Annotated in this window: 372 protein-coding genes, 1 tRNA gene, 1 pseudogene and 3 riboswitches (1 of these 377 cut by a window edge); of the genes and pseudogenes, 167 read left to right on the forward strand and 207 right to left on the reverse strand. The window is 69.2% G+C overall.

Going from position 1 to position 368,449, the window contains the following annotated elements; genetic code table 11:
• From MWM45_RS15765 to MWM45_RS15790, 6 genes are all read right to left on the reverse strand, one after another.
• On the reverse strand, positions 1–1,238 hold the 5' portion of the coding sequence (locus tag MWM45_RS15765) for an AbgT family transporter (protein ID WP_247827250.1). The gene continues 331 nt to the left of window position 1, outside the view; 1,238 of the gene's 1,569 nt are visible here — the first part of the coding sequence; it begins with the start codon at positions 1,236–1,238; its stop codon lies beyond the left edge, outside the window.
• A gap of 61 nt (positions 1,239–1,299) precedes the next feature.
• The gene (locus MWM45_RS15770) at positions 1,300–2,619 is read right to left on the reverse strand and encodes a M20 family metallopeptidase (protein WP_247827251.1); all 1,320 of its coding nucleotides are present in this window, start codon (positions 2,617–2,619) and stop codon (positions 1,300–1,302) included.
• A 198-nt stretch (positions 2,620–2,817) separates the two neighbouring features.
• Complete coding sequence (locus MWM45_RS15775; protein WP_247827252.1) at positions 2,818–4,227, reverse strand: MBL fold metallo-hydrolase; 1,410 nt, start codon at positions 4,225–4,227, stop codon at positions 2,818–2,820.
• A gap of 204 nt (positions 4,228–4,431) precedes the next feature.
• The gene (locus tag MWM45_RS15780; protein ID WP_247827253.1) at positions 4,432–4,743 is read right to left on the reverse strand and encodes a rhodanese-like domain-containing protein; all 312 of its coding nucleotides are present in this window, start codon (positions 4,741–4,743) and stop codon (positions 4,432–4,434) included.
• A gap of 50 nt (positions 4,744–4,793) precedes the next feature.
• Complete coding sequence (locus tag MWM45_RS15785; protein WP_247827254.1) at positions 4,794–5,702, reverse strand: sulfite exporter TauE/SafE family protein; 909 nt, start codon at positions 5,700–5,702, stop codon at positions 4,794–4,796.
• The gene (locus MWM45_RS15790; protein WP_247827255.1) at positions 5,699–6,379 is read right to left on the reverse strand and encodes a rhodanese-like domain-containing protein; all 681 of its coding nucleotides are present in this window, start codon (positions 6,377–6,379) and stop codon (positions 5,699–5,701) included. Before MWM45_RS15790 ends, MWM45_RS15785 begins: the two co-directional genes overlap by 4 nt.
• 123 nt (positions 6,380–6,502) lie before the next feature.
• Between MWM45_RS15790 and MWM45_RS15795 the strand changes: the two genes are divergently transcribed.
• From MWM45_RS15795 to MWM45_RS15820, 6 genes are all read left to right on the forward strand, one after another.
• A complete protein-coding gene (locus MWM45_RS15795; RefSeq protein WP_104121696.1) occupies positions 6,503–6,760 on the forward strand; it encodes a metal-sensitive transcriptional regulator in 258 nt (85 codons plus the stop codon).
• Between the two features lie 49 nt (positions 6,761–6,809).
• Positions 6,810–7,217: a DUF302 domain-containing protein gene (locus MWM45_RS15800; protein ID WP_247827256.1), complete on the forward strand. Its 408-nt coding sequence runs from the start codon at positions 6,810–6,812 to the stop codon at positions 7,215–7,217.
• A gap of 130 nt (positions 7,218–7,347) precedes the next feature.
• Positions 7,348–7,569, forward strand: a complete 222-nt coding sequence (locus MWM45_RS15805) for a hypothetical protein (RefSeq protein WP_247827257.1) — start codon at positions 7,348–7,350, stop codon at positions 7,567–7,569.
• Positions 7,570–7,621: 52 nt separating this feature from the next.
• Entirely contained in the window at positions 7,622–9,259 is a 1,638-nt protein-coding gene (locus tag MWM45_RS15810) for an ABC-F family ATP-binding cassette domain-containing protein (protein WP_247827258.1), read from the forward strand.
• An 85-nt stretch (positions 9,260–9,344) separates the two neighbouring features.
• A riboswitch (guanidine-III (ykkC-III) riboswitch) is annotated at positions 9,345–9,410 on the forward strand.
• 7 nt (positions 9,411–9,417) lie between these two features.
• Entirely contained in the window at positions 9,418–9,732 is a 315-nt protein-coding gene (locus MWM45_RS15815; RefSeq protein WP_247827259.1) for a DMT family transporter, read from the forward strand.
• Between the two features lie 107 nt (positions 9,733–9,839).
• The gene (locus MWM45_RS15820) at positions 9,840–10,247 is read left to right on the forward strand and encodes a hypothetical protein (protein WP_247827260.1); all 408 of its coding nucleotides are present in this window, start codon (positions 9,840–9,842) and stop codon (positions 10,245–10,247) included.
• 3 nt (positions 10,248–10,250) lie between these two features.
• On the opposite strand, the gene MWM45_RS15825 is transcribed toward MWM45_RS15820, so the two are convergent.
• Positions 10,251–11,447 (reverse strand): TerC family protein, encoded by a 1,197-nt coding sequence (locus MWM45_RS15825; protein WP_247827261.1) that lies wholly within the window; start codon positions 11,445–11,447, stop codon positions 10,251–10,253.
• A 116-nt stretch (positions 11,448–11,563) separates the two neighbouring features.
• Here MWM45_RS15825 and MWM45_RS15830 point away from each other — a divergent pair, with 116 nt between their 5' ends.
• On the forward strand, positions 11,564–12,682 hold the full coding sequence (locus MWM45_RS15830; RefSeq protein WP_418909776.1) for an alcohol dehydrogenase catalytic domain-containing protein: 1,119 nt from the start codon (positions 11,564–11,566) through the stop codon (positions 12,680–12,682).
• Positions 12,683–12,759: 77 nt separating this feature from the next.
• Positions 12,760–13,623, forward strand: a complete 864-nt coding sequence (locus MWM45_RS15835) for an aldo/keto reductase (protein ID WP_247827262.1) — start codon at positions 12,760–12,762, stop codon at positions 13,621–13,623.
• Positions 13,624–13,710: 87 nt separating this feature from the next.
• On the opposite strand, the gene MWM45_RS15840 is transcribed toward MWM45_RS15835, so the two are convergent.
• The 3 genes from MWM45_RS15840 to MWM45_RS15850 are packed head-to-tail and all read right to left on the reverse strand — an operon-like array spanning position 13,711 to position 16,197.
• Entirely contained in the window at positions 13,711–14,361 is a 651-nt protein-coding gene (locus tag MWM45_RS15840; RefSeq protein WP_247827263.1) for a cyclase family protein, read from the reverse strand.
• Positions 14,348–15,763 (reverse strand): purine-cytosine permease family protein, encoded by a 1,416-nt coding sequence (locus MWM45_RS15845; protein WP_247827264.1) that lies wholly within the window; start codon positions 15,761–15,763, stop codon positions 14,348–14,350. The genes MWM45_RS15840 and MWM45_RS15845 overlap by 14 nt, the downstream gene beginning before the upstream one ends.
• Positions 15,760–16,197 carry a nuclear transport factor 2 family protein gene (locus tag MWM45_RS15850; protein ID WP_247827265.1) on the reverse strand — a complete coding sequence of 146 codons (438 nt, stop codon included), beginning with the start codon at positions 16,195–16,197 and terminating at the stop codon, positions 15,760–15,762. Before MWM45_RS15850 ends, MWM45_RS15845 begins: the two co-directional genes overlap by 4 nt.
• Before the next feature lie 123 nt (positions 16,198–16,320).
• Here MWM45_RS15850 and MWM45_RS15855 point away from each other — a divergent pair, with 123 nt between their 5' ends.
• Positions 16,321–17,019 (forward strand): SDR family oxidoreductase, encoded by a 699-nt coding sequence (locus tag MWM45_RS15855; RefSeq protein ID WP_247827266.1) that lies wholly within the window; start codon positions 16,321–16,323, stop codon positions 17,017–17,019.
• A gap of 10 nt (positions 17,020–17,029) precedes the next feature.
• Here the strand turns inward: MWM45_RS15855 and MWM45_RS15860 are convergent, their stop codons facing one another.
• The 3 genes from MWM45_RS15860 to MWM45_RS15870 form a co-directional block, all read right to left on the reverse strand.
• Entirely contained in the window at positions 17,030–17,767 is a 738-nt protein-coding gene (locus MWM45_RS15860; RefSeq protein WP_247827267.1) for a YqjF family protein, read from the reverse strand.
• Positions 17,764–18,927, reverse strand: coding sequence for a glycoside hydrolase family 26 protein (locus MWM45_RS15865; RefSeq protein WP_247827268.1), 1,164 nt, complete (start codon positions 18,925–18,927; stop codon positions 17,764–17,766). Before MWM45_RS15865 ends, MWM45_RS15860 begins: the two co-directional genes overlap by 4 nt.
• Positions 18,928–19,008: 81 nt before the next feature.
• Entirely contained in the window at positions 19,009–20,076 is a 1,068-nt protein-coding gene (locus tag MWM45_RS15870; protein WP_247827269.1) for a spore photoproduct lyase family protein, read from the reverse strand.
• 132 nt (positions 20,077–20,208) lie between these two features.
• Between MWM45_RS15870 and MWM45_RS15875 the strand changes: the two genes are divergently transcribed.
• The 4 genes from MWM45_RS15875 to MWM45_RS15890 all read left to right on the forward strand — a co-directional run bounded on the left by MWM45_RS15875 (position 20,209) and on the right by MWM45_RS15890 (position 21,975).
• Entirely contained in the window at positions 20,209–20,628 is a 420-nt protein-coding gene (locus MWM45_RS15875) for a DUF1801 domain-containing protein (RefSeq protein WP_247827270.1), read from the forward strand.
• A 126-nt stretch (positions 20,629–20,754) separates the two neighbouring features.
• Positions 20,755–21,240: a MarR family winged helix-turn-helix transcriptional regulator gene (locus MWM45_RS15880; RefSeq protein ID WP_247827271.1), complete on the forward strand. Its 486-nt coding sequence runs from the start codon at positions 20,755–20,757 to the stop codon at positions 21,238–21,240.
• A complete protein-coding gene (locus tag MWM45_RS15885; protein ID WP_247827272.1) occupies positions 21,237–21,449 on the forward strand; it encodes a hypothetical protein in 213 nt (70 codons plus the stop codon). Before MWM45_RS15880 ends, MWM45_RS15885 begins: the two co-directional genes overlap by 4 nt.
• A gap of 169 nt (positions 21,450–21,618) precedes the next feature.
• The gene (locus tag MWM45_RS15890) at positions 21,619–21,975 is read left to right on the forward strand and encodes a hypothetical protein (protein ID WP_247827273.1); all 357 of its coding nucleotides are present in this window, start codon (positions 21,619–21,621) and stop codon (positions 21,973–21,975) included.
• Between the two features lie 61 nt (positions 21,976–22,036).
• On the opposite strand, the gene MWM45_RS15895 is transcribed toward MWM45_RS15890, so the two are convergent.
• From MWM45_RS15895 to MWM45_RS15905, 3 genes are all read right to left on the reverse strand, one after another.
• Positions 22,037–22,669, reverse strand: coding sequence for a uracil-DNA glycosylase family protein (locus MWM45_RS15895; RefSeq protein WP_247827274.1), 633 nt, complete (start codon positions 22,667–22,669; stop codon positions 22,037–22,039).
• 217 nt (positions 22,670–22,886) lie between these two features.
• On the reverse strand, positions 22,887–24,008 hold the full coding sequence (locus MWM45_RS15900) for a Gfo/Idh/MocA family protein (protein WP_247827275.1): 1,122 nt from the start codon (positions 24,006–24,008) through the stop codon (positions 22,887–22,889).
• The gene (locus MWM45_RS15905) at positions 24,005–24,739 is read right to left on the reverse strand and encodes a sugar phosphate isomerase/epimerase family protein (protein ID WP_247827276.1); all 735 of its coding nucleotides are present in this window, start codon (positions 24,737–24,739) and stop codon (positions 24,005–24,007) included. Before MWM45_RS15905 ends, MWM45_RS15900 begins: the two co-directional genes overlap by 4 nt.
• Before the next feature lie 113 nt (positions 24,740–24,852).
• On the opposite strand from MWM45_RS15905, the gene MWM45_RS15910 reads away from it, so the two are divergent.
• The 3 genes from MWM45_RS15910 to MWM45_RS15920 all read left to right on the forward strand — a co-directional run bounded on the left by MWM45_RS15910 (position 24,853) and on the right by MWM45_RS15920 (position 27,640).
• On the forward strand, positions 24,853–25,872 hold the full coding sequence (locus tag MWM45_RS15910; protein WP_247827277.1) for a LacI family DNA-binding transcriptional regulator: 1,020 nt from the start codon (positions 24,853–24,855) through the stop codon (positions 25,870–25,872).
• 223 nt (positions 25,873–26,095) lie between these two features.
• Complete coding sequence (gene sigK / locus MWM45_RS15915) at positions 26,096–26,728, forward strand: ECF RNA polymerase sigma factor SigK (protein WP_247827278.1); 633 nt, start codon at positions 26,096–26,098, stop codon at positions 26,726–26,728.
• 156 nt (positions 26,729–26,884) lie between these two features.
• Positions 26,885–27,640 (forward strand): ANTAR domain-containing protein, encoded by a 756-nt coding sequence (locus MWM45_RS15920; protein ID WP_247827279.1) that lies wholly within the window; start codon positions 26,885–26,887, stop codon positions 27,638–27,640.
• A 64-nt stretch (positions 27,641–27,704) separates the two neighbouring features.
• Here MWM45_RS15920 and MWM45_RS15925 read toward each other — a convergent pair whose 3' ends face one another.
• Positions 27,705–27,842, reverse strand: a complete 138-nt coding sequence (locus tag MWM45_RS15925; protein WP_247827280.1) for an ANTAR domain-containing protein — start codon at positions 27,840–27,842, stop codon at positions 27,705–27,707.
• Positions 27,843–28,447: 605 nt separating this feature from the next.
• Between MWM45_RS15925 and MWM45_RS15930 the strand changes: the two genes are divergently transcribed.
• Together MWM45_RS15930 and MWM45_RS15935 are read left to right on the forward strand one after the other, a co-directional pair.
• Entirely contained in the window at positions 28,448–30,118 is a 1,671-nt protein-coding gene (locus MWM45_RS15930; RefSeq protein WP_247827281.1) for a GAF domain-containing sensor histidine kinase, read from the forward strand.
• Positions 30,119–30,194: 76 nt separating this feature from the next.
• Positions 30,195–30,452 (forward strand): hypothetical protein, encoded by a 258-nt coding sequence (locus tag MWM45_RS15935; RefSeq protein WP_247827282.1) that lies wholly within the window; start codon positions 30,195–30,197, stop codon positions 30,450–30,452.
• 31 nt (positions 30,453–30,483) lie between these two features.
• On the opposite strand, the gene MWM45_RS15940 is transcribed toward MWM45_RS15935, so the two are convergent.
• The gene (locus MWM45_RS15940) at positions 30,484–31,155 is read right to left on the reverse strand and encodes a peroxiredoxin-like family protein (protein WP_247827283.1); all 672 of its coding nucleotides are present in this window, start codon (positions 31,153–31,155) and stop codon (positions 30,484–30,486) included.
• 368 nt (positions 31,156–31,523) lie between these two features.
• On the opposite strand from MWM45_RS15940, the gene MWM45_RS15945 reads away from it, so the two are divergent.
• Entirely contained in the window at positions 31,524–32,759 is a 1,236-nt protein-coding gene (locus tag MWM45_RS15945) for a glycoside hydrolase family 26 protein (RefSeq protein WP_247827284.1), read from the forward strand.
• Positions 32,760–32,790: 31 nt separating this feature from the next.
• On the opposite strand, the gene MWM45_RS15950 is transcribed toward MWM45_RS15945, so the two are convergent.
• Positions 32,791–33,597 (reverse strand): DNA-formamidopyrimidine glycosylase family protein, encoded by an 807-nt coding sequence (locus MWM45_RS15950; RefSeq protein WP_247827285.1) that lies wholly within the window; start codon positions 33,595–33,597, stop codon positions 32,791–32,793.
• Positions 33,598–33,779: 182 nt separating this feature from the next.
• Here MWM45_RS15950 and MWM45_RS15955 point away from each other — a divergent pair, with 182 nt between their 5' ends.
• Complete coding sequence (locus MWM45_RS15955; protein ID WP_247827286.1) at positions 33,780–34,145, forward strand: YtxH domain-containing protein; 366 nt, start codon at positions 33,780–33,782, stop codon at positions 34,143–34,145.
• 67 nt (positions 34,146–34,212) lie between these two features.
• On the opposite strand, the gene MWM45_RS15960 is transcribed toward MWM45_RS15955, so the two are convergent.
• From MWM45_RS15960 to MWM45_RS15980, 6 genes are all read right to left on the reverse strand, one after another.
• Complete coding sequence (locus tag MWM45_RS15960; protein WP_247827287.1) at positions 34,213–35,208, reverse strand: NAD(P)/FAD-dependent oxidoreductase; 996 nt, start codon at positions 35,206–35,208, stop codon at positions 34,213–34,215.
• 55 nt (positions 35,209–35,263) lie between these two features.
• Positions 35,264–37,444: a 4-alpha-glucanotransferase gene (gene malQ, locus MWM45_RS15965; protein WP_247827288.1), complete on the reverse strand. Its 2,181-nt coding sequence runs from the start codon at positions 37,442–37,444 to the stop codon at positions 35,264–35,266.
• A gap of 131 nt (positions 37,445–37,575) precedes the next feature.
• Positions 37,576–38,049: a MarR family winged helix-turn-helix transcriptional regulator gene (locus MWM45_RS15970; RefSeq protein ID WP_043442092.1), complete on the reverse strand. Its 474-nt coding sequence runs from the start codon at positions 38,047–38,049 to the stop codon at positions 37,576–37,578.
• 63 nt (positions 38,050–38,112) lie between these two features.
• Positions 38,113–39,111 (reverse strand): MBL fold metallo-hydrolase, encoded by a 999-nt coding sequence (locus tag MWM45_RS15975; RefSeq protein ID WP_247827289.1) that lies wholly within the window; start codon positions 39,109–39,111, stop codon positions 38,113–38,115.
• Between the two features lie 324 nt (positions 39,112–39,435).
• Positions 39,436–39,540 (reverse strand): MFS transporter small subunit, encoded by a 105-nt coding sequence (locus MWM45_RS17795; RefSeq protein WP_418909704.1) that lies wholly within the window; start codon positions 39,538–39,540, stop codon positions 39,436–39,438.
• A 1-nt stretch (position 39,541) separates the two neighbouring features.
• The gene (locus MWM45_RS15980) at positions 39,542–40,930 is read right to left on the reverse strand and encodes an OFA family MFS transporter (RefSeq protein ID WP_247827290.1); all 1,389 of its coding nucleotides are present in this window, start codon (positions 40,928–40,930) and stop codon (positions 39,542–39,544) included.
• 179 nt (positions 40,931–41,109) lie between these two features.
• Here MWM45_RS15980 and MWM45_RS15985 point away from each other — a divergent pair, with 179 nt between their 5' ends.
• Positions 41,110–42,438 carry an APC family permease gene (locus tag MWM45_RS15985; protein WP_247827291.1) on the forward strand — a complete coding sequence of 443 codons (1,329 nt, stop codon included), beginning with the start codon at positions 41,110–41,112 and terminating at the stop codon, positions 42,436–42,438.
• A gap of 38 nt (positions 42,439–42,476) precedes the next feature.
• On the opposite strand, the gene MWM45_RS15990 is transcribed toward MWM45_RS15985, so the two are convergent.
• Entirely contained in the window at positions 42,477–43,019 is a 543-nt protein-coding gene (locus MWM45_RS15990) for an acyl-CoA thioesterase (protein ID WP_247827292.1), read from the reverse strand.
• Between the two features lie 62 nt (positions 43,020–43,081).
• Between MWM45_RS15990 and MWM45_RS15995 the strand changes: the two genes are divergently transcribed.
• Positions 43,082–43,819, forward strand: coding sequence for a maleylpyruvate isomerase family mycothiol-dependent enzyme (locus MWM45_RS15995; RefSeq protein ID WP_247827293.1), 738 nt, complete (start codon positions 43,082–43,084; stop codon positions 43,817–43,819).
• A gap of 65 nt (positions 43,820–43,884) precedes the next feature.
• A complete protein-coding gene (locus MWM45_RS16000) occupies positions 43,885–44,886 on the forward strand; it encodes an NADP-dependent oxidoreductase (RefSeq protein WP_247827294.1) in 1,002 nt (333 codons plus the stop codon).
• Positions 44,887–45,405: 519 nt separating this feature from the next.
• Here MWM45_RS16000 and MWM45_RS16005 read toward each other — a convergent pair.
• Positions 45,406–46,038 (reverse strand): GNAT family N-acetyltransferase, encoded by a 633-nt coding sequence (locus tag MWM45_RS16005; protein WP_247827295.1) that lies wholly within the window; start codon positions 46,036–46,038, stop codon positions 45,406–45,408.
• 240 nt (positions 46,039–46,278) lie between these two features.
• Between MWM45_RS16005 and MWM45_RS16010 the strand changes: the two genes are divergently transcribed.
• The gene (locus MWM45_RS16010; protein ID WP_247827296.1) at positions 46,279–46,581 is read left to right on the forward strand and encodes a hypothetical protein; all 303 of its coding nucleotides are present in this window, start codon (positions 46,279–46,281) and stop codon (positions 46,579–46,581) included.
• Positions 46,582–46,772: 191 nt separating this feature from the next.
• Positions 46,773–47,600 (forward strand): aldo/keto reductase, encoded by an 828-nt coding sequence (locus tag MWM45_RS16015; RefSeq protein WP_247827297.1) that lies wholly within the window; start codon positions 46,773–46,775, stop codon positions 47,598–47,600.
• Positions 47,601–47,640: 40 nt separating this feature from the next.
• Here MWM45_RS16015 and MWM45_RS16020 read toward each other — a convergent pair whose 3' ends face one another.
• Complete coding sequence (locus MWM45_RS16020) at positions 47,641–48,303, reverse strand: pyridoxine/pyridoxamine 5'-phosphate oxidase (RefSeq protein WP_247827298.1); 663 nt, start codon at positions 48,301–48,303, stop codon at positions 47,641–47,643.
• A gap of 112 nt (positions 48,304–48,415) precedes the next feature.
• Here MWM45_RS16020 and MWM45_RS16025 point away from each other — a divergent pair, with 112 nt between their 5' ends.
• From MWM45_RS16025 to MWM45_RS16045, 5 genes are all read left to right on the forward strand, one after another.
• Entirely contained in the window at positions 48,416–49,210 is a 795-nt protein-coding gene (locus MWM45_RS16025; protein WP_247827299.1) for a phosphatase PAP2 family protein, read from the forward strand.
• A complete protein-coding gene (locus MWM45_RS16030; RefSeq protein ID WP_247827300.1) occupies positions 49,194–49,820 on the forward strand; it encodes a TetR/AcrR family transcriptional regulator in 627 nt (208 codons plus the stop codon). The genes MWM45_RS16025 and MWM45_RS16030 overlap by 17 nt, the downstream gene beginning before the upstream one ends.
• 106 nt (positions 49,821–49,926) lie before the next feature.
• Positions 49,927–51,387: an amino acid permease gene (locus tag MWM45_RS16035; RefSeq protein WP_247829266.1), complete on the forward strand. Its 1,461-nt coding sequence runs from the start codon at positions 49,927–49,929 to the stop codon at positions 51,385–51,387.
• A 130-nt stretch (positions 51,388–51,517) separates the two neighbouring features.
• Complete coding sequence (locus MWM45_RS16040) at positions 51,518–53,017, forward strand: APC family permease (protein ID WP_247827301.1); 1,500 nt, start codon at positions 51,518–51,520, stop codon at positions 53,015–53,017.
• A gap of 83 nt (positions 53,018–53,100) precedes the next feature.
• Positions 53,101–53,511, forward strand: a complete 411-nt coding sequence (locus tag MWM45_RS16045; protein ID WP_052273921.1) for a DUF4190 domain-containing protein — start codon at positions 53,101–53,103, stop codon at positions 53,509–53,511.
• A 64-nt stretch (positions 53,512–53,575) separates the two neighbouring features.
• On the opposite strand, the gene ppk2 is transcribed toward MWM45_RS16045, so the two are convergent.
• Entirely contained in the window at positions 53,576–54,526 is a 951-nt protein-coding gene (gene ppk2, locus MWM45_RS16050; protein WP_418909705.1) for a polyphosphate kinase 2, read from the reverse strand.
• Positions 54,527–54,681: 155 nt separating this feature from the next.
• Here ppk2 and MWM45_RS16055 point away from each other — a divergent pair, with 155 nt between their 5' ends.
• Together MWM45_RS16055 and MWM45_RS16060 are read left to right on the forward strand one after the other, a co-directional pair.
• Complete coding sequence (locus MWM45_RS16055) at positions 54,682–55,539, forward strand: DUF1684 domain-containing protein (protein ID WP_247827302.1); 858 nt, start codon at positions 54,682–54,684, stop codon at positions 55,537–55,539.
• Positions 55,540–55,595: 56 nt separating this feature from the next.
• Positions 55,596–56,258, forward strand: a complete 663-nt coding sequence (locus MWM45_RS16060) for an alpha-ketoglutarate-dependent dioxygenase AlkB family protein (RefSeq protein WP_247827303.1) — start codon at positions 55,596–55,598, stop codon at positions 56,256–56,258.
• On the opposite strand, the gene MWM45_RS16065 is transcribed toward MWM45_RS16060, so the two are convergent.
• The 3 genes from MWM45_RS16065 to MWM45_RS16075 are packed head-to-tail and all read right to left on the reverse strand — an operon-like array spanning position 56,255 to position 57,966.
• Positions 56,255–56,773 carry a mycothiol transferase gene (locus MWM45_RS16065; protein ID WP_247827304.1) on the reverse strand — a complete coding sequence of 173 codons (519 nt, stop codon included), beginning with the start codon at positions 56,771–56,773 and terminating at the stop codon, positions 56,255–56,257. The two genes, MWM45_RS16060 and MWM45_RS16065, sit on opposite strands and share 4 nt — an antisense overlap.
• Complete coding sequence (locus MWM45_RS16070; protein ID WP_247827305.1) at positions 56,770–57,171, reverse strand: hypothetical protein; 402 nt, start codon at positions 57,169–57,171, stop codon at positions 56,770–56,772. Before MWM45_RS16070 ends, MWM45_RS16065 begins: the two co-directional genes overlap by 4 nt.
• A 54-nt stretch (positions 57,172–57,225) precedes the next feature.
• Positions 57,226–57,966 (reverse strand): FadR/GntR family transcriptional regulator, encoded by a 741-nt coding sequence (locus tag MWM45_RS16075; RefSeq protein WP_247827306.1) that lies wholly within the window; start codon positions 57,964–57,966, stop codon positions 57,226–57,228.
• A 115-nt stretch (positions 57,967–58,081) separates the two neighbouring features.
• Here MWM45_RS16075 and MWM45_RS16080 point away from each other — a divergent pair, with 115 nt between their 5' ends.
• On the forward strand, positions 58,082–59,371 hold the full coding sequence (locus tag MWM45_RS16080; protein WP_247827307.1) for an alpha-hydroxy acid oxidase: 1,290 nt from the start codon (positions 58,082–58,084) through the stop codon (positions 59,369–59,371).
• Positions 59,372–59,520: 149 nt separating this feature from the next.
• Positions 59,521–59,841 (forward strand): hypothetical protein, encoded by a 321-nt coding sequence (locus tag MWM45_RS16085; protein ID WP_247827308.1) that lies wholly within the window; start codon positions 59,521–59,523, stop codon positions 59,839–59,841.
• Between the two features lie 68 nt (positions 59,842–59,909).
• Here the strand turns inward: MWM45_RS16085 and MWM45_RS16090 are convergent, their stop codons facing one another.
• Positions 59,910–60,212, reverse strand: a complete 303-nt coding sequence (locus MWM45_RS16090) for a DUF4193 domain-containing protein (protein WP_247827309.1) — start codon at positions 60,210–60,212, stop codon at positions 59,910–59,912.
• Positions 60,213–60,503: 291 nt separating this feature from the next.
• Between MWM45_RS16090 and MWM45_RS16095 the strand changes: the two genes are divergently transcribed.
• The 6 genes from MWM45_RS16095 (at position 60,504) to MWM45_RS16120 (ending at position 64,198) form a co-directional block, all read left to right on the forward strand.
• Positions 60,504–60,938: a DUF2243 domain-containing protein gene (locus MWM45_RS16095; RefSeq protein WP_336296674.1), complete on the forward strand. Its 435-nt coding sequence runs from the start codon at positions 60,504–60,506 to the stop codon at positions 60,936–60,938.
• Positions 60,931–61,776 carry a cytochrome c oxidase assembly protein gene (locus MWM45_RS16100; RefSeq protein WP_247827310.1) on the forward strand — a complete coding sequence of 282 codons (846 nt, stop codon included), beginning with the start codon at positions 60,931–60,933 and terminating at the stop codon, positions 61,774–61,776. The genes MWM45_RS16095 and MWM45_RS16100 overlap by 8 nt, the downstream gene beginning before the upstream one ends.
• Complete coding sequence (locus MWM45_RS16105; RefSeq protein ID WP_247827311.1) at positions 61,773–62,201, forward strand: hypothetical protein; 429 nt, start codon at positions 61,773–61,775, stop codon at positions 62,199–62,201. Before MWM45_RS16100 ends, MWM45_RS16105 begins: the two co-directional genes overlap by 4 nt.
• Positions 62,202–62,248: 47 nt before the next feature.
• The gene (locus MWM45_RS16110; protein WP_247827312.1) at positions 62,249–62,482 is read left to right on the forward strand and encodes a hypothetical protein; all 234 of its coding nucleotides are present in this window, start codon (positions 62,249–62,251) and stop codon (positions 62,480–62,482) included.
• Positions 62,483–62,552: 70 nt separating this feature from the next.
• Positions 62,553–63,875, forward strand: a complete 1,323-nt coding sequence (locus MWM45_RS16115) for an alpha-amylase family glycosyl hydrolase (RefSeq protein ID WP_247827313.1) — start codon at positions 62,553–62,555, stop codon at positions 63,873–63,875.
• A gap of 53 nt (positions 63,876–63,928) precedes the next feature.
• The gene (locus tag MWM45_RS16120; RefSeq protein WP_247827314.1) at positions 63,929–64,198 is read left to right on the forward strand and encodes a hypothetical protein; all 270 of its coding nucleotides are present in this window, start codon (positions 63,929–63,931) and stop codon (positions 64,196–64,198) included.
• Positions 64,199–64,305: 107 nt separating this feature from the next.
• Here MWM45_RS16120 and MWM45_RS16125 read toward each other — a convergent pair whose 3' ends face one another.
• A complete protein-coding gene (locus tag MWM45_RS16125) occupies positions 64,306–64,944 on the reverse strand; it encodes a hypothetical protein (RefSeq protein WP_247827315.1) in 639 nt (212 codons plus the stop codon).
• A 356-nt stretch (positions 64,945–65,300) separates the two neighbouring features.
• Positions 65,301–65,373, reverse strand: a tRNA-Ala gene (locus MWM45_RS16130).
• A gap of 112 nt (positions 65,374–65,485) precedes the next feature.
• Here MWM45_RS16130 and MWM45_RS16135 point away from each other — a divergent pair.
• The 3 genes from MWM45_RS16135 (at position 65,486) to MWM45_RS16145 (ending at position 70,567) form a co-directional block, all read left to right on the forward strand.
• Entirely contained in the window at positions 65,486–67,063 is a 1,578-nt protein-coding gene (locus MWM45_RS16135; protein ID WP_247827316.1) for a DHA2 family efflux MFS transporter permease subunit, read from the forward strand.
• A 36-nt stretch (positions 67,064–67,099) separates the two neighbouring features.
• Positions 67,100–68,578 (forward strand): S10 family peptidase, encoded by a 1,479-nt coding sequence (locus tag MWM45_RS16140; RefSeq protein WP_247827317.1) that lies wholly within the window; start codon positions 67,100–67,102, stop codon positions 68,576–68,578.
• A gap of 219 nt (positions 68,579–68,797) precedes the next feature.
• The gene (locus MWM45_RS16145; protein WP_269076594.1) at positions 68,798–70,567 is read left to right on the forward strand and encodes a glycoside hydrolase family 15 protein; all 1,770 of its coding nucleotides are present in this window, start codon (positions 68,798–68,800) and stop codon (positions 70,565–70,567) included.
• 3 nt (positions 70,568–70,570) lie between these two features.
• Here MWM45_RS16145 and MWM45_RS16150 read toward each other — a convergent pair whose 3' ends face one another.
• Positions 70,571–71,071: a DUF456 domain-containing protein gene (locus MWM45_RS16150; RefSeq protein ID WP_247827319.1), complete on the reverse strand. Its 501-nt coding sequence runs from the start codon at positions 71,069–71,071 to the stop codon at positions 70,571–70,573.
• Between the two features lie 126 nt (positions 71,072–71,197).
• Between MWM45_RS16150 and MWM45_RS16155 the strand changes: the two genes are divergently transcribed.
• Positions 71,198–72,250, forward strand: coding sequence for a hypothetical protein (locus MWM45_RS16155; RefSeq protein ID WP_247827320.1), 1,053 nt, complete (start codon positions 71,198–71,200; stop codon positions 72,248–72,250).
• A gap of 85 nt (positions 72,251–72,335) precedes the next feature.
• Here MWM45_RS16155 and MWM45_RS16160 read toward each other — a convergent pair whose 3' ends face one another.
• Positions 72,336–73,253 carry an SDR family oxidoreductase gene (locus MWM45_RS16160; RefSeq protein ID WP_247827321.1) on the reverse strand — a complete coding sequence of 306 codons (918 nt, stop codon included), beginning with the start codon at positions 73,251–73,253 and terminating at the stop codon, positions 72,336–72,338.
• Positions 73,254–73,628: 375 nt separating this feature from the next.
• A complete protein-coding gene (locus MWM45_RS16165) occupies positions 73,629–74,432 on the reverse strand; it encodes an SGNH/GDSL hydrolase family protein (RefSeq protein ID WP_247827322.1) in 804 nt (267 codons plus the stop codon).
• 104 nt (positions 74,433–74,536) lie between these two features.
• Between MWM45_RS16165 and MWM45_RS16170 the strand changes: the two genes are divergently transcribed.
• The 3 genes from MWM45_RS16170 (at position 74,537) to MWM45_RS16180 (ending at position 76,352) form a co-directional block, all read left to right on the forward strand.
• A complete protein-coding gene (locus tag MWM45_RS16170; RefSeq protein WP_247827323.1) occupies positions 74,537–75,376 on the forward strand; it encodes an SDR family oxidoreductase in 840 nt (279 codons plus the stop codon).
• Positions 75,377–75,382: 6 nt separating this feature from the next.
• Complete coding sequence (locus MWM45_RS16175) at positions 75,383–76,012, forward strand: flavin reductase family protein (RefSeq protein ID WP_247827324.1); 630 nt, start codon at positions 75,383–75,385, stop codon at positions 76,010–76,012.
• Positions 76,013–76,121: 109 nt separating this feature from the next.
• The gene (locus MWM45_RS16180) at positions 76,122–76,352 is read left to right on the forward strand and encodes a zinc-ribbon domain-containing protein (protein ID WP_043442158.1); all 231 of its coding nucleotides are present in this window, start codon (positions 76,122–76,124) and stop codon (positions 76,350–76,352) included.
• A gap of 44 nt (positions 76,353–76,396) precedes the next feature.
• Here MWM45_RS16180 and MWM45_RS16185 read toward each other — a convergent pair whose 3' ends face one another.
• The 5 genes from MWM45_RS16185 to MWM45_RS16205 all read right to left on the reverse strand — a co-directional run bounded on the left by MWM45_RS16185 (position 76,397) and on the right by MWM45_RS16205 (position 83,868).
• The gene (locus MWM45_RS16185; RefSeq protein ID WP_247827325.1) at positions 76,397–77,155 is read right to left on the reverse strand and encodes an anti-sigma factor domain-containing protein; all 759 of its coding nucleotides are present in this window, start codon (positions 77,153–77,155) and stop codon (positions 76,397–76,399) included.
• Positions 77,142–77,705, reverse strand: coding sequence for an RNA polymerase sigma factor (locus tag MWM45_RS16190; protein ID WP_247827326.1), 564 nt, complete (start codon positions 77,703–77,705; stop codon positions 77,142–77,144). Before MWM45_RS16190 ends, MWM45_RS16185 begins: the two co-directional genes overlap by 14 nt.
• Before the next feature lie 74 nt (positions 77,706–77,779).
• Positions 77,780–78,472, reverse strand: a complete 693-nt coding sequence (locus tag MWM45_RS16195; RefSeq protein ID WP_247827327.1) for a class F sortase — start codon at positions 78,470–78,472, stop codon at positions 77,780–77,782.
• A 77-nt stretch (positions 78,473–78,549) separates the two neighbouring features.
• Positions 78,550–79,368, reverse strand: coding sequence for a DUF4397 domain-containing protein (locus MWM45_RS16200; RefSeq protein ID WP_043442168.1), 819 nt, complete (start codon positions 79,366–79,368; stop codon positions 78,550–78,552).
• Between the two features lie 153 nt (positions 79,369–79,521).
• Positions 79,522–83,868, reverse strand: a complete 4,347-nt coding sequence (locus MWM45_RS16205) for an FtsK/SpoIIIE domain-containing protein (RefSeq protein ID WP_247827328.1) — start codon at positions 83,866–83,868, stop codon at positions 79,522–79,524.
• 115 nt (positions 83,869–83,983) lie between these two features.
• Here MWM45_RS16205 and MWM45_RS16210 point away from each other — a divergent pair, with 115 nt between their 5' ends.
• From MWM45_RS16210 to MWM45_RS16245, 8 genes are all read left to right on the forward strand, one after another.
• Positions 83,984–84,265, forward strand: coding sequence for a WXG100 family type VII secretion target (locus MWM45_RS16210; protein WP_247827329.1), 282 nt, complete (start codon positions 83,984–83,986; stop codon positions 84,263–84,265).
• A 52-nt stretch (positions 84,266–84,317) separates the two neighbouring features.
• Entirely contained in the window at positions 84,318–86,213 is a 1,896-nt protein-coding gene (locus MWM45_RS16215) for an RDD family protein (protein WP_247827330.1), read from the forward strand.
• A gap of 22 nt (positions 86,214–86,235) precedes the next feature.
• Entirely contained in the window at positions 86,236–88,140 is a 1,905-nt protein-coding gene (locus tag MWM45_RS16220; protein ID WP_247827331.1) for a hypothetical protein, read from the forward strand.
• Positions 88,141–88,167: 27 nt separating this feature from the next.
• Positions 88,168–88,428 (forward strand): hypothetical protein, encoded by a 261-nt coding sequence (locus tag MWM45_RS16225; RefSeq protein ID WP_247827332.1) that lies wholly within the window; start codon positions 88,168–88,170, stop codon positions 88,426–88,428.
• The gene (locus MWM45_RS16230) at positions 88,428–90,482 is read left to right on the forward strand and encodes an alpha/beta hydrolase (protein ID WP_247827333.1); all 2,055 of its coding nucleotides are present in this window, start codon (positions 88,428–88,430) and stop codon (positions 90,480–90,482) included. Before MWM45_RS16225 ends, MWM45_RS16230 begins: the two co-directional genes overlap by 1 nt.
• A gap of 89 nt (positions 90,483–90,571) precedes the next feature.
• The gene (locus MWM45_RS16235) at positions 90,572–91,093 is read left to right on the forward strand and encodes a hypothetical protein (RefSeq protein ID WP_247827334.1); all 522 of its coding nucleotides are present in this window, start codon (positions 90,572–90,574) and stop codon (positions 91,091–91,093) included.
• Between the two features lie 170 nt (positions 91,094–91,263).
• Positions 91,264–91,572: a hypothetical protein gene (locus MWM45_RS16240; RefSeq protein ID WP_247827335.1), complete on the forward strand. Its 309-nt coding sequence runs from the start codon at positions 91,264–91,266 to the stop codon at positions 91,570–91,572.
• 157 nt (positions 91,573–91,729) lie between these two features.
• On the forward strand, positions 91,730–92,125 hold the full coding sequence (locus tag MWM45_RS16245) for a hypothetical protein (protein ID WP_247827336.1): 396 nt from the start codon (positions 91,730–91,732) through the stop codon (positions 92,123–92,125).
• A 111-nt stretch (positions 92,126–92,236) separates the two neighbouring features.
• Here the strand turns inward: MWM45_RS16245 and MWM45_RS16250 are convergent, their stop codons facing one another.
• Together MWM45_RS16250 and MWM45_RS16255 are read right to left on the reverse strand one after the other, a co-directional pair.
• Complete coding sequence (locus MWM45_RS16250; protein WP_043442188.1) at positions 92,237–93,085, reverse strand: HpcH/HpaI aldolase/citrate lyase family protein; 849 nt, start codon at positions 93,083–93,085, stop codon at positions 92,237–92,239.
• Between the two features lie 126 nt (positions 93,086–93,211).
• Positions 93,212–94,507 (reverse strand): DUF2254 domain-containing protein, encoded by a 1,296-nt coding sequence (locus MWM45_RS16255; protein ID WP_247827337.1) that lies wholly within the window; start codon positions 94,505–94,507, stop codon positions 93,212–93,214.
• 244 nt (positions 94,508–94,751) lie between these two features.
• Between MWM45_RS16255 and MWM45_RS16260 the strand changes: the two genes are divergently transcribed.
• Both MWM45_RS16260 and MWM45_RS16265 read left to right on the forward strand, forming a co-directional pair.
• Positions 94,752–96,116, forward strand: coding sequence for an MFS transporter (locus tag MWM45_RS16260; protein ID WP_247827338.1), 1,365 nt, complete (start codon positions 94,752–94,754; stop codon positions 96,114–96,116).
• A gap of 308 nt (positions 96,117–96,424) precedes the next feature.
• Entirely contained in the window at positions 96,425–98,077 is a 1,653-nt protein-coding gene (locus MWM45_RS16265; protein ID WP_247827339.1) for a thiamine pyrophosphate-binding protein, read from the forward strand.
• Between the two features lie 2 nt (positions 98,078–98,079).
• Here MWM45_RS16265 and MWM45_RS16270 read toward each other — a convergent pair whose 3' ends face one another.
• Both MWM45_RS16270 and MWM45_RS16275 read right to left on the reverse strand, forming a co-directional pair.
• Complete coding sequence (locus MWM45_RS16270; protein WP_247827340.1) at positions 98,080–98,646, reverse strand: dihydrofolate reductase family protein; 567 nt, start codon at positions 98,644–98,646, stop codon at positions 98,080–98,082.
• Positions 98,647–98,668: 22 nt separating this feature from the next.
• Positions 98,669–99,403 (reverse strand): MOSC domain-containing protein, encoded by a 735-nt coding sequence (locus tag MWM45_RS16275; protein ID WP_247827341.1) that lies wholly within the window; start codon positions 99,401–99,403, stop codon positions 98,669–98,671.
• Positions 99,404–99,772: 369 nt separating this feature from the next.
• On the opposite strand from MWM45_RS16275, the gene MWM45_RS16280 reads away from it, so the two are divergent.
• Entirely contained in the window at positions 99,773–100,717 is a 945-nt protein-coding gene (locus MWM45_RS16280; protein WP_418909706.1) for a zinc-binding alcohol dehydrogenase family protein, read from the forward strand.
• A gap of 93 nt (positions 100,718–100,810) precedes the next feature.
• Here the strand turns inward: MWM45_RS16280 and MWM45_RS16285 are convergent, their stop codons facing one another.
• The 4 genes from MWM45_RS16285 to MWM45_RS16300 form a co-directional block, all read right to left on the reverse strand.
• On the reverse strand, positions 100,811–101,494 hold the full coding sequence (locus MWM45_RS16285) for an LmeA family phospholipid-binding protein (RefSeq protein ID WP_247827342.1): 684 nt from the start codon (positions 101,492–101,494) through the stop codon (positions 100,811–100,813).
• A 77-nt stretch (positions 101,495–101,571) separates the two neighbouring features.
• Positions 101,572–102,903 (reverse strand): AMP-binding protein, encoded by a 1,332-nt coding sequence (locus MWM45_RS16290; RefSeq protein WP_247827343.1) that lies wholly within the window; start codon positions 102,901–102,903, stop codon positions 101,572–101,574.
• Between the two features lie 43 nt (positions 102,904–102,946).
• Positions 102,947–103,690 carry an IclR family transcriptional regulator gene (locus MWM45_RS16295; protein ID WP_247827344.1) on the reverse strand — a complete coding sequence of 248 codons (744 nt, stop codon included), beginning with the start codon at positions 103,688–103,690 and terminating at the stop codon, positions 102,947–102,949.
• Position 103,691: 1 nt separating this feature from the next.
• Complete coding sequence (locus MWM45_RS16300; RefSeq protein ID WP_247827345.1) at positions 103,692–105,620, reverse strand: FAD-binding monooxygenase; 1,929 nt, start codon at positions 105,618–105,620, stop codon at positions 103,692–103,694.
• 230 nt (positions 105,621–105,850) lie between these two features.
• On the opposite strand from MWM45_RS16300, the gene MWM45_RS16305 reads away from it, so the two are divergent.
• The 5 genes from MWM45_RS16305 (at position 105,851) to MWM45_RS16325 (ending at position 110,000) form a co-directional block, all read left to right on the forward strand.
• Complete coding sequence (locus MWM45_RS16305) at positions 105,851–106,576, forward strand: GAF and ANTAR domain-containing protein (protein WP_247827346.1); 726 nt, start codon at positions 105,851–105,853, stop codon at positions 106,574–106,576.
• Between the two features lie 312 nt (positions 106,577–106,888).
• Positions 106,889–107,539, forward strand: a complete 651-nt coding sequence (locus MWM45_RS16310; protein ID WP_247827347.1) for a GAF and ANTAR domain-containing protein — start codon at positions 106,889–106,891, stop codon at positions 107,537–107,539.
• 64 nt (positions 107,540–107,603) lie between these two features.
• Entirely contained in the window at positions 107,604–108,314 is a 711-nt protein-coding gene (locus tag MWM45_RS16315) for a GAF domain-containing protein (RefSeq protein ID WP_247827348.1), read from the forward strand.
• 171 nt (positions 108,315–108,485) lie between these two features.
• Entirely contained in the window at positions 108,486–109,247 is a 762-nt protein-coding gene (locus MWM45_RS16320) for a GAF and ANTAR domain-containing protein (protein WP_247827349.1), read from the forward strand.
• A 39-nt stretch (positions 109,248–109,286) separates the two neighbouring features.
• Complete coding sequence (locus tag MWM45_RS16325) at positions 109,287–110,000, forward strand: GAF and ANTAR domain-containing protein (protein ID WP_247827350.1); 714 nt, start codon at positions 109,287–109,289, stop codon at positions 109,998–110,000.
• Here MWM45_RS16325 and MWM45_RS16330 read toward each other — a convergent pair.
• The 4 genes from MWM45_RS16330 to MWM45_RS16345 all read right to left on the reverse strand — a co-directional run bounded on the left by MWM45_RS16330 (position 109,990) and on the right by MWM45_RS16345 (position 112,991).
• Positions 109,990–110,718, reverse strand: a complete 729-nt coding sequence (locus MWM45_RS16330; RefSeq protein ID WP_247827351.1) for a sensor histidine kinase — start codon at positions 110,716–110,718, stop codon at positions 109,990–109,992. The two genes, MWM45_RS16325 and MWM45_RS16330, sit on opposite strands and share 11 nt — an antisense overlap.
• Before the next feature lie 86 nt (positions 110,719–110,804).
• Positions 110,805–111,377, reverse strand: coding sequence for a TetR/AcrR family transcriptional regulator (locus MWM45_RS16335; RefSeq protein ID WP_247827352.1), 573 nt, complete (start codon positions 111,375–111,377; stop codon positions 110,805–110,807).
• A complete protein-coding gene (locus MWM45_RS16340; RefSeq protein ID WP_247827353.1) occupies positions 111,370–112,194 on the reverse strand; it encodes an alpha/beta fold hydrolase in 825 nt (274 codons plus the stop codon). Before MWM45_RS16340 ends, MWM45_RS16335 begins: the two co-directional genes overlap by 8 nt.
• Before the next feature lie 110 nt (positions 112,195–112,304).
• Positions 112,305–112,991 carry a TetR/AcrR family transcriptional regulator gene (locus tag MWM45_RS16345; RefSeq protein ID WP_247827354.1) on the reverse strand — a complete coding sequence of 229 codons (687 nt, stop codon included), beginning with the start codon at positions 112,989–112,991 and terminating at the stop codon, positions 112,305–112,307.
• 89 nt (positions 112,992–113,080) lie between these two features.
• On the opposite strand from MWM45_RS16345, the gene MWM45_RS16350 reads away from it, so the two are divergent.
• From MWM45_RS16350 to MWM45_RS16365, 4 genes are all read left to right on the forward strand, one after another.
• The gene (locus tag MWM45_RS16350; protein ID WP_247827355.1) at positions 113,081–113,887 is read left to right on the forward strand and encodes a DUF4386 domain-containing protein; all 807 of its coding nucleotides are present in this window, start codon (positions 113,081–113,083) and stop codon (positions 113,885–113,887) included.
• Between the two features lie 5 nt (positions 113,888–113,892).
• On the forward strand, positions 113,893–114,489 hold the full coding sequence (locus MWM45_RS16355) for a hypothetical protein (protein WP_247827356.1): 597 nt from the start codon (positions 113,893–113,895) through the stop codon (positions 114,487–114,489).
• A complete protein-coding gene (locus tag MWM45_RS16360) occupies positions 114,486–115,445 on the forward strand; it encodes an NAD-dependent epimerase/dehydratase family protein (protein WP_247827357.1) in 960 nt (319 codons plus the stop codon). Before MWM45_RS16355 ends, MWM45_RS16360 begins: the two co-directional genes overlap by 4 nt.
• A gap of 89 nt (positions 115,446–115,534) precedes the next feature.
• Positions 115,535–116,323: an SDR family NAD(P)-dependent oxidoreductase gene (locus MWM45_RS16365; protein WP_247827358.1), complete on the forward strand. Its 789-nt coding sequence runs from the start codon at positions 115,535–115,537 to the stop codon at positions 116,321–116,323.
• Between the two features lie 37 nt (positions 116,324–116,360).
• Here the strand turns inward: MWM45_RS16365 and MWM45_RS16370 are convergent, their stop codons facing one another.
• The 4 genes from MWM45_RS16370 to MWM45_RS16385 all read right to left on the reverse strand — a co-directional run bounded on the left by MWM45_RS16370 (position 116,361) and on the right by MWM45_RS16385 (position 118,530).
• Positions 116,361–117,146, reverse strand: coding sequence for a hypothetical protein (locus MWM45_RS16370; RefSeq protein ID WP_247827359.1), 786 nt, complete (start codon positions 117,144–117,146; stop codon positions 116,361–116,363).
• Positions 117,147–117,241: 95 nt separating this feature from the next.
• The gene (locus MWM45_RS16375; RefSeq protein WP_247827360.1) at positions 117,242–117,685 is read right to left on the reverse strand and encodes a GNAT family N-acetyltransferase; all 444 of its coding nucleotides are present in this window, start codon (positions 117,683–117,685) and stop codon (positions 117,242–117,244) included.
• Positions 117,686–117,766: 81 nt separating this feature from the next.
• Complete coding sequence (locus tag MWM45_RS16380) at positions 117,767–118,033, reverse strand: helix-turn-helix domain-containing protein (protein ID WP_247827361.1); 267 nt, start codon at positions 118,031–118,033, stop codon at positions 117,767–117,769.
• Positions 118,033–118,530: a DUF2975 domain-containing protein gene (locus MWM45_RS16385; protein ID WP_043442233.1), complete on the reverse strand. Its 498-nt coding sequence runs from the start codon at positions 118,528–118,530 to the stop codon at positions 118,033–118,035. Before MWM45_RS16385 ends, MWM45_RS16380 begins: the two co-directional genes overlap by 1 nt.
• A 367-nt stretch (positions 118,531–118,897) precedes the next feature.
• Between MWM45_RS16385 and MWM45_RS16390 the strand changes: the two genes are divergently transcribed.
• The 7 genes from MWM45_RS16390 (at position 118,898) to MWM45_RS16420 (ending at position 128,032) form a co-directional block, all read left to right on the forward strand.
• Complete coding sequence (locus tag MWM45_RS16390) at positions 118,898–120,211, forward strand: UDP-glucose dehydrogenase family protein (RefSeq protein ID WP_247827362.1); 1,314 nt, start codon at positions 118,898–118,900, stop codon at positions 120,209–120,211.
• A gap of 138 nt (positions 120,212–120,349) precedes the next feature.
• Complete coding sequence (locus MWM45_RS16395) at positions 120,350–121,558, forward strand: glycosyltransferase family protein (RefSeq protein ID WP_247827363.1); 1,209 nt, start codon at positions 120,350–120,352, stop codon at positions 121,556–121,558.
• 37 nt (positions 121,559–121,595) lie between these two features.
• Complete coding sequence (locus MWM45_RS16400; RefSeq protein WP_418909777.1) at positions 121,596–122,801, forward strand: glycosyltransferase; 1,206 nt, start codon at positions 121,596–121,598, stop codon at positions 122,799–122,801.
• Positions 122,798–123,928, forward strand: a complete 1,131-nt coding sequence (locus tag MWM45_RS16405; protein WP_247827365.1) for a glycosyltransferase family 4 protein — start codon at positions 122,798–122,800, stop codon at positions 123,926–123,928. The genes MWM45_RS16400 and MWM45_RS16405 overlap by 4 nt, the downstream gene beginning before the upstream one ends.
• Before the next feature lie 68 nt (positions 123,929–123,996).
• Positions 123,997–125,769, forward strand: coding sequence for an ABC transporter ATP-binding protein (locus MWM45_RS16410; protein ID WP_247827366.1), 1,773 nt, complete (start codon positions 123,997–123,999; stop codon positions 125,767–125,769).
• The gene (locus MWM45_RS16415; protein WP_247827367.1) at positions 125,766–126,977 is read left to right on the forward strand and encodes a phosphotransferase family protein; all 1,212 of its coding nucleotides are present in this window, start codon (positions 125,766–125,768) and stop codon (positions 126,975–126,977) included. The genes MWM45_RS16410 and MWM45_RS16415 overlap by 4 nt, the downstream gene beginning before the upstream one ends.
• Positions 126,977–128,032 carry a phosphotransferase gene (locus MWM45_RS16420; RefSeq protein WP_247829269.1) on the forward strand — a complete coding sequence of 352 codons (1,056 nt, stop codon included), beginning with the start codon at positions 126,977–126,979 and terminating at the stop codon, positions 128,030–128,032. Before MWM45_RS16415 ends, MWM45_RS16420 begins: the two co-directional genes overlap by 1 nt.
• Before the next feature lie 40 nt (positions 128,033–128,072).
• On the opposite strand, the gene MWM45_RS16425 is transcribed toward MWM45_RS16420, so the two are convergent.
• The 7 genes from MWM45_RS16425 to MWM45_RS16455 form a co-directional block, all read right to left on the reverse strand.
• On the reverse strand, positions 128,073–128,750 hold the full coding sequence (locus MWM45_RS16425) for a response regulator transcription factor (RefSeq protein ID WP_247827368.1): 678 nt from the start codon (positions 128,748–128,750) through the stop codon (positions 128,073–128,075).
• Entirely contained in the window at positions 128,747–130,186 is a 1,440-nt protein-coding gene (locus MWM45_RS16430) for a sensor histidine kinase (protein WP_247827369.1), read from the reverse strand. Before MWM45_RS16430 ends, MWM45_RS16425 begins: the two co-directional genes overlap by 4 nt.
• Before the next feature lie 157 nt (positions 130,187–130,343).
• Entirely contained in the window at positions 130,344–130,790 is a 447-nt protein-coding gene (locus tag MWM45_RS16435; protein ID WP_247827370.1) for a hypothetical protein, read from the reverse strand.
• A 150-nt stretch (positions 130,791–130,940) separates the two neighbouring features.
• Complete coding sequence (locus MWM45_RS16440) at positions 130,941–131,630, reverse strand: GAP family protein (protein ID WP_247827371.1); 690 nt, start codon at positions 131,628–131,630, stop codon at positions 130,941–130,943.
• A complete protein-coding gene (locus tag MWM45_RS16445; RefSeq protein WP_247827372.1) occupies positions 131,603–132,112 on the reverse strand; it encodes a TetR/AcrR family transcriptional regulator in 510 nt (169 codons plus the stop codon). The genes MWM45_RS16440 and MWM45_RS16445 overlap by 28 nt, the downstream gene beginning before the upstream one ends.
• Positions 132,113–132,196: 84 nt before the next feature.
• The gene (locus MWM45_RS16450; protein WP_247827373.1) at positions 132,197–133,000 is read right to left on the reverse strand and encodes an alpha/beta fold hydrolase; all 804 of its coding nucleotides are present in this window, start codon (positions 132,998–133,000) and stop codon (positions 132,197–132,199) included.
• Between the two features lie 50 nt (positions 133,001–133,050).
• Positions 133,051–134,706 (reverse strand): MFS transporter, encoded by a 1,656-nt coding sequence (locus tag MWM45_RS16455; RefSeq protein WP_247827374.1) that lies wholly within the window; start codon positions 134,704–134,706, stop codon positions 133,051–133,053.
• Between the two features lie 71 nt (positions 134,707–134,777).
• Between MWM45_RS16455 and MWM45_RS16460 the strand changes: the two genes are divergently transcribed.
• Complete coding sequence (locus MWM45_RS16460) at positions 134,778–135,317, forward strand: MarR family winged helix-turn-helix transcriptional regulator (protein WP_247827375.1); 540 nt, start codon at positions 134,778–134,780, stop codon at positions 135,315–135,317.
• 149 nt (positions 135,318–135,466) lie between these two features.
• Entirely contained in the window at positions 135,467–135,577 is a 111-nt protein-coding gene (locus tag MWM45_RS16465) for a helix-turn-helix domain-containing protein (protein WP_418909778.1), read from the forward strand.
• Here MWM45_RS16465 and MWM45_RS16470 read toward each other — a convergent pair.
• On the reverse strand, positions 135,531–136,178 hold the full coding sequence (locus MWM45_RS16470) for a hypothetical protein (RefSeq protein ID WP_247827376.1): 648 nt from the start codon (positions 136,176–136,178) through the stop codon (positions 135,531–135,533). The genes MWM45_RS16465 and MWM45_RS16470 overlap by 47 nt on opposite strands.
• A 91-nt stretch (positions 136,179–136,269) precedes the next feature.
• Here MWM45_RS16470 and MWM45_RS16475 point away from each other — a divergent pair, with 91 nt between their 5' ends.
• Positions 136,270–136,713 (forward strand): winged helix-turn-helix transcriptional regulator, encoded by a 444-nt coding sequence (locus MWM45_RS16475; RefSeq protein ID WP_247827377.1) that lies wholly within the window; start codon positions 136,270–136,272, stop codon positions 136,711–136,713.
• Positions 136,714–136,810: 97 nt separating this feature from the next.
• Here MWM45_RS16475 and MWM45_RS16480 read toward each other — a convergent pair whose 3' ends face one another.
• The gene (locus MWM45_RS16480; RefSeq protein WP_247827378.1) at positions 136,811–137,389 is read right to left on the reverse strand and encodes a TetR/AcrR family transcriptional regulator; all 579 of its coding nucleotides are present in this window, start codon (positions 137,387–137,389) and stop codon (positions 136,811–136,813) included.
• Positions 137,390–137,494: 105 nt separating this feature from the next.
• Between MWM45_RS16480 and MWM45_RS16485 the strand changes: the two genes are divergently transcribed.
• On the forward strand, positions 137,495–138,250 hold the full coding sequence (locus tag MWM45_RS16485) for an SDR family oxidoreductase (RefSeq protein ID WP_247827379.1): 756 nt from the start codon (positions 137,495–137,497) through the stop codon (positions 138,248–138,250).
• Between the two features lie 344 nt (positions 138,251–138,594).
• The gene (locus MWM45_RS16490; protein ID WP_247827380.1) at positions 138,595–139,785 is read left to right on the forward strand and encodes a glycosyltransferase; all 1,191 of its coding nucleotides are present in this window, start codon (positions 138,595–138,597) and stop codon (positions 139,783–139,785) included.
• A 28-nt stretch (positions 139,786–139,813) separates the two neighbouring features.
• On the opposite strand, the gene MWM45_RS16495 is transcribed toward MWM45_RS16490, so the two are convergent.
• Genes MWM45_RS16495 through MWM45_RS16510 form a run of 4 tightly spaced genes read right to left on the reverse strand, consistent with a single transcriptional unit; the run spans position 139,814 to position 142,617 of the window.
• On the reverse strand, positions 139,814–140,941 hold the full coding sequence (locus MWM45_RS16495; protein WP_247827381.1) for a hypothetical protein: 1,128 nt from the start codon (positions 140,939–140,941) through the stop codon (positions 139,814–139,816).
• Between the two features lie 50 nt (positions 140,942–140,991).
• Positions 140,992–141,393, reverse strand: a complete 402-nt coding sequence (locus MWM45_RS16500; RefSeq protein ID WP_247827382.1) for a hypothetical protein — start codon at positions 141,391–141,393, stop codon at positions 140,992–140,994.
• Positions 141,383–142,003 (reverse strand): Asp23/Gls24 family envelope stress response protein, encoded by a 621-nt coding sequence (locus tag MWM45_RS16505; RefSeq protein ID WP_247827383.1) that lies wholly within the window; start codon positions 142,001–142,003, stop codon positions 141,383–141,385. Before MWM45_RS16505 ends, MWM45_RS16500 begins: the two co-directional genes overlap by 11 nt.
• Positions 141,994–142,617: an RNA polymerase sigma factor gene (locus MWM45_RS16510; protein ID WP_247827384.1), complete on the reverse strand. Its 624-nt coding sequence runs from the start codon at positions 142,615–142,617 to the stop codon at positions 141,994–141,996. The genes MWM45_RS16505 and MWM45_RS16510 overlap by 10 nt, the downstream gene beginning before the upstream one ends.
• 457 nt (positions 142,618–143,074) lie before the next feature.
• Between MWM45_RS16510 and MWM45_RS16515 the strand changes: the two genes are divergently transcribed.
• From MWM45_RS16515 to MWM45_RS16535, 5 genes are all read left to right on the forward strand, one after another.
• Entirely contained in the window at positions 143,075–143,599 is a 525-nt protein-coding gene (locus MWM45_RS16515; protein WP_052273948.1) for an Asp23/Gls24 family envelope stress response protein, read from the forward strand.
• A 150-nt stretch (positions 143,600–143,749) separates the two neighbouring features.
• Positions 143,750–143,932 (forward strand): hypothetical protein, encoded by a 183-nt coding sequence (locus MWM45_RS16520; RefSeq protein WP_247827385.1) that lies wholly within the window; start codon positions 143,750–143,752, stop codon positions 143,930–143,932.
• The gene (locus MWM45_RS16525) at positions 143,929–144,408 is read left to right on the forward strand and encodes an Asp23/Gls24 family envelope stress response protein (protein WP_247827386.1); all 480 of its coding nucleotides are present in this window, start codon (positions 143,929–143,931) and stop codon (positions 144,406–144,408) included. The genes MWM45_RS16520 and MWM45_RS16525 overlap by 4 nt, the downstream gene beginning before the upstream one ends.
• On the forward strand, positions 144,405–144,974 hold the full coding sequence (locus MWM45_RS16530; protein ID WP_247827387.1) for a DUF6286 domain-containing protein: 570 nt from the start codon (positions 144,405–144,407) through the stop codon (positions 144,972–144,974). The genes MWM45_RS16525 and MWM45_RS16530 overlap by 4 nt, the downstream gene beginning before the upstream one ends.
• A 59-nt stretch (positions 144,975–145,033) precedes the next feature.
• Positions 145,034–145,654, forward strand: a complete 621-nt coding sequence (locus MWM45_RS16535; RefSeq protein ID WP_247827388.1) for an alkaline shock response membrane anchor protein AmaP — start codon at positions 145,034–145,036, stop codon at positions 145,652–145,654.
• Positions 145,655–145,708: 54 nt separating this feature from the next.
• Here MWM45_RS16535 and MWM45_RS16540 read toward each other — a convergent pair whose 3' ends face one another.
• A complete protein-coding gene (locus MWM45_RS16540; protein ID WP_247827389.1) occupies positions 145,709–145,963 on the reverse strand; it encodes a PLD nuclease N-terminal domain-containing protein in 255 nt (84 codons plus the stop codon).
• A gap of 224 nt (positions 145,964–146,187) precedes the next feature.
• Here MWM45_RS16540 and MWM45_RS16545 point away from each other — a divergent pair, with 224 nt between their 5' ends.
• The 6 genes from MWM45_RS16545 to MWM45_RS16570 are packed head-to-tail and all read left to right on the forward strand — an operon-like array spanning position 146,188 to position 152,677.
• Positions 146,188–147,654, forward strand: coding sequence for a fumarylacetoacetate hydrolase family protein (locus MWM45_RS16545; RefSeq protein ID WP_247827390.1), 1,467 nt, complete (start codon positions 146,188–146,190; stop codon positions 147,652–147,654).
• Complete coding sequence (locus MWM45_RS16550) at positions 147,647–148,399, forward strand: GntR family transcriptional regulator (protein ID WP_247827391.1); 753 nt, start codon at positions 147,647–147,649, stop codon at positions 148,397–148,399. The genes MWM45_RS16545 and MWM45_RS16550 overlap by 8 nt, the downstream gene beginning before the upstream one ends.
• Before the next feature lie 9 nt (positions 148,400–148,408).
• On the forward strand, positions 148,409–149,959 hold the full coding sequence (gene hpaE / locus MWM45_RS16555) for a 5-carboxymethyl-2-hydroxymuconate semialdehyde dehydrogenase (RefSeq protein ID WP_247827392.1): 1,551 nt from the start codon (positions 148,409–148,411) through the stop codon (positions 149,957–149,959).
• A gap of 35 nt (positions 149,960–149,994) precedes the next feature.
• A complete protein-coding gene (gene hpaD / locus MWM45_RS16560; RefSeq protein WP_247827393.1) occupies positions 149,995–151,071 on the forward strand; it encodes a 3,4-dihydroxyphenylacetate 2,3-dioxygenase in 1,077 nt (358 codons plus the stop codon).
• Positions 151,072–151,103: 32 nt separating this feature from the next.
• Positions 151,104–151,889 (forward strand): 2-oxo-hept-4-ene-1,7-dioate hydratase, encoded by a 786-nt coding sequence (gene hpaH, locus MWM45_RS16565; protein ID WP_247827394.1) that lies wholly within the window; start codon positions 151,104–151,106, stop codon positions 151,887–151,889.
• Positions 151,874–152,677: an HpcH/HpaI aldolase family protein gene (locus MWM45_RS16570; protein ID WP_247827395.1), complete on the forward strand. Its 804-nt coding sequence runs from the start codon at positions 151,874–151,876 to the stop codon at positions 152,675–152,677. Before hpaH ends, MWM45_RS16570 begins: the two co-directional genes overlap by 16 nt.
• A 43-nt stretch (positions 152,678–152,720) precedes the next feature.
• Here MWM45_RS16570 and MWM45_RS16575 read toward each other — a convergent pair whose 3' ends face one another.
• The gene (locus MWM45_RS16575; RefSeq protein ID WP_247829270.1) at positions 152,721–153,080 is read right to left on the reverse strand and encodes a DUF1048 domain-containing protein; all 360 of its coding nucleotides are present in this window, start codon (positions 153,078–153,080) and stop codon (positions 152,721–152,723) included.
• 2 nt (positions 153,081–153,082) lie between these two features.
• Positions 153,083–153,412, reverse strand: a complete 330-nt coding sequence (locus MWM45_RS16580) for a PadR family transcriptional regulator (protein ID WP_043442286.1) — start codon at positions 153,410–153,412, stop codon at positions 153,083–153,085.
• A gap of 132 nt (positions 153,413–153,544) precedes the next feature.
• Here MWM45_RS16580 and MWM45_RS16585 point away from each other — a divergent pair, with 132 nt between their 5' ends.
• Entirely contained in the window at positions 153,545–153,982 is a 438-nt protein-coding gene (locus tag MWM45_RS16585; RefSeq protein WP_247827396.1) for a hypothetical protein, read from the forward strand.
• A 63-nt stretch (positions 153,983–154,045) separates the two neighbouring features.
• On the opposite strand, the gene MWM45_RS16590 is transcribed toward MWM45_RS16585, so the two are convergent.
• Entirely contained in the window at positions 154,046–155,398 is a 1,353-nt protein-coding gene (locus tag MWM45_RS16590) for a DUF2254 domain-containing protein (RefSeq protein ID WP_247827397.1), read from the reverse strand.
• A 53-nt stretch (positions 155,399–155,451) separates the two neighbouring features.
• On the opposite strand from MWM45_RS16590, the gene MWM45_RS16595 reads away from it, so the two are divergent.
• The 10 genes from MWM45_RS16595 to MWM45_RS16640 all read left to right on the forward strand — a co-directional run bounded on the left by MWM45_RS16595 (position 155,452) and on the right by MWM45_RS16640 (position 167,091).
• Positions 155,452–156,468, forward strand: a complete 1,017-nt coding sequence (locus MWM45_RS16595; protein WP_247827398.1) for a nitronate monooxygenase — start codon at positions 155,452–155,454, stop codon at positions 156,466–156,468.
• 92 nt (positions 156,469–156,560) lie between these two features.
• The gene (locus MWM45_RS16600) at positions 156,561–157,040 is read left to right on the forward strand and encodes a MarR family winged helix-turn-helix transcriptional regulator (protein ID WP_247827399.1); all 480 of its coding nucleotides are present in this window, start codon (positions 156,561–156,563) and stop codon (positions 157,038–157,040) included.
• 295 nt (positions 157,041–157,335) lie between these two features.
• On the forward strand, positions 157,336–157,797 hold the full coding sequence (locus MWM45_RS16605; RefSeq protein ID WP_247827400.1) for a hypothetical protein: 462 nt from the start codon (positions 157,336–157,338) through the stop codon (positions 157,795–157,797).
• A 166-nt stretch (positions 157,798–157,963) separates the two neighbouring features.
• On the forward strand, positions 157,964–158,707 hold the full coding sequence (locus MWM45_RS16610; RefSeq protein WP_247827401.1) for a CPBP family intramembrane glutamic endopeptidase: 744 nt from the start codon (positions 157,964–157,966) through the stop codon (positions 158,705–158,707).
• 176 nt (positions 158,708–158,883) lie between these two features.
• A riboswitch (SAM riboswitch) is annotated at positions 158,884–158,973 on the forward strand.
• Positions 158,974–159,067: 94 nt separating this feature from the next.
• A complete protein-coding gene (locus tag MWM45_RS16615; RefSeq protein ID WP_247827402.1) occupies positions 159,068–160,717 on the forward strand; it encodes an ABC transporter substrate-binding protein in 1,650 nt (549 codons plus the stop codon).
• 5 nt (positions 160,718–160,722) lie between these two features.
• On the forward strand, positions 160,723–161,682 hold the full coding sequence (locus tag MWM45_RS16620; protein ID WP_247827403.1) for an ABC transporter permease: 960 nt from the start codon (positions 160,723–160,725) through the stop codon (positions 161,680–161,682).
• A gap of 27 nt (positions 161,683–161,709) precedes the next feature.
• Entirely contained in the window at positions 161,710–162,630 is a 921-nt protein-coding gene (locus MWM45_RS16625; RefSeq protein WP_247827404.1) for an ABC transporter permease, read from the forward strand.
• A gap of 59 nt (positions 162,631–162,689) precedes the next feature.
• Positions 162,690–164,393, forward strand: coding sequence for a dipeptide ABC transporter ATP-binding protein (locus tag MWM45_RS16630; RefSeq protein WP_247829271.1), 1,704 nt, complete (start codon positions 162,690–162,692; stop codon positions 164,391–164,393).
• Positions 164,394–164,404: 11 nt separating this feature from the next.
• Positions 164,405–165,703: an acyl-CoA dehydrogenase family protein gene (locus MWM45_RS16635; RefSeq protein ID WP_336296676.1), complete on the forward strand. Its 1,299-nt coding sequence runs from the start codon at positions 164,405–164,407 to the stop codon at positions 165,701–165,703.
• Positions 165,703–167,091 (forward strand): NtaA/DmoA family FMN-dependent monooxygenase, encoded by a 1,389-nt coding sequence (locus tag MWM45_RS16640; protein WP_247827405.1) that lies wholly within the window; start codon positions 165,703–165,705, stop codon positions 167,089–167,091. Before MWM45_RS16635 ends, MWM45_RS16640 begins: the two co-directional genes overlap by 1 nt.
• Before the next feature lie 85 nt (positions 167,092–167,176).
• On the opposite strand, the gene MWM45_RS16645 is transcribed toward MWM45_RS16640, so the two are convergent.
• The 7 genes from MWM45_RS16645 to MWM45_RS16675 all read right to left on the reverse strand — a co-directional run bounded on the left by MWM45_RS16645 (position 167,177) and on the right by MWM45_RS16675 (position 175,172).
• Positions 167,177–167,503, reverse strand: coding sequence for an L-rhamnose mutarotase (locus MWM45_RS16645; protein ID WP_247827406.1), 327 nt, complete (start codon positions 167,501–167,503; stop codon positions 167,177–167,179).
• 58 nt (positions 167,504–167,561) lie between these two features.
• Positions 167,562–169,031 (reverse strand): L-fucose/L-arabinose isomerase family protein, encoded by a 1,470-nt coding sequence (locus tag MWM45_RS16650; RefSeq protein ID WP_247827407.1) that lies wholly within the window; start codon positions 169,029–169,031, stop codon positions 167,562–167,564.
• 78 nt (positions 169,032–169,109) lie between these two features.
• Positions 169,110–170,174: a rhamnose ABC transporter substrate-binding protein gene (gene rhaS, locus MWM45_RS16655; RefSeq protein WP_247827408.1), complete on the reverse strand. Its 1,065-nt coding sequence runs from the start codon at positions 170,172–170,174 to the stop codon at positions 169,110–169,112.
• Between the two features lie 61 nt (positions 170,175–170,235).
• Entirely contained in the window at positions 170,236–171,330 is a 1,095-nt protein-coding gene (locus tag MWM45_RS16660) for an ABC transporter permease (RefSeq protein WP_247827409.1), read from the reverse strand.
• A gap of 88 nt (positions 171,331–171,418) precedes the next feature.
• Positions 171,419–172,465 (reverse strand): ABC transporter permease, encoded by a 1,047-nt coding sequence (locus MWM45_RS16665; protein WP_247827410.1) that lies wholly within the window; start codon positions 172,463–172,465, stop codon positions 171,419–171,421.
• Positions 172,462–174,015 carry a sugar ABC transporter ATP-binding protein gene (locus MWM45_RS16670; protein ID WP_247827411.1) on the reverse strand — a complete coding sequence of 518 codons (1,554 nt, stop codon included), beginning with the start codon at positions 174,013–174,015 and terminating at the stop codon, positions 172,462–172,464. The genes MWM45_RS16665 and MWM45_RS16670 overlap by 4 nt, the downstream gene beginning before the upstream one ends.
• A gap of 125 nt (positions 174,016–174,140) precedes the next feature.
• A complete protein-coding gene (locus MWM45_RS16675) occupies positions 174,141–175,172 on the reverse strand; it encodes a LacI family DNA-binding transcriptional regulator (protein ID WP_247827412.1) in 1,032 nt (343 codons plus the stop codon).
• A 223-nt stretch (positions 175,173–175,395) separates the two neighbouring features.
• Here MWM45_RS16675 and rhaI point away from each other — a divergent pair, with 223 nt between their 5' ends.
• Genes rhaI through MWM45_RS16690 form a run of 3 tightly spaced genes read left to right on the forward strand, consistent with a single transcriptional unit; the run spans position 175,396 to position 180,120 of the window.
• Positions 175,396–176,562 (forward strand): L-rhamnose isomerase, encoded by a 1,167-nt coding sequence (rhaI, locus tag MWM45_RS16680; protein ID WP_247827413.1) that lies wholly within the window; start codon positions 175,396–175,398, stop codon positions 176,560–176,562.
• On the forward strand, positions 176,559–178,631 hold the full coding sequence (locus MWM45_RS16685) for a bifunctional aldolase/short-chain dehydrogenase (RefSeq protein WP_247827414.1): 2,073 nt from the start codon (positions 176,559–176,561) through the stop codon (positions 178,629–178,631). The genes rhaI and MWM45_RS16685 overlap by 4 nt, the downstream gene beginning before the upstream one ends.
• 1 nt (position 178,632) lies before the next feature.
• On the forward strand, positions 178,633–180,120 hold the full coding sequence (locus MWM45_RS16690; protein ID WP_247827415.1) for a rhamnulokinase: 1,488 nt from the start codon (positions 178,633–178,635) through the stop codon (positions 180,118–180,120).
• Here MWM45_RS16690 and MWM45_RS16695 read toward each other — a convergent pair.
• Entirely contained in the window at positions 180,109–180,516 is a 408-nt protein-coding gene (locus MWM45_RS16695) for a DUF2256 and DUF3253 domain-containing protein (protein WP_269076562.1), read from the reverse strand. The genes MWM45_RS16690 and MWM45_RS16695 overlap by 12 nt on opposite strands.
• Complete coding sequence (locus MWM45_RS16700) at positions 180,513–180,656, reverse strand: hypothetical protein (RefSeq protein ID WP_247827417.1); 144 nt, start codon at positions 180,654–180,656, stop codon at positions 180,513–180,515. The genes MWM45_RS16695 and MWM45_RS16700 overlap by 4 nt, the downstream gene beginning before the upstream one ends.
• A 1,613-nt stretch (positions 180,657–182,269) precedes the next feature.
• On the opposite strand from MWM45_RS16700, the gene MWM45_RS16705 reads away from it, so the two are divergent.
• The 8 genes and pseudogenes from MWM45_RS16705 to MWM45_RS16740 all read left to right on the forward strand — a co-directional run bounded on the left by MWM45_RS16705 (position 182,270) and on the right by MWM45_RS16740 (position 191,752).
• The gene (locus MWM45_RS16705; RefSeq protein WP_247827418.1) at positions 182,270–183,352 is read left to right on the forward strand and encodes an alpha/beta fold hydrolase; all 1,083 of its coding nucleotides are present in this window, start codon (positions 182,270–182,272) and stop codon (positions 183,350–183,352) included.
• 574 nt (positions 183,353–183,926) lie between these two features.
• Positions 183,927–185,270 (forward strand): ABC transporter substrate-binding protein, encoded by a 1,344-nt coding sequence (locus MWM45_RS16710; RefSeq protein ID WP_247827419.1) that lies wholly within the window; start codon positions 183,927–183,929, stop codon positions 185,268–185,270.
• Positions 185,271–185,486: 216 nt separating this feature from the next.
• Positions 185,487–186,341 carry a carbohydrate ABC transporter permease gene (locus MWM45_RS16715; RefSeq protein ID WP_247829273.1) on the forward strand — a complete coding sequence of 285 codons (855 nt, stop codon included), beginning with the start codon at positions 185,487–185,489 and terminating at the stop codon, positions 186,339–186,341.
• The gene (locus MWM45_RS16720; protein WP_247827420.1) at positions 186,338–187,177 is read left to right on the forward strand and encodes a carbohydrate ABC transporter permease; all 840 of its coding nucleotides are present in this window, start codon (positions 186,338–186,340) and stop codon (positions 187,175–187,177) included. Before MWM45_RS16715 ends, MWM45_RS16720 begins: the two co-directional genes overlap by 4 nt.
• 90 nt (positions 187,178–187,267) lie before the next feature.
• Positions 187,268–188,347, forward strand: coding sequence for a LacI family DNA-binding transcriptional regulator (locus MWM45_RS16725; protein ID WP_247827421.1), 1,080 nt, complete (start codon positions 187,268–187,270; stop codon positions 188,345–188,347).
• A 13-nt stretch (positions 188,348–188,360) separates the two neighbouring features.
• Complete coding sequence (locus tag MWM45_RS16730) at positions 188,361–189,347, forward strand: glycoside hydrolase family protein (protein ID WP_247827422.1); 987 nt, start codon at positions 188,361–188,363, stop codon at positions 189,345–189,347.
• Between the two features lie 178 nt (positions 189,348–189,525).
• Positions 189,526–190,387: pseudogene (locus MWM45_RS16735) on the forward strand (PfkB family carbohydrate kinase).
• Between the two features lie 24 nt (positions 190,388–190,411).
• Complete coding sequence (locus MWM45_RS16740; protein ID WP_247827423.1) at positions 190,412–191,752, forward strand: NosD domain-containing protein; 1,341 nt, start codon at positions 190,412–190,414, stop codon at positions 191,750–191,752.
• Between the two features lie 278 nt (positions 191,753–192,030).
• On the opposite strand, the gene MWM45_RS17800 is transcribed toward MWM45_RS16740, so the two are convergent.
• A complete protein-coding gene (locus tag MWM45_RS17800; RefSeq protein WP_418909707.1) occupies positions 192,031–192,252 on the reverse strand; it encodes a PDDEXK nuclease domain-containing protein in 222 nt (73 codons plus the stop codon).
• 437 nt (positions 192,253–192,689) lie between these two features.
• On the opposite strand from MWM45_RS17800, the gene MWM45_RS16750 reads away from it, so the two are divergent.
• On the forward strand, positions 192,690–192,992 hold the full coding sequence (locus MWM45_RS16750; protein ID WP_247827425.1) for a DUF4193 domain-containing protein: 303 nt from the start codon (positions 192,690–192,692) through the stop codon (positions 192,990–192,992).
• A 271-nt stretch (positions 192,993–193,263) separates the two neighbouring features.
• Here MWM45_RS16750 and MWM45_RS16755 read toward each other — a convergent pair whose 3' ends face one another.
• Genes MWM45_RS16755 through MWM45_RS16780 form a run of 6 tightly spaced genes read right to left on the reverse strand, consistent with a single transcriptional unit; the run spans position 193,264 to position 201,124 of the window.
• On the reverse strand, positions 193,264–193,953 hold the full coding sequence (locus MWM45_RS16755) for a 4'-phosphopantetheinyl transferase family protein (protein ID WP_247827426.1): 690 nt from the start codon (positions 193,951–193,953) through the stop codon (positions 193,264–193,266).
• A gap of 38 nt (positions 193,954–193,991) precedes the next feature.
• Entirely contained in the window at positions 193,992–197,786 is a 3,795-nt protein-coding gene (locus MWM45_RS16760; protein WP_247827427.1) for an amino acid adenylation domain-containing protein, read from the reverse strand.
• Positions 197,787–197,845: 59 nt separating this feature from the next.
• Positions 197,846–198,763 carry an EamA family transporter gene (locus MWM45_RS16765; RefSeq protein WP_336296677.1) on the reverse strand — a complete coding sequence of 306 codons (918 nt, stop codon included), beginning with the start codon at positions 198,761–198,763 and terminating at the stop codon, positions 197,846–197,848.
• The gene (gene upp / locus MWM45_RS16770) at positions 198,760–199,446 is read right to left on the reverse strand and encodes a uracil phosphoribosyltransferase (protein WP_247827429.1); all 687 of its coding nucleotides are present in this window, start codon (positions 199,444–199,446) and stop codon (positions 198,760–198,762) included. Before upp ends, MWM45_RS16765 begins: the two co-directional genes overlap by 4 nt.
• Positions 199,443–200,150 carry an HAD family hydrolase gene (locus MWM45_RS16775; protein WP_247827430.1) on the reverse strand — a complete coding sequence of 236 codons (708 nt, stop codon included), beginning with the start codon at positions 200,148–200,150 and terminating at the stop codon, positions 199,443–199,445. Before MWM45_RS16775 ends, upp begins: the two co-directional genes overlap by 4 nt.
• 11 nt (positions 200,151–200,161) lie before the next feature.
• On the reverse strand, positions 200,162–201,124 hold the full coding sequence (locus tag MWM45_RS16780; RefSeq protein WP_247827431.1) for a pseudouridine-5'-phosphate glycosidase: 963 nt from the start codon (positions 201,122–201,124) through the stop codon (positions 200,162–200,164).
• A 125-nt stretch (positions 201,125–201,249) separates the two neighbouring features.
• Between MWM45_RS16780 and MWM45_RS16785 the strand changes: the two genes are divergently transcribed.
• Entirely contained in the window at positions 201,250–201,801 is a 552-nt protein-coding gene (locus MWM45_RS16785; RefSeq protein ID WP_247827432.1) for a MarR family winged helix-turn-helix transcriptional regulator, read from the forward strand.
• A gap of 214 nt (positions 201,802–202,015) precedes the next feature.
• Here the strand turns inward: MWM45_RS16785 and MWM45_RS16790 are convergent, their stop codons facing one another.
• A complete protein-coding gene (locus MWM45_RS16790) occupies positions 202,016–202,420 on the reverse strand; it encodes a DUF4913 domain-containing protein (protein WP_247827433.1) in 405 nt (134 codons plus the stop codon).
• Between the two features lie 485 nt (positions 202,421–202,905).
• Here MWM45_RS16790 and MWM45_RS16795 point away from each other — a divergent pair, with 485 nt between their 5' ends.
• On the forward strand, positions 202,906–204,462 hold the full coding sequence (locus MWM45_RS16795; protein WP_247827434.1) for a GGDEF domain-containing protein: 1,557 nt from the start codon (positions 202,906–202,908) through the stop codon (positions 204,460–204,462).
• Positions 204,463–204,515: 53 nt separating this feature from the next.
• On the opposite strand, the gene MWM45_RS16800 is transcribed toward MWM45_RS16795, so the two are convergent.
• The 3 genes from MWM45_RS16800 to MWM45_RS16810 form a co-directional block, all read right to left on the reverse strand.
• Entirely contained in the window at positions 204,516–205,409 is an 894-nt protein-coding gene (locus tag MWM45_RS16800) for a PQQ-dependent sugar dehydrogenase (protein WP_336296678.1), read from the reverse strand.
• On the reverse strand, positions 205,393–206,472 hold the full coding sequence (locus MWM45_RS16805; protein ID WP_336296679.1) for a MerR family transcriptional regulator: 1,080 nt from the start codon (positions 206,470–206,472) through the stop codon (positions 205,393–205,395). The genes MWM45_RS16800 and MWM45_RS16805 overlap by 17 nt, the downstream gene beginning before the upstream one ends.
• A gap of 111 nt (positions 206,473–206,583) precedes the next feature.
• Positions 206,584–206,847 (reverse strand): hypothetical protein, encoded by a 264-nt coding sequence (locus MWM45_RS16810; RefSeq protein WP_247827436.1) that lies wholly within the window; start codon positions 206,845–206,847, stop codon positions 206,584–206,586.
• A gap of 149 nt (positions 206,848–206,996) precedes the next feature.
• On the opposite strand from MWM45_RS16810, the gene MWM45_RS16815 reads away from it, so the two are divergent.
• Positions 206,997–207,398: a helix-turn-helix domain-containing protein gene (locus MWM45_RS16815; RefSeq protein ID WP_247827437.1), complete on the forward strand. Its 402-nt coding sequence runs from the start codon at positions 206,997–206,999 to the stop codon at positions 207,396–207,398.
• A gap of 21 nt (positions 207,399–207,419) precedes the next feature.
• Here MWM45_RS16815 and MWM45_RS16820 read toward each other — a convergent pair whose 3' ends face one another.
• Positions 207,420–208,649 (reverse strand): PucR family transcriptional regulator, encoded by a 1,230-nt coding sequence (locus MWM45_RS16820; protein ID WP_247827438.1) that lies wholly within the window; start codon positions 208,647–208,649, stop codon positions 207,420–207,422.
• Between the two features lie 267 nt (positions 208,650–208,916).
• Here MWM45_RS16820 and ald point away from each other — a divergent pair, with 267 nt between their 5' ends.
• On the forward strand, positions 208,917–210,029 hold the full coding sequence (ald, locus tag MWM45_RS16825) for an alanine dehydrogenase (RefSeq protein ID WP_247827439.1): 1,113 nt from the start codon (positions 208,917–208,919) through the stop codon (positions 210,027–210,029).
• Between the two features lie 35 nt (positions 210,030–210,064).
• Here the strand turns inward: ald and MWM45_RS16830 are convergent, their stop codons facing one another.
• The 3 genes from MWM45_RS16830 to MWM45_RS16840 are packed head-to-tail and all read right to left on the reverse strand — an operon-like array spanning position 210,065 to position 212,640.
• On the reverse strand, positions 210,065–211,090 hold the full coding sequence (locus MWM45_RS16830; protein ID WP_247827440.1) for a Gfo/Idh/MocA family protein: 1,026 nt from the start codon (positions 211,088–211,090) through the stop codon (positions 210,065–210,067).
• Positions 211,091–211,134: 44 nt separating this feature from the next.
• On the reverse strand, positions 211,135–211,962 hold the full coding sequence (locus tag MWM45_RS16835) for a GAF and ANTAR domain-containing protein (RefSeq protein WP_247829274.1): 828 nt from the start codon (positions 211,960–211,962) through the stop codon (positions 211,135–211,137).
• A 48-nt stretch (positions 211,963–212,010) separates the two neighbouring features.
• On the reverse strand, positions 212,011–212,640 hold the full coding sequence (locus tag MWM45_RS16840; RefSeq protein ID WP_247827441.1) for a TetR/AcrR family transcriptional regulator: 630 nt from the start codon (positions 212,638–212,640) through the stop codon (positions 212,011–212,013).
• Positions 212,641–212,752: 112 nt separating this feature from the next.
• Here MWM45_RS16840 and MWM45_RS16845 point away from each other — a divergent pair, with 112 nt between their 5' ends.
• The gene (locus MWM45_RS16845; RefSeq protein WP_247827442.1) at positions 212,753–213,313 is read left to right on the forward strand and encodes an NADPH-dependent FMN reductase; all 561 of its coding nucleotides are present in this window, start codon (positions 212,753–212,755) and stop codon (positions 213,311–213,313) included.
• Positions 213,314–213,419: 106 nt separating this feature from the next.
• Here MWM45_RS16845 and MWM45_RS16850 read toward each other — a convergent pair whose 3' ends face one another.
• From MWM45_RS16850 to MWM45_RS16860, 3 genes are all read right to left on the reverse strand, one after another.
• The gene (locus tag MWM45_RS16850; RefSeq protein ID WP_247827443.1) at positions 213,420–213,611 is read right to left on the reverse strand and encodes a hypothetical protein; all 192 of its coding nucleotides are present in this window, start codon (positions 213,609–213,611) and stop codon (positions 213,420–213,422) included.
• Positions 213,612–213,643: 32 nt separating this feature from the next.
• Entirely contained in the window at positions 213,644–214,618 is a 975-nt protein-coding gene (locus tag MWM45_RS16855; RefSeq protein ID WP_247827444.1) for a lantibiotic dehydratase C-terminal domain-containing protein, read from the reverse strand.
• Between the two features lie 84 nt (positions 214,619–214,702).
• Positions 214,703–214,843: a hypothetical protein gene (locus tag MWM45_RS16860; protein ID WP_247827445.1), complete on the reverse strand. Its 141-nt coding sequence runs from the start codon at positions 214,841–214,843 to the stop codon at positions 214,703–214,705.
• A gap of 370 nt (positions 214,844–215,213) precedes the next feature.
• Between MWM45_RS16860 and MWM45_RS16865 the strand changes: the two genes are divergently transcribed.
• Together MWM45_RS16865 and MWM45_RS16870 are read left to right on the forward strand one after the other, a co-directional pair.
• A complete protein-coding gene (locus tag MWM45_RS16865; RefSeq protein WP_247827446.1) occupies positions 215,214–216,182 on the forward strand; it encodes a helix-turn-helix transcriptional regulator in 969 nt (322 codons plus the stop codon).
• A gap of 85 nt (positions 216,183–216,267) precedes the next feature.
• Complete coding sequence (locus tag MWM45_RS16870; RefSeq protein ID WP_247827447.1) at positions 216,268–217,560, forward strand: aminotransferase-like domain-containing protein; 1,293 nt, start codon at positions 216,268–216,270, stop codon at positions 217,558–217,560.
• Between the two features lie 20 nt (positions 217,561–217,580).
• Here MWM45_RS16870 and MWM45_RS16875 read toward each other — a convergent pair whose 3' ends face one another.
• The 7 genes from MWM45_RS16875 to MWM45_RS16905 all read right to left on the reverse strand — a co-directional run bounded on the left by MWM45_RS16875 (position 217,581) and on the right by MWM45_RS16905 (position 224,533).
• On the reverse strand, positions 217,581–217,805 hold the full coding sequence (locus MWM45_RS16875; protein ID WP_043442380.1) for a hypothetical protein: 225 nt from the start codon (positions 217,803–217,805) through the stop codon (positions 217,581–217,583).
• A gap of 9 nt (positions 217,806–217,814) precedes the next feature.
• Complete coding sequence (locus tag MWM45_RS16880; RefSeq protein WP_247827448.1) at positions 217,815–219,437, reverse strand: dihydrolipoamide acetyltransferase family protein; 1,623 nt, start codon at positions 219,435–219,437, stop codon at positions 217,815–217,817.
• Positions 219,438–219,446: 9 nt separating this feature from the next.
• Positions 219,447–220,421 carry an alpha-ketoacid dehydrogenase subunit beta gene (locus tag MWM45_RS16885; protein ID WP_247827449.1) on the reverse strand — a complete coding sequence of 325 codons (975 nt, stop codon included), beginning with the start codon at positions 220,419–220,421 and terminating at the stop codon, positions 219,447–219,449.
• Positions 220,421–221,638 (reverse strand): pyruvate dehydrogenase (acetyl-transferring) E1 component subunit alpha, encoded by a 1,218-nt coding sequence (gene pdhA / locus MWM45_RS16890; RefSeq protein WP_247827450.1) that lies wholly within the window; start codon positions 221,636–221,638, stop codon positions 220,421–220,423. The genes MWM45_RS16885 and pdhA overlap by 1 nt, the downstream gene beginning before the upstream one ends.
• A 143-nt stretch (positions 221,639–221,781) precedes the next feature.
• Positions 221,782–222,930 carry a histidinol-phosphate transaminase gene (locus tag MWM45_RS16895; protein ID WP_247827451.1) on the reverse strand — a complete coding sequence of 383 codons (1,149 nt, stop codon included), beginning with the start codon at positions 222,928–222,930 and terminating at the stop codon, positions 221,782–221,784.
• A complete protein-coding gene (locus MWM45_RS16900) occupies positions 222,927–224,228 on the reverse strand; it encodes a hypothetical protein (protein ID WP_247827452.1) in 1,302 nt (433 codons plus the stop codon). The genes MWM45_RS16895 and MWM45_RS16900 overlap by 4 nt, the downstream gene beginning before the upstream one ends.
• Positions 224,225–224,533 (reverse strand): hypothetical protein, encoded by a 309-nt coding sequence (locus MWM45_RS16905; protein WP_247827453.1) that lies wholly within the window; start codon positions 224,531–224,533, stop codon positions 224,225–224,227. The genes MWM45_RS16900 and MWM45_RS16905 overlap by 4 nt, the downstream gene beginning before the upstream one ends.
• Before the next feature lie 159 nt (positions 224,534–224,692).
• Between MWM45_RS16905 and purB the strand changes: the two genes are divergently transcribed.
• The 3 genes from purB (at position 224,693) to MWM45_RS16920 (ending at position 228,627) form a co-directional block, all read left to right on the forward strand.
• Positions 224,693–226,123 carry an adenylosuccinate lyase gene (gene purB / locus MWM45_RS16910; RefSeq protein WP_247827454.1) on the forward strand — a complete coding sequence of 477 codons (1,431 nt, stop codon included), beginning with the start codon at positions 224,693–224,695 and terminating at the stop codon, positions 226,121–226,123.
• 61 nt (positions 226,124–226,184) lie between these two features.
• A complete protein-coding gene (locus tag MWM45_RS16915; RefSeq protein ID WP_247827455.1) occupies positions 226,185–227,111 on the forward strand; it encodes an endonuclease/exonuclease/phosphatase family protein in 927 nt (308 codons plus the stop codon).
• Between the two features lie 73 nt (positions 227,112–227,184).
• Positions 227,185–228,627, forward strand: coding sequence for a lipase maturation factor family protein (locus MWM45_RS16920; RefSeq protein WP_247827456.1), 1,443 nt, complete (start codon positions 227,185–227,187; stop codon positions 228,625–228,627).
• Here the strand turns inward: MWM45_RS16920 and MWM45_RS16925 are convergent.
• The 5 genes from MWM45_RS16925 to MWM45_RS16945 form a co-directional block, all read right to left on the reverse strand.
• Positions 228,604–229,167, reverse strand: coding sequence for a 2'-5' RNA ligase family protein (locus MWM45_RS16925; RefSeq protein WP_247827457.1), 564 nt, complete (start codon positions 229,165–229,167; stop codon positions 228,604–228,606). The two genes, MWM45_RS16920 and MWM45_RS16925, sit on opposite strands and share 24 nt — an antisense overlap.
• A 54-nt stretch (positions 229,168–229,221) precedes the next feature.
• Positions 229,222–230,139 (reverse strand): FHA domain-containing protein, encoded by a 918-nt coding sequence (locus tag MWM45_RS16930; RefSeq protein ID WP_247827458.1) that lies wholly within the window; start codon positions 230,137–230,139, stop codon positions 229,222–229,224.
• A 15-nt stretch (positions 230,140–230,154) separates the two neighbouring features.
• Positions 230,155–230,409 (reverse strand): hypothetical protein, encoded by a 255-nt coding sequence (locus tag MWM45_RS16935; protein ID WP_043442428.1) that lies wholly within the window; start codon positions 230,407–230,409, stop codon positions 230,155–230,157.
• Between the two features lie 133 nt (positions 230,410–230,542).
• Positions 230,543–231,526: an aldo/keto reductase gene (locus tag MWM45_RS16940; RefSeq protein ID WP_247827459.1), complete on the reverse strand. Its 984-nt coding sequence runs from the start codon at positions 231,524–231,526 to the stop codon at positions 230,543–230,545.
• Between the two features lie 8 nt (positions 231,527–231,534).
• Positions 231,535–233,076: a cryptochrome/photolyase family protein gene (locus tag MWM45_RS16945; protein ID WP_247827460.1), complete on the reverse strand. Its 1,542-nt coding sequence runs from the start codon at positions 233,074–233,076 to the stop codon at positions 231,535–231,537.
• A gap of 129 nt (positions 233,077–233,205) precedes the next feature.
• Between MWM45_RS16945 and MWM45_RS16950 the strand changes: the two genes are divergently transcribed.
• Positions 233,206–234,693 carry an FAD-dependent oxidoreductase gene (locus MWM45_RS16950; RefSeq protein ID WP_247827461.1) on the forward strand — a complete coding sequence of 496 codons (1,488 nt, stop codon included), beginning with the start codon at positions 233,206–233,208 and terminating at the stop codon, positions 234,691–234,693.
• A 62-nt stretch (positions 234,694–234,755) separates the two neighbouring features.
• Here the strand turns inward: MWM45_RS16950 and MWM45_RS16955 are convergent, their stop codons facing one another.
• From MWM45_RS16955 to MWM45_RS16965, 3 genes are all read right to left on the reverse strand, one after another.
• Complete coding sequence (locus MWM45_RS16955) at positions 234,756–235,439, reverse strand: Pr6Pr family membrane protein (RefSeq protein ID WP_247827462.1); 684 nt, start codon at positions 235,437–235,439, stop codon at positions 234,756–234,758.
• Positions 235,436–235,855: a large conductance mechanosensitive channel protein MscL gene (mscL, locus tag MWM45_RS16960; protein WP_247827463.1), complete on the reverse strand. Its 420-nt coding sequence runs from the start codon at positions 235,853–235,855 to the stop codon at positions 235,436–235,438. The genes MWM45_RS16955 and mscL overlap by 4 nt, the downstream gene beginning before the upstream one ends.
• A gap of 119 nt (positions 235,856–235,974) precedes the next feature.
• Entirely contained in the window at positions 235,975–236,532 is a 558-nt protein-coding gene (locus MWM45_RS16965; protein WP_247827464.1) for a TetR/AcrR family transcriptional regulator, read from the reverse strand.
• A gap of 61 nt (positions 236,533–236,593) precedes the next feature.
• Between MWM45_RS16965 and MWM45_RS16970 the strand changes: the two genes are divergently transcribed.
• Positions 236,594–238,168 (forward strand): MFS transporter, encoded by a 1,575-nt coding sequence (locus tag MWM45_RS16970; protein WP_247827465.1) that lies wholly within the window; start codon positions 236,594–236,596, stop codon positions 238,166–238,168.
• A 93-nt stretch (positions 238,169–238,261) separates the two neighbouring features.
• Here the strand turns inward: MWM45_RS16970 and MWM45_RS16975 are convergent, their stop codons facing one another.
• The gene (locus MWM45_RS16975; RefSeq protein ID WP_247827466.1) at positions 238,262–238,522 is read right to left on the reverse strand and encodes a WGxxGxxG family protein; all 261 of its coding nucleotides are present in this window, start codon (positions 238,520–238,522) and stop codon (positions 238,262–238,264) included.
• A gap of 204 nt (positions 238,523–238,726) precedes the next feature.
• On the opposite strand from MWM45_RS16975, the gene MWM45_RS16980 reads away from it, so the two are divergent.
• Together MWM45_RS16980 and MWM45_RS16985 are read left to right on the forward strand one after the other, a co-directional pair.
• Positions 238,727–239,299 (forward strand): GNAT family N-acetyltransferase, encoded by a 573-nt coding sequence (locus MWM45_RS16980; protein ID WP_247827467.1) that lies wholly within the window; start codon positions 238,727–238,729, stop codon positions 239,297–239,299.
• A 121-nt stretch (positions 239,300–239,420) separates the two neighbouring features.
• Positions 239,421–241,034, forward strand: a complete 1,614-nt coding sequence (locus MWM45_RS16985) for a peptide chain release factor 3 (RefSeq protein WP_247827468.1) — start codon at positions 239,421–239,423, stop codon at positions 241,032–241,034.
• Between the two features lie 21 nt (positions 241,035–241,055).
• On the opposite strand, the gene MWM45_RS16990 is transcribed toward MWM45_RS16985, so the two are convergent.
• From MWM45_RS16990 to MWM45_RS17025, 8 genes are all read right to left on the reverse strand, one after another.
• The gene (locus MWM45_RS16990; RefSeq protein ID WP_247827469.1) at positions 241,056–241,931 is read right to left on the reverse strand and encodes a TPM domain-containing protein; all 876 of its coding nucleotides are present in this window, start codon (positions 241,929–241,931) and stop codon (positions 241,056–241,058) included.
• A 261-nt stretch (positions 241,932–242,192) separates the two neighbouring features.
• Entirely contained in the window at positions 242,193–242,348 is a 156-nt protein-coding gene (locus tag MWM45_RS16995; protein ID WP_156135027.1) for a hypothetical protein, read from the reverse strand.
• Position 242,349: 1 nt separating this feature from the next.
• Positions 242,350–242,826: a DUF6325 family protein gene (locus MWM45_RS17000; protein WP_247827470.1), complete on the reverse strand. Its 477-nt coding sequence runs from the start codon at positions 242,824–242,826 to the stop codon at positions 242,350–242,352.
• Between the two features lie 148 nt (positions 242,827–242,974).
• Positions 242,975–243,820: a class II glutamine amidotransferase gene (locus MWM45_RS17005; protein WP_247827471.1), complete on the reverse strand. Its 846-nt coding sequence runs from the start codon at positions 243,818–243,820 to the stop codon at positions 242,975–242,977.
• A 165-nt stretch (positions 243,821–243,985) separates the two neighbouring features.
• Entirely contained in the window at positions 243,986–244,324 is a 339-nt protein-coding gene (locus MWM45_RS17010; RefSeq protein WP_247827472.1) for a hypothetical protein, read from the reverse strand.
• Positions 244,325–244,524: 200 nt separating this feature from the next.
• A complete protein-coding gene (locus tag MWM45_RS17015; RefSeq protein WP_247827473.1) occupies positions 244,525–245,265 on the reverse strand; it encodes an ANTAR domain-containing protein in 741 nt (246 codons plus the stop codon).
• Between the two features lie 177 nt (positions 245,266–245,442).
• On the reverse strand, positions 245,443–246,096 hold the full coding sequence (locus MWM45_RS17020; protein WP_247827474.1) for a DUF3105 domain-containing protein: 654 nt from the start codon (positions 246,094–246,096) through the stop codon (positions 245,443–245,445).
• 129 nt (positions 246,097–246,225) lie between these two features.
• Complete coding sequence (locus tag MWM45_RS17025) at positions 246,226–246,885, reverse strand: DUF305 domain-containing protein (protein WP_247827475.1); 660 nt, start codon at positions 246,883–246,885, stop codon at positions 246,226–246,228.
• Positions 246,886–247,026: 141 nt separating this feature from the next.
• Here MWM45_RS17025 and MWM45_RS17030 point away from each other — a divergent pair, with 141 nt between their 5' ends.
• From MWM45_RS17030 to MWM45_RS17040, 3 genes are all read left to right on the forward strand, one after another.
• The gene (locus MWM45_RS17030; protein ID WP_247827476.1) at positions 247,027–247,353 is read left to right on the forward strand and encodes a metal-sensitive transcriptional regulator; all 327 of its coding nucleotides are present in this window, start codon (positions 247,027–247,029) and stop codon (positions 247,351–247,353) included.
• Positions 247,354–247,414: 61 nt separating this feature from the next.
• The gene (locus tag MWM45_RS17035; RefSeq protein ID WP_247827477.1) at positions 247,415–247,639 is read left to right on the forward strand and encodes a heavy-metal-associated domain-containing protein; all 225 of its coding nucleotides are present in this window, start codon (positions 247,415–247,417) and stop codon (positions 247,637–247,639) included.
• A 1-nt stretch (position 247,640) separates the two neighbouring features.
• A complete protein-coding gene (locus tag MWM45_RS17040; protein ID WP_247827478.1) occupies positions 247,641–249,890 on the forward strand; it encodes a heavy metal translocating P-type ATPase in 2,250 nt (749 codons plus the stop codon).
• 36 nt (positions 249,891–249,926) lie between these two features.
• On the opposite strand, the gene MWM45_RS17045 is transcribed toward MWM45_RS17040, so the two are convergent.
• The 3 genes from MWM45_RS17045 to MWM45_RS17055 all read right to left on the reverse strand — a co-directional run bounded on the left by MWM45_RS17045 (position 249,927) and on the right by MWM45_RS17055 (position 253,284).
• Positions 249,927–251,375: an MFS transporter gene (locus MWM45_RS17045; RefSeq protein ID WP_247827479.1), complete on the reverse strand. Its 1,449-nt coding sequence runs from the start codon at positions 251,373–251,375 to the stop codon at positions 249,927–249,929.
• Positions 251,376–251,441: 66 nt separating this feature from the next.
• Entirely contained in the window at positions 251,442–252,212 is a 771-nt protein-coding gene (locus MWM45_RS17050) for a VldE C-terminal domain-containing protein (protein ID WP_247827480.1), read from the reverse strand.
• Positions 252,213–252,309: 97 nt separating this feature from the next.
• Positions 252,310–253,284: an EamA family transporter gene (locus tag MWM45_RS17055; protein ID WP_247827481.1), complete on the reverse strand. Its 975-nt coding sequence runs from the start codon at positions 253,282–253,284 to the stop codon at positions 252,310–252,312.
• A gap of 88 nt (positions 253,285–253,372) precedes the next feature.
• On the opposite strand from MWM45_RS17055, the gene MWM45_RS17060 reads away from it, so the two are divergent.
• Complete coding sequence (locus MWM45_RS17060) at positions 253,373–253,918, forward strand: CGNR zinc finger domain-containing protein (RefSeq protein WP_247827482.1); 546 nt, start codon at positions 253,373–253,375, stop codon at positions 253,916–253,918.
• A 30-nt stretch (positions 253,919–253,948) separates the two neighbouring features.
• Here MWM45_RS17060 and MWM45_RS17065 read toward each other — a convergent pair whose 3' ends face one another.
• The 3 genes from MWM45_RS17065 to MWM45_RS17075 are packed head-to-tail and all read right to left on the reverse strand — an operon-like array spanning position 253,949 to position 256,633.
• Complete coding sequence (locus tag MWM45_RS17065; RefSeq protein ID WP_247827483.1) at positions 253,949–255,505, reverse strand: AAA family ATPase; 1,557 nt, start codon at positions 255,503–255,505, stop codon at positions 253,949–253,951.
• A gap of 47 nt (positions 255,506–255,552) precedes the next feature.
• Positions 255,553–255,975: a hypothetical protein gene (locus tag MWM45_RS17070; protein ID WP_336296680.1), complete on the reverse strand. Its 423-nt coding sequence runs from the start codon at positions 255,973–255,975 to the stop codon at positions 255,553–255,555.
• A 46-nt stretch (positions 255,976–256,021) separates the two neighbouring features.
• Complete coding sequence (locus tag MWM45_RS17075) at positions 256,022–256,633, reverse strand: hypothetical protein (protein ID WP_247827485.1); 612 nt, start codon at positions 256,631–256,633, stop codon at positions 256,022–256,024.
• A gap of 718 nt (positions 256,634–257,351) precedes the next feature.
• On the opposite strand from MWM45_RS17075, the gene MWM45_RS17080 reads away from it, so the two are divergent.
• Entirely contained in the window at positions 257,352–257,636 is a 285-nt protein-coding gene (locus MWM45_RS17080) for an ANTAR domain-containing protein (protein WP_247827486.1), read from the forward strand.
• Here the strand turns inward: MWM45_RS17080 and MWM45_RS17085 are convergent.
• The 8 genes from MWM45_RS17085 to MWM45_RS17120 all read right to left on the reverse strand — a co-directional run bounded on the left by MWM45_RS17085 (position 257,599) and on the right by MWM45_RS17120 (position 265,522).
• On the reverse strand, positions 257,599–258,897 hold the full coding sequence (locus MWM45_RS17085; RefSeq protein WP_247827487.1) for a hemolysin family protein: 1,299 nt from the start codon (positions 258,895–258,897) through the stop codon (positions 257,599–257,601). The two genes, MWM45_RS17080 and MWM45_RS17085, sit on opposite strands and share 38 nt — an antisense overlap.
• A gap of 240 nt (positions 258,898–259,137) precedes the next feature.
• Positions 259,138–259,638 (reverse strand): hypothetical protein, encoded by a 501-nt coding sequence (locus MWM45_RS17090; RefSeq protein ID WP_247827488.1) that lies wholly within the window; start codon positions 259,636–259,638, stop codon positions 259,138–259,140.
• A gap of 41 nt (positions 259,639–259,679) precedes the next feature.
• On the reverse strand, positions 259,680–259,907 hold the full coding sequence (locus tag MWM45_RS17095; protein WP_043442478.1) for a helix-turn-helix transcriptional regulator: 228 nt from the start codon (positions 259,905–259,907) through the stop codon (positions 259,680–259,682).
• Between the two features lie 79 nt (positions 259,908–259,986).
• Positions 259,987–260,661, reverse strand: a complete 675-nt coding sequence (locus tag MWM45_RS17100; protein ID WP_247827489.1) for a signal peptidase I — start codon at positions 260,659–260,661, stop codon at positions 259,987–259,989.
• Positions 260,662–260,791: 130 nt separating this feature from the next.
• Positions 260,792–261,424, reverse strand: a complete 633-nt coding sequence (locus tag MWM45_RS17105; protein WP_247827490.1) for a TasA family protein — start codon at positions 261,422–261,424, stop codon at positions 260,792–260,794.
• Positions 261,425–261,598: 174 nt separating this feature from the next.
• A complete protein-coding gene (locus tag MWM45_RS17110; protein WP_247827491.1) occupies positions 261,599–261,817 on the reverse strand; it encodes a helix-hairpin-helix domain-containing protein in 219 nt (72 codons plus the stop codon).
• A gap of 19 nt (positions 261,818–261,836) precedes the next feature.
• The gene (locus MWM45_RS17115) at positions 261,837–263,078 is read right to left on the reverse strand and encodes an MFS transporter (protein WP_247827492.1); all 1,242 of its coding nucleotides are present in this window, start codon (positions 263,076–263,078) and stop codon (positions 261,837–261,839) included.
• Between the two features lie 59 nt (positions 263,079–263,137).
• The gene (locus MWM45_RS17120; protein WP_336296681.1) at positions 263,138–265,522 is read right to left on the reverse strand and encodes a beta-galactosidase; all 2,385 of its coding nucleotides are present in this window, start codon (positions 265,520–265,522) and stop codon (positions 263,138–263,140) included.
• Between the two features lie 225 nt (positions 265,523–265,747).
• Between MWM45_RS17120 and MWM45_RS17125 the strand changes: the two genes are divergently transcribed.
• Entirely contained in the window at positions 265,748–266,701 is a 954-nt protein-coding gene (locus MWM45_RS17125; protein WP_043442481.1) for a manganese catalase family protein, read from the forward strand.
• Positions 266,702–266,858: 157 nt separating this feature from the next.
• Here MWM45_RS17125 and MWM45_RS17130 read toward each other — a convergent pair whose 3' ends face one another.
• Positions 266,859–267,728, reverse strand: coding sequence for a GAF domain-containing protein (locus MWM45_RS17130; RefSeq protein WP_247827494.1), 870 nt, complete (start codon positions 267,726–267,728; stop codon positions 266,859–266,861).
• Between the two features lie 554 nt (positions 267,729–268,282).
• Here MWM45_RS17130 and MWM45_RS17135 point away from each other — a divergent pair.
• Together MWM45_RS17135 and MWM45_RS17140 are read left to right on the forward strand one after the other, a co-directional pair.
• Positions 268,283–268,888: a hypothetical protein gene (locus MWM45_RS17135; protein ID WP_247827495.1), complete on the forward strand. Its 606-nt coding sequence runs from the start codon at positions 268,283–268,285 to the stop codon at positions 268,886–268,888.
• A 143-nt stretch (positions 268,889–269,031) separates the two neighbouring features.
• Positions 269,032–269,214 (forward strand): DivIVA domain-containing protein, encoded by a 183-nt coding sequence (locus tag MWM45_RS17140; RefSeq protein WP_269076563.1) that lies wholly within the window; start codon positions 269,032–269,034, stop codon positions 269,212–269,214.
• 41 nt (positions 269,215–269,255) lie between these two features.
• Here the strand turns inward: MWM45_RS17140 and MWM45_RS17145 are convergent, their stop codons facing one another.
• Positions 269,256–270,617 carry an MATE family efflux transporter gene (locus tag MWM45_RS17145; RefSeq protein WP_247827496.1) on the reverse strand — a complete coding sequence of 454 codons (1,362 nt, stop codon included), beginning with the start codon at positions 270,615–270,617 and terminating at the stop codon, positions 269,256–269,258.
• 80 nt (positions 270,618–270,697) lie between these two features.
• Here MWM45_RS17145 and MWM45_RS17150 point away from each other — a divergent pair, with 80 nt between their 5' ends.
• Both MWM45_RS17150 and MWM45_RS17155 read left to right on the forward strand, forming a co-directional pair.
• On the forward strand, positions 270,698–271,054 hold the full coding sequence (locus tag MWM45_RS17150; RefSeq protein ID WP_247827497.1) for a hypothetical protein: 357 nt from the start codon (positions 270,698–270,700) through the stop codon (positions 271,052–271,054).
• 133 nt (positions 271,055–271,187) lie between these two features.
• Positions 271,188–272,276, forward strand: coding sequence for a S1C family serine protease (locus MWM45_RS17155; protein WP_247827498.1), 1,089 nt, complete (start codon positions 271,188–271,190; stop codon positions 272,274–272,276).
• A gap of 23 nt (positions 272,277–272,299) precedes the next feature.
• Here MWM45_RS17155 and MWM45_RS17160 read toward each other — a convergent pair whose 3' ends face one another.
• On the reverse strand, positions 272,300–273,073 hold the full coding sequence (locus tag MWM45_RS17160; protein WP_247827499.1) for a GAF domain-containing protein: 774 nt from the start codon (positions 273,071–273,073) through the stop codon (positions 272,300–272,302).
• A 32-nt stretch (positions 273,074–273,105) separates the two neighbouring features.
• Positions 273,106–273,840: an ANTAR domain-containing protein gene (locus MWM45_RS17165; RefSeq protein WP_247827500.1), complete on the reverse strand. Its 735-nt coding sequence runs from the start codon at positions 273,838–273,840 to the stop codon at positions 273,106–273,108.
• Between the two features lie 194 nt (positions 273,841–274,034).
• Here MWM45_RS17165 and MWM45_RS17170 point away from each other — a divergent pair, with 194 nt between their 5' ends.
• On the forward strand, positions 274,035–274,961 hold the full coding sequence (locus MWM45_RS17170; RefSeq protein WP_247827501.1) for a putative protein N(5)-glutamine methyltransferase: 927 nt from the start codon (positions 274,035–274,037) through the stop codon (positions 274,959–274,961).
• Between the two features lie 429 nt (positions 274,962–275,390).
• Here MWM45_RS17170 and MWM45_RS17175 read toward each other — a convergent pair whose 3' ends face one another.
• Genes MWM45_RS17175 through MWM45_RS17190 form a run of 4 tightly spaced genes read right to left on the reverse strand, consistent with a single transcriptional unit; the run spans position 275,391 to position 277,562 of the window.
• The gene (locus MWM45_RS17175) at positions 275,391–275,735 is read right to left on the reverse strand and encodes an iron chaperone (RefSeq protein ID WP_247827502.1); all 345 of its coding nucleotides are present in this window, start codon (positions 275,733–275,735) and stop codon (positions 275,391–275,393) included.
• A 51-nt stretch (positions 275,736–275,786) separates the two neighbouring features.
• Entirely contained in the window at positions 275,787–276,665 is an 879-nt protein-coding gene (locus MWM45_RS17180; RefSeq protein WP_247827503.1) for a DUF4031 domain-containing protein, read from the reverse strand.
• A 30-nt stretch (positions 276,666–276,695) separates the two neighbouring features.
• Positions 276,696–276,998, reverse strand: a complete 303-nt coding sequence (locus MWM45_RS17185) for a DUF4287 domain-containing protein (RefSeq protein WP_247827504.1) — start codon at positions 276,996–276,998, stop codon at positions 276,696–276,698.
• A gap of 12 nt (positions 276,999–277,010) precedes the next feature.
• Positions 277,011–277,562, reverse strand: a complete 552-nt coding sequence (locus MWM45_RS17190; RefSeq protein ID WP_247827505.1) for a dihydrofolate reductase family protein — start codon at positions 277,560–277,562, stop codon at positions 277,011–277,013.
• Between the two features lie 125 nt (positions 277,563–277,687).
• On the opposite strand from MWM45_RS17190, the gene MWM45_RS17195 reads away from it, so the two are divergent.
• Positions 277,688–278,719 (forward strand): sigma-70 family RNA polymerase sigma factor, encoded by a 1,032-nt coding sequence (locus MWM45_RS17195; RefSeq protein WP_247827506.1) that lies wholly within the window; start codon positions 277,688–277,690, stop codon positions 278,717–278,719.
• Between the two features lie 17 nt (positions 278,720–278,736).
• On the opposite strand, the gene MWM45_RS17200 is transcribed toward MWM45_RS17195, so the two are convergent.
• From MWM45_RS17200 to MWM45_RS17210, 3 genes are all read right to left on the reverse strand, one after another.
• On the reverse strand, positions 278,737–279,864 hold the full coding sequence (locus MWM45_RS17200; protein ID WP_247827507.1) for an AI-2E family transporter: 1,128 nt from the start codon (positions 279,862–279,864) through the stop codon (positions 278,737–278,739).
• 25 nt (positions 279,865–279,889) lie between these two features.
• Positions 279,890–280,306, reverse strand: a complete 417-nt coding sequence (locus tag MWM45_RS17205; protein ID WP_247827508.1) for an SHOCT domain-containing protein — start codon at positions 280,304–280,306, stop codon at positions 279,890–279,892.
• Positions 280,307–280,411: 105 nt separating this feature from the next.
• On the reverse strand, positions 280,412–283,036 hold the full coding sequence (locus MWM45_RS17210) for a LuxR C-terminal-related transcriptional regulator (RefSeq protein ID WP_247827509.1): 2,625 nt from the start codon (positions 283,034–283,036) through the stop codon (positions 280,412–280,414).
• A gap of 270 nt (positions 283,037–283,306) precedes the next feature.
• Here MWM45_RS17210 and MWM45_RS17215 point away from each other — a divergent pair, with 270 nt between their 5' ends.
• Entirely contained in the window at positions 283,307–283,735 is a 429-nt protein-coding gene (locus tag MWM45_RS17215) for a DUF6325 family protein (protein WP_247827510.1), read from the forward strand.
• Positions 283,736–283,896: 161 nt separating this feature from the next.
• On the forward strand, positions 283,897–284,235 hold the full coding sequence (locus tag MWM45_RS17220; RefSeq protein ID WP_336296682.1) for a histone-like nucleoid-structuring protein Lsr2: 339 nt from the start codon (positions 283,897–283,899) through the stop codon (positions 284,233–284,235).
• Between the two features lie 26 nt (positions 284,236–284,261).
• Here MWM45_RS17220 and MWM45_RS17225 read toward each other — a convergent pair whose 3' ends face one another.
• Positions 284,262–284,597 (reverse strand): hypothetical protein, encoded by a 336-nt coding sequence (locus MWM45_RS17225; RefSeq protein ID WP_247827511.1) that lies wholly within the window; start codon positions 284,595–284,597, stop codon positions 284,262–284,264.
• A gap of 302 nt (positions 284,598–284,899) precedes the next feature.
• Here MWM45_RS17225 and MWM45_RS17230 point away from each other — a divergent pair, with 302 nt between their 5' ends.
• The 3 genes from MWM45_RS17230 to MWM45_RS17240 all read left to right on the forward strand — a co-directional run bounded on the left by MWM45_RS17230 (position 284,900) and on the right by MWM45_RS17240 (position 287,771).
• Positions 284,900–285,994, forward strand: a complete 1,095-nt coding sequence (locus tag MWM45_RS17230) for a WD40/YVTN/BNR-like repeat-containing protein (RefSeq protein WP_247827512.1) — start codon at positions 284,900–284,902, stop codon at positions 285,992–285,994.
• A gap of 13 nt (positions 285,995–286,007) precedes the next feature.
• Positions 286,008–286,313 carry a MoaD/ThiS family protein gene (locus MWM45_RS17235; protein ID WP_247827513.1) on the forward strand — a complete coding sequence of 102 codons (306 nt, stop codon included), beginning with the start codon at positions 286,008–286,010 and terminating at the stop codon, positions 286,311–286,313.
• Positions 286,314–286,484: 171 nt separating this feature from the next.
• Positions 286,485–287,771 carry an ammonium transporter gene (locus MWM45_RS17240; RefSeq protein ID WP_247827514.1) on the forward strand — a complete coding sequence of 429 codons (1,287 nt, stop codon included), beginning with the start codon at positions 286,485–286,487 and terminating at the stop codon, positions 287,769–287,771.
• 65 nt (positions 287,772–287,836) lie between these two features.
• On the opposite strand, the gene MWM45_RS17245 is transcribed toward MWM45_RS17240, so the two are convergent.
• The 5 genes from MWM45_RS17245 to MWM45_RS17265 form a co-directional block, all read right to left on the reverse strand.
• Complete coding sequence (locus MWM45_RS17245; RefSeq protein WP_247827515.1) at positions 287,837–288,211, reverse strand: N-acetyltransferase; 375 nt, start codon at positions 288,209–288,211, stop codon at positions 287,837–287,839.
• 142 nt (positions 288,212–288,353) lie between these two features.
• On the reverse strand, positions 288,354–288,623 hold the full coding sequence (locus MWM45_RS17250) for a CDGSH iron-sulfur domain-containing protein (protein WP_336296683.1): 270 nt from the start codon (positions 288,621–288,623) through the stop codon (positions 288,354–288,356).
• A complete protein-coding gene (locus tag MWM45_RS17255; RefSeq protein ID WP_247827516.1) occupies positions 288,623–289,654 on the reverse strand; it encodes an iron-containing redox enzyme family protein in 1,032 nt (343 codons plus the stop codon). Before MWM45_RS17255 ends, MWM45_RS17250 begins: the two co-directional genes overlap by 1 nt.
• A gap of 204 nt (positions 289,655–289,858) precedes the next feature.
• Positions 289,859–290,320, reverse strand: a complete 462-nt coding sequence (locus MWM45_RS17260; protein ID WP_247827517.1) for a DUF4383 domain-containing protein — start codon at positions 290,318–290,320, stop codon at positions 289,859–289,861.
• A gap of 33 nt (positions 290,321–290,353) precedes the next feature.
• Positions 290,354–291,235, reverse strand: coding sequence for a manganese catalase (locus MWM45_RS17265; RefSeq protein ID WP_247827518.1), 882 nt, complete (start codon positions 291,233–291,235; stop codon positions 290,354–290,356).
• Between the two features lie 280 nt (positions 291,236–291,515).
• Between MWM45_RS17265 and MWM45_RS17270 the strand changes: the two genes are divergently transcribed.
• From MWM45_RS17270 to MWM45_RS17280, 3 genes are read left to right on the forward strand one after another with little or no spacing between them, the layout of a single operon-like run.
• Positions 291,516–292,394 carry a hypothetical protein gene (locus MWM45_RS17270; protein ID WP_247827519.1) on the forward strand — a complete coding sequence of 293 codons (879 nt, stop codon included), beginning with the start codon at positions 291,516–291,518 and terminating at the stop codon, positions 292,392–292,394.
• Entirely contained in the window at positions 292,394–292,846 is a 453-nt protein-coding gene (locus tag MWM45_RS17275; RefSeq protein WP_247827520.1) for a phage holin family protein, read from the forward strand. Before MWM45_RS17270 ends, MWM45_RS17275 begins: the two co-directional genes overlap by 1 nt.
• Entirely contained in the window at positions 292,843–293,571 is a 729-nt protein-coding gene (locus MWM45_RS17280) for a DUF3618 domain-containing protein (RefSeq protein WP_247827521.1), read from the forward strand. The genes MWM45_RS17275 and MWM45_RS17280 overlap by 4 nt, the downstream gene beginning before the upstream one ends.
• Before the next feature lie 81 nt (positions 293,572–293,652).
• Here MWM45_RS17280 and MWM45_RS17285 read toward each other — a convergent pair whose 3' ends face one another.
• Both MWM45_RS17285 and MWM45_RS17290 read right to left on the reverse strand, forming a co-directional pair.
• Positions 293,653–294,246 carry a cysteine hydrolase family protein gene (locus MWM45_RS17285; protein ID WP_247827522.1) on the reverse strand — a complete coding sequence of 198 codons (594 nt, stop codon included), beginning with the start codon at positions 294,244–294,246 and terminating at the stop codon, positions 293,653–293,655.
• Positions 294,233–294,616, reverse strand: a complete 384-nt coding sequence (locus MWM45_RS17290; protein WP_247827523.1) for a hypothetical protein — start codon at positions 294,614–294,616, stop codon at positions 294,233–294,235. The genes MWM45_RS17285 and MWM45_RS17290 overlap by 14 nt, the downstream gene beginning before the upstream one ends.
• Positions 294,617–295,046: 430 nt before the next feature.
• Between MWM45_RS17290 and MWM45_RS17295 the strand changes: the two genes are divergently transcribed.
• Positions 295,047–295,925: a DUF2382 domain-containing protein gene (locus tag MWM45_RS17295; protein ID WP_247827524.1), complete on the forward strand. Its 879-nt coding sequence runs from the start codon at positions 295,047–295,049 to the stop codon at positions 295,923–295,925.
• 204 nt (positions 295,926–296,129) lie between these two features.
• Positions 296,130–296,552, forward strand: a complete 423-nt coding sequence (locus MWM45_RS17300) for a MarR family winged helix-turn-helix transcriptional regulator (RefSeq protein WP_247827525.1) — start codon at positions 296,130–296,132, stop codon at positions 296,550–296,552.
• Here MWM45_RS17300 and dnaB read toward each other — a convergent pair.
• The 6 genes from dnaB to MWM45_RS17330 form a co-directional block, all read right to left on the reverse strand.
• Positions 296,549–297,925, reverse strand: coding sequence for a replicative DNA helicase (gene dnaB / locus MWM45_RS17305; protein WP_043442540.1), 1,377 nt, complete (start codon positions 297,923–297,925; stop codon positions 296,549–296,551). The genes MWM45_RS17300 and dnaB overlap by 4 nt on opposite strands.
• 661 nt (positions 297,926–298,586) lie before the next feature.
• A complete protein-coding gene (gene rplI, locus MWM45_RS17310) occupies positions 298,587–299,036 on the reverse strand; it encodes a 50S ribosomal protein L9 (protein WP_043442543.1) in 450 nt (149 codons plus the stop codon).
• A 15-nt stretch (positions 299,037–299,051) separates the two neighbouring features.
• Positions 299,052–299,291: a 30S ribosomal protein S18 gene (rpsR, locus tag MWM45_RS17315; protein WP_005273147.1), complete on the reverse strand. Its 240-nt coding sequence runs from the start codon at positions 299,289–299,291 to the stop codon at positions 299,052–299,054.
• A 118-nt stretch (positions 299,292–299,409) separates the two neighbouring features.
• Positions 299,410–299,985, reverse strand: a complete 576-nt coding sequence (locus MWM45_RS17320) for a single-stranded DNA-binding protein (RefSeq protein WP_247827526.1) — start codon at positions 299,983–299,985, stop codon at positions 299,410–299,412.
• A 60-nt stretch (positions 299,986–300,045) separates the two neighbouring features.
• Complete coding sequence (gene rpsF, locus MWM45_RS17325; RefSeq protein WP_043442549.1) at positions 300,046–300,351, reverse strand: 30S ribosomal protein S6; 306 nt, start codon at positions 300,349–300,351, stop codon at positions 300,046–300,048.
• A 167-nt stretch (positions 300,352–300,518) separates the two neighbouring features.
• Positions 300,519–301,799, reverse strand: coding sequence for a M18 family aminopeptidase (locus MWM45_RS17330; protein ID WP_247827527.1), 1,281 nt, complete (start codon positions 301,797–301,799; stop codon positions 300,519–300,521).
• A 235-nt stretch (positions 301,800–302,034) separates the two neighbouring features.
• On the opposite strand from MWM45_RS17330, the gene MWM45_RS17335 reads away from it, so the two are divergent.
• Positions 302,035–302,694: a CalY family protein gene (locus MWM45_RS17335; RefSeq protein ID WP_247827528.1), complete on the forward strand. Its 660-nt coding sequence runs from the start codon at positions 302,035–302,037 to the stop codon at positions 302,692–302,694.
• An 83-nt stretch (positions 302,695–302,777) separates the two neighbouring features.
• The gene (locus MWM45_RS17340; RefSeq protein ID WP_247827529.1) at positions 302,778–303,224 is read left to right on the forward strand and encodes a hypothetical protein; all 447 of its coding nucleotides are present in this window, start codon (positions 302,778–302,780) and stop codon (positions 303,222–303,224) included.
• A gap of 18 nt (positions 303,225–303,242) precedes the next feature.
• On the opposite strand, the gene MWM45_RS17345 is transcribed toward MWM45_RS17340, so the two are convergent.
• The 10 genes from MWM45_RS17345 to MWM45_RS17390 form a co-directional block, all read right to left on the reverse strand.
• A complete protein-coding gene (locus tag MWM45_RS17345) occupies positions 303,243–303,947 on the reverse strand; it encodes a response regulator (RefSeq protein ID WP_247827530.1) in 705 nt (234 codons plus the stop codon).
• Complete coding sequence (locus tag MWM45_RS17350) at positions 303,895–305,217, reverse strand: sensor histidine kinase (RefSeq protein ID WP_247827531.1); 1,323 nt, start codon at positions 305,215–305,217, stop codon at positions 303,895–303,897. Before MWM45_RS17350 ends, MWM45_RS17345 begins: the two co-directional genes overlap by 53 nt.
• Positions 305,218–305,251: 34 nt before the next feature.
• Entirely contained in the window at positions 305,252–306,127 is an 876-nt protein-coding gene (locus tag MWM45_RS17355) for an ABC transporter permease (protein ID WP_247827532.1), read from the reverse strand.
• Between the two features lie 2 nt (positions 306,128–306,129).
• The gene (locus MWM45_RS17360; protein WP_043442561.1) at positions 306,130–307,077 is read right to left on the reverse strand and encodes an ABC transporter ATP-binding protein; all 948 of its coding nucleotides are present in this window, start codon (positions 307,075–307,077) and stop codon (positions 306,130–306,132) included.
• 145 nt (positions 307,078–307,222) lie between these two features.
• The gene (locus tag MWM45_RS17365; protein ID WP_418909708.1) at positions 307,223–308,083 is read right to left on the reverse strand and encodes an ABC transporter permease; all 861 of its coding nucleotides are present in this window, start codon (positions 308,081–308,083) and stop codon (positions 307,223–307,225) included.
• Complete coding sequence (locus MWM45_RS17370) at positions 308,080–309,069, reverse strand: ATP-binding cassette domain-containing protein (protein WP_247827533.1); 990 nt, start codon at positions 309,067–309,069, stop codon at positions 308,080–308,082. Before MWM45_RS17370 ends, MWM45_RS17365 begins: the two co-directional genes overlap by 4 nt.
• Positions 309,070–309,103: 34 nt before the next feature.
• On the reverse strand, positions 309,104–310,324 hold the full coding sequence (locus MWM45_RS17375; RefSeq protein WP_247827534.1) for an MFS transporter: 1,221 nt from the start codon (positions 310,322–310,324) through the stop codon (positions 309,104–309,106).
• Positions 310,325–310,384: 60 nt separating this feature from the next.
• On the reverse strand, positions 310,385–311,539 hold the full coding sequence (locus MWM45_RS17380) for a hypothetical protein (protein ID WP_247827535.1): 1,155 nt from the start codon (positions 311,537–311,539) through the stop codon (positions 310,385–310,387).
• Between the two features lie 188 nt (positions 311,540–311,727).
• A complete protein-coding gene (locus MWM45_RS17385; protein ID WP_247827536.1) occupies positions 311,728–313,410 on the reverse strand; it encodes an ABC-F family ATP-binding cassette domain-containing protein in 1,683 nt (560 codons plus the stop codon).
• 512 nt (positions 313,411–313,922) lie between these two features.
• Positions 313,923–314,384, reverse strand: a complete 462-nt coding sequence (locus MWM45_RS17390; RefSeq protein ID WP_247827537.1) for a MarR family winged helix-turn-helix transcriptional regulator — start codon at positions 314,382–314,384, stop codon at positions 313,923–313,925.
• Positions 314,385–314,598: 214 nt separating this feature from the next.
• Here MWM45_RS17390 and MWM45_RS17395 point away from each other — a divergent pair, with 214 nt between their 5' ends.
• Complete coding sequence (locus MWM45_RS17395) at positions 314,599–315,789, forward strand: MFS transporter (RefSeq protein WP_247827538.1); 1,191 nt, start codon at positions 314,599–314,601, stop codon at positions 315,787–315,789.
• 63 nt (positions 315,790–315,852) lie between these two features.
• Here MWM45_RS17395 and MWM45_RS17400 read toward each other — a convergent pair whose 3' ends face one another.
• The gene (locus MWM45_RS17400) at positions 315,853–316,581 is read right to left on the reverse strand and encodes a response regulator transcription factor (RefSeq protein ID WP_247827539.1); all 729 of its coding nucleotides are present in this window, start codon (positions 316,579–316,581) and stop codon (positions 315,853–315,855) included.
• A 102-nt stretch (positions 316,582–316,683) separates the two neighbouring features.
• Here MWM45_RS17400 and MWM45_RS17405 point away from each other — a divergent pair, with 102 nt between their 5' ends.
• Together MWM45_RS17405 and MWM45_RS17410 are read left to right on the forward strand one after the other, a co-directional pair.
• Positions 316,684–317,454: an alpha/beta fold hydrolase gene (locus MWM45_RS17405; protein ID WP_247827540.1), complete on the forward strand. Its 771-nt coding sequence runs from the start codon at positions 316,684–316,686 to the stop codon at positions 317,452–317,454.
• 176 nt (positions 317,455–317,630) lie between these two features.
• On the forward strand, positions 317,631–318,074 hold the full coding sequence (locus MWM45_RS17410; protein ID WP_052273999.1) for a MarR family winged helix-turn-helix transcriptional regulator: 444 nt from the start codon (positions 317,631–317,633) through the stop codon (positions 318,072–318,074).
• 119 nt (positions 318,075–318,193) lie between these two features.
• Here the strand turns inward: MWM45_RS17410 and MWM45_RS17415 are convergent, their stop codons facing one another.
• From MWM45_RS17415 to gcvP, 4 genes are read right to left on the reverse strand one after another with little or no spacing between them, the layout of a single operon-like run.
• Complete coding sequence (locus MWM45_RS17415; RefSeq protein WP_247827541.1) at positions 318,194–319,003, reverse strand: methylenetetrahydrofolate reductase; 810 nt, start codon at positions 319,001–319,003, stop codon at positions 318,194–318,196.
• A 6-nt stretch (positions 319,004–319,009) separates the two neighbouring features.
• Entirely contained in the window at positions 319,010–320,383 is a 1,374-nt protein-coding gene (locus MWM45_RS17420) for an L-serine ammonia-lyase (RefSeq protein ID WP_247827542.1), read from the reverse strand.
• Positions 320,380–321,513: a glycine cleavage system aminomethyltransferase GcvT gene (gcvT, locus tag MWM45_RS17425; RefSeq protein ID WP_247827543.1), complete on the reverse strand. Its 1,134-nt coding sequence runs from the start codon at positions 321,511–321,513 to the stop codon at positions 320,380–320,382. Before gcvT ends, MWM45_RS17420 begins: the two co-directional genes overlap by 4 nt.
• A gap of 14 nt (positions 321,514–321,527) precedes the next feature.
• Positions 321,528–324,383 carry an aminomethyl-transferring glycine dehydrogenase gene (gene gcvP / locus MWM45_RS17430; protein WP_247827544.1) on the reverse strand — a complete coding sequence of 952 codons (2,856 nt, stop codon included), beginning with the start codon at positions 324,381–324,383 and terminating at the stop codon, positions 321,528–321,530.
• Positions 324,384–324,537: 154 nt separating this feature from the next.
• Positions 324,538–324,641, reverse strand: a riboswitch (glycine riboswitch).
• Between the two features lie 217 nt (positions 324,642–324,858).
• Between gcvP and MWM45_RS17435 the strand changes: the two genes are divergently transcribed.
• The 3 genes from MWM45_RS17435 to MWM45_RS17445 all read left to right on the forward strand — a co-directional run bounded on the left by MWM45_RS17435 (position 324,859) and on the right by MWM45_RS17445 (position 327,583).
• Positions 324,859–325,911 carry an SGNH/GDSL hydrolase family protein gene (locus MWM45_RS17435; protein ID WP_247827545.1) on the forward strand — a complete coding sequence of 351 codons (1,053 nt, stop codon included), beginning with the start codon at positions 324,859–324,861 and terminating at the stop codon, positions 325,909–325,911.
• Positions 325,912–325,999: 88 nt separating this feature from the next.
• Positions 326,000–327,031 carry an LLM class flavin-dependent oxidoreductase gene (locus MWM45_RS17440; RefSeq protein WP_247827546.1) on the forward strand — a complete coding sequence of 344 codons (1,032 nt, stop codon included), beginning with the start codon at positions 326,000–326,002 and terminating at the stop codon, positions 327,029–327,031.
• A 207-nt stretch (positions 327,032–327,238) separates the two neighbouring features.
• Positions 327,239–327,583, forward strand: a complete 345-nt coding sequence (locus MWM45_RS17445) for a hypothetical protein (RefSeq protein ID WP_247827547.1) — start codon at positions 327,239–327,241, stop codon at positions 327,581–327,583.
• Here MWM45_RS17445 and MWM45_RS17450 read toward each other — a convergent pair.
• Positions 327,553–328,341, reverse strand: coding sequence for a response regulator transcription factor (locus MWM45_RS17450; protein WP_247827548.1), 789 nt, complete (start codon positions 328,339–328,341; stop codon positions 327,553–327,555). The genes MWM45_RS17445 and MWM45_RS17450 overlap by 31 nt on opposite strands.
• A gap of 102 nt (positions 328,342–328,443) precedes the next feature.
• Complete coding sequence (locus MWM45_RS17455) at positions 328,444–330,690, reverse strand: putative bifunctional diguanylate cyclase/phosphodiesterase (protein WP_247827549.1); 2,247 nt, start codon at positions 330,688–330,690, stop codon at positions 328,444–328,446.
• A 156-nt stretch (positions 330,691–330,846) separates the two neighbouring features.
• Between MWM45_RS17455 and MWM45_RS17460 the strand changes: the two genes are divergently transcribed.
• Positions 330,847–331,632, forward strand: a complete 786-nt coding sequence (locus MWM45_RS17460; protein ID WP_247827550.1) for a class I SAM-dependent methyltransferase — start codon at positions 330,847–330,849, stop codon at positions 331,630–331,632.
• 72 nt (positions 331,633–331,704) lie between these two features.
• A complete protein-coding gene (locus MWM45_RS17465) occupies positions 331,705–332,106 on the forward strand; it encodes a DUF7793 family protein (protein WP_247827551.1) in 402 nt (133 codons plus the stop codon).
• A gap of 66 nt (positions 332,107–332,172) precedes the next feature.
• Here MWM45_RS17465 and MWM45_RS17470 read toward each other — a convergent pair whose 3' ends face one another.
• Together MWM45_RS17470 and MWM45_RS17475 are read right to left on the reverse strand one after the other, a co-directional pair.
• Positions 332,173–333,243 (reverse strand): ATP-binding protein, encoded by a 1,071-nt coding sequence (locus MWM45_RS17470; RefSeq protein WP_247827552.1) that lies wholly within the window; start codon positions 333,241–333,243, stop codon positions 332,173–332,175.
• A 199-nt stretch (positions 333,244–333,442) separates the two neighbouring features.
• Positions 333,443–334,729 carry a hypothetical protein gene (locus tag MWM45_RS17475; protein ID WP_247827553.1) on the reverse strand — a complete coding sequence of 429 codons (1,287 nt, stop codon included), beginning with the start codon at positions 334,727–334,729 and terminating at the stop codon, positions 333,443–333,445.
• A 366-nt stretch (positions 334,730–335,095) separates the two neighbouring features.
• Between MWM45_RS17475 and MWM45_RS17480 the strand changes: the two genes are divergently transcribed.
• Entirely contained in the window at positions 335,096–335,353 is a 258-nt protein-coding gene (locus MWM45_RS17480; protein WP_247827554.1) for a hypothetical protein, read from the forward strand.
• A gap of 83 nt (positions 335,354–335,436) precedes the next feature.
• On the opposite strand, the gene MWM45_RS17485 is transcribed toward MWM45_RS17480, so the two are convergent.
• The 8 genes from MWM45_RS17485 to MWM45_RS17520 form a co-directional block, all read right to left on the reverse strand.
• The gene (locus MWM45_RS17485) at positions 335,437–335,955 is read right to left on the reverse strand and encodes a hypothetical protein (protein ID WP_247827555.1); all 519 of its coding nucleotides are present in this window, start codon (positions 335,953–335,955) and stop codon (positions 335,437–335,439) included.
• Between the two features lie 222 nt (positions 335,956–336,177).
• Positions 336,178–336,606, reverse strand: a complete 429-nt coding sequence (locus tag MWM45_RS17490; protein ID WP_247827556.1) for a hypothetical protein — start codon at positions 336,604–336,606, stop codon at positions 336,178–336,180.
• A gap of 310 nt (positions 336,607–336,916) precedes the next feature.
• Positions 336,917–337,219: a DUF1003 domain-containing protein gene (locus MWM45_RS17495; RefSeq protein WP_247827557.1), complete on the reverse strand. Its 303-nt coding sequence runs from the start codon at positions 337,217–337,219 to the stop codon at positions 336,917–336,919.
• Between the two features lie 137 nt (positions 337,220–337,356).
• Positions 337,357–338,409: a DUF8173 domain-containing protein gene (locus MWM45_RS17500; protein WP_247827558.1), complete on the reverse strand. Its 1,053-nt coding sequence runs from the start codon at positions 338,407–338,409 to the stop codon at positions 337,357–337,359.
• Positions 338,410–338,820: 411 nt separating this feature from the next.
• Complete coding sequence (locus tag MWM45_RS17505; RefSeq protein ID WP_247827559.1) at positions 338,821–340,065, reverse strand: glycerophosphodiester phosphodiesterase family protein; 1,245 nt, start codon at positions 340,063–340,065, stop codon at positions 338,821–338,823.
• Between the two features lie 168 nt (positions 340,066–340,233).
• Positions 340,234–341,673, reverse strand: coding sequence for a phytoene desaturase family protein (locus MWM45_RS17510; RefSeq protein WP_247827560.1), 1,440 nt, complete (start codon positions 341,671–341,673; stop codon positions 340,234–340,236).
• 36 nt (positions 341,674–341,709) lie between these two features.
• Positions 341,710–342,807, reverse strand: coding sequence for a lipid II:glycine glycyltransferase FemX (locus MWM45_RS17515; RefSeq protein ID WP_247827561.1), 1,098 nt, complete (start codon positions 342,805–342,807; stop codon positions 341,710–341,712).
• Between the two features lie 10 nt (positions 342,808–342,817).
• Positions 342,818–344,431 carry a glycosyltransferase family 87 protein gene (locus tag MWM45_RS17520; protein ID WP_247827562.1) on the reverse strand — a complete coding sequence of 538 codons (1,614 nt, stop codon included), beginning with the start codon at positions 344,429–344,431 and terminating at the stop codon, positions 342,818–342,820.
• Positions 344,432–344,622: 191 nt separating this feature from the next.
• On the opposite strand from MWM45_RS17520, the gene MWM45_RS17525 reads away from it, so the two are divergent.
• Positions 344,623–345,708 carry an inositol-3-phosphate synthase gene (locus MWM45_RS17525; protein WP_043442636.1) on the forward strand — a complete coding sequence of 362 codons (1,086 nt, stop codon included), beginning with the start codon at positions 344,623–344,625 and terminating at the stop codon, positions 345,706–345,708.
• A gap of 80 nt (positions 345,709–345,788) precedes the next feature.
• Here MWM45_RS17525 and MWM45_RS17530 read toward each other — a convergent pair whose 3' ends face one another.
• From MWM45_RS17530 to MWM45_RS17675, 4 genes are all read right to left on the reverse strand, one after another.
• Complete coding sequence (locus MWM45_RS17530) at positions 345,789–347,456, reverse strand: formate--tetrahydrofolate ligase (RefSeq protein WP_247827563.1); 1,668 nt, start codon at positions 347,454–347,456, stop codon at positions 345,789–345,791.
• 26 nt (positions 347,457–347,482) lie between these two features.
• Positions 347,483–348,253 carry a phosphatase gene (locus tag MWM45_RS17535; RefSeq protein WP_247827564.1) on the reverse strand — a complete coding sequence of 257 codons (771 nt, stop codon included), beginning with the start codon at positions 348,251–348,253 and terminating at the stop codon, positions 347,483–347,485.
• 29 nt (positions 348,254–348,282) lie between these two features.
• Entirely contained in the window at positions 348,283–349,530 is a 1,248-nt protein-coding gene (gene mshA / locus MWM45_RS17540) for a D-inositol-3-phosphate glycosyltransferase (RefSeq protein ID WP_247827565.1), read from the reverse strand.
• Positions 349,531–349,701: 171 nt separating this feature from the next.
• Entirely contained in the window at positions 349,702–349,824 is a 123-nt protein-coding gene (locus MWM45_RS17675; RefSeq protein ID WP_269076564.1) for a hypothetical protein, read from the reverse strand.
• A 622-nt stretch (positions 349,825–350,446) separates the two neighbouring features.
• Here MWM45_RS17675 and MWM45_RS17545 point away from each other — a divergent pair.
• Positions 350,447–351,610, forward strand: coding sequence for a DUF418 domain-containing protein (locus MWM45_RS17545; protein ID WP_247827566.1), 1,164 nt, complete (start codon positions 350,447–350,449; stop codon positions 351,608–351,610).
• Between the two features lie 10 nt (positions 351,611–351,620).
• Here the strand turns inward: MWM45_RS17545 and MWM45_RS17550 are convergent, their stop codons facing one another.
• Both MWM45_RS17550 and MWM45_RS17555 read right to left on the reverse strand, forming a co-directional pair.
• Positions 351,621–352,271, reverse strand: a complete 651-nt coding sequence (locus MWM45_RS17550; RefSeq protein WP_247827567.1) for a histidine phosphatase family protein — start codon at positions 352,269–352,271, stop codon at positions 351,621–351,623.
• The gene (locus MWM45_RS17555; protein ID WP_247827568.1) at positions 352,268–353,713 is read right to left on the reverse strand and encodes a CCA tRNA nucleotidyltransferase; all 1,446 of its coding nucleotides are present in this window, start codon (positions 353,711–353,713) and stop codon (positions 352,268–352,270) included. Before MWM45_RS17555 ends, MWM45_RS17550 begins: the two co-directional genes overlap by 4 nt.
• Before the next feature lie 192 nt (positions 353,714–353,905).
• Between MWM45_RS17555 and MWM45_RS17560 the strand changes: the two genes are divergently transcribed.
• The 5 genes from MWM45_RS17560 to trxA all read left to right on the forward strand — a co-directional run bounded on the left by MWM45_RS17560 (position 353,906) and on the right by trxA (position 359,453).
• The gene (locus MWM45_RS17560) at positions 353,906–354,385 is read left to right on the forward strand and encodes an NUDIX hydrolase (RefSeq protein WP_247827569.1); all 480 of its coding nucleotides are present in this window, start codon (positions 353,906–353,908) and stop codon (positions 354,383–354,385) included.
• A gap of 72 nt (positions 354,386–354,457) precedes the next feature.
• Positions 354,458–356,185: a murein biosynthesis integral membrane protein MurJ gene (gene murJ / locus MWM45_RS17565; protein ID WP_247827570.1), complete on the forward strand. Its 1,728-nt coding sequence runs from the start codon at positions 354,458–354,460 to the stop codon at positions 356,183–356,185.
• Positions 356,186–356,259: 74 nt separating this feature from the next.
• Positions 356,260–357,870, forward strand: coding sequence for a discoidin domain-containing protein (locus MWM45_RS17570; RefSeq protein WP_247827571.1), 1,611 nt, complete (start codon positions 356,260–356,262; stop codon positions 357,868–357,870).
• Between the two features lie 194 nt (positions 357,871–358,064).
• A complete protein-coding gene (gene trxB, locus MWM45_RS17575) occupies positions 358,065–359,099 on the forward strand; it encodes a thioredoxin-disulfide reductase (protein ID WP_418909779.1) in 1,035 nt (344 codons plus the stop codon).
• A 27-nt stretch (positions 359,100–359,126) separates the two neighbouring features.
• A complete protein-coding gene (gene trxA / locus MWM45_RS17580) occupies positions 359,127–359,453 on the forward strand; it encodes a thioredoxin (protein WP_247827572.1) in 327 nt (108 codons plus the stop codon).
• Positions 359,454–362,023: 2,570 nt separating this feature from the next.
• Here trxA and MWM45_RS17585 read toward each other — a convergent pair.
• From MWM45_RS17585 to rpmH, 8 genes are all read right to left on the reverse strand, one after another.
• A complete protein-coding gene (locus MWM45_RS17585) occupies positions 362,024–363,121 on the reverse strand; it encodes a ParB/RepB/Spo0J family partition protein (RefSeq protein ID WP_336296704.1) in 1,098 nt (365 codons plus the stop codon).
• A 514-nt stretch (positions 363,122–363,635) separates the two neighbouring features.
• Entirely contained in the window at positions 363,636–364,523 is an 888-nt protein-coding gene (locus MWM45_RS17590; RefSeq protein WP_082046160.1) for a ParA family protein, read from the reverse strand.
• 306 nt (positions 364,524–364,829) lie between these two features.
• The gene (rsmG, locus tag MWM45_RS17595; RefSeq protein ID WP_247827574.1) at positions 364,830–365,498 is read right to left on the reverse strand and encodes a 16S rRNA (guanine(527)-N(7))-methyltransferase RsmG; all 669 of its coding nucleotides are present in this window, start codon (positions 365,496–365,498) and stop codon (positions 364,830–364,832) included.
• Positions 365,491–366,048, reverse strand: a complete 558-nt coding sequence (locus MWM45_RS17600) for a Jag family protein (protein WP_247827575.1) — start codon at positions 366,046–366,048, stop codon at positions 365,491–365,493. Before MWM45_RS17600 ends, rsmG begins: the two co-directional genes overlap by 8 nt.
• The gene (yidC, locus tag MWM45_RS17605; protein WP_247827576.1) at positions 366,045–367,007 is read right to left on the reverse strand and encodes a membrane protein insertase YidC; all 963 of its coding nucleotides are present in this window, start codon (positions 367,005–367,007) and stop codon (positions 366,045–366,047) included. Before yidC ends, MWM45_RS17600 begins: the two co-directional genes overlap by 4 nt.
• Before the next feature lie 2 nt (positions 367,008–367,009).
• Complete coding sequence (yidD, locus tag MWM45_RS17610; RefSeq protein WP_418909709.1) at positions 367,010–367,435, reverse strand: membrane protein insertion efficiency factor YidD; 426 nt, start codon at positions 367,433–367,435, stop codon at positions 367,010–367,012.
• Positions 367,365–367,748 (reverse strand): ribonuclease P protein component, encoded by a 384-nt coding sequence (gene rnpA, locus MWM45_RS17615; RefSeq protein WP_247827578.1) that lies wholly within the window; start codon positions 367,746–367,748, stop codon positions 367,365–367,367. Before rnpA ends, yidD begins: the two co-directional genes overlap by 71 nt.
• 82 nt (positions 367,749–367,830) lie before the next feature.
• Positions 367,831–367,968, reverse strand: a complete 138-nt coding sequence (gene rpmH / locus MWM45_RS17620) for a 50S ribosomal protein L34 (RefSeq protein WP_022892375.1) — start codon at positions 367,966–367,968, stop codon at positions 367,831–367,833.
• Positions 367,969–368,449 lie beyond the last annotated feature (481 nt).

A 368,449-nucleotide genomic window follows, 5' to 3' on the forward strand; every position in this document is an offset into this window, starting at 1 on the left:
AGGTTCAGGACGGACGCCAGCAGGATGAACGCGAGGACCGCGGGGTAGCCGGTGAGGCCGATCGCCTCCAGGCCCGATGCGCCGGCGACGGCGATCCAGGAGCCGATGCCGGACCAGTTGAACAGGGCGATGAACTGACCGAGGATGAACGCGAGCACCAGGAAGCCCGCCATGTCCTTGATGGCCTCGCCCATGACCCGGGGGACGTCGCGTCCGGTGGTGATCGTGCCGACCACCCGCCCGTAGACGAGCCCCGGGATCGTGAAGAGCAGGAACACGATGAAGACGATCGAGCTCAGCAGGGGCGAGCGCGGCAGGAAGCCACCGGCCTCGTTGCGCCAGGGCGAATCCGGGACGACCACCGCGGCGAGGATCACCAGGGCGACGACGCCGCCTGCGATCAGCGCCCAGCGCAGGCCGCGGGCCTCCCGCGGCTCCAGCTCGGTCTTCAGGCTCACGGGTGCGGCGTGCCCGCCGTCCTCGACGAGCTCGTCGACGGGAACGTTCTGGCGGGCGAGCCGTGGCTCCAGCACCTTGTCGATGATGAACCCGGCGAGCAGGATCAGGACCACCGAGGACACGATGTTGAAGTAGTAGTTGGACAGCGGCGTGACGGGCGAGCCGGGGTCGGGCAGGTTCTCGGTGACCGCCGTCGTGATGCCGGCGAACAGGGCGTCGAGGCTCGTGACGAGCAGGTTGGTGGAGTAGCCGGCTCCTGCGGCCGCGAAGCCGCCGAGCAGTCCGGCCACGGGGTGGCGTCCGGCGGCCTTGAAGACGAGGGCCGCGAGCGGCGGGATGATGACGAACGCGGAATCCGACATGACCGACCCGACGACGCCCACGAGGCCCACCGCGTAGGGCAGGGCCCAGCGCGGGGCGGAGCCGAAGACACGGCGGATGAGCGCGCCGAGCAGACCGGACTTCTCCGCCACACCGACCGCCAGGAGGATGGGCAGCACCGTGGCCAGCGGCGGGAAGCCGAGGTAGTTCGCGCCGATGTTCTCGGTCAGCCAGGTGAGGCCCTCCGCCGTGAAGAGGCCCTTGATGACCGTCACCTCCGCGGCGCCGGGCACCTGCACGGTCACGTTGCCGAGCGCCATGCCCGTGGTGACCACGGCCGTGATCCCGAAGAGGATCAGGAAGAGCATGAACGGATCGGGCAACCTGTTGCCGACCCTCTCCACGCCCGTGAGGAACCGGTCCGTCAGACCGGGGCGGGTCGCGACACTCGATGACATGCGTTCTCCTTGGCGGTTCGTGCGTCGGGTGGTGCGTGGGGCCGGACCCGGTGGTGCCGGGTCAGGCGAAGTAGCCGGGCACGTCGATCGCGCCGCCCTGGGCTTCGAACTCCTCGTGCACGGCCGCCTGCAGGGACGCGTCGGTGAGGTAGTCCAGCGCCGTGAGCGCCAGGCCGACGGCGCCGTCGAGCGCCCCCTGCTCCGCGGCCCCGCTCGCGGCGGCGGCGGCGAAGCCCCGCGTGTGCAGGGCGGTGGAGGGCTCCGCGATGCGGATCAGCGGGTGGATCCCGGGCACGCGGAAGCTCACGTTCCCGAAGTCGGTCGATGCCGCGAGGGTCTCCGAGACCACGCCGAGCGGTAACGGGGAGCGTCCGCGCCGCTGCTGCGCCGCCACCCACCGGCCGGTGAGCGCACTGTTGGTGCGGATCGGGAGCGACGGCGGGTGCTCGTCCCACTGCAGTTCCACGGCCGTGCCCGTCATCAGGGCGGCGCCGCGGGCCACGTCCTCGAGCCGGGCGCTGAGGTCCCGCAGGGTCGCGGGCTGCTGCGAGCGCGCGTAGAGCTTCATCACGGCACGGCCGGGGATGATGTTCGGGCTCTCGCCGCCGGCCGTGATGTTCGCGTGCACGCGGTCCGACGGCGGCAGCTGCTGCCGCAGCAGCCCGATGCCCTGGTAGGCGAGGCTCGCGGCGTCGAGCGCGTTCCGGCCCATGAAGGGCTGCGCGGATGCGTGCGCCTCGATGCCGGTGAACGTGAGGGTCAGCAGGCGGCGTCCGAGCCAGACCTGGTCGGCGAGGTCGTAGCCGTACGGGTGCACCATGATGGCGGCGTCGACGTCGTCGAACGCCCCGTGGCGCGCCATGACCTCCTTGCCGGAGTGTCCTTCCTCGGCGGGTGTACCGAGGAACACGACGCGGCCCGGCAGCCGGTCCGCGTGCGCGGCCAGGGCCAGGAAGGCGCCGAGGCCCGCCGCGGCGATCACGTTGTGGCCGCAGGCGTGGCCGATCTCGGGGAGGGCGTCGTACTCGGCGAGGATCGCGATCGTGGGTCCCCGGTCGGCACCGCCCGCCTCCGCACGCACCGACGTCTCGACGCCGTACTCCCCCAGTCGCGCCTCGACACCGTGGCGGGTGATCTCCTGATGCAGGAGCATCGCGCTGCGGTGCTCCTTGAACGCGGTCTCCGGATGCTTGTGCAGGTGCTGGACGACGTGCCGCAGGCGCTCGCCGACGGCGTCCACGCCCTGCTCGACCGCGTCGGCGAGGTCGGCGGGCGCGCCCTCGAAGGGGGACACATCCGGGACCGCGTCGGCGAGGAGCCGTCGCGTCCGCTCGTCGATCGACGCCAGGTAGGCAGGGTCCGGTCGGGTGGGTTCGTCCATTCGAGTAGCTTAGGCAACTATTCGTAGCCTGCGCAGTTCTCCGCGGACATGCCGGGTAACACTCACGGGGTGGACCACCGGGAGGAAACGATGGAGCTGTCCGGATGACCGGTGGCCAGGGGCGCCCTTCCTGCCTCCACGCGACGCCGGGTACCAGGACGGGCCCGTCAGGAACTGACGGGCCCGTCCTGGCAGGGATCAGCGGGCGGCCGTAATCTCCCGTGCCTGCTGGGATGCGGTCCAGGCGTTGTAGCTGCCGTCGAGTTCGGCGATGTCGTAGCCGGCGCGGCGGAGGGCGCTGGCGGCGACGGAGTTCCTGAGTCCGCTCTGGCAGTAGGTGACGATGGTGCCGGTGGTGGGGAGTTCGTCGAGGTGCCACATGACGCGTCCGCCGTTGAGCTGGTGGGCTCCGGGGATGTGCCCGGTGGTGTGTTCGGTGCGGTTCCGGACGTCGAGGATCATCGCCGGATCGGCGTCGGCGAGGTCCGCCGGGCGGATCAGCGTCGGCGTGGTGAGGGGCAGCCCGTGGAGGCTGGTGACGTATCCGGCGATGTCGTCGATGCCGACGCGGACCAGGTGGTCGCGGATCTGCTGGGCCTGGTCCTGGCCGGAGGCGAGCAGGACCAGCGGGTTCGTGTCGGTTTCGGGGTTCACGACCCACGCCCCGTAGGTGGCGATCGCGGCGTTCGCGGGGATGTTCAGGGACCTCTGGACGGTCCCGGTGTGCACCTGGTCGGCGGTGCGGGCGTCGATGAACGTCAGGGTGTCGGCGGCGAGGCCGGCGGCGACCCGGTCGGTGTCGAGTTCGGTCAGCGGTGCGCGCTCTCCCATGATCGCGGGGCCGTCCCGGTTCTCGCGCTTCATCCGCCCGAAGTAGGCGTGGGCGTCGGGCTGGCCGTCGAGGAGTTCGTCGATGAAGCCCTGCTCGTCGTTCGCGGCGAGGTAGGGGCCCCACCAGGAGTAGAGCCGCTCGTAGCCGACGGTGGAGGACGGGATCGCGCCCAGGGCCTTGCCGCAGGCGCTGCCGGCGCCGTGGGCGGGGTGGACCTGCACGTAGTCGGGCAGGGTCAGGAACTTCTCCTGCAGGCTCCGGAACAGCTGCTTCGCTCCCTCGAAGCGGGTGTCGACGCCCCCGGCGGCCTCGTCCAGCAGGTCCGGGCGGCCGAGGTCCCCGGAGAACACGAAGTCGCCCGAGAGCAGGTAGCCGGGCTGGTCGCTGAACGCGCCGTCGATGACGAGGAAGGACAGGTGCTCGGGGGTGTGCCCGGGAGTGTGGAGGGCCCGGATGCTGATGTTGCCGACGGTGATCGTGTCGCCGTCGACCAGGCGCGTGCCCTCGAAGGCGTACTGCCAGTCCGGTCCGCCCTCGCCGGAGACGTAGATCGCCGCTCCGGTCGCCGCGGCCAGTTCGCGGGTGCCCGAGAGGTAGTCCGCGTGGATGTGGGTCTCGGTGACGGCCACGATCCTCATGTTGTTCTTCGCGGCGAGGTCCTGGTAGACGGCGATGTCGCGCCGGCCGTCGACCACGACCGCTGTCCCGTTGGCCTGGCAGCCGATCAGGTAGCTGGCCTGGGCGAGGTCCTCGTCGTAGATGCGTTCGATCAGCATCGGGTACTCCTTCGGTTCGAATGGCTATAGATACCCCCTGGGGTATCCGGCTCTCCTCCAGCGTAATACCCCCAGGGGTATACCGCAAGGGGTATACCGCAAGGGCGGCGGTGCGGCTGGTCGGAGTGCCGGGAGGGGGTGCGTGACCGGGCCCGGGACGGGACGGGTCCGAGCACGCACCCGGTTCATGGGGAGGCCGACGCCTCAGGCGCGGCGGGCCTGATCGATCGACAGGCCCGCAGCGGTCCAGGCGGCCATGCCGCCGGCCATGGTGTCGGCGGTGAATCCCGCGGCATTCAGGATCTCCGCGACGCGGGCGGAACGGTTGCCGCTGCGGCAGACGACGATCACCGGCGTGTCCCGGTCGAGTTCCGGCAGACGGCCCTGGAGCCGGCCCATGGGGATGTGCAGGGCGCCGGGAATCATGCCGGACGCCACCTCGGAGTCCTCGCGGACGTCGAGGACCTGCTCGTGGTGCCGGCGATCGTTGGTCGCGGCGATGGTGGTCTCGGCCATGGTGGCATCCTTCCTGGAGCCGGCGGGGGCGGCGGGCCGGGGCGGGCGTGTCACGGCGCCGACGCCGTCATCCGGGGCCGGCGCCGGGCGTTGAGGGGACAGGCCGGGACGATGAACCGGCAGGCGGCGAGTGCCGCGAGGGCGATCCCGGCGACGACCGCGGCGACGGCGAGGCGCGAGTCCGCGGGGAGCTGCTGGATGAGGACGACGGTACCCATGGCCAGCACGAACCAGCCGAAGGCCTTGCGGAGGGCCGTCTCGGGGATGCGACCGGCGAGTTGTGCACCGATCAGGGATCCGACGATCGCGGCGGCGGTGACCGCCACCGTGAGCGGCCAGTCGATCTGCACCGTCGTGAGGTACCCGGCGAGGCCGGCGAAGGACTTCATGGAGATCACGACCAGTGACGTGCCGACGGCAACGGACATCGGCAGTCCACCGAGCAGCGCCAGGGCAGGGACGACGAGGAACCCGCCACCCGCCCCGACGAGCCCTGTGACCAGCCCGACGACCACGCCGTCGAGGAGGACCCGGCCGAGGGGCAGTTCGCGCCTGACGCCGTCGGTGACCGCACCGTGGGCCGCCGCGCCGGCCTTCCTGCGACCGCGGATCATGGCGATCGAGGTTGCGACCATCATCAGGGCGAAGGCGATGAGCAGGATCTGCCCGGGGATGAACCCGCCGAGGAGCCCACCGATGAACGCGCCGACCATGCCGGCCGCACCGAAGATCAGCCCCGTCCGCCACATCACCCGCCCGCTCCGGGCGTGGCTGATGACGCTGACCGCGGAGGTGACGCCGACGACGAAGAGGGACGCGGCGATGGCCTCCTTCGCCTCGAAGCCCGCCACGTAGACGAGGATCGGGACGGTCAGGATGGACCCGCCGCCGCCGAGGACGCCCAGGGACAGGCCGATGAGGATCGACAGGGCCAGGACGAGGATCAGGACCGCGCTCATGCCACGTCGGCCTGCCGGCGGGCCTCGGCATCCCCGACGCCGGCGTAGGCGGTGGGCAGGGTCAGGATCGCGGATTCGCGGGTGGGTTCCTGGGCCGCCCTGTTCCAGGGCATCGCGGACAGCGCGCGGCCCATCGCACAGGTGTTCGTCGCGGCCGAGAAGGTCAGGCCGGTACCGATGACCCCGGCCAGGGTCCGGATCCTCGGGGAGACGAAGCGTCCGCCAGCCAGGCCGACGAGGACGAGCGAGCCGGCGGCCATGCGGACCTGACGCTCGAGGTCCCAGCGGCCGCCACCCCGCACCACATCACCACCGACGGCGGCGTACCCGGGCACCCCTCCCGTCAGGACGTGGGCTGCGCCGATGCCCGAAGCGGCCAGCTTCTGGCGTGCCTGCTCGGCACGGACACCGGACTGGCAGGCCAGCACCACCCGGCTGCCCAGGCGGGCGGCGAGCTCGTCGGTGTGCTCCGAGAGGAGCGGCAACGGCACGTTGTAGGAGCCGTGGATGTGCAGGGACTCGAACTCCGCTGCGGACCGCACGTCGATCACCACGAGATCCTCGTGCTCGGCCACCCACTCACGCAGTGTCCCGGGGGACAACTCCCTCAGGGCCGACGGGGACGTCGCCTCCGACGCGGCGGGGACGGCGGGGTTCACGGGGGAAGGGGTGCTCATGGGAGCCTCTCGGTCGAATCGGAAAGGTATACCCCCCGGAGTATTCCCTATACCCCCCGGGGTAGTCAAAATACCCTTGGGGGTATAGGCTGATCAGGTAACCCCCGACTTCTGGAGAAGACCATGCAACTCGACCCGACCGAAATGACTCCCGTCATCAACCGCCTCAAGCGTGCCCAGGGGCAGCTCGCCGCGGTCACCCGCATGCTCGAGGAAGGCAAGGACTGCAAGGACGTCGTCACCCAGCTCGCAGCCGTCTCGAAGGCCCTGGACCGCGCGGGGTTCGCCGTGATCGCCAGCGGCCTCGAGCAGTGCATCGTCCGCGAGGACACCAGCCTCGACAAGAAGGAGCTCGAGAAGCTCTTCCTCACCCTTGCCTGATCCGAATTCCCGCCCGATCCGAACTCCCGCCGATCCGAAGGAGCCTCCCATGACGTACACCCACTCCATCGCCGTCCCCCTGCCCTGGGACGAGGCAGTACGCCGCACCAGGGAAGCGCTGAAGGAGCAGGGGTTCGGGATCCTCACCGAGATCGACGTGCGGGCCACCTTCGAGGCGAAGCTCGGGGTGGAAGCCGCCGACGCCGTCGGTGACTACCTCATCCTCGGCGCCTGCAACCCCGCCCTGGCGAGCCGGGCACTCGCAGCGGAACCCTCCATGGGCGCACTCCTGCCCTGCAACGTCGTCGTCCGGCGCCGCCGGGACGAACAGCAGACCACGATCGAGGCCATCGACCCGCAGACCATGGTCCGGCTCAGCGCGAGCCCGGCGATCGAAGCGGTGGCCTACGACGCCGGAGCCCGCCTCGGCAGGGCCCTGGCGGATCTCGCTTCCTGACCGCAAGCCGGGCCGGCCCGCCGACGTCGGGAACTAAACGTCCCGGAAACACGCCCGCAATACCGCTCCCGAATCATGGAGGTAGTCCGCCGTCCCAGCGGGCCGACCCCTGGATCACCAAGGAGCACCGATGACCGCCATCGCCACCCGCACCACCGCCCGCGTCCTCGACCTCTGCGCGCTGACCCCGGGGACGATCGTCGAGGCACGCCGCAGGAACGAAGTGCACTACCGCGGGTGCGTGGAGGACACCGCGCCCGGTCCCGGCGTCGTCTGGATCCGCGACGACCTGGCCGGACACCGCGCCATGCTCCACCTCGACGAGTACAGCATCTGGCGCGTCCCTGCCTGAGCCGCTCCCCCGCAGTACGGGCAGGCACCGCCGGCCCTCCTAGACTGGAGGGATGACTGCAACCCTCGTGGCGAAGGACCTGTCCGGGGGCCACGCCCACCGCACCCTCTTCTCGAAACTCGACCTCACCGTCTCGCCCGGGGACGTCGTCGGCGTCGTGGGAGCCAACGGTGCCGGCAAGACCACCCTCCTGCGCCTCCTCGCGGGAGCGGACACCCCTCTCGCCGGCACCGTCAGGACCACCCCGACCGACGCCTTCGTGGGCTGGCTCCCGCAGGAGCACGAGCGCGTCGCAGGTGAGACGGTGGCTGCCTACATCGGCCGGAGGACCGGCACGACGGCGGCGACCCTCGCCATGGAGGACGCCGCCGCGGCGCTCGGGAGTGGGGCCAAGGGCGCCGACGACACCTATGCCCTGGCGCTCGACCACTGGATGTCCTCCGGGGCCGTGGACCTCGAGGACCGCATGCCGGCCGTCCTCGCCGACGTGGCGGGAGGCCTCGACCCGGCCACCCCCACCACAGCGCTGTCCGGCGGGCAGCTCGCGCGGGTCGCGCTGGCCGCCCTGCTGCTGAGCCGCTTCGACATCGTGCTCCTCGACGAACCCACCAACGACCTGGACCTCGCCGGGCTGGACCGCCTGGAGTCCTTCATCCAGAACCTGCGCGGCGGCGCGGTCCTCGTCTCGCACGACCGCGAGTTCCTGGCGCGCTGCGTCACCACCGTCGTCGAACTGGACCTCGCACAGAACAGGGTGGCGGTGTACGACGGCGGGTACGACGCCTTCCTGGACGAGCGCGCCGTGGCCCGCCGGCACGCCCGTGAGGCCTACGAGGAGTACGCGGACAAGAAGCAGGACCTCGTGGGCCGTGCCCGCACGCAGCGCGAGTGGAGTTCGCAGGGCGTGCGCAACGCCATGAAGAAGAATCCCGACAACGACAAGATCCGCCGGAAGGCGAGCGCCGAGTCCTCGGAGAAGCAGGCGCAGAAGGTCCGCCAGATGGAATCGCGCATCGCCCGGCTGGACGAGGTCGAGGAACCCCGCAAGGAGTGGCAGCTGCAGTTCACCATCGGTGCCGCGCCGCGCTCGAGCTCCGTCGTCGCCACCCTGAACAGCGCCTCCGTCACGCAGGGCGCCTTCAGCCTCGGGCCCGTCTCGGTGCAGGTGAACGCGGGTGAGCGCATCGGGATCACCGGCCCCAACGGCGCGGGGAAGTCCACGCTGCTGCGCCTCCTGCTCGGTCATCAGCAGCCCGATGACGGCGCCGGAACGCTCGGCTCCAGCGTCGCCGTCGGCGAGATCGACCAGGCCCGCGGGCAGCTCGACGACGCCCTCCCCCTGGGCGCGGCCTTCGAATCCCTGGTGCCGGAGATGTCGCAGGGCGAGGTCCGCACCCTCCTCGCGAAGTTCGGGCTGAAGGCCGACCAGGTGCGCGCCGCCGTCGGCTCCCTCTCCCCCGGCGAACGGACCCGTGCCGGGCTCGCCCTGCTGCAGGCCCGCGGCGTGAACCTCCTGGTCCTGGACGAACCGACCAACCACCTCGACCTGCCGGCCATCGAGCAGCTGGAGGACGCCCTCGAGTCCTACACGGGCGCGCTCCTGCTGGTCACGCACGACCGCCGGCTGCTGGAGAACGTGCGCCTCGACGAGCGCTGGCACGTGGAGGGCGGCAGGGTCACCGTCGGCTGACGCGGCATCATACCTCCGCCGGAAGCCCCTCACCCGAAGCGAACGGACCCTCCTCCTGCTGCGCATCCGTGACAGCATGGACTTCGGAGCGCGCACCTGCCGCTTCCCGGACGAGGGGTGCCGTACCCGGTGTGCGACAAGACGGCCCAGAGAGAGTCATGGCCTGGATCGTCCTCGTAATCTCCGGAGTCCTCGAAGCCGTCTGGGCGACAGCCCTCGGCCGATCGGAGGGCTTCACCCGGCTCGCGCCGACCGTGGTGTTCGGCGTCGCCATCGTCGCGAGCATGGCCGGCCTGGCCTATGCGATGCGGACCCTGCCCATCGGCACGGCGTATGCGGTCTGGGTGGGCATCGGCGCGTCCCTGACCGTCGTCTACGCGATGGCGACCGGCTCGGAGCCCGCGTCGCTCCTGAAGATCGTGTTCCTGATGATGATCGTCGGCGGCGTCATCGGTCTGAAACTCGCGCACTAAGCCATCCCTTGCGCCAAAACTGAGTGTGACCACCCGTTTCAGTTGACGTTCGTCCGACAGGATCGGTGAAGGCTCACAGGGGGGCCACCGACCGGGGGTTGAGCAGAATGCAGCACGACGACACGCTGATGGCCATGGAGTTCGCCGGACTCTCCGTCTACGAGACGTGGATGCACTACTGCAACGTGGGGGGCGGGATCGACTACTTCGAGTTCGACGCCTACCTCCACGGCGTCCTCGGCCTCGACGCCGAGGACGCCGACGTCGTCTCCCAGGCCGTCAACGAACTGATCGACGACGTCCTGCCGGCCGAGGAGTCCCGCGGCAAGCGTGCCCCCTACTCGTGGACCGGGTGCCCGGTCCCCGCCCCGGCAGATCGGGGCGACGACGGCCCGGTGCACGCACCATCCATGAGCCCAGGCATCCCGCTGCCGCCCGGAGCCCCGCTGGAACTGCTCGACGAGATCCTGGGCAGCAGCGTCCTGAACCCCTCCGTCGCGGGTGGGTGGGCGTAGGGCCTACCCGCGCGGTTCCCTTTCCAGTGCGGCGTCGTGCTCGATGTGCGCCCGGCGAATCAGCTCCATGAACTCGGTCTCGTTCCGGATGAGGCGCTTGAACTTCTCGGGCAGCTTCCTCAGGCCCTCCTCCTCGGCGCACAGCCTGGCGAAGATCTTCTCGCGCTCGGCCATGTCGGTCTCGTAGTTGAGGTCCAGGTACTCGGAGGCGTGCCGCTTCGCGCCGGAGATGGCGTTCTTCGCCCGCCCCTTGGGGCTCAGGACCGAGGCCAGGACGGTCACGATGAGGACCCCGAGGATCACGCTCAGCGACACCCCGGTACTGATCTCGACCACCGGGACGTGCTCGCCGCCGTTGATGAACGGCAGGGTGTTCTCGTGCAGGGCGTGGAGGATGAGCTTCACGCCGATGAACCCGAGGATCACGGCGAGGCCGTAGGAGAGGTAGATCAGGCGGTCGAGCAGCTCGTCGATCAGGAAGTACAGCTGCCGCAGGCCCATGAGCGAGAAGGCCGTGGCCGTGAACACGATGAAGGTGTTCTGGGTCAGCCCGAAGATCGCGGGGATGGAGTCGAGGGCGAAGAGGATGTCGGTGCCGCCGATCGCGACCATGACCAGCAGCATGGGCGTGAGGACGCGCTTGCCGTCCACCATCGTGAACAGCTTGTCGCCGTCGTAGTGCTCGGAGGCGGGGAGGAAGCGCTTCGCGAGCCGGATGATGAGGCTGTCGCCGGCGTCGTCGTGCCCGTCCGGCTTCAGCAGGTTGCCCGCGGTCAGCAGGAGGATCAGGCCGAAGATGTAGAACACCCAGGCGAAGGTGTTGATCAGCGCGGCGCCCAGGAAGATGAATCCGGTGCGGGCGATCAGCGCGAAGACGATGCCGAAGAGCAGTACCTTCTGCTGATCCGCGCGGGGGACCTTGAAGCTCGCCATGATGATGAGGAAGACGAACAGGTTGTCCACGGAGAGCGCCTTCTCCGTGACGTACCCGGCGAAGTACTCGGTGCCCATGGTCGGTCCGCCGAACACCAGCACGCCGACGCCGAACAGCAGCGCGAGGCCCACGTAGATCGAGGACCAGATCGCCGACTCGCGCAGCGTGGGGGTGTGCGCCTTGCGCACGTGGAAGAAGAAGTCGAACAGCAGCAGCCCGACGATGCCGATGATGGTGCCGACCCAGACGTAGAACGGTGTTTCCATGCTGCGCATCTCCCGCCGTCGTTGGTGATGGTCTTCGATTGTCCCGCTAACGGTACGGGCACACCTAGACTGGCGCAGTCCCTATCTTTTTGACGAGGAATGCCATGAGCCCGATGATGCGCACTGCGGTGCTCCGCGCCGCCGACCTGCCCGTTCCCTACGCGACGAGCACCCCGTTGTCCGTGGAATCGGTCCCGATCCCTGCACCGCGCCAAGGCGAGGTGCTCGTGCGCATCGCCCGGGCGAGCCTGTGCCACTCGGACCTGTCCGTCGTCAACGGGTCCCGCCTCCGCCCCCTGCCGATGGCTCTCGGGCACGAGGCGACCGGCGTCGTGGAGGGCGTCGGTGAGGGCGTCGTCGACGTGCGGGACGGCGACCACGTGGTGCTCGTCTTCGTGCCCGCCTGCGGGGAATGCCGTGCCTGCTCGGCCGGCCGGCCGGCCCTCTGCTACCGGGGCGCGGAGTCCAACGCCGGCGGCGACCTGCTGCACGGGCCCGCCCTGCTGCGCGACGCCGACGGCGAGCGCATCAACCACCACCTCGGCGTCTCGGCGTTCTCGCAGTACGCGGTCGTGGCCCGCGAGTCGGTGGTCGTGATCGACGACGACGTCCCCTTCGACGTCGCCGCGATGTTCGGCTGCGCGGCCCTGACCGGGATCGGCGCCGTCCTGAACACCGCCGCCGTCCGGGAGGGGCAGTCGGTGGTCGTCTTCGGCCTCGGCGCGGTGGGCCTCATGGCCGTGATGGCCGCCGCCCAGATCCCCGGTACCACCGTCATCGCGATCGACCCGCTCGCCTCCAAGCAGGAGCTGGGCCTGCGCTGCGGAGCACAGCACGCAGACGCCCCCGAGGAGGCCGCCGACCTCGTGCGGGGCGCCACGGACGGCGGGGCCGACGTCGTGATCGAGGCGGTGGGCAGCGCCCGCGTCATGGAGGCGGGCCTGCAGCTGCTCGCCCGGGGCGGCGCCCTCGTGTCCGTGGGCCTGCCCCACCCCGACCAGGAGATCTCCACGCAGGCCCTGCAGTTCGCCGGGCTGGGGCGCCGCCTGCTCGGCTCCTACATGGGGGACGCCGTCCCGGAGCGGGACATCCCCGCCTACCTGCGGCTGTGGCGGGAGGGGCGCCTGCCGGTCGAGCTCCTCCACACGGACACCCGGCCGCTGGAGGACCTCAACGAGAGCCTCGACGCGCTCGCCGAGGGACGGGTGGTACGGCGGATCTTCACGCTCGGCTAGGGCCTGGGCCTGGGTCGCCGCGCACTCCGAAGCGTGCTTACCATGTGGTCGGCACGTCTATCCAAAGGAGAACGACAATGCAGCAACGCTCGCTCGGCGGTACCCCGGTCAGCGCCCTCGGCCTGGGCGGCATGCCCATGTCCATCGAGGGACGTCCCGACGAGGACCGTTCCATCCGCACCATCCATGCGGCGCTCGACGCCGGCGTCACCCTGATCGACACCGCGGACGCCTACCATCGCGACGCGGACGAGGTGGGGCACAACGAGCTGCTGATCGCGAAGGCCCTGGCGCATTACGGCGCGGACAGCTCCGGCGTCCTCGTCGCGACCAAGGGCGGGCACCTCCGGCCGGGGGACGGCTCGTGGACGCTGAACGGCCGCCCGGAGTACCTGAAGGAGGCCGCGAAGGCCTCGCTCAAGCGGCTCGGCGGGGACGCCATCGGCCTCTACCAGTTCCACCGGCCGGACCCCGAGGTCCCCTACGAGGACTCGGTCGGTGCCCTCAAGGACCTGCTGGACGAGGGTGTCATCCGCCTGGCGGGCATCTCGAACGCCACCGTGCACCAGATCCGGAAGGCGAACGAGATCCTCGGCGGCGCCCTGGCCTCGGTGCAGAACCAGTTCTCCCCGGCGTTCCGTTCCAGCGAGGACGAGCTCGTGTACTGCGGCGAGAACGGCATCGCCTTCCTGCCGTGGAGCCCGCTCGGCGGCATCAAGAAGGCCGGCGGACTCGGTGAGCAGTTCACGCCCTTCCAGGAGATCGCCGACGCGCACGGCGTCAGCCCCCAGCAGGTGTGCCTGGCCTGGGAGCTCGCCCTCGCACCGACGGTCGTTCCCATCCCGGGCGCGTCCCGCCCCGAGAGCATCCAGGATTCGGCCCGTGCCGCGGAGCTCGAGCTGTCCTCCGACGAGATCGCGATGCTCTCCCGGACCGACTAGCTGCACTGCCCAGGGGCCTCCGGTCGGCCGTCCCTGTCGGTGACGTACGAACGCCCGCGCCCCTCCCGGGGCGCGGGCCTTCGCGCGTCAGGCGTCCGGCTGCATCGCGACGGCGCGGATGGGCGCGCCGTCCGTCCCGGCCAGGGCCAGCGGGAGCACCGATACCAGCGGGCGGTCCCACGTGACCTGCGCCAGGTTCGCCAGATTCTCGACGATCACCCCGTCCGCCCCGAGGAAGACGGTGTGGAACGGCAGGCCCTCCCCGTTGTCGAGGGTGGCGTCCGGGTTGAGGGTGTCGACGCCGACCACCGTGATCCCGGCGGCGAGCAGCCGCCGGGCCACCTCGGCCGCGAGCACAGGATGCTCGAGGTAACGCTCCGAGCCGAAGTGCTCGGACCAGTCGGTCCGGAACAGCACCATGGCGACGCCGTCGAGGTCCTCGAGCTGCTCCGCCACGGAGGACCACTCGATGGTCTCCCGGGGCGCGCGGCCCGTGCACCGCACGATCCTCGCGGGTCCCACGAGCCGGGACAGGTCGATGGCGTCCACCGCCCGCCCCCCGGGGATGGAGTGGAGGGGCGCGTCGAGGTGGGTCCCGGTGTGGGAGCCGGCGTGCAGGGACGCCACCTGGTAGCCGTCCTCGACGACGGTGGCCACCGTGGTCAGCGTGACCTCCGGGTCGCCGGGATAGACCTGCATCCCGGTGTGGACCGGCTGCGACAGGTCAACGATCAGCACGCGCGGGGCCTTCGTCCGGCAGGTCGAGGAGATGGACGTGGGGGCGCCGTGTGCGGTCGATCCGCCCGGTGGCCACGGCCCAGGCCAGGTACAGCACGGCCGAGAGGACGAACGTGGGGATCGTGGCACCGATCGGGCTCGGGACACGGTAGGTCAGCACCAGGGAGGCGCCCGCCCCGACCAGCCACACCAGCACGGCGGCGATGTTCACTCCCCCGTGGTACCAGTACTCCCCGCCGCGGGCGCGCAGGATGTCGCGTCCGTAGTGCCGGGACTTCACCACGTAGTAGTCGACGAGCATGACGGCGAAGACCGGGATGAACAGTGCGCCGATCACCGTCAGGAAGGCGGTGAACTGGTCGAGGAGCGCCAGCCAGGTGGAGCCGAGGATCGAGATCACGCCGAGGACGATCGCCGTCGGCAGGAAGGTGACGCGGCGCGACGGCGCCATGTTCACCACGGAGGCGACCATCCCGTAGACCACCATGGTGTTCGTGGCCATGACGGACAGGAAGATCACGACGGCCAGCGGTGCGCCGAACGCCGCGACGATCACGGTGGGGTCGAAGGGAACGGCCTCGCCGCCGTCGAGGACCACGTAGCCGATGGCCGTGGCCCCGAGGGTCATGGCGAGGACCGTGGACAGGACGTAGCCCATGCCGGAACCGATCATGCCGGCCGACTGCGTCCGGGCGAGGCGGTTGAACTCGGCGGAGAGCACCGTCCAGGAGATGGCGGTCGCGATGACGACGTCGAGGGTCGCTATGGGCGTCCACCCGGCGGCGGCGTCCTGCGGGATCGCCGCGAAGTCCGCGGGACCGTAGGCGAGGAATGCCGTGGTGAAGATGTAGGCCATGAAGGCGAGGATCACGAGGGCGAGCCACGGCTCCACGCGGGCGATGCCCGTGTGCCCGAAGATCGCGAGGCAGACCACGAGCAGCTGGCAGAGGACGGAGAACAGGACCGGGCTGGAGAACCCGGTGGCCTGCTCGACGAGGAAGTTGACCGTGACCCCCGCGAGCATCGCCTGGACCCAGCTCCAGCCCATCAGGATGATCACGTTCGCGGCGACCGGGAGGAAGGATCCGCGGAGCCCGAAGGAGCCCTTGGTGAGCGACATCGTGGCCAGGCCGGTCCGTGTGCCCATGTTCCCGACCAGCACCAGCACCGAGCCGCCGATCAGGGTCCCGAGGACGATCATGCCGACCGCGAGCCCCCAGCTGATGCCCGGGACGAAGAGCGTCCCGGTGAGCAGGGTGGTGACGACCAGGTTGGCGGCGAGCCAGATCATGCCCATGCGCGCGGTCCCGAGCGTGCCGCGGAGGGGACCGTAGCCGTCGGAGTTCTTGTCGAGGTGGTCGGACAGGCGCCGATACGCCGAGGTCCGGGTGGCCTGCGTCATGCGGCGCTCTCTTCCGTGGTGTCTTCGGGGGCGGGGCCCAGGTGTTCGTGGACGGCCTCGATCGAGGACCCGGCACGGCGGAACACGATCGTCTCCCGCTCGCTGGTGGTCTCGCTCGCGCCTCCGACCGAGGTGGTGGTGCGGACGTGGTGGGTGAAGACGGCCGTCGTCCCGAACACCTGCACGCGCGGGGCGCTGCTGATGCAGTCCGTCACGCGCCAGCCGTCGGCGATCCATCCCGCCCACAGTTCCTCGTAGGCGGCCCTGTCCTCGAGCCGGCGGGGCTCCGTGTGGAACACGAAGGTGGCGTCCGGGGCGAAGCACCGGAAATAGGCCTCGGTGTCGGTCGCGCGGAAGGCGGCCACGAGCACGTCGGCCGCCGCGAGGACCTCGACCTCCGTGAGGACCTCATGGGGTGGGTTCAGGTCAGGCATGTGCCCTCTCATCTCTCGAAGTTGTCCCCCAGTGAACTTTTGTTGTCAGGTGATCTTGTGTGACGTGGACTTCATTGTCAAAGCACGCCCAGGGGCCGAACAGCGCGTTGCTAGGGTGAAGGCATGTCCTCCTCCCCCGTCGCCCTCATCACGGGCGCCTCCCGCGGCATCGGCCGTGCCATCGCCGACGAGCTCGGCACCACGCACCACCTGCTGCTCGGCGGGCGCGACCTCGCCGCCCTCGCGGAGCTGTCGTCGTCGTTCCCCTCGGCGGAACCGTTCTCCGCCGAACTGCGTGATTCCGGCCAGGTGGCTGCGGCGGTCGCCGGCATCCCGCGACTCGATGTCCTCGTCCACTCCGCGGGCGTCCTGCGGATGGGCTCGGTGGCGGACCTGTCCGACGACGCCTGGCGTGAGAGCTTCGAGGTCAACGTGTTCGCGGTAGCCTCCCTCACGAGGGCGCTGCTGCCGGCCCTGCGCGCCGCCGGCGGCCAGGTGATCGCCATCAACAGCGGCTCCGGCTACAGCTCCGGGGCGGGCTCCGCCGCCTACAGCGGCACCAAGTTCGCGCTGCGCGCCCTCACGGATGCCCTGCGCGAGGAGGAGCGCCGGCACGGCGTCCGCGTCAGCTCCATCCACCCCGGCCGGGTGGCCACGGACATGCAGGAGGAACTGCATGCCTGGGAGGGCAAGGACTACCGGCCCGAGGCGTGGATCCAGCCGGACCAGGTGGCCCGGGCCGTGCGCCTCGCTGTGGACGCCACCCGCGAGTCGACGATCGAGACGCTGAGCATCCGGCCCTCCGGCATCGCGCTCGCGTAAGGCCGGTCGCTCAGCCCGCGTGGACCACGCGGGGCTTCCCGAACTGCGTCTGCACGCCCGGCGAGAACAGCACGGACTCCGGCGGACCGTCCACCTGCAGCCCCGCCGCGGCGAGCAGCCCGTCGTCGGACTCCGTCAGGACGGCCGGGTGGAGCGGCCACGGCGTGTGGGTGTTGGGGATGTAGAGGGTGCGTCCGGCGAGGACGCTGTGCAGCCCGAAGCGCGCGGTGAGCTCCAGGGACAGTGCGTCCTCCGCCGTCGCCCCCTGGTCCGGCCGCACGGCGAAGCGGGAGCAGGCCTGCCGCCGGTACCGGACGACGTCGTACCCGTACTCCCGGTCTGCATCCTCCCCGCGCGTGACCGGCGCGCACTTCGACCACACGTACGGGATGCCGCCGGCGCGGGCGGCGAGGACGACGGCCAGGCGGGAGGCGTCCAGCGTCACGAACACGACGCCGCGGGTGCCGTCGGGGCCTCGCGAATAGAGCCGGACGTTGATCTCGGTGAAGGACCCGAAGTACGGGACGGGCAGGCCGCGGCCCAGCCCGGCGCCGACCATCCGGAAGCCGATCAGGCCCACCCAGGACGAGCCGTCCACCACGTCCGGCACGACGCCCGGCGGCATGAAGCCGGCCACGGCCGCGGCGTCGATCCGCCAGTGCAGGAAGACGGCGTCCGCCCAGTACTGGTCCATGATCACCGGGCGTGGCAGCTCCGGGGCGAGGTACCGGTGATGGTCGGTGGTCATGACAGCGGCTCCCCACAGTCCCCGGGTTTCCCGGCGAACCGGTACCAGTCGGGCAGTGCGGCCGTGAACTCGGCGCGGACCGCCGGATCCTCGACGACGGTCCAGTCCACGGCCGAGCCCACCTCGGGTTCCACCTTGTTCCACTCGAACCAGTTGACCATCGCGAGCTGCGGGAAGCGCTCCCGGATGCTCGGGTCGAACACCTGCTGCCACCAGGCACGCTTGATGTTCAGGGTCCGCAGGCTGCCGATGTCATCATCGACGAGCGCCGCGGTCTCCGGGATGGCGACGGGCTTGCCGTGGCCCACGCCGTAGTCGGCGTAGAAGTCCGGGAGCATCGATTCGTCACCGTTGTCGCCGTCGTAGGTGCCGGTGAGCTGGGCGGCGAACTTGCCCTCCTCCGGCATCTCACTCTCGCCCCAGGGGTAGGCGCTCCCCCAGTGGTAGAGGGACATGCCCACCCAGTCGACGGCGTCGTCGCCGGGGTAGTAGGGCGCGTAGGGGTCGTCGAGCGCGGTCAGCGCGCCGTCCCCGGTGGTGTCGAGCGCCGCGAAGCCGGCGGCTCCGGGCCGGGACTCCTGGGCGCCCCCGGCGAAGGGGTAGCCGCCGCCGTAGTTCGGTGCCCACATCATCGCGGACCCCGGGGCGTCCCGGTGGACGGCGTCGGCCACGCGGCGGAAGGCCGCGATGTACTCATCGGGCTGCTGCCCCCAGGCATACCAGGAACCGTTCATCTCATGGGCGAACCTCACCACGACCGGAACCCCGTTGGTGTTGAAGCCCGCGAGCAGGGCCGCGAGTTCCTCCGCGCGTTCGTCGGTGACCGCCGCCAGCCCGTGCACCGGCTCCAGCGTCAGCAGGAGGGTGGCTCCCGTCTGTCGCACCTGCTCGGCGGCCGCGCTGATGAGGTCCGGATCCTCGGGAGCGAAGGGGAAGTCGGCAAAGGTCACGGCGACGGCCGGGCGGTCGCCGAGCTTGTCCGAGTACTCGGCGAGGGTCTCCCTCCCCCACTCCAGGTTCACGCCCATGAGCGTGCCGTCGGCCGGTGCAAGGTTCCGGCCGTCGATGGGATCGCACGGGACGGCGGCGGGGTTGATGTTGCAGGCGCACAGGCACAGGAGCACCAGCACCATGACGAGGCGCGCAAGGTTTGAGACCACGGGGACAATCTACCGTCGGAGGGGCCGTGCCCGGCGCGGAGGCCCGCCTCGGTGCGGCGGACGGCCCCGGTGCGGCGAGCGCTAGAAGGCATAGCGGATCCGGCAGTAGGGCAGCTGCGCGGCGGCGAGGCGGAGGAACTCGTCGAGGTAGCCCCGCTTGTCGTAGGCGACGTAGCGCACGTTCGTGAACCCGTTCTGGGACTGCTTGGTCTCCTGGAGGTCCGGCCGCCACAGGATCTCCTCGGCCTGCGGATGCCACCCGAGGTTGACCTCGTGCAGCTGCTGGTTGTGCGTGAGGAAGATGACCTCCGCCGCGAGCTGCCTCCTGGCCGCAGGCGACAGGGCGGCATCGAGCTGGCCGAAGAGTTCGCGCCAGTCGTCCTGCCATCCGGGAGTGATGATCACCGGGGAGAAATTGACATGGACCTCGTAGCCCGCCTCCACGAAGTCGTTGATCGCGGCGATCCGCTCCGCGACCGGCGTGGTGCGCACGTCCACGGTGCGCGCGAGCCTCTCGGGCATCAGGGAGAAGCGGATCCGGGTGCGTTCCTGGGGGTCCCACGCGAGCAGGTCCCGGTTCACGTACTTGGTGGCGAAGGAGAGTTTGGCGGTCGGCAGGTCCCGGTACAGGTCCACGAGGTCCCGCACGTTGTCGCTGACGAGCGCGTCCACCGAGCAGTCGCTGTTCTCCCCGATGTCGTACACCCAGGCGTGCTCGTCGCACTGGTTGGGTTCCAGCTTCATGCCCTGCCGCGTCACGTGCCGTTCGAGGTAGCCGCTGATCTGATCGATGTTGGCGAACACGGTGATCGGGTTGCTGTAGCCCTTGTGGCGCGGGACGTAGCAATAGGCGCAGGCCATGGCGCAGCCGTTCGCCGTCGAGGGCGCGATGAAATCCGCCGACCTCCCGTTGGGTTTCGCCGTGAGCGACTTCTTGACGCCGATGATCAGCGCCTCGGTCTTGATGCGGACCCATCGGCGGACGTTGGCCTCGTCCCCGCTCAGTTCCGGGATGCGCCAATGGCTCGCCACCTCGACGACGTCGGCATCCGGCCACCGTGCGAGGATCTCCCGGCCGCGGGGCAGGACAGCCGCGGCCGGCTCGACATAGATGCGGCTGATCTGGAGCAGCCTGTTGGCCTGGAGCATGCAACCCCTCGCGGTGTCCGGTGGTGCACCGACGGTACCCGCCGCCACCGACACTTCCGGCGCGCCGGCACCCGGTCTACTGTGGCTGCACGGGTGCCGACGGCGCACCCCCGGGGAAAGGGTGGCCGGATCGTGGCCGAATTGCTGACACAGCCCACGGATCAGGACCCGCGCTCCTTCATCGAAGCGATCGCGCATCCGACACGGCGCGCCGATGCGCTGGTCCTGCTCGACCTCATGGGGCGGGTCACGGGCGAGCGCGCCGTCATGTGGGGTCCCTCGATGATCGGTTTCGGCCGGTACCACTACCGGTATGCGTCGGGGCATGAGGGCGATGCCCTGTCCGTCGGGTTCTCGCCGCGGACGACGGCGCAGGCACTCTACGGTCTGCTCGCGGCACCCGGGGTGGAGGATCTGCTGCCACGCCTCGGCAAGCACCGGCGGGGCGCCGGGTGCCTGTACATCACCTCACTCGCGGCCGTCGACCTCGCCGTCCTCGAGGACCTGGTCCGGCGCGGACACGACTTCATGGCGACGGAGGACGTCACCTAGCCGGGCACGGCCCGCCAGCACCCCGGGCACCGGGCTGCAGGACCACCCCGGGTCGAGCACGTGCCGGATCAGTAGTACACTAACCATTCGTGCACGCTTCATCTCTGCAGGGAAGTCGGAGGACCGATGGCAACGACCCTCGACGAGGATCTCCTGCTCGAGCGGCAACTGTGTTTCGCCCTGTCGGTGGCTTCGAGGAGCGTGGTCGGCGCCTACCGGCCCGTGCTCGAGCAGCTCGACCTCACCCACCCGCAGTATCTCGTGATGCTCGCTCTGTGGGAGGAGAGTCCCCGCACGGTCCGGAACGTCGGTCGGGCCCTGGCGATGGAATCCGCGACCCTCTCGCCCATGCTCAAGCGGCTCGAGGCGCAGGGACTGCTCTCCCGCACGCGCGTCCCCGGCAACGAGCGGGCCCTCGCCGTCGACCTCACGCCGGCGGGCCGCGATCTCCGCTCGGCGGCGCGTCAGGTACCCGCCACCATGATGGAACGGCTCGGGTTGACGCGTGAGCAGGTGGAGACCCTGAACGACGCCATGCACGCCATCATCCGGGCCACGGGGACGGAACTCCCGGGCTCCGCCCGCACCGCACCAGGAGAGAACCCGCGATGAGCAAGAAGGAACCGCTGTCGACCCGCTTCATGCAGGCCACCGGGAAACTCCGGATGTTCTTCGGACCTGCCCAGCGCGGCAGCACCGCAGGCCCGATCGTCTATCTCGACGACGATGCGCAGAAGGCGCGGCAGGAGGAGTTGCAGCAGTGGACGGTGGTGCGCAACCCGGACGGGTCGACCTACCTCACCTCGAGGCGGGAGCCATGACGGACAGCGACGGACGCACGTTTCGTACTCATCGGTAACATGCGGGACTCGTACGGCATGGGGTCCTGAGGAATACGGTCGGGCAATGTCAGACTGTCCCTATCAATGCCTATCTCGCCCCTGAGCGATATCAGGGTGCCGTCATCACACAGACCGAGGCCTCGAACGTATGAGCACACAGTGCCCTCCTGCCAGCACGCCCACGGATGAAGCCACACCATACCGGAGCGCGCTCCTCGTGGCGTCCGGTGCCCGGGACGTCCGGGGCGGGGACACCCTCTTCCATCGGCTCACGGCCGAGACGGACGCGCTGCTGGAACATCTCGAGGGGACCGTCGCGCGCCTCGCCCTCGCGCACCGCGCGAGTGCCCCGGACACCGAGACGCGACTGACGGACGACGACGCCTTCGTGTGGGTCCAGCAGTCCATCGAGGACATCGCGGCGACACTGCGCGGGCTGGTCCTGGAGCGTTCGACGGAGCACCCGGCCGAGACTCCGCTCCACGCATGCACGGACCGCGCCTGAGGGGGACCCGGGCAACGCAGGCCTCCCCGTCCCTGCCATGGAACGGGGAGTCGGAAGAACCCTAGATGGACTGGCGGGCGCGGATGCCGGCGCGGCCCATCGCATCGGTGTAGGCCGCCTGGATCTCCTTCAGCCAGAGCTCCTGGTTGACGGGCGTGCCCTTGAACGCCCGCTCCCCGGGGGACCGGACCTCGTAGATCTTGAAGCCGCGCTTGGCGATGGCCCGGTTCTCGAGCTTCATGAGCCGGCGCGCTGCCTTGTGCGCGTCGGCGCCGTGCGCCACGAGCGCCGACGCCCGCGGCACCTGCTGCAGGAAGGTGAGCAGGGGCTTCACCCCGTCGGCGATCTGGTCCATGGTCAGCGCCCGCTCCTTGCCCTCGGGCAGGTACCACGGGTGGGCGTTCCACGGCATGAAGGCGTCGGGCCGCAGGCCGACGGCCTCGTAGATTCCCGCCATCCGGATGGAACTCGCGTCATCGTTCTCGAACGAGACGAACCCGGAGGGCAGGGACGCTCCGGGGTTGGAGAAGAGGCTGACGATCTTGCAGCCATCGACGTCGTGGATGGGGTCGATGTAGGGCACCGCCGAACCCGGCTTCGACTCGGCCAGGGTGTCACACAGCCGGTTCACGTCCTCGATCTGCGGATCGTATCGCTGTTCCCACTGCTGTGCCCTGTACGTGGGGTCTGACATACGCTGTACCAATTCCGCCTCCTCGCGGACGGCGCCAGAGGTGGCGCGAACGTGTCCGCACCTCCCAGCCTACGCCAGTACCCGACCGGCGTCGCGGCCACCGGCCCCCACCGGGTACCCGACGCCGGTGAAGTACCCGCCGTCGGGCCCCCTGCAGCGGACCTCCGGCACGCCCTGTCCGTTCGCAGGACGTGCAGGCCAGGGGCCGCGGGAGGGTTCAGGACAGGGTCGTGGCGTACGGGTCCCAGTCCTCGGGCAGCGGCTCGGCAGCGGTCGCGGAGCTCGACAGCGAGACGAACTCACCCGTGGCGATGCTCTCCGAGATCGAGACCATCGCGTCGAGGACGTGGTAGGCCATCTGGCCCTGTGCCCGGTGAGGACGCTCCTCCCGCAGGGCCCGGGCCATCTCGAGCACGCCGCTGCCGCGGGTGGACGTCGCACCGACGGCCGGGATCACCTCCGGTTCGTCGGCCCCGCGGCGCGTGAGCAGGAGGTCGCCGGTGAAGTTGTTCGGATCGGGGAACGCGAGGGTCGCCTCCGTGCCCGTGACCTCGATGAACCCCGCGCGCTGGAGCGGCGAGTCGAAGCTGAAGATGCTCTGCGAGGACCCGCCGCTCGCGAACTGGGCTATCGCGCTGACATGGGAGGGGACGGTGACGTCGAAGACCTCGCCGGCCTTCGGCCCGGATCCGATGGTCCGGGTCGCACGGGAGGTGGACCCGAAGCTTCCTACCTTCGTGATGGCCCCGAAGGTCTGGACGAGGGCGGTCAGGTAGTAGGGACCCATGTCGAACAGTGGCCCGGCTCCCGCCTGGAAGAGGAAGGCGGGGTTCGGGTGCCAGGACTCGGGGCCCGGGGACTGCATCAGGGTCAGCGCGGTCTGGGGGACGCCGATGTCGCCGCGCGCCACGAGGCGCAGCGCCGTCTGCAGGCCGGCGCCGAGGAAGGTGTCGGGAGCGCAGCCAAGGCGGAGCCCGGCTGCATCCGCGGCCTTGAGCAGGCCGATCCCGCTCTCACGGTCCAGCGAGAAGGGCTTCTCGCTCCACACGTGCTTGCCCGCGTTCACCGCGGCGGTCGCCACCTCGACATGAGCGGCGGGGATGGTCAGATTCACGACGATCTCGACGTCGGGGTGGTCCAGCGCGTCCTGGACACCGCCCGAGGACGGCACCCCGAACTCCGCGGCCCGGGCGGCGGCGACCTCCTCGAACATGTCGGCGACGATGTGCACCGTCACGTCCGGGAAGCCCGTCAGGTTCGTCAGGTACTCCTTGCTGATGACCCCCGCGCCGATGACGGCGACGCCGACGGGCCCGGTGCGCTTCCCTGCCGCACTCACTTCTTCCCCCCCGTCAGGTAGGCCAGGCTGTCGGCGACGGCGGCGAAGATGTCGCCGTCGAAGTCATCGAGTTCGACGACGACGGCCTCGAGCCCGGGGGCGGCGTCGAGCACGTCCCAGACGCGCATGCTGCCGGAGCCGACGGCGACCTGCTCCCTGTTGTGCTTGGTGAGCGGGCCGTCCTTGATGTGGACGAAGCGCACGCGATCGCCGAGGCGGCGGAGCAGTTCGGCGGGGTCCTCGCCGCCGACGGCCGCCCAGTAGGTGTCCACCTCGAGGACGACCTCGGGGTCGAGGTAGCCGGCGAGGACCTCGAGGGCCGAGGTGCCGTCGACGCGCTCCTCGAGCTCGAACTCGTGGTTGTGGTAGCCGACGGTGATGCCGTATCCGGCACCCTTCTTCGCTGCCGCGTTGAGTGCTTCCGCGGTGGCCCTGATGTCCTCGTCCGAGGTCCAGTGCGAGCGCTCGACGTGGGGATCGATCACGGTGCCGATGCCGAGCTTCCGTGCAGCCTCGAAGATCTCGTCCTGGTCCGCGCTGAGGAGGGGCGCGTGGCCGGACGGGGCCGTGAGGCCGCTCTCCGCGAGGGCGGCCGCGAGTTCGTCCGCCGTGGCGACGAAGTTGTAGGGCTCGACGGCGGTGTAGCCGAGGTGGGCGACACGCTTGATGGTGCCCGGCAGATCCTCCCCCAGGGCCGTCCGCAGGGTGTAGAGCTGGAGCGAATACGTCACGGGGGTTCTCCTCGCTGAGAAAGTCGGGACTACTGAACCGGTTCAGCAGTCAGACCGAACCTAGGTGATATCCCAGGGTCGGTCAAGCAATACATGGGGTTAGTGTGTAGGCCATGGCCAAGGAAACCATCGCCGGGCTGGCGAAGAGGCTGGGCATCTCGAAGGCGTCCGTCTCCTACGCGCTCAACGGCCTGCCGGGGGTCAGCGAACTGACCCGACGTCGTGTCCTGGACCTCGCCGAGGAACTCGACTGGTACCCCAGCTCCTCGGCCCGCGCGCTGTCCCGGTCGCGTGCGGGAGCCGTGGGCATGGTGCTGTCCGCCGATCCCCTGCTCATCGGCACGGAGCCCTACCACATGGGGTTGCTCACCGGCATCGAGACGGCCCTCGCCGAGGGCGACCTGGCCCTGATGCTGCGCATGGTCGGCAACGACCCCGCCCAGGAGCGTGCCGCCTACGAGCGCTGGGCCGGGGAGCGGAAGGTCGACGGCGTCCTCGTGTTCGACCTCCTGCTCGAGGACCCGCGACCCGCCCTGCTGGACCGCCTGGGGCTGCCGTTCGTGCTGCACGGGGGGCCCGAGACCGGGACGTCCCCCACCTTCTCCGGGACCACGACGGACCACGCCGTCGACGCCGCGACCGTCGTCGACCACCTCCACGACGCCGGGCACCGCCGGATTGCGCACGTGTCCGGTCCGCACCGCTTCCTCCACGAGGAGGAGCGCATCCGCGGGGTGCGGGAGCGCGCGGCCGGCCACGACATGGAGGTCGTCCAGCACGAGGCGGACTACGCGCTCCGCGCCGGTCACGACGCCATGGTGACCCTGCTCCGCGCACCGCGGACACCGGTGACGGCTGTGGTGTTCGGCAACGACCTCATGGCGATGGGCGGGCTGCTCGCCCTGCGCGAACTCGGCCTGCGCTGCCCCGACGACGTCGCGATCATCAGCTGGGACGACTCCCTGCACTGCCGGCTCGCGTCCCCCGGGGTCACGGCCCTGTCCCGGAATCCGGGCCTGCAGGGCCGCGTGGCCGCCGAGCTCCTGCTCGCCCTGCTCGACACCGGCACCATCCAGACGAGGTCCATGCCGCACGGCGAACTCGTGGTCAGGCCGAGCACCGCCACGGGCTGAGCGACCGGCCCTGCACGGCACACCGCCCGGGCACGACGGACCACAGCAACCGCAGGACTTCGGCTACACGCAAGATCTCCGCACCACCACCACTCGTGCCGGACGACGCGGATGCACCTGTGGTTTGCTGTTCCTAGGTTCTTTAGCAATCAGGCGACTTGGTGCACTCCGTGCCACAACGCCGCCTGGATCACGCCGACGGTCATCAGAAGGTCTCACGCACATGCAGAACGCCCAGATCCCGGCCCGCGGCCGCCTCGCCCCCCGGCCTCCCTCCGGTCCTGCCGTCGATGCTCCGGGCCGACCGGGCAGCGAGGTGGATGCGCTGCTCCGCCGGGTCGGGCAGGGCGACGCGCAGGCATTCGAGGACCTGTACCGGCAGACCTCCGCCCGCGTGTACGGGCTCGCCCGGAAAGTGCTCGTCGACGCCGAGATGAGTGCCGAGGCGACGCAGGACGTCTTCCTCGCCCTCTGGCAGGGCGGCGCGGCGCGGTTCGATCCCGGTCTCGGCACCGGGATGTCCTGGATCATGACCGTCACGCACCGCCGCGCGGTCGACAAGGTCCGGTCCGAGGAATCCCACCGGACCAGAGACCTGAAGTGGGGGATCAGGAACCAGGACGTCGACTACGACCAGGTCGCGGACGCGGTGATCCAGCAGTCCGAGACCGCCGCGGTCCGGGCCTGCCTGAACACCCTGTCCGCCGCGCAGCGTGAGGCGATCCATCTCGCCTACTACGCCGGCCTGACCTATGTCGAGGTCGCCGAACACCTGGGCATCCCCATACCGACCGCCAAGACCCGGATCCGGGACGGCATCAAACGCCTCAGGACCTCCCTCCAGGAGGCGCACTGAATGAACAACCCCCGGGTCCACGTCCTATAGTTCTTCGGAGGAAAGCGTTCGACGTCTTCGCCCGCCAGATCCGAAGTGATCGACGACCCGGCACGGTCCAGATCGCTGCGGCCCGGATCGCCGACCTGAGACCCCCTCGTTCAAGGAGCCAGCCGCATGCCCGACGAAAAGGAACTTGCCCGCGAGACGGATCGCGATCCGGTCACCGCACTCCTGCAGGACATGGTCCTCGAAAGCGATGACGTCCAGGATTTCCTCACGGGACTGGCGACCATAGCCTCCGAAGCGTTCAGCAGTGCGTACGGTGGGGTGTTCTGCGGGGTCACGCTCCTGCGCCCGCGATCGATGATCACGGTCGCCAGCAGCAGCGACAAGGCTCGCGAGCTCGACGAAGTGCAGTACGGGTTCGACGACGGCCCCTGCCTCCGCGCCGCCCGCACCGGTGAGACCGTGCATGTCCGGGACTTCCTCACCGAGGAACGCTTCCCTGAATACCGTCAGGCCATCGCCTCCCATGGCCTGCGCTCCGCCCTCGGCATCCCCATCCGGCTCGACGACGGCGCCAGCGCCGGCCTGGATTTCTACTCCACCACCCCGGACGCCTTCGACGCCAGGGGCATCGCGGTGGCCGAGGGCTTCGCACGCGACGCCTCACGATCCCTCCGACTCGCCGTGCGGATCGCCAGGCTCAGCGAGGACACGCAACACCTCAAGGCCGCCATGACGACCCGCACCACGATCGACACCGCCGTCGGGGCCATCATGGCCCAGAACAGGTGCAGCCAGAAGGAGGCTTTCGCGATCCTCCGCCAGGCATCCTCCACGCGCAACGTGAAGGTATCGGACCTCGCGGCCGGCATCCTCACCTCAGTGGGACAGGCAGAACCGCTGACAACCCACTTCGACCACTGACGGCGACCACGCCTGGCGTGCGCCGGTGGTTCGATCTCTGCGGGGCGGAGCGAACCCGGCTCCGCTACCGCGCCTTCCTGCCGGGGAGGTCGCCGCTGCTGATGAGGTGATCGGCGACGCTCCAGAGCTTCAGGTGCGTGCGCTGGCTGGCCATGGACAGCACGATGAACGCCTGCTCACCGGTGATCCTGTGGCGTTCCATCAGGATGCCTTGGCCTGCCCGATCACGTCCCGGGAGTCCACGGCCTCATGGAGCTGCCGGGTCTTCTCGGCCTCGGCGAACGCCACCGCCGCATGGGAGGCGACCAGCAGGCCCACGTTCCCAGGACGACACTGACGGAACCCTCGTCGACCCCCGGGATCAGGTCGATGGCCGCGTGCACGAACCCGCTCAGGATCGCGTCCGAGTCCGGTTCCTGCTGCAGCACCCTGGCCAGCTCCGCCGCTCACAGTAGTGCTCGTCGTCCTGGGATGCCCGTCGGGAGGCGCTACCCCCGCTGGACGATCATCGACCGGTCGCCGCCGCTGTACCACCCGCGCGGCCGTTGCCTCCGTGTCCGCTGCCGGCAGGGAGCGGCCCGACCCACAGTTTCCTGAGGACCACGCCGTGCGAGCGGTGGTTGCTTCCATCCGGGATTGGCTCTTGACTGGGAGGAGTCCTCGGGTCGAGCAAACGGCACCGGGGACTGCAGGAGTGCAGGGCCTGGCGCCCTGCACTCCTGTTCATGCCCGGCTCGCGGCCCACCTCATCGACCGTCGGCAGGAAACATGGCGCGGCAGACCCACTCAGTCGTGCATCCTGAGACGATGAAGGACACGCCAGGCCATGAGGCGGCCACGAGCTCCGGAGCATCAGCCGGGATCAGCGCCCTCGTCGGAGCCTTCGGTGCGATGGCCGAGGACATCGACCTGAACACCGTCCTGGAGAGGGTCGTGTCCTCGGCCTGCAGACTCGTCGACGCACGGTACGGGGCACTGGGAGTGATCGGGCCGGATCGGCTGCTCAGCGCTTTCATCACCGTCAAACTCGGGAGCGACGAGGCCGGGAAAGCCGCGTCGAGGCCTCGGGGCGGCGGTGTCCCGGACCCGTCGGGCGCCGGCCCCCTTCCCTTGCCCCTGCCGGATCTGCCTCCGCGCCGGCACGAGGCCGGCTTTCCTCCCCGCCACCCTGAGATGAGCTCGTTCCTCGGAGTTCCCATCCGGATCCGGGACCGGGTCTTCGGGAACCTGTACCTCACCGAGAAGAGCGGGGGAGGAGGATTCACCAGCACCGATGAGGAACTCCTCGTCGCCCTCGCCGCCGCGGCCGCCATCGCGATCGCGAACTCCCGCCTGTTCGACGACTCGGTCCGCCGGACCCGGTGGCTCGAGGGCGGCCTCGACGCCGTCCGCGAGATCCTCGACCAGACCGATCCCGTGCGGAGCCATCACGCATCGGTCGCGCACTACGCCCTGCGGGCATCGCACAGCGACGTCGCGCTCGTTCTCCGCGAGATCGGCGATCAGCGAGGGCTCCTCTGTGCGGCGGCGGACGGCCAGGACGCCGCCTCCTTCGCCGGAGCATCCTGGAACTATCCGGCGCTGCTGGAGGATCTGACAGCGGTGTCGCCTCCGCTGGTGCTGACACCGGTGGAGATCGCCCGCCTGATGCCGGGATCCTCGCTTCCTGCTCCGACGACGGCCCTGTGTGTGCGGCTCGCGGGGTCCGGGGAGCGGCAGTACCTCCTCTTCGGGCGCCGCGCAGAGTCCTCGTTCACCGACGTCGACCGGGAGATGGTGCGGACGTTCACGTCCCACGTCTCGTTGGCCCTGGAACTGCTGCGGGCCCAGCGGCAACGGGAACAGGAAGCGGTGTTCGGCGACCGGGACCGGATCGCCCGCGATCTCCACGACCTGGTCATCCAGCGACTGTTCGCGACGGGCCTGAGCATCCAGGTCCTCCGCAAACACCTCTCCGACCGCAGGGCGCTCGACCGCATCAGCGTGGTGACCGCCGAACTGGACGCCACGATCAGGGAGCTGCGCGACACCATCTACTCCCTGCGCTCGGTCCCGCGGATCGCCTCGACCTTCAGCTCCGGCGTCTTCGCCCTCGTAGCGGCAGGGGCCGAGAACTTCTCCCTCCAGCCCGTGCTGCGCCTCTCGGGCCCCCTCGACGCCGCTGTCGGCCCCGGGGTGGCCGAACACGTCAACGGGGTCCTCCGGGAGGGGCTGTCCAACGCGCTCCGACACGCTGCAGCGCACTCCATCACGATCACCCTGCAGGCCCTTCCGGATCGCCTCGAGATGGGAATCATCGACGACGGCTCCGGGTTCGTCGAACCGTCCGCGGGCCCCGGCCTGACGGAGATGCGTCGCCAGGCCGACCTCTGCGACGGCACCCTGTCGATCTCGAGCACCCCCGGCCACGGAACGCGCATCCTGCTCATCGTGCCCCTGAGCGCCCAGGAGGACGGACCACCGGAAGCCCGGAAGTAGGAGACGATTGCGGTAGTGTCGGTCTCGCCTCTAGAAGCGGGGCTCTTGGGTTTGTGGCATGTGAATGAGGCACTTCGTGAGTGATAACAGCAGGTTGGACCCGAACAGGCTCTTCCCGGAGGATCTGACATCGATCGATCGGGATGACCTTGACATCCTGAACAGCAGGAACCACCGCTCGAGGGATGTGCAGTACATCCGTGACGGTGGGGTGGATGCCGAGACCGAAGGGCAGCACCACGAGCTCCGGGAGGAGCTCGATCGCCGCCAGCTGGTCCGCGACACCCCGGTATCCGTCGAGGACGACGCCGACAGCGAGGCGAAGGAAGCCTGAGCCTGCCGGCGGCGGGCGCTCCGCTATCCGCTCAGAGCGCTACGAGGGCGTCGATGATGTCACCGGTCTCCGTGCGGTCCGTGTAGTCCGCGTGCACGTCGATGAAGCGGATGGTGCCCGTCGCATCAGCCACGATCACCGTGGGGAACGGGATCATCAGGGTCCGGTCCGCGTTGGACCCGGCGACGTCGATGCCGAGGGCGATGCGCGCGAGCGTGGACTCGGGGCTGGGCACTGTGACGATCCCGAGCCGCGAGGCGAGTGCGTTCCCTGCGTCCGAGTAGAGCGGCAGATACAGTCCCGACTCGTGCGCCATCTTCTGCGCGATCTCCGGGTCCTGCGGACTGATGGCGATGAGTCGCGTCCCGAAGCTCTCCGCGAGGGGGCTCAGCTCCCGCTGATAGGTCTGCAGGGCGATGTTGCAGTAGGGGCACCATGCGCCACGGTAGAAGACGATGATCGCGGCTGCCGACCCGAGAACCTCCCGCAGGGTCGCCGGTCGCCGTTGGTCGTCGTACAGGAGAACATCCGGAAGCTTGTCCCCCACGCGGGCGATCCCGTCCGGGAGCCCAGCACGGCGGAGCTCCTCCTGCTCCATCTCGAAGACCTCCGCGAGCGCCGGACCGACCTGCGCCTCGAACGTCGGCGTGAACTCGTCCACCTGCGCCGCGATGGTGTCCGTGAACTTCTGCTTCTGCTTCATTTTCCCCCTCCGCCCATCCACGACGGGAGCCTCGAGCCTGTCGCTATTCCAATTGTGGTGCAGAGCACACGATTTCCCAAGGCCACGGGCGCGTCCCCTCGGCGTCGGGAGGTCGATTCCGCTGCGGCCGGGGGCTGCCGGGGAAGCGCCCTGCGGAAGATCTGCCGGAATCCTTCGCCCCCGCCCGGCGGATTTCGGCCCCGGCGCTGCAGGTACACGAGGACGATGGACTGGGCCCCGCCGCATCGCAAGGGGCCACCACGTCCGGGCGACCGCCCGGCGACGAAGGCGAACCCGACGCGAGCCGGGACGCACAGCCAAGGGACCCTCGCGGTCAGCCGGGCCACCGAACCAGCGAGGTGCCGATCATGTCTGCCGTTCCCCGTGTCGCAGTCTCCGCCCTCCGGACCGCCGCCGCGCGCCTCGTCGTGGTCGTCGCGGCGCTGGCCGTCCTGATGGTCGGGGTGGCGCCGGTATCCGCCCAGGCCGCAGCCACGATCACGGTCGGTGCCGTCTCCGGAACACCCGGCACCGCCGTCACCGTGACGGGTGCCGGCTTCCCCAGGAAGACGAGGGGGATCGTCGTGGCAGGGACCGTGAGCGTGCCCCTGACCACGACACCGAAGGGCTCCTTCGCGGTGTCGATCGTGCCGGCGGGGGCCGGCCCGGTGGAGATCACGGCGACGGCCGGTACCGCCACCGCGAGCGCCGGTTACACCGTCCTGGACCCGGCACCTGCATCGGGCGCCCCGAAGGGCCTCCGGTTCGGTGTCGGCACCGACGGCGGGCCCGCGGCCGGCGGAGAGCTCGACGACGTCGCCGCCCTTGCGGGAGAGGCGCCGTCCCTGGTGCTGTCCTACAAGGACTTCAACCAGCCCGCCCCTATCGCGGAGCTGGATGCCGTGCGCGCCCGCGGCGCCGAGACGCTGCTGACGTGGGAGCCGTGGACCTGGGGCGGCGGCACCGGGCAGCCTGCCTACTCCCTCGACCGCATCGCGGCCGGTGAGTTCGACGCCTATCTCCGCGAGTGGGGCACCGCCCTGGGGCGCTGGGGGCACCCGGTGTACCTGCGGTTCGCGCACGAGATGAACGGGGACTGGTACCCGTGGGCGGCCGGCGTCAACAGCAACACCGCGGGCGACTACATCGCGGCCTACCGGCACGTGCACGACGTCGTTACGTCCACCGGCGCGACCAACATCAGCTGGGTCTGGAACCCCAACGTCCCCTACTGGGGATCCACGCCCCTGGACCAGCTGTACCCGGGCGGAGAGTACGTCGACGTCGTCGCACTCGACGGCTACAACTGGGGTGGGTCGCAGGCGTGGACCTCCTGGCAAGGACCCGAGGCACTGTTCGGCGACGGGATCGCGCAGCTCCGGCGCCTCGCACCGGGCACGCCGATCATGATCGCCGAGACGGCGTCGTCCGAGATCGGCGGGTCCAAGTCCCAGTGGATCTCCGACCTGTTCAGGTATGTCTCAGCGCAGGAGGACGTCGTCGCGCTCGTCTGGTTCCACATCGCCAAGGAGACCGACTGGCGCATCGACAGCAGCGCCGCCTCCGCCGGCGCCTTCGCGACCGCCCTCACCACGCGACGCTGACAGCCGCTCCGCACGGGATGAGGCGTCTTCGTCAGCCCGGCGACGGTAACGACTGGCAGCGCGGACACCACCAGCTGCGACGGCGGCCCGGATCGTTCGGCACCTCCGCCCTGACGCGCACGGTGGTGCCGCATCGGAGGCACGGCCTGCCCGCCCGGCCGGCCACCCAGTGCTTCTCCCCCCGGCGGGTGTTCCCCGTGGTGACCTGGTGCGCGCCGGGCTGGGTGGCCGAGAACCGCAGGCACCGGGCGCCGAGGGCCACCAGCGCCGGGAGGTCGACGTCGGCGACCGCCGTGTCGGGGTGGACGCCCCGCAGGAAGCAGAGCTCGTTGGCCCACAGGTTCCCGAACCCGGCGACGTTCCGCTGATCGAGCAGGGCGGCCGCCACGCGCTCCCCCGGGTCGCGGCGCAGCCTGCGCACCGCCTCGTCCATCGACCAGTCGTCCCGCAGCGGATCGGGACCGAGGTGACCCACGGCGTCGCCCTCCGCCCGGGTGGGCAGCAGGTCGACGACGGGCAGGTCCAGGCCGTACGCCGTGGGGCCGTCCTGCACCGCGAGGATCACCCGGACGTCCGGCAGGAGTTTCCGCGGCAGTGCCCTGCCGGGGGCCGTGACCGTCCACGACCCCTGCATCAGCAGGTGCGTATGCAGGGTCAGCCCGCCGTCGAACCGCGTCAGCAGGTGCTTGCCGTGGGTCACATGCTCGGTGATGCGCATGCCGTCCAGCGGCGTGGTGGCGTGCGCGGGGACCCGCAGGTCGCCGCGGTTGAGCGTGCGCCCGTCGAGGGATCTCCGCAGACGGGCGGCGAGCCGGAACACGCTGTCACCCTCGGGCATGGGCCCTCCCTGTCCTGTTGCTGCCGCGGCCAACCTAGCGCCCGGCACCGACGCTTCGTCCCCGGCACGACCCGCCGCGCGGCGCCCCCATACAGCATGTCGCCCATGGCGAACTTCTCTCGCCGCAGCCGACCGCGTGGTCTAGATTCGGAAGGAACGCAGTCCATCGAAGGGAGAACACCATGAAGAACAAGCTTGTTTTCGCAGCAGGCATGGCGGTCGGCTACGTCCTCGGGACGCGGGCCGGCCGGGAGAGCTACGAGCAGCTCAAGACCAAGGCGCAGGAGCTGTGGGAGAACCCGAAGGTGCAGGACACGGTCGCCTCGACCACCGACACCATCAAGAGCAAGGCTCCCGAGGTGCAGGACTCCCTGAAGGGCGCACTGAAGAAGGGCGAGACCGGTAAGGGCGGCAAGGCGAAGGGTGGCGCCGGGACCACGGGGACCACGGGACCGAGCGGCGGGAATCCCCGCGACGTCGAGGACACCCCGTTCCAGGCACAGGACAGCGAGACCCGTCCTGAGCTCGGGAAGGATCTCGGGAAGTAGCGGCTCTCCACGAGGCGGCCCCGGCATGACGCCGGGGCCGCCTCTTCCGTGTCCCCTCCGGGAACGGTCAGACGCTCTCGCCGACCACTCCCCCGGTGTCCGGCACTGTCGCGCAGTCCTCCCTGACGAGGACGGCGTTGACGGCGACTGCCGTCCGGTAGGCGTCTCCGGCGGCGGTGACGAGGTGGGCGGCGGGGTCCGCGGCATTGCCGACCGCCCAGACCCGCTCCCGTGACGCCCGGCCGAGACGATCGGTGACGATGCAGCCGTCGTCGCGCAGCTCGCAGCCCAACGAGGAGACCAGCGGGGAACCCGCGTCCGCCCCCGGTTCGCAGAACACCGCGATGCACGGCACCCGTTCCCCGTCGGCGGACCCGTCGTCCACGCGGACGGCGACGAGCGCCCGCGGACTGCCGCCGTCCGGCGCTTCGTCCGGAACGAATTCCCGGACCGTCCCGTCCACCACCCGGACGCCCCTGACTCGGAGGCGGCGTGCGTCCTCCTCCGGCACGGGGCCGAGGAGGTGCGGGAAGTAGGTCACGTCCGCCGACCACTGCCGCAGCAGGAGAGCCTGCGCGGGCGATGCGTCGGTGCAGCCGATCACGCCGAGCGCCTGGTCCCTCACCTCCCAGCCGTGGCAGTACGGACACTGCAGCAGCCCCCTGCCCCACGTCTCCCGGGCGCCCGGGACCTCCGGGAGGACGTCCCGGAGGCCCGAGGCGAGGATCAGGTGCCGCCCCTGCGCCGTCGCGCCGTCCGTGGTCGCCACGGTCCAGACGCCCGTCCGATCATCCGAGCCGTCGACGAGGACGCCGTCCACGACGCCGTCCAGGAAGCGCACCCCGTAGGGTTCCAGTTCCGCCCGGCCCAGGGCCACGAGGTGCTCCGGGGTGGTGCCGTCGCGGGTCGTGAAGCCGAAGGCTGCGTCCGCCGGTGCGTTGCGGGGCGTTCCGCCGTCGATCACGAGGACGCGCCGCCGCGCCCGCCCGAGCACGAGGGCTGCGCTCAGCCCCGCGATCCCGCCGCCGACGACGACGGCGTCATACACTCCGGGTCTGTCCATCCCACCATCCGACCACGCCGCGGGGCCGCACCGCGGCCGCACTTTTCCCTTGCGCTCAGCCGGCGGGTCGCGCGGCGGGGCCGGTCGGCCCGGGATCGGAGGTCAGGCCCAGCGACGCCACGAGGGACGAGAAACGCCCGTTCGCAGCAAGGTCCTCGACGAGGACGGCCCTGCCGTCGGCGTCGGCGAGAGGTATCCGCCAGTTGGGGTACTCGTCGCTGGTGCCCGGCTGGTTCTGCGTGCGGCGCTCCCCGACGGCGTCGGCGAGCGCCACGCCCAGCAGGATGGACGGTGTCTGCCCGATGAACGCGTGCAGGGCCTCGACGGTCTCCGGGACGCCGGCAGGGCCGTCGGCGAGGAGATGGCGCTCCCGGAGGAGGTCGAGGAACTTCTCCTGCACGGCGCGGTCCTCGGCCTGCTCCTCCTCGACGGGCCGGCTGAGGAGGCCGAGCCTCTCGCGCAGCGCCACGTGCTCGCCCGCCAGATACCCTGCGCTGGGCGGGAGGTCGTGCACGGTCACCGTTGTCAGGCAGCCCTTGCGGTAGGCCTCGGGGGGAAGGGGTCCGTCCTCGTCCTGTTCGAACCACAGGATCGAGGTGCCGAGGATGCCGCGTTCGGCCAGGTACTCCTGCACTCCGGGTTCGAAGACCCCGAGGTCCTCCCCGACCACGATCGCGCCGGCCCGTTCCGCCTCGAGGGCGAGGATGCCGATCAGCGCCCGGTGGTCGTAGTACACGTAGGCTCCCGCGCCGGGCGCCTCGCCCTGTGGGATCCACCACAGCCGGAACAGGCCGAGGATGTGGTCCACCCTGATGCCACCGGCATGCCGCAGGATGTTGCGGAGCATGTCGCGGAACGCCACATAGCCGGAAGCCGCCAGGCGGTCCGGGTGCCACGGCGGCTGGCTCCAGTCCTGGCCGAGCTGGTTGAACATGTCGGGTGGCGCGCCGACGCTGATGCCCGCGGCGAGGACGTCCTGGAGCGCCCATGCATCCGCCCCGCTGGGGTGGACGCCCACGGCGAGGTCATGCACCACACCGATGGACATCCCTGCATCGGTCGCCGCTCGCTGGGCGTCCCGCAACTGCTCGTCGAGCAGCCACTGCAGCCACGCGTGGAACTCGATCCGTGGCGCATGGCGCTCGGTGAACTGCCGGGCTCCGGGCGAGCCGGGGCGTCCGACGTCGTGCCATTCCGGGGCGTCCGGCGGATACGCCTCGGCGAGCGCCGACCACAGCGCGAAGTCGGCCAGCCCCCGGCCCTGGTGGGCACGGTAGGCGTCGAAGTCCTGCTGGCGCCCCGCGGGGCGTTCGACGGCGAAGACCAGCTCGAGGGCCTCCAGCTTCGCGGCGTACGAGGAGTCCCGGTCGAGCAGGTCGGTGGCCGTGTTCACGGCGGAGAAACCCGCGGCCAGGGCATCGATGCGCGTCCGCGCCGCGGTGTCGAGGCTCGCGTACTCGGGGATGTCCTCGACGCGCAGGTACAGGGGGTGGAAGTACCGGCGGGTGGTCGGCAGGTAGGGCGAGGGTTCCACCGGCGGTACGGGCTCGGCGGCGTGCAGGGGGTTCACCAGCACGAAGTCACCCCGGTGCTGCGCGGCCGCCTGCGCGATCCGGCCGAGGTCCGCGAGGTCGCCGATACCCCAGGAGTCCGCGGAGCGGACCGAGTACAGCTGGGCCATCAGGCCCCAGCCACGGTGGTCGGCCAACGCGGCCGTGGTGCTCAGCCGGTCGGGCGTGACGACGAAGGCGCAGGTGCTCTCCTGCCCGTCCACGCGGGCGTGAAGCGTGTGCCAGCCCAGCGGGACGGCGTGCGGCAGCGTGCCCTCCCTCCGCTCGAGGTCCCGGCCGTCGACCGTGCGGGCCTCCCCCGGCTCGCCCACGGTCCCCGGGTGGCGGACCCCGTTCTCGTCCACGGCCCAGAAGTCCACCTCCGCACCGGCCGGCACGTGGAGAGGCACGGGGTCGGCGTCACGCCGGCGCACGACGACGACGTGGGGCAGGACCGAGCGCCATGCGGCGGTCGCGGAGTCCGCGAGGGCCTGCGCGATGGCGGTATCGGACGAGGCATCGACCCCGAGCGCCGTGAGGACCGCCACGAGCGTCTCCGGGGCCACCTCGGCCGGTTCACCGTCCCACCCCTTGAAGGTGGTCCCCACCCGGTGGGCCTCGGCGAGCTGCGCGAGGGGAGAAGGGGTCCGTGGGCGTGGGTCGTCGTGCTGCGTGGTGTCGGCCATGGCTCCAATCTAGGCGGCCATCAGCAGGCTGTGCATCCGCACCCGCCACCCGCCCGGAGTTGACGGGGTCGGGGACTCCGGGCCCCACCCCGCCACGGGTGACGGATTCGGGGCGGAGGACGGGTGCAGGGTTACCAGGTGTCCTTCGTGTAGGTGCGGTTGAGGCGGGCGATCAGCGTGCCGAGCACCTCCACGTCCTCCGGCCTCCAGCTGCGCATGAGGGCCGTGAAAGCCGTGCGTCGGCCGCTCTGCGCGGCCGCGAGCTGCTGCTGCCCGAGCGGGGTGAGGACCACGCGCTGGGAACGGGCGTCGTGCGGGTCGAGCTCGCGGTTGACGAGCCCCAGCCGCTCGAGCCCGGCGAGTTGCCGGCTCACGGACGGCTTGCCCACCCCGATGCTGAGGGCGATGTCCGTCGCCCGGAGGGACCCCTCCCGCTGCAGGAGCGTCAGGATGCCGTAGGCGGCCGGCTCCATGTCGGGGTGCACGTGCTTCGCGAGCGCATGGGACGTGGTCCGTTCCCGGCGCCACAGCACGCTCGTCTGCTCCTCGAGCACCTCGATGGCGCGGTCGAATTCGACGTCACCGGCCCCCGCTGCTGTCTCCATTCCCGAAGCGTATAGACGAGCGGCCCGGGCGGGGAGGGTTTCCGGTGAACATTCCTGAAGATTTCAGCGCGCGGGCCACGTCTGCGTCCTGACGAAGTCCCGGTGGATCTCCGTCTGGGAAAGCGCGGACAGCAACTGGAAACCCTGCAGCCCCTCCCAGCCCGCGGTCCAGGTCAGGCGCGACGCGAGATCCCAGACGGTGGGCTCCTCCACGTCCGCGAGGACCGCCGCCACCTCCCGCGCACGCTTCAGCTGATGCTCGGCGCTCTCGTCCGCCCGCCCGCCCAGCCCGGAGAACCGGTGGCCGTGCCCCGGAAGGGCCTCGTAGTGTCCGTAGCGGCGCACCCGGTCGATGGACGCCACGTAGTCGGCCAACGGGTTCGACGGCGTCGTGCCCCCGAGTCCCAGCCCCGCGAACACGGTGGGCAGCACGTGGTCGCCCGTGAAGAGGAGCCCGCGGTCGTCGTCGCGCAGGCAGATGTGGCCGGCCGTGTGGCCCGGCGTACCCATCACGACCGTCCGGAAGCCGGGGACGGGCAGGACGTCGCCGTCGGACAGGGTGCGGTCCACGGCCAGCACGAGCCCGTCGGGCGAGCGGTCCACGAAGCGGGAGAGCTCGTCCCGGCGCTCCTGCGGGACGTCCCACCCGTCGAGGCGCGCGGTCACCTCGTCGGGGTCGAGCAGGCGGGTGTCGTGGCGCTCGAGGGCGGCACGCTCCGCACCGTGCATCGCCAGGGGTGCACCCGAGGCCCGCCGGAGGCGGGCGGCCATGCCCACGTGGTCGGGGTGCAGGTGCGTCCCGGTGATCCCGGTGACGGCCCCGTCCGGCGCGACCGCCACCAGCGCCGATGCCAGCCGGTCCCAGTTCGCGTCGGAGTCCCAGCCGGGGTCGATGACGTGGACGCCGCCGTCCGCACCGCGCAGCAGGTACGTCAAGGAGTAGGCGAGGTGCCCGCCCGGCATGGGCTGCGCGAGGGACCAGACGTCGTCGCGCACCTGCTCCAGCGGCGGGAGCTCCCCGCGATCGGAGGCCGCGAGGTGCTGCGTGCTGGTGTTGTGCATGTGCCCTCCCGATGGTCTCCTCCCACCGTAGACCCGGAACAGGATCGTCGACGCCCCGTTCGGTATTGGTGGTCCCACCCCTGGTGGGACCACCTCTGGTCCGATGGTGCGGCGCCGGAGGGGCACCATCGCAACGGAAGGGGACCACTACGCAGCGGTGGTCAGCAGGCTCCTCAGCCGCGGGGACGGGCTACTGCCACCCCGTTCACCAAGGCCGTGGGGCTGGTCGATGGGTCAACCAGGACGAGGCCCGAGCCGGCTGATGGATCATCAGCCGGCTCGGGCCTCGTCGATCGACGACTCGCCCCGCGCGGGGCTTCCTGCTCAGCCCCCGAAGAGGGCTGCGGCGCGGGTGAGGGTCTGGACGACACCGTAGGCGAGGGGCACTCCGACGAGTGCCCAGACGGCGGTGATTCGTGCTCCGGCCATGTCAGGCCTCCTTCGCAAATTCTCTCGGCGCGTTCCGGACGGGTTCGTGGAAGCGGGCGTTCACGGGCTTGACGAGCAGGTTGGCGATGAAGCCGATGATCAGCAGTGCCACCATGGTGAGCAGGGCAGGCTGGTAGGCGCCCGCGGTGAGCTCGCCCGGGGTGCCCTGCGCGTCGAGGAAGGCGTTCACGATCAGCGGTCCGGCGATCCCGGCGGCGGACCATGCGGTGAGCAGTCGGCCGTGGATGGCGCCGACCTGGTAGGTGCCGAACAGGTCGCGCAGGTAGGCCGGTGCAGTGGCGAAGCCGCCGCCGTAGAAGGAGATGATCACGAAGGCGAGCGCCACGAACAGCAGGGTCGTGGAGGAGCCGGCCAGGGCGAGGATCAGGTACAGGACCGCGCCCACGCCGAGGTAGATCATGTAGATGCGCTTGCGGCCGATGAGGTCCGACATGGTCGACCAGCCGAACCGACCGCCCATGTTGCCGATGGACAGCAGGCCCACGAACCCACCGGCGACGGCGACGGTGACCGCCGTCGTACCGTCCGCGCCGCGGAAGAAGTCCTGGATCATCGGGGAGGCCTGCTCCAGGATGCCGATGCCCGCCGTGACGTTGCAGAACAGGACCACCCACACGAGCCAGAACTGGGGCGTCTTGATCGCGTTCGCGGCGGAGACGTTGTCGGTGGTGATGAGGGGCTTGGACTTCAGCTGGGAGGGATCGAAGCCGTCCGGCTTCCAGCCCTCGGCCGGCACCTTGATGGTGAAGGCGCCGAACATCATGTAGACGAAGTAGATGACCGCAAGGGTTAGGAACAGCTTCCCGACGGCGTCGCCGCTGGCCACCCAGCCCTCGGCGCCCGAATTCGGGTCGTACATGCGGAGCAGCTGCGTGGACAGGGGGCTCGCGATGAGCGCGCCGCCGCCGAAGCCCATGATGGCCATGCCCGTGGCAAGGCCCGGGCGGTCGGGGAACCACTTGATCAGCGTGGACACGGGAGAGATGTAGCCGATCCCCAGCCCGATACCGCCGATGAAGCCGTACCCGAGGTAGACGAGCCACAACTGGTTCGTGAAGATGCCGAGCGCTCCCACCAGGAAGCCGGAGGTCCAGAGCACGGCAGAGGTGAACATGGCCTTGCGCGGACCGTTGCGGTCCACCCAGGTGCCGAGGAGAGCGGCGGACAGGCCGAGCATCACGATCGCGATCGAGAAGATGATGCCGATCTGCGTCAGCGTGGCGTCGAAGTGCGCCGTCAATGCGGTCTTGTAGACACTGGTCGCGTACGCCTGGCCGATGCACAGGTGAACGGCCAGCGCGGCGGGCGGGATCAACCAGCGGTTGAATCCCGGTTTGGCGATGGTGTGGTCGCGGTCGAGCCAACTCATCGATGGCCTCTCTGTCAGCTTGAGTGGCCTCCCCCGGCCATTGTTGTCGAAAGCAATTATGGGGTGCATCACAGCAAGCCGGGGCACAACCCGCGATCGGCGGTAGTTGTGGCGCGTCGAGCGGTTCTGTGATTCGGAAAATACCCAGCCGGCTTAGTAGTTTCGTTACACTGGCGCTCATGACCATCACCGAGCAGAGCGCCGACACCAGACTGAAGCGCGGGATCACCGGCCCGCTCCTGTACCTCTTCATCCTCGGTGACGTCCTCGGGGCCGGCGTCTACGCCCTGGTCGGCGTCATCTCGGGGGAGGTGGGCGGCGCCATCTGGATGCCGCTCATGGTCGCACTGGCGCTGGCCCTCCTGACGGCCGGATCCTACGCCGAGCTGGTCACCAAGTACCCGAAGGCCGGTGGGGCCGCCGTGTTCGCCGAACGAGCCTTCAGGAAGCCGTTCATCTCGTTCCTCGTCGGCTTCTGCATGCTCGCCGCCGGGGTGACCAGCGCCGCCGGACTCGCACAGGCCTTCGCCGGCGGCTACCTCACCACCTTCATCGACGTGCCGGCGACGCCCGCCGCGCTCGTCTTCCTCGTGCTCCTGGGCCTGCTGAACATGCGCGGCATCAAGGAGTCGGTGCGCAGCAACGTGGTCATGACCGTCATCGAGGTCTCGGGCCTCGTCCTCGTGATCGTCGTCGTCGGGATCTTCGTGGCCGCCGGCAACGGTGACCTCTCGCGTGTCAACGAGTTCCCTCCCGGCGTGGGCCCGGCGTCGGCCGTCCTGGCGGCGTCGCTCATCGCCTACTACTCCTTCGTGGGCTTCGAGGTCTCCGCGAACGTCGCCGAGGAGGTCCGCGACGTGAGCCGCGTCTACCCGCGGGCCCTCTTCGGCGCGCTCCTGACGGCCGGCGTCGTCTACCTCCTGATCGGGCTGGCGTCCTCCGCCACCCTCGCCCCCGACCAGCTCGCGGGCTCGAGCTCGCCGCTGCTCGACGTCGTGGCGGCCACCGGCGCGGGCATCCCCGGCTGGCTCTTCAGCCTCGTGGCCCTCATCGCCGTTGCCAACGGCGCCCTCCTCACCATGATCATGTCGAGCAGGATCACCTTCGGGATGGCCGAGCAGGGCCTCTTCCCGTCGGTCTTCGACCGCCTGCTGCCCCGCCGCCGCACCCCCTGGGTGGCCATCGTCGCGACGACGCTGGTCGCCATGGCACTGACGCTGACCGGCGGGCTAGAGTCCCTCTCCCAGACCGTCGTCCTGCTGCTGCTCTTCGTCTTCCTCAGCACCAACATCGCCGTGCTCGTCCTGCGCAAGGACACGGTGGAGCACAAGCACTTCCGCATCCCGGCGGTCTTCCCCTACCTCGCCATCGCGTCCTGCATCCTGCTGCTCACCCAGCAGACGGCCGAGATCTGGGTCCGCACCGGCATCCTGCTCGCCCTCGGCCTCGTCCTGTACGGCGTGCAGCGACTGGTCCGCGGACAGGCACGAGACGCTACCGACCGGTAGGATCTTCCGCCCAACCCATCGCCGGGCCACCCGCCTGCCTACCAGGAGTGGGGCGCGGGCTTCCGGGTGCTGGGCAGTGCGTTGTTGAGGCGCCACTCGTGGATCCACTCGGGCAGCACCAGGTCCGCCGGCGGCGCCCCGAACGCCGCGATGATGTCCTCGTTGCTCACGGGGCCCGACGACGAGACGAGCCTCGTCGCGATGAAGGCCCGCGCGTAGATCTCCCCGGCGGCCACGGCGCGCTGCTCGAAGTAGATGGCGCGCTCGTCCAGGCCGATGATGCGCGTCTCCACGGTGTAGCGCTGGCCGAGCTGGAGCGATTTGCGGAAGCTGATGGTCTCCCCGGCGGCCACCGGGCTCCACCCGCGGCGGCGCATCAGCCGCCACACCCCGCTGCGCACCATCAGGTCGAAGCGGCCGAGGTCGAAGACGGAGAAGTACATCCCGTTGTTCATGTGCATCGCGATGTCGATGTCCGTAAGGAGGACCCGGAGGGTGACACTGCTGGATCCCCAGATAGCGAGGCGCGATCGCCTGCCGGACCGGAAGAGCTGCAGCATCGTGCGGAGGATCAGGTGCATGGACAAGATATTACTCGTCGGTAACATAAGCGCGGTCTGATGCACCCGCCTACACTCGGTGGATGGACCAGGCCTCCCCGCACGCCCTTCCGTTCAGCCGGTACCGGGAGTTGCTGGACCGGGAGTACCGGACCCTCGCCGACCTCATCCCCGCCACCCTCGGCCTGCCCGTGCCCGCGTGCCCGGGCTGGACGGGCGAGGACCTCGCCCGCCACACCGCGATCGTGTTCCTCCACAAGGCGGAGACCATCCGGACGGGCGAGCGTCCGAGCCACGGGTGGCCTCCCGTGAGCATCGGCAGCTTCCCGCCGCAGGCACTGCTCGCCCATTCCTTCACAGCCCTCACCGACCAGTTCGACCGGCACCGCCCGGAGGATCCGGCGGAGACGTTCGTCCCGTGGGACCAGACCGTCGGATTCTGGATCCGGAGGCTCACACACGAGACCGCGATCCACCGGGTGGACCTCGAGGACACGGCGGGAGGCGACCCCACCCCGATGGACCCGGATCTCACCGTGGACGGCATCGACGAGGTGCTGACCGTGATGCTCGTCCGCGGCCAGCCGGACCACGCGGCATCCGGAACGGTGGTCCGCCTCGAGGCGGGCGGGCACTCCTGGGACGTCCGCCTGGCCCCGGGACAGGTCGAGGTCACGCGCGACGCGACGGCGAACGGGCAGCCGACCGTGCGGACGGACCCCGAGGCGCTGCTCCTGTGGCTGTGGGGCCGCGCACCGCAGCCCTTCCCGCCGTCGGATGCCGTTCAGGAGCTCCGCGCACGCCTGGCCCGGGCCCTCTAAACGGAATAGATCCTCCGGATCGCGGGTTGGCACCTGCAGGAAGCAACCGACCATGAGGAGCAGCAATGACCGCCAGTACCCAGATCCAGCTCGTCCGCCGTCCGGTCGGCGCGCCGACCCAGGAGGACTTCGCCACCGTGGCAGTGGAACTGCCCGGACTCGGCGAGGACGAAGTGCGGGTCCGTAACGAGTACGTGTCCGTGGACCCCTACATGCGCGGCCGGATGAACGACTCCAGGTCGTACGTCGCCCCCTTCGGACTCGACGAGACCATGACCGGCGGAGCGGTGGGCCGGGTGGTCGAATCCACGTCCGAGACGATGCCCGTCGGCTCGGCCGTCCTCCACGGCTACGGATGGCGCGACGTCGCGCAGGGTCCGGCCGCCCACTTCTCGCCCCTGCCGGAGACGGAACTGCCGCTGTCCGTCTTCCTCGGTGCCGCGGGCATGACCGGCCTCACCGCCTACGCGGGACTCAAGCGGGTGGCCGGGCTGAAGGAGGGCGACGTCGTCTTCATCTCCGGCGCGGCCGGCGCCGTCGGCTCCATCGCCGGCCAGATCGCCCGCAAGCTGGGCGCCTCGCGCGTGATCGGCTCGGCCGGCTCGGCGGAGAAGGTGGCCCTCCTCAAGGAGAAGTACGGCTACGACGAGGCGTTCAACTACAAGGACGCCCCCGTGCGCCGGCAGCTCCGCGACCTCACGCCGGACGGGATCGACGTCTACTTCGACAACGTGGGCGGGGACCACCTCGAGGCCGCCATCGACCGCCTCAACCGGGGGGGACGTGCGGCGCTGTGCGGCGCGATCTCGCAGTACAACAACACCGAGCGCACCCCCGGACCCGACAACATGGCGAACCTGGTCATGCGGTCCCTCACGCTGGAGGGCTTCATCGTGGGCCAGCACCAGGACCTGCAGGCCGAATTCGCGGAGCGCATGACCGGCTGGCTCGCCGACGGCAGCATCGTGTTCGACGAGACCGTGGTGGACGGCATCCAGAACGCCGTCGAAGCCTTCCTGGACATGATGAACGGCGCCAACACCGGCAAGATGCTCGTCCGCGCCTGAGCACCCGTGTCGCCGTCCGCCGCCCGGCGGGCTGCGATACCGGCGCCACGACGGTAGCGTTCCCGTGCACGACGACCACCACCGTGGGGAGGGCCGACCCGTTCGGCCGCTCGCCCAGCATCGATGCCCATGCAGGTCGATGTGCTTCTCACGGGAACGGGCGGTCGCCGGGGTGACGAGCGGGCCCATCGGCCTCGGCGAGCACGTGTGACCTGGCGCGCCGACACTCCGGTGTCCTCATCCGGACGACGAGCGTCATCACGGAGTTCGACGCACCGCACAGGCTCGTGGACGAACAGCGCACCGGCCCGTCCCGCGACTTCCGTCCCGTCCACGAGTTCTCGGAAGCCGACGGCATCACGACCAGGGTGGACCACCGGATACGCTTCACCGCACCGCGCGGGATTGCAGGAGCCGTCGCGGAACGCATCCTCCTCCTGCCGTACCTGCGCTGCCTCATCGGGGTGCGCAACCGCTTCCTGACCCGGCAGCGAACCGGAGATCACCCCGAGCGTGGACTCAGGCGTCCGCGGAGACGAGCAGGGCCGCTTCGAGCCGCTTGCGCTGGTCCACGGGCAGGAGCGCGCGGTACTGGGGGAACTCCCGGAGGAACTCCCGGACCCGCGGGCAGTAGGGCACGACGGCGATGCGCCGCTGGTGGGCGTTGAGGAGTACCCGACGGATCAGCGCGGGTTCGACGTCGACGGGGTCGAACTGCGGATCGACGACGGCCTGGATCAGCACGGCGTACGGACCCTTCATCTCGTACTTGACGTGGCCCACCATGGTGCCGTCGCTGAAGAGCTCGAAGCGCGAGAACAGGGAATTGTCACGGAAGCCACCGCGGGCCTTGGTGGGTTCGCTGCGTGTCTCGGCCTGCACCTCGCGGCGCTCGATCTCCTCGACCAGCAGCTCGTAGTGGTGAACGGCTTCCATCGCGGGGAAGTCGCGGTCGAGCATCCGGTACGTCTGGTTGCAGAGGACCCTCAGCTGCCGGTTCGACACGGTGGAGAGGTCGGCGGGAAAGCCCGCGTCATCCGGACGGGCTGCCGCATTCCGGGTGATTTCAGGGACGGCGGCCATTCCGAACTGCTGGGGGTCGACGGCCTGCGCTGTCTGGGTACGGTAATCGGCGAACGAAGAAGATCGCATGGTCAGCTCCACGATGGTGGTTCAAAGGCCCGCTGCTAGGCTCTATCGCAACTATACCGTGTCTCGGACCGATACGAAATCGGACATTCTTCACATACCGTTCCCGGCCGCTGCGCGGGCCGATGCGGGCTTGAGTGAAACTTGAGGAGCCAGACGTGCCCACCCGGATGCCGAGCGGACTATCGTGACAGGAGGACCGGCAGTCCGCGTCCGGATGATCCTGGACCCGAGGAGCCCGCGTTGCAGCCCCAGACAGCCTGTGCGGCCATGACGGAATCCTCCCTGACCCTCCACGAGGTGTACCTCCACTACCTCAACTCGGGTGGCTTCTTCGACGAGTTCGAGATGGACGCCTATCTCCACGGCCTCGCCCCGCTGCCGCGCGAGGAACGCGACTGCATCGCCCAGGCCGTGAACGAACTCATCGACGACCTGCTCGCGAGCGGCGTCCGGGGCCGCCCGTCCCGCGCGTCGTACAGCCGCGCCCCTGAGCCGCTGCGATTCCCGCAGCGCGCGCGCGGGGTGCGGGAAGAGCGCCCGTAACCTCTCGATGTCGGTGCGCGTGGTCGGGCCGTCCTCCGACCCGCCGACCGCGAGGACGCTCGAGCCGCTGCCGGACAGGTCTTCCAGCGGGTAGGACGCCCACAGCACGAACCCGCCGGGCTTGTTTGACGGGAGGATCGCCGCGGGACAGGCTGGTGCTGACCCCTCGCCTCCCGACCAGGAGTACCACCATGGCACCCGCCCCCACCGTCCTGCTCCGCAGCGGCGCCCACCTCCCCCTCCTCGGCCTCGGCACGTGGCCGCTGAACGACGCCGAGGCCGCGGACACCGTGGATCTCGCCCTCAGGACCGGCTACCGGCTGATCGATACGGCGGAGAACTACCGGAACGAGCGGGGCGTCGGGGAGGGCATCCGCCGCTCCGGGGTCCCGCGGGAGGAGCTGTTCGTCACGACGAAGTTCAACCGCGAACACCACAGCCGGGAGGGCGTTCGGCGCGCCTTCGAGACCAGCGCCGGACTGCTGGGCCTCGACTACGTCGACCTGCTGCTGGTCCACTGGCCCAATCCCGGCCAGGGGCGCCACGTCGAAGCGGTCGAGGGCATCGTCGCGCTGATGGAGGAGGGCCTCGTCCGCGCCGTGGGCACGTCGAACTACAAGCCGGCGCATCTGCAGCAGGTCATCGACGCCGGGATGATCCCTGACGTGAACCAGATCCAGCTCGACCCGCAGCGGCCGCGCATCGTGGACCGCGCGTTCCACAACGAATACGGCATCGTGACCCAGGCCTGGAGCCCGCTGGGCCAGGGCAGCGGGCTGCTCGACGAGCCCGCCGTCGTCGCGATCGCCGAGGCCCACGGCCGGACGCCCGCGCAGGTGGTGCTGCGCTGGCACGTCCAGCAGGGCGTGGTCGCCATCCCGAAGTCCTCGAACCCCGAGCGGCTGGCCCGGAACCTGGACATCTTCGACTTCGAGCTCTCCGGGGCGGAGCTGGCCGCCCTCTACGTTCTCGACGCCGGCCGGGCCGACGTCGTCGATTCGGACGAGTTCGGGCACTGAGCCGACGCGCCGCCCCGGTGATGCAGCGGTCCGGGCCGCCCTAGGGCCAGAGCATCTCCCGGCGCCAGCCCTCACCGAAGCGGCTGTACAGCAGGCGGGTGTGGCGCCGCTCCTGGTCGGCCTGCCAGAACTCGACGGCGTCGGGCGCCACGGTGAAGACCGTCCAGGTGGTCGAGGCGAGGCGGTCCGCCGCCTCGAGGCGGCGCACCTGCTCCGCCACCGCGGTGTCGACGTCGTCCCTACTGCGTACCACCGTGCTCTGGCCGCCGGCCAGCACCAGGGCACGGGCCACCGGGTGGCGGCGCTGGAAATCGGCGTCGTTCTCCTCCGTGGTGCCGGTGGAGACCGCTCCCCGGATCCTGACCTGGCGGCCGACCTCCGGCCAGAAGAAGGTCAGCGCGGCGGAGGGGGTCCCCGCCAGCTGGCGGCCCTTCGGACTGTCGCTGCTGGAGGCCACCTGCCATCCCTCGGGCGTCAGGTCCTTCAGGATCACGATGCGCGCATCCGGCAGGCCGTCGTCCCCCACCGTCGCGAGGTTGAGCGCGTGGGGAGCGGCGACGCCGTCCTCCACCGCCCGCTCCAGCCACTCGACGAACAGCGGGATCGGGGAATCGGGGGCTGCCGCAGGGTCGAAGGGCGGCATCTCGTCGGGGAACACCGGAACGCCGCGGACGATGTCGCGGATCATGCCTGGATCGCTCATGCGGCCAGCCTAGCCCTCGTGCCCGGCGACATCCGACGGGCTGCTGCGCAACCCGTCGCCCCGGGTCTCCCCCCGGGATGCCGTTCCCCGGGCCGGGGCATAGAGTCGGTGGATGCCAGCGCACCAGGACCACTACGTCGGACCACGAGACCTCACCCGGTGGACGTCGCCGGTGGGCCGGTTCCTCGTCCGGTGCGTCCGCCCGCTCGCCCGCTGGGCCGGTCCGCACGCGGCCCTGCTGCTCCTCATCGCGGTCGGCGGCGGGGTCGCCGCTGCCCTCACCGCGGCGTCGGCCGAAGTGTACGAGTCGGTGGTGGAGGCCGACGGCGTCGCGGCCCTGGACCAGCCGGCCCTGGACCTCGCCGTGTCGATGCGCGAGGGCTGGTTCGATGCCTTCATCACCGGCTACACGAACATCGGCGGACCGATCGGCATGCCCATCCTCGCCGTGTCGGTCATGGTGCTGCTTGCCGTCCACCGCCGCTCCTGGACCCCCGTGATCCTGCTGCCGGCCGCGGCGTTCGGCTCCCTCCTCATGACGGTCGCCGGCAAGGATGCGATCGGCCGCCTGCGTCCGCCCATCGACCTCGCCGTCCCGCCCTACGAGTCCTCGCCGTCGTTCCCCAGCGGGCATTCCCTCAACGCCGTCGTCATCGCCGGCATCGTGGCGTACCTCCTCGTCCTGCGGCAGGAGCGCAGGCGCACCCGCGCGCTGACCGTCGCCCTGGCCGTCGTCTTCGCCGTGACCATGGGCCTCAGCCGGGTCTACCTCGGCCACCACTGGTTCACGGACGTGCTGGTCGCCTGGACGCTCGGGGTCGCCTGGCTCGCCGTCGTCATCACCGCGCACCGGCTCTACCTGACGTTCCGCCTGCACCGGACAGCCACCCGTGGCGTCCCCGCCTGAGCAGCCCGACGCCGGTCCGACGCCCGCCCTGCGGCCGCTCCGGCGGGACGCCCGGCACAACCGCGAGGTGGTCCTCGCCGCCGCCCGGCGCATGTTCGCCGTCCACGGCGCGGAGTGCAGCTTCGAGGACATCGCCCGCGAGGCCGGCGTGGGCGTGGGGACCGTGTACCGACGGTTCCCCGATCGCCGCACCCTCATCGAGGCCATCCTCGAACAGCGCGTGACGGACGTCGACGCGGCGGTGTCCGAGGCCCTCGCGCTCGAGGACACCTGGGCGGCAGCGCGCCTGTTCATCGGCTCCGCGGCCCGCATGCAGCTCGAGGACCGCGGACTGCGGGAGCTCCTGCACGACCACGGCTTCGTGTCCGCGGGGCTCGCGATGCTGCGGCATCGGATCGCTCCGGCCGCCGAGGAGTTCGCCGCACGGCTGAGGCACGACGGCGCGCGGGAGGACCTCACCGGCGACGACGTGCTGGTGCTCATCCGCATGCTGGGCTCACTGCCTCCGGAGGCAGGCACAGCCAGCCCGACCGGCCGGGATGCGGGGTTCGAGCGATACCTCGGCCTCGTCCTGGACGGCGTCCGCCGGCGGCCGGCCACCGAAGGATAAGCAGAACCGACGGATTCCCGTCAAGAATAATGATTACCCCTTACCGACGGCCCGCTTCATACTGGGGGGTGCCATACAGGCACCCCCCACCCAGGAACGGACGATGATGTCGGACAAATCAGCCCTGCAAGGCTCACGATCGGTGTTGCGGCGCAAACCGATCGACAACGTCGAGGACGAGACGGGCCGCTCGACCCTGTTCAAGAGCCTCGGCCTCTGGCAGCTGACCGCCATCGGCGTCGGCGGCATCATCGGCGTCGGGATCTTCACGCTCGCGGGGCTCGTCGCGAACGGCGGCCCGGACGGCGAGCCGGTGGGCCCGGCCGTCCTCATCTCGTTCCTCATCGCGGGCCTGGCCAGTGCGGCCGCCGCGCTGTCCTACGCCGAGTTCGCCGGGATGATCCCCCGCGCCGGCTCCGCCTATACCTACGGCTACGTGGCCCTCGGTGAGATCGTCGGCTGGTTCATCGGCTGGGACCTGCTCCTCGAGTACATCGCGATCGTGGCCGTCGTGGCCATCGGTATCTCGGGGTACTTCACCGAGTTCATGTCCGGCATCGGCATCACCGTGCCCACGTGGATGCAGGGCACGCCGGACACGATCGAGGGCGGCGTGATCAACGTGCCGGCCATCGTGGTCTGCCTGCTCGTGACCTTCATCCTCAGCCGCGGCACCAAGACCTTCGGCCGGTTCGAGCTCGTGGCGGTCGGCCTGAAGATCCTGCTGATCCTCGGCATCGTGGGCCTCGGCTTCTTCTACGTGAACGCCGAGAACTACTCGCCGTTCGTCCCGTCCGGTTTCGGCGCCGTCTTCGCCGGTGCCGCCACCGTGTTCTTCGCCGTGTTCGGGTACGACGCCATGAGCACCGCCGCCGAGGAGGCCAAGGACGGCAAGAAGCACATGCCGAAGGCCATCCTCCTGTCCCTCCTCATCGCGATGATCCTGTACGTCCTGGCGACCCTCGTGCTCACCGGGATGCAGAACTACAAGGACATCAGCCCCACCGCAGGCTTCGCCTCGGCCTTCCAGTCCGTGGGGCTCCCCGTCGTCGCGACGGTCATCTCGGCCTTCGCCGTCATCTCCATCCTCACCGTCATGCTGACCTTCCTCCTCGGCGTCACCCGCGTCTGGTTCTCGATGAGCCGCGACGGGCTCCTGCCGGCCTGGTTCTCGACGACGGACCGCAACGGCACGCCGCAGCGCGTCACCTGGATCGCCGGGATCGCCTCGGCGTTCCTCGCCGGGGTGTTCCCCATCCGCGCGGTCGCCGACCTCACCAACATCGGCATCCTCGCGGCGTTCGTCGTCGTCTGCATCGCGGTGATCGTGCTGCGGCGCACGCGTCCCGAGGTGCCCCGGACGTTCAAGCTGCCGCTGATGCCGATCGTCCCCGCGTTCGGCGTCCTCGCATCGCTGTTCCTGATGCTGCAGCTGCACTGGGAGACGTGGCTGCGCTTCGGCGTGTGGCTCCTGATCGGCCTCGCCATCTACTTCTTCTACGGCCGGAAGCACTCGCTCATGAACCCGGACAGCCCGCGCCACGCGCTCATGAAGCAGCAGGCCTAGCCCCAACCGGGTGGGACGGGGCCTGCGTCACGAACGTGCGGCGGGCCCCGTCAGCTCCTATCCTCGACAGGTGCACGGCCTCCCCGCGGCCGTAGACCCACCTCCCCCACCACCGAAGGACCAGCCCCCCATGGACCTCTTCCGGACCAAGTCCATCGAGCAGTCGATCAAGGACTCCGATGAAAAGGGGCACGGCCTCAAACGGTCCCTCACCACGTGGGACCTCATGGTCATGGGCGTCGCCGTCGCCGTGGGCGCCGGCATCTTCTCGGTGGGCGCGCAGGCCGCCGCCTTCAACGCGGGCCCCGCGGTGACCATCTCCTTCGTCCTCGCCGCGATCACGTGCGCCCTCGCGATCATGTGTTATGCCGAGTTCGCGACAGCACTGCCCGTCGCGGGAAGCGCCTACGTCTTCACCTACGCCACGATGGGTGAGCTGATCGCCTGGATCATCGGCTGGAACCTGATCCTCGAGCTGCTCATGGCCGCCGCGGTCATCGCGAAGTTCTGGGGTGTCTACCTCTCCGATCTGTTCAGCGCGCTCGACCTCGACGTCCCTGCGGAGGTCAGCCTGCTGGGCCTCGACCTCGCCTGGGGGCCGCTGCTGATCGTCGCGGTCTTCACCGCCGTCCTGATCTGGGGTACCAAGCTGTCCGCGCGGGTCAACAGCGTCTTCACGATCATCAAGATCGGCATCGTGCTGTTCGTGATCGTCGTGGGCTTCTTCTACGTGAACCCCGAGAACTACACGCCGTTCATCCCTGCCTCCGAGCCGGCGACGGACGGCGGCACCGGCTGGGCCGACCAGCCCTTCCTCTCCTTCCTCAGCGGGGCCACACCGGCCGCCTTCGGTTTCACCGGCATCATCTCGGGCGCGGCGCTGGTGTTCTTCGCGTTCATCGGGTTCGATGTCGTCGCCACCTCGGCCGAGGAGGTGAAGAACCCGAGCCGCACCCTCCCCCGCGGCATCTTCGCGGGCCTCGCCGTCGTCAGCGTGCTCTACATCCTGGTGACCCTGGTCGTGACCGGCATGGTCCCCTACACCGAGCTCGGGGCCTCCGGCGCCCCCTCGCTGGCCACCGCCTTCCAGCTGGTCGGCGCGGACTGGGCCGCGGGCGTCATCTCGGTGGGCAGCCTGATCGGACTGACCACCGTGATCATGGTGCTGCTGATGGGCCTGGCGCGGGTGATCTTCGCGCTCAGCCGTGACGGGCTGATGCCGCGCGCGCTCAGCCGCACCTCGGACAAGCATGGGACGCCGGCGCGGACGCAGGTGCTCTGCGGTGTCGTCGTCGCCCTGCTCGCCGGGTTCACGCAGGTGGAGGTCCTCGCCGAGATGATCAACATCGGCACGCTGTCCGCCTTCATCACGGTGAGCCTCGGGATCATCGTCCTGCGCCACAAGCGTCCGGACCTCACTCCGGCCTTCCGCGTCCCGTTCGGCAAGGTCATCCCGATCGCCTCCGCCCTGCTCTGCCTCTACCTGATGTTCAACCTCGCCACCATCACGTGGCTGTTCTTCGCAGGGTGGCTGGTACTCGGCTTCGCCCTCTACTTCGCGTACGGCAACCGGCATTCCCGCCTCGGGGCGCAGCAGCGCAAGGACGCGGAGGATTCCGCGTCCGTGTGAGGTGCGCGGGCGCCCCGGACACGGGATGATGGACTCCCCGGGTAGCGTCGCCGGGGACCGCCGAGCCGATCAGGAGAACCACGATGTCCCAGGATCCCTATCCCAGCGAACTCCCCTCCCCCGGCCACAGGAACCCGTACGACGGCGGTGCCTACGGGAATCCCGGCGGCTACCCGCCGGGCAGCCCCTACCAGCCGACCGGCAGCTATCCGTCGGGCCTCTACCAGTCCTCGTACCAGACGATGGAGGGCGAGAAGGCGGCCCAGCTCTCCCTGATCCTCGGCCTCGTGGGGTTCTTCGTGGCGGGCATCATCCTCGGGCCGCTCGCCATCTGGCAGGCCCGGAAGGCCGAGCGCCTCGGCGTGCCCGCCACCGCGGGGAAGGTCCTCGGCTGGATCGTCACGGCCCTCTACGCGCTCGCGATCCTGGCCGGCATCCTGTTCGTCGTCCTCATCATCGTGGGATTCGGCGCCACGGCCAGTTTCGGCGGCTGACCGGCGGTTTCAGGGGCTGACCGGCAGATTCAGCGGCTGACCGGCCACCTGGGTCGTCGGTCCCTCAGAGCGTGGGGAACAGGTGGGTGGCCTGCTCGCCCGCCTCGAACACGCGCGAGTGCGGCCCCGTCCCGACGATCAGCGGATCGGGCGTCCCGACGACGTCGTGGTCCTTCTCGTCGTAGTCGAGGACGGACAGGATGTAGCGCATCGCCTCGATCCGGGCCCGCTTCTTGTCGTTGCTCTTGATGACCGTCCACGGGGCGTCGGCCGTGTTCGTGTAGAAGAACATCGCCTCCTTGGCCGCCGTGTACTCGTCCCACTTGTCGAGGGACTGCAGGTCCATGGGGCTGAGCTTCCAGCGACGCACCGGATCCGTGTGGCGCTTGGCGAAGCGCCGGCGCTGTTCGGCCTGCGACACGGAGAACCAGAACTTGGTGAGGTGCGTGTCGCTGCGGACGAGCATGCGTTCGAATTCGGGGGCCTGCCGCATGAACTCGAGGTACTCCGTGGGCGAGCAGAACCCCATGACGCGCTCCACTCCGGCCCGGTTGTACCAGGACCGGTCGAACAGCACGATCTCGCCGCCCGAGGGGAGCGTGGAGACGTAGCGCTGGAAGTACCACTGCGTCTTCTCCTTGTCGCTCGGCTTGTCCAGGGCCACGATCCGCGCGCCGCGCGGGTTCAGGTTCTCCATGAAACGCTTGATGGTCCCGCCCTTGCCGGCGGCGTCACGTCCCTCGAACACCAGCGCGACCTTGGCCTCGTTCGCCCGGACCCACCCCTGCATCTTGAGCAGTTCGATCTGAAGGGCCCTCTTGGCCGTCTGGTACTCCCGCTCCGTCATCTTCTTCGCGTACGGGTAGTCCTCGCGCCACGTCGGCTGGTCCGGGTGCGGCAGGAGCATGGGGGCGTCGCCTGCCGTGTGGGGGTTGGGGACCGGGATGGCCGTCGCTTCGAGGGCGGGGGCGCCGTCGATCACAGCGCCGTCGCGGACTGCTTTTCCTGAACTCATCCCTGGTCCTCCGGATTCGACCGTGCCGCGCGGATGCCCCATCCTCTCAGAGAAAGCGCCACGGAGATACGGTGTCGGGAGATACGGTGCCGGGGAATCCCCTGCGCCCGCCACGGGTTACAGCCCACGACCGACCCGCCGAGCAAGGAGCATCCGTGACCCATGTCCCGACCCCTGAGGAACGCTGGCTGCGCTTCCGGGCCTCCCGTGATGCGGCACTGGCCGAGGAGCACGGCTGGCTGACCCTGACGTCCTTCCAGTGGCTCGGCAGGGAGCCGGCGCGGGTCGACGTCGTGCCCGGGCTCTGGTCCTCCACGGACGACGCCGCGCAGCTGACCGCAGGGGCGTCGGACGGCCTGACCGATCTGACCGATCCGACGGGCGGCAGGATCGTGGAGGGGACCGTGGAGGCGACCCTCGAGGACGAGGAATCGCTGATGTGGGTGGCCCACGGCGGGGAGGACGGACGCCGCGTCGTCGTCGAACTGGCGCGGCGCGCCGGCCGCTACGCCCTCCGGACCAGGGATGCCTCCTCGCCCACGCGGGCCCGCTTCACCGGCGTGCCCACCTTCGACTACCGGCCCGATCTCGTGGTGGAGGGACGGTTCGAACCGTACGGGGAGCCCCTGCACGAACCGATCCCCACCGCCCACCCGGAGGTGCCCGGAATGCACGAGACGGCCGGCGACGTGGTCTTCTCCCTTCCCGGCGACAGCCACCCGTTCCGGCTCCACGCCGCCCAGGACGCGTCGGGGGCGCTCTCGATCACCTTCCACGACACGACGAACGGCATCACCACCGCGGCATGGCGCAAGGTGACCACGCGCCGGCCCCGCCCGGACGGCGGAGTGGTCCTCGACTTCAACCGGGCGATCAACTACCCGAGCGCCTTCACGCTCTACGGGACCTGCCCCGCACCGGTCGGCGCGAACACCGTCGACGCCCCCATCGAGGCGGGGGAGAGAAGCCCGGCGGGCGTTCCGGCGGCGTCTCACGCCTCCGTGTCGGGGTAGATGCTCGGGAGGAACACCGCGCGGCGGCGGGGACGACGCCGGAGCACAATGGTGGGGTGACCGATCCGTTCGACGCCCTGATTCCCCGCCCGCGACGGGAGCTCGCGCCCGGCGCCGTGCACATCCCCGACTGGCTGGACCCCGACCGGCAGCGCCGCCTGGTGGACCTCTGCCGCACCTGGGCGAGCGGTCCCGTCCCGATGCGCGCGGTGACCATGCCGACCGGCGGCGTGATGTCCGTGAAGAGCGTGAGCCTCGGCTGGCACTGGCTGCCGTACCGGTACAGCCGCACGGCCGACGACGTCGGAGGCGCCGCCGTCGCGCCCTTCCCGGACGTGCTGCGCTCGCTGGGGCGTGACGCCGTGACGGCCGCCTACGGGGAGCACGCGGGCTCCTCCTACGAGCCCGACGCCGCCCTCGTGAACTACTACGACGACGCGGCCCGGATGGGCATGCACCAGGACCGCGAGGAGCGGGTGAGCGCTCCGGTCGTCTCACTGAGTCTCGGTGCGGCGTGCGTGTTCCGCTTCGGCACCACGGAAAGCCGGAACCGCCCCTGGCAGGACGTGCAGCTCGCCTCCGGCGATCTGTTCGTCTTCGGCGGACCCTCGCGCTTCGCCTACCACGGTGTCCTGCGGACCCTTCCCGGGACCGCGCCGCCCGGCATCGGCTTCGAAGGGCGGCTCAACATCACGCTGCGGCAGACGGGCCTCGGTTAGTGCCGCCGGTCGGCGAGGATGATCCCCCGGGCGTAGGCGGCCTGGCCGGCGTGTTGCACGGCGTCGTCGAGCACGCTCACGAGCCGGACGAGCAGGGTGACCGGCGGATCCCACCGCTCATCGACCACCCGGTGCAGCTCCTGTTCCTCGAGGTCCGCCACGAGGCTCCGGGAGAGCCCGTGGACCGCGTCGAAATAGTCCAGCAGCTGCTGGGCGGACGCCACGCGCACGGCGTCGACCTGCTCCTCCGAGTGCCGGTAGCCGGTGTCCTCGCGGTCCAGTGGGAGGTCCCAGAGGTCCGCGAAACCGCCGGCCCGCCACACCTGGTCGTGGCCGAACGCCTCTGCGAGGTGGCTGTCCTCCACACGGGTGAGGTGCCAGACCAGCCAGGCGATCGAGTTCGCGGATCCACCCGGGCGGACGGACAGCTGGTGGGCATCGAGGCCGCGCACGGCGCCGCGGACGAGGTCCGGCAGCCGGCCGAAGGCTTCGGAGAGGACCTCGACGGACGTCATCGGCCGTCCCGTCCTGCGGCGCGGGCCGTCCCGGGCCGGCGGAGCCGACGGCGCAGGGAGCCCGGCACGAGCGGGAGGATCACGGCGGTGTCGCGAAGCCCCGCAGGCGTGTCCTCCGCATCCGGCTGCTCCGCGCGGGTTTCCCGCCGCTCGAGCTCCTCGACGACGGCGTAGTAGCGCTCCCGGCTCTCGAGGGAGGGACGGTCCAGGTCGAGGACCTGGTAGGTGCGGTTGCAGAGGATCCGGAGGTGGCGGGTCGACACGCCCCGGAGATCGTCAGGGACGTCGGCGGCCGCACCGAGGAGGCCGGGGAGGAGTGTGCGTCGGCTTTCCCGGACGGGTGGCACCCCGTGCAACCACGCGGTGGGATGTTCGAGGTTGTGAGGAAGATGTTCCATGGCCTGCTCCACTGTGGGGGTCCATGGCCCGCTGCTCGACCAGTTCCCTGCAGTCTAGGTGTCCGGCATCCTGAGGGAAAGCGTCTCGCACTGGAAGGAATCGCTTGCACCGCGGGGGACGCCGGCCTCCCGGTAGAAGCCTTCGATATGGTCGCGGATCAGGTCCGCCGCCGTCACTCCCCGGCCGGCCAGCACCGCCTCCAGGATGGCGCGGTGCTCCCTCCGGAGGCGGTCGGAGGTGGTGGTCCAGTCCGGGAGCCCGGCCGTGAGCCGCTGAGTGTACGCGGCGATCGATCCGCGGAGCGATCCCATCATGGCGCCGATCAGCACATTGCCGGCAGCCTCCGCGAGCGCCACGTGGAAGAGGGCATCGCGCTCCAGGAAACCGTCCGGGCCGTCGTCGTGCTGGTCCATCTCGTCGAGGAGCAGGGCTGCGCGCGCCAGGGCGGGCGAGTCCGCGGAGGCATGGGCCGCCGCCCACGTCTCGAGCAGCAGTCGTGTCTCGACGACATCCGTGACGGGCAGGTGCGTGCTCGCGACGTGGAGCCGCAGTGCGGAGTCCAGGGCCAGCGCCGGGTTGCCGGTGATGACCGTCCCCGCCTGCGGGCCGGAGCCCACACCGGCGCGGACGACGCCGAGCGCCTCGAGCACGCGGGTCCCCTCGCGCACGGAGGCGCGGGAGATGCCGAGCCGCTCCGCCATCGCGCGCTCCCCCGGCAGGCGTGACCCGATGGCCAGCCGACCCGCCGCGAGTTCCTGCTCGAGCCATGCAGAGACCGCCTGGTGATTGCGCATGCGGCCAGCATAGCTTGTGTGGTCGGACCACAGCCCGTAGGATCTGTGGCCTGACCTCACCCGGCGCTCGACGACCGCCGGTGGGCGTCGGCCCGACGACGAGCAAAGGCAGACCATGCAGACACCCTCGAAGGCATCCGTCCCCCCCGCCCTGAGGCGCCGCATCCCCAGGGTCGCGGACCTCGCACCCCTCATGCAGTTCAAGAAGCCGGAGTTCGGTGGCACCGCACGCCTGCAGCGGGCCAACACCATCTGGGATCTCCGGGACCTCGCCAAGCGGCGCACACCCACCGCGCCCTTCGACTACACGGACGGTGCGGCGGAGGCCGAGATCTCCCTGGGGCGTGCACGGCAGGCGTTCCTCGACGTCGAGTTCCGGCCGGGCATCCTGCGGGACGTGGAGACGGTCAGTACGGTCACCCCGATCCTCGGGCGGGACGCCGCGCTGCCGTTCGGCATCGCCCCGACAGGCTTCACCCGCATGATGCAGTCCGAGGGCGAGTACGCCGGCTCCCAGGCCGCCGCGGCAGCGGGCATCCCGTACACGCTCTCGACCATGGGCACGGCGTCCATCGAGGACGTGGCGCAGGCGGCGCCGGACGGGCGCAACTGGTTCCAGCTGTATCTGTGGACGGACCGCGACCGTTCCATGGAGCTCATCGCCCGCGCCGCCGCCGCGGGCAACGACACCCTCATGGTCACGGTGGACACCGCCGTCGCCGGAGCCCGGCTCCGGGACGTCCGGAACGGGATGACCATCCCTCCCGCACTGACCCTGAAGACCGTCGTGGACGCTTCGTACCGGCCGGCGTGGTGGTTCAACTTCCTCACCCATGAGCCGCTGTCCTTCGCCTCCCTTTCCCGCTACTCCGGCACGGTGGCGGACCTCATCAACTCGATGTTCGACCCCACCCTCACGTTCGAGGACCTCGACTGGCTGCGCAGCGTGTGGAAGGGCAACCTCGTGGTGAAGGGCATCCAGACGCTCGACGACGCCAAGAAGGCGGTGGACCATGGCGCCGACGGCATCATCCTGTCCAACCACGGCGGGCGCCAGCTGGACCGCGCTCCCGTCCCGCTGCACCTGCTGCCGCGCGTCGCCGCCGAACTGAAGGGCAAGACGGCGATCATCCTCGACACGGGCATCATGAGCGGCGGGGACGTCGTCGCCGCCGTGGCACTCGGCGCCGACTTCACCCTGATCGGCCGGGCCTACCTGTACGGGCTCATGGCCGGAGGGCGGAAGGGCGTGGACCGCACGATCGAGATCCTCGGCACGCAGACCGCCCGCACCATGCAACTGCTGGGCGTGGACCGGATCGGGGACCTCAACCCCGACCACGTCCGGCTGCTCGGTGAGGCCCCTGCCGACGCGGATCTGCCGAACGCCGCGATGACCCTGTAGGCACCGTCGCCGAGGACCATCCCGGGCCTCCGGATCCCGTCACATATCGATCCGATAACGATTCCCTGAAGAGCCCGGATGCCGGTCTAGTCTTTTCTGCAGTGGACCTGCCCCGGGCGGAGCCCAAGGATCAGTCGTGGGAGATCAATATGGCGCGTAGTCGGGTGCATCATCCGCTGCACTACCGGCGCGCCCGCTCCCTGCTGTTCGTGATCGGCCTCTTCTGGCTGTGGCTGTGGCTCGGCAGTGGGGCACTCCTGGACGGGCTCCACCACTCCCCGGTCCACGCGGCACTGGCGGTGTACGCCCTCGCCATCGTCATCCTCGTGTCCATCCCCGCCGCGCTGCTCGCGGTGATCCGGATGATCCTCACACACCCCCGCCGGACCGCCGTCGTCGTGCCACTGCCCGCCGCCCGCCAGGCACCGCACGAGGACGCGCACTGGTGGTACGGCGAGAAGGCCTCCTGAGGACGGCCGACCGGAGGCTGGAACGGCGCCCCGGTGCGGGAGCGCCACCGGTCCGCTCCGGCGGGTGACTAGCCCGCGCAGTCGGTGCAGTACTGACGGCCGTTCTTCTCGAGGGCGACCTGGCTGCGGTGCCGGACCAGGAAACAGGACGCACACGTGAACTCGTCCTCCTGCGGCGGGATCACCTGGATGAGGAGTTCCTCGCCGGAGAGATCGGCGCCCGGCAGGTCGATGCCCTCCGCGGTGTCCCCGTCCTCGACGTCGACCGACGACGACTGGGCCGTGCTGCCGCGGTTCGCCTGCAGCGCCTCCAGGGATTCCGCTTCCTTGTCCTCGTCGTTGTTGCGCGGTGCGTCGTAGTCCGTTGCCATGCCGATACCGTTCTTTGTGGGGGGCTGGTGCCCGGTGGGCTCGTGCAGCAATCGATTGTAATAGCAGGAACCGACGCCGGCCCGGGTTCCAGCGCTCGGCGTGGCGCTTGTCATACCACTCGGCGCCCGCGGCCGCCCGTCCGGGAAGCGGTGGATTCTTCCCGGGTCCACTGGCACGCTGGAGATCGGCCCGACCCATCGACGACGGGGAACATCATCGCCTCCTCCACGCGACCGCCCACACCCGCTCCACGGACGGGCCCGCATCAGTTCGGGCGCCGGAACGTGCTGGTGGGGGTCCTGTTCGGCTGCGGGATCATCGCGTTCATCGACGAAGCCGTGTTCCACCAGTTGCTCCACTGGCACCACTTCTACGACCGGTCGACGCCCGCCGCCGGCCTCGTGTCGGACGGCCTCTTCCACGCCTTCAGCTGGTTCGCGACCGTGGCCTCGCTCTTCCTGTTCGCCGACCTCCGACGCCGCGACGCGCTCGACACCCGCCGATGGGCGGGCGGAATCCTCGTGGGAATCGGCGCCTTCCAGCTGTACGACGGCCTGGTGCACCACAAGGTCCTGGATCTGCACCAGATCCGCTACGGCGTGGACCTCCTTCCGTACGACCTGCTGTGGAACGGCGCCGCCGTGGTATTCGTGGTCGCGGGCCTCGTGGTGCTCCGGACGGCCGGGCGTGCCGGGCGCAGGGCCGGCGCCGCGGATCGTGCCTGACTCTCCGCACCACACCGGCTCGCCGACGACCGGCGTCACCGACCCGGCCGTCTTCGCGCTCGATGCCGCCGCCGGCGCCGTCTGGCTCGGCCTCGCCCTGCTGTACCTGGCCGCCGGGCGTGCCGCCGCGCTGCGCGGACGCGACGCCCGTCCGCTCCGGCACTCGATCGCCTGGCTGTCCGGGACGGCGCTCGGACTCGCAGTGACCGCCGGCCCCCTCGCACGCGCAGCCGCCACGAGCTTCACCGGGCACATGGCCGTCCATCTGGTCCTCGGCATGGTCGTCCCGCTGCTGCTCGTCCTCGGCGCTCCCGCCACCGCCTTCCTGCGTGCAGTGCCGGCTAGGCTGGGGCGCGGGTACAGCAGGATGGCCCGCACCGCGGCGCTCCGACTGCTCGTCCATCCCGTCACCGCGATGCTCCTCGCCACGGTGCCCATGGCCCTCCTGTACTGGGACGGCACTGTGCTCGCGGTGCAGCACCACGCCGTCCTCGGACCGCTCCTCCACGTCCACTTCGTGGTGTCCGGCGCCCTCTTCGCCTATGCCGTCATCGGAATAGATCCTCATCCGCAGCGCGCTCCCGCCTGGATCCGGGCAGGAGTGATCGTCGTGTCGATCGCCGTGCACGGGATGGTCGCCAAGCACCTGTACGCCGTGGCCGGCCGGAATGGGCTGCCGGCCGACACCGAGCAGGCGGCGCAGCTGATGTACTACGGCGGCGACGTGGCGCACGCCCTCCTGCTCGTCCTCTTCTGCGCGCAGGTCTATCGCGAAACCGGGCGACGCCTGTCCCCGGGCAGGGCGAAGCGAAGGGCCACGACGAGCGGCGGCGCATGACAGGGGCCGACGGCCTGTCCGCCGTGTCGGCGAGTATCGCGGTCGCGGACGGAGTCGAGGACCGGCTCGCGGCGAACGCCGAGAAGGAGCTCGCCCTGGTCCCGACCTGCTCGACGTACCAGATCGAGATGCAGGGAGTCATCGTGCGGGGCACCATGCAATCCGCGGGGACCGGCATGGAGGGTTCCACGTCCTTCGGGATCAGGAACTCTATCGTGCTGCCCGACGGCCGGCAGCAGAACGACACCACCGTGACGGCTGCTCGAGGCGATCTGCCGGTGACCGACACGAGCCAGGTGATGGGTTCACCCAGCGGGTCCTCGGCAGCGCTGGAACAGCTGGCGGGACGCGTCCCCGCAGCGGCCGGGAGGGGTAGACCGCGACATGGACACCGGCAGGTCGGTCCGCATATAACCAGTCAGTAGAACTAGTTGACAGTATGGTTCGTTTTTCTGACTCGAGAGGGCGGGCGATGATGCAGACCACCGGCGATGCATCCGGCGGGGAAGAGACGGCAGCCGCCGCCGCCGACCTCGAGTCCCAGGAATGGCACCTCGACCAGCTCGCCGGCGACCTCGAAACCGCCGTCGTCCGCGCCGCGGACGCGGGTGGGTCCGTCGCGGCCATCGCCGAAGCCGCGCACCTGGAGCCGCGCGACGTCCAGGACCTTGCCGCGGGCGGCCGGCAGTTCGTCGACGTAGGCTAGTCAGCGCCCCGGCTGCAGCTGGGGCACTGCCCGACCAGGGCGGGCGCGAGCAGACGGAAGGGCCTGTGCCATGAACGAACCCGAGTGGGTCCAGCACGCGATCTGGTGGCAGGTCTATCCTCTCGGCTTCACGGGCGCGGAGAAATCCGCCACCCGGGAGCCGGCCGCGGCGCATCGCCTGCTCGATCTGATCCCCTGGCTCGACTACGCCGTGGAGCTGGGCGCATCAGGGCTGGCACTCGGTCCCGTCTTCGCCTCCGAGACGCACGGCTACGACACCACCGACTACTTCGCGATCGATCCGCGGCTGGGCACGCTCGAGGACTTCGACACCCTCGTCGCGGAAGCAGCCGGGCGCGGACTGCGCATCATCCTCGACGGCGTCTTCAACCACACGGGCCGCTCCTTCACGCCGTTCCAGCAGGTCCTCGCACAGGGGCCGGATGCTCCGACCGCTGCCTGGTTCTCCCTCGACTGGCCCGACGGCGCCGGTCCCGGCGTCGAGCCCGGGTACCGCGACTTCGAGGGCCACCACCACCTGGTGGCCCTGAACCACGAGGAGCCCGCCGTCGCGGACTTCGTCGTCGGGGTCATGGAGTACTGGCTGGGGCGGGGGGCGGACGGCTGGCGCCTCGACGCCGCCTACGCCGCGCCGTCGCAGTTCTGGGCCGGGGTCACGCGGCGCGTCCGGGCGGCGTACCCCGATGCGTACTTCGTGGGTGAATACATCCACGGGGACTACGCGGCGGCGGTCCGGACCGGCGGCATCGATTCCACCACGCAGTACGAGCTGTGGAAGGCCATCTGGAGCTCGCTCAACGATGCGAACTTCTACGAACTCGCCGCCGCCCTCGAGCGGCACGACGCACTCCTCGACGCCTTCGCTCCGCTGACCTTCATCGGGAACCACGACGTCACGCGCATCGCGAGCAAGCTGGAGGACCCCGCCCTCGTGGAGCACGCCGCCGTCGTCCTCTTCACGGTCGGCGGCACGCCGTCCGTGTACTACGGGGACGAGCAGGGCTACCGCGGCATCAAGGCGGACCGCGCCGGGGGCGACGACGACGTCCGCCCGCTCTTCCCGCCCTCACCGGACGACCTCTCCCCGATCGGCCATCCCGTCTTCGCCCTGCACAAGGAACTCATCGGACTGCGCCGTCGGCACGCATGGCTGCACCGGGCGACGACCACAATGCTCCACCTGTCCAACGAGGTGCTCGCCTACCGCACCGCACGGGGCCCCGACGCGCTCGTGGTGCTGCTGAACCTCTCGCACGAGGGCAGGCGGGTGGGGATCGCGGGAGCCTCGTCCGTCCTCGCCGGGGAGGCGGCGGTCGACGACGGCACGGACTCGGCGCTCGTGCCGGCACGCGGCTGGGCGGTCCTCGGCTGAGGCACCTCCCGCGTGGATAATGGAGTTCCACACCATGTTGCAGGGAGGGTCTGATGAGTTGGGACGCGCAGTCCGGGACCACGGACACGGCCGATTTCACCCCCTGGCCACGGCCCGTCCCGTGGCACGTGCTCAGTGCGATCAAGAAGGTGCTCCTCGTGGCCGCGGTCCTGGTGGGAGTCCACCAGCTCTTCCCCGCCACGAGCATCGGCTCCTCCTTGAGCAGTACCTTCACGCTGCTGGTGGTGATGTCCTGGCTCGGACCGCTGGCCCGGATCCTCGCGGCGAAGCCCTGGACACGCAAGGCGCCCGACACCGAGTAGCCGACGCGGCGCGACGGTGACCCTGGCCTCGTCTGCGGGACCGTGGAGCGATCATCGTCCTCCACCCCGGAGTGGACGTGGCCGGACGGACGTTCCTCGTCGGGGGGCTAGGAATGGTCCGTCGAATCCTCGAGCACCCGGCACAGATCGACCACACCACGGGTGGTGTCCCTCACGATCTCCACGGAATCGGGTTCCACGGCGTCTTCGTCCTCGGAGAGGCTGATCTTGATCTTCAGCTTTCCGTAGTCGAAGTAGAACAGTTCCGGGAACCCTCCTCTGTCCAGCGCCGCCGAGTCGGTCGCACTCACCGGGTAGACGATCGAGGGTCCTACCAACGCTTCCACGACGACCGACTTGTCCGCCGAGATTCGCTGGCTGCCCGGTCCGGAGACGTCCAGCTCGTCGATGAAGCCCCCGTCCGGGAGGTCCCCGCCAGGGTCCGCCGTCAGATCCACGGTGCCGCTGCCCCGGAATTTGACCACCGTGGACCCGTCACGCTTGACCCTGGACTTGTAGTGGACGTCCTGGACGTCTCCGGAAGTCATGGTGACATTGGTACCGCACGCCGGGAACGCGATGGGGTCGTAGTACTCGTCGGGGACGGGAAGGTACTCACCATCGGTGTCCGCCGGGGGCCAGGGAGCGGCGGGCTCCTCCTCGGCGGCCGTAGCGGAAGCGACCGTTCCAGCGACCAGCGACAGCGTGGCGAGAAGGGAAAAGCACAGCGTGTTCTGGATTCTCATCTCAGACTCCTCGATGCGGCAGGAGTGCAGCCGTGGTGCGTCCTGCCCGGATAAGGGTTGGATGCCGTGAAGGCGACGGGTCCACCGACAGAACGGTCATCTCCGTGTCCGCCGGTCCGGCCGTGCACCGCTACAAGGTACGCCCGGATTTTTCGGGCTGTCAATGGCAGCCGACCACCTACCGCTACCTCAATACAAGGGGGACCTACCCGCCGGAGCGCTGCCTCGTCGTAGGTCAGGCCACTCCTCCGACGGAGGACGTGCCAGGGCGGATTGCGAGGAGGTCGCTGCTTCGCCCCGCGGCGACGACGGAGACACATCATGATGCGAGACCGTACACATCCGACGATCTCGAGTGGAGCTTAGGGGAATCGAACCCCTGACCTTTTCATTGCGAACGAAACGCTCTACCAACTGAGCTAAAGCCCCGGATACTACTTCCGGACACCAACACTGTACCCAGAAGTTCCCGCTACGCCCAAAGCGTGGGTGCATCCCGGCCACGGCACGGATGTCAGCGGGCGGGCGTAGTCTTCTCCCCATGTCCAGCACCCCCACACCGGCCACCGCCGACACCCTGCAGCACGACGGCGTCAGGGCGTGGCCGGCCCTCTGGTCGCTCGTCATCGGCTTCTTCATGATCCTCGTGGATTCGACGATCGTCTCGGTGGCAACCCCGGCCATCATGGACGGGCTGAACGCCGGGATCGACAGCGTCATCTGGGTGACCAGTGCCTATCTGCTGGCCTATGCCGTCCCGCTGCTCGTGACGGGCCGGCTGGGCGACCGTTTCGGACCGAAGCGCATCTATCTGGTGGGCCTGGTGGTCTTCACGCTTTCGAGCGCCTGGTGCGGGCTCTCCGGCACGGTGGAGGCGCTCATCCTCGCCCGCGTGCTGCAGGGACTGGGCGCGGCGCTCATGACGCCGCAGACCATGTCCGTCATCACCCGGATCTTCCCGCCCGAGCGGCGCGGTGCCGCCATGGGCCTGTGGGGTTCGGTCGCCGGGATCGCGACCCTCGTGGGTCCCGTGCTCGGCGGCATCATCGTGGACTCCGCCGGGTGGGAATGGATCTTCTTCATCAACGTCCCGATCGGCGTGATCGGCTTCATCCTCGCCTCCCGCCTCGTCCCGACCCTGCCCACCACCTCCCACCGCTTCGACATGCTCGGTGTGTTCCTCAGCGCCGCCGGCCTGTTCTGCCTCGTCTTCGGCATCCAGGAGGGCGAGACCTACGACTGGGGCACCATCGCCGGCCCCCTCTCCGTCTGGTCGCTGATCATCACGGGCATCGTGCTGCTCGTCGCCTTCGTGGTCTGGCAGAAGATCAACCGTGGCGAGCCCCTCGTGCCGCTGCGGTTGTTCCGGGACCGCAATTTCTCCCTTGCCAACACCTCCATCAGCGCCATGGGCTTCGCCATCACCACCATGACCCTTCCCCTCATGCTGTACGCACAGACGGTCCGCGGTCTCTCGCCCACACAGGCGGCGCTGCTCCTGACCCCCATGGCCATCATCTCCGGCGCCCTCGCCCCCTTCGTCGGCAAGTTCGTCCAGCGGGGCAACCCCAAGTACATGGCGATCGCGGGTTTTGCCGGCATGTCGGCGTCCCTCTTCTGGATGGGGTCCATCCTCACGCCGGACGTCCCGATCTGGCAGCTCCTGCTGCCGATCTCCCTGCTCGGCCTCTCCAGCGCGGGGATCTGGGCGCCGGTGTCCCTCACCGCCACCAGGAACCTCGCCCCATCGCTGGCGGGAGCTGGGTCCGGCGTCTACAACACCACCCGCCAGATGGGCGCCGTGCTCGGCAGTGCCGCGATCGCGGCGATGATGCAGTCACGCCTCATGGCGAACCTCGACGGCGGCGGCATGAGCGCCACGCCCGGGGGGTCGCTGCCCGACGAGGCGAAGGCGGGCTACGCCCTCTCGATGGGCCAGTCCCTCTACCTCCCGGCCGCCGTCGTCATCATCGGCTTCCTCGCCGCGCTGTTCTTCGCCAGGCCGCAGCCGAACAACCAGTGGTCCCGCGACGCCGGGGCCGCGGGTGCGACGCCGGCACCCCCGGCCGACTCACGGCCGGGGGCGAACTCCCGGGAGACGACACCCGCCGAATCCTGAGCTGTTGCCTCAGGGAACTACCGGTAGTCTTCTGGCATGACCGATGAGACGAAGGACACCCCCGGTACCCCCGCGCAGGAACCGGACACCCGGGCCAGGGAGGTGTCGGACGATTTCGCCGTCCGGGAGCACACCTCCGCCTCGGGGCTGAAGTACACGACGACGACCGGGCGCCTCGTCCTGCGGCGCGAGGAGACGAAGGACGGCAAGGCGGACGGCTTCAAGCCGAAGGCCGAGATCTTCATCGTCGCGTACACCAAGCAGGACGCGGAGCCGGACCGGCCCGTCACCTTCGCCTTCAACGGCGGCCCCGGGTCCGCCTCCGTGTGGCTCCACCTGGGACTGCTGGGTCCGCGCCTGGTGGACTCGGGAGACGTCGGCGCCATGACGCCCGCCCCCTTCGGGCTCGTCGACAACCCGGGCAGCCTGCTCGAGTCGAGCGACCTCGTCATGATCGACCCCGTGAACACCGGCTACTCCCGCGTCGTCGACGGCGAGGCGGCCGACGAGTTCCACGCCTTCGTGCAGGACCGCGACCTCGTGGCCGAGGTCATCCGTCTCTGGACCACGCGGAACAACCGCTGGCTCTCCCCCAAGTACCTGGTGGGCGAGTCGTACGGCACGCTGCGCGCCGTCGCGGTGGCCGGGCGCCTGTTCGACGCCTACGGCATGGCGGTCAACGGACTCGGCCTGATCTCGACCGTGCTCAACATGTCCACCCTGCGCTTCTTCCCGGGCAGCGACCTGCCCTACGCGCTCCACCTGCCCACCTACGCAGCCATCGCGCACTACCACGGGCGGCACGGCGACCGGGAGCTCTCCGACGTGCTCCGCGAGGCCGAGGAGTTCGCGGCCCGCGACTTCGGCTACGCGCTGACGCAGGGCCACCGCTTGAGCCCGGCGGAGTACGACGACGTCGTCACGCGACTGCACGCCATCACGACGCTCGACGAGGGCTTCATCCGCCGCACGAACCTCCGCTGGGCGTACCACGAGTTCGCCGCCGAGCTCCTGCGCGGGCAGGGCCTCGCGGTCGGTCGCATCGACGGACGGTTCGCGGCCCGCCCCGAGAACCGGCAGGCCTCGGACTCCTCCGACGACCCGAGCATGCGGGCGATCACCGGGCCGTACTCGGCAGCCATGAACCACTACGTCCGGGCGGAACTCGGCTACGAGAACGACCTCCCCTACGAGATCCTCACCGCCCGCGTCCAGCCCTGGAGCTACCGGACGTTCGAGGGCGCCCCCGTCGACGTCTCCGGCGTCCTCGAGCGGCTCCTCGTGCACAATCCGGCGCTGCGCGTACACGTGGACTACGGCTATCACGACGGCGCCACGCCCCACTTCGCGGCCGAGTACGTCTGGGCGCACATGGACCTCGACGACGCCGCCCGGGCCCGCTTCACGCACCACTATCACGAGGCCGGCCACATGATGTACCTCAACCCGGTAGCACGAGACGCCCAGCTGCGCGCGCTGGCGGCATTCGTCACGGACAACCGGACCGCGCAGTAGATCATCAGTAGGATGATGAAATCGACCGGACGTGACCCTCACGGCCGGCCCTGATCATAAGGACACACCATGCTGCTGAAGAAAATCCTCTGGGCCCTCGTACCCGTCATCGCATCGCGCCTGATGAACCGGCGTGGGGGCCAGCCGTCACGCGCCAGCAAGACGCGCTACGACGGCAGGTAGCAGCGGCCGGACACCACGGAACAGGAAGGCACCGGTATCGCACTCCGGGATGAGGCAGGCTTCGTAGATCTCCGCTCCTATGCAGCAATCGGCGACGGTAGGACCGTCGCACTGGTGGCGCTCGACGGTTCCATCGACTGGTACCCCACCCCGGACCTCGATTCGGCCCCGGCCTTCGCCCGGATGCTGGATGCCGAGGAGGGCTTCCTCGCCCTCGCCCCCGCGGAGGACTTCTCGGTGGAGCGCCGCTACGCGGACGGCTCCAACGTCCTGGAGACCACCTACACCACGGCCGCCGGCACGGTGCGGGTCACCGATTCACTCAACACGGGGGTGGCCGGCCGGCTTCCGTGGGGCGAGCTCGCCCGGCGCGTGGACGGCCTGACGGGCTCCGTGGAGATGGCATGGTCCGTCGCACCCGGCACCTGCTTCGGCGCCGCGTCGCCGTGGGTGGACACCGGCGCCGGGCACCCGATTCTGCGCATCGACGGCGTCGCGCTCGGCATCCTCGGCATCGACCACGGCCTCCGGCATTCCGAAGGGCGATCCGTCGCCGGCGCCTTCACCACCTCGTCGGGCTCGAGGCACCTGGTCGCCGTCGTCTCCACGCACGGCGAGCCGCTCCCGCTCCCGGAGCCGCAGACCGTCGACGACGGCGTGGACCGCACCATCGCGAACTGGCAGTCGTGGTCGGATGACTTCGCCTACGACGGCGAGTACCGGCACGCGGTGCTGCGCAGCGCCCTCACCCTGAAGCTGCTGCTCCACAGTCCGTCCGGATCGATCGCCGCCGCGGCGACGACCTCCCTTCCCGAGAGCGCGGGGGGCGGCAAGAACTGGGACTACCGCTATGCGTGGGTGCGGGACACCGCCTACACGCTGCACGCCCTCACGCGGGCGGGGGTCCGTGAGGAGGTCCACGCCGCCGTGTCGTGGATGCTGAAGAACCTGCGGGCCCAGGGCACCGAGCTGGAGGTCTTCACCCGGCTCAACGGTGACATCCCCGAGGGCACCGATCGCCCGGACCTGACCGGCTGGCGCCATGTCGGCCCCGTCGTGGACGGCAACCCTGCCGCGGGCCAGCTGCAACTCGGTGTGTTCGGGGACATCTTCGACATCGTGTGGCAGTACGTCCAGGCCGGCCATGCCCTCGATCCGGCGACGATGCGCCAGCTCGCGGACCTCGCGGACCTCACCTGCGACATCTGGCAGCGCCGCGACGCCGGCATGTGGGAGTTGCCGGAGGAACGGCATTACGTGACCTCCAAGCTCGGGTGCTGGAACGCGCTGCGGTGCGCCGTCCTGCTCGCCGAGCGCGGCCAGCTCCAGGGGCCGGTGGGGCGGTGGGCCGCGGAGCGTGACCGCATCCGCGACTGGGTGCATGAGCACGGCTGGTCCGAGGAGCGCCAGAGCTACATCTGGTACCAGGGGTCCACCGAACTCGACGCCTCGATCCTCCTGCATGCGATGAGCGGCTTCGACACGGGACCGCGCATGTCCTCCACCGTCGACGCCCTCCGCGCGGAGCTCGGCGCCGGGCCCCTGCTCTACCGGTACAGCGGGATGCAGGAGGAAGAGGCGACGTTCGTGGCGTGCGCCTACTGGATGGTGTCGGCGCTCGTCGCCGTCGGCCGCCGTGACGAGGCCGTGGACCTGATGGAGGAGCTCGTGCCCCTGGCCAACGACGTCGGCATCATGGCCGAGATGATCGAACCGTCCGACGGCGCGTTCATGGGCAACCTGCCGCAGGGGCTGAGCCACCTCGCGCTGATCGTCGCGGCGCTGACCCTCTCGGGAGACTCCTGACGCCTACTGGCCGGCGAAGTGGATCCAGACCCCGACGACCCAGGTGGCCCCGGCCAGGCAGGCGAGTGCCAGCTCGGCGAGGATCCCGAAGCCCGTCGCCTTCAGGGCGTGGAGGCTGGAGGTCACCGCCTCCCGCGCGTTCCGCTGCCGGGCGAACTCGCTCAGGAACAGTCCGAGGGCGAACCCGACGAACAGGCCGACGACGGGGATGACGAACATGCCGGCGATCCCCGTGAGCACGCCGATGGTGACGGACCGGCCCGGGATCCGGCGCTGCCGGAGCGTCCTGCCGGTGAGGACGAGTCCGGCGGCGAGGCCGGCACCCGCGAGGACGGTCCCGATCGTGAAGACCGTCCAGCCCGTGGCGCTCCCCACCGTGAGCGCCCAGACGAGCATCGACACGATGATCAGGATGCTGCCCGGCAGCACCGGCACCACGACACCCGCGATACCGACGGCGATCAGGGCCCCGCACACCACGGTCATGAGCAGCTGAAGATCCATGGACCCAGTCTTGCATCCCGCCGTGCGGCGCGGCGTCCGCGGTCTTTCCACCCGCCGTCATGGGATACTTCTAGGGAATACTAAGCCACCTTAGCGAGCCTGCGGGCCCTGAGATCAGGAGGACCGATGAGCACACCGGCAACAGGGAACACGGACGGCGAGCGGCGCGGCGCCGACGCGCCCGAGCACGCCCAGGCCCAGGCCCAGGACAACCCCACCGAGCTGATGGACACCCACCGCACGGGAGCCGGGGAGAACGCCTCCGGCGCGTCGGCCGTGGGGCCGTCGGCCACACGGAGCGGGGGCAACGACGCCGGGAGCGGTTACGACTCCGACGACGAGGACTCGGGCGGCGACTACGTCCCGGGCATGTATTCCGGCAGCTCGGCCGACACCGAGGACAGCACGCCCACCCGCCGGCAGGCCGCGCCGATCTCCGCCTCGCGGGACGAGCCGCGGCCCGCGGAGCACACGAGGACGCAGCCCCACACGCAGGTGGTCCCCGTGACGTCCACCGGCAAGCGCGACGAGCGCGGCACCACCGATTCCGGCAGCGACCGTCCGCTCCCGCGCGGCGCCGTGGTCGCATCGGGGGTCCCCAGCCCGTCCGACCGCAAGCTGCTGCACCAGCGCGAGAAGGAACACTTCGGGGGCATGAAATTCGGCTCCGCGTTCTTCGGCTGGCTCACCGCCACGGGCATGTTCGTGCTGCTCTCCGCCCTCGTGGCCGGTCTGGCCGCGCTGTTCGGCGTCGGCGGCAACCTCTCCACGGAGGACCTCACGGGCGGCCCGGGCGAGGCTCAGACCGCGGCCATCACGACCGCCGTCGTCCTCGGCATCATGCTGCTCATCGCCTACTACACCGGCGGCTACGTCGCGGGACGCATGGCACGCTTCAGCGGCGCCAAGCAGGGTGTCGCCGTCTGGCTCTGGGCGGTGGTCGTCACCCTCGTACTGGCCATCATCGGGCTCATCGTCGGCAACCAGCCGAGCGTCACCGAGCGGATCCAGAGCCTCGGACTCCCCGCCCTGCAGGACTTCTCCGGGCCCGAGCTCCTCGCCCTGCTCGTGGTGGCCGCCATCGCACTCGCCGGAGCCATCCTCGGCGGGCTCGCCGGCATGCGGTACCACCGCCGGATCGACCGCGCGGACTTCGACGCCCTGGACGAGGCCCACTAGCCGCCTGGCACGACGCACCACATGGCAGATGACAGCAGCCCCGGACTCGCAGGAGTCCGGGGCTGCTGTCATCTGCCGTCAGGGGCTACGGCGAAGGCATGCCGCCGTTCACGTTCAAGGTCTCGCCGAGCACGTAGCTCGACTCGGAGGACGCCAGGAAGACGTAGGCCGGCGCGAGTTCGACCGGCTGTCCCGCGCGGCCCAGCGGGGTGTCCTTGCCGAACTCGGGCAGCGCCTCCTTCGGCTGTCCGCCCGAGGGCTGCAGCGGCGTCCAGATGGGTCCGGGAGCCACGGCGTTGACCCGGATGCCCTTGGGCGCGAGCTGCTGCGCGAGCCCCTTGGTGAAGTTGTTGATCGCGGCCTTGGTGCTCGCGTAGTCCACGAGGGTGGGCGAGGGCTCGTAGGCCTGGATCGAGGTGGAGTTGATGATCGCCGAGCCGGGCTTGAGGTGCTTGAGCGCCTCCTTGGTCACGCGGAAGAACGAGTAGATGTTCGTCTTGTACGTGTGGTCCAGCTGCTCGTCGCTCAGGTCCTCGAGCGACTCGACGGCCACCTGCTTGCCGGCGTTGTTGACGAGCGTGTCCAGGCCGCCGAGGCCGTCCGCGGCCTGCTGCACGAGGGAGATGCAGTACGCGGGGTCCTTCAGGTCACCGGGGATACAGACGGCCGTACGGCCCTCCGCCTCGATGAGGGCCTTGACGACCTGCGCGTCGCCCTCCTCCTCGGGAAGGTAGGACAGGGCGACGTCGGCTCCTTCGCGGGCGAACGCGATGGCCACGGCGGCGCCGATCCCGGAGTCCGCCCCGGTGATGAGGGCCTTGCGGCCCGCGAGGCGGCCCGTCCCGCGGTAGGAGGTCTCACCGCGGTCGGCCTTGATGTCCATGCTGGACTCGAGCCCCGGCTCCGCCGTGTGCTCGGCGGGAGGGGTGATGCTCTCGAACCGCGTGACGGGGTTCTGGAAGGTGTACTGGTCGGTCGATCCTGCGGTGTTCTCGGAGGTCATGTGTTCTCCCTGGGTTGGTGCGTGTCCTGCGCCGCGACGGACACAGGAACGAAGGTCGGCCAGCCGGTGAAGCTAAGCCTGCTTACGACCCTAGGGGCGCGGGGACGCCTCCGACAAGTCGGGCACCAGGGCCGGTCCGCGCTGGCGGAAAGCGGCTTCGAGGGCTACAGGGGATGACGGCCGGGAACAGCTCCCGGCCGAGGATCGATTGCTAGAAGATGACGGAGAAGAAACCCGCACCGATGCTGAGGACCAGGGCGGCGACGAGCAGCCAGACGATCGGGGTGCGGAGCCTGCGCATGTGATCCATAGGCGCCGAGTCTAGTCGCCATCGGTCGGCCACCCTGCATCGCCCCGGGACGGCGGGCACCCTCCCTAGCCCACGGCCGTCCGCCGGGCGCGCGCCAGGCGCTTCAGGCCCTCGGCCGGGCGGACGGGCTCCGGCCACCGCGGCTGCAGGTCGTCGCCGAGCGTGACCTTCCGCAGGCGCCGGCCGAACATGGGCACCACCCACTCCCCGAGCCAGGCCGACTCGCGGCGCAGTCCCGCCACCAGCCCTGCATACCCCTCCCGCTCGGGCAGGCGCGGCGTAAGGGAGTGGTCCACGCCGAGGACCCGCAGCACGTGCGCCGCCAGGTTCCGGTGCCCGGCGGGCGACATGTGCAGGCGGTCGGCGTCCCACAGTCCCGGATCCGAGTACTCGTCGAAGCACCAGTAGTCCACCAGGACGGCGTCGTACGTGCGCGCGATCCGCCGCACGTGCTCGTTGTAGAGCCAGTTGCGGCGCTTCATCGGCTCGAAGACGGGGCTCAGGGGGATGTCGAACCCGGTGAACAGGAGCGGGCGGGCGCCCGACGCGGCGATGCGCGCCACCACGGACTCGTACTCCCGCATGAGGGCCGGCATGTCGGTGCGCACTTCGAGGATGTCGTTGCCGCCGGCGTAGAGGCTCACGAGGGTCGGCTGGAGTGCCAGCGCACGATCCACCTGTTCGTCCCGCACGTGATGCAGCCGCTTGCTGCGGATCGCCAGGTTCGCGTACTCCCAGGCGGGATCCTGGCGCCCCAGCTGCTTGGCCACGCGGTCCGCCCAGCCCCGCACCCCGTTGGGGAAGGAGGTGTTCCAGTCACCGACCCCCTCGGTGAAGGAATCGCCGATCGCCACGAACCGTCCAGCCATTCGAAGGAGCCTAGCCACGCCCGGCGACCGGCGGACCATCGGGCGGCGAACGGACGGTGAAGCGGGGAGGAAATATTTCCGGCCCCGCGGCGGCTGTTCCGGGCATGGACCAGCGCATCGCAGTCACAGGCTCGACCGGCACCGTGGGCGGACGTGTCGCCCGGGACCTCGCCGCCGAGGGGGTGCCGCTCATCCTCCCGGTCAGATCACCGGACCGGGCGGACCGTCTCCCCGACGCCGTCATCCGGCAGTGCACCTACGACGACGCCGACGCGTCCGTCGCGGCGCTCGCCGGCGCCGAGGTCCTGTTCATGGTCTCCGCCGCGGAGGAGGCCGACCGCGTGGCGACCCACCGCACCTTCATCGACGCGGCGAAGGCGGCAGGCGTGCGGCACGTCGTCTACACCTCGTTCCTCGGCGCCGCCCCCGATGCCACATTCCTGCTCGGCCGCGACCACTGGGCCACGGAGGAGTACCTGCGACGCTCGGGCATGGCCTGGACGTTCCTGCGCGACAACCTCTACCTCGACGTCGTGCCCGCCCTCGCGGAGGACGGCGTCATCCGCGGTCCGGCCGGGGACGGCCGGCTCTCCGCCGTCGCGCAGTCCGACGTCGCACGGTCCGCCGCCGCAGTGCTGCGGGCGCCCGCGGACCATGAGGGGAAGGCGTACCGGCTGACCGGCCCGGAGGCCTTCACCCTGGCCGGCGCCGCCGCCCTCCTGACGGAGCTCACCCCCGCGACCGTGCGGTTCGAGGACCAGACGTACGACGACGCGATGGCCTCCCGCGCCCACCACGGTGCCCCCCGCTGGCAGGTCGAGGCCTGGGTGAGCACGTACACGGCCATCGCCCGCGGCGAGATGGCCGAGGTGTCCCCCGACGTCGAACACCTCACCGGACAGAGACCGCTCGGCCTCCGCGACCTCCTCTCGGCGCAGGGCTAGGCCCGGATGCGCAAGGACGTCGTCCCGGACCCCGCGAACAGCCGCGCGTTCTACAAGTTCCTGACCTCCGTCGTCGTGCCGCGCCCCATCGCCTGGGTCTCGTCCACGTCGGTGGACGGGGTGGACAACCTCGCGCCGCACTCCTTCTTCACGATCGCCTCGGTCAACCCGCCGATCGTCCAGTTCACGTCCGTGGGACGCAAGGACTCCGTGCGCAACATCGAGGCCACGGGCGAATTCGTGGTGAGCTTCACCCCGGAGGACCTCTTCGAGGCCGTCAACGCCACCGGCACTGCCTTCCCGCCGGAGGTCAGCGAGTTCGACGCCGCCGGCCTCACCCGGGAGCCGAGCACCACGGTGCGGCCACCGCGCGTCCTGGAGTCACCCGTGGCCCTCGAGTGCCGGCTCCACCTGATCCAGGACATGGGCGACTGCACCCTCGTCTTCGGCGAGGTGCTGCACGCGGTGGTCTCCGAGGACGTGCTCGACGGCGAGCTCCCGTCCATCGCCGCGCTCAGGCCGCTCTCGAGGCTGGGGAGGAACGAGTGGGGGACGGCGGGGACCATCCGGACGATCCCGCGCATTCCCGTCGGGGACTGGCCCGGGCACTACCGTGGGGCGCACACCGCCCCCTGATACGGGCATCTCCGTCACCGGCCGCCGCCCCTGAGTACCACGCGGGGCACCGGACGAGGGGATACTAAGGGGGCTTTCTTCTTTCTCCGCACGCCCTTACCGTGAAGGGATGTTCTTCCTCTTCGGCCTCACCACACGTGAGCACCTCCAGTCCACCCATTCCGCTTCCTGCCGCTACTGCGGGAGGTTCGCACCGCAGCAGGTGATCCAGCGCAGGACGAAGATCTCCGTGTTCTTCATCCCGCTCCTCACCGTGAAGAAGACGCGCCTGCAGGCCTGCACGAACTGCGGCGGCACCTCGCGCATCGACGGTGCCGGCCAGCGCACCATGGCGCACTGACCGGGGCGCACTGACCGAGGCGCACTGACCGAGGCGCACTGACCTCAGCCGCCGACGGCCCCGATGGTGCCCCGGACCATGCTGACGCTGGAATGGGTGGGATCCCCGTCGAAGGGCTCGTCGGAGACGTCCACGATGGGGTACCGCGCCAGATCGATATCGGCCGGGACAGCGAAACTGCCGTGGTCCGCCTCCATCAGGCCGACGCTGTACATCTCCTGCAGGTCGGGGGCGATCAGCCACACCTGCCGGAACCCCTCCGGCGTCGCCCCCGTGAGGTCGACCTCGAGGCTCCGGGTTCCGTTGTCGGCGCGTGAGATCGTGGCCTCTCCCGAGCCCGAGAAGCCGGGCAGGGGGTCCAACTCGGCCTGGGCCAGCACCACACTGCTGCCACCCGAGCGCAGGGTCTCCCACCCCCAGAGCGCTCCTCCACCCACGAGGATGCCGACGCCGGCGGCGACCGCCAGCCATCGGGTGGAGACCTGGCGCCGCCTGCGTGCCGGCCGGTCCCTGACCGCGGACAGGCCCCGCACGGTCGCCGACGGCTCGGCGCCCGCTTCCGCGCCGTCCGCCTGCAGGTCCGCGGGCAGGCCGAGCTCGGCCTTGATCGCATCCCAGACCGCCGGGTCCGGCCGCTCCAGGACCACTACCGACCCGTCGGCCTTCGCGGTGGCGACGACGCTCCGCAGCCCGTCCACCTCCGCGGAACAGGTACCGCACTGTCCCAGGTGCTCCTGCGACCAGGAGTCGAGTGGTTCACCCAGCGCGGCGAGACCGGCCGCGTCGGGGTCAAGATGCTGCATTCCACTCCCCCAATCGATTGCGTAGGTGCACGAGACTCCTTCGGATATGGCTCTTGACGGTTCCCAGGGGAAGATTCATCCGCGCCGAGATCTGTTGATGTGTGAGGTCTTCGTAGAAGGCCAGCCTGAGGATGGAACCCTGGGGCTCCCCGAGCCGTGCGAGCTCCGATCCCAGGACCACGCGATCGGTGATGGTGTCCACACCGTGATCGAGGGTGGCACCGTATTCCGGGGCGACGCCGGCCCGGGCCACCAGGTGTTCCTGCCTGCTCCTGGCCGACAGCGAGTCGAGGATGACGTTCCGGCAGATTCCCATGATCCAGGCCGGCACCACACCCGACTCGGGGTCGAAGCGGTCCCGGGAACGCCACGCCCTGACGAAGACGTCCTGGGTGATGTCGGCGGCGGCCGCGCGGTCCCTCATCGACCGCAGGGCGATCGTGTAGACCAGGGGTGAGAACGTCTCGTACGCAGCAGTCATCGCGCGCTCGTCCCCTGCAGAGAAATCCAGGTCGAGCTGCTTCGTCCAGTCAGGGCCCGGAGATGCCACGTGTCACTCCTCAAGCCGGGGCCGTTGCCGCACCGGTGCGGCGTCCTGCGATCCTTGGCTCTTACCCGTCGGACTCAGAGCGGTAAGGCTGTGAGCACTACATTATCCTCATAGTCTCCTTCCTCGGCCAGCCATTCACCCCCGCAGGTGATGATCTTGAGCTCGTGGTCGCCGTCGCGCTTGAAGATCTCCGACCCGTTCAGCGTGGCCTTCGGGACATTCCGCACGTCCGAGACCGCGTAGGTCAGGGACCGGCCGTCCTCCAGACCCACCGTGACGGTGGTCCCGATCGCCACGTCCTTCAGCTGGGCGAAGGGCATCACCTCCGTGAGGCTGTCCACGTGGGCGGCAATCACCGCATTGCCCGCTTCCGCGCCGGGCGCGGGGCCGTACCGGTACCACCCCGCTTCGTAGAAGCTGTCGGGGATCTCCATGGCGTCGTTCTCCTCGATACCGACGTCCACGACCTCCACGGAGATGTCGGTACCGGCGACGACGAGCGAGACCGGGGCCGGGTCTCCTGGCTGGAGAGCCCCGTCCGCCTTCTGGAGGGGCACCTCTGCCATCACCGACGGGGGTGCGGCGGCGTCCGTCGCCGGCGCGGCATCGGCCGCGTCCCCGCCGTCCGTCGGTGCCGGCAGGGTGGGGACGGGCGCCGTGATGGCCGGCGCCGGGTCCGCCGTCGGCGGATCGTCGGCCTGCGCACATCCCACGAGGAGGATGGAGGCGAAGGCCGCCGCGGCCAGGGCAGTTCGTCTGGAATGCACTGTCTGGGACTCTCCTGCGAAGGGTGACGTGCCGGGCGGGGAGGGGTGGAGCACCTCCCCGCCCGGCACTGCTGGCATCAGACCCGCGCGGTCCGACGGCGGGCGACGGCTGCCGCTCCGCCCAACAGGACCAGGAGGAACGCGCCGATCCCGACGGCCGCTCCGTTGTCGTCCTGCGCGGCGAGGCCGGACTGGCCTCCGGGGACGGCGCCGGGCGAGGAGTGGAGCCCCTCGATCGACTGCGTGGCGAGTGCGAGGTTCCCGGCCTCGAGGCTGCCCCAGGCGTAGACGATCGTCGAGGTGCCCTCGGGGAGGTTCAGGTCGGCGGGGCCGATCACCGGGTCGGTGGTACCCGTGGCCGCGACGGTCGCCGACACCGTGCCGGGATCCGTGGTCAGCGAGGCCTCGGCCGGATTGCTCAGGTTCTGGACGATCGGCGCACCTCCGGCCAGGACGTCGACGGCAGGTGCGGCCGCGACGTGGCGGACCGTCAGCCGTGTCTTGCCGGCCTCGATGGTCGAGACGTCATTGGTGTAGAAGTTCGCCGTCGGCTGCCCCGCGGCGTCGAGATTCGCCGTCGCGGTGTAGTTCCCGCCGGCCTCGAGCGTCACGTCGACGGGGCCGATCACCGGCGCGCTGGCGTCGGCGGCGTCGGACGCCGTGATCGCCAGCTGGTAGTTCCCCGCCGGCAGGGCGAGCGGACCGGCCAGCGTGCCCGGCGTGAAGTCGTCCAGCGTGAGGGCGCCGTTGACATAGACGTCCACGGTGAGGTCCGGGACGCCGTGGAGGACGGACAGGGACGCATCGGCCGGAGCCTCGGCGGCGGTTGCCGGGGCGGCGATGGACGCCGCTCCCAGGGCTGCTACGGCTCCAATGGCGTACAGGCTTCGTTGCATGGCTACTCCTTGGTGTGGCCCCGATGACGGGGGCTTTTTCGCTGACATCCGGTACTACCCGCGTGCGGGGCGATTCGGATGCACGGAGCACGAAAAACTTTTCCCGGACGTCGTCTGCCGCCGATCGGGAGCGCCCCCGACGTCGGGGAGGCGTCACACCAGCGGCACCTGCACTGCGACGATCCGCCCGTCGCCGTGATTGACCAGGGCACGGCCCACCGGCCGGGGCTGGGCGAGGATCTGCTGCGTCAGGGGGAGCCCGATGCAGCGACCGTCGTAGATGCCGGCAGGTTGGAGGACCGCCCCGTGACGCCGCTTGACCAGTTCGTGCATCCAGCTGAGGGCACCTACGCGGTCCAGCTCGTCGGTGCCGTCCGCCGCGATGATGCGGAGCCTGCCCGTGTTCAGCGCGGCACCCGCGCCCTTGAGCGCGTCCGTGACCTTGAAATCCACGATGGCGGAGGCGTCGTCGACGATCAGCACCAGGTCCTCGTGCCGCAGCAGCGCCGTCACGGCATCCGCGGTGATCTCTTCCGCGGCCAGCGACTGCACCAGATGGGGGTGACCCGCCAGCGCACGGAGCGGTGACCGCAGCGGCGTCATCACCGCCACGGCGGCCCCCGCCTCGAGGAGCCCTGCCGCGAGGGCCGCGAGCGCCGTCGACTTCCCCGAGCGCGGAGGGCCGCCGACGACGAACGTGGGGATGGCCTCGAGGTCCAGCTGGACGGGGCGCACGTCCTCGCCTCCGATGCCGAGGATCGGCGTGCGGGGGCCCGAGCTCACGCCGTACTGCACCAGTTCGGGGAGGGTGAGCCGTCCGGGTAGGTCCTGGAACCGGATCGGCGCATGCCACTGCGGTTCGGCGTCGTGGCGTTGCCGTGCACGTCCGGCGATGCCTGCGAGGGCTGTCGCCTGAGCCTGGCTCCCGGGATCCGGGGCCAGGAGCGCTACCTGCACCTCCCTGCCGCTCCCGGTGGCGAAGGCCCGGCCGTCCGGGATGCGCTCGGGCATCTCGCGCGGGTTCAGCCCGGCGATCGCGTAGTCGGAGCGGTCGGCGAGGCGGAGCATGAGCTTGTTGTCCACCAGCGAACCGGTCCGCGGGGACAGGAGCGTGCGGTCGCCCGTGATGACGAGGTGGACGCCGGCCGAGGCGCCCTCACGGAGGAGCTCGAGCACGGCCTGCCCCGCCGTGCTCTGGCCCGCGTCCCCGATGCCGTGCGCGAAACCTTCCCACTGGTCGAAGAGGATCACGATGTGGGGGATGCGCTCGGCCGCCGGTGCATGCTTGCGCTGCTCGGCGACGGAGGCGAAGCCCGACGCCGCCAGGGCCGACCGCCGCTCGGTGACCTCCCGCCCCATCCTGCTGATGAAGCGCTCGAGCAGGCCGGTCTGCGTCCGCGTGACCACGGCGCCGGTGTGCGGCAGCTCGGTGAGCACGCCGAGGCCACCGTTGCCGAAATCCACCCCGTAGAGATGGACGTCATTGGGTGAGGTCCGCTGGGCGATCGACCCGGCGAGTGTCCGCAGGGTCTGGGTGCGGCCGCTGCGGGGTGAGCCCACGATGAACAGGTGCGAGAAGTCCTCGAAGTCGATGGTGAAGGCCTGCTGGTCCTGGAGGGACGGGAGGTCCTGCAGTCCGAAGGGCACCTCGGACGGGTGCCCGCTGGGGTCGGGGAGGTCCGGCAGGACGACGGTACCGGGCAGCGCCGGCAGCCAGGGGCTGGGCTGCCGCTCGATCCGGCCGAGCCCGGTCGCCTCCCGCATCGCCGCGACCAGGACGCGCAGGTCGGTGACCGGCGAGCCGGCGTCGTCGCCCGCCTTCTTCCGGACGCTCACCGGGCGGCCGATTCCCTCCCATTGCACCGTCGTCACCAGGGGCGGCTCGAGGTGGCTGGCGGCGGCGGACGGCCGGGGTCCGCCGATCCTCGCGGACTGGAAGGGCAGCAGCGGGCTCGCACCGGACCGGACGAAGGCGCGTCCCGGCGTGGAGGTGGCGATGTCCGCCGCATCGGAGGTGCCGATGACGTCGCGGCTCTCCGTGTCATCCGCCATGCGCAGGGCGATGCGCAGGTTGGTGTTGGCCAGGATGTCGGCGGTGATGGCGCCGGCCGGGCGCTGCGTGGCCATGACGAGGTGGATGCCGAGGGAGCGTCCCCGCTGGGCGATGCCGACGATCCCGGAGACGAAGTCCGGCAGTTCGGCCTTCAACGCGGCGAATTCGTCGATCACGAGGACCAGGCGCGGCATCAGGGCGTCCGTCTCACCGCGCTCGCGTGCGGCGGTGAAGTCCTCGATGTCCTTCGCGCCGACCGTGCCGAGCAACCGTTCACGGCGACGCAGCTCGGCCGCCAGCGATTCCATGGCCCGCTCCACCAGGTGCCCGTCGAGATCGGTCACGATCCCGGCCGTGTGCGGCAGGTCGGCGAAATCCCTGAACGCCGCGTTGCCCTTGTAGTCGATCAGGACGAAGGACATCTCGTCCGGGCGGTTCACCAGCGCGAGGGAGGCGATGAAGGTCTGGAGCAGTTCCGACTTGCCCGCGCCGGTGGTGCCGGCGATGAGCGCGTGCGGTCCGTCCCGGCGGAGGTCGATGGTCAGGGGGCCGTCGAAGGACTCCCCGAGCACCACGGAGGTGGACCGTCGGGAGCTGTTCCAGCCGAGCAGTACGCCCTGGGGGTCCGGGTCCTGCATCCCCACCACGTCCAGGAACCTGGAGACCGCGGGGAGGGAGGAGTCCCCTTCGTCGCTGGCGTCACGGATGGGCGTCAGCGCGCGGGCCACCCACTCGAACCAGTTCCACCCGGGCAGGTCGGGGATCATGTCCGTGGTGCTCGCCTCGCGGTCGCGGCCCAGCACCCACGAGTCGGTGCCGGCCACCACGATGGCGCGTGACTCCTCGGGCAGCAGCCGCTCCTCGGAGTCGATGCACAACGAGTAGACGCCCACACCGGGACCGTCCGCGAGCACGCGGGAGGCCCCGGGCCACTGCCGGAGACGGCGGACGCCGTCGAGGACGACCACGACGGCGGGGAACGATGCAGGGTCCCTCTTCTTGTCCCGGTTCTCCTCCAGCCGCTGCTCGATCAGCCGGGTGAGCTCATTGAGCCGCTGTCCGATGCTCCGGGTGTCATTGCCGATCATGGCGACGGCGTCGGTGCCCGCGACGTGGGGCAGCCATCGGGTCCAGGCCCACTCCTTCTCCCGGGCGGCGTCGGTGAGCACCACGATCGACACGTCGCGGGGGCTCTGCGTCACTGCCAGCTGAGCCACCATCCACGCACTGCTTCGGTGCACCGCGTCGTCGGGGCCGCAGATGCCCACCACGCCGTACTGCGCGAGGGAGACCGTCACGGGGACGTCGGATGCCGTGACGTTCTGCCGGCGCCGGTGATCCACCTCCTCCGGGTTGTCGATCGTGACGTCCGAGGGGACCTCGGCGACTCCCACCCGGACGGACAGGTGCATGGGATCGGACCGGCGCCGTTCCCAGAGCCGCGGCGACGGAAGCGTCGCCATCAGGCCTGCCGTCGCGGGGTCGGGGCTGAGGAGGCGCCGCTCCCGGGCGAAGGCGATGACGGCGTCCTGTGCGTCCCTCTCGATGGTCGCCTTCGTGGCCCGGTACTTCGCCTTGCGCTCCCGATATGTCACTTTGCCGTTGCGGCGCGAATTGAAGTAATTACCCAGCATCATCACGGGCGACATCAGACCGAAGATGAGGAAATACGGCCGCTGGAACACCACCGCCAGTGCGACCGCCAGAATCAAGGGCGCCACCATGGCCAGCATCGGCAAGGAATTCTTGCTTCCCGCCTCCGGCGGGGTGGGCAGGCGGAATTCCCTGGGGCGGTCCGGTGGAAAGAGGCGGGGAGGCCGGTTGAAATCGATGGCGCCGGGAATGTCCGAGGGTTTCAACGACGCGCGCGTCTGTTCCGAGGATTCCACTTCGAAGGCGCGGTCCTTGACGCGCAGCGTGCTTCCCGCAGTCCAGGCAGTGCGCGCCGCCAGCTGCCGTCCGTCGAGGGTCACCAGGGCGGAGGCGCTCGTGTGCTGCACGACGACGGAACCCCCCGCACCCACTTCGATCAGCGCGGCGATCAGGGGGACCGACGGATCATCGACGTGCAGGGCGTTGCGCGGGTCGGAGCCGACGGCGGCCTTGCCGTCCGTCAGCCGGTAGATGGTGCCGGCGCCCGGTCCGGACACCTGCTTGACCAGCACGGCATTGCCTGAGCCGGGAGGACTTCCCTCCGGAGACCGCGTTGCGGAGGTGTCGGACGGCAGGGCCGCGACCCGGAGGACGGTGCCGTCGCCCACGCCGGTCGCACCCCAGGGAACATCGCTCGAATCCAGGGGCGTCAGGGGGGCATCCGTAATCGAGGAATCGGAGAGCGAGGCCCTGATCGCCGCGAGGACGTCGCGGGCGGGAAGAGCCGGGTCCGCGTCCACGAGGACGTCCGTGGCGTCCGTGGCACTGGAGACCACCGTGATGAATTGCCGCATAACCTCGCGTATCCCCCGTTTTAATGAAAATGTATGCTCATCGTATAGTCTCGACCGCGGGTCTCAATTCCAGAACGGGGCCTCGATCAATCCAACACCATAGGAGCATGGATTCATGGCCATTCAGATCGATTACGCCGCTATGGAAAACGAGGCGGCTGCCCTCCAGACCGCCGCCAGTGACTTCGAATCATCATTGGCAACACTTCTGAGCCGGATCACCAATCTCACCTCGCCCTCGGGCGGCTTCTCGACCGAAGTGGCGAGTGGCAAGTTCGGGACGAGTTACCAGGACTTCGATCACCAGGCCCGCAACCTCATTCCTGCTCTCCACGCCTTCCAGTCGGATCTGAGAAACTCCATTGACCGCTTCAAGACTGCTGACGGCGCCGTCTGACGCTTCCCGCACACTCGAGGCTGGTGCGGCACCAATGCCGCACCAGCTTTCTGTGTCAGCGCAGACGGAGCAGCCTGCTCCCCTGACCGACCGCCCGGCCGAGGCGGCCTCCACCGCACGCAGGTCCCTGGCCTACGGGATCGACGCGGCGCTCGTCGTCGTGCCCGCGGCCGCCGCGGTCTGGTGGACGGCAGCGCACTCCTTCTCCCCGCGTCCCCTGTTCGGCTGGATGACGCTGGGGGCGATCCTGCTCGTGGCGGTGCTGGTGCTGTTCGTCTACGCCGCGCAGAACGCGGGCACCGGCCAGACCCTCGGCAAGCGCCTGGCCGGCATCCGGGTGCTGCGGGCGGAGGACCTCACCACCACGGACTACTCCGATGCCCTGTCCCGAGGGTTCTCCTACCTGCTGGGCGTCCTGGGGCTGGGCATCGCCCCCATCGTCGCGGCCGTCCGCCGCACTGCCCGCCGCGGCGCCGGGGTCGAGGACTGGACGGTCTGGCCGCACCGGCTGGACGGCTCCCGCGTCATCGATGTCCGGCACGGCCCGGACCCCCTGAAGCCTGCCGAAGAGACGTTCGCGCTGTACCCCGAGGAGTGGATCGCCGACGACGAGGCCGCCACGGTGTCCGTCTCCCCCCTGCCCGCACCGGCCTGGTCCCCCGCCCATCGGGACACCGCGGAGCCCGACGCCGTGACACACCCCGCGGCAGACGCCACACCGAGGACCACTCCCGACTCGTCCGCCGAGCGCCGCAGGTCGGAGACCACAAGGCTGCGCTGGGCGCTCGCAGCACGGGCGCTCATCACCACGACCTCCATCGTGGGCCTGCTCGGTGCGCTCGTCGCCACCGGCCACCTGCTGCAGCCGGCTCCGCCCAGGCCCGCCGACGAGCGGGAGGTCCTGGCGGGAACCATCGGGAACGCGCTCCCGGTGACCGGCTACTCGGGTACCGGCTTCCCGGACTACGCCACGACGGCGGACTGGAGCATCCCGGTCCCGGCGTCGGCCACCACCGTGGCCACCCGGGCACACATCTACACCCTGGACGACCGCACCCTGACGGCGTTCGACGCCCTCACCGGCACCGTGGCGGCCACGCTGCCGCTGACCTCCAGCGTGGACGTCGCGGCCGAAACCCAGTACGACGGCGCCCCGGGCCTCTTCTGGTCCGTGGGCGACACGGCCTACGGCTGGTCCCCCGAGCGCGGCAGCGAGGCGTTCTCCGCGGAGATCCCGGCGGGGGCCACGCCCTATGCCGCCGGCGCCGAGCTGCTGTTCGTCTCGGCACCCGACGACGACGGCAACTACGCCGCCTGGCGATTCGGGCCGTCGGGCTTCGCCGCCATGACCGTGCCGCAGGGATTCGTGCCCGGCGCACTGACCGGGGAGACGCTGGTGAGCACGAACGCCGGCGGGGAGGTCACGGTCACCGGAGCGGACGGCAGCGAGGTGACCTCCTATCCCCTGCAGGCGCCGACGGGCAATGTCTCCTTCGGACGCACCGTCGCGGTGGGTCACAACACCATCGCCGCGGTGTGGTCGCCGTTCCCCGACAGCTCCAGCCCCTCCACCCCGGTGACGGTCGCCACGTACGCGGCGGACACGGGGACGCTCAAGTCCTTCATCACCACGACGTTCGAGCGCACCGACAGCGCGCCATCGTGGTTGTGGGGAGGGGATGGCACCTGGGCCTCGTACGCGGGCTTCGCCTTCGAGGTGGGCTCGGGCCGCGCCGTCGTCGATCTTGCGGCGCAGGGCGTCGAAGCCACCACGGTGGTGGGCGCCGGCGTCCTCGGGCAGGGCCCGCAGGGCAACACGTACGCGACGGGCTCGGACGCGTGGGCCATTTCCGGGGTGGTGCCGCTGATCGTGGACGAATCCGGCGCAGTAGTGAAGACCAGCAGGGCGACGGTCGAGAAGTACTCGGCACGTCAGGACGATCGCTAGAGATCGAAGGAGATTACACCCGGTGAGCAACTCCCCCTACCGCCGCACGGCCCTCATGGCCGGCACCCTGGTCCTCGCGGCTGCGCTCGGCGCCGTGGGACCGGCCGCGTGGGCGACCACCGCTCCCGGTCCGGTCCCCGACCCGACGGCGACGGCCCCGGCTACGGCTACGGCTACGGCTACGACAGAACGCGCGACCGGCTCGGTGACCGATCGGGACGCGGATGGGGACCTGCCACTACTTGGCGGTATCCCCGACCTGCTTCCGAGTCCCGAGGCCTCGCCGAGCGCTTCGCCGTCGCCTGGCTCAACGACGGACCCACGACCGACGTCGTCGCCCTCGGCCACCCCGACTGTCACCCCTTCGCAGCCCTCCGCCGAGCCGACGGAGACCGCAGATCCCGTCGAGCTGCCGCCGCTGGACGTCGAGACCCGCGAGCGGTCCGTCCGCCCTGGGCGAGCAGTCCATGCCACGGCGAAGACAGTCCCTGAGGGCTTCTCCATCGCTGCGGAGGTCGTGCGGACGGCACCGGCCGACGGCGGTCCGGATCCCTTGCCGTGCGATGCTGTCGCGGCGAAGACCGAAGGGCACGTCGCGGTGACGTGCGATATCCCTGCCGACTGGGACTGGGGAACGTACGTGGTCCGCGTGCGCCTCCTCGACCAGGACGGCGAGCCTGCGCTCGACAAGGACGGCAACGCCGTCGAGGCGGATTCGGACCTGGTCTTCGTCATCGGCTCGGAGACCTACTCGCCCGGCATCGAGCTCGCGTCTCCGGCGGTGGAGGCCGGCAAGATGGTGCAGCTGACCGGATCGGGTTTCGCACCCAAGACGCAGGTCCTGGTGTACGGGCCCACCGCGGAGGGGACGGCGGAACAGCGCGAGGACGTGTTCTTCTCGAGCTCGACCGACGAACAAGCCATCGACGACACCGCGCGTTCACTGACCGTGGAAACGGATAAGAAGGGCGGGTTCACCGCCTTCGTCGGCACGAGCCCCTACGCGGCCCCCGAGAGCCTGCTGGTCGCCGCGCAGGACACGACGACGGACGTCGTCGTCACCGATCGCCTCACCCTCCTCGGTGCGGAGCGGGCCTCCCTCCGCCCGGAGACGCTGACGTCCACGGCGGGCGCCGAAGCAACCGTCGAGGTCTCCGGCGCTGCCTTCGCGCCCCACTTCAAGAGATATCCGCTCGAGGTGCGCCTGGTGGGCTATGGCAGTGCATCGGGGGCCGTTGCCACCGGGACAGCGGAGGTGAAGGACGGCGTGTTCTCGGCCGCGTCTCTGACCCTGCAGCCCGACACGCCCGTCGGCGTCTACTACATCGAGGCCCTCGCCCCCACCGGTGACGATCTGCCGGAGTCCGTCCGCGGTCGGGTCCTGGCCCGCGCGCCGTTCGCCGTCCTGCCCGCGGTGGGTGCCGGCAGCCCCACGGATCCGCCTGGAGACCCGGATGCGACACCCGACGGGACCGAGCCGGCCACACCTGCTGCGCCGGTCGCCCCACCGGTGTCGCTCGAGCGGATTCCTGCGGAACGGGCGCCTGAGCGCGCGGTCCCGACGGAGCGACCGAGCGCGCCGGCTGCACGGCAGCTGCCACTGCAGCAGAACCCCGCGTGGCTGCAGACAACGGCGGTCCGGGCCGACGATCCACTGCTGGAGTCGGGGAAGAACGAGGAGCTGAAATCGTCAGTCCTCCGGGAGCTGGGCGGCAAGGCGCTCAAGAGCGGCGTGGAGGCGGAGAGCGGGGAGACGTCCGCGAGTGGCGAGGCGTCCGAGGATACGGCCCTGGCCGGCGAGGACGGTCCGTCGGCGGTGCCGGCGAGTGAGGATCGGCCTGTGTGGCCCTTCGTCCTGTTCGGGGCCGTCGTCCTGATCGGGCTCTGCGTCGGCCTCGTCGTGGTGCAGTCGGTTCGGAAAAGGTAGCGGTCAGGAAGATGATGGGGGATTCGCGTGGCTGATGTCGAGATCGATTACACAGTACTGCAGACGGTGATCGACGCGTTCACGGAGGTGGAGAGGGTGCTCTCGGACGCCGCGGGGCAGGCTGTACCCAGTGTGGACAGTGAGGATCCGGTGGCGGCGGACGCCGCGCCTGCGGCAGCAGCAGCGGCGACAGCACTGCTGCGGGCAGGGGCCCATTCGTGCGGTCACGGTCGGGCCGGGGCGCAGGCCGCCTATGACGGCTTCAAACACGCGGACGGGGCGAACTGATGCGGCCCACCGACTGGTTCCCGCTGACCGGGGGCGACCCTGCGCCGGGCAACCCTGCGGCATGGCAACAGTTGGTGCGCTTCCTGCTCTCGCGGCGCGACGAGCTGAACGACCAGGCGCACAAGTTGGGCAGCCATCTGCCGGTCGAAGGATCCGGGAACCGTATCGAGAATCTGCGGGCGATGCTCGCCGGCACCCAGATCTTCGCCTCCCGGCTCGCGGAGCAGTTCGATACTGCCGCTGAGACCTTCCACTCGTGGCGCAACACCCTGGACGGACTCCAGGTGCAGTCCGCAGCAGCGCTGAGTCGCGCGCAGGCCGCGCAGGAGGACCTCGAATCCGCTCGGGCGAGCATCACCGCACTGGAGGAGGAGGCTGCCCGCGATTCCTCCTGGGACCCGCTGATCGGGCTGGAGCTCGACGGGATGCTGTGGATCGACGGCCACAGGGACGCCGCCGTCGCCGCCGAAAAAGTCATCGCTGAGCAGCAACAATTCGTCGACCAACTCCGGGTGGAGTACAGGGACAAGGCGGCAGCGATGAATACCACTGCCATCTTCAGGGATCTCGATGCACTCGATGTCACGATGTATTCTTCGGCCTCGGCTGCGGCGCAGGCCATCACCAATTCCGACGTGGACCTCAGCGTCCTCGAAGCGTCGTTCCGCAGCGCCCAGTACGGCACCGCGGAGTACAAGGAGCTTCTCGACAATCTGTCCCTGATGACTCCAGCCCAGCTATCGACCTTCTTCCTGATGCACCCCGCCCTCGTCAGCTACCCCGTCCCGGTCTCCGCTGACACGATCGCCAACACGGCGGCGGCGAAGAACTGGTGGGCAGCTCTCAGCCTGGATCAGCAGGCAGCGCTGATCCAGTTCGCGCCCGGCATGATCGGCAACACGGAGGGCGTCACGTACGGCGCACGCGACGAAGCAAACCGCATCCTCCTTGCCAACGCCCTGGTGGCTCCGACCACACCGGAGCACGTCAGGACTGCGCTGAGAAGCCTGGATGACGCGGCACACGCTACGAACAACAAATCAGCGGAACGTTACATCATGAGCCTTGACCTTTCCGGCTACCGCAAGCGGGACAAGTACGACACCGACACGAACCCACGTGACGACGTCCTCGCAGCCGTCGCAATCGGGAACGTCGACACAGCCACCGCCGTATCGATCCTCACGCCCGGCATGAACAACGACGTCGCTGGCAGCATGAGCGATCTGACCACTGCAGCGCAGAAGCTTCACGATCAACAAGGCGCCATGTACCTGAACGCCGGAGAGCAAGCCGATCAGCATGCGATGGTCGCGTGGATGGGGTACGAAACCCCGCCGCCGAGCCTTACCGCTGGTGAATCGGTACTGGGGGATCACCTTGCACGGCAGGGCGGCGACCGACTGGCGAGGACCGCCGACGGCCTGAACATCACCCGAAACTATCGCTCGACATTGAACCTTGTTGGTCATTCCTATGGCACCACCACTACCGGCGAGGCACTGCGGATCATGGAGACCAAGGCCGACACAGTGACCCTGCTGGCGTCTGCGGGAGTTACGGAGGGGACCGTCGACCAGGCGAATGACGGTTCTGGCCTCGCTGTCGAATCCGATTCCGCCGGTAATCCGAACATTTTCTATACCCAGGCCAGCAGCGACAACGTCGCAGGACTGGGCGTTTTCGGCAGCGGGCGAGATATTCCTGATGACATCGATGGTTCCACCGAGTTCTCCGCCGGCGGAGGTTACGACACGTTCGGCAATTACTACGGGGATACCGATGCGCACGACCTGTACGGGGATGACGAATCTCCTGTCCAGGGATACCTGTCCAGCGGCACATCAAGCCTGTACTACGCTGCCCTGACGAGCACCGGCCACGGCGAGTCGATGGGACAACTGGTGCCGACCATGGTCGAGTGGAAGACGACTTACAGAGGTGACGTGTACTCGGTTCCGCGCGAGCACCCTGTTACCCCAGCACAAATGAGAGAAGCGTACGACTACACCGATGAAGAGTGGAAGCAATTGAGCAACGGCGAAACCCGATGACCCGAGCACTACCCACATGGCCGCGCAGTCGGTCGTTCACACCATTAGCAGCGCTGCTTGCGTGCTGCCTGAGCCTCACAGGATGCGCCATGACTGACGCAAGTAACGGGACCGACACGAACAACTCCCAGCGTCCTACGGGCGAGGAGGACGCGACAGTGGTCTTCGATGACTTCTACGGGGCGATCAATGGCACCATGGACGCCACCGGCAAGACCGGGTACACAACGCAGGCCGGCGGACCGTTCCCCGACGGCGGCGACACCCTGCAGGACTTCATGCCTGGATCTCGATGCTCCGACTCCATCTATCGGGAACTGGACACCAGATACATCGGCTTGGTTGTGTCGACGCACGGTCCGGGACAGGGCTACACCGACTATGACGAACCGCTGGCCAAGGTCGCCGCGTACTGGGAGTCCCAGGGCTGGGAGCCGAGAAACTCCGGCGGTACCGGTGGGAACATGAAGGCCATCCAGACAACCACCTCCCACGGCACCCTTCTGGTCTATACGGCGGGCGCCGGAGGCGATTTCATCACGGCCGAATCTCCGTGCCTGCATGGCTTCAATCAGGACTACGACCCCGACTACTCGCCGCCCCCGCAGTAAGCGTGGGCCCAGCAGTGGTGTCCGACGTCCCATAAGGGTTGACGATCGGCACCGAACTCTCCTTCATCAGGAAGCAGCATATGAACAATCCGACCCCGCCAGTACAACCCGCGGACCACGAGGGTGGGCGGCTTGTGACCGCCACGAGGAAATCACCATCAGGACCTGTCATGGCGCTCAAGTGGGTGTTGTTCCTGGCGATCCTGGCCTCGCTCGCACTGGTCGGTCTGGGCTGGTTGCAGGATTCGGGCAGGGTGCATGTCCTATCCGGGACAGCGGATGGGATGGCGTATGTGGCCGTCCTCGTCGTGTTGCTCCTCGGGACGACCGTCTTCACGCTCGCGTACCTCCTGACCGTCATTTTCACGCGGCGCCGGTATGTTCACCGTGGCATCGTGCACTACACGGCACTGGTGCTCGGCCTCCTCCTCTCCGTCTATGTGGTGGCGGGGTGGGCATTCCTCTGGTTCGTGGAGTGATGAGGAATCCGGCGCGTTCCGAGTTCGAGGATCAAAGACGAGCGGCGATGCGCGACCTACGAGGGATCCGCTGATCACGAGGGGTATTGCTCAGGTCCGGCACCTCCTGCGACGACGCCCTCACCGAGAACGAACCCTCCCTGACAGGAAGCAGTGCATGAACGATCCCACCCCGCCAGTTCAGCCCGCCGACCACGAGGTGGGCCAGCCCGTGACCCCTACCAGGACGTCACCGCCACCACCCATCACGGCACTCAAGTGGGTGTCCTTCCTGGCGGTACTCGCCCCGCTCGCGCTGTACGGCCTGTTCACGATCGAGGACCTGGGGTGGGTGAACGTCCTGTCAGCGGAAGGGGAGGGGATGACAGGCTTCATCATTTTCGCCTTGCTGCTCCTCGGTACGGTGATCTTCACGCTCGCCTACCTCCTGACCGTCATCCTCACGCGTCGCCGGTACGCTCACCGGGGCTTCGTGCACTACACGACGCTGGGGCTTGGTCTCCTCATCCTGACCTATCAGGTGGTGGGCATGACAGGCCTCATTCCTTCGTGAGGCGGCTGACCGGGTAGGGCAAGGGAGACGAAGTCGCGCCCGAGGTGCCGCGCGGCAGCGGACACGCGAGGACGCACGGCGTCGTCGCTCACGGACCGGCGTGACCTTGAGCTAGGCGTTCCAGAGGCCGTAGGAGTCCGCGAGGGAGGAGATCTTCTGCGCTCGCGCCAGGCGCGGCAGGTAGGAGCCGTCGCCCACCACGGCTCCGGCGGCGTGCTCGCGGAGGAGCTCGGCAGCCCAGCTGATCTCGGACTCGCTGGGCGACAGCCCGCGGTTGATGGTGTCGGTCGCATCGGTCAGCAGGCACAGCTTGCCCGTCATCCCCATGGAGGCCGTGACCTTGCAGGCTTCGAGCAGCTCGTCCCCGAGGGCGCCGACGGTGGGGCCGTCGATCGGCCCGGGCAGTTGCCCCACGCGGGAGGCGACCACGAGCTTCGACCGCGCATAGGCGAGCGCCATCGGGTCATCGGAGGCTCCTGTGTCGCGCCGGAAATCGCCGACGCCGAACGCCAGCCGGAACGTGCCCGGAGCGCTGGCGATCGCCGTCGCGTTCTCGATGCCGAGCGCCGATTCGATGAGCGCAAGAACGGGCGTGCCCGCCTGCAGGCGCATGGCCGTGTGGGTGACCTGTTCGGGCTTCTCCGTCATCGCCAGCATGACGCCCCGCAGACCGGGCGCCTTGGACAGGGCGGCCAGGTCGTCGGCCCAGTACTCCGTCTCGATGCCGTTGACCCGCACCCACGCCGTCATGCCGGTGGACAGGGCCTCGACCACGCGCTCACGGGCTTCGGCCTTGCCTGGTGCGGGGACGGCGTCCTCCATGTCGAACACCACGGAATCGGCCTCGGAGGTGAGGGCGGGGATGAAGGTGTCCTCGGACGCCGCGGAGGCCAGCAGCCAGGATCGTGAGAGCTTGGCGGGAAGCGCGGCGGCGCGGCTGTTTCTGAGGAAGGTGGCCATGCTCAAACACTACTGAGGATCACTCCGTGTTATCCAACGAACATCACGGCATGGCGTGAACACTACGACCAAAACCGTGCGGACGGGCCGGCGCTGGGCACGGGAACCTCCCGCGGAGGCTCTCGCTCACCGCGCAGCGGACCCCTGCGCGTCACGTGTGGGGTGCGACATGGTGAGTTCGTCCGCCGATCCGATTCCGGACGGGTCCGCTACCAGCATCGCTCTGCGGTCCGCGTCGAGGACCGTCGCAGCGGCGGCGGCCTGGGTCAGCAGGGTCAGCTGCCGCTCGAGCGCCGCCCGCCGCTCGGGCAGGGCGACGGTCAGCAGGTCCTCCAGTGCCGCCCGCAGGCGCCTGATGACCTGGGGTGAGCCCGCCCCGGCCTGCCGGATCTCGTCGAACGCGATACGCACGTAACCGTCCCAGTGCATCGTCGGCACGGTGAGCCGCAGCGTCCCGCCCCTGTCCTCGTACCGGCCGTCGTGCAGCGGTCGCTGGGCGATCTGGCGCAGGATGTCATGAATGCGGTCGATGGACTGCACGGCAGTGGTGGGATCATCGAGGGGTCCCGCCGACAGCGAGTGCTCGGCGATGTCCACCAGCATCCTCATGCCGTAGGCCACGTCCTGGTTCATGGTCCGTTCGGGGCCGGTGACGATGGCCCTGCTCACGGCGCGGTGGGACACACCGGACGGATCCCCGATGACGCGCACGAGCGAGGCGCCCGTCGGCACGAAATCCCCCACCGCCCACAGCAGTTCGAATTGACAATCCGCTTTGGTGGCCAGGAGGGTCAGGCGGTCATGGTCGATGGTGAAGATGACCCCGCCGTTCGGCGACGAGACGAACCCGGGATCAGGGTCCGCCGTCGTCCCCGCTCCCGGGTAGACGCGGTCGAGGGTCCTCATCGTGTCGCGGGCCACCCAGCCGACCAGCGCGGCGGCGCGCAGGGACTGACCGATGTGGTTCAGGTACCAGACGAGTGTTGCGATGCACGTGAGGACCAGCACGATGGCGGTGAGGACGGCAAGGCCGGGGACGGTCCCGCCGTCGGGAGTCGTCTTGATCGCCCGCATCGACAGCAGGGCGTGGCTGAACGTACCGGCGAACAGGCCGAGCGCCACCTGGCTGGGGCGGTCCTGCAGGATCTGCCGGACGATGCGCGGCGAGAAGCTGCCCATCGCGAGCTGGACGACCAGCACCAGCAGCGAGAGCACCAGCCCGGTCAGGGTCAGCATCGCGAAAGCGATGAGATAGAGGATCTGCATCGCTGCCGTGGTGTCACCGGTGACACTCTCGGGGATCATGCCTCCGTCATCGATCGACGTGGTGATCAGTGAAAGCGCGATGCCCCCGAGGATGAACAGCACCGGCACAACCCACAGGCTCGTCTTGAGCCAGTGTTCGAGGCGGAATCGTCCCATGACCAACTACTTCTGAACCATCGAGTGCATCCCGCCAACCCTGCTCGCTCCGCGGTCCTGGTGCAAGGACTCTTCCTCTTCGGTCCGTGGTCGCCACCGCCACGGTTTCCTGCATAGGGACAGACCCTTGACCCCTACCGATGCGCGGCCTAGCATTCGTATACGATTTTGTGCCCGGCGGTGGCGACGACGGCGTCCTCACCTGACACACGGCACACGCACTGCGAAAACAAGGGAGTTTTTCATGGCACTAGCTTCAGAGCGTCCGGACGCCCGGTCCGGGGGCGGCATGAGTGCGGCCGACCGCAAGGTCCTCGCGGGGACCATGGTCGGCACCACGATCGAGTGGTACGACTTCTTCATCTTCGCCCAGGCCGCGGGGCTCGTGTTCGCGTCCCTCTACTTCGGCCCCCTCGAGGGCGAGAGCCCCGGCCTCGCACAGCTCGTCGCCTGGGCCACGATCGGCATCAGCTTCTTCTTCCGCCCGCTCGGCGCCGTCATCGCCGGACGCCTCGGCGACCGCATCGGCCGGAAGGCGATGCTCGTCTTCACACTCGTCATGATGGGCTCCGCCACCGCACTGATCGGCCTGCTGCCCACCTACGCGCAGATCGGCGTCTGGGCTCCCATCCTCCTCATGCTCCTGCGCATCCTCCAGGGCTTCTCGGCCGGCGGGGAGTGGGGCGGCGCCGCGCTCATGGCCGTGGAGCACGCACCGGTGACCAAGCGCGGTTTCTGGGGCGCCTACCCCCAGATCGGCGTACCCGTCGGGATGATCCTCGCCACCCTGGTGCTGTTCCTGCTCCGCAGTTCCCTGTCCCCCGAGGACTTCCTCGCCTGGGGCTGGCGTATCCCGTTCCTGCTCTCCGTCGTCCTGATCGTCGTCGGCTACTTCATCCGTGCCGCCGTCGCCGAGAGCCCCGTGTTCAAGCGCATGATCGAGCGCAAGAGGGACACCGCGACCCCGCTGCGGGACCTGATGCGCACGCACAAACGGCCCGTGATCCTCGCCGCCGTCATCTTCATCGGCAACAACGCGGCCGGCTACCTCGTGATCGCGTTCCTCTCCTCCTACGCCCAGCGCGCTCTCGGCATGCCTGCGGCGCCCGTACTCCTCGCGACGCTCCTGGCATCCTTCGGCTGGCTCATCTTCACCCTCTACGGCGGCATCCTCTCGGACCGCATCGGACGCGTGCGGACCTTCCAGATCGGGTACGGACTGATCTTCGTCTGGATGATCCCGATGTTCATGATGATCGACACCCGCAACATCTGGGCGTACGGCATCGCGATCTTCGTGCTGACCATCGGACTCGGGCTCTCCTACGGGCCCATGTCCGCGATGTACGCCGAGATGTTCCCGGCGAACGTCCGCTACTCCGGCATCGGCATCGGCTACGCCCTCGGTGCCATCCTCGGTGGCGCGTTCGCACCCCTCATCGCGCAGGCGCTGCTGGACAGCACGGGATGGTCGGGCTCCATCGGCCTCTACATCATGGGCCTCTGCGTCATCTCCTTCATCGGCGTCACCCTGGCCAAGGAGACCAAGGGGGCGCCCCTGGAAGCGGAGAAGGACGACGCCGGCGCGGGGGTCGGCCGCCGCGCCTGACCGGCCGACGTCGTCGGGCCCGGCCCGCCGCACCCGTGGACATGCCCATCGACCGCACCGGGTCGGTGGGCATCGTCACGGATGCCCACCGATGAGGCGGGGCCGGCGGGCAGAATGGGCCGGGACGACACCGGGAATGCCGCGCCGTGCCCGCTATAGTGGCAAGCGTCGGGCGCCATGGGCGCCGTGCCTGAAAAAGAGGCAATAAGGGCATCGCCCGAGGCACATACGGAATTCGCCCACCAGATCCCCGGGTGACCGTGTGCCTGCACCAGCGCGCCGGGGACTTCGCCTGCAAGGATCCGAGAATGGCCACCGTCTCCGCCCGCATCGTCTCAGCCCTCCTGCCCGCCACCACCGAGGTGTTCGGCGTCATGGGCAACGGGAACGCACACTTCCTCGACGCCGTCATGGCCGCACCCTCCCTGCACTTCACCGCGGTGCGGCACGAGGCCGGGGCCGTCGCCGCCGCCGACGCCTACCACCGGGCCGGTGGCCGCCTCGCCGTCGCTACCACCACGTACGGCGCCGGGTTCACGAACGCCCTGACCCCGCTGGCCGAGGCCGTGCAGGCGGGCATCCCCCTGCTGCTCGTGGTGGGCGATGCGCCCACCTCCGGGCTGCGCGCGTGGGACATCGACCAGTCCCTCGTGGCCAAGGGCCTCGGCGCCACGACGTTCACGGTCTCCGCCGCACGTCCGCTGGCGGTGACGAGGGCGGCGGTCGAGCACGCGCTCCGTCACCGCGAGGCCGTGGTGCTGGCCATCCCGTACGACCTCGCGGCCGCCGAGGCCGCCGAGGAGGAAGCCCCGACCGCACCGTCCCCCCTGCCCCGTCCGGCACCGGCAGCGGCCGACGTCGACAGCGTCGCGGCGCTGCTCTCGTCCGCCGAACGGCCCCTGGTCCTGGCCGGCCGCGGCGCGTGGGTGAGCGGGGCCGGCGACGCCGCGGCACGCCTCGCCGACCGTCTCGGCGCCCTCACCGCCACCTCGGGCCTCGGCGCAGGGCTCTTCGGGGACGACGCCGCCGCCCTCGGCATCGCGGGTGGATGGGCCTCCGAACGCACGGCCGATCTGATCGAGCAGGCCGACGTCGTCCTCGTCCTCGGCGCGCGGCTCAACCAGTTCACGCTGCGCTTCGGCCACTCCTTCGCCCCGGACGCCCGGGTCGTCCAGGTGGATCTCGCCGCCGGCCCCACCTCGGCCGTGGTCACCGACTTCGTGCACGCCGACGCGCGCGTCGCGGCGGAGGCGCTGCTCGCCGTCGTCGACCGCCGCGAGGGCGAGCAGCGGTGGAGCACGCGTGCAGCCGGGGTCGCCCTGCGCGCCCATGACGCCCGGGACGACGGCGAGCCGACCGCACCCGACGGCCGCCTGGACCCGCGGAGCCTGTGCCGCACACTGGACCGGATGCTGCCCGCTGACCGGACGATCGTGCAGGACGGCGGCCACTTCATCGGCTGGGCGCCCGGCTACCTCCACGTGCCTGCGCCGAACCGCCTGATCATGGTGGGCACCGCGTACCAGACCATCGGCCTTGGCTTCCCCAGCGCCGTCGGTGCAGCCCGCGCACTGCCGGACTCCACCGTGGTCCTGTGCACGGGTGACGGCGGCGCACTCATGGCCCTCGCCGATCTCGACACGGTCATCCGGACCGCACGCCGCGCCGTCATCGTGGTCTTCAACGACGCCGCCTACGGGGCCGAGATCCACCAGTATGCCGTTCGCGGCATAGACCCGGGGCCCATGCTGATCGACGAGGTGGACTTCGCCGCCGTCGCCGCGGCCCTCGGGGCGCGGTCCGCGACCATCACCGCACTGGACGACCTCACCGCGGTAGAGGGCTGGCTCGTCTCCGACGACGACGGCGTCCTCCTGCTGGACTGCAGGATCTCCCGGCAGGTCGTGGCTCCCTATATGCAGGAGATCGTCGCCGTCGCCGCCCGGGTGGGCGCCCGCTGAGGTCAGCGCTTCACGCGGTAGCGGGAGATCACCACGCCCGAGCCGAAGACACGGCTGCCGACGAGCTCGAGGTTCGCGCGGCGGTGGTGGGGCGGGAAGAACGGGCGCCCGCCGCCCACCAGCACCGGGTGGACCCGCACCTGGTACTCGTCGATGAGATCCAGCGCCGCCGCCTCCTCGGCGAGGGTGGCCCCTCCGATCGCGATGTCCCCCTCTGCGGGGTCGGCCCGCAGCCGCTCGATCTCGTCCGCCAGGCTGCCGGAGGCCAGCCGGGTGTTGCTCCCCTGGACCGCGGACAGCGAGTGGGAGAAGACCACCTTCGGCAGCCGCTTCCACAGCGCTGTCCACTCACGGTCCGGCTCGTCGGCGGAGGCGTCCTGGTCGGCGGTCTCCCAGTACAGCATCGTCTCGTAGAGCCGACGCCCCAGCAGGTGGACGCCGACCGCACGGACCTCGTCGATGGCGGACCGGAAAACCTCCTCGTCCGGCGTCGTGAAGTCGAAACCACCATCCGGACCGACGATGTAGCCGTCCAGGGAGACTCCCATCGAGTAGGTCACGTTGCGCATCAGCTCTCTCCTCCGTGATGTATCAGGACGCGGTATCTCGCAGGGTCACCAGGTCTCCCACGCTGATCGCTCCGATGCGGTCGACGCGTGCCTGCACCCCGAACTCCAACCCATTGTGAAGGGCAAGTGCCTTCAGCGCCTTGGGACCGGCGCCCACCCCGGCCTGGGGCTGGTCGATCATCGTGCAGCGGGGCATGCCGGCGTCGACGGTGATGATCACGTCATCCCCGATCGCCAGCTCCCCTCCCGCCCAGTCGCGTTCGAGGAACAGCGGAGCGGACCCCGTGTCCAGGACGAGGTTCGGACGGAAGCGGCGTTCCTCGACAGCCCCGCCCAGCAGTTCCGCGAGCGCGGCGAGGGACGACGTCGTCAGCAGGTGGAGCGGCGACTCGTCGTGGTGCTGGAGCGTGGTTCCCTGCTTCAGCACCAGGGCCTGGCCGAACCCCGCGGTCAGCGCCTCGGAGGCCGCGGGGTCGTCCACCCGATACGGGACACCTGCGGGGCTGCGGAGGAGAGGGACGCCGTCGTGCCCGTCCAGCTCCGACGTCCAGTCCAGCAGACCGGGGACGGGCCGGAAGCGGCGCGTGCGCTTGCCGCTGGCGATCCCGCCGTCGTGCGTGTAGACCGCCCAGCGGCGGTCGTGGTCCAGCCCTGACGGGGTGGCGGCGGCGGTTCCCAGCGCCTGGCCCGACGTCGACTTCACCGGATAGCGGTACAGCGCGTGGACCCGCCCGACGGGTGTTCCCTGGTGCGGCATGCGGTCATTCTCGCACCACGGTCGGCGGGCGTCACGGACGGCCTGCCGCCGGGCACCACCCGGCCCGGGCGAGGCGCCGTCCGGAGAGCGGGATCGGGGTGTACCGAAGCGTACGATGAGGCCTCTACGAGGGGGTCCCATGGCGCTCGAGGACGATGCACCGACCCGCAATGCGGCGGGGCATCGGACGGGCTGCGCCTGGCCCGCCCCGGATCGAGGGTGAGCCGTGCACGCCTGGTGGATCGACGACGACGCCCGCGACGCCCCGTCCGGTGCCGGCGCGAGGACGACGTCGGCCCTGGTGTTCGGCACCCGGCCGGACCCGGTGACCGGCCCCGGCGAGCTGCTGGTGGGGTCCGGGCGTGCGGGGTGTGCCGGACGGACCTGCACCTGGTCGAGGGCGATCTGCCGGCGAAGCATCCGCGCACCGTGCCGGGGCACGAGATCGTCGGCGAGGTGGTGGGGACCGGGCCCGGGTGCCGGCTGTTCCGCGTGGGCGACAGGGTGGGCATCGCGTGGCTCCGTGCCACGTGCGGAGCCTGCCGTTTCTGCCTCCGCGGCGACGAGAACCTGTGCCTGTCACCGCGGTTCACCGGCTGGGACGACGACGGCGGCTACGCCGAGCTCGTCACCGTGCCCGAGGCCTTCGCGTACGCCGTGCCGCCGGGGTTCGCCGACGAGGAGGCGGCGCCGCTGCTCTGCGCCGGGATCATCGGGTACCGGGCGCTGCGCCGGTCCGGGGTGCGGCCCGGCGGCCGGCTCGGCATCTATGGCTTCGGGGCGTCCGCGCACCTCGCCGCGCAGGTGGCGATGTTCGAGGGCGTCGAGGTGTCCGTCATGACGCGCTCGGCGAGCGCGCGGCGCCTGGCCTCGGAACTGGGCGCCGCCTTCGTGGGGGACGCCGCCGCGGAACCGCCGCAGCCGCTGGACGCCGCCATCCTCTTCGCGCCCGCCGGCGGCCTGGTGCCCGCCGCCCTGCGGGCCCTGGACCGCGGCGGCACCCTGGCCATCGCGGGCATCTACCTCAGCGACATCCCGGTGCTCCACTATGCGGACGAGCTCTTCCAGGAACGCCGGCTCTGCAGTGTCACCGCGAACACCCGCGCCGACGGCCGTGAACTCCTGGCGCTGGCCGCCCGCATCCCGCTGCGCCCCACCATCCAGCGGTATCCGTTCACCGCCGCGGACCGCGCCCTGGCGGACCTGGCAGCGGATCGCGTCGACGGCGCCGCGGTCCTGCACCTGACCGGCGGTTCCGGTGGGGGCCTGAGCGCGGCGCGGGCGTCGGTCCGGTTGGACGAGCAGGGACCATGAGGTGCCATCGGGGCACGGGCTCCGGTATCGGCCTTCGGCCCACCGCTGGGGGTCCTCGGCCCCTGCCTCGGTCAGTCGCCGGTCAGCGCGGGGTCAGGGTGCGAGCGCGACGTCCTCGCCGGTGAGGGAGGCGCGGAATCCGTCGCCCTGGACGGCGACGTCCCGGAGCACGAGCCCCTCGGGCAGGCCCTCGATCCGGTGCTCGATCGTGACGAAGCGGCGGACCACGGCGGCGATCCCGTCGGAGAGGAAGCCCGGGCCGCCGACGTCGATCGAGCGCGGTTCCATGACGAGCCTGCCGTCCTCGACGTCGACGGTGCCGGTGGCCGTGACGGGCAGGTCACGGCCCAGGGCCTCGACGGTGCGCACCACGGTCACCTGTCCGTCGCCGGCCGGGCGGACCACGGTGCCCCCGCCGAGCTCGGCGGCGACGGCGTCGAACGGCACCGTCGCGCCGACGGTGAGCCGGTCGGCCACCAGCCCGCCCGGCCCGGTGACCACGCCCTGCCCCAGCGCCCGGACGTCCCGCAGGGTCGAATCCGCCGCCACCACGGTCCCGGCGTCCAGCTCGACGTCGGCGATCCACACCTCGTCCTCGCCCAGTCCGGCCGGCGGTCCCGCCGGGGGCTCCGCCTGGGACGGGGGTCCGGAACCCGCGCCCCCGTCCGCGCCGGCCGGACCGCTCGCCACCCACCAGAGGACCGCGACGGCGACCACGAGGACCACGAGCATCCCGAGAGCACCGATCAGCCAGTCCCTGACACGCGTCCACTCCATCAGCACAGTCCGTCCATCAGCACAGTCTGGTGGAGTGGACGCCCGGACGCGACCCTCCGCGACGGGACGGCCCGCCGTCAGCCGCGGGGCCGGAAGTCGTAGATCCGCCGGAGCTTCCCGCTGGAGCGCACGAGGGATCCCTGCTCCACGACGGTGACGGCGCACGTGGAGCCGATGTGCGTCTTGACCTGGTGCCGGAGTTCGACGGCGGCCGCGGCGGCATCGGCGGCCGTGACCCCCTCGCGCGGTTCCACCTTGATGGTCAGCTGGTCCATCCGCTGGCCCTCGGGGCGTGTCAGCTCGAGCTGGAAGTGCGGACTGAGGGCGGGGATGCGCAGCGTGAGCTCCTCGACCTGCGTGGGGAACAGGTTCACGCCGCGCACGATCACCATGTCATCGCTGCGCCCGGTGATGCGCTCCATGCGGCGCATGCCGGGCCGCGCGGTGCCGGGCTGCAGGCGCGTGAGATCGTGGGTGCGGTAGCGGATGATCGGCAGCGCCTCCTTGGTGAGGGACGTGAAGACGAGTTCGCCCGCCTGGCCGTCGCCGAGCACCCGCTCCGTGAACGGGTCGATGATCTCCGGCCGGAAGTGGTCCTCCCAGATATGGGAGCCGTCCTTGGACTCCACGCATTCGCCCGCGACGCCGGGGCCCATGACCTCGGACAGGCCGTAGATGTCGCACGCGTCGAAGCCCGCGCGCCCCTCGAGCTCCTGGCGCATGCCCTCCGTCCACGGCTCGGCCCCGAGCACGCCGGTCTTCAGGGACGTCGAGGCCGGGTCGATCCCGGCGGCGGCCATGGCGTCGAGGATGGTCAGCAGGTAGGTGGGCGTGGCGAGGATGGCGTCGGGTTCGAAGTCCCGGATGAGCTGCACCTGCCGTTCGGTCTGTCCTCCCGAGACGGGGATGACGGTGCAGCCCAGCCGCTCCGCGCCCGCGTGCGCACCGAGGCCGCCGGTGAACAGCCCGTACCCGTAGGCGTTGTGGACCTTCCAGCCGGCCTTCACACCGGAGGCGCGCAATGAGCGCGCCACGAGGGACGCCCACCGGTCGAGGTCCCCGGCCGTGTAGCCGACGACGGTGGGCTGGCCGGTGGTGCCGGAGGACGCGTGGATACGCGCCACCTGCGACTGCGGGACGGCGAACATGCCGAACGGATAGGTGCTGCGGAGGTCCTCCTTGGTGGTGAAGGGGAACTTCGCGAGGTCCGCGAGCTCGCGCAGGTCCCCGGGATGCACGCCGGCGTCGTCGAACTTCCGCCGGTACAGGGGCACCTGCGCATAGGCGCGGGCGAGCGTGGCCTGCAGGCGCTCCAGCTGGACGGACTCCAGGTGGTCGCGGGACCACGTCTCCTCGACGTCGAGGGTGGCGGGATCCGCGGCGGACGCGCGGAGGGGGAGGGTGGTCATGGCTGGTCCTTCGCACGGAGGGGTGTGGGGTGGTGGGGCCGTCTCACAGGACGGATCCGACGGCGCGGGCCGCGGCGGCGACGCGGGCACCGATGGCCTCGACCGGCTGCTCGCTGCGGAGGTAGACGACGGCGAGCGCGGCCGGGAGGCGGCCCCGGACCTGGACGGGGGCGGCGACGGAACTGACGCCGGGGATCACCTCGTCCTGGCTCGTGGCATACCCGGTGGCCGCAGCGATCCTGGATGCCTCCCGGTAGGGCGAGCCCGGTGCCAGGCGCTGCCAGTGGGCCTCGGTGAGGGCGGACTGGATGGCGATGCCGGGCGCCCCGGCGTCGAACGGGTGGCGCGAGCCCGGCCGCTGGACGAGGGTGCCCTCGCCGTGCGGCGGTTCGACGGCCACGAGGGTGACGCAGTGGTGCCGGTCCCAGACGGCGATGAACGCGGTCATCTGCAGTTCGGACGCCACCGCGGTGAGCTCGGGCAGCGCGGCCGTCTGCAGTCGCGGTGCCACGCCCCGGGCGAGGTTGGCGAGTCCCGGGCCGGCCTGGAACCGGCCGCCGGCGTCCCGGACCACGAGCGAGTGCTCCTCGAGGGTCCGCAGGATCCGGTAGGCGATGGATCGGTGCACGTCCAGCGCGCCCGCGACCTCGGCCGTCGTCAGCCCGTCCGGGGTCTCCGCGAGGATCTCCAGGGCGCGGATGCCCCGGGACAGGGTCTGGGAGGCGGGGGCCGACGGCGCAGCTCCCGTGGCGGCGGTCAAGGCCGGGCCCGCGTGTGCCGTCCGCATGTCAGGCGACGGCCCGTCCGGCTCCGGGCCTGTCGGCGCGGTCCGTCCGGGACGCCAGGAGTGGGGCGAAGAACGCGGCGAGGCCCGCGGTGTCGGCGAGCGGGAGCACGTGCGCCACGTACTGGTCGGGCCGGACGACGACGACGACGCCCGCGCGGTCCACTCCGCGCAGGTCGAAGATGTCCGCGGTCGGATCGGCGGCGTACACCTTCTCGTAGTCCGTGAGCCCGAACGGCCCCACCGACGGTGTGAACTCCGCCGGGACCCGCCCGATGTCCACCTGCCTGTGGTCCTGCTGGTAGATCACCTTCACGTCGAACCAGGCGTCCCGGTCGGCGTCCGGGGGCGTGGCGGCGAGCGGCGAGTCGGGGTGCGCGCCGATCCAGTCGGCGAACCCCGCCACACCGGAGGACGCGCCGGGCTCCGCGGCATCGGCGAACACGTAGATGCGCCACCGGCCGTCCGCCGTCGCGTGGTGGCCGAGGTGCATCGGGACGCCGTCGCACACGCGGACCACGGGCGCGGACTTGAAGCGCTTGCCGACGGGGAACCCGGCGCCGAGATCCTGGTGCACACCGTCGGCGATGAGCATCGACGGCGCGTACTGCGTCATGAAGCCCGCCGGGAACTCCATCGTCCGCACGTAGAAGTCCTCGAGCTCGGACGGGTCGGCGAACTCCTCCGGCTTCCGCGCCATGAGGGTCGACCATTCCTTGTCGAACGCGATGAGGTCCTTCGCGACGACCTGCCGTTCGGCCGAGTACGTGGCCAGCAGGGCCTCCGGGCTGCGCCCCTCGAGGACGTGGCCGAGTTTCCAGCCGAGGTTGAAGCCGTCCTGCATGGACACGTTCATGCCCTGGCCGGCCTTGGCGCTGTGCGTGTGGCAGGCATCGCCGGTGATGAAGACGCGCGGGGTCCGGGTGCCGACGTCCTCGGGCAGGACGTCGTCGAACCTGTCGGTGAGCCGGTGTCCCACCTCGTAGACGCTGTGCCAGGCGACGTTCCGCACGTCGAGGGTGTAGGGGCTGAGGATCGTGTTGGCCTTGGCGATGATCTGCTCGAGCGTCGTGGACCTGACCGCGCCCTTGTCCGCCGGGTCCACCTCTCCGAGGTCCACGTACATGCGGAAGAGGTGCCCGCCCTCGCGCGGGATCAGCAGGATGCTGCCGCCGGCCCCGGACTGGATGGCGCACTTGCGGCGGATGTCGGGGAAGTCGGTGACCGCGAGGGCGTCCATCACGCCCCACGCGTGGTTGGCCTGGTCCCCGGCCAGGGTGCAGCCGATCGCCTGGCGTACGGGACTGCGCGCGCCGTCGGCCCCCACCACGTATCGGGCCCGCACCGTGCGTTCGGCGCCCTCGTGCTCCCCGGAGGTGTGCGCGAGGGTGACCCGCACCGGGTACTCCTGCTCGTCGTCGACCTCCAGTCCTGCGAAGGCGTAGCCGTAGTCGGGTTCCATGCGGGTGGGCGCGTTCTTCATGAACTCGGCGAAGTAGTCGAGGACGCGGGCCTGGTTGACGATCAGGTGCGGGAACTCGCTGATGCCGGTCGGGTCGTCCTCGGGGCGGGCCGTGCGGATGATGCGCGAGGAGTCCGCAGGATCGGGCTTCCAGAAGGCCATCTCGACGATCCGGTACGCCTCGTCGATGATCCGGTGGGCGAACCCGAAGGCCTGGAACGTCTCGACGCTGCGGGCCTGGATGCCGTCGGCCTGCCCGATCACCAGCCTCCCCGGTCGGCGCTCGACGATCCGCGTGGTGATGCCCGGGAACTGGGAGAGCTGCGCGGCGGCGATCATGCCGGCAGGTCCGGTGCCGACGATGAGGACGTCGACCTCGTCGGGGAGCTCCTGCGGACGGTCGACCCCGACGCCGGCGGCCGGCTGGACGCGGGGGTCACCGGACACGTAGCCGTGGTGGTGGAATTGCACGGGCTGGCCTCACTTCATTGTGGATGTGCCGTTGCTCGCGTTCGATAATCGAACACGCCGTTCTTCTTTCGTAGGGCGATGGTAACCCGGGTGGTTACGGGACTCAATGGCGGTGGGGAGCGGTCCGGTTGCGCGGGACCAGGCTGCTGCGACGGCCGAGATCACCGCTTCAGGACGAAATCCTCGCCGTGGTCGAAATACTTCACACATTGTGGCGTAGGTTACCTATCATGCAGAACGGCGAGCGTTCGGACGCGGCAGATCCGCACTCCCTGCTGCTCGAGGACCGGAGCATCACGGACTTCCTCGACCAGCTGTCGGTGCTGGGTGAGCAGCTCTTCGCCGGCGATGCGTCGGTGCTGTGTGGGCTGATGTCCCGGCGGGGGAACCGGCACGTGAATGTCAGGAGCAGTTCGGTGAGGGCGGCGGCCCTCACCGAACTCCAGCACGATGTCGGAGAGGGACCATCACTGGCCGCGATGACCACGCAGGAGACGGTGGTCGTCGACGACGGACGGCGTGACCGGCGGTGGCCACGCTATTTCGCCTCCTCCACCGTGTCCGGATTCGCATCGATGCTCAGCGTTCCACTGCAACTCGGACCCGAGGGAACCGCGACGCTGAACTTCTACGCCCGCCCCACCGGATACTTCACCTCCGAGAGGCGGAGGGTTGCCGCCGTGTTCGCCGCCCAGGCCGGCACGGCCCTCGAGATGGCGATGCGTGTGGCCCGCTACCAGGACGCCGCTGCCGACATGTATGCGGCGATGGAGTCACGGACCAGTATCGACATCGCCGTCGGGATCATCCTCGCCCAGAGCCGGTGCACCCAGGACGAAGCCTTCGAGATGCTCCAGCGGGCCTCCAACACCCGGCACCAGAAGCTCAGCGAAGTCGCCCGCGACCTGATCGTCCAGGCCACCGGCACCACACCCCGCACCCATTTCACGAACTGACGAGCACCTCCGGCGACAATGCTCAACCACGTGGTCCTCCCACGTCGCTTGTCGTGACTGCGAGCCCTGCACTGGGATACTGGGCAGGCAAGTCCCTTGAACGGGAAGGTCGGGCTATGGTGGGATCAGTTCTTCGTGAAATTCAGTGATCGTCGGCGGATTGTTGAGGGGCTTTCAGAACGATGAGTGTGCCTGCGGCCGTCGGGCCCAAGCCGACGATCCGAGACCTGCCATGACGACCGCACCTTCCGTCCCGACCCCCCCGGTCGGGTTCGCGTGTTGAATCTCCACAGCGACGACGATCTGTGTTCGGTGTTCCTGACGGACCTACCGGTGACCGGTGCTGCCATCTCCATTTTCGTCGGGACCGCGAACGAGACCCGCATGGGTGCGACCGATGACTGCGCGATCGCGCTGGATGAGGCGCAGTTCTCGGTGGGAGAGGGGCCGCGGTGGGATGCCATGCGGACCCGGGCGCCCGTGATGGTTCCGGACACCCACGCGGCTCACCTGACCTGGCCGGGTCTGGGTACCGCCCTTGCCGATGCGGGGGCGGCCGCGGTCTTCGCTCTGCCCTTGATCGTCGGTGCCGTCAACATCGGTGTCGTCGAGCTGTATCACACCCATCCCGGGCCGCTCAGTCGATCGAAACTCCTGCACGCGCTGTCCCTGACCGGTAAGACGTCCTGGGCCCTGATGCACTCCATCCTGGACGACAGTCGCCGAAGCACAGGGGCGACGGAGTCCGAACCGCTCGCGCGGCGGGAGATCCACCAGGCCACGGGGATGATCCTCGTGCAGGCAGGTGTGTCGGCTGCTGAAGCTCTCATGCTGCTGCGGGCACATGCCTTCGCCCACGAGCAGACCCTCGAAGAGGCGGCACAGGCGGTCATCAGCCGACGTCTCACCTTCACAACGAAGCCGGATGCCGTGAAGGACAATGCAAGCGGTGAGGAACACTAATGGAAGTACTTCTACATCCCCGCCACCAGGGCGACGATACGACGCAGTGCCGGAGGACAGGACAATGGTGACCCGATCACGACCCGAAAAGGTGAGTACCGCGTTCGTCAGGCTCGCCGACACCCTGGTCGCCGACTACGACGTTCTCGACCTGCTCCACACCCTCGCGGAGGAATGCGTCGATCTCCTGCAGGTCGATCAGGTAGGCATCCTGCTTGCCAGCCCCCACGGGGACCTGCAGGTCGTGGCGTCGACCAGCGAGGAGTCGGAGCTCGTCGAGATCCTCCAGCTGCAGGCCGGAGAAGGCCCCTGCATCGAGTGCTACCACTCCGGGTCCGTCGTCACGATCGCCGATATCGCCGCTCTCGACAAGTGGCCGGCCTTCCGACGCGCTGCCCTCCGGCAGGGTTTCGCCTCCGTCCATGTGGTTCCCCTGCGCATCCACGAACGGGTCATCGGCGCCATGGGCCTCTTCGGCTCGGCAGTCGGGGAGCTGGAGCAGGAGGATGCGGTGATCGCCCAGGCGCTGGCGTCGGTGGCCACCATCAGCCTCCTGCAGGAGCGCACGATCCGGGAAAGCCAGATCGTGAACGATCAGCTGCAGAGGGCCCTCAACAGCAGGATCATGATCGAGCAGGCCAAGGGCGTCATCGCCCAGATCTCCACCGTGACCATGGACGAGGCGTTCAATCGCCTGCGCAGCCACGCCCGCTCCACACACCAGACCCTCAACGACACCAGCCAGCAGGTCATCGACCGCACGCTGGTCCTCTGAAGCACGCACCGGGCCCACCTGGGCCCGGTTCTGCCTGGCGTGCACGTCCCGGCGCCACGCTCCTACCGAGGCCAGCGTGAGTGCAAATCGAGTGCTGCCAGACCTGATCCTGGCGGCCATGGACGGCTAGAGTTACACCACAAGATTCACCGGGGCCGCTGACGGACCCGCATGATCTTCCCGTCGACTGTTCGCACCGTCTGCGGAAAGGGTGAGGAAGATGCTGGGCTCGCGTTACCTTCCACCACCCCCGGTCGGGTGATGCACATGACCGTGGATAAATCGTCAGGGCTGGATCGGTGGTGTTCGACTCTGTGCACGTCGTTCATCGAGGCGATACCGGTATCGGGTGCTGCGCTATCGGCATTCAGCGGGTCCGCTCAGGAGACCATGCTGGGAGCCAGCGACGAGCTCGCCGCCACACTCGACGAACTCCAGTTCGACCTCGGTGAAGGCCCTCGATGGGAAGCCGCCCGCTCCCGGATGCCTGTCCTCCTCCCCTATGTACGCTCGATGGCCCACGAGAAATGGCCGGTCTTCGGAAAAGCGCTGACCGGCACCGACGTGCAAGCCCTGTTCGTCTTACCCCTGATCATCGGGGCCCTGGATGTGGGGGTCGTGGAGCTCTACCGGACCACCCCGGGGGAATTGAACCACTCCGAGATGACCACAGCGCGAGCTCTGGCCGACGCGGCCGCCTGGAGTCTACTGCGCCACATCCTTGTTCCTGATGATGAGGACAATCCCGAGGCAGGGCTGACACCCTCACGCCGCGAGATACACCAGGCAACGGGTATGGTGCTCGCCCAGACCGGCGGAACAGCGGCTGACGCCTTGCTGCTCCTGCGAGGGCATGCTTTCGCGAACGGACAGACGGTACGGGAGACATCCAGCGACGTCCTCGACAGACGGCTGGACTTCTCACCCCTTTGAATCTATGAAAAGAACCTAAGGAGGCCTACCGTGGGCTTCATGGAATCCACCACCCGGGCAAGCCGGGTCAGTGCCGCCTTCGTCAGGATCGCGGACACCCTGGTCGATGAATACGATGTGCTGGACCTCCTGCACACGCTCGTCGACGAGTGCGTGGGACTGCTCGACGCGACCGCTGCCGGGCTGATGCTCGCCGGCCCGGACGGCGTCCTGCAGGTGCTGGCGTCGACCAGCGAGGAAAGCCGCCTCATCGAAGTCCTGCAGCAGGAGACGGGGGCCGGCCCGTGCGTGGAATGCTTCGTCACGGGTGTTCCCGTCACCATCCGGGACATCGCCGGGACCGGGGACCGGTGGCCGAAGTTCAAACATGCCGCCGCGGCCCAGGGCTTCCAGTCCGTGCACGCCTTTCCACTCCGCGTACGCGGGAAGACCATCGGAGCGATGAACCTGTTCCGTACCGACACCGGCGAACTGAGCGAGGAGGATGTCGCCATCGGGCAGGCGCTCGCCGACGTGTCGACGATCAGCATCCTGCAGGAACGCTCCATCCGGGAATCGGCGATCGTCAATGATCAGTTGCAACGGGCACTGAACAGCCGGATCCTCGTCGAGCAGGCCAAGGGCGTGATCTCCCAGATCTCGAACGTCACCACCAACGAGGCCTTCGAACGCCTGCGTGCCTATGCCCGATCCCACAGGACCAGCCTGACCGACACAGCAGAAGCAGTGCTGGGGCGCACGCTTACCCTCTGACCACCGACAGACCTGTCCGCACGCCGACCGTGCGGACGCTCGTCGTCGCGGTTCCCTCCCGCTCAGCGTCCGCGCCGGGCACGATGAGCAGGACGCGCGTTCCCTCGCCGAGGGAGCTCGAGACGGAAAGAGTGCCCGCACAGAGTTCGGCGTGGCGCCGCATCGCCGTCAGGCCCCTGCAGGACGGTGGTGCGGCAAACCCGGAGCCGTCGTCGCTGATTCCCATCTCGAGGCGACCCCGAAGGACGCGCAGCGTGACGGTGATGGAGGCCGTGGTGGCGTCCCGGAGTGCACGGCACAGGCCTTCCTCGAGGAGTGCACGCACATGGTCGGCCACCACGGGATCGACACCGGAGTCGAGGGGCCCGGTGAGGTGCAGCTCGGGCTGAAGGGCATGATCCCGGGCCGTGGCCGCTACGACGGCCAGCACACTGGCGCTGAAGGTCGGTGGGGTCGGCGGGCCGGATTGCAGGGAGTGGATGGTGCGGCGCAGATCCCTGATCGCGGCGTCGAGTTCAGCGCTCACGAGGCTGATGCGTTCGAGTGCTTCACGATCCGCGAGGTGCTTGCGGAGGCCCTGGATGCGCAGGCCCGCCGCGAACAGGCGTTGGATGACCTGATCGTGCTGCTGAACGGCCTGGCCGTACCCGGCACCACTCCCGGACCACGGCGCGTCGAGAGGGGAGGTAGGGGGTCGTGAATCGACGATGGACGACATGATGCGGATCCTTGGAGGCAGGGAAGCGATGGTGCCACCGGGGTCCGGGGTGTCTTATACAAGCGTCCGCCAGACCAGCTCCGAGGTCAAGAAGTATCGGTCCACTGTGTGAGGGCGACGGTGAAGCCGTGGACGAGGCGCTCGAAGCTGCGGTCGACGTTCGCGCTCATGGCAAAGGATCCCGTGGTCTCGAACGAGACGAAACCGTGCAGGGCGGAGCGGAGGGCGCGGATCGCGTCGATGGCGTCGTCGCCGGCCAGGTCGTAGGCGACGAGCACGTCGGCGATGACCTGGATGCCCTCGAGTGAGACGGCCTCGTCCTCGAGGTCGCCGGGCGAGGGCATGCGCTGGGAGGATTCGTAGCGGGCGGGGTGCTCGCGCGCCCAGTCGCGGTAGGCGTGGGACATGGAGTGGATGGCGGCGGCGCCGGACCGGCCGACGGCGGCGCGGGCGAGCACCCCGCCGAATTCGCGTTTCGCGCGGACCGAGATGTCGCGATGCAGTCCCGCCATCGAGTCGATGTGCTTGTAGAGGGAGGGCTGGCGGATACCGAGCCGTTCCGCCAGGGCGGCGAGGGTCAGCCGGTGCAGACCGACTTCGTCGACCATCAGCGCGGCCTCCTCCACCACCCGGTCGCGGGAAAGGCCTGCCCTAGGCATGCTGCACCGTCCTGAGGAACCGCAGGACGGCGTCGGAGGTCACTGCGGGCTGCTGGGACTGGGGGTAGTGGCCGGCGTCGGCGATCATGACGACCTCCCCCCGAAGGGCATCACCGACGAAGCGGGCCTCCGCGGCGGGATCCTTGAAGTCGGGGTCTTCCTCCCCCATGATCACCATCGTCGGCGCGGTCACCGAGCCGAGCTTCGCCTCGGCGGGGTCATGGTCGGTCTGCCGGGTGGTCAGCGAGAAGGCCTTGCCGTAGGGCCTGCGCTTGAGGCTTGCCACGACCGCCGTGCGGTACTCCTGGAAATCGTCCGGCTTGCGGCCGGCATAGAGGGTGGGCATGTAGCCCTTCCAGACGGCGGCGACCCAGGGCGCGGCCATCATGGTGCGGAACATGGCCCGGGTGAAGGCATTGGACGGCGGGTTGCGCACGAACGGCCCGACCAGCACCAGGCCGTCCACCTGATCGGGGTGCTCGGCCGCGACGATGACAGCGGAACCGGCAGCCAGAGAGTTGCCGACGATGACCGCCCTCCCCCCGAGCTGCGCGATCAGGGCCTGGATATCGCCGGCCGTCTCGACATCGCCGTAGGAGGAGAAGGTGGTGTCACTGTCACCGTGACCCCGGAGGTCGGTGCTTGCGACCGCGTAGCCGGCCGCGACGAGCGTCGGCGTCAGGAAGCGGTAGGACGAGCGCAGCTCGCCCATACCGGGCACAAGGACGACGAGCGGGCCGGAGCCCTGAAGGTCGTAGGCGATGCGCCCCTCGGGGCGGGCGATGTACCGGGTGGAAGCTGGAGTGGAAAAGGTCATGCGGCTAGTGTGTATCCCTATTTAGCTATAGTCAATAGCTTCATGGCACGGAGTGTGCATCTGCTCGTCGCTCGTCGTGCACCGACTCGGCCAGGACCACGCGGCCGGATTCACGTCGGTGGGTGGCTGATGCCGTCGAGTATCCGGTGCAATCCCCAGAGATACTGCTCGGTCGACACGTAGCGGGCCATGACGTGCACGGCGGCGGCGGACAGCGGGTAGGTCTCGGCTGGTATCGAGGAGAACCCTGCGAACCGTGCCGCGATGCGCTCGGCTTCCGACGGCGCCGGACGGGCATCGCCGAGTTCCGCCACTTCCAGGGCGATCGAACCGAAGACAAAGACGATCAACAGGTAGGAGGTTCTTGCCGCATCCGTGGGGCGGAACCCTGCACTGGAAAGGACCTCCATCAGTCGTTCGTTCAGGGCGAGGGCCCGGGGACCGTCCATGGGGCCGCCGATCATCAACCCCACCGCGCCCGGATGAGCCGTGAGGCGCTCCCGCAGTTCGACGGCGAGGAGTTCGATGCGCCGGCGCCAGGGGACATCGGGGTCGGCGAACACCGCATGATCGACCTGCCCGAGCAGATGCTCGACGATCGCCTTGACGACGGCCGCCTTGTCGGGGAAGTACGTGTAGACCGCATTCGGAGCTACGCCCACCCGGGCGGCGATCCCTCGGATGGAGGCGGCATTCGCACCACCCTCGTCCAGCAGGCCGAGCGCGGCCTCCACGATCTCCTCCTCGGTCGAGGCCCTCCGTGGGCCGCGACGGAAGCCTTTGAGCTGCTCTGCCACGTACAGGATTCCTCACCCTTGACACTTTTCTGTACAGGGTACACCATTTGTACACTGTACAGATCAGGTCTCGGGAAGCAGACCCACTCATGACAACCACACACAGCAGTAGCAGCCTCCGGCATCTCACCGGCGCCCTCTTCGTGGTCAGCGCGATCGCTTTCGCTGCTGCGGCGACAGCCCTGTCCGTCACCTTCGATTGGCCGGACATCCTGCGGGAGCCGCCCGGCATCGTCCTGCCGGCCTTCGACGCCGGCGGGCCCGGTCTGGTCTGGCTCTGGCTCACGACGGCCTGGACCTACGGCCTCCTCGCCCTGCCCGTCCTCCTCCTACCCGCAGCCCTCGGGCTACGGTCGAACCCCGCGCTGCAGGTGGCTACCTCGGTAGGAGCGGTCTCGGTGCTGGTCTCCCTCATCGGGTTCCTTCGCTGGGTGTTCGTGGTCCCACCACTCGCCGACTCCTATGTCACCGGCGATGCCCGGACCCGGGCGGCGGTGGAGGCGGCCTGGACCGCGCAGCACCAGTTCGGGGGCGCGCTGCTGGGAGAACATCTGGGTCAGCTGCTCGTCATCGGCTGGTCGGTCACGCTCAGCGTGATCATCCTGCGCAGCGGGATCCTCCCACGCTGGCTCGGTGCCGTGGGCATCGCTGCGAGCGCGACCTACCTGCTCAACCAGGGGGACATCCTCTCGACCGCCGTGCCCGGCTTCCCTGTCTGGGACCTGGCCGGGCTCCTCGGCAGCACCGCCTGGGGCCTTTGGGTGGCCGCCCTCGGCGTCGTCCTGCTGACCCGCCCTGCTCCTGGGCACGCGAGCTCCACCGGCCGGCCGGACTCCGCGTCATCCCTCCACTCACCACCGAACAGCCGATCTGCCCAGGCCGGACCAAGGAACTGATCCTCATGGCACACTCCCCCTCATCCCGCCCGCCGTTCCTGCGCAACTGGCTCGTGTGGGTCGCCGGATTCCTCGCCTTCCCCGTCGCCGGCCTCATCGGCGGTGTCGTCGTCGGCCGCGTCGACGACACGGCCTCGGCGCTCATCGGTGGCGCTGTCGCCGGGCTCGTCATCGGCGTCGGCCAGACGCTGGCCAGCAGCCACCGCCTGCAGGCCGGCAGGTGGATACCCGCGACCATCGTGGGCATGGGTGCAGGACTGTTCCTCGGCGCCACCGCGGTGGACTACCGCACCTCCCTCGCCGATCTCGCGCTGATGGGAGCCCTCAACGGCCTCATCGTGGGTGCCTGCCAGGCTGCAGCATTGCCGCGCGGCGTCCCCCGACGCTGGATCTGGGGCGCCGTCGTGCCTCTCCTGTGGGCACTGGGCTGGACCGTCACGACCCTCCTGCTGATCAGGGTGGACGAACAGTTCATCGTCTTCGGTGCCAGCGGAGCTCTCGTCTTCGCCGCACTGTCGGGACTCGCCCTCTACTGGCTCGTCCCCTCCCGGCCGAACGCTCACACACCTGCATCACTCCCGACGACGACGGCGACGACATGAGCGCCGGGCTGCACGTCATCTTCGGCACCGGAGCGATCGGCCTCGCCACCTTCGACGCGCTCCGTCGCCGCGGCCGCACCGTGCGACTCGTCAACCGCTCAGGCCACGCCCCCGTCGGTGCCGGCGTCGAGCTCCTCGCCGGGGATGCCAGGGACACCTCCTTCGCCGTCGACGCGGCCCGTGGCGCCGCCGTCGTCTACCAGGCACTCAATCCGCCGTACTCCCAGTGGAGTCAGCAGTTCCCGGCGCTGCAGGCCGGCGTACTGACTGCTGCCGAAAGGGCCGGAGCACGCCTGGTGAGCCTGGAGAACGTCTACATGTACGGGCGTCCCGCAGGACGCCCGCTCACCGAGGACCGCGAGAACAATGCCCACACCAGGAAAGGGCGACTCCGCGCCGGCATGGCCGACGAACTACTCGCAGCGCACAGGGCCGGCCGCGTCGAGATCACCATCGGCCGGGCGTCGGACTACTTCGGCCCCCGCGGCGGGGCCCAGTCGAATCTCGGCGACCGCGTCTTCCCCGCCGCGCTGAAGGGCAGAACCGCGACGGTCCTCGGTGACCCCGATCAACCGCACACCTACACGTACCTCCCTGACATCGGCGAGGGTCTTGCCGTGCTCGGGGAACACCCCGACGCCCCGGGGAGGATCTGGCATCTGCCCAACGACCCCGACACCCGCACCACACGTCAACTCGTCCGGATCATCTACCGGCAGGCCGGCCAGGACCGGTCCGGGCTCCGTGCCGTCCCGCCGTTGCTGCTTCGCGCCCTCGGGCTGGTCAACCCCACCGTGCGCGAACTCCTCGAGATGCAGTACCAGTTCGAGGAACCCTTCGTCGTCGACAGCAGCACGATCACCAGCGCCCTCGGCGTCGCTGCCACACCGATCGAACAAGCCCTCGCCGAGACGCTCGGGAGCTACCGCCCGGAGCAGGACCGATCAGCAGGATAGCGACCACAACCGGAGACCCCCGGAATAGCTCCCTCACTGCCCGCTGTTGGCAGTGACAACGTTCCTCCCCCTGATCCAGGAGTCAGCTCATGGCCCTTCAGTTCGCAGCCACCACTGCCCTGGTCACGGGCGCCAGTTCCGGTCTGGGCGCCGAGTTCGCCCGCGCCCTTGCCGCACGCGGCGCCGATCTGGTGCTGGTCGCTCGACGCGTCGACCGGCTCGAGGCGCTGGCGCGGGATCTGGAGGCCCGACACGGCATCACGGCGCGGATCGTCGGCGCGGACCTGGCTGACCCCGCATCGTGGGCTCGCGTGAGGGCCTTCACCGAGGCGGAAGGGGTTCGGGTGTCCACGCTCGTGAACAATGCCGGGTTCGCGACGCACGGCGTCCTCGCCGAGGCCGACCCCGACCGTACCGACGAGGAGGTTCGACTGAACGTGGGCGCGCTGACCGCCCTGACCCGGTTGTACCTGCCGGATCTCGTGAGCGAGGGCTCGGGCGCCCTGGTCAACGTTGCCAGTACCGCAGGTTTCCAGCCCGTCCCGTTGATGGCGGTGTACGGGGCGACGAAGGCCTATGTGCGCAGCTTCACCGCCGCGGTGGCGTGGGAGACCCGCGACACCGGGCTGCGGGTCACCGCCCTGTGTCCTGGCGCCACGAGGACGGAGTTCTTCGACGTGGTCGGGTCGGACGATGCGAAGGTGGGTCGCTACCAGAGCCCCGAACAGGTTGTCCGGACAGCCCTGCGCGCCCTCGATGGCAGGCGCACCCCTCCCGTCGTCGTGTCGGGTGCGGCCAATCGGGTCGGAGCAGCCCTCGGTCGACTCGCGCCGACCCGCCTGGGATTGCCGCTGACCGCAGCACTGATGAGGCGCTAGTCCGCATCGCTCGACGTTGTAGCCGGCGGGCACGCCGTCAGCGTTCACGGATCCCGGCGACCAGCATGGTGACCGCAGCGCAGGCCGCTGCAGCAGCGGCGGACGGGGACCGTCGGCGCTGCCCGACCATGACGCCGGCGAACGCCCAGAGGAGAGTGCCGGCGTAGAACCGGGACGAGGCGGTTGCCCGGTCCGGCCCCGCGACCGCCCTGGCACCGAGCGTGCCGAGCCCCGCGAGGAGTGCCACGCCGATCGTGGCGGCTCGTGGCCCGGCGGGAACGATGCCCTTGGCGACGAGCATGGACGCCAGGTTCACGCCGCAGGCCGCCTGCCCCCAGGCGGCGAGCATGCCTGCTGCGGGAGCGGCCGCAGCCACCTCGGCGGCGCTCAGCTCGCCCCCCGTCTCCGCTCGAGCAGTTCGACGTCGTCCCGTCTCTGCGAGCACGGCAATCGCGGCCAGCGCCCCCTGCGCGCCCCAGAACCGCCCCGACCGCACCAGCGGCGCCCAGAGACCGGTTGCGGCGAACGCCCCGGCCAGGGGCCAGCCCGCCCTGCGCCAGACATCCCGGGTGCGGGCGGGACCGCGGGCCTGGTGAACCGCGTAGGCGATGGATGAAGCGAAGATGGGAAACCAGACGGTGAAGGCGTAGGGGGCCGGCTGGATCACGTTGGGCGGTGCATCCTCCCGGCGGAACCGCGGACCGTAGAACGTGGGGAGCAGCACCTGGGCGGCAGCCGCCCCGCAGGTGAGCGCCTGACGGGAGCGATCTCCCGAGACCACGGCCCACACCCGGTTCGCACTGCTGGGCGGGAGGACGGACATGGAAGCTCCTGATGGTCGAACAGCGGCCCGGCCCTGGCACCGAGGCAACGGTGCGGCGCCTGCAGGAATCTTCCTCACCGTGCGCCTCCAGCGCCTCAGCCTTTGAAGGTGAACATCGTGACCGGGGAGGCGGCGGCTCCCAGCGCTCGGTAGAACTCCAGGGCGTGCGCATCCTCGTCGTCGGCCGGAACAAAGACCTCGTGGATGCCTTCCGCCGCGGCGGCGGCCCGCAGTTCGACGACGAGTCGGCTCCCAATGCCCTGCCGCTGATGGTCCGGTCGCACGGCGAGATCGTAGATGAACAGCTCCGACGACCGTGAGCGCGTCATCGGCAGGGTGTGAGCAGTGAGGCCGGCGACGATCTCCGGGCCGACGGATGCCGCGAGAGCCCAGAAGCCCGGTCGGCCGAGAAGATCGCGCAGGTAGTCCGCGCCGAGGGGCTCACGCTCCTCCCCGAAGACCTGCGCCATCATCTCGAACATGACCTGTGCCGCAGCCGTGTCCCCGGAAACCAAGCGCCTGACGTCGAGCCCGCTCATCGCAGCATCATCCCACGCCACGGCTTCCCGGTGCAGGCCGGAGGCGCGGTTCCTCGGGAAACTCCGAGTAGGAGGACGCGATCATGAGCGCTCGTCCGTGCCGATGATCGGACGTGAGGACTGCGGGAGGCCCTGCTCGCTCACGTCATCGACCCATTCCAGGAGGTCTCCCGGTTGGCAGTCGAGGACCTTGCACATTGCTTCCAGTGTGCTGAAGCGGACTGCCTTGGCGCGCCCGTTCTTCAGGACGGCGACGTTCGCCGGCGTCAAACCGATCCGATCGGCGAACTCTCCGACGCTCATCTTCCGGCGGGCGAGCTCCAGGTCGATGCGGACGACGATCGGCATCAGATCACCTCGTCGAGCTCGGTGCGCAGGGTACGCGCTTCGACATCGCGTGCCACCGCCTGCTCCAGCAGGGCCTTCAGCACCAGGACGATCAGGGCGACGGCTGCCAGCATGACCGCGACCCCGCCGATCAGCAGAACGACGCCGGGCGGCACCGCCTCCCCGGGGGCGAGGGCGACGCCGAGCCCGAAGGTCAACAGTGAAGCGGCCGCGAAAGCACCGATCACGAGATGCACCAGACGGAAAGCACCGGTCGAGAACACGGTTCCCCGCCGCACCATCGTCAGCAGTCCCCATACGCAGACCACCGCGACCTGGCCTGCCAGGATCGCGGTGACGGTCAGGATCACCATCGGGGTGCGGATCATCGCGACATCGGGATCCGCCGTCGTGACGTCTCGGGTCAGCAGGAACAGCACCACCGTCTGGATGAAGATCGACCCTGCGAACATCATCGCCAGGACAACGCGCAACGCGGCCACCGTCAGTTTTCCCATGCCATCCCCTCCACCTGAATGTTGGTAACAAATTATCGTTAATCGATAGAAAGTACAAGCATGGCGATGGATCAAGCATTGATGCCCGTGCTTCGCCGTCGCCCCCCACGCTGTCGCCGTGGAGCGGGCAGGGGCCCGACCGGCAGTGTGCGACGAGAACCTCGGGGCCTGCACCGGCCGACGAGAGTCGGCTGCCCGTCCCCGGGCCTCCGGCCCGTGACGGATGAGAGCCTTCTCATCGCCGGCTCATGAGGAATCAACGTCCGGGTGACTGAATGAGGACTTCCAGAGGATCAGCACTCGATCAGGACCCGGGTGCCGCCCTTTCACCACCCGCAGATCTCTGCGCGCACACCAAAGGACAAGCATGCGCATCTCCGTCATCGGTTGCGGATACCTGGGCGCCGTCCATGCGGCGTGCATGGCCAAGCTCGGCCATGACGTCATGGGCATCGACGTGGACCCCCGCAGAATCAACGACCTGCAGGCAGGCCGTGCCCCGTTCTTCGAGCCGGGCCTGCCCGAACTGCTCGACGAGACCCTGACGACCGGCCGGCTGAAATTCAGCTCCAGCATGGCCGATGCCTCGGGCGCGGACGTGCATTTCCTGTGCGTCGGCACGCCGCAGCGCAAGGGCGAATACGGGGCGGACCTGCGCCACGTCGACAGCGCCGTCGCGTCGCTGCTCGATGCCCTCGAGCCGGGCAATCTCATCGTCGGCAAGTCCACGGTCCCCGTGGGTACCGCGGCCCGCCTGGCGGATGACCTCTCGCGGCAGTACCCGGACGCCGTCCTCGCATGGAATCCCGAGTTCCTCCGTGAAGGATTCGCCATCGACGACACGCTCTCGCCCGATCGTCTCGTGTACGGCCTCCCGGCCGGCGAGGCCGGCCTCCGCGCCACCCGCATGCTCGACGCCGTGTACGCGACGCCCCTGTCGACGGGAACCCCTCGTCTGTGCTCCGATTACGCCACCGCCGAGCTGGTCAAAGCCGCGGCGAACTCGTTCCTCGCCACCAAGATCTCGTTCATCAACGCCATGGCCGAGGTATGCGAGGTCACCGGCGCGGACATCACGCTCCTTGCCGACGCGATCGGTCTCGACGAGCGGATCGGCCGGAAGTTCCTCAATGCGGGTGTGGGCTTCGGCGGTGGCTGCCTCCCGAAGGACATCAGGGCCTTCATGGCACGTGCCGGAGAGCTGGGTGCCGACCAGGCGCTCACCTTCCTGCGCGAGGTGGACGACATCAATGTCCGGCGTCGCATCCGCACCGTCGAGCTCACCCGCACCCTGGTGGGAGGCTCGCTCCTCGGCAAGCGCATCACCGTGCTGGGGGCGGCGTTCAAACCCGACAGCGACGACGTCCGCGACTCCCCTGCCCTGAGCATTGCCGCGCAGCTGCAGTTGCAGGGGGCGGAGGTCACCGTCACCGACCCCGAGGCGATCGACGGTGCACGGCGCCGCTTCCCGGAGCTCATGTACGAGGACGACCTGACGCAGGCCATGGATGGCGCCGACGCCCTGCTGCTGCTCACCGAATGGGAGGAGTACCGCGACCTCACCCCGGACGTGGCCGCGGCATCGGTGGGCACGAAGAACATCCTGGACGGTCGCAACGTGCTGGAGCCCGCCAGCTGGCGGCGCGCTGGCTGGAACTACAAGGGAATCGGCAGGCCCTAGGCCCTTGCCGGGACGACGGCGCGAGCCGTGCGAAGTATGAGAAGTCCCTCATGCCCCCATCATGCGCGGCTCATGCGCAGCTGACGTACTGATACCTCCACCACGCCACCACCAGGTCAAGAAAGTCGGCAATCCACGATGGCAGATTTGCAGCCCGAGGAGCTCAGGGTCGTCCTCTACTCCCACGACTCCCAGGGGCTCGGGCACACGCGCCGTAACCTCGCCATCGCCCACGCGCTCTCGTCCGGCCTGCCCGGCCATGCACACCGGAAGGTGACCGGCCTCCTCGTCACGGGGGAATCCTCCGCGACACGCTTCGATGTCCCTGCGGGATGGGACTGGGTGGTCCTGCCGGGGATCCGCAAAGGTACCGATGGCTACCGTCCTCGTCACCTGTCCATCGGACAGGATGCCCTCGTCCAGCTGCGCACGCACATGGTCGACGCCGTGCTCGGCCGATTCCGACCGGACCTGGTCGTCGTCGACCGCCATGCGTTCGGAGTGGACGGGGAACTGCGGCAGGCCCTGACCAACCTCCGGCGCGAACGTCCGTCCTGCAAGGTGGTCCTCGGGCTGCGGGAGGTGCTCGACAGCCCCCACGCCATGAAGCGGGAGTGGGACAGGATGGGTGGAACCGACCCCCTCCGGTCGGTCTTCGACCAGATCTGGGTGTACGGAGATCCCGCGATCCACGACCCCCTGAGGACAGGGGAGATCCCGGGGAGTCTCGCCCCCCTCGTCCGCTATACGGGCTATCTCGCCACGGGCAGGGTGTCCCGCGGCCGGTCCACCCCCGTGAATCGGCCGTACGTGCTGACCATGGCCGGCGGCGGATCGGACGGCCTCGCGCTGGTGCTCGCAGCGGCCGGCGCCGAGGTCCCCGCGGGCTACGGGCATCTCGTCATCACCGGGCCCCAGATGCCGAAGGAGCACCGCCGCCTGGTCGAGCGGGCCGCGAGAGCCGGCACATCGGTGGTCGCGAAAGTGCGCGACGCACTGTCCGAGATCGAGGGAGCCTCGGCGATCGTGTCGATGGGCGGGTACAACTCCGTCAGCGAGGTCATGAGCACGTCCACTCCCGCGCTCATCGTCCCGCGGACCGAGCCCCGGATGGAGCAACTCATCCGGGCCTCGGCACTGGCCCGGCATGGCGTCGTCGAGATGTGCCACCCCGATGACCTCTCCCCGGAACTCATCGCCGCCTGGTTCGCGCGCGCCGCAGGCACCCGCGTGGACCGCGCCGCGGTCGACCTGAGCGGCGTCACCGCACTCGCACCCCTGGCTGCCGGGCTCCTCGCCGCCGGGGCGGACACCCAGGAGCGGAGGTGGGAACGTGCTGCTGTCTGAGCGATCCGCCCCCTCGCGCACCGCCTATGTCCTGAAGATGTATCCGCGGTTCTCGGAGACCTTCATCGTGACCGAGATCCTTGCCCGGGAAGCACAGGGCGAGGACCTCCGCCTCTTCTCGTTGCGTCCGCCGATCGACCCCCGGTTCCATCCGGAGCTCGCGCGCGTCCAGGCCGGCGTGACGTACATACCGAAGCCCTCGAAGATCCTCGAAGCATGGAGCCTGCTCGGGGAGGGCCTGGCGACCGTCCCGGGGTTCGTGGAACGCTTCGCCCGCATGCTGCCCCGACTACTGGCCATGGACCCGATCGAAGCCCACCAGGGTGTCGGGCTGGCGTCGGAGTTCGTCCGCCAGGGCATCACCCACGCGCACGCGCACTTCGGGTCGATGGCCGCCCGTGTCACGGCGATCGCCGCGGAACTCGTCGACATCCCCTTCTCCTTCACGGCCCACGCGAAGGACATCTTCCATGAGGAGGTGGACGCGGCGGTCCTGGTGGATCTCATGCGCCGGGCTCATCACGTGGTGACGGTCAGCGACTTCAACCACCGTTTCCTCGACCGGATCGCGGCCGGCGCAGACACCTCCGTGCACCGCGTCTACAACGGTCTGGAACTCAGCCGATTCCCCTACGAGGACCCGGCCCCACACGGGCCGGTACTGCGTGTCTGCGCCGTGGGACGACTGGTCGAGAAGAAGGGTTTCCCCCACCTGCTCGACGCCGTCGCCCGACTGAAAGCCGACGGCCTCGCCCTGGACGTCCGCATCGCGGGAGGCGGACCGCAGCACGAGGACCTCCTCGCGCACGTGCGAGCGCTCGATCTCGCAGAGGACGTCACGCTGCTCGGCCCACGGACGCAGGACGAAGTCCTCGCCCTGCTGCGGTGGGCCGACGTCTTCGTGGCCCCGTGCGTCGTGGCCCCCGACGGCAACATGGACGGCCTGCCGACCGTGCTCCTCGAGGCCATGGCGACCGGCGTCCCGTGCATCGCGAGCGACGTCACCGGGATTCCGGAGGTCTTCGCCTCCGGCGACGGCGTCGCCACGGGCCTTCTGACCCGGGCCGGATCCACCACCGACCTCGTCGAAGCCCTCGCCCACTGTGCATCCGCCGACCTGACCGGGATGACACGCGCGGCGCGCCATCTGATCGAGTCCGCCTTCGACTCGCGGCACCAGGCACGTCGCCTGCGCGAGCTGCAGGACGGACAGGGCGCCCTGAGCTGCTCGAGGGCATCATGAGGCATGTCGGCTATGTGTGCGTGGACCCCGGCATCCCGGTGTTCGGCTCGAAGGGGGCCTCCGTCCATGTGCAGGAGATCATCCGGAGTTGGCGTGCCCGCGGCGCCGACGTCACCGTCTACTGCACCAGGATCGGCGACTCCGTCCCCGGTGATCTTGCCGGCGTCCGGGTGGTCACCCATCCCATTCCCCGCGGCACCGGCCCGGAGCGTGAACGGTCGCAGCAGGACGCCGCCGCCGCCCTGGCTGCGCAGGCCGTGGAGGACGGCGTCACGGCGGTCTACGAACGGTACTCCCTGTTCAGCGACGCGCTCGCCCGGATCACGGGCGCTCTGTCCGTTCCCGGCATCCTCGAGGTGAACGCACCACTCATCGATGAGCAGCGGACCCACCGCGCACTGCACGACGAGGGGTCGGCACTGCGTGCTCTCGGCATCCAGCTCTCAGCGGCGACCGTCATCGCGTGCGTGTCCGATCCCGTCGCGGCCTGGGTCGCCGGACACGCATCCTCCGGTGCCCTGTCCAGGATCGTCACCGCACCGAACGGGGTGAACGTGCAGCGCATCGCGCCCACCCCGGAATCCGACGGCACCCCGATCGTCGTCTTCGTCGGCACCCTCAAGCCGTGGCACGGGGTCAGCGACCTCATCGAGGCGATGGCGCTGTCCGACGGTTCCTGGAAGCTGCGGATCATCGGGGACGGCCCCGAAGCAGCGAACCTGCGCACACTGGCCGGCGCGAGAGGTGTGGACGCCGATTTCACCGGGGCCCTGACCCCCGCGGAGGTGCCCCGGGCCCTTGCCGGTTGCGCGATCGCGGTGGCCCCCTACCCCCGGACCGAGCGGGAGGAGGAACAGTACTTCTCCCCGCTGAAGATCTACGAGTACTGCGCCGCCGGGTTACCGGTCGTGGCATCGGCGGTCGGGCAGGTTCCGGACATCATCGACCACGGAGTGACAGGCCTCCTCGTCGACCCCTCACACCCCGCGGCGCTGGCAACCGCCCTGGACGAACTGGCAGGGGCCCCCCTCGCACGCCGCGCCATGTCACGGGCCGCCCGCCGTTTCGCGGAGGACCACAGCTGGGACGCCGTCCTCGATGCCATCCTGGAAGGGGCCACGCTGTGAGCAGGCCGACCATCCCCGGTCCTCCACCGTCCACGCCACCGGCGAATCCGCTGCGGAGGACCCTGCGCATGGTGCGGCCGCACCTCGGCCGGCACAGGAAGCTCATGGCCGGTGGCGTCACGGCGCTCCTGCTGGAGGTCGCGTTCCGCGTCCTGGAACCCTGGCCCGTGAAATTCGTGATCGACGCCGTGACGAGGAGCCTCGGTGCCGACTTCTCCGGTGGCGGGCCCACGGCATCCCCCGGCCTGCTGATGCTGTGCGGAGCCGCGCTGGTGGCGATCATCGGGTTCCGCGCCCTGTTCAACTTCCTCGCGACCATCGCCTTCGCCCTCGCCGGTTCCCGCGTGGCCACCGACCTGCGATCCCGTGTCTTCGCGCACGTCCAGTCGCTGTCGCTCTCCTACCACGCCTCGTCCCGCACGGGCGACATGGTCCAGCGCCTCATCGGTGATGTGGGGAAGCTCCAGGAGGTCGCGGTCAGTGCCGGCCTGCCCCTGATCGCGAACTGCATCACCCTCGTGGCCATGGCCGGCGTGATGTTCTGGCTGGATCCCCTCCTCGCCCTCGTCGTCGTCGTCGCGTCGGCGGCGTTCCTCGTGCTGTCGAGGCTGAGCACAGGGAAGATCACCGTCGCAGCGCGCCGCACCCGGAAGGGCGAGGGCGCCCTGGCGAACACCGCGCAGGAGAGCCTGGGCGCCATCCGCGTGGTCCAGACGTATGGTCTCGAGCAGACGCTGGCACGCCAGTTCGGGACCAACAACGAGAAGACGCTGCGCGAAGGCGTGCTGGCCCGGCGTCTGGCCGCGGCCCTCGAGCGTCGCACCGATGTCATCGTCGGCATCGCGACCGCCCTCGTCCTCACGGGAGGCGGCTGGCGTGTGGTGCAGGGCGCCATGACACCGGGCGACCTCGTGCTGTTCCTCATGTACCTGAAGACGGCGATGAAGCCCCTGCGGGACCTCGCGAAGTACACCGGCCGCATTGCCCGCGCGACCGCTTCGGGCGAGCGGGTCGCAGATCTGCTCGACGAGCCGGTCGACATCGAGGACACCCCTCACGCGATGCCCCTGTCCCAGGTGTGGGGTGACCTCGAGCTGCGGGGCGTGACGGCAGGGTACACGCCCGGCAAGCCCGTGCTGAAGGATGTGGACCTGACGTTCATGGGTCACCGCCGCACGGCCGTGGTCGGCCCGTCGGGCTCGGGGAAGTCGACACTCGCCTCCCTCGCGGTACGGATGATGGACCCGCTGGCCGGCAGCGTCCACCTGGATGGGAAGGACCTCCGGCACGTGACCCTCGAATCACTCCGCTCCCGGGTCAGCCTGGTGCTGCAGGACGCCGTCCTCTTCACGGGCACCATCCGGGAGAACATCCGCTACGGCCGCATCGACGCTTCGGACGAGGAAGTGGAGTACGCGGCGAAGCTCGCCAACGTGCACGGTTTCGTCGCGCACTTCCCCGACGGGTATGACACGACGGTGGGTGAGCGGGGCGGGACGCTCTCCGGCGGCCAGCGCCAGCGGATAGCGATCGCGCGGGCGCTGCTGCGCGATGCACCGCTCGTGATTCTCGACGAGGTCACCACCGGCCTCGACAAGGACTCGCGCATGGAGGTCCTGAAAGGGCTGGACCTGCTCTCGCGGCATCGCACCACGATCACCATCACCCACGAACCCGCCGTCGCGCTGACGCACGATTGGATCATCTGGCTCGAGGACGGGACCGTCCGCTTCGAAGGATCCCCTGCGGACATCAGGGAGCACCCCGTCTACGGCGCGTGGGCCACGGAAGCGGACGACGATGCCAGGGACCTGTCGGCCAACGGCAGGCGGCAGCCATGAACGCCGCCTGCATCGACCCGGCGCTGCCGGTGCTGCCGACGCTCTTCGACCCGGCCGAGCTGTCCACCCTGTTCTCACGACCGGTGCGCGCCGACCGGCTACGTCACAAGCGGGGCGTCTCCGCCGTCGCACGCCTTCGGACCCTCCCCCCACGCCAGGACCCGACGTCCGGCGCCACGCCGGCACGCGCCGCGGATACGGCCCCACGATGGCTGGCCACCTACGCCCCGCACCACGCGCCCAAGTTGGGCAGGACGCTCGCGCGGGCGGCACGACACGGATACGACCTCGACGTGATCGACCTGCCCGGACGGCAGACGCTCGTCGCCGGCCCCATCGGCCTGGACATGAAGCTGTACGACACCCTCCGGGCCTTCGACGGGCACCACGGCCCCACCCTCGAGCCGGACGCGGTGCTCAACTACAACCCGCACCGCCGCGTGGTCTTCCGGATCGGGACAGCCGGCGGCGCCGTCGTCTGCAAGGCGGGGCGCACCGATCCCTCGGAGACAGCGTTCCTCGCCGATCTCGCGGCCCGCGGCGTCCCGGTCCTGCAGCGGATCCTCCCCCCTGACGTGCCAGAGGCCGGCACGCTGCGCTACTACCCGTGGTTCGGGCAGGGGGATCTCCAACAGGCGGCCGGGAGGGATGACCACGACGCCGCCCGCTCCGCGCACTCCGCCGGCGCCGCCCTCGCACTCCTGCATGCACAGCCCACCCACCTCGCCCCAGGGCCGGGAAAGGATCCGCTCCACACACTGGGCACCCTGAGCGAACGGAACCTGCACCTGGCGCCGGGAAGCCAGGCGCGGCTGGAGAGGATCCACGCCGCACTCGTGCGACGCCTGAGCGACGACGACCGCACCGTCCTCGTCCATGGCGACTTCTCCGCTGATCAGGTGCTCGTGGACGCCTCGCACGTGCTGCTCGCCGATTTCGACCGGGTGACCACGGCGCCGCCCGGCATGGATCTGGGCTCGTTCCTGGCCGTCGACCTGCTGCAGGAACGCGCGTCGGGCCGCAGTCTTCGCGGGCACCTCCTCGAGGGCTACGAGGACGCCGGTGGGCGGATCGACGACGGGACCGTGCTCGCCTGGACCGCCGTGCATCTCCTGGATCGCCTCAATGAGCCCTTCAGGTCCTGTTCGCCCTCCTGGCGTGACGACACCGAGGAGCGGCTCGAGATGCTCGCCGCCCTGGTCGCGTGATGCTCGTCCCCGACAGCGTCCTGGACAACGAGGGCACCCGGCTCACCATCCGTCGGGCCTGGCCGCACGACGACGGTCGGCTCACCATCGAAGCCGTCGACGAGGCCACGGGGCGGCTCCGGGCAGGACACCTCGATGCGGATGGCACGGTGACGGTGACGGCCTTCGGGAAGGACCCCGCCCTGGCAGGCCTCCCGGCAGCTGCCGATACCGGCGAGCTCCTGGTGCACCGCTTCGCCAGGAGGGCCGTCGTGAGGACGGACAGCGGGTACCTCAAGGTGCTGCCGACCCGGAAGGCCGCCCGGGTGGTCGCGGCTCACGCCACGGCCGCCGAGCTCGTCGCAGGCGCAGGCATCGCCACGCCCCACGTCACCTCCGTCGACGGCGGGACGCTCACCCTGTCCACGGTGCCGGGGACCAGCCTCTACGACCTCGGCCTCCCACGGGCGGGTGCCGGTGGCGAGGACACGGCGACGATCGACCACGCCTGGTCCGTCTGGGCCGACCGCTGGCCGGTCTTCGCCGCAGCCCCGGGTGGTGACACCGCTCGTCTGCCCTCCTACATGCCGGAGGACGAAGCCCGGACCCTCACCGCCTGGATGGACCGCTGCCTCGATTTCGGGGCTTCACCGGTCCCGGACACGGCCCTGCGTTCAGCAGTTCACACTGCGGCCGGCCATCTTCTGCACGGCACGATGCAGACACCCGTCCTGTCCCACCGCGACCTCCATGACAAGCAGGTGCTCATCTCCGGCGGAGACACCGGCCACGGGGCTTTCGGGCTGATCGACTGTGACACGCTCGCCCTTGCCGAGCCCGCGCTCGATCTGGCGAATCTCCTGGTGCATCTGTCCTTCCGTGAGGCGCAGGGCCTCCTCAGCGCCTCACGGCGGGCCGCCGGGGAACGGGCGATTCTCACGGTGGCGGAGGAACTCCTGGTACCCGACGAGCGACTGCACGCCTACGCGCTGTCCACGAAACTGCGACTCGCCTGCATCTACGCCTTCCGCCCGCGCTGGCGGCAGCTGACGAAGGACTGGTTCCACGACGCCTGATGCCGGCCGGGCGAGGTCGGTGCGCGGCAGAAGCGTCCCGCTAGGGCTGGGAACGATCGGCGACCAGCCGGTACCCCATGCCGCGGACTGTCGCGAACCGCTCCGCTCCGAGCTTGTTGCGCAGGTACCTCACATATACGTCGACCACGTTGGAGCCGGGGTCGAAGTCGTACCCCCAGACCCGGGACAGCAGCTGCTCACGGCTGAGCACCTGGCCGGGATTGCGCAGGAACGCCTCGGTCAGGGCGAATTCCCGGGCGGACAGATCCACCTCCCGGCCATCGATCAGGGCACGGCGGGTGCGGAGGTCCAACTGGAGGCCGTCCTGCGAGAGGACGGAACTCTCCGTCCGGGACGGATCCGGGCGCAGGCGCAGCCGGACGCGCGCCAGCAGCTCTTCGAAGCGGAAAGGCTTGGTCATGTAGTCGTCGGCGCCACCCTCGAGCCCGGCCACGGTGGCGTCGGTGGTGTTGCGCGCGGAGAGGATGATGACGGGGGTGTCGTTGCGGGCCTCCCGGAGTCTCCGGAGCACCGTGAAACCGTCCTGGTCCGGCAGGCCGAGGTCGAGGATGACGAGCTCGAAGTCCCCGCTCTGCGCCAGGTGATAGCCGTCCCGTCCGTTGACCGCGCTGGTCGGCACGTAGCCCGCCGCCCGGAGCCCCTTCGCGATGAAGGCGCTGATGCGCTCCTCGTCCTCAACGATCAAGATCTGGGTCACGGTTCCTCTTTCGTGGCGGGGGAAGAATGCTCGCGGGCTACTGCAGCGGACGGGTTCCGGCGGGTCGCAGCCGGAACGTCGAGGGTGAAGGTGGATCCTCTGCCCGGCGCGGACAGGACACTGACGCGGCCTCCGTGGGCCTGGGCGATCGCCTCGACGATGGACAACCCGAGTCCCGCACCCTCTGCCCGCCTGCCTTCGGAGCCGCGTTCGAAGCGGCCGAAGATACGCTGCTGGTCGGCGGCACTGATGCCGACGCCCTCATCACGGACCCACATGCTGAGACGGTCACCGTCCAGCCTGGAGCCGACGGCGATGGTCGAACCGTCCGCGGAGAACTTCACGGCGTTCGCGGCGAGTTGAAGCAACGCCTGCGTGACCCGCCGGGCATCGAGCGGAACCTCCCCCTCGGCCCGTGAGTCGACGATCCATCGTCGGTGACCCAGTCCGCGCGCCTTGTCGAGGATGTCGTCCGTCAGGCGATCGACGGCGGTCGGTTTCGGGCGCACGAAATCGGGGCGGGCACTCCCGGCCAGGGTGACCAGGTCGTCGACGAGCAGACGCATGCGTTCCAGCTCGTCGAGGGCCACGGCCCGCACGGCGTCGACATCCTGCCGATCGGTGGGATCCTGCAGCTCGAGGTGCCCCTGGATGATGGTGATCGGGGTGCGCAGCTCATGACCGACGTCGTCGAGCAGTTGTCGCTGCGACGTGAAGGACTTCTCGAGGCGGTCGAGCATCGCGTTGAAGGTCCGCGTCAGATCGGACAGGTCGTCATTCCCGGTGACGAGGATCCGTTGGGAGAGGTCACTGTCATTGATGGTCCGGGCGGTGTCCCGGAGGCGCCGCACCGGGTGCAACAGGTTGCCGATGAGCAGCCAGCCGACCGCGCCGATGAGCAGCAGCGCACCGAGGCTGATCAGGGCGAAAGTGGTGAACGTCCGGTTCAGTTCCGCTCGTTCCGCATCGATGTCGTAGGCGAGGACGAAGGCGGTGGGCTCCGTGTCCTCGCTCAGCATGACCGGCACGACGATGGTGCGATAGGTGGCTCTGGTGGTTTCGATCGTCGTGATCGCGACGTCGTCCGCCGGCGAGCGTTCCGCAGCGGCGGCCACCAGCTCGGGGTCGTCCTCGAGGCGCAGGGACACGGCATCGTTGGCGAGGAGAACCGCACTGCTGTCGCGGACGCCCATCATGCCTTCGTTCGGGGAAGGAAGTGTGCGCTGCATGACGAGGTAGACGAGGGTCTCGGCCGTGACGAACGGCGACCGGGTGGCGGGATCGATGCCTGTCGCCAGGAGGGTCTCGAACTCCCCGAAACTGCGTTCCAGTGAATCGTCGATGTCGGCGTTGAGCGTTGCCCGTTGCAGTCCGTACGCCGTGGTCCCTGCGAACAGGAGACCCAGGGCGGACAGGGCGAGAAGTGCACTCAGCACGCGCGAACGGACCGACCAGCGACGCGTCGCACTGCTGAAGTCGCGGCTGATCCGACCCAGCCTGCCCCTGGCCTGCGCCGTCGGGGTGGACCGGGGTGGAGGTGGGCGGCGCACCCTGTGCCCGAGGGCAGGCACTGCGGGCAGAGGCCGCGTCTTCTCAGTCGTCATCGTCGTCCCCATCGTCCACGTCATCGTCGTCGTCGTCGTCGTCGTCGTCGATGATCGGCGGCGGCGCCGGCACGACTTCCGGTTGAGGAGCAGGGGCCGGGGCGGGCGCGGGAGCCGGCGCGGGTGCAGGAGCCGGTGCGGGTGCAGGGGCAGGGGCGGGGGCAGGGGCAGGGGCGGGGGCTGGCGTGGAGGCAGGGGCGGACGGCGTCGGGGAGTCAGTTGTGGGAGGCTCCGGGGGCGAGGACTCCGGGGTGGGATCTGCCGGCGGGAGCGACGGCGGGTCCGGAACGGACGCCGGGTCGGTGAAGACGACCGCCGGTCCGAGCTGCTGATCGGGAGGATCACGGACGATATTGATGAGTGTGAGTACGCCGGTCACCATGAGGGCGGCAAGTACCGCACCCAGGAGCCACATCTGGAGCGCCGCGGATCGCATGGGTCAAGTATCACGCCGCTTCGTGAGACCAAGATGAGAAGGAGCCCTCGAGCAGGACCGTCCCGACCCACGACCGCTTCTGCGGTGAGTGGGGATGCGTGGTCACAGCGCGTGCTCGCTCTCGTTGTCCGGGTCCTGGGCGCCGCGTCCTCAGGGCCAGAGAGCGAGGGTGAGAACCGCGGCGGCGAGGGCGAACAAGGTGAGCGCTGCCGGGACGGAGCGTTTGATGATGCCCGTCGAGAACCGGTCCAGGACGCTCCGTAGGCGTGTCCTGACCTTGTCGCCGTGGGCCAGGCCGAGGGCGAGCAGGACCAGGCACGGGATGCAGTAGACGAGTGCGTAGCCGGCGAGGACGAACAGGCCGACAGGGACGTCGACGTCCGCGGCGACCATGCGTTCGATGGCGATGAAGTAGGGGAATGCGTTGGGCAGGTCGGCTCCGGTGACGAAGATGCCGAGAGGGAAAGCCGTCCACACCCCGAACCAGCGAGGCAGGTCGATTCCTTTCCTTTCCCGGTCCTTGAAGCGGCGGAAGCCGGCGACGGCGAGAGTGATGGCTGCGATGAGGAACACCGTGCGGCGGAGCCAGATGAGTCCTTCACCTACGGCGTCGGCGGCTGCGCTGGCACCGAGGAAGATCGCCGTACCGAGCACGAACACGGTGCTCATCGCTCCCAGAACGAAGGTCACGGCCGATCCGACCGGCCGATGCCTGACGGTGAGCAGGATCAGGGTGATGACGACGATGGTCGCCGGATTCAGCGAATCGGCCAGGGCGAGGCCGACGATACCGGCGAGCAGGCCACCACCGATCATCTGGTGGACCTGCGATTCAGCCATTGCAGGATGGAGTCGACGCCGGGTCCGTGGTCGTTGTCGGTGAGGCTGTTCAGCAGCATCCCGTCACCCAGGAGGCGGATGATCGAGGCTGCCACCGGATCCCCTGTTTCGACGGCGAAGAGGCGTTCCCACCGCTGGGCGGCCTCGGCCGCCAACTGCAGAAGCGTGGCGGTTGACGAGGTCTGATCGGTGAGAAGGATCGATATCGCCCTGTAGAGAGCAGCCTCTTCACGGGAGGATGACAGGCGCAGCCAGGTTTCGACCACCATGCCGCGCGCAGCGGCTGCGGCCAGCGCGTGGTCCAGATCCTGTATCGCCTGCGCCGCGATGCCCTCCACCAGGGCAGTACGTGAGGTGAAGTGATGCATCAGCCCGCCCTTGGACACCCCCGCCTCCTGAGCGATCACACCCATTGACGGCACCGACCCGGTCTCGATCGCCAGTCGTCGAACGGTCTGCAGGATGTGTTCCCTGTTGCTCATGCATCTACGGTACCACGCAACCCGACCGACCGGTCGGGTTGCTTTGGAGGAGTGCTGGGTCTGCGCCTCCCGGATCGCCCCCGATCAATACGTCGCAAGCCAGTCACGTACCGCGGCGGCGGTCCGGCCGGGTTGTTCCAGGTGCGGGAAGTGGCCGGCGCCCTCCCACCGTTCGCGCCGGTAGCTGGTCGAGAACAGGGATTCCTGCCCGTCGGACATCTCCGGCAGGATGCAGCCGTCGTCGTTTCCCGCGATGAAGAGGGTGGGCACAGGGATCGGACGCTGTCCGATCTCGAATCCTCCGCCCCGATACATGGCGACCGGGGCCGGCATGCTCCTGGCGAGTGTTGCCTTGACCCGTGTGCGGTGATCGTGGTCGAGTACGGACGTCGGGGACCAGCGGCGCCAGAGGCGATCGATGTACGCGAAGGAGCGCGCTGCCACCATGCGGTCCGCGAACCGGCCGAGCTGGAAGAAGATGATGTACCGGCTGAGCCATAGCTGCTTCGGGTGGCGCCGGGCGTTCTTCGCGATCGATGCCGGGTGCGCTCCTGAGAGTGTGACCGCCGCGCGGAAGCGGTGCGGATGGCGCGCCATCGCCGCGAAACCTATTTGAGCGCCGTAGTCGTGCCCGACCAGGTACACCGGATCCGTCCAGCCGAGGGCATCGAGGACTGCGATGAGGTCCTCGGTGAGCAGAGGCAGGTCATAGGGGCCTTCGAGAACAGAGGGGTGGTATCCGCGGAGAAACATGGACGCGACGTCATGCCCGTTGTCGCCCAGCGCAATGGAGAGCGCGTCGAAGCTCGATGCGTCATCGGGGAATCCATGAACACAGATCACGTTCTTGCCCGTGGAACGTGTCGAGCCTCTCGGGGTGGGGCTCATCCGCACACCGAACCGCCCTCGCGGTGTGCCCAGGATCCTCGTGCCGATGGTCATGGCGCCGGCCGCTCATGCGTCGGGGTTCGCTCGGGGCAGTCTGCGACGAGGACGGGGCGGACCTCCTGGTCGTGCGGACCGGCACCGCCGGTGCTGCCCGCAACGCTCGTGGTGTCGACCGTCTTCCGGGGGGCGATGATTGCCGTGATGATCGCTGCAACGACCAGGACGACGGCGCCGACGCACATGGATGCGCTGAGCCCTCGGGCGAACGCTTCCCGGGCGGCCGTGGCGAGATTCTCGCCGTCGGGCCCGAGGGAGCCGGCGATGCCGATCGCGGCCCCGGCTCCGGAATCGGCAATGCCCCGCACCTGGTCAGGGAGTCCGGAAAGGGCCGGGGTGATGTCGGAGCGGTAGTAGCTGACGAGGATGCTGGATAGGACGGCGATCCCGAGGACACCGCCCACTTCGCGGGTGATGTCGTTGACGGCGCTGGCGACGGACCGGCGTTCAGCGGGCAGTCCCTCGATGATGAGCTCGGTACCGGGCGTGATGCCCATCCCGAAGCCGACGCCGAACACGGTGACCCCTGCTCCCATGACCCAGAGGGAGGCATCCAGCCCCCCGGCGAGGCCTGTTGCGAAGACGGCGAAACCCACCCCCATCAGGAGGAGCCCGAGCGCTCCGGGAATGCGCGGGCCATACCGGCCGGCGAGCGCACTGGCGAGACCGATACCCGTGCCGACTCCCACCGGGATGATCAGCAGGGCCAAAGCCGAAGCGAGTGGGGTGTACTCGAGCACGATCTGCAGATATTGGGGCGTCAGGACGAAGAATCCGAGGGATGCGAAGAACTGGACGGTGACGATGAGGGATCCGGCCGCGAGACCTCGGTTCCTGAACAACCGCACATCAAGGGAGGGCGCTGTCGAACGCAGTTGATGCATGATGAAGGCTGCGAGACCGACGACGCCCACGGCAAGCGAGATCACGGTGATCGCATCGAACCAGCCGCGCTGCGGGCCCTCGATCACCCCGAAGACAAGGCCGGCCAGCGCGACGACCGACCACACGGCTCCGAAAGGGTCCAGGGAGAGCGAACGATTCCGGGACTGGGCGACGAGGACCATCACGGGAACGATGATCACAAGGGCGACGAATCCGAACAGGAGTTGCACGCTCCCCCACCAGAAGGCCTCGAGGAGCGCTCCGGCGACAATAGTGCCCGCGACCGCCCCGGCAGAGCTGACCCCGGACCACACCCCGATCGCAAAGGTCCTTCGCTCCTCCGGGTAGGCGTCCACCAGCGCGGAGAGGGTGACCGGGAAGACGGCCGCCGCGCCGACTCCGGACAGCGCGCGAAGAGCGATGAACCAGGTCGGGTCCGGGGAAAAGGCCGACGCGACGCAGGCGAGGCCGAAGATCAGAAGCCCGGTCACCAGGATGGTGCGGCGGCCGACGCGGTCCGCCGCGATCCCCGCGGTCAGCAGAAGCGCGGCGAACGTCAGCGCATACGCGTCGATGATCCATGTCAGTTCGGACTGATCGGCCCCCAGGTCCAGCGCGATGGCCGGAAGCGCGATCGCCAGAGCCGAGTTCCCGGCCACGACCAGGGCGAGTCCGGCACAGAGAACGATGAGCAGCGCACGGAGACGTGACGGAGCCAGAACGGGGCGGTGCTCCGATGCGGCGTCCGATGAATTCTGGTCCACAGCCCCTCCTCCAGGTAGCTCCTTTACCGAGTGTCTCCGTATCCGAGGTAGTTGTCAACTAGTATTGGCGTATGAGCGACAAGGAACGGGCGAGGCGGGTCGAGGAGATCGAGCGGGGGAGGATGTCGGCGGAGGAGCTCTCCTGGGCGTTGCGCGGGGTCAATCGAGCGGCCGCCGAGGTGGACCAGGCCCTGGCGAACAGGATCGGCCTGCGCCTCGGCGATTACTCCGCGATGGGTCACGTGATGAGCCAGGAGGGAGCCCCCCTCGGACCGGTCGAGCTGGGGAACAGACTAGGAATCAGTACCGGCTCTGCGACCGAACTCGTCGACCGGCTCGAGCGGGCGGGGCATCTGGTGCGCCTGCGGGAGGGCAAGGACCGACGACGAGTATCCCTCCGCCCCAGCGAGGAAGCAGTCGAACGGATCCTCACGGAGTTGAGACCGCTCTTCGACTCCCTCGACGCTCTCACGGACGACTTCACTCCCGCCGAGCAGTCGGCGATCCACCGATACCTTCGCCTCGCCGCTCAGCAACTGACCGACTTCGCCGATGAACTCGGCCAGGCAGTCAGAACGGAGCGACCACAGTCGCCACAGCGGGACCTGTAACCGCAGGGTGACATGTCCTGCGCGCCCCGGGAGGACCCTCTGGGGCTCCGCCGATCCGGCGACGCCGGAACGCCGCAGGTACTCGCGCTTCTGGCGGAGGGCGCAGCAACGCCGAGATCGCCGGTGACTTCTTCGTGAGCATTCAGACCGTGAAGACACATGTCGGCTCCATCCTCGCCACACTCGATGCCCGCGACAGGACACAGGCTGCCGTCATCGCCCACGAAACCCGGTCGGGGCCAGTCTCCAGAGGGCGATGAGGCTGAGGACCCCCGTCACGGGAACCCCGAACAGCGGGATGAGGGCGAGCGGGAAATCGGCCAGGGACGCCATGAGGGGATCTCCCAGCAGAGTGAGTGTGATGCCCGTGCCGACCGCTGTCACGAAGTCGCTGAAGCTGAAGACATGGAACGCCAGATACGCACGGCGTCCGGCACGTGCGCTCAACCGAGGAGCGAGGAGGACCACACCGACCGCGAGGACACCGGCGATCAGGTCACCGATTCCCGCAATCATGGCGAACGACGCCGGCAGCAGCCCCGCAGCGCCGTAGGCGAAGAAGACCAGTGCCGCCGGAACTCGCCAGACATTGAAGACCGTCAGATACGGCAGCGGCGCACTCAGGAAGAGAGCCTGCAGCTGCGTACTGCGCGCGACCGCCAGCAAGGGGGCCAGCATCCCCACTGTGACGAACGCCGGAATCACCATCGTCGGAGCCACCTCGACCATGGCGGCGAGGACCCCACTGGCGGACAGAACCGTCGCCGCGACGAGCCAGAGCCCCAGCGCCGACCCCCAGCGCCGCAGCAGGCGCCGCCGCTCCCGACCGCCCACCGGATCAACCACTACCTCGGACTGCATGTCACACCTCCGCACAGAGTTTGAATTACCTACTCACTCAGGATCACCCACTGGGTTGGAAAACACAACTGTCTGTCGCTAGAATTTCTCCATGGCGATCTCCCGTGTCCGTGACTGCTCGATAGCCGAGGCGCTCAGCATCGTGGGCGACCGGTGGACCCTGCTCGCGGTGCGGGAGCTGATGTTCGGTGTGACCCGGTTCAACGACATCGCCGAGCACACGGGCGCGTCCCGCGACATCCTGACGTCGAGGCTGCGCCGGCTGGAATCCGAGGGCTACATCTGGCGGGAGAAATACAGCGACCGACCTCCTCGGTTCGATTACCGACTGACAGGAAGCGGCGAGCAGCTCCTCCCTCTGCTGCTGGCCTTGATGCGGTTGGGCGACGATCGTCGCGCCGACAATCCTCCCGTGACGTGGCGCCACGGGAGGGACGACGGGGAGCACGATCTCGTCGTCGAGGTCACATGCAACGTCTGCGGCGAACCGGCGACCCACGGAATCCATTCCCCCCATGGCATCGGCGTGCAATAAGGCAGTCCCCGGGACGCACGCTCGAGCTCGGCGGGGCACCCGGATGTATGTCAGGGCCCGGCGACCCCTGATCGGCGGGTGCAGGCTAAACCGGCGTTCAGTCCGGCCGATCGGCCAGGGCCCCGTGGAGCAGAAGGCTCAGCAGTCGGCTGCGCGCTTCGACTGCGGTCAGGCGACCGCTTACCACATGAGGCGCCACGGAGGTGATGCCGGCGATGACCAGCCCTGCCAGCAGATCGACGTCCGCTCCCGCCCGGAGACGCCCGTGCCGGTGGAGGTTCAGCAGCAATTCTCTGACATCGGCCTGGAATCCCTCGATGTGGCGCGTGACGGACCGGGGTGGTGATCCCAGGGCAGCCGCCGTGATCAGGGCCCGCGTGGGCGAATCGGCGAAGTAGGTCAACTGCAGGTCGACATAGGCCGACAGCACCTCGATCGGGTCGGCGTCGGCGGCCAGCACGTCTCGCAACCGAGCCTGTACCTGCGCCACCTCCCGCTCCACCCACGCCTCCAGCACATGGGCCACATCCGGGAAGTAGCTGTACAACGTAGGGCGCGACACCTCGGCCCGAGCGGCGAGTGCCGACATCGTGACCTGGCGGACGCCGTCCAGCCCCGCCAGTTCGACGGCAGCGAGCATGATGCGGTCGCGAGGACTTCGCCGCACGGTGTTCACAGCGACCTCCTCGGGTGCACAGACGCTTGAGAATTACTTTACAATCTGTAAAGTCGCTCGTCGGACCATCAGGCGTCCGACTACACCGAGGAAGAACGCTGCAGCATGTCGAAGCGCGTCGTGGATGGAGCCGTCCTCATCACGGGAGCCAGTTCCGGGATAGGCGCGGGTCTGGCAGCGCGTTTTCATGCGCGAGGTGCCCGGGTCATCATCTCGGGCCGGGACCGGACCCGGCTGGAGGCGGTGGCGGCCCGCCATCCCGGGATGTCGGTGATCATCATGGATGTCGCCGATCCGGAGTCTGTCTCACGCGGCCTTGCCGCAGTGGCCAGGGAAACGCCCTACCTGACCACCCTTGTCAACAACGCGGGAATCCAGCGGTTGCTCGACTTCTCGGTCGCCGAACCACCCGGGCCTGCCGACCTCACCGCCGAGATCGACACCAATTTCGCGGGGCTCGTCACCGTCACCGCGGCAGCCCTCCCGCTGCTTCGTCGAGCACCGAAGGCGCGCGTGGTCCACATCGGTTCGGGTCTCGGTTTCGTCCCGTACGCAAGGACTCCCGTCTACTCCGCGACGAAGGCCGCCGTCCACTCCTTCACCGTCAGCCTGCGACATCAGCTGGCGGGGTCCACCGTTCAGGTCGTCGAGATCATTCCTCCGGTCGTCGACACACCGTTGCATCGAAGCCTGCCATCGACACCTCCCATGGCCATGCCGCTGGATCGTTTCCTCGACCGGGCGATCCACGGTCTTGACGCCGGGAAGGACGAGATCCCCGTCGGACTCGGACGCGTCTCGCAGATAGGGGCGCGGGTGTTCCCCAAGCGACTGTTCTCACTCATCAACAGGGGCGATTGAGACTGTGCCGCGACGACAGTCGTCGGGGACAGGGGCCCGCATGGTCGGTCTGCTGCTCACGGGGCCCCGGGGACGATCCGCCTGCTGCACCCGGGGGTGGTGACCGGCTCTTGACGCGACGCCGACCGAGCGCGCAGACTACCGAACGATTGCTCAGCGCCCGCCTCGCCTCCGAGTGACGTGGGGACGAGTGCCCGAAGAGGAGCCGCAGCACTGAGAGAGCTCGCCGATAACGGATGTGCCGCCGTGACGCACCGCGAGAACGCTGCGGATGCCGGCGTGAGAGCCGCTGCCACGGGCAGCGGGGTGCTCGATGCTGCAATGGACGCCCGCGGAGGACGGCGATGAGGCTTCTGTTGGCGACGGCGGGCTCCCGCGGCGATGTCGAGCCGTTCGCCGCCCTGGCAGACCGGGCGCTTGCAGCGGGGCACGAGGTGCGACTGGTTGCCCCGGAGAACTCCGGCGTCGAGCTGGGCGACCTGGACACGGTGGGCATGGGGGTCGACTACACGCGGATGATCGAGGAACAGGGCGTCTCCGTCATGGCGGCGCTCCGCAACTACCGCTCCGTGGTGCGTCCGGTGATGCGAGGCGTCATTGTCGGCAGCGCGCGAGCGGCGCTCGAGTACGAACCCGATCTGATCGTGTATCACCCGAAGGTCCTCTCGGCTCCGTTGGTGGCGGACGCCCTGGGGGTGCCACACGTCATGGTCGAGATCGTGCCGGCCCTCACCCCGACGAGGGTCTTCCCTGCCGCAGGCACGGTCACTCGGGGAATCGGCCCGCTGAATCGATCGACGTACCGGGCGGCGGGCACCGCATCGGTCATGTTCCGCTCTGAACTCGACGAGGTACGCAGGATCGTCGGTGGACGAACGCGCAGGTCCTCCGCCCCCGCGGCCACTCTCATGCCCATCAGCCCCGCAATACTTCGGCGCCCCCATGACTGGCCGGCATCGGTGCATCTCACCGGGCCCTGGACCCGCGCACATCGATCGGCGACCCTCGCACCCGAGGTCGCCCGATTCATGGCCGACGGTTCATTCATCTACGCAGGTTTCGGTTCGATGGCGGCGGGAGACGCCGCAGCGCGCGGGCGCACGATCGTCGATGTGGCACGGGCTCGCGGTAGCCGCTGCCTCGTCACTACCGGTCTCGGCGGCATCGACGTACCTCCGAACCGCCTCGGCGACGACGTCCTCGTCGCCCGGACCGTGTCGCATGCGGCGGTGCTTCCACACGCGACTGCGGCGGTGCATCACGGCGGTATCGGCACCGTACACGCCGCGATGATTGCCGCGACGCCGTCGGTGATCGTTCCATTCATCGCGGATCAACCGTTCTGGGGAGCCCGCCTGAGTGAAGCGGGCCTGGCGCCGGCACCGATCCCGCAACGCGCACTGACCGTCCCCGCCCTCCACACCGCGCTCGACGAGGCGGAGCGGTGCCGTCCCCGCGTCATCGAGGTCGCCCAGGTCATGTCCACCGAGAACGGGACACTGACGGCATTGACCGTCCTCGCATCAATCCGCTGATGAGCCTTCGGCTCCGTCGGCACGAGGCCTACGCCTCGTCGATGACCTCGCCGAGGTACTGGATGGTGAGGACCGGCGAGTCCATCTCGTCGGTGCCGGCGACCAGCGCGACGTACAACTGCTGGCCCTCGAAGCCGACGGCGATGTAGTCGAAGCTCGTCCAGGTGGGGTGCTCCGCGGCGCCGTGCCAGGCCGGGTGCAGCAGCAGGTCCTCCCATTCGGACTCCGGCGGCAGGCCGTCCAGACCGAGGGCTGCGACAACCGAGTGTTCGACGGCGACCGGACACAGGAAGTACTCGCGGGACGCGTACGGGCTGATGTCGACCAGGACACCCTCGGCGAGCGCCTTCTGGCGGGCCGGGCCCGGGTGCTTCTCGGGGACCTCGCGGCCGAGCTGGTGTTCGAGCAGATCGACCTGCTCCGTGCTGGGCATCCCCTCCGGGTGGAGATAGGGGTTGACCCGGCATGCCGGGTCGTAGGGCACGAACCAGGAAGGTTCATCCGGCTCCTTGTTGTCCGGCGCCGGCCGGTAGGCCTCTTCGAGCACGGCGGTCTCCCCGAGCAGCCCGATCATCAGGCGATCCAGGTCCACGGCTCCCAGGCCGGCACCGTACTCCGCGTCGGCGTGCCGGACCCCCTTCTTCGCGAAGCAGTAGGCCGCAAGCCCGTGCGCGAACGTGCGAGGCCCCTCCCAGCCGAGCTCGAAGTCCGAGGCCACCTCGGCCGCGACGACCGCGAGACGCTGCAGGAGAGCGGAGGTGTAGTGACGCCGGTACGACGGCGGCAACATGTCCACGACGCGCGCCCCGGCGGAGGCGATGTACTCCTGCAGGTCGCCATCGGCGGCCTCCAGGGTGCGCAGTGCGAAGATGTCCTCGAAGATCCCGCCCAGGACGATCGGGATGGATTGCCGCAGGGCGCCTCGGAGCAGCTGCGCGAGGACCAGTTCCTTCAGCCGGTCCTCGGGAGACTCGTAGTCGGACGCAGGGAGCCGGCCGTCCTCGTCGAGCTGCATGCGCCCGATGCAGGCACCCTGCAGCTCCGGACCACCGAAGTAACCGAAGATCGACAGGTGGACGCCCTCGAGCTTGCGGCCCTCGTTGATCAGTTCGATCTGCCTGGGGGCCAGGTTGTGCGGGTCGATCTCCGGTGCCACGGCTCTCCTCGGTCGATGGTGGCGCCGGACCAGCCTGGCGCCGCGGACCGTCAGGTCTCGGGTGTTCCTTCGATGGCCAGGATCGTGACGTCGATACGTCCCACGGTCAGGCCGCTGGACTGGATCAGGTGTGCGGCGATGTCCTGCGCCTCGCGCGCCAGCCCGAGGGCAGGTCTGGCGATGTTGGTCGCGACGTCGATGTGGATGTCGAGGACGCCGTCGGTGAGGGAGAGGACCAGGCCGTCACGGGTGGCGACGGTCGGGGACGCGGTGTCGGTCCGCAGGGTCCTGTGCAGTTGATTGACGGAAGCGACCTTCCAACGGGTCATGACGCTGCGCACGGTCGGTTCCAGGCGCACCACCCCGGGGAGCGCGCCGAGGGTGCTGCTGAGCGTGTCGGCGATGCTGTCCAGGTCCACGACCCGCGCCTGGGAGGGGTGTTCAGAGGTCATAGAGGTCCTCCACGAGGATGTCGATCTGCTGCATGGTGATGGAGGTCTGGGCCTGCACGATGGTCCCGACCCGTTCGCGGAGCAGTTCCATGGTGGCAGGTATCCTCACCTGCGACGAAAGAGCCACGGTGAGGGTGATCCGCACGTCCTCGACGTCGACCACCGTTGTCGCGGATGCCCCTCCCTGTGTGGCCTGGCTTGCCTGAGGTGCGTGAATGGTCCGGGGGGCGGTGACGGTGCAGCGTCGCGCGCGGACGCCGGGCAGGGTGGAGGCGGCGAAGCGGATGAGTGCGCTCAGGGCCTGTTCGCTGATATCGATGGTGCCCAGGGGCGTGGTGGCCAGCGGGGTGCGCCGGCTCCGGCGGACCTCGGCCCGGGCGACCATCATGATCGCTTCCTTCACGCGGTGACCGGGCTGCAGGGCGGGGTTGTCGCGATCACGGTCGCGCATCGACTCGGTGACCGCGACGAGGTGGTGCAGTGCTGCGCGCGCGCTCTGGCAGTCGGCGCAGGTCTGTTCATGAGTGCTCGGCGGCTGGTCGATGGACGCCCACACCTCGTCGATGAGCCGTCCGCACCCCAGCCGCGGTTGGTCCTCATTCAACGCCATGGTTGCATCCCTTCTGCGAGGAGTCGTCGGGCCCGTGCAATACGTCCACGAACGGTGCTCTCGGGTTGTTGCACGATCGCGGCGATCTCAGCGTAGGAGAAGTTATGGACTCCCCGCAGCAACCAGCACACCCGGAGGCCGGCCGGGACGGTCTGCAGGACGTCGGCTAGGGCCTGCATCTGCGCTTCGGTCTCGTGGTACACCGCCGGATCCTGGGCAGGGCCGCCGGCCGGCATGGGCAATTGGTTCCACAGCTCACCCTCTCCTGCAGCGCCCGGCGTCCCGGCGGCGCCGTCGTCGAAGGAGACCGGGTCGGTGGGCCGTCGAAGGCTCCGGCGGAGCTGGTCGAAGCACTTGTTGGTCGCCGTCCGGTACAGCCACGGGATGAAGGCCTGCGGGGCCGAGAGGTTCGGCAGGTTGCGCCACGCGGCGATGAAGGTCTCCTGCACGATGTCTTCGGCTTCCGCGTGATCGCCCAGCATCCTGAATGCCAGCCGGAAGACTCCGCCCTGGTAGGCGGAGATCAGCCATTCGAATGCGTGAAGATCGCCGTCCTGCGCCCGGGCGACCACGGTCAGCTCATCGAGGTCGTCCAGCGACACGGCGGAAGCCACACCGTCAGGGACGGGTTCCGGCCGATGCCCGGGCCGAGGCTCGGGCCGGGATGACGGCGGGGGTGCATGACCCCGCAGCAGTTCTTCCCGGGTACCGGGGCCCCGCCCGATCAGCTGGCCTGTCGGGGCTGTCTCGACCAGGGAGACGAGGTCAGCATCCGGGCGTGCCTCGATGTCCGGCAGGGAAGGGTGTCGGGGCGGTTGCTGATCATCGTCGTGTCGGGATTCCACGGGATCTGCTTCCTCTCCGACTCGACGCGGCCGGCGTCGACGGAACCGGCCCATTTCGTTCAGCATAGGCGAGCATTCCGCGGCCGGCGGGCCCTGCCCTTCGCCGGCGCCTGTCGAGGCGAGGAGAAGTCACGCGAGAAAGGTGCACCGTCGGCGTGACGTTCCGGGATCGACGGCGTCTTTAAGTGTGTACGGCAGGAACCCCTCACACAGGAGATCGATTCAGATGACAGAGGATCAGAGCACCGCAGCACGCCGGGCAGCAGTCATCCCCGCCACGGGCGAGGAGCAGAAGCGCCAGGCGGAGCAGTCCCAGGAGGTCGAGAAGACCCAGCCGGTAGGACCGCTGCAGACCCGCCTGGGCCACACCACCATCGCGGAGACCGTCGTGCAGAAGATCGCCGGCATCGCCACCCGCGAAGTGCCCGGCGTCTACGCGATGGGCAGTGCAGGGCGGAGGGCTTTCAGCAGCCTCTCCGAGCGCATCCCCGGATCCCAGACCAACGTCAGCGGCGGGGTCAGCGTCGAGAAGGGAGAACGCCAGACGGCGATCGACCTGTCGATCGTCGTGGAGCACGGTGCGTCGATCGTCGAGGTCAGCCAGATGATCCGCCGCAACGTGATCTCCTCCGTCGAGGAGGCAACCGGGCTGGAAGTGATCGAAGTCAACATCAACGTCACCGATGTACACCTGCCCGAGGACGAGGACACCGACACCCACGACGCCACCGCCCGGGCGGAACTGCAGTAGTACCCACCGGGCCATCGGGGCCATCACCGCGCCATGCTTCAGGTGATGGCCCCGGACGCGGGGCGATGAGGCCTCACCCGAGCGCCTCGACAGTCATACCCCACATGTAATCGCGCCCCGAGAAGGCGCTCAATGGAAAGGCACCCGATTATGAGCACCACAGCTATGGGCCTGCTGACCGGCCTCGTCCTGGGATGGGCGGCAGCGTTCGGCGGATTCTACGAATTCGTCCTCGTCGCGTTCTTCGGCGCCGTCGGCCTGATCGTCGCCCGCATCATCGACGGCAAGCTCGATCTCGGGGCACTGACCGGGCGATCCACCACCCGCCGGTGAACGACGTGGACCCCACCGCCTCCCCGGCCACGGCCCGGCACACGGGAACCGAACTGCGCCCGGGGCGCTCCCGGGCAGACTCGCCCACCCCTTCCACCCGGTCCGCGACCTCTGATCCTTCGACGAGGGGAACGCTGGTCATCGCGGAACGAGCCATCGAGAAGGTGGCGAGCAATGCCGCATCGACCGTCCCCGGCGTGAGCGGACCCACGGGGGGCTTCCTCGGACTCGGTGCCCGCCACAAGGAGACGGCCCGGCCCAAGGCCGACGTCCAACTCAACGGGCTCATCGCGTCCGTCCGCCTCGAGGTCGGCATCACCTACCCGGCACCGCTGAAGCGGACCACGGAGCTTCTGCGGACAACGGTCCGCGACGACGTCTCCAGGATCTGCGGGCTCGACGTCCGGCAGGTCGACATCGACATCAACACCCTCCTCGACCCCACCCGGGGCCAGGGCCGAAGGGAGCTCGCATGAGCCACCCAAGCACCTCCCAATCCCTGCATCGCCGCTCGAGCCGGTCCCTCCCGGCAACCCTGACGGCGCTGGTCCTGCTCGCCGCCTCGGTGGCCGGAGCATGGAGCGGCATCACCCGCATCACCACCGGCTCATGGCCCGGCTTCCTGGGATCGGTGCGGGAAGGTCTCGCACCGCTGGCGTGGAACTCGCCACAGGTCGTGGCGGCCGCGATCATCCTGTCCGCCCTCGGACTGATCCTGCTGCTGGCAGGCATCCTCCCCGGCCAACGGGGAACCATCCGGCTCGTCGAACCGGAGAGCCGCCGGGCAGGAACATCCGAAGCCGTGGTCACCCTCCGCGGACTGAGCCGGATCGCGGCAGCACACATCGATCGCACCGACGGCGTCGATCGAAGCTCCGTATCCACCACCGCCACCCGGATGGACGTCGAGGTCCGGACGCCCCTGCACGATGCGGGTGACCTGACCGACCGCCTGAAGGCGTCCCTCGGAACCAAGTTGCAGGAGCTCGGGGTCACGCCGCAACCGGTCATCACGGTCCGGGTCCGCACCACCAACGACTAAGCCCTGTCAGCCAACGGCCGCTCGATGGCCGGTCGCAGTAGAAACGGAAGTAGGAACTCATGAGGGACACCGCCGAACGGCTCAATCGCACATGGCTGGCCATCATCGGGTTGCTGGCCCTGCTCCTCGGAGCGGCCGGGATACTGCTCGCCACCGGGGCCGCCGCCACCATCACCGACTCGCTGGATCCAGGTTTCAGCGCCGCGCGGCCGGCCGACCCCGCGCTTCCGGAGTCCTTCGGGGACGCGGCCGCGGCCGATATCGCGCCGATCATCCTGACGATCGTCGCCGTGCTCACGGGGATCCTGGCCCTGCTGTGGCTGCTGGCACAGATACCCCGCCGCCATCAGGCCCGCACCTTCCGCCTTCATGCCGAGGACGGGGCCGCCGGGTACACCCTGTGCGAGCCCAGGGTGTTCTCCGAGGCAGTCGAGAGCCACGTGCAGCGCCTTCCCGGAGTGACCGGAGCCGACGCGCTCCTGCGCGGCAGTGCCGGCGCCTGCGATCTCGCGCTCAACGTGAGGGTCGACGATCGCGCGGATGTCCAGGACCTGCTGCACCGCATCCATTCCGACGTTGCAGGGGACCTCGAAACAGCACTGGAATCACCCCTGCGGAAACTCGCCGTCCTGGTCACCGTCGGGAATCGGCAGCGCAAGGACACCACGGCCGTCCTCTGACCGCCACTGCCTCCCGACCACAGTCACCGGGCAGGACGGCTCCCGCCGGTGGCGTCAGCGCCTGATCCCCTTCCAGAAGTACGCCACGGGGCCCACGAAGTTGATCGCGATGATGAGTGCCCACATGCCCTTGCTGCCGTTCACGGTGTCCCTGGGCCGTGTGGCGAGGTCCATCCAGGCGAACGCTGCGAGGGACAGCTGGATGGACCCGAGGACCAGCACCCTCGCCTTCTGCCCGTCCGTCAGGTCGCTCCAGCGCTTCCTGGCGGCCTTCTTCGAGTGATGGGTCGATGCTTTACGGTCAGCCATGGGTGTCTCCCGGGTCGGAGCCGGTGCCGGAAGCGGAGCTGATGCCTCGTTCCCTGTGCACGGGCCGGGCGGAACATTCGGATGCAAGATTCCACCACGGACCGCGTCCCACCACCATGGCCGAGGCGAAATTTCCGGGACGGCGGAGAAGGACCAGCCTTGACGCACCGGGAAAGCCCCGCCTACTCTTCGTATACGATTTCGTACTCGATGAGGAGCAACGGGTGGAACTGCTCGACGACGGCGTCCTGGCCGCAGCCCGCAAGGTCATCGCGGTACATATCAACTACCCCAGCCGTGCCGCACAGCGGGGCCGCACGCCCGAGCAGCCGTCCTACTTCCTCAAGCCGTCCTCCTCCCTCGCCCTGTCCGGGTCCGGCGTCGAACGCCCCTCGGGCTGCGAACTGCTCGGCTTCGAGGGCGAGATCGCGCTCATCATCGGCACCCCCGCCCGCCGGGTCTCCCCCGAGACCGCGTGGAGCCATGTCCGGTGGATCACGGCCGCGAACGACCTCGGCGTCTACGACCTGCGCTACGCGGACAAGGGCTCGAACCTCCGGTCCAAAGGCGCGGACGGCTTCACCCCGGTGGGCCCGGGACTCCTGCCGGCCGACGCCGTCGACCCCGCCGCCCTCCGGCTCCGCACCTGGCACAACGGCGCGCTCGTCCAGGACGACACCACCGCCGACCTCCTCTTCCCGTTCGCGCGGCTCATCGCGGACCTGTCCCAGCTCCTCACGCTCGAACCCGGCGACATCATCCTCACCGGCACGCCGGCCGGAGCGTCGGTCGCCGGGCCGGGCGACCTGCTGGAGGTCGAAGTGACCGCGGGCGGCCTGGCCACGGGGCGGCTGGCCACGACGGTCAGCGAGGGCACGACGCCGCTGGCCGCGTTCGGTGCCCGTCCGAAGGTCGACGACGTCCAGCGCGAGGAGGCCTACGGCTCCCGCGAGGCGGCCGGGCTGCCCGCGCCGGCGTCGAGAAGCGTCCTGACACCCGCACTGAAGGCGACGCTCGAGAGCGTCTCCACCGCGACCCTCTCCTCCCAGCTGCGCAAGCGCGGGCTGAACAACGTCAGCATCGACGGCCTGACCTCCACCCAGCCGGGCCGGCGCGTCGTCGGGCTCGCCCGCACCCTCCGCTACGTGCCGAACCGCGAGGATCTCTTCCGCGCCCACGGCGCCGGCTACAACGCCCAGAAGCGCGCCGTCGACACCGTCGACGACGGCGAGATCCTCGTGATGGAGGCCCGCGGCGAGAAGGGCACCGGCACGGTCGGGGACATCCTGGCCCTCCGCGCCCAGGTCCGCGGGGCTGCGGCGATCATCACCGACGGCGGCGTCCGCGACTTCGCTGCGGTGGCCGCCATGGACATGCCCACCTTCTACGCCAACCCGCACCCCGCCGTGCTGGGCCGGCGCCACATCCCGTGGGACACCGACGTCACGATCGCCTGCGGCGGCACCACCGTCCAGCCCGGCGACATCATCGTGGCGGACGCGGACGGAATCCTCGTGATCCCTCCCGCCCTCGCGGCGGACCTGGCCGAGGATGCCGTGGCGCAGGAACGGGAGGAGGTATTCATCGCGGAGATGGTGGCCGACGGGCACGGCGTGGACGGCCTGTACCCGATGGACGCCGCCTGGCGGGAGCGCTACGCCCGATGGCAGGAGCGGCGCGCCGATGGCTGAGCCGGCCGCGACCACCGACGACGCCCCCGCCGCGGGCAGCAAGTCGCAGCAAGCCTACGGTGCCGTGAAGCAGCGGATCGTGGACGGAGCCTATCCGCCCGGCCACCGACTGGTCCTGGCCGCGATCGCCCAGGATCTGGGGGTCAGCGTGGTGCCCGTGCGGGAGGCCATCCGCCGGCTCGAGGCCGAGGGACTGGTGACCTTCGAGCGGAACGTCGGAGCCACGGTCGCGGGGATCGACCCCACCGAATACCTCTACACCATGCAGACCCTGAGCCTCGTCGAGGGAGCAGCGACGGCGCTGTCCGCGCCGCTGATCAGTGCCGCGGACCTCGAACGGGCCCGGGCGGTCAACGAGGAGATGCGCGCGAGCCTGCAGGACTTCGACCCCCTCCGCTTCACCCGGCTCAACCAGGACTTCCACGCCATCCTCTTCGAGCGCTGTCCCAATCCGCACATCCTGGACCTGGTCCATCGCGGCTGGAACCGGCTCGCCTCGCTGCGCTCCTCGACCTTCCGCTTCGTGCCCGAGCGCGCCCGTGAATCCGTCGAGGAGCACGCGCACCTGCTCGCCCTCCTCGCGGACGGGGCCGACGCCGACACCGTGGAGCGGGCCGCCCGCCTCCACCGCAGCGCCACCCTCGACGCCTACCTGACGCACTTCAGCGCCACCGAAGCAGCCGCCCAAGCAGCAACCGAAGCAGCCACCGAAGCAGCCTCCGCAGCAGCACACGACCACGGTTAGGACCCACCCATGACGACCTCCGGTGCACAGCCGACCACAGCACCCGCGCAATACATCCCGGAGGGACTGCCGTCCTCCCTCCAGCACTACATCGACGGCCGGTTCGTCGACTCCGTGGGCGGCGCGACATTCGATGTCCTCGACCCGGTGTCCAACACCACCTACGCCACCGCGGCGGCGGGCCGGCAGGAGGACATCGACCTCGCCGTCGCCGCCGCGCGGAAGGCCTTCACCACCGGACCGTGGCCACGCATGAAGCCCCGGGAGCGCGCCCGCGTGCTGAACCGGATCGCCGACGCCGTCGAGGCGCAGGAGGCCCGGCTCGCCGAGCTCGAGACCTTCGACACGGGTCTGCCCATCACCCAGGCGAAGGGCCAGGCCCTCCGCGCGGCCGAGAACTTCCGCTTCTTCGCGGACCTGATCGTCGCCCAGTTCGACGACGCCATGAAGGTGCCCGGCTCCCAGATCAACTACGTGAACCGGAAGCCGATCGGCGTCGCCGGGCTGATCACGCCCTGGAACACGCCGTTCATGCTGGAGTCCTGGAAGCTCGCGCCGGCGCTGGCCACGGGCAACACGGTGGTGCTGAAGCCGGCCGAGTTCACGCCCCTGTCCGCGTCCCTGTGGGCGCAGATCTTCAAGGACGCCGGGGTGCCCGACGGTGTCTTCAACCTCGTCAACGGTCTCGGTGAGGAGGCCGGTGACGCCCTCGTCAAGCACCCCGACGTGCCGCTGATCTCCTTCACCGGGGAGACCACCACGGGCCAGACGATCTTCCGGAACGCGGCGGCGCACCTCAAGGGGCTCTCGATGGAGCTCGGCGGGAAGTCCCCGTGCATCGTCTTCGCGGATGCGGACCTCGACGCCGCCATCGATTCGGCCCTGTTCGGCGTGTTCTCCCTCAACGGGGAGCGCTGCACCGCCGGCTCCCGCATCCTGGTGGAGCGGCCCGTGTACGAGGAGTTCTGCGAGAAGTACGCGGCCCGCGCGAAGACCATCGTCGTCGGCGATCCGCACGATCCGCGGACGGAGGTCGGGGCGCTCGTGCACCCGGAGCACTACGCCAAGGTGGCCTCCTACGTGGAGATCGGCAAGACGGAGGGCCGCCTCCTCGCCGGCGGCGGACGCCCCGAGCACCTGCCGGAGGGCAACTACATCGCGCCCACGGTCTTCGCCGACGTCTCCCCCGACGCGCGGATCTTCCAGGAGGAGATCTTCGGGCCCGTCGTGGCCATCACCCCGTTCGAGGACGACGCCGAGGCCCTGGCGCTCGCCAACAACACGCGCTACGGGCTCGCGGCCTACGTGTGGACGAAGGACCTCACGCGCGCCCACACGTTCGCGCAGGACGTGGAGGCCGGGATGGTGTGGCTCAACAGCCACAACGTCCGCGACCTGCGCACCCCGTTCGGCGGCGTGAAATCCTCCGGGCTCGGCCACGAGGGCGGCTACCGTTCCATCGACTTCTACACCGACCAGCAGGCCGTGCACATCACGCTCGGCGCCGTCCACACCCCGAAGTTCGGCAGTGTCACGGACGCCGCCGCCACCGAAGGCTGAGCCTTCCTACGTTCGCTCGACGAAGAGAGAATCCCATGACCACCCCCGTTCCCACCCCCTCGGTCCCCGCCCCGGACATCGTCCGCTGCGCCTACATGGAGATCGTGGTCACCGACCTCGCCCGCTCGCGCGAGTTCTACGTCGACGTCCTCGGCCTGCACGTCACGGAGGAGGACGACGACGCGATCTACCTCCGCTCGCTCGAGGAGTTCATCCACCACAACCTGGTGCTGCGGCGGGGCCCGGTCGCCGCCGTCGCCGCCTTCGCCTACCGGGTGAAGTCACCCGCGGAGGTGGACGCCGCCGAGGCGTACTACCGCGAACTGGGCTGCCGGACCGAACGCCGCCGGGACGGGTTCACGAAGGGCGTCGGTGACTCGGTGCGCGTCGAGGACCCGCTGGGCTTCCCGTACGAGTTCTTCTACGACGTCCAGCACGTGGAACGCCTCACCCAGCGCTACGACTTGTATTCGGCCGGCGAGCTGGTGCGCCTGGACCACTTCAACCAGGTCACCCCCGACGTGCCGCGCGGCCGCGCCTACCTGGAGGACCTCGGCTTCCGCGTCTCCGAGGACATCCAGGACTCCGACGGCGTCACCTACGCCGTCTGGATGCACCGCAAGCAGACCGTGCACGACACCGCGCTGACCGGAGGGAACGGCCCGCGCATGCACCACGTGGCGTTCGCGACCCACGAGAAGCACAACATCATCCAGATCTGCGACAAGATGGGCGCCCTGCGCATCAGCGACCGCATCGAGCGCGGACCCGGGCGGCACGGCGTCTCCAACGCCTTCTACCTCTACATCCTCGACCCGGACGGCCACCGCGTCGAGATCTACTGCCAGGACTACTACACGGGCGATCCCGACAACCCCACCATCACCTGGGACGTCCACGACAACCAGCGCCGCGACTGGTGGGGCAACCCCGTGGTGCCGTCCTGGTACTCGGAGGCGTCCCTCGTGCTGGACCTCGACGGCAACCCCCAGCCCGTCGTCGAGCGGGACGAGCGCAGCGAGATGGCCGTCACCGTCGGTGCGGACGGCTTCTCCTACACGCGCAGGGACGACGACGGCGTCCAGGGCTTCAAGCTCGGCACCCAGCTCTGACGTCCGCGCCCACGAGCCACCGAAGGAACCCGATGCTTGATCCGCAGACCATCAGCCAGATCGCCGACGAGCTCCTCGACGCCGCCCGGACGCGGACACCGGTCCCGCTGCTGACCGCCCGCTACCCGGGGATGACCGTCGAGGACTCCTACGCGGTCCAGCGGCTGTGGCGGCGGCGGAACGAGGACGCCGGCCGCACGCTCGTGGGGCGGAAGATCGGGCTCACGTCGCGGGCCATGCAGGCCGCCACGGGCATCACGGAACCGGATTACGGTGCCATCTTCGACGACATGGTGTTCGAGACCGGCTGCTCGGTGTCGTGGGACGCCTACACGCGTCCGCGGGTCGAGGTGGAACTCGCGTTCGTGCTGAAACACGATCTCACCGGGCCGGGCTGCACCATCTTCGACGTCCTGAACGCCACCGACTATGTGGTGCCCGCCCTCGAGATCCTCGACTCGCGGATCGAGATGGAGGGGCGCACCATCGTCGACACCATCTCGGACAACGCGGCGATGGGCGCCATGGTGGTGGGCGGCAGGCCGGTGAGGCCCGACGCCGTCGACCTCCGCTGGGTGTCCGCCATCCTCTACAAGAACCAGGTGGTCGAGGAGACCGGCGTGGCCGCGGGGGTCCTCGACCACCCGGCCGCGGGCGTGCACTGGCTCGCCAACAAGATCGCCGCCCACGGGGACGGGCTGCATGCCGGGGACATCATCCTCGCCGGGTCCTTCACCCGCCCGCTCTGGGTGGACAGGGGCGATACGGTCCACGCCGACTACGGACCGCTGGGAGCCGTCACATGCCGCTTCCACTAGGGGATTCCTTCCGCGAGGCGCTGGCCGCCGCCGACCGCCCGCTCGTGGGCATGTGGGTGTGCTCGGGCAGCCCGCTCGTCGCGGAGATCTGCGCTGACTCCGGCCTGGACTGGCTGCTCGTGGACGCCGAGCACAGCCCGAACGGGCTCGAGTCGATCCTCGCCCAGCTGCAGGCCGTCCACGGGTACCCGGTGCAGACGCTCGTCCGGCCGCCCGTCAACGACGCCGTGCTCATCAAGCAGTACCTGGACCTGGGCGTGCAGAACCTGCTGGTCCCCATGGTGCATTCCGTCGCGGACGCCGAGGCCGCCGTCGCCGCGACCCGCTACCCGCCCGAGGGCGTACGCGGCGTCGGGTCGGCGCTCGCGCGGGCAGCCCGCTGGAATCGGGTGCCCGACTACCTGGCACACGCGTCCTCGACGATCAGCGTCACCGTGCAGATCGAATCGCAGTCCGCCGTCGACGCGGTGGAGGACATCCTCGCGGTCGACGGGGTGGATGCGATCTTCGTCGGCCCGTCCGATCTCGCGGCGTCCATGGGCCTCCTCGGCCGGCAGGAACATCCCGAGGTGACGGCGGCCGTCGAGCACTGCCTCACGGCCTCGGCGCGGGCCGGGAAGCCGGCCGGCGTCAACGCCTTCACACCGTCCGTGGCCCGGCGGTACCTGGACGGCGGAGCCGGGTTCGTGCTGGTCGGCGCCGACGTCTCCCTGCTCGCCCGCGGCTCCGAGGCCCTGGCCGCCGGGTTCATCCCAACCTCCGACGGCGGTCCGGGCACCAGCTACTGACGGCTCCGGGCGCGACAGCTGATTCCCGCGAGGGGCGGGGTGGTCACCGGTGCTCCTTGGTCTCGGCGCGGTCGATGGCCCTGGCGAGCCGGTCCCGTTCCTTCCGGATCCAGCTTCCCCCGCCGTAGTTCTGCATGAACTCCTCGACGAATGCGACGGGGTCCGTGCCGACGACGTCGCGGAGGGGCGTGCCCGCGGCGACGCCCTGCTCGAGCAGGTCGGCGAGGTCGTCCAGCATCGCCATGAGGCTCGTGCTGTCTCCGCTGGGTCCGAGGTTCAGGAGGTAGTGTTCCAGCGCGAGGGCCGCCTCACGGTAGCCCTCGGGCAGCCGGCGGACACGCTCCCTGTACGCCCTGTACCGCTTCTTGCCGCCGAGATCCCCGACGATCTTCTCGATCCACATGGTCACCGTCCTCCTTCGCGGAGCTGTTCGAGCCGTTCCGAGAGGAAGCTCCACGTCCTCCAGAACTCGTTGAGGTAGTCCTGTCCCTGCGCGTTGAGTGAATAGACCTTGCGCGGTGGCCCTTTCTCGGAGGGCACCTTCTCGACGTCGACGAGGCCGCGCTGCTCGGCGCGGATCAGGAGTGCGTAGATGGTGCCCTCCGCGATGTCCGTGAAGCCCTGCTCCCTCAGCCACGCCGTGATCTCGTAGCCGTACGCCGCCCTGCCGGCCAGGAGGGCGAGGACGATTCCCTCGAGGGTGCCCTTCAGCATCTCCGTCGCCTGCTTGCCCATCGGCCCCCTCCTTCTACTCAGCGCTGCTATCTACCGGTATAAAGTAACACTGGGTACCGGTAGATAGCAAGAGGGAGTAGCGGTATCCTCTCGGCGGTTCTCAGGCGCGGAGGAATTCGTTACGCTCCGAGCATGACCCCTCGCCTCCGCCCCGTCGCCCCGCGGGGACCGGCGTCCCTCGCCGCCCTCCTCCTCGCCGTCGTCGGTGCCTTCCAGGCAGCACTGGCCGCCGGCGCTCCCTGGGGAGAAGCCGCCTACGGGGGCGCGCACCGGGGCGTGCTGCCGGCGAGGTACCGGGCGTCGAGCGCCGCATCAACGGTGGTCTACGCCGCGCTGGTGGCAGTCACCCTCGGCCGGGGTCCGGACCCGACGGCGCGGCGCCGGATCCTCAGGGTGGCGTCCAGGCTGATGATGCTCGGGACGGTGATGAACCTCGCCTCCCGGTCCCGGGTCGAGCGGCTGGTGTGGACCCCGGTGGCGGGGACGCTCGCCGTCACCCTGCTGCGTGTGGCCCGCGCCTCCCGCACGGCTCCTTCCGGTCCCCGGGTCATCGTCCGCCCTGTCCCCTGATTTCGGACGGGAGCATGCCGCCCGCACGGGACCCACCGTCGACGTCGATCGCAGCGCATCCCTTCAGGCGCGTGACTGCTGAGGCTGCTGGTCGATGTCGTTCAGCTGGGAGAGGAGATCGGCACGGATCACCGGATCGAGCGTCGATGTCTCGACCGCCGTCCGTGCTCGTGCCCGGTGGCCGTGAAGGGCCGGCGCATGGGTCGCCAGAGTGCCGGCCCTGGACGCACTGATCGTGATCTCGGAGAGCATGGCGATGCTCCGACTCGCTGTCCGAGGGCCCGTGAAGGCATAGGTGACGAGTTGGTCCATGACGAGATCGAGAAGCTCCGCGAAGGAGGGAAGGGTCAGGTTCAGCCTGGCTCGATCGTCGGTGTCGTACAGCGTCACGGGTCCGGTTGTCCTGGCGGTGAGGGAGCAGAGGATCGCGGAGATATGGCTGAGTGCGTGGACCGCGGTCGTAGGGTCGTTGACGCCGGGCGAAAGAGCCTTGTCGGTGACATCGAGGAGTTGTTGCAGCCCGAACGACGGGTCCTGTGTGGACGTGCGCTCGAAGCCGGTTCTCAAGGACCGCGACACCGCGTCCGCCAGCCCAGCCAGCCGGTCACCGTCGAGCGGAACCGCCTGCGCACTCCACACGCGCGCGACCGGCACCCCGGCGACGAGCGACGCCCCGGGCGCCACATCGAGGGTCACGAAGGCTTCGAGCCGCGCTGCAGCCGACAGGAGGGCCTTGGTGTCGACGCGGGTGAGGAAGCCCGAGGACGATGCGTGGACGATGTCGGGCCGGCCGTCCGGGGACGGAACGCTCGGCCTTCGTGAATGGTGCTCGGGGAAGACACGCTCCAGGGTCTCGTCGGTCTCGCGATGTACATCGCGCAACATGGTCTCGACGCGGATCTGCCGTGCCAGGTAGGCCAGGAACAGGACGAGGCCGATGACGGTGATGATCGTCAGCACGAAAGCGGTGGTCACGGCGATCTCGGGGACGAACGCAGGCCCGGCACTGGTTTCCACCCGGATGCTCCGCAGCACCGTGAGAGCGAAGACGAAGGTCGCAAGGAACAGGGCGAGTGTGTTGTGGACGAAGCGGTCCCGTGTGAAGGTACGGAGGAGCCGCGGGGAGAACTGGCTGCTCGCGAGCTGCAGGGTGACGACCGTCAGTGAGAAGGTCAGCGAGGTGACGGTGATGGTCGAACCGGCGATCGTCTCCAGTAGTGACCGCGCCGCTTCAGGCCCCCCGCCGAACAGGATCCCGGAAACCACCGGCGGCATGCTGTCGTCGAGGTGCCGATCAAGAGAGGGAAGAGTCTGCCCCAGAATCAGGGCGAGGATGACTGCGACCAGTGGAACGGGCCACAACTGGACACGCAGGGACTCACGCACGGACTCTTTACTCATATCCATGCTGCTCATTCTGGACCACTCGCACAGCGAGCCGACTGCTTGTCGGCTACACAGGAGGCCTCGTGCTTGCTTCTGACCTTTCGTCGCTGCGCCGTCCGATCATCGGAGCGCCCATGGCCGGAGGACCCTCGACACCTGAGCTGGCAGCGGCGGTCACCAACGCCGGTGGCCTGGGGTTCCTCGCCGGTGGGTACAAGTCGCCGGATCAGATCGCTCGGCAGATCCGTGCCACCCGGGCGCTCACCGACGGCCCGGTAGGGGTCAACCTCTTCGTCGTATCCGCCAACGACCCCGACGAGGAGGAGCTCGAGGCCTACCGCCAGGAGCTCCAGGTGGAGGCGGACCGGCACGGGGTCGAGCTCGGGAGGCCCCGCTGGGACGACGATGCGTGGGAGGCCAAGCTCGACGTCGTGCGCGCGGAGAGACCGGAGATGGTGTCCTTCACCTTCGGCTGCCCGGCCGCCACCGTTCTGCACGAACTCGACGAGCTGGGGATCCTCACCGCGGTGACCGTCACGGATGCTGCTGAAGCACGCACCGCTGCAGGCCACGGCGCCCGGGTCCTCGTGGTGCAGGGACCCGGGGCCGGTGGCCACCGCGCAACCTTCGACCCCGCCGTCGAACCCGGTACACACCCGCTTCCTGCACTTCTCGCCACCATCAGGACCAGGACCGACCTGCCTCTGATAGCAGGTGGAGGGATCGGTACGCGCAACCTCGCGGGCGAGATACTCGGCGCCGGGGCGGTCGCCGTCCACGTAGGAACGGCGCTGCTGCTGGCCGACGAGGCGGGAACATCCCCTGCGCACCGCTCGGCGCTCACGGATCCACGCTTCACGGAAACGGCAGTCACGCGCGCATTCACCGGACGACCGGCACGGAGCCTGCGCAACCGCTTCATGGACGACCACCCGATCACGAGCCATGCCTACCCCCACGTCCACCACATGACCGCCCCCCTGCGCGCAGCCGCAGCAGCGCGCAACGACGTGCAGGCACTCCACCTCTGGGCCGGGACCGGGTACCGCCGCACGCAGCAAGGCTCCGCGGCCGACATCGTCGCCGCACTGACCCCCTGATCCTGCCGCAGGATCGAATGCCGGCGTCGTCGACGGCCGGAGGAAGCGGTGTTCTTTGCGGTGACGCAAAAGCGCGGCGGATACTGGTCGTCATGACTGGACACAGGGTGCCCGACGGTGAGATCGACGCAATGATGCGTGCATCCCGGGTCCTGATCGCCGTGGTGGCGAAATCCCTGGCGGAGATCGAGGACGTGGTCTCGCCGGCCCAACTGCGGGTGTTGGCGCTCATCGCCAGCCGCGGAGCACAGACCCTCGGGGCAGTGGCCGACGATCTCGGAGTGCATGCATCGAATGCGACCCGGACCTGTGATCGTCTTGTCGCCTCGGGCCTGATCGAACGCAGCGAGAACCCTTCGGACCGGCGTTTCCTGCAGCTGCGCCTGACCGATGCAGGCACGCGGTTCGTGGCGGATCTCATGGCGTATCGCAGGACCGCGCTGGCGGAGATCATCGGCCGGATGCCGGCCCAGGACCGCCAGGGACTGCAGACCGTGATGGGTTCGTTCGCCGAAGCGGCCGGGGAGGGCTCACAGGAAGCGCTGCCGGCAGTCCTCGGGCTCGGCTTCTGACCCGCGACGGTCCGGGCGGCCGGGCCGCAGGAGCGGAGGTGCCGGACCGTCGACCCTCATAACGAACTAGTTGCGATTCCGCAACGGTTTTCCGAACGACAGCCCCAGTGCTTGATCAGGCAAAGACAGCCTGCTTACGATTGCTCGAAGCGCAGCGCGCCCCCCCGCGATTCCCGAGACCGAGCAAGAGACGCCGATCCCCGTCCACGACGGATCCGCGCATCCTTCTTCGACAGTCTCCAGCGGGTCGTCCACTGCAGGCCGGGAACGCCCGGATACCTACGAAGGAGCTCTCATGCAACGCACCACGTACGGTCGTCGTCAGTCCCTGGCCCGACGGTCAGCCGCCCTGACAGTGATGGCCGCAGTGGCGATGACCGGCTGCAGCGCTCCCGAGGAAAGCATGGACGCCATTGCCACCGGCGAGGACGGGCAGGTCGGTGGCGTGGAACTGCGCAGCATGCTCATCGTCTCTGCCGAGGAAGGCGGGCCGGGCCGCCTCCTGGGGACGCTCGACAACGGGTCCTCCGCCGCCGTGGAGGTCATGATCAGCGACTCGGACGATCAGGTGGCGGTGACGGTGCCGGCCAACGGCCAATACCCGCTGGACACCAACGAAGAGATCCTCAGCACCGTCGAAGCGCCCCCCGGTGCGCTCACGGAGATCACCCTGGCGACGCCCTCGGAAACCGCCACACTCGATGTACCCGTGCTCGATGGCACGCTCGACCAGTACGAACCGTATCTCCCCGACTGAGCCCCGGACCTGCGGTCCAGTCCCCTGCAGTGCCGACCAGGTCTCGAGTTTCCGCCCGGGTGTCCCGTGGCCGTCCCCACCCCACGAGAGGTGCCGGGGTGTTCGGGCGATTCGGGATAGCGTGAAGGACCACCGCCCAGACACATCGTTACCGGGGGATCCTCCTATGGCAGCCAGTCCGAGCATCGACCGAGACCCCGCGGGACGGCAGGTGACGCCCACGACTCTCGGCCAGGCGGCCTGGGCCTTGATGTTCGTGGTCGTCTACATCGCCGTCGCCGCCGGTGCGATCGTCGCCGTCGGGCTCTCGGGCATCGTCGACTTCACGCTCGCATCCCTTCTGCCGGTCTTCCTCGTCACGGTCACGGTGGCCGCGATCCTCGCCCTCTACCTCCACCTCGTCCGCAGGAACCGCTTCACCCCGGCGGATCTCGGCTTCCGACGCCCCACCGCCCGGCTGTTCCACCTGCTCTGGCAGATACCGGTCATCATCATCGTCTGCGGCAGCCTGCAGGGCCTCGTCCTCGTCGCGCTGACCTCCATCGGGGTGGACACGGCCTCGGCCGGCACGGCCGACGACCCCCTCGCGGAGATCACCGCCCTGCCCGGGCCGTGGATCGTCGTCTGCTTCCTGATCATCGCCGTCCTCACACCGCTCTGGGAGGAAGTCCTGTTCAGGGGTGCCTTCCTGGACGGCTTCACCCGGCACTTCCGGCCCGGAGTCGCGATCACCCTGTCCGCCGCGCTCTTCGCGGCCGTCCACCTCGTCCCTCTCACGTTCGTCTACCTCTTCACCCTCGGCATCGCGCTGGCCCTCCTTCGACGGTTCCACCAGAACCTCTGGGCGCCGATACTCCTCCACGCCGCCAACAACGCCCTCGTCACCCTCGCCGTCCTCGCCGCCGTCTAGTCCAGCAGGACCCACGTCACGGCCCGGGCTCACCGAGCGCGCGTTCCACGGCCCGATCCCTTCCGGCCGCCGGGTTCCCGCCCCGAATGTGTCGTCCTGAGACTCGCCCGTCTTGATCGGTCGGCCGTTCTGGGGTTCTATTCGATAGTCCGCCGGGTTCGCTCCCCAGGACAGAACCACCATCCAGAGCGGTTGAGAGACCTGGCTCGTTGAAGCCGCAGCAACCACCCCGTCGGGGCCGGTGCTACTGCCAGGACCGATGGAGATAGCCTTGTCCCCCGTTGGTGCCACCCTCGCTGAGGGGGTGTGCCTGCAGCGTGCGCGGATGGGGAAGCCTCGATCACGACTGAGAGGACCGGCATGACTTCCCGCCCCGCTTCCAGCCCCGCTCCAGCCCGCAGATCCCTGCGTGTCGTCGCGATGATGGGCCTCACCGCACTGGCGCTCACTGCGTGCAGTTCCACATCGACCCCTCAGGCAGCGCAGGATACCGGCGCCGGTGGACCGGTGGAGGGAGGGACCCTGGTCTATGCCGAGGTCACGCCCATCAACAACTGGCAGACCCAGGCGGCACGCTTCTACGAGAAGTCCAACGTCCTCAACAGCGTCCTGGACCGTCTCACCTACTTCGACGCCGAGCAGGGCGAGCTCGTTCCCTGGATCGCGTCCGAGTTCTCCGCCAACGCCGCTGCAACGGAGTTCACCTTCACGATCCGGCCGGGCGTCACCTTCAGCGACGGTTCTCCCCTGGACGCCGAGGCGGTGAAGCTGAACCTCGACGCCCTGGGGCTCGGGATCGAGTCCGCGCAGATCCAGCCGAATGTCGATTTTGCCGGCTACAGCTCGGCCGAGGTCGTCGGCGAGAACCAGGTGAAGGTCACGCTGCCCTCCCCAAATGCGAATTTCCTGCGGGCGACGTCGTCGGTCACCGCGGGGCTCGTCTCGCCGGCGACCCTGAAACTGGATGCGGCCGGACAATCGGCCATCTCCCAGATTTCCGGCTCCGGTCCGTTCACCTTCGAGTCCGAGAAGCCCGACGAGGAGGTGGTGCTCGCTAAACGAGCCGACTACGCGTGGGCCCCGGAGACCGCGGAGAACCAGGGGGACGCCTACCTCGACAGGGTGGTCATCAAGTACCTGCCGGAGGTCGCCCACCGCGCCGGCGCCGTGCAGTCGGGGCAGGTCGACCTGGTACGAGGCCTGCAGCCCCTCGACGAGGAGGCCCTCACGGCCAGTGGGAACCAGGTCCTCCCCGCCGAGGGCATCGACCTCACCGTGAACATGGCCGCAGTACGGATCGGCAGTGGCAAGCTCGCCGACGAGAACGTCCGTCGGGCACTGCAGATCGGTATCGACCGGCAGAGCATCAAGGACACCGTCCTGTCCGACAGCTATGAGCTCGCCGGGTCAGTGCTGAATCATCAGGCACCGGGCTTCGTCGACCTGTCCGACGAGCTCGAGTACCAGCCCGACGAAGCCAGGGCGCTCCTCGACGAAGCCGGGTGGGACGTCGGCGCGGACGGCATCCGGGAGAAGGACGGGGTGAAGCTCGAGGTCACCGTCACGAGTTCGAACAACTCCGTGGTCATCAAGCCCGCCTTCGAACTCATCGAACAGCAGTGGCGGGAGATCGGCGTCAAACTCGACAACCGGGCCGGTGACAACACGTTCCTGGCCACGGCCATGCCCGATCCCGACGTCGAGTTCTTCGGTACCCGCCAGTTCATCTACGGCGGCCTCGGCCCGATCTTCGAGCCGGCCGACAACACCATGACGCACACCAGCGACGAGGACCTCAACGTCATCTTCGCGGCGGAACGCGCGGCGGCCCCGGGCCCGGAGCGGAATGAACTGCTCGCCCAGGAACAGCGGGCCTTGGTCGTCGACAAGGCCTACTCGCTGGTGCTGTGGGACGAGGTCCAGGTGTACGGCGCCCACAGCGACACGCACGTGGAGTTCACCTCCGGCACGGCGCCCGTCTTCCAGGGCGCGTGGAAGACGGGCGGATAGGAGCCGTGGCACGCTACCTCGCCCAGCGGGTCGGCCAGGCCCTCCTCGTGGTGTGGCTCGCCTACACCCTCGTCTTCCTGGCGGTGCAGCTCCTGCCCAGCGACCCCGTGACGATCTTCCTGACCGTCGATTCAGCGGTGGACCAGGCGGCGATCGACACCATGAAGAGTCAGTACGGCTACGACCAGCCGCTGGCGGTGCAGTACCTGCACCAGCTGGCAGGGCTGTTCTCCGGAGACTTCGGCTACTCGCTGGCGTCCGGCCAGTCGGTCCGTGACCGGATCAGCGGTGTCGCCGGGTCGACCGTCGCCCTGGCGGGCTCGGCGTTCATCATCGCCGTGGTGATCGCGGTCCTCCTCGTCGCCGCCGCGACCCTCACCCGTCGGAACGCCGTCCGTCGGGTGCTGGTGAACCTGCCTCCCTTGTTCTCGGCGATCCCCGTGTTCTGGCTCGGGCTGGTGCTGCTGGAACTGCTCTCGATCCGCTGGGGCGTCATGTCGCTGTTTCCTGATGGCTCGTTCCTGTCCCTCGCAGTGCCCGTGCTGGTCCTGGCGATCATCGTCTCGGCTCCCGTCGCGCAGGTGTTGCTCAAGGGCATGAACCACGTCTACGAGCAGCCCTTCATCGACGTCCTCCGCGCGAAGGGGGCCTCACGGTCCTGGATCTTCTTCCGCCATGCGCTCAAGAACGCGGCAGGACCGGCCCTGACGATCACCGGGATCACGGTGGGAACACTGTTCGCAGGGTCCGTCATCACCGAGACCGTGTTCGCACGCTCAGGGCTGGGCTCGGTGGTCCTCCAGGCCGTCACGACCCAGGACGTGCCACTGGTGCAGGGACTGGTGCTCCTGACGGCGACGGTCTTCGTCGTCGTCAACCTGATCGTCGACCTGCTGTATCCCCTGCTGGACCCGCGCATCCTCAAGAGCAACGGGCAAGGGGCCCCGCGGGCCCTGGCCGCCTGATGCCCACCATCCGATCGAGGTATCTCCTTGGCACGCAATGATCCGCCCCTGTCCCTGAGCGCTGTCGATGCGGGGCCGGCAGCCGTCGCCGGTCCTGACGCAGCGGTGCAGCCGGCGCCCGCACGTGGCCCGTCGAAGCGCCCCCGGGGTCCCGCCCGCAACCCGGCCCTGTGGGTGACGGCGCTCCCGCTGACCGTGATCCTGGCCTGGGCCCTGGTGCCGGACTGGTTCACCGCGTACTCGCCCCTCGACGGTGTGCCCAGCGACAACTTCCAGGCACCGAACGCCGCCCACCTCTTCGGGACGGACCACCTGGGCCGGGACGTCTTCTCCAGGGTGGTGTTCGGGACACGGCAGACCCTCCTCACCGCGGGCCTCGCCGTCCTCATCGGCCTGGTCGTGGGGACGATCATCGGGCTGGTCGCCGCCACAGCGGGACGGGCGGCGGACGCCACGGCCATGCGCCTCGTCGATGTGCTGCTCGCCGTTCCCGGGTTCCTGATCTCCCTGGTCATCGTCACCGCGTTCGCACCCGGACCCGTATCGCTCGGGATAGGCGTCGGTATCGCGTCCATCGCGTCCTTCGCCCGCGTCGTGCGGTCCGAGGTGCTGCGCGTCCGGAACCTCGACTTCGTGGAAGCCTCCTTCCTCAACGGCGGGACCTACCGGTCCGTCGTCGTGCGCCACATCCTGCCCAACGCCGCCGGCCCCGTCCTCGCGCTGCTCGCCGTGGACCTCGGGGCCGCCATCCTCGCCATCTCCGGTCTGGGATTCCTCGGCTTCGGCGCCCCACCACCCACGCCGGAGTGGGGACTGCTGATCGCCGAAGGACGGCAGTACCTGGGCAGTGCCTGGTGGCTGACCTCCTTGCCGGGCGTCGTCATCGTGGTCACCGTCATCCTGCTGGCCGCCCTGGGCCGCCAGCTGCTCAAGACCTTCCGAATCTAGCCAGGAGAACCGTGAACACCACAGAACCAGGCGCCCACCCCGACTCCCCCCCAACCCGGATGTCCCACAGCCCTGCCGAACCGCTGCTCCACGTCCGGGGACTGCGGGTCGAGTACCGCCACCACGGCACTGCCACCCCTGCCGTCGACGCCGTCGACCTGACCGTCGGTCGGGGTGAGATCGTCGCCCTGGTCGGCGAATCAGGATCGGGCAAGTCCACGCTCGCGAAGTCGATCATCGGGCTGCTCCCGGCGGCGGCGCACCGGACGGCCGGCACCATCGTCCTCGGAGACACCGAGCTGACCAGCGCGAGGGAAAAGGACCTCGAGAGGATCCGCGGCCGACGGATCGGGCTGGTCCCCCAGGATCCTGGAGCGTCCCTCGACCCGGTCAGGACCATCGGTTCGCAGCTGGCCGAGGTCTTCCGCCTGCACCCGACCGGCCCGCGGCGCTCACGCGGATCGGTGCGGGACGACGTTCTCCGGCTGCTCGACCTCGTGGGCATCGACCGCGCCGAGGAACGGCTCGGGCAGTACCCGCATGAACTCTCCGGCGGCCTCAAGCAGCGCGTGCTCATCGCCATCGCGTTCAGTCTCCGGCCCGAACTGCTCATCGCGGACGAGCCGACGTCAGCGCTGGACGTCACCGTGCAGGCGAGGATCCTCGAGGTCTTCGAACGCCTGGCCCGGGAGTTCGGCACCGCCGTGCTCTTCGTGACCCACGACCTCGCGGTGGCGACGGACCATGCCGCGCGCATCGTCGTCATGCAGAGGGGCCGCATCATCGAGGACCGCCCCGTGGCGGACATCCTCGCCGCCCCCGAGGAGGAGTACACGGCACGCCTGCTCGAGGAGGCGTCCCCCCATCGCCGCCCGGCCGAAGCCGGCACGCATCCGAGGCCGGAGGCCCGGAACGCTCCGGCCATCGAGGTCCGGGGTCTGACGAAGGACTTCCGGGGAAAGCGCGAGCAGCACCGGGCCGTCGACGGCGTGTCCTTCAGCATCGAGCAGGGCACCACCTTCTCCCTCGTCGGCGAATCGGGGTCGGGCAAATCGACGACCGCCCGCATGATCCTGCGCCTGCTCGATCCCACGTCCGGGCAGATCCTCATCCACGGCGACGACGTCACCGCCGCCTCCCGCCACGAGAAGCGGGAGCTGTGGCGGAGCCTTCAACTCGTCTACCAGAACCCCGACTCGGCCCTCGATCCCCGCCTGCCGGTCAGGGACATCGTGGGCGAGCCACTGCTCAACTATCGCCTCGGCACCCGCACCGAGCGCTCCACACGCGTCGCCGAGCTCCTCGAGCAGGTCGATCTCCCGCCCGGACTCGCGGGCAAACGTCCGCTCGAGCTCTCGGGCGGCCAGCGCCAACGGGTGGCGATCGCCCGTGCCCTGGCTCTGGGTGCCCGGACCCTGGTGCTCGACGAGGCGCTGTCCGCACTCGACGTGCTGACCCAGGCGCAGATCCTCACGCTCCTGGCGGACCTGCAACAAGACCTCGGGCTGACCTACCTCTTCATCTCGCACGACCTCCACGTCGTCGAACAGATCTCGACCACGGTCGGTGTCATGCGACGGGGACACCTCGTGGAGACCGGCCCCACGGCAGAGGTCTTCGGCAACCCCGCCTCGGAGTACACCAGGGCACTGCTCGCCTCCAATCCCGGGCATCGCCTGCGCGCGCTCTCCGACTCCCGCAGCGAGGCCCTGCGCGCCGCGCGGACGCCCCGCTCCGATCTCTCCGCCCTGTCGACCCAGTAAGGACCAATGCCTTGACCGCTCCCGCCAGCACGTCGTCCCGGACCACGACCGACACCCCGACCCTTCCCGGGCATGGAACGCCCCGGGTGTCCGGGGAAGCACGGTACGCGGAGCTCGCTGCGCGTTTCAGACCGGTCTTCCAGCGCATCGCCGAGGGGTCCCTCGACCGGGAAGCGCACCGGATCCTGCCCTTCGAACAGGTGGGGTGGCTCAAGGACGCCGGCTTCACGACGCTTCGCGTGCCCACCCGTCACGGTGGAGACCCCGTGAACCATGAGCACCTGTTCCGGTTGCTGATCGAACTGGCCGAGGCCGACTCCAATGTCGCCCACCTGCTCCGATCCCACTTCTCCTTCGTCGAGACCGCCGCCCTGCAGCCCTCCGCATTCCAGGACCGCTGGTTCCCGCGGATCGCGGACGGGCAGATCTTCGGCAACGCGGCCACGGAGCGGGGAGGGAACGCGCTCGGGACCACGCAGACCACGCTGCAGCACGAGGACGGCCAGTGGTTCCTCACCGGCGAGAAGTACTACACCACCGGCAGCATCTTCGCCGACTGGGTCGTGGTCATGGCAAGCACGCAGGGCGTCGAGGGACGCCAGTATGCACTCGTGAAGGCCGACGACGCGCGCGTCACCATCGTGGACGACTGGGACGGCTTCGGGCAGCCCCTCACCGGCACCGGGACGGCGCGCTTCGCCGGGGTCCCGGTGGACGCCGGGGACATCCTGCAGAGGACGGTGACGAGCACGCTCGAGCCGGCGTTCTTCCAGCTCTTCCTCCTGGCTGTCCTGGCCGGCATCGGACGCGCAGCCCTCCGCGACGTGAGGGACCTCGTCCGCACCCGCACCCGCACCTTCAACACCGGATCCGGCGGTCTCTTCCGGGACGACCCGCAGATCCAGGAACACGTAGGACACCTGGCCTCGAAGTCCTTCGCCGCCGAGGCGATCGTGGCTGCGGCGGCCCGCGACCTCGACGCCGCCGTCGATCCCGATCTGGCACTCTCACCCGAGGCGGCGTTCCTCCGCGCCGAACTCGCCGTCCAGCAGGCCCACGTCACGGTCCCGCCGCTCGTGCTCGCGGCGACCAGTGAACTGTTCGACGTCACCGGCGCATCATCGGTCAGCACCGGCAAGGCGCTCGACCGCCACTGGCGCAACGCACGGACCGTCGCCACCCACAACCCCGCACTCTTCAAGGCACGCTCCGTCGGGGACCACTACCTCAACGGAACCATCCCCACCGGCCTGAACAGCATCGGCGAAGCCACGATCCCGCACCCACCCACCACCGGAGGTACCCCCTGATGTCCGTCTTCACCCAGCGCCCTCGGCTGCTCCTGAGCGCCTTCGCCATGAACACCACCAGCCACATCCTCGGCGGTCAATGGCGTCACCCCGACGCCCGGCAGCACCGCTTCAACGACCTGAAACTCTGGACCGATCTCGCCCGCACCCTCGAGGACGCCAAGTTCGACGCACTCTTCCTCGCCGACGTCGTCGGGCTGTACGGCAACCACGGCGGAGGATGGTCATCCCACGTCGACCGCGGACTCCAGGTCCCCTCCAACGACCCCCTGGTCCTGCAATCAGCGCTCGCAGCGACCACCGAGCACCTCGGCCTCGCCCTGACCAGTTCCGTCGTCCAGGCCCACCCGTTCCAGTTCGCCCGCCAGCTCTCCACCCTCGACCACCTCAGCAACGGCCGTGTCGCCTGGAACATCGTCACCAGCGTGCTCGAGAACTCCTTCCGGAACTTCGGCAACGACGGTCTCGTCGAACACGACAGCCGCTACGACTGGGCCGACGAGTACCTCGAGGTCTGCTACAAGCTCTGGGAAGGATCCTGGGACGACGGCGCCCTGCTGCAGGACAAGACCACAGGACGCCATGCCGACGCCTCGAAGGTGCACAAGATCAACCACGAGGGGGCCCGTTACTCCGTCGAAGGACCCCACCTCGTCGCGCCGTCGCCCCAGCGCACGCCGCTGCTCTTCCAGGCCGGCTCATCCGGCCGCGGGCAGCACTTCGCCGCCGCGAACGCAGAAGCCGCCTTCCTCTTCGCGCCCAACGTCGGATACGCGCGGAAGACGACGACGTCCGTCCGGGCCCTCGCCCGTCAACTGGGGAGGAAGGACGAGGACATCAAGTTCTTCGCGGGCCTGTCCTTCGTCGTCGGCTCCACCGACGCCGAAGTGAAAGCCAAGCAGGCCGACTACGACGAATACCTGGACCTCGACATGATCGTCGCGCACATCGGTGGGGGCATCGGCGTGGACCTCGGCGGACTCCCCCTCGACACCACGCTCGGCGACGTCCGCACGGACGGCGCCCGCGGGGTCCTCGAAGCGCTGTTCGCCTCGGTACCGGGAGGCAACCCGACCATCGCCGATGTGGCCCGGTACCGCGCCTACAACCAGCAGATCGCAGGCACACCCGAGCAGATCGTCGATCAGCTCGAGTCCTGGCAGGACGCCGGAATCGACGGGATCAACATCATCAACCAGATCATTCCCGGCTCGTACCAGGACTTCATCGACGGCGTCCTGCCCGAACTGCGGCGCCGCGGACTCGCCCAGGGTGACTACCGGCCCGGCACGCTGCGGGAGAAACTCTTCGGCGAAGGACCGCAGCTGCCCGCACGCCACCCCGCCACCGCACACCGCGGATCCTTCGACCACGTCCCTGTTCCCTGACCCGGGACCAGGCCGACGGCGAGCGCCACGGACGCCGGCCGGGCCAGGAGCGTCAGTCGTCCAGCGGCGGGCGCCGCCCGTGGGCCTACAGCTGGTCCTCCAGATGGAAGACCTCCTCGAGCCGGAGGAAGCCCTCATCCGGGCGGCCCTCGAGCGCCACGAAGAACGGGCCCATCTCCGCCTGCCACCGGGCGTTCACCTCCGTCGCCGCCATGGCGGCCTGCGACGCGGCGAAGTCCTCGCACTCCACGTACCCGACCAGCAGGCCGTCCGGGCGCAGGAACAGGGAGTAGTTGTCCCACCCGGTGTCCTTCAGCGCCCGGGCCATGTCCGGCCAGATCGCCGCGTGGCGCTGCCGGTACTCGGGGATGCGCTCGGGCCGGACCTGCAGCTGGAAGCAGACGCGTTCCATGGGTCTCCGTTCGTCGTCGTGTAGGTCGTCGTCGTGTAGGTCGTCGTGCGGACAGGGGTCAGAACGCGACGTGGCGGTGCTCGACGCCGAGCAGTGACGCCGCGGCCTGCACGTCGGCGGCGCGGTGCCCCACGCACAGCGCCCAGTGGTGGCCGACCCCGGTCCGGCTCCACTCGTCCACCCAGAGCCCGGGGTCGGCCCCGAAGTCCACGCGCGACGTCGTGTTCCCGATCGCGAGCAGGGGGCCGGGGACCACGGTGCCCTCGGAGGTGACGAAGACGTAGGAGCCGTCCGGATCCTGCCCGATGCCGAAGGTCGTCACCGGGCCCTGGCGGACGTCGAACTCCACCGAGACGCCCCACCCCCGCTTGCCGTGATAGACGCCGAGCCCGCGCAGCAGCGGCTGGGCGGCGCTGACCGCGAGGTGCGCCGGGCCGTCGTGCCCCATCTCCACCACGTCGTCGAAGAAGTTCAGCGCCTGGATCTCCGTGAAGGATCCGCCGGCGCCCATGGCCTGCGCCGCGAGCATCGCGATCGAGGTCCGCAGCTCGTACTCCCCCGCCATGGGCACGCCGCGGGCCGTGAGGAGGGAGGCGCCGAGGATCATGCCCGCCCCCAGGCGTTCGTGCTGCTCCCCCGCGAGACCCCGGTGGTAGTAGGCGAGCGAGTCGAGGTCGAACTCGGTGACGAGGCGGTCGAGGCCCACCGAGACCTTCGCGCCCCACGCGAAGTCGTCCTCGTCCACGGATCCGTCCACGGTGAACAGGCTGCGCGCGAGGTCCACGCGCTCCCGGACCTGGGCATCCGTCACCTCGCCCACGAACTCGCGGAGGTCGTCGAACTCGACCACCTCCACATGGGAGCCGAACGTCGTCGAGACCGTGGTGAGATCCGTGGAGACGTCCAGCATGCCCGGATACACGTGGCCCATCAGGCCGTGGCGCGCGTGCCGGAGCCGTCCGCGCACGCCCGCCGCGTGGACCCACCGGTCGATCCGCTCCCACGCGGACTCCTGCTTCAGGTGCCCGGACACCGAGCGGAAGGGGATGCCGGCACGCCGGAAGACGTTCGCGACCTCGGGGACGGGGCACTGCCCGCAGTAGGCGAGCCACTTCCCGGTGTCGAAGTTCGCGTGGTCCATGGCCTCCGTGGGCTGCAGGTCGATCACGAGGACCGGGGTCTGCGAGCGCTGCGCGATCGGCAGCACCATGGAGGACGTCAGGTACGTGGTGAGGAAGATGACGATCAGGTCGCAGTCGGCGCGCCGGAGCTCCTCGGCGGCGACCGCGGCCTCCCGCGCGTCGGACACGAAGCCGACGTCGGTCACGTCGGCGTCGAGCGCCTCGAAGCGGGAGGTGACGTACCGCACCGATTCCCGGAGCTGCGGCAGGAGGTCGGGGAACTGCGGCCAGTACGCCCCGAGGCCGCCGGAGACGAGCCCGAGGCGCGTGGGACGGCGACGGATCGGCTCGAGCCGGGCCGGGAGGGCCAGGGGCGTGCCGGGTGCGGCCGCGGAATCGGTGGTCATGGGGTGCTCCTCGGTGGGGGTAGGAATCCCGTGGGAGGGGCGGGGCATCCGAGGAGGACGCCCCGCCCTGCGCGGCGGCTAGAAGTCGTAGTCGTCGATGTTGTCCGCGTTGAACTGCGTGGGCGGGCCGACGAGCACGATCCCGCCGTCGGCCACCTCGCGCTCGCCGAGTTCGCCGGCCTCGAAGGTGTCGCCGACCTCCCCGGTGATGTCGCCGTCGGCGAGTGCCTTGCCCGCGAAGGCCGCCACGTAGCCGAGCTGTGCCGGATCCCAGAGCGCGAACTCGGTGACGGTGCCGTCCTTCACGAACGGCCGCATCTCGTTCGGCAGGCCGAGCCCGGTCAGCGCGACCTCGCCCTTGTACTCGGAGGTGGAGAGGTACCGGGCGGTCGCGGCGATGCCCACCGTGGTGGGCGAGATGATGCCCTTCAGGTCCGGGTAGGCCTGCAGGAGTCCCTGCGCCTCCTGGAAGGACTTCGTGTCGTCGTCGTCGCCGTAGACCTTGGCCACGAGCTCGATCTCCGCGTAGTCGGGGTTGGACGCCAGCTCCTCCTCCATGAACTTGATCCACTCGTTCTGGTTCGTGGCGTTCGCGGTGGCGGAGAGGATGGCGATCTCGCCCGCGCCGCCGATCTGCTCGGAGATGAGCTCGAGCTGGATCAGCGCCACCTCCTTGGCGTCCACCTGGCTGACGAAGAGGTCGCGGTAGTCGGGGTTGGTGTCGGAGTCGAACGCCACGATCTTCGCGCCGGCCGTGCGGGCCTCCTCGAGGGCGGGGCCGACGGCGTCGGGATCATTGGCGGCGATCACGATCACGTTGGTACCGCGCTGCGTCTCGGCGTTGATGAAGGACACCTGGCTCGACGCACTGGCGTCCAGCGGCCCGACCACCTCGGAGGACGCGAAGCCCGACTCCGAGGCGCCGTCCTCACCGCCGCCCAGCACCACGTCGGTGTAGGGGTTGTTGAGCTGCTTGGGGATGAAGGTGATGGTCTGCTCGCCGTCCGACCCGCTGCCGCCCTCCCCGCCGCCGTCGGAGCCGGTGTCGCCGCCGCCGCAGGCACTGAGGACGAGCGCGGCGCTCGTTGCGAGGGCCGCGACGGCCATCCGCCGTCGGGTGGATCCGGAATGGATGAACCTCATTGTTTCTTCCTTTCGATGTGCGCTGGGAACCAGTCGCCGGGTGCAACCCCAGGGGGACGGCCTAGGGAAGTGGTGCGGTGCGGACACGCCTGGCGTGGCGGGCCTCACGGATGGCGGACGCGATGTTCGGCGCCACCACCGAGATGATGAGCAGGGAGCCCGTGACGATGATGAGGACCACCTCCGAGACGCGGTCCAGCTTGAGCGCGTAGTTGATGGTGCCGATCAGCAGCACCCCGGCCAGGACCCCGGGGATGGAGCCCTTGCCGCCGAAGATCGAGACCCCGCCGAGCAGCACCGCCGCGATCACCGCGAGTTCCAGGCCGCTCGCGTTGTCGCTCCGGGCGCTGGAGTACCGGAGCGTCCAGTAGATGCCGGCGAGCGCGGACACCGTGCCGGTGGCCAGGTACAGCAGGAACTTGGACCGGGCGACGTCGATACCCACGAACGTCGCGGCCTCCCTGCTGTACCCGAGGGCGAAGAGCCCCCGGCCGAAGGGCGTGAAGTGCAGGACGACGGCGAACGCGATGACGAGGACCACCACGCCGATCATGACCGTGGGGATGCCGGTGCCGCCGATCTTCGAGGTGAAGAAGGAGGTGAGCCCGGGCGGGAAGTTCGCCACCGCATTGTCGCCGATCACCACGAGCGCGAGGCCGCGGAAGAGCGCCAGTGTGCCGATGGTGACCGCCAGGGACGGCAGCCCGAGATAGGCGATGAGCACGCCGTTGAACGCGCCGGCGACGAGTCCCGCCAGCAGGCACAGCACGAGGACGAGCGCGATCGGCATGCCGCCCTGCCAGAGGACCCCCATGAGGGCGCTGGTCAGTCCGGCGATGCTCGCGACCGAGAGGTCGATCTCCCCCGAGATGATCACCAGCGTCATCGGCAGCGCGATGAGCAGGGTCGGGATGACGTCGAGGAGCAGGAACCCCACGGTGACGGGCGACGCGAACCGCGGGATGGTGAGGCTCGCGTAGAGCACGACGACGATGAGCACGTAGATCATGACGGCGTCGCGCCCGAGGAGGATCCTCGCGGCGCCCGTGCGCCCCTTCGGGATGGCGAGCACCTTCGTGGTGTCCGCCTTCCGCCCCGCCGGGCGGGCCGGCCTGGGGCGCTTCTCCTCGGGGGTCCTGGTGCCTGGGGCGGACATGCGCCTGCCTTTCGCTGGGGTGCCGTTCTCCGGCTGGTGCCCTTCGGGCGGGGTGGCGTTCTGCGGACCGGGCTGGGCGTCGAGGCGGTCAGACATTGCGGGCCTCCGCGATCCTGAGCTTGCGGGCGGACCGGACACTGGCGATGCGGTCGATGACGACGGCGGCGAGGATCAGGACGCCGACGATGGCCTGCTGCCAGAACTTGTCCACGCGCAGTGCCGTCAGGGCGCTGGTGATGGTGGTCAGCAGGAGCGCACCGATCGCGGCGCCGAGCACGGTGCCGCTGCCACCGAAGATCGCGACGCCGCCCACCACGGCGGCGGCCACGACGTCGAGTTCGAGGCCCGCTCCCGTCGTCGCGCCCACCGAGTTGAAGCGGCTCGCGTACAGGACGCCGGCCAGTCCGGCCAGCAGCCCGTTGACCACGAAGGCGAGCAGGACGCGCCGCGTCACCGGGATGCCGAACAGCCGGGCGGCGTCGGGGTCGGATCCGATGGCGTACAGATCGCGCCCCTGCCGGGTGCCGAACATGTAGACCGCGACGACCGCGACGACGCCCACCGCGATGAGCGTGATCAGGGGGAACCCGAGGAAGGTGTCCACGGACAGGTCCCCGAACGCCTGGGGCCGGTCGCCGGCGAAATACTGGGTGCCGCCGGCCCAGGCGTTGTTGATGCCCCGGAAGATGTAGAGCGTGCCGAGGGTGATGACGAGGGCCGGGACCTTCGCGATGGTGATGAGGAGACCGTTGAATGCCCCGAGTGCGGCGCCGAGGAGCATCCCGAGGACAAAGACCACGACGATCGGCAGGTCGGGCGCGGCGGCGAACATGCTGCCGGTCCCGAAGGCGACGAGCCCGAGGATGGATCCGACGGACAGGTCGATGTTCCGCGTGATGATCACGAGGGTCTGACCGACGGCCAGGATCATCAGGATGGTCGCGTTCAGCAGCAGGTCCTTGATGCCCTGCTCGCTGAGGAACAGCGGGTTCAGGGCCGCGGTCACGGCGACGAGCAGCACGAGGGCGAGGATCACCGGGAGTTCGCGGAGCTTCAGGAGCGAGGCGAGGACCGAGGACCTCTCGTGGCCGGGGGCCGGGTGGGCGGGCGCACCTACCGTGCCGTCGAGGCTCATCGCGTGGACTCCAGGGATGCTGTGGCGGCGTGCATGACGGTCTCGGCGGTGGCCTCCGCGCGGTCGAGGCGGCCGGTGATCCGGCCCTCCCGCATGACCAGCACGCGGTCGGCCATGCCCAGCACCTCGGGCAGTTCGGAGGAGATCATGAGGATCGCGATGCCCCGCCCCGCCAGTTCCGAGATCAGGCGGTGCACCTCGGCCTTCGTGCCGACGTCGATGCCGCGCGTCGGCTCGTCGATGATCAGGAGCTTCGGGTCCGTGGCGAGCCACTTCGCGAGGACGACCTTCTGCTGGTTGCCGCCGGACAGGGTGGAGACGGCGTGCTCGGGAGAGCCCGCCTTCACCTGCAGCCGCTTGCCCCAGGTCTCGGCGGCCTCCCGCTCCGCGCGTGCCCTGATGATGCCGAACCGCGCGAGGGAGTGACGGAGTGTCAGTGCCGTGTTGCGCTCGACCGACAGGTCCATGACGAGCCCCTGTTTCCGGCGGTCCTCCGGGACGAAGCCGATCCCGGCGTCGATCGCGGCACGCGGATCCTTGCGGCGCAGCGGCGTGCCGGACATCCGGACGGTGCCCGACTCGTAGCGGTCGATCCCGAACACGGCACGGGCCACCTCGGTGCGCCCGGCCCCCACCAGCCCGGACAGTGCGACGATCTCGCCCGCCCGCACCTCGAAGTCGATGTCGTGGAAGACGCCCGGCCGGGTCAGCCCCTCGACGGTCAGAACGACGTCGCCCGCCTCCGTCTCGGTCTTCGGGAACAGTGCCTCGATGTCGCGTCCCACCATCTCCCGGACGATCGCCTCGACCGACGTCGCACGCGTCTCGTGGGTCGCGATGTAGGCGCCGTCCCGCATGACCGTGATGCGGTCGCACAGGCCGAAGACCTCGTCGAAACGGTGGGAGATGAACAGGATGCCGCTGCCGGCGTCGCGCAGGCGGCGGGCGACGGCGAACAGGCGGTCCACCTCGACGCCGCTGAGCGCCGCCGTGGGCTCGTCCATGACGAGGATACGGGCGTCGAGGGAGATGGCCTTGGCGATCTCGATGATCTGCTGGTCGGCGATGGACAGTCCCTCGGCCACGCGGTCGGGGTCGATCGGGACGCCGAGCTGGTCGAAGAGCTCACGGGCGCGGCGCCGCATCTCGACGCGGCTGATGAGGCCGAGGCGGCCCCTGGGCTGGCGCCCGATGAAGATGTTCTCCGCGACCGTGAGATCGGGGAAGAGCGTGGGCTCCTGGTAGATGACGGAGATCCCCGCGGCCTTGCTGTCGGCGACGTTGCGGAAGCTGACGCTCTGCCCGCCGACGAGGAACTCCCCGGCATCCGGGTGGTGCACCCCCGCGAGGATCTTCACGAGCGTCGACTTCCCCGCGCCGTTCTCGCCGACCAGCGCGTGGATCTCGCCCGCCGCCAGGTCGATGGTGCCGTCGGCGAGCGCGACGACCGGGCCGAAGGTCTTCAGCGCGCCGCGGAGCGCCAGCACGGGAGCCCGCCCCGGTGCGGACGGGTCCGTGGCCTCACTGCCACGGCCATCAGGGTGCGCCACTGCAACTCCTCGGGAAGAAATGAATCGTTTCAGATTCGATGTCCTCGAATAGTAGGCGCGACCTCCGGGACCGTCAACAGGCCGAGATCGGACTGTGACCCCGGCGCGACGGCGGGGCCGGCCCGTCAGCCGGCGGCGGTCACCCGCGCCCGCGTGCTGCGGCGCTCCACGAGTTCGGGGTCGAAGATCACCTGGCGACGGCGGGCCGTAGGCCCCTCAATCTCCTCGAGGAGCAGTTCGACGGCGGTGCGCCCCATGAGTTCGGTCGGCTTGCGGACGCTCGTCAGCGGGACGACGGTGGAGGCGGAGAAGTCGATGTCGTCGTACCCGATCAGGGCGAGGTCCTCGGGGATCCTGAGGCCTCGGATCAGCAGGACCGCCTGCATGACGCCGATCGCGAGGAGGTCGTTGGCGCAGAAGATGCCGTCCGGCAGCTCCCCGTGCCGGCGCTGTGCGATCGCCTCCCCGACGTCCCGGCCGGCCAGCACCGTCATGGCCTCCGCTGCGAGGACCTCGAGCACGGCGCCGTCGTGCTCCGCGATCGCCTGGCGGGCGCCGGCCAGGCGATCCGCGACCTGGCGGTAGTCGGCCCTGGTCCCCACGAACGCGATCCGCCGCCGGCCCGCCTCGAGCAGGTGCCGCACGGCGATGTAGCCACCGGCGACGTCGTCCACGGACACCGAGCTGCAGCGCCGCTGCGGATCCACGCGGTCCACCAGCACCACGGGCATGCCGCGCTGCCGCAGCGCCTCGACGCGCGGCCCCACGTCCCCGACGGGCGAGATGAGCATGCCCTGCACCCGCTGCTGCTCGAAGACGTCGATGTACCGGGCTTCGCGCTCGGCGTCCTGCCCGCTGTCGCCGAGCACCACGGTGCTCCCGTTCTCGGCGGCGCAGTCCTCGGCCGCGCGGGCGAGGGAGGAGAAGAAGGGGTTGGCGACGTCGAGCACGACCAGGCCGATGGTGCGGCTCTGGCCCGCCCTCAACTGCCGGGCGGCGTCGTTCCGCACGAAGCCGAGCCCGTCGATCGCGGCCTGCACGCGCTCGCGGGTGGCCGTCGAGACGCGCGCGGGATGGTTCAGCACGTTCGAGACCGTCCCGACCGCCACCCCGGCCCTGTCCGCGACGTCCTTGATGCTGACTGGTCGGCTGCTCATGGGGACTCCGGCTGTCTCGGAGGTCGCGTCGCGCGTCGGCGGGACGCCGACGGGACGGTTGACACTCGGTCTCCAGCAAGGATAGCTTTGAAACGTGCTAATGAAACGATTCAAAAGCACGGCGCATCCATGTCCCCGTTCGGGCTCCGTCCGGACGGGCGAAAGACCCCGAGAATCATCGCCGGTGGAATGAAGCACCCGGCCCGCACGCTGGAGAGAGTACATGACTGTCATCGACGACATCACGGCAGAGCTGGACCAGCTCGCCATCGAGGTGCCCTCCTGGGCCTACGGCAATTCCGGGACCCGGTTCAAGGTCTTCGCGACGCCCGGCACGCCCCGCACCGTCCACGAGAAGATCGCCGACGCGGGCATGGTCCACCGGCTGACCGGCCTCGCCCCGAGCGTGGCCCTCCACATCCCCTGGGACACGGTGGACGACTACGGGAGCCTCGCCGCCCATGCCGGAGAGCACGGCGTGCGGCTCGGCACCATCAACAGCAACACGTTCCAGGACGACGACTACAAGTTCGGCAGCCTGACGCACAGCGACGCCGCCGTGCGGAACAAGGCGATCGACCACATGTACGAGTGCATCGAGGTCATGAACGTCACCGGCTCCCGGGACCTGAAGATCTGGCTGGCGGACGGCTCCAACTACCCGGGGCAGGCCGACATGCGGTCCCGGCAGGACTGGCTGCAGGACTCCCTCCGGAAGGTGTACGACCGCCTCGGCGAGGGCCAGCGGCTGGTGCTCGAGTACAAGTTCTTCGAGCCGGCGTTCTATCACACGGACGTCCCCGACTGGGGTACCTCCTACGCCCACTGCCAGCAGCTCGGCGACAAGGCCCTCGTCTGCCTCGACACGGGCCACCACGCGCCCGGGACCAACATCGAGTTCATCGTGGCGCAGCTGATCCGCCTCGGGAAGCTCGGCTCCTTCGACTTCAACTCGCGTTTCTACGCCGACGACGACCTGATCGTCGGGGCGGCGGACCCGTTCCAGCTGTTCCGCATCATGGCGGAGGTGATCCGCGGCGGCGGTCTGGACCCGTCCGGCGGGATCGCGCTCATGCTCGACCAGTGCCACAACCTCGAGGAGAAGATCCCGGGTCAGATCCGCTCGGTGCTGAACGTGCAGGAGATGTCGGCGCGCGCCCTGCTCATCGACCGCCCCGCCCTCACCGCGGCGCAGGAGGCCGGTGACGTCCTCGGCGCGAACGCCCTCATGATGGACGCCTTCTACACCGACGTCCGCCCTGCCCTTGCACAGTGGCGGGAGTCGAAGGGGCTCCCCGCGGACCCCATGAACGCATACCGCGGGAGCGGCTACCAGGACCGGATCAACACCGAGCGGCAGGGCGGCCGGCAGGCCGGATGGGGAGCATGACAGTGACGACGACGCAGCCGACGACGGCCACCTCGACCAACCGGACCGTGAGCGAGCTCATCGCACGCTCCAACCGGCTCGGCGCCGACAAGCGCACCACGAACTACGCCGGCGGCAACACGTCCGCCAAGGGCACGGGCGTCGATCCGGTCACGGGCGAGGACGTCGAGCTGCTCTGGGTGAAGGGGTCCGGCGGGGACCTCGGGACGCTCACGGAGTCCGGGCTCGCCGTCCTGCGCCTGGACCGCCTTCAGGCGCTGCGCTCGGTGTACCCGGGCGTGGAGCGCGAGGACGAGATGGTCGCCGCCTTCGACTACACCCTGCACGGCAAGGGCGGGGCGGCGCCATCCATCGACACGGCGATGCACGGCCTCGTCGACGCGGCCCACGTGGACCACCTGCACCCCGACTCCGGGATCGCCGTCGCGACCGCGGCGGACGGCGAGGCCCTGACCCGTACGATCTTCGGACCGAAGGTGGTCTGGGTGCCCTGGCGGCGGCCCGGTTTCCAGCTCGGCCTCGACATCGCCGCCCTCAAGGAGGCGAACCCCGAAGCCATCGGCACCATCCTCGGCGGCCACGGCATCACCGCCTGGGGCGAGAGGTCCGCGGAGGCCGAGGCGAACTCCCTGTGGATCATCGAGGCGGCGGAGCGGTACATCGCAGAGCACGGCCGGACCGAGCCCTTCGGCCCCTCGCTCGAAGGGTATGCCGCGCTGCCCGAGGAGGAGCGCCGGGCGAAGGCCGCGGCCCTCGCCCCGACCATCCGCGGGCTCGCCTCCACCGACAGGGCGCAGGTGGGCCACTTCACCGACGACCCCCGCGTCCTCGACTTCCTCGCCTCCACCGAGCACCCGCGCCTCGGGGCGCTCGGGACCAGCTGCCCCGACCACTTCCTCCGCACCAAGGTCAAGCCGCTGATCCTCGACCTCCCCGCGGACGCCGACGTCGAGAGCTGCCTGCTGCGCCTGCGTGAACTGCACGCCGCGTACCGGGCGGACTACGCCGCCTACTACGACCGCCACGCGACGCCGGACTCCCCCGCGATGCGCGGCGCGGACCCGGCGATCGTGCTGGTGCCCGGCGTCGGCATGTTCTCCTACGGCGCCACCAAGCAGACCGCCCGCGTCGCCGGGGAGTTCTACCTCAACGCCATCAATGTCATGCGGGGCGCCGAGGCCATCTCGACCTACGCGCCGATCGAGGAGGGGGAGAAGTTCCGCATCGAGTACTGGGCCCTGGAGGAGGCCAAGCTCGCGCGGATGCCGAAACCGAAATCCCATGCGGGACGCATCGCCCTGGTGACGGGGGCGGCGTCGGGCATCGGCAAGGCCATCGCGACGCGCCTCGCAGCGGAGGGAGCGTGCGTGGTCATCGCGGACCTGGACATCGCCAGCGCGAACGGCGTCGCCGACGCACTCGGCGGGCCCGACGTCGCCATCGGCGTGCAGGCCGACGTCACCGATCCGGCCCAGGTGCTCCACGCCGTGAACGCCGCCGTACTGGCGTTCGGCGGGCTGGACCTCGTGGTCAACAACGCCGGCCTGTCCATCTCCAAACCCCTGCTCGAGACCACGGAGAAGGACTGGGACCTGCAGCACAACGTCATGGCGAAGGGGTCCTTCCTCATGTCGCAGGCCGCCGCGAAGGTGCTCATCGAGCAGGACATGGGCGGGGACATCATCTACATCTCCTCCAAGAACTCCGTGTTCGCCGGGCCCAACAACATCGCCTACAGCGCCACGAAGGCGGACCAGGCGCACCAGGTGCGGCTCCTCGCCGCCGAGCTCGGGGGGTACGGGGTGCGCGTCAACGGCATCAATCCCGACGGCGTGGTCCGCGGCTCCGGCATCTTCGCCGGCGGCTGGGGCGCCAAGCGGGCCGCCGTGTACGGCGTGGAGGAGGAGAAGCTGGGCGAGTACTACGCCCAGCGCACCCTGCTCAAGCGCGAGGTGCTCCCGGAGAACGTCGCCAACGCCGTCGCGGTCCTGACCTCCGCCGAGCTCTCACACACGACGGGCCTGCACATCCCCGTGGACGCGGGCGTGGCCGCCGCGTTCCTGCGCTGACATGGCTGCCGGCACCACACCGGTGTTCGTGGCCGTCGACATCGGGGCGTCCTCCGGTCGGGTGATCCTCGGGAGGCTCACGGACGCCGGTCCGGAGCTCGACACCGTGCACCGCTTCCCCAACGGTGCGCAGTTCCTCGGCGGCGCCCTGCGGTGGGACGTCGACGCCCTGGTTGCGGAGGTGCTGGTGGGACTGCGCCGGGCAGGCGAGGCCGCGGCCCGGACGGGTGACACCGTCATGAGCATCGGCATCGACACCTGGGCCGTGGACTACGGGCTCGTCGACGACGCCGGGACGCTCCGGCACCTGCCCTTCAGCTACCGTGACGAACGCACCGCGGCGAGCATCGACGTCGTGCACCACGCCGTGCCACCCGGGCAGCTGTACGCGCGCACCGGGCTGCAGTTCCTGCCGTTCAACACGGTGTACCAGCTCGCCGCCGAGCGGTCGCTCCAGGGCGTCCAGGCGCTGCTCATCCCCGACCTGCTCGCGTACCGGCTGACCGGCGAGCGCCGCACCGAGGCGACGAACGCCTCCACCACGGGACTGCTCGACGCCGCCACCGGCACCTGGGCGGAGGACCTCTTCGCCCCGCTCGGCCTGTCACCGGAACTCTTCCCGCCGCTCGTCGAACCGGGCACGCTGATCGGCCGCCTGCTGCCGGCCGTCGCCTCGGCGACGGGCCTCCCGGCCGACACCGCCGTCGTCGCCGTCGGATCGCACGACACGGCCTCCGCCGTCGCCGCAGTTCCCGCGGACACCCCGCACTTCGCCTACATCTCCTCGGGCACGTGGTCGCTCGTCGGCGTCGAGCTCGACGCCCCCATCCTGACCGCGGAGAGCCGCACCGCGAACTTCACCAACGAACGCGGCGTGGACGGGACCATCCGCTACCTGCGCAACACCGGCGGCCTCTGGCTGCTGCAGGAGTGCCTGCGGGAATGGAGCGTCGAAGGGCCTGAACCCGATCTCGCGGGGCTGCTGGCTGCGGCCGCGGACCTGCCGCCCAACGGGCCGATCATCGATGCCGACAGCACCGACTTCCTGGCGCCGGGCTCCATGCCCGCGCGCATCCGCCGGGCCGCCGGGGCGCCGCCGGGTGGCCTGCCGACCCGGGAGGCCGTGGTCCGCTGCATCCTGGACAGCCTCGCCGCGGCCTACGCCCGCACACTGCAGGACGCCGTCCGGCTGTCAGGACACCGCATCGACGTCATCCACGTGGTGGGCGGAGGATCGCAGAACGCGCTGCTCTGCCAGTTGACCGCCGACCGCACGGGCCTGCCGGTGCTCGCGGGTCCGGTCGAGGCGACGGCGCTCGGCAACGTCCTCGTCCAGGCGCGGGCCGTCGGCCTGCTGGACGGCGGACCCGGATCGTCCGGCCCTCCCCTGGCCGGTATCCGCGCGGCCGCCCGCCGATCGGCCCGGACCGTCCGCTACGAGCCGGCGGAGCGCCCGGCCGCGACCGCGCGGGTTCCGTCAGCGACGTGAGCGAAGGGTTACGGGCCCTTTAGCCGTCGACGGGTCGACGACGGCGCCGCGCTGCACCATCTCCGCGAGGCCACGGTTCACGAGGCGGCGCGCAGCGTTCCGGGCGGGCTCGTGCAGAAGACTCCCGCCCTCCCCGTCGAGAGCCCGTGCGGCGTCCGCCGGATCGATGCCCTGTCCGCGCGGCACGCTCCGCAGGCGCGTCAGGAGCCAGTCCTCGAGGGCTGCGTCGATCGGCCTCACCTTGCGGGCCCGGCAGGCGTCGCTGCAGTAGAGCACCGAGTCCCAGGTCCGCTCCCACTTCTTCCGCCACTCCATGCGGCGGCCGCACGACCTGCAGTACTTCGGGTCGTGCGGAACACCGGGACCCTGCGCAGGCGCCCTCCCCCGCGGCGTCACAAGCGCCTGGATACGGCGCGGAGGGTGGCGAAGCCGAGCCGCACCCGGAGGTCCAGAGAGCGTGCGTCGGAGGCCTGCTCGACGGCGTCGGCCGCCCGGTTCGCCGGGCCCTGCTCGTCTGCGCTGCTGTCCGTGGCCACGGCGGTCCTTCCTGCCACCCCTGCCGGTCCTGCGGCGGGCCGACGCGGGGAAGGACTGCGGTTCGGTGATTGCATCAAGCATAGGAGACGCCGCTACGCCCTGTTCAGCCCGAGTCAGCAGGAGCAGCAACGGCGCGACCGTGCACCGCGCCCCGGGCGTCACCGTCGATACCGCGCACGCCATCCTCGACGAACGACCCGACCGGGCCGGCGCCTACGTCGCCGCCACCCGCGGCCGACACGAACCGCCCCCGGTTCACCTCACACGGAGCACAGGGAGCGGTGGCCACCCACCAAAAGGCCCGGCTCAAGCAGGCACTCAAGCCACTGATCAGCAGGTCAGATGAGTAGCGAGCATCAAGCTGGGAACCATGGCGAACAGGGACCCGACGTCACCGCCTCCTGATACAACCCATTGTCCCGCGGACGTCGCCGGGCTGGTCCTGGTCGACTCGACCGCACCGGTATCTGCCGTGGCAACGAGTTCAACAGATCCCGCAGGTTCCGACTCCGATTCAGGGTCCCGGGACACGCTGAAGCGTTTCTCTGCACAGGGTTCAGTCGCAGCGCGGCTCAGTATCGGCGCGCTGGTCGGCGTGACGTCCAACCACTTCCAAAGCACGGTCGATGAGTACATTCACGCCGGATCATCGGCGCAGCAGGCGGCAGCCTGACGGAGCCTCACCGACAAGCCGCTGATCGTTCTGACTGCGAGCAGTGGTAAGGGGCTGGGCCGGACCGCTTCGCAGGATGCTCTTGCCTCACTCTCGACCAACAACCTGCACCGCGTCATCGACGGAGCCACCCACCAATTGTTCGTCACCGATCAGGAGGACGCAGCCGCAACCGCAGGAGGAATTTTCGACGTCGTCTCTGCCGTGCAGACCGCAAGCCCGCTCATCCGATAGAACGGGGGAAACCCCTGAATTTCTTGCCGTGGGAAAGCGAAGGTGTCAGCCTCCTGCGGGCCCGCAAAGAATCATCTCTACGAGCTCCCCCGTTCTGCACCAGCGTCTCGCGGTCGTGTGCCAGTGGGTAGCCAGGGTGCAAACGGGTTGAAGGTCGCTCCGTGGTCGCTGGAAACTTCGATCCGCTCGTCGCCGTCATTCTTCGAGGGTCCGTGGGCCGCATAATTGGTCGGCCTCGATGGGCCGGCGGGAAGTGCAAACAACCCTGGCTTTGCCGCCCCAGCCATGCCTTCGCCCTACGTGCGAGGTGTACCAGGTGCAGATCCGCATCTGTATCTGGATTTGCTGATCAAACACCGGAACAGTGCGGCATCTGCACCCCGACCCGATGATGCTTTTGCTTTAGACGGCCAATAGCTGCGGCGGCAGCCACGAGGGTCAAATCACTGATCCCGCCAACCCGCCAACACCCTTGACACATACCCCCCGGGGGTATATTTTGAGGGTGTTGGCAGCCCCGCTCACTCTCGGTTCCCACCAGCGCTACAGGTCCTCTACGCGAACCTGAAAGCGCAACTCAGCGACAACACAACACGTCTGTAGGACTTCCCTTCACTCGTCGGGGCGATGTCATTCGGACGAACAGCCCGCCTTCGACCGGGCTCTCACTTCATTCGAACACCCCCAAGTCTGGAAACGTCCCCCATGTCACAGGCCAGTCGTCAGCTCCCGAACACCACGAGCCACGCAACCCAAGGAGCACCCGAAAAACGCCGCCGGCCATTCCGGCGCACACTCAAGACCACCGGCATCATCGCTCTCACCGCACTGGGACTGACACTTGCGTCCACAGCGGCCAACGCGCTTCTGGAACAGCAGGAGAAGTCGAGTACTGCCCCATACGGTGACCTCGTGGAAGTCGCCGGCGGCGAGGTCAACGTCGTTCGGGCTGGCACCAAAGGTGCACAGCCCCTGGTCCTGCTCAGCGGCCTGGGCACGATCGCTCCGGCGCTGGACTTCGCCCCTTTAACCAGGGAACTCGATGCCTACGACGTCATCGTCGTCGAGGGCTTCGGATACGGCTACAGCGACATGAGCGCACCCGAACGGACCGTGAAGAACATCAGCACCGAGATCCATGAGGCCCTGTCCTCACTCGACCTCGAGAAGCCATACGTTTTGGCCGGACACTCGATCTCCGGCTTCTACACACTCGACTACGCCAACCGGTACCCGAGCGAAGTATCCGCGGTAGTGGGCATCGACCCCAGCGTGCCCACGACCCAGCTAGAGGAGCACCCCGCGGCTAGCGGCGGCATCAATTTCATCGGGGTACTGTCCACGATCGGCGTGGTCCGAACAGCGGTCTCGCTCGCTCCGGGGGCGGTGGACCCGACAGGCGACGACTTCACCACAGATGAATTGGAACGCATGCGCCAAATGACAATCTGGAACTTCGGCAACGCGGCAGTCGCCGACGAAAGCGCCCGAGTCGCCAGCAACGCCGCAGCACTCCAGGGAGTGACCTACCCGGAAAACCTGCCCGTTCTTCACTTCCTCGCCAGTGACAACGTGGCTACCAATCCCAACTGGCTCGAGTCGCACAAGAACCAGCTCAAGAACGTCAACCACCACGAAATCGTCGAGCTCAACGGCCCGCACAACCTGCAATGGACCCAATCGAAGGCCATGGCCAAGAAAATCACAGAATTCCTCCAGGACAGTGCCACATCTCAAGCGTCGCCCACACCCCCTGCTGCGTCGACCGAAGTAACCCAAGGGAACTAGAAAATACCCCCTCCAGGGAGCCGAGTAACGCCACATAGTGGCGTTACTCGGCTCCTGGGACTGTCCGGTCAACGGTGTGTAGGGTCCGGCGGTTTTCATCAGCGAGTGGTTCTTTCGAACCGGCCTGCGAAGGTGAGCACGAACGCGTTGAGGGCGGGCTTCCACCGGATCACCCAGCGTGCCCTGCCACCGCCGGTCGGATCAAGAGACCGGGTGACGTGCAGACCGCAAGCCCTCTCATCCCGTAGGGCTGAGGAAACCTCTGACGCCCTCGTCGAGTGCGGTTCAGATCGCTATTGGGCCCGCCGACGCTGACGGGCCAGTGTCATCGCTCTGTGTTCTTGTTTCTCAGTGTCGGTCTCTTCGGCGACGAAGGTGCCGCTCGACTGGAGGCCCAGGGGCTGCGTGAAAGCAGTCTCAAGGCCCTTCGTCATCGCGGATCAGCGGATGACCATCGTCCAGGCGCATTGGTCTTGACGGCATCGGGAAAGCTGTTTACTCCTACCGCCAAGACGTTTTGGCAAAACGTTTTGTCACACCCCACAGCAATGACGCTCAGAATGGAGTCCCTGTCATGCAGCACCTCGCCAGCCGGCGCCCGTCCGGCGCAGCAGCACGCAACACCACGAAGACTTTCCTGTCCGCAACAGCCGTCCTCACCGCCCTCACCCTCGCCGGGTGCGGGGCCGGCGGAGGCGGCGAACAGTCGGCGGACGACTCCGAAGCGCTGACGGTCCTGGTCGAAGCAGGTGGCAAGGCCGAACTCACCGGCATCGCCGAGAAGTTCACCGAGGAGACCGGGACCCAGGTCACCTTCGTGGAACTCCCGTACGAAGGTCTCTACAACCGTCTGAACACGGAATTCTCCTCCGGCAGCACCTCGTTCGACGTCGCAGCCCTGGACGCGATCTGGCTGCCGACGTTTGCCGATGCTGTGACACCGCTGAATGACATGTTCACGGACGAGGTGAAGGCAGACCTCTTCCCGGCGCTGGTCGAGGAGGCGCAGGTCGAGGAGAACTTCGTCGGCTTGCCGGTCTGGACGAACTCCGAAATCCTGTTCTACCGCACGGATCTGTTCGAGGACCCCGCCGAGCAGTCCGCGTTCAAGGACGAGTACGGCTACGACCTCGCGCCGCCCACCACCTGGGAGCAATATGAGGACGTCGCCCAGTTCTTCACCCGGGACACCGACGGTGACGGGCAGACCGACCTCTACGGCACGGATGTGAAGGGCGCCGTCGAGACCGAATGGCTGGCCACCGTGTCCCAGTCCGGCGCGGAGAACATGGTCCTCAGCCCGGAGGGTGACGTCACCGTCAACGACGCGGAGCACCTCGCGGCCCTCGACTTCTACGTGGGCCTCAACAACGACCTGAAGGTCTCCCCTCCCGGTGCCGCGCAGATCGACTGGGTCGGTGCGCAGAACCTCTTCTACCAGGGCGAGACCGCCATGATGCGCTTCTGGGCGCACGCCTACCCGCAGACCCCCGAGGACTCGCCGGTCGCAGGGAAGATCGGCGCGGCCCCGATGATCGGCGGACCGGGCGGGGTCGCCGGCGTCCCCGGCCCCTGGTACCTCTCCATCCCCAAGACGACGGAGAAGCAGGAGACCGCGAACGAGTTCCTGCAGTTCGCCTACGACAACAACGCCATGGGCATCGACTCGTCGCTGGGTCTGGCCGCCCGGGTCTCGGCGTTCGAGGAGTACGAGGGCAAGCCGGGCTACGAGCACTTCGACGCCCTGGTGGAGACTCTTTCGGCAGAGGGTACGAAGCCCCGTCCCGCCACCGAGAACTGGCAGGAGATCGTCGATTCGGCGCTCATCCCCATGCTGCAGAAGGCACTGGAGCCAGGCGCCGACAATCAGCAGCTGCTCGATGACGCCAAAGAGCAGATCGAAGCCATCACCCAGTAGCTGACCTGTGGTGGGGGGCCGGCGGCCCCCACCACTCCTTCGTCCTTCCGTCTTCCTCCAGCAAAGGCCCACCACGTGCACGCAACCGACCAGCGGGCTCCACTCCCGTCTCGACGGGCGTCCCAGGACTCCGACAGCAGAACACCGCCCTCGACGGCTGCTCAGCAGCCGCACCGCCGGAAGAGGGGCTTCACCGATCAGCGGTTCGCCGCCCTGATGATGCTGCCGGCCGTCGCGTTCCTGGCCGTGTTCGTCGGCTGGCCGCTAGTGCAGTTCGTCCGTGACAGCTTCTACGCCATCGAGCCCTTCGGGGGCGGGCGTGAGTTCATCGGCTTCGCGAACTACTCGGCGGCCCTGGCATCGGACGCGTTCACCGGGGCAGCCTGGCGGACACTCGTCTACACGGTCATCGTCGTATCCCTGGAATTCACGCTCGGCCTGGCGGTGGCGCTGCTGTTCTCCGCCCTGGGAGACAAGTCCCGGATCTTCAGGACCATCTTCATGTATCCGCTCATGATCGCGCCCGTGGTGGCCGGCCTGCTCTGGCGCTTCCTGCTCATCGACAACTTCGGCATCCTCAACGAGCTGCTGCGCCGCGTCGGGATCCTGCAGACCACCGATCAGATCCAGTGGCTCAGCAACCCCGATATCGCCCTGTTCTCCGTGGCGCTGCCGGACATCTGGTTGACCACCTCGTTCATCACCCTGATCCTCTTCGCGGGCCTGCAGAACGTCCCGGGCGAGTTGCTCGAGGCGGCCAGGATCGACGGCGCCCGCTACACCACCATCCTCTCCAGGATCATCCTGCCGCTGCTCCGCCCCGTGATCGCCGTCGCCCTGATCATCAGGGGGATCGACGCCGCACGGGCGTTCGACATCATCCTCATCCAGACCAACGGCGGACCGCAGGGCAGCACCGAGACCCTGTCCCTGCTCGTCTACCGGACCCTCGTACGCTTCGGCGATCCTGGCCTGGCCAGCGCGATGGGCACCATGTACCTGCTGGGCATGCTGCTGGTCGCCGTCGTCGCCGTCTATGCCATCTGGCGCCCAGGAAGTGATCGCTCATGAACGGCCTCGTCGTCCGGGGGAAGACCGCCCGCACCATCCTGTGGGTGTTGCTCGCAGCCGTCACCGTGCTCTACGGCTTCCCCTTCGTCTACCTGCTCCTCACCTCCTTCAAGACCCCGCTGGAGACCATCGCCGTGCCCGCGACCGTCTTCGGCTCGGAGTTCACGCTGGAGAACTACGTCTCGGCCCTCGGCCGGGAAGGCGTGGTCGCCTCCTTCATCAACAGCACGGTCACCGCCGTCCTCAGCACGGTCATCTCCCTCGTCCTCGCGGTCCCGGCCGCGTATGCCATCACCCGGTACCGGACCCCGGGCGGGCAGGTCTTCATCCTGGTCGCCCTGGTCTGCCGGATGGTGCCCGCGATCGTCGTCGGCGTCCCCCTGGTCTCGCTGTTCCGCGACCTCGGGATCGCCGACACGTCGTTCGCCCTCGCCATCGCGCACACCACGCTGTCCCTGCCGCTGTCGATCTGGCTCATGACGAGCTTCTTCGACGCGGTACCGGACGAGCTGGACGAAGCCGCGAAGATCGACGGCTGCAGCCGACTCGGGGCGCTCCGTCGGGTGGTCCTGCCGGTCGTCTCCGGTGGCGTCGCGGTGACGGCGATCTTCGCCTTCCTCGCCTCCTGGAACGAGTTCCTCTTCTCCCTGCTCCTCACCGCCGTCAGGGCCCAGACCACACCGATCGTCATCGCGAACTTCCAGACCCAATTCGGCCTGGACTGGGGGTCCATGACCGCGCTGGCCGCCCTGTACTCGATCCCGGTCGTCCTGCTCACCCTCGTCCTCCAGCGGCACATCGTCGCCGGCCTCACGCTCGGTGCGGTCAAAGGCTGACCCGGTGGACCGGCCCCGCCGAGGAAGTGGTGCCGGGCTCAGGAACCCAGTAACGGCATACCATCAGCTCCAACACGACAGGGGACTCACATGGCACGGAAATCGGTCGGCATTAGGGACGTTGCAGCCGCGGCGGGAGTCTCGGTGACCACGGTGTCCCACATCCTGAACGACACACCCCATGCACGAGCCAGCGACGAAACACGCAGGAAAGTCAGGGACGCAGCGGCTGCCCTCGGGTACGGGCCGAACCGGATGGCCCAGGGCCTGCGAACCCAGCGCTCCGCGATGATCGGCCTGCTGAGCGAAGACATCGCCACCACCCCGCACGCCGGCATGATCATCAAGGGCGCCGAGGAGACGGCACGACAGCACGACTACACCCTGGTCATCATCAACACCGACAAGGACGCCGACACGCAGTCGAAGCGGCGCGACGTCGATGCGCTGCTCGAACGGCAGGTGGACGGCATCCTCTACGCGACCATGTACCACCGGACGGTGTCCCTGCCTCCACGGCTCTTCGAGATCCCGGCCGTCCTCATCGACTCCACGGACAAGACCGGACTGGTCCCCTGCACCATCCCCGACGAGCAGGGCGGCGCACAGACAGCTGTGACAGCGCTCCTGGACGCCGGCCACCGATCCATCGGATTCGTGAACAACACCGACGACGTCCCCGCCACCCATGGGCGCCTGCAGGGGTACCGGGAGGCACTGCAGGGAGCAGGCATCGCCTATGATCCGGGCCTCGTCGCGGCGCGGGAGTCCGAGGCAGCAGGCGGGTATGCGGCGGCGATGGAACTGCTGTCCCGGAATGGCCGTCCGACAGCCCTGTTCTGCTACAACGACCGAATGGCAATGGGCGCCTACCGGGCCGCCAGCGAGCTCGGGCTCAGCATTCCCGGCCAGCTGTCTGTCATCGGGTTCGACAATCAGAAGCTGATCGCCGAAGGGCTGTTCCCCGGCCTCACCACCGTGGCACTGCCCCACTACGAGATGGGCGCCTGGGCAGTCCAGACACTCATCAGACTCATTGAAGGCCACGACGAGGAAAAACTCCTCGCCGACAAACCCACCATCCTTTCCTGCCCGCTCGTCCGGCGCGACTCCGTCGCACCGCCCTATGGCTCAACTCCGGCCGGCGCCGACGCCGCGCCGACCGACTAGACAAGGACACTCGATGTTTGAACTGCGATCCTCCTGGGTGTGGGATTTCTGGTTCGCCGACGACGGCGACCGGTACCACCTCTTCTTCCTCAAAGCATCGCGCGCCCTGCACGATCCCGACCGCCGCCACTGGCGCGCAACAGTCGGTCACGCCACGTCCACGGACCTGCGCACCTGGGAGGAACACGCGGACGCTCTCGTGCCCGCTGACGGGCCGGCTTTCGACGACCTCGCCACCTGGACCGGCTCGATCGTCCGCGACGACGCCGGACTGTGGCACATGTTCTACACAGGAGTAGATCGGGAGGGCAAAGGGCTCATCCAGCGCATCGGCAGCGCCACCTCCCACGACCTCTTCACCTGGACCCGCACGGACCTGGTCCTCGAAGCCGACAGTGCTCACTACGAAAAGCTGGCCCAGGGCGCATGGCCCGATGAGGCGTGGCGTGACCCATGGGTAAGCCGCAGCACGGACGGCACCGGGTGGAACATGCTGATCACCGCCCGGTCCACGGCGGGCGAACCGGACCAGCGAGGCGTCGTCGGCAGCGCGTTCTCCCCCGATCTCGCGCACTGGGAGGTCCGGCCGCCCCTGAGCCGACCCGGTAACGGGTTCGGGCAACTCGAGGTCCTGCAAACCGAGACAGTCGACGGCCAGACAGTGCTCCTGTTTTCCTGCCTGAACTCCGAACTCTCCACAGGACGTCAGGCGGCCCAGGAGCATGGAGGGATCTGGGCCGTGAACGCGCCGAGCGCCCTCGGCCCCTTCGACATCTCGGAGGCCTACCTCGTGGCCGACCAGTCTCTCTATGTGGGACGACTCATCCAGGACCGTGCAGGCCAGTGGCAGATGCTCGCCTTCGAGAACGCAGACGACACCGGGGCCTTCGTCGGCAGGATCACCGACCCCCAGCCCGTGGCCTGGGTCGACGGCAAGCTCACCATGATGGGTGCCCACCACCCGCCTGTAGGGGATCGACGCTACGTCGACGTTTCCTGACGAGAAGATGCTGGTGTCATAGGTCCAGCTGACCGCGCATCAACGACATCCGGGGTGAGCCATCGTGTGAGGCCCACGTTCGGCGAGCCCACCGTGCACCCCGTATCCCATGCCACGAGCACGTGCATCGTTCACCCTTCTTTCCTCGGTACCGGGATAGACCCAAGAAAGGCCCGTAATGCCAACAGGCCGGCGAACAGACGACCGCTGCTTGACGAACGCTGATGTCGTCGTCGTCGGTGAAGCTCTCGTGGACATCGTCGTTTCTTCCCGAGGCACTGTGGAACACCCCGGAGGGTCACCTGCAAACGTCGCCTATGGGCTCGGCCGGTTGGGCGTCGACACCGCGCTGCTGACCTCGATCGGCGATGACCACCATGCGGCCGCCATCGAGACACACCTTCGCAGCGCCGGTGTCCGCCTTGTGCCCGGTTCCAAGGGCAGCGGTAGCACCGCAACCGCGACAGCGGTGTCAGCGCGCGACGGATCGGCACAGTACAACTTCAATATCCGGTGGGACCTCCCACAGGTCGCTCCGGCATTCCTTCACCAAGTGCTGCATACCGGCTCGATAGCTACCTTCCTGGCACCAGGAGCGGCCAGTGTTCGAGAGCTGATCAAGCAGGCATACCAGGACTGTGTCGTCACCTACGACCCCAACATCCGCCCGGCTCTGCTGGGCAGTCATGCCGAAGCGAGAACCATCTTCGAGGAACTCGTCCCCTTCACCGAAGTGGTCAAACTCAGCGACGAGGATGCACGGTGGCTCTATCCGCGGCTGGCTCTGGATCGGGGCCGGCGAAGCCTACATGACTGCCGTGATGTACGGACTTCCCACGCGCAGCGCGCACGGACTGGGGCCTTCGGCCTTGGAATCGCTGGGTCGCCTGGCGTCGATTGCGGCAACCCTTACCGTCCGCTGCGCGGGAGCGCACCCGCCAACATCAGAGGAACTGGCAAAGGAAATCCGAGAAGAACCCCCGAATCGTCCACACCACTATGTGGCGCCCGGTCTGAGCTCCCGCACCTTGAACACCTGAGAAAACATCACAAGGAAAGAACCAATGTCGAGCAACAACTACTATGACGTGACCGCGTGGGCCGTGGGCAGTCCATCCGAGGACATCGGCGCGGTGATCAACAGCATCATCGCTGACATCAAGGCCAGGCAGACCGACACCGATGCGAACGATGGCGGAAAGCCGGGAGCGGTGATCTACCTTCCACCCGGGGACTACCACCTCCGTACGCAGGTGGTCATCGATATCAGCTTCCTCAGGATCGAAGGCTCCGGACACGGCTTCACGTCCTCGAGCATCCGGTTCAACGTTCCCGAAGCCGAATGGCCCCACCTGCATGAGCTGTGGCCGGGCGGAAGCCGCATCATCGTCGACCTCCCCCTCGACGGAGACCGGGAGAGATTCCAGGGCGCCGCTTTCCACGTCGAGCGAACCGGGAGCCCCCGGATCAGCTCCGTCGAATTCGCCAACTTCTGCATCGACGGGCTGCACTTCACCCCCGACGACTCAGGGATGCCGGCGGAGAACACCTACGTCAACGGCAAGACCGGCATCCATGTCGCCAGCGCCAATGACTCGTTCCGCGTCACCGGCATGGGATTCGTCTACCTCGAGAACGCGCTTACCATCCACAACGCGGATGCGCTGTCCGTGCATGACAACTTCATCGCCGAATGCGGAAGCTGCATCGAGCTGCGCGGCTGGGGACAGGCGTCGAAGATCACCGACAACCTCATCGGGGCGGGGCCCAAGGGTCACTCGATCTACGCGGAGAACCATGGCGGGCTCCTGATCACCGCGAACAACGTCTTCCCCCGCGGCGCGAGCAGCGTTCACCTCGAGGGCGTCACGCGGTCGAGCGTCACCAACAACCGTCTGCATTCGTTCTACCCCGGGATGCTGATCCTCGCGGCGAACAGTTCGGAGAACCTCGTGGCCACGAATCACTTCCTGCGTGACCAGGAGCCGTGGATACCCTTCCAGGGCGTCGACAACGGGCTGGATGACCGCGACGGGCTTCTCCGTATCAGCGGCAACAACAATTCCGTCATCGGCAACCACTTCTCCCACATCATCGACGCACAGGACATCCGGCCGACAGGTGCGGCGCCGGTGATCGTCCGGCTGGTCGCGGGGGCAGGCAATTTCGTCTCCAACAATCACGCGGTGGCGCTGGACGTCCGTTCCACGTCGAGCGACTCCTGCTTCGAGGCGCAGGTGGACGCCCTGCTGACGACCGAGGCTGCGGACGATCGGGCCGTCACGACCGTTATGGTCGACGCCGGGTCAGCCCGGAACACGATCCTCGATTCGGGAAGCGACGCCCAGGTCGTGGCCGACAGGACTATCAACGCCGTCAGGGCCACACCCACGATCGGTTCCTGAGGCAGCACGACTAGTTGGGGGCAATAGCCGACGTCGAATCAACCGATGTTGACAATGCCTCTACTCGTCGCTAATCGAGCCGATCTGGTCGAAGGCTGCGGTGAGGTCATTAGCTACCGGCAGCGCGCTGTTCTGCCGCCGGCAGGTTCTCGTAGGTGTAGGTCGATGCCGCTATCGGTGATTCGTATCGACCGAGCGCTTGACGGACGATGTGGTCGTTCATGCTGCCGCAGATCAGGATCCCGACGGTGTCGTTGTGTGCCTCGCGGCTGAGCTTGTCATCGACCGGGGCGACACAGCTTCCCACAGTATTGGGGTTGGAATGTGCCGGTCTTGAGTTCGATGACGAAGTAGCGCACCTGCTCGACGTCGAAGAACAGCAGGTCGATGTAGAAGTCATCGCCGCCGACTTCGAAGTGCTCACCAGGGGATTCCTGGACCCCCGTACTCCACGGCCGCCGCGGGATACCGGTCACGAGCCTCGGCGCTGAGATTCTCATCGAGGACGGTGGTGAACCTGTAGCGCAATTGACTCTCCCGGCCCATGTCTGGCGAATGCTGTCATGTACTGCAAACCAGCTCAGTGTTGACTGCCCGCCGGGTGCTCTGACGAGCGCGCTGCACGCTATCCTTCAGCGCCTGCAGCGTCGAGCCGCACTCATCGGGCAGGGCAACATCAGAGGTTGTCGTAGACCCTATTCTTCAGGCCCACCACCGCTGACATGCCGCAGCAAAGGCCTGGGGCGGGGACACGTGAGAACATCACGGCGCCGGCATGCACAATATCGCTGGGCTGGGCCGGGCCGCGGTGTAGAGGTGAACTAGGCGTCCTGCGTCGGAGGCTGGATATTGGCTGTCAGCGCAACCGGACCAGCCAGTCCGGTGGGCGCATGTACCCTATTGCGACGCCCCCACGACGATAGGACTCAGAGACACCATGGCCACCGACTACGACGAGCCTCGCGTTCGCCCGGAAGACCAGCCAGCCAACGAATCGCTCGAGGCCATCCAGGCCCAGCGCAGCACCACCACGCAGACGGCCGTCATCGACGTCGAGGATGGTGATACTGCCGAAGGTTTCGACCTGCCAGGAGCCATTCTGGAGGAAGAACTGATGGTGCAGGTCGTACCCGTGCAGGAGGACGAATTCACCTGCATGTCCTGCTTCCTCGTCCACCACCGCACCCAACTCGCACGGGAGAAGAACGGCGACAAGTACTGCGCTGAATGCGAAGGGTGACCACTGACCGGCCGGTACGCCGCTGATGAACGCGCGGTATCACCCGACTGTTCGTCGCGGCACGCGGTTCTTCCTCGGCAAGCAGGCTTAGGGTTGACAAGCGCGCTGCCGGGCGGTTGGCAAGCTCGAACTTGGCTGAACTGATTCTGAAAGCGGCGGGGTCTCGGCTATTGGTCAGGTGCCAACTTCAGCCGGGGCACCTCGTCGGGTAGATCCCTCCATCTATCCCCTCTTCTCGCAGCGGAGGCTGGCCCTTGCCCTACCCTGCCAGTCAATTGATGCGGACCAGTGCGGAACCGTCGTGCTCGGTCACCTTCACTGCTCCGGCGGTAAGTGCTGCAAGGCTGGCGAGAGCCTCAGGCCGGTCCTGCAGGTCAACTAGGCGCACTATTGGGTGGCTACGGTCATCAGGAGTCCATGTGGCATCGACCGGGGTTCTGCAGGAAGGACCGACTTGCAGCTGATTGAGGTCATGACGGATGCCTTGCCCTGTTGCCTTCAATACCGCTTCCTTCCTGGTCCAGAGGCGGGTGAACATTCTTGCCCGTGAACCCGCAGCGACGCCCCAGAGTTCCTGGCGTTCATGGGGCGTGCATACCAGCGGTGCGATCGGCAGGGGATCCCACCCTTCGTCGACGCCCTCGATGTCCATTCCGATAGCAGCTCCCTTTGTGATCGCTAGACCAACCCAGTGGCCTGAATGCGACAGGGAGATTTCCCAACCAGTTCCGGGAAGTGTTGGCTTGCCCCGCGCTCCTCCTGAGAGCTGTACAGGGACGTTCTCGGGATGACATCCCTGACGCTGTGCCACCGTGCGGCGCAGCATGGAACGTCCCATTTGGAAGCTAAGGGCAGTGTCCAAGCATTTGATTGAGTTCAGTCGTACCCGCTCCTGATCGCTGAGGATCCGATCGATTCCTGCCTCAGCATCTTTCCGCTGTGCCCAGTAGACGTCGACCACCGCGTCCCTCTGGTCACCGGAGTAGGGTAGCTGCCGAATCATGCGGGCTGCTCCTGCAGCGCCATAATGAAGTTGGCTGTGAGGTCAACAGTGGGCTCGTGCAGGACTTGGTAATGATTGGCTTCAAGCTCCACTACTGCGCCTCGAGCTTCCATGCGATCCCGGTAAGGGGAGGCGAACGACGGCCCGTCGCCGGCTGCAATCAGGACCTGTGTCTGCGACAAAACCTGCTGGATGTCGCTGGCGGGTTGGGAGCGGAAGCTGTAAGTAGCGGCAACTACCTCAATGATTCGGGAGGCCAACGCCATGTCAAGGGCGGGGACCCGTCCTGCCAGGAGCTCCATGAATTCGTTTCGAGTGCGCACCTTCGCCAGAAGCGCGTCCCTGTGCAAACCATCGAGGCTCCCGGTGAATACAGACATGAGGATCATCCGGAAGTACGGGTCCAAGAATGCGTTCGGTCCGTTCCAAGGCCTGTCTGGGACCCCGTCGATTTCGGGGGATCCGGGGGCGATGAGGGTTAGTCGGTCGACCGTGACACCGCGCGCTTCTAGCCAAAGCGCTACTTCTGCGGCCACTCTGGCCCCGAAGGAGTACCCCATCAAGGTCACACTATTGCCCTCTGCAGCTTCCAGAACCGGTTCTACGTCTGCCGCAACCATCTCCTCCATGGTTGTACAGGGACTCTCCCCCGGGTTGAGTCCGTATGCCTGAATACCGTATACAGGGCGTCCATGGGATATGCGGGCGGCAAGCCCACGCAGGCTCATGGGGTATCCTCCGAGGCCCGGCCAGACAAATACTGGCTCTCCGGTACCGGGTGCTAGAAGCACAAGGCGCGAGGCATTTGCAGGGGCGACCTGGCGGATCCGCTCGGCGAGCTCCCGTGCGGTGGGCGCCTCGAAGATCGATTGAATTGGCAGGCTGGATCCAAAATGCTCGTTGAGTGCATTGATGAGTTTCACTGCGGTAAGCGAGTTGCCCCCGATGTCGAAAAAGTCATCGGATACCGAAAGCACTTCCCGGTCGAGCATTCGCGACCACACATTCAGGCAGTCTGTCTCCAGCTTGGAACTTGGAAGAATGACCGCCCGTTGGGGTCGCTGATCGCTCTCCAGCTGCTGGATCAGCGCCGCTCGGTCGACCTTGCCGCTGCTGGACATGGGCAGCTTGTCGAGCACTTCCACGCGCGAGGGAACCATATAGTGGGGCAAGATCCGGCGCAGGTCATCCTTGACGATCTCCTCGGGCCCGCGCAGATGCACCGCGTCCTCCTTCATGCCAGTCGATGCGACCTGCTCTGCTGACACGGAGCCGCCGACTGCAAAGTACGAGAGTCGGCTTTCGTCCTGTCCCCAAGCGCGGGCAATCTGGTCATACCGCCTGGCGGAAGGCAGTTCACGTCCGGACAGTGAAGCGTAGCCGGAGGACATCAGTCCGATGCCCTGCTCGTTCATCTCCAGCTTCTGCAGGGCTCGGGCGAGCTCGAAGAATCCGGACCAGCCCTGTTCCCGTCGGCAAGAGAGGGTCACACCGAAGGATGACCGATCGTAGGTGCCCTGATTGATGGCGATTACCTGGCGACGCTCGATGACGTGATTGCTGAGCCGGTGCAGCGTCCCGTCCTTCAGGCAGTAGGTGCCGTGGCGGGCTCCTGCGACCTTGCCGTGGATTTGGAATGTGAGGTCGACCAAGGGCGCAGAAGGGACTGCGTCGACACATTCGATCAGATCGAATACCCCGGTGCTCTCCCACTTCTCGGTGAGACCCAGCTCTGGCAAGTCGACGCTTGGAACGGGCTGGAGGCGCAGACCTCGTGCAGCCGCCGCCCGGTCCAAAACTCCGACCATGTGTCCCGCCTCCATATGAAGCACTTCGACGACATTGGTCGAGTACACGGACTCGATCACCCTCGGCAGGCCCGCGAGATGAAGGCGAAGGCTTGGAGCGCTTAGTCGGGCAGCCTGATGGCCTACGTGAATCAGCTCGTGCTTGGTCGGATGGTAGTAGTACATGCCGGCGTCCAGGCCGGGCATTCCTGACGTCTCGAGGTAGATCTGGGTGGCGTTGAGCGCGCCAGGAGAGGCGTAGGCGTACTTGGGCAGAAGTCTTTGGCTGCTTGGGAACGGGCCCATCCATCGCAACACATCAGCAACGTCAGAGATGGTGACGAGACCGCTACGGGGTCCAATCGCCCACGGCTGATCGAGTGACTCTCCCAGCGCGACCAGGTCAGCAGCACTGATCGGGAGGCCTTCGAAGAATCTGTAGGTCTTCCGTGCGAAGGCTGCTTGGAATTGCTCCGGCGTGCCCTCACGCCCAGGCAGGACGACGCTGCGTTGGGGATGGGTGAAGTTCCGCACTCCGAGACCAGCCAGCTGCGCCCGTACTTGAACGTGACTGGCCTTCGAGCGGTGATGCTCTCCTGCCGCATCCTGGTCCATGAGCGTCGCTTCTGCAGGATCCAGTTCGAGGAACGCACCCAGCCGTATCGTTGCATCTTCCGGACTGCGCCACGGCACCACGGCTGCTTGGCGTACCCAGTGGTGCTCCTCAATGGCCAGACGCACCTCGTCGGTCTCGACGCGGTGGCCGTTGACCTTTACCTGGTCATCGATTCGACCGCAGAACTCTACCTGGCCCGATGCGTCAATCCGCGCCACGTCACCGCTGCGGTAGAGGCGCACTGGCCGGCCGTCGACGTCTGCCTCGACAAATCGTTCTGCCGTGAGTCGGGGCCGGTGCAGGTACCCATAGGCGAGCTGCGATCCGCTGATGCACAACTCGCCGGTCTGCCCATCGAGCACCGGTCGAAGCTCGGCGTCGAGAATGTGAACTTGGCACCCGGGCACCGCAGAACCGATGCTCACAGCCGGGGTGTCTGGAATGTCCCCGATCGAGAGGCGAAGCCACGTGGCGTTGATCGTTGTTTCGGTGGGGCCATAGAGGTTGACGAGTTGGGCCTGCGGAAGGGTGGCGAGCAGCTCGCGGGCTAAACGGCTGGGCAGGACCTCACCACCGCTGAACAGGCCCCTCAATGAGCGGCATCGCGTCAACTTCCCCGTCTCGAGCAGTGCTGTCCAGAGTGTGGGCACTGCCTGGAGCAGACTCACTTCGTACTCGAGCACCAGATTGCTGATCAGCTCAGCATCGCGGTGAACGCCGTGAGGCCCAACGACGATGGTGGCGCCTACCGCATTTGCTAGCAACTCCCACTGTGCGGCATCGAAGCTGATCGGCGTCTTCAAAAGAATGCGCTCGCCGGGGTTCAGGCCCGCCGACTCGGCCAAGAACTGCATCTGGTTCACGATTGCGGGATGCCCGATTACCACCCCTTTCGGGCGGCCCGTGCTGCCGGATGTGTAGATGACATAAGCGGGCAGGTCCTCCGTGTACGCAGAATAATCTCGCTTCGGTCCAGCCTGGAAAAGCTGTTCGATCCGTAGCACCTGAACGTGCTCGGGAACTAGATGCTCTATCAGTTCGTAGCTCCCACCGTCGACCACTACATGGCGAATCTTGGAATCCGAGATCATGTAGGAAATGCGCTCTGCCGGGTAGTCGACGGCTAGTGGAAGATATGACGCGTCGGCGCTGAGGATCGCCCACGTGGCGATCAGCAGATGGTTCGAGGGAGCCATGAACAGTCCGATGGTGTCTCGTGGGCCGACACCAGCCGCGGTCAAGGCGGCAGCGGCGAAATCTGCGCGGCTCAACAGCTCTTCGAAGGTGAGCTTTCCGTCCGCGTCGATCGATGCGACGGCCTGCGGATGGGCGGCTACCTGATAGCGAAGCATCTCGGTGAGGGTCTTCGGGGCAGGGACAGAGGTCATCAAATCTCCAGAGGTAATTGGGCACGCAGACGTTAATGGGTGAGCTAGGGATGGAGGGGTCAGACGTGGTTCGGGTGCACCGGCGTCCGCTTGATCTGGCCGAGCATGGATCCGAGGAGGGCAAGAGCGAAGCCCAAGCACTGGAGGGGTGAGAGCGACTGGTCGAGTGCGAGCAAGCCGAGCACCGCGGCCGTCAGCGGGCTGAGCACACCCAGCAACGCCATATTGGCGGAGGGAAGGGCGCGGGCTCCACGGAACCATAATGCGTAGGCAAGGGCTCCGCCGATTACAGACAGCCAGGCGTAGCCGAGCACGGCTGGCGCGTCGAGTTGCCAGGCGCCATGGTCCACTAAGGGAATCAGGGGAACGATCAGCGTTCCTCCCACGATCAGCTGCCAGGCAGTGGACGTCAGCGGATGCATCCCAGGCGCCACTCCCCAGCGTCTGGTCAGGAGCAAACCTATGGCCATGCTGAATGCCCCGGCGGCCGCTGCAGCCAGCCCGATGGCATCCACCGTGCTTTGACCGGTGAGGGCGACTAACGAGACCCCTGCCAATGCCACAAACGACCACAACACTTGAGCCGTCCGCGGGCGGCCCCAACCCAGCACGAGGCACAGTCCGAGGATCACCAGCGGCTGAATCGACCCGACGACAGCTGCCAGTCCCCCCGGGAGACGGTAGGCCGCGAGGAACAGGAGCGGGAAGAATGCACCAATGTTCAACGCGCCCAGCACAGCAGTTTTCAACCTCCAGCCAGCAGGTGGAAGCCCCGGCGCCAGAAGCAGCAATAGCAGCCCGGCGGGTAGCGCGCGCAGGACACTGGCGGTCATGGGACGATCGGCCGGCAGGAATTCGGTGGTCACTAGGTATGTGGAGCCCCAGACAACTGGCGCGAAGGCAGCGGCCATTGTCAGCGAAAGCGTCTGGAACCTCAGCGCACCGACAGCAGGATCAGAGACCACGGCACTTCTCATTGCGTCGTTCCGTAGAACCGATCACCGAAGTCGCCTATGCCGGGACGCATGAAGGCCTCGTCGGTCAAGGTGTCGTCAACGTAGCTCGTCACGACCTGCACCCTCGGGTGGCGCTCATACAGCTTTTCAAGGGCAGACGGGCACGTCAGTACATTGACCAGTACGACGTCTTCCTCGGCCACGCCCGCGTCCTGCAAAACCTGGATAGCCAGGCCCGCGGTTCCAGCGGTCGCCATCATGGGGTCAAGGAGCAGGACCTGATGCCCAGCGATCTGTTCGGGGAGCTTCTGGTAGAACATTCGAGGCAGTTTTGTAACCGTGTCTCGCTGAATGAGTATCTTTCCGAATCGTGTGCCGGGGCAGATGTCGCGAAGCTCGGCCTCGAGGGCATCCCCTGCGCGGGGAACTGAGACAGCAAACAGTTCGGGCTGAACCAAAGTTGTGCCAGGGAAAGGGAAGCCAGTAGGAGTGGTCACGAGCCGGTCCTCGTAACGCAAGTAGGCAAGCGATTCCTCCAGCAAGAGCCGCATGATGCGCCGGGCTGCGGTCACGAATTCGGCATGGGAGGCTTCGCGGTTGCGGGCCGCCGCATGCAGCGCAAGCAACCCGGGGGTGCGGCGCAGGGGGTGAGCATTGGGCGGCAGCGTCTGGACTGCAGACGTGAGCGGCTGAAGAATTGTCATCGGTTCTGCCCATTTCCGTAGGGAGCAAGTGGAAGTAACAGGTTGACCACGGAGCTGAAGTCTGAGGCAATCCCTTGGGGGTACAGCGCCTGCAGTCCTGTTGCGGTCCCCACGCCATACGTGACGGCGATCGCGCGCATAGGAACGGCTTGTGCAGTGCGGATGTCATGGGCGGTATCCCCGACGAAAACGGCTTCCCGGGAGTCGACTCCGAGGCGTTGCAGCGCCAGCAGCGCCGGGTCGGGATTCGGTTTCGGCAGCACAGTGTCATCGACGCCGACCACTGTGGTGAAGAACTTGCGCATTCCTGATGCTTCGAGGATGAGCCGGGCACTGTCACCCTGCTTGCTGGTGACCACAGCCAGTTTCATCCCGTGCTCGCATAGCAAGGCCAAGCCCTCCATGACGCCTGGAAACACCAGCGATGCCGCCATCGGAACCACTTCAGTGCGGTAGAGGTGGCGGTACGCTTCGACGACCTCGCCGACCCGACTGGAACCCGGCTCCAGTTCGGCGAGCATTGCACACAGCTCGGGCAGGGGCCGGCCAATCAGCCCCTTGGCCTCGGAGAGAGACGGCGCGCGCCCGGTAGTCTGCTGAACGGCCACGACAAGCTGAGCCGCGATCGCCCGGGGGGTGTCCATCAGGGTTCCGTCGAGGTCGAAGAGGACGGACTGAACGGTCGCCTCGACCGCTGTTTCCACGGCACGGACCATCACAGCGAAACCTCAGCAGATACCTGTGACCAGGCGCGTGCGATGTCCGCTGCGACGCCAGCAGTGCTGGCCAAGACCGCCGCGTTGGCTACCGAAGATGCTCCATTCGTTGCCCGGTCTACGGCGCGCATAAGGAACTTTGTCACCGCAGCTCCCTTGATGTTGCTGGCTTCAGCCTCGGCCAGTCCCTGCTGGATGGCGTTCTCGATTGTCTCTCTGTCCAGCGCTTGGCTGGCTCCGAGCGGATGGGTGACCACCAAGGAACCTGCGCCGGGGACTGACCAGTGGAATCGGGCCGCGTTCGCGAGCTCCCTGGCGTCATCGATCCGGGCAGGACTCTTGAGTCCGCTGGAGGCGACATAGAAGGCCGGGAAGTCATCGCTGCGATAGGCGATAACCGGGACACACTGGGTCTCCAAGTACTCCAGTGTTTTTGGCAGGTCCAGGATGGTCTTGGCTCCAGCGCACACGAGCATTACCTGGGAGCGGGTGAGTTGAACCAAGTCTGCTGAAATATCGAAGGTCTTCTCGGCATCCCGGTGCACGCCGCCCAAGCCAGCCGAGGCCACTGTTCGAATGCCGGCTACATGGGCAATCACCATGGTTGCCGCGATGGTCGTTGCGCCGACTTCTCCAGAAGCCAGACACGCCGCCAATCCTCGGCTACTGGCCTTCCTCACTCCGTCGGTCGTCGCGAGTTGCTCGAGCTCGTCTGCGCTCAAACCAACAACGCACTGCCCGGCGATGATTGCCGTGGTTGCAGGCACGGCTCCGCCATGACGGACGGCCTCTTCGACAATGCGGGCCGACTCCAGATTCAGCGGCCGTGGGAGCCCATGCGAGACCACATTGGACTCCAAAGCGACAACCGGTTGGCCGTTGTGAAGTGCTTCTTCGACTTCGGGGGACCTCCGCACCGGCAGTCCTACGAAGGTAGAGGGGTTGATTTCAATAGTCGACATAGCGAGGGTTCCTGTCAGAGGGGACAGTCCAGGGCAGACTGCAATTCTCTTAACATTGAACTACTTAATGTTAAATTATCAAGCATGGGGGTCCGGCAGATACGGTTCAGATGACAGGAGATTTCATGAAGGACGCAGTCGACCGGCTGTTGACCCAGTGGGGACAACAGCGCCCAGATGTAGATGTCTCTCCCATGGGCGTCGTGGGGCGCATCAGCCGCACCTCCTCGCTGTTGGACAAAAGCATCGCTCGAGCCCTCGCCTCGCATGGCCTGCAACCTGGAGAGTTCGATGTTTTGGCCACTTTGAGACGCTCCGGCGAACCCTTCCGGATGACTGTCGCAGAGCTGTTGGGCGGAGCCATGGTCACCTCCGGAGCAGTGACGAACCGCTTGAACCGCTTGACTACCAAGGGCTTCATAGAGCGTGAGCCTGACCCATCGGACCGACGAAGTGTGATTGTTGAGCTGACGGCGAAGGGGAGAGCTGTGCTCGACGGCGCGCTGGTTGACCATGTCGAAAACGAACGCGTCCTCCTGGCCACCCTCAACCCGTCCGAGCAGGACCAACTCGCCCGTTTGCTCCGGCAATTGCTCATTGGGCTGGGGGATGCGTGGGAGGACACGCCCGCCGAGGTCCTGCCCAATGTCCACGACACCAGCGCGCCCTTTGCCTGAGCGGTTCGCGATGGCCCTGGGGAGTCTTGAGGTGAGCAACCGTTCATGCAGCACCCCCGCTGCTCAGCCGCCGCGGCTAGTGGCAGCAGGATGTCGGCACGGCCACTGCTCAAGCCATCGTCAACCTGCTCAGCGGGCTGACCACCTAGATGAGTTGCCGCTTGGATCTCTTATGAAGCCGGCCCCCGCCCTGTCCCAAAGCGTCACTTCGTCCCTACCAAGACCAGCCGACGGGAGGTTGTTCCGTGGCGAGGATCCGGCGGGCGGTCTTCTTCATGTGTGTGGTGCCGCATTCTCCGAAGCGGCCACGTTGGGCGACGAGGACGGTGGCGTGGCGGTCGTGGTGGTCGATCCACCAGGACGACATCCCACCGTCAGCCTGTGCCTCCAGCCACTGCTCATGCAGGGCCCGGAACCTGTCCACGGCTTCGGCATGCTTCCACCACCGGGAGAACCAGTACCGGTTCTGGGACCGGTCCACCGACTCGAGCATCGCGACCAGGGACTCCACCCAGTCGACCAACTCCTCCGGGGTGAACGCGAAACCCTCCTTCTCTTCATAACCGTTAGGTGAAGTGGCGGCTGCACCATCCGCTGCGCCGTCGAAGGGGTTGGTCATGGGTGGTGTCCTGCCTGGATGTGGTCGACGGTAGCTCCGACGCGGGCGGTAAGGATCTTGTCCCGGGACCAGGGGATGGTGCGGACGATGGCCCCGCCGCCGTGGGAGGTCTTCACAGGTCAGCCACGAGCGGCACCTGCAGCGTCCGCCGGCCCGTCGTGCGGCGTGCTGGGCGGCGGTGAACACCGCATAGACGAGGTCCGACACGAACGCGGCTCCCGACCCGCGGCTGTGGATCTCGGCGCAGCTGCCGCTGCAAAGGGGCCGGAAGCCGTTTCGGCTGCAGCCAGCTACGCCCCAGACCGGCGGCGCCGGAGTGCTGCGCGGCGCGACGAAATCCGTGAGCCGGGGCCCTTGAGGTGGCGCCCCCGGCACGGCAGACTGAGCACACCAGTCTCATCCGGCACATCAGCGCCACACCATGGTCTCGTTCACGCTCCACGGTCAGCAGGACAGCGCTGCCTCGACCACCCTGGAGCCACACCATGAACGACACCGTGATCAAGAGCGGTTCCCTGCGCCTCGCGCAGGAGAGCGACCTCATCGCGACCCTCGAAGCCGTCGAGACCAGCGCCGATCTTCCCCGTGCCGTGGCGGACGCCGCCGAGATCAGGGCGTTCGCGGAGACGCTCGGGCGGCTCGACGTCGCGTTCTGGGCCGAGGTCATCGGGCTCGACGCGCTGGCCCGCACGGATGGCGCGCCCGGCGCGCGGACACGGGGCCAGGAGATCCTCGAATGGGCCACCGAGCAGGGCGACGCGCGGCTCGCGAGCCGCTGCCACGCCCTGATCGCGATGATGGATCTCATCGCGGGCCACTCCGGCTCCGGCGCGGAGCAGGCGACGATCGCCGTCACACTGCTGGACGGCACCGAGCTGCCCCGGCTCCGGGCGAATTTCCTGACGCGTCAGGCGCTCGGCCTCCTGGTCGCGGGGCTCCTGCAGCACGGCTTCGACGTGTCCCGCCGGGCGCTCGCCCTCGCGGACCAGCTGGCCGACCCCGAGCTCCTGGCCCGGATCGCGTCGAACGCGTTCCACTCCGCGCTCGACGAGTCGATGCCGGACGAGGCCCGCTTCTGGATGCGGCGGCTGGAAGCCGTGATCGCCACGTCCCCGGAGCTCGAAGCCGAACTCTCGGATGTCCTTGCCCGCGGTCACCTGGCGGACAATCGTCCCTGGGATGCGCTCGACGTACTGGAGCGGGCCGGGGACGACGACGCCGCGACGTCGCAGCCCGAGACACGGGCCACCCGGATGCTCCTGCTCGCGCAGGCCCACCATGGGGTCGGCAACCTCCCCGCGGCGCGGCTCGCCCTCGACCGGGCGGAACAGATCACCGTGCGGCACGCGCTCGAGGAGGTCGCCTCCACCGTCCTGGAGGAGCGCGCCGCCATCGCCGCGTCCGCGGCCGACTTCCGGCTCGCCTACGAACTCCACCGGCAGTTCCACCAGGCGGCGCGGAGCCGGTGGATCGAGGCCCGCCGCTCCCGGGTGGACCACCTGTTCGCCGAGCAGAATGTCACCGAGGCGCTCGAACGCGCCGAACAGGCGGAGGCGGCCGTCGCCGTCGACCCGCTGACGAAGGTCCGCAACCGGCGGTGGGTCGAGGACACGCTGCCCGACGTCGTCCGGACCTGGCAGGCCGGCGGACCGTGGACGGCGTCCCTGGCCATCCTCGACCTCGACCACTTCAAGCTGGTCAACGACCGCTACGGGCACGCCGCGGGCGATGACGTGCTGGTGTCCGTCGCCGCGGCCCTCCAGGCGTGCGGCGGGGTCCAGCACGTCGCCCGGATCGGAGGAGAGGAATTCCTGCTGGTCCTGCAGCAGGACGCCGACCAGCAGCAGGTGGCGGAGCGGGTGCTGTCCGCCATGCGGGAGCTCCGGTGGCCCGAGATCGACGCCGGCCTCCGCCTCACCGTGAGCATCGGCTTCGCCGGTTGCGAACCGGGGGCGACGACGTCCGACCTGCTGCAGGAGGCCGACCTCCGCCTGTACAGCGCCAAACGCGCCGGCCGGGACAGGTCGGTGGGCCCCTGGTAGGACCGGCCTCCTGTCAGGCACGATGCGGTGTCATGGGACAGGATGAGAGGCCGTCAGGGGGCCTGGACGGGCAGGCGCAGGAGCCGATCATCCTTGTCGGAGGGATTCCCTCGTCCGTCGGTGTTGCTGGTGAGGATCCAGAGGTCGCCGTCGGGTCCGGTGGTGACGTCTCGAAGCCTGCCGTAATCGCGGGTGAAGTAGTCCACGGACCGGCCGGGGTCGGCCGTCGGCACGGTCCGCAGCACCTGGCCGCGGAGGTTGGCGATGTAGAGGGTGCCCTCCAGGTACGTCATGCCGCTGGGGCTCGCCGCACCGGGGTCCCATTGCTGGACGGGATCGGTGAAGCCGTCCTCGCCGGCCACGCCTTCGACGGCGGGCCAGCCGTAGTTGGCCCCGGGGGTGATGATATTGAGTTCGTCCCAGGTGTTCTGCCCGAACTCGGTGGCGAACAGCGTGCCGTCGTCGGACCAGGTCAGGCCCTGGGGGTTGCGGTGCCCGTAGCTGTAGGTGAGGGAACCGGGGAACGGATTGTCGTCAGGGACCTCCCCGTCGGGAGTCATGCGAAGGATCTTCCCTGCAAGCGAGCCACGATCCTGGGCGGCGTCGCGGCGGCCCGCGTCCCCGGTCGTCGCGTACAACATCCCGTCGGGGCCGAAGGCGAGGCGGCCACCGTCGTGGACGTTCGCCGACGGGATGCCGTCGAGCAGCGTCTCCGCCTCCCCCAGCGCACGTCCGCCGGCAGTCCCGGTGAGGATGAAGCGCTGGATGCGGTTGCCGTCCGCGGCCGTGGAATAGACGTAGAGCCGCTGCTCGTCGTCGACCGCCAACCCGAGCAGGCCCCCCTCCCCTGCCCCGGCGACGCCCTCGACGGTTCCGACCACACGGGTGGAACCGTCATCGAGGACTTCGAGGATCCTGGCGCTGTCCCGCTCACTGATGAGTGTCACCCCATCGACGAACACGACCGACCACGGCGCCTGAAGACCCGAGACGACGGTGACGGGCTCGGCAAGAGCGGTCGCCCGGCCCTGCGACGGCGTCGCGTCCTCCGGGGACGGCGGGTTCCCGTCGCCTGATCCCGGGCTGCAGGAGGTGATGAACGCCGCCGCGCCGAGACCGATCACGGCAAGGGCCACACCGCGGGGGATACAGATACTCATGGTGGTCCTCATGGTACGGCGATCGGTGCGCAGTCGACCGCCGCCATCGAGCCGTCTTCGAAGGTCCACCGCCGACGGTCAGGAGGAGCGAGCGAGCCAGGCCTCGAGCGCCGCCCGCACCGCCCGGTCCACCGTAGTTCACCGCGAACCGCGGGTCCTGGACGTACATCGCCCCGAGTCCCCGAACGTACTCGGGCAGGAGGGCCCCCTCGTCGTCGCGCGGCACGCCCGGGACGGAGGAGAGCCAGGCGATGTGGCGCCCGGCCAGCTCCTGGGCTTCGCCACCGGTCGGTGCCACACCCCGGGTCGCGGCGTCGGCCCAGCCCGCATTGAGCTCCGCGACCTCCCGGCCGAACGCCTCCCTCTCCTCGTCCGTCCGCCCGCGCCACCAGGCATCGCCCTGGGCATAGGCATCGCTGCCCCACCGCTCCTCGACCTCCTCCCGATAGCGCGTGTGGTCGAATCCGTCGAACATCTTCTCAGGCATGGGTTCCTCTCCTCGTTCCAGGGCCTCGACCGTCATGAGGACCGCACTGATCTGGCGGTCTAGGCGTTGCTGCTCACCGCGGAGGTGGTCGAGGTGGGACCGCAGGGCGGATACCGGGGCAACCGCACCGCCGTCGTCGAGCACCGCACGGATGGCCGGTAGCGGCAGTCCGAGGGATCGCAGCAGCAGGATGCGCTGGAGCCTCACGAGTGCCGGGCCGTCGTAGAACCGATATCCGTTGGCGCCCACGCGGGACGGTACCAGCAGGCCGACGTCACCATAGTGGCGCAGGGTCCGGCTCGTGGTGCCGGCGAGCCGAGCCACGGCGGTGATCGGGTATTCCACGTCGTCCTCCTCGTCCACCTCCTTCCGCCGCACGGTGCAGCGGAAGGATTCAACAGTAGGAATTGACGCTGCGTAAAGGTCAAGCGGGCCCTGTCGATGCGGGCACGTGACGGGGCGCGGGAGAACCGGTCAGTTGTACCAGAACCATTGCGGCGGACGCCACGATTCCGGGACGGCATGTGCATTGAAGGTGCCGCACTCGGAGCAGGTGTAGCTCGTGCTCGCAGGGAGGAGATCGGTGGAATGGTCGGCCTGGCGTGCGGGCACGAACTCCTCGAAGATCAGGTAGTCGTCCGTGCGGCACAGGGGGCAGGCGGGGGCTTCTTCGGTGGGCGGGATTGAGACGGCGGAGCTACTGGTACGCAGGCTCCGCCCGTGATCGATTGTTGTCATGAGGTTCACCGTTTCCGTACCTGCAACCGACGCTGGGTGCAGGTACTTGGGGTACGTATACGGCGACCATAGACCTTTACTACTCGATGCGGAACCCCAAGAACCCACGTAATCACGCAGGCTACGGGCCCGACTGGCACAATGGCCCCATGACCATCAGGGCCCCCAGATCCACGGCGGCACTTCCGCCGGAACAGGCCGCACCCCTGCGCCGCGCACTCGGCAGCAGCGCCGACGTCACCGTGTTCGTCGACGGCACCGCACACCGGCTTCCCGGGGAGGCCCAGGCCGCCGTCGTCGACCTCCTCGCCCGCCTGTCCGACGGCGACGCCGTCCAGGTGACCACGGTCGCCGAGCTGCTCACCACCTCGCAGGCGGCCGAGCTCGCCGGGATCTCGCACAGCTACCTGCGCAAGCTCACCGACGCCGGCACCCTGCCGGTGGAATACCGCGGATCGCACCGGCGCCTGCGCCGGGCCGACGTCGAGGACTGGCTGCGCAGCCAGCTTCGCCGCTCGGACCCCTCCGGCAAGGAGCCCGGCGAGGCGTAGCATCGTCGTGCTCCGGCGGCCCTAGGACTGCTCGAAGCGGGGCCGGGAGCGCCACCGCCGTGCCTTGAGCGCGAGGTGCAGTTCCAGGCGCACCGTCCCGGCGAGCGGGTCCGCGCCGATGATCGACCGGATCCTCGTCAGCCGGTTGTAGACGCTGCTGCGGTGGAGGTGGAGTTGCGCGGCCACATCCTGCACCGAACCGTTCTTGTCGTACAGCAGTTCCAGGACCGGTAGGAGCTCCTCGAGGCGGTCCGCCTCGCACAGCTCGTCGAACCGCACGCTGCCGTGCGCCGGGACCTGCCACCCCATCGCGCCGAGGAACTGGTAGACGCCGATCTCGGCGAACGCCGACACCCCGCCGAGCTGGGGATCCACGGCGTCGGCCTGGGCCGCGTGCTGGGCCTGCCGGAACGCGTCCGCGAAGTCCCGTGGATCGGCGGCGGGCTCGCTGAGGCCCAGGACGAACCGACCTGCAGGACGTCCTGTCCGCTTGACCACCTCGACCCGGCACCGGTCCACCACATGCTGGAGGGCGCTGCGGCCCACCCTGGCCTCGCACAGGAGGACCGAGTGCGTGGACGCCCCTGCGCTGAAGCGGACGGGCTCGACCCCGACCGTCGCCTGCAGGGCGATGGTGCGCTGGAGCAGGGCGGCCTCGAGCGGGTCCTCCCTCCCGGCGCGGGCCGATGACTCGGACAGCTCGTGGACGAGGGCCACACGCCACGGTCCGTGCCCGCCGAGCTCACGCCAGCCGCGCAGGTCCTCCACCGCTGCGGCGACGCCGTGGCAGGCGGCGAGGAACGTGGCCTCCCGCTGCGTGCGCCGCTCCGAGGACGCCGTGTCCGTCTCGAGCAGCAGTTCGGCGAGGCGGTCGACCGTCGGCCGGACCGCCGGCAGGGCGGCGAGGATGCCCGGGGCGGGATCCTCGCTCGAATGCTGCTGCACCCAGAGGTAGCCCACGCGGAACCCCCGGACCAGGAGCGGCACGCACACCCGTCCCAGCATCCCGAGGTCCTCGTTCGCGGGGACGGCGACCGGACGGACGGCCTGCGCGATCCCGTGGCGGAGCTGCCACTCGCTCACATCCGCAGGGACCTTCTTGCTCAGCAGGAAGTTCACCCGTACGCGGTCGGCGGAGGTCTGGTGACTGCTGTACGCAAGGAGGACGCCGTCGGGATCCTCGAGGGACAGGCCGCGCCCGAGCGTCTGCGCGAGCGACTCGACGAGGTCCTCGATCTGCTGGTTCTGCACAGCCCCACAGTAGGCGGGCAGGCCGTCAGGGGCGACACTTGCCGCTCCCGGACTCGACATCTGTCGATAGCCCCTCCAGCATCGATCTGCTAGTGGCCCAGCTCACATCCGCCCGGGAACCGCGGCGCGGCGGGCATTGGAGGCCACGCGGCACGGCCTTCCGCACGAGGGGCCACGCGGCGACCGGAGGAGCCCCGGCGGAGCGCTCCTCGCCGCTCCCTATTCTGGAGCTACCCCGTCCGCCCGATCGAACCCGTGGAGAACCCAATGATCATCGGCGTCCCCCGAGAAGTGAAGAACAACGAGTTCCGCGTCGCCATCACGGCGTCCGGCGTGCACGAGTTCCGGGCCCACGGGCACACCGTGCTCGTGGAACGCGGAGCGGGCGTCGGCTCGAACATCACGGACGCGGCCTACGAGGCCGCCGGCGCCGAGCTCGTCGATGCCGCCGACGACGTCTGGGCGCGCGCGGACATGGTCCTGAAGGTCAAGGAGCCGGTCGCCGCCGAGTACCACCGGTTCCGGAAGGGCCTCATCCTCTTCACCTACCTCCACCTCGCGGCGGAACCCGAACTGACTCGCGCGCTGGTGGACGCCGGCGTCACCGCGATCGCCTACGAGACCGTCCAGGACGGCCGCGCCCTGCCCCTGCTCGCCCCGATGTCCGAGGTGGCCGGCCGCCTGTCCGTCCAGGTCGGCGCGCAGGTCATGACCGCGCCGGCCGGCGGCCCCGGCCTGCTGCTCGGCGGCGTCGCAGGGGTCCGCCCCGCCAAGGTCGTGGTCCTCGGGGCAGGCGTCGCGGGCACCAACGCGACGGCGATGGCGGTCGGCACGGGCGCGGAGGTCACCATCCTCGACATCAACATCGCCCGGCTGCGGGAGATCGATGCCCTGTACGCCGGACGCGTCAAGACGATCGCCTCGAACTCCCTGGAGATCGAGACCTCCGTCCTCGATGCGGACCTGGTGATCGGATCCGTCCTGATCCCCGGCGCCCGGGCCCCGAAGCTCGTCACGAACGAGCTCGTCTCCCGGATGAAGCCGGGCAGCGTCCTGGTGGACATCGCCGTGGACCAGGGCGGGTGCTTCGAGGACTCCCGCGTCACCACGCACGAGGACCCCACCTTCACGGTGCACGGATCACTCTTCTACTGCGTGGGCAACATGCCCGGCGCCGTCCCGAACACGTCGACCTACGCGCTGACCAACGTGACGCTGCGGTACGCCGTGGCGCTGGCCGACCGGGGCGTCCGCGCCGCGTTCGACGCGGACCCCTCGCTGGCGCGCGGGCTGAACGTCGCGTCGGGGCGGGTGGCACACCACTCGGTGTCCGAGGCGCACGGCCTGGAGCTGGCGAAGGACTGGTCGGCACTGGTCTAGTACTGCCGGGCGCCTGACCGGGCGACTCCGCCCGGTCAGGGGCCCCGCAGCCTGAGCGGGTACGCGGCGTGGACCTCTTCGATCAGCCGCACGACGTCGAGGGCCTCGACCGCCTGCACGGGCGGCGGCCCGTCCCCGTGGAGGGCCGTGACGAGTCCGGCGTAGAAGTCCGGGTACCGGCCGGGGCCGACGACGAGCGCCTCGGCGTCCGTGTCGCGCCCCATCATGCCCCGGGGCGGCACCATCAGGGCATCGGCCGCGTCCACGAGGCCGTCCGGCGGCACGCCCGCCGCGAGCAGTGCCTCCTGCGGGTCCGTGCCCGTGATCGTCAGTCCGCCCTGCGCCCCGGTCACACGGAAGCGGGGCCGGGCGAGCGGCGCGAGGGTCCCCGCGTGCAGATGGCTGGTGACCCCGCCGTCATGCCGCAGGACGAGGAACGCCGAGTCCTCGGCCGCTCCACCGCGGTCGCTGCGCAGTTCGGCGTACACGGGGACCGCCGGCCCGAAGAGGGCGAGCGCCTGGTCGATCAGGTGCGAGCCGAGGTCGTAGAGCACGCCACCTCCGTCCGCCGGCCCGGCGGCGCGCTTCCACGGCTTGCTGATGGACGGCTTCCACGACTCCATCGCCGATTCGAAGAAGCGCACCTCGCCCAGGCCCCCCGCCGCGACCACTGCCCGCACCGTCAGGAAGTCCCCGTCCCACCGTCGGTTGTGGAACGGCACGAGGAGCGTGCCGGCTGCGCGTGCTGCGTCGATGAGCCGCCCGCCGTCGTCGGCGTGCACCACGAGGGGCTTGTCGACCACCACGTGCAGGCCCCGCGCGAGCGCCGCGGCGGCCAGCGGCGCGTGCGTGGCGTGCGGGGTGGCGATGACGGCCAGGCCGAGGTCCGGCACGGCCTGGAGCGCGTCGTCGAGCGTGGCGGCCACCAGGACGGTCGGATATGCGGCCCGCGCGGCCTCCCGGCGCTCCGGGCTCGGCGTGACGACGACGGCGAGATCCAGTCCGGGCTCGTGCCGGATCAGCGGTGCGTGGAAGACGCTGCCGCCATGGCCGAAACCCACCAGCACCGTCCGGACGGGCCGGTGCGGGATCGGGCCCACGAGCGTCAGGAAGGGTCGAAGTGGGCGCGGGGGACGGTGCCGTTCAGCCCGGCGACCATGCCAGCGGCGAGCACCCGGAGCTTCACGTTGCGGGAGTTCGAGGCCCTCCGCATCTTGTCGAACGCGTCCTTCTGCGAGCAGTTGTCCTGGCCCATGATGATCCCGACGGCGAGATCGATCTCGGTGCGGGTCTGCAGCACGGCGTGGAGGTCCTCCGCCGTCGCGGCGTGCTGCGCCACGCGCACAGCGAGCTTCAGGGCCTGCGACGCCTGCACCGTGAAGGCGCGGGCGACCCTCCGGTACTCCTCGCTGAACACGGAGGCGTCCTCGGCGTACAGGTTGAGGGCCGCACGCGCCGACCCCTCGAGATCCAGCGGCAGGCAGAACATGGCACCTACCCCGTTCCGCGTGATGTGGCGCATGAACTCGGGCCAGCGCGCGTCGGTGCGGGCATCGGCGATGAACACCTCGTCGTGCACGCGCAGGGCGTGCAGGCACGGGCCGTCGTCGTGCTCGTACTGCACCTCGTCCATGGCCTTGGCCTTCTCCCCGCTGCTGCCGACGGTGAGCTGCTCGTGGACGGAACGCTGCAGGGTGATGCCGCAGTAGGTGTCGCCCTGGGTGCCGAGGGTCTCGGCGGTGAACTCGGCCAGCTCCTGCAGGAACGCGTGCACGTCCGGATGATCGACCAGCAGATCCTGGAGGCGCGCGGCGGCCGCTTCAGGGGGGAGGAGGTCGACGTCGTCGGCCACGATGTGGAGGCGCGGGCCGGCCATGGCCTCGTCCTCGACTGCCTCAGGGGAGTCGGACATCTGCTCGGGCACCTCCTCCACGCTCAACCACCTCACTCGACGGCCGGCAGGGCGCCGGCGCTTGCCAGTCTACAAGGGCCCGCCCCCAGCGCGGGGGCGAGCTGCGTCCGCCGCGAGGGCGGAGACGAGGGCACGCCATGACGCGGCCAGACGGGCGTTCGACATGCCCCGGTGCTCCTGCAGGTGCAGCAGCAGGCCCGCGTTCAGGAAGGCCGACAGCTGGTAGGCGCCCAGTTCCGGATCCTGCACGTGCAGGCCGCGCAGCAGCACGGACAGGTGCAGCCGCGTGAGTTGCTGCGTCGGATGTTCGAGGTCCGGTCCGCCCTGCTGCTCGGCCGCCCGGAGGATCTGCCCGTCGAACCGCATGCGTTCGATACTCGCCTCGCCGAAGGCGATCAGCCGCTCGAGGGGTGGCGCGCCCGGCCCCAGGGGAGGAGGGCCGGCCATGAAGGCGTGCTGGAAGGAACGCCCTGCCTCGTCGGCGAGCGCGTGCATGAGGCCGGCCCTGTTGCCGAACCTCCGGAAGACGGTGCCCTTGCCCACTCCTGCCCGCCGCGCCACGGCATCCGTCGTCAGCCGCTCGGGACCACAGGTCGCGACGATCTCGGCCGCGGCATCGAGGATGAGACGGCGGTTGCGTGCCGCATCGGTCCGCTCTCCGTCGTCGCCCGTGACCCGGAGCAATTCCTCGCCCTGCATGCCGCCACTATAGCGGCGGAATAAAACGGACCGCAGTCCGCTTGCAGGAGGGGACGCACGTGTCGCAGTACCGAACGCCCGGCCGAACGGCCCCACAGCATTGGGAGAAACCATGACCACCACGATCCTGACCCTCGTCGGAAGCCTGCGCGAGGGTTCCATCAACCGCCAGCTCGCGGAGGCGGCCACCGCACATGCCCCCGAAGCCGTCGACGTCGTCACGTTCGATGCGCTGAACGACGTCCCGTTCTACAACGAGGACATCGACAACGACGCCGACCGCCCCCAGGCCGCCGACGCCCTCCGCGCCGCGGCAGCCGACGCGGACGCCGTCCTGCTCGTCTCCCCCGAATACAACGGCAGCATGCCGGCGGTGCTGAAGAACGCCATCGACTGGCTCTCCCGCCCCTACGGCGCCGGTGCGCTCTCGAGCAAGCCCGCCGCCGTCATCGGCTCCGCCTTCGGCCAGTACGGCGGGGTGTGGGCCCACGACGAGGCCCGCCGCTCCCTCGGCGTCGCAGGTGCCACGGTGCTCGACGAAGCCCGGCTCTCCATCGGCAGCTCGATCACGCGCTTCGCCGAGGTGCACCCGAAGGACGACGCCGAGGTCTCCGGTCTGGTCACCGGGGTCCTGATGGCCCTCGCTGGCGCGGCCGCGCCCGTCGCGGCCTGATCGGCAGCCACCGCGCACGGCGCAGCACAGGTAGCAGCACAGAGACAGCAGGACACCGGCGCAACCCGCGCCGGTGTCCTGCTGTCCGTCTGCCGCGGGGTGCGGCTCAGTGCCAGAGGCTGTCCGCCCAGGCGGCATCCCTCAGGTAGTCCCTGGCGGGCCCGATCTCCCAGAGCTGGCCCTGCGGGGCGAGGACGCCGTCGTTCTGCATCGACTCGACCTCCTCCGACGAACAGCCGAGAGCCTCGGAGAGGTCGGCGTCGTCCATGGCCAGCACAACGGTGTTCCTTGGGTTCATGGTGCAGTCCTTCGGTCGGTGGATGGGCCGGGCTACAGGGTGGTGCGCGCCGCGCGGACCGGGCCGGCCACCGGCTTCCAGCTCCGCGCATACAAACCCAGTGCCGCCTCCTCGCGGGCAGCGAAGCCCAGGCGGTTCAGCGCCATGTGCGCCTGGTACACGGTCAGATGCTGGGCGCTGCGGCTGACGCGGACCTTGTCGGCCCGGTACAGATAGGTGTCGAGGGCGCGGAACCAGCGCCGCCGCCAGTTCTGCACGGCGGATTCGGACGCCGTGGCCGCCATGAGCGCGTGGAAGCCGGGGGCCTTCGCGGCGACCTGCGCGGCCATCGCCTCCCGGACCCCCGACGCGCGTGGGCCGACGTCGGCCGTGCACGCGCGCAGGTGGCTGTCCCAGTAGAAGTCCCAGGAGAGTCGCCGGCGGTCCGGCCATCCCGCGGAACGCGGGCCGCGCATCATGCTCTGCGCGGAGTCGAAGAGGAGCAGCGCCGCGAGCGCGGAGCGGTTCTGCAGGCGGGGGAAGCGCTGGGTCCCCCAGAGGGCGAGTTCGGAACCGAGTTCGAAGACCTCCTCGGCGAGGTGCAGACCCTCCACCCCGCCGTACTTGACGAGGTTGGCCTCGAGCTGCGGATCGGCCATCTCCCGACCGCCGGAATAGTAGGTGTTGCTGGCGGGAGCGGTGAAATGCTGGCGGACCGTCAGCCGGGGTACGCTCCTGGCGCTACGGTCCTGGAGTGCCCGCTGAAAGCTGCGCAGGGGTTCGAGGACGCGGGGGTGGGCATGGATGCTGAGTCTGACCTGTCCCATGACGCCCGTCGACGGGTCCTCGCCCCGCGTGAAGTACCAGCGCTTGGCGCCGAGCGCCTGGGCCTGCGCCACCAGCGGGGTGACCAGTTCTTCGATGATGCCGTCCGCTACATCGAAGCCACCCGTCGAGAGGGAGAGATGCCACCACTGAGTGCTGACGACCGTCCGTGAGGCGGTACGAACGGCGGTCAGCTGGCTCATGGCTCTCTCCTTCAGGGTCTGTGATCACCCCCGCTGGGGCGGGCTCTGGGGGCGCCCTCCGGATTCTGCTCCCGGGGGCACCTGTTACTTGGGCCAGTCCCAGCTGGCCGCCGTGGGCTGGCCCTTGGGCCAGTCCCAGCTGGCCGCGCTGACGGACTGGCCTGCCGGCAGAACAGCTCCCACCAGGATCAACAGGCCTGCAGTTGCGCCGAATACCTTCTTCATGGCGATCCTTCCTTGCCCGTGTCCCGGGTGGTCGAGCTGTCCCCGCACGTGCCGATCGGAACGTGCCCGGTCCCTGCGTGAGGGCCCCCCTCGGGACTTCCGCTGAACCGGCTTCATCAGAATGTCCGGCGCCGACAGGTAGTGTCCAGCAGTAGAGGTGGCCGTTTACGGACATGGCGCGATCAGGACGCGGGAGTGCGCCGTGACGATCCGGGACAGCGGCGTCCCGGGCTCACTTCCGCGGAACGGCGGGGATCCCGGCGCTCCCGGGAGGAGCGGATTGCCCCTGTCCCAGCCGTGTCATTAACTGGACATGTCATCTTTTCCGCACGCGATTCGCCGCTGGTGCCAGCGGCGACAAGGAGGTCTCATGCTGGGTGCGACGTCACTCGAGGTGTACCGGTACGCCGTGGGACACCCCGGCTGGACGCGCGCCGAGGCCTCCGAGGCCCTCGGGCTGACACTGCGCCGCATCGACGAGGCCGTCGGCGAGCTGTCCGACCGTCGACTGCTCAGCCCGCAGGCCGGAAGCCCGGACGGACTCGTCGCGGTCTCACCCGACGTCGCCCTCGCCGACCTCGTCGACGCGGACGAGCGCGAGTTGCAGGAGCTCAAGGCGCGCATCAGCGCCCAGCGGCGTGAACTGTCCAGCCTCCTGCCCACTTTCCTCGACGCCCGCAAGCACATCCTCGCCAGCACGTCGGTGGAGACCCTGGAGGACCCGCATCTCATCCACCGGGTCCTCATCGACTACGGGCGCGACGTCACCGAGAAGGTGTACATCGCGCAGCCCGGCCAGGGATCGACGGCGGACGTCCACGAGGAGAGCGTCCGGAAGGATCTCGAACTCCTCGAACACGGGGTGCGACGGCGGACCCTGTACGACACGAGTACGCGCGACCATGTGCCGACCCGCAAGGCTGTCGAGGCGATCGCCGCGGGCGGCGGCGAGTTCGGCGTCCTCCCGTTCATCCCCCTGCGCATGCTCATCTTCGATGAGAAGCTGGCCCTGGTGGGCCGCCAGCTCACGCGCGACGACAAGGCCGCCCTGGTCATCCGGGACCACAGCCTGATCAACATCTTCACGCGCCTGTTCGACATCGCGTGGGAGCTCAGCGAGGCCTTCCTCTGCCCGCAGCAGGTCGGATCGCCCTTGAGCGCGATGCAGCGCTCCATCATCCAGGGCCTCGCGAACGGCCTGTCCGACGAGTCGATCGCGCGGCGCCTGGATATCAATGTGAGGACCTGCCGTCGGCACATCGCCTGGATGCTGGAGACGCTGCGGGCGGACAGCCGCTTCCAGGCAGCCCTGAAGGCGCGCGACGCGGGATGGGTCTGAGCGGCCTGCGTCGCCGCATTCGCATGCGTTGCACTGATGGGCAACACCTGTTGCCTGATGGTGAACCCGGGCCTAGACTCTGGGCGTGACGTCCTCCAGCGAGACCCCGACCGACTTCCTGCCCGCCGAGACCGAAGCAGCCCTCGAACGCGCCGTCGATTCCGCCGCGCGCCACGACGAGCTCTTCTCGCTGCGCGCAGCCAACATCAAGCAGTCGGCGGTACGTGACGTCTTCGACATCTCCATCCGCCCGGGCCTCGTCTCCCTCGCGGGCGGGAGCCCGTACCTGAAGTCCCTGCCGCTCGAGGACCTCGGCCGGACCGCCCAGAAGATCATCGCCGAGCACGGGCTCGAGGCCCTGCAGTACGGCGGCGGCCAGGGCATGGACGAGCTCCGGCGGCTCGTCTGCGACGTCATGGCGGCCGAGGGTATCGAGGGCGCGAGCCCCGAGGACATCGTGATCACCACGGGCTCCCAGTCGGCGCAGGACGTCGCGGCGAAGGTCTTCTGCGACCCCGGGGACGTGATCCTCTGCGAGGACCCGACCTACGTGGGCGCCCTCAACACGTTCGAGGCCTACGAGGTCGACGTCGTCACCGTCCCCATGGACGACGCCGGGCTCATCCCCGACGAGCTCGACCGGGTCATCGGGGAGCTCCAGGCGCAGGGCCGCTCGATCAAGCTGCTGTACACGATCCCCAGCTTCAACAACCCGAGCGGCATCACGATGGCCGCGGATCGTCGCCAGCGGGTCGTCGACATCTGCCGCGACCACAACATCCTCGTCCTCGAGGACAACCCCTACGGCATGCTGCGCTTCGACGGCGAGCCGCTGAAGCCCATGCGCGCGGACAACCCCGACGACGTCATCTACCTGGGCTCCTTCTCGAAGATCTTCGCGCCCGGCGTGCGGCTCGGCTGGGCCCTGGTACCCAGGCACCTCTACCGCCGGTTCTACCTCGCCTGCGAGGCCGTGGTGCTGTGCCCGTCCCCGCTCACGCAGATGCTCGTGAGCGCCTACCTCACCGAGTACGACTGGCGCGGGCACCTGACCTCGATGCGCAGCCTCTACCGCGAGCGGTGCGAGGCCATGCTCGGCGCCCTCGCCGAGGCGTTCCCGGAGGGCGTCCACTGGACCACACCGGACGGCGGGTTCTTCGTCTGGGTCACCCTGCCGGAGGGCATCGACACCTACCCGCTGCTCTACACGGCGATCGACGCCGGCGTCGTGTTCATCCCGGGCGCCGCCTTCACGCCGTCGGACGAGCCCTCCAACAAGCTCCGGCTGGCCTTCAGCGCCGTCTCACCGGAGGACATCGTCGAGGGCGTCCGCCGCCTGGCGCCGATCCTGCGCGGAGCGATCGAGCAGAACAGGTAATCCGCCGGTTCGCACCGCGGCTACCGCGGCGGCCGGTTCTGCTGGCGCAGCGTCACCGCGATCGAGATGAGTGCCGCGATGATCACGAGGATCGACAGCCGCGCCACCGCGCCGAGGTCGGGGAAGACCAGCTGCAGGACGCTCGACGCGAGGAAGCCGATCACCACCACGAGCAGGAGCCTGCTCAGGGGATAGCGTGGTCGCGGGCTCCTGCCCCGTTCCCCGCCGGGTAGCTGCTGGTTCATGGCCCCACCCTAGTCGAGCAGGAGGGCGGGCTCCTCGAGGATCGACGCGACGTCGGCCATGAAGCGTGCGCTCAGGTCGCCGTCCACCACGCGGTGGTCGAACGATCCACCGAGCGTGGTGATCCAGCGGGGGATGACCTCCCCGTCGAGCACCCAGGGCTTCTGCTTGATCGTGCCGAAGGCCACGATCGCCACCTCGCCCGGGTTGATGATGGGCGTCCCGGTATCGATGCCCAGCGCCCCGATGTTGGTGATCGTCAGCGTGCCGCCCTGCATCTGGGCCGGTTGCGTCCTGCCGGCCCGGGCCGTGGTCGCAAGGTCGTTGAGGGCGAGGGCCAGCTCCTTCAGCGAGAGGTCCTGCGCGTCCTTGATGTTCGGGACCATCAGCCCCCGGGGTGTCGCGGCGGCGATGCCGAGGTTCATGAAGTGCTTGACGAGGATCTCGTCCTCGGCCCAGGTGGCGTTGACGGAGGGGTTCCGCGCCGCCGCCCAGATGACGGCCTTCGCCAGGATCAGCAGCGGCGAGACGCGGATGCCCTCGAAGTCCCGGGACGCCTTGAGCCGCTTCACGAACTCCATGGTCCGGGAGGCGTCGACGTCGACGAAGATGCTCACGTGCGGTGCCGTGAACGCGCTCTGCACCATGGCCTTCGCCGTCGCCCGGCGGACGCCCTTGACCGGGATCCGTTCGATGCGGCCGCCCCCGAGGAGTTTGCGGTCCGACCAGAAGGAGTCCGCGCCGTCCTGCTCGGCGTCGCGCTGGGACTGGTAGCTCATGAGGTCCTGCTTGGTGACCTCGCCCGCGGACCCGGTGGCCGGGACGTCCGCGAGATTGATGCCGAGGTCCCGTGCGGCCTTGCGGACGGGCGGCTTCGCGAGCACGCGGCTGATGAGCTGGTTCAGCGGATTGGTCCGCCCGGGTGCCCCGGGGGACCGGTCGGGGTGCGGCTCCGTCGGCGCGCCGGCACCAGCCGCCGCGCCGGACGGCGGAGCGCTGGGCGCCGCCGGCGTGTGCGGTTCGGGCTGCGCTGGCGCTGGCGGTGCGGGGGCGGACTGGGTGGCCGAGGTGGTGACGGGCGACGAGGGCGACGCGGACGGTGCGGCGGATGGCGTCCTGCGCGGACGGCGCTTCACGGCGTCGGCTTTCGGCCCGGTGCCCACCAGTGGACCGGGCGAGGGTTCGGGGTCCGCCGCCCCGGGACCGGTGGCATCGACTCCGTCCTGCTGGACGCCGGCGAGCTCCCCGGGCATCTCGGGCGCGGGGACCGGGGCGTCGCCGGTCGGGGCGACGGAACGAGCACCGGCAGCCGCGGGAGCGGCGGCATGGTCTGCACGATCGGATGCGCCGTCGGTCGCTGCGGACGGGCCGGGCGCGCTGCCGTCCCGGGTGGCGGCGTCGTCGACGGCGAAGATCGGCGTGCCGACCTCGATGGTCTCGCCCTCCGCGACGAGCAGCTCGGACACGGTGCCTGCGTAGGGCGAGGAGAGTTCCACGAGCGACTTGGCGGTCTCGATCTCGCAGATGATGTCGTTGACCGCCACCGTCGCTCCCGGAGCCACCTTCCACTGCACGATCTCTGCCTCGGTGAGGCCTTCACCGACGTCGGGCAGGTTGAACGTCTTGAGCGTCATGATGGTCCTTCAGTACGCGAAGGCACGGTCGAGTGCCTCGAGGATGCGGTCGATGTCCGGCAGGTAGTGCTCTTCGACGCGGGCCACGGGGTAGGGCATGTGGAACCCGCCGACACGGATGACGGGGGCCTCGAGCGACAGGAACGCGCGCTCGGAGATCCGTGCGGCGATCTCCCCGCCGATCCCGCCGAACGTCGGCGCCTCGTGGGCGACGATCAGGCGGCCGGTGCGGGTCACCGATTCGGTGACCGTGTCGAAGTCGATCGGCGAGATGGAGCGCAGGTCGATCACCTCGACGCTGCGTCCGTCCTCCTCCGCCGCCGCGGCCGCGGCGAGGGCCACGGGGACGAGCGGGCCGTAGGCCACGATGGTCGCGTCCGTGCCGGCGCGCAGGACGTGCGCGGAGAACGGGTCCCCGGCGGGCGCCGAGGTGTCCACCTCGCCCTTGAGCCAGTAGCGGCGCTTCGGCTCGAACACGATGACCGGGTCCTCGCAGCTGACCGCCTGCTGGATCATCCAGTAGGCGTCCTGCGGGTTGGACGGTGTGATGATCCGGAGCCCTGCGGTGTGCGCGAAGAGCGCCTCGGGGGACTCCGAATGGTGCTCGACGCTGCCGATGCCGCCGCCGTAGGGGATGCGGATCACCACGGGTGCGCTCAGCATGCCGTCGCTGCGGGTGCGTAGCTTGGCGAGCTGGGTGGTGATCTGGTTGAACCCGGGGAACACGAAGCCGTCGAACTGGATCTCGCAGACGGGCCGGTAGCCGCGCAGGGCGAGGCCGATCGCCGTGCCGATGATGCCGGATTCTGCGAGCGGGGAGTCGACGACGCGCATCGCCCCGAAATCCCTCTTCAGCCCGTCGGTCACGCGGTAGACACCGCCGAGCTCACCGATGTCCTCCCCCATCAGCAGCGTCCTGGGATCCTGCGTGAGGGAGGCGCGGAGCCCCTCGTTGATGGCCTTCGCGATGGTCATCGTCGCCATCAGTCGTGCTTCCCTTCATCGACGAACCCGGCCTCGTACTGCTGGAAGAAGCGGAGTTCCTCCTGCACGAGGGGGTGCGGCTCGGCGTACACGCTGGCGAAGCGGCTCTCCATGTCCGGCACCGTCATGGACAGCACGGCGTCGCGGAGGGCGGTGGCCATGGAGCGGGCCTCGGCGGTCAGCTCGTCGAAGAACGCGTCGTCGGCCAGGCCCTGCGTGCGCAGGTGGGCCTCCAGGCGGACCAGCGGGTCCCGCGGCTGCCACTCCTGCTCGTCTCCGGACAGCCGGTACTTCGTGGGGTCGTCGGCCGTGGTGTGCGCGCTCATCCGGTAGGTGTATGCCTCGATCAGGACGGGACCCTTCCCGGACCGGGCGTGGTCGAGGGCCCAGCGCGTCACGGCTTCCACGGCGACGACGTCGTTGCCGTCCACGCGGACGCCGGGGAACCCGTATCCCTCGGCCCGCCGCGCGAGGGGCACCCTGGTCTGGACGGCCGCGGGGACGGAGATGGCCCACTGGTTGTTCTGGCAGAAGAACACCACGGGGGCGTTGAAGGACGCCGCGAACACCATGGACTCATGGATGTCCCCCTCGGAGCTCGCGCCGTCACCGAAGTAGGCGACGGAGGCCGCCTCCGGCAGCGAGGGGTCGGCGAGCTGGTCCCGCTGGATGCCCATCGCGTAGCCGACGGCGTGCAGGGACTGCGCGGCGAGGACGAGCGTGTAGAGGTGGAAGTTCCGCTCGCGGGGGTCCCACCCGCCGTTCGTCACTCCCCTGAACAGGCGGAGGATCTCCGCCGGCTCGACGCCGCGGGTCAGGGCGACGCCGTGCTCCCGGTAGGTCGGGAAGGCGTAGTCCTGGGGCTGCAGCGCGCGGCCGGACCCGATCTGCGCGGCTTCCTGGCCCGTCAGCGGCACCCAGAGCGCCAGCTGCCCCTGGCGCTGGAGGGCCGTGGACTCCTGGTCGAAGCGCCGGATCAGGAACATGTCCCGGTAGAGCGAGCATAGGTGGGCTGCGTCCGTCGCGGCGAGATAGGGCGAGAAATCGATCATCTCGCCGTCGATCTCCGCGGTCAGGCCGCCGGCCATCGTTCCGTCGGGGGCGAGGACCTGGAGCATGTCCACCGACGCCTCCCGCTGCTCGCCGATCGCGGAGTGGGCTGCGCGCAGGACCTCCTCGACCTCGAACTCCGCTGCAGGCACACGACTGCCGCTCATAATCACTCCTCACATGACGCACCACATTCCGTTCGGGGAATGTATGTCGTAAGTCATACACGCGAAAACATATGTTCCCGGGACGTACTGATCAAGACTAGTCAGGGCGGACCCGAGGGCCTATTTAAGTCCGGCCGTCCCTGTCATGGGCGGTGCGTGTACTCTCCGCACAACTCGAGGAAACGGGTGTTGGCGGCCTCTTCGCCGATGGAGACGCGGACGCCCTCCGATCCGAAGGCCCGCACGGACAGGGCCCGCTCCCCTGCCTTCGCCGCGAAGTCCTGGGTGCGTTCGCCGAGCGGGAGCCAGACGAAGTTCCCCTCGGCCTCCGGGATGCGCCAGCCCAGCTCGCGCAGCCCGGCGACGACGCGGATCCGCTCGTCGACGATCGATTGGACGCGGGCTTCGACCTCCCCGATGTGCCGGAGCGACGTCACGGCGGCGTGCTCGGCGATCTGCGATACGGCGAACGGGACGGCGCTGACGCGCAGGTGCTCGGTGAGGGCCTGCTGGGACACCGAGTAGCCCACACGGAGCCCGGCGAGTCCGTGCGCCTTGGAGAAGGTCCGCAGCACGATCACGTTCGCATGCTCCCGGTACAGCTCGATGCCGTCGACGGCGTCCGGGCGCCGCACGAATTCCTGGTACGCCTCGTCGATGACGACCACCACGTGCGGCGGCACCTCCGCGAGGAAGCCGACCACCTCGTCCCGCGTGAGGATGGGCCCGGTGGGGTTGTTGGGGGTGCAGAGCAGGATGACGCGCGTGCGGTCGGTGATGGCCGCCGCCATCGCCTGCAGGTCATGTGTGCCGTCCTCCCGGACCGGGACCTGGACGCCTGCGGCCCCCGCGAGGCCCACGCTGATCGGGTAGGCCTCGAACGAACGCCACGCGTAGATCACCTCGTCGGGTGCGTCGAAGTCGTTCTGTCCCGCGAAGGTGGCGAGGATCTGGTTCAGGGCACCGAGGCTGCCTGCACCCGTGACGATGTCCGTCGCGGGAACGCCGAGATAGCCCGCGAGTTCGGTCCGCAGCGCCGTCGTCATCGGGTCCGGGTAGCGGTTGATCGAGGTCTCGGCGGCGATCGCGGCGAGGACCGCGGGCAGCGGTGGCAGCGGGTTCTCGTTCGAGGACAGCTTGAAACTCTCGAGCCCCTCGACCACCACGGGTGGTTTCCCCGCCGCGTAGCGGGGAAGCTTCCCGAGGACGCCGCGCGGTCGGATACCGGCTGCGCCGGAAGCCGGGGCCGCAGGGCCTGGGGATGGTGCCGGACGGTCCTCGATCGATGTCATGGCCATAGCCTAGACCGGCCATCCGCCTCGCGGCGCCTGCTCCCGGAGGGCGGGGTGCCGCCGGCCGGCGGAGTGTCGGTGCCCGGCGGTCGACGCGTGGCCGTGAAGGAGTAGCGCCGCGCAACGCCGCCGGCGGTGGCCAGCACCGCAGTGGCGGGGGCGAGCGACGGTGCGTCCCCGGCATCGACGAGACGCGCGCCCAGGGCATAGTTCTCGAGTTTGTGGGCCGGTCCGAGACCCCGCGGTTCCGTCGAGCCGTCGGTGCGTTCACCCAGCTCCGGCACCGGGGTGGCGAGGGTGACGGTGGTCCGGTGGCGGTCGTCACCGTTGGACGCCGAGTCGAGGGCGGGCACGGAGTCCGCCTGGTGTTCCAGGTGCAGGTACTCCGTGCCGCCGCTCGTGGACCAGCCCGTGGGCGACCCCACGGTCACGACCAGCCGGACGTCGTAGCGGCCGCCCACGCCCTCCGACTCCGCCAGGTTGACGGCATGCAGTCCGCCCTGGCTGTACCCCGCGACCAGGAGGGCGTCCCCCTCCCTTGCGCCGGCCTGCCCGAGGGCCTGCAGGACGGCCTCCTCCGTGAAGCGGCTGTCCTCCGCGAGGGCTTCGGCGATCCCCGCCGCGTCGAAGGGATTGCTTCGCGCGGGCCCCCCGGGCCGCGGCGCCTGGGTGCCCGGCAGGACGACGACGTAGACGGGCTCGTCGTCGGACCCCGCCCGGAGCACCTCGAAGGTCCCCGGGTCATCTCCCTCGACCGCGGCCAGACGCTCCAGCACGCCACCGACCGTCCCGTCGAGCCGTACGGCTGCCCCCGTGTCGGCAGCCTCCAGCTCGATCGGACCGACGGTCAGGGCGCCGCTGGCGATCGCCGCACGCGCGAGGTTCCGCGCCGTACCCTCGGACGCCCGGCGCGCGGCCTCGGTCACGGCGAGCGCGGCGTCGTCGGCCAGGCGGTAGGCGCGCAGGCCGGCACGGAGCCGCTCCTCCGCGGAAGCGAGTGCGCGGGCGTTCTCGAGGGAGGCGGTCCACGCCCCGTCCAGCTGCGCCAGGGCCACCTGGTACTGCGGTCCGGCCACGCCGCCGGGAAGGTGGAGATGCATGATCCGCCACGGGAGCTCACTGACATCGCGGTCCAGGAACCCGAGGCCCACGGCAACCTCCCCCGCATCCGCGGCGAGGAGCGCCAGCACCCGGGCGGCCTCCTCCAGCTCCTCCCACTGGAACCGGATCCCGCCGACACCCCCGCGGACGACCATCGCACCGTCGTCGCCCACGACGGGGCGCAGCCCGTCCGTCACAGCCCCGCACCGCGCTGCTGGTCCTCGGCGTCCCGTACCAGACGGGCGAAGACCCCCAGTTCGTGCGCGGCGGACTCGAGCAGCTCCGCGGTGCTGCCCAGTTCCTTGCCTCGCTCCGCCAGATAGTCACGGAAATTGCCGCCTGCGGGAGATTCCCAGGAGAGCAGGCCGACCGACAGGGCATGCCTGCGGATGTCCGCCATCTGCCCTGCGTGCCACCGGAGACGCGAGGCCATCGCGGCCACCTCGGTGCTCACCACGGCCCACGCCTCACCTGACGCCCCGCCGTGCATCCCGCCAGCCATGACCAGTCCTCTCGTCCGCTCGTGCTTCAACGCTAGGAGCGGCGCGGGCGGTGGCCGGACGGCGGGGCCGGTATGTGGACACCGACGACGACGGGTCGAGGACGCGGGCGTGCCACGCCAGGGTGACACCCCCCATCGGCGCCGTGAAAGGATGGGGGAATGGCTGACTCCGTGCTCTCCCGGGTTGAATTCGCTGCTCTGTCCAGAGGGGAGGGGACGTCCCTGACGCTCGGTCCGCTCGACGGCCGGTATCGCGGGGCCGTCGCCCCGCTCGTCGACTTCCTTTCGGAGGCGGCGCTCAACCGGGACCGCCTGCACGTGGAGGTCGAATGGCTGATCCACCTGACGCGCCACTCCGTGCTGCCCGGGACCCGCCCCCTGGACGCCGACCAGGAGGCGCGACTGCGCGCGATCGTCACCTCCTTCGACGCGGAGTCCGTGGCGGAGCTCGGCGAGATCGAGGCCGTCACGGTGCACGACGTCAAGGCCGTGGAGTACTTCATCGGGCGGAGGCTGGACGGGATCGGGATCGGCCACCTGAAGCCGCTGGTCCACTTCGGCTGCACGTCGGAGGACATCAACAATCTCTCCTACGCCCTCGGCGTGAAGGGCGCGGTCCTGGACGTCTGGCTGCCCGCTGCCCGGACGCTCGTCGCGTCGATCGCGGACCTGGCGCGCGCGTCGCGGGACACCCCGATGCTCTCGCGCACGCACGGCCAGCCCGCCACCCCCACCACGCTCGGCAAGGAGATGGCCGTCGTCGCGCACCGCCTCACGCGGCAGCTCGACCGCATCGCGGCCACGGAGTTCCTCGGGAAGATCAACGGGGCCACCGGCACCTACGCCGCCCACTACGCGTCCGTCCCGCAGGCGGACTGGCAGGACGTCGCGCGGTCCTTCGTGGAGGGCCTCGGCCTGACCTGGAACCCGCTCACCACGCAGATCGAATCGCACGACTGGCAGGCGGAGCTGTACTCCGACGTCGCCCGCTTCAACCGGATCCTCCACAACTTCTGCACGGACGTGTGGAGCTACATCTCGATCGGGTACTTCGCCCAGATCCCGGTGGCAGGCGCCACGGGATCCTCGACCATGCCGCACAAGGTCAACCCGATCCGCTTCGAGAACGCCGAAGCCAATCTGGAGATCTCCTCGGGCCTGCTCGACGTCCTGGCGTCGACGCTCGTGACCTCCCGCTGGCAGCGCGACCTGACCGACTCGTCCAGCCAGCGCAACATCGGGGTGGCCCTCGGGCACTCGCTGCTGGCCGTGTCGAACGTCGCGAAGGGCCTCGCCCGGCTCGACGTCGCCGAGGACGTCCTCGCGGCGGACCTCGACGGCAACTGGGAGGTCCTCGGGGAAGCGGTGCAGATGGTCATGCGTGCCGAGGCGATCGCCGGCGTGCCGGGCCTCGACGACCCCTACGAGCGCCTCAAGGACCTGACCCGAGGACACCGCGTGGACGCCGGACGCATGCGCGAGTTCGTGAGCGGCCTCGGGCTGAGCCCGGAGGCCGAACAGCGGCTCCTCGCGCTGACGCCCGGCGGCTACACGGGGATCGCGGCGGGCCTCGTGGACCACCTGCGCTGACCGGGCGCCGGCGGAGCGCCGGGCCCCAGCCGCAACGCACGTGCCGCACCGGAAGGTCTCCATGCCCCGAACATCCGCATCATCCCCGTCACCCGCCCTGATCAGGGCCAGCCGTCGCTCCCTCCACGTCATGAGCTTCAACATCCGGTACGACCGCCCCGCGGCGCAGCCCGACGACGTGGACTACTGGCCGGACAGGATCGCACCCCTGCAGGACCTGCTGCGCCGGGAGGTCCCGGCCGTCCTCGGGGTGCAGGAGGCGCTGCACCACCAGCTGACGGCGATCGAGGCGGCCCTGCCGCCGAGGTACCGCCGGATCGGCGCCGGCAGGGACGGGGGCAGCCGCGGGGAGTACTCGGCCATCTTCTACGACGCCGGGCGCCTGCGGCTCATCGAATGGGACCAGTTCTGGCTGTCGGACAGCCCGAAACTCATCGGCTCGTCCACCTGGGGCAACGGCGTGACGCGCATCGTGACGTGGGGCCGGTTCCACGACAGCGGGACGGATCGTGAGATCCTGCTCGTGAACACCCACTTCGACCACGAATCCGAGAATGCGCGGGTCCGCAGCGCCGCCGCGGTGCTCGACCTCGTGCGCTTCTTCCGCCCCGCCCTGCCCGCCATCGTGATGGGCGACTTCAACTCCGACGCCGGATCCTCCTCCGCGTACCGGCGGTTCCTCGACTCGGAGGTCCTCGTCGATGCCTGGGCCCGGGCGGACGAGCACCTCACGCCCGCCTACGGCACCTATCCCCGCTACGACCGTCCCGTGGACGGGGGTGCGCGCATCGACTGGATCCTCACCACCCCCGACGTGCGGGTCCGGCAGGCGGCGGTGAACACCTCCACCCTGGACGGCAGGTACGCGAGCGACCACGCCGCCGTGCAGGCGCTCGTCGACATCCCGCCCCGACGCGAGGAGCCGGGCGCTCCGCAGCCGGTCCGCCGGCACCGGGACGCGCGGGGCCGAGGGCCGAAAAGCCCCTGACCCCCGCCGGGAACCGGACCCCGGGGGTCGAAACGCCCTTGACGCCCCCTCCCGGGGACCGGACGCTGAGGGGATGGAGTGGATCGCCGGGATCCTCACGGCCGAGGACTACGAAGTGGGGCGGCAGATCGCGCAGCGCGGGGTCGCCGCCGTGTACCTCATCGCGTTCCTGTCCGCCGTCGCCCAGTTCCCGGCCCTCCTCGGCGAGAAGGGCCTCATGCCCGTCCCCGTCTTCCTCGAGCGGGCCGGCAGGCGGGCCGGACCGTCGCTCTTCCATCGCGGTTACACGGACCGCCGCCTGCGCGCCGTGGCCTGGACCGGCACGGCGGTCGCCGCACTGCTCGTCCTCGGCGTCCCGCAGGCCGGACCGCCGTGGGTCCCCCTGATCGCGTTCCTCCTGATCTGGTGGCTGTACACGTCGATCGTGAACGTGGGCCAGGCGTTCTACGGGTTCGGGTGGGAGAGCCTCCTGCTGGAGGCGGGGTTCATCGTCGCCTTCCTCGGGTCCGCGGAGATCGCGCCGCCGTTCCTGGTGCTGCTGATGATCCGCTGGCTCGTCTTCCGGCTCGAATTCGGGGCCGGGATGATCAAGATGCGCGGCGACCGCTCCTGGCGTGACCTGACAGCCCTGTACTACCACCACGAGACCCAGCCCATGCCGAATCCGGCCAGCCGGTTCTTCCACCTGCTGCCGAAACCGCTGCACCGTCTCGAGGTGGCGGGGAACCACGTCACGCAGCTGATCGTCCCGTTTCTCCTCTTCACGCCGCAGCCGGTGGCGGGCGTCGCCGCGCTGGTCATCATCGCCACGCAGGGCTGGCTCGTGCTCTCCGGCAACTTCGCCTGGCTCAACACCCTGACGATCATCCTGGCCTTCGCCGCGGTGCCCGATTCCTTCTACGAGGCGGTGGTCCCGGCCCTCGACGTATCCGGCGCCTACCAGCCCACGCCGCTGTACGTGACCGTCGTCGTCGTCCTCGCGATGCTGTTCCTCGCCTACCTGGGCCGGCCGGCGCTGCTGAACCTGTTCGCCCGTCGGCAACTCATGAACGCGAGCTTCAACCGGTGGCATCTCGGCAACGCCTACGGGGCGTTCGGGAGCGTGACGAAGGTGCGGTACGAGGTGATCGTGGAGGGAACGCTCGACCGCGTGGGTCCCGGCGCACAGTGGCGCGAGTACGAGTTCAAGGGCAAGCCCGGTGACCCGTCGCGGATGCCGCGCCAGTTCGCGCCGTACCACCTGCGGCTGGACTGGATGATGTGGTTCCTCGCCCTGGGGTCGGAGCGGGGCTGGTTCAGCCCGTTCCTGGTGAAGCTCCTCCAGGCGGACCCGCTGGTCCTGAAGCTGCTCCGCACGGACCCCTTCGACGGCGCACGGCCCCGCTACGTCCGGGCGCGCATCTTCATCTACCGCTTCTCCACCCGGGAGGAGAAACGGGCCACCGGGTTGTGGTGGATCCGCGAGCCGCAGGGCGTCCTGGTGCATCCGGCCTCACTGCGGGCCGACGTCCCCTGAGCCGGCGGTCCACGCGTCCCCGCCGCCGAGCAGGACCAGCCGTTTCTCCTGCGCGTCCCAGCGGCGGACGGCCCCGGCGCGGAGCCGGTCCGGCGCCCGGTCCCGCAGGATCCCGAGTGCGGCGGCCAGCTGGTCGGCCGTCAGCCCGTGGCCCAGTGTGATGTGCGGGGTCCAGGCCCCCGGGACCGTCGTGGGCACGGGATCCTCGACGCCGTCCAGGGCAGCCCAGATCCGGTGGTGCAGTCCGGTCAGGGCGTCGCCCGCGACGACCTGCCGGGCGAGCACGTATTTCCGCCGGGTCGGGAAGACGAGGAACCCCGCGGTGGCCAGTTCCATCGGGCCGTCCTGCGCCGCGGTGGCGAGGCGGGCGTCGTAGGGGTCGTCGATGCGCCCCGCGGCCGCGAGGGTGACGTGCGGGCTGTTGCTGAAGGACTGGTGGCGTGACTGGTTCGGCAGGCCCGCGGCCTCGAGCGCCGCCCAGTCCTCGAGCAGGACGAGCTCCGACGGCGGGTCCAGCAGGAGTTCGACGCTATCGGCCATCCCGCGCCCGCCCTCCTGCCGGTCCCGTCCCTCGGTCTCCCCGCTGCACCGGGGTCAGGGCCGCCGCCGTCGGAAGTCCCCGACGCCGGCGGAGCCGTCCACCTCGGTGGCGCCGGTCCGCGGATTGCGCTGCGGGCGCTGGTAGGCGAGCTCGCCACCGCTGCGGCCGCCGAACGGCCGTCCGTGGTCCGCGTACTCCTCGCGGAAGAACGCGAGCGCCCACTCCCCGAACTGGATGCGCGCACCGGTGCGGAGGACGGACGGTTCCCTGCCGTTGACGCTGCCCGTGATGACGCCGTGCGGCACCAGCACGTACTCGTCGTCCTCCGTGTGGAGCACCTCGGCATGCAGCTCGTCGAGGCCGGTGAGCCGAAGCATCGCGTCCTCGCCGCTGCCGACCGTGGTGCGCTCGGCGACCAGTTCGAACTCCCGCGGCACCTGGCCGGTCCACGTCGCGGCGTTCTGCACGAAGATGAGGCGGGGGCGCCCCGACCCCCGCAGGTAATGCGTGGTGGTGATGGTCCGCCGGATCCTGCGGTTGACCGTCGGGACGAGCGGGAACGGCGTGGAGGGCGGGATGAGCGATGGCGCATCGCCCTTTTCGAGTGCGCGCCGGCCGATGCCGAGCAGGGGCGCGAGCGTGCCCGGCGAGCCGAGGCGGATGTGGGGTGAACGCGTGATGAGCCGCTGCGCCAGGGAGGACTCCACGGCACCGATGCTCACCAGCAGGCCCTTGGGCCCGGAGACCGACACCGCGAGTCCGCGCTCCGCCAGCTGCCGGGCGATACTCCGCACCTGCCCGAGGCCGGGGAGGTTGTTCCCACGGAAGGAGCCGGGGTCGTCGACGAAGATCTCGATGGTGGCGCCGGCCGCCCTCACGGTGCCGGACAGCCCTGCTTCCGGCTTGCCGTCGATGGCCGGCTCCCCCAGCGAGAAATCGATGTCAATGTCGAACCTGAGTGATGAGGCCATGACGCGTGCGGCGGATCAGGTGGCGTGCGGGTCGGAGCCGCCGGCGACGTTGTCGCTGGTGGTGATCCGCAGGGTGCCGTTGAACTTCCAGGTGGCGCGCGGGGCATCGGGACCGATGTCGCGCGGGACCTCGACGGTCATGTCATCCAGCGTGTAGTTGATCGCGGCGCCGCGCCCGGTCAAATAGGACCACATCTCTTCCGCGAGGTCCGTCCAGTCGCGGATGGTGTGCGACTCGCCCGTGCTGACGCCTGAGGTGTTTTCAGTCATGTCGATTCCTTCGTCGGTGGTTCAACAATGACAGACGTCCTCTAACTCCGTCTGACGTGATAGTGCTCACCCTAGCCGAGCGTCCGGCCGTGCGGAACCCGTCCGCGGTGCGGACGGGTCCCGGGTCGGAGGATCACCATCGGGGGTGCACGGTGGCCCTGAAATGGCGGTCGTAGATATCGGCGACGGCGGCGTTCAGCTGCGCGCCGAGGTCCGTGTGGTTGGCCGCTGCCGCGTTGGATCGGGCCTGCTCCGGGTTGCGGGCGCCGGGGATGACGGTGCTCACACCCTCCTGGGCGATGATCCAGGCGAGGGCCGCCTGGGCGGTCGTGACGCCGTCGGGTACGAGCTCCGCGAACTCGCGGGCGGCCTCGATGCCGGTCGCGTAGTCGACGCCCGAGAAGGTCTCCCCGACATCGAACGCGGCGCCGTTCCGGTTGTAGTTGCGGTGGTCGTCGTCGGCGAACGCGGTGTCCTTGGTGTACTTGCCGGACAGGAGTCCCGACGCCAGGGGGACGCGCGCGATGATCCCGACGCCGCCGGCCTGTGCCGCGGGCAGGACGTCGTCGAGCGGCTTGAGGCGGAACGCGTTCAGGATGATCTGCACGCTGGCGGTGTTGCCGCGGGCGATGGCCTCGAGCGCCTCGTCGGTGCGCTCCACGCTGACGCCGTAGTTCCTGATGACGCCGTCACCGACGAGGGTGTCGAGCGCGTCGTAGACCTCGTCGGAGCTGTAGACGGCGGTCGGCGGGCAGTGGAGCTGGACGAGGTCCAGGGTGTCCACGCCGAGATTCGTCCGCGACCGGTCGACCCACTGGCGGAAGTTGGCCAGCGTGTAGTTCTCGGGGGCCTGATCGACGCGGCGGCCCATCTTCGTGCCGACGAGCATGTCGAGGCCGGGGTTGTCCTTGAGGAACGCCCCGATGGTCGATTCGCTGCGTCCGTCGCCGTAGACGTCCGCGGTGTCGAAGAAGGTCACGCCGGCGTCGACGGCCCCCTCGAGGACGGCGACGGCGTCCTTGTCCTCCACCTCGCCCCAGTCCGCGCCGAGCTGCCAGGTGCCGAGGCCGACGACGGAGACGGGACGACCGGTTCTTCCAAGGGTTCTCTGTTCCATGATCCCGACTATAGGCCGGGGAGCGTGCCCTCCGTCGCGTCGGTGTCCGGCGACGCGTCCGCGGGCGGGACGGCCGTCGTCGACCCCTCGCCCGGGAGCCACCGCGCCGCCTCGTGCCGCAGTGCCGTCCGCCGCTCGGCGTCCATGCGGTCGAGGAGCACCACGCTCATGGTGGAGCGGGGGTTGCGGGCGAACAGCTCGCGGTGGTCGTCCACGAACTCCCAGTAGAGCGCGTCCCAGCTGAACCGCCACGGACCGTCCTTGAAGTCGCTCATCTTCTTGATGTAGTTGCTGCCGCTGACGTACGGCTTAGTGGTGATCATGGTTCCGGCCGCGAACTGGCTCATCGCGTACACATTGGGCACCATCACCCAGTCGTAGGCGTCGATGAACATCTCCATGAACCACGCATGGACGGCGTCCGGCTTTGCCCGCATGAGCAGGGTCGCGTTGCCCAGCACCATGAGCCGCTCGATGTGGTGGGCGTAGGCGGTGTCGAGGACGCGGGTGATGACGGAGTCCACGGGTGCCAGACCCGTTTCGCCGGTCCACCAGCCCGCGTGGAGGTCCGCCGTGAACCCGAGGGTGTTGCCGGTCCGCATCTCCCGCCCGCGGAGCACGTAGGACGCCCGGATGTACTCCCGCCATCCGATGACCTGCCGGATGAAGCCCTCCACGCTGGCGATCGGTGTGTCGTGGCGGTCGGCGAAGTCCAGCGCGAGGTCCACCACCTCGGCGGGGCTGAGCAGACCGGTGTTCATGCTGGAGCTCAGGGCCGAGTGGAAGAGGTAGGTCTGACCCTCCGCGATCGCGTCCTCGTACGGGCCGAACAGCTCGAAGCGCTCGGTGAGGAATGCCTCGAGGGCATCGGAGGCCTGGCGGTGCGTGACAGGCCAGTTGAAGGACTCCGCGGTGCCGGGGTTGTCCGGGAACGCGCCCTGCACCCAGCTGATCGCGTCCTCGACCTCCGGCGGACGCTCGAAACGCGGCAGGTCCGGCAGCCCGATCTTCTTCGGCAGCTTCTTGCGGTTGTCGGCATCGAAGCTCCACTTCCCGCCCGTCGGGGAGCCGTCGGCCGCCACCATGATGCCGAGCCGCTTGCGCTGCCACTCGTAGAAGGTCTGCATGCGCCAGGTGTGGGAGGAGAAGTAGGTGCCGAGGACATCCCGCGAGGTGAGGAACTGCGGGGTCTCGAGGACCCGCACCGCCACGCCGGCGTCCGCGAGGGTCTGCGTGAGGCGCCGGTCCAACCAGTCGTCGACGACGTCGTAGTAGGTCGCGTGCGAGGCACCGCGGTCCGCGAGCGCGGCCGACAGCCGCTCCTGGCTGGTGGCCTCCGCGGAGGTCTCCACATAGTCGACGCCGTAGCCCGCATCCCGGACCCGCCGCGCGAAGAGGGTCATGGCTGCGCGGTGCAGGACGAGTTTCTGCTGGTGGAACCGCAGGCTGCGGAACATGAGGTCGTCCTCGAGGAAGACGAAGTGCGTGTCCGGGGACGCCTCGAGGTGCTCCTCGAACAGCTGGTGCGGAAGGACGAGCTGGACGTGCACGGAGGTGCCTTCCTGCAGGGGACGGTTGTCGGCAACCCTAGCGCCCGCCGCCGACAGGCCCGGATGCTTGACCGTGGCCGGGCTTGGTGGTTCGGTGGGGACCACCGACCGGCTCCGGAAGGGACCCTCATGAGATCGCTCTGGCTCGATACCGCCCCGCACATCCCGGCCGACTCCCTGCCGGCCGGCGCCGCCTACGACGCGGTCGTCGTCGGGGCCGGGCTGACCGGGCTGACGACGGCGCTCCTGCTGTCCCGGGCCGGGCACCGGGTGGCGGTTCTCGAGGCCCGGACGGCCGGAGCGGTGACCACGGGCAACACCACGGCAAAGCTCTCGCTCCTGCAGGGGACGACCATCTCGGCGATCCTGAAACACCACGACGTGGAGCTCGCCCGGGCCTACGTCCTCGGGAACCGCGAGGGGCAGAGCTGGCTGCTGCGTTTCTGCGACGAGAACGGTATCGGCTACCAGACCCGGGACGCCGTCGAATACGCCACCACGGACTCGGGGGCGCGGAAGCTGACCGACGAGCACGAGGCGTGCGTCGCGGCAGGCCTCGCCACCGAACTGGGCAGCGCCGCCACCCTCCCCTTCCCCGTGCGGAAGACGCTGCGCCTGAGGGACCAGGCCCAGTTCCACCCGCTGGAGGTGCTGGCCGGACTGGCCTCGGAGTTCAGGCGGCACGGCGGCACGCTGGTCGAGGGCGTCCGCGTCGAGGGCGTCGCGAGGACGGGGGCGCACGGCGTTGAACTGAAGACCAGCGCGGGTCCGGTGACGGCGTCGGACGTCGTCCTCGCCACGGGCATCCCCATCCTCGACCGCGGCGGCTACTTCGCCGTGCTGCAGCCCATGCGCTCGTACTGCGTGGCACTGACCGTGGAGGGCGACGTCCCGGAGGACATGTACCTCAGCGCCGACTCCCCTACCCGGTCGCTGCGCACCGCCGTCGTCGGCGGCACCACGTACCTGATCGTCGGGGGCAACGGCCACAAGGTGGGGCACAACACCAACACGCAGGCGAGGGTGGACGGCCTCGCGCGGTGGGCGCGGGAGTACTTCCCGACGGCGCGCCCCGCCTACGCCTGGTCGGCCCAGGACTACACGCCCGCCGCGGCCGTCCCCTACGTGGGCAAGGTCCCGGCCGGCGGCGGACACATCTACGCAGCCACGGGCTACAACAAGTGGGGCATGACCAACGCAGTGGCGGCATCACTGGCCCTCTCGGGGGAGATCCTCGGCGGCAACATGCCCTGGGCCGAGACCCTGTACCGGACCAGGGTCAGCCCGACCGACGCGCTGCAGACGGCGCAGGCGAACGCCGCGGTCGGCATGGAGATGGTGTCCGGCTGGTTGGGCGGCCTCGCGCGGTCCTCGTCCTCCACGCCCGGCGAGGGTGAGGGCCGCGTGATCCGCGAGGGTGCGCGCCCCGTCGGGGTGTGCACGGTGGACGGCGTTCAGCACCGCGTGTCGGCCGTCTGCCCCCACCTGAAGGGGATCCTGGCCTGGAACGACGCCGAGCGGTCCTGGGACTGCCCGCTCCACGGGTCGCGCTTCACGGCGGACGGGAAGCTGCTCGAGGGGCCGTCGACATCGGACCTCGCCGATACGCGGCGCTGACGCGCCGCGCTCGATCAGGCCTCGCCCGGGCAGGCGCGGGGCGGAGCCCCGGCGGGCGCGGGTCAGGCGCGTCCGCGCCGGGCCCCTCCGACGAGTTCGGCGACCGGTCGCGCGCGCCGGCTGATGAGGATCACCACGGCACCGAAGGCCAGGACGGCCACCGCGATGACGACGACGTACAGGGCCACCGAGGCATAGCCCGACGCCGGGTCGAGGAACGGGTACGGCACCCAGCCGTCGGCGGCACCCCGCACGAGGACCACCGTCACCCAGGCCAGCGGGAAGACGAGGACGAGGCGCAGGACGCGGTAGGAGAGCGCACGGCGGTCGGCGGCGACGACCCAGTCCAGGACGGCGTAGACGGGGAATCCGACATGCATGACCCAGTTGGCCCAGGCGAGCTCAACGCCGCCCGGGAGTCCGGCCAGCAGCAGGTTGTAGACGACGCCGACGACGGACATGTACGTGGTGACGGCAGCACGGACGGGCAGGAGCCATTCGGGGTCGGCCGCTCCGCGGATCTGGAGCACGGCGGCGAGGAGGAGGACGCCCGCGGCCAGGAGGTTGCCCTGGATGGTGAAGAATCCGAAGAAGTTGAACGGGTTCACGGCGCCCCGGGACGCCGTGTCCAAAAAGGTGGAGAGGACTGCGAGGACCACGACCACCCCCACCACCAGGCGGACGGCGGCGCGGAGCGGCAGGGTCTGCGGGCGGAGAGCGCGCACGCCCGCGGGTGCCCCCGTCACGGCCGGATTCCCCTGGACGCCAGGTCCTTCAGCAGGTCCCGCATCTCCATGAGGAGGGCGGTGTCGACGGGGGTCGGCGCCTCCTCCGGGTCCTCCGGTGCGGCGAGCGTTTGCAGTCGCGCACGGGCACGGTTCATGGGCACGACGAACACGAAGTAGACCACGGCCGCGGTGATGAGGAAGGTGACCACGGCCGTGAGCACGGCACCCACGTCGACGAAGGTGGCGTCGTTGCCCTCCCGGATCAGGAAGCCGAACCCGTCGGTGTCGATCCCGCCGGCCGATGCGATGACCGGGTTGATGATGTTCGCCGTGAAGGCGCTGACGAGAGCCGTGAAGGCACTGCCGATGACGACGGCGATCGCCAGTTCGATCACGTTGCCGCGCAGGATGAAGTCCCTGAAACCCTTGATCATCCGCTGTCCCCTCGCTGAGTGCCCGTGCCGCTGGTCCGGGTGGATCCTGCCTGCACGCCTCACTCTAGTGAGGCGCCCTCCGTCGGACCCGTCCCGACGCCGGATGACGGGGACGAGGCTCACCGGGGCGTGGCGCCGCGCCCGCTCCGGCTGACGATGAGGTCCACGACGCCGAGCAGTTCCTCGATCTCCGCGCCGCTCGTCCGGCCGGTCCCGGCCGAGGCGAAGAAGGCGGCGTCGTAGTAGAGGCCGTCGCCGAGGAGCTTGACGGCGTGCGCCGTCGTGCGGTCACCGAGCTGGGCGTCGAGCGCGTCGAGCCACCGTTCCTGGATGTCGGCGAGGGAGGCCTTCGCCGTCGGGTGCCCCTGCTGTGCGAGGCGCGCCATGGACACGAGCGCGCGGTCGAGCGGGCTGTCCTCGAAGACGGACGTCCGGACGTAGTAGCGGGCCGCCCCGTCCGGCGCCGCCGTCATCATCTCGCGGTCCCTGTCGGCGAGGCCGCGGAGGCGGTCGGCCAGGCCCTCGACGAGGGCCTCCTTGGAGGGGAAGTGATAGAGCAGTCCGCCCTTGGAGACGTCGGCGGCCGCGGCCACCGCTTCCATGGTGGCGGCCCTCTCGCCGTCACGGATCAGTGCTTTCTCGAAGCTGTCGAGGATGCGCTCGCGGGAACTGGACACTCCCTGATGATACCGGTCACGATTGTTGTACTGTACCGGCTGGACGGTATAGCTTGGATGGATGACCACGACACCCTCCTTCTCCGCACGTGCATCCGGGGTGAACCCGCGTGCCGTTCAGTCCCCCGACCCCCTGGCCGGCCGCCGCGAGTGGTTCGCCCTCGCCGTGCTGATGCTGCCGGTGCTGCTGGTCTCCGTCGACAACACCGTGCTGAGCTTCGCCCTGCCCGAGATCTCCCGCCACTTCGCCACGAGCGGGACCACCCTGCTCTGGATCGTTGACAGCTACCCCCTCGTGCTCGCCGGCCTGCTGGTGGCGATGGGCAGCTTCGGCGATCGCTTCGGCCGCCGCCGCCTGCTCATGATCGGCGCGGTGGGCTTCGCCGTCTTCTCGGTGATCGCGGCATTCGCGCCCACGGCGGCGTTCCTGGTCGCCGCCCGCGTGGGTCTCGGTGTCTTCGGCGCCATGCTCATGCCCTCGACCCTCTCGCTCATCCGCAATATCTTCATGGACCGGAACCAGCGCCGGATCGCCATCGCGGTCTGGGCTGCGGGCTTCTCGGCCGGCGCGGCGCTCGGCCCCCTGCTCGGCGGCATCCTGCTCGAACACTTCTGGTGGGGCTCCGTCTTCCTCCTCGCGGTACCCGTGCTGGTGCTCATGCTCGCGCTGACCCCCGCCCTGGTCCCCGAGTCGAAGGATTCCCATCCGGGCCTCGTGGACTACGCCGGCATCGTCCTGTCCATCGGGACCATGCTGCCGGTCGTCTACGCCATCAAGAACCTGGCGAAGGGAGGCCCGCTGCTCATCTCGGTGACGGCGGCCTTCATCGGGCTCGCCGCGGGCACCGCCTTCGTCGCCCGCCAGCTGCAGCGCCGCAACCCCATGCTCGACGTCCGCCTGTTCACGGTGCGTGCCTTCAGCGGCGCCGTCCTGGTGAACCTCTTCGCGATCTTCTCGCTCGTCGGCTTCCTGTTCTTCGTCTCGCAGCATCTCCAGCTGGTGCTCGGGTTCAGCCCGCTCGACGCCGGACTGGTCCTGCTGCCGGGCCTCCTCGTGACGATCATCGCCGGCCTCGCCGTCGTGCCGCTGGCCCGCCGGTGCCCGCCGCACGTCGTCGTCCCGGTGGCCCTGATGTTCTCGGCCGTCGCGTACGCGATGATCGCCCTGCTGGGCGAGGGCGGGTCCGCGGGCTTCCTCATGGCCGCGTTCGTGATCCTCGGGATCGGGGTCGGCGCATCCGAGACAATCTCCAACGACCTCATCCTGTCCTCCGTCCCGGCCGCCAAGGCCGGCGCGGCATCCGCCGTGTCCGAAACCGCCTACGAGGTCGGCTCGGTCCTCGGGACCGCAGTGCTCGGCAGCATCCTGCTCGCGTCCTACCAGCGCGACCTGACCCTCCCCGCGGGACTCAGCAGCGGCCAGGCGGAGACGTCCACCGAGACCCTCGGCGGCGCGGTCGAGGTCGCGACCCAGCTCGGCCCGACCAGCGCGGCGCTGCTCCGGGACTCGGCGTTCCACGCCTTCGACAGCGGCATCACGCTGACGTCCGGCATCGCGGCACTGCTCATGGCCGGCGCGTCCGTCCTCGCCGCCTGGAGCCTGCGCGGCACGACGGCGGAGCGCGTCGACCACTAGGCGACAACCCCCGGGAACACGACAAGGGTCCATTCCTGGAGGAATGGACCCTTGTCGTGCCGGGCGGGCTTCGGACCCGCCCGGAGCCGGGACCTAGTGTCCGGTGCGGTTCGGGTCGTTGACGCCCGAGGTGCCGTTGGCACGGTGATCGACGTGCTCCTTCTTGTTCTTCTTCAGCAGGCCTGCGAGGCCGAGGAGGCCGAGGAGGCCCCACAGTCCGTTGTCGCCGCTGTCGTCGCTCTCCTGGCTCTGCTCGGTCGTGGAGGCCGGCTCTTCGGCGGCGATGGAAGGGGCTGCCATCCCCGTCAGGATGGCGAGGGAGAGTGCTGCGGTAGCTGCGGTCTTGCGAATCATGACGCTCCTTGGATTGGGGGGAAGGGACCCTGCTGGGACTCCATTCATCAGCCTACTTATCATTTGTCGATCCTCGCCCTCGAAACAACTCTCGAAAGTGCTTGCGAGTCGCGGGGACCGCGGGTACACGGGCGCATGGACGCCGCCACAGAACCGTTCGCAGTAACCGTTGTCCGCCGGAGGTGCGGGTGGAACAGTGGGGTCATGGTGATCGAGGTACGCCCGGCGACGGCGTTCGAGGATGTCGCGACGATGGTGGGACCCCGGCGCGTGGACGCGACCGCCTGCTGGTGCCTCAGCTACCGCCTCCCGGCGAAGCAGAACGCCGCGCTGACGGGGCGGGATCGCGGTGATCTCGTGCAGCGCCTGTGCCAGGAGGATCCGCCGCCCGGCGTGCTCGCCTACGACGGCGACGACGTCGTCGGATGGGCTGCCGTCCACCCGCGCGCCGGGACGGCGTTCGCCCGCAGCCGCACGATTCCCCGCGTCGGTGACGCCGACGTGTGGTCGGTGTGGTGCATCCGGGTGAGGCCGGGACACCGCGGCAAGGGCATCTCGCATCGACTGCTCGCCGGCGCGGTGGACTTCGCGGTGAGCCACGGGGCTCCGGCCGTCGAGGGGTACCCGGTGGACAACGCGGGCGGGAAGGTGGACACCACGATGGCCTACGTCGGCACACGCCGGCTCTTCGAGGCAGCAGGATTCACGAAGGCGGCCGACACGGCGTCGGTGGTGAGCGGGTTCCCCCGGATCCTCATGCGGCTCGAGCTGCCCTGACCACCGGAAGTGCCCTCGGTATCGGCCACCACGGGCCCGCCCGGGCCGCTGGCACTGATGCGCACAGCGAACAGATGCGCTCACCGACGGGTGTCCCGCCGGCATCGGGGACAATGGAAGGGTGGCCCTGCTAACCGAATCCCCCGTCCTCGACGCCGACGCCGTCCGCCGCGAGGCCGGACGCCGACGTACCTTCGCCGTCATCTCCCACCCCGACGCCGGGAAGTCGACCCTCACCGAGGCGCTGGCGCTCCTCGCCCGGGCCATCCAGGACGCCGGTGTCACGCACGGCAAGTCGAGTCGTCACGCCACGGTGTCGGACTGGATGGGCATCGAGCAGGAGCGCGGGATCTCGATCAGCTCCGCGGCCCTCCAGCTGACCTACCGTGACACCATCCTCAACGTCGTCGACACCCCGGGCCACGCGGACTTCTCGGAGGACACCTACCGCGTCCTCGCCGCCGTCGATTCCGCGGTCATGCTGATCGACGCCGCCAAGGGCTTCGAGCCGCAGACCGTCAAGCTGCTCGCCGTGTGCAAGGCGCGGAACATCCCGATCATCACGGTCATCAACAAGTGGGACCGGCCGGGCCTCGACGCCCTCGGCCTGATCGACGACGTCGGGGAGCGCACCGGGATGACCCCGGTCCCGCTCACCTGGCCGGCCGGGATCGCCGGGGAGTTCCAGGGCCTCATCGACCTGCGGGCGGAGCGCGCGATCGCGCTGACGGCCGTGGAGGCCGGCGCCCAGGCCGCCACGGAGACCGAGGTGGACATCGACGCCCTCGACCCGCGCGACGCCGGCGCCTGGCTCGACGCGCGCGAGGAGTCGGGGCTCGTCGAGTCCTCGAACGGTTCCTTCGACCGCGAGGAGTTCGAGGCGGCCCGGCAGACGCCCGTCCTCTTCGCGGCCGCGGCCAAGAACTTCGGCGTCTCCCAGCTCCTCGACATCCTGGTGGACGTGGCTCCCTCCCCCTCGCCGCGTCCCTCGAAGGAGGACGAGCCGCGCCCCATCGACGCGCCGATGTCCGGGTTCGTGTTCAAGGTGCAGGCCGGCCAGGACAGCGCCCACCGCGACCACATCGCGTACCTGCGCATCTGCTCCGGCACGTTCGAGCGCGGCATGGTCATCACCAACCAGCGCACCGGGAAGCCCTTCGCCACCAAGTACGCGCACCGCGTCCTCGGCCGCAGCCGCGAGGTGGTGGACACCGCGTGGCCTGGCGACGTCGTCGGACTCGTGAACGCGACGAGCCTGCGCGTGGGCGACAGCCTGTTCGCCGAGGAGCCCGTGCAGTTCCCCGACATCCCGCGCTTCTCCCCCGAGCTGTTCGCGGTCGCGCGCGCCAAGGACCCGGGACGGTACAAGCAGTTCCGCCGCGGGATCGAGCAGCTCGAGCACGAGGGCGTGGTGCAGGTGCTGCGCTCGGACCTCCGCGGTGACCAGGCGCCCGTGCTCGCCGCCGTCGGGGCCCTGCAGTTCGAGGTCGCCGCCCAGCGGCTCGGCACCGAGTTCAACGCACCCACGTCGCTGGACAACCTCTCCTATACGCTCGCCATGCGCGTGGCCCCGGAGAGCCAGGGCGTCCCCGGGACCTTCCGCGGCGGCGAGATCCTCTTCCGGTCCGACGGCGAGATCGTGGCCGTGTTCGGGGACAAGTGGAAGGTGGGGCACTTCAGGAAGGACTTCCCCGACGTCGTGCTCGAGCCGATCGGCGCAGCCGTCGACCAGTAGGGTCCGCACTTCTCCTTATGGTCAGTAGCTGCCCGACGCCCCGCCGCCGCTGAAGCCGCCGCCTCCGTTGAAGGAGGACCCCGAGGTGTTGCCCCCCGTGCCCCCGGAGTAGAGCGCGGGGTTGGCGATGTAGAGGGGGAGCCAGAGTGCCGGGTTGCCCACGGCGTCGTCGCCCCGGTGGCTGTACCGGTACTTCCGGTACGCCGCTCGCTGCTGCTCGGTCAGGCGCAGCTCAGGGTCGGCGTCCTCGGCCGCCCGCAACTCCTCGTCGGCCACGCGACGACGGCGGCGGGAGTCCGCGGCGAACAGCCACACGAGTCCGCCCAGGAGGACGGCGATGCCGCCCGCGACCCACCCGAAGAGCACCCAGTCGAACGGCTCCTTGACCGGACCCTGACCTCGTGCGTAGTCGTAGATCTGCCCGACGGCCTCGGTCAGCCCGGTCGCGTACTCCTCGTCGGCGAATGCCGGCTCGAGGACGTCCTCGATGACCTGCGCGGCGTCGTCGTCGGAGAACGTCCCGCGTGCGCCGTCGGCGGTCTCGATGCGCAGCTCGCGCGCCCCGGTGTCCGCAAGGATCAGCACGCCGTTGTCGGCGCCGGCGTCACCCACGCCCCAGGCGGTCGCGACGGAGCGGGCGTAGTCCTCGATGGACCCGCTCGCGTCCTCCACCGTCAGGACGGCCACGCGCGCGGCACCGGTCCGGCTGTTCCCCCCGTCGATGAGCGCGTTCAGCTCCTGCTCTTCGGCGGCTGTCAGGACGTCGGCGGAATCGAGGACGTTGCCCGTCACCGGCGGTTCCGGCACGGAAGCGGGCCCGCCCCCGCCGCAGCCCGAGAGTGCGATCAGCATCAGGGACGCACCCACCGTGACGACCCCTGAATGATGTCTCGTCATGGTCCTACCCCCCCCCTGCCTCGACGGTCGCCTTCCGCCGGGCGCGGGCGGGATCCCGCCAGTGGAACACCCGCGCCGCGTGGAACGTCTACCCGCGTGGAACGTCTACCAGGGGGACGATACTCCGCCGACCCATGCATCTCGAACCAGACCTGGCCGGGGCGGCGGCGCTCCATATCGTGCGGAGGGAGCTGGTGCACATGACCCGGAAGTCATGCGCACCAGCGAAGAGGATCCCGAAGTGACATCTCAGCCGGGATGTCAGTCGCGGCGGTCGCGGCGATCCTCGCGCCGGTCTCCTCGGTCGTCCCGGCGGTCCTCCCGGCGGTCTCCACGACGGTTGATCCCGTGGGCGACGACGATGGCCCCTCCGACGGCGGCGGCGGTCCTGCGCCTGCGGCGTGCTGCGAGTGGCATGTCAGACTCCTTCCTTCATTCCTTCGGCCGACCGGGCGTCGGCCTCGTCGGCCTGGAAGGCGGCGATGACCGCCTGGGTCGGGATCCGGCCGCTGGCCACGAGCTGGCCGCCGGCCTTGCGGACGGCCGCACCGAACGGGGCGGCCCACTGGTTCTCCCAGACGAGCACCGCAGCGGAGTGTCCGGGCTCGATCGTCTCGGCCAGGTCCATGATGTCCTGCTCGGAGAGCACCATCGCGAGCTCGGCCTCGGCCATGCGCACCCCGCCGAGCTCGGTCTCGTCGAGATCGGAGATCTCCGCCGTCTCGAGCGCGCCGTCCGCGTTCTTCCGCAGGAACGCCATGTCGAGGACCCTGACGAGTTCACGGTTGACCAGGTCGTCCAGGAACGGGGCGATCTGACCCCTACCGAAGTCCGGCCCGGGGAACTCCACGACGAGCCAGTCCACCGGCCCTAGTTCATCCAACGTCTCAGCCATGCTGAAGACCTCCGTTTCTCAGTGTCAGGGGCGGTCCGACGGACTGCCGCAGTCTCATCCTGTGTGCCGGTCACAGGCGGCGCGTCACCCGCCCGGGGTGACCTCGCGCCGGGCCATCCACGTCCGACAGGTGGACTTCGGAGGTGTATCAGACAGCCGCAGCGACCGGAAGCTCGGGAGCGAACGGGTACAGCTCCTGCTCGCCCTCGTGCACGACGACGCAGGTGGCATCCGGCACTTCCCGCCATGCTCCTTTGAGATCCCCCAGCGGTTCGGACACCACCAACCGCGCGTTGTCCGAGAGTTCGTGGAGCAACGGGTTGTCCGGGTACTGGGCACGGAGGGTCGCGATGTCGTTGCTGTGGAACAGCGATCGCGAGTTACCCTCGCTGGAATAGCGGAAGGCCCAGGTGGTGTCGCCGTCGGTGGTGGCGACCGTCATCTGGATGGGGTAGTCGATGCCGTGGCGCCGTCCGGTGTCCTCGATCAGTCCCACCGCCTCGGCGACCGCCGCGCGTGGATCCCGTTCCAGCCCGAAGGTGAGGGCGAGGTAGAAGAACAGCTCCGAATCCGTGGACCCTTCGATCTCGGGATAGAGGCTGGGCTCGACCGCCAGGGCCAGATCGCGCTTCACCTTCGAGAAATCCGCGAGGACCCCGTTGTGCATCCAGAGCCACCGGCCGTGGCGGAACGGATGGCAGTTCGTCTGCTGGACGGCCGTGCCGGTCGTGGCACGGATATGGGCGAAGACGTGGCCCGCCGAGGCATGCCCTGCGAGCTCACGCAGGTTGCGGTCGTGCCAGGCAGGCTCCGTGCTGTGGTAGACCCCGGGAGTCGGCCCGGTCCCGTACCAGCCGACGCCGAACCCGTCCCCGTTGGTGGTCTCGACGCCCATACGGGAGTGCTTGCTCTGCATGACGAGTGAGTTGACGGGCCTGTAGAGGAGGTCGTCCAATCGCACGGGGGAACCTGAGTACGCTAGCCAACGACACATGTCGTCTCCTTCGGATCGGGCCGGATGTCCAGACCGGGCCGGAGCCAGTCCGCCGGCCTTCATGGCCGTCCCAGCCGGGCTGAGGACGTCCGTTCCCATCCTGCGCACAGGCGACATGCGGTACGTCACCCGCGCGGGGTGACCTCCCGCCGCAGTCCTCGCGGACTACGCGGTCCGGAGGCGCTGGTAGTTGTTCTCGAGCTCGTCGAGGACGACCGTGTTCGGCGGGTCGCTGTCAGAGGTGGCCCGCATGACGAGTTCGTCCTCGAGCGTCCGGGCCCGATAGGTCCATCCCTCCGGCAACGCAAGGCGTTCGCCGAGTGTCTGCAGTCTGTCGGCCGTATTGCCGGGGTCCACTCTCAACGAGGCGCTCTGCATGACGAACACGATTCCCTCGGAAGACACCAGCTCGTAGACCTCCGAGCCGGCTTCGAAGAACCACGTGGTGGTGCGCCTGGAGACCGTCTCCCGGTAGGGGATCGAAGTCCTCGTCGGAGACGTCATCGACCACCCCCAGGGAGTTGTAGTAGTTGCCCGCTCCCCCTGGTCCTTCCGCGTCCCTGCTCATGATCAGGACCTCGGCGATTCGCCCCTTCGGGCTCCCCCTGCATCCTCCGCAGGGGAAGAGTGCGGTGAGCCCGCGCTGACGCCCCGACGGGTCGGTGATGCGGGTGGTGCTCCGGGACGCACCGGTGCCGGACGGATCAGGAGACGAAGTGCGTCTCGGGCAGCTGCTGTCCGATCGAGGTGACCACGGCGGCGGCGACGTCCGCCAGCTTCATGTTCCGTCCGCTGGACGCGGCCTTGAGGATGGTGATGGCCGCGTCATGGCTGCACCGGTTCTGGCCCATGATGATGCCCGCCGCCACGTCGATCGTGGTCCGCGAGTTCATCGCGGCCCGCAGGTGCTCGCCCGTGTCGGTGAGGTGGGCCACCCGGACCGCCAGGCGGAGGAACTTCGAGGCCTCGGTGGCGAGTTGCACGGCTTCGGCGATGGACTCGTCGTCGAACGCGTGGGGCTGCGGCGAGTACAGGTTCAGCCCGGCGGCCGCGAGGCCGTCGAGCGGGATCGGCACGCCGACGGCGGAGCGCATCCCGTGCTCCACGATGGCCGCCGTGTAGGCGCCGAAGCGCTTCTCCTCGAGGAAATCGTCCACGTGGTAGACCTGCCCGTCCCGGGCGGCCCGGATGCACGGTCCGTCGTCGAACGCGTACTGGACCTCGTCCATGAGCTTCGCCTGCTCGCTGCTGCTGGCCACCGTCCCGATGGACCGGCGCCGCAGGAGGGTGACACCGGCCATCACGTCCCGGTCCGGGGTCGAGAGGGTGTCCGCGGCGAGCCTGGCGAGTCCGTCGAGGAACTCGTTGATGTCCGAGCTGTCCAAAACCAGGTCCTGCAGCATCCCTGGCAGGGACAGTTCTCCGAGGATCTGCTCGTCGGTCACAACGGGTACCTTCCGATCATCCGGGGCCGCCGGTGCGCGGGCCTGACTGGCTACGTTACCGAACTGTGCATGCGGGAGACACCGAAGGCTCCGGTGACGGTGCCACGGCGGGGCTGGACGACGACGGCGCGGCAGGACCGTGGTGGGTCCTGCCGCGCCGTCGTCGGTGGGAAGTGCCTAGGAGGCGAGGCCCGGCGGCGTGATGCCACCGGAGCAGGCAGCGCCCGGCTCGCGGGTCTGCTCACCCTGGATGTACTTGGTGAGGAAGGTGGCGAGGCGTGGATCGTCGGCGGAGTCGACCTCGAGCTGGATGCCCCAGGCGCTGGCGGCCACAGGCGACTCCAGGCCGGGGTACGGGCTGAGCAGCACGTAGGAGCGCGTACCCACGAGTTCGGTCAGGGTGTCGATCGCCGCCTGGCCGATGTCCGGGTTGTACGCGATCCAGACGGCGCCGTGCTCCAGCGAGTGCACGGAGTTCTCGTTCGGGAGGGGCTCGGTGTACACACCGCAGTTGGTCCAGATGGGATCGTGGTCCCCGCCGACGGGCGGCGCCTGCTCGTACTCCACGGGACCGTCCACGTGCTCGAACGTGACGTCGGGGTATTCCTGGACGCCTTCGATGGGCTGGGAGGCCTGGGCGTCGCGCTCCCTGTTGTCCTGCACCTGGTTCACGATGACGATGGTCACCGCGATGATGATGGCCAGGATGACGGCGCCGATCCCGCCGAAGATGAGGGCGTTGCGCTTGCGTTCACCGGCCCGCTGCTGGGCTTGGATGGCGGCCAGGCGCGCTTGGCGGTCCTGGTTCTCCTGAGACCGTTTCTTGTTCAACGAGGTGTCCTTCGGTGCTGGGGTGGCTGCGGCGGTCGCCGCGGTTCGGTTAGCGCCGGAACCAAATGTACCGGCGAGGGCCGCCTGTCCCTGAACCGCCCGGCGGCGCGGCGGCGGGACGGGGCGGCGCTACAGGGCGTCGAGCATGGTCTGCATGAGGGTGATCTCGGCCTGCTGGCCCGACTGGATCTTCGTGGACAGCGTACGGACCTGCTCCGTCTCCGCGAGCTCGGCGCCGGCCGCGGCCATGTCCACGCCCGCCTCGTGGTGGTTGATCATGAGCGTCAGATACAGTCGCTCGGCGTCCTCGCCGCGCGCGGCACGCAGCTCGTCGAGCTGGGCTCCGGTCGCCATGCCGGGCATGAGCCCGTCAGGCATGAGCATGGACCCGGCATCGGTTCCCGAGCCCATGTCCATCCCGCCGTGGTCCCCCGAGCCCGCCATCCACTCCATGCGTGGCTGCGCGTCGCTCTGCGGCAGCCCCCACTCCTCGAGCCAGGCGTACATCTGACCCGCCTGCTGCTGCTGGGTGAGTGCGATGTCGTAGGCGACGGCACGAAGGGTCTCGTCCTCCACGTTGTCGCGCACGATCATGGACATCTCCACCGCCTGGTTGTGATGCACCTGCATGTCACGGGCGAACCCGGCATCGGCACTGTCGGCGTCGGGGTAGGAGGGCCCCGCGGAGACGCGGCCGGCGGTGAAGGCGAGAGCGAACAGCGCGACGACGGCGATCGCGGCGAGGATCACGAGGACTCGCTTCTGCCAGCCGGACAGCGAGAGGGTCATGGACGTCCTTGGGTCGAGAGTGTGCCGGTTAGCCAACGTACGGCATCCTGCTGGATGTTCCCTCCACGGGGGGAATAACGGCAGGACTTGGCCTGTTATACCCCCCAAGGGTATCGTGGACCGTATGCGAGGAGCCAATTCATGACCACCGGGACGAATGCGGAGACCACCGCGGAGCACGGCTATACGGCCGAGAAGGACGCCTACCTCAAACGGTTGCGGCGCATCGAAGGCCAGGTCCGCGGCATCGCGCGGATGGTCGAGGAGGACAAGTACTGCATCGACATCCTCACGCAGGTCGCGGCCGTCAACAAGGCACTCCACGCCGTCTCGATGGGGTTGCTCGAGGAGCACATCGCGCACTGCGTCGTCGGCGCCGCCCAGGACTCCCAGGTCTCCGGCAACAGCGACGCCGTGCAGGAGAAGGTCCAGGAAGCCACCGCGGCGATCGGCCGCCTCCTGCGCTAGCAGCAGACACCGCCCGCCGGCACCTACCCCACCTACTGATCCACCCACCGAGGAGAACACCATGAGCACCACCACCATCAACATCACCGGCATGACCTGCGGCCACTGCGTCAGCGCGGTGAAGACCGAACTGTCGGAGCTTCCCGGCGTCGAGGCCGTCGACGTCGAACTCGTGAACGGCGGCACCTCCACCGCCACCATCTCCTCCTCCACACCGCTGGACGCCGCCTCGATCGACGTCGCCGTCGCCGAGGCCGGCTACACCGTGGTGCCCGCCGGTTCCTGACATGGCCACCCAGCAGGTCCCGGCGCAGAGGGCCGGGCAGGAGCACCGCGTCGTCGAACTCTCGATCCAGGGCATGACCTGCGCGTCCTGTGTGGGGCGGGTCGAGCGGAAGCTCGGCAAGCTCGACGGCGTCGAGGCGAGCGTCAACCTGCCGCTGGAGAGCGCCGTCGTCCGGGTGCCGGCCACCGTCAGCGACCAGGACCTGATCGACACCGTGGTGGCCACCGGCTACGGCGCCCACGTGATGCACCCCGAGCACCCGGAGGACGGCGGGCACGACCACACGCCCTCGCTCCTCAGGGCACGCCTGATCCTCGCCGCCGTCCTGTCCGTGCCGGTGCTGCTGATCTCGATGGTGCCCGGCCTCCAGTTCGCGAACTGGGGCTGGGTGGTCCTCGCGTTGTCCCTGCCGGTGGTGACGTGGTCCGCGTGGCCGTTCCACCGTGCGGCGGCCATCAATGCGCGCCACCTGTCCTCCACCATGGACACGCTCGTCTCCATCGGCGTCACTGCCGCGTTCCTGTTCTCGGCCGGGCAGCTCCTCGCCGATCCCGCCCTGACGCAGCACGCGGGCATGGCCGACATGGACATGACGGAACACTCCCTCTACTTCGAGGTGGCGGCCGTCGTCGTCACCTTCCTCCTGCTGGGCCGCTTCCTCGAGGCGTCCGCGAAACAGCGCGCGGGCGACGCCCTGAAATCCCTCCTGAGCCTCGGCGCGAAGGAGGCCCGTGTGCTGCGCACCGTCGACGGCGAGCGCACCGAGGTCACGCTGCCCGCCGATGCCTTGATCCCCGGGGACTCGTTCGTGGTCCGCCCGGGCGAGAAGATCGCGACGGACGGCACGGTCACCGAGGGGCACAGCGCCGTGGACACCGCCCTGCTCACGGGCGAGAGCATCCCCGTCGAGGTGGGCCCCGGCGACACCGTGACGGGCGCCACCATCAACACGTCCGGCCGGCTCGTGGTGCGGGCGACCCGCGTGGGCTCCGATACCGTGCTGTCCCAGATGGGCCGCCTCGTCAGCCAGGCACAGAGCGGGAAGGCGCGCATCGCGCGGCTCGCCGACCGCATCAGCGCGGTGTTCGTCCCCGTGGTCCTCGTGCTCGCGGTCCTCACGTTCGTGCTGTGGCTGGTGCTGACCGGCGACCTCGACGCGGCCTTCACGGCGTCCGTGACCGTGCTGGTGATCGCCTGCCCGTGCGCCCTCGGCCTCGCCACGCCCACCGCACTCCTGACCGGCACCGGCCGCGGTGCCCAGCTGGGCATCCTCATCCGCGGCCCCCAGGTCCTCGAGGACACCCGCACCGTGGACACCATCGTGCTGGACAAGACCGGCACCGTCACCACGGGCACCATGGCCGTGGACGACGTCGTCGTGCTCGCCGCTGTTCCGGCACCGGACCTGCTGCGCCTCGCCGGAGCCGTGGAGTCCGCGAGCGAGCACCCCATCGCGCAGGCCATCGCGCGCCACGCCGCCGCCGGCGGCCGGCTGCCCGAGGCGCGGGCCTTCTCCAGCGCACCCGGGGGCGGCGTGCGCGGGGAGGTCGACGGCGTCGTCGTCACCGTGGGGCGGGCCGGCTGGCTGGAGGGCCACGGGATACGGCCGACCGACGGACAGGTGGCCACGTTCACGGCCGCGGAGGGCGCCGGGCGGACGGCCATCTGGGTGGCGATCGGTGACGACGTCGCGGGCCTCATCACGCTCTCCGACACCGTCAAGGACGGCTCGGCGGCCGCGATCGGGCGGCTGAGGCACCTCGGGCTGCGGCCCGTCCTGCTCACCGGCGACAACCGGGCCGTCGCCCTGCAGGTGGCCGCCGTCGTCGGGATCGACGCCGCCGACGTGCGCGCCGGGGTCACGCCCGCGGGCAAGGCGGACGCCATCCGGGAACTGCAGGCCGGCGGGGCGACCGTCGCCATGGCGGGCGACGGCGTCAACGACGCCGCAGCGCTCGCGCAGGCGGACCTCGGCATCGCCATGGGCTCGGGCACGGACGTCGCGATCGAGGCGGCGGACCTCACGGTGATGGGGAACAGCCTGGAGCAGGTGGCACAGGCCATCGAGCTGTCCCGCCGCACGCTCCGCACCATCAAGGGGAACCTGTTCTGGGCGTTCTTCTACAACGCCGTCGGCATCCCCGTCGCCGCGCTCGGCCTGCTCAACCCGATGCTGGCGGGGGCGGCGATGGCCGCGAGTTCCGTGCTCGTCGTCGCAAACTCGCTGCGGCTGCGGCGCTTCGGGCGGTAGCCTCCCCGGGCGGCCGCGGCTCGGCGGGACTACCGGTCATGGCGCTTCGGCCGCGGGGGCTTCCTCCGCGGCGGCGCGGGCGTAGGAGGCCGACACCCGACGGTAGACCGGCGTGAGGAACGCCAGGAGCGCGGCGGCGATGATGACCATGCCGGCCACCAGGAACACGAGAGCGATGCCGCGGGAGGTGCCCTCCCCCAGCAGCGGGGCCAGCTGGGCGGCGCCCTCCGCCGAGCGCGCGAACGGGATGATCCAGAACTGGGCGATCGGCGCGATGAGGAACGCGGTGATCGGTGCTGCCGCGGACTCGAACGCCATGGCGAAGCCGAACACGCGCCCCTGCCGGGGCAGGGGGACCACCCGCTGGATGACGGTCTGCTCGGCGGCCTCGACGAACGGCACCAGGACCAGGTAGAGCCAGATGCCGAGGACGTACAGCCACCCCCATTCCCGGAGTGTGAACACCGCCCCGACGACCCCCATCACGATCACCGCGATGAGCATGGTGCGCAGGGGGTTGGCTCCGAGGCCGAACTTGCCGATCAGGGCGCCGCCCACGATGAACCCGGTGGCTCCGAGGGCGAAGTAGGTGCCCCACAGCTCCACGGAGAACAGTTCGAGGCCGTAGGGGTCCATCAGCGCCATGTAGACGCCGCCCACGAAGTTGTTGAACGTGGAGAACAGGATGAGCGCGAACAGCCCGGAGATCGCGAGGACCGCGGCGACGGAGCCGCGCAGGTCGAACCCGCCCTGCGCATCCGTGGCCGCTGCGCGCACCTCCTCGGGCATGCGGAGCGTCAGCAGGTGCGCGAAGGCGAGCGCCGTCAGCACCAGGGCCACGACGATCGTCCAGCCCATGCCGATGAGCCCGATCGACAGCCCGGAGAGCACCGACGTGATGATGAACATCAGCCCCTGCACCATGCCGACCAGCCCGTTGGCATTGGCCCTCCGGTCCGGTTCGATGAGGATGGTCACGGTCGTGGACAGCGCGATGTTGCGCATGTTCTCCACGACGGCCCCGATCAGGATGATGAGGGTGAAGATCCAGAACCACGGCTGTCCCAGGTCGAGGAGACGGGCCGCGGGCGTCACCAGGAACATGACGCCGGCCAGCACGAACATCACGAGCGTGAAGCCGGCCGCGTAGCGCATGACGGAGAGCTTGCGGTAGCGGTCGACGAAGGTGCCGAAGCTGATGCTGGAGAGGGCGATCAGCAGCATGTACGCGCCCCCGATCACACCGGTGGCGATCACGTTGCGCGTCTGCAGGTAGGCCCAGAACGTCAGGGCGAACCAGAGGTAGCTGGTGGTGATGTTCGCGAGCCCGGTGTTGACCAGGATGCCGAGGAAGGTCCGGTTCCGCTCCGCCGGACTGCGGAGGGGCGAGGCCCGCAGCGAGTGGCCGTCCGTGTCCCCGGAGGGGCCCGCACCGCTCTGGGGAACCGTAGCGGCCCCCGTCGGGGCCTGATCCTGCCCGGTCATGCCCACCAGTGTACTGGCGGTCGGCGCCCGCCTGAAGGGCGCGGGCAGCACGCCTCACCTGCCCGGTCAGGTGCCTCCGCGGTGCACGTCGACGTGCACGTGGTCGAGGTGGCGCAGGATCTCATTGGCCGGCTCGGGCGCGTCGTAATCGCCCCACTGCGCCCGGGAACTGTGGGCGCTCCAAAAGCGGTCGTCGAAGATGACGTACTGGATGTCGAGGTCCTCGGCGTGCGCGACGAGCCAGTGGGCCACCAGCCACCCGGCGCGCCGGTTCTCCTCGGTCACGGGGCGGAAGAAGACGTCGACGGCCCGGCCGTCGTAGTGCGTGGATTCCGCGCCGTGACCCTGCCCCACCCCGCCCGGGACGAACCCGCCCAGGCTCTGGTCGCCGAACACCTCGGCCATGGCCTCGCGGACCTGCTGGGCACGCGGCGTCAGGCCGGTGGCCGTCAGCTCCTGGACCGGGAGGTCCTCGGCCACCGAGCCACGGCAGGCCAGGACGGGTCCGGCATCCTCGGCCGGTCCCTCCGCGAGTCGCTGCAGGACCACCTCGTCGATCCCCGTGGTGTCCGGAGCCGGCACCCCTCGGGCCGTGAGCGCCACCGCCGTCGTCGCCTGCTGCGCCTCGCTCCGGGTGAGCCCGACCTCGCCCTCCGCCGTGGTCACCGTGCACTCCTGCCCCCCGAGCACCGGTCCGCCCACGGCCCGCAGCCCGCTCAGCAGACCGGGTCCCAGGAGCACCAGCGCGGACGCGAGCACGCTGATCACGAGGAGACCGAGGAACAGGCGACGCGGCCGGCTTCGGCGTCCTCGGTCGTGCCCGGTGGCGCTGCTCACGGTGCGGTGTCCTCCGATGGGGTGGCGGGGCGCCGGACAGGACGGCGCTGCTCAAGGTTCAACCGATGGAGGCGGGGTGGGAGTTCCCGACCCGCCCTCACGGGCGCGGGATCGGCTCCACGGAACTGGGCTGGTCCAGTACGGCCTCGAGGCCGCCGTCGGGCGCCGACCGCAGTTCGTCCACCCTGACGCAGACGACGCCGGCCACGATCAGCAGACCGCCGAGCAGCTGCACGGGACCGGGCAGCTCGCCGAGGATCAGCCAGGCCGCGAGCACCGCGAACATCACCTCGGTGAGGGCCACGAAGCTCGCCACCTTCGAGCCGAGGCGCTGTGCGGCGAGGATGCCCGTCACGTAGGCGGCGACCGTCGCGACGAGGACGAGGACGGCCACCGGGACGATCCAGCTGTAGGTGCCTCCGGCCAGCCGGACGTCCGAGAACACGAAGCGGAACGGCATGATGTTCGTCAGGCCGAGGACCAGGATGGTGCCCGCCGCCACCACCATGCCCCCGCCGGCCATGACGATCGGCGGCAGGCTCTCGTCCACCCGCGCGGACATCAGGAAGAACACCACGAGGCAGACGGCGGCGGCGAGCCCGAACAGCACGCCCACGGGATCCAGCCGGGCGTCACCCGCCAGGTCGAGGACCAGCAGGAGCCCGAGGATCGCCGTCACGGACCCGATGATCGTCAACGCGTGCGGGGCCGTGCGCGAGCGCAGCCAGAGGAATCCCACGAGCAGCACGGGCGCCAGGTACTCGAGCAGCAGTGACACCCCCACGGACATGCGCTGCACCGCGTTGAAGTAGAAGAGCTGGCAGAGCGCGATCGCCGTCGTCCCATAGATCGCGATCGTCAGCGCATTGCCGCGCAGGGTGGACCAGCGCCCGCGCAGCGCGATCAACGCGGGGACGAGCAGCACGACTGCGGCACCCCCGATGCGCAGCCCGACGGCGGCCCCGGGGCTCCAGCCGATCTCGAGCAGGGACTTCGCGAACGGGCCGGAGACGCCGAACGTCGCGGCGGAGACGAGCGCTATCCAGAGGCCGGCGGCGGGGCGCAGGGACACGACCCCTCCCTTCGGTTCGATGCTTGGTGTCAGGGGTGACAAGTGGTTATGGTCGTGACACTAGACCGGCGCAATGTCAGGAGTCAACATGTCTTTCACCTATGACACGGAGGTGGCACTCTCGACCGTGGCAGCGCTGATCAACACCGCGAAGGACGACCTCGACCCCCTGGCGACGCCCGAGGGTCTCGACCGGTTCCTCGAGGAGCAGCGGTTCAGCGGCTCCCGCACCCACACCGCTGCCGAGGTGCGGTCCGTGCGCGCGTTGCGCGCCGACCTCGAGGTCATCTGGTTCGCGGAGGAGGACGACGCCGTCGGGCTCGTCAATGCCATCCTCCGCCGGGCCAGTGCGCTCCCCCAACTGGTCCGCCACGACGAGTGGGACTGGCACTTCCACGCCACCGCGCCCGAGGCGCCGCTCGAGGAACGGATGGCGACGGAGGCGGCCATGGCCCTCGCCGACGTCATCCGCGGACACGAGCTGGACCGCCTGCGCTCCTGTGCGGCGGAGGACTGCGACGGCGTGGTGCTCGACCTGACCCGCAACCGCTCGAAGCGTTTCTGCGATACCGGCAACTGCGCCAACCGGACGCACGTGAAGGCGTACCGCGCCCGGAAAGCCGGAAGCGCCTGACCGACGCCTCTGCACGTCACCTCCCAGCGGTCACGCCCGGCCCTCGACGCCGCCGATGTCCTCCACGCCGTCAGCAGGGAACCCGTCCTCCGAGTAGCCGCCGTCGGCGAAGCCGGGGCCCGGGCCGGGCAGGGGTGAGTAGGTGCCGGAGTACGTCACCGCCCCGGGGGCCCACCCGAACGACGCCGCGCGTGACTCCGGGACTCCGGCCGCCGGCTCGAGGCCGCTGCTGCCGAGCAGGCTCCGGGTCAGGGATGCGTCGTCGGCCATCAGCTCGTCCACGGCGGCCAGCAGGTGCGCGTCCGCCACGGGGGCATCCTGCAGCGCGGCGGCGAGGACCGCCCGGCGCACCAGTTCCCGTGTGAAGGACGCCGTGGTGCCGGCGGTGCTGCCCGCGGCGGACCCGATGGCCTCCGCACCGAAGGGCAGGTCCCGCGCGTAGAGCCGCAGCAGTTCGGCGCGCTCGTGCTCGGCAGGCAGGGGCACCTCGACGGCCAGGTCCACGCGCCCGGGACGCTGCGCGAGTGCCCGCTCCAGCATGTCCACGCGGTTGGTGGTCAGGACGAACGTGACATCGGCGTCGTCGTCGAGCCCGTCCATCGCATCGAGCACCTCGAACAGCAGGGGCTGCGGCCCGTGGCCGAAGCTGCGGTCCTCGGCGATGAGGTCGCAGTCCTCGAGGACGACGATCGACGGCTGCAGGGCGCGGGCCATCCGTGCCGCCTCCGCGATGTGGGCGAGGGTGCCACCGGACAGGATGATCGCCGTGGTCCCCTCACCCGCACTCAGCAGGTACCGGACCGTGTGGGTCTTGCCGGTGCCCGGCGGGCCGTACAGCAGGATGCCGCGCTTGAGGTGCTGGCCGGCCGCGACGAGCGCCTCCCGGTGGGATGCGATGCCCAGTGCGTGCTCGCTGACGCGCTCCAGCAGGCCGTCCGGAAGGATGACGTCGGCGGCCTGCAGGGTGGGCCGGTCATTGAAGGTGACGCCCGCGGCGCTCGGTCCGAAGTCCTCGGTGGTCAGCGATAGGACCTGTCCCTTCATCACGCTCTCGCGCTGCATCCGCCGTCGGAACTCCGCCAGGAGACCGGCGACGACGGCGGCATCCGCGCACAACACCTCCAGCGACGCGGCCTGCCGCCCGTAGCGCGGCTCGGCCCTGCGCTGCAGCAGGGCGACGGGCACGCCGTCGCGGTGGAAGAGGTGGAGGCCGAGCGCGATCGCCTGCCGCTGCTCGTCCGGGCCGACGGGCAGGTTCGCGTAGTCCGGCTGCGAGAGCGGGAAGTTGGGGTACAGCTCCGACTGCTGGATCATGTCGCCGAGGGACATGTGGTGCCGCTGGTCGCCGCCGCCGACCCCCACGCACCGCCCGGTCCGGGCCAGCGACGCGAGGATGATGTCGGCGTCCACGAAGCGGTGGGCCGGGACGTCCTCGACCACCACCGGGAGGCCTCCCGGGTCCGCCCCGAGGTGCGCTGCAAGGGTCTCGACGAGTTCCCTACCGCGGGCGTGGTGCGGCTGCGCCTCCTGCGCAAGGCGCACCATCGTGCCGAAGTCCCTGATGAATGCCCGCAACTCGTCGCCCATGGGGGCAGGCTAACAGCGCCGTCAAGCAGGCACCCGAGGCGTAGCCGTCAGGAATCCTGCTTCGGCAGGCGCTCCCCGTAGCGGGGCTCGCCGTCGTGCTCGGGAGCAGTCGACGACGGCGCGGACGGAGCCTGCCCCGCCGGACCCTGGGCGGCCCGACCCTGCGCGGCCGGGCCCTTCGGGTCCGGCTTCGCGGAGGACCGGTTCACGCCGGAGCCCTTGCTGAGGTGCTCGGCGTTCGGCGTCTCCGCCATCATGAGCATCGCGCAGATCACGAGGGAGACGATGAAGGCGATCCCCGCCGCGGTCAGGCCCAGATCCATGCGCAGCTCCCTGGTGCCGCCGCCCGTGGCGAAGATCGACGTCGCGACCCCGGCCACCACGGCCAGGACCGCCGAGAAGACGAGGGGCGCCTTGATGCCGTGGCGGAACCGTCCCTGGGTGGGTTTCCCCGGCTGGCGCTTGGCCACGGGCACTCCTTCCGGTGATGCAAATCTTCTACGAAGCGTAGAGCCTCTAGTTTACGGGGTCCGCCGAGCCCTGCGAGCCGGACCCCGGGGGTGCGCTGAGCGCTGAATCGTGCCGGTAGCTCAGGCCGGCGATACCGAGCATGACGGCGGTGAGCAGCGCGCCGCCGCCCGCGACCCCCAGCAGGGCATGCGCGCCGAGCGGCTCGACGAGCGGCAGGATGGCGCCCGTGGCGATGCCGACGACGCCGACGACGACGAGGTCCCGCGCCGCGGCATGCCCGCGCGCGGCAAGACCGCGGACCAGCTCGGCGGCTCCCGCGACGACGAGCGCCGCGGCTCCGGCGAACGCGAAGCCGGCCTCGGTCCGGAGAACGAGGACGGCCGCACCCGCGCCGAGCAGCAGGCCACCGCCGATATCCGTGAGCACCCTCGGGCCGGCACCCCAGTGCGTCATGCGGTGCGTCCAGAGGTACGCGGCACCGACCAGCAGGAAGTACAGTCCGCCGACGATGGACATCACGAGCGTGGAGGGTTCACGCCAGAAGATCGTCAGAAGGCCGAACACGCCGCTGACGACGGCACGGACCAGGAACGGCTTCCACACCGTGAACTCGGCGAGGACGGGCCTGGCGCCCTGGGCAGGCGATGCAGCAGCCATCAAGGGCCTCTCTGAAGAATGCGGGGCCGGGCGGTCTCCGGCGTGTCCAGTTTAGTCCGGCACGACGCCGGCCCCAGGCCGACGCGAGGCGCCAGGACCCCGCGCAGGCTCGTACGAGGATCCATACCAGCTGCGCCGAGGAATGAACACAGCTGATCCGGACGGGCCTACGGGGCAATGCCGCTCATCACGGGGCCATACTGAAATTACCCCTGAAGATGTCCCGGCTGAGTCCGCGGACTCAGCCGGAATACACCGACGAGCCTCGTGCACGAACGTGGGAGTCCCTCCGGTGGTCAAGCAGCCGGCCTCCGGAGGGACATCGGCAATCCGCCGGCCTCGTGAGGGCGGGTACCGCGGACCAGTGAGGTCGTCGACGATGTGGCATCTTGCTACTCTGCTCCGAACCAGAGCGCGCCGAACGGCTCTCCATGACCCCCACCGCTGAACCTTCCGTGCCCCTGTCCGGGGCCGTGTCCAGTATCGAGTACTTCATCGACTGCCCGACCGGCACCGTCGAGCACTACTTCGCCGACGGCGTCTTCCTCTGGTCGGACGAGCTGTACCGGATCCACGGCTACGAACGCGGCGATATCGTGCCCACCCTGGAACTCGGACTGTCCCACGTCGATCCCGCGGACCGGGACTCCGTCCGGGCCTTCTGGACGAAGGTCACCACCAGCGGGGGGCCGTCATCGAGCAGGCCAAAGGCATCCTCATGGGCCGTGCCGGCCTCGACGCCACGGACGCGTTCGCCCGACTCAACTCCCACAGCCAGCGGGCGAACCGCAAGGTGGTCGTCATCGCCCAGGAGATCATCGACCGGGCCGTGACACTCACCCACCGGGAGCATCGACACGATCATGACCTGGCCCCCGACCGGGCGCTGCAGGAGCTCTTCAGGGCCTGTGATCCGCCCATCACGGCCGGACCCCGACGGCCGCTGAACATCGGCCGATCGCCACTCAGTCGTCGTGGGACGGTGGGGTCTCCGGCGGTATGACGAGGAGTTCCGCGATGCGCCGTCGGTCGATGCCCGTGACCTGGAGCGTGACACCGCCGACGTCGACGGTGTCCCCCTGTACCGCAAGCCGACCGAGCCGGTCGAGGACGAAGCCGGCGACCGTGTCCCACGTCCCGCGAGGCAGCTCGATCCCGGTGGCCTCGGCGAAGTCCTGCAGATTGAGCCGACCGTCGACGACGCCTCCGCCTTCCACCAGCTTCAGGGGAGCAGCGTCGGTGTCGTACTCGTCGAAGATCTCACCGACGACTTCCTCGACGAGGTCCTCCAGGGTGACGATCCCGTCGGTGCCGCCGTACTCGTCGATCACGACCGCGATGTGGGTGTTCCGTGCACGAAGCTTCGTGAGCGTCGGCAGGACCCGGGCGGTCGCGGGCAGGTACAGGATCGGGCGGATGACCCGGGCCAGTGGTGCGTCCGGGTCCTGCGACGCGGCGTCGTACAGGTCGCGGACATGCACGAAGCCGGTGATGTCGTCCATCGACTGATCCACGACCGGGTAGCGGGAGAACGGCAGCTCCTCGATGCGTGTGATCGCCTCGCCCACGGAGTCGGCGCTGTTGACCGCGACGACCTCCGGCCGGGGACGCATCACCTCACTGATCTGTCGATCCCGGAGTGAGAGCACGTCGTCCAGGATGCGGCGCTCGTCCTCCGGCAACCCCTCGTGGGTGGTCACGATGTCGCGGAGCTCCTCCTCGGACAGGCCCTCGCTCGTCCGGTTCGGGTCACCACCGAGGAGCCGCACCACCACGTTCGTCGAGACGGACAGCAGCCAGATCACCGGCCGCATGAGGTGCGCGAAGCCGTTCAGCACCGGCGCCACCGCGTAGGCGAACTGCGCGTTGCGTTGGATCGCGAGCCGTTTCGGTGCCAGCTCGCCGAGGACGAGCGACAGGTAGGCGACCACCAGGGTGAGCAGGATCGTGGCGAGAGTGAGTGCGGCCGACGCGCTCAGCCCGAGCGACACCAGCAGCGGCGCGACGGACGGCGCGATCGATGCGGCGCCGTACGCGGCCGAGGCGAACCCGGCGACCGTCACGCCGATCTGCACCGCGGACAGGAACCTGTTGGGATTGCGCGCGAGTGCGGCAACCTTCTCGCCGCGCTTGCCCCGCTGGGCGATCGCATTGACCTGACTGTCGCGCAGCGTCACCAACGCCATCTCGGTCGCCGCGAACACGCCACCGATCAGCACGAACACCACGACCAGCACGATGTTGAACAGCAGCTCCCCGTTCATCGAACGGCTCCGGGAGCTCCCGGCCGGCCCGGCCTCCGCCGGGCACCGGGTCTATCGCAGTCGGACGAGGTCTCCTGGGAGCGGGTCATGGTTCCACTGTAGGAAAGAACATGCAGGATGGTCGATTCGATGGCCGCAGGACGGATGCTCGACGGGCGGTGGTACTGCGGGACGGCACTCGCTCCGGAGGAGTCCCTGCCGTCACGGAGCAGCCTGGTGCCGTGATCCCGGTGCCGGGCGTCAGCGGTCGGAGCCGTCCCGGTGTCGACGAGCGCGCCTGAAGCTGAATACGCCTCCGATGATGGCCGCGAGGCCGCCGATCATGCCCCCGACGACGGCTCCCTGTGCCATTCCCCCGAGGAACCCCTCACCGGGGGTCACCCCGATCCGGGGGGCGGGCAGCAGCGCATGACCTGCGAAGACGGTGTAGGTCATGGCCGCGAAGGTCAGTGTCATCATGGCTCCGAAGACAACGATGCTCACCATCGTCGACCGGGCTCCGGCGTTCTCGGCGAGCTTCTGCACATTGACATCCCGCCGCCTCGCGTACCAGACAGCTGCTCCCGACGGCAGGAGCGTCACCACCAGCAGGACCACCGGCAGCAGGAGGAATCCGAAGACGGACGCGACGAAGGCGCTCACGAGACCCGCATAGAGCGCGGTCGTCAGGCCGAAGGAGCTGGCCTCCATGAAGACGGCCCGTTCGCGCTCATCGCCGTAGGCCGGGCCGTCGAGATCCATGATTCGTTCCGCAACCCGATCCAGCATGGTTGGTCTGTGCGTCATCTGCTGTCTCCCGCCTCACTGATGAAGAGTTCCTCGACGGTTCCGCCCAGGGCCCGGGCGATCCGTAGGGCCAGATAGACCGACGGGGCGTAGTCGCCCTGCTCGACAGCGATGATCGTCTGCCTGCTGACGCTCACCAGCTCAGCGAGGTCGGCCTGCGTCAACCGCTGCTCCTTCCGGCGCTCCCGCACCGGACTCGCCGAATCAGCCTCCTTGGACACCATGAGTCGATGTTAAGGATCGTTGACATATAATGTCAAGGGTATTTGACACGCAGCGGTGGCGGGGTCTCCTGCCTCGACCTCAGCGATCCTCCGGGGCGCCGTCGATGCCGTCGGCCGTCTCGGCAGCGGGACGCCCCCAGATCATGATGAGCAGACCGACGACGAGGACCGCGGGCGCCCCGTAGACCAGGGCGGTGCCGACGATCGGGGTGCGCAGCGCCCGGATCGCCTCCCCGATGCCGGGGATGATGAACGTCTGCTCGTAGACATGGTCCCCGTCGAGGGTCGCGATCCACGGATCGACCGCTTCGTTGGCGTCCCCCTTCGTGCGGACCGCCGTCGTCCCGTCGGCGTTGGTGGTGACCTCGATCACCCGGTGGGTTTCCACCCTGTGATCCTCGACCGGGATGTGGTAGCTGATGACGTCGCCGACCTGCACGTCGGCGACGGGCTGTCGGGTCGTCACGACGACGTCGCCGGGCACGATGCTCGGCGCCATGCTGCCGGTGAGCATCGTCGCTGTCTGGTAGCCCAGGAAGCGAGGCCCGATGGCGAGGAACAGGAAGGCGAGGATCGCACCGATCACCAGTAACGTGCCCATGACACTCACCGAGCGGGCCATCACCCGGCGCGCCGGGAACCGGCGTCCCGCGTCCGGAACCCGGGTGGGGTTCGCCGGGCCCGCCCCCGTCGGAGCGGGGGCGAAGGCTGGAGTCGGGATGACGGGGAGGGGTGCCAGATCGAGCAGAGCCATGATGAGGGGTCCTTCACGGACTGGAGGAGGAGAAGCGGGAACCCCCGGAGGGGTACGGGGAAGGCCCCGGCGCCGGGACCCGGACGGTCCGTGACTGCGGGGCTGTCCCAGCGGTTGTTCCGGGGCCGGTTCAGCGGTTGGTGGCGGCGCGCTGGGTGGCGGTGAAGGCGAAGTCGACAGTGCTGCTCAGGCCCTGGAAGGCGTTGTCCGCGGCGGTGGGCAGGGCGGCGGTGATACGGAGGTTGTCGGCCTTGGTGCTGGTCATCGAGGCGAGGTTGTTCAGGGCAACGTCGGGGCCGATGATCGAGCGGGTCGCCAGGACGGTGCTGAGGGTGCCGCCGCAGGTGTAGGTGTTGGCGGGGGCGGTGCCGGCCTCGGTCCAGGGAATGCTGCAGGCGTCGACGGTGAGCTGCAGGCCGTTGGCGGCGTCCGTGGTCAGTCTCGAGGGAGCGCCCGTGGCAGTGGTGGTCAGGGTGACGCCGCCGAAGTTCTGGTTGCCGGCGTTCGTGAGGGTGGCGACGCGCTGGATGGAGTCACCGGGGACGACGCCGGTCGCGGGGACGGTGAGACGGTTGGCAGCACCGAGCTGGATGTCCACGGTGCCGGCGGTGACCGTCTCGCTGGCAGAGGTCGTGGAGGTGAAGGAACCGTAGGTACCGAGGCCCGCGACCGATGCGGCCACGCCGAGCAGCACCACGGAGGCGAGGACCTTGCCCGAGGTGGACTTCATGGTGATGCGGGAAGTACGTGCGGTGCGTGCCATGGTGAGACCCATTTCGTGAGAACTGCCGGGAGGAAGACCTGGAACCCGGACCGATGAGACCGGTGCTTGTTCCTCTGACAGCAACTCTGCTGTCGGCGCCTAAACCCACGGCCGGCCAAACCTCGAAGTAAGACCGAAGAAACACCGAAAGCCACCCCCTGCACGGTGAGAGCCTCAGCCGGAGGTACCTTCCTGCTCGGAATTCAGCTCGTCCCTGCACTTCTCCTCACGAGCCGCCCGTAGAAGCCGTATGGCTTTCGGCCCGATCCCGTGGAGAGTCGCCAGCTCGCCGAGATCGGCGTCCTCCAGATCTTCCACAGTCCGTATGCCGACCTGCGCCAGAGCCCTCATGGCCGGGGCGCCGATCCTCGGCAGGGGAATTCCCGCGCTCATCGCGTGATTGTCCGATCGTTCACGGGCTGGACGCGCTCTCCACCGTCGCACGCGCGGGGACGTCCGTCGGTCCGAGTCGGGTGAGGGCCCACGGGCCGATGACGGCGCCGGAGAGGATGATGGTGCCTGCGACGAGGCAGGCACCCTGCCACGACGTGGCGTCGTAGAGGACTCCGGCAACCGATGCTCCGACGGCCCCGCCGATCAGGGTTGCGGCTGTGTAGATCCCCATTGCGGCCCCTACCTGGTCGGGGTGCCGTTCCGTGACGACCGCCTGCTCGATCGGTATCACCATCGCCCACGCCACTCCGCACAGGATCCACAGGGCGGCGATGACCACCGGACCTCCGGTGTGGGCCAGGGAGATGGCGAAGAGACCGCTGAGGACCGAGCCGGCCGCCATCGCCGCCCGCCGCCCGATCCTGAGGACCACGGTGTGGAGCACAGGGGGGAGGACGCCCAGCGCTATGGCTCCCGGAAGGAAGACATAGGCGATCTCGATCACACCGAGGCCCAGTTCGCGCTGAAGATGCAGGAGCAGCAGGATCCCGATCATGGTCTCTGCCAGCGCCGTCACGACGGTAGCGAAGAGCATCGGACGCAGGGCGTTCACGATGCCGCACGTCCTGCGCGGCGCTGCCGATACCCGATCGCCTCCTCCCCGGTGCCGATCGGATTCCCGTGAGGTGCTCGTGGGGCCGAGGAAGAGGACAACGGCGCCGACCGCGCAGGCGGCGGCGCACACGAGAAGAACCGTGGCGTACGAGTCGACGTGTCCGAGGAGCAGCAGGCCTGTGACGAACGCGACCCATGCGCCGGTCTCCTGCACCGACATCAACCGGGCGAAGACCCCTGGGTCCGCGGCAAGGTGCTCGCCGATCATGGCGCGGAGGGACACCCAGAGCAGCGCGCCCCCGATGCCACCGAGGGCAGCCGCGGCATACGCGGTGAGAAGCGAACCCGTGAGTGCATCGGCCGACGCGTACCCGCAGCACGACAGGCCGTACAGAAGCGCACCGACGCCGGCCAGTGTCGTGCGTTCCCGGGAGTCCGCCAGCCGTCCGGCGACCGGACGGGCGATGACGGAGACGATCAGCTCGAGGGACACGAGGAAGCCCACCTGGGACGGAGTCGAATCGAGCGCAATGCCGAGCCACAGCGGGACGATGAAATCGAGCAACTCGGCCGGCCCGTTCGTCAGTCCGGCCGCCACCAGCGCCGAACCCAGGCGCGTGCGACCACCTGCCCTCCCCCGATGCATGGGCCGATCCTACCGGTGGCCGGACGGAGCGATCCGAGCTGCCACCGGCCCGTTTCCCCTCAGTGCACCGGAGGTGGTGCGGCGCGCCAGACAGTGGATTCGGTAAGCGTCACAGCGTCGATACTGACGAGCGCGCTATCGGCCGCCCGCAGCCGGGCTCGGGCGGGTTCGGGTAGCCACACGTCGGTGTCCTTGTGGAGCGGCAGCACACGCAGCTCCAACCCCGCGCCGCTTGCGCCGTCGATTGCATCGAGGTCGATGTGCCAGGGCGTGCCGTCCCAGAACCTGTCAGCGACACAGACTCCTTCCACGAGGAGCTCCGCGACGTCCCCGGCCCAGTCGATCCGCAGGGTGCGTCGCAGGCCCTCGGAGGCCGCACCCACATCGTCGAGGACCCAGACCCCTGCCCGCTCGGCGATCTGTTCTGCGCCGGGCACCGCCGGTCGCGCCGCACGACCGCCGTACCGTTGCAGTGGATCCGCCGCCGCCCGCCGCCATGAGCCGGCGACCGGAATCGAGCCGGCACGGCGCGCTGCCGCGGCATTCTCCGGCTGCACCGGCACCGGAATCCAGGCGTCCTGCCATACCCTCGGCGACGGCGGCGACGGCGCTCGCACCGAGAGGGCGCCACCCTCGGTCCACAGTGGCTCGTCACACAGCACGAGCCTGCGGCCCCCGTCCCGGCCCTCGTCCTCGTCCTCGAGGACCCAGACACGATGGGCGTCCCGGCTACCGATCACGAGCACTGACGCCGAGCCGTGAGCGCTCCTCAGCCGGAGGAGTCCACCGGCCGCGCTGCCGATCCGGGCTGCCGCGCCGTCCACCTCCAGACCGTCCACGAGAACGGTGACGTCACCGGGCAGACCGAACGACACGTCGATGTCCCTCTCGGCCACCAGGACGAGTGTCGATCCGACAATGGTGAGGAGGGACGCCGTCGCCCACCCGAGGAGGATCCCGCCGATCTCGATCCCGAACGGCCAGTGGGCGATCGTCCCCCGGGGGACGGCAAGATCCGCACCGACGTGAACGGTGCGCTCCGGCAGGACGATCTCGAAGGAGACCCCGGTGCGGGTCGGTAGGGGGACGTGGGGTTGGTGCCAGTTGATGAACAGCACGCCCCCCGATCCATCGGAGCGCACCGTCCACCGCAGCGTCGAGGAGTCGAAGGGTATGGCGGGGAGCAGGTCGGGGAAACTGGCCGGCATCGTGGCGATCCGTGGTCCGAAGGCCCGCAGGAAGGCGTGCTGCCGCCGCAGTGCCGCGTGACTCGGCGCCAGCTGCCCTGCAGATCCGATGGCTGCGTGGAAGTCGTAGTCGAACATGGGAAGGTCGTTGGGGTAGCCGGTGTCCTGCGACTCCTGGAAGCCCGTCCTCCCCCGAGGATTCGTCCCTCCGGCGAACATGTAGTAGCCCTGCCAGGCCGAGCCACTGGCCAGCTTTGCGTGCGCGACGGCCGCAATGTCCTCTCCGGATGGCACGATGCGCCGGTGATACGTCGTGGCCATCCCGCCGCCCAGTTCGCAGGTGGCGGGAGGGAACGTCGCATCGCGCTCACGTCCCTCGACGGTTGTGGCGTCCACGCCCCTCACGTCCGCGCCCACCCCCGGATCATCCCACGTCGTCGACATGAAGTAGTGCTGCCTGAACGTGGCGTCCCACGGTGCGTCGGCGTCGACCCAGAACCCGTCCCCGTACCCGGAGTACAGGGGGAACACCTGGCCGGGAGGGAGGTCCGCCCCACCCCAGGCGGTCGCCGTATAGAACGGCGCCAGCAGTCCTGCGGAACGCGCGAGGTCGCGCAAGGTGACCAGATGGTCCGGCTGGTCGTACAGTTCGTTCTCCAGCTGGATCGCGAGGACGGGCCCGCCCTGGCCGCACACCCGGCCCAGTTGTTCACCCAGTGCCTCGAACCACGGCTCGACGAGGTCGAGATAGCCCGGATCATCCGTGCGGTGCCTGACGGGAGCATGTTGCACCCAGTCGGGAAATCCTCCGTTGCGCACCTCGCCGTGCACCCACGGGCCGAGGCGCAGAACCACCCCGAGACCGAGCTCGGCGCAGAGCTCGACGAATGCCGCCACGTCGAGGTCGCCGTCGAAGTCGACGGCACCCTGCTCCGGCTGGTGGTGGAGCCAGATCACATAGCAGGAAACAACATCGATACCCCCTGATCGCATGAGGAGGAGCGTCTCCCGCCACCGTCGGCGGGGCACGCGTGAGTAATGGATCTCTCCTGAGACGGGAATCCACGGTCGACCGTCCCTCGAGATGCACCGTGATGAGATCGAGATTCCACTGGTCGATGGCACATCCGCTTGCAGCAGGGGCTCCTCGGCCGAGGTACGCCAGGGTTCATGCACCACTCGCACCAGGCCCGTGTCCGCCGATGTCGTCATACTGCATTCTTCGTCGACGGGCGTTGACGATGGGTCGAGGCGCATTGCTGTTCTCCCGTGGACCGATGGCGGATACCAAGGATGACACGGTACAAGAATTGGGCGGGCAGCGGCAGACCGGCCCGCCCGATCGCATGGTGACCTTCGACGTAGACGCAGTGTCCCATTCTTGGCAACCCCTGCCCCCGGACGACGAGCAATGTTGAAGGAATGGCCTTTCTGGAGAAGTGTGAGAGGCGGCGGCCTATTGCCGCCCCTTGAGGAGGTCCCATGTTTTTCCACGTCCAGCAACTCATCAACGAGATCATTCCCGACGAGCCGGATCCGGCTGCGGCGAATGCCCTGCAGGAGGGCCTCGGCGGACAGTTCGGCGAGATGCGCACCATGATGCAGTACCTGTTCCAGAGCATGAACTTCCGCGGCGCGGCGGCCAAGCCCTACCGGGACCTGATCCAGGGCATCGGCACCGAGGAGATCAGCCATGTGGAGCTGATCGGCACCACCATCGCCCGGCTCCTCGACGGCTCACCCCGCTATCAGGGCAAGATCGACGACCCGCTGGACACCCCCGGCGCCGGCGGCTCGATCCCCCTCAACCTCGCGCTGTCCGAGGGCAACATCCACCACTACCTCGTGGGCGCACAGGGAGCCATGCCGGTGGACTCCGCCGGTAACCCGTGGAGCGGCAGCTATGTCTACAACTCCGGCAACCTCCCCCTGGACCTGCTCTACAACCTGATGCTCGAGGCCACCGGCCGCCTGCAGAAGTGCCGCATGTACGAGATGACGGACAACAAGACTGCGCGGTCCACCATCTCCTACCTGATCGTCCGCGACCAGGCCCACGAGAACGGATACGCCAAGGCCCTCGAGACCCTCGGGGTGAACTGGAAGTCGCTCCTGCCCATTCCGAAGACCAACGCCGAGCAGTTCCCCGAGGTCAAGAAGCTCCTCGACCTCGGCCTGCAGAGCAAGCAGTACACCTTCGATCTCAAGGGCCAGTCGGAGGCCGGCAAGATCTACCAGGGGCTGTCGCCGTCGAAGGACGGCACCACCCTCGATGCGAGTGAGCAGGCCCCCGAGGGCGTGCCGTCGGAGATCGCACCCGAGCGACTGGAGGAGTTCGCGCCCGGGCTGGATCCCGAGTTGCTCGCGCTGATCCAGGCCACGGCGGATATGGAGATGGCGGATATCGACGCCACCTTCGGACCGATGGGGAAGTAGCGTCCCCACCCGGAACGCACGGGAAGGGCGCCCACGGCAGTTCACGGTGGGCGCCCTTCCCGTCTCGCAGCGACGCGCAGGGTAGGAGCGTGGACAGCAGGGCACTCCGGGGCGACGGAGCCCTGGGCGCCCCTGTTCCTCGTCGGGGTCGCCGTTCCTAGTCGGGGTCGCCCACCCAGATCTCGATCTGAAGATCCAGCGCCATGCGCTGGAGGTCCAGGGCGTCGGCGTCGCTGAAGGACCGCGGGCGGTCGTCGATGATGCACAGCGTCCCGATCCGCCACCCGTCGGCGGTCGTGATCGGGTAGCCGGCATAGAAGCGGATGCGGGGGCCGCCAACGACCAGCGGATGATCACGGTATTCGGGATCGGCCCAGGCGTCCGTGATGACCAGCACCCGGGAGGCCTCGATGGTGCGTGAACAGAGGGCCGTGTCCCGGGGGAGATCCTGCCCGATCGGGCCCACGACGGACTTGATGACCTGCCGGTCCTCGGTGATCAGCGCGATCGAGGACGAGCTCACCCCGAAATGCTCGCGGGCCCGCCTCGTATAGCGGTCGAAGCGGTCCTCCGCTCCCGTGTCCAGCAACCCCGTCTCGTAGAGGGCGTGGCACCGCTGGTACTCGGCGTCCTCGTCCTCCTCTGCGGTGCCGTCGATCTCCTGGCCGTCACCGGCGACCCCGTACGGCGCCGTCGCCGCGGGCCGGTCGAATCTGTGCCCATCGGGGTCCAGGACCAGTACACGGAGGTTGTCCCCGAAACCGGACACGTCGGCGACCTCGTCGGTGCTGTAATGGGCACCGTCCACCGGGAGCCCTCGGTCGTCGATCATCGCGTTCAGCGCGTGCGCAACCAGATCCCGATCCGCGGCAGGCAAGGTCCCGCTGCCCTCGAGGTAGGAGACGACTTCGCGGACATCACACATGCCACCAAGACCCGCATAGGTGGCCCCCACGGACGACGCATCGAAATCCGTGCTTCGAAGCGCCTGAACAGCCATCCACTGCTGCACGTCCTGGCTGATCATGTCGCCGCTTTCCGAGAACCCCATGTAATGCCCGAGTCGGCCGACAGATGCCGGTCCATCAATCACGTTACCTCGTGCAACCAATGCACACGGCTCACGCTCATTCTCCGATCCGGGATGGACAAACATGCTGAGGTAGGGCTACCGAAGAATCCCGCCTGGCATCACGTCCTGAAGGAACAGCTCGACCGTGAGGGACGTCCCACGCCCGGTGCGGGCATCATCCTGATCCTCCCCGCTGAACCGGATACCTCGACGCTGCTCGTCACCCTCGACCTCGTGCATCTCCCCCGTGCATGGATCGGTCACCCTCGTCGACGGGCGACCCGTCGACGAGGGTGACCGACGCGGCGGGAGTACGGGGCTGACCTACGATCGGATTCCACCGTGGAGTGCTCCGCGGATAAAAGGGGGATTCCGTCATGAGAGCGCCACGGGCCGTGCTGTGCATCGTCCTGATTCCGACATTCCTGGTGGGTTGTACGAATACTACGGACGACCCTGAGGATCCCGGTCCCGGCGGCCCGAGCCTTTCCTCGGAAGGAGAATCCGCCATGTCCGGTGGGACCCGGACCGGGAAGACATCGGCGGCCGAAGCCGACGTGGCCGCTTTGAGGGACCTGCGGGGAAATGGTCTGCAGATCGTGTCCCCGGAGGTGACCCGCGACGGTTTCGAAGCGGCGTCGGCGGTCCTCGAGGGCGTGTCCGTGCAGCCGGCCGAATGCAGCGCCGTCGCCGCGCGGAACGCCGGGTCCGTCAACCAGTTCGCCGGCGAGGGTGTCATCGGGGCCGGCGTCGCCGACGAACAGGGCTCTGTCCTCTCGGCCGGCCTCCTCGACGGCTCCCGCGTGACCGGCCCGGCAGGAGATTTCGAAGGCACCAGAGCGCAGTTGCAGCGCTGCGCGTCCTTCACGGTCTCCGGCGCAACCCTCACCACCGTCGAGGAAATACCCCAGGATCCCATCGCGGATGCGTCCTACGCCGTCCTGATCACTCAACAACTCGGGGCCGGCCAGTTCCAGTACACGCTCTCCGTGAACGCCCGGAGCAATGATCTGATCGCGTCCGTGCAGTCCATGGGAACGGTTGAACCCGACGGCGTGCTGCAGGACGAACTGGCCGACCTGGCAACCCAACTCCTGGAAGGCCCGGCATCCTGACTCGAAGTGCGGCGTCGCGCCGATGCCGAACGTGTATCCCCCGGTCTTCGCGACTCCTTCGGTTGCGGATGCCCTCCTGGCCGACAGGCGCACGGACGAAGCCAGTAGGCTCGTCGCACGCCCTTCCAGGAGATCGGAATGACATGGCACTCACGAGTGAAGACGTAATGAAGGCCCGGTTCAGGCAGACCAGGTTCAGGGAAGGTTATTCACAGGACGACGTCGATGAATTCCTCGACGAGGTCGCCGTGGAGATCCAGCGACTGAACGGCATCATCACGGCCCTCCAGGAGGGGAAACCGGCTCCCTCCGACCACCACGGCTAGCCCTCGGGTCCGCCGCGGCTCCGGACGAACCCGACGGGCCGCTACGCCTCCCGCACCACCGTGCTGCGCGTCGCCCCGGTCACCATCCAGCGATCATCCCGGACACGCCACGCCAGGGTCGCCGCGCGCGCCACCATGTAGCCGCCGCCGAACGCCAGCCACAGCCAGACGATGCCCTCGCCGCCGGTCAGGTCCGCCATCCCGACCAGGCCCAGCAGCGGCAGGTACACCACCAGGTTCACGACGCCGGCGACCGCCAGGTAGCGCGCGTCGCCCGCCCCGATCAGGACGCCGTCGAGCACGAAGACGAGACCGCAGACCGGCTGGAACGCGGCCAGCACCCACAGGCCGGCCGCGAACGCCGCCTGGACCGACGGATCCGGGGTGAAGATCCACCCGACGAAGGGCGCCACTGCGGCCAGCAGACAACCGGTGACAACGCCGAACGCCACGCCCCAGATGATCATGCGCCGCGTGAGTGCCGCCGCGAGCGGCCGGTTCCCGGAGCCGAGTTCCTTGCCGATCAGGGCCTGGGCGGCGATGGCCAGGGCATCGAGGGCGAAGGCGAGGAACGTGAAGACCGTCATGACGAGCTGGTGCGAGGCGAGGCTGAGGGGTCCCTGCGCGGTCGCGACGAACACGGTCGCGAGGATCGCCACACGCAGCGACAGCGTACGCAGCATGAGCCAGGACCCGACACCGGCCGTGCGCCGGATGCCGCGCAGGGACGGCACCAGGGGCACCCGCTGTCCCCTGGACGCGCGGACGATCATCACGAGGTAGACGGCGGCCATACCGCACTGGGCGAGGCTCGTCCCGAGCGCGGACCCGGCCACGGACATCCCGGCACCGTAGACGAGCAGGTAGTTGAGCACGATGTTGACGCCGAACCCGGCACCCGCGACGATCAGCGGCGTGCGCGTGTCCTGCAGCCCGCGCAGCACACCGGTCGCCGCGAGCACCACCAGCATGGCGGTCAAGCCCGGCATCGACCAGCGGAGGTAGTCGACGGCGAAGGAGTGGACCGCCCCGTCGGCGCCCATGAGCGACGCCAGCTGCGGAGCGGTGGCCCACCCCAGGACGGACAGGAGGACCCCGAGCACCACGGCGAGGCCCACGCCGTCGCGCCCAGCCGCGAGCGCCTCGGGGAGGCGTCCGGCACCGAGCAGGCGGGCGACGGCGGGCGTGGTGGAGTAGGCGAGGAAGACCATGAGCCCGACGGCGGTCTGCAGCACCGTGGAGGCGAGCCCTACGCCGGCGAGCTCCTCCACGCCGAGGTGTCCCACGATCGCCGAGTCGGCGAGCAGGAAGAGCGGCTCCGCGATCAGGGCGCCCAGGGCCGGGACGGCGAGCCGGAGGATACTGCGGCTGAGCCGGCGGTTGCTGGGCAGGGATCGACGCACCAGTCCAGCGTAGGGGTGCCGGCGCCAGGGCCTAAGCTGGGATGAGCCCCGAACCGACCGCAAGGACACCCAGGGAAGTCATGAAACTCGGCGTCAAGCAGTATCTGGCAGGCCTCGCCCTGCTGTTCGTCAGTACCCTCTTCGTCCCGCAGGCGGTCTCGGACTTCGCCCGGGCCGAGTCGACGGGCACCCCGGCGCCGGCGGAGGCGCCGCTCCTCCTGGCCATCGGGTTGCTGATCATCCTCACCGCCGCGGCCTGCATCGGCTGGGGGTACTGGCTCACCCACCGCACGGGCGCACCCCGCACACCGCACCCCGAGGACGACCCCGACGAGCCGCTGCTGCGCCCCGGCTACGGCCCGGATCCCTCCGACCGCCAGGACTGGCGTGAGAACCCGCTCCGCCGGCGTGACCAGGACACCGACGGGCGCTTCTGACGCGGGCACCCTGCTGCTGCGCCGCGGCCGGGCCCTTTCGGCCCTTGTCACGGGCTGCAGCGCTTCATAGCGTTGCACACGGCGACCGGGCGGGAGCCTGCCGGGAGGTCGCACACTGCGGGAGGACCCACTCATGACTCGGACCGCCGGGATGCGTACGCCCCTCATCGCCCTGATGTGCGCCCTCCTGCTGGGCGTGACCGGCTGCACGGACACGAACGGGGACGACGCCGCAGCGCCGTCGCAGATGCAGGGCGGCACTGGCTCTCCCTCCTCCGGCACGGACACCGGCACGGGTGCAGCCCGCTCGGGGGCCGAGGAGGACATGGGTATCCCCGACATCGTCGAGGCCGTGCAGCCCTCGGTGGTCACCATCTTCACCGAGGAGGGACTCGGCAGCGGGGTGATCTACACGGAGGACGGGCTCATCCTCACCAATGAGCACGTGATCCGCGGCAACGAGGACGTCGAGGTGGCCTTCGCCGACGGTCAGCGGGTGTCCGGGACGGTCGAGGCCGCGGACACCGTGTCCGACCTCGCCCTCGTACAGGCGGACCGGAGCGACCTCCCGGCCGCAACGTTCCAGGCCGACCTGCCGCGCATCGGCGAGCTCGCCGTCGTCATCGGTTCCCCGCTCGGTTTCGAGAACACCGCGACGGCGGGCATCGTCTCGGGACTGCACCGGGAGATCCCCGGCTCGGCGGCCACGAGCCAGTCGCTGGTGGACCTCATCCAGACGGACGCGGCCATCAGCCCCGGCAACTCCGGCGGCGCCGTCGTGAACGGGCAGGGCGAGATCATGGGCATCAGCGAGGCCTATATCCCGCCGTCACAGGGCGCCGTCGCCCTCGGGTTCGCGATCCCCGCCTCCATCGCCACGGAGGTGGCGGAGGAACTCCGGGCGGACGGCACGGCGGACCACGCGTTCATGGGCCTGGCTCCCGGCCCGCTCACGCCCCGGATCGCCGAACAGCTGAACCTCGAGGACACCACGGGAGTGGTGGTCCTGTCCGTCCCGCCCGGCGGGCCGGCCGACGACGCCGGCATCCGCCCGGGCGACATCATCACCAGGATCGGGGACGAGGAGATCTCCGCACCGGAGGACCTCTTGGCAGCACTGCGCCAGCACGATCCGGGTGACACGGTCCCCGTGCAGCTCCGACGGGACGCGACGACGCGGACGGTGGACGTGACGCTCGCGGATCGTCCGGCGGACCGCTGAGTGGCGCGTCCGCTGCGCCCGGGTCAGTAGAGGCGCCAGGCCTTCCAGCCCGGATAGACCTCGTGCTGCATCTCCTGCGCGAGATCCTCGAGGTCCTGGTGGTCCGCGGGGGTGAAGGGGCGGGGCGAGAGGGACATGACGCAGATCGTCCCGATCAGCCAGCCTCCGGGACCCCGCAGCGGATGGCCGGCATAGAAGCGGATGTGCGGTGCCCCGGCCACGAAGGGGTGGCTCCGGAACCGCGGGTCCTCCAGGGTGTCGGGCACGACGAGCGCCCCGGATGAGCGGATGGTCGCATTGCAGAACACCTGCGTCCGGTCGAGGTCCTGGTGCGCCTCGCCCACCGAGGACTTGATGAACTGGCGGTGCCTGGCGATCAGGGCCAGCGTCGCGATCTCGCAGCCGAATCGCTCCGCCACCCGGCGGACGATGGCATCGAACCGCTCCTCGGCAGGCGTGTCGAGGAGGTGCAGCTGTTCCAGCGACTCGAGGCGCCCGCGTTCCGCCGCCTCCGCGTCGAGGAAGGCGGAACCTGGTGCGCCGAGGAGCCGGATGAAGTCCGGGATCGCGCCGTCGTCCTGCTGGACGGCCCGGCGCGGACCGAGGCCCGGGGCCTCCCGCGCCACCTCGGCGAGAAGGTCCCGTTCGTGCGGAGCGATGTCGGTCTCCCCCTCGAGGTAGGCCGCCACCTCGAGCTCCGACAGCGACCCGCCCGACGCGAAGTACTGGATCCACGTCTGGGCATCGGACATGCCGGATCGACGCACCGCATCGATGATGGGTTCCCGCTCGTCCACGCTCTTCCTCCCCGTACCGTCGGCCGTACCGCCTACTGGAAGTGCAACGTCACCGGCCCCTGACCCAGGGACTCCAGGACGGACGCGGCGACGTCGCGCAGCTTGATGTTCCTGGCACTGGACGCGGCCTTGAGGATGGACATCGCGGCATCCTGGGAGCACCGGTTCTGCCCCATGATCACGCCGACGGCGAGGTCGATCGTGGTCCGGCTCTGCATCGCGGCGCGCATGTCGGCGCTGGACTCGGTCAGTTCCGCGATGCGCACCGCCAGACGGAGCGACGCCGAGACCTCCTCCGCGAAACGGCGAGCAGCCGCGATGGCTTCCTCGCTGAAGGCATCGACCAGGGGTGAGTAGAAATTGAGGGCCGCCGTCGCGTCGCCCTCGAGCGGGATGGGGACCCCCAGCGCGGACCTGACCCCGTGACCGGCGATCGCCCGGCTGTATTCCGGGAAGCGTTCCTCGGCGTGGAAGTCGCGGACGTACTGGACGGCGCCCTCGCGCGCGGCACGCAGGCACGGACCGTCGTCGTACTCGTACTGGACCTCGTCCAGCTTCTGGGCGTGCGGACCGTTGCTCGCGACCGTGGTCTTGGTCCGCGCCCGCAGCAGCGTGACACCGCACAGGACCTCGTCGTCGGCCGAGAGGCTGCGCCCGGCCACGGTGACGAGTTTCGTCAGGAACTCCTCGACGTCGTCGCTGTGGAGGACCATGTCCTGCAGCAGGCCCGGCACTCCCGGACCGTTGTCTCTCTGGTAATCGATCAACAGGCTAACCTTTGCATCAACCGCCTGCCGGTTGCGCGTCACGCGGGCATGGGGGAGGTGAGGGGCCGCCTGCTGCTAAACGACCAAGAGCATAGTACCCACAGAAAGCCACTCCGGGTGGTGCGGCAGCGACAAGGACCCCCATCACGATTATCCTCGTAGTGCTCGGATCACCTCCCCCGAAGGGTCGTCCCATGCACCAGCCGAACGGCCACCCCACCCCGTCCCGTCCTGACGAGAGGGAGCTCGCGGCGCGCCTCCGGGCAGCAGGATGCGTGTTCGCCGAGGACGAGGCGCGACTGCTGGCGGACAGCGGGGCATCCGAGGAGGCTCTGGCAGTCATGATCGAGAGGCGCGTGGCAGGCCATCCCCTCGAACACACCCTGGGCTGGGTCGACTTCTGCGGACTGAGGCTGGACGTGGAACCCGGCGTCTTCATCCCCCGGCAGCGGTCCGCCCTGCTCGTGCACTGCGCGGCAGAACTGACGCCGATCGGCGCCACCGTGTTGGATCTCTGCTGTGGAAGTGGCGCGCTCGGTGCGGCACTCGCCGCCGCCGTGGAAGACCTCCAGCTTCATGCCTCCGACATCTCGGGCGCCGCCGTCGAGCTCGCGCGGCGCAATCTGGCCGGCCGGCAGGCCGCATGCTACGAGGGGGACCTCTTCGATCCGCTGCCCTCGGCACTCAGGGGCGGGATCGACACGATCCTGTGCAACACGCCCTACGTTCCCACCCATCGCCTGCCGTCGCTCCCCCGCGAGGCGAGGATGCATGAGCCGCGGGCAAGTCTCGACGGCGGGACGGACGGGTTGGACCTCCAGCGACGGGTGGCCCGCGACGCACGGGGGTGGATGGCGCCCGGCGGCCATCTCCTGTTCGAGGTGGCCGAGGAGCAGGAACGGGGGTGCCTCCGGCTCCTCGAGGACGAGGGCTTCCAACCCTGGCCCCGCCGCCTCGAGGAGATCGGCGCGATCGTCGTGGTGGGCCGTCAGCGGTCCCGGCGCAGGGGCGGCAGCGGCGACAGTCCCTGGGGCCGACGCCCGGCGGACGCGGCGGGGCGGCCCGGCGTGGTGATCGGGCGCCCCCACCGGCTGCGGCCGGAGACCTTGCACGAGGGGTAGGTGAAGGCGCCGCGCGCCGCCGTGTCGTCGACGGCGCTGTAGGGTGCGCGGCAGCAGGCTCGGTGGCCCGTGACCTCCCGGTCGTCGAGCAGTTCGTTCACGGCCTGGGCCACGGCGTTGCGGTCGTCGAGCGGCAGGGCCATCAGCCCGTGGAGGTAGGCGTCGACCTCGAGGTGGCCGGTGGGGCAGCCCAGATTCTGGAGGTGGTCCCAGACGAGAAGCAGGGGCAGATCCGCGTGTCTCATCGCGGTATGGGTGTGCAGACCTTGCATGGACAGATTCCTTCGGGTGGCCCGGACGGGGGCAGGAAGCCGATCGACGTGGGACGCCGGCCATCCTCGATCCGTCCATCGTGGCATCACCCGGGAAACCGGGACAGCAGTTTCGTCCCGTCGGGGCGGGGTTGCGCCACGGATCGCAGCCCTGTTATCAGCCCTCGATCTCACGGCTCCGCAGGCGGACGATCTCCCGGACCAGGTCCTCCGACAGCGGATGGTCGGCCGTGAAGTGGATGGTCCCCTTCGAGCGGGAATAGCCGTCGAGCCGCGGCGCCACGGCACCGATCACCGTCGAGGAGAACGGATACAGCGAGAGATGCCGGGCGGTGGCGGCCACGGCAAGCAGGGGCTTCCCGGCGAGGACGAGGGCCGGCAGACCGTAGCTCACACCGTCGACGGCGTCCGGCCGGGCAACCCGTGCCGTCGCGACCACGGCGCGCAGGCACTCCTGGTCAGGTCCCTCCAGCGCGGCGAGTGCGTCATCCACGGATCCCATGCGGCGATCGTAGGGCATCGCCGGCGCCCGGGCAGGGTCCATGGACCGGGGTCACAGCGACTCGAGCTCCCGCGCCAGGTTCATGTGCGCCCGCCCCGTCCAGTCCGCCTGCGCCGTCGCGGTGCGATAGAGGGGTTCGAGTGTCAGGAGTCGCTTCAGGACGGCACGCCGCCCGTCGGTGAATGCCTGCTGCGGAATATGCCCGTACTCGGCGCGGATCGCCGCGACATAGCGCGCATAGGCCTCCGGAGCGCCGGCGAGCACCGCGAGGTCCGCATCGCACAGGAGGTGGCCCGCGCGGTCCTCCGGCGCCGGGTCGTGCGTCGCCGTCAGGAGGACGAGGCGTTCGACGTCCCGGACGACGGCGTCGGGCATGATGCCCTGAAGGCGCTGCGCGGCAAGGGATGCGGACGCGCGCTCGTCCTCGCCGGCACTCCCCTCGTACACGGCGTCGTGGAACCAGGCCGCCAGGAGCACGGCGGCACGCAGGGGTTCATCGGCCGGCTCCAGCAGGAGGTCCAGCGCCTCGAGGACCGCCAGCAGGTGGGCGGGTGTGTGGTACTCGCGGTGCCCTTCCGCCCAGCGGTCGAGCAGTTCCCCGCCGAGCGCCGGGACCTCCGGCATCAGTGCCTCCCAGCGGGTCGTCAGCGCGGCGCGCAGCTTCGGGGCCCGCCGTCGGGCCGGGACCCTGAGGCCGCTGGCGATCAGGGCGCGCACCAGGTCCGCCCCGGCGACCTCCTGCGCACCCTGGGCCACGAGGTCGCGGTACCGCCGTTCCGGGACGTCGTAGTGGTCCTCGTCGAAGGCCCGGCGCGGGAGGCCCGCAGTCGCCGCGAACGCATGGAGCTCCTCGAGCGACGACGTCGAGACCAGGTGGGAGAACACGGTTCCGTGCGCGGGCCAGGTGGGTGGATCGATCAGGACGGCCATGACCAGCAGTCTAGGTGTGTCCGGGCGCGGTCAGGGAGACGCCGCCTCCGGTTTCGTCGCCTTGCCGTCCAGCCACAGCTCGGTGGATGGGTCGCTGTGGGATCCACCGGTCGCCACGTGCCTGTCGCTGACGGTCGGCCCCTTCTTCAGGACGTGGACCAGCGCCATGGCGTGCCCGCGGCCGAGGTCGTAGTCCTCCTTGAGCCAGGAGACGATCTGCCCGGCCTTCGTATCGGGCGCGTCGAGACCGCGCTCTTTCGCCTGATCGACGAGTTGCCTCGGCGTCAGTCCGGTCTTCGCCTCGATGGCGTCCAGATATGCCTGGAATGACATGGGTGGTCCTTTCTAAAGGGCGCGGAGTCCGTACGAGGCCAGGACGTTGCCCTTGCTGGTGGCCGCCACGTCCTGCAGCTCCAGTCGGGTGACGGGATCCGCTGGTTCGAACAGGCGGCGGCCGGCGCCGGCGACCACCGGGTGGGTCATCAGCATCAGCGAGTCCAGCAGCCCGGCGAACAGGAGCTGCCGGACCAGGGAGATACTGGCGCAGACGGCGATGTCCCCGCCGTCGGTCTCCTTCAGTCCGGCCACGAACTCCTCCAGGGGCGCGGTCATGAGGGAGGCGTTCGTCCAACCGAGCTCGCCGCTGAGGGTGCGCGACGCCACGAACTTCTGCACCGGGTTGATGAAACTGCCGAACGGGTCGGTCGCCTCTGCCCGTGGCCAGTAGTCGGCCCACTCCTGGTACCCCTGCCGGCCGAGCAGTACGGTGTCCACCTTGCCGATCATCGCGTCCATGCCCGCGCCGAGTTCCGAGTCGAAGCTGTCGAACTGCCACAGGTGGGGGGATTCGACGACGCCGTCGACGGAGGAGAAGAGGCCTGCTGTGAGTCTGCGCATGAAGAGCTCCTGATTCGTGGTGGGTCCACACGATAGACGGTGCGGCGGGCCTGGACTCATCGGTCCCGGGAAGAAATCCGGGCCGTGCCCTCCCGCTCGTGGATCACCATGGCTAGGCTCGGGGCATGCAGCCGCCCGCCTCGTCTCCGGTGCAGGACGCAGCACCCGCAACGGCCTCGTTCGAACAGCTCCTGGAAGCGTCACGCCGCGAGCTGACCGGGTACTGCTACCGCATGCTCGGGGCGGCATCGGAGGCCGAGGACGCGGTCCAGGAGACGATGCTCAAGGCCTGGTCCAGGAAGGATTCCTTCGCCGGCCGGTCCGCCCTGCGCACCTGGCTCTTCCGGATCGCCCACAACGTCTGCGTCGACATGCTCCGCAGCCCGCAGCGCCGTGCCCGCCCCATGGACCTCGGGCCGTCCACGCGCACCGCCGACGCCGTCCTGGGTGCTCCGCTCACCGAGGGTGTATTCGTGCAGCCGATCCCCGACGAGCGGGTGATCGACACCTCGGGTGACCCCGCCGTCGTCGCCGAACTCCGCGACACCGTGCGCCTGGCCTTCGTGGCCGCCCTGCAGCACCTTCCACCCCTCCAGCGCAGCGCCCTGATCCTGTGCGAGGTGCTGCGGTGGTCGGCGGCCGAGGTCGCCGCGCTGCTCGAGGTCACTCCCGCGTCCGTCAACAGCGCCCTGCAGCGTGCGCGCAGGACGCTGGCGGACCATGCGCCCGCCCCGCACATGCCGCTGGAGAACCCGGCCCACAAACTCCTGCTCGCGCGCTACCTGAGGGCCTTCGAGGCCTACGACATGGACCTGCTCGTCTCACTGCTGCGGGACGACGTGGTCCTCTCCATGCCGCCGTTCGACCTGTGGCTCTCCGGACCGGCGGACGTCCGCGCCTGGTTCGTCGGCAAGGGCAGCGTCTGCGAGGGCGGTCGCCTCATCCCCATCGACGTCAACGGTGCCGGCGGGTTCGCCAACTACCACGTCGTGGAGCCCGACCTGTGGAAGCCCTGGGCCATCCAGGTCATCGAGACCGACGGCGGGCGCATCGTCGGCCACCACAACTTCCTCTACCCGGAGATGTTCGAGGCCTTCGGCCTGCCGGCGGTCATCGACGAGCGGCCGGCCGCGAAGGACCAGCCCGGCACCGAGTGACGCAGGAGGCTCGCGGCCTACTGGATCCGGCGGAGCGGGACGACGAGGTTGTCGACGAGCAGCAGGCATGCCGCGGCGGTCGGGATGGCGACGAGGGCTCCCGGCAGGCCCAGCAGCGTCCCGCCGGCCGTCGCCGCGATCAGCACCCACGCGCCGGGCACCTGGACGGCCTTGCTCATCACACGCGGCGTCAGGATATAGGCCTCGACCTGCATGTAGACGAGCATGGCGACCAGGACGACGATGGCCGCGGGCAGCGAGTAGAGCAGTGCCGCAAGGGTCATGACGATGGTCGTGAGGATGGTTCCGATGAGGGGGATCAGGGTGACGAAGAACGCCGCGATCGAGATGAGCGCGGCGAACGGCACCCCGGTGAGGGTGAGGAGGATGAAGCTGTACGTCGCGTTGAGGAGTGCCAGGACCACCATCCCGCTCAGGTACTTCCCGACGGAGTCGGCGATCCTCTCGGTGAGGTACACCGAGGTCCTGCGCCGGGATGCCGGGAGGAGGGCGTAGAAGCCGTGCTTGATGCGCGGCAGCCCTGCCAGGAAGTAGAGGGTGAGGATGGCGATGAAGATCACGGACGAGACGACGTTCACGGCTCCCACGCCGGCCCCGACCACGCCGTTGGCGATGTTGGTCAGGGCCTCGGGGCTCACGAGCGCCTGCCCCACGGACTCCATCCCGTCCATCAGGGCTCCGCCCGTCAGTTCGTCGATCCGCTGGAACCACTCGTCCTCGGTCACGCCGCGGATCGCCGCCGGTAGCACCTGGACGAAGGCCGCCACCTGCGTGACGACGAACGGGACGACGAGGGAGACCAGGCCTGCAGCGAGGAAGGCGACGGCCACCCCGATCACGGCGACTGCGCCGCCACGGCGCATCCCGGCGCGGCGGAGTCTGCGCACCAGCGGGTTGAGGCCGAGCGCGAGGAACAGGGCGGCGCAGACGGACATGACGACCGAGCGCAGGGAGAACAGCACGGCGGCCAGGAGGACTGCCGTCAGGACCCCGCCCGTCACCCGGAGCCCCATGCCGAACAGGGTCGGGATCCGTACCCGCACGGGTTCCGGCGGGGCCGATTCCACCCGCTGTGCCGCGGCCGTGCCGGCCGAGCCGTGACGCAGGGCGCCGTCGGACTCCACAGCGCCTCCTCCTCCTGCGGGGTGATCAGCCGGTCGGCGTGCGTGGCGCGGCACCGGTGGGGAGCGTCCCGGATGCCTGCTGGAGCGAGTGCCGCTTGAGTCGCTCGAATTCCTCCTGGGTGATGGCGCCCTGGCGCAGGAGTTCGTTCGCGGAGGCGACCTGCGCCGTCGGGTCGGGTGTGGGGGCTGCCGCGGTGCCGGGATCGGCCCGGGATCCCCGGATGTTGCGGAGTGCCATCGTCTGGCCGTGGGCGAACAGGTAGGCGAGGGAGGCCAGGAGGGGGAGGAGCACCAGCAGGACCACCCAGAGGGCTCGCGACCAGCCGGAGAGGGACTCGTTCCTGAAGATGTCGACGAGGACGACGAAGAGGAAGGCCAGATAGGCGGCGAACAGGGCGGCGGTGAACACCACCCACACGACTTCCCAGAGGTTGATGTCCACGGCACGTCCTGTCCTCGGCCCCGATGTCCCAGCATGGTAGGCAGGGCCTCACCCGCCATGGGGGATCTCCCGCAGAGCTCACCCCGCACGGGTGAGGCCGGTGGACTACCGCGCCGACACACTCCGCAGGACGCGCAGCGGCGCGGGGGTGGGCGCGAGGAGCCCGAGCTTGTCGGCCGCGGCGATGGCCTCCCGCCGTGTCCCGACCCCCAGCTTCCGATAGATGCCGCGCAGGTGCGTCTTGACCGTGTTCGTGGAGATCTGCAGATCCAGCGCCAGCTCGTCCACGGTCGCGAAGGTCGGCAGGAGTGCCACGAGTTCGATCTCCCGTGGGGTGAGCGGAGGGCCGGCGATCTCCTGGACCGGCCGGCGCCGCTGGTTCACGAGCAGGTCCACCTCCCTGGCGAAGCGCGGGTAGTGGTGCCGGTCCCGCTCGAGCGCGCTCCGCACGGTCTCACCCGCGAATCTGATCCCCCGCGCCGATCCCCGCTCGGCGGCCAGGGTGAGGGCGCGATCCAGGGCTTCCCTGGCCTTGAACGGCCGGTTCTCGAGCAGCTCGAGGCGCGCGAGCATCGCGAGGGCCGTCGTCATCCCGATCCTGCTCTGGCACTTCACGTACTCGGAGGTCACCGGGGTCAGCAGTTGCCGTGCGCGGTTCAGTTGTCCGGCCAGCAGGTGCTCCCAGACCGAGATGACCTGCAGTTCGCCGCTGATGCCCTGGTATCTGCGCAGGTCGACCTTGAGCATCGTCAGGTCGTCCACCCGGCGGAGGGACAGCATCATCTCGGCCGCCTGCAACGAGCACACGGCGAGATCCTGAGGCTGCGCGCCGTGCGCGAGGTCGAAGCGGATCCTGTCCAGCAGCGCCTGGGCCACCTCGACCGGTTTGGTGGAGGAGGCGAAGGACAGCATGAGCCGGAGCTTCACCGCGGAGTGCGCCGCCATCGGCGGGGTCGACGCCGCCCGGACCACGAATGCGTTGTGGAACCGCGCGTCGTCGTCGTCGAGCTGGTGGTACGCGCTCCACGCCAGGACGAGGTGGGCCGGCCGGAGGCGCGGGCTGTAGCGAAGCCGCTGCAGCTCCCCTTCCAGGATGGCGGTCCACGCATCCCGTGCCGCGGGCTCGAAATCCTCCATCGCCGCGGCGAGCACCGCACGGGTGATGTGGGCATCGATGCGTGCGCCCGGGTTGTCGCCCCGCTCGTCGGCGGCCGCGACGCAGGCCCTCGCGGCGTCGACGGCCTCGTCCAGGTGCGCGGCTGCGATCAGCGCCGCGGAGACGATGTTCGACACGAAAAGCCCGACGTCGGGTGGCAGAGCCTCGACGGACACTCCCCGGAGATGCTCGAGGGCTTCCTCCGGGCGCCCCCTGGCGAGGATGAGGTGCGCCTCGAGCCCCGTCCGCAGCGCATTGAACGGCTCCGTGAGGACGCCCTCGTCTTCTGCGTGTTCGACGTGCTCGAGCCTGAGGCGGGCGCCACCAGGGTCGCCCTTGGCGAGGGAGAGGAGGCTGTCGAGCAGCCCGAGCTCCGCCGATCCCACGGATGCGAGGTCGCGCAGGATCGGGTCCAGTGCGGCGAGGTCGTTGCTCCACAGCAGGTGGAGGCCGGAGACCGCGGCGACGTCACGCAGCAGCCCGGTGTCGTCGGCCCTGCCGGCGTGGGCGAGCGCCTCCGCGTGCCGCGCCTGACGGAGGCGACGGCGCGCCATCCGGGCGTGCACGAGGGGACGGTCGATCGCGGCGGCCCCCGATCCCCCGCCCCGGAGCCACCGTGACAGCAGGCGGTGCAGCCGGAAGGACCCCGGGGCGTCCACCGGGAGGACGAGGCCCGAGACCCGGGCGGCGGCGTCGAACACCCGCGGCGCGTCCGTGCTGGCGAGGGCTGCGCACAGGTCCTCCACCGTGAAGGGTTCGATCAACGCCATGACGGCGAGCGCGGCCCGGACGTCCTCGGGGAAGGAGGGGAAGAGCTGCCCGCACAGCCGGTCGAGGTAGGCCGTTCCGTCGGTGACGGCGGCGGTCGGAGCATCGGGATCCCCCATCGCGTGCGCGAGCACGACGGCGGCGGGCCACCCCTCGGTTGCTTCGAGGAGCAGCTCCACGTCGGGGCACACGGGAGAGGACAGTCGAGCAATCTCCCGTCGCCGCAGCATCAGCTCCTCCTGCCCCACCCGCCCCAGGGCGCCGTCGAGGTCCAGCCGATAGAACGAGGGCAGCTCCGGCAGCTGCCGGCCGCAGAAGACCACGGTGAACCCCCGGGGCGCACGCTGGACCGCGTAGTCGACCTCGAGGAGCAGCCCGGTGTCGCGCAGGTGCTCGCAGTTGTCGAGGACCAGCACGGAATCCACGGTCCCCCCGCCCGCATGATCGAGAAGGGCGTCGAGCCATCCGATGCGCGCGGCCGGTGCCGCCGGTGGGGGCGGGGTCCCACGGCCAGGTGCCACCCCGTCGGAGGGCTCCAGCGCTTCGGTCACGAGGCGCCAGAAGCGCCCCGGGACGTTGTCGGAGGGATCGAGGGAGACCCAGGCGACGTGGTCCCCGGACGCCGCCCGCTTCCGTGCCCACTGGGCGGCGAGTGTCGTCTTGCCCGAGCCCGCAGCTGCGCCCAGGGTGACGGCGCGGCACCCGGCCTCCCTGAATGCGTCGAGGCGCGCCATCAGCCGCGGTCGGTCCAGCTCGTGCGCACCGGTCCCGGGCACAGTCGTTTTCGCCCTGATGATGCTGTTCATGCCTGCCACCTGTCCGGCGTCCTATTCCGTGCCGCGTACTCACCCGTCCAGGAGGGTGAGGCATCGTCGACCTGATGGCGCCCACTTCCAAGGGTTCACCCGGAAGATGATTCCGGCCTGAGTCCAAAGTCCCCCGTCTGCCGGCCAGTCACCCCGCGCGGGTGACGATCTTCCGCCCGCCCCGACGGACCATTGCAGCGTCTGTAGCCGCGACGAGCGCAGGACCCGTTGCGGCGACGAGCAGGGAACGGCCGGGCGGGGAGGGGAGTCATGAGGGTTGGCCCCGTGGACGTCCTGGTCCTGTCCGCACCGACCCTGGACGGCGATTCCCGGATGGTGGACGCCCTTCATGAGGCCCTGGACAGCGGCGCCATAGCACTGATCGACATCGTGATGATCGCCCGCGCGACCGACGGCACCGTGTCCTTCGCCGACGCCGACGCCGGCCTGCCGGCTCCGCTCCAGAACCTCCTGGCCCATCCGTCGCCGCTGACCCTGCTCAGCGACCGTGACGTCACCCTTGCCTCCGCCTCCGTCGCGAACGGCGAGGTAGGCCTTCTGCTCGTCCTCGAGCACCGGTGGGCGCGTCGACTGGCCGAACGAATCCAGGACGAGGGTGGCATCACCCGGCTCCACGAGCGCGTGCCGCACGACGCGGTGGTCCGCGCCTTCAAGGCCGACGGCGCCGCGGCCACCTGATCCGCCCGGCGAATAACACACCGACGCCCCGGAGTCGTAATTCCGATTCCTCATTCGCACCCGAATGCAGAATGCGGAGATTTCTTCCGCCCGCGCCGCTTCTCGCGATACAGTCGGGACAATGGGGCAGACAATATGGACTTCGGACTACACAGGAGACAATGATGGCCCAGCGTGTACAGGTGCAATTGGTCGATGACCTCAGCGGCGAAGAAGCACAGGAGACCGTGCGATTCGCCCTCGACGGCACTGATTACGAGATAGATCTCACGACGAAGAATGCGGAATCATTGCGTAACGCTTTGTCCGCCTATGTGGACCAGGGGCGAAAGGCCTCCTCCGGCAAGCAGCAGTCCGGCGGCCAGAAGGCGGCATCCTCACGCTCGAAGCGCGAGGACACGCAGCAGATCCGCAAGTGGGCCCAGGATCACGGGTACAACCCCAGTTCGCGTGGGCGGATCACGCAGTCCATCATCGACGCGTACAACGAGAGCCGCTGACGTAGCTCGTGCTCCGGGTGACGCCGTCAGGCGGACCCGGAGGGCGATACGCCACGAGCCCAGGCTTCCGCGTCGGAGACGCTCTCGAAGTAGTGCGTCTCCGATCGCGCGTGTGCCAGGAAAGCAGCGATGACCTGATCCACCGGTCCGGTCCCGACGAACGCTATGCGTGAGGTCAGCGCTCCCTCGAGGATGACCATCCGGGCGGCCGGCGCAATCCCGCCCAGCCCCTGCAGGTGCACGACCAGCGGCAGGACATAGCCGTCGGACAGGCTGCGGATCCCCTCGTAGGCCGCCAGGACGTCGGCCAGGGTCAAGCGCGAGCCCGGCGCCCACCAGAGGACGAGCAGCCTGTCGCGCACCTCGACACAGTGCATGCCGACGCAGTGCCTACGTGCACGGACGGCGTGCCCGGGACCAGGACACACCCGCGGCGGCGCGGGGTTTCCGAAGTCGATTCGACGCAACAGTGCCTCCAGGTGAACGTGACATCCGCTCCCCAGCGACCGCGTCGTCCCACTCTGGCACAGCGCTCGGGCCCCTCCTCCGAATACGGACAAAAGAGGGTAGCCGGCCCTGTACAAAACGAGTGTCCGGTGGCAGGGTCCCAAGTGACATGCATCACACGCGCGGTTTCTGGCCGCTCTCATGCACGGGGGAAGACATGCAGGCTCCAGGAACCACACTCCTCGCCATCGGCACGAAGAAGGGTCTGTGGCTTGCATCGAGCACCGATCGACACGAGTGGACACTCTCGGGCCCGACCTTCCTCATGGAGGAGATTCCGAGCGTCGGGATCGACACCCGGGGTGGTCGTACCCGCCTGTTCGCGGGCCGGATGTCGTGGCACTTCGGTCCGTGCATCGCGCACTCGGACGACCTCGGCGAGACCTGGGCGGAACCCCGGGAGGGCGGCATCCGGTTCGGGGCGGACGACGGCGCCGCCCTCGAGCGCATCTGGCAGATCCAGCCCGACGCGGAGGACCGCCCCGGCGTGGTCTGGGCCGGATGCCAGCCGATCTCCCTCTGGAAGTCCACCGACCACGGTGAGACGTTCACCCTCAACCGCGGCCTGTGGGACCACCCGCACCGCGGCGAATGGGGCGCGGGCTTCGGCGGCGCGGCCGCCCACACCGTCCTGCCGAGCCCGGCCGACGACACGCTCCACGTGGCGATGAGCACCGGCGGCGTGTACCGGTCCGACGACGGCGGGGCATCCTGGGAACCCCGCAACAAGGGCATCAGCGCCTATTTCATGCCGGATCCCGACCCGGAGTTCGGCCAGTGCGTGCACAAGGTGGCCCGCGACGCCGTCGACCCCGACCGCCTGTTCGCGCAGAACCACCACGGCGTCTACGCGAGCACCGACCGCGGCGATTCCTGGCAGTCCATCGCCGAAGGCCTTCCGGCCGACTTCGGCTTCGTCATGCTCACCCACCCGCACCGCAGCGGTACGGCATGGGTCATCCCCCTCAAGGCCGATGGCGAGCGCATCCCGCCCGACGGGCGCCTCCAGGTGCACCGGACGGACGACGGCGGAGCCACCTGGGAGGGTAGCGGCGCCGGACTCCCGCAGGCGGAGTACAACGCGGTGCTGCGCGACGCCGCCTGCGTCGACACGGCGGAGGTCCCCGGCGTGTACTTCGGGACGCGCGGCGGGTCCGTCTACGCGAGCGCGGACGAGGGACGCACCTTCCAGGAAGTGGCAAGCCACCTGCCGGACGTGCTCTCCGTGCGCGCCGCCGTCGTGCCCGCCTGAGCAGGTGGTCACGGTGCCCGGGACATCCCCGCTGCCCTCGGTGATCGTGCTGATCCCCACGCTCCTGCGCCAGTACGTGGACGGGCGCAGCGCGGTCCGCATGAACGTGGCCGACGACGGCGACGTGGCATCGCTGCTCGACGGGCTGGGCGAGGGACGCCCCCTGCTCGAGCAGCGCATCCGCGAGGAGACCGGCGCCCTGAGGCGTTACGTGAACATCTACGTCGACGGCGAGGACGTGCGCCGACTGGACGGTCTGGCCACGGCCGTCCCCGCGGGCGCAACGGTCATGATCATGCAGTCCGTGGCCGGTGGCTAGGGGTGGGACTCGGCGTAACCCAGAGTTAATGGGACCCGCCGGGACCTGAAACCTGGCACTGCCTACCATGACTCAGCGCGGCGTGCCATCCCGGGTCGGCTACACCCGCAGTGTGATCCCGGGCCCAGTCCCGTCCGGTACGCCCAGGCGCTGTCACGGAAAGGACTCCCCATGGATTCTGGAAACGTCGCTTGGATTCTTGCCAGCACCGCGCTCGTCTGCCTGATGATCCCGGCGCTGGCCCTGTTCTACGGAGGAATGGTGGGGTCCCGCCGCATCCTCAACATGATGATGATGTGCTTCGGCGGGGCCAGCCTCGTCGCCGTGCTGTGGGCCCTGTTCGGCTACTCCCTCGCCTTCGGCAACTCGATCGGCGGACTGGGCCTCATCGGGGACCCCGTGGAGTACGCGGGACTGGGCCAGTTGCTGGCCGAGGACCCCGCCGCGCCCATCCCCCCGATCCTGTTCGCGGCCTTCCAGCTCTTCTTCGCCTGCGTGACGACGGCGCTGGTGGCCGGCGCAGCCGCCGGCCGCATGAAGTTCGGCGCCTGGATGATCTTCGCGGGCGTCTGGGCCACACTGGTGTACTTCCCGATCGCCCACTGGGTCTTCGCCTTCAGCTCCGAGGACGGATCGGTGGCGGGCGGCTGGATCGCGAACAGCCTCGGTGCCATCGACTTCGCCGGTGGCCTCGCCGTGCACATGAATGCCGGGATCGCCGCCCTCGCCCTGTCGATGGTGCTCGGCCGTAGCCACGGCTGGCCGAAGGTGGATCACGCCAGGCCGCACAGCCGCCCGCTCGTCCTCGTGGGCGCGGGCCTGCTGTGGGTCGGCTGGTTCGGCTTCAACGCCGGCTCCGCCCTCTCCGCCGGACAGTCCGCGTCGGTGGTCTTCCTCAACACCGCGGTCGCCGCGTCGGCCGGCCTGCTGGCCTGGGCCGCCGTCGAGCGGATCCGCAACGGTGCGGCGACCAGCATGGGGGCCGCCTCCGGGCTGGTCTCGGCGCTCGTCGCCATCACCCCCGCGTGCGGTGCGGTCAGCCCGATGGGCGCCCTCGCCATCGGGGCGATCGCCGGCGCGGTGTGCTCCCTCGCGATCGAACTGAAGTTCCGCCTCGGATTCGACGATTCGCTCGACGTCGTCGGCGTGCACCTCGTGGGCGGCATCCTGGGGACGCTGCTGATCGGCCTGTTCGCGACGCCGGATGCCCCCAACGGCGCCTCCGGCCTGTTCTACGGCGGCGGTTTCGAGCTGCTGGGCATCCAGGCGCTCGCGACCGTCGCGGTGCTGGCCTACTCCTTCGCCGTCACCTGGGTGATCGCGCAGATCCTGCAGCGCACCATCGGGCTGCGGATCGAGGAGGCTGACGAACTGCGCGGCATCGACCTCGCCGCGCACTCCGAGTTCGCCTATCTGACGGATGAGGATCCCGTGGAGCTGGGTGCTCCACGCAAGTAGCCGGCACGGACGGATGCCGGGGGAGTGCGCCCGGACGGGCGCACTCCCCCGGCGCCGTGATCGCCCTAGAAGCGCAGCGCTCCCGGCGGTGCGAGGGCGCCCTCGGGACCGACGGCGGCGATGCCGTGCGCCAGTGCCCACGAGGTCAGTTCCTCCGTGATGGCGTAGGACACCCCGGACCATCGGGCGTAGGGAAGCACGTAGAGGTAGTCGACGTCGGTGTTTCCGCCCGGGTGCACGCGCAGGCCGCCGCAGCCGACCGGCTGTCCGGTGGCCAGTTCGTAGACGATCAGGAAGACGGCGACGTCAGCGCCGTCGCCGTCCGCTCCCGCGGGAGCTGAGGGCCTTCGGCCGCGGTCGGTCTCCGCACGCAGGGCCTCCCGCAGCCCCCGGCCCACGGGATTGCTCCAGGGAACCTGTCTGACCCTCAACGTCTGCACGGCATCCTCCTGTGGAAGTGGTGTGCTCTCCAACGCTAGGGGGCGGGGGTTTCGGCAGGATTTCGTCCAGCGAAACTCCGTGTGCGGCATGCCGCACCCATCGGTATTGTTCATCCGCGGCGGCGGGGAGAGCCGGCGCGCATCAGGGTTCGGAGCGGAAGCCGGTCAGCTTGTGGGAGCCGTCGCAGTAGGGCTTGAGCACCGAGGCGCCGCACCGGCAGAGGGCCACGGTGCGGCGCGTCCGCGGTAGCTCCTCCCCGTCGGCGCCGAGGAGCGTGAAGTCGCCGCGGACGAGCAGCGGCCCGTCGGTGCACGCGACGACGGACACGGGTGCTGCGGTGCCGGAGTTCAGCGGGTGGTCGGTGCGTGTGTCCTCGGTATCCTGAGCGTCCGCGACCCTGTCCCCGTCCATCAGGCCGCCACCCCCGCGGCGCGCAGGGAGGACCGCCCCGATTCCCAGGCCTCCATGATGTGCACCGTCATGAGGGTGTCGATCGCCAGACCGGCGGCCGCCCCGAACAGGACGTCCTCGAGCAGGCGCGGGTCCGACTCGACGAGCCCGCCGGCCATGTCGCGCCCGGCGATCTGCTCGTGGACGGCGTCGGCCTCGACGTGCTCGTCGAAGTATTCCGTGACGGCCGGGCCGTACCCGTGGCGTTTGAAGCCCCGGGAGTACAGGCGGTTGGGCTGGGAGGAGGTCATCTCGTAGGCGGCGAGGTGCCCCACGATCGCACCCCGGAGGCGGCGGTGGAGGCCGAACAGCGACATGAGGTTGTTGACGGCGAGCGTGATCGCCGGCACGGCGTCGAGGTAACCGCCATAGGTGTCGTCCATGTCGAGTTCGCGCATGGTCCGGGCATAGAGCGCGGAGTGCATCCGTGCCGGCAGTCCGTTGCCGTACTCGTCCGCCTGGATCTCCACCATCGCGGCCTTCGAGCGACCGGTCAGCCGCGGGATCGCGAAGGTATGCGGATCGGCTTCCCGCAGTTGGTTGACCGACTTGTGGACGAGGAACTCCCGCAGCTGGTCGTCCGTCGCGGACTTCGCCACGAAACGGGACATGCTGGGACCGCCGTCCTCGCTGGTCATCCGGAACAGGTCTGCGCAGACCGCTTCGCTCGTGGGCTCTGGAGGGGTCCCGACGACGGTCTCGTCGCGGACCCTCTGCTCGAAGGCGGCCTCGATGCGGCGCCGGACCCGCAGGAGGTCCGCGTCCCACTCCCAGTCGTCACCCGCCCCGTCGATGCCGCTGTAGTGCAGTTCGTACAGGCAGAAGAGTGCGAGCTGGAGATCGTCGTCCTGCAGGATGTCCGGCGTTTGGGAGATCGACTCCTCTGCGAGCGCGTCGAGCCGGGCGAGGGAATCCTGCCCTGACTGCACGGACCCGGCGATGACGGACAGGACGAGGGCGCTGAGTTCTCCGCGCGGGGAGGGCTGGTGCATCGGGGACCTCTTCTGTGGGCGGACGCGCCCCCGCTGAGCAGGGGCCGGTAATAGTAAGCATACTTCGCGTCCGGGGAGCAGGCGCCGACGACACCTGCCACGACACGGCGACGCCGGACCGGCCGCGCCCTGGGGCGCGCGCCGATCCGGCGTCGTCGTTCATGCATTCAGCGCGTGCGGCTCCTCCTGGCGGAAGGGCCGGGGTCAGGCGCGCTTCGAGCTCGTGCGGGTGTCGCGGCTGAGAATCAGCGCGAGGGCGATCATGCCGACCGCGAGCACGAGGTGGAGCCAGTTGTCCGCGCTGTTCACCGGAACGAAGTTCGCTGCCGACTGCTGGTCGATGATCAGTCCGTAGATCCACAGGATCGCGTAGACGACACCGCCGCCCAGCAGGTAGGTGCGGGCGCCCGAGACGGTCTTCGCCATCGCCAGGCCGGCGACACCGAAGAGCAGGTGGACGATGTTGTGGAGGATCGACACCTGGAAGATGCCGAGCAGCAGTGCTTCGGACTCGTGTCCGGCGAACATCATGCTGCTGTAGTTGGAGGTGATTCCCGGGATGAAGCCCAGGATCCCGACCAGCAGGAAGACGACGCCCACCGCCTGGGCGGCGCGTTGCAGAGTGGTACGGCCACCGTCCACCGTGCGATTGTTCGTGTTCGTCATCAGAATGCCCTTCTCTCCATAGGCCGCGAACGTCTATTCGCGGTTCAGTTTGTCCTGCAGGGTGCCCGCCATCTTCTCGACGGTGTTCGGAATCTCGGTGGTGCCGTAGAACCGCGCATCGGGGTGGGTGGCCGGCGGCATGGGGGCGCTCGTCGTCGGGCCGTCGTGGTAGGTGAACTCGCCCTTGCCGTCCGGCGTGGGGCCGGAGGCCCAGCTGCCCTCGGACGCCGCCGTGCCGTCGGAGAAGTTGAGGTACTGGTACGCGACGCTCCGCTCTTCCTTCTTGAGGGGGAAGTTGCTCGGCACGGGGAGCTCCTCCATCTTGGACTCCTGCAGCTCCCTGGCCGCGGCCAGCCACTGGTTCTGGTGCATGGTGTCGCGGGCGAGCAGGAAGGACAGCAGGTCCCGGATCCCGTGGTCGTCGGTCATGTGATAGAGACGCGCCACCTGCAGCCGGCCCTGCATCTCGGCGTTCGCATTGGCCGTGAAGTCGGCGAGCAGATTGCCGCTCGCGGTCACATAGCTCCCCTGCCACGGGTTGCCCATGCTGTCCACCGGCCGTGCTCCGGCACCGGCGACGATGGCGTGCTGCATGTCCGTCCCACCGAGGACGGCGGCCACGGCCGGATCGGACTGGACGGCGTCCTCGGTGATCCCGAGCGGCGCCTTCTCGAGCAGCTGGGCGATCATCGTGGCGAGCATCTCGACGTGGCCGAACTCCTCCGCGCCGATCCCGAAGAGGAGGTCCCGGTACTTGCCCGGGATGTGCGCGTTCCAGGCCTGGAAGCTGTACTGCAGGGCTACGGTGATCTCGCCGTACTGACCCCCGAGCACCTCCTGGAGCTTACGGGCGTAGACGGCATCGGGCTTGTCGGGGGTGGCTTTGTACTGGAGCTCCTGCTTGTGGAAGAACACGGGTGCTTTCCTCTCGCGTCGGGGCCTCCGGGGAGGGCCCGCTCCTTCTGGAAGCGGCCGCCGGAGATCCTGTCGTGTCGATGCTAGCGACGCGTCGGCTCGTTCCGTAAGATACTAAGTCTACTTGTTTTTATCTTGCATTTTCTGGAGAAAGAGCTTGCAAGAGTGAAGCTAAGCATGCTTAGCTTCATGGACAAGTCCAGCACGAACTGCCGGACCATCGCATCGCGAACACGATGGAGCATCCGCTTTAACGGCAATATCAACGTTAGGAACAACCATGACTACGCAGAATTGGCCGCAGGATCCCCTGGTTCCCTCCACCACCGGGCCTGAGTCGTCCACCGCGGACCTCAGCACCCACGAGCTCGGCACCACAGAATTCTCCGGCGGCACCGCCGATTCCGGCGACTCCAAGAAGTCGGCGGCCAAGGACCAGGCCAAGAAGGTGGGCCAGGACGGCAAGGAAGCGGCGAAGAACGTCGCCGGCACCGCAGCAGCCGATGCCAAGGATGTCGCCGGCACCGCAGCCACCGAAGCGAAGAACGTCGCGGCCGAGGTCGGCTCGCAGGCGAAGGATCTCCTCGGTACCGTCACGTCCGAGGTCAAGAGCCAGGCCGGCACGCAGCAGCAGAAGATCACCGAAGGCATCCGCGGTGTCTCGGACGAACTGCGCTCCATGGCCGACAAGTCGGACAACCAGTTCGTGTCGGGTCTCGTCGAGCAGGCATCACAGCGCACGGGATCGGCCGCCAGCTGGCTCGAGAACCGCGACGCCTCGGACATCCTCGAGGACGTCAAGGCGTTCGCACGCCGCAAGCCCGGAACCTTCCTCGCCATCGCGGCCGGCACCGGCCTCGTCGTCGGCCGCCTGACCCGCGGCGCCAGGGGCAACAGCGACTCGACCGGCACCACCGGTCGCCGTCAGGACTCCTCCTCCGCAGGCACCGCCACGACGGGCGCCTACCCCGAGTACACCCAGGTCGGCTCGGACGCCTACAGCGGCGCTCCCGCCTCCTCGGGCTTCGGCGAGACGACCGGCGGACAGCACGTCGCCGGCTCCAACCCGGCCTTCGTCGATCCGACGGACGACTACCCCACCATCGCGCCAGGCACCCCTCCCGTGGGCACCCTGCCGAATGACGGGGGCCTGCGCTGATGAGTGAGGCATACACCGGCGGCGCCCACCAGGCCGCCGCCCCCCTGCCGACGGAGGCCGAGCAGCGCTCCGCCAGCGCGTCGGTGGGAGAACTGCTCGGGGAGGTGACGAAGGACCTCTCCAAGCTCATGCGCCAGGAGGTGGCGCTGGCCAAGGCCGAGGCCACCGAGTCGGCCAAGAAGGCCGGCAAGGGCGCGGGCATGTACGCCGGCGCAGCCGTCGGAGGCCACTTCGTCCTCCTGTTCCTGTCCCTCGCCCTCATGTGGGGTCTCGGTGCCTTCATGCCGCTCGGCTGGGCCGCCGTCATCGTGGCCGTCCTGTGGGGCATCGTCGCCGCGGTGCTGGCCTCCAAGGGCAAGAAGGAAATGCAGCAGGTCAAGGGTCTCCCCCAGACAGCGGAGACCATCCAAGAGATTCCGCCGACACTGAAACCAGGTGAGCACACACCATGAGCCAGACGCCAGATGAGATCCGCGCCGATATCGAACGCACCCGCCAGGAACTGGGGACGGATGTCGACGCCATCGCCGACAAGGTGAACCCCGCGAACATCGCGCAGCGCCAGACCGACAAGGTCAAGCACAGCTTCAGCAACGTGAAGGAGACCGTCATGGGCAAGGCCGAGGACGTCAAGGATTCCGTGCTCGGCAAGGCCGAGGATGTCACGGGGACCGTCAAGGACAAGGCCGGACACGCCAGGGACAAGACCGGCAGCGGCTTCGACAGCGGACTCGGCAGTGCTCACTCGGCGGCCGATTCCGCCCGGGACAAGCTCCAGCACGCCGGTCACGCCGTCCAGGGAGCACCCGGACAGATCTCGACCAAGGCAGCGGGCAACCCGCTCGCCGCGGGTCTGATCGCCTTCGGCGCCGGGCTCCTCCTGGGCTCGCTCATTCCTGCCAGCCAGAAGGAGCAGGAGGCCGCCGCCCAGCTCAAGGAGCAGGTGGCACCCCTGAAGGAGAAGGTCACCGAGGCAGCCAAGCACGTTGTCGAGGAAGTCCGCGAGCCGGCTCAGGAAGCGGTGCAGTCCGTCAAGGAATCAGCAGCCGACTCCGTGCAGACCGTCAAGGACCAGGGCCAGCACGCCGTCGAGGACGTCAAGGGCGAGGGCCAGCAGGCCGCCAGTGACGTCAAGGGCAGCGCGCAGGATGCCAGGTCGAACGTTCAGCAGCGCTGATCCACCCCGCACGGACGGCGGCCACCGGATCCTCTCCGGTGGCCGCCGCCGTCGTCCCACCCCGATGCGGGAGACCGCGCATCATGCGAACAGGGATTCTGCCTCCATCCGGTCGAGGACCGGCTGCCGGTACCCCACGGACATGATCTCCAGCATCGCTTCGGCGTACTGCTGGTTCGTGCTGCCGATCGCGTCGCGGGCGTAGCTGACGCGGAAGTCGTGGGCGAAGGCGTCGGCCCCTGTCTGCGCGACGCAGCTGTGCGTGGAGACCCCGGCGAGGACGAGGTGGTCCACGTCCAGCCCGCGGAGGCGCGCCGCGAGATCGGTGCCGAAGAAGGCACTGTCGCGTGCCTTCGTCACGACATCGATCCCGTCCACGCGCAGCCCCGCGACGGCGTCCGCCTGGCGGCTGCCGCGAAAGATGAAGCCCTGACCGTCGTCGAGCATCGACCGCGTCCAGGTCGAGCCGTCCCGCAGGTGCTCGGTGCGCGCCACGAGCACGGGAGCCCGTCCGCGGCGCGCGGCATCGATCAGCCCGTTGCAGGCCGCGACGAGGGCCTCCTGCTGCACGGCGAGCGCCTCGTCCTCGAAGAAGGCGTTCTGCATGTCGATGATCAGCAGGGCAGTCCTTCCCCCATGTCCTCCGGCACCGGGCCCCGCCTCAGTCCATGGCATCCGGTGGTCCCCCGATCGCGCCCGCCGTCAGATCGATGAACGCACGTCCCTCGTCGTGGTGCAGCCCGCGCCCGAGCGACGGATCGAGGCTGATCAGCGAGGCTTCCTGGATCCGGACGGGCAGGGCCGGGGATGCCACACCTCCGAGGACGTCGGGATCGGCGGCCGGAGCCCCTGCGAGGCGTCTCACCTCGACCTCGGGCAGATTGGCCGCCAGCCCTATCTCGGCGTGCGTGAGGCCTGTGGCGAGGGCCTGCCGGATCGCCTCGCCGCAGGCGATCACCAGCCGGTCGCGCTCGAATTCGGCGTTCTCGAGGTCCGCGGCGGCGGTCATGACTTCATGGATGTACGGGGGGCGTGGTGCTGACATGAGTACCTTTTCACGGGGGCTCGGTGAGTCGGCCTCCCGCGTGGCGATGAAGGCTCCAGATCCTGCTCCGTGACCGGGTATGCCCGGGTGACCTACCGGCACTCGGAGCTGACGACTGCAGCAGATCCTTCGCATCAGAGGCGCGGGCGAGGCGATTCGAAGAAGAGTAGGCCGGTGGCTGGACCTCCTCCCATTGTACGGAAGCGGTCACTGCCGTGAAAAGTGATCCGTCACCGCGAGCACCCCGACGATACGGCCTACGACGTTGCTCGACCCCCAAAAGCTAAGCCTACTTCCCATCGGGTACTAAGTATGCTTACTCTAGAGGCCGGTGGTCTCGGGGGCTCTTGCCCCCGGTGGAACCTCCCGGTGGAACGTACAGCCGAGAAATCCATACCCTCACAGTGAGATTACTCAGAAGGAGAAGGAAATGATTACTCAGGAAAACATCGACACCATGCTCGGCAACGGCGGCAACGTGCTCGGGTCGGACGGCGAGAAGATCGGCTCGATCGGCCAGGTCTACCTCGACGACCAGACCGGCGAGCCCAGCTGGGTCACGGCGAAGACGGGCCTGTTCGGCACCTCCGAGTCCTTCATCCCGCTCCAGGGCGCCGACGTCGAAGGCCATGACGTCCGGGTCCCCTACAGCAAGCACCAGGTGAAGGATGCCCCGCGCATCGAGTCCGACGGCAACCTCAGCCCGGAGGAAGAGGATCGCCTCTACCGCCACTACGAGATCGGCGGCGGCACCAGCGACCGCACCGACACGACCCACACCACCACTGACACGACCCGCACCACGACCGGGACCGCAGGCCGGAACGACCGCGACGTCGACATCGACACCACCAGCCGTCACGAAGGCCGCACCGACACGGACCGCGCAACCGTGGGCCACGACACCTCCGGCCCCACCACGGATGATGCGATGACCCGCTCCGAGGAGCAGCTGCACGTCGGGACCGCGCGTCAGGAAGCCGGCCGCGCACGCATGCGCAAGTACGTCGTCACCGAGAACGTGACGAAGACCGTCCCCGTCAGCCACGAGGAAGTCCGCGTGGAACGCGAGCCCATCACGGACGCCAACCGCGGCGACGCGCTCGGCGGCCCGGCCATCAGCGAGGAAGAGCACGAAGTGACCCTCCACGCCGAGCGCCCGGTGGTCGAGAAGGAAGCGGTCCCCGTCGAGCGCGTCCGCCTCGACAAGGAGACCGTCACCTCCAACGAGACTGTGAGCGAAGAAGTTCGCAAGGAGCAGATCGACGTCGACGGCGAAGAAGACACGCGTCGGGGCAACAACCTCTAGCATGTGCTGATCCAGGAGGACCCGGGGCATCGCCCCGGGTCCTCCTGCCATTGGAGGGGCATCACCTGCCGCCTCCACGAAAGATCCTGCCCGTAGTGCAGGAATTATAATAAGCCTGCTGTCTATTTCGGGTATTGTTATCTAGAGTAAGTAGCAGGAACGAGCGGACCCACCGCTGACGACCGAGGGGAAGGACACGCTATCGTGCCTGAATTGAACGATTGGTCGACCAGCCGCCTGTTGACGACCGCGGCCCGCATCGTCGAGCACTCCTGGAACGAGAAGCTCCTGGGCATCGGCATCACCCACGCGGGACTCACGACTCTGGGAGTCCTCGAGCGCGAAGGCACGCTCACCGGCGTGCGGCTCGCCCAGCTGGTCCACGTTCAGGCGCAGACCGTGGGGCGAACCCTCGACCGTCTCGAGAAGCGGGGCCTCGTGACCCGGCTCCGCAATTCGGCCGACCGGCGCAGCCAGCGCATCACGATCACGTCGGCCGGGCTCAAGGCCCTGGAGCGGGCCAAGAACATCGAGAACGAACTGATGGCCGAGGACGGCCTGGCTTCCGAGGATCTGCGGAACCGCCTCAAGACGGTCATCAACGAGCTCGGGCCCAAGAAGGACTAGTAGCCCCCGCCGTCCGCGGCCATGTTGTTGAACCGCGAGTAGTGGCCCTGGAACCCGACGACGAGCGTCTTGGTGGGACCGTTACGGTGCTTGGCAACGATCACGTCGGCCTCGCCCGCACGAGCCGATTCCTTGTCGTACACGTCGTCGCGATGCAGCAGGATGACCATGTCGGCATCCTGCTCGATCGAGCCCGACTCGCGCAGATCCGAGACCTGTGGCCGCTTGTCCGTCCGCTGCTCGGACCCACGGTTGAGCTGCGACAGGGCGACCACGGGGACGTTGAGCTCCTTCGCCAGCAGTTTCAGGGCTCGTGAGAACTCCGAAACCTCCTGCTGGCGAGATTCCACCCGCTTGCCGGACGACATGAGCTGCAGGTAGTCCAGCACCACGAGTTTGAGGTCGTGACGCTGCTTGAGCCGCCGGCATTTCGCCCTGATCTCCATCAGCGACATGTTCGGGCTGTCATCGATGAACAGCGGGGCGTCGTTCATGCGCCCCATCGTCGTGGCGATCTTCCCCCACTGCTCGTCCTTGATCGTGCCCTTGCGCAGATCCTGCAACCCGATGGTGGCCTCGGCGGAGAGGAGGCGCATCGCGATCTCGTTGCGACCCATCTCGAGGGAGAAGAAGACCGTGGTCATGTTGTGCTTGATCGCCGCCGACCGGGCCCAGTCCAGCGCGAAGGTCGACTTACCCATGGCGGGGCGGGCGGCGACGACGATCATCTGACCGCCGTGGAGGCCCTGGGTCAGCTCGTCCAGTTCGTAGAATCCGGTGGGCACGCCCGTCATGCCCTCGCCCTTGTGCCCCGCGGACTCGATCTCGTCCACCGTGCCCTCGATGATGTCCTTCAGCGCCACGTAGTCCTCGGCGGTGCGACGCTCCGCCACCGCGTACACCTCGGCCTGTGCGGCGTTCACGAGGTCGTCCACCTCGCCGTCGTTGGAGTAGCCGAGCTGCACGATCTTGGTGCCGGCGTCGACCAGCCTGCGCAGGACGGCGCGCTCCCGCACGATCTCCGCGTAGAAGCCCGCATTCGCGGCGGTCGGCACGGACTGGATCAGTGTGTGCAGGTAGGCCGGTCCGCCGATGCGCGAGATCTCACCGCGCTTGGTGAGCTCGTCGGAGACCGTGACGGCGTCGGCCGGCTCCCCCCGGCCGTAGAGGTCGATGATGGCCTCGTAGATGCTCTCGTGGGCGGGCCGGTAGAAGTCCAGGCCGCGCAGCACCTCCACGCAGTCGGCGATCGCATCTTTGGACAGCATCATGCCGCCGAGCACGGACTGCTCCGCGACGAGGTCCTGAGGCGGGGTACGCGAAAACTCGGGGCTCCGGGTGTCCGATGATGAGTCTGCATGTGCCAGGGACACTGAAGGGCCTTTCTCCTACTGTCGAAGCGGCTGCGCCGGGGCGTCAACCGGACACCCGGGGCGGGTCCGACAGGACAGGCCTATCACCCGACACCCTCACTTTCGGGAATCTGTCGCAACGCTAGCCCCCTCCCGGGGCGCCGCAAAGCGCTGAACCAACAGGGGCTGTGGGTAAGTGTGAATAAGCTGTGGATTGCACGGCGTGTCTTGTGCACAGGATGGGGACAACCCTGTGGACAAGAAACTCGTTCAGGCGAGAACATGGCTCTGACCTGCGCAAACGTTGTCCACGACCTGTGGACGGAAATTAGTTCTGAGACGTCGGTCGTCCACAGGACCGCTGTTGACAGGACGGCCCCAGGTCCTGCGCAGCCTGCGTGACGGCGTATATGCCGACAGCGCGACCCTCACCGGGCGCCCCAGCCCGGGCAGATCCGGGCCGACGGCAGTCATATACGCCAGAGCGAACCTTCGAGCTGCTCCGGAACGGCCGCATGGAGTCGCGGGCAGGCATGGATCGCGGGGTCATCACGGGAAGCATGCCCTCGTGCGGATGGTCCGGAACGGACCCCGGTGAACGGCAGGGAGCCCCCGCCATGATGGCGGGGGCTCCCTGATTAATCCGGTGACGCTGGCGCTGGGCTGCCCAGCGCCAGGCGGCCTAGCTTGCTACGACGTCCAGATCGATGACTGCTGCGACGTCCTCGTGGAGACGGACGTTGGCCTGGTACGAGCCGACCGACTTGATGTGGGCCGGGAGTTCGACCTTGCGCTTGTCGATCTTGCCGAGACCTGCGGCCTCGACGGCCTTCGCGACGTCGTCGGCCTTGACCGTGCCGAACAGGCGGCCGGAGCCGCCCGCCTTGACGGTCAGGGTGACGGGCTTCGCCGACAGTGCGGCGGCCTGACGCTGGGCGTCCTCGAGCGATGCGTGCTCGCGGGCGGAACGGGCAGCCTTGATCGACTCGACCTGCTTCTCGCCACCCTTGCTCCACATCAGGGCGAAGCCGCGGGGCAGAAGGTAGTTACGTGCGTAACCGTTCTTCACCTCGACGACGTCGCCTGCGGCACCGAGTCCGGTGACTTCCTGGGTCAGAATGAGCTTCGACATTGTATGTCCCTTTCCCTAGCCGCGGCCGGCGCCGGAGTACGGCAGGAGGGCGACTTCGCGGGCGTTCTTGATTGCCTGAGCGATCTTGCGCTGCTCCTGGACGGTCACACCGGTGACGCGACGGGCACGGATCTTTCCGCGATCGGAAATGAACTTACGCAGCAGGGCTACGTCCTTGTAGTCGATGACGGTGACGTCAGCGGCCTTCAAGGGGTTGGACTTTGGTTTGGGCTTACGGAGTTCAGCCTTAGCCATCGTGGTGCTCCTTTGTATGGTGGAGCCCGCAGAACGATTCTGCGGGATGGGACGTGCCAGTCACCTGATGGTGACTGCGGCAGGAGTTCCGGGAACGGGACCGCTGCCTGGAGAGTGCCTAGAAGGGAGGCTCGGAGTCGGAGCCGTTGCCCCAGCTCTGCGAATTTCCGCCCGAGGGAGCGCCCGAAGGAGCACCCCAGGGATCATCCGCGGGCTGCTGGGCCTGCTGGCCCCCACCCCAGCCGGATCCGGAGTTCGAACCGCCGGAGTTACCGCCGGAGCCGCCACCGGAGTTGCCGCCGAAGCCACCGCTGTTCCCGCCGCCGGAGCGCTGGGTGCGGGTGACCTTCGCGGACGCATAGCGCAGGGATGGACCGATCTCGTCCACCTCCAGCTCCATGACGGTGCGCTTCTCGCCCTCTTTGGTGTCGTACGAACGTGACTTGAGTCGGCCCTGGGCAACCACGCGGGTTCCCTTGGTCAAGGTCTCGGCGACGTTCTCCGCAGCCTCACGCCACACCGACGCCCTGAGGAACAGCGTTTCGCCGTCCTTCCAGTCGTTGGTCTGGCGATCGAACGTACGGGGAGTGGACGCGATGGTGAAGTTGGCGACCGCCGATCCCGACGGTGTGAACCGCAGCTCGGGGTCGTTGGTGAGGTTGCCGATCACCGTGATGACTGTCTCGCCTGCCATGGTGCCTCCTTGAGTCACTTCCCGCCGGAGCGGGGTGGATGGATGAGGGATCTACCGAGATTACTCGGCGGAAACCTTCTGCTCCTCGGGGCGGATGATCTTGGTGCGCATGATCGTCTCGTTGAGGCTCAGCTGGCGGTCGAGCTCGGAAGCCACGGCCGGGGTTGCGGTGAAGTTGACGACGGCGTAGATGCCCTCGGTCTTCTTCTGGATCTCGTACGCAAGGCGCCGGCGTCCCCAGATATCCACCTTGTCCACGGTGCCGCCGCCGTTACGGACGACATTCAGGAACTTCTCGAGTGTTGGGTCGATGGAGCGTTCCTCGACGTCGGGGTCGATGATTACCATCAATTCATATGCACGCATGTGTGAACCCACCTCCTCTGGGCTGAGCGGTCGCGGTCTTTCCGCAACAGGAGGTTCTTTTGCGTTGGTCCGGCCGCCGTCCTCGGTACTGACCGACGAAGGGCTGTGGCACAGACGTCCCAATCCTACCGGACGGACCGGCCGGGACGAACTCCTGAGGGAAGCCGCTACTGCCCGCCGCGGAAGAACGCCCGGCTGACCTGCGCGAGGTACCCGGGATCGTCGACGCCGCAGAGCTCACGCGCCGAGTGCATCGACAGCAGCGGTGTCCCGACGTCGACCGTGCGGATCCCGAGCCTGGTGGCGGTGAGCGGTCCGATCGTCGAGCCGCACGGCATCACGTTGTTGGACACGAACTCCTGGTACGGCACACCCGCCGCGCGGCAGAGCGCTGCCCAGTGGGCGGCGCCGGGTGCGTCGGTGGTATACCGCTGGTTGGCGTTGATCTTCAGTAGCGGACCACCATTGAGGATCGGCAGGTTGGCCGGGTCATGCCGCTCCGCGTAGTTGGGGTGCACGGCGTGGCCCGCGTCGGCGGAGACGCAGAAGGACACCGCGAGCGCCCGCAGCCGCTCCTCCGTCCCGGCGCCGAGCCCCAGGGAGATCCGCAGGAGCATGTCCTCGAGGAAGGGGCCACTCGCCCCGGACCGGGAGCCGCTGCCCACCTCCTCGTGGTCGAACGCCGCGAGGACGGCGATCGGTCCGTGCGCGGGCCCATCCGACGCCCCGATGATCGCCGTGAGCCCGGCATGCACGGAGGAGAGGTTGTCGAGCCGCCCGGAGGCGAAGAATTCGCCCTGCGTGCCGAAGACGCGGGGGGCCTGCGTATCGGCGACGACGACGTCGAACCCGCCGACCTCACGCGGGTCGACGTCGGCACCCGCGGCGAGGAGCCCGAGGAGGTCGGCGCCTGCAGGCTCCCCGAGGCCCCACACCGGGTTCATGTGGCGCTGCTTGTCGAGGGTCAGTCCGTCGTTGACGGCGCGGTCGAGGTGGATCGCGAGCTGGGGGAAGCGGAGGATCGGCCCGGTGGCCACGAGGTGCTCGCTGCCGTCGTGGAGGGTGAGCCGGCCGGCGAGCGCGAGCTCGCGATCCAGCCAGGAGTTCAGGAGGGGCCCGCCGTACACCTCCACGCCGGCCTGCAGCCAGCCGTACTTCCCGGTGGTGGGTCGTGGCTTCAGCTTGAACGACGGCGAGTCGGTGTGCGCGCCGAGGATATGGAACCCGGTCGTGGGGCCGGCTGCCGACGGGACGGTCCAGGCGATCAGGGCGCCGTCGCGGATGACGAAGAAGCTGCCCGCACCGCCCTCCCACGCGTCCTGTTCCACCAGCTGCCGGAATCCTGCGGCCGAGAGTCGCCGGCCGGCCTCCGCCACCGCGTGGAAGCTCGACGGCGACGCCGAGACATAGGCTCCGAGGTCCTGGATGTGCGCTGGTGCTGGGCTCATCCCCCGATTCAACCAGATGCCGTCATCGCCGGCGCGGTCAGGGCCCGGGCGCAGCTTCGGCTCCGCTTCACCTGCTCTTCGGTCTTCGCCCGGTCTTCGGCGTTCCTTCGCGGAGGATTCGCGGGGCAGGCGGGCTGCGCGTCGGCCCGGGGCTCCAGAGTTGATACCAGAAGCGACCGCGGCCCGCTGGGGGAACCGAGGACAGCAGAACTCAACCAGGACAAAGGGTCTCACCATGGCACGCACCGCACGCACCTCCCGCATCACCATGAAGTCCACCTCGGGCAAGGTCCTCGCCTCCGTCGCCCTGCTCGGCGTGGCCGCGTCGGTCGCGGGCCTCGGCACCTACGGTTCCTTCACCTCCACGACGTCCGCCAGCGAGACGGTCACGGCCGGGTCGGTGGACGTCCAGCTCGGCACCGCGGGCACCGCCGCCAACCGCCTCACCGTCGCCTCCGCCGGCCTCGTCCCGGGCGACACCACCCAGCGCGCCGCCACCCTGACCAACGCCGGCAACCAGAACTTCGGGGGCGTCACGCTCACCACGTCCGCCACCGCCCCCACCCTGCTGACGACCGACGCCCTCAACGGCCTCCAGGTCACCGTCGACGCCTGCAGCATCCCCTGGGCGGAGACCACGATCCCTGCCACAGCCACGACCTCCATCGCCTACACCTACACCTGCTCGGCCGTCACCACCAAGGTCCTGGCGACCCGCCCGATCCTCGGCGCCGACGTGGTCCTCTCCAACCTCGCCTCGGTCACCACCGCCAAGGCAGACAACCTGCGTGTCACCGCCACCCTCCCCTCCACGGCCGGCAACGACTTCCAGGGACTCACCGGCACCGTGAACTTCGCCTTCACCGCCACCCAGCGCGCAGCCACCAGCCGCTAGCCACCCGACCCGGTGTCGGGGAGCGGACCTCCGGGACACCGGGCCGTCGGCAGGTCACGACGACGACACGAGGAAGGAAGATCATGAGCAAGCACCGCCCCCCACGCCCGCTCGGCCGCGTCCGCTTCCTCGTCGGAGTGCTGGTCGCCGTCGTCGTGCCCATGGGAGCCCCCACGGTCGCGCAGGCCGCCTTCTTCGACGCGGCGGTGGCGCCGATGAGCGTGGGCACCTACAAGATCCCGGCGCCTGCCGGCATCACCGGCACCCGCAGCTGCAGTGACTCGAACCGTCCGATGGACATCACGATCGACGACTTCGGCGCCGTACCCCGGGCGAGCTCCTACGTCGTCACCCTGACGGCGTCGACGGGCCGGGCCACGAAGATCACCCTGCCGGCAACCAGGCGTACGACGGCGATCAGCACGGAGACTTCATCGAGGACCGCCTCCTACACCCTGCGCATCGTCGCGAACGTCGGCACCTGGACGGGCACCGTCCCGCTCGAGCGGACGTACACCTGCTCCGCCTGATCGGAGAGCGTTCCGGTGTCAGTGTGCCGGGCCCGGCACCACGATCCCGTTCTCGTACGCGTACACCACGGCCTGCACCCGGTCCCGGAGGTCCAGCTTCGTCAGGATCCTCCGCACATGCGTCTTGATGGTTGCTTCCGACAGGAAGAACCGGGCGGCGAGTTCGGCGTTGGACAGCCCCTCGGCGATCGCCTCGAGCACTTCCCGTTCACGCGGCGTCAGCTCGGCCAGGCGACGGTCCGGTGCCGCCGTCGTCCTCTGCACCGGCGGGAGGGACCGCACGTAGGTCTCCAGGAGCCGCTGTGTGACGCGTGGCGCGACGACGGCGTCCCCGCTGGCGACGACGCGCACCGCGTGCACCAGGCCCTCGGGCGCCACGTCCTTGAGCAGGAACGCCGAGGCGCCCGCCTGCAGGCCGGCGAAGGCGTACTCGTCCAGATCGAAGGTCGTCAGGATGATGATGCGCGCGCACGACCCGGACGAGGTGATTTGGCGTGTCGCCTCGATGCCGTCCCCCTGCGGCATCCGCACGTCCATCAGCACCACGTCGGGCGACAGCTCGGCGGTGAGCCGGACGGCCTCGGCCCCGGTGGATGCCTCCCCGGCGATCTGCAGGTCCGGTTCGCCCTCGAGGATCAGCCGGAAGCCCATGCGCAGGAGCGGCTGATCGTCAGCGAGCAGAATCCTGATGGGCGTGGCCGGTGTGCCGTGCTGCGTGGTCATCTTTCTCTTTCCCCCGTTGGTTGCCCGTTCCGCCGGCGGCGTCGGGGACTGTCAGCCGGACCTCGACGAGCCAGCCACCCGACGGGCGGTCGCCGCACTCGACGGTGCCTGCGTAGATGGCGGCACGCTCGCGCATGCCGGCGATGCCCTGTCCGGAGCCGAGGGACGCGACGGGCCCCATGGCGCCCCGTCCGTCGTCCGCCACCCGGAGCGTCACGTCCTGACCGGTCCGGGCGATCGCGACGTCGACCAGCGTAACGCCCTTGCCGTACCGCAGCACGTTGGTCAGCGACTCCTGCAGGATCCGGTACACCGTCAGCTGGAACGCAGGATCGTCCGGCAGCATCGGGCCGGTCGTGGTCACCCTGAGCGGCAGGCCCGCCGCGCGGAAACCGTCCAGCAGGTGTGCCAGCGAGCTCGACGCCGGCAACGGCTCGAGCGATCCGCTCACGGCCTCCGCGCGCAGGACGCCGAGGACACGGCGCATGTCGGCGATGGCCGTGCGGCCCGTGCCCGACAGCTCGCCGAGCACCGCGGCCGCGCGCTCCGGGTCGCGCTTCATCACGACGGCGGCGCCGTCGGACAGTGCCACCATGACGGTCAGTGAATGCGCGACGACGTCGTGCATCTCGCGGGCGATCCTGTTGCGCTCCCCGGCGGAGGCCAGCTCCGCGTTACGAGCAGCCCACTCACGCAGGACGCTCTCGTGCTCCCGATCCCGCCGCACCGTGACGCCGAGGCCGACGGCGACGGCCAGGAACATCACGATGAAGCCGCTGAGGAGCCAGATCACGCCCGGTGCGTCACCGAAGGTGCTGACCGGGATGAGGAACAGGGCGCTCACCGAGAAGGCCGTCGCCACCGCGGCGGCGAGGAGCGTCTGCCGCAACGGATAGGCCACGGCCACGGTGTAGAGGGCGAACATCGTCGCGATCCCGCTGCTCCCGGCACCCTCGGTCACCACACTCACGGGGATGTCGAGGGCCGCGACGAAGGCGAGGACCAGGAGCGGCCGGTCCCGGCGGAAGGCCAGCGCCACGGCGGCCAGCGCCACACCCGCGACGCCGAACCAGTTCTCGCCGTCGAGCAGGACGAGCAGGGCGTTGGGGAGGGAGAGGAGCACGAACACCAGGACCACGACGGCGTCCATGGCCCTCGGGTGGCTCCGGAAGAACCGCCGGAAGGGCCCCAGCCGGCGGGCATTGAGCTCGGTGAAGGAGACCGCGGCCGTTCGTTCCGCGGTCTCCTTCACCAAGGGTCTGTCAGTCATGGCGCGGCATCACAGGCGCCGGCCGGGAGGCTTCCTAGACATCGCGCTTCTTGGTGACGACCAGGGAGGTGATGAGGAGCAGCAGCGACCATCCGCCCAGCACCAGCGCCCCCTGCCACTGGTTGAGGGCGCCGTCCCGGATGGTCGTGGCGACCATCTGCTCGCCACCCGAGCTCGGGAGGAACCGTGCAGCGTCCACGACCCACTCGGTGCCGCTTCCGAAGATGGCGACGACGATCGGCAGCACGAGCAGGACACCGATCGAGGTGACGACGCCCCCTGCCGTGTTCCGGACCAGCGTGCCGATCGACATGGCGAAGACCGATACGAGCGCCAGCACCGAGCCGGTGTTCACGATGTGCAGGAGCACGCCGTCGTCACCGAGGCTGAACCCGAGATCGGCGGACCCGAGGATGGGCTGCGCGATGAGATAGCCGAGGAGGGCGGCGCCGGCACCCACCACGAAGGAGACGACCGCCATGATGAGCTGCTTCGCCAGGAGCGCGGGGGTCCGGCGGGGTACTGCCACCATGGTGGACCGGATCATGCCCGTGGCCCATTCCGACGCGATCAGGACGACCGCGAGGGAGGCCATGAGGAGCTGCCCGATCACGAGGCCGGACCCCGGGATGTCACGGGAGATCTCCGCGGCATCCGGCGCTCCCTGCATCTGCGCGGCCATCTCGGGGTCGCTCTGTGCATCGAACAGGAAGGTCGTCTGCCATGCGAGCAGGGCCGCGATGCCGACCATGACCAGGACCGTCGAGACGATCAGGATGACGGTCGAGGGGACCGTGGTCACCTTGATCCACTCGGACTTCAGGACGCGGCCGAAGTTCACGCCGGGACCGGTGTCGGCCTGCCGGCGCGCCTGCTGCCGGGAGGGGGCGGGTTGGGTCGAGGTTGCCATGGTCAGCGTCCTTCCACGGATGAGGGAGCCTCGCCGGCGGCGGGCAGGGCATGGGATTGGTACTCGACCTCGGTCTGGGTGAGCTGCATGTAGGCGTCCTCGAGGGAGACCTGCAGCGGCGTGAGTTCGTACACGAGGACACGCTCCCGGAGGGCGACCTCCGCGATGCGGCGGGGCTCCACCCCGGTGATCTCGACCAGTTCGGGTTCGAGCACCTGGGAGGTGACACCCTCGCCGGCGAGGCTGCCGAGCAGGTCCTGGGGGCGGTCCGCCCGCACCCTGACCCGGGCCTTGCCCTGCCCGTCGATGATCGACTGGATGGGGGCATCCGCGATGATGCGGCCGCGACCGATCACGATGAGGTGATCCGCCGTCAGCGCCATCTCCGACATCAGGTGCGAGGAGAGGAACACCGTGCGCCCTTCGGACGCCAGACCCTTCGCGAGATGGCGGACCCACTGCACACCCTCCGGGTCGAGGCCGTTCACGGGCTCGTCCAGGATGACCGTGTGGGGGTCGCCGAGGAGGGCGGCCGCGATACCGAGCCGCTGGCCCATGCCGAGGGAGAACCCGCCGACCCGCTTCTTCGCCACCGGACCGAGTCCGGTGAGCTCGATGACCTCCCTGACCCGACTGTTCGGGATGCCGTGGGTCGCGGCCATGGCCCGGAGGTGGTTGTAGGCGGAGCGCTTGGTGTGGACGGCCTTCGCGTCGAGGAGCGCACCCACCTCCCGGAGCGGGGCCTTGTGCTGCGCGTAGGGCCGCCCGTTGACGGTGACCCGCCCGCCGGACGGGTTGTCGAGCCCGACGATCATGCGCATGGTGGTGGACTTGCCGGCGCCGTTCGGGCCGAGGAAGCCGGTCACCTTGCCGGGCTGGACGGTGAAGGAGACGGCGTCGACCGCCGACTTGGCGCCGTACCGCTTCGAGAGGGCCTGTGCCTCGATCATGACTGCGTCCTTTGCGTGAATCCGCGTCCGGGATGCCGCGGGCGCGGCTCCCCTACCCACAGTAGGCCCGGGGACCATGCGGGTCACCGGCCCCAGGGATGATCGCGGGAGCGGAGCAGTACCTCTTTCGGACGACGCGGCTCGGCTAGCGGCTGCTGATGGAGGCGAACTTCCGCACGCAGAGCGGGACGAAGACCACGAGCATGAGTGCAGCTCCGATCAGCACGGTCAGGAGGGCGTTCTGCATGGGCCAGGCGTCGGGCGTCGGGACGGTCCCGGTGTTGCCGAAGAGTTCACGGACCGCCTGGACCAGCGCGGAGACCGGATTCCAGTTGGCGAAGGTCTCCAGCGGCCCCGGGAGGTTCTGGGACTGGACGAAGGCGATCGAGATGAACGTGAGCGGGAAGAGGATCATGAAGGAGGCGTTGTTGATGACCTCCGGGCTCTTCACCGACATGCCCAGCAGCGCCATGACCCAGCTGAAGGCGTAGGAGAAGAGCAGCAGCAGGCCGATGCCGGCGAGCACGCTGGTCAGCGGGGTGGTGACGCGCCAGCCGACCAGGAAACCCGTGCCCATCATGATCGTCACGGAGAGCGTGTTGAGCACGAGGTCGCTGTTGGTCCGTCCGACGAGGACGGCCGACGAGCTCATGGGCAGGGTGCGGAAGCGGTCGATGATGCCGTCCTTGAGGTCCTGGGCCATTGCCGAACCGGAGAACGTGGATCCGAAGATCACCGTCTGGGCGAAGATGCCGGCCATCAGGTACTGCGTGTAGTCGCTGCCCTCCACCTGGATGGATCCGCCGTAGATCTGGCTGAAGAGGAGCACGAACATGATGGGCTGCAGCACGGCGAAGACCAGCATGTCCGGCGAGCGCTTCAGTTTGATGAGGTTCCGCTTGGTGACGGTCCATCCGTCGGAGAACCACATGGCCAGGTCGGACGCACCGGTGGGGGTGGCGCCCTGCGGCGCGGACTGACGGTCCTCGGGTGCCAGGACGCTCATGCTGCTGCCTCCTTCTGGGGTGCCGACTGTTCGGTGGCCTCCGCGCGGTGTCCGGTCAGCTGCAGGAACACGTCGTCGAGGCTGGGGCGCCGCATACCGGCGTCGTGCAGGGGGATGCCACCCTCCCCGAGGTCGGACAGGATGTACTGGAGGGCCCGCGGTCCCTCGGTGACGGCCACCTCGATGCTGCGGCCGTCGGCGCCGACCACGGGTACGCCCTCCCCGTGGCGCGCGAGGATCTGCGTCGCGGTGCCGGCGTCGGCCGCGTCCACGAGCGACACCACCACGCGGTGCCCGCCGATCTGCGCCTTCAACTGGTCGGAGGTGCCCTCGGCGATGGTCCTGCCGCCGTCGATCACCGCGATGTCGTCCGAGAGCTGGTCCGCCTCCTCGAGGTACTGCGTGGTCAGCAGCAGCGTGGTGCCGTCCTTGACGAGGTTCTGGATGATGCCCCACAGAGAGATCCTGCTCCGGGGATCGAGCCCGGTGGTCGGTTCGTCGAGGAAGAGGATCTTCGGGTTGATGACCAGCGCGCCGGCGAGGTCGATCCGGCGTCGCATGCCGCCCGAGAAGCCCTTGACGGGGCGGTTGCCGGCCTCCGTCAGCTCGAACTGGTCGATCAGCTCCTGCGCCCGGCGACGCGCTTCCCGGCCACCGAGGTGGTACAGCCGGCCCACCATCTCGAGGTTCTCGAGCCCGGTGAGGTTCTCGTCCACGGCCGCGTACTGGCCGGAGACGCCGATGATGCGGCGGGCTGCCTTCGGATTCCGGCGGACGTCGATGCCGTCGATGTGGGCGGTGCCCGCCGTCGGTTGGATGAGGGTGGTGAGGATCTTGACCACGGTGGTCTTCCCCGCGCCGTTCGGCCCCAGCAGGGCCTTGACTGTTCCCTGGGGGACGGAAAGATTCATGCCATCGAGGGCATGTACAGGTCCGCTCTTCGACGGATAGGTCTTCTTCAGGCCTTCTGCTTCGATGATCGCCATGGGAATCAGGGTAGGACGGATCCTCCGACGTTTCCTAGGCGATTCGGTCAGGATCTGTCCGCAATGCCTCGGTGGAGTAGGCGGTCCGCTCGCGCGCGACCGGTGCGACGAGGAAGGACGCCAGGACGGTGACCCCCACGGCGAGCAGCGCCGTGCGGATCCCGACGACATCGCCCAGGAAGCCGAGGAGCGGCGGGCCGGCGAGGAACGCCGTGTATCCGATGGTGGAGACCACCGAGACCCGCGCCGCGGCATGTTCGGGGTCGTCCGCTGCGGCGGACATGCCCATCGGGAAACCGAGGGCGGCTCCCGCACCCCAGAGGATCGCCCCGGCGGCCGCCAGCGGCACGCTGGGGGCGACGACGAAGAGCACGAGTCCTGCGAGGGAGGAGCCCAGGCCTGCCTGGAGGACCCGGACACGGCCGAACCTGTCGATCAGGGGGCCACCGACGAAGCGCAGCGCCGTCATGGCGGCGACGAAGACGGCGAACATGACGGCACCGGTGCTCTCCGTGGTCCCCAGTCCGTCCACGGTGGCCTTCGCCACCCAGTCGTTCGCGGCGCCCTCGGTCAGCGCGGCGCCCAGCACCACGAGGCCGATCAGCAGGGTCCGGGGCTCGCCCCAGGCGCCGAGGCCCCTGCCGCGGGACCGGCTCGGTACCGCGCCGTCCTCGGCCCCACCTCGGGCGGTGTCCGGCAGGAAGTAGCGGGGCGTCCACAGCGACACGGCGAGGCTGAGGACGGCGACGGCGACGAGGTGGGTGGAGAGCGGTATGTCGAGCGCCGACAGTCCTGCCCCGATCAGGGCGCCCACGAACGCGCCGCCGCTGAACGCGGCGTGGAAGCGGGGCATGATGGTCCGCCCGACCCGGCGTTCGACGTCGGCCCCCTCGATGTTCTGTCCCACGTCCCAGAGGGCGATGCCGCTCCCGAAGAGGAACAGCCCGACGGCGACCACCGGTACCGAGACGGTCACGAGGCCGAGCGCGACGGCGACCGCGGCCAGACCGGCTGCGGTCCCCCCGAGCCGGACCGTGTTGCCGGTGCCGAAACGCGCGGCGGCGAGGCCTGCCAGCGGCAGGGACAGGACCGATCCGATGGCTCCGATGAGCAGGAGGGTTCCCGTCTGGCCCGAGCCGAGGCCCAGGGTGTTGGAAGCGGCGGGGATCCGGGCGGCCCAACTGGCGAACACGAGTCCATTGAGCCCGAAGATCGCGTAGGTGGCGAACATGGCTGCTCGGACGGAGGGCTTCATCCTGCAACCGTAGGGGGCTCCGCCGCGCACTTCAAACAAACGCCGTCCCGCGCACGGCTCCTAGTCCGGGGCCACCTCGATCGCCTCGCCCGTGACGGTCACGGTGGCGCTGATGGAGAGGGTCTGCGTGTCCTGCTCACGCTCCCAGCGAGGGGGCAGCAGGTCCTCGAACTCGGCGTTCCGCTCGTACGAGAAGGTGGCCACGGCGTCGTCGGACAGCAGTCGGTACACGCCCGGCTCGTAGGACTGCTCGAGCGTGAAGGTCGGGGCCCGGTCCAGGGTCCAGCGTGGTCCACGCACGTCCTCGGGGTTCCCGAACACGAAGGACCGGTTGGGGCACCCGCTCGGAGCGGCGTCGGTGGAGGCGGTGCACGCGTCGAGCCACGCGGTGACCCGGGCAACGGCCTCGGCCTCGGCGGCGGCCGTCGGCGCGGCGTCGATCAGTACCCCGGACGGGGCGGCCGCCGGATCGGCCGGGACCTCGATGGATTGCGGATCGCCGTAGGAGAGGTAGGTCGACGGCGCCGGCGGCGAGACGACGTACGTGCCCGGGAGGGCCGGGAGGGCGAGGGATCGGCGCCCCGGATAGGGCCCCGCACCGCCCGCGGGGAGTTCCACGTCCGCTCCGTTGACCGTGATCGCCTCGAGGTCCTGCGGGACCACCACGCCGACGTCGCTGACGGGTGCCGGGCCGTCGAGCCGCCACGCGTCGAAGACCAGCGCAGTGGATCCGGTACGTGTCAGGGTGAATTCCCTGGTGGCGGTGGTGCCGTCCTGGGTCAGGTCGGCCACCACCGTCGCTGCTCCGCCGTCCACGACGACGTCGCGGACCGCGTAGCCGGACACCCGGCCCTGCGCCGCACCGTACACGGCGTCGGCCAGCAGGGCGGCGCCGCCCCCGCCGTCGTCTGCCCTGACCAGGGCCCGGGAGGTTCCCGCGTCACCGGCCACGAGGTCGTCGAGGTACGCCTCGACGGGCCGGTGGGGACCGAAGAACGACTGGTTGACCAGGGTGACCGCCACCACCCCGGCGACCAGCACGAGCACGAGCACGGCGGCGGCCCGGGCCGCCGCGTGGCTGAGGATGCTGCGGCGTGCGGTCCGTCCGCGCGATCCACGCGCGACGGCGGTCGCCGCGGAGGTCGTCCCCGCGGACCCCTCCGGCCCCTCGGTGACGACGTCACTGCTCGTCGTCGGACCGGTGTCCGTATCCATGCCTGCGCCCATGAGCCCCCCAACCGGATCGATGCGGCGCCCGGTGCTCTTCCGTTGCGCCGCCGACCACCCTACAAGGACGGTGCCCCCTGCGGAGGACGCCCCGTCCGCCGGGGTGCCGCCGCTACTTATCCACCGGTTGGGGATAACCCTGTGGAAAGCGTGTGGAGGACGTGTGGACGAAGCTCCTAGCGGGAGCGGACGACCCTGCTCTCATCCCACACGGGCTCCTTCGTCTCGTACACCTTGCCGTCGGAACCGAAGACCAGGAAGCGGTCGAAGCTCCGGGCGAACCAGCGGTCGTGGGTGACGGCGATGACCGTCCCCTCGAAGGCATCGATGGCGTGCTCCAGCGCCTCCGCCGAGTGCAGGTCCAGGTTGTCCGTCGGCTCGTCGAGCAGCAGGAGGGTGGCGCCGGAGAGCTCCAGCAGCAGGATCTGCAGCCGGGCCTGCTGGCCGCCGGACAGGGAGTCGTAGGCCTGCTCTGCCTGCGGGGCGAGCCCGTAGCGGTCCAGCACGGCGGACGCGGCCTCCCGACCCAGCCCCGAACGGTGCTCGTCGCCGCGGTGCAGGATGTCCACGAGGGTCCGGCCGAGGAGGTCCGGGCGGGAGTGCGTCTGCGCGAAGAAACCGGGGCGGATCCGCGCGCCCAGCTTCACGGAGCCCTCGTGCGGCACCGCGGCGATGTCGACGTCGGAGACGGGCTGGTGTTCCTTGTCCGGGTCGGACCCGCCGGCGGCCAGCAACCGCAGGAAGTGCGACTTGCCCGAGCCGTTGGAGCCCAGCACGCCCACGCGGTCGCCGAACCAGATCTCGGTGCTGAAGGGCTTCATGAGGCCCGTGAGTTCGAGTTTCTGGGCGACGACGGCACGCTTCGCGGTCCGTCCGCCCGCGAGGCGCATGGACACGTTCTGCTCGAGGGGGATGGCCTCCGGCGGGCCGGCCTCGAGGAACTTCGCCAGTCGCGTCTGCGCGGCGTGATACCGGTTCGCCATGTCCGAGCGGAACGCCGCCTTGTTCTTGTACATGTTGACGAGTTCCTTGAGCTTGAGGTGCTCCTCGTCCCAGCGCTTGCGCAGTTCCTCGAACCGGGCGTTGCGGTCCTCCCGCGCCTTCAGGTAGGTCTCGAACCCGCCGCCGTGGGTCCACGACGACGCCCCGAGGACCCCGGGCTCCAGCGTCACGATGCGGGTGGCCGCGTTGGCGAGCAGCTCGCGGTCGTGGCTGACGAACAGCACCGACTTCTTCGAGTCCCGCAGCTTCGCCTCGAGCCAGCGCTTGCCCGGCACGTCCAGGTAGTTGTCGGGCTCGTCCAGGAGCAGGAGCTCGTCGGGACCCGAGAACAAAGCCTCCAGCACGAGCCGCTTCTGCTCCCCGCCCGAGAGCGAGGACGCGGCGCGGTACTGCGCGCGATCGAACGGGACGCCGAGCGCTGCCATCGTGACCTCGTCCCAGGTGGTCTCCAGTTCGTAGCCGCCCGCGTCGCCCCAGTCGGCGATCGCCTGTGCATAGGTCATCTGCGTGGGCTCGTCGTCGGCCTCCATCATGGCGAGTTCGGCGTCGTCGATCCGTTGCGCGACGGCCGCGAGCATGGGCGGCGCGGCGGAGACGAGGAGGTCGCGGACCGTCGAGTCGTCGCGCACCTGGCCGACGAACTGCCGCATGATGCCCATCGTCCCCGACTGGCTCACCGACCCCTCGTCGGGCGACAGGTCCCCGGAGACGATGCGCAGGAGGGTCGTCTTGCCCGTGCCGTTGGGGCCGATCAGGGCCGTCTTGTGGCCGTCGCCGACCTTGAAGGCCACGCCGTTGAGCAGTTGCCTGCCGTCGGAGAGGAAGTAGTCGATACCGGATACGTCGAGATGAGCCACGTCCCAAGTGTTTCACCCGGCGACAAGTCGGGGTTGCCCGGAGGGATCCGCGGATCCGTTTGCGCAGGTTTGCGAAGCCGATGCCCTAGGGGCACTGCGGCACTGTCATCTGTGGGTCGATCCGCCAGGACGGCGACACCCACGTCGACCGCGCCGCCACCTTCCGTGATGGAATGACAAGTGTGCTTATCGAACAGGTCAAGCAGCCGGCTTGCAGATGAGCGCCCCGACGGCGTCCGGCCTTCAGTTCACACGAAGGCCGGGCGCTCTCGCGGGGACTGCGACCGCGCGTTCGACCGGTCCTGGCGGGGCTCCTCGGCGTCGGAGGGCAGCGGGCTCGGGCCGGCGATCGTCCGACAGCCGGCCGAAGCCGGTGGGGACGGGCCCGCCGGAGGTCGAGGAACGGCACCCCGGACCATGGAACATCGGGGGTGGACGCGTCCGTGCAGTTCACTGCCGCTGACGAAGCGTCGGAGTAGGACGTCGCGCACCGGCGCCCGGACCGGCGTGGGTCAGCTGCCGCTCCGCGCGCCGGTCAGTCCTGGCAGGGCATCGACGAGATGGGCGAGTTCGGGTACTTCGCGGGCATCCCGGAGCGCCTTCGTCAACGCCTGGTCATGAATCGGCTGGACGGCACCCAGGAGGTCGGCCCCGGCCTGGGTGAGCTCGGTGTAGATGCCCCGCCTGTCGTCCTCGCAGAGGATGCGCCGGAGGAGTCCGCGTTTCTCGAGGCGGGTCACCAGGCGGGTGGTCGCACTGGGACTGAGGGCTGTTGCGCGGCTCACCTGCTGCATCCTCATGTGCCATGAGCCGGGCTGGCGGCTCAGGACACTCAGCATCGTGTATTCCACCACCGACAGGTCTGCTTCCGCCTGAAGCGCCTTCTCCAGCTCGGACTCGATCCGGTTGTGCAACGCCGCCAGGGTGCGCCACCCTTGCGCGCGTACCTCGACGGCACTGTCATCGACGCTCATCCATGCCTCCACAAAGTAGTTGCTTGCGCGGCATATCTGCATGTGCAATGATAAAACCCGCGTGTGCAACTAAATCTTACCTGCGCACCGCCGGTCTTCCTACCCGGCCCGCCGGCAATCGCTCCCTGATCGTGGCTTTTGCCCGGCAAGGGCGCAGGCCCTGCACCAGAACCGCACCAGTGGTCACCCTCATCGTCAAAGAAAGAACACCATCATGCCAATCGGCCTCATCGCTCTCGCTCTGGGCGGTTTCGGTATCGGACTCACCGAGTTCATCATCATGGGGCTGATGCCCGAGGTCGCCGGGACCTTCGGCGTAACCGAGGCGCAGGCGGGCTGGCTGATCACCGGCTACGCGCTCAGCGTTGCCGTGGGCGCGCTCGTGGTGACAGCCGCGGTGACCCGACTCCCCCGCAAGCAGGTCCTGTTGGGCCTGCTGGTGCTCTTCGTCCTCGGGAACCTGGTGGACGCGATCGCGCCCACCTATGGCGTCATGATGCTCGGACGCATCATCGCGGCGCTGTGCCACGGTGCGTTCTTCGGCATCGGTTCGGTGGTGGCCGGAGCCATGGTGGCCCCGGAGAAGAAGGCGAGCGCCATAGCCGTCATGTTCACCGGGCTCACCGTCTCCAACGTCCTCGGCGTACCCCTGGGTACGTTCCTCGGCCAGGCCTTCGGCTGGCGCTCGACGTTCTGGGCCATCACCGTCATCGGTGTCATCGCGTTCATCGGCATCGCACTGCTCGTGCCCGCGATGGAACGCGACACCGCGGCCGTGAGTCTGCGCAGGGAACTGAACGCCTTCCGCTCCGGTCAGGTCTGGGCCTCGCTGACCATCACGATCCTCGGCTATGGCGGCATGTTCGGCGCCTTCACCTACATCGCGTACGTCCTCACCGACGTCAGCGGCTTCCCCTCGAGGGCTGTCCCCTGGCTCCTGGTCGTCTTCGGCGTAGGCCTCTTCGTCGGGAACCTCCTGGGCGGACGCGCCGCGGACCGGGCGCTGGACCGCAGCCTGCTCATCGTCCTGTCCGCACTCACCGTGGTCCTCGCCCTGTTCGCCGTCCTGGCGTACAGTCCCGTCGCCACCATCATCGCGCTGGTCCTCATGGGCGGATTCGGGTTCGCAACCGTGCCCGGCCTGCAGATGCGGGTCATGAAATACGCCGGTGACGCCACGACCCTTGTCTCCGGCGCCAATATCGGCGCCTTCAACCTCGGGAACGCCCTCGGTGCCTGGATCGGCGGAGTGACCATCACCGCAGGCCTCGGCTACACCTCACCCATCTGGGCCGGTGCCGCCATCACGCTTGCCGCGCTCGTGGTGCTGGGCATCTCCATGACGCGGGACCGTCGGACCCGTGACGGTGCCCGGCAGGCGGGTTCGCCCGCACTCGTCGCGTAGGGGTCGGCCGGGCAACCCGCACCGGTACCAGGCCCCCGGTTCCCGGGGCGACGCCGGCGACGCTCAGCGCCGCGCGTCCCCCGGCATCATCCGGTACCCGACGCCGCGGACGGTGCGGATGAAGCGGGGGTTGGCCATGTCCTCGCCCAGCTTCTTGCGCAGGTTGCGGATGTGCACCTCGACGAGGTGGTGGTCCTGGCTCCAGCCGTCCCCCCATACGCGGTCGAGGAGCGCTTCCCGCGTCCAGACGCGCTGCGCGCCGGCGAGGAGAGTCTCGAGCAGGTCGAATTCGATGCGGGTCAACGCCAGTTCCCGTCCGCCCAGGGTCACCGTGCGCCCCTCGACGTCCATGGTGAGATCTTCGTGCCGGAGCAGGCCGTCGCCGGGCGCCTCGACCTGCTGCGGCACTGCGGTGCGGGGACGGCGGAACATCGCCGAGACGCGCGCCGCGAACTCCCTCGGACTGAAGGGCTTCCCCATGAAGTCGTCCGCCCCGATCTCCAGGCCGATCAGCCGGTCGATCTCGTCCTGCCGGGCAGTCACCATCACGATGTACGCGTCACTGACGGCCCGGCACTGGCGGCAGACCTCCACGCCGTCGAGGTCCGGCAGGTTCAGGTCGAGGGTGATGAGGTCCGGCCGGTGCTCCTTCACGGCCGCCAGGCCGTCGAGCCCCGTGGATGCTTCGATGACCCTGAATCCGTTCATGCGCAGGGTCGTCGCCAGTAACTCCCGGATATCCGGATCATCCTCGACGATGAGCGCGGAGCGCTGCGACGCGGAAACGGACATGGGTCAAGACTTTCATACAATGCCGGGACTCGGGGCGGCGGAATTGATCGGACCGTGAGCTGAACGTGAGGGAAGCTTGAGAAGTACCCGTAGACTGCCCGGATGCAGCCGACACTCCGTACCGTTCGGGTGGACGGCCTCAGCCTCCGCATCCGCACCACCCCGGGCCCCGGGTCCCCCGCCTCCCCGCGCAGCCCCTATGTCCTCGTGCACGGGCTCGGCATGACCCATCGCTACCTCGACCGGCTGCGGGCCGAACTGGCGGCCGACGCCGTGGTGCACACGGTGGATCTTCCCGGCTACGGCCCGGGCCCGCGACCCCGGATCCAGCTCGGCGTGGAAGACCATGCAGCGCTGATGGTCGAAGCACTCGGGGAGCTCGGGGTCCGGTCCGGCACGCTGGTCGGGCATTCGATGGGCGTGCAGTTCGTCACGGAAGCGGCCCTGCAATCACCGGCCCTGGCGGAACGCCTCGTCCTGATCGGGCCGGTGGTGGACCGGCTTCGCCGCACCGTGCTGCAGCAGGCCGTCGCCCTCGCCCATGACACGCTCCGCGAGAGCGCGTCCGCCAATCGGATCGTCCTCGGCGACTACCTGCAGACCGGGACGCGCTGGTACCTCCGCCAGCTCCGGTCGATGATGGAATACCCGCTGGAGCGCGCCGTCGAGCGCCTCCGCTGTCCGGTCCTGGTGGTGCGGGGCGGGAGGGACCCCGTCGCGCGGCGGGAATGGTGCCGGGAGCTGGCGACCCGCGCGCCGGACGGCACCCTGGTCGAGATCGAAGGTCAACCGCACGTGGTGCAGCACTCCGCGGCGGCCCGGGTCGCGGCCGAGATCGTGGCCTTCAGCCGGCGCACCGCGCTCCCTTCCTAGGCTTTCTTGCCGGAAGCTTCGGACGGGGCAACGGGAAAACTTGAAGATGGAAGCGCATAGTGGACATAAGGCAGTCGATCCCGTCCCTGTACCATCGGTCGGCTGCGATGACACCACGCCTGGCCGGCGGTGACCAGCACCGGCAGGGCGTCCCCACATCTTCGGGAGGAGATCGTATGTCTGAACTGGAAGAGTGGTCGACCAGCCGCCTGCTCACCACCGCCGCCCGCCTCGTGGACCACGCGTGGAACGAGAGGCTGCTCGACATCGGAATCACCCATGCCGGCTACACCACCCTCGGCGTCCTGTCCCGCACGGGCACCATGACGGGCGCCAAGCTCGCGCTCGCCGTGCATGTCCAGGCGCAGACGATCGGCAAGACCATCGAGAAGCTGGAGCGCCAGGGATTCATCTCCCGTATCCGCGACAGCGTGGACCGTCGCAGCCAGCGCATCACGATCACGCAGTCCGGCCTCGAGGCCCTCGCGAAGGCCGAAGACATCGAGCGCACGCTCATGGTCGGTGAGGGGCTCGAATCCTTCGAGCTTCGCAAGCTCCTGCGCGGGATCATCGGGGAACTCGCCCCTCAGCGTCAGAAGCCGGCCGCCGCCGCCGTCTGACGCAGCACCCCGGGAGAAGCACCCCGAGAGAATCACCCGGAGCGGCCGCCTCAACGGGCGGTCGCTCTTCGTGTGTCCCGGACGGACATCCCGGTCGGAGCCGCTGCCGGCCCGGGCCATCACGCCTGCAGCGGCCGCGCCACACCTGACCGCTCGAGAGCCGCGAGGTCGTTGAAGCTGTACAGGTGGAGCCCCGCATACCCTGCGCCGTCGAGCGCCGCCATCAGGGGCGCCGGGTCGTAGGACGCCGAGGACAGCAGCTGCCGGACCACGGACCCGGCGTCGGCACCGCCGGCGGAACGCCGGAGGAAACCGATCGACTGTCCCACGCCGATCGTGCCGGCCAGCCGGAGCAGGCGGCTGATGCGGACGGGCCCGGGAATGCCGGCCCAGACCGGCAGCGTGATCCCCTCGCTCCGCAGCCGCGGCGCGTAGGCGCGCAGGATGTCCGGGGAGAAACAGAGCTGCGTGACGCACCAGGACGCCAGGACCTGCTTCGCGAGCAGCGTCCGTGTGAGTTCCTGGTCCGTGGTGGTGGGGTGCCCCTCGGGGTAGACCGCGATGCCCTGGCGCAGCGCCCCGCCCGAGAGCTCCGCGAGGTCCTCCATGAGCGCGCCGCTCCACGCATAGGGTCCTGCGGCGTGGGCGGCGTCCCCGCCGACCACGAAGACATCCCTGATCCCGGCGTCCAGGCACCGCGCGACATACCCCGCGAGCTCGGGCCGGCCCGCCACCGAGCGCGCGGCCAGGTGCGGGACGGCGGTGTACCCCGCAGCTGCGAGCCGCACGGCGGTCTCCACGGCCTCACCGGGGCCGTGGTGCGGCAGGCACGTTACGGTGACGACGGCGGGGGCGGGCAGGTGCGCCCCCAGCCGCTCCTCGAGACCGTCCCCGGGGATGACCTCGACGCGGACCGGGAGGTCAGGCACGGGCGCTCAGCACTCCACGACGTTCAGGGCCAGCCCGCCGCGCGCGGTCTCCTTGTACTTGTCCATCATGTCGGCGCCGGTGTCGCGCATGGTCTTGATGGCGACGTCGAGCGAGACGTGGTGCTGCCCGTCCCCGCGCACGGCCATCCGCGCGGCGGTGATGGCCTTCATCGCCCCGACGGCGTTCCGCTCGATGCAGGGGATCTGCACGAGCCCGCCCACGGGGTCGCAGGTCAGCCCGAGGTTGTGCTCGATCCCGATCTCGGCGGCGTTCTCGACCTGTTCCGGGGTTCCACCGAGCACTTCGGCCAGCGCCCCCGCGGCCATGGCGCACGCCGAACCGACCTCGCCCTGGCAACCTACCTCCGCCCCGGAGATCGACGCGTTCTTCTTGAACAGGGAACCGATGGCGGTTGCCGCGAGCAGGAACCGGACCACGCCGTCGTCGTCGGCTCCCGGGACGAAGTCCACGTAGTACTTCAGGACCGCCGGGATGATGCCCGCCGCACCATTGGTCGGCGCCGTGACCACGCGCCCGCCGGCGGCGTTCTCCTCGTTGACGGCCAGCGCGAAGAGCGTCACCCACTCCATGGTGCCGAGGCGGTCGGTGGGATCGTCGGCCTTCTCGAGCAGCTGCCGCTGCCGCTCCGCCCTGCGCCGCACACTCAGTCCGCCGGGCAGGATGCCGCCCGTCGTCGTGCCGCGCCGGATGGTGTCCTGCATGACCTCCCAGATGGCGAGCAGCCCCTCCCTGACCTCGGCCTCCGACCGCCAGGACAGCTCGTTCGCGAGGACGACATCCGAGAAGGACGAGCCCGTCCGGCGGCAGAGGTCCACCAGCTGGTCCGCCGTGTCGAACGGGTGGGACACCGGGACGGGCTCCACGGCCGCCGTCTCGGAGCCGATCTCGTCCTCGTCGAGGACGAACCCGCCACCCACCGAGAAGTATTCCCTCGAAAGAATAGGCGTCTCTCCCGCGGTATATGCCGAAAAACGCATGCCATTGGTGTGGAAATCGAGGCGCTGGCCGCGGTGCAGCAGCACGTCGGTGTCCGGATCGAAGGCGATCCGGCGCTCCCCGGCGAGATTGAGGGACCGGCACTCGCCGATGTACGCCACGCGGGCATCAGCCGAGGTGGGATCCACGAGGTGCGGCCGGTCCCCCTCCAGGCCGAGCAGCACGGCCTTCACGGTGCCGTGGCCGTGGCCCGTCACGCCGAGGGAGCCGAAGAGGTCCACCTGCACGCGCTGCACATCGGCCAGCAGTCCCTGCGTGCGGAGCAGGTCGGTGAACAGGTAGGCGGCGGTCATCGGCCCTCCGGTGTGCGAGCTGGAGGGGCCGATGCCGATCTTGAACAGGTCGAAGGCGCTGATCGTCACTGCGGTGTACCGGCGGCCTTCTCGCGACGGTAGAACGGCGTGGGGATCACGGTGAAGGGCTCCGGCCGGCCACGGAGGTCCACCTGCACCTCGGTGCCGACGGCAGCGTGCGCGGCGTCCACGTAGGCGAGGGCGATCGGGTAGCCGAGCGTGGGGCTGGGCAGCCCGGAGGTGACGGTGCCGACGGCGGCCCCGTCGACGACGACGTCGTACCCGGCGCGGGCGGAGCGGCGCCCCACGGCGCGCAGCCCCACGAGGCGGCGGGCCGGCTCGAGCGCCTTGAGGGGTTCGAGCACGGCGCGGCCCACGAAGTCGTCGGTCTTCTTGGTGCTGACCACGGGGCCGAGACCGGCCTCGAAGGGGTTGGTGTCGAGGCCGAGCTCGTGCCCGTACAGCGGCATGCCGGCTTCCAGCCGGAGCGAGTCGCGGGCCGCCAGACCGCACAGCAGGAGCCCGTGGGCGGCGTCGGCCTGCAGGGCGGCGTCCCAGAGGCGCACCGCGAAGCTGGTGCCGACGAAGATCTCGAAGCCGTCCTCCCCGGTGTAGCCCGTGCGGGCCAGCAGGACAGGGAGCCCCGCGAGTTCCACCTCCACGGCCGCGTAGTACTTCAGCTCGCGGATGGTCCCGGCGTCCTCGGGGCGCGCCAGCTCGAGGAGGACCGCCTCGGCGGTGGGGCCCTGCACGGCGATGAGGGCCGTGGTGTCGGACTGGTCCTCGACGGCGACATCGAAGCCCACGGCGCGCTGCCGGAGCTCCTCGGCGACGACGCCCGCGTTGGACGCGTTCGGCACCACGAGGAAGGAGTCCTCGGCGAGCCGGTACGTGATGAGGTCGTCGATCACCCCGCCCTCCGCGGTGCAGATCAGGGAGTACTTGGCCTTGCCGACGGCGATCACCGCGAGGTTGCTGACAAGGGCGTAGTTGAGGAACGCGGCGGCCTGGGGCCCGCTGACGAGGACCTCGCCCATGTGGGACAGGTCGAAGAGGCCCGCGGCCCGGCGGACCGTGTGGTGCTCCTCGAGTTCGCTCCGGTACTTCAGGGGCATCTGCCACCCGCCGAAATCGGTGAAGGACGCCCCGTGCGCCGCGTGCCGGGTGTACAGGGCCGTGTGTTTGCTCTGCTCGCTCATGGTCGGCGGGGTTCCTAGTCTTCGAAGGCTTCGATGGGCGGGCAGGAGCACACGAGGTTGCGGTCGCCGTGGGCGCCGTCGATCCTGCGCACCGGCGGGAAGTACTTGTCGTGGTGCAGCGAGCGCAGCGGGTAGGCGGCGAGTTCGCGCGGGTAGGCCTGCGTCCACTCGTCGCCGACCAGGAGGCGCGCGGTGTGGGGGGCCTGCCGGAGCGGGCTCTCCTCGATGCTGAAGTCGCCGGCCGCCACGCGGTCGATCTCGCCCCTGATCGCGATCATGGCGTCGACGAAGCGGTCCAGTTCGGCGAGATCCTCGGATTCCGTCGGTTCCACCATCAGCGTCCCGGCCACGGGGAAGGACAGCGTGGGGGCGTGGAACCCGTAGTCGATGAGGCGCTTGGCGACGTCCTCGGCGGTGACGCCGGTGGAGGCCGTCAGCGGGCGGAGGTCGAGGATGCACTCGTGGGCCACGAGGCCCTGCGCTCCGGTGTAGAGCACGGGGAAGTGCTCGGTCAGGCGGGCCGCGACGTAGTTGGCGGCGAGCAGGGCGTGCGCGGTGGCGCTGGTGAGGCCTTCGGAGCCCATGAGCGCGATGTACGCCCAGGAGATCGGCAGGACGCCGGCGGAGCCGTACATGGACCCGGAGACCGGCGTGCCGCCCGCGGCGCCGGGCCCGCCGTCGGTGGCGATGTCGCGGTTCGCGTCGCCGGGCAGGAACGGCGCGAGGTGCGCGGCGACGGCCACGGGTCCGACGCCGGGCCCACCGCCGCCGTGCGGGATGCAGAACGTCTTGTGCAGGTTCAGGTGGGAGACGTCGCCGCCGAACTCACCCGGCTGCGCGAGGCCCACGAGGGCGTTGAGGTTGGCGCCGTCGATGTAGACCTGGCCGCCGGCCTCGTGCACCTTCTCGCAGACCCAGCGCACGTCCTCCTCGAATACCCCGTGGGTGGAGGGGTAGGTGATCATGATGGCCGAGAGGTTCTCGGCGTGCTGCTCGATCTTCGCGAGGAGGTCGTCGTGGTCGATGTTGCCGTTCGCGGCCGTGCCCACCACCACGACCTTCATGCCCGCGAGCACGGCCGACGCCGCGTTGGTGCCGTGGGCGGAGGACGGGATGAGGCAGATGGTGCGGTTCTCGTCGCCGCGCGAGCGGTGGTAGCCGCGGATGGCGAGGAGACCGGCGAGTTCGCCCTGCGAGCCGGCGTTGGGCTGGAGGGAGACCTGCGCGTATCCGGTGATCTCGGCGAGCCGCTCCTCGAGGTCCGTGATCAGTTCACGCCACCCCTCGGTCTGGCTGTCCGGGGCGAACGGGTGGATGGACGCGAACTCGGGCCAGGAGATGGACTCCATCTCGACCGTCGCATTGAGCTTCATGGTGCAGGAGCCCAGCGGGATCATGGTGCGGTCCAGTGCGAGGTCCCTGTCCGAGAGTCGGCGCAGGTAGCGCAGCATCGCGGTCTCCGAGCGGTGCCGCGAGAACACCGGGTGCGTCATGAACGCGGAGGTGCGGCGCAGGTCCGCGGGGATCCGCTCCCCCGCGGAGTCGTCGGCCGCCGTTCCGCCGAAGACGTCCGCGACGGCGGCGATGTGCTCCTGCGTCGTGGTCTCGTCGCAGGAGATGCCGAGGTGGTCGGCGTCGATGCGGCGGAGGTTGTAGCCGGCGGCCTCCGCCGTGTCCGCGAACTCGGCGGCCCTGCCGGGAACCCGGACCAGGAGGGTGTCGAAGAACGCGTCGTGGACCACGGTGGCCTCGGACCCCTGGAGGGCGGCGGCGAGTGCGACGGCGCGGCGGTGCGCGGTGCGCGCGATCGCCTTGAGGCCCTCGGGGCCGTGGTAGACGGCGTACATCGAGGCGACGATCGCCAGCAGCGCCTGCGCGGTGCAGATGTTGCTCGTGGCCTTCTCGCGGCGGATGTGCTGCTCGCGGGTCTGCAGGGCCAGGCGGTAGGCGGGGGCGCCGTCGGCGTCCTTCGAGACGCCCACGAGGCGGCCGGGCAGCATGCGCTCGAGGCCCTTGCGGACCGCCATGTACGCGGCGTGCGGACCGCCGAAGAAGAGGGGGACGCCGAAGCGCTGTGCGGACCCGACGGCGATGTCGGCGCCCTGCTCGCCCGGGGCGGTGATGAGCGTCAGGGCGAGGAGGTCGGCAGCGACGGTGACGAGGGCGCCCCGCTCCTTGGCCGCGCCGATGACGGCCGCGTGGTTGCGCAGGGCGCCGGAGGCGCCGGGCTGCTGCAGGACGACGCCGTTGATGTCGCCGTCGGGCAGGCCGTCCGAGAGGTCCACCACCTCGACGTCGAACCCGAGCGCCTCGGCGCGGCCGCGGACCACGGCGACGGTCTGCGGGAGGGCGTCGGCGTCGATCACCGTGCGGCCCTTGATCTTGCCGGAGCGGCGCATGAGGAGGACGGCCTCGGCGACGGCGGATGCCTCGTCGAGCAGCGAGGCGTTGGCGATGTCGAGGGCCGTGAGGTCCTGCACCATGGTCTGGAAATTGAGGAGCGCCTCGAGCCGGCCCTGGGAGATCTCCGGCTGGTAGGGCGTGTAGGCCGTGTACCAGGCGGGCGCCTCGAGGACGTTGCGGCGGATGACGGGCGGCGTGACGGTGTCGAAGTAGCCCTGCCCGATCATCTGGACGGCGGTCCGGTTCCGGCCCGCCATGCGGCGGAGCTGCGCCAGGACCTCGGTCTCGCTGAGGGCGGCCGGGAGCTCCAGTCCGCGCTCGAGCCGGATGCTGGCGGGGACTGCCAGGTCCACGAGCTTGTCGAGGCTCGGGTAGCCGAGGACCTCGAGCATGTGCCCGGCGTCCGAGGTGCGTGGGCCGATATGGCGGTCGGCGAAGGTCGACGCGATGTCGGGGGAGGCGGTCATGGGAACTCCGTACGTCAGATGAGGTGCGCGGGCGCGCGGGCCTGGTCGGGTTCCTCCCCGCTCTGTAGGGGACCTGAGAGTTTCCGCAGGGCTCTACGCCTGCTTGCACCGTCGGTGAGCGCCGGACGCCGTCCGGGCTGCTTTCCAGAGTTGCCTAGCCGCAGCGGTACCTTCGCCTGAGAGATTCCTGGGGAGGATTTGCTCCTACGGCGCCTGCCGGTGTGTGGGTCAACGGCAGAACTCTCCCGCTGCAGATCGATGGCGTATTCAGTTGGGTCGAGCGGCATGTGAGCCGTCCCACAGCGTACCGCGTGGCCCGGAGCGGAGGCAAAGGGTGCAGGACGCCGGGCGGCACCCTACCCCGGCCGCCCGGTTCCGCGGAAGAGTCATGGGTGCAGCGCTGCGACGAACCTCCCGCAGGCGTCGCCACGCGGCTAGCGTGGCCACGACAGCACCATCCGCACCAGGAGCATCAATGACGATTCCTCGCCTCCGTTCCGCCCTCGCCTCCCTGGCCCTGCTCGCCGCCGTCGTGGTGCCCGCGCCGCCGGCCAGCGCGGCGCCTGCCTCGTATGTCGCCCTCGGCGATTCGTACTCGTCGGGCACCGGGACCCGCACCTACCTGGCGGACGGGACGAGCTGCCAGCGGTCGGTCCATGCGTTCCCCGTCCTCATCGCGAGCGCCGGAGGGTATGCCCTGGACTTCCGCGCGTGCTCCGGCGCCACCATCGGCGACGTCGCGGCAGGTCAGCTGGGTGCGCTGACGCCGACGACGTCGTACGTGTCGGTGAGCGTCGGCGGCAACGACGCCGCGTTCGTCGCCCTCCTGACGGAGTGCGCCAAGCCGGCCTGGATGAGCAACTGCACCGCGGCGCTCGAACGGGCCCGGGCCGTCATCACCGGACAGCTCCCCGGGCGCCTCGGGTCGCTGTACGGCCAGATCCGCGCCCGGGCGCCCCAGGCGTCCGTCACCGTGGCGGGCTACCCGCGGATCTTCAACGGCGAGGACTGCAACGCGGCCACGTGGTTCTCGCCCACGGAGGAGACACGCCTGAACGCGACGGCGGACCTGCTCAACCGGACGACGGCGGCGGCGGCCACCGCGGCAGGTTTCACCTTCCGGGATCCGTCCGCCGTGTTCGGGGGGCATGCGGTGTGCGACGACGTCGAGTGGCTGAACGGCCTGGCGAGACCCATCTCCGACTCCTACCATCCCAACCGCTCCGGCCATGCCGTCGGCTACGCGCCGCTGGTGGGCCCGGCGCTGACGGGCGCCCCGGTGGCCGTGACCACGGCCACCGTGCGGGCCGCCGAGCTGTCCGGTCCCGCGCTGGCCCGGGACCAGCGCGAGCACGCCGCGCAGGATGCCCTGATCACCCCTGAGCGCTTCGTCCTCCCCGACCTGAAGTCCCCGGCCGCGCGGGCCGCCGCGGCACGTGCCGGCGTGGACCTCGCGGATCCGGCGAGCATCGCCCGAGCGGACCGGGCGGCGGAGGTCCTGCAAAATCATCGCGGAGGGAGCAAGTAGATACGTATGCATGGAATAACGCCGGTGGGGTGCCCGTTCTACCAGCAGGCCCAGGGCGGGCCCGAACGCTGAGCACGGGAGCATCACCATGGCACGCGAACTGGAACTCGGACTCGATACCTTCGGGGACGTCACGCGCGGTGAGGACGGCACCCCCGTCCCGTACCCGCAGGTCATCCGCAACGTGATCGCGGAGGCCGTCCTCGCCGACCAGGTGGGGGTCGACTTCATCGGTCTCGGCGAGCACCACCGCGACGACTTCGCCATCTCGGCACCCGAGACCGTCCTCGCGGCCATCGCCGGGCAGACGGCGCGCATCCGCCTCGGGTCGGCCGTGACGGTGCTCAGCTCCGATGACCCCGTGCGCGTCTACCAGCGCTTCGCCACCCTCGACGCCGCGTCGAACGGCCGGGCCGAGGTCATCCTCGGGCGGGGCTCGTTCACCGAGTCCTTCCCCCTCTTCGGTTATGAGCTGTCCGACTACGAGCGGCTGTTCGAGGAGAAGCTCGACCTGTTCTCGGAGCTCATCAAGGAAGGGCCGGTCACGTGGTCCGGCAGTACCCGCCCGGGCCTGAAGGACCACGAGGTCTACCCGAAGACCGAGGGCGGGCGCCTGAAGACCTGGATCGGCGTCGGCGGGAGTCCGGAATCCGTGGTGCGGGCAGCCCGCTACGGCATGCCGCTGATGCTCGCGATCATCGGCGGCGACCCCGCGCGCTTCGCCCCCTACGTGGACCTCTACCACCGCGCCCTGAACCAGCTCGGCCAACCCACCCTGCCCATCGGCGTCCACTCGCCCGGCTACATCGCCGACTCCGATGAGCAGGCCCGGGAGGAACTCTGGCCCGACAACCGGATCATGCGCGACCGCATCGGCCGGGAGCGCGGCTGGGGCCCGACGACGCGCGAGGAGTTCGAGCACGAGGCCGACTTCGGCTCCCTGTACGTCGGATCGCCGGAGACCGTCGCGCGGAAGATCGCCGCGACGGCGCAGACCCTCGGGATCGATCGTTTCGACATGAAGTACAGCGCCGGACCGCTGCCCCACGACAAGCTCATGCACAGCATCGAGCTCTACGGCACGAAGGTGATCCCGATGGTCCGGGAGATGCTCGCGTAGGCAGGCCGGGACCGGCCGGGGGCCGACCTTCGCCCTTTCTTCGGTCTTCTTTCGCACTTGGGGCACGGCGCCTTTGAGCGGCGAGGGCCAGAGTGGACCACAGGAGCACCGTTCTCCACGATCGTCCCGCCGGTTCCGGTCCGTCCACCGGAACCGGCGGGCAGTCTCGATCCGAGATCGTTCCGCCCGGCAACCGACAGGACCGACGTGTCACAGCTACCTGCGCTCGATCGGCAGACCCTCGAGACCCTCGGGGAGGAACTCTCCAACCCGGCGGGTGCACTGGAGTTCGCGCAGGTGTTCGTCCAGATGCTCCCGCAGCGGATCGACGCCGTGGAGTCGGCCTTCGCCGCACGGGCCGCGGACGACGCCGTCGTCGCCCTGCTCAGCCTCAATGCGAGCGCCGCCATGGTCGGCGCATGCCGGCTCGCAGCGGAATCGTCCACGGCCCTGCAGCTCATCGGGGAGCCGTCCGAACACGCGCCGGAGATCGCGCGGCTGCGAAGCCACGCCACCGACTTTCAGTCGGCGCTGGGCGGCATCATCCTGTAGCCGACGCCGCGCACCGTCCGGATGAACCGGGGCGCCTTCGTGTCCTCGCCCAGCTTCTTCCGCAGGTTCCGGATGTGCACTTCGACGAGGTGCTGGTCGTTGACCCACCCGTCCCCCCAGATGCGCGAGAGCAGGGTCTCGCGCTGCCACACCCGGCGGGGTCCGGAGACGAGCGTGGCCAGCAGGTCGAACTCGATCCGCGTGAGCGGTACCTCGACGCCGTCGAGCGACGCGATCCGGCCCTCGGTGTCGATGCTGAGGGACCCGTGGGTCAGCATCCCCGCCACCGGATCCGCTGCGACCGTGAGCGCGGGAGCCGTCGACTGCTGCTCCGTCGCGTCCGTGCCCACCAAAGGCTGGGAGGGGTTCCGCACGGTGCTCCGCGGACGGCGGAACATCGCGTTCACCCGCGCTCCGACCTCACGGGGACTGAACGGCTTCACCACGAAGTCGTCCGCCCCGATCTCGAGCCCGATGAGGCGGTCGATCTCGTCCTGCCGCGCCGTGATCATGATGACGTAGGCATCCGTCAGCGGACGGATCTGGCGGCACACCTCCACGCCGTCGATGTCGGGGAGGTTCAGGTCCAGCGTCACGAGGTCGGGCTGGCGATCACGGACGAGCGCGACGCCCTGACGCCCGTTCTCGGCCTCGATCGTGGTGAAACCGCTCATGCCGAGCGTCATGACCAGCAACTGCCGCACATCGGCATCGTCTTCGATGATGAGCGCAACACGCGCATCGGGGTCAGGTGTCATGGCTAACACCCTGCCAGATGTTGCTGCCGGGACCGAGTGCATCGGAAGCGTTCTGCGTATTTTCTGGCCGAGGCGTGTGCCGGTGGCCGCTGCCTGCCGCCATCAGCGGCCCGCCGCCATGACGCGGGCCGCCAGCCAGGGTCCGACGTCGGATCCCGGGAGCGGCATGGCGAGGTGGAAACCCTGCCCGGCATCGCAGCCACGGTTCAGCAGTTCCTCCCGGGTCTCCTCGCCGTTGACGCCCTCCGCGACCACGCGGAGGCCCAGGCTGTGTGCCATGTCGATGATCGATCCGACGAGCGCACCGGCGCGCGCGTCGCCCCCCATCGCCGTGACGAAGGAGCGGTCGAGCTTCAGCTCGTCGACGGGGAGGTCCCGCAGGTAGGCCAGGGAGCTGTACCCGGTGCCGAAGTCGTCGATCGAGACCTGTACGCCCGCGGCCCGCAGCTCCGCGAGGAGCCCGGCGGTCCCGGCGGGCGTGGACATCAGGACGTCCTCGGTGATCTCGAGCATGAGGCAGGACGCCGGCAGGTCGTGCTCCGCGAGCAGGCCCAGGATCTCGTGCGGGAGGCACGGCAGGATGCAGGACCCGGACATGTTCACGGCGACGACGACGTCCAGGCCTTCCGCGCGCCAGCGGGAGACGCGCCGGACGGCCCGCCGGAGGACGAGCGAGGACAGCTGAGGCATCAGGCCCGCCTCCTCGGCGAGCGGCAGGAACGCGCTCGGCGGCAGCTGCCCGCGGGTGGGGTGGTTCCAGCGGACGAGCGCCTCCACACCGGTCACCTCCTGGTCCGTCAGGCGGACCTTCGGCTGGTAGTGCAGCTCGAACTGGTCCTCCGCGAGCGCTGTGCGGATCTCCTGGACGGTCCGCAGCCGCAGTTCGCCGTCGTCGTCGTCCGTGGAGTCGTACACGTGGAAACCGCTGCGCTGCGCCTTCGCACGGAACATGGCGATGTCCGCCTTCCGCATGAGCAGGCTGATGTCCGTACCGTGCCGGGGCGTCAGGGCGATCCCGATGCTGGCACTCACCTGCAGGGCGGCGGTCCCGACCTCCACGGGGCTGGAGAGTTCGGCACCCAGCCGCCGGGCTGCGGCCACGGCCTCGCCTTCGGTCACGCCGTCGAGGTACACCGCGAACTCGTCTCCGCCGAGACGCGCGAGCAGGTCACCGGGACGCAACTGCCGCCGGAACCGCCGGCCGACCTGCACGAGGAGCGCGTCCCCGACGTCGTGCCCGAGGGCGTCGTTCACGTGCTTGAAGCGGTCGAGATCGACGACGAACAGGGCACCGGCGGTGCCGCCGACCAGCCGGTCGGGCACGTCGGTCAGCAGGGCGCGGCGGTTCGGCAGCCCCGTGAGCTCATCGGTCCGCGCCAGGGCCACGAGCATCCGGTTCCGGAAGGCGAGGGGCACGGACGCCAGTCCCAGCGAGGCGGCGGCGAAGACCACCGCGAGCAGCGGGATGTCCAGCCGGGAGCCGATGACGAGCACGGCGAGGGCGGATGCCGTGGACACCAGGGGCGCCGCGAACTCCGGAACGCCACGGCTTCTGCAGCCCCGTCCGGTTCCTGCCGCGCCGTCCACCCAGGCCGCCACGGCCACCACCCCGACCACCCAGCCCGCGTCGATGAGCGAACCTGCACTGTAGTCCTCGATGCCGAGCGCGTAGGCGACGTCCGCTGCGGAGAAGAGGATCATCCCGGCGATCAGGATCGGCCATCGCGGCCCGATGTCGAGGCCCTTCGACGCGAGGACCCCACCCACGGCGGTGATCACCAGCAGGTCGAGGAGCGGGTAGGCGACGGTGACGGCCACATCGAAGGCCGTGCCGCCGGCGGTGCCGGTCTGCAGGATCGGCGCCAGCACCAGCGCCACGAGCGAGGCTGCCGCGAGCGCTCCCACCAGGCTGTCCAGCAGGATCGGCCACATCAGGCCGCGCAGCTTCCGCACGAGCACGACCCCGAGGGCGCCGAGCATGAGCGGGTAGAACGCGAGGTACGGCACGTCCGCCAGGGAGGTGAAGCCGAGCGAGTCGCCGCCGCGGAGCGATACCAGGTAGTAGGCGTCGCCGGCGGTATAGGCGACCACCGCCCCGCCGCCGAGCAGGACCTGCGGTTCGGAGAAGCGGGTCCGTACCGCAGCACTGATGCACAGGCCCACGGCAGCGAATTCGGTGAACAGGCACAGCCAGCCGTCGGTGAAAGGCTCGAACGTCTCCGGATCCCCCAGCAGGAGGCTCGCGGTGTAGATGACGAGCAGGCTCACCATCACGGCGGTCAGGACCCGCGAGGGACCCCACTGCTCACCACGGCGCCCGTCGGCGGCGAGGGGTGTGTCGCGCCGCATGAAGTCCCCATCCTCTGCGCTGGCCATGGAGTTCATGGCAACGGCCAGCATAGGCAGGCCGCCAGGACCGGCGGACCGATCTGGCGCGTCCTCGCCGCATCCTGTGGAAATCCTTGGTTGGCCCTGTTGTGCACGGACCGTATGTACCCTCGACCTATGTTGCGAATCATCCGCCAACTCCTGATGGTGCCCGAGGTCGCGCTCCTGGCGCGGCGCACCCCACGGGACCCGGCGGTGGCCTGGGAAGGCTACTGGCGCGGAATCCGTGCGACCGGCACCCAGGGCGAGGTGCTCTGGGACACGGACATCGGACCCGAGGCGGAGCAGTACGCGACGTCCATGCAGGCCTCCATGGACTTCGCGCTGCCGGTGCTCGACGTCGGATGCGGGAACGGACGCTGGACGCGCTGGCTCGCACCCCGCTTCCCGGCCGCCGTCGGCGTGGACGTCGCGGAGAGCGCCGTGCAGCGGGCCCGGCAGGAGGCCGATGGCGAGCACACCATCTCCTTCCGTACCCTCGACCTGACCCAGCCCGGCACCGGTCATATGCTGCATGAGGAATACGGGGACATGAACGTGTTCGTCCGCGGCGTCTTCCATGTCCTCCGCGGACCGCAGCGCGAACAGCTGGCGCGGAACCTGCACTCCGTGGCGGGACGGCACGGGCGCGTCCTGCTGACGGAGACGAACTATCGCGGCAGCCCGCTCTCCTACATGCAGAGCCTCGGCGCGACCCCCGGCAGCATCCCGCTCCCGCTGCGCAAGGCCATCGGCGGCATCCCCGTACCGGGCCGGTTCGGCCCCGAGGAACGCCGTGCTGCGTTCCCGGAGGCAGCCTGGCAGGTGGTGGACGACGCACCGGTCACCATCGAGGCCGTGCCGATGGGCGGCAACGCGACCACGGGCATCCCCGGATACTTCGCTACGATGAAGACTCGCTGATCCTCGGTCTCACGGGGTGAACCCAGGGCCGTCCGGCCCGGAAGGCATCAGCGGTCTGCTCAGGAGGCCCCCATGCCCGCACAACGCATCGACGGCGACAAGGCCGGCCTGGAACTCCTGCCGAACGGCATCCTCCACCTGGCATGGGATCAGGACTGCACCATCACCGTCACGGATGCAGAGGCAGCCATGCGAGCGGTCAACTCGCTCGCCGAGGCGGAGGGGCACCCGATGCTGGTGGACATGGAGACCACGAGAACCGTGACGCGCGACGCGCGGGCAGTCTTCGCCGTCCCCTGCGCCGCGTCGCGGATCGCACTCCTGGGCTCCTCTCCCGTGGACAGGATGATCGCCAACTTCTTCCTCGGAGTGAACTCCCCGCCCTGCCCCACGCGGTTCTTCACCTCGCGCCACCTCGCGGTGGTCTGGCTGCAGAGCGACGCCGGCGAACTCGAGCACCCGGCCATCGCCTGACCCCCACGGGGCTGCCCTCGGGCCTGGTGCCTCGCGGGATTCCCATGGGTCTGTTCCGGGGCTGCCTCAGAGAGGTACGGGGATATCGGCCCCCCCTTCATGGGTGAGCCGTGCGCCCACCTGCACCACCGACGGAGCGGCGATGAAGCCCCCTGCGACCAGGGCCTGGCCCTTCGTGAAATGGAGGACGTCGTCGAGGGTACCGGGCGAGACGTAGCCGAAGACGGAGGCCAGTTCGGCAAGATCCCGCGGCGACGACATCTTCATCAGGACGAGGTTGTCGCACTGGCTCAGGACGTTGACGGGGAGTTTGGACGGTCGCTGGGTCGACAGAAGAAGCCAGAGCCCGAACTTGCGCCCCTCCGCGGCGATCTGGGTGATCCGTTCGGTGAGCGCACGTTGGACGGGCGTGGTCGGGTCCGGGCTGCAGAGATTGTGGGCCTCGTCGATCACGATGAGGATCGGGCGGCGTTCCTCGCGCTTCTTCCACAGGTGATCGAGCACGCTGAGGGCGGCGACCTGCGGTTCGGCCGGGAACCGGAACCCGCCCAGGTCCAGGACGGTCGCGCGCGGGCGTTCGTCGATGACGTCTTCCGCGGACCGGCCGCCCCACGCCCAGAGGTCCCATTCGAGGACGCCGAGATTCTCGATGCGCGTCGCGAGGTTCCGCCCGGGGGCGGAGCCCCTGGCCCGCAGTTGGCCGACCAGATCGCCGTGGTCCTTCACGTCCACCTCGTTCTCGAGGTGGACGAGGACGTTGTACTCCTCGCGGTCGAGCACCGGGTCGAGACCCAGGACGGCGGCGCGCGACTCCAGTGGCTGGTCCAGGAACCGCACACGGACGTGGTCGGACCCGCTCCCGGTGGCCCGGAGGACACGCACATCATCGAAAGCCCCCGCACCCCCGGTGAGCGGCTCCCTGAGTTCTCCCAGTCGGACGAAGTCCGCGTTCGGATCGAGGACCAGGAGCGGCAGCCGGGTCCGGAGCAACAGCTGTTCGAGGACGACACCCAGCGCGTAGGTCTTCCCCGATCCGCTCTGCCCGCACCAGAACGTGTGGCGGTTGAATCGCGTGGCATCCAGCTCAGCGGGCGTACGGCCGTCGTCGAGGGTGCCGATTCTCAGCTGATGGGACATATCTTCTCCATCGTTCGTCGGTTCCGGACCGGTCTATCACATCCGAACCACCCACCAGAAGGCTCCTCTCCCGCGGATCGGACGATCAGGGAGGCGCCATCGGTGCGGCAAGCGGGGTCCGCCCCTCCTCGGGACGGCGGATGAAACCGCCAGAACGCCCAGGTTGCCGGTCCGCCGCCGCGATGACGGGCCGGCGCTCCTATCCGCTGGATGGTGCACGGGGCCTCGGCTCCCGCACATCGTGTCGGCGTCCTGGGATGCGTGCTTTGACGAGCTCCATGGTGGGTCCGAGATCGGAAAGCTGCCACACACTGTGCCGCGAGGTAGCGGCCCAGCGGAGCGTGTCCGCGACATCGCGAAGGTACCCGCCGCGCCGCTCGACGACGGCGCGACGAAGATCTCCAGCCGTCCAGGCGTAGCGGAGCCCGGGCACTCCGTCCGGGAGCCCCCCGTGGTCGATGCCCAACGTGAGGTGACCCCACAGATCGATCATCCCGGGTCTGGCGGCGTCCGCGAGTCGCATGGAGCCGAAGAAGCGGCCGTTGAGGTCGATGAGGTGATAGGTGCTGTGACTGTCGATGAGGAATTGGAGCTCGACCAGGCCCCGCCAGCCCAGCCCCGCAAGAAGCCGTTCCGCCCGGGAGGCAAGCACCTCATCAACCGGCACCGTGACAGCCCGCGTCGAGATCCCGTTGGGCGTGGGCCACAACCTCGTGCTTTCCTGCTGCACCCGCGCGGTGAGGCGTCCCCGGTCGAAGATCCCGATGAGAGCGCTCAATCGGCCCGCAACCGGTGTTTGAAGCACGGGTTGGGCACCTGCTGCCTGGAGGTCACGAATCCGCGGTTCGGCCGCACTGATCGTGGGGTAGGTTCTCGCCTCCATGCGGGTTTGCCGGGTTTGTCCTGGGTTCCAGTGAGCGCGGCTCTTCACGATGACCGGGCCACGCCAAGACTGGATGCTCGCCTCGTCGGCATCACGGATCAAGGGGGTGGATAGCCCTGCTGCTGCAGCATGCTCAGCGAGCCGGACCTTGTCCAGGGCATTCGAGACGACATTCGCCGGAGGGTGGGGATTGAGCGCCGGGATCCGGCTCCGATAGGTGGAGACCGCGGCCATCCAGTCGTCTCCGGAACCGAAGACCATCGCGTACTTTCCGGACTGCACGGCAGCCCTGACCCCGAGTACGAACGATTCGCCGTCTCCGCGTGGACGGGGAACAGTGTGCCGCGCCGTCACGGCTCGTGATGCTCCAGCCATGCCGCCGCCTTCCGGGGTCCCGAGCCCCACGCGCCACCCGGCGGCAGACAGTGACCGGGCAGCAGCCAAAGCACCACGGTCGCGCCCCGTTCCGACGATCAAGGCGCTCAGCGGGGCCTCGACCGGTGATCGACCCGACGTCGAGAAGACCCTCGCCAGCCGTGGGTCGTCCCGCCGTTCCATCTCACGCGCCGTACCGGAACCAGATTCTTGTTCCATGGTGCTCATCGCTGCCCACCGTCATCATCGCGTTCACCAGGTTGCATACTGCTGGAGCGTACAAACGGCAGATGAGGAGAGCATGAGAAATATCGGATGCATGCACCTGGATCAGCGACCCGTAGCCCCCCGGTTCCGCGCGAGTCCGGCTCCGCCGGCGGGGAGCAGTGTGGCGCTGCTCACCGGTGATCACGTCGCATCACGGAGCTGGTGGAAGTCTCATGTCCTTCTCATAGTCAGTGCCTAGCGTGGTCCGAGGGGAAACCCCGATCGCGATCCTGCCGATCGGCAATCACGGGTGCGGAGCACTGACGGGTAGCAGCGATGCGACCTCACTGGCCAAGGACTTCACGAATACGACGAAGAGGAATCTCCATGAAAACAGGTCTGCACAAGCTTCTTGCTGTTGTCGCCACCCTGATCGCCCTTGCCCTGACGGGCTGCGACAACCCGACCCAGGATGAGGGCTCCAATAACAACCAGGAACAGCAAGACGATTCCCAGAACCAGGACAACCAGCCGGATGACGGCAGCGACAATAGCGATGACATCGATGACGGCGACGACGACGGCGGCGCTGGAGAAGACGAGGGCGACGGAGAAGACGACGGCGACGGCGACGGCGACGACTGAGCATCAGCACTCCTCTTGCTGATCGCTCGACGGCACCTCATTCATTCCAGGCTGAGGTGCCGGTAGACCGTGGCGCGACAGGCTCAGTGGATGGCGAGTTCAAGAGCGAGCACTGCCAGTCCGAGTACTGCCATGATGGCAAGTACCAGGATTTTGAGCCGTGGCCTTACGCGTAGGCGACGAACAGCGAACAACGTGACGACCATCAGGGTGGCGACGAGCGCTACCGCTATCAGCCGGAGCGCCGGCGCCAGTTCGAGCACGCCGAGGGCGCTGAGCCCCAGGATCGCCATCGGCGCCAGAAGCACCCCCAGGGACCCGAAACTCACATAGGCGAGATGGGTGAGTTCGGCGCGGGATGGCAGGGAGCTGTCCCGAACCATGTGCGCGGTTACATCTGCAACGAACACTGCCAGCAGCGTGCCCACAACGGTGAGCAACAGCGTCAACGCAGCGCCACCGACTGTGGCATGTTCGGAGTCGCGTTCGACGGCGATCGTCACGGCCAGCGTGGTGAACGTGACGTACACACGCTCCTTCAGGGCTTCGGAGCGCTGCTGCGCGGTCGCGCCGGGTGGTCCGCTGAAGAGGACGGGAGCCACGTTCTGCTCCTAGAGTCGCTGTATCACAATCCGTGGTGTCTCACCGATGGGCAGGAAGTGCATCTGGCGCTGAGGGCTGCGACGCTACCGGCACTGCCATCGGCGCCGGACGAAGGAGCGGGCAACACCCGTCCCACCGACTGACGACTCTCGGCTACCGCACCAGCACCAGTTTCGATGAGGGTTGGGAGTCGTCCGGCGTCGAGGTTCTACCCGCCCGGGTCACCCGCCGGCCGATGCCATGCTGTCGGCGTTCTTCCGAGCCAATGCGGCGTCGAGGACCCTGTACTCGGCCTCTTCCACAGCCCAGTAGGCGTACGCGATCGCGAATTTCGCGTCTTCCTCGGCGTCGTCCGCGTTGCGCTGTGCAGCCTTGACGTCGTGCTCTGCCTTCTTGGATTCGATATCGCGGCGGAGAGAGGCGATGTCCTCGTCCCAGCTCTTCTGCACGTCGCCCCACCACGCAGCGACCTTTCCCTTGTTGGCTTCGGCGGTCTCGCGCAGCCGGTCCGTGCCCTTCTGCAGCGAGTCCCGTGCGCTCCGGACATCCTGCTGGAGCTTCGCGTGTGCATCCTGCTCGGCGGCGGCGAATCGGTCTTCTGCTTCTTTCGCTCGGGCCGCAAGCCTGCTCAGATCATCGGAGAGGGGCATGAGGATTTCCTTTCACTGTGGTGGCTCTGATTGTGAGGTGACGGGAGATCGCCGTCTCCGGGACGGCGGTGCCCCTTCGAAGGAGCCGATCCCACCGTCGTTCCAGACTCACCCCTGGGCTCGCGAACGATTAGGGCCGAAAGTCCTTCGATCAGGTGTGCGCCCTGCATCCGCCGAGGGGGCCGCATGCCGCAGAGCAGGCGCGGTCTCGGCGAACGCTCCGATCCGTGGTCTGGCGGCTGGGAATGGGACACTTCGCGAGAATTCCCTGGCGTCACGTCGGTCGACGACATCACGGTTCACGTGCGGGTCACAACGGACCGACAACCCGTCGGTGCAGTTCCACGGTGAGCCTGTGGATCTCGCGGGTGAGCTCGGTGTTGGTCTTCACTTCCGTCTCCGCCTCGAGGAAATCGTGATCCGCCTTCTCCTGCTGGAAGGCGGATGCGCGGTTCTGCCCGATCAGGACGAAGGTCGACAGGAAGATCGCCTCCAGTGAAACGACAAGGGTCAGCGTCGGCCACGGGCTCTCCTCGACGAAAAGCATCCACACGGCGAATACGACGACATGGACGTAGACGAAAGGCATGGATCCGGCGAAGTCGGTGATCACATCGGCAATCCTCAGTTGCGGTTGCCTGGCGCGCCTTTCCCGGAACCTGGTCACGACCGGGTGTTCATGCAGTGGCGGGGGAGGGTGGAGTCGGGGCATTGTTCTTCCTCGGAGGGTGTGGCGGGCCAACCCGCGCCTCAGGCCTGCGTCTGAGCGAAGCCTTGGTCTGTTGTCGACCTGATTGTGGGGGAATCCGGGGCGGCCTCCCCCTCGGTCCAGGCGCGGCGCCACGGCCGCTGATCGTAGATCGCAAGGAGTTGCGCGCCGAGACCCAGGAACACCATGGCGGCCCATACGGCGATGTTCAGCCACGGGATCTGCAGTGCGACGATGAGGATCACACCGCCGACCAGAGCCTTCACCACCGGAGGCTGGTGTCCCCGGAACAGGAGCCTTCCGATGTAGTACGCGACGTGCACGAATGTCGCCAGCGTGAGAACAAGCCAGACCAGGAAACCTGCAAGGGCGAGGGGCGCCCCGATGATCGTCACCAGAATGACCAGCAGCGCGATAGGAACAGCGATCGACGCCACGAATCCGACGAGCAGGGCCCTCCACGGCGTCGGGACGAGCTGATTGGTGACCCGATGCAGCACGCGTGGAAAGAGTAGTCCAGCGAGTGCTGTCACGAGGCTCAGCGCAACCAGCGCATAGAGCAATCCGAGGAGCCACCCGATGAACAACGCCCAGGGCGAGGGTTCGACAGTGGGTGGCTGCGGTGACACGACACGCTCCACCGTGCCGCTGACGGCGCCCTCGGCAATCCGAGCGTCCCGGTCACTGGTATAGGTGACGTCACCTCCGACCGTCCCATCGATGGTGAGGCCTCCGACGCCGACGATGAGATCACGGCCGACCGCCCCCGCGAGCACGATGTCCTCCGCACCACCCACCAGATCGCCGCCGAACGAACCCGCGTCGGTGACCTTCACGATCGACGCGAAGATCGTTCCGCTCCGTGAGATGTCACCGGTGATCGTGACGTCCTGCCCTGCGAGCCGGACATTGCCGTCCACGTTCCCGGTGATGGTGATGGTCTGGGCCGCTGCAATGACATCACCGGTGACATCACCGGAGATGGTGATGCTCTGTCCTGCTGCGTACACGTCCCCGTCGACATCACCGGCGATATCGACAACCGAATCACTGTAGAACTGCGGACCGACGCCATCGTTGACCACAGCGGGCACGGACGACGGGCCCGATGCCGGAAGAGCAGCGACCGACGCCGACCCTGTCGCCACGACGAGGATTCCCGCCGTGAGAACAGCGGCAAGAACCCTCCGGGTGTGTGGGATTACTTCCATTGCGACGACTCTCCTGCCTGGGGTGCACATGATGTGGTGGGCCCTCGTCGGCGTCGCGAGCGTGTGTGCCTGCTGACCAGTCGAAGCTCTTCGGCCGACCCCGACGATGCGAGCGGGTCGAGCTTCTCAGTGGCGTTCACCCTGGAGGAGAGTCGAAGGTCCCGATAGTGGGACCGTGCTGGTGGTCGGTGCTGTCCCGTGATCCGGACAGGGTCCCGGTCGGGCTCCCACGGAGCCCGGTCGGGGGCCGGCTCAGCCCCCGACCGGGCTCCGTGGGTCCTCCGGTGAGAACCGTCAGTTCGCGTAGACGTCCACCAGGCGCAGGTCCGGCGTCCACAGCCCCAGCGAGTCGCCGGTGTTGTTGAGCACCGAGGACGGCATCGCGTTGAAGTAGGCGGTCGGCGTGTTCGTGCCGGGCCCGGTGTGGACGCGCAGCTCACCACCGGGCTGCAGGACGTAGCCGTCCCCCACGCGGAGGACGGTGTTCGCGGCGTCCCGGAGGAAGTAGCCGCTGACGTCGACTGCGGAGCCGGAGGCGTTCCGCAGCGTCACGTACTCACCGGCGTCCACCTGGACGTCGTCGCCCGCCGGGTTGTTCACGGCCCCGCTGATCTCGAGGGCTGCACCCGGGAACACGGGGATCCCGCGCAGGTAGCGGCTGTTCTGGATCGGGAAGTCGGTGGTCACGACGTCGACACCGAGGTCCACGACGGCCTGCACGGCTTCCGGCGAGTTCACGGTGTAGACGCCCATCACGAGGCCCGCGTCCTTGACCCGAGCGACATCGGCGGCAGTGAGGCCACGATAGTTCGCGCCGACGGAATCCACGAAGGTGGCCCACTCGGCCAGCACCTCGGACCCCGGGACCACACCCGTGAGCTGCTGCAGTTCCACCTCGGGTGCCAGGGCGGCGAACCTGCGGTTGGAGGACTCGTCGAAGCCGAGCACCTGCACCTTGTCCGCGTCGACCAGCTTCTGCCAGGCGGGATCGGTGCTCAGCTCGGCGGCCACCAGTTCCTCGATGCCGGGTGAGTTCACCGGCGACTTGATCTCGATGTACACGCCGGTGTTGCGGGTGGCCACCGTGGCGGCGTCGTCGAGGTGCGGGACCTTCTCGCCGACGAAGCGCCCGTCGAAGTACGAGCCGACGTCGAGCTGCTGCAGCTCGGCCCACGTGAAGGACGTGATCGGGTCGCCGGCGCGGGCCGGGAACACGTCCTCCACGTTGGTGGTGCGGGCGGGGGTGTCGTCGTGGAAGAGGAACGGGACACCGTCGGCGCTGAGCTGCACATCGATCTCGATGAAGTCCGCGCCGGAGGACCGGCCGTCCTTGAAGGCCGCCACGGTGTTCTCGGGCGCCGTACCGCCGGCACCGCGGTGTCCCACGAGGACCGGACCCGTCTGGCGCTTGGCCTCGCCGCGACCCTCGGACGCCTGGGTGACAGTGCCGACCGGGACGGCGTGGGCGGGAACAGCAAGGAACGAGAGCCCGACGGCGACGGCGGCCGCCGAACGGATGGAACGGACGAAACGGGGCATGGATGGATCCCTTCGGGTGGAGGACACGCAAGCGATGACCGCTCACCTCGAGCCAACCGTCCCCGTCCGGCACTCCGCTCAATGGCGCATGAACTGCCGGTGAAAGGCACCGTTACCTCAGGTAACGGCCCACGAGGCTGGGATCCTGACGACCGGGCGCCGGAGCCCTCAGAGTCCGAGGGCCGGGACGGTCAGCCCGAACTCGCGTCGGAGCGCCAGCCTCGCCGCGTTGAGCCCGGCCATCCCGTGGACGCCCGGGCCGGGCGGCGTGGACTGCGAGCAGAGGTAGACGCCCTTGATCGGCGTCGCCCACGGCTGCAGGGACGGCACCGGCCGGGCGATGATCTGGCGGAGGTTCACCGCCCCGCTGCTGAAGTCACCGCCCACGTAGTTGGCGTTGTAGACCTCGAGCTCGCCGGCCGTCGTCGTCCGGCTCTGCACGACGACGTCCCGGAAGCCCGGCGCGAACCGCTCGATCTGGGCGGTCACGGCCTCGGCCATGTCCCGTGTGGAGCCCCGCGGCACGTGGCAGTAGGTCCAGAGCGTGTGCCGGCCCTCGGGCGTGCGGGTGGGATCGAACGACGACGGCTGGGAGAGCAGCACGTACGGGCTGTCCGGGTGGATGCCCTGGTTGACCTGCTTCTCACCGGCGGCGATCTCCTCCCGCGTCCCGCCCAGATGCGCCGTTCCGGCGCGGTGCAGTTCGGGGTGGGTCCACGGGACGGGCCCGGAGAGGATGAAGTCCACCTTGCACGCGGCGTTGCCGTAGGTGAAGGCCTTCAGCGCCGCCTGGTAGGCGGCCGGGAGGCGCCCCCGGGACATCGCCTGGAACGTCTTCGGTGCGACGTCGAGCAGCACCACCGGCGCGTCCGACACCTCCGCGAGGGTCTCCACCCTGCTGTCCGTGATGATCTGCCCACCGTGCTGCCGCACGTCGAGCGCCAGGGCGTCCGCGATGGACTGCGATCCCCCGACCGGGATGGGCCAGCCCCCGGTATGGGCCAGGAGATTCAGCACCAGACCGGCGCCTGCCCCGGTCAGGGAGGGCAGGGTCCCCACGGGGTGCGCCATGACACCCGTGACGAGGGCCTTCGCCTCCTCGGTGCTGAAGCGGCGGTTCCACCACGGCAGTCCCTGGTCGAGGACCGCGAGGCCGAACCGCACGGTGGCCTCCGGGCTCTTCGGGACGCGCACCACGTGGTTGAGGGTGAACGCGAGGATGGCCTGTTCGCGGTCGCTCAGCGGCTGCAGGAGCCGCCGGTACGCCTCGCCGTCCACGCCGAGGCCCTCGACCGTCCTGTCGAGGCTGCGGTAGGCGATACCTGCCCGCCCGTCGTCGAGGGGGTGGGCGAAGGAGACCTCGGGGACCGCGAAGCCGATGCGCCGGCTCAGCTCGAAGGCGCGGAAGAACGGCGAGGCGAGGGCCATCGGGTGGACGGCCGAGCAGAAATCGTGGAGGTGGTCCTGCTGCATGAGCTCGATGGACCGGGAGCCGCCGCCGATGGTCGGCGCGGCTTCGTGGATCCGTACGGACAGGCCTGCGCGCGCCATGACGACGGCGGCCGCGAGTCCGTTGGGACCGGCGCCGACGACCTCGACATCTACCATGGCTTCCTTTCTTCGGGGCGGGGCGATCCCCGCCGGTCAGGTCTCCGTGCTCGTGCGGCTGCGCCCGCCGACCCGATCGGCCGCCTGCCGGAGTCGGTCGACGGTCCGCCGTGCGGCTGCCGGCCCCCTCCGGCGCGCGGCCAGCAGTGACGCCACCGCGGTGTAGCGGCCGGCGTCGAGCGGGATGTCGTAGGTCGTGGGCACCACCACCACGTTCTTCGAGAAGTTCCGCTTGAACGTCGTGACGTTGGCCAGTGACGGGTAGTTCTCGCTCTCGATGCCGGTGAGGCCGCACGCGGTGTTCCCCCCGGCCTTGAGCGCCCTGAACGCCTCCCACAGCAGCAGGTAGGGGGCGAAGGTGTTGCGTGCCGCGAGGGTACTGCCGGCGAAGTAGTAGACGGCGTGGCCGCGGTACTCCGTGGTGATGAGCCAGCTCAGGGGCCTCCCGGCACGGTACGCGACGAGGAGGCGGAGGTGGTCGCCGAGTACGGTCAGCAGGGTCTCGTAGTAGGACGAGTCGAAGGACTGGAAGCCGTCGCGTTCCGCGGTCTCCTGCAGGATCGGGTACAGCTCGGTCGCGAAGACCTGCTTCCATTCGCTGCGCGGAATATGTTTGATCTCGATGCCGTTGCGTTGGGCCCGCCGGATGCTGTTGCGTGCGTTCGGCCGGAAACTCTTCAGCAGGTCCGCCTCGGACGGCGTGAGGTCGACGACGATCTCCCGCTCGTACCAGCCGTGCTCGATCGGACCGGCAGCGGGGGCCTGCGGGGTGGCGACCTGCAGGCGGACATAGAGCGGGTGCACCGTCGGGTGGTCCCGGAACTGCCGGCGCACGGTCTCCATCAACAGGCGCTCCGCCGCGGGGGTCCGCTCCGCGAACCAGACCGGTCCGTTGACCACGACGACGGATTCCCGGAAGCGACGGACCACGTGGACGTAACTGGCGGTCGCGACGAGCGTGCCCGCTGCATCCCGGTACGCCCAGATGCCCAGCGGCGTGCGCCCGAGGGCCCGCTCGAAGTCGACCCAATCGGGCGTCTGCTCGAGCGGGATCACCACCACGGGGTGCGCGGCGGCGATGGCGTCGAAGGCCTGCCGGTCGAGCGGGCTGTAGGTCAGGAGTGCTTCGTTCACTGGGGGTCTCTCACTGGAGGTCTGCTCGGGTCGATGATCGGGCGCGCTGCGGATCGGGAGTGCCGGCCGACCGGGGTCCGTCACCGTCGGCCGACGCGGTGAGGGTTGCGTCCGCGCGGTCCTGCAAGCCTATCGGAGCAGCGCGCACGGAGGGCTCCGCCGTCCGCAGCCCCTCCGACGGCCCCCGACGGGGCGAGGATCCCCGGGTTCCCAGGGTGAACCGGTCGCGCGCCCCGTCGAACGGGCCACCCTGGGGGTCGTCGATGCCGCCACGCCGCACCACATCGCCGCGTGGCGCGAGGATCTCCGCGACGACCACCCCCATGACGTATGCCGTAGCAAGCATATGAGCGAGGACCGCCCAGGAGTACGTGCCGAGTCCCAGGTTGTTCGCGGCGGCGCCCCCGCTCGTCATGCCCCCGAGATACAGCCAGACCGCCGCCCAGTGGAGGACCTCCACGAACTGCCAGGCGAGGACCACCCGCCATCGGGGAACCGCGAGTGCCACGAGCGGCACGAGCCACAGGGCGTACTGGGGCGAGTACACCTTGTTGCAGAGGATGAACGCGCCCACGATGAGCAGGGCCAGTTGGGCGAGCCGGGGCCTGCGCTGCGCCCGCAGCGCGAGGACCGCGATGCCGGCGCAGGCGAGGACGAACAGGACGGCGGCACCCGTGTTGATGGCGCCCGGTGTGAGGATGGCGACGCCTGCCTGCCGCGCCAGCGCGTTGTAGACGTACCAACCCGAGGAGAATCCGGCGTCGCGCGTCTCCGAGAAGGTGAGGAAATAGCCCCAGCCTGCCGGATCACGCAGCAGGAACGGCAGGTTCACGGCGAGCCAGGCCGCGAGCGCGCCGGCCGCCGCACCGAGGAAGGGACGGTAGCGCCCCGTCCGGATCGCCAGGGCCAGCACCGCCCCGAGAACCAGGACCGGGTAGAGCTTCACCGCGGCGCCGAGCCCCCAGAGGATCCCGGCCAGGACCGGCCGGTCGCGCGCGAATGCCAGCATTCCGGAGGCCGCGAGGAGCACGGCCCAGAGATCCCAGTTGATGGTGCCGGCCAGGATGATGACCGGCGCCGTGGCCACGACGGCCGCGTCCCAAGGGCGCCGTCCTGCGAGTCGGAGGGTCGCGAGGACCGTCAGGATCCACACCCCGGCGAGGAGCACGGCGTTGACGTCGAAATAGAGGCGGGAGGCCGTCGCGGCGTCCGCGCCGCCCGCGACCACCTCCACGAGCACCGCGGTGCCCGAGGCGAGCAGCCCGAGCAGCACCGGGTACTCGAAGAGTGCGCCGGGGGTGATGAACGGCAGGACGCCCTCCCCGAGACCCCGGCTCCGGTAGAGCTCGGTCCAGTCGGAGTAGCAGGCGCGGTAGAAGTAGTCCGGGGAGGACCATCCCTGGATCCGGCACGGGTTCTTGACGACGACGGCCAGGACGGCCGAGCAGACGGTCAGGAGGATCAGCACCCGCTCCACCGTGAACCAGCCCGGCGAGATCCGGCCGGGGTCGGTGCGTCGTCCGAGCGGGCCCCCGACGCCCTCGACCAGGGGCCGCAGCGCCGGATCGGACCGGCTCGGGACGCTGATGCGGTAGGGGCCGCGCCTGCCCGTGCCCGAGGTCATCCCCCGAGCCTAGCCGCCCCGCACCCGGCGGACGGGCAGCGCTCCGGGCACGCGATCGGGGGCGGGGACCGGATCGAGGAATGAGGCGGCAGCCGCCCGCGTTGGAAACTGAACGTACACTGGCATTCCCTGCCGACCGCGCCCGGGGCGACGACGGCCGGGGCATATTCAACTGGCTTTCGAGGAGAACTGTGGGACAGAACCCCATTCGCGTGGCAATTATTGGAGTCGGCAACTGTGCCGCGTCGCTGGTCCAGGGCGTGCACTACTACCGCGACGCGGATGCGGCAGGTGCCATTCCCGGCCTGATGCACGTCGAGTTCGGCAAGTACCACGTGGGTGACGTGCAGTTCGTGGCGGCATTCGACGTCGACGGCAAGAAGGTGGGCCACGACCTCGCCGAGGCCATCGGTGCCAGCGAGAACAACACGATCAAGATCGCCGACGTGCCGCCCACCGGCGTCATCGTCCAGCGCGGTCATACCCTGGACGGCCTCGGCAAGTACTACCGCGAGACCATCGTGGAGTCGGACGAGGAGCCCGTCGACATCGTGGCGCAGCTCAAGGCCTCCAAGGCCGATGTCCTGGTCTGCTACCTGCCCGTCGGCTCGGAGCACGCCGCGAAGTACTACGCGCAGTGCGCCATCGACGCGGGCGTCGCGTTCGTCAACGCCCTCCCCGTCTTCATCGCCGGCACCAAGGAGTGGGCGGACAAGTTCACCGAGGCCGGTATCCCGATCATCGGCGACGACATCAAGAGCCAGATCGGCGCCACGATCACCCACCGTGTCATGGCGAAGCTGTTCGAGGACCGCGGCGTCACGCTCGACCGCACCTACCAGCTGAACGTCGGCGGCAACATGGACTTCAAGAACATGCTCGAGCGCGACCGCCTCGAGTCGAAGAAGATCTCCAAGACCCAGGCCGTCACCTCGAACGTCAAGGCCGAGCTGCGGGCCAATGACGTCCACATCGGCCCCTCGGACTACGTCGCCTGGCTCGACGACCGCAAGTGGGCCTTCGTGCGCCTCGAGGGCCGCAACTTCGGTGACGCCCCCGTGTCACTCGAGTACAAGCTCGAGGTCTGGGACTCCCCGAACTCGGCCGGGGTCATCATCGACGCCATCCGCGCGGCGAAGATCGCCCTGGATCGTGGGATCGGCGGACCAATCCTCTCGGCGTCGAGCTACTTCATGAAGTCGCCGCCGGAGCAGTACGCGGACGACATCGCGCACGAGAAGGTCGAGGCCTTCATCCGCGGCGACATCGAACGCTAGCCGGCATCACGGGAGGCCGGGACGGATCGCCGTCCCGGCCTCCTGCGCGTTCCGGCCCGTTCCCGGGGCAGAAACGGGTACTAGAACAGCCCGACGGCGTTGCCGTCGGCATCCACGTCCATCCGGAGCGCGGCCGGCTCCTTCGGTAGTCCGGGCATCGTCATCACGGAGCCGGTGAGCGCGACGATGAACCCGGCGCCGGTCTTGGGGATGAGGTCCCTGACGTGCACGGTGAAGCCCTTGGGTGCGCCGAGCACGCTCGCGTCGTCCGAGAACGAGTACTGGGTCTTCGCCATGCACACGGGCAGCCCCGACCACCCGTTCGCCTCGATCTCCTTCAGCCGGCGCAGGGCCGGGACCGAGAACTCGACGCCGTCCGCGCCATACATCTCCTGCACGATGGTGCGGATCTTCTCCTGGACGGGGAGGTCGAGCGGGTAGAGGTGGGAGAAGGCGACGGGCCGCTCGAGGGCGGCCAGGACCTCGGCCGCGAGCTCGTCCCCGCCGGGGCCGCCGCCGCCCTGGCCCCACACGTCGGCGATGGCGGCGGCGATCCCCTCCCCGGCACACCAGGAGAGCAGCCAGTCGAGCTCCTCCGGCGAGTCGGTGCCGAACCTGTTGATGGCGACGACGGGCCGGATCCCGAATTTCTCGATGTTCCGCACGTGGCGGAGGAGGTTCGCCGTCCCATCCCGGAGCGCATCGGCGTCGGGCGTCGCGAGGTCCGCCTGGGCCACCCCGCCGTGCATCTTGAGGGCGCGGACCGTCGCGACGATCACGACGGCGTCGGGTGCGAGATCCGCGGCCCGCGCCTTGATGTCCATGAACTTCTCGGCACCGAGGTCCGCGCCGAAGCCGGCCTCGGTGACGACGATGTCCGCGAGGCGGCGCGCCGTCCGGGTGGCGATGACCGAGTTGCAGCCGTGCGCGATGTTCGCGAAGGGACCGCCGTGCACGAGGGCCGGTGTGCCGGCGATGGTCTGCACGAGGTTCGGCTTGAGGGCGTCCTTGAGCAGCAGCGCCAGGGCACCCTCCACCTGCAGGTCGCGGACGGTCAGCGGCCGGCGGTCGTAGGTGTAGCCGAAGGTGATGTCCGCCAGGCGTTCCTTCAGGTCCGCCGGGTCGGCGGCCAGGCAGAAGACGGCCATGATCTCGGAGGCCACGGTGATGTCGAAGCCGTCCTGGCGGGGCGTTCCCTGCATGGGCCCCCCGAGGCCGATGACCACTTCGCGAAGTGCGCGGTCGTTGACGTCCAGGACCCGCTTGAACGTGATGCGCCGCGGATCGATGCCGAGCTCGTTGCCCTGGTGGATGTGGTTGTCGATCAGCGCCGCCAGCGCGTTGTTCGCGGAGGTGATGGCATGGAAGTCACCCGTGAAGTGCAGGTTGATCTCGTCCATCGGCAGCACCTGCGAGTAGCCACCGCCGGTCGCGCCGCCCTTCATGCCGAGCACGGGGCCGAGGGACGGTTCACGCAGGGCGATCATCACCCGCTGCCCCGCCCGGGCGAGCGAATCCGCGAGCCCCACCGTGCAGGTGGACTTCCCCTCCCCGGCGGGGGTGGGACTCATGGCGCTGACCAGGACCACCTTGCCGGGGGTACGGCCGTCCTCGGGCAACAGGCGCGGGTCGATCTTCGCCTTGTACCGGCCGTGGAACTCGAGGGCTTCCCGCGGGATCCCGGCCGCATCGGAGATGTCCTCGATGGGCCTGACCGCGGCGGCGCGGGCAATCTCAAGATCGCTCATGCAGCCAACCTATCAGCGCGCCGGGATCAGGCCCGCGGAAGCCCGGCCCGCCCGAGGACGTAGTCGATGAGGGGTTCGTACAGTCCCGGGGTCACATTGTCGTCGAGCGGGACGGCGACGTCGAGCTGGCCCTGCGCCTCCGAGACGAACAGCCCGGGGTCGTTGCAGTCCGCGAAGCCGACGGTGGGCAGCCCGGCATTCGCCGCATGGCCTGCCCACCCGTGATCGGCCACGACGAGATCCGGGAGGTCGTGTCCGGCAGCGGTGAGCGTGTCGAGGCTCAGGCGCATGGGCTCGGGGAAGTGCGTGTGCATGAGGCCGCCGTGCTGATGCCAGACGAGCACACCGAACACCTGGCGGATGTCGCCGGCGCCGAAGACGCGCCCCTCCGGGACCCGCACCACCGTGGCACCCGCGGCGGCCACCGCCCGGGCGAAGGCCGCGTGGACGGGGAGCAGGCCCGCCGGGTGGCCTGTCGCGAAGAGGATCCGCTCCCGCCGGCGGGCCGACTCCCCCAGCCGGTCGGCGAACCGGTCGAGGGCGGCGACGCACTTCCCGGCGTCGATGGTGTCCTGGCCCTCCGTGTGGTCCCGGTCGGGGCTCGTCCCCACACGCTCGTGCATGAGGTCGAAGACGTCGTCATAGGTCCAGTCGCGGGTGTGTTCCACCCCGAACTCGAGGTGCTCGTTGCGCTCGAGGAAGAGCCGCATGTGCTTCAGGTTGTCCTGCCGCGGCGTGGCCACCAGGCCGGTGATGCGAACGGAATCGAGGTATGCGGCGAGCTCGGCGGGATTCACGCTTCCATCCTAGGTTCCCGGGCGGGGCTTCAGCGGGCGGTCGCCGCGGGGAACCGCTCGACGGCGGTGCGATAGCTCTGCGCCGTCAGCAGGGCCGTACGCTGCCAGCCGAACGCCAGCGCATGGGTGGCGGCCCCCCGGCCCAGTGTCTCCTTCAGGTGGACGTCGTCGTGCAACCGTTCGAGCACGTCCGCCCAGTGGGTCGCGGAGTGGCCGTTCACGAGGAGGCCGCTGCGCCCGTCGCTGACGGCCTGCGGCAGCCCGCCGACGTTGGCGGCGACCACGGGGGTTCCGCAGGCCTGCGCCTCCAGCGCCACGAGGCCGAAGGATTCACTGAAGGACGGCATGACCACAGCATCCGCGGAACGGAACCACTGGGCGAGGTGGGAGGCGGTCACGGGCGGGTAGAGGCGCACGTCCCGGGTGAGGCCGGCGGCGTCGATGAGGGGCTGCAGGGCCAGCGCCTCGGCACCGCTTCCCGCGCCGAGGATGCTGACGGCGAGCGGGATGTCCGGCCGGCGGCGCCGGAGTTCCGCGGCCGCGGCGACGAGGACCTGCGGACCCTTCAGCTTCTGGATCCTCCCGGCGAACACCACATGGAACTGCTCCGGCGGGAACGCCAGTGCAGCGCGCGCAGCGGCCCTGTCACCCGGGTTGAACGTCGAGAGATCCACGCCGGGAGCCACGACGTCGACCCGGTCCGGGTCGGCGCCGTAGAGCGAGATGAGCTCGGACGCCTCGGTGCTCGTGTTCGCGATCAGGCGGGCCACCCCCTCGACGACCGCCTCCTCACCGGCGATCCGATCCGCCGGTTCCGGGGCGCTGAGTGCCTTCATGCGCAGGTTCTTGACCTTCGCCATCGTGTGCATGGAGTGGATCAGGGGGAGGTTCATCTCCCGGCTGAGCGTGAGACCCACGAGTCCGGAGACCCAGTAGTGGGAATGCAGGACGTCGAAATGACCATCCGCGAGGAGATCGGCCACATCGGTGATCGCGTCGGCGAAGGTGTCCGTCAGGCCCGGGAGGTCTTCCTTCGGGATGCGGCGGCGGGGCCCGGCGTCGAGGTGGTGGACCACGACGCCGTCGGCGAGCACCTCACGCCGCGGGCGTCCCTCACCCGCCTCCCGGGTGAAGATCTCGACGTCGATCCCGACGCCGGCGAGCTCGAGGGCCGTGCTCCTGACGTACACGTTCATGCCGCCCGCGTCCCCCGTGCCGGGCTGCTCGAGCGGCGAGGTATGCAGGGACAGCATGGCCACGCGCCTGACGCCGGACACACCATCTCCCTTCCGACCGGCGGGGGAAGACCGGTCGCATAACCTTCCGACCCTATAACGCCGCGTCCGCACCCCCCATTCCGTGAACCGGCGGCACCCTGCCGGTCGCCGACCACATCCGGGATCGCTGATCTGATCGCCGGCTGCGGTCGGCGCGGCCCGGCCCGCACGTCACTTGATGTACGTGGTGTGCTGGGGCAGCGTGAACCGCTGCGACGCCTCCCAGGGGTCACGGGGCCGATCGGCCCAGATCTGTCCCCACACGGACAGGCTGTTCCTCCATCTCCTCAGCATGCGCCGCACCTCCTTCCTGCGGTGGAAACCGGGCATCGGACGGGACGGGGCACCCGGGAGGTCCACTCCCGGACCGGCGTCCGGGAGTGGGGTCAGCGATCCGCCCATGATGAATTCGCCGGAGGCGGGAAATGGTACGGAGGGATTGTCGGTGAATTGGTCGGGAATGGGCCGGGAATCGGGCATGACGGACTTTCGGCAGGACGGAATTCGGCAGGTACGAGCCACGAAGGGCATTACCGGAAAAGAATGGGACGAGGAAGCCGCGCACGGGCACGGGAATGGGGATGGTGCTGGTCGACCGGCTACCGCCGGTGCGCTGGCTTCCTAATGGCGACGGGTGACGAAGGCGGGATCGGTGCGGCGGGCAAAGGCTCCGCCGAGCATGGTATTCACGATCTCCACCTCCATTCCGTCGAGTGACCTGCAGTCATGCGGCCACGGGTTCCCTCGCTGCTCGAGGTACGAACTGTTCTCCCGAGCTACGAACTGCTCAAGAGTACGAAATGTTCGAGTTGGGAAGACCCAATGGCACGTGAATAAAGCTACCGTATGGAATATGCGCAGGGATAGCCCTTCGGATGAATTGGTCCGGATATTTTCGGGGAGAGGTGGACATCGGGTGTCGGGACCGCCGGCCGCGAGCTCACGCATCGTACAGATCGATGCCCTGAGGGGATTCGCCCTCTTCGGGATCCTCATGGTCAATGTGTGGTTCTTCGCCGACTCGTCCCACCTGGCGGGAGGTCAGGATCCTTCCACCTCATCACGGGCGGACCTCGTCATCCGGTTCGCCGTCGTGACGTTCTTCGAGGGCAAGTTCTACCTGCTGTTCGCGCTGCTGTTCGGCTACGGATCCGTCGTGCTAGCAGCGGCGTCCGGCAGGAACCCGGCACGCCTCGTGGCACGGCGCCTCGTCTTCCTCGGGGTCCTCGGCGTCGTTCACGGGCTGATCCTGTTCTACGGCGACATCCTCCTCACCTACGCGCTGGCAGGAGCGATCCTGCTCGCTGCCGGGTCCCTCGCGCCGCGCGCGCGCCTCGGTCTCGCGATCGGCATCACGCTGGGGATGGCCCTGCTCCTCGTCACCGTGGCGGCGCTCGTGCTCGTCGGCGGTGCGGCCGGCGCCGCCGGCGCGCCGATCGCACCGACGGCGTCCCCTGCCGCCGCACTGGCCGCCAATGCGGCGACCTACGGTGTCGTTCTTCCCTCCGTCGTGTTCTTCCAGGGGCCGCTCGCCCTCGCGGCCTTCCTCGCGGGCTCCGCCCTGGCGATGCTGGGCGTCCTCCGGCCGGCGGTGCCCGACCGCGCCGTGCTGTGGCGCGTCGTCGTCCTCGCCCTCCCCCTCGGGCTGGCCGGCGCGGCGTACTCGGCCTACCTCGACGTGTGGGCCGGCGGCAGTGCGGTGCCGCTCCTGGCCACCGGGATCTCGGTCGTGGCATCCCCGTTCGTGACCGTGGGCTACGCCGCGTCCCTCCTGCTGGTGCTGGGCTCACGCGCCGGACGAGCCGTCACCGCGGTGCTCGCCCCGACCGGGCGCCTGTCACTGAGCAACTACCTCGCCCAGTCCGCCGTGCTGTGCCTCGTCTTCACCGGGTACGGGTTCGGCCTGATGGACCGCCTCCCGGCCACGCTCGTGGTCCTGGTCGTCGTCGTGCTCTTCGCCGGGCAGGCTGCTGCCAGCCGCCTCATCCTCGCGAGGTACCGGACCGGACCGCTCGAATGGGCCCTCCGGAGCTTCGCCCGCCGGGCGCCGCGGCAGGGGCCGGGGCCCGACGGCGCGTAGATCTGTCGACCTAGAGGTTCCAGTGCACGATGGCGGGCGTGTGCTTGTCCCAGCCGAGCGCGCAGACCGCGGCGGTGCCGAGGACGAACCGCCGGCCCTCGATGCCGCCGAACTGCAGCCAGCGGGCCGCGACGATCCGCAGGAAGTGGCCGTGTGCCACGAGCAGCGCGTTCTGCACGGGCGTCGCCCCGGGGTCGTCGTCGGCGGCAGTGCCGCATCCCGCCTGGACGCGGGCGATGACGCGATCCGCCCGCTCCGCCACCTGGTCCAGGGTCTCGCCGTGCGGTGCGCCGTCGTTCCAGATCAGGTAGTCGGGGTTCTCCGCGCGGACCGTCGCACTGTTCAGCCCCTCGTTGTCGCCGTAGTCCCACTCGTGGGCATAGGGCAGCACCTCGGCGTCGGGGAACCCCGCGAGTTCGGCCGTGCGGACCGCGCGCTGCAGGGGCGAAGTCACCACGAGGTCGAAATCGATGCCCTGGAGGTGCTCGCGCGCGGCGAGCGCCTGCTCCTCCCCGTATCCGGTCAGGGGGAGATCGGTCAGGCCCGTGTAGCGGCCGTCCCTGGACCATTCCGTCTCGCCGTGCCGGAGCAGCCACAGGCGGGGCAGGGGTGTCCCGGACGGGGTGAGGTCCGGTGCTGCGGCGCCTGACAACGGCTTCATGGGGTGCTCTCCTGGGATTCGGGCTGCTCGCTCCACCACTGGCGGAGTTTGGTCTGGGCGGCGGCGGGGTCCTGCGGGCCGTGTTCCATGCGTTCCTCGAGGAGGAAGCGGTAGGCGCGACCCACCACGGGGCCGGGGCGGACCCCGAGCAGCGCCATGATCTGCTCGCCGTCGAGGTCGGGGCGGATCGACGCCAGCTCCTCCTGATCGGCGAGCGCGGCGATCCTCGCCTCGAGATCGTCGTAGGCGAACGCCAGCCGTTCGGCCTTGCGCCGGTTGCGGGTGGTGACGTCGGAGCGGGTGAGGCGGTGGAGCCGCTCGAGGAGGGGGCCGGCGTCGCTCACGTAGCGGCGGACCGCCGAATCGCTCCAACCTGCCTCGCCGTAGCCGTAGAACCGCATATGCAGCTCCACGAGACGCGCGACGGCCTTGATGGTGTCGTTGTCGAACCTCAGCGCCCGCAGCCTCTTCGCGGCGAGCTTCGCGCCGACGGCGTCGTGGTGCCGGAAGCTGACCGCGCCTCCGGGCTCGAACTTCCGGGTGGCGGGCTTGCCGATGTCGTGCAGGAGGGCGGCGAGCCGCAGGACGACGTCGGGCCCCGGAACGGGGCCGTCCTCGCCCGACTCGAGGGAACACGCCTGGCGCAGGACGGTGAGGGAATGCTGGTAGACGTCCTTGTGGCGGTGGTGCTCGTCCGTCTCCAGCCGCAGGGCGGAGACCTCCGGCATCACGTGCTCCGCGAGCCCGGTCTCCACCATGAGGTCGATCCCGGCGTCGGGCGCCGTGCCCTGGAGGAGCTTGACCAGTTCGTCCCGCACGCGCTCGGCGGAGATGATCGAGATCCTCTCGGACATGTGCGTCATCGCCTCCGTCACCTCCGGGGCGAGAACCATACCCAACTGGGAGACGAAGCGCGCGGCGCGCATCATGCGCAGCGGGTCGTCGGAGAACGACGACGACGGCGTGCCGGGAGTGCGGAGGACTCCCGCGTGCAGGTCCCGGACACCGCCGAACGGGTCGACGAGTTCGAGGGACGGCAGCCTGAGGGCCATGGCGTTGATCGTGAAGTCGCGGCGCTCGAGGTCGTCGTCGAGGTTCGTGCCGAAGGCGACCGTGGGGTTCCTCGACGACGGGTCGTACGCTTCTGCGCGGTACGTGGTGATCTCGATCTGGTAGCCGTCCTTGCGGAGGCCGATCGTGCCGAACGCCCGGCCCATCTCCCAGTACGCGTCCGCCCAGCGCCTGACGACCGCGAGGGTCTGGTCCGGGTCGGCGTCCGTGGTGAAGTCCAGATCGGGCGACACCCTGCCGAGGAAGAGATCGCGCACCGGCCCCCCGACGAGCGAGAGCTCATGGCCCGCGGCGTCGAAGAGCCCGCCGACCTCGAGGACAACGGAGGGGAGGGGTGCGGTGAGGGTCGAAGTGTCCAGCAGGTGCGCCATAGTCTCTCAAGGGTGCCAGATCAGCACCCGTTTCCCACACCGGGGACCGGGCCGCACGATGCCGTGACACTGCCGCGGAAACGGGCAGGCCGGGGGTCGGGTCGTCGTCGCCCCGTTCCAAAGATCGTTAGAGTGGTCTGCATGGACCGACCCGTTCCAAGTGCTCCGAAGCGCACCCCGTTGACAGTGTCAATGGGAACCACGGGTATGCCTGCCGTGCAGCACCAGTTGCCCACGGTGGAGGAGGTGTCCGCGGGCGGCATCGTCGTCGATGCGTCGAAGGAGACCCTCGACGTCGCCATCATCGCCCGCCTCAACCGCGGAGGACGCCTCGAGTGGTGCCTGCCCAAGGGCCACCCCGAGGGCTCGGAGAACAACGAGGAAGCGGCCGTCCGGGAGATCGCCGAGGAGACGGGTATCGAGGGCAGGATCGTCTCCGCGCTCGGCAGCATCGACTACTGGTTCACGGTCAGCGGCCACCGCGTGCACAAGACCGTCCACCACTACCTCCTGATCAGTACCGGCGGCTACCTCACCATCGAGAACGATCCCGATCATGAGGCCGTCGACGTCGCCTGGGTGCCCCTGCAGGACCTCGGCCGCCGCCTGTCCTTCCCCAATGAACGGCGGATCGCCGACCTCGCCCGCGAGGTCCTGCCCGAGCACCTCTGAGTCCGGCCGGCGACCAGCCCGAGCGGGTCGCGGCGCGCCGTCGCCGTCCCATCGGTGAGACGATGGGGAGCGATGTCTGACACGAACACAGCCTCGGTACCCACGCAGGACCCCGGTCACCCGGTCCGCGACGATCCCTCGGCGCCGCGCGGCGGCTCCACCGTCCGGTCGAGTGCGATCATGGCCGCCGGCACCCTCGTCTCCCGGATCCTCGGCCTGGTCCGCGTGGCGCTGCTGGCGACGGCGATCGGCGCTGCGGGTCAGGTCTCGGACCTCTTCACCTCGGCCAACAACCTCCCCAACTTCCTCTACCTGATGCTGGCCGGGGGTGTGTTCAATGCCGTCCTGGTGCCCCAGATCATCCGCGCCAGCAAGCAGGCGGACCGGGGCGCGGACTTCGTCAGCCGGCTCCTCACGCTCGCCGCCGTCGTCCTGCTCGTGCTCACCGTGCTCGTCACCCTCGCCGCGCCGGTCATCGTCGGCGTGACCACGAACTTCACGGGAGCGAATCTCGCTCTCACGACGGCCTTCGCCTTCTGGTGCCTTCCACAGATCTTCTTCTACGGTATCTACGCGGTAACCGGTCAGATCCTCAACGCCAACGGGTCGTTCGGCCCGTACATGTGGGCTCCCGTGGTCAACAACGTCGTGTCCATCGCCTTCCTGGTGGTCTTCATCGCCCTCATGGGGGGCGAGCAGGCGGAACGGCACCAGCCGGAGACGTGGACCATGGAGCAGACGGTGCTGCTGGCCGGTGGGACCACGCTCGGCATCGTGATCCAGGCGCTCGTGATGTTCATCCCGCTGAAGCGCCTGAACCTGGGCCTGCGGCCGAAGTTCGGGATCCGCGGCACGGGCCTCGGGCGGACCGGGAAGCTCGCCTCGGTGACGATCCTGACGATGCTCATCGGCAACGGCCTCTATCTCGTGAACCTGAAGATCGCCACGATCGCCTCCGACGCCCGGCCGCGGCTCCTCGCACAGGATCCGCCCGTGCAGATCGCGGGGTGGACCAACCTCGAGTTCGCTGCGATGGTGTACCAGCTGCCGCACGCGGTGATCGCGCTGTCCCTGGCCACGGTCATGTTCAACCAGCTGTCCTCAGCGCATGCTGACGGCGATCTCCCCACCGTCCGGGCCACCCTGTCCCAGGGTCTGCGCATCATCGGAGTCGCGACCGTGTTCGGCGCTGCCACCCTGCTCACCTTCGCCGGACCCCTCGGCATGCTGTTCAGCGAGTCACCGGAGAGTGCGGCCATCAACGGGGTGATCATCGCGATCCTCGCCGTGGGCGCCCCGTTCCTCAGTGCCAACTTCTTCCTCAACCGCGTCTTCTACGCGAGCGAGGACGTCAGGACGCCGCTGAAGATCCAGATCATCCTGTCCGCCGTAGGGGTCAGCCTCGCCCTCGTCGCGGGTACGTTCGATCCGCGGCTGATCGTACCGATGCTGGCCGTCGCCTACTCGCTGGGCAACGCGATCGCCGTCGTCGTCAGCCATCTGTTCCTCACCCGCAAGATCGGCTCCTACGGCGCCGGACACGTCTTCGACGTCCATGTCCGCCTCACCCTGGCCGGGATCGTGGCGGCGATCGCGGGGACCGCACTGTGCTGGGCGTTCGGAGGGTACAGCGCGGACGGCTTCCTCTGGCAGTCGAAACTGAACGCCATCGTCGTGCTCGCGATCGGCGGCGTCCTCATGCTGGCCGTGTACCTCGTCATGCTGAAAATGCTGCGCGTCACCGAACTCACCGAACTCACGGGCCCGATATTCGCTCGATTCCGCCGGAGCGGCGGCTGACCCACCAGCCCGGGAATGGGACGACCGACCGGTAGCATGGGTAAAAATCAGCCAGGGTTTCCGGGGAGGAACACGTGCCAGAAGCAGTAGACGTCGGTTCAGTGCTGGGTGGCCGTTACAAGGTGACCGCCTACGTGCTGGCATCTGCTGAGAAGGATCTCGTGCTCGACGGCGTCGACCAGGTCCTCAACCGGGCCGTCAGCATCCTCGTCGCCTCGGCCGGCAATGCCTCGCAGGTGGCCACGAGCGCCCGGGAACTGGCCACGGGGGACCGCAACGGGAACATCCAGGTCCTCGACCTCGGCATCACCGATTCCGGCACCTACCTGGTGACCAACCGCGCACCTGCCGCCGACATGCTCGACCTGATCGTCCAGCAGGACGCCCCGGCCCACGACGCGCCGTACATCGAACCGTTCTTCACCGACACGCTCGGCTCCGAGATCTTCGGCCGACCGCGTTCCACGGAACCCGAGACCTACGACGACGACGACCACTACGACGAGGACGACGCCAGGCCCCAGCGCCCCTCGCGGTTGTCCGGCCTGACGCAGCGTTTCAGTCGACGAGGTCCCGGGAACCAACAGCAGGACGACACCTCGGATCTCGAGCCCGTCACAGCCGAGCCGACCGCCGCGCAGCCCCTGGCCGAGCAGCGGTCGTCCTCGCATCGCGTTCCCCCGCCGCCGAACCGGCGGCCGGGCGGGACGTCGGCCGCAGGTTCGGCGGGGTCGCATGATGGGGACGGCCCGGAACGCCTGGACCCCGCCGCCGTGGCGGCCGGCGCCGCAGCAGGAGCATCGAGCGTCGGCGCCACGTCCGCCGCTGGAACTGCTTCCGCCAGTGGGGCACAGAAGGCCGCGCGGCCGGCCTCGAGGTTCCCGTTGTCCGCGTACAACGACGACGACGACGCGCACACCGGCGATTCCGGTGATTCCGGTGATTCCGGTGATTCCGACGAGTACGACACGGAGCAGGCGGACCGCGACGACTACGACGACAGCGACGGCGGCGGGCGGAAGTTCACCCGCGTCCTCGTCGGCGTGGTGCTCACCGTCGTCCTGGTGGTCGCCGTCGTCCTGGCAACGACGCACCTCGGGTCGGTGTTCAGCGGAAGCCGGCCCGTCGCGGACGACGCTCCCGTCCCGTCCACGAGCGCACCCGCCGAGGCCCCGACGACGGCTCCGGCCACTCCCTCGGCGGAGCCGACCCCTGCGGCGGTGGCTCCCGTGATCACGGGCATCACCCGACTCGTACCGGACAACCCCGGGCTCGACGCCGGCAATGACCGGACACTGCCGCTGATCATCGACGGGAACCCTGCGACCTTCTGGGGCAATCAGGTCTACGCCAGTGACACCTTCGGAGGCCTCGCCACGAATCTCGCGCTCGTCGTCGAACTGGAAGAGGAGTCCACCATCACGCAGGTCACCATCGACCAGTTGAACGCGGCGGGCGGCACCTTCTCCGTCCTGGTGAACGACCAGCCCACGCTCGACGGCGCGGAGCAGATCGCCCAGGGGGGCTTCACCGCGCCGACGGCGAACCTGCCCATCCCCGCCGGCCCGGACGGTCCCGTCACGGGACGGTACGTGATCATCAATTTCACGCAGCTGCCTCGGCTCTCCAACATCCAGGCCCAGTTCCCGTTCGGGCTCAGGATCGCCGAGATCGAGGTCGGCTGATCCCCTGCGGCGCGTGCTCCGCGATCCTGTGGAGCACGCATCGGAGCGAGCCCGGGCACCCTTCCCCCGCGGAATAACCGCACCAGCGGTTCCGTTGTGGGAGGTGTCCCCCGAGAACGCCCGGCACGGCCGTATCAGCGCAGGAACAGACAGGAAGGTCTTCCGAACACGTGACAACGCACACCGATGTCCAGCTGGAAACACCCACGGCGGATCCTTCCGGCGGTGAACACAAGATCCACGACGTCATCATCGTCGGGTCCGGGCCGTCCGGCTACACCGCCGCGGTCTACACCGCCCGGGCCAACCTCAAGCCCCTCATGATCGCCAGTTCCGTCAAGGCCGGCGGGGAACTCATGAACACCACCGACGTCGAGAACTTCCCCGGTTTCCCGGAGGGTGTCATGGGCCCCGAGCTCATGGAACAGTTCGAACAGCAGGCCCGCCGGTTCGGTACCGAGATCCTCTACGAGGACGTGGTCTCCGCACAACTCTCCGGTGACATCAAGAAGCTCACCATCGCCACGGGCGAGGAGTTCTTCGCACGGGCGGTCATCATCTCGACCGGTTCCGAATACCGCGAGATCGGCCTCGACGACGAGAAGCGGCTGTCAGGGCACGGCGTGAGCTGGTGTGCAACCTGCGACGGTTTCTTCTTCCGGGACCAGGACATCGCCGTGGTCGGTGGTGGTGACTCCGCCATGGAAGAGGCTCTGTTCCTGACGAAGTTCGCGCGCTCCGTCACAGTCATCCACCGCCGCGACAGCCTCCGCGCGTCGAAGATCATGCAGGATCGGGCCTTCGCCCACGAGAAGATCCGCTTCCTCTGGAACTCCGAGGTGGTCGGGATCCACGGTGCCGACAAGGTCACCGGGGTGAAGGTCGCGAGCACCATCGACGGCTCGACCAGCGACGTCGACGTCACCGGCATCTTCGTCGCGATCGGGAACGACCCGCGCGTGGACCTCGTCAAGGACCAGCTCCAGCTGACCAGCGAGGGCACCATCGCCGTCCAGGGCCGCACGTCGAAGACCTCGCTGCCCGGTGTGTTCGCCGCCGGTGATGTCATCGATCCGACCTACCGCCAGGCGATCACCGCGTCAGGCAGCGGCTGCGTCGCAGCCCTCGACGTGGAGCACTATCTGGCCGACACGGTCAGCGGAGCCCTCACGGCCGCCAGGGTCCCCACCCCTCCGGCCGAAGCGGTCTCCGAATCAGCCACTCTCTGATCGATCAACTACGCAAGGAGCAACACAATGAGCAACGCAAAGGATGTGACCGACGCGTCTTTCGACGCTGACGTCCTGCAGGCCACCAAGCCCGTCATCGTGGACTTCTGGGCCGAGTGGTGCGGCCCCTGCCGCATGCTGTCGCCGATCCTCGACGACATCGCAGCAGAGCACAGCGAGAAGATCGACGTCGTCAAGGTCAACGTCGACGACAACCCGGGTATTGCTGCCAAGTACGGCATCACGTCGATTCCCGCGGTGTACGTCTTCAAGGGTGGCGAGGTCGCAGCGACCTCCATCGGCGCCAAGCCGAAGCAGGTCCTCGAGCAGGAATTCGCGGCGTTCATCAACTGATCGCCCAGTAGGTGGAGGGGCCCGTCGGATCGATCCGACGGGCCCCTTTCTACGTGTCCGGCGTGAGGAGATTCTTTCTCCGGATCCGCTGGTCACTCCCAGCCACATGGCAGCCCTCCCTCGACCCGGGGATCCCTCGTTATAACCCAGGGCCGATGCGGCTCATGGATCGGCCACGGGAGGTCCTCCTGCCGCAGGTACAGCAGCGAAGGATCCCGGGTCATGCGACACCGGTCGCTGAGATGTCGCGGCCTTCGGAGTCCACTCGATGGCCTCACGTGACGGTCTTGCTCGATGGGGTCGCCCGACGGGTGTCGAACGGCCCTGGCCCGCCCCTGGGACCCGCCCCCCGCATACCGTTTCACGTGAAACAGTCGGACTCGACCTCATAGAACCCGGCAATCGTCTTCAATAGTTTGATTTCTATTCCAACAACCGGCTGCCGATGCCTGGAGGGCTGCAGACGGTCGAGTGTCGCGAAGATGCCGCTCCGCGATCCGAACGACACGACCTGGCGCACCCTCTGTCACCGTGCATCAGGTGATTCAATGCCCCACGGGTTAGTGGGCGCCAGGCCCGGTCTCAGTCCGGATCGGCTCCGTTCCCGACGTCGCATCGGCTTCGACGCCCGGCGCCGGTGCCGGTGCCGGATCGGCGTCGATGCGGGTTGCGAGACCCGCTCCCGCGCCGGCCGGTCCCCATTCCAGCTCTTGGTCGCGAACCGGCTTCCTCCATGCCATTGCTGACGGTGAACTGCAGGGCCTTCGACCCGGCCGGGTGTTTCACGTGAAACAGCATTCAGGTGGAAAAGCGGATGGCCTACATCTCCTGGCAGGCACTTCTCCCACGCGCAGTCGACGGGCCTCCACACCTGAAGTGCCCCTTAACCGCATGTGTACGCCTTATCGAGCCGAACCCGGCGGTTTCCGTACCGACAGCCGCTTGGTCGGTGCGCCGGTCGAGATCCAGGGCTGATCGCCGAGACAAAGGTGGCATCCGGAGGATCATGCGCAATCGCACATCCTCTGTGCGCTCTACCGGCGGCCCCCGGGCTGGAGTCGACCAGGACCGGCTGATCCTCCGAACGGACGCGTTCGCTCACCGGGGGTGAACGACAGACGCCGATCCCGAAACCGGGTACCAGTCTACGGACGCCTTCGAACGAGCTGACGACTTATGAAGGGTTGCCCGGAAATTAGAAACTCAATTCGACCGATTACCATTGATTCATCGTCGTGATGCCGACCGGAACCAGCATGTGGAGAGCCTTGGAGGACCTCGAAGGAAGATGTCGATGCAGCACTGGACAGTTGGCCTACCTATCGCGAGTGATTGTACAGTCGCTTCAGCTCCTCGTGACCGCACCACGGAGCCGCTCTTCACGGGAGGCCTGCCGCCCGTCCGTCGTACAGTCCACGCTCCACCAGCGCCGTGGCGCCTCATTGCCCCATGCCTGGGGACAGGCACTGATTCACGCGGCCTGCCCATCCAGGTTTCACGTGAAACACTCTCCTCCGTGCCGGTTCGATGTTTCACATGAAACATCGAACTCAGCTCCCTTGCTGTAGGATGACCGCGGGCCTCCACCTGCGCCGTGTGGCACTCCATGGGCGTCTTGCGGTAGTCCTACTGCCTCGCCGCACCGTCGCGGACAGCGAACGGGTGGACTTCCGGACCACGGGGCCGCACGGCTCGCCGTCAGGCTCCGGCGCGCAGCACGCGCAATCTCGACCGCAGCAGACAGATGCTGCCGGCCCGCATGTCGACAGTTCTTCCTGCCTGCCGCCGTCCAGCACCCCGACCACCACAAGCGATCGACCACCCTATGGTGTCACGGACCTTAGGGCTGTGTTTCACGTGAAACGTTCTTCCTTGCGCGTGGAGCTCGCCGCACATGCTGCGTCGCAGTTACGCAACACGCCCGCAGAACGACGCCCCATTGCGCTTGAGCCACGACCATCGAGTAGGCCTGCACCCAGTCCTGGCCGCGGCCATGACCATCATCGATATCGGGTGTCCTACTGCTCGTCCGAACGGCTCGTCACCTGGTGTCGTGAGTATGTCCACCGACCCTAGGCGCGGTTGTAAGACCATAGCGCCCGGTGCGCCTCCGGTCCATGCGCAGAACCCGAAGGCACCTTATCGCCGCCTGACGGCGCTGCAGCTGCCAACAGTTGGACGGTTTCACGTGAAACATGGCCACACAAGCCCTCCAGGGAGACAGGTAGTAGGGCCCCGGACTCGATGCAGCCGACATGAGAGCACGCACTACAACTACGCAGCGTTTGAAGCACGTCACTTGCCTGCCGCATCCAGAATGACGGGAATCCCACATCCCTCCGTCGGTGCACCTTTCCCACGGACGTTGTCGCCGATGGGCCGAAGTCTCACCTGGGCCATCGAGCAACAGCACCCGCAAGTCGTGATCGTCCGCCGGTAGAGACAGCTTTTTGCGGGTAAATCACGTGGAAACATTGCCAAGACGCCGCCGATCCGCGGAAAAGACAAAAAGGGGGCCTGTTTCACGTGAAACAGGCCCCCTTGGGAGTCGCTCATGCTGCTGGAAGGCGTCAGTCGTTCGTGGGAGACAGCACGCCGATGATCCTGTTGAGATCATCGACGCTCGCGAACTCGATACTCACGCGGCCCTTCTTTGCGCCCAGTGTGATCTTCACACTGGTATCGAGCCGGTCGGACAGAGACGTGGCAAGGTAATCCAGGCGCTCATGGCGTGCGCCATCCCTGGGAGTGGAGGGCTTGCTTGCCCGTCGCAGCCCGCCGCTCAGGGCCACGATCTCCTCTGTGGATCTGACCGACAATCCCTCGGCGACGATCCTTTGCGCCAGCTTCTCCATTTCCGCAGGTTCCGCGAGGCCGAGCAGGGCACGCGCGTGCCCCGCTGAGAGGATCCCCGCAGCCACGCGGCGCTGAACGAGGGGTGGGAGCTTCATCAACCGAAGAGTATTGGAAATCTGGGGGCGGGAGCGACCGAGCCGACCGGCCAGCTCGTCATGCGAACATCCGAAGTCGTCGAGCAGCTGCTGGTAGGCAGCGGCCTCTTCCAGGGGATTGAGGGCACTCCTGTGAAGATTCTCGAGCAGGGCGTCCCGGAGAAGGTCGTCGTCCAGCGTCGACCGGATGATCGCGGGGATGGTCTCCATCCCTGCTTCGCGTGACGCCCGCAGGCGCCGCTCGCCCATGACCAGCTCGTAAGGAGCGTCCCCTACTTCCTTCGACGGGCGCACCACCACCGGCTGCAACACGCCGATCTCGCGGATCGAGTGGACCAACTCCGCGAGTTCATCGGCGTTGAACTCGGTACGGGGCTGCTTGCGGTTCGGGTGGATGCTGTCGAGCGCCAGGTCGGCGAACGTTGCACCGGGCACCTCCACGAGTTCACCTTCTGCACGCGCTGCACCACTGGCCGGCGCCGGGGCCGGGGCGGGCTTCTCGCTTGTTTCACGTGAAACGCCGACCGACGAGTCCTGCGTGGCAGCGCCAGGATCAGCGGTCGTGTCATCGACCGCAGGAGGAACGACCACGGCACCCCGCCGGCTGGGAAGGCCTGCAGACTCCTCCGTGCTGTCCTGCCGAGTATCTGTCCCGCCGGAAGGCCGCACGTCCGTCGCGTCGTCTCCGGAGGAGAGGACATCCAGCGCCGGGTCCAGGTCACCCGTTCTGCGGGATCGAGGGGCGTCCTCGACCGCGTGCGCCGCATTCTCCACGGCGTCCTCGGCGGCGGCGGCGTCCTCCTTACCGGGCGACTTTGCTCCGCGCGAGGATTCGGCGGTGCCGGTCGGTTTTCTCGACGATGTCTTCGCAACCCGTTTGGTTTGCGCGTCGAGGACGTTTTTGTTGATTCCGCTGCGGAGGGCCGACGAGTACGATCGCGGCTGCTCTGCCACGTCGTCCTCGGTGACACGCTCGAAGAAGAGGTCCACCGGCCGTCCCCCCTGCTTCCGGGACATGGGGGCGTCGTCCGGCTCGCGGGCCGCGCGCTTCTCAGGCGCCCGCTCGCGCTCGATCGTCTCGGGGGTCTCCTCAGCTGGGGCACTGGGGATCAGGGCGCCCAGTCCCCGGCCCAGGCCACGCCGCTTTTCCGCCATGTCATTCCTTCCACGATTCGGAGCGAAGCTCCGGCTCTACGTCTTGCGGGCCCAGCGGACCGTTGATCGGCCGTTATCAGGACCGCGAAGCGATCTCAGCCGCGGCTTCCTGGTAGGAGAGGGCACCACTGGATGAGGGGTCGTACGTCATGACGGTCTGCTGGTAACTCGGTGCCTCCGAGATCCTGACGGAACGCGGGACCACCGCCTTCAGCACCTGCTGGGGGAAGTGCTCGCGTACTTCCGCCGCCACCTGGGCCGCAAGATTCGTGCGTCCGTCGTACATCGTGAGGAGGATCGTCGAGACCGAGAGATCGGCGTTGAGGTGCTTCTGGATCATCTCGATGTTCTTCAGGAGCTGGCTGAGCCCTTCGAGCGCGTAGTACTCGCACTGAATGGGGATGAGGACTTCCTTGGCGGCTACGAACGCGTTGACCGTCAGCAGTCCCAGGCTGGGCGGGCAGTCGATGAAGACGAAGTCCAGCCGCGGTTCACCCTTCTCCTGGCGCTGCTTGGCGTACACCTCGATGGCACGGCGCAGACGCTGCTCGCGGGCGACGAGGGAGACCAGCTCGATCTCCGCACCGGCCAGGTGGATCGTGGCCGGTGCGCAGATGAGATTCGGTACGTCCGGGCACGCAGCGACGACATCACCCAGCGGGACGTCGTCGATGAGGACGTCGTAGATCGAGTCCACATCGGCATGGTGATCGATGTTCAGGGCGGTCGATGCGTTGCCCTGGGGGTCGATGTCGATCACCAGCACTTGCAGGCCGGCTGTTGCGAGGGCGGCGGCGATGTTGACCGTCGTCGTGGTCTTGCCCACCCCGCCCTTCTGGTTGCTGATCGTCATGATCCGCGTGCTCTTCGGTCGGGGGAGCTCTTTGCCCAGGAGCTTCTCGCGGCGTCTGGTTTCGCTCGCGAGTTCGCGCCCCAGGGGCGAGGAGTCATCCATCGCCTCCATCACGCTGTTGCCCTTCACCGGCTTCTTCGTCGCAGGGGAGCCGACGGAGTCCGACGCGTGAGTCGTGGTTTCACGTGAAACAAGCACTCCGGTATTTGCCGGATCTGAAAACTGTCCCGGTTGTATTTCGCGCAATCCGACGGTAAGAGGGCGTCCGGGAGCCAGCAATGGCTCGGACTTCTTCGCGGGGGCGTCCTTGATGGTCACTCAGTAGCTCACTCTCACATGCCAGACGTCGTTATCTACAAGGGTAACGGGATAACCCGTGCCGCACGGGACGGTGACACCACGGGGGCGGGCGGAAGATCAGGCAGGACGGACCGGGATCCGCACAACCGTCGTGGGCTCCTCCAGGACGTCCGCGCCGGCCGTGACGATCTCCGCCGATCCTCCGCCGAGCTTCCGGATCACTTTACGGGCCTTGTCGATCTCCTCGCCGGCACTCCGTCCCTTGATCGCGAGGACCTGGCCTCCGGCCCTCGTCAGGGGGATCGTCCACCCGGCGAGGGTGGAGAGAGCGGACACCGCACGCGCAGTCACGTAGTCGCCGTGCAGGATGCCCGCCATCTCCTCGGCGCGCGCCCGGTGCACCGTCACGTTGCCCAGGGCGAGATCGTCCACGACTTCCTTCAACCAGATGACGCGCCGCTCGAGCGGCTCGACCAGATCGAGGTGCAGGTCCGGTCGCGCGATCGCGATCGCCAGCCCGGGCAACCCGGCGCCGCTGCCGACATCGACGACCGAGGCATCAGCCTCCATGAGTTCTGCCACGACGGCGCAGTTCAGGACATGACGCCCCCAGAGACGAGGCACCTCCCTCGGCCCCAACAACCCGCGTTCGATACCTGACGAGGCCAGATGAGCCACGAAACCGCGGGCCAGTCCGAGCCGGTCACCGAAGACGGTTGAAGCCGCGGTCAGCTCCCCGGCCGTCGGTTCGGGGGCTCCGGCATCCGTACGGGCAGGATCAGTCATCGCTGGGGGAGATCACGATGTGCCGCGCCTGTCCCTCACCCTCGGACTCGCTGAGGAAGCCGAGATCGGCGACGACGTCGTGCACGATCTTCCGCTCGTAGGCTGACATCGGCGTCAATGCCATGTCCTCCCCGGTCTCCTTGACCTTCTCGACGGCGTCCTGCGCGATCTTCGTCAGCTCACGCCCGCGCCGGTCCCGGTAGCCGTCCACGTCCAGGACCAGCCGCGACCGCGCGTCGGTCGCGGTCAGCACGCTGAGCCGTGTCAGCTCCTGCAGGGCCTCGAGCACCTCGCCGTCGCGCCCGACGAGGGAGCTGAGCCCGGTGTCGGATGCATCCTCGGACACGATCGAGATGTACGTGCGGCCGCTGCGGACCTCGATGTCGATGTCTCCGTCGATATCCGCGATGTCGAGCAGTTCCTCGAGGTAGTCCGCCGCGACGTCACCCTCCTCGTCGAGGCGTGATGCCTTGCTCGCCGGGGTGGCCGCGACGTCGTCGTCGGGCTCCGGTTCGTGGCCGGCGGTCTGTTCTTCGTTGTCTACCGTCATCGCCTCTTCCTCTTCTTGCGCTGGGGCTGAACACGCTGGCCTCGGGGCTCCGGCACCGTCTCCGCGACCGGCTCGGTCTTCCGCTCCCCGAGCAGCGGGGCCACAGGCAGGCCCTTCTTGGCGCGCCGGTCCGCGAGGGCCTTGGCGGCGGGCGATCCCGGAGTGGGCATCCTGCGGATGACGTAGAACTGCTGCGCCATGGTCCACACGTTGGTCGTGGTCCAGTAGACCAGCACACCGATGGGGAAGTTGATGCCACCGATGCCGAACACCAGCGGGAGGATGTAGAGCATGATCTTCTGCTGACGCATGAACGGGCTCTGCATGGCCTCTTCGGACATGTTCTTCGCCATGATCTGCTTCTGCGTGATGAACTGCGACGCCGTCATGGCGATGATCATGACCACGGAGAGGATGATGACGCTGATGTTCCCGTCGGCGCCGAAGCTGCCGAGGAATGTCGACGAGAGGGGGGCGCCGAAGATCGTCGCATCATCGAACTGCCGGACGGACTCCGGCGACAACGCACCGATTCCCTCGTTGTCCTCGCTGGCCCGCGAGATCCCGTTGAGCACGGTGAAGAGGGCGAAGAAAAACGGCATCTGGATCAGGATCGGCAGACATGCGGCGAACGGATTCGTCCCGTGCTTCTTGTACAGGGCCATCTGTTCCTGCGTCATCGCCTGACGCGAGAGCTGGTCCGTCTTCCCCTTGTACTTCTGCTGCAGCTTGCGCAGGTCGGGCTGGAGCGCCTGCATACCGCGCTGCGCCTTGATCTGCTTGACGAAGACCGGGATGAGTGCGGCGCGGATGACGACGACGAGGCCGATGATCGACAGCACCCAGGTCCACCCGGATGCGGGATTCATTCCGAGGAACGTGAAGCCCTCGTGGAACATGAACATGATCCACGACACGAGCCACCTGAACGGTGTCAGGATCGTCTCAAAAAAACCCATAATCAGTCTGCTCCTCGGGCCGCGGGGCGGCTTTCGTCATCGGCCGGAATCACCGGGTGGTTCAACACAACTATCGCTGGCACGTTCCCCTCGCGGAAACGCCTGCCACCCGGCGGGACGTGATCCACACCGCCGGCGTTCCAGGGGTGGCATCGCATCAGTCGCCTGGAGGCGAGCCATATTCCGCGCAGGAATCCATGGACGGTCACGGCTTCGAGGGCATACGCCGAGCAGCTCGGGTAGAACCGGCACACCGGCCCGTACAACGGAGAGACGACCTTCCGGTACGCAATCAGGAAGCCGATCACCGTCAGGCGTGGGATCCCGACGACGAAGGCCAGCACTCGGAGAGCGACCTCACTCACGATACTCCGCCCTGCCTTCCCGGTGGTTCCAGGCCCCCAGCTTCCGGGCGACCGTGGACACACAGCTCGCGAAATCCTTGGTCAGGGCCGGCCAGTCACTCTCGGCGGACGCCGGTAGAGCGCGGACGACGAAGTCGTACCCGCGAGGATTCGCGTCGACCCACTCCGCCGCCAGGTGGCGCAGCCTCCGTTTAACGAGGTTGCGTGTGACAGCGTTCCCCACGTTCTTGCCGACGATGAATCCGACCCTCGACGGGGCGGTCTCCGTGGTCCTTGCGCCGTATAGCACAACGTTCCGGCGCCCTGATCGGGCGCCGGAACGTACGGTACGTGCAAAATCCGCTGCCGTTCTCACTCGGTGGATCATCGGGAGCATGGGGCTGACCTGATCCTCGCTGAAGGAGGGAAGCCCATGCCGACGCGATCATCCGAAGGATGCATGGCGAGGGAGGAACCGCTTATGCCGAGAGTTCGGTACGGCCCTTGCCGCGGCGCGCCGACAGGATGGCACGACCAGCGCGGGTGCGCATGCGAAGACGGAAACCATGCTTCTTGGCACGGCGGCGGTTATTCGGCTGAAAAGTCCGCTTGCTCACTGTAGTTACTCCAGAACGATCTTGAGATGCGTCCGGCCCATTGCAACAAGGGGGAAGAACAGACTGACGCGATGAAGGTGTACATCCGACATTCGCGGGAAGAGCTGTCACATCCCGAGGCCTCTTAGTACCCGGGAACACCTGTGATGGCATGCGAAATGCAGACATGTTGGACTACATAACGGTAGGGGACAGCGTCGACGGGCGTCAAACTCGTGGCGGACGACCGGCTGGGAGCCGGCGCACAGCCTGTGGACGAGTTTTCCACCGCCCTGTGGACAACCGGGACTCGAATCACCCTACACGCACCCCCGCCGTGCTCGCCCACCACACCTCACAGGGGCCCGCGACCCGCGCCAGTCCGCTATCTTCTGTACTTTTCATCCTCTAGTCTTGCCTCTGGTCCGTTTATCCACGCCATGTGCACAACTCTGTGGATGACGGACATTTTCGACTGGAAGCACAGCCAAGAGGGGTCTTC

Source organism: Arthrobacter antioxidans (genome assembly GCF_023100725.1).
GTDB lineage: Bacteria > Actinomycetota > Actinomycetes > Actinomycetales > Micrococcaceae > Arthrobacter_D > Arthrobacter_D antioxidans.

What these genes read in the sequence shown, in the direction of transcription:
- MWM45_RS16645 (WP_247827406.1), bottom strand. Translation starts at nt 167,503, where the DNA reads ATGGAACGCGTCTGCTTCCAGCTGCAGGTCCGGCCCGAGCGCATCCCC.
- MWM45_RS17080 (WP_247827486.1), top strand. Translation starts at nt 257,352, where the DNA reads ATGGGCCGTGCCGGCCTCGACGCCACGGACGCGTTCGCCCGACTCAAC.
- MWM45_RS16005 (WP_247827295.1), bottom strand. Translation starts at nt 46,038, where the DNA reads ATGCGATCTTCTTCGTTCGCCGATTACCGTACCCAGACAGCGCAGGCC.
- MWM45_RS16720 (WP_247827420.1), top strand. Translation starts at nt 186,338, where the DNA reads ATGAACGGCCTCGTCGTCCGGGGGAAGACCGCCCGCACCATCCTGTGG.
- MWM45_RS16640 (WP_247827405.1), top strand. Translation starts at nt 165,703, where the DNA reads ATGTCCGTCTTCACCCAGCGCCCTCGGCTGCTCCTGAGCGCCTTCGCC.
- MWM45_RS17130 (WP_247827494.1), bottom strand. Translation starts at nt 267,728, where the DNA reads ATGATCAGCCAGGACGTGCAGCAGTGGATGGCTGTTCAGGCGCTTCGA.
- MWM45_RS16320 (WP_247827349.1), top strand. Translation starts at nt 108,486, where the DNA reads ATGATCTTCCCGTCGACTGTTCGCACCGTCTGCGGAAAGGGTGAGGAA.
- MWM45_RS17185 (WP_247827504.1), bottom strand. Translation starts at nt 276,998, where the DNA reads ATGTCATTCCAGGCATATCTGGACGCCATCGAGGCGAAGACCGGACTG.
- MWM45_RS16135 (WP_247827316.1), top strand. Translation starts at nt 65,486, where the DNA reads ATGTCCAGCACCCCCACACCGGCCACCGCCGACACCCTGCAGCACGAC.
- MWM45_RS17230 (WP_247827512.1), top strand. Translation starts at nt 284,900, where the DNA reads ATGCAGGCTCCAGGAACCACACTCCTCGCCATCGGCACGAAGAAGGGT.
- MWM45_RS16160 (WP_247827321.1), bottom strand. Translation starts at nt 73,253, where the DNA reads ATGACCTCCGAGAACACCGCAGGATCGACCGACCAGTACACCTTCCAG.
- MWM45_RS16650 (WP_247827407.1), bottom strand. Translation starts at nt 169,031, where the DNA reads ATGACCACCGATTCCGCGGCCGCACCCGGCACGCCCCTGGCCCTCCCG.
- MWM45_RS17140 (WP_269076563.1), top strand. Translation starts at nt 269,032, where the DNA reads ATGGCACTCACGAGTGAAGACGTAATGAAGGCCCGGTTCAGGCAGACC.
- MWM45_RS17335 (WP_247827528.1), top strand. Translation starts at nt 302,035, where the DNA reads ATGGCACGCACCGCACGCACCTCCCGCATCACCATGAAGTCCACCTCG.
- MWM45_RS17000 (WP_247827470.1), bottom strand. Translation starts at nt 242,826, where the DNA reads ATGGCTGAGACGTTGGATGAACTAGGGCCGGTGGACTGGCTCGTCGTG.
- MWM45_RS16340 (WP_247827353.1), bottom strand. Translation starts at nt 112,194, where the DNA reads ATGACCTTTTCCACTCCAGCTTCCACCCGGTACATCGCCCGCCCCGAG.
- MWM45_RS15800 (WP_247827256.1), top strand. Translation starts at nt 6,810, where the DNA reads ATGACGTACACCCACTCCATCGCCGTCCCCCTGCCCTGGGACGAGGCA.
- MWM45_RS16275 (WP_247827341.1), bottom strand. Translation starts at nt 99,403, where the DNA reads ATGCCGCACCAGGGAACACCCGTCGGGCGGGTCCACGCGCTGTACCGC.
- MWM45_RS16205 (WP_247827328.1), bottom strand. Translation starts at nt 83,868, where the DNA reads ATGCGGCAATTCATCACGGTGGTCTCCAGTGCCACGGACGCCACGGAC.
- MWM45_RS17375 (WP_247827534.1), bottom strand. Translation starts at nt 310,324, where the DNA reads ATGAAGCCCTCCGTCCGAGCAGCCATGTTCGCCACCTACGCGATCTTC.
- MWM45_RS17505 (WP_247827559.1), bottom strand. Translation starts at nt 340,065, where the DNA reads ATGCCCCGTTTCGTCCGTTCCATCCGTTCGGCGGCCGCCGTCGCCGTC.
- MWM45_RS15850 (WP_247827265.1), bottom strand. Translation starts at nt 16,197, where the DNA reads ATGCCTGACCTGAACCCACCCCATGAGGTCCTCACGGAGGTCGAGGTC.
- MWM45_RS15845 (WP_247827264.1), bottom strand. Translation starts at nt 15,763, where the DNA reads ATGACGCAGGCCACCCGGACCTCGGCGTATCGGCGCCTGTCCGACCAC.
- MWM45_RS16420 (WP_247829269.1), top strand. Translation starts at nt 126,977, where the DNA reads ATGCTCGTCCCCGACAGCGTCCTGGACAACGAGGGCACCCGGCTCACC.
- MWM45_RS16850 (WP_247827443.1), bottom strand. Translation starts at nt 213,611, where the DNA reads ATGAACCCAAGGAACACCGTTGTGCTGGCCATGGACGACGCCGACCTC.
- MWM45_RS17115 (WP_247827492.1), bottom strand. Translation starts at nt 263,078, where the DNA reads ATGCATCGGGGGAGGGCAGGTGGTCGCACGCGCCTGGGTTCGGCGCTG.
- MWM45_RS16715 (WP_247829273.1), top strand. Translation starts at nt 185,487, where the DNA reads ATGATGCTGCCGGCCGTCGCGTTCCTGGCCGTGTTCGTCGGCTGGCCG.
- MWM45_RS16375 (WP_247827360.1), bottom strand. Translation starts at nt 117,685, where the DNA reads ATGAGCGGGCTCGACGTCAGGCGCTTGGTTTCCGGGGACACGGCTGCG.
- MWM45_RS16460 (WP_247827375.1), top strand. Translation starts at nt 134,778, where the DNA reads ATGAGCGACAAGGAACGGGCGAGGCGGGTCGAGGAGATCGAGCGGGGG.
- MWM45_RS16860 (WP_247827445.1), bottom strand. Translation starts at nt 214,843, where the DNA reads ATGAAGAAGGTATTCGGCGCAACTGCAGGCCTGTTGATCCTGGTGGGA.
- rsmG (WP_247827574.1), bottom strand. Translation starts at nt 365,498, where the DNA reads ATGACTGATCCTGCCCGTACGGATGCCGGAGCCCCCGAACCGACGGCC.
- MWM45_RS16535 (WP_247827388.1), top strand. Translation starts at nt 145,034, where the DNA reads ATGAGGGACACCGCCGAACGGCTCAATCGCACATGGCTGGCCATCATC.
- MWM45_RS16685 (WP_247827414.1), top strand. Translation starts at nt 176,559, where the DNA reads ATGACAGTGACGACGACGCAGCCGACGACGGCCACCTCGACCAACCGG.
- MWM45_RS17370 (WP_247827533.1), bottom strand. Translation starts at nt 309,069, where the DNA reads ATGGCGATCATCGAAGCAGAAGGCCTGAAGAAGACCTATCCGTCGAAG.
- MWM45_RS15815 (WP_247827259.1), top strand. Translation starts at nt 9,418, where the DNA reads ATGGCCTGGATCGTCCTCGTAATCTCCGGAGTCCTCGAAGCCGTCTGG.
- rnpA (WP_247827578.1), bottom strand. Translation starts at nt 367,748, where the DNA reads ATGCTCCCGATGATCCACCGAGTGAGAACGGCAGCGGATTTTGCACGT.
- MWM45_RS16925 (WP_247827457.1), bottom strand. Translation starts at nt 229,167, where the DNA reads ATGGCCGATAGCGTCGAACTCCTGCTGGACCCGCCGTCGGAGCTCGTC.
- MWM45_RS16575 (WP_247829270.1), bottom strand. Translation starts at nt 153,080, where the DNA reads ATGTGGATCGAGAAGATCGTCGGGGATCTCGGCGGCAAGAAGCGGTAC.
- MWM45_RS15970 (WP_043442092.1), bottom strand. Translation starts at nt 38,049, where the DNA reads ATGGAGACAGCAGCGGGGGCCGGTGACGTCGAATTCGACCGCGCCATC.
- MWM45_RS17005 (WP_247827471.1), bottom strand. Translation starts at nt 243,820, where the DNA reads ATGTGTCGTTGGCTAGCGTACTCAGGTTCCCCCGTGCGATTGGACGAC.
- MWM45_RS17150 (WP_247827497.1), top strand. Translation starts at nt 270,698, where the DNA reads ATGAAACTCGGCGTCAAGCAGTATCTGGCAGGCCTCGCCCTGCTGTTC.
- MWM45_RS16905 (WP_247827453.1), bottom strand. Translation starts at nt 224,533, where the DNA reads ATGGCTGGCGGGATGCACGGCGGGGCGTCAGGTGAGGCGTGGGCCGTG.
- MWM45_RS17260 (WP_247827517.1), bottom strand. Translation starts at nt 290,320, where the DNA reads ATGACGAACACGAACAATCGCACGGTGGACGGTGGCCGTACCACTCTG.
- MWM45_RS16780 (WP_247827431.1), bottom strand. Translation starts at nt 201,124, where the DNA reads ATGTCGACTATTGAAATCAACCCCTCTACCTTCGTAGGACTGCCGGTG.
- MWM45_RS16725 (WP_247827421.1), top strand. Translation starts at nt 187,268, where the DNA reads ATGGCACGGAAATCGGTCGGCATTAGGGACGTTGCAGCCGCGGCGGGA.
- MWM45_RS17405 (WP_247827540.1), top strand. Translation starts at nt 316,684, where the DNA reads ATGCAGCCGACACTCCGTACCGTTCGGGTGGACGGCCTCAGCCTCCGC.
- MWM45_RS16325 (WP_247827350.1), top strand. Translation starts at nt 109,287, where the DNA reads ATGGAATCCACCACCCGGGCAAGCCGGGTCAGTGCCGCCTTCGTCAGG.
- MWM45_RS16305 (WP_247827346.1), top strand. Translation starts at nt 105,851, where the DNA reads ATGCAGAACGGCGAGCGTTCGGACGCGGCAGATCCGCACTCCCTGCTG.
- MWM45_RS15880 (WP_247827271.1), top strand. Translation starts at nt 20,755, where the DNA reads ATGGCAACGACCCTCGACGAGGATCTCCTGCTCGAGCGGCAACTGTGT.
- MWM45_RS15780 (WP_247827253.1), bottom strand. Translation starts at nt 4,743, where the DNA reads ATGGCCGAGACCACCATCGCCGCGACCAACGATCGCCGGCACCACGAG.
- MWM45_RS16840 (WP_247827441.1), bottom strand. Translation starts at nt 212,640, where the DNA reads ATGCAGGGCGAGGAATTGCTCCGGGTCACGGGCGACGACGGAGAGCGG.
- MWM45_RS16200 (WP_043442168.1), bottom strand. Translation starts at nt 79,368, where the DNA reads ATGCAACGAAGCCTGTACGCCATTGGAGCCGTAGCAGCCCTGGGAGCG.
- MWM45_RS16070 (WP_247827305.1), bottom strand. Translation starts at nt 57,171, where the DNA reads ATGGAACATCTTCCTCACAACCTCGAACATCCCACCGCGTGGTTGCAC.
- MWM45_RS15860 (WP_247827267.1), bottom strand. Translation starts at nt 17,767, where the DNA reads ATGACCACCGACCATCACCGGTACCTCGCCCCGGAGCTGCCACGCCCG.
- MWM45_RS16440 (WP_247827371.1), bottom strand. Translation starts at nt 131,630, where the DNA reads ATGGCTGAATCGCAGGTCCACCAGATGATCGGTGGTGGCCTGCTCGCC.
- MWM45_RS15820 (WP_247827260.1), top strand. Translation starts at nt 9,840, where the DNA reads ATGCAGCACGACGACACGCTGATGGCCATGGAGTTCGCCGGACTCTCC.
- MWM45_RS17360 (WP_043442561.1), bottom strand. Translation starts at nt 307,077, where the DNA reads ATGATCGAGGCACAGGCCCTCTCGAAGCGGTACGGCGCCAAGTCGGCG.
- MWM45_RS16020 (WP_247827298.1), bottom strand. Translation starts at nt 48,303, where the DNA reads ATGAGCGATCCAGGCATGATCCGCGACATCGTCCGCGGCGTTCCGGTG.
- MWM45_RS16105 (WP_247827311.1), top strand. Translation starts at nt 61,773, where the DNA reads ATGACAGGGGCCGACGGCCTGTCCGCCGTGTCGGCGAGTATCGCGGTC.
- MWM45_RS17560 (WP_247827569.1), top strand. Translation starts at nt 353,906, where the DNA reads ATGGGAACCACGGGTATGCCTGCCGTGCAGCACCAGTTGCCCACGGTG.
- MWM45_RS16730 (WP_247827422.1), top strand. Translation starts at nt 188,361, where the DNA reads ATGTTTGAACTGCGATCCTCCTGGGTGTGGGATTTCTGGTTCGCCGAC.
- MWM45_RS16490 (WP_247827380.1), top strand. Translation starts at nt 138,595, where the DNA reads ATGAGGCTTCTGTTGGCGACGGCGGGCTCCCGCGGCGATGTCGAGCCG.
- MWM45_RS17380 (WP_247827535.1), bottom strand. Translation starts at nt 311,539, where the DNA reads ATGGATACGGACACCGGTCCGACGACGAGCAGTGACGTCGTCACCGAG.
- gcvP (WP_247827544.1), bottom strand. Translation starts at nt 324,383, where the DNA reads ATGACCGCCTCCCCCGACATCGCGTCGACCTTCGCCGACCGCCATATC.
- MWM45_RS15925 (WP_247827280.1), bottom strand. Translation starts at nt 27,842, where the DNA reads ATGGAACGCCACAGGATCACCGGTGAGCAGGCGTTCATCGTGCTGTCC.
- MWM45_RS16660 (WP_247827409.1), bottom strand. Translation starts at nt 171,330, where the DNA reads ATGTCCGCCCCAGGCACCAGGACCCCCGAGGAGAAGCGCCCCAGGCCG.
- MWM45_RS16845 (WP_247827442.1), top strand. Translation starts at nt 212,753, where the DNA reads ATGACCACCACGATCCTGACCCTCGTCGGAAGCCTGCGCGAGGGTTCC.
- MWM45_RS16590 (WP_247827397.1), bottom strand. Translation starts at nt 155,398, where the DNA reads ATGAGCAGCATGGATATGAGTAAAGAGTCCGTGCGTGAGTCCCTGCGT.
- MWM45_RS17510 (WP_247827560.1), bottom strand. Translation starts at nt 341,673, where the DNA reads ATGGTAGATGTCGAGGTCGTCGGCGCCGGTCCCAACGGACTCGCGGCC.
- MWM45_RS17390 (WP_247827537.1), bottom strand. Translation starts at nt 314,384, where the DNA reads ATGAGCGTCGATGACAGTGCCGTCGAGGTACGCGCGCAAGGGTGGCGC.
- MWM45_RS16250 (WP_043442188.1), bottom strand. Translation starts at nt 93,085, where the DNA reads ATGGCCACCTTCCTCAGAAACAGCCGCGCCGCCGCGCTTCCCGCCAAG.
- pdhA (WP_247827450.1), bottom strand. Translation starts at nt 221,638, where the DNA reads ATGAGCGGCAGTCGTGTGCCTGCAGCGGAGTTCGAGGTCGAGGAGGTC.
- MWM45_RS16610 (WP_247827401.1), top strand. Translation starts at nt 157,964, where the DNA reads ATGGCAGCCAGTCCGAGCATCGACCGAGACCCCGCGGGACGGCAGGTG.
- MWM45_RS16230 (WP_247827333.1), top strand. Translation starts at nt 88,428, where the DNA reads ATGCGGCCCACCGACTGGTTCCCGCTGACCGGGGGCGACCCTGCGCCG.
- MWM45_RS16930 (WP_247827458.1), bottom strand. Translation starts at nt 230,139, where the DNA reads ATGGCCTCATCACTCAGGTTCGACATTGACATCGATTTCTCGCTGGGG.
- MWM45_RS16940 (WP_247827459.1), bottom strand. Translation starts at nt 231,526, where the DNA reads ATGGAACAGAGAACCCTTGGAAGAACCGGTCGTCCCGTCTCCGTCGTC.
- MWM45_RS16395 (WP_247827363.1), top strand. Translation starts at nt 120,350, where the DNA reads ATGGCAGATTTGCAGCCCGAGGAGCTCAGGGTCGTCCTCTACTCCCAC.
- MWM45_RS17085 (WP_247827487.1), bottom strand. Translation starts at nt 258,897, where the DNA reads ATGAACGGGGAGCTGCTGTTCAACATCGTGCTGGTCGTGGTGTTCGTG.
- MWM45_RS15995 (WP_247827293.1), top strand. Translation starts at nt 43,082, where the DNA reads ATGGACCAGGCCTCCCCGCACGCCCTTCCGTTCAGCCGGTACCGGGAG.
- MWM45_RS16335 (WP_247827352.1), bottom strand. Translation starts at nt 111,377, where the DNA reads ATGCCTAGGGCAGGCCTTTCCCGCGACCGGGTGGTGGAGGAGGCCGCG.
- MWM45_RS17075 (WP_247827485.1), bottom strand. Translation starts at nt 256,633, where the DNA reads ATGGCTGCTGCATCGCCTGCCCAGGGCGCCAGGCCCGTCCTCGCCGAG.
- MWM45_RS16470 (WP_247827376.1), bottom strand. Translation starts at nt 136,178, where the DNA reads ATGCAGTCCGAGGTAGTGGTTGATCCGGTGGGCGGTCGGGAGCGGCGG.
- MWM45_RS17320 (WP_247827526.1), bottom strand. Translation starts at nt 299,985, where the DNA reads ATGGCAGGCGAGACAGTCATCACGGTGATCGGCAACCTCACCAACGAC.
- MWM45_RS15805 (WP_247827257.1), top strand. Translation starts at nt 7,348, where the DNA reads ATGACCGCCATCGCCACCCGCACCACCGCCCGCGTCCTCGACCTCTGC.
- murJ (WP_247827570.1), top strand. Translation starts at nt 354,458, where the DNA reads ATGTCTGACACGAACACAGCCTCGGTACCCACGCAGGACCCCGGTCAC.
- MWM45_RS17330 (WP_247827527.1), bottom strand. Translation starts at nt 301,799, where the DNA reads ATGAGCCCAGCACCAGCGCACATCCAGGACCTCGGAGCCTATGTCTCG.
- MWM45_RS15920 (WP_247827279.1), top strand. Translation starts at nt 26,885, where the DNA reads ATGCCCGACGAAAAGGAACTTGCCCGCGAGACGGATCGCGATCCGGTC.
- MWM45_RS17350 (WP_247827531.1), bottom strand. Translation starts at nt 305,217, where the DNA reads ATGACTGACAGACCCTTGGTGAAGGAGACCGCGGAACGAACGGCCGCG.
- MWM45_RS16260 (WP_247827338.1), top strand. Translation starts at nt 94,752, where the DNA reads ATGGCACTAGCTTCAGAGCGTCCGGACGCCCGGTCCGGGGGCGGCATG.
- MWM45_RS16185 (WP_247827325.1), bottom strand. Translation starts at nt 77,155, where the DNA reads ATGCAGCATCTTGACCCCGACGCGGCCGGTCTCGCCGCGCTGGGTGAA.
- MWM45_RS16110 (WP_247827312.1), top strand. Translation starts at nt 62,249, where the DNA reads ATGATGCAGACCACCGGCGATGCATCCGGCGGGGAAGAGACGGCAGCC.
- MWM45_RS17470 (WP_247827552.1), bottom strand. Translation starts at nt 333,243, where the DNA reads ATGTCCCATCAGCTGAGAATCGGCACCCTCGACGACGGCCGTACGCCC.
- MWM45_RS17800 (WP_418909707.1), bottom strand. Translation starts at nt 192,252, where the DNA reads ATGAGAATCTCAGCGCCGAGGCTCGTGACCGGTATCCCGCGGCGGCCG.
- MWM45_RS16895 (WP_247827451.1), bottom strand. Translation starts at nt 222,930, where the DNA reads ATGACATCGATCGAGGACCGTCCGGCACCATCCCCAGGCCCTGCGGCC.
- MWM45_RS17410 (WP_052273999.1), top strand. Translation starts at nt 317,631, where the DNA reads ATGTCTGAACTGGAAGAGTGGTCGACCAGCCGCCTGCTCACCACCGCC.
- MWM45_RS16065 (WP_247827304.1), bottom strand. Translation starts at nt 56,773, where the DNA reads ATGACGTCCGTCGAGGTCCTCTCCGAAGCCTTCGGCCGGCTGCCGGAC.
- MWM45_RS17175 (WP_247827502.1), bottom strand. Translation starts at nt 275,735, where the DNA reads ATGGGATCCGTGGATGACGCACTCGCCGCGCTGGAGGGACCTGACCAG.
- MWM45_RS17460 (WP_247827550.1), top strand. Translation starts at nt 330,847, where the DNA reads ATGTTGCGAATCATCCGCCAACTCCTGATGGTGCCCGAGGTCGCGCTC.
- MWM45_RS17480 (WP_247827554.1), top strand. Translation starts at nt 335,096, where the DNA reads ATGAAAACAGGTCTGCACAAGCTTCTTGCTGTTGTCGCCACCCTGATC.
- MWM45_RS16125 (WP_247827315.1), bottom strand. Translation starts at nt 64,944, where the DNA reads ATGAGAATCCAGAACACGCTGTGCTTTTCCCTTCTCGCCACGCTGTCG.
- MWM45_RS16330 (WP_247827351.1), bottom strand. Translation starts at nt 110,718, where the DNA reads ATGTCGTCCATCGTCGATTCACGACCCCCTACCTCCCCTCTCGACGCG.
- MWM45_RS17210 (WP_247827509.1), bottom strand. Translation starts at nt 283,036, where the DNA reads ATGAACAGCATCATCAGGGCGAAAACGACTGTGCCCGGGACCGGTGCG.
- MWM45_RS15825 (WP_247827261.1), bottom strand. Translation starts at nt 11,447, where the DNA reads ATGGAAACACCGTTCTACGTCTGGGTCGGCACCATCATCGGCATCGTC.
- MWM45_RS16600 (WP_247827399.1), top strand. Translation starts at nt 156,561, where the DNA reads ATGACTGGACACAGGGTGCCCGACGGTGAGATCGACGCAATGATGCGT.
- MWM45_RS16530 (WP_247827387.1), top strand. Translation starts at nt 144,405, where the DNA reads ATGAGCCACCCAAGCACCTCCCAATCCCTGCATCGCCGCTCGAGCCGG.
- MWM45_RS16405 (WP_247827365.1), top strand. Translation starts at nt 122,798, where the DNA reads ATGAGGCATGTCGGCTATGTGTGCGTGGACCCCGGCATCCCGGTGTTC.
- MWM45_RS16015 (WP_247827297.1), top strand. Translation starts at nt 46,773, where the DNA reads ATGGCACCCGCCCCCACCGTCCTGCTCCGCAGCGGCGCCCACCTCCCC.
- trxA (WP_247827572.1), top strand. Translation starts at nt 359,127, where the DNA reads ATGAGCAACGCAAAGGATGTGACCGACGCGTCTTTCGACGCTGACGTC.
- MWM45_RS16410 (WP_247827366.1), top strand. Translation starts at nt 123,997, where the DNA reads ATGGTGCGGCCGCACCTCGGCCGGCACAGGAAGCTCATGGCCGGTGGC.
- MWM45_RS15990 (WP_247827292.1), bottom strand. Translation starts at nt 43,019, where the DNA reads ATGCACCTGATCCTCCGCACGATGCTGCAGCTCTTCCGGTCCGGCAGG.
- MWM45_RS15835 (WP_247827262.1), top strand. Translation starts at nt 12,760, where the DNA reads ATGCAGCAACGCTCGCTCGGCGGTACCCCGGTCAGCGCCCTCGGCCTG.
- MWM45_RS16295 (WP_247827344.1), bottom strand. Translation starts at nt 103,690, where the DNA reads ATGCGGACGGCACACGCGGGCCCGGCCTTGACCGCCGCCACGGGAGCT.
- MWM45_RS17435 (WP_247827545.1), top strand. Translation starts at nt 324,859, where the DNA reads ATGACGATTCCTCGCCTCCGTTCCGCCCTCGCCTCCCTGGCCCTGCTC.
- MWM45_RS16785 (WP_247827432.1), top strand. Translation starts at nt 201,250, where the DNA reads ATGAAGGACGCAGTCGACCGGCTGTTGACCCAGTGGGGACAACAGCGC.
- MWM45_RS16710 (WP_247827419.1), top strand. Translation starts at nt 183,927, where the DNA reads ATGCAGCACCTCGCCAGCCGGCGCCCGTCCGGCGCAGCAGCACGCAAC.
- MWM45_RS15945 (WP_247827284.1), top strand. Translation starts at nt 31,524, where the DNA reads ATGTCTGCCGTTCCCCGTGTCGCAGTCTCCGCCCTCCGGACCGCCGCC.
- gcvT (WP_247827543.1), bottom strand. Translation starts at nt 321,513, where the DNA reads ATGAGCGAGCAGAGCAAACACACGGCCCTGTACACCCGGCACGCGGCG.
- MWM45_RS16630 (WP_247829271.1), top strand. Translation starts at nt 162,690, where the DNA reads ATGTCCCACAGCCCTGCCGAACCGCTGCTCCACGTCCGGGGACTGCGG.
- MWM45_RS15890 (WP_247827273.1), top strand. Translation starts at nt 21,619, where the DNA reads ATGAGCACACAGTGCCCTCCTGCCAGCACGCCCACGGATGAAGCCACA.
- MWM45_RS17395 (WP_247827538.1), top strand. Translation starts at nt 314,599, where the DNA reads ATGCCAATCGGCCTCATCGCTCTCGCTCTGGGCGGTTTCGGTATCGGA.
- MWM45_RS15985 (WP_247827291.1), top strand. Translation starts at nt 41,110, where the DNA reads ATGACCATCACCGAGCAGAGCGCCGACACCAGACTGAAGCGCGGGATC.
- MWM45_RS17035 (WP_247827477.1), top strand. Translation starts at nt 247,415, where the DNA reads ATGAGCACCACCACCATCAACATCACCGGCATGACCTGCGGCCACTGC.
- MWM45_RS17475 (WP_247827553.1), bottom strand. Translation starts at nt 334,729, where the DNA reads ATGAGCACCATGGAACAAGAATCTGGTTCCGGTACGGCGCGTGAGATG.
- MWM45_RS17090 (WP_247827488.1), bottom strand. Translation starts at nt 259,638, where the DNA reads ATGGATCTCGACGGCCCGGCCTACGGCGATGAGCGCGAACGGGCCGTC.
- MWM45_RS16180 (WP_043442158.1), top strand. Translation starts at nt 76,122, where the DNA reads ATGTTCTTCCTCTTCGGCCTCACCACACGTGAGCACCTCCAGTCCACC.
- MWM45_RS16585 (WP_247827396.1), top strand. Translation starts at nt 153,545, where the DNA reads ATGACCCCTCGCCTCCGCCCCGTCGCCCCGCGGGGACCGGCGTCCCTC.
- MWM45_RS17675 (WP_269076564.1), bottom strand. Translation starts at nt 349,824, where the DNA reads ATGCTGAGGAGATGGAGGAACAGCCTGTCCGTGTGGGGACAGATCTGG.
- MWM45_RS16150 (WP_247827319.1), bottom strand. Translation starts at nt 71,071, where the DNA reads ATGGATCTTCAGCTGCTCATGACCGTGGTGTGCGGGGCCCTGATCGCC.
- rhaS (WP_247827408.1), bottom strand. Translation starts at nt 170,174, where the DNA reads ATGAGGTTCATCCATTCCGGATCCACCCGACGGCGGATGGCCGTCGCG.
- MWM45_RS17025 (WP_247827475.1), bottom strand. Translation starts at nt 246,885, where the DNA reads ATGACCCTCTCGCTGTCCGGCTGGCAGAAGCGAGTCCTCGTGATCCTC.
- MWM45_RS15955 (WP_247827286.1), top strand. Translation starts at nt 33,780, where the DNA reads ATGAAGAACAAGCTTGTTTTCGCAGCAGGCATGGCGGTCGGCTACGTC.
- MWM45_RS17280 (WP_247827521.1), top strand. Translation starts at nt 292,843, where the DNA reads ATGAGCCAGACGCCAGATGAGATCCGCGCCGATATCGAACGCACCCGC.
- upp (WP_247827429.1), bottom strand. Translation starts at nt 199,446, where the DNA reads ATGACAATTCTTCAGCCGCTCACGTCTGCAGTCCAGACGCTGCCGCCC.
- hpaD (WP_247827393.1), top strand. Translation starts at nt 149,995, where the DNA reads ATGACCACCCCCGTTCCCACCCCCTCGGTCCCCGCCCCGGACATCGTC.
- MWM45_RS17440 (WP_247827546.1), top strand. Translation starts at nt 326,000, where the DNA reads ATGGCACGCGAACTGGAACTCGGACTCGATACCTTCGGGGACGTCACG.
- MWM45_RS15870 (WP_247827269.1), bottom strand. Translation starts at nt 20,076, where the DNA reads ATGCTCCAGGCCAACAGGCTGCTCCAGATCAGCCGCATCTATGTCGAG.
- MWM45_RS16165 (WP_247827322.1), bottom strand. Translation starts at nt 74,432, where the DNA reads ATGGCTGGACGGTTCGTGGCGATCGGCGATTCCTTCACCGAGGGGGTC.
- MWM45_RS16085 (WP_247827308.1), top strand. Translation starts at nt 59,521, where the DNA reads ATGGCGCGTAGTCGGGTGCATCATCCGCTGCACTACCGGCGCGCCCGC.
- MWM45_RS16855 (WP_247827444.1), bottom strand. Translation starts at nt 214,618, where the DNA reads ATGAGCCAGCTGACCGCCGTTCGTACCGCCTCACGGACGGTCGTCAGC.
- MWM45_RS16290 (WP_247827343.1), bottom strand. Translation starts at nt 102,903, where the DNA reads ATGACCACCCTCCCCCTCCGCGCGTCCGCCGCGGATCCCGCCACCCTC.
- MWM45_RS17095 (WP_043442478.1), bottom strand. Translation starts at nt 259,907, where the DNA reads ATGGTGTCCAAGGAGGCTGATTCGGCGAGTCCGGTGCGGGAGCGCCGG.
- MWM45_RS17170 (WP_247827501.1), top strand. Translation starts at nt 274,035, where the DNA reads ATGCACCAGCCGAACGGCCACCCCACCCCGTCCCGTCCTGACGAGAGG.
- MWM45_RS16740 (WP_247827423.1), top strand. Translation starts at nt 190,412, where the DNA reads ATGTCGAGCAACAACTACTATGACGTGACCGCGTGGGCCGTGGGCAGT.
- MWM45_RS16865 (WP_247827446.1), top strand. Translation starts at nt 215,214, where the DNA reads ATGCTGGGTGCGACGTCACTCGAGGTGTACCGGTACGCCGTGGGACAC.
- MWM45_RS17105 (WP_247827490.1), bottom strand. Translation starts at nt 261,424, where the DNA reads ATGGCACGCACCGCACGTACTTCCCGCATCACCATGAAGTCCACCTCG.
- MWM45_RS17195 (WP_247827506.1), top strand. Translation starts at nt 277,688, where the DNA reads ATGCAGCCGCCCGCCTCGTCTCCGGTGCAGGACGCAGCACCCGCAACG.
- MWM45_RS15790 (WP_247827255.1), bottom strand. Translation starts at nt 6,379, where the DNA reads ATGAGCACCCCTTCCCCCGTGAACCCCGCCGTCCCCGCCGCGTCGGAG.
- MWM45_RS17270 (WP_247827519.1), top strand. Translation starts at nt 291,516, where the DNA reads ATGACTACGCAGAATTGGCCGCAGGATCCCCTGGTTCCCTCCACCACC.
- ppk2 (WP_418909705.1), bottom strand. Translation starts at nt 54,526, where the DNA reads ATGAGTTCAGGAAAAGCAGTCCGCGACGGCGCTGTGATCGACGGCGCC.
- MWM45_RS17590 (WP_082046160.1), bottom strand. Translation starts at nt 364,523, where the DNA reads ATGGAGGCGATGGATGACTCCTCGCCCCTGGGGCGCGAACTCGCGAGC.
- MWM45_RS17060 (WP_247827482.1), top strand. Translation starts at nt 253,373, where the DNA reads ATGTCTTTCACCTATGACACGGAGGTGGCACTCTCGACCGTGGCAGCG.
- MWM45_RS16520 (WP_247827385.1), top strand. Translation starts at nt 143,750, where the DNA reads ATGAGCACCACAGCTATGGGCCTGCTGACCGGCCTCGTCCTGGGATGG.
- MWM45_RS15895 (WP_247827274.1), bottom strand. Translation starts at nt 22,669, where the DNA reads ATGTCAGACCCCACGTACAGGGCACAGCAGTGGGAACAGCGATACGAT.
- MWM45_RS16675 (WP_247827412.1), bottom strand. Translation starts at nt 175,172, where the DNA reads ATGAGCAGCCGACCAGTCAGCATCAAGGACGTCGCGGACAGGGCCGGG.
- MWM45_RS16415 (WP_247827367.1), top strand. Translation starts at nt 125,766, where the DNA reads ATGAACGCCGCCTGCATCGACCCGGCGCTGCCGGTGCTGCCGACGCTC.
- MWM45_RS15830 (WP_418909776.1), top strand. Translation starts at nt 11,564, where the DNA reads ATGCGCACTGCGGTGCTCCGCGCCGCCGACCTGCCCGTTCCCTACGCG.
- rhaI (WP_247827413.1), top strand. Translation starts at nt 175,396, where the DNA reads ATGACTGTCATCGACGACATCACGGCAGAGCTGGACCAGCTCGCCATC.
- MWM45_RS17290 (WP_247827523.1), bottom strand. Translation starts at nt 294,616, where the DNA reads ATGTCAGCACCACGCCCCCCGTACATCCATGAAGTCATGACCGCCGCC.
- MWM45_RS17040 (WP_247827478.1), top strand. Translation starts at nt 247,641, where the DNA reads ATGGCCACCCAGCAGGTCCCGGCGCAGAGGGCCGGGCAGGAGCACCGC.
- MWM45_RS17255 (WP_247827516.1), bottom strand. Translation starts at nt 289,654, where the DNA reads ATGCACCAGCCCTCCCCGCGCGGAGAACTCAGCGCCCTCGTCCTGTCC.
- MWM45_RS17355 (WP_247827532.1), bottom strand. Translation starts at nt 306,127, where the DNA reads ATGGCAACCTCGACCCAACCCGCCCCCTCCCGGCAGCAGGCGCGCCGG.
- MWM45_RS15855 (WP_247827266.1), top strand. Translation starts at nt 16,321, where the DNA reads ATGTCCTCCTCCCCCGTCGCCCTCATCACGGGCGCCTCCCGCGGCATC.
- MWM45_RS17190 (WP_247827505.1), bottom strand. Translation starts at nt 277,562, where the DNA reads ATGCGCAGACTCACAGCAGGCCTCTTCTCCTCCGTCGACGGCGTCGTC.
- MWM45_RS16140 (WP_247827317.1), top strand. Translation starts at nt 67,100, where the DNA reads ATGACCGATGAGACGAAGGACACCCCCGGTACCCCCGCGCAGGAACCG.
- MWM45_RS16080 (WP_247827307.1), top strand. Translation starts at nt 58,082, where the DNA reads ATGCAGACACCCTCGAAGGCATCCGTCCCCCCCGCCCTGAGGCGCCGC.
- MWM45_RS16025 (WP_247827299.1), top strand. Translation starts at nt 48,416, where the DNA reads ATGCCAGCGCACCAGGACCACTACGTCGGACCACGAGACCTCACCCGG.
- MWM45_RS16040 (WP_247827301.1), top strand. Translation starts at nt 51,518, where the DNA reads ATGGACCTCTTCCGGACCAAGTCCATCGAGCAGTCGATCAAGGACTCC.
- MWM45_RS16435 (WP_247827370.1), bottom strand. Translation starts at nt 130,790, where the DNA reads ATGCGATCCGCGGCGCTCCAGATGTGGCTCCTGGGTGCGGTACTTGCC.
- MWM45_RS17345 (WP_247827530.1), bottom strand. Translation starts at nt 303,947, where the DNA reads ATGACCACGCAGCACGGCACACCGGCCACGCCCATCAGGATTCTGCTC.
- sigK (WP_247827278.1), top strand. Translation starts at nt 26,096, where the DNA reads ATGCAGAACGCCCAGATCCCGGCCCGCGGCCGCCTCGCCCCCCGGCCT.
- rpsF (WP_043442549.1), bottom strand. Translation starts at nt 300,351, where the DNA reads ATGCGTGCATATGAATTGATGGTAATCATCGACCCCGACGTCGAGGAA.
- MWM45_RS17180 (WP_247827503.1), bottom strand. Translation starts at nt 276,665, where the DNA reads ATGGCCGTCCTGATCGATCCACCCACCTGGCCCGCGCACGGAACCGTG.
- MWM45_RS16385 (WP_043442233.1), bottom strand. Translation starts at nt 118,530, where the DNA reads ATGGGAAAACTGACGGTGGCCGCGTTGCGCGTTGTCCTGGCGATGATG.
- MWM45_RS17530 (WP_247827563.1), bottom strand. Translation starts at nt 347,456, where the DNA reads ATGAGCGATCTTGAGATTGCCCGCGCCGCCGCGGTCAGGCCCATCGAG.
- MWM45_RS17155 (WP_247827498.1), top strand. Translation starts at nt 271,188, where the DNA reads ATGACTCGGACCGCCGGGATGCGTACGCCCCTCATCGCCCTGATGTGC.
- MWM45_RS17045 (WP_247827479.1), bottom strand. Translation starts at nt 251,375, where the DNA reads ATGACCGGGCAGGATCAGGCCCCGACGGGGGCCGCTACGGTTCCCCAG.
- MWM45_RS17550 (WP_247827567.1), bottom strand. Translation starts at nt 352,271, where the DNA reads ATGAAGCCGTTGTCAGGCGCCGCAGCACCGGACCTCACCCCGTCCGGG.
- MWM45_RS16355 (WP_247827356.1), top strand. Translation starts at nt 113,893, where the DNA reads ATGGCACACTCCCCCTCATCCCGCCCGCCGTTCCTGCGCAACTGGCTC.
- MWM45_RS16210 (WP_247827329.1), top strand. Translation starts at nt 83,984, where the DNA reads ATGGCCATTCAGATCGATTACGCCGCTATGGAAAACGAGGCGGCTGCC.
- MWM45_RS17490 (WP_247827556.1), bottom strand. Translation starts at nt 336,606, where the DNA reads ATGCCCCTCTCCGATGATCTGAGCAGGCTTGCGGCCCGAGCGAAAGAA.
- MWM45_RS16920 (WP_247827456.1), top strand. Translation starts at nt 227,185, where the DNA reads ATGGAGTGGATCGCCGGGATCCTCACGGCCGAGGACTACGAAGTGGGG.
- MWM45_RS16120 (WP_247827314.1), top strand. Translation starts at nt 63,929, where the DNA reads ATGAGTTGGGACGCGCAGTCCGGGACCACGGACACGGCCGATTTCACC.
- MWM45_RS15810 (WP_247827258.1), top strand. Translation starts at nt 7,622, where the DNA reads ATGACTGCAACCCTCGTGGCGAAGGACCTGTCCGGGGGCCACGCCCAC.
- MWM45_RS16875 (WP_043442380.1), bottom strand. Translation starts at nt 217,805, where the DNA reads ATGAACCAGCAGCTACCCGGCGGGGAACGGGGCAGGAGCCCGCGACCA.
- MWM45_RS16980 (WP_247827467.1), top strand. Translation starts at nt 238,727, where the DNA reads ATGGTGATCGAGGTACGCCCGGCGACGGCGTTCGAGGATGTCGCGACG.
- MWM45_RS16765 (WP_336296677.1), bottom strand. Translation starts at nt 198,763, where the DNA reads ATGAGAAGTGCCGTGGTCTCTGATCCTGCTGTCGGTGCGCTGAGGTTC.
- MWM45_RS15795 (WP_104121696.1), top strand. Translation starts at nt 6,503, where the DNA reads ATGCAACTCGACCCGACCGAAATGACTCCCGTCATCAACCGCCTCAAG.
- MWM45_RS16035 (WP_247829266.1), top strand. Translation starts at nt 49,927, where the DNA reads ATGTCGGACAAATCAGCCCTGCAAGGCTCACGATCGGTGTTGCGGCGC.
- hpaH (WP_247827394.1), top strand. Translation starts at nt 151,104, where the DNA reads ATGCTTGATCCGCAGACCATCAGCCAGATCGCCGACGAGCTCCTCGAC.
- MWM45_RS16500 (WP_247827382.1), bottom strand. Translation starts at nt 141,393, where the DNA reads ATGACCTCTGAACACCCCTCCCAGGCGCGGGTCGTGGACCTGGACAGC.
- MWM45_RS17295 (WP_247827524.1), top strand. Translation starts at nt 295,047, where the DNA reads ATGATTACTCAGGAAAACATCGACACCATGCTCGGCAACGGCGGCAAC.
- MWM45_RS16705 (WP_247827418.1), top strand. Translation starts at nt 182,270, where the DNA reads ATGTCACAGGCCAGTCGTCAGCTCCCGAACACCACGAGCCACGCAACC.
- MWM45_RS16990 (WP_247827469.1), bottom strand. Translation starts at nt 241,931, where the DNA reads ATGACGAGACATCATTCAGGGGTCGTCACGGTGGGTGCGTCCCTGATG.
- MWM45_RS16995 (WP_156135027.1), bottom strand. Translation starts at nt 242,348, where the DNA reads ATGCCACTCGCAGCACGCCGCAGGCGCAGGACCGCCGCCGCCGTCGGA.
- MWM45_RS17400 (WP_247827539.1), bottom strand. Translation starts at nt 316,581, where the DNA reads ATGTCCGTTTCCGCGTCGCAGCGCTCCGCGCTCATCGTCGAGGATGAT.
- MWM45_RS15940 (WP_247827283.1), bottom strand. Translation starts at nt 31,155, where the DNA reads ATGAAGCAGAAGCAGAAGTTCACGGACACCATCGCGGCGCAGGTGGAC.
- MWM45_RS15960 (WP_247827287.1), bottom strand. Translation starts at nt 35,208, where the DNA reads ATGGACAGACCCGGAGTGTATGACGCCGTCGTCGTCGGCGGCGGGATC.
- MWM45_RS17450 (WP_247827548.1), bottom strand. Translation starts at nt 328,341, where the DNA reads ATGACACCTGACCCCGATGCGCGTGTTGCGCTCATCATCGAAGACGAT.
- MWM45_RS17120 (WP_336296681.1), bottom strand. Translation starts at nt 265,522, where the DNA reads ATGCGCCTCGACCCATCGTCAACGCCCGTCGACGAAGAATGCAGTATG.
- MWM45_RS16515 (WP_052273948.1), top strand. Translation starts at nt 143,075, where the DNA reads ATGACAGAGGATCAGAGCACCGCAGCACGCCGGGCAGCAGTCATCCCC.
- MWM45_RS16235 (WP_247827334.1), top strand. Translation starts at nt 90,572, where the DNA reads ATGACTGACGCAAGTAACGGGACCGACACGAACAACTCCCAGCGTCCT.
- yidC (WP_247827576.1), bottom strand. Translation starts at nt 367,007, where the DNA reads ATGGGTTTTTTTGAGACGATCCTGACACCGTTCAGGTGGCTCGTGTCG.
- MWM45_RS16540 (WP_247827389.1), bottom strand. Translation starts at nt 145,963, where the DNA reads ATGGCTGACCGTAAAGCATCGACCCATCACTCGAAGAAGGCCGCCAGG.
- MWM45_RS16115 (WP_247827313.1), top strand. Translation starts at nt 62,553, where the DNA reads ATGAACGAACCCGAGTGGGTCCAGCACGCGATCTGGTGGCAGGTCTAT.
- MWM45_RS17030 (WP_247827476.1), top strand. Translation starts at nt 247,027, where the DNA reads ATGACCACCGGGACGAATGCGGAGACCACCGCGGAGCACGGCTATACG.
- MWM45_RS16350 (WP_247827355.1), top strand. Translation starts at nt 113,081, where the DNA reads ATGACAACCACACACAGCAGTAGCAGCCTCCGGCATCTCACCGGCGCC.
- MWM45_RS17795 (WP_418909704.1), bottom strand. Translation starts at nt 39,540, where the DNA reads ATGGCCGGAGCACGAATCACCGCCGTCTGGGCACTCGTCGGAGTGCCC.
- MWM45_RS16505 (WP_247827383.1), bottom strand. Translation starts at nt 142,003, where the DNA reads ATGGCGTTGAATGAGGACCAACCGCGGCTGGGGTGCGGACGGCTCATC.
- MWM45_RS16950 (WP_247827461.1), top strand. Translation starts at nt 233,206, where the DNA reads ATGAGATCGCTCTGGCTCGATACCGCCCCGCACATCCCGGCCGACTCC.
- MWM45_RS17455 (WP_247827549.1), bottom strand. Translation starts at nt 330,690, where the DNA reads ATGCGGCGCGACACACCCCTCGCCGCCGACGGGCGCCGTGGTGAGCAG.
- MWM45_RS16570 (WP_247827395.1), top strand. Translation starts at nt 151,874, where the DNA reads ATGCCGCTTCCACTAGGGGATTCCTTCCGCGAGGCGCTGGCCGCCGCC.
- MWM45_RS17010 (WP_247827472.1), bottom strand. Translation starts at nt 244,324, where the DNA reads ATGACGTCTCCGACGAGGACTTCGATCCCCTACCGGGAGACGGTCTCC.
- MWM45_RS17555 (WP_247827568.1), bottom strand. Translation starts at nt 353,713, where the DNA reads ATGGCGCACCTGCTGGACACTTCGACCCTCACCGCACCCCTCCCCTCC.
- MWM45_RS16790 (WP_247827433.1), bottom strand. Translation starts at nt 202,420, where the DNA reads ATGACCAACCCCTTCGACGGCGCAGCGGATGGTGCAGCCGCCACTTCA.
- MWM45_RS16365 (WP_247827358.1), top strand. Translation starts at nt 115,535, where the DNA reads ATGGCCCTTCAGTTCGCAGCCACCACTGCCCTGGTCACGGGCGCCAGT.
- MWM45_RS17240 (WP_247827514.1), top strand. Translation starts at nt 286,485, where the DNA reads ATGGATTCTGGAAACGTCGCTTGGATTCTTGCCAGCACCGCGCTCGTC.
- malQ (WP_247827288.1), bottom strand. Translation starts at nt 37,444, where the DNA reads ATGGCCGACACCACGCAGCACGACGACCCACGCCCACGGACCCCTTCT.
- MWM45_RS16880 (WP_247827448.1), bottom strand. Translation starts at nt 219,437, where the DNA reads ATGACGCTCAAGACGTTCAACCTGCCCGACGTCGGTGAAGGCCTCACC.
- MWM45_RS16315 (WP_247827348.1), top strand. Translation starts at nt 107,604, where the DNA reads ATGGTGACCCGATCACGACCCGAAAAGGTGAGTACCGCGTTCGTCAGG.
- MWM45_RS16665 (WP_247827410.1), bottom strand. Translation starts at nt 172,465, where the DNA reads ATGAGCCTCGACGGCACGGTAGGTGCGCCCGCCCACCCGGCCCCCGGC.
- MWM45_RS16690 (WP_247827415.1), top strand. Translation starts at nt 178,633, where the DNA reads ATGGCTGCCGGCACCACACCGGTGTTCGTGGCCGTCGACATCGGGGCG.
- MWM45_RS16360 (WP_247827357.1), top strand. Translation starts at nt 114,486, where the DNA reads ATGAGCGCCGGGCTGCACGTCATCTTCGGCACCGGAGCGATCGGCCTC.
- MWM45_RS15975 (WP_247827289.1), bottom strand. Translation starts at nt 39,111, where the DNA reads ATGCACAACACCAGCACGCAGCACCTCGCGGCCTCCGATCGCGGGGAG.
- MWM45_RS16370 (WP_247827359.1), bottom strand. Translation starts at nt 117,146, where the DNA reads ATGTCCGTCCTCCCGCCCAGCAGTGCGAACCGGGTGTGGGCCGTGGTC.
- MWM45_RS17125 (WP_043442481.1), top strand. Translation starts at nt 265,748, where the DNA reads ATGTTTTTCCACGTCCAGCAACTCATCAACGAGATCATTCCCGACGAG.
- MWM45_RS17110 (WP_247827491.1), bottom strand. Translation starts at nt 261,817, where the DNA reads ATGAGCGCGGGAATTCCCCTGCCGAGGATCGGCGCCCCGGCCATGAGG.
- MWM45_RS17065 (WP_247827483.1), bottom strand. Translation starts at nt 255,505, where the DNA reads ATGGGCGACGAGTTGCGGGCATTCATCAGGGACTTCGGCACGATGGTG.
- MWM45_RS16000 (WP_247827294.1), top strand. Translation starts at nt 43,885, where the DNA reads ATGACCGCCAGTACCCAGATCCAGCTCGTCCGCCGTCCGGTCGGCGCG.
- MWM45_RS16245 (WP_247827336.1), top strand. Translation starts at nt 91,730, where the DNA reads ATGAACGATCCCACCCCGCCAGTTCAGCCCGCCGACCACGAGGTGGGC.
- MWM45_RS15775 (WP_247827252.1), bottom strand. Translation starts at nt 4,227, where the DNA reads ATGCTGATCGAACGCATCTACGACGAGGACCTCGCCCAGGCCAGCTAC.
- MWM45_RS16750 (WP_247827425.1), top strand. Translation starts at nt 192,690, where the DNA reads ATGGCCACCGACTACGACGAGCCTCGCGTTCGCCCGGAAGACCAGCCA.
- MWM45_RS16265 (WP_247827339.1), top strand. Translation starts at nt 96,425, where the DNA reads ATGGCCACCGTCTCCGCCCGCATCGTCTCAGCCCTCCTGCCCGCCACC.
- MWM45_RS16390 (WP_247827362.1), top strand. Translation starts at nt 118,898, where the DNA reads ATGCGCATCTCCGTCATCGGTTGCGGATACCTGGGCGCCGTCCATGCG.
- MWM45_RS16270 (WP_247827340.1), bottom strand. Translation starts at nt 98,646, where the DNA reads ATGCGCAACGTGACCTACTCGATGGGAGTCTCCCTGGACGGCTACATC.
- MWM45_RS16550 (WP_247827391.1), top strand. Translation starts at nt 147,647, where the DNA reads ATGGCTGAGCCGGCCGCGACCACCGACGACGCCCCCGCCGCGGGCAGC.
- hpaE (WP_247827392.1), top strand. Translation starts at nt 148,409, where the DNA reads ATGACGACCTCCGGTGCACAGCCGACCACAGCACCCGCGCAATACATC.
- MWM45_RS17135 (WP_247827495.1), top strand. Translation starts at nt 268,283, where the DNA reads ATGTCCGGTGGGACCCGGACCGGGAAGACATCGGCGGCCGAAGCCGAC.
- MWM45_RS16615 (WP_247827402.1), top strand. Translation starts at nt 159,068, where the DNA reads ATGACTTCCCGCCCCGCTTCCAGCCCCGCTCCAGCCCGCAGATCCCTG.
- MWM45_RS15950 (WP_247827285.1), bottom strand. Translation starts at nt 33,597, where the DNA reads ATGCCCGAGGGTGACAGCGTGTTCCGGCTCGCCGCCCGTCTGCGGAGA.
- MWM45_RS17365 (WP_418909708.1), bottom strand. Translation starts at nt 308,083, where the DNA reads ATGAGCGTCCTGGCACCCGAGGACCGTCAGTCCGCGCCGCAGGGCGCC.
- MWM45_RS16450 (WP_247827373.1), bottom strand. Translation starts at nt 133,000, where the DNA reads ATGAGCCCCACCCCGAGAGGCTCGACACGTTCCACGGGCAAGAACGTG.
- MWM45_RS16915 (WP_247827455.1), top strand. Translation starts at nt 226,185, where the DNA reads ATGCCCCGAACATCCGCATCATCCCCGTCACCCGCCCTGATCAGGGCC.
- MWM45_RS16445 (WP_247827372.1), bottom strand. Translation starts at nt 132,112, where the DNA reads ATGAGCAACAGGGAACACATCCTGCAGACCGTTCGACGACTGGCGATC.
- MWM45_RS15930 (WP_247827281.1), top strand. Translation starts at nt 28,448, where the DNA reads ATGAAGGACACGCCAGGCCATGAGGCGGCCACGAGCTCCGGAGCATCA.
- MWM45_RS16605 (WP_247827400.1), top strand. Translation starts at nt 157,336, where the DNA reads ATGCAACGCACCACGTACGGTCGTCGTCAGTCCCTGGCCCGACGGTCA.
- MWM45_RS17100 (WP_247827489.1), bottom strand. Translation starts at nt 260,661, where the DNA reads ATGGCTCTGCTCGATCTGGCACCCCTCCCCGTCATCCCGACTCCAGCC.
- MWM45_RS15785 (WP_247827254.1), bottom strand. Translation starts at nt 5,702, where the DNA reads ATGAGCGCGGTCCTGATCCTCGTCCTGGCCCTGTCGATCCTCATCGGC.
- MWM45_RS17600 (WP_247827575.1), bottom strand. Translation starts at nt 366,048, where the DNA reads ATGACGGTAGACAACGAAGAACAGACCGCCGGCCACGAACCGGAGCCC.
- MWM45_RS17340 (WP_247827529.1), top strand. Translation starts at nt 302,778, where the DNA reads ATGAGCAAGCACCGCCCCCCACGCCCGCTCGGCCGCGTCCGCTTCCTC.
- MWM45_RS15980 (WP_247827290.1), bottom strand. Translation starts at nt 40,930, where the DNA reads ATGAGTTGGCTCGACCGCGACCACACCATCGCCAAACCGGGATTCAAC.
- MWM45_RS16255 (WP_247827337.1), bottom strand. Translation starts at nt 94,507, where the DNA reads ATGGGACGATTCCGCCTCGAACACTGGCTCAAGACGAGCCTGTGGGTT.
- MWM45_RS16975 (WP_247827466.1), bottom strand. Translation starts at nt 238,522, where the DNA reads ATGATTCGCAAGACCGCAGCTACCGCAGCACTCTCCCTCGCCATCCTG.
- MWM45_RS16580 (WP_043442286.1), bottom strand. Translation starts at nt 153,412, where the DNA reads ATGGGCAAGCAGGCGACGGAGATGCTGAAGGGCACCCTCGAGGGAATC.
- MWM45_RS16760 (WP_247827427.1), bottom strand. Translation starts at nt 197,786, where the DNA reads ATGACCTCTGTCCCTGCCCCGAAGACCCTCACCGAGATGCTTCGCTAT.
- MWM45_RS17250 (WP_336296683.1), bottom strand. Translation starts at nt 288,623, where the DNA reads ATGGACGGGGACAGGGTCGCGGACGCTCAGGATACCGAGGACACACGC.
- mscL (WP_247827463.1), bottom strand. Translation starts at nt 235,855, where the DNA reads ATGATCAAGGGTTTCAGGGACTTCATCCTGCGCGGCAACGTGATCGAA.
- MWM45_RS16400 (WP_418909777.1), top strand. Translation starts at nt 121,596, where the DNA reads ATGTATCCGCGGTTCTCGGAGACCTTCATCGTGACCGAGATCCTTGCC.
- MWM45_RS16810 (WP_247827436.1), bottom strand. Translation starts at nt 206,847, where the DNA reads ATGACAACAATCGATCACGGGCGGAGCCTGCGTACCAGTAGCTCCGCC.
- rplI (WP_043442543.1), bottom strand. Translation starts at nt 299,036, where the DNA reads ATGTCGAAGCTCATTCTGACCCAGGAAGTCACCGGACTCGGTGCCGCA.
- MWM45_RS16175 (WP_247827324.1), top strand. Translation starts at nt 75,383, where the DNA reads ATGCGCAAGGACGTCGTCCCGGACCCCGCGAACAGCCGCGCGTTCTAC.
- purB (WP_247827454.1), top strand. Translation starts at nt 224,693, where the DNA reads ATGGCTGACTCCGTGCTCTCCCGGGTTGAATTCGCTGCTCTGTCCAGA.
- MWM45_RS16170 (WP_247827323.1), top strand. Translation starts at nt 74,537, where the DNA reads ATGGACCAGCGCATCGCAGTCACAGGCTCGACCGGCACCGTGGGCGGA.
- rpsR (WP_005273147.1), bottom strand. Translation starts at nt 299,291, where the DNA reads ATGGCTAAGGCTGAACTCCGTAAGCCCAAACCAAAGTCCAACCCCTTG.
- MWM45_RS16075 (WP_247827306.1), bottom strand. Translation starts at nt 57,966, where the DNA reads ATGCGCAATCACCAGGCGGTCTCTGCATGGCTCGAGCAGGAACTCGCG.
- MWM45_RS16935 (WP_043442428.1), bottom strand. Translation starts at nt 230,409, where the DNA reads ATGACTGAAAACACCTCAGGCGTCAGCACGGGCGAGTCGCACACCATC.
- MWM45_RS16795 (WP_247827434.1), top strand. Translation starts at nt 202,906, where the DNA reads ATGAACGACACCGTGATCAAGAGCGGTTCCCTGCGCCTCGCGCAGGAG.
- MWM45_RS15885 (WP_247827272.1), top strand. Translation starts at nt 21,237, where the DNA reads ATGAGCAAGAAGGAACCGCTGTCGACCCGCTTCATGCAGGCCACCGGG.
- MWM45_RS16970 (WP_247827465.1), top strand. Translation starts at nt 236,594, where the DNA reads ATGACCACGACACCCTCCTTCTCCGCACGTGCATCCGGGGTGAACCCG.
- MWM45_RS17520 (WP_247827562.1), bottom strand. Translation starts at nt 344,431, where the DNA reads ATGACCTCGGGCACGGGCAGGCGCGGCCCCTACCGCATCAGCGTCCCG.
- MWM45_RS15910 (WP_247827277.1), top strand. Translation starts at nt 24,853, where the DNA reads ATGGCCAAGGAAACCATCGCCGGGCTGGCGAAGAGGCTGGGCATCTCG.
- MWM45_RS17285 (WP_247827522.1), bottom strand. Translation starts at nt 294,246, where the DNA reads ATGCCATGGACTGAGGCGGGGCCCGGTGCCGGAGGACATGGGGGAAGG.
- MWM45_RS16045 (WP_052273921.1), top strand. Translation starts at nt 53,101, where the DNA reads ATGTCCCAGGATCCCTATCCCAGCGAACTCCCCTCCCCCGGCCACAGG.
- MWM45_RS15770 (WP_247827251.1), bottom strand. Translation starts at nt 2,619, where the DNA reads ATGGACGAACCCACCCGACCGGACCCTGCCTACCTGGCGTCGATCGAC.
- MWM45_RS16885 (WP_247827449.1), bottom strand. Translation starts at nt 220,421, where the DNA reads ATGGCGACGATGACCATCGCGAAGGCCATCAACGAGGGGCTCCGCGCC.
- MWM45_RS16380 (WP_247827361.1), bottom strand. Translation starts at nt 118,033, where the DNA reads ATGCCGATCGTCGTCCGCATCGACCTGGAGCTCGCCCGCCGGAAGATG.
- MWM45_RS16155 (WP_247827320.1), top strand. Translation starts at nt 71,198, where the DNA reads ATGAGCACACCGGCAACAGGGAACACGGACGGCGAGCGGCGCGGCGCC.
- MWM45_RS16240 (WP_247827335.1), top strand. Translation starts at nt 91,264, where the DNA reads ATGGCGCTCAAGTGGGTGTTGTTCCTGGCGATCCTGGCCTCGCTCGCA.
- MWM45_RS16285 (WP_247827342.1), bottom strand. Translation starts at nt 101,494, where the DNA reads ATGGAGTGGACGCGTGTCAGGGACTGGCTGATCGGTGCTCTCGGGATG.
- MWM45_RS16475 (WP_247827377.1), top strand. Translation starts at nt 136,270, where the DNA reads ATGGCGATCTCCCGTGTCCGTGACTGCTCGATAGCCGAGGCGCTCAGC.
- MWM45_RS16090 (WP_247827309.1), bottom strand. Translation starts at nt 60,212, where the DNA reads ATGGCAACGGACTACGACGCACCGCGCAACAACGACGAGGACAAGGAA.
- ald (WP_247827439.1), top strand. Translation starts at nt 208,917, where the DNA reads ATGATCATCGGCGTCCCCCGAGAAGTGAAGAACAACGAGTTCCGCGTC.
- MWM45_RS17215 (WP_247827510.1), top strand. Translation starts at nt 283,307, where the DNA reads ATGAGGGTTGGCCCCGTGGACGTCCTGGTCCTGTCCGCACCGACCCTG.
- MWM45_RS16485 (WP_247827379.1), top strand. Translation starts at nt 137,495, where the DNA reads ATGTCGAAGCGCGTCGTGGATGGAGCCGTCCTCATCACGGGAGCCAGT.
- MWM45_RS17275 (WP_247827520.1), top strand. Translation starts at nt 292,394, where the DNA reads ATGAGTGAGGCATACACCGGCGGCGCCCACCAGGCCGCCGCCCCCCTG.
- MWM45_RS17220 (WP_336296682.1), top strand. Translation starts at nt 283,897, where the DNA reads ATGATGGCCCAGCGTGTACAGGTGCAATTGGTCGATGACCTCAGCGGC.
- MWM45_RS17465 (WP_247827551.1), top strand. Translation starts at nt 331,705, where the DNA reads ATGCCCGCACAACGCATCGACGGCGACAAGGCCGGCCTGGAACTCCTG.
- MWM45_RS16815 (WP_247827437.1), top strand. Translation starts at nt 206,997, where the DNA reads ATGACCATCAGGGCCCCCAGATCCACGGCGGCACTTCCGCCGGAACAG.